Annotated in this window: 451 protein-coding genes, 9 tRNA genes, 4 pseudogenes and 1 riboswitch (2 of these 465 running past the window's edge); of the genes and pseudogenes, 306 read left to right on the top strand and 158 right to left on the bottom strand. The window is 74.2% G+C overall.

What is annotated here, in order from left to right:
- The 4 genes from KUM42_RS09130 to KUM42_RS09115 all read left to right on the top strand — a co-directional run.
- A protein-coding gene (locus KUM42_RS09130) for an acyl-CoA dehydrogenase family protein (RefSeq protein WP_237496446.1) crosses the window boundary here: on the top strand, window positions 1–1,077 show its 3' portion. The gene continues 111 nt to the left of window position 1, outside the view; only the last 1,077 of its 1,188 coding nucleotides appear in the window; its start codon lies beyond the left edge, outside the window; its stop codon occupies window positions 1,075–1,077.
- A 10-nt stretch (window positions 1,078–1,087) separates the two neighbouring features.
- On the top strand, window positions 1,088–1,357 hold the full coding sequence (locus KUM42_RS09125; RefSeq protein WP_237496445.1) for a DUF2277 domain-containing protein: 270 nt from the start codon (window positions 1,088–1,090) through the stop codon (window positions 1,355–1,357).
- A gap of 546 nt (window positions 1,358–1,903) precedes the next feature.
- The gene (locus tag KUM42_RS09120) at window positions 1,904–3,400 is read left to right on the top strand and encodes an HNH endonuclease signature motif containing protein (protein WP_237496667.1); all 1,497 of its coding nucleotides are present in this window, start codon (window positions 1,904–1,906) and stop codon (window positions 3,398–3,400) included.
- Window positions 3,401–3,695: 295 nt separating this feature from the next.
- Window positions 3,696–4,232: a hypothetical protein gene (locus KUM42_RS09115; protein WP_237496444.1), complete on the top strand. Its 537-nt coding sequence runs from the start codon at window positions 3,696–3,698 to the stop codon at window positions 4,230–4,232.
- On the opposite strand, the gene KUM42_RS09110 is transcribed toward KUM42_RS09115, so the two are convergent.
- A complete protein-coding gene (locus KUM42_RS09110) occupies window positions 4,229–5,155 on the bottom strand; it encodes an SDR family oxidoreductase (protein ID WP_237496443.1) in 927 nt (308 codons plus the stop codon). The two genes, KUM42_RS09115 and KUM42_RS09110, sit on opposite strands and share 4 nt — an antisense overlap.
- Window positions 5,156–5,242: 87 nt before the next feature.
- Here KUM42_RS09110 and nhaA (KUM42_RS09105) point away from each other — a divergent pair, with 87 nt between their 5' ends.
- The gene (gene nhaA / locus KUM42_RS09105) at window positions 5,243–7,888 is read left to right on the top strand and encodes a Na+/H+ antiporter NhaA (RefSeq protein ID WP_237496442.1); all 2,646 of its coding nucleotides are present in this window, start codon (window positions 5,243–5,245) and stop codon (window positions 7,886–7,888) included.
- A gap of 10 nt (window positions 7,889–7,898) precedes the next feature.
- A complete protein-coding gene (locus KUM42_RS09100; protein ID WP_237496441.1) occupies window positions 7,899–8,912 on the top strand; it encodes a DUF2332 domain-containing protein in 1,014 nt (337 codons plus the stop codon).
- On the opposite strand, the gene KUM42_RS09095 is transcribed toward KUM42_RS09100, so the two are convergent.
- The 3 genes from KUM42_RS09095 to KUM42_RS09085 form a co-directional block, all read right to left on the bottom strand.
- A complete protein-coding gene (locus tag KUM42_RS09095) occupies window positions 8,890–9,279 on the bottom strand; it encodes a hypothetical protein (RefSeq protein ID WP_237496440.1) in 390 nt (129 codons plus the stop codon). The two genes, KUM42_RS09100 and KUM42_RS09095, sit on opposite strands and share 23 nt — an antisense overlap.
- A gap of 296 nt (window positions 9,280–9,575) precedes the next feature.
- On the bottom strand, window positions 9,576–10,838 hold the full coding sequence (locus KUM42_RS09090; RefSeq protein ID WP_237496439.1) for a glutathionylspermidine synthase family protein: 1,263 nt from the start codon (window positions 10,836–10,838) through the stop codon (window positions 9,576–9,578).
- Window positions 10,835–11,263, bottom strand: a complete 429-nt coding sequence (locus tag KUM42_RS09085; RefSeq protein ID WP_237496438.1) for a hypothetical protein — start codon at window positions 11,261–11,263, stop codon at window positions 10,835–10,837. Before KUM42_RS09085 ends, KUM42_RS09090 begins: the two co-directional genes overlap by 4 nt.
- Before the next feature lie 288 nt (window positions 11,264–11,551).
- Between KUM42_RS09085 and KUM42_RS09080 the strand changes: the two genes are divergently transcribed.
- A complete protein-coding gene (locus KUM42_RS09080) occupies window positions 11,552–11,947 on the top strand; it encodes a VOC family protein (protein WP_255557581.1) in 396 nt (131 codons plus the stop codon).
- A 61-nt stretch (window positions 11,948–12,008) separates the two neighbouring features.
- On the opposite strand, the gene KUM42_RS09075 is transcribed toward KUM42_RS09080, so the two are convergent.
- From KUM42_RS09075 to KUM42_RS09065, 3 genes are read right to left on the bottom strand one after another with little or no spacing between them, the layout of a single operon-like run.
- Entirely contained in the window at window positions 12,009–12,467 is a 459-nt protein-coding gene (locus tag KUM42_RS09075; RefSeq protein WP_237496436.1) for a nuclear transport factor 2 family protein, read from the bottom strand.
- Window positions 12,464–12,955: a glutathione peroxidase gene (locus KUM42_RS09070; RefSeq protein WP_237496435.1), complete on the bottom strand. Its 492-nt coding sequence runs from the start codon at window positions 12,953–12,955 to the stop codon at window positions 12,464–12,466. Before KUM42_RS09070 ends, KUM42_RS09075 begins: the two co-directional genes overlap by 4 nt.
- 34 nt (window positions 12,956–12,989) lie before the next feature.
- The gene (locus tag KUM42_RS09065; protein ID WP_237496434.1) at window positions 12,990–13,427 is read right to left on the bottom strand and encodes a DUF2237 family protein; all 438 of its coding nucleotides are present in this window, start codon (window positions 13,425–13,427) and stop codon (window positions 12,990–12,992) included.
- Between the two features lie 91 nt (window positions 13,428–13,518).
- On the opposite strand from KUM42_RS09065, the gene KUM42_RS09060 reads away from it, so the two are divergent.
- Genes KUM42_RS09060 through KUM42_RS09050 form a run of 3 tightly spaced genes read left to right on the top strand, consistent with a single transcriptional unit; the run spans window position 13,519 to window position 16,568 of the window.
- A complete protein-coding gene (locus KUM42_RS09060; protein WP_237496433.1) occupies window positions 13,519–14,454 on the top strand; it encodes an NAD(P)H-binding protein in 936 nt (311 codons plus the stop codon).
- On the top strand, window positions 14,451–15,245 hold the full coding sequence (locus tag KUM42_RS09055) for a CPBP family intramembrane glutamic endopeptidase (RefSeq protein ID WP_237496432.1): 795 nt from the start codon (window positions 14,451–14,453) through the stop codon (window positions 15,243–15,245). The genes KUM42_RS09060 and KUM42_RS09055 overlap by 4 nt, the downstream gene beginning before the upstream one ends.
- A gap of 57 nt (window positions 15,246–15,302) precedes the next feature.
- Window positions 15,303–16,568 (top strand): amidase, encoded by a 1,266-nt coding sequence (locus tag KUM42_RS09050; RefSeq protein ID WP_237496431.1) that lies wholly within the window; start codon window positions 15,303–15,305, stop codon window positions 16,566–16,568.
- A 3-nt stretch (window positions 16,569–16,571) separates the two neighbouring features.
- On the opposite strand, the gene KUM42_RS09045 is transcribed toward KUM42_RS09050, so the two are convergent.
- Window positions 16,572–19,256 (bottom strand): ATP-binding protein, encoded by a 2,685-nt coding sequence (locus tag KUM42_RS09045; RefSeq protein ID WP_237496430.1) that lies wholly within the window; start codon window positions 19,254–19,256, stop codon window positions 16,572–16,574.
- A gap of 206 nt (window positions 19,257–19,462) precedes the next feature.
- On the opposite strand from KUM42_RS09045, the gene KUM42_RS09040 reads away from it, so the two are divergent.
- Entirely contained in the window at window positions 19,463–19,840 is a 378-nt protein-coding gene (locus KUM42_RS09040; protein ID WP_163609973.1) for an FKBP-type peptidyl-prolyl cis-trans isomerase, read from the top strand.
- Between the two features lie 46 nt (window positions 19,841–19,886).
- Here the strand turns inward: KUM42_RS09040 and KUM42_RS09035 are convergent, their stop codons facing one another.
- Window positions 19,887–20,588: an SDR family oxidoreductase gene (locus tag KUM42_RS09035; RefSeq protein WP_237496429.1), complete on the bottom strand. Its 702-nt coding sequence runs from the start codon at window positions 20,586–20,588 to the stop codon at window positions 19,887–19,889.
- Between the two features lie 96 nt (window positions 20,589–20,684).
- Here KUM42_RS09035 and KUM42_RS09030 point away from each other — a divergent pair, with 96 nt between their 5' ends.
- The 3 genes from KUM42_RS09030 to KUM42_RS09020 are packed head-to-tail and all read left to right on the top strand — an operon-like array spanning window position 20,685 to window position 22,913.
- Entirely contained in the window at window positions 20,685–21,113 is a 429-nt protein-coding gene (locus tag KUM42_RS09030) for a MerR family transcriptional regulator (protein ID WP_237496428.1), read from the top strand.
- A 45-nt stretch (window positions 21,114–21,158) separates the two neighbouring features.
- Entirely contained in the window at window positions 21,159–22,190 is a 1,032-nt protein-coding gene (locus tag KUM42_RS09025; RefSeq protein ID WP_237496427.1) for a cation diffusion facilitator family transporter, read from the top strand.
- Window positions 22,191–22,220: 30 nt separating this feature from the next.
- A complete protein-coding gene (locus tag KUM42_RS09020) occupies window positions 22,221–22,913 on the top strand; it encodes a DsbA family oxidoreductase (protein WP_237496426.1) in 693 nt (230 codons plus the stop codon).
- Here the strand turns inward: KUM42_RS09020 and KUM42_RS09015 are convergent.
- Both KUM42_RS09015 and KUM42_RS09010 read right to left on the bottom strand, forming a co-directional pair.
- A complete protein-coding gene (locus tag KUM42_RS09015) occupies window positions 22,910–23,872 on the bottom strand; it encodes a nitronate monooxygenase family protein (protein WP_237496425.1) in 963 nt (320 codons plus the stop codon). The two genes, KUM42_RS09020 and KUM42_RS09015, sit on opposite strands and share 4 nt — an antisense overlap.
- 78 nt (window positions 23,873–23,950) lie before the next feature.
- Window positions 23,951–24,169, bottom strand: coding sequence for a hypothetical protein (locus KUM42_RS09010; protein ID WP_237496424.1), 219 nt, complete (start codon window positions 24,167–24,169; stop codon window positions 23,951–23,953).
- 81 nt (window positions 24,170–24,250) lie between these two features.
- Here KUM42_RS09010 and KUM42_RS09005 point away from each other — a divergent pair, with 81 nt between their 5' ends.
- Window positions 24,251–24,637, top strand: coding sequence for an SRPBCC domain-containing protein (locus tag KUM42_RS09005; RefSeq protein ID WP_237496423.1), 387 nt, complete (start codon window positions 24,251–24,253; stop codon window positions 24,635–24,637).
- Between the two features lie 162 nt (window positions 24,638–24,799).
- On the opposite strand, the gene KUM42_RS09000 is transcribed toward KUM42_RS09005, so the two are convergent.
- Window positions 24,800–25,969, bottom strand: a complete 1,170-nt coding sequence (locus tag KUM42_RS09000) for an NADH:flavin oxidoreductase/NADH oxidase (protein WP_237496422.1) — start codon at window positions 25,967–25,969, stop codon at window positions 24,800–24,802.
- A gap of 121 nt (window positions 25,970–26,090) precedes the next feature.
- Between KUM42_RS09000 and KUM42_RS08995 the strand changes: the two genes are divergently transcribed.
- From KUM42_RS08995 to KUM42_RS08970, 6 genes are all read left to right on the top strand, one after another.
- The gene (locus tag KUM42_RS08995) at window positions 26,091–27,305 is read left to right on the top strand and encodes an MFS transporter (RefSeq protein ID WP_237496421.1); all 1,215 of its coding nucleotides are present in this window, start codon (window positions 26,091–26,093) and stop codon (window positions 27,303–27,305) included.
- Window positions 27,302–28,558 (top strand): alpha/beta fold hydrolase, encoded by a 1,257-nt coding sequence (locus KUM42_RS08990; protein WP_237496420.1) that lies wholly within the window; start codon window positions 27,302–27,304, stop codon window positions 28,556–28,558. Before KUM42_RS08995 ends, KUM42_RS08990 begins: the two co-directional genes overlap by 4 nt.
- 234 nt (window positions 28,559–28,792) lie before the next feature.
- Window positions 28,793–29,320 (top strand): cysteine dioxygenase family protein, encoded by a 528-nt coding sequence (locus tag KUM42_RS08985; protein WP_237496419.1) that lies wholly within the window; start codon window positions 28,793–28,795, stop codon window positions 29,318–29,320.
- The gene (locus KUM42_RS08980; RefSeq protein WP_237496418.1) at window positions 29,317–29,739 is read left to right on the top strand and encodes a rhodanese-like domain-containing protein; all 423 of its coding nucleotides are present in this window, start codon (window positions 29,317–29,319) and stop codon (window positions 29,737–29,739) included. Before KUM42_RS08985 ends, KUM42_RS08980 begins: the two co-directional genes overlap by 4 nt.
- A 28-nt stretch (window positions 29,740–29,767) precedes the next feature.
- A complete protein-coding gene (locus KUM42_RS08975; RefSeq protein WP_237496417.1) occupies window positions 29,768–30,430 on the top strand; it encodes an acVLRF1 family peptidyl-tRNA hydrolase in 663 nt (220 codons plus the stop codon).
- Window positions 30,431–30,491: 61 nt separating this feature from the next.
- Window positions 30,492–31,175, top strand: a complete 684-nt coding sequence (locus KUM42_RS08970) for an alpha/beta hydrolase (RefSeq protein ID WP_237496416.1) — start codon at window positions 30,492–30,494, stop codon at window positions 31,173–31,175.
- Window positions 31,176–31,219: 44 nt separating this feature from the next.
- Here KUM42_RS08970 and KUM42_RS08965 read toward each other — a convergent pair whose 3' ends face one another.
- On the bottom strand, window positions 31,220–31,954 hold the full coding sequence (locus KUM42_RS08965) for a YsnF/AvaK domain-containing protein (protein WP_237496415.1): 735 nt from the start codon (window positions 31,952–31,954) through the stop codon (window positions 31,220–31,222).
- A 167-nt stretch (window positions 31,955–32,121) separates the two neighbouring features.
- Here KUM42_RS08965 and KUM42_RS08960 point away from each other — a divergent pair, with 167 nt between their 5' ends.
- Window positions 32,122–34,191, top strand: coding sequence for a UvrD-helicase domain-containing protein (locus KUM42_RS08960; protein WP_237496414.1), 2,070 nt, complete (start codon window positions 32,122–32,124; stop codon window positions 34,189–34,191).
- Between the two features lie 92 nt (window positions 34,192–34,283).
- Window positions 34,284–35,138 (top strand): PPK2 family polyphosphate kinase, encoded by an 855-nt coding sequence (locus KUM42_RS08955; protein WP_237496413.1) that lies wholly within the window; start codon window positions 34,284–34,286, stop codon window positions 35,136–35,138.
- Here KUM42_RS08955 and KUM42_RS08950 read toward each other — a convergent pair.
- The 3 genes from KUM42_RS08950 to KUM42_RS08940 are packed head-to-tail and all read right to left on the bottom strand — an operon-like array spanning window position 35,128 to window position 37,033.
- Window positions 35,128–35,964, bottom strand: coding sequence for a YhjD/YihY/BrkB family envelope integrity protein (locus KUM42_RS08950; RefSeq protein WP_237496412.1), 837 nt, complete (start codon window positions 35,962–35,964; stop codon window positions 35,128–35,130). The two genes, KUM42_RS08955 and KUM42_RS08950, sit on opposite strands and share 11 nt — an antisense overlap.
- A 59-nt stretch (window positions 35,965–36,023) precedes the next feature.
- Window positions 36,024–36,485 (bottom strand): GNAT family N-acetyltransferase, encoded by a 462-nt coding sequence (locus KUM42_RS08945; protein WP_237496411.1) that lies wholly within the window; start codon window positions 36,483–36,485, stop codon window positions 36,024–36,026.
- 8 nt (window positions 36,486–36,493) lie between these two features.
- Entirely contained in the window at window positions 36,494–37,033 is a 540-nt protein-coding gene (locus KUM42_RS08940; RefSeq protein WP_237496410.1) for a hypothetical protein, read from the bottom strand.
- A gap of 152 nt (window positions 37,034–37,185) precedes the next feature.
- Window positions 37,186–37,356, top strand: a riboswitch (cyclic di-AMP (ydaO/yuaA leader).
- 16 nt (window positions 37,357–37,372) lie between these two features.
- On the opposite strand from KUM42_RS08940, the gene KUM42_RS08935 reads away from it, so the two are divergent.
- The 4 genes from KUM42_RS08935 to KUM42_RS08920 all read left to right on the top strand — a co-directional run bounded on the left by KUM42_RS08935 (window position 37,373) and on the right by KUM42_RS08920 (window position 41,147).
- Window positions 37,373–38,593, top strand: a complete 1,221-nt coding sequence (locus KUM42_RS08935) for an NlpC/P60 family protein (RefSeq protein WP_237496409.1) — start codon at window positions 37,373–37,375, stop codon at window positions 38,591–38,593.
- 146 nt (window positions 38,594–38,739) lie between these two features.
- Window positions 38,740–39,087: a DUF3817 domain-containing protein gene (locus KUM42_RS08930; RefSeq protein ID WP_237496408.1), complete on the top strand. Its 348-nt coding sequence runs from the start codon at window positions 38,740–38,742 to the stop codon at window positions 39,085–39,087.
- A gap of 9 nt (window positions 39,088–39,096) precedes the next feature.
- Window positions 39,097–40,428 carry a serine hydrolase gene (locus KUM42_RS08925; protein ID WP_237496407.1) on the top strand — a complete coding sequence of 444 codons (1,332 nt, stop codon included), beginning with the start codon at window positions 39,097–39,099 and terminating at the stop codon, window positions 40,426–40,428.
- A complete protein-coding gene (locus KUM42_RS08920) occupies window positions 40,425–41,147 on the top strand; it encodes an aspartate/glutamate racemase family protein (protein ID WP_237496406.1) in 723 nt (240 codons plus the stop codon). The genes KUM42_RS08925 and KUM42_RS08920 overlap by 4 nt, the downstream gene beginning before the upstream one ends.
- On the opposite strand, the gene KUM42_RS08915 is transcribed toward KUM42_RS08920, so the two are convergent.
- The 3 genes from KUM42_RS08915 to KUM42_RS08905 form a co-directional block, all read right to left on the bottom strand.
- Window positions 41,132–41,752: a pyridoxamine 5'-phosphate oxidase family protein gene (locus KUM42_RS08915; protein ID WP_237496405.1), complete on the bottom strand. Its 621-nt coding sequence runs from the start codon at window positions 41,750–41,752 to the stop codon at window positions 41,132–41,134. The two genes, KUM42_RS08920 and KUM42_RS08915, sit on opposite strands and share 16 nt — an antisense overlap.
- Window positions 41,753–41,820: 68 nt before the next feature.
- Window positions 41,821–42,339, bottom strand: a complete 519-nt coding sequence (locus KUM42_RS08910) for a hypothetical protein (protein WP_237496404.1) — start codon at window positions 42,337–42,339, stop codon at window positions 41,821–41,823.
- A 43-nt stretch (window positions 42,340–42,382) separates the two neighbouring features.
- Entirely contained in the window at window positions 42,383–43,063 is a 681-nt protein-coding gene (locus KUM42_RS08905) for a hypothetical protein (RefSeq protein ID WP_237496403.1), read from the bottom strand.
- Window positions 43,064–43,142: 79 nt separating this feature from the next.
- On the opposite strand from KUM42_RS08905, the gene KUM42_RS08900 reads away from it, so the two are divergent.
- A complete protein-coding gene (locus KUM42_RS08900; RefSeq protein WP_237496402.1) occupies window positions 43,143–43,394 on the top strand; it encodes a DUF3253 domain-containing protein in 252 nt (83 codons plus the stop codon).
- Between the two features lie 6 nt (window positions 43,395–43,400).
- On the opposite strand, the gene KUM42_RS08895 is transcribed toward KUM42_RS08900, so the two are convergent.
- On the bottom strand, window positions 43,401–43,889 hold the full coding sequence (locus KUM42_RS08895; protein ID WP_237496401.1) for an Lrp/AsnC family transcriptional regulator: 489 nt from the start codon (window positions 43,887–43,889) through the stop codon (window positions 43,401–43,403).
- A 203-nt stretch (window positions 43,890–44,092) separates the two neighbouring features.
- On the opposite strand from KUM42_RS08895, the gene pdhA reads away from it, so the two are divergent.
- The 5 genes from pdhA (at window position 44,093) to KUM42_RS08870 (ending at window position 49,382) form a co-directional block, all read left to right on the top strand.
- A complete protein-coding gene (gene pdhA / locus KUM42_RS08890; RefSeq protein ID WP_237496400.1) occupies window positions 44,093–45,235 on the top strand; it encodes a pyruvate dehydrogenase (acetyl-transferring) E1 component subunit alpha in 1,143 nt (380 codons plus the stop codon).
- Between the two features lies 1 nt (window position 45,236).
- Window positions 45,237–46,214, top strand: a complete 978-nt coding sequence (locus KUM42_RS08885) for an alpha-ketoacid dehydrogenase subunit beta (protein ID WP_237496399.1) — start codon at window positions 45,237–45,239, stop codon at window positions 46,212–46,214.
- Window positions 46,214–47,620 carry a dihydrolipoamide acetyltransferase family protein gene (locus KUM42_RS08880; RefSeq protein WP_237496398.1) on the top strand — a complete coding sequence of 469 codons (1,407 nt, stop codon included), beginning with the start codon at window positions 46,214–46,216 and terminating at the stop codon, window positions 47,618–47,620. The genes KUM42_RS08885 and KUM42_RS08880 overlap by 1 nt, the downstream gene beginning before the upstream one ends.
- A 2-nt stretch (window positions 47,621–47,622) precedes the next feature.
- On the top strand, window positions 47,623–48,834 hold the full coding sequence (locus KUM42_RS08875) for an AGE family epimerase/isomerase (protein WP_237496397.1): 1,212 nt from the start codon (window positions 47,623–47,625) through the stop codon (window positions 48,832–48,834).
- Between the two features lie 254 nt (window positions 48,835–49,088).
- On the top strand, window positions 49,089–49,382 hold the full coding sequence (locus KUM42_RS08870; protein ID WP_237496396.1) for a hypothetical protein: 294 nt from the start codon (window positions 49,089–49,091) through the stop codon (window positions 49,380–49,382).
- 192 nt (window positions 49,383–49,574) lie between these two features.
- Here KUM42_RS08870 and KUM42_RS08865 read toward each other — a convergent pair whose 3' ends face one another.
- From KUM42_RS08865 to KUM42_RS08850, 4 genes are read right to left on the bottom strand one after another with little or no spacing between them, the layout of a single operon-like run.
- A complete protein-coding gene (locus KUM42_RS08865) occupies window positions 49,575–49,835 on the bottom strand; it encodes an HPr family phosphocarrier protein (protein ID WP_237496395.1) in 261 nt (86 codons plus the stop codon).
- A 32-nt stretch (window positions 49,836–49,867) separates the two neighbouring features.
- Window positions 49,868–51,961, bottom strand: coding sequence for a fructose-specific PTS transporter subunit EIIC (locus KUM42_RS08860; protein WP_237496394.1), 2,094 nt, complete (start codon window positions 51,959–51,961; stop codon window positions 49,868–49,870).
- A gap of 20 nt (window positions 51,962–51,981) precedes the next feature.
- Complete coding sequence (locus KUM42_RS08855) at window positions 51,982–52,974, bottom strand: 1-phosphofructokinase family hexose kinase (RefSeq protein WP_237496393.1); 993 nt, start codon at window positions 52,972–52,974, stop codon at window positions 51,982–51,984.
- A complete protein-coding gene (locus tag KUM42_RS08850; protein WP_237496392.1) occupies window positions 52,971–53,738 on the bottom strand; it encodes a DeoR/GlpR family DNA-binding transcription regulator in 768 nt (255 codons plus the stop codon). The genes KUM42_RS08855 and KUM42_RS08850 overlap by 4 nt, the downstream gene beginning before the upstream one ends.
- A gap of 286 nt (window positions 53,739–54,024) precedes the next feature.
- Here KUM42_RS08850 and KUM42_RS08845 point away from each other — a divergent pair, with 286 nt between their 5' ends.
- Together KUM42_RS08845 and KUM42_RS08840 are read left to right on the top strand one after the other, a co-directional pair.
- Window positions 54,025–55,737, top strand: a complete 1,713-nt coding sequence (locus KUM42_RS08845) for a phosphoenolpyruvate--protein phosphotransferase (RefSeq protein WP_237496391.1) — start codon at window positions 54,025–54,027, stop codon at window positions 55,735–55,737.
- Window positions 55,738–56,011: 274 nt separating this feature from the next.
- Window positions 56,012–56,167 (top strand): hypothetical protein, encoded by a 156-nt coding sequence (locus tag KUM42_RS08840; protein WP_237496390.1) that lies wholly within the window; start codon window positions 56,012–56,014, stop codon window positions 56,165–56,167.
- An 89-nt stretch (window positions 56,168–56,256) separates the two neighbouring features.
- Here the strand turns inward: KUM42_RS08840 and KUM42_RS08835 are convergent, their stop codons facing one another.
- The 9 genes from KUM42_RS08835 to KUM42_RS08800 all read right to left on the bottom strand — a co-directional run bounded on the left by KUM42_RS08835 (window position 56,257) and on the right by KUM42_RS08800 (window position 61,901).
- Window positions 56,257–57,081, bottom strand: coding sequence for a tyrosine-protein phosphatase (locus tag KUM42_RS08835; RefSeq protein ID WP_237496389.1), 825 nt, complete (start codon window positions 57,079–57,081; stop codon window positions 56,257–56,259).
- On the bottom strand, window positions 57,078–58,010 hold the full coding sequence (locus tag KUM42_RS08830) for a 3-methyladenine DNA glycosylase (RefSeq protein WP_237496388.1): 933 nt from the start codon (window positions 58,008–58,010) through the stop codon (window positions 57,078–57,080). The genes KUM42_RS08835 and KUM42_RS08830 overlap by 4 nt, the downstream gene beginning before the upstream one ends.
- 31 nt (window positions 58,011–58,041) lie before the next feature.
- Entirely contained in the window at window positions 58,042–58,227 is a 186-nt protein-coding gene (locus tag KUM42_RS08825) for a hypothetical protein (RefSeq protein WP_237496387.1), read from the bottom strand.
- 88 nt (window positions 58,228–58,315) lie between these two features.
- Entirely contained in the window at window positions 58,316–58,735 is a 420-nt protein-coding gene (locus KUM42_RS08820) for a hypothetical protein (protein ID WP_237496386.1), read from the bottom strand.
- A gap of 67 nt (window positions 58,736–58,802) precedes the next feature.
- Window positions 58,803–59,429, bottom strand: a complete 627-nt coding sequence (locus KUM42_RS08815) for a TetR/AcrR family transcriptional regulator (RefSeq protein ID WP_237496385.1) — start codon at window positions 59,427–59,429, stop codon at window positions 58,803–58,805.
- 201 nt (window positions 59,430–59,630) lie between these two features.
- Window positions 59,631–59,759, bottom strand: a complete 129-nt coding sequence (locus tag KUM42_RS20125; protein WP_255557567.1) for a hypothetical protein — start codon at window positions 59,757–59,759, stop codon at window positions 59,631–59,633.
- 387 nt (window positions 59,760–60,146) lie between these two features.
- A complete protein-coding gene (locus KUM42_RS08810; RefSeq protein ID WP_237496384.1) occupies window positions 60,147–60,320 on the bottom strand; it encodes a hypothetical protein in 174 nt (57 codons plus the stop codon).
- 56 nt (window positions 60,321–60,376) lie between these two features.
- On the bottom strand, window positions 60,377–61,297 hold the full coding sequence (locus tag KUM42_RS08805) for a ribokinase (protein ID WP_237496383.1): 921 nt from the start codon (window positions 61,295–61,297) through the stop codon (window positions 60,377–60,379).
- A gap of 34 nt (window positions 61,298–61,331) precedes the next feature.
- The gene (locus KUM42_RS08800) at window positions 61,332–61,901 is read right to left on the bottom strand and encodes a DUF6328 family protein (protein WP_237496382.1); all 570 of its coding nucleotides are present in this window, start codon (window positions 61,899–61,901) and stop codon (window positions 61,332–61,334) included.
- A 49-nt stretch (window positions 61,902–61,950) separates the two neighbouring features.
- Here KUM42_RS08800 and KUM42_RS08795 point away from each other — a divergent pair, with 49 nt between their 5' ends.
- The 4 genes from KUM42_RS08795 (at window position 61,951) to fdhA (ending at window position 65,427) form a co-directional block, all read left to right on the top strand.
- Window positions 61,951–62,298 (top strand): DUF3140 domain-containing protein, encoded by a 348-nt coding sequence (locus KUM42_RS08795; RefSeq protein WP_237496381.1) that lies wholly within the window; start codon window positions 61,951–61,953, stop codon window positions 62,296–62,298.
- A 10-nt stretch (window positions 62,299–62,308) separates the two neighbouring features.
- A complete protein-coding gene (locus KUM42_RS08790; protein WP_237496380.1) occupies window positions 62,309–63,049 on the top strand; it encodes a methyltransferase domain-containing protein in 741 nt (246 codons plus the stop codon).
- A complete protein-coding gene (locus tag KUM42_RS08785) occupies window positions 63,046–64,074 on the top strand; it encodes a type III polyketide synthase (RefSeq protein WP_237496379.1) in 1,029 nt (342 codons plus the stop codon). The genes KUM42_RS08790 and KUM42_RS08785 overlap by 4 nt, the downstream gene beginning before the upstream one ends.
- Before the next feature lie 129 nt (window positions 64,075–64,203).
- Window positions 64,204–65,427, top strand: a complete 1,224-nt coding sequence (gene fdhA, locus KUM42_RS08780) for a formaldehyde dehydrogenase, glutathione-independent (RefSeq protein WP_237496378.1) — start codon at window positions 64,204–64,206, stop codon at window positions 65,425–65,427.
- Window positions 65,428–65,491: 64 nt separating this feature from the next.
- Here the strand turns inward: fdhA and KUM42_RS08775 are convergent, their stop codons facing one another.
- Window positions 65,492–66,037 carry a GNAT family N-acetyltransferase gene (locus KUM42_RS08775; RefSeq protein WP_237496377.1) on the bottom strand — a complete coding sequence of 182 codons (546 nt, stop codon included), beginning with the start codon at window positions 66,035–66,037 and terminating at the stop codon, window positions 65,492–65,494.
- A gap of 308 nt (window positions 66,038–66,345) precedes the next feature.
- Between KUM42_RS08775 and KUM42_RS08770 the strand changes: the two genes are divergently transcribed.
- The 5 genes from KUM42_RS08770 to KUM42_RS08750 are packed head-to-tail and all read left to right on the top strand — an operon-like array spanning window position 66,346 to window position 71,890.
- Entirely contained in the window at window positions 66,346–67,122 is a 777-nt protein-coding gene (locus KUM42_RS08770; RefSeq protein ID WP_237496376.1) for an ATP-binding cassette domain-containing protein, read from the top strand.
- Window positions 67,119–68,147 (top strand): ABC transporter permease, encoded by a 1,029-nt coding sequence (locus KUM42_RS08765; RefSeq protein ID WP_237496375.1) that lies wholly within the window; start codon window positions 67,119–67,121, stop codon window positions 68,145–68,147. Before KUM42_RS08770 ends, KUM42_RS08765 begins: the two co-directional genes overlap by 4 nt.
- A 38-nt stretch (window positions 68,148–68,185) precedes the next feature.
- A complete protein-coding gene (locus tag KUM42_RS08760; protein ID WP_237496374.1) occupies window positions 68,186–69,178 on the top strand; it encodes an ABC transporter substrate-binding protein in 993 nt (330 codons plus the stop codon).
- A gap of 1 nt (window position 69,179) precedes the next feature.
- Window positions 69,180–70,826 carry a glycoside hydrolase family 13 protein gene (locus KUM42_RS08755; protein ID WP_237496373.1) on the top strand — a complete coding sequence of 549 codons (1,647 nt, stop codon included), beginning with the start codon at window positions 69,180–69,182 and terminating at the stop codon, window positions 70,824–70,826.
- Window positions 70,823–71,890 (top strand): CDP-glycerol glycerophosphotransferase family protein, encoded by a 1,068-nt coding sequence (locus tag KUM42_RS08750; RefSeq protein ID WP_237496372.1) that lies wholly within the window; start codon window positions 70,823–70,825, stop codon window positions 71,888–71,890. The genes KUM42_RS08755 and KUM42_RS08750 overlap by 4 nt, the downstream gene beginning before the upstream one ends.
- A gap of 22 nt (window positions 71,891–71,912) precedes the next feature.
- On the opposite strand, the gene KUM42_RS08745 is transcribed toward KUM42_RS08750, so the two are convergent.
- Window positions 71,913–71,983 (bottom strand) — tRNA-Gly (locus KUM42_RS08745).
- 112 nt (window positions 71,984–72,095) lie between these two features.
- On the opposite strand from KUM42_RS08745, the gene dcd reads away from it, so the two are divergent.
- Together dcd and KUM42_RS08735 are read left to right on the top strand one after the other, a co-directional pair.
- Window positions 72,096–72,692 (top strand): dCTP deaminase, encoded by a 597-nt coding sequence (gene dcd, locus KUM42_RS08740; protein ID WP_237496371.1) that lies wholly within the window; start codon window positions 72,096–72,098, stop codon window positions 72,690–72,692.
- A 73-nt stretch (window positions 72,693–72,765) separates the two neighbouring features.
- Window positions 72,766–73,539, top strand: a complete 774-nt coding sequence (locus KUM42_RS08735) for a methylase (RefSeq protein WP_237496370.1) — start codon at window positions 72,766–72,768, stop codon at window positions 73,537–73,539.
- Here KUM42_RS08735 and KUM42_RS08730 read toward each other — a convergent pair whose 3' ends face one another.
- Genes KUM42_RS08730 through KUM42_RS08720 form a run of 3 tightly spaced genes read right to left on the bottom strand, consistent with a single transcriptional unit; the run spans window position 73,540 to window position 76,465 of the window.
- On the bottom strand, window positions 73,540–74,838 hold the full coding sequence (locus KUM42_RS08730; protein WP_237496369.1) for an MFS transporter: 1,299 nt from the start codon (window positions 74,836–74,838) through the stop codon (window positions 73,540–73,542).
- A 50-nt stretch (window positions 74,839–74,888) separates the two neighbouring features.
- A complete protein-coding gene (locus tag KUM42_RS08725; protein WP_237496368.1) occupies window positions 74,889–75,854 on the bottom strand; it encodes a DUF389 domain-containing protein in 966 nt (321 codons plus the stop codon).
- A 50-nt stretch (window positions 75,855–75,904) separates the two neighbouring features.
- Complete coding sequence (locus tag KUM42_RS08720) at window positions 75,905–76,465, bottom strand: hypothetical protein (RefSeq protein ID WP_237496367.1); 561 nt, start codon at window positions 76,463–76,465, stop codon at window positions 75,905–75,907.
- 212 nt (window positions 76,466–76,677) lie between these two features.
- Between KUM42_RS08720 and dnaK the strand changes: the two genes are divergently transcribed.
- The 5 genes from dnaK to KUM42_RS08695 all read left to right on the top strand — a co-directional run bounded on the left by dnaK (window position 76,678) and on the right by KUM42_RS08695 (window position 81,646).
- Complete coding sequence (gene dnaK, locus KUM42_RS08715) at window positions 76,678–78,555, top strand: molecular chaperone DnaK (protein ID WP_237496366.1); 1,878 nt, start codon at window positions 76,678–76,680, stop codon at window positions 78,553–78,555.
- A gap of 182 nt (window positions 78,556–78,737) precedes the next feature.
- Window positions 78,738–79,316 (top strand): nucleotide exchange factor GrpE, encoded by a 579-nt coding sequence (gene grpE / locus KUM42_RS08710; RefSeq protein WP_237496365.1) that lies wholly within the window; start codon window positions 78,738–78,740, stop codon window positions 79,314–79,316.
- 73 nt (window positions 79,317–79,389) lie between these two features.
- Window positions 79,390–80,631, top strand: a complete 1,242-nt coding sequence (dnaJ, locus tag KUM42_RS08705) for a molecular chaperone DnaJ (RefSeq protein ID WP_237496364.1) — start codon at window positions 79,390–79,392, stop codon at window positions 80,629–80,631.
- Window positions 80,628–81,059, top strand: coding sequence for a heat shock protein transcriptional repressor HspR (locus tag KUM42_RS08700; protein ID WP_237496363.1), 432 nt, complete (start codon window positions 80,628–80,630; stop codon window positions 81,057–81,059). The genes dnaJ and KUM42_RS08700 overlap by 4 nt, the downstream gene beginning before the upstream one ends.
- 32 nt (window positions 81,060–81,091) lie before the next feature.
- The gene (locus KUM42_RS08695) at window positions 81,092–81,646 is read left to right on the top strand and encodes a MarR family winged helix-turn-helix transcriptional regulator (protein WP_237496362.1); all 555 of its coding nucleotides are present in this window, start codon (window positions 81,092–81,094) and stop codon (window positions 81,644–81,646) included.
- A gap of 42 nt (window positions 81,647–81,688) precedes the next feature.
- Here the strand turns inward: KUM42_RS08695 and aceB are convergent, their stop codons facing one another.
- A complete protein-coding gene (gene aceB, locus KUM42_RS08690; RefSeq protein WP_237496361.1) occupies window positions 81,689–83,290 on the bottom strand; it encodes a malate synthase A in 1,602 nt (533 codons plus the stop codon).
- A 201-nt stretch (window positions 83,291–83,491) separates the two neighbouring features.
- Between aceB and KUM42_RS08685 the strand changes: the two genes are divergently transcribed.
- Together KUM42_RS08685 and KUM42_RS08680 are read left to right on the top strand one after the other, a co-directional pair.
- Window positions 83,492–83,965: a MarR family winged helix-turn-helix transcriptional regulator gene (locus KUM42_RS08685; RefSeq protein ID WP_237496360.1), complete on the top strand. Its 474-nt coding sequence runs from the start codon at window positions 83,492–83,494 to the stop codon at window positions 83,963–83,965.
- Between the two features lie 64 nt (window positions 83,966–84,029).
- A complete protein-coding gene (locus KUM42_RS08680) occupies window positions 84,030–85,691 on the top strand; it encodes an MDR family MFS transporter (protein ID WP_237496359.1) in 1,662 nt (553 codons plus the stop codon).
- Window positions 85,692–85,877: 186 nt separating this feature from the next.
- Here KUM42_RS08680 and KUM42_RS08675 read toward each other — a convergent pair whose 3' ends face one another.
- Entirely contained in the window at window positions 85,878–86,318 is a 441-nt protein-coding gene (locus tag KUM42_RS08675) for an OsmC family protein (RefSeq protein ID WP_237496358.1), read from the bottom strand.
- Between the two features lie 256 nt (window positions 86,319–86,574).
- Complete coding sequence (locus KUM42_RS08670; protein WP_304610766.1) at window positions 86,575–87,012, bottom strand: MarR family winged helix-turn-helix transcriptional regulator; 438 nt, start codon at window positions 87,010–87,012, stop codon at window positions 86,575–86,577.
- A gap of 220 nt (window positions 87,013–87,232) precedes the next feature.
- On the opposite strand from KUM42_RS08670, the gene clpB reads away from it, so the two are divergent.
- Window positions 87,233–89,815 (top strand): ATP-dependent chaperone ClpB, encoded by a 2,583-nt coding sequence (clpB, locus tag KUM42_RS08665; protein WP_237496356.1) that lies wholly within the window; start codon window positions 87,233–87,235, stop codon window positions 89,813–89,815.
- 63 nt (window positions 89,816–89,878) lie between these two features.
- Here clpB and KUM42_RS08660 read toward each other — a convergent pair whose 3' ends face one another.
- Both KUM42_RS08660 and KUM42_RS08655 read right to left on the bottom strand, forming a co-directional pair.
- Window positions 89,879–90,487: a DUF4190 domain-containing protein gene (locus KUM42_RS08660; RefSeq protein ID WP_237496355.1), complete on the bottom strand. Its 609-nt coding sequence runs from the start codon at window positions 90,485–90,487 to the stop codon at window positions 89,879–89,881.
- A 58-nt stretch (window positions 90,488–90,545) separates the two neighbouring features.
- Window positions 90,546–93,203 (bottom strand): discoidin domain-containing protein, encoded by a 2,658-nt coding sequence (locus KUM42_RS08655; protein ID WP_237496354.1) that lies wholly within the window; start codon window positions 93,201–93,203, stop codon window positions 90,546–90,548.
- Window positions 93,204–93,507: 304 nt separating this feature from the next.
- Here KUM42_RS08655 and KUM42_RS08650 point away from each other — a divergent pair, with 304 nt between their 5' ends.
- Window positions 93,508–93,996 carry a hypothetical protein gene (locus KUM42_RS08650; RefSeq protein ID WP_237496353.1) on the top strand — a complete coding sequence of 163 codons (489 nt, stop codon included), beginning with the start codon at window positions 93,508–93,510 and terminating at the stop codon, window positions 93,994–93,996.
- Window positions 93,993–94,778: a hypothetical protein gene (locus KUM42_RS08645; protein WP_237496352.1), complete on the top strand. Its 786-nt coding sequence runs from the start codon at window positions 93,993–93,995 to the stop codon at window positions 94,776–94,778. The genes KUM42_RS08650 and KUM42_RS08645 overlap by 4 nt, the downstream gene beginning before the upstream one ends.
- A gap of 23 nt (window positions 94,779–94,801) precedes the next feature.
- Here the strand turns inward: KUM42_RS08645 and KUM42_RS08640 are convergent, their stop codons facing one another.
- The gene (locus tag KUM42_RS08640) at window positions 94,802–95,287 is read right to left on the bottom strand and encodes a hypothetical protein (protein ID WP_237496351.1); all 486 of its coding nucleotides are present in this window, start codon (window positions 95,285–95,287) and stop codon (window positions 94,802–94,804) included.
- Between the two features lie 129 nt (window positions 95,288–95,416).
- Between KUM42_RS08640 and KUM42_RS08635 the strand changes: the two genes are divergently transcribed.
- Both KUM42_RS08635 and pyrE read left to right on the top strand, forming a co-directional pair.
- On the top strand, window positions 95,417–96,091 hold the full coding sequence (locus KUM42_RS08635) for a fasciclin domain-containing protein (protein ID WP_237496350.1): 675 nt from the start codon (window positions 95,417–95,419) through the stop codon (window positions 96,089–96,091).
- Window positions 96,092–96,141: 50 nt separating this feature from the next.
- Entirely contained in the window at window positions 96,142–96,699 is a 558-nt protein-coding gene (gene pyrE / locus KUM42_RS08630; RefSeq protein WP_237496349.1) for an orotate phosphoribosyltransferase, read from the top strand.
- Between the two features lie 81 nt (window positions 96,700–96,780).
- On the opposite strand, the gene KUM42_RS08625 is transcribed toward pyrE, so the two are convergent.
- Window positions 96,781–97,416, bottom strand: coding sequence for a DedA family protein (locus KUM42_RS08625; RefSeq protein ID WP_237496348.1), 636 nt, complete (start codon window positions 97,414–97,416; stop codon window positions 96,781–96,783).
- A gap of 198 nt (window positions 97,417–97,614) precedes the next feature.
- On the opposite strand from KUM42_RS08625, the gene fbaA reads away from it, so the two are divergent.
- The 3 genes from fbaA (at window position 97,615) to KUM42_RS08610 (ending at window position 99,381) form a co-directional block, all read left to right on the top strand.
- Entirely contained in the window at window positions 97,615–98,643 is a 1,029-nt protein-coding gene (gene fbaA, locus KUM42_RS08620; protein ID WP_237496347.1) for a class II fructose-bisphosphate aldolase, read from the top strand.
- Between the two features lie 4 nt (window positions 98,644–98,647).
- Window positions 98,648–99,049, top strand: coding sequence for a DUF3151 domain-containing protein (locus KUM42_RS08615; protein WP_237496346.1), 402 nt, complete (start codon window positions 98,648–98,650; stop codon window positions 99,047–99,049).
- Window positions 99,050–99,237: 188 nt separating this feature from the next.
- Complete coding sequence (locus KUM42_RS08610; protein ID WP_237496345.1) at window positions 99,238–99,381, top strand: GPGG-motif small membrane protein; 144 nt, start codon at window positions 99,238–99,240, stop codon at window positions 99,379–99,381.
- A gap of 35 nt (window positions 99,382–99,416) precedes the next feature.
- On the opposite strand, the gene KUM42_RS08605 is transcribed toward KUM42_RS08610, so the two are convergent.
- The 3 genes from KUM42_RS08605 to KUM42_RS08595 form a co-directional block, all read right to left on the bottom strand.
- On the bottom strand, window positions 99,417–100,268 hold the full coding sequence (locus KUM42_RS08605; RefSeq protein ID WP_237496344.1) for an ATP-binding cassette domain-containing protein: 852 nt from the start codon (window positions 100,266–100,268) through the stop codon (window positions 99,417–99,419).
- A complete protein-coding gene (locus KUM42_RS08600) occupies window positions 100,265–101,323 on the bottom strand; it encodes an ABC transporter permease (protein ID WP_237496343.1) in 1,059 nt (352 codons plus the stop codon). The genes KUM42_RS08605 and KUM42_RS08600 overlap by 4 nt, the downstream gene beginning before the upstream one ends.
- A 195-nt stretch (window positions 101,324–101,518) precedes the next feature.
- Complete coding sequence (locus KUM42_RS08595; protein ID WP_237496342.1) at window positions 101,519–102,136, bottom strand: hypothetical protein; 618 nt, start codon at window positions 102,134–102,136, stop codon at window positions 101,519–101,521.
- Window positions 102,137–102,204: 68 nt separating this feature from the next.
- Between KUM42_RS08595 and KUM42_RS08590 the strand changes: the two genes are divergently transcribed.
- Window positions 102,205–103,491, top strand: a complete 1,287-nt coding sequence (locus KUM42_RS08590) for an adenylosuccinate synthase (protein ID WP_237496341.1) — start codon at window positions 102,205–102,207, stop codon at window positions 103,489–103,491.
- 249 nt (window positions 103,492–103,740) lie between these two features.
- On the opposite strand, the gene KUM42_RS08585 is transcribed toward KUM42_RS08590, so the two are convergent.
- Entirely contained in the window at window positions 103,741–104,787 is a 1,047-nt protein-coding gene (locus KUM42_RS08585; RefSeq protein WP_237496340.1) for a glycerophosphodiester phosphodiesterase family protein, read from the bottom strand.
- A gap of 192 nt (window positions 104,788–104,979) precedes the next feature.
- Between KUM42_RS08585 and purD the strand changes: the two genes are divergently transcribed.
- A complete protein-coding gene (purD, locus tag KUM42_RS08580) occupies window positions 104,980–106,233 on the top strand; it encodes a phosphoribosylamine--glycine ligase (RefSeq protein ID WP_237496339.1) in 1,254 nt (417 codons plus the stop codon).
- 6 nt (window positions 106,234–106,239) lie between these two features.
- On the opposite strand, the gene KUM42_RS08575 is transcribed toward purD, so the two are convergent.
- Window positions 106,240–106,812, bottom strand: a complete 573-nt coding sequence (locus KUM42_RS08575) for a TetR/AcrR family transcriptional regulator (protein WP_237496338.1) — start codon at window positions 106,810–106,812, stop codon at window positions 106,240–106,242.
- An 84-nt stretch (window positions 106,813–106,896) separates the two neighbouring features.
- On the opposite strand from KUM42_RS08575, the gene KUM42_RS08570 reads away from it, so the two are divergent.
- Window positions 106,897–107,796, top strand: coding sequence for an NAD-dependent epimerase/dehydratase family protein (locus KUM42_RS08570; protein WP_237496337.1), 900 nt, complete (start codon window positions 106,897–106,899; stop codon window positions 107,794–107,796).
- A gap of 60 nt (window positions 107,797–107,856) precedes the next feature.
- On the opposite strand, the gene KUM42_RS08565 is transcribed toward KUM42_RS08570, so the two are convergent.
- Window positions 107,857–109,311 carry an AI-2E family transporter gene (locus tag KUM42_RS08565; protein ID WP_237496336.1) on the bottom strand — a complete coding sequence of 485 codons (1,455 nt, stop codon included), beginning with the start codon at window positions 109,309–109,311 and terminating at the stop codon, window positions 107,857–107,859.
- A gap of 93 nt (window positions 109,312–109,404) precedes the next feature.
- Here KUM42_RS08565 and purB point away from each other — a divergent pair, with 93 nt between their 5' ends.
- Window positions 109,405–110,712 (top strand): adenylosuccinate lyase, encoded by a 1,308-nt coding sequence (gene purB / locus KUM42_RS08560; protein WP_237496335.1) that lies wholly within the window; start codon window positions 109,405–109,407, stop codon window positions 110,710–110,712.
- Entirely contained in the window at window positions 110,709–111,587 is an 879-nt protein-coding gene (locus KUM42_RS08555; RefSeq protein ID WP_237496334.1) for a phosphoribosylaminoimidazolesuccinocarboxamide synthase, read from the top strand. Before purB ends, KUM42_RS08555 begins: the two co-directional genes overlap by 4 nt.
- 30 nt (window positions 111,588–111,617) lie before the next feature.
- Here KUM42_RS08555 and KUM42_RS08550 read toward each other — a convergent pair whose 3' ends face one another.
- Window positions 111,618–112,541 (bottom strand): MurR/RpiR family transcriptional regulator, encoded by a 924-nt coding sequence (locus KUM42_RS08550; protein WP_237496333.1) that lies wholly within the window; start codon window positions 112,539–112,541, stop codon window positions 111,618–111,620.
- Window positions 112,542–112,650: 109 nt separating this feature from the next.
- Here KUM42_RS08550 and KUM42_RS08545 point away from each other — a divergent pair, with 109 nt between their 5' ends.
- The 3 genes from KUM42_RS08545 to KUM42_RS08535 are packed head-to-tail and all read left to right on the top strand — an operon-like array spanning window position 112,651 to window position 115,861.
- Complete coding sequence (locus tag KUM42_RS08545) at window positions 112,651–114,090, top strand: MFS transporter (RefSeq protein ID WP_237496332.1); 1,440 nt, start codon at window positions 112,651–112,653, stop codon at window positions 114,088–114,090.
- The gene (locus KUM42_RS08540) at window positions 114,087–114,626 is read left to right on the top strand and encodes a GAF domain-containing protein (protein WP_237496331.1); all 540 of its coding nucleotides are present in this window, start codon (window positions 114,087–114,089) and stop codon (window positions 114,624–114,626) included. Before KUM42_RS08545 ends, KUM42_RS08540 begins: the two co-directional genes overlap by 4 nt.
- Complete coding sequence (locus tag KUM42_RS08535) at window positions 114,623–115,861, top strand: amidohydrolase family protein (RefSeq protein WP_237496330.1); 1,239 nt, start codon at window positions 114,623–114,625, stop codon at window positions 115,859–115,861. Before KUM42_RS08540 ends, KUM42_RS08535 begins: the two co-directional genes overlap by 4 nt.
- 50 nt (window positions 115,862–115,911) lie before the next feature.
- On the opposite strand, the gene KUM42_RS08530 is transcribed toward KUM42_RS08535, so the two are convergent.
- Window positions 115,912–116,577 carry a flagellar brake protein gene (locus KUM42_RS08530; protein ID WP_237496329.1) on the bottom strand — a complete coding sequence of 222 codons (666 nt, stop codon included), beginning with the start codon at window positions 116,575–116,577 and terminating at the stop codon, window positions 115,912–115,914.
- Window positions 116,578–116,783: 206 nt separating this feature from the next.
- On the opposite strand from KUM42_RS08530, the gene purS reads away from it, so the two are divergent.
- Genes purS through KUM42_RS08510 form a run of 4 tightly spaced genes read left to right on the top strand, consistent with a single transcriptional unit; the run spans window position 116,784 to window position 120,431 of the window.
- Window positions 116,784–117,023, top strand: a complete 240-nt coding sequence (gene purS, locus KUM42_RS08525) for a phosphoribosylformylglycinamidine synthase subunit PurS (protein ID WP_163609878.1) — start codon at window positions 116,784–116,786, stop codon at window positions 117,021–117,023.
- Window positions 117,024–117,031: 8 nt separating this feature from the next.
- Window positions 117,032–117,706 carry a phosphoribosylformylglycinamidine synthase subunit PurQ gene (gene purQ, locus KUM42_RS08520; RefSeq protein ID WP_237496328.1) on the top strand — a complete coding sequence of 225 codons (675 nt, stop codon included), beginning with the start codon at window positions 117,032–117,034 and terminating at the stop codon, window positions 117,704–117,706.
- Window positions 117,703–120,042, top strand: coding sequence for a phosphoribosylformylglycinamidine synthase subunit PurL (purL, locus tag KUM42_RS08515; RefSeq protein WP_237496327.1), 2,340 nt, complete (start codon window positions 117,703–117,705; stop codon window positions 120,040–120,042). The genes purQ and purL overlap by 4 nt, the downstream gene beginning before the upstream one ends.
- Window positions 120,042–120,431 carry a sterol carrier family protein gene (locus KUM42_RS08510; protein WP_237496326.1) on the top strand — a complete coding sequence of 130 codons (390 nt, stop codon included), beginning with the start codon at window positions 120,042–120,044 and terminating at the stop codon, window positions 120,429–120,431. The genes purL and KUM42_RS08510 overlap by 1 nt, the downstream gene beginning before the upstream one ends.
- 36 nt (window positions 120,432–120,467) lie before the next feature.
- Here the strand turns inward: KUM42_RS08510 and KUM42_RS08505 are convergent, their stop codons facing one another.
- The 3 genes from KUM42_RS08505 to KUM42_RS08495 form a co-directional block, all read right to left on the bottom strand.
- A complete protein-coding gene (locus KUM42_RS08505; RefSeq protein ID WP_237496325.1) occupies window positions 120,468–122,804 on the bottom strand; it encodes a glycoside hydrolase family 3 N-terminal domain-containing protein in 2,337 nt (778 codons plus the stop codon).
- A 188-nt stretch (window positions 122,805–122,992) separates the two neighbouring features.
- A complete protein-coding gene (locus KUM42_RS08500; RefSeq protein ID WP_237496324.1) occupies window positions 122,993–123,130 on the bottom strand; it encodes a hypothetical protein in 138 nt (45 codons plus the stop codon).
- A complete protein-coding gene (locus tag KUM42_RS08495) occupies window positions 123,127–124,551 on the bottom strand; it encodes an OFA family MFS transporter (RefSeq protein WP_237496323.1) in 1,425 nt (474 codons plus the stop codon). Before KUM42_RS08495 ends, KUM42_RS08500 begins: the two co-directional genes overlap by 4 nt.
- Before the next feature lie 230 nt (window positions 124,552–124,781).
- On the opposite strand from KUM42_RS08495, the gene KUM42_RS08490 reads away from it, so the two are divergent.
- The 4 genes from KUM42_RS08490 to purM all read left to right on the top strand — a co-directional run bounded on the left by KUM42_RS08490 (window position 124,782) and on the right by purM (window position 129,325).
- Window positions 124,782–125,870 (top strand): S-(hydroxymethyl)mycothiol dehydrogenase, encoded by a 1,089-nt coding sequence (locus KUM42_RS08490; protein WP_237496322.1) that lies wholly within the window; start codon window positions 124,782–124,784, stop codon window positions 125,868–125,870.
- A gap of 79 nt (window positions 125,871–125,949) precedes the next feature.
- Complete coding sequence (locus KUM42_RS08485) at window positions 125,950–126,561, top strand: MBL fold metallo-hydrolase (protein WP_237496321.1); 612 nt, start codon at window positions 125,950–125,952, stop codon at window positions 126,559–126,561.
- Window positions 126,562–126,681: 120 nt separating this feature from the next.
- Window positions 126,682–128,241, top strand: coding sequence for an amidophosphoribosyltransferase (purF, locus tag KUM42_RS08480; protein ID WP_237496320.1), 1,560 nt, complete (start codon window positions 126,682–126,684; stop codon window positions 128,239–128,241).
- A 19-nt stretch (window positions 128,242–128,260) separates the two neighbouring features.
- Entirely contained in the window at window positions 128,261–129,325 is a 1,065-nt protein-coding gene (gene purM, locus KUM42_RS08475) for a phosphoribosylformylglycinamidine cyclo-ligase (protein WP_237496319.1), read from the top strand.
- A 220-nt stretch (window positions 129,326–129,545) separates the two neighbouring features.
- Here the strand turns inward: purM and KUM42_RS08470 are convergent, their stop codons facing one another.
- Window positions 129,546–129,731: a DUF3073 family protein gene (locus KUM42_RS08470; protein ID WP_370629346.1), complete on the bottom strand. Its 186-nt coding sequence runs from the start codon at window positions 129,729–129,731 to the stop codon at window positions 129,546–129,548.
- Between the two features lie 307 nt (window positions 129,732–130,038).
- Between KUM42_RS08470 and KUM42_RS08465 the strand changes: the two genes are divergently transcribed.
- Window positions 130,039–131,286 carry a hypothetical protein gene (locus KUM42_RS08465; protein WP_237496317.1) on the top strand — a complete coding sequence of 416 codons (1,248 nt, stop codon included), beginning with the start codon at window positions 130,039–130,041 and terminating at the stop codon, window positions 131,284–131,286.
- 13 nt (window positions 131,287–131,299) lie between these two features.
- On the opposite strand, the gene KUM42_RS08460 is transcribed toward KUM42_RS08465, so the two are convergent.
- Window positions 131,300–132,355: a Glu/Leu/Phe/Val dehydrogenase gene (locus KUM42_RS08460; RefSeq protein ID WP_237496666.1), complete on the bottom strand. Its 1,056-nt coding sequence runs from the start codon at window positions 132,353–132,355 to the stop codon at window positions 131,300–131,302.
- A 272-nt stretch (window positions 132,356–132,627) separates the two neighbouring features.
- Here KUM42_RS08460 and KUM42_RS08455 point away from each other — a divergent pair, with 272 nt between their 5' ends.
- The 4 genes from KUM42_RS08455 to KUM42_RS08440 all read left to right on the top strand — a co-directional run bounded on the left by KUM42_RS08455 (window position 132,628) and on the right by KUM42_RS08440 (window position 136,960).
- Window positions 132,628–133,623 carry a sugar ABC transporter substrate-binding protein gene (locus KUM42_RS08455; RefSeq protein WP_237496316.1) on the top strand — a complete coding sequence of 332 codons (996 nt, stop codon included), beginning with the start codon at window positions 132,628–132,630 and terminating at the stop codon, window positions 133,621–133,623.
- A gap of 77 nt (window positions 133,624–133,700) precedes the next feature.
- Complete coding sequence (locus tag KUM42_RS08450; protein ID WP_237496315.1) at window positions 133,701–134,681, top strand: ABC transporter permease; 981 nt, start codon at window positions 133,701–133,703, stop codon at window positions 134,679–134,681.
- The gene (locus KUM42_RS08445) at window positions 134,678–135,484 is read left to right on the top strand and encodes an ATP-binding cassette domain-containing protein (RefSeq protein WP_237496314.1); all 807 of its coding nucleotides are present in this window, start codon (window positions 134,678–134,680) and stop codon (window positions 135,482–135,484) included. Before KUM42_RS08450 ends, KUM42_RS08445 begins: the two co-directional genes overlap by 4 nt.
- Before the next feature lie 111 nt (window positions 135,485–135,595).
- Window positions 135,596–136,960, top strand: a complete 1,365-nt coding sequence (locus KUM42_RS08440; RefSeq protein WP_237496313.1) for a peptidoglycan DD-metalloendopeptidase family protein — start codon at window positions 135,596–135,598, stop codon at window positions 136,958–136,960.
- Between the two features lie 39 nt (window positions 136,961–136,999).
- On the opposite strand, the gene KUM42_RS08435 is transcribed toward KUM42_RS08440, so the two are convergent.
- The gene (locus tag KUM42_RS08435; protein WP_237496312.1) at window positions 137,000–137,569 is read right to left on the bottom strand and encodes a hypothetical protein; all 570 of its coding nucleotides are present in this window, start codon (window positions 137,567–137,569) and stop codon (window positions 137,000–137,002) included.
- Window positions 137,570–137,632: 63 nt separating this feature from the next.
- Here KUM42_RS08435 and KUM42_RS08430 point away from each other — a divergent pair, with 63 nt between their 5' ends.
- On the top strand, window positions 137,633–138,499 hold the full coding sequence (locus KUM42_RS08430; RefSeq protein ID WP_237496311.1) for an MBL fold metallo-hydrolase: 867 nt from the start codon (window positions 137,633–137,635) through the stop codon (window positions 138,497–138,499).
- Window positions 138,500–138,506: 7 nt separating this feature from the next.
- Here KUM42_RS08430 and KUM42_RS08425 read toward each other — a convergent pair whose 3' ends face one another.
- From KUM42_RS08425 to KUM42_RS08410, 4 genes are all read right to left on the bottom strand, one after another.
- Entirely contained in the window at window positions 138,507–139,157 is a 651-nt protein-coding gene (locus KUM42_RS08425; protein WP_237496310.1) for a hypothetical protein, read from the bottom strand.
- Complete coding sequence (locus tag KUM42_RS08420; RefSeq protein ID WP_237496309.1) at window positions 139,157–139,777, bottom strand: hypothetical protein; 621 nt, start codon at window positions 139,775–139,777, stop codon at window positions 139,157–139,159. Before KUM42_RS08420 ends, KUM42_RS08425 begins: the two co-directional genes overlap by 1 nt.
- A gap of 32 nt (window positions 139,778–139,809) precedes the next feature.
- Window positions 139,810–140,019 carry a hypothetical protein gene (locus KUM42_RS08415; protein ID WP_237496308.1) on the bottom strand — a complete coding sequence of 70 codons (210 nt, stop codon included), beginning with the start codon at window positions 140,017–140,019 and terminating at the stop codon, window positions 139,810–139,812.
- Window positions 140,020–140,150: 131 nt separating this feature from the next.
- Window positions 140,151–140,768, bottom strand: a complete 618-nt coding sequence (locus KUM42_RS08410) for a TetR/AcrR family transcriptional regulator (protein WP_237496307.1) — start codon at window positions 140,766–140,768, stop codon at window positions 140,151–140,153.
- Window positions 140,769–140,822: 54 nt separating this feature from the next.
- Between KUM42_RS08410 and KUM42_RS08405 the strand changes: the two genes are divergently transcribed.
- Both KUM42_RS08405 and KUM42_RS08400 read left to right on the top strand, forming a co-directional pair.
- Window positions 140,823–141,872: an ABC transporter permease gene (locus KUM42_RS08405; protein ID WP_237496306.1), complete on the top strand. Its 1,050-nt coding sequence runs from the start codon at window positions 140,823–140,825 to the stop codon at window positions 141,870–141,872.
- 161 nt (window positions 141,873–142,033) lie between these two features.
- A complete protein-coding gene (locus tag KUM42_RS08400) occupies window positions 142,034–143,071 on the top strand; it encodes a glycosyltransferase (protein ID WP_237496305.1) in 1,038 nt (345 codons plus the stop codon).
- A 2-nt stretch (window positions 143,072–143,073) separates the two neighbouring features.
- Here the strand turns inward: KUM42_RS08400 and KUM42_RS08395 are convergent, their stop codons facing one another.
- Together KUM42_RS08395 and KUM42_RS08390 are read right to left on the bottom strand one after the other, a co-directional pair.
- A complete protein-coding gene (locus KUM42_RS08395; RefSeq protein WP_237496304.1) occupies window positions 143,074–144,555 on the bottom strand; it encodes a cell wall metabolism sensor histidine kinase WalK in 1,482 nt (493 codons plus the stop codon).
- A 16-nt stretch (window positions 144,556–144,571) separates the two neighbouring features.
- Window positions 144,572–145,315 (bottom strand): response regulator transcription factor, encoded by a 744-nt coding sequence (locus tag KUM42_RS08390; protein ID WP_370629345.1) that lies wholly within the window; start codon window positions 145,313–145,315, stop codon window positions 144,572–144,574.
- Window positions 145,316–145,630: 315 nt separating this feature from the next.
- On the opposite strand from KUM42_RS08390, the gene KUM42_RS08385 reads away from it, so the two are divergent.
- Window positions 145,631–146,830, top strand: coding sequence for an endo-1,4-beta-xylanase (locus tag KUM42_RS08385; protein ID WP_237496303.1), 1,200 nt, complete (start codon window positions 145,631–145,633; stop codon window positions 146,828–146,830).
- Window positions 146,831–146,980: 150 nt separating this feature from the next.
- Here KUM42_RS08385 and KUM42_RS08380 read toward each other — a convergent pair.
- The 5 genes from KUM42_RS08380 to KUM42_RS08360 form a co-directional block, all read right to left on the bottom strand.
- A tRNA-Phe gene (locus KUM42_RS08380) sits at window positions 146,981–147,054 on the bottom strand.
- A 33-nt stretch (window positions 147,055–147,087) separates the two neighbouring features.
- Window positions 147,088–147,164: transfer RNA gene (locus tag KUM42_RS08375), tRNA-Asp, on the bottom strand.
- A 23-nt stretch (window positions 147,165–147,187) separates the two neighbouring features.
- A tRNA-Glu gene (locus KUM42_RS08370) sits at window positions 147,188–147,260 on the bottom strand.
- Window positions 147,261–147,355: 95 nt separating this feature from the next.
- Complete coding sequence (locus KUM42_RS08365) at window positions 147,356–147,685, bottom strand: hypothetical protein (protein ID WP_237496302.1); 330 nt, start codon at window positions 147,683–147,685, stop codon at window positions 147,356–147,358.
- Between the two features lie 66 nt (window positions 147,686–147,751).
- On the bottom strand, window positions 147,752–148,279 hold the full coding sequence (locus KUM42_RS08360; RefSeq protein WP_237496301.1) for a GtrA family protein: 528 nt from the start codon (window positions 148,277–148,279) through the stop codon (window positions 147,752–147,754).
- A 199-nt stretch (window positions 148,280–148,478) separates the two neighbouring features.
- On the opposite strand from KUM42_RS08360, the gene KUM42_RS08355 reads away from it, so the two are divergent.
- From KUM42_RS08355 to KUM42_RS08345, 3 genes are read left to right on the top strand one after another with little or no spacing between them, the layout of a single operon-like run.
- On the top strand, window positions 148,479–148,961 hold the full coding sequence (locus KUM42_RS08355; protein ID WP_237496300.1) for a hypothetical protein: 483 nt from the start codon (window positions 148,479–148,481) through the stop codon (window positions 148,959–148,961).
- 41 nt (window positions 148,962–149,002) lie between these two features.
- Window positions 149,003–149,890 carry a Rieske (2Fe-2S) protein gene (locus KUM42_RS08350; RefSeq protein ID WP_237496299.1) on the top strand — a complete coding sequence of 296 codons (888 nt, stop codon included), beginning with the start codon at window positions 149,003–149,005 and terminating at the stop codon, window positions 149,888–149,890.
- Window positions 149,891–149,914: 24 nt separating this feature from the next.
- Window positions 149,915–150,763 carry a hypothetical protein gene (locus tag KUM42_RS08345; protein WP_237496298.1) on the top strand — a complete coding sequence of 283 codons (849 nt, stop codon included), beginning with the start codon at window positions 149,915–149,917 and terminating at the stop codon, window positions 150,761–150,763.
- Between the two features lie 397 nt (window positions 150,764–151,160).
- Here KUM42_RS08345 and KUM42_RS08340 read toward each other — a convergent pair whose 3' ends face one another.
- Complete coding sequence (locus tag KUM42_RS08340; RefSeq protein WP_237496297.1) at window positions 151,161–151,535, bottom strand: hypothetical protein; 375 nt, start codon at window positions 151,533–151,535, stop codon at window positions 151,161–151,163.
- Between the two features lie 24 nt (window positions 151,536–151,559).
- Complete coding sequence (locus KUM42_RS08335; protein WP_237496296.1) at window positions 151,560–151,808, bottom strand: hypothetical protein; 249 nt, start codon at window positions 151,806–151,808, stop codon at window positions 151,560–151,562.
- A gap of 63 nt (window positions 151,809–151,871) precedes the next feature.
- Between KUM42_RS08335 and KUM42_RS08330 the strand changes: the two genes are divergently transcribed.
- The 7 genes from KUM42_RS08330 to KUM42_RS08300 all read left to right on the top strand — a co-directional run bounded on the left by KUM42_RS08330 (window position 151,872) and on the right by KUM42_RS08300 (window position 161,311).
- Window positions 151,872–152,456 (top strand): helix-turn-helix transcriptional regulator, encoded by a 585-nt coding sequence (locus KUM42_RS08330; RefSeq protein WP_237496295.1) that lies wholly within the window; start codon window positions 151,872–151,874, stop codon window positions 152,454–152,456.
- A 121-nt stretch (window positions 152,457–152,577) separates the two neighbouring features.
- Window positions 152,578–154,167 carry a hypothetical protein gene (locus KUM42_RS08325; RefSeq protein ID WP_237496294.1) on the top strand — a complete coding sequence of 530 codons (1,590 nt, stop codon included), beginning with the start codon at window positions 152,578–152,580 and terminating at the stop codon, window positions 154,165–154,167.
- 256 nt (window positions 154,168–154,423) lie between these two features.
- Window positions 154,424–155,065 carry a hypothetical protein gene (locus KUM42_RS08320; protein ID WP_237496293.1) on the top strand — a complete coding sequence of 214 codons (642 nt, stop codon included), beginning with the start codon at window positions 154,424–154,426 and terminating at the stop codon, window positions 155,063–155,065.
- A 320-nt stretch (window positions 155,066–155,385) separates the two neighbouring features.
- Window positions 155,386–158,190: a type I restriction-modification enzyme R subunit C-terminal domain-containing protein gene (locus tag KUM42_RS08315; protein WP_237496292.1), complete on the top strand. Its 2,805-nt coding sequence runs from the start codon at window positions 155,386–155,388 to the stop codon at window positions 158,188–158,190.
- Window positions 158,187–159,620 carry a restriction endonuclease subunit S gene (locus KUM42_RS08310; protein WP_237496291.1) on the top strand — a complete coding sequence of 478 codons (1,434 nt, stop codon included), beginning with the start codon at window positions 158,187–158,189 and terminating at the stop codon, window positions 159,618–159,620. The genes KUM42_RS08315 and KUM42_RS08310 overlap by 4 nt, the downstream gene beginning before the upstream one ends.
- The gene (locus tag KUM42_RS08305; RefSeq protein ID WP_237496290.1) at window positions 159,617–161,110 is read left to right on the top strand and encodes a class I SAM-dependent DNA methyltransferase; all 1,494 of its coding nucleotides are present in this window, start codon (window positions 159,617–159,619) and stop codon (window positions 161,108–161,110) included. The genes KUM42_RS08310 and KUM42_RS08305 overlap by 4 nt, the downstream gene beginning before the upstream one ends.
- 128 nt (window positions 161,111–161,238) lie before the next feature.
- Window positions 161,239–161,311 (top strand) — tRNA-Lys (locus tag KUM42_RS08300).
- Window positions 161,312–161,390: 79 nt separating this feature from the next.
- Here the strand turns inward: KUM42_RS08300 and KUM42_RS08295 are convergent.
- Complete coding sequence (locus KUM42_RS08295; RefSeq protein ID WP_237496289.1) at window positions 161,391–162,116, bottom strand: SDR family oxidoreductase; 726 nt, start codon at window positions 162,114–162,116, stop codon at window positions 161,391–161,393.
- Between the two features lie 77 nt (window positions 162,117–162,193).
- Here KUM42_RS08295 and KUM42_RS08290 point away from each other — a divergent pair, with 77 nt between their 5' ends.
- From KUM42_RS08290 to KUM42_RS08270, 5 genes are all read left to right on the top strand, one after another.
- The gene (locus KUM42_RS08290) at window positions 162,194–162,775 is read left to right on the top strand and encodes a TetR/AcrR family transcriptional regulator (RefSeq protein WP_237496288.1); all 582 of its coding nucleotides are present in this window, start codon (window positions 162,194–162,196) and stop codon (window positions 162,773–162,775) included.
- A 112-nt stretch (window positions 162,776–162,887) separates the two neighbouring features.
- Window positions 162,888–165,257: an excinuclease ABC subunit UvrA gene (locus KUM42_RS08285; protein ID WP_237496287.1), complete on the top strand. Its 2,370-nt coding sequence runs from the start codon at window positions 162,888–162,890 to the stop codon at window positions 165,255–165,257.
- Window positions 165,258–165,448: 191 nt separating this feature from the next.
- Window positions 165,449–165,631: a hypothetical protein gene (locus tag KUM42_RS08280; RefSeq protein ID WP_237496286.1), complete on the top strand. Its 183-nt coding sequence runs from the start codon at window positions 165,449–165,451 to the stop codon at window positions 165,629–165,631.
- A 277-nt stretch (window positions 165,632–165,908) separates the two neighbouring features.
- Window positions 165,909–166,172 carry a hypothetical protein gene (locus KUM42_RS08275; RefSeq protein ID WP_237496285.1) on the top strand — a complete coding sequence of 88 codons (264 nt, stop codon included), beginning with the start codon at window positions 165,909–165,911 and terminating at the stop codon, window positions 166,170–166,172.
- Between the two features lie 11 nt (window positions 166,173–166,183).
- On the top strand, window positions 166,184–167,104 hold the full coding sequence (locus KUM42_RS08270; protein ID WP_237496284.1) for a hypothetical protein: 921 nt from the start codon (window positions 166,184–166,186) through the stop codon (window positions 167,102–167,104).
- A gap of 13 nt (window positions 167,105–167,117) precedes the next feature.
- Here KUM42_RS08270 and KUM42_RS08265 read toward each other — a convergent pair whose 3' ends face one another.
- Window positions 167,118–168,806, bottom strand: a complete 1,689-nt coding sequence (locus KUM42_RS08265; protein ID WP_237496283.1) for a bifunctional 3'-5' exonuclease/DNA polymerase — start codon at window positions 168,804–168,806, stop codon at window positions 167,118–167,120.
- Window positions 168,807–168,975: 169 nt separating this feature from the next.
- On the opposite strand from KUM42_RS08265, the gene KUM42_RS08260 reads away from it, so the two are divergent.
- The 7 genes from KUM42_RS08260 to KUM42_RS08225 are packed head-to-tail and all read left to right on the top strand — an operon-like array spanning window position 168,976 to window position 176,134.
- Complete coding sequence (locus KUM42_RS08260) at window positions 168,976–170,439, top strand: glycosyltransferase family 2 protein (RefSeq protein ID WP_237496282.1); 1,464 nt, start codon at window positions 168,976–168,978, stop codon at window positions 170,437–170,439.
- Window positions 170,432–171,640 carry an exosortase/archaeosortase family protein gene (locus KUM42_RS08255; RefSeq protein WP_237496281.1) on the top strand — a complete coding sequence of 403 codons (1,209 nt, stop codon included), beginning with the start codon at window positions 170,432–170,434 and terminating at the stop codon, window positions 171,638–171,640. The genes KUM42_RS08260 and KUM42_RS08255 overlap by 8 nt, the downstream gene beginning before the upstream one ends.
- Window positions 171,637–172,776, top strand: a complete 1,140-nt coding sequence (locus KUM42_RS20270; protein ID WP_304610765.1) for an ATP-grasp domain-containing protein — start codon at window positions 171,637–171,639, stop codon at window positions 172,774–172,776. Before KUM42_RS08255 ends, KUM42_RS20270 begins: the two co-directional genes overlap by 4 nt.
- Window positions 172,773–173,924, top strand: coding sequence for a non-hydrolyzing UDP-N-acetylglucosamine 2-epimerase (wecB, locus tag KUM42_RS08240; RefSeq protein WP_237496280.1), 1,152 nt, complete (start codon window positions 172,773–172,775; stop codon window positions 173,922–173,924). Before KUM42_RS20270 ends, wecB begins: the two co-directional genes overlap by 4 nt.
- Window positions 173,921–174,757 (top strand): HAD family hydrolase, encoded by an 837-nt coding sequence (locus tag KUM42_RS08235; RefSeq protein ID WP_237496279.1) that lies wholly within the window; start codon window positions 173,921–173,923, stop codon window positions 174,755–174,757. The genes wecB and KUM42_RS08235 overlap by 4 nt, the downstream gene beginning before the upstream one ends.
- Entirely contained in the window at window positions 174,754–175,404 is a 651-nt protein-coding gene (locus tag KUM42_RS08230; RefSeq protein WP_237496278.1) for a hypothetical protein, read from the top strand. The genes KUM42_RS08235 and KUM42_RS08230 overlap by 4 nt, the downstream gene beginning before the upstream one ends.
- On the top strand, window positions 175,397–176,134 hold the full coding sequence (locus KUM42_RS08225) for a PIG-L deacetylase family protein (RefSeq protein ID WP_237496277.1): 738 nt from the start codon (window positions 175,397–175,399) through the stop codon (window positions 176,132–176,134). The genes KUM42_RS08230 and KUM42_RS08225 overlap by 8 nt, the downstream gene beginning before the upstream one ends.
- 6 nt (window positions 176,135–176,140) lie before the next feature.
- Here KUM42_RS08225 and KUM42_RS08220 read toward each other — a convergent pair whose 3' ends face one another.
- Window positions 176,141–176,365 (bottom strand): hypothetical protein, encoded by a 225-nt coding sequence (locus KUM42_RS08220; RefSeq protein ID WP_237496276.1) that lies wholly within the window; start codon window positions 176,363–176,365, stop codon window positions 176,141–176,143.
- Between the two features lie 129 nt (window positions 176,366–176,494).
- Between KUM42_RS08220 and KUM42_RS08215 the strand changes: the two genes are divergently transcribed.
- Window positions 176,495–177,202 (top strand): hemerythrin domain-containing protein, encoded by a 708-nt coding sequence (locus KUM42_RS08215; RefSeq protein WP_237496275.1) that lies wholly within the window; start codon window positions 176,495–176,497, stop codon window positions 177,200–177,202.
- 63 nt (window positions 177,203–177,265) lie between these two features.
- Here the strand turns inward: KUM42_RS08215 and KUM42_RS08210 are convergent, their stop codons facing one another.
- Window positions 177,266–178,318 (bottom strand): YihY/virulence factor BrkB family protein, encoded by a 1,053-nt coding sequence (locus KUM42_RS08210; protein WP_237496274.1) that lies wholly within the window; start codon window positions 178,316–178,318, stop codon window positions 177,266–177,268.
- Window positions 178,319–178,621: 303 nt separating this feature from the next.
- Here KUM42_RS08210 and KUM42_RS08205 point away from each other — a divergent pair, with 303 nt between their 5' ends.
- On the top strand, window positions 178,622–178,798 hold the full coding sequence (locus tag KUM42_RS08205; RefSeq protein WP_237496273.1) for a hypothetical protein: 177 nt from the start codon (window positions 178,622–178,624) through the stop codon (window positions 178,796–178,798).
- Window positions 178,799–179,020: 222 nt separating this feature from the next.
- Here the strand turns inward: KUM42_RS08205 and KUM42_RS08200 are convergent, their stop codons facing one another.
- Both KUM42_RS08200 and KUM42_RS08195 read right to left on the bottom strand, forming a co-directional pair.
- Window positions 179,021–181,033, bottom strand: a complete 2,013-nt coding sequence (locus tag KUM42_RS08200) for an MDR family MFS transporter (protein ID WP_237496272.1) — start codon at window positions 181,031–181,033, stop codon at window positions 179,021–179,023.
- Entirely contained in the window at window positions 181,030–181,548 is a 519-nt protein-coding gene (locus tag KUM42_RS08195; protein ID WP_237496271.1) for a MarR family winged helix-turn-helix transcriptional regulator, read from the bottom strand. Before KUM42_RS08195 ends, KUM42_RS08200 begins: the two co-directional genes overlap by 4 nt.
- A gap of 180 nt (window positions 181,549–181,728) precedes the next feature.
- On the opposite strand from KUM42_RS08195, the gene hrpA reads away from it, so the two are divergent.
- Window positions 181,729–185,679, top strand: a complete 3,951-nt coding sequence (hrpA, locus tag KUM42_RS08190) for an ATP-dependent RNA helicase HrpA (RefSeq protein ID WP_237496270.1) — start codon at window positions 181,729–181,731, stop codon at window positions 185,677–185,679.
- Between the two features lie 593 nt (window positions 185,680–186,272).
- Here the strand turns inward: hrpA and KUM42_RS08185 are convergent.
- Both KUM42_RS08185 and KUM42_RS08180 read right to left on the bottom strand, forming a co-directional pair.
- Window positions 186,273–187,313: a hypothetical protein gene (locus KUM42_RS08185; protein WP_237496269.1), complete on the bottom strand. Its 1,041-nt coding sequence runs from the start codon at window positions 187,311–187,313 to the stop codon at window positions 186,273–186,275.
- A gap of 298 nt (window positions 187,314–187,611) precedes the next feature.
- The gene (locus tag KUM42_RS08180; RefSeq protein WP_237496268.1) at window positions 187,612–189,012 is read right to left on the bottom strand and encodes a hypothetical protein; all 1,401 of its coding nucleotides are present in this window, start codon (window positions 189,010–189,012) and stop codon (window positions 187,612–187,614) included.
- A 223-nt stretch (window positions 189,013–189,235) separates the two neighbouring features.
- On the opposite strand from KUM42_RS08180, the gene KUM42_RS08175 reads away from it, so the two are divergent.
- Window positions 189,236–189,715, top strand: coding sequence for a GNAT family N-acetyltransferase (locus tag KUM42_RS08175; protein ID WP_237496267.1), 480 nt, complete (start codon window positions 189,236–189,238; stop codon window positions 189,713–189,715).
- A 114-nt stretch (window positions 189,716–189,829) separates the two neighbouring features.
- Here KUM42_RS08175 and KUM42_RS08170 read toward each other — a convergent pair whose 3' ends face one another.
- The 3 genes from KUM42_RS08170 to KUM42_RS08160 form a co-directional block, all read right to left on the bottom strand.
- The gene (locus tag KUM42_RS08170) at window positions 189,830–192,307 is read right to left on the bottom strand and encodes an ABC transporter permease (protein ID WP_237496266.1); all 2,478 of its coding nucleotides are present in this window, start codon (window positions 192,305–192,307) and stop codon (window positions 189,830–189,832) included.
- Between the two features lie 5 nt (window positions 192,308–192,312).
- On the bottom strand, window positions 192,313–193,092 hold the full coding sequence (locus KUM42_RS08165) for an ABC transporter ATP-binding protein (RefSeq protein ID WP_370629357.1): 780 nt from the start codon (window positions 193,090–193,092) through the stop codon (window positions 192,313–192,315).
- A 227-nt stretch (window positions 193,093–193,319) separates the two neighbouring features.
- A complete protein-coding gene (locus tag KUM42_RS08160) occupies window positions 193,320–194,216 on the bottom strand; it encodes a serine hydrolase (RefSeq protein WP_237496264.1) in 897 nt (298 codons plus the stop codon).
- A gap of 125 nt (window positions 194,217–194,341) precedes the next feature.
- Between KUM42_RS08160 and KUM42_RS08155 the strand changes: the two genes are divergently transcribed.
- Both KUM42_RS08155 and KUM42_RS08150 read left to right on the top strand, forming a co-directional pair.
- Window positions 194,342–195,004: a response regulator transcription factor gene (locus KUM42_RS08155; protein WP_237496263.1), complete on the top strand. Its 663-nt coding sequence runs from the start codon at window positions 194,342–194,344 to the stop codon at window positions 195,002–195,004.
- Window positions 195,005–195,006: 2 nt separating this feature from the next.
- Window positions 195,007–196,038 carry a HAMP domain-containing sensor histidine kinase gene (locus tag KUM42_RS08150; protein ID WP_237496262.1) on the top strand — a complete coding sequence of 344 codons (1,032 nt, stop codon included), beginning with the start codon at window positions 195,007–195,009 and terminating at the stop codon, window positions 196,036–196,038.
- Between the two features lie 228 nt (window positions 196,039–196,266).
- Here KUM42_RS08150 and KUM42_RS08145 read toward each other — a convergent pair whose 3' ends face one another.
- Window positions 196,267–196,698 carry a VOC family protein gene (locus KUM42_RS08145; RefSeq protein WP_237496261.1) on the bottom strand — a complete coding sequence of 144 codons (432 nt, stop codon included), beginning with the start codon at window positions 196,696–196,698 and terminating at the stop codon, window positions 196,267–196,269.
- A 61-nt stretch (window positions 196,699–196,759) separates the two neighbouring features.
- On the opposite strand from KUM42_RS08145, the gene KUM42_RS08140 reads away from it, so the two are divergent.
- Window positions 196,760–197,731, top strand: a complete 972-nt coding sequence (locus KUM42_RS08140) for a YafY family protein (protein WP_237496260.1) — start codon at window positions 196,760–196,762, stop codon at window positions 197,729–197,731.
- Between the two features lie 208 nt (window positions 197,732–197,939).
- On the opposite strand, the gene KUM42_RS08135 is transcribed toward KUM42_RS08140, so the two are convergent.
- The 6 genes from KUM42_RS08135 to KUM42_RS08110 all read right to left on the bottom strand — a co-directional run bounded on the left by KUM42_RS08135 (window position 197,940) and on the right by KUM42_RS08110 (window position 207,749).
- Window positions 197,940–200,720, bottom strand: coding sequence for an FtsX-like permease family protein (locus KUM42_RS08135; protein ID WP_237496259.1), 2,781 nt, complete (start codon window positions 200,718–200,720; stop codon window positions 197,940–197,942).
- Window positions 200,717–204,013, bottom strand: a complete 3,297-nt coding sequence (locus tag KUM42_RS08130) for an ABC transporter permease (protein ID WP_237496258.1) — start codon at window positions 204,011–204,013, stop codon at window positions 200,717–200,719. Before KUM42_RS08130 ends, KUM42_RS08135 begins: the two co-directional genes overlap by 4 nt.
- Window positions 204,010–204,711 (bottom strand): ABC transporter ATP-binding protein, encoded by a 702-nt coding sequence (locus KUM42_RS08125; RefSeq protein WP_237496257.1) that lies wholly within the window; start codon window positions 204,709–204,711, stop codon window positions 204,010–204,012. The genes KUM42_RS08130 and KUM42_RS08125 overlap by 4 nt, the downstream gene beginning before the upstream one ends.
- A complete protein-coding gene (locus KUM42_RS08120; RefSeq protein WP_237496256.1) occupies window positions 204,708–205,643 on the bottom strand; it encodes an ABC transporter ATP-binding protein in 936 nt (311 codons plus the stop codon). Before KUM42_RS08120 ends, KUM42_RS08125 begins: the two co-directional genes overlap by 4 nt.
- Before the next feature lie 162 nt (window positions 205,644–205,805).
- Window positions 205,806–206,981, bottom strand: a complete 1,176-nt coding sequence (locus KUM42_RS08115; protein ID WP_237496255.1) for a GGDEF domain-containing protein — start codon at window positions 206,979–206,981, stop codon at window positions 205,806–205,808.
- Between the two features lie 252 nt (window positions 206,982–207,233).
- A complete protein-coding gene (locus KUM42_RS08110; RefSeq protein ID WP_237496254.1) occupies window positions 207,234–207,749 on the bottom strand; it encodes a YbhB/YbcL family Raf kinase inhibitor-like protein in 516 nt (171 codons plus the stop codon).
- An 89-nt stretch (window positions 207,750–207,838) separates the two neighbouring features.
- Between KUM42_RS08110 and KUM42_RS08105 the strand changes: the two genes are divergently transcribed.
- The 5 genes from KUM42_RS08105 (at window position 207,839) to KUM42_RS08085 (ending at window position 211,670) form a co-directional block, all read left to right on the top strand.
- The gene (locus KUM42_RS08105) at window positions 207,839–208,294 is read left to right on the top strand and encodes a MarR family winged helix-turn-helix transcriptional regulator (protein ID WP_237496253.1); all 456 of its coding nucleotides are present in this window, start codon (window positions 207,839–207,841) and stop codon (window positions 208,292–208,294) included.
- Between the two features lie 50 nt (window positions 208,295–208,344).
- Window positions 208,345–209,199 (top strand): helix-turn-helix domain-containing protein, encoded by an 855-nt coding sequence (locus KUM42_RS08100; protein WP_237496252.1) that lies wholly within the window; start codon window positions 208,345–208,347, stop codon window positions 209,197–209,199.
- A gap of 66 nt (window positions 209,200–209,265) precedes the next feature.
- Window positions 209,266–210,201, top strand: coding sequence for an NADP-dependent oxidoreductase (locus KUM42_RS08095; RefSeq protein ID WP_237496251.1), 936 nt, complete (start codon window positions 209,266–209,268; stop codon window positions 210,199–210,201).
- A gap of 30 nt (window positions 210,202–210,231) precedes the next feature.
- Window positions 210,232–210,693 (top strand): cupin domain-containing protein, encoded by a 462-nt coding sequence (locus KUM42_RS08090; protein ID WP_237496250.1) that lies wholly within the window; start codon window positions 210,232–210,234, stop codon window positions 210,691–210,693.
- Between the two features lie 215 nt (window positions 210,694–210,908).
- Entirely contained in the window at window positions 210,909–211,670 is a 762-nt protein-coding gene (locus tag KUM42_RS08085; protein WP_237496249.1) for a group II truncated hemoglobin, read from the top strand.
- A gap of 85 nt (window positions 211,671–211,755) precedes the next feature.
- On the opposite strand, the gene KUM42_RS08080 is transcribed toward KUM42_RS08085, so the two are convergent.
- From KUM42_RS08080 to KUM42_RS08060, 5 genes are all read right to left on the bottom strand, one after another.
- Complete coding sequence (locus KUM42_RS08080) at window positions 211,756–213,039, bottom strand: sulfate adenylyltransferase subunit 1 (protein ID WP_237496248.1); 1,284 nt, start codon at window positions 213,037–213,039, stop codon at window positions 211,756–211,758.
- Complete coding sequence (gene cysD, locus KUM42_RS08075) at window positions 213,039–213,947, bottom strand: sulfate adenylyltransferase subunit CysD (protein ID WP_237496247.1); 909 nt, start codon at window positions 213,945–213,947, stop codon at window positions 213,039–213,041. Before cysD ends, KUM42_RS08080 begins: the two co-directional genes overlap by 1 nt.
- 118 nt (window positions 213,948–214,065) lie before the next feature.
- A complete protein-coding gene (locus tag KUM42_RS08070) occupies window positions 214,066–215,676 on the bottom strand; it encodes a cell wall metabolism sensor histidine kinase WalK (protein WP_237496246.1) in 1,611 nt (536 codons plus the stop codon).
- A complete protein-coding gene (locus KUM42_RS08065) occupies window positions 215,673–216,410 on the bottom strand; it encodes a response regulator transcription factor (protein ID WP_237496245.1) in 738 nt (245 codons plus the stop codon). Before KUM42_RS08065 ends, KUM42_RS08070 begins: the two co-directional genes overlap by 4 nt.
- Window positions 216,411–216,513: 103 nt before the next feature.
- Window positions 216,514–217,314, bottom strand: coding sequence for a siderophore-interacting protein (locus tag KUM42_RS08060; protein ID WP_237496244.1), 801 nt, complete (start codon window positions 217,312–217,314; stop codon window positions 216,514–216,516).
- Between the two features lie 321 nt (window positions 217,315–217,635).
- On the opposite strand from KUM42_RS08060, the gene KUM42_RS08055 reads away from it, so the two are divergent.
- Entirely contained in the window at window positions 217,636–217,845 is a 210-nt protein-coding gene (locus KUM42_RS08055) for a DUF2945 domain-containing protein (RefSeq protein ID WP_237496243.1), read from the top strand.
- A 14-nt stretch (window positions 217,846–217,859) separates the two neighbouring features.
- Window positions 217,860–218,288: a DUF2795 domain-containing protein gene (locus KUM42_RS08050; RefSeq protein WP_237496242.1), complete on the top strand. Its 429-nt coding sequence runs from the start codon at window positions 217,860–217,862 to the stop codon at window positions 218,286–218,288.
- A gap of 110 nt (window positions 218,289–218,398) precedes the next feature.
- Here the strand turns inward: KUM42_RS08050 and KUM42_RS08045 are convergent, their stop codons facing one another.
- The gene (locus KUM42_RS08045; protein WP_237496716.1) at window positions 218,399–219,355 is read right to left on the bottom strand and encodes a hypothetical protein; all 957 of its coding nucleotides are present in this window, start codon (window positions 219,353–219,355) and stop codon (window positions 218,399–218,401) included.
- A gap of 194 nt (window positions 219,356–219,549) precedes the next feature.
- Here KUM42_RS08045 and KUM42_RS20265 point away from each other — a divergent pair, with 194 nt between their 5' ends.
- The gene (locus tag KUM42_RS20265; protein ID WP_304610764.1) at window positions 219,550–222,177 is read left to right on the top strand and encodes a LytR C-terminal domain-containing protein; all 2,628 of its coding nucleotides are present in this window, start codon (window positions 219,550–219,552) and stop codon (window positions 222,175–222,177) included.
- Window positions 222,178–222,212: 35 nt separating this feature from the next.
- On the opposite strand, the gene pstB is transcribed toward KUM42_RS20265, so the two are convergent.
- From pstB to KUM42_RS08010, 6 genes are all read right to left on the bottom strand, one after another.
- On the bottom strand, window positions 222,213–222,992 hold the full coding sequence (gene pstB, locus KUM42_RS08035; RefSeq protein WP_237496241.1) for a phosphate ABC transporter ATP-binding protein PstB: 780 nt from the start codon (window positions 222,990–222,992) through the stop codon (window positions 222,213–222,215).
- Window positions 222,993–223,018: 26 nt separating this feature from the next.
- A complete protein-coding gene (gene pstA, locus KUM42_RS08030) occupies window positions 223,019–224,104 on the bottom strand; it encodes a phosphate ABC transporter permease PstA (RefSeq protein ID WP_237496240.1) in 1,086 nt (361 codons plus the stop codon).
- Window positions 224,104–225,048, bottom strand: a complete 945-nt coding sequence (gene pstC, locus KUM42_RS08025) for a phosphate ABC transporter permease subunit PstC (RefSeq protein WP_237496239.1) — start codon at window positions 225,046–225,048, stop codon at window positions 224,104–224,106. The genes pstA and pstC overlap by 1 nt, the downstream gene beginning before the upstream one ends.
- A gap of 122 nt (window positions 225,049–225,170) precedes the next feature.
- A complete protein-coding gene (gene pstS, locus KUM42_RS08020) occupies window positions 225,171–226,298 on the bottom strand; it encodes a phosphate ABC transporter substrate-binding protein PstS (RefSeq protein ID WP_237496238.1) in 1,128 nt (375 codons plus the stop codon).
- Window positions 226,299–226,512: 214 nt separating this feature from the next.
- Entirely contained in the window at window positions 226,513–227,484 is a 972-nt protein-coding gene (gene mshD, locus KUM42_RS08015; RefSeq protein ID WP_255557580.1) for a mycothiol synthase, read from the bottom strand.
- 31 nt (window positions 227,485–227,515) lie between these two features.
- Window positions 227,516–228,253: a response regulator transcription factor gene (locus tag KUM42_RS08010; RefSeq protein WP_237496237.1), complete on the bottom strand. Its 738-nt coding sequence runs from the start codon at window positions 228,251–228,253 to the stop codon at window positions 227,516–227,518.
- Window positions 228,254–228,402: 149 nt separating this feature from the next.
- Here KUM42_RS08010 and KUM42_RS08005 point away from each other — a divergent pair, with 149 nt between their 5' ends.
- From KUM42_RS08005 to KUM42_RS07980, 6 genes are all read left to right on the top strand, one after another.
- A complete protein-coding gene (locus tag KUM42_RS08005; RefSeq protein WP_237496236.1) occupies window positions 228,403–229,224 on the top strand; it encodes a hypothetical protein in 822 nt (273 codons plus the stop codon).
- Entirely contained in the window at window positions 229,221–229,931 is a 711-nt protein-coding gene (locus tag KUM42_RS08000; RefSeq protein WP_237496235.1) for a DUF2993 domain-containing protein, read from the top strand. Before KUM42_RS08005 ends, KUM42_RS08000 begins: the two co-directional genes overlap by 4 nt.
- 36 nt (window positions 229,932–229,967) lie before the next feature.
- Window positions 229,968–230,408 carry a thioredoxin family protein gene (locus KUM42_RS07995; RefSeq protein WP_237496234.1) on the top strand — a complete coding sequence of 147 codons (441 nt, stop codon included), beginning with the start codon at window positions 229,968–229,970 and terminating at the stop codon, window positions 230,406–230,408.
- Window positions 230,409–230,556: 148 nt separating this feature from the next.
- On the top strand, window positions 230,557–231,009 hold the full coding sequence (locus KUM42_RS07990; protein ID WP_237496233.1) for a DUF4395 domain-containing protein: 453 nt from the start codon (window positions 230,557–230,559) through the stop codon (window positions 231,007–231,009).
- Window positions 231,010–231,044: 35 nt separating this feature from the next.
- Window positions 231,045–231,878: a sulfurtransferase gene (locus tag KUM42_RS07985; RefSeq protein WP_237496232.1), complete on the top strand. Its 834-nt coding sequence runs from the start codon at window positions 231,045–231,047 to the stop codon at window positions 231,876–231,878.
- A 2-nt stretch (window positions 231,879–231,880) separates the two neighbouring features.
- Entirely contained in the window at window positions 231,881–232,174 is a 294-nt protein-coding gene (locus KUM42_RS07980; protein ID WP_255557566.1) for a DUF1416 domain-containing protein, read from the top strand.
- 130 nt (window positions 232,175–232,304) lie between these two features.
- Here the strand turns inward: KUM42_RS07980 and KUM42_RS07975 are convergent, their stop codons facing one another.
- Together KUM42_RS07975 and KUM42_RS07970 are read right to left on the bottom strand one after the other, a co-directional pair.
- Complete coding sequence (locus KUM42_RS07975) at window positions 232,305–234,062, bottom strand: bifunctional diguanylate cyclase/phosphodiesterase (protein ID WP_237496230.1); 1,758 nt, start codon at window positions 234,060–234,062, stop codon at window positions 232,305–232,307.
- Complete coding sequence (locus KUM42_RS07970; protein WP_237496229.1) at window positions 234,059–234,904, bottom strand: alpha/beta fold hydrolase; 846 nt, start codon at window positions 234,902–234,904, stop codon at window positions 234,059–234,061. Before KUM42_RS07970 ends, KUM42_RS07975 begins: the two co-directional genes overlap by 4 nt.
- 271 nt (window positions 234,905–235,175) lie before the next feature.
- Here KUM42_RS07970 and KUM42_RS07965 point away from each other — a divergent pair, with 271 nt between their 5' ends.
- Both KUM42_RS07965 and KUM42_RS07960 read left to right on the top strand, forming a co-directional pair.
- Window positions 235,176–235,748 (top strand): FABP family protein, encoded by a 573-nt coding sequence (locus KUM42_RS07965; protein WP_237496228.1) that lies wholly within the window; start codon window positions 235,176–235,178, stop codon window positions 235,746–235,748.
- Entirely contained in the window at window positions 235,745–237,448 is a 1,704-nt protein-coding gene (locus KUM42_RS07960) for a DUF885 domain-containing protein (RefSeq protein ID WP_237496227.1), read from the top strand. Before KUM42_RS07965 ends, KUM42_RS07960 begins: the two co-directional genes overlap by 4 nt.
- 50 nt (window positions 237,449–237,498) lie before the next feature.
- On the opposite strand, the gene KUM42_RS07955 is transcribed toward KUM42_RS07960, so the two are convergent.
- From KUM42_RS07955 to KUM42_RS07945, 3 genes are all read right to left on the bottom strand, one after another.
- Window positions 237,499–238,224, bottom strand: a complete 726-nt coding sequence (locus KUM42_RS07955) for a hypothetical protein (RefSeq protein ID WP_237496226.1) — start codon at window positions 238,222–238,224, stop codon at window positions 237,499–237,501.
- 337 nt (window positions 238,225–238,561) lie between these two features.
- The gene (nhaA, locus tag KUM42_RS07950) at window positions 238,562–239,872 is read right to left on the bottom strand and encodes a Na+/H+ antiporter NhaA (protein ID WP_237496225.1); all 1,311 of its coding nucleotides are present in this window, start codon (window positions 239,870–239,872) and stop codon (window positions 238,562–238,564) included.
- Window positions 239,873–239,943: 71 nt separating this feature from the next.
- Window positions 239,944–240,789, bottom strand: coding sequence for an aminotransferase class IV (locus tag KUM42_RS07945; RefSeq protein WP_237496224.1), 846 nt, complete (start codon window positions 240,787–240,789; stop codon window positions 239,944–239,946).
- 38 nt (window positions 240,790–240,827) lie between these two features.
- On the opposite strand from KUM42_RS07945, the gene KUM42_RS07940 reads away from it, so the two are divergent.
- The 7 genes from KUM42_RS07940 (at window position 240,828) to KUM42_RS07910 (ending at window position 245,997) form a co-directional block, all read left to right on the top strand.
- On the top strand, window positions 240,828–241,280 hold the full coding sequence (locus tag KUM42_RS07940; protein ID WP_237496223.1) for a Fur family transcriptional regulator: 453 nt from the start codon (window positions 240,828–240,830) through the stop codon (window positions 241,278–241,280).
- Between the two features lie 76 nt (window positions 241,281–241,356).
- Entirely contained in the window at window positions 241,357–242,472 is a 1,116-nt protein-coding gene (locus KUM42_RS07935; RefSeq protein ID WP_237496222.1) for a folate-binding protein YgfZ, read from the top strand.
- A gap of 58 nt (window positions 242,473–242,530) precedes the next feature.
- Complete coding sequence (locus tag KUM42_RS07930; RefSeq protein WP_237496221.1) at window positions 242,531–243,097, top strand: aerial mycelium formation protein; 567 nt, start codon at window positions 242,531–242,533, stop codon at window positions 243,095–243,097.
- A 108-nt stretch (window positions 243,098–243,205) separates the two neighbouring features.
- Entirely contained in the window at window positions 243,206–244,183 is a 978-nt protein-coding gene (locus KUM42_RS07925; protein ID WP_237496220.1) for an asparaginase, read from the top strand.
- 150 nt (window positions 244,184–244,333) lie between these two features.
- Window positions 244,334–244,822 carry a helix-turn-helix domain-containing protein gene (locus tag KUM42_RS07920; RefSeq protein WP_237496219.1) on the top strand — a complete coding sequence of 163 codons (489 nt, stop codon included), beginning with the start codon at window positions 244,334–244,336 and terminating at the stop codon, window positions 244,820–244,822.
- The gene (locus tag KUM42_RS07915; protein WP_237496218.1) at window positions 244,819–245,568 is read left to right on the top strand and encodes a hypothetical protein; all 750 of its coding nucleotides are present in this window, start codon (window positions 244,819–244,821) and stop codon (window positions 245,566–245,568) included. Before KUM42_RS07920 ends, KUM42_RS07915 begins: the two co-directional genes overlap by 4 nt.
- A gap of 138 nt (window positions 245,569–245,706) precedes the next feature.
- Window positions 245,707–245,997, top strand: coding sequence for a DUF2516 family protein (locus tag KUM42_RS07910; protein ID WP_237496217.1), 291 nt, complete (start codon window positions 245,707–245,709; stop codon window positions 245,995–245,997).
- 13 nt (window positions 245,998–246,010) lie between these two features.
- Here KUM42_RS07910 and KUM42_RS07905 read toward each other — a convergent pair whose 3' ends face one another.
- Entirely contained in the window at window positions 246,011–246,214 is a 204-nt protein-coding gene (locus KUM42_RS07905; protein WP_237496216.1) for a PspC domain-containing protein, read from the bottom strand.
- A 41-nt stretch (window positions 246,215–246,255) separates the two neighbouring features.
- Window positions 246,256–247,116: a spermidine synthase gene (locus KUM42_RS07900; RefSeq protein ID WP_237496215.1), complete on the bottom strand. Its 861-nt coding sequence runs from the start codon at window positions 247,114–247,116 to the stop codon at window positions 246,256–246,258.
- Between the two features lie 297 nt (window positions 247,117–247,413).
- On the opposite strand from KUM42_RS07900, the gene KUM42_RS07895 reads away from it, so the two are divergent.
- On the top strand, window positions 247,414–251,073 hold the full coding sequence (locus tag KUM42_RS07895; RefSeq protein ID WP_237496214.1) for a choice-of-anchor D domain-containing protein: 3,660 nt from the start codon (window positions 247,414–247,416) through the stop codon (window positions 251,071–251,073).
- Between the two features lie 108 nt (window positions 251,074–251,181).
- Here the strand turns inward: KUM42_RS07895 and KUM42_RS07890 are convergent, their stop codons facing one another.
- The gene (locus KUM42_RS07890) at window positions 251,182–251,940 is read right to left on the bottom strand and encodes a maleylpyruvate isomerase family mycothiol-dependent enzyme (RefSeq protein WP_237496213.1); all 759 of its coding nucleotides are present in this window, start codon (window positions 251,938–251,940) and stop codon (window positions 251,182–251,184) included.
- 41 nt (window positions 251,941–251,981) lie between these two features.
- Window positions 251,982–252,413: a VOC family protein gene (locus KUM42_RS07885; RefSeq protein ID WP_237496212.1), complete on the bottom strand. Its 432-nt coding sequence runs from the start codon at window positions 252,411–252,413 to the stop codon at window positions 251,982–251,984.
- A gap of 102 nt (window positions 252,414–252,515) precedes the next feature.
- On the opposite strand from KUM42_RS07885, the gene KUM42_RS07880 reads away from it, so the two are divergent.
- Window positions 252,516–253,469 (top strand): YafY family protein, encoded by a 954-nt coding sequence (locus KUM42_RS07880; protein ID WP_237496211.1) that lies wholly within the window; start codon window positions 252,516–252,518, stop codon window positions 253,467–253,469.
- A 44-nt stretch (window positions 253,470–253,513) separates the two neighbouring features.
- Window positions 253,514–254,083 carry a GrpB family protein gene (locus KUM42_RS07875; protein ID WP_237496210.1) on the top strand — a complete coding sequence of 190 codons (570 nt, stop codon included), beginning with the start codon at window positions 253,514–253,516 and terminating at the stop codon, window positions 254,081–254,083.
- Between the two features lie 38 nt (window positions 254,084–254,121).
- On the opposite strand, the gene KUM42_RS07870 is transcribed toward KUM42_RS07875, so the two are convergent.
- Window positions 254,122–254,808 (bottom strand): alpha/beta fold hydrolase, encoded by a 687-nt coding sequence (locus KUM42_RS07870; RefSeq protein ID WP_237496209.1) that lies wholly within the window; start codon window positions 254,806–254,808, stop codon window positions 254,122–254,124.
- 73 nt (window positions 254,809–254,881) lie between these two features.
- On the opposite strand from KUM42_RS07870, the gene KUM42_RS07865 reads away from it, so the two are divergent.
- A complete protein-coding gene (locus KUM42_RS07865) occupies window positions 254,882–255,466 on the top strand; it encodes a TetR/AcrR family transcriptional regulator (protein WP_237496208.1) in 585 nt (194 codons plus the stop codon).
- Here KUM42_RS07865 and KUM42_RS07860 read toward each other — a convergent pair.
- Window positions 255,432–256,277: a class I SAM-dependent methyltransferase gene (locus tag KUM42_RS07860; protein ID WP_237496207.1), complete on the bottom strand. Its 846-nt coding sequence runs from the start codon at window positions 256,275–256,277 to the stop codon at window positions 255,432–255,434. The two genes, KUM42_RS07865 and KUM42_RS07860, sit on opposite strands and share 35 nt — an antisense overlap.
- 40 nt (window positions 256,278–256,317) lie before the next feature.
- On the opposite strand from KUM42_RS07860, the gene KUM42_RS07855 reads away from it, so the two are divergent.
- Together KUM42_RS07855 and KUM42_RS07850 are read left to right on the top strand one after the other, a co-directional pair.
- Window positions 256,318–257,352, top strand: coding sequence for a UDP-N-acetylmuramate dehydrogenase (locus KUM42_RS07855; protein WP_237496206.1), 1,035 nt, complete (start codon window positions 256,318–256,320; stop codon window positions 257,350–257,352).
- The gene (locus KUM42_RS07850; protein ID WP_237496205.1) at window positions 257,349–257,630 is read left to right on the top strand and encodes a hypothetical protein; all 282 of its coding nucleotides are present in this window, start codon (window positions 257,349–257,351) and stop codon (window positions 257,628–257,630) included. The genes KUM42_RS07855 and KUM42_RS07850 overlap by 4 nt, the downstream gene beginning before the upstream one ends.
- On the opposite strand, the gene KUM42_RS07845 is transcribed toward KUM42_RS07850, so the two are convergent.
- The 3 genes from KUM42_RS07845 to KUM42_RS07835 all read right to left on the bottom strand — a co-directional run bounded on the left by KUM42_RS07845 (window position 257,631) and on the right by KUM42_RS07835 (window position 259,741).
- Window positions 257,631–258,248, bottom strand: a complete 618-nt coding sequence (locus tag KUM42_RS07845) for a hypothetical protein (protein ID WP_237496204.1) — start codon at window positions 258,246–258,248, stop codon at window positions 257,631–257,633. It abuts the gene before it with no gap.
- Between the two features lie 153 nt (window positions 258,249–258,401).
- Window positions 258,402–258,875, bottom strand: coding sequence for a GNAT family N-acetyltransferase (locus KUM42_RS07840; protein WP_237496203.1), 474 nt, complete (start codon window positions 258,873–258,875; stop codon window positions 258,402–258,404).
- Window positions 258,876–258,964: 89 nt separating this feature from the next.
- Window positions 258,965–259,741, bottom strand: coding sequence for an SDR family oxidoreductase (locus KUM42_RS07835; protein WP_237496202.1), 777 nt, complete (start codon window positions 259,739–259,741; stop codon window positions 258,965–258,967).
- A gap of 142 nt (window positions 259,742–259,883) precedes the next feature.
- Here KUM42_RS07835 and mshA point away from each other — a divergent pair, with 142 nt between their 5' ends.
- From mshA to KUM42_RS07820, 3 genes are all read left to right on the top strand, one after another.
- Window positions 259,884–261,278 carry a D-inositol-3-phosphate glycosyltransferase gene (gene mshA, locus KUM42_RS07830; protein ID WP_237496201.1) on the top strand — a complete coding sequence of 465 codons (1,395 nt, stop codon included), beginning with the start codon at window positions 259,884–259,886 and terminating at the stop codon, window positions 261,276–261,278.
- 230 nt (window positions 261,279–261,508) lie between these two features.
- Window positions 261,509–262,768, top strand: a complete 1,260-nt coding sequence (locus tag KUM42_RS07825) for an aminotransferase class I/II-fold pyridoxal phosphate-dependent enzyme (RefSeq protein ID WP_237496200.1) — start codon at window positions 261,509–261,511, stop codon at window positions 262,766–262,768.
- A gap of 51 nt (window positions 262,769–262,819) precedes the next feature.
- The gene (locus KUM42_RS07820) at window positions 262,820–263,575 is read left to right on the top strand and encodes a phosphoglyceromutase (protein ID WP_237496199.1); all 756 of its coding nucleotides are present in this window, start codon (window positions 262,820–262,822) and stop codon (window positions 263,573–263,575) included.
- 91 nt (window positions 263,576–263,666) lie between these two features.
- Here the strand turns inward: KUM42_RS07820 and phoU are convergent, their stop codons facing one another.
- The gene (gene phoU / locus KUM42_RS07815; protein ID WP_237496198.1) at window positions 263,667–264,335 is read right to left on the bottom strand and encodes a phosphate signaling complex protein PhoU; all 669 of its coding nucleotides are present in this window, start codon (window positions 264,333–264,335) and stop codon (window positions 263,667–263,669) included.
- 243 nt (window positions 264,336–264,578) lie between these two features.
- Here phoU and KUM42_RS07810 point away from each other — a divergent pair, with 243 nt between their 5' ends.
- Both KUM42_RS07810 and KUM42_RS07805 read left to right on the top strand, forming a co-directional pair.
- Window positions 264,579–265,889, top strand: coding sequence for a cell wall metabolism sensor histidine kinase WalK (locus KUM42_RS07810; RefSeq protein WP_237496197.1), 1,311 nt, complete (start codon window positions 264,579–264,581; stop codon window positions 265,887–265,889).
- Window positions 265,886–266,566 carry a response regulator transcription factor gene (locus tag KUM42_RS07805; RefSeq protein ID WP_237496196.1) on the top strand — a complete coding sequence of 227 codons (681 nt, stop codon included), beginning with the start codon at window positions 265,886–265,888 and terminating at the stop codon, window positions 266,564–266,566. The genes KUM42_RS07810 and KUM42_RS07805 overlap by 4 nt, the downstream gene beginning before the upstream one ends.
- A gap of 265 nt (window positions 266,567–266,831) precedes the next feature.
- On the opposite strand, the gene KUM42_RS07800 is transcribed toward KUM42_RS07805, so the two are convergent.
- Window positions 266,832–267,059, bottom strand: a complete 228-nt coding sequence (locus tag KUM42_RS07800) for a DUF3072 domain-containing protein (RefSeq protein WP_237496195.1) — start codon at window positions 267,057–267,059, stop codon at window positions 266,832–266,834.
- A gap of 29 nt (window positions 267,060–267,088) precedes the next feature.
- On the bottom strand, window positions 267,089–267,286 hold the full coding sequence (locus KUM42_RS07795) for a hypothetical protein (RefSeq protein ID WP_237496194.1): 198 nt from the start codon (window positions 267,284–267,286) through the stop codon (window positions 267,089–267,091).
- Between the two features lie 103 nt (window positions 267,287–267,389).
- Between KUM42_RS07795 and KUM42_RS07790 the strand changes: the two genes are divergently transcribed.
- Window positions 267,390–268,463 carry a helix-turn-helix domain-containing protein gene (locus tag KUM42_RS07790; RefSeq protein ID WP_237496193.1) on the top strand — a complete coding sequence of 358 codons (1,074 nt, stop codon included), beginning with the start codon at window positions 267,390–267,392 and terminating at the stop codon, window positions 268,461–268,463.
- Here KUM42_RS07790 and KUM42_RS07785 read toward each other — a convergent pair.
- A complete protein-coding gene (locus KUM42_RS07785) occupies window positions 268,359–269,198 on the bottom strand; it encodes a hypothetical protein (protein ID WP_237496192.1) in 840 nt (279 codons plus the stop codon). The two genes, KUM42_RS07790 and KUM42_RS07785, sit on opposite strands and share 105 nt — an antisense overlap.
- An 84-nt stretch (window positions 269,199–269,282) precedes the next feature.
- On the opposite strand from KUM42_RS07785, the gene KUM42_RS07780 reads away from it, so the two are divergent.
- From KUM42_RS07780 to KUM42_RS07745, 8 genes are all read left to right on the top strand, one after another.
- Complete coding sequence (locus KUM42_RS07780) at window positions 269,283–270,227, top strand: Ppx/GppA phosphatase family protein (RefSeq protein WP_304610763.1); 945 nt, start codon at window positions 269,283–269,285, stop codon at window positions 270,225–270,227.
- Entirely contained in the window at window positions 270,227–271,249 is a 1,023-nt protein-coding gene (locus tag KUM42_RS07775; RefSeq protein WP_304610762.1) for a hypothetical protein, read from the top strand. The genes KUM42_RS07780 and KUM42_RS07775 overlap by 1 nt, the downstream gene beginning before the upstream one ends.
- A gap of 95 nt (window positions 271,250–271,344) precedes the next feature.
- Window positions 271,345–272,172, top strand: coding sequence for a pyrroline-5-carboxylate reductase (gene proC, locus KUM42_RS07770; protein WP_237496191.1), 828 nt, complete (start codon window positions 271,345–271,347; stop codon window positions 272,170–272,172).
- Between the two features lie 540 nt (window positions 272,173–272,712).
- Entirely contained in the window at window positions 272,713–272,931 is a 219-nt protein-coding gene (locus KUM42_RS20405) for a helix-turn-helix domain-containing protein (protein ID WP_163609812.1), read from the top strand.
- Window positions 272,932–273,174: 243 nt separating this feature from the next.
- Window positions 273,175–273,273, top strand: a complete 99-nt coding sequence (locus KUM42_RS07760; RefSeq protein WP_018654693.1) for a 30S ribosomal protein bS22 — start codon at window positions 273,175–273,177, stop codon at window positions 273,271–273,273.
- 10 nt (window positions 273,274–273,283) lie between these two features.
- A complete protein-coding gene (locus tag KUM42_RS07755; RefSeq protein WP_237496190.1) occupies window positions 273,284–274,411 on the top strand; it encodes an NAD-dependent epimerase/dehydratase family protein in 1,128 nt (375 codons plus the stop codon).
- The gene (locus KUM42_RS07750) at window positions 274,404–275,309 is read left to right on the top strand and encodes a lysophospholipid acyltransferase family protein (RefSeq protein ID WP_237496189.1); all 906 of its coding nucleotides are present in this window, start codon (window positions 274,404–274,406) and stop codon (window positions 275,307–275,309) included. The genes KUM42_RS07755 and KUM42_RS07750 overlap by 8 nt, the downstream gene beginning before the upstream one ends.
- 44 nt (window positions 275,310–275,353) lie before the next feature.
- Entirely contained in the window at window positions 275,354–275,575 is a 222-nt protein-coding gene (locus KUM42_RS07745) for a hypothetical protein (protein ID WP_237496188.1), read from the top strand.
- Between the two features lie 109 nt (window positions 275,576–275,684).
- On the opposite strand, the gene KUM42_RS07740 is transcribed toward KUM42_RS07745, so the two are convergent.
- The 3 genes from KUM42_RS07740 to KUM42_RS07730 all read right to left on the bottom strand — a co-directional run bounded on the left by KUM42_RS07740 (window position 275,685) and on the right by KUM42_RS07730 (window position 278,806).
- Window positions 275,685–276,596 (bottom strand): HAD family phosphatase, encoded by a 912-nt coding sequence (locus KUM42_RS07740; RefSeq protein WP_237496187.1) that lies wholly within the window; start codon window positions 276,594–276,596, stop codon window positions 275,685–275,687.
- A 58-nt stretch (window positions 276,597–276,654) separates the two neighbouring features.
- A complete protein-coding gene (locus KUM42_RS07735) occupies window positions 276,655–277,956 on the bottom strand; it encodes a hypothetical protein (protein ID WP_237496186.1) in 1,302 nt (433 codons plus the stop codon).
- A 118-nt stretch (window positions 277,957–278,074) separates the two neighbouring features.
- The gene (locus tag KUM42_RS07730) at window positions 278,075–278,806 is read right to left on the bottom strand and encodes a sigma-70 family RNA polymerase sigma factor (RefSeq protein ID WP_237496185.1); all 732 of its coding nucleotides are present in this window, start codon (window positions 278,804–278,806) and stop codon (window positions 278,075–278,077) included.
- A gap of 144 nt (window positions 278,807–278,950) precedes the next feature.
- On the opposite strand from KUM42_RS07730, the gene KUM42_RS07725 reads away from it, so the two are divergent.
- The 14 genes from KUM42_RS07725 to KUM42_RS07660 all read left to right on the top strand — a co-directional run bounded on the left by KUM42_RS07725 (window position 278,951) and on the right by KUM42_RS07660 (window position 293,221).
- Entirely contained in the window at window positions 278,951–280,540 is a 1,590-nt protein-coding gene (locus tag KUM42_RS07725; protein ID WP_237496184.1) for an AMP-binding protein, read from the top strand.
- Window positions 280,533–280,796: a glutaredoxin family protein gene (locus KUM42_RS07720; protein WP_237496183.1), complete on the top strand. Its 264-nt coding sequence runs from the start codon at window positions 280,533–280,535 to the stop codon at window positions 280,794–280,796. The genes KUM42_RS07725 and KUM42_RS07720 overlap by 8 nt, the downstream gene beginning before the upstream one ends.
- Before the next feature lie 208 nt (window positions 280,797–281,004).
- On the top strand, window positions 281,005–281,691 hold the full coding sequence (locus tag KUM42_RS07715) for a redox-sensing transcriptional repressor Rex (protein WP_237496182.1): 687 nt from the start codon (window positions 281,005–281,007) through the stop codon (window positions 281,689–281,691).
- Complete coding sequence (locus tag KUM42_RS07710; protein WP_237496181.1) at window positions 281,688–283,094, top strand: glutamyl-tRNA reductase; 1,407 nt, start codon at window positions 281,688–281,690, stop codon at window positions 283,092–283,094. The genes KUM42_RS07715 and KUM42_RS07710 overlap by 4 nt, the downstream gene beginning before the upstream one ends.
- Window positions 283,091–284,026 carry a hydroxymethylbilane synthase gene (gene hemC / locus KUM42_RS07705; RefSeq protein WP_237496180.1) on the top strand — a complete coding sequence of 312 codons (936 nt, stop codon included), beginning with the start codon at window positions 283,091–283,093 and terminating at the stop codon, window positions 284,024–284,026. Before KUM42_RS07710 ends, hemC begins: the two co-directional genes overlap by 4 nt.
- 73 nt (window positions 284,027–284,099) lie before the next feature.
- On the top strand, window positions 284,100–285,668 hold the full coding sequence (locus KUM42_RS07700; RefSeq protein ID WP_237496179.1) for a uroporphyrinogen-III synthase: 1,569 nt from the start codon (window positions 284,100–284,102) through the stop codon (window positions 285,666–285,668).
- Window positions 285,665–286,663 (top strand): porphobilinogen synthase, encoded by a 999-nt coding sequence (gene hemB, locus KUM42_RS07695; RefSeq protein ID WP_237496178.1) that lies wholly within the window; start codon window positions 285,665–285,667, stop codon window positions 286,661–286,663. Before KUM42_RS07700 ends, hemB begins: the two co-directional genes overlap by 4 nt.
- 82 nt (window positions 286,664–286,745) lie before the next feature.
- Window positions 286,746–288,113 carry a glutamate-1-semialdehyde 2,1-aminomutase gene (gene hemL, locus KUM42_RS07690; RefSeq protein WP_237496177.1) on the top strand — a complete coding sequence of 456 codons (1,368 nt, stop codon included), beginning with the start codon at window positions 286,746–286,748 and terminating at the stop codon, window positions 288,111–288,113.
- Window positions 288,110–288,745 (top strand): histidine phosphatase family protein, encoded by a 636-nt coding sequence (locus tag KUM42_RS07685; protein ID WP_237496176.1) that lies wholly within the window; start codon window positions 288,110–288,112, stop codon window positions 288,743–288,745. The genes hemL and KUM42_RS07685 overlap by 4 nt, the downstream gene beginning before the upstream one ends.
- Window positions 288,738–289,319 (top strand): TlpA disulfide reductase family protein, encoded by a 582-nt coding sequence (locus KUM42_RS07680; protein ID WP_237496175.1) that lies wholly within the window; start codon window positions 288,738–288,740, stop codon window positions 289,317–289,319. The genes KUM42_RS07685 and KUM42_RS07680 overlap by 8 nt, the downstream gene beginning before the upstream one ends.
- A 1-nt stretch (window position 289,320) precedes the next feature.
- The gene (locus KUM42_RS07675) at window positions 289,321–290,151 is read left to right on the top strand and encodes a cytochrome c biogenesis CcdA family protein (RefSeq protein WP_237496174.1); all 831 of its coding nucleotides are present in this window, start codon (window positions 289,321–289,323) and stop codon (window positions 290,149–290,151) included.
- Between the two features lie 52 nt (window positions 290,152–290,203).
- Window positions 290,204–291,838, top strand: coding sequence for a cytochrome c biogenesis protein ResB (locus tag KUM42_RS07670; protein WP_237496173.1), 1,635 nt, complete (start codon window positions 290,204–290,206; stop codon window positions 291,836–291,838).
- On the top strand, window positions 291,835–292,794 hold the full coding sequence (ccsB, locus tag KUM42_RS07665; protein ID WP_237496172.1) for a c-type cytochrome biogenesis protein CcsB: 960 nt from the start codon (window positions 291,835–291,837) through the stop codon (window positions 292,792–292,794). The genes KUM42_RS07670 and ccsB overlap by 4 nt, the downstream gene beginning before the upstream one ends.
- A gap of 181 nt (window positions 292,795–292,975) precedes the next feature.
- Entirely contained in the window at window positions 292,976–293,221 is a 246-nt protein-coding gene (locus KUM42_RS07660; protein ID WP_237496171.1) for a hypothetical protein, read from the top strand.
- Between the two features lie 97 nt (window positions 293,222–293,318).
- On the opposite strand, the gene KUM42_RS07655 is transcribed toward KUM42_RS07660, so the two are convergent.
- Window positions 293,319–293,543: a hypothetical protein gene (locus tag KUM42_RS07655; protein WP_237496170.1), complete on the bottom strand. Its 225-nt coding sequence runs from the start codon at window positions 293,541–293,543 to the stop codon at window positions 293,319–293,321.
- A gap of 138 nt (window positions 293,544–293,681) precedes the next feature.
- On the opposite strand from KUM42_RS07655, the gene KUM42_RS07650 reads away from it, so the two are divergent.
- Window positions 293,682–294,113 (top strand): Lrp/AsnC family transcriptional regulator, encoded by a 432-nt coding sequence (locus KUM42_RS07650; RefSeq protein WP_237496169.1) that lies wholly within the window; start codon window positions 293,682–293,684, stop codon window positions 294,111–294,113.
- A 53-nt stretch (window positions 294,114–294,166) separates the two neighbouring features.
- A complete protein-coding gene (locus KUM42_RS07645) occupies window positions 294,167–294,484 on the top strand; it encodes a DUF4229 domain-containing protein (RefSeq protein ID WP_237496168.1) in 318 nt (105 codons plus the stop codon).
- 60 nt (window positions 294,485–294,544) lie between these two features.
- Here KUM42_RS07645 and KUM42_RS07640 read toward each other — a convergent pair whose 3' ends face one another.
- From KUM42_RS07640 to KUM42_RS07625, 4 genes are all read right to left on the bottom strand, one after another.
- Window positions 294,545–295,414, bottom strand: coding sequence for a 1,4-dihydroxy-2-naphthoate polyprenyltransferase (locus KUM42_RS07640; RefSeq protein WP_237496167.1), 870 nt, complete (start codon window positions 295,412–295,414; stop codon window positions 294,545–294,547).
- Entirely contained in the window at window positions 295,414–296,571 is a 1,158-nt protein-coding gene (menE, locus tag KUM42_RS07635) for an o-succinylbenzoate--CoA ligase (RefSeq protein WP_237496166.1), read from the bottom strand. The genes KUM42_RS07640 and menE overlap by 1 nt, the downstream gene beginning before the upstream one ends.
- A 73-nt stretch (window positions 296,572–296,644) precedes the next feature.
- Entirely contained in the window at window positions 296,645–297,202 is a 558-nt protein-coding gene (locus KUM42_RS07630) for a hypothetical protein (RefSeq protein ID WP_237496165.1), read from the bottom strand.
- Window positions 297,203–297,207: 5 nt separating this feature from the next.
- A complete protein-coding gene (locus tag KUM42_RS07625; RefSeq protein WP_237496164.1) occupies window positions 297,208–297,900 on the bottom strand; it encodes a CDP-alcohol phosphatidyltransferase family protein in 693 nt (230 codons plus the stop codon).
- A 152-nt stretch (window positions 297,901–298,052) separates the two neighbouring features.
- On the opposite strand from KUM42_RS07625, the gene KUM42_RS07620 reads away from it, so the two are divergent.
- Window positions 298,053–298,997 (top strand): o-succinylbenzoate synthase, encoded by a 945-nt coding sequence (locus KUM42_RS07620; protein ID WP_237496163.1) that lies wholly within the window; start codon window positions 298,053–298,055, stop codon window positions 298,995–298,997.
- Window positions 298,994–300,763, top strand: coding sequence for a 2-succinyl-5-enolpyruvyl-6-hydroxy-3-cyclohexene-1-carboxylic-acid synthase (gene menD / locus KUM42_RS07615; protein WP_237496162.1), 1,770 nt, complete (start codon window positions 298,994–298,996; stop codon window positions 300,761–300,763). The genes KUM42_RS07620 and menD overlap by 4 nt, the downstream gene beginning before the upstream one ends.
- Window positions 300,764–300,769: 6 nt before the next feature.
- Here menD and KUM42_RS07610 read toward each other — a convergent pair whose 3' ends face one another.
- Together KUM42_RS07610 and KUM42_RS07605 are read right to left on the bottom strand one after the other, a co-directional pair.
- A complete protein-coding gene (locus KUM42_RS07610) occupies window positions 300,770–303,436 on the bottom strand; it encodes a bifunctional diguanylate cyclase/phosphodiesterase (protein WP_237496161.1) in 2,667 nt (888 codons plus the stop codon).
- Between the two features lie 104 nt (window positions 303,437–303,540).
- The gene (locus KUM42_RS07605; RefSeq protein ID WP_237496160.1) at window positions 303,541–304,794 is read right to left on the bottom strand and encodes an isochorismate synthase MenF; all 1,254 of its coding nucleotides are present in this window, start codon (window positions 304,792–304,794) and stop codon (window positions 303,541–303,543) included.
- Between the two features lie 38 nt (window positions 304,795–304,832).
- Between KUM42_RS07605 and KUM42_RS07600 the strand changes: the two genes are divergently transcribed.
- The 17 genes and pseudogenes from KUM42_RS07600 (at window position 304,833) to KUM42_RS07520 (ending at window position 324,590) form a co-directional block, all read left to right on the top strand.
- Complete coding sequence (locus KUM42_RS07600) at window positions 304,833–305,549, top strand: demethylmenaquinone methyltransferase (RefSeq protein ID WP_237496159.1); 717 nt, start codon at window positions 304,833–304,835, stop codon at window positions 305,547–305,549.
- 638 nt (window positions 305,550–306,187) lie between these two features.
- A complete protein-coding gene (locus KUM42_RS07595) occupies window positions 306,188–306,550 on the top strand; it encodes an NADH-quinone oxidoreductase subunit A (protein WP_370629344.1) in 363 nt (120 codons plus the stop codon).
- A 7-nt stretch (window positions 306,551–306,557) separates the two neighbouring features.
- Window positions 306,558–307,061, top strand: a pseudogene (locus KUM42_RS07590) (NADH-quinone oxidoreductase subunit B family protein); the annotation flags it as partial.
- 161 nt (window positions 307,062–307,222) lie between these two features.
- Entirely contained in the window at window positions 307,223–307,906 is a 684-nt protein-coding gene (locus tag KUM42_RS07585) for an NADH-quinone oxidoreductase subunit C (RefSeq protein WP_237496158.1), read from the top strand.
- Window positions 307,903–309,225, top strand: a complete 1,323-nt coding sequence (locus tag KUM42_RS07580) for an NADH-quinone oxidoreductase subunit D (RefSeq protein WP_237496157.1) — start codon at window positions 307,903–307,905, stop codon at window positions 309,223–309,225. Before KUM42_RS07585 ends, KUM42_RS07580 begins: the two co-directional genes overlap by 4 nt.
- Entirely contained in the window at window positions 309,222–310,223 is a 1,002-nt protein-coding gene (gene nuoE, locus KUM42_RS07575; RefSeq protein ID WP_304610761.1) for an NADH-quinone oxidoreductase subunit NuoE, read from the top strand. Before KUM42_RS07580 ends, nuoE begins: the two co-directional genes overlap by 4 nt.
- Before the next feature lie 2 nt (window positions 310,224–310,225).
- Window positions 310,226–311,554, top strand: coding sequence for an NADH-quinone oxidoreductase subunit NuoF (gene nuoF / locus KUM42_RS07570; RefSeq protein WP_237496156.1), 1,329 nt, complete (start codon window positions 310,226–310,228; stop codon window positions 311,552–311,554).
- Window positions 311,551–313,953: an NADH-quinone oxidoreductase subunit G gene (locus KUM42_RS07565; protein WP_237496155.1), complete on the top strand. Its 2,403-nt coding sequence runs from the start codon at window positions 311,551–311,553 to the stop codon at window positions 313,951–313,953. The genes nuoF and KUM42_RS07565 overlap by 4 nt, the downstream gene beginning before the upstream one ends.
- Window positions 313,950–315,359 (top strand): NADH-quinone oxidoreductase subunit NuoH, encoded by a 1,410-nt coding sequence (nuoH, locus tag KUM42_RS07560; RefSeq protein WP_237496154.1) that lies wholly within the window; start codon window positions 313,950–313,952, stop codon window positions 315,357–315,359. The genes KUM42_RS07565 and nuoH overlap by 4 nt, the downstream gene beginning before the upstream one ends.
- Window positions 315,352–315,972 carry an NADH-quinone oxidoreductase subunit NuoI gene (gene nuoI, locus KUM42_RS07555; RefSeq protein ID WP_237496153.1) on the top strand — a complete coding sequence of 207 codons (621 nt, stop codon included), beginning with the start codon at window positions 315,352–315,354 and terminating at the stop codon, window positions 315,970–315,972. The genes nuoH and nuoI overlap by 8 nt, the downstream gene beginning before the upstream one ends.
- Complete coding sequence (locus tag KUM42_RS07550; protein ID WP_237496152.1) at window positions 315,969–316,832, top strand: NADH-quinone oxidoreductase subunit J; 864 nt, start codon at window positions 315,969–315,971, stop codon at window positions 316,830–316,832. Before nuoI ends, KUM42_RS07550 begins: the two co-directional genes overlap by 4 nt.
- Entirely contained in the window at window positions 316,829–317,128 is a 300-nt protein-coding gene (gene nuoK, locus KUM42_RS07545) for an NADH-quinone oxidoreductase subunit NuoK (protein ID WP_237496151.1), read from the top strand. The genes KUM42_RS07550 and nuoK overlap by 4 nt, the downstream gene beginning before the upstream one ends.
- 8 nt (window positions 317,129–317,136) lie before the next feature.
- Entirely contained in the window at window positions 317,137–319,044 is a 1,908-nt protein-coding gene (gene nuoL, locus KUM42_RS07540; protein ID WP_237496150.1) for an NADH-quinone oxidoreductase subunit L, read from the top strand.
- A 28-nt stretch (window positions 319,045–319,072) separates the two neighbouring features.
- The gene (locus tag KUM42_RS07535) at window positions 319,073–320,671 is read left to right on the top strand and encodes an NADH-quinone oxidoreductase subunit M (RefSeq protein ID WP_237496149.1); all 1,599 of its coding nucleotides are present in this window, start codon (window positions 319,073–319,075) and stop codon (window positions 320,669–320,671) included.
- Window positions 320,671–322,206 carry an NADH-quinone oxidoreductase subunit NuoN gene (gene nuoN / locus KUM42_RS07530; RefSeq protein WP_237496148.1) on the top strand — a complete coding sequence of 512 codons (1,536 nt, stop codon included), beginning with the start codon at window positions 320,671–320,673 and terminating at the stop codon, window positions 322,204–322,206. Before KUM42_RS07535 ends, nuoN begins: the two co-directional genes overlap by 1 nt.
- Before the next feature lie 61 nt (window positions 322,207–322,267).
- On the top strand, window positions 322,268–323,344 hold the full coding sequence (locus tag KUM42_RS07525; protein WP_237496147.1) for a polyprenyl synthetase family protein: 1,077 nt from the start codon (window positions 322,268–322,270) through the stop codon (window positions 323,342–323,344).
- A gap of 49 nt (window positions 323,345–323,393) precedes the next feature.
- Entirely contained in the window at window positions 323,394–324,590 is a 1,197-nt protein-coding gene (locus KUM42_RS07520; protein ID WP_237496146.1) for a sorbosone dehydrogenase family protein, read from the top strand.
- On the opposite strand, the gene KUM42_RS07515 is transcribed toward KUM42_RS07520, so the two are convergent.
- On the bottom strand, window positions 324,574–325,236 hold the full coding sequence (locus KUM42_RS07515) for a pyridoxamine 5'-phosphate oxidase family protein (protein ID WP_237496145.1): 663 nt from the start codon (window positions 325,234–325,236) through the stop codon (window positions 324,574–324,576). The two genes, KUM42_RS07520 and KUM42_RS07515, sit on opposite strands and share 17 nt — an antisense overlap.
- Before the next feature lie 86 nt (window positions 325,237–325,322).
- On the opposite strand from KUM42_RS07515, the gene KUM42_RS07510 reads away from it, so the two are divergent.
- Window positions 325,323–326,684, top strand: coding sequence for a PLP-dependent aminotransferase family protein (locus KUM42_RS07510; protein WP_237496144.1), 1,362 nt, complete (start codon window positions 325,323–325,325; stop codon window positions 326,682–326,684).
- A gap of 95 nt (window positions 326,685–326,779) precedes the next feature.
- Here KUM42_RS07510 and KUM42_RS07505 read toward each other — a convergent pair whose 3' ends face one another.
- Window positions 326,780–327,892, bottom strand: coding sequence for a 2-oxoacid:ferredoxin oxidoreductase subunit beta (locus KUM42_RS07505; protein WP_237496143.1), 1,113 nt, complete (start codon window positions 327,890–327,892; stop codon window positions 326,780–326,782).
- Window positions 327,889–329,934, bottom strand: a complete 2,046-nt coding sequence (locus KUM42_RS07500) for a 2-oxoacid:acceptor oxidoreductase subunit alpha (RefSeq protein ID WP_237496142.1) — start codon at window positions 329,932–329,934, stop codon at window positions 327,889–327,891. The genes KUM42_RS07505 and KUM42_RS07500 overlap by 4 nt, the downstream gene beginning before the upstream one ends.
- Before the next feature lie 159 nt (window positions 329,935–330,093).
- Between KUM42_RS07500 and htpX the strand changes: the two genes are divergently transcribed.
- Together htpX and KUM42_RS07490 are read left to right on the top strand one after the other, a co-directional pair.
- Window positions 330,094–330,969 (top strand): zinc metalloprotease HtpX, encoded by an 876-nt coding sequence (htpX, locus tag KUM42_RS07495; protein WP_237496141.1) that lies wholly within the window; start codon window positions 330,094–330,096, stop codon window positions 330,967–330,969.
- A gap of 22 nt (window positions 330,970–330,991) precedes the next feature.
- Window positions 330,992–331,759 (top strand): SGNH/GDSL hydrolase family protein, encoded by a 768-nt coding sequence (locus KUM42_RS07490; RefSeq protein ID WP_237496140.1) that lies wholly within the window; start codon window positions 330,992–330,994, stop codon window positions 331,757–331,759.
- Here the strand turns inward: KUM42_RS07490 and KUM42_RS07485 are convergent.
- Window positions 331,750–332,241, bottom strand: a complete 492-nt coding sequence (locus tag KUM42_RS07485) for a YajQ family cyclic di-GMP-binding protein (protein ID WP_237496139.1) — start codon at window positions 332,239–332,241, stop codon at window positions 331,750–331,752. The two genes, KUM42_RS07490 and KUM42_RS07485, sit on opposite strands and share 10 nt — an antisense overlap.
- 88 nt (window positions 332,242–332,329) lie before the next feature.
- On the opposite strand from KUM42_RS07485, the gene KUM42_RS07480 reads away from it, so the two are divergent.
- Window positions 332,330–332,411: transfer RNA gene (locus KUM42_RS07480), tRNA-Tyr, on the top strand.
- A gap of 58 nt (window positions 332,412–332,469) precedes the next feature.
- Here KUM42_RS07480 and KUM42_RS07475 read toward each other — a convergent pair.
- Window positions 332,470–332,901, bottom strand: coding sequence for a pilus assembly protein TadG-related protein (locus KUM42_RS07475; RefSeq protein ID WP_237496138.1), 432 nt, complete (start codon window positions 332,899–332,901; stop codon window positions 332,470–332,472).
- Window positions 332,902–333,066: 165 nt separating this feature from the next.
- On the opposite strand from KUM42_RS07475, the gene KUM42_RS07470 reads away from it, so the two are divergent.
- The 18 genes and pseudogenes from KUM42_RS07470 (at window position 333,067) to KUM42_RS07385 (ending at window position 354,006) form a co-directional block, all read left to right on the top strand.
- Window positions 333,067–333,348: a hypothetical protein gene (locus KUM42_RS07470; RefSeq protein ID WP_237496137.1), complete on the top strand. Its 282-nt coding sequence runs from the start codon at window positions 333,067–333,069 to the stop codon at window positions 333,346–333,348.
- Window positions 333,345–335,405: a hypothetical protein gene (locus tag KUM42_RS07465; RefSeq protein WP_237496136.1), complete on the top strand. Its 2,061-nt coding sequence runs from the start codon at window positions 333,345–333,347 to the stop codon at window positions 335,403–335,405. Before KUM42_RS07470 ends, KUM42_RS07465 begins: the two co-directional genes overlap by 4 nt.
- A gap of 401 nt (window positions 335,406–335,806) precedes the next feature.
- Entirely contained in the window at window positions 335,807–338,347 is a 2,541-nt protein-coding gene (locus KUM42_RS07460) for a bifunctional diguanylate cyclase/phosphodiesterase (protein ID WP_237496135.1), read from the top strand.
- Window positions 338,348–338,467: 120 nt separating this feature from the next.
- Window positions 338,468–338,540, top strand: a tRNA-Thr gene (locus tag KUM42_RS07455).
- Between the two features lie 59 nt (window positions 338,541–338,599).
- Window positions 338,600–338,673, top strand: a tRNA-Met gene (locus tag KUM42_RS07450).
- Window positions 338,674–338,785: 112 nt separating this feature from the next.
- Window positions 338,786–338,950: a 50S ribosomal protein L33 gene (gene rpmG / locus KUM42_RS07445; protein ID WP_014742879.1), complete on the top strand. Its 165-nt coding sequence runs from the start codon at window positions 338,786–338,788 to the stop codon at window positions 338,948–338,950.
- Window positions 338,951–338,980: 30 nt separating this feature from the next.
- Window positions 338,981–339,427 carry a MaoC family dehydratase N-terminal domain-containing protein gene (locus tag KUM42_RS07440; RefSeq protein ID WP_237496134.1) on the top strand — a complete coding sequence of 149 codons (447 nt, stop codon included), beginning with the start codon at window positions 338,981–338,983 and terminating at the stop codon, window positions 339,425–339,427.
- Complete coding sequence (locus KUM42_RS07435; protein ID WP_237496133.1) at window positions 339,424–339,846, top strand: MaoC family dehydratase; 423 nt, start codon at window positions 339,424–339,426, stop codon at window positions 339,844–339,846. The genes KUM42_RS07440 and KUM42_RS07435 overlap by 4 nt, the downstream gene beginning before the upstream one ends.
- Before the next feature lie 10 nt (window positions 339,847–339,856).
- Window positions 339,857–341,278: a M1 family aminopeptidase gene (locus tag KUM42_RS07430; RefSeq protein ID WP_237496132.1), complete on the top strand. Its 1,422-nt coding sequence runs from the start codon at window positions 339,857–339,859 to the stop codon at window positions 341,276–341,278.
- Between the two features lie 173 nt (window positions 341,279–341,451).
- A tRNA-Trp gene (locus tag KUM42_RS07425) sits at window positions 341,452–341,527 on the top strand.
- Between the two features lie 46 nt (window positions 341,528–341,573).
- On the top strand, window positions 341,574–342,047 hold the full coding sequence (secE, locus tag KUM42_RS07420; protein ID WP_237496131.1) for a preprotein translocase subunit SecE: 474 nt from the start codon (window positions 341,574–341,576) through the stop codon (window positions 342,045–342,047).
- A 43-nt stretch (window positions 342,048–342,090) separates the two neighbouring features.
- Window positions 342,091–343,098 carry a transcription termination/antitermination protein NusG gene (nusG, locus tag KUM42_RS07415; protein ID WP_237496130.1) on the top strand — a complete coding sequence of 336 codons (1,008 nt, stop codon included), beginning with the start codon at window positions 342,091–342,093 and terminating at the stop codon, window positions 343,096–343,098.
- A gap of 94 nt (window positions 343,099–343,192) precedes the next feature.
- On the top strand, window positions 343,193–343,621 hold the full coding sequence (gene rplK, locus KUM42_RS07410) for a 50S ribosomal protein L11 (RefSeq protein ID WP_237496129.1): 429 nt from the start codon (window positions 343,193–343,195) through the stop codon (window positions 343,619–343,621).
- A 134-nt stretch (window positions 343,622–343,755) separates the two neighbouring features.
- Entirely contained in the window at window positions 343,756–344,475 is a 720-nt protein-coding gene (gene rplA / locus KUM42_RS07405) for a 50S ribosomal protein L1 (protein ID WP_237496128.1), read from the top strand.
- Between the two features lie 383 nt (window positions 344,476–344,858).
- A pseudogene (rplJ, locus tag KUM42_RS07400) lies at window positions 344,859–345,377 on the top strand (50S ribosomal protein L10); the annotation flags it as partial.
- A 143-nt stretch (window positions 345,378–345,520) separates the two neighbouring features.
- A complete protein-coding gene (rplL, locus tag KUM42_RS07395) occupies window positions 345,521–345,907 on the top strand; it encodes a 50S ribosomal protein L7/L12 (RefSeq protein ID WP_237496127.1) in 387 nt (128 codons plus the stop codon).
- 713 nt (window positions 345,908–346,620) lie between these two features.
- Window positions 346,621–350,013: a DNA-directed RNA polymerase subunit beta gene (gene rpoB, locus KUM42_RS07390; RefSeq protein WP_370629356.1), complete on the top strand. Its 3,393-nt coding sequence runs from the start codon at window positions 346,621–346,623 to the stop codon at window positions 350,011–350,013.
- 93 nt (window positions 350,014–350,106) lie between these two features.
- Window positions 350,107–354,006 (top strand): DNA-directed RNA polymerase subunit beta', encoded by a 3,900-nt coding sequence (locus KUM42_RS07385; protein ID WP_237496125.1) that lies wholly within the window; start codon window positions 350,107–350,109, stop codon window positions 354,004–354,006.
- A 112-nt stretch (window positions 354,007–354,118) separates the two neighbouring features.
- Here KUM42_RS07385 and KUM42_RS07380 read toward each other — a convergent pair whose 3' ends face one another.
- The 3 genes from KUM42_RS07380 to KUM42_RS07370 all read right to left on the bottom strand — a co-directional run bounded on the left by KUM42_RS07380 (window position 354,119) and on the right by KUM42_RS07370 (window position 356,504).
- On the bottom strand, window positions 354,119–355,159 hold the full coding sequence (locus KUM42_RS07380) for an LLM class F420-dependent oxidoreductase (protein ID WP_237496124.1): 1,041 nt from the start codon (window positions 355,157–355,159) through the stop codon (window positions 354,119–354,121).
- Window positions 355,160–355,220: 61 nt separating this feature from the next.
- A complete protein-coding gene (locus KUM42_RS07375) occupies window positions 355,221–355,436 on the bottom strand; it encodes a hypothetical protein (protein ID WP_237496123.1) in 216 nt (71 codons plus the stop codon).
- Between the two features lie 78 nt (window positions 355,437–355,514).
- Window positions 355,515–356,504 carry a S1 family peptidase gene (locus KUM42_RS07370; protein WP_237496122.1) on the bottom strand — a complete coding sequence of 330 codons (990 nt, stop codon included), beginning with the start codon at window positions 356,502–356,504 and terminating at the stop codon, window positions 355,515–355,517.
- Between the two features lie 575 nt (window positions 356,505–357,079).
- On the opposite strand from KUM42_RS07370, the gene rpsL reads away from it, so the two are divergent.
- The 36 genes and pseudogenes from rpsL (at window position 357,080) to truA (ending at window position 380,150) form a co-directional block, all read left to right on the top strand.
- On the top strand, window positions 357,080–357,454 hold the full coding sequence (rpsL, locus tag KUM42_RS07365; protein ID WP_163612608.1) for a 30S ribosomal protein S12: 375 nt from the start codon (window positions 357,080–357,082) through the stop codon (window positions 357,452–357,454).
- Window positions 357,454–357,924 carry a 30S ribosomal protein S7 gene (gene rpsG, locus KUM42_RS07360; RefSeq protein WP_163612609.1) on the top strand — a complete coding sequence of 157 codons (471 nt, stop codon included), beginning with the start codon at window positions 357,454–357,456 and terminating at the stop codon, window positions 357,922–357,924. The genes rpsL and rpsG overlap by 1 nt, the downstream gene beginning before the upstream one ends.
- 87 nt (window positions 357,925–358,011) lie before the next feature.
- Entirely contained in the window at window positions 358,012–360,111 is a 2,100-nt protein-coding gene (fusA, locus tag KUM42_RS07355; RefSeq protein WP_237496121.1) for an elongation factor G, read from the top strand.
- Between the two features lie 102 nt (window positions 360,112–360,213).
- A complete protein-coding gene (tuf, locus tag KUM42_RS07350) occupies window positions 360,214–361,407 on the top strand; it encodes an elongation factor Tu (protein ID WP_237496120.1) in 1,194 nt (397 codons plus the stop codon).
- Window positions 361,408–361,525: 118 nt separating this feature from the next.
- Window positions 361,526–361,831: a 30S ribosomal protein S10 gene (gene rpsJ, locus KUM42_RS07345; RefSeq protein WP_012950483.1), complete on the top strand. Its 306-nt coding sequence runs from the start codon at window positions 361,526–361,528 to the stop codon at window positions 361,829–361,831.
- Between the two features lie 15 nt (window positions 361,832–361,846).
- Entirely contained in the window at window positions 361,847–362,512 is a 666-nt protein-coding gene (rplC, locus tag KUM42_RS07340) for a 50S ribosomal protein L3 (RefSeq protein ID WP_237496119.1), read from the top strand.
- Window positions 362,509–363,411, top strand: coding sequence for a 50S ribosomal protein L4 (rplD, locus tag KUM42_RS07335; protein ID WP_237496118.1), 903 nt, complete (start codon window positions 362,509–362,511; stop codon window positions 363,409–363,411). The genes rplC and rplD overlap by 4 nt, the downstream gene beginning before the upstream one ends.
- A complete protein-coding gene (gene rplW / locus KUM42_RS07330) occupies window positions 363,408–363,710 on the top strand; it encodes a 50S ribosomal protein L23 (RefSeq protein ID WP_237496117.1) in 303 nt (100 codons plus the stop codon). Before rplD ends, rplW begins: the two co-directional genes overlap by 4 nt.
- A 43-nt stretch (window positions 363,711–363,753) precedes the next feature.
- On the top strand, window positions 363,754–364,587 hold the full coding sequence (gene rplB, locus KUM42_RS07325) for a 50S ribosomal protein L2 (RefSeq protein ID WP_237496116.1): 834 nt from the start codon (window positions 363,754–363,756) through the stop codon (window positions 364,585–364,587).
- Between the two features lie 22 nt (window positions 364,588–364,609).
- Window positions 364,610–364,891, top strand: coding sequence for a 30S ribosomal protein S19 (gene rpsS / locus KUM42_RS07320; RefSeq protein WP_237496115.1), 282 nt, complete (start codon window positions 364,610–364,612; stop codon window positions 364,889–364,891).
- 21 nt (window positions 364,892–364,912) lie between these two features.
- Window positions 364,913–365,266: pseudogene (gene rplV / locus KUM42_RS07315) on the top strand (50S ribosomal protein L22); the annotation flags it as partial.
- Between the two features lie 110 nt (window positions 365,267–365,376).
- Window positions 365,377–366,288 (top strand): 30S ribosomal protein S3, encoded by a 912-nt coding sequence (gene rpsC, locus KUM42_RS07310; RefSeq protein ID WP_237496114.1) that lies wholly within the window; start codon window positions 365,377–365,379, stop codon window positions 366,286–366,288.
- Window positions 366,289–366,290: 2 nt separating this feature from the next.
- Complete coding sequence (gene rplP, locus KUM42_RS07305) at window positions 366,291–366,707, top strand: 50S ribosomal protein L16 (protein WP_163612618.1); 417 nt, start codon at window positions 366,291–366,293, stop codon at window positions 366,705–366,707.
- Entirely contained in the window at window positions 366,707–366,940 is a 234-nt protein-coding gene (gene rpmC, locus KUM42_RS07300) for a 50S ribosomal protein L29 (protein WP_091061857.1), read from the top strand. The genes rplP and rpmC overlap by 1 nt, the downstream gene beginning before the upstream one ends.
- Window positions 366,937–367,215 (top strand): 30S ribosomal protein S17, encoded by a 279-nt coding sequence (gene rpsQ / locus KUM42_RS07295; protein ID WP_237496113.1) that lies wholly within the window; start codon window positions 366,937–366,939, stop codon window positions 367,213–367,215. The genes rpmC and rpsQ overlap by 4 nt, the downstream gene beginning before the upstream one ends.
- Before the next feature lie 201 nt (window positions 367,216–367,416).
- Window positions 367,417–367,785, top strand: a complete 369-nt coding sequence (gene rplN, locus KUM42_RS07290; RefSeq protein WP_026844850.1) for a 50S ribosomal protein L14 — start codon at window positions 367,417–367,419, stop codon at window positions 367,783–367,785.
- A gap of 35 nt (window positions 367,786–367,820) precedes the next feature.
- Window positions 367,821–368,135, top strand: a complete 315-nt coding sequence (gene rplX / locus KUM42_RS07285; protein ID WP_237496658.1) for a 50S ribosomal protein L24 — start codon at window positions 367,821–367,823, stop codon at window positions 368,133–368,135.
- Between the two features lie 2 nt (window positions 368,136–368,137).
- A complete protein-coding gene (gene rplE / locus KUM42_RS07280; protein ID WP_237496112.1) occupies window positions 368,138–368,722 on the top strand; it encodes a 50S ribosomal protein L5 in 585 nt (194 codons plus the stop codon).
- 34 nt (window positions 368,723–368,756) lie between these two features.
- The gene (locus KUM42_RS07275; protein WP_014742845.1) at window positions 368,757–368,942 is read left to right on the top strand and encodes a type Z 30S ribosomal protein S14; all 186 of its coding nucleotides are present in this window, start codon (window positions 368,757–368,759) and stop codon (window positions 368,940–368,942) included.
- A 162-nt stretch (window positions 368,943–369,104) separates the two neighbouring features.
- Window positions 369,105–369,515 carry a 30S ribosomal protein S8 gene (rpsH, locus tag KUM42_RS07270; protein WP_163612621.1) on the top strand — a complete coding sequence of 137 codons (411 nt, stop codon included), beginning with the start codon at window positions 369,105–369,107 and terminating at the stop codon, window positions 369,513–369,515.
- A gap of 14 nt (window positions 369,516–369,529) precedes the next feature.
- A complete protein-coding gene (rplF, locus tag KUM42_RS07265; protein WP_163612622.1) occupies window positions 369,530–370,069 on the top strand; it encodes a 50S ribosomal protein L6 in 540 nt (179 codons plus the stop codon).
- The gene (gene rplR, locus KUM42_RS07260) at window positions 370,069–370,485 is read left to right on the top strand and encodes a 50S ribosomal protein L18 (protein ID WP_237496111.1); all 417 of its coding nucleotides are present in this window, start codon (window positions 370,069–370,071) and stop codon (window positions 370,483–370,485) included. Before rplF ends, rplR begins: the two co-directional genes overlap by 1 nt.
- A 202-nt stretch (window positions 370,486–370,687) precedes the next feature.
- A complete protein-coding gene (rpsE, locus tag KUM42_RS07255; RefSeq protein ID WP_255557578.1) occupies window positions 370,688–371,191 on the top strand; it encodes a 30S ribosomal protein S5 in 504 nt (167 codons plus the stop codon).
- A gap of 1 nt (window position 371,192) precedes the next feature.
- Window positions 371,193–371,375 (top strand): 50S ribosomal protein L30, encoded by a 183-nt coding sequence (rpmD, locus tag KUM42_RS07250; RefSeq protein WP_014742840.1) that lies wholly within the window; start codon window positions 371,193–371,195, stop codon window positions 371,373–371,375.
- 13 nt (window positions 371,376–371,388) lie between these two features.
- Window positions 371,389–371,832 (top strand): 50S ribosomal protein L15, encoded by a 444-nt coding sequence (rplO, locus tag KUM42_RS07245; RefSeq protein WP_237496109.1) that lies wholly within the window; start codon window positions 371,389–371,391, stop codon window positions 371,830–371,832.
- A 191-nt stretch (window positions 371,833–372,023) separates the two neighbouring features.
- Window positions 372,024–373,334, top strand: a complete 1,311-nt coding sequence (gene secY / locus KUM42_RS07240; protein ID WP_237496108.1) for a preprotein translocase subunit SecY — start codon at window positions 372,024–372,026, stop codon at window positions 373,332–373,334.
- Entirely contained in the window at window positions 373,334–373,948 is a 615-nt protein-coding gene (locus KUM42_RS07235; RefSeq protein ID WP_237496107.1) for an adenylate kinase, read from the top strand. The genes secY and KUM42_RS07235 overlap by 1 nt, the downstream gene beginning before the upstream one ends.
- An 81-nt stretch (window positions 373,949–374,029) precedes the next feature.
- Entirely contained in the window at window positions 374,030–374,833 is an 804-nt protein-coding gene (map, locus tag KUM42_RS07230) for a type I methionyl aminopeptidase (RefSeq protein WP_237496106.1), read from the top strand.
- A gap of 287 nt (window positions 374,834–375,120) precedes the next feature.
- Window positions 375,121–375,342: a translation initiation factor IF-1 gene (infA, locus tag KUM42_RS07225; RefSeq protein WP_012950459.1), complete on the top strand. Its 222-nt coding sequence runs from the start codon at window positions 375,121–375,123 to the stop codon at window positions 375,340–375,342.
- A 70-nt stretch (window positions 375,343–375,412) separates the two neighbouring features.
- On the top strand, window positions 375,413–375,526 hold the full coding sequence (rpmJ, locus tag KUM42_RS07220; protein ID WP_014742835.1) for a 50S ribosomal protein L36: 114 nt from the start codon (window positions 375,413–375,415) through the stop codon (window positions 375,524–375,526).
- 14 nt (window positions 375,527–375,540) lie between these two features.
- On the top strand, window positions 375,541–375,915 hold the full coding sequence (gene rpsM, locus KUM42_RS07215; RefSeq protein WP_237496105.1) for a 30S ribosomal protein S13: 375 nt from the start codon (window positions 375,541–375,543) through the stop codon (window positions 375,913–375,915).
- Between the two features lie 128 nt (window positions 375,916–376,043).
- Window positions 376,044–376,451 carry a 30S ribosomal protein S11 gene (rpsK, locus tag KUM42_RS07210; RefSeq protein WP_163612630.1) on the top strand — a complete coding sequence of 136 codons (408 nt, stop codon included), beginning with the start codon at window positions 376,044–376,046 and terminating at the stop codon, window positions 376,449–376,451.
- Between the two features lie 35 nt (window positions 376,452–376,486).
- Complete coding sequence (gene rpsD, locus KUM42_RS07205) at window positions 376,487–377,113, top strand: 30S ribosomal protein S4 (protein WP_237496104.1); 627 nt, start codon at window positions 376,487–376,489, stop codon at window positions 377,111–377,113.
- 163 nt (window positions 377,114–377,276) lie between these two features.
- Complete coding sequence (locus tag KUM42_RS07200) at window positions 377,277–378,344, top strand: DNA-directed RNA polymerase subunit alpha (RefSeq protein ID WP_237496103.1); 1,068 nt, start codon at window positions 377,277–377,279, stop codon at window positions 378,342–378,344.
- Window positions 378,345–378,472: 128 nt separating this feature from the next.
- A pseudogene (rplQ, locus tag KUM42_RS20400) lies at window positions 378,473–378,820 on the top strand (50S ribosomal protein L17); the annotation flags it as partial.
- Window positions 378,821–379,283: 463 nt separating this feature from the next.
- Window positions 379,284–380,150 (top strand): tRNA pseudouridine(38-40) synthase TruA, encoded by an 867-nt coding sequence (gene truA / locus KUM42_RS07190; RefSeq protein WP_237496102.1) that lies wholly within the window; start codon window positions 379,284–379,286, stop codon window positions 380,148–380,150.
- 15 nt (window positions 380,151–380,165) lie between these two features.
- On the opposite strand, the gene KUM42_RS07185 is transcribed toward truA, so the two are convergent.
- Both KUM42_RS07185 and KUM42_RS07180 read right to left on the bottom strand, forming a co-directional pair.
- A complete protein-coding gene (locus tag KUM42_RS07185) occupies window positions 380,166–380,831 on the bottom strand; it encodes an NAD(P)H-binding protein (RefSeq protein WP_237496101.1) in 666 nt (221 codons plus the stop codon).
- 10 nt (window positions 380,832–380,841) lie between these two features.
- The gene (locus KUM42_RS07180) at window positions 380,842–381,453 is read right to left on the bottom strand and encodes a molybdenum cofactor guanylyltransferase (protein ID WP_237496100.1); all 612 of its coding nucleotides are present in this window, start codon (window positions 381,451–381,453) and stop codon (window positions 380,842–380,844) included.
- Window positions 381,454–381,495: 42 nt separating this feature from the next.
- Between KUM42_RS07180 and fdhD the strand changes: the two genes are divergently transcribed.
- Complete coding sequence (fdhD, locus tag KUM42_RS07175) at window positions 381,496–382,326, top strand: formate dehydrogenase accessory sulfurtransferase FdhD (protein ID WP_237496099.1); 831 nt, start codon at window positions 381,496–381,498, stop codon at window positions 382,324–382,326.
- A gap of 1 nt (window position 382,327) precedes the next feature.
- Here fdhD and KUM42_RS07170 read toward each other — a convergent pair whose 3' ends face one another.
- The 4 genes from KUM42_RS07170 to glp form a co-directional block, all read right to left on the bottom strand.
- Window positions 382,328–382,723 (bottom strand): hypothetical protein, encoded by a 396-nt coding sequence (locus KUM42_RS07170; protein ID WP_237496098.1) that lies wholly within the window; start codon window positions 382,721–382,723, stop codon window positions 382,328–382,330.
- Between the two features lie 68 nt (window positions 382,724–382,791).
- Window positions 382,792–383,292: a molybdenum cofactor biosynthesis protein B gene (locus KUM42_RS07165; RefSeq protein ID WP_237496097.1), complete on the bottom strand. Its 501-nt coding sequence runs from the start codon at window positions 383,290–383,292 to the stop codon at window positions 382,792–382,794.
- On the bottom strand, window positions 383,289–383,762 hold the full coding sequence (moaC, locus tag KUM42_RS07160) for a cyclic pyranopterin monophosphate synthase MoaC (protein ID WP_255557561.1): 474 nt from the start codon (window positions 383,760–383,762) through the stop codon (window positions 383,289–383,291). The genes KUM42_RS07165 and moaC overlap by 4 nt, the downstream gene beginning before the upstream one ends.
- The gene (gene glp, locus KUM42_RS07155) at window positions 383,759–384,964 is read right to left on the bottom strand and encodes a gephyrin-like molybdotransferase Glp (RefSeq protein ID WP_237496096.1); all 1,206 of its coding nucleotides are present in this window, start codon (window positions 384,962–384,964) and stop codon (window positions 383,759–383,761) included. The genes moaC and glp overlap by 4 nt, the downstream gene beginning before the upstream one ends.
- A gap of 146 nt (window positions 384,965–385,110) precedes the next feature.
- On the opposite strand from glp, the gene KUM42_RS07150 reads away from it, so the two are divergent.
- The 15 genes from KUM42_RS07150 (at window position 385,111) to tsaD (ending at window position 398,244) form a co-directional block, all read left to right on the top strand.
- Complete coding sequence (locus tag KUM42_RS07150) at window positions 385,111–385,602, top strand: carbonic anhydrase (RefSeq protein ID WP_237496095.1); 492 nt, start codon at window positions 385,111–385,113, stop codon at window positions 385,600–385,602.
- Between the two features lie 226 nt (window positions 385,603–385,828).
- Entirely contained in the window at window positions 385,829–386,272 is a 444-nt protein-coding gene (rplM, locus tag KUM42_RS07145) for a 50S ribosomal protein L13 (protein ID WP_237496094.1), read from the top strand.
- Window positions 386,269–386,688, top strand: coding sequence for a 30S ribosomal protein S9 (rpsI, locus tag KUM42_RS07140; protein WP_370629343.1), 420 nt, complete (start codon window positions 386,269–386,271; stop codon window positions 386,686–386,688). The genes rplM and rpsI overlap by 4 nt, the downstream gene beginning before the upstream one ends.
- 22 nt (window positions 386,689–386,710) lie before the next feature.
- Window positions 386,711–388,054 (top strand): phosphoglucosamine mutase, encoded by a 1,344-nt coding sequence (glmM, locus tag KUM42_RS07135; RefSeq protein ID WP_237496093.1) that lies wholly within the window; start codon window positions 386,711–386,713, stop codon window positions 388,052–388,054.
- A 105-nt stretch (window positions 388,055–388,159) separates the two neighbouring features.
- Window positions 388,160–390,022, top strand: a complete 1,863-nt coding sequence (gene glmS / locus KUM42_RS07130; protein ID WP_237496092.1) for a glutamine--fructose-6-phosphate transaminase (isomerizing) — start codon at window positions 388,160–388,162, stop codon at window positions 390,020–390,022.
- Window positions 390,023–390,160: 138 nt separating this feature from the next.
- Window positions 390,161–390,535, top strand: a complete 375-nt coding sequence (locus KUM42_RS07125; RefSeq protein ID WP_237496091.1) for a holo-ACP synthase — start codon at window positions 390,161–390,163, stop codon at window positions 390,533–390,535.
- Window positions 390,532–391,968, top strand: a complete 1,437-nt coding sequence (locus KUM42_RS07120; RefSeq protein WP_237496090.1) for an NAD(P)H-hydrate dehydratase — start codon at window positions 390,532–390,534, stop codon at window positions 391,966–391,968. Before KUM42_RS07125 ends, KUM42_RS07120 begins: the two co-directional genes overlap by 4 nt.
- 55 nt (window positions 391,969–392,023) lie before the next feature.
- A complete protein-coding gene (gene alr, locus KUM42_RS07115; RefSeq protein WP_237496089.1) occupies window positions 392,024–393,175 on the top strand; it encodes an alanine racemase in 1,152 nt (383 codons plus the stop codon).
- Window positions 393,175–394,368, top strand: a complete 1,194-nt coding sequence (locus KUM42_RS07110; protein ID WP_237496088.1) for an alpha/beta fold hydrolase — start codon at window positions 393,175–393,177, stop codon at window positions 394,366–394,368. The genes alr and KUM42_RS07110 overlap by 1 nt, the downstream gene beginning before the upstream one ends.
- A gap of 10 nt (window positions 394,369–394,378) precedes the next feature.
- A complete protein-coding gene (locus KUM42_RS07105) occupies window positions 394,379–395,005 on the top strand; it encodes a uracil-DNA glycosylase (RefSeq protein WP_237496087.1) in 627 nt (208 codons plus the stop codon).
- A 23-nt stretch (window positions 395,006–395,028) separates the two neighbouring features.
- Entirely contained in the window at window positions 395,029–395,454 is a 426-nt protein-coding gene (gene tsaE / locus KUM42_RS07100) for a tRNA (adenosine(37)-N6)-threonylcarbamoyltransferase complex ATPase subunit type 1 TsaE (protein ID WP_237496086.1), read from the top strand.
- Window positions 395,455–395,518: 64 nt separating this feature from the next.
- Window positions 395,519–396,088, top strand: a complete 570-nt coding sequence (locus KUM42_RS07095) for a Rho termination factor N-terminal domain-containing protein (protein WP_237496085.1) — start codon at window positions 395,519–395,521, stop codon at window positions 396,086–396,088.
- 59 nt (window positions 396,089–396,147) lie between these two features.
- Window positions 396,148–396,777, top strand: a complete 630-nt coding sequence (gene tsaB, locus KUM42_RS07090; protein ID WP_237496084.1) for a tRNA (adenosine(37)-N6)-threonylcarbamoyltransferase complex dimerization subunit type 1 TsaB — start codon at window positions 396,148–396,150, stop codon at window positions 396,775–396,777.
- A gap of 17 nt (window positions 396,778–396,794) precedes the next feature.
- On the top strand, window positions 396,795–397,214 hold the full coding sequence (gene rimI / locus KUM42_RS07085) for a ribosomal protein S18-alanine N-acetyltransferase (protein WP_237496083.1): 420 nt from the start codon (window positions 396,795–396,797) through the stop codon (window positions 397,212–397,214).
- Window positions 397,207–398,244, top strand: coding sequence for a tRNA (adenosine(37)-N6)-threonylcarbamoyltransferase complex transferase subunit TsaD (gene tsaD, locus KUM42_RS07080; RefSeq protein ID WP_237496082.1), 1,038 nt, complete (start codon window positions 397,207–397,209; stop codon window positions 398,242–398,244). Before rimI ends, tsaD begins: the two co-directional genes overlap by 8 nt.
- A 9-nt stretch (window positions 398,245–398,253) precedes the next feature.
- Here tsaD and KUM42_RS07075 read toward each other — a convergent pair whose 3' ends face one another.
- A complete protein-coding gene (locus KUM42_RS07075; RefSeq protein WP_237496081.1) occupies window positions 398,254–399,507 on the bottom strand; it encodes a class I SAM-dependent methyltransferase in 1,254 nt (417 codons plus the stop codon).
- 210 nt (window positions 399,508–399,717) lie between these two features.
- On the opposite strand from KUM42_RS07075, the gene groES reads away from it, so the two are divergent.
- The 3 genes from groES to KUM42_RS07060 all read left to right on the top strand — a co-directional run bounded on the left by groES (window position 399,718) and on the right by KUM42_RS07060 (window position 403,545).
- Window positions 399,718–400,026: a co-chaperone GroES gene (gene groES / locus KUM42_RS07070; protein ID WP_237496080.1), complete on the top strand. Its 309-nt coding sequence runs from the start codon at window positions 399,718–399,720 to the stop codon at window positions 400,024–400,026.
- A 132-nt stretch (window positions 400,027–400,158) separates the two neighbouring features.
- The gene (gene groL, locus KUM42_RS07065; RefSeq protein ID WP_237496079.1) at window positions 400,159–401,799 is read left to right on the top strand and encodes a chaperonin GroEL; all 1,641 of its coding nucleotides are present in this window, start codon (window positions 400,159–400,161) and stop codon (window positions 401,797–401,799) included.
- 138 nt (window positions 401,800–401,937) lie between these two features.
- Window positions 401,938–403,545: a diguanylate cyclase gene (locus KUM42_RS07060; protein ID WP_237496078.1), complete on the top strand. Its 1,608-nt coding sequence runs from the start codon at window positions 401,938–401,940 to the stop codon at window positions 403,543–403,545.
- A gap of 81 nt (window positions 403,546–403,626) precedes the next feature.
- Here KUM42_RS07060 and KUM42_RS07055 read toward each other — a convergent pair whose 3' ends face one another.
- Complete coding sequence (locus KUM42_RS07055; RefSeq protein WP_163612656.1) at window positions 403,627–403,926, bottom strand: WhiB family transcriptional regulator; 300 nt, start codon at window positions 403,924–403,926, stop codon at window positions 403,627–403,629.
- A gap of 380 nt (window positions 403,927–404,306) precedes the next feature.
- Here KUM42_RS07055 and KUM42_RS07050 point away from each other — a divergent pair, with 380 nt between their 5' ends.
- Entirely contained in the window at window positions 404,307–405,080 is a 774-nt protein-coding gene (locus tag KUM42_RS07050) for a response regulator transcription factor (protein WP_237496077.1), read from the top strand.
- 258 nt (window positions 405,081–405,338) lie between these two features.
- Window positions 405,339–406,343, top strand: a complete 1,005-nt coding sequence (locus KUM42_RS07045) for a type IV toxin-antitoxin system AbiEi family antitoxin domain-containing protein (RefSeq protein WP_370629355.1) — start codon at window positions 405,339–405,341, stop codon at window positions 406,341–406,343.
- A gap of 74 nt (window positions 406,344–406,417) precedes the next feature.
- Here the strand turns inward: KUM42_RS07045 and KUM42_RS07040 are convergent, their stop codons facing one another.
- Window positions 406,418–406,852 (bottom strand): DUF5319 family protein, encoded by a 435-nt coding sequence (locus KUM42_RS07040; protein WP_237496075.1) that lies wholly within the window; start codon window positions 406,850–406,852, stop codon window positions 406,418–406,420.
- 188 nt (window positions 406,853–407,040) lie between these two features.
- Between KUM42_RS07040 and guaB the strand changes: the two genes are divergently transcribed.
- Genes guaB through guaA form a run of 3 tightly spaced genes read left to right on the top strand, consistent with a single transcriptional unit; the run spans window position 407,041 to window position 411,304 of the window.
- Complete coding sequence (guaB, locus tag KUM42_RS07035) at window positions 407,041–408,549, top strand: IMP dehydrogenase (RefSeq protein WP_237496074.1); 1,509 nt, start codon at window positions 407,041–407,043, stop codon at window positions 408,547–408,549.
- Between the two features lie 3 nt (window positions 408,550–408,552).
- Window positions 408,553–409,722, top strand: coding sequence for a GuaB3 family IMP dehydrogenase-related protein (locus KUM42_RS07030; protein WP_237496073.1), 1,170 nt, complete (start codon window positions 408,553–408,555; stop codon window positions 409,720–409,722).
- A 19-nt stretch (window positions 409,723–409,741) separates the two neighbouring features.
- Window positions 409,742–411,304 (top strand): glutamine-hydrolyzing GMP synthase, encoded by a 1,563-nt coding sequence (gene guaA / locus KUM42_RS07025; protein WP_237496655.1) that lies wholly within the window; start codon window positions 409,742–409,744, stop codon window positions 411,302–411,304.
- Between the two features lie 144 nt (window positions 411,305–411,448).
- Here guaA and KUM42_RS07020 read toward each other — a convergent pair whose 3' ends face one another.
- The 3 genes from KUM42_RS07020 to KUM42_RS20255 all read right to left on the bottom strand — a co-directional run bounded on the left by KUM42_RS07020 (window position 411,449) and on the right by KUM42_RS20255 (window position 413,111).
- A complete protein-coding gene (locus KUM42_RS07020) occupies window positions 411,449–411,727 on the bottom strand; it encodes a hypothetical protein (RefSeq protein WP_237496072.1) in 279 nt (92 codons plus the stop codon).
- A complete protein-coding gene (locus tag KUM42_RS07015) occupies window positions 411,720–412,667 on the bottom strand; it encodes a PspC domain-containing protein (protein ID WP_237496071.1) in 948 nt (315 codons plus the stop codon). Before KUM42_RS07015 ends, KUM42_RS07020 begins: the two co-directional genes overlap by 8 nt.
- Before the next feature lie 180 nt (window positions 412,668–412,847).
- Window positions 412,848–413,111 carry a PspC domain-containing protein gene (locus KUM42_RS20255; protein WP_304610758.1) on the bottom strand — a complete coding sequence of 88 codons (264 nt, stop codon included), beginning with the start codon at window positions 413,109–413,111 and terminating at the stop codon, window positions 412,848–412,850.
- Window positions 413,112–413,243: 132 nt separating this feature from the next.
- On the opposite strand from KUM42_RS20255, the gene KUM42_RS07005 reads away from it, so the two are divergent.
- Complete coding sequence (locus KUM42_RS07005; protein ID WP_237496070.1) at window positions 413,244–414,470, top strand: ATP-binding protein; 1,227 nt, start codon at window positions 413,244–413,246, stop codon at window positions 414,468–414,470.
- Window positions 414,467–415,126 (top strand): response regulator transcription factor, encoded by a 660-nt coding sequence (locus KUM42_RS07000; RefSeq protein ID WP_255557559.1) that lies wholly within the window; start codon window positions 414,467–414,469, stop codon window positions 415,124–415,126. Before KUM42_RS07005 ends, KUM42_RS07000 begins: the two co-directional genes overlap by 4 nt.
- On the opposite strand, the gene KUM42_RS06995 is transcribed toward KUM42_RS07000, so the two are convergent.
- On the bottom strand, window positions 415,123–415,857 hold the full coding sequence (locus KUM42_RS06995) for a PIG-L deacetylase family protein (RefSeq protein ID WP_237496652.1): 735 nt from the start codon (window positions 415,855–415,857) through the stop codon (window positions 415,123–415,125). The two genes, KUM42_RS07000 and KUM42_RS06995, sit on opposite strands and share 4 nt — an antisense overlap.
- A gap of 52 nt (window positions 415,858–415,909) precedes the next feature.
- Complete coding sequence (locus tag KUM42_RS06990) at window positions 415,910–416,170, bottom strand: chorismate mutase (protein WP_237496069.1); 261 nt, start codon at window positions 416,168–416,170, stop codon at window positions 415,910–415,912.
- Window positions 416,171–416,430: 260 nt separating this feature from the next.
- Between KUM42_RS06990 and pcrA the strand changes: the two genes are divergently transcribed.
- On the top strand, window positions 416,431–418,722 hold the full coding sequence (gene pcrA / locus KUM42_RS06985) for a DNA helicase PcrA (RefSeq protein WP_237496068.1): 2,292 nt from the start codon (window positions 416,431–416,433) through the stop codon (window positions 418,720–418,722).
- Window positions 418,723–418,771: 49 nt separating this feature from the next.
- On the opposite strand, the gene KUM42_RS06980 is transcribed toward pcrA, so the two are convergent.
- The 3 genes from KUM42_RS06980 to KUM42_RS06970 form a co-directional block, all read right to left on the bottom strand.
- On the bottom strand, window positions 418,772–419,179 hold the full coding sequence (locus KUM42_RS06980) for a VOC family protein (protein ID WP_237496067.1): 408 nt from the start codon (window positions 419,177–419,179) through the stop codon (window positions 418,772–418,774).
- A 31-nt stretch (window positions 419,180–419,210) separates the two neighbouring features.
- Complete coding sequence (locus KUM42_RS06975) at window positions 419,211–420,242, bottom strand: M23 family metallopeptidase (RefSeq protein WP_237496066.1); 1,032 nt, start codon at window positions 420,240–420,242, stop codon at window positions 419,211–419,213.
- A 248-nt stretch (window positions 420,243–420,490) separates the two neighbouring features.
- On the bottom strand, window positions 420,491–421,387 hold the full coding sequence (locus KUM42_RS06970; RefSeq protein WP_237496065.1) for a triacylglycerol lipase: 897 nt from the start codon (window positions 421,385–421,387) through the stop codon (window positions 420,491–420,493).
- A gap of 263 nt (window positions 421,388–421,650) precedes the next feature.
- Here KUM42_RS06970 and KUM42_RS06965 point away from each other — a divergent pair, with 263 nt between their 5' ends.
- From KUM42_RS06965 to KUM42_RS06905, 13 genes are all read left to right on the top strand, one after another.
- Window positions 421,651–422,604, top strand: coding sequence for a hypothetical protein (locus KUM42_RS06965; RefSeq protein WP_237496064.1), 954 nt, complete (start codon window positions 421,651–421,653; stop codon window positions 422,602–422,604).
- An 87-nt stretch (window positions 422,605–422,691) separates the two neighbouring features.
- Window positions 422,692–423,855 (top strand): ADP-forming succinate--CoA ligase subunit beta, encoded by a 1,164-nt coding sequence (sucC, locus tag KUM42_RS06960; protein WP_237496063.1) that lies wholly within the window; start codon window positions 422,692–422,694, stop codon window positions 423,853–423,855.
- A 28-nt stretch (window positions 423,856–423,883) separates the two neighbouring features.
- The gene (sucD, locus tag KUM42_RS06955; RefSeq protein ID WP_237496062.1) at window positions 423,884–424,762 is read left to right on the top strand and encodes a succinate--CoA ligase subunit alpha; all 879 of its coding nucleotides are present in this window, start codon (window positions 423,884–423,886) and stop codon (window positions 424,760–424,762) included.
- Between the two features lie 168 nt (window positions 424,763–424,930).
- Window positions 424,931–425,455, top strand: a complete 525-nt coding sequence (locus KUM42_RS06950; RefSeq protein WP_237496061.1) for a hypothetical protein — start codon at window positions 424,931–424,933, stop codon at window positions 425,453–425,455.
- Window positions 425,456–425,510: 55 nt separating this feature from the next.
- On the top strand, window positions 425,511–426,704 hold the full coding sequence (locus KUM42_RS06945; RefSeq protein ID WP_237496060.1) for a DUF6350 family protein: 1,194 nt from the start codon (window positions 425,511–425,513) through the stop codon (window positions 426,702–426,704).
- Window positions 426,705–427,002: 298 nt separating this feature from the next.
- Entirely contained in the window at window positions 427,003–427,641 is a 639-nt protein-coding gene (gene purN / locus KUM42_RS06940) for a phosphoribosylglycinamide formyltransferase (RefSeq protein ID WP_237496059.1), read from the top strand.
- Complete coding sequence (gene purH, locus KUM42_RS06935) at window positions 427,638–429,188, top strand: bifunctional phosphoribosylaminoimidazolecarboxamide formyltransferase/IMP cyclohydrolase (protein WP_237496058.1); 1,551 nt, start codon at window positions 427,638–427,640, stop codon at window positions 429,186–429,188. The genes purN and purH overlap by 4 nt, the downstream gene beginning before the upstream one ends.
- 99 nt (window positions 429,189–429,287) lie before the next feature.
- Window positions 429,288–429,896 (top strand): pentapeptide repeat-containing protein, encoded by a 609-nt coding sequence (locus tag KUM42_RS06930; protein ID WP_237496057.1) that lies wholly within the window; start codon window positions 429,288–429,290, stop codon window positions 429,894–429,896.
- Between the two features lie 61 nt (window positions 429,897–429,957).
- Window positions 429,958–430,827: a bifunctional methylenetetrahydrofolate dehydrogenase/methenyltetrahydrofolate cyclohydrolase gene (locus KUM42_RS06925; RefSeq protein ID WP_237496056.1), complete on the top strand. Its 870-nt coding sequence runs from the start codon at window positions 429,958–429,960 to the stop codon at window positions 430,825–430,827.
- A gap of 13 nt (window positions 430,828–430,840) precedes the next feature.
- Window positions 430,841–431,170 (top strand): DUF3017 domain-containing protein, encoded by a 330-nt coding sequence (locus tag KUM42_RS06920; protein ID WP_237496055.1) that lies wholly within the window; start codon window positions 430,841–430,843, stop codon window positions 431,168–431,170.
- 47 nt (window positions 431,171–431,217) lie between these two features.
- Window positions 431,218–432,171, top strand: coding sequence for a malate dehydrogenase (gene mdh / locus KUM42_RS06915; protein ID WP_237496054.1), 954 nt, complete (start codon window positions 431,218–431,220; stop codon window positions 432,169–432,171).
- A 37-nt stretch (window positions 432,172–432,208) separates the two neighbouring features.
- Window positions 432,209–433,423, top strand: a complete 1,215-nt coding sequence (locus tag KUM42_RS06910; RefSeq protein WP_237496053.1) for an NADP-dependent isocitrate dehydrogenase — start codon at window positions 432,209–432,211, stop codon at window positions 433,421–433,423.
- Window positions 433,424–433,634: 211 nt separating this feature from the next.
- Window positions 433,635–434,513 carry an endonuclease domain-containing protein gene (locus tag KUM42_RS06905; RefSeq protein WP_237496052.1) on the top strand — a complete coding sequence of 293 codons (879 nt, stop codon included), beginning with the start codon at window positions 433,635–433,637 and terminating at the stop codon, window positions 434,511–434,513.
- Window positions 434,514–434,604: 91 nt separating this feature from the next.
- Here KUM42_RS06905 and KUM42_RS06900 read toward each other — a convergent pair whose 3' ends face one another.
- On the bottom strand, window positions 434,605–434,961 hold the full coding sequence (locus tag KUM42_RS06900; protein WP_237496051.1) for a CAP domain-containing protein: 357 nt from the start codon (window positions 434,959–434,961) through the stop codon (window positions 434,605–434,607).
- Window positions 434,962–435,627: 666 nt separating this feature from the next.
- Between KUM42_RS06900 and KUM42_RS06895 the strand changes: the two genes are divergently transcribed.
- Window positions 435,628–436,953, top strand: a complete 1,326-nt coding sequence (locus tag KUM42_RS06895) for a hemolysin family protein (protein WP_237496050.1) — start codon at window positions 435,628–435,630, stop codon at window positions 436,951–436,953.
- Between the two features lie 36 nt (window positions 436,954–436,989).
- Here KUM42_RS06895 and galE read toward each other — a convergent pair whose 3' ends face one another.
- Window positions 436,990–437,943, bottom strand: coding sequence for a UDP-glucose 4-epimerase GalE (gene galE, locus KUM42_RS06890; protein WP_237496049.1), 954 nt, complete (start codon window positions 437,941–437,943; stop codon window positions 436,990–436,992).
- Between the two features lie 702 nt (window positions 437,944–438,645).
- Here galE and KUM42_RS06885 point away from each other — a divergent pair.
- The 4 genes from KUM42_RS06885 to KUM42_RS06870 are packed head-to-tail and all read left to right on the top strand — an operon-like array spanning window position 438,646 to window position 442,023.
- Window positions 438,646–439,230, top strand: a complete 585-nt coding sequence (locus KUM42_RS06885) for an aminotransferase class I/II-fold pyridoxal phosphate-dependent enzyme (protein WP_255557577.1) — start codon at window positions 438,646–438,648, stop codon at window positions 439,228–439,230.
- Between the two features lie 27 nt (window positions 439,231–439,257).
- On the top strand, window positions 439,258–440,283 hold the full coding sequence (trpS, locus tag KUM42_RS06880) for a tryptophan--tRNA ligase (RefSeq protein WP_370629342.1): 1,026 nt from the start codon (window positions 439,258–439,260) through the stop codon (window positions 440,281–440,283).
- Window positions 440,280–440,870, top strand: a complete 591-nt coding sequence (locus KUM42_RS06875) for a 2'-5' RNA ligase family protein (RefSeq protein WP_237496046.1) — start codon at window positions 440,280–440,282, stop codon at window positions 440,868–440,870. Before trpS ends, KUM42_RS06875 begins: the two co-directional genes overlap by 4 nt.
- Before the next feature lie 49 nt (window positions 440,871–440,919).
- Window positions 440,920–442,023 carry a YihY/virulence factor BrkB family protein gene (locus KUM42_RS06870; RefSeq protein WP_237496045.1) on the top strand — a complete coding sequence of 368 codons (1,104 nt, stop codon included), beginning with the start codon at window positions 440,920–440,922 and terminating at the stop codon, window positions 442,021–442,023.
- Here KUM42_RS06870 and KUM42_RS06865 read toward each other — a convergent pair.
- Complete coding sequence (locus KUM42_RS06865; RefSeq protein WP_237496044.1) at window positions 441,965–443,287, bottom strand: D-alanyl-D-alanine carboxypeptidase family protein; 1,323 nt, start codon at window positions 443,285–443,287, stop codon at window positions 441,965–441,967. The two genes, KUM42_RS06870 and KUM42_RS06865, sit on opposite strands and share 59 nt — an antisense overlap.
- A 303-nt stretch (window positions 443,288–443,590) precedes the next feature.
- On the opposite strand from KUM42_RS06865, the gene KUM42_RS06860 reads away from it, so the two are divergent.
- The 10 genes from KUM42_RS06860 to KUM42_RS06815 all read left to right on the top strand — a co-directional run.
- Window positions 443,591–444,682 carry a BMP family protein gene (locus KUM42_RS06860; RefSeq protein WP_237496043.1) on the top strand — a complete coding sequence of 364 codons (1,092 nt, stop codon included), beginning with the start codon at window positions 443,591–443,593 and terminating at the stop codon, window positions 444,680–444,682.
- 190 nt (window positions 444,683–444,872) lie between these two features.
- A complete protein-coding gene (locus tag KUM42_RS06855) occupies window positions 444,873–446,399 on the top strand; it encodes an ABC transporter ATP-binding protein (protein WP_237496042.1) in 1,527 nt (508 codons plus the stop codon).
- A complete protein-coding gene (locus tag KUM42_RS06850; RefSeq protein WP_237496041.1) occupies window positions 446,396–447,646 on the top strand; it encodes an ABC transporter permease in 1,251 nt (416 codons plus the stop codon). The genes KUM42_RS06855 and KUM42_RS06850 overlap by 4 nt, the downstream gene beginning before the upstream one ends.
- A gap of 79 nt (window positions 447,647–447,725) precedes the next feature.
- The gene (locus tag KUM42_RS06845; protein WP_237496040.1) at window positions 447,726–449,003 is read left to right on the top strand and encodes an ABC transporter permease; all 1,278 of its coding nucleotides are present in this window, start codon (window positions 447,726–447,728) and stop codon (window positions 449,001–449,003) included.
- Complete coding sequence (locus KUM42_RS06840; protein ID WP_255557557.1) at window positions 449,003–449,422, top strand: cytidine deaminase; 420 nt, start codon at window positions 449,003–449,005, stop codon at window positions 449,420–449,422. Before KUM42_RS06845 ends, KUM42_RS06840 begins: the two co-directional genes overlap by 1 nt.
- Window positions 449,419–450,702, top strand: coding sequence for a thymidine phosphorylase (locus KUM42_RS06835; protein WP_237496039.1), 1,284 nt, complete (start codon window positions 449,419–449,421; stop codon window positions 450,700–450,702). Before KUM42_RS06840 ends, KUM42_RS06835 begins: the two co-directional genes overlap by 4 nt.
- An 85-nt stretch (window positions 450,703–450,787) precedes the next feature.
- Window positions 450,788–451,690: an ABC transporter ATP-binding protein gene (locus KUM42_RS06830; protein WP_237496038.1), complete on the top strand. Its 903-nt coding sequence runs from the start codon at window positions 450,788–450,790 to the stop codon at window positions 451,688–451,690.
- Entirely contained in the window at window positions 451,687–452,502 is an 816-nt protein-coding gene (locus tag KUM42_RS06825) for an ABC transporter permease (protein WP_237496037.1), read from the top strand. Before KUM42_RS06830 ends, KUM42_RS06825 begins: the two co-directional genes overlap by 4 nt.
- Window positions 452,503–452,549: 47 nt before the next feature.
- Window positions 452,550–453,632 (top strand): adenosine deaminase, encoded by a 1,083-nt coding sequence (locus tag KUM42_RS06820; RefSeq protein WP_237496036.1) that lies wholly within the window; start codon window positions 452,550–452,552, stop codon window positions 453,630–453,632.
- Window positions 453,633–453,921: 289 nt separating this feature from the next.
- Window positions 453,922–453,976, top strand: partial view of a DEAD/DEAH box helicase gene (locus KUM42_RS06815; protein WP_237496035.1) — the beginning only. It continues 1,583 nt past the right edge of the window; 55 of the gene's 1,638 nt are visible here — the first part of the coding sequence; it begins with the start codon at window positions 453,922–453,924; the stop codon falls past the right edge of the window.

The following is a 453,976-nucleotide window of genomic DNA, read 5'->3' as shown; positions in this document are numbered from 1 at the left end:
TTCCCGCGCGAGGTGTTCCGCACGCTGGGCCGGGCGGGGCTGCTGAGCCTCCCGTACCCGGAGGAGTTCGGCGGCGGCGCGCAGCCCGCGGAGGTGCACCTGCAGGTGCTCGAGGAGCTGGCCGCGGTGTGGGCCAGCGTCGCGGTCGGGGTGAGCGTCCACGGCATGTCCTGCTGGGCGCTGGCCACCGCCGGCACGCCCGAGCAGCAGGCGGCACTGCTGCCGGACCTGCTGTCCGGTGAGCTGCTGGGCGCCTACTGCCTGTCCGAGCCGCACGCCGGCTCCGACGCCGCCGCGATGCGCACCCGCGCCGTCCGGGACGGCGGGGAGTACGTGCTGACCGGGGAGAAGGCGTGGACGACGCACGGCGGGGAGGCCGACTCGTACACGGTGATGGCCCGCACCTCGGCCGACCGGTCGCGCGGGATCTCCTGCTTCGTCGTCCCGGCGGGGTCCGAGGGGCTGACGGCCGACCGGGCGGAGTCGAAGATGGGCCTCACCGGGTCGACCACGGCGACCATGCGCTTCGCCGGCGTGCGGGTGGACGCCGACCGGCGGGTGGGTGCCGAGGGCGACGGCCTGCCGCTGGCGCTGGCCGCGCTGGACGCCGGCCGGCTCGGCATCGCCGCGGTCGCCACGGGCCTGGCGCAGGGCGCGCTGGACGATGCGGTCGCCTACGCCCGCGAGCGCGAGGCGTTCGGCGTCCCGGTCATCGAGCACCAGGGGCTGGCGTTCCTGCTGGCCGACATGGCCGCCGCGGTCGAGAGCGCACGGGCCACCTACCTGTCCGCGGCGCGGCTCAAGGACGCAGGCCAGCCCTACGGCCAGCAGGCCGCGATCGCCAAGCTGGTGGCCACCGACAACGCGATGCGGGTGACCACCGACGCCGTCCAGGTGCTCGGTGGGTACGGCTACACCTCGGCGTACCCGGTCGAGCGGTACATGCGGGAGGCGAAGGTCATGCAGATCTTCGAGGGCACCAACCAGGTCCAGCGGATGGTGATCAGCCGCGAGCTGGCCCGCGGCGGACGGCCGACCGTGGCGGTGACCGGCCCGCAGGACGCCCTGCGCTCCTAGGCTGCCGGCCATGTGCCGGAACATCCACGTGCTGCACAACCTGGCGCCCGCGACGACGTCGGAGGAGGTGCGGGCCGCGGCGCTGCAGTACGTGCGCAAGGTCAGCGGCTCCGCGAAGCCCTCGCAGGCCAACCAGGCCGCGTTCGACCGGGCGGTCGAGGAGATCGCGCACGCCACCGAGCACCTGCTCGCCGACCTCGTCACCGCGGCGCCGCCCAAGGACCGCGAGGTGCTCGCCGCCCAGGCCCGCGAACGCGCCGCCGCCCGCTACGCGCGCTGACGCCGGGCAAGCCCACTGAGGGGCGCGGGCGCGAGGCCGCTGTCGGGTCCTGCGGGGGACCCGTCGCGGCGGTGACGGTCTCGTCCCGTGGAGCGGCGGGGGACCGCTGTCGGGGTGACGGTCTCGTCCTGTCGAGTGCTGTGGGCCCGTTGCGGGAGTGCCGGTCGCGCCCCGCGGAGTGGCGGGGCCCGTTGCGGGAGCCCCGGTCGCGCCCTGCGGAGTGGCATGAGCCCGTTGCGGGGTGGCGTTCTCGTCCCGTGGCGCGTCGGGGAACCGCTGCGTAGGTACGGCGACAGCCTCGTCCGGTGGAGCGGCAGGGGACCGTCGCACACAGACGGTGACGGGCCAGGACCTCCTCTTCGCCGGTACGTGGCGACCGCGGTGGTCACCCGGAGGGTGGCCCGGTCATGACCTGATGTCCGGGCGGGGATCTGCACCGGTCCGGGCGGAGATCCCCACGGAACTGTCGTACCTCGAACGTATGTTCGACCCGTGACCCCGACCCTGTCCCCACCGGCCCCGCTCGGGGCCCTGGTCGAGCTGGCCCTGCGCGGCGGCCGGGACAGTGAGGGCGACCGGTCGGCGTGGCCCGAGGAGCTGGTGGCCGCCGACCTGCAGGCGTTGCAGCGGCGGCGGGCTCGGGACGCCGCAGAGGAGGCGGAGCTGATCCTCGCCCTGGCCGGCAGGCGCCCCGCCACCGCCGACCCCTCCGGGCCTGGTGCGCGCCGCCCGGGCTGGACCGCCGACGGTGAGCCCGAGATCAGTGAGTTCTTCCTGGCTGAACTGTCGGCGCTGCTGAACCTGGGCCGCGGCACCGCCTCGCACCGGCTGGGCCGTGCGCTCACCTGGACCCGCAAGCTGCCCGCGACCTTCGCCGAGCTGCGGGCCGGGCGCCTCGACGAACGTCGGGCCGATGCTCTGGCGGACGTGCTCGCCCACACCTCCCGTGAGATCGCCGGCCAGGTCGAGGACGCCCTGCTGTCCGAGGCCCGGGACCTGTCGGTCCACCGGCTGCGTGACCGCGCCGCCGCGCTGATGCTGCAGCTGGACACCGCCGCGGCCGAGGAGCAGCGCGCCGCTGCCGAGCGGGCCGCGGACGTGCACGTCCATCCAACCGGCACGCCAGGCCGGTCGACGCTGGCAGCGGACCTGCCCACCGACGAGGCCGTCGAGTGCCACGACCTGGTCGACCAGCTCGCGCGGATGCTCAAGGCCGACGGCGACGAGCGGCCCATCGGGGTGCTACGGGCGTACGTCCTCTCGGCCCTGATCCGGCGGCCGGCTGACTCCGGACTGCCGCCGGTCAGCGCGGACGTCCGGATCACCGCCGGCCTCGACTCCCTGACCGGCGCGGACACCGAGCCAGGGGAGGTCAACGGACTGCCGATCACCGCCGCCCACCTGCGTGAGCTGCTCGCCCGCGTCGGTGCACTCGGCCTCACGGCCCCCGAGGGCGGCACGCTCACCTTCGCGGTCACCGGCCCCGACGGGCAGTTGCTCGCCACCACGACGCCCGCCGAGCTCGCCCGCCTGGCCCGGCGCGGCTGCACTGCCCATCCCGACGGCGACAGCGAGCGCGGCGGAGATGACCGGGCCGCCCACGCCGGTGGCCGGGCCGAGACATCCTGCGGCTGCCCAGTCCTCGGACCGCCGGCGGCCACCGACAGCTACGCGCCCACCGACAAGCAGCGGGCCTTCGTCACCACCCGCGACCAGCGCTGTCGCTTCCCCAACTGTGGGCAACGCGTCGGCTGGGCCGATCTCGACCACGTCCATGCCCACGGCGACGGCGGAACCACCGACTGCACCAATCTCTGCTGCTTGTGCCGGTCCCACCACCGACTCAAGACCTTCGCCCCCGGCTGGCGCTTCCGCCTCGACGACGAGGGGACCCTCCGAGTCACCACGCCGTCGGGAGTCACCCGCACGACCCGACCACCGGGCCTGCGACGTCCGGCCGAGTCGCCTCCAGGCCTGCCGCGTCCCGTCGAGTTCCTGCACGAGACGCCAGCTCCACCCATCGACGACCCGCCACCTTTCTGACCAACGGCCCGCTCATCTGCACCCGCGCCTCGCAGCAGCGCGCTCCCCTCCCCGCACTCCGCGGGGGCGGGCTGCTTGCTGCCCGCACGTCTGCGTCCGCGCCCCATCCGACTGGCCGCTACCGGGAGGCGCCGGCCAGGAGGCGTGCACCCCGGGCGGGTGACCCGGCCGCGAGAAGCTCCGCGGCCTGCGCCCGGGTGTCGATGGAGCTCCGATGGGCGGACCAGCCGCCGGTCGGGCAGAGGACAGGTGCATGACGCGCAGGCGCAGGACGACGGACTCCGCAGGACGAGCGGTGCGGTACGGAGTGCTGGCCGCGCTGGCCGCGCTGGTCGCCCTCGTCGCGCTCGTGGCCGGCCCCGGTGTCGCCCAGGCAGCCGGCACGGTCGTCCCGACGGTCTCCTGCTACCAGCCCAACAGCGACGGCAGCGTCAGCGTGCTGCTCGGGTACGACAACACCAGCGGCGTCACGCAGACCATCCCGCGTGGGGCGAACAACGTCATCAGCCCCAGCGCGTACGACGGCGCGCAGCCCACGACCTTCGCGCCCGGCAGCCACCCCGGCGCCTTCGCGCTCACCGTCGCCTCGGGCGACGTGTTCTCCGCCAACTGGACGCTGGACGGCTCGGCGCTGTCCTCGGCGACCGCGGTGAGCCAGTGCCCGGCAGGCACGTCACTGCCCGCCGACGGCAACGGCCTCGGGATGACGATGGTCGTGCTGGCCGCCGGAGCGGTCGCCGCCGGCGCGCTCCTGGTGTCCCGGCTCCGGGGGCGTCGCGCAGCCTCCGCCTCCGGCTCCGGGGGCGTCGGGCAGCCTCCATCTGAGGCCTAGATCCCCCAGTAGTCGCCGCGGGTCGACTCCTTCTCCGGCACCGGTGCGAACACGTTGCCGGTCGTCGGCGGCACGGTGTCACGTGCCATCCCGAACACCCGCAGCAGCGGCCCGACCAGCACGTCGAACACCGGCGGGAACAGCCGGAACCCGGCGATGATCACCGGGTTCAGGAACCCCGACTGCTTGAGCCGCCGCGGGTTCGCCACCCGGTCGACGACCGCCCGGGCGACGCGCTCGGGCGTGTAGACCGGGGGCGGCGGGTGCCCCGTGTTGCCGAGCACCGTCGCGGCCTGGTCGTAGATCGGCGTCGTCACCCCACCGGGCGCGACGGCCGACACGTGCACGTCGGGCAGTTCGCGCAGCTCCTGCTGCAGCGTGCGGATCAGCCCGAGCTGCCCCCACTTCGCCGTCACGTAGGCGCCCATGGTGGGCGCGGTGATCGACGCCAGCAGCGAGCTGACCACCACGACGTCACCGCGCCGCTGGGCCCGCAGCACCGGCAGCACCGAGCGGAACACGTTGAACGTGCCCAGGACGGCGGTGTCGACGACCCGCTCGAAGACGTCGGGCTGAACGTCCTCGATGCGCCCGTAGGCCATCACGGTCGCCGCGTGCACCACGACGTCCAGGCGGCCGAAGGTGCCGGTCGCCCGGTCGACGGCGGCCTGCACCGCGTCGGGGTCCAGGACGTCGGCCACCACGACCTCGACCGCACGCGCCCCGGCGGCCCGGCAGTCGGCGGCCGCGTCGTGCAGCGTCGTCGCGCTGCGCGAGACCAGCACCAGCGAGGCGCCGCGCTCGGCGAACTGGACGGCGCTCGCCCGGCCGATGCCGGAGGAGGCGCCGATCACCAGCACCACCTGCCCGCCGCCCGCGGAGGAGGCCGGCCGGAGGTCGCTCGCCGTCGTGTCTGCAGTCACCCCGTGCCGCTACCCGGGATGCCGCCCGCCACTCCTGTCGCGCGCAACGGGTCGTTGCCTGTCACACGGGCACGGTAGGAAGACGGCATGACCGCGGCACCACGCACCACGACGACGTCGGGGTCCCGGCACCTGGTCGCGCAGCTGTCCGCCCAGGCGCGGCGCATGCTCCAGACCGAGGCGGCCAGCGCGGGCCTGCTCGTCATCGCCACCCTGCTGGCGCTGGCCTGGGCGAACTCCCCGTGGCGCGACTCCTACGACCGGGTGTGGCACACCGAGTTCTCGCTGCGGCTGGGGTCGACCGGTGTCACCGAGGACCTGCGGCACTGGGTCAACGACGGCCTGATGTGCTTCTTCTTCTTCCTCATCGGCATGGAGGTCCGCCGCGAGCTGCAGATGGGCGAGCTCACCCAGCGCAGCCGGCTGTCGATCCCGGTCATCGCCGCCCTCGCCGGGCTGGCGCTGCCCGCCTGCATCTACCTGGCGTTCAACGCCGGCGGCCCGGGCGCCAACGGCTGGGGCATCCCGATCGCCACCGACACCGCCTTCCTGCTCGGTGCGCTGGCGCTGGCCGGGCCGCGGGCGACGACCCAGCTGCGGGTCTTCCTGCTCTCCCTGTCGGTGGTCGACGACATCGGCGCCCTCACCGTCATCGCCGTCTTCTACAGCGAGGACGTCGACCTGACGGCACTGGCGATCGCGGCGCTGTGCATCCTCGCCTTCCAGGTGCTCGCCCGGCTGCAGGTGTGGCGCGGGCCGGCGTACTTCGCGGTCGGCACGGCCATGTGGCTGGCCATGAACGCCTCCGGGGTGCACGCCACCATCGGCGCCGTCGTCCTCGGGCTGCTGGTCAGCGCCTACCCGCCGCGCCGGGCCGAGGTCGAGTCCGCCGGCGTCCTGGCCCGGGCCTTCCGCCAGTCGCCGCAGGTCTCCCTCGCCCGGCAGGCCAAGCTCTCCGTCGAGCGGGCCATCTCGCCCAACGAGCGGATCGGCGCGCTGCTCGTGCCGTGGAGCGGGTACGTCGTCGTCCCGGTGTTCGCCCTGGCCAACGCGGGGGTGGCCTTCAGCAGCGACCTGCTGGAGCGGGCGGTGACCTCGCCGGTGACGCTCGGGGTGTTCGCCGCGCTCGTCGTCGGCAAGCTGGTCGGCGTCGGCGGTGCCGCGACCCTGGCCGTGCGGCTGCGCCTGGGGTCGCTGCCGCCGGGGGTGGGGCTCAGCAGCGTCTGGGGTGGGGCCGCGCTGTCCGGCCTGGGCTTCACCGTCTCGCTGTTCGTCGCCGACCTGGCCTTCCCCGACCCCGGCCTGCGCGACGAGGCGATGGTCGGCATCCTCGCCGCCGCCGTCGTCGCCGCGACCCTGGGGCTGAGCTGGTTCCGCTGGCTGGCCCGCCGCGACCCGGTCGAGCAGCCCACCGGCCCGACCCGGCTCGACCCGCCGGTCGACCCTGCGCGGGACCACGTGCGCGGCCGCCCCGACGCCCCGCTCGAGCTGGTCGAGTACGGGGACGTCGAGTGCCCGTTCTGCGGACGGGCCACCGGGGTGGTCGAGGAGCTGCGGCAGCGGTTCGGTGAGGACTTGCGTTACGTGTTCCGGCACCTGCCGCTGCCCGACGTCCACCCGCACGCCGAGCTGGCCGCCGAGGCCGTCGAGGCCGCCGGTGCGCAGGGCGCCTTCTGGGCGATGCACGACCGGCTGTTCGCCCACCAGGACCAGCTGGAGGCCGGTGAGCTGCTCGACCACGCCGCCGCGCTCGGTCTGGACCTCGGCCGGTTCGCCCAGGACCTCGGGGACGGCGCCTTCGCCGCCCGGGTGCGCGAGGACGTCGCCTCCGCCGAGGCCGGCGGCGTCACCGGCACCCCGACGTTCTTCGTCAACGGCGTCCGCCACCAGGGGCCCACGGTCACCGACGCGCTGGCCGCCGCCCTGCTCGACTCCGACCCGCGCGGCCCGCAGCACCGGGAGGCGCCCGCCCCGGCGTCGGTGGTGCGCACCGTGACGCTGTCACCGACGGCGGAGCTGCCCGGGCTCACGAAGGTCCCCGGCGGCCACTTCGAGGAGACGCCGGACGACGGGTCCACGCCCCGGCTGACCCCGGAGCAGTGCCGGGAGTTCCAGCGGGTCGGCCGGCGGGTGCGCACCGAGCACAAGCAGGTGCTGCTGCGCTCCGGGGCGGCGGAGTACGACTTCTTCGTCATCGTGTCCGGGTCGGTCGCGATCGTGGAGGGCCCGCTGGAGGGCGTCGACGGCGCGGGTCCACGGGTGATCGCGGTCAACGGCCCCGGCCGGTTCCTCGGTGGGCTCAACCAGCTCGCCGGTCAGCGGCCGGTCCGCTCGCTGGTGGTCGCCGAGCCGGGGGAGGTCATCGTGCTCACGCTGGAGCGGCTGCGCTCCCTGCTGGCCCGCAACCGGGAGATCAACGACCTGGTCACCCGGTCGTTCCTGCTCCGCCGCGCGATGCTGATCGGCCAGGCCAGCGGGCTGCGGGTCGTCGGCGACCGGCGGTGGCCCGCCAGCGTCGAGCTGCGCGACCGCCTGGCCGACGACGGGATCGCCCACCAGTGGCTGGACCCGGCCGAGGACGACGCCGCGCGGCGGCTGCTGACCGAGGCGGGAGTCCCCGACACCGACCGGCCGATCGTCGTCCGCCCCGACGGCCGGGTGCTCGTCGACCCGAGCCGGGAGGACCTGCTGCAGGCCGCCGGCTCGGCCACCCGTGACCTGACCACCACGTGAGGAGACCGACGTGAGAGCGCTGGACGAGGAGCTGCAGGACCTCGCCGGGCACTACCGGCGCTTCGCCGAGGTGGAGGCCGCGGGCGTCTCGCCGCAGTACGCGGAGCTGGCCGCCGCGGTGGCCGGGGACGCCGACGTCCTGGAGTTCCTCGGCTCGCTGCCGCGGGCCAAGCGGCAGGCGAACCTGCTGCTCGGGGCGCTGACGTTCCTGCACGGCGCCCCGCCGGCCGACGGTGCGCAGCTGCACGAGCGGGTGCTCGGCGACGCCGACCGGCTGCGGACGACGATGCTGGCCCGGGCCACGCAGACCAACGAGGCCGCCCGCTGCGCGGCGCTGCTGCCGGTGCTGGCCACCCTGCCCGGGCCGCTGGCGCTGATCGAGGTCGGCGCCTCCGCCGGGCTGTGCCTGTACCCCGACCGGTACGGCTACGAGTACCCCACCGGCCCGGTCGGGGACGCCGCGAGCCCGGTGCAGCTGCGGTGCACGGTCACCGGTGACGGACCGGTCCCCACCGGTGTGCCGGAGGTGGTCGCGCGGGCCGGCATCGACCTCAACCCGCTCGACCCGGCCGACCCCGACGACGTGGCCTGGCTGCAGGCGCTGATCTGGCCCGGCATGGACGAACGCCGCGCCAGGCTGGGCGCCGCCGCCGCGGTCGCCGCCCGCGAGCCGGCCGAGATCGTGCGGGGCGACCTGGTGGACCAGCTGCCCGGGCTGGTGGCCCGGATGCCGCGCGAGGCGACCGTCGTCGTGTTCCACACCGCGGTGCTGGCCTACCTGGACGACGCCGCCCGCGAGCAGTTCGTGCAGACGGTCGGCGGGCTGCCGGTGCGGTGGGGCTCGCAGGAGGGCGTGTCCGTGCTGCCCGCCGTCCGCGACCGCCTGCCCGAGCAGCCGGCCGCCGAGGAGTCCCGCTTCCTGCTGGCCCTGGACGGCGAACCGCTGGCGTACACCGCCCCGCACGGCGGCCGCCTCGACTGGCTGCCCGGGGCCGCGCGGCTCAGCGGTCGGCGGGGCGGCTGAACGACCAGACCGCGACCCACACCGCACCGACGGTCACCACCATGGCGCCGGGCACGTGGACCCACAGCGTGTCCCGGCCGCCCGTCGCGGCCTGGACGAACGTCAGCACGAACACCACACCCGCCAGCACCGCCATCCGCACGGAGCAGCCGCCGCGGCGCCACAGCAGCACCGCGGCGACCGCGGTCAGCCCGCTGAGCACGTGCAGCACGATCGCCCCTCCGGCGTGCAGCTCCTCCGGGCCGCCCCGGGGGAACAGCTGCCCGGCCGTGACGTACTGGAAGCCCACGCTCAGCAGGGTCAGCATCGCGGCCACCTGCAGGGCACGGCGGAGCCCGGCGTCGTGCGGGACGGTCGTGCGGCTCACGGGTGCCTCCAGGGACGTCGTACGGGCGCGGCGGGCCGGCCGTGCGGTCCGTCGCCCGGCGCCGGTGACGAGCTCCACGTGGTCCGCACGACCGCCGCCTGTCCGGGCCAGGGTGAGCCGGCGGACCTGACGACCGCATGAACGCCCTGGTCGACCCGGGCAGTCGCTGGACCGCAGCACCCGGCAGGCGTTCTGCCCGCAGCACCGGGCAGCCCGCCCGGCCGCAGCGCCGAGCAGCCGCCTGCCCGCCGGCGGCCGGGAGGCGGTCGGGTGGCCTGCCAGCCGATGACGTCGGGTCAGGCGGACCAGGTGGTGTTCGGCGGGCGCTTGTGGTCGATCGTGTGCGGGACGAAGAAGGACAGGTCGTCGGTGATGAGGCCGTCGGACTCGCGGATGCCCATGCCGGCGGCCTCGCCGTCGACGACCCAGGTGCCCAGCACCGGGTGGTGCGGGCCGTCGGGGCCGGCGAAGTCCGGCAGCGGGCACAGGCCCTGCACGACCCAGCCCTCGGCGCCGTAGCGTCCGCCGAGCGAGGCGAGGGTCTCCCCGCCGGGGGCGATCAGCTCGACGTTGTTACCCTCGCGGCCAAGCAGCGGCTTGCGGGCGAAGCCGGTCGCCTGCAGCTCCGCGGCCCGCGGGTCGTCGCCGAAGAAGGCGGGCAGCAGGTGCCGGCTGATCACCGGGTCGTGCTCGTACCGCTGCCACAGCACCGGCAGCAGGCCCTTGTTCGACCAGAGCATCTTCCAGATCGGCTCGACCCACGTCGTCCCGCCCGGGACGCGGAGGTCGGCGATGACCGACGGGCCGTACTCGTCGGCGACCAGCCACTCCCAGGGGTAGAGCTTGAAGATCACGTCGATCCGGTTGCCCTTGGGGTCGTAGAAGCGGGCGTCGCCGGTGTCGAGGCCGAGTTCCTCGGTGGTGAGCACGGTCGTCTCGTAGCCGGCGCGCTGCACGCAGTCGGCCATGTAGGCGACCGTCATCCAGTCCTCGCCGCTGGTGTCGCCCGACGTCCAGGCCAGGTGCACCCTCGGACGGCGCCCGTAGTGGGCCTCCCAGCGCGACAGGTTGCGGCGCCAGGCCTCCACCAGCCGGTCGTCGAGCTGGTTCCACTGGTCGGTGCCCTGCCCGGTCTCCAGGTGCCACGCCCACTGCACGACGGCGGCCTCGACCAGCGAGGTCGGGGTGTCGGCGTTGAACTCCAGCAGCCGGGGCGCTGCCTGGCCGTCCCACCACAGGTCGAAGCGGCCGTAGATGCTCGGCGGCTCGTACTCCCAGGTGGCCCGGATGACGTCGCGGGCGTCGCGCGGGATGCGCATCCGGTCCAGCAGCCGGTCGTCGGCGAGCGCGACCTCACCGGCCTCCACGCAGGCGGCGAACAGCTGGTCGGTGACCTCGGCCAGCCGGTCGACCTCGGCTGCGGTGAAGTCGTAGAAGACGTCCTCGCGCCAGTAGGAGCGGGTCTCCCCGTCGGGGACGGTGGTCTTGTTGTAGACCAGCCCCTGGCTCTCGATCTCGGCCTCCCAGCCGAGCCGGGCCTTGCCGTAGAGCCGCCTCACGAGCCGCTGCTCCCCCCGGCCTTGCCGGAGCCGATCCCGCCGGAGACGCGGGTCCCCGACGTCACCTTGCCGGTGCTGGGCAGCCCGCTGCGGGACCGCGCGGCGGTGTCGGAGGGGTTCACCCGGGTGCCCGCGGAGGTGTACTGCTGCGGGATGCGCTGGCCGACCGAGTAGCGGTTGCCGCCGAAGTTGCTGAGCAGGAAGAAGAAAGGCAGGCCGCCCAGGCCGATGCCGCCGTTCCGCTCGGCGTCCTCGCACTGGTCCTCGTCGACGACGTTGTCCTGCTCGTCGACGCAGTAGACCTCGCGGGCGTCGTTGTCGTCGTTGCCACCACCACCGCAGGCGGTCAGGAAGCCCATGGCGGCACCGGTCAGGCTGACGGTGGTGATCGCGGCCTTGGCCCGGTTGCTCCTGGTCGTGCTCACCGTCTGCGCTCCTCACCTGGCGTCGCCCGTGTGCCCGCGGACCCGTTCATGCTGTCGGACCTGCCCGGGAGCCGATCACCCGGCCCCTCGTGCGGGGACCGCCATCCTCACAGCCCGGCCCCAGCCGTGGCGAGTGCCGCGCACAGCCGACCCGTGCGACGCCGTCCGCGGGGACGCCGGACCGGGGACCGATGAGTTCTCCCGGGCCGGCCGGTCTCCACCTCCACAGGGCCGCAGCGGCCCACCACCGTCCGGCCGGCCGGACCGATCGAGGAGACCACCGTGCGCATGATCTTCGTGAACCTGCCCGTCACCGACCTGGAGCGGGCGAAGGCCTTCTACGCCGCGCTCGGCTTCCGCAACGACCCGCGGTTCACCGACGAGACGGCGGCCGCGATGGTGGTCGAGGAGAACATCTCGGTCATGCTGCTCACCCGCGAGAAGTTCGCCGGCTTCGTGGCCGGTGAGGTGGGCGACCCGGCCCAGGCCACCTCGGTGCTCAACGCCCTCTCCTCCGAGAGCCGCACGGAGGTCGACGACCTGCTGGCCCGGGCGCTGGGTGCGGGGGGCAAGCCGTGGCTGCCGACGCAGGACCACGGGTTCATGTACTCCACCAGCTTCACCGACCCCGACGGCAACGTCTGGGAGACGATGTGGATGGACCCCGCCGCGCTGCAGGGCTGACCGACGGCGGCCCCGGTGCACCCGCCGTCGGCAGGTGCACCGGGAGGTCGGTGCAGCGGGATCAGTGCAGCGGGATCTCGGGCTCGCCGGGCTGCCGGGGGCCGGTCAGTCGGCGCTCGGCGGCGGTGATCGCGACGTCGTTGATGCTGGCCTCGCGGCGGCTCATCAGCCCGTGCGCGTCGAACTCCCAGTTCTCGTTCCCGTAGGAGCGCCACCACCGGCCCGCGGCGTCGTGCCACTCGTACTGGAAGCGCACGGCGATCCGGTCGTCGCTGAAGGCCCAGAGCGCCTTGCGCAGCACGTAGTCCTGCTCGCGCTCCCACTTGGCGGTGAGGAACTCGACGATCGCGGCGCGGCCGGTGAGGAACGTGTCCCGGTTCCGCCAGACGGAGTCCTCGGTGTAGGCCAGCGCCACCCGCTGCGGGTCGCGGCTGTTCCAGCCGTCCTCGGCCGCCTGCACCTTCTGGGCGGCGGTCGCCGCGGTGAACGGCGGGAGCGGCGGGCGGTCGGGGGACGTCATGCCAGGACTCCTTCGATGGCGGCGCGGACCTCGGGGGCGTCGGGCGTCGTCCGCGGCCGGAACCGGGCGACCACCTCGCCGTCGGCCGACAGCAGGAACTTCTCGAAGTTCCACTGCACGTCGCCGGCCTCGCCGGTGGCGTCCGGGACGGCGGTCAGCTGCTGGAACAGCGGGTCGGCGTCCGGGCCGTTGACCTCGAGCTTGCCGGTCATCGGGAAGGTGACGCCGTAGGTGGCCGAGCAGAACGTGGCGATCTCCTCCGCCGTCCCGGGCTCCTGGCCGGCGAACTGGTTGCACGGCACGCCCAGCACGGTGAACCCGCGGCCGGCGTACTCCTGCTGCAGCGCCTCCAGCTGCTCGTACTGCGGGGTCAGCCCGCAGCGGCTGGCCACGTTGACCACCAGCGCGGCCGAGCCCGCGGTCAGCGCGCCCAGCGTGGTCGGCTCGCCCTGGAGCGTGGTGAGGGGCAGGTCCAGCAGGTCGCTCACGGCAGCTCCGTACGTAGGGGACGGTCGCTGCGGGTCAACCGGCGCCGCCGGGGGCCTGTTCCCCGGGCGGGCTGCCCAGCGACGAGGCGTCGTCGGGGACGTCGACGGCGTGCGCCTGCAGCAGCTCCAGGGGCACGAGCTCCAGGGCGCGGGCGTTGGTCGCGGCCAGCACCACCCCGGCGGGCGCCCCGGCCTCGGCCGCTTGCCGCCACCGCGCCGCGACGACGCACCAGCGGTCGCCGGGCACCAGCCCGGGGAAGCCGTACTGGGGGCGCGGGGTGCTCAGGTCGTTGCCCAGCCGGCGCTGCAGGGCCAGGAACTCGGCGGACACCACGGCGCACACGGTGTGGCTGCCGGCGTCCTCGGGGCCCGAGCGGCACGAGCCGTCGCGGGTGAAGCCGGTCATCGGGTCGGTGCCGCACGGTTCCAGCGGCCCGCCCAGCACGTTGCGCTCGCTGCCCGGGTCGTCCATGCCGCCGATCATGCGCCCGCACGTCGTCCCGCGCCGATCCGTCGTGCACCCCCGAATCGCGCGCTCGGCCCGGGACCGACAGGCTGGACGGGTGCGAGTACTGGTGACCGGCGCGTCGGGGTTCGTGGGTGGCAGGCTCGCGCCTGCCCTGGAGCAGGCCGGGCACGAGGTGCGGGCGATGACCCGCCGCCCGGAGAGCTACGAGGGCGCGGGGACGCCGGTCGCCGGTGACGTCTCCGACGAGGCCTCGCTGCGCGCCGCCCTCGAGGGCTGCGACGCCGCGTACTACCTGGTGCACTCCCTGGACTCGGCCGACTTCCAGGAGCGGGACGCCGAGGCCGCCCGCGCGTTCGCCCGCGCCGCCGCCGACGCCGGGATCGGCCGGATCGTCTACCTGGGCGGGCTCGGCGACGACGCCGACGACCTCTCCCCGCACCTGCGCAGCCGCCGCCAGGTCGAGCAGCTGCTGAGCGAGGGCGGGGTGCCGGTCACGGTGCTGCGGGCCGGCATCATCGTCGGCCACGGCGGCGTCTCCTGGGAGATGACCCGGCAGCTGGTCGCCCACCTGCCGGCGATGATCACGCCCCGCTGGGTGCACACCCGGACGCAGCCGATCGCGGTCGGCGACGTCGTCCGGTACCTGGTCGGGGTGCTCGAGGCGCCGGAGGCCGCCGGGCGGCACTTCGACGTGGGCGGCCCCGAGGTGCTCGAGTACCTGGAGATGCTGACCCGGGTCGCGGAGATCCAGGGCCGCCGGCTGCTGATCGTGCCGGTGCCGCTGCTGACCCCGCAGCTGTCCTCCCGCTGGCTGTCGCTGGTCACCGACGTCGACCTGCAGACGGGGCGGTCGCTGATCGACTCGATGAGCAACGAGGTCGTGGTGCGCGACGACTCGATCCGCCGCGTCGTCCCCTTCGACCCGATGCCCTACGACGACGCCGTCCTCACCGCGCTCGGTGAACGCGCGAAGGCCAGACGCGCGGCCCGGCACGGGAAGACCGCCTCCGGCATCGGGACCGTCCGGTGACCCGCGACCGGCGCCGCATCGGGGAGTCGCTCATCTCCGACGCCGGCCTCACCCGCCTGCTCGACCGGCTGCCCCCGTGGCTGATCGACAAGGTCCCGCGCGACCACCACGAGTCCGACGCCGCCTTCCGCCGCCGCCGCCGGGTGACCGCCGCGGTGTCGGTGGCCGGTGCCGGGCTGCTGGGGGTGTCGCTGTCGCGCAAGCCGGACTCGACGTCCTTCTACGCGCTCACCCTGGGCGTGGCGGCCACCTGGGTGGCCGGGGGAGTCGCCTCCGGCCCGCTGCACCTGGGCTGGATGCAGACCCCGCGGGCCACGCTGCGGCGGCCGCTGCTCACCCCGGTCGCCGGGGGCATCGCCTCGTTCGGGCTGTTCTACGGCGCCGCGCTGGTGGCCAAGCAGATCCCGCCGCTGGAGGCCGCGATCACCCGGGTGCTGCGGTACGCCCAGCAGGGCAACCCGGTGCTGGTCACCACGACCACGCTGGCCAACGGCGTCGCCGAGGAGGTCTTCTTCCGCGGGGCGCTGTACGCCGCGGTCGGGGTCGACCACCCGGTGCTGAAGTCCTCCGCGGTCTACACGCTGGCCACCGTCGCCACCCGCAACCCCGCACTCGTGCTCGCCTCGGTCCCGATGGGCCTGCTGTTCGCCCTGCAGCGGCGGGTCACCGGCGGGATCCAGGCGCCGGCGCTGACCCACCTGACCTGGTCGGTGCTGATGCTGCGGTACCTGCCGCCGCTGTTCGCCGACCGCCCCTCCATCGACGACACGCGCGCCGCACAGGCCCTCTGACCAGGCCGGGGGGCTCCCTGCCTCCCGCGCGGCCACGGCGGGTGGCAGGCTCCGCCCGTGACCGCGCAGACCCCCGCCCCGCCCGTCGGCGACCGGGCGAGCCGCACCGCCGAGGTCACGGCGGCGGTCAACGCCGTCGTCACGGTCATCGACCCGCCGCTGCCGCACGCCGCCGACGGTCCGCTGGCCGGGGTCCGGGTGGGCCTCAAGGACAGCATCGACACCGCCGGGGTGCGCACCACCTGCGGGTCGGCGTACTTCGCCGACCGGGTGCCCGGCGTCGACGCGGAGGTCGTCTCGCGGCTCACCGCCGCCGGTGCGCAGGTCGTGGCCAAGCTCAACCTCAGCGAGTTCGCCCTCGGCCTGACCGGGCTGAACTCCCTCGCCGGGTCGGCGCGCAACCCCTGGGACGCCGACCGCGTGCCCGGGGGCTCCAGCAGCGGCTCCGCGGCCGCCGTCGCCGCCGGGCTCGTCGACCTGGCGCTGGGCACCGACACCGGTGGTTCGGTGCGGGTCCCGGCCGCCGCCTGCGGCGTCACCGGGCTGCGGCCGGGCGTCTCCGTGGTGCCCGACGCCGGCACCTTCCCGGTCTGCGAGCTGGTCGACACCGTGGGCCCGATCGCCCGCGACGTCCCGCTGGTCGCCCGGGCGTTCGCCGTGCTGGCCGGGCGGCCGGTGCGTGAGCTGACGCCCGCACCGCCGGTGCGGATCGGCGTCCCCGAGTCCTGGACGCACCCGCTGGACCCCGGGGTCGCCGCGGTCGTCGCCGCCGCCGCGCAGGTGTTCGCCGGCGGCGGGGCCGAGCTGGTGCCGGTGCGCGTGCCCGGCACGGGGTCGGCGCTGGACGTGCTCTACACGCTGGTCTACGCCGACGTCGCCGACCTGCACGTCGAGCGGCTGGCGCACCCCGAGCTGTTCCAGCCCGAGACGCTGACCCGGGTGCGGGTGGGCGAGGGGCTCAGCGACGGCCACCGGGCCGAGGCGCTGGAGGCCCGGGCGGAGTTCCAGCGCGCGCTGGAGGAGGTGTTCACCACCGTCGACGTGCTGCTCAGCCCGACGCTGCCGGTCGACGTCCCGCTGGTGTCCACCGACGAGGAGGTGCTGGCCCTCACCCGCCGGCTGGCGCTGCTGACCGCGCCCTGGTCGCTGCACGCCGGCCCGACGCTGGCCCTGCCCGTGGGCTTCCACCCCGTCTCCGGGATGCCGGTCGGTGCACAGCTCACCGCGGCCGTCGGCGGGGAGGACCGGCTGCTGGACGCCGGGGCGTGGTTCCAGCAGCGCACGCAGTGGCACACCGCCACCCCGCCCTGCGCGGTGGACTGAGCCTCAGCCGGCCCGCGCGGCCCGGATGGTCACGGTGGTGCCCTCGGGGCTCGGCACGGCGCTGATGTCGGCGAACGCGCTCATCAGGGTCGAGCCGCGGCCGCGGTCCATGCTCGCGCCCCGCTCCCGCCACTGCCCGTAGTCCCGCACGGTGATCACCACGCCGGTGGCCGAGGCCTCGACGGTGACGTCGATGAACGGCTCGACCGGGTCCTGGGCGTGCTCCACCGCGTTGGTCGCCGCCTCGCAGGCCGCCAGCAGCAGGTCGTAGGACTGGTCCTCGGTGAGCCCGGCGGACTCCAGCAGCCGGCGCAGCGCGCGCCGCAGCCCCGGGATCGCCCGCGGGGACGCCGGGAACCGCCAGGAGTCGAAGTGCACCGGGGGAGCCGGCGGCGCCGGGGGCGGTGCCGGGGCCGGGACTGCCGGTGCCGTGGGCTGGCGGCTGGAGGGGACCAGGGCCCGCACGTCGGCCCGGGTGCCGGTCGGCGCCTGCGAGGCGGTCGGCGGAGGACCCACGGGAGCCGCGGGGGTCGTCTCGGCCGCGGCCGCCGCCCGGCGGCCGGCGGCGCGGTCGATCGCCACCCGCAGCCGGGCGATCAGCTCCGCGGCCTGGAACGGCTTGGCCAGGTAGTCGTCGACGCCGGCGTCGAAGCCCTCGACGGCGGCCTCCTGCCCGGCCCGGGCGGTGAGCATGAGCACCGGGACGGCGCGGGTGGCGGGGTCGGCCCGCAGTCGTTGGAGCAGCTCGAACCCGTCCAGCCGCGGCATCATCACGTCGGTGACCACCGCGTCGGGCAGGTGCGCGGCGACGGCGGCGAGCGCCTCCTCGCCGTCGGCGCAGGTCTGCACCCGCCAGACGGGCGCCAGCAGCCGGGTCAGGTAGGTGCGCATGTCGGCGTTGTCGTCGACGACCAGCACGGTCACCGAGGAGTCGGTGGGCTCGGCCGGCTGCTCCCGCGGCGCGGCGTCGGTCTCCCAGACGTCCGCGGTGCCGCGCGCGGCCTCCGACGGTGCGGCGGGGCGCTCGGCGTCGGCCGCGGCGTCCGGGGTCCCGTAGGGCACGGTGACGGTGAAGGTGCTGCCCCGGCCGGGCTCGCTGGTCACCCCGACGGTGCCCCCGTGCAGCGCGACCAGCTCGCGGACCAGCGCCAGGCCGATGCCGGTGCCCTCGCGGTTGCGGGCCAGCGACCCGGCCACCCGGTGGAACCGGTCGAAGACCAGCGGCAGCTCCTCGGCGGGGATGCCGATGCCGGTGTCGGCCACGGTGAGCTCAACGGCGTCGTCCGTGCCGCGCAGCCGCACCTCGATGCCGCCGACGAAGGTGTACTTCACCGCGTTGGAGAGCAGGTTCAGCACGACCTTCTCCCACATCCGCGGGTCGACGGCGGCCGGGTGCGGCAGCGGCGAGCAGTCGACGGTGAGGCTCAGCCCGGCCCGCTCGGCCCCGGCGCGCAGCACCCCGGCCAGCTCGGCGGTGAACGCCGGGAGGTCGGTGGCCACGCGCACGGCGGCCGCCCGGCCGGCCTCGATGCTGGCGAAGTCCATCAGGTCGTTGACCAGCCGCTGCAGGCGCTGGCCGTTGCGCCGGGCCAGCGTCAGCTGGTCCCGGGCCGCCGCAGGCAGGCCGTCGGCGGCCAGGACGTCGCTGATCGGCCCCAGCAGCAGGGTGAGCGGGGTGCGCAGCTCGTGGCTGACGTCGGAGAAGAACGCGGTCTTGGCGCGGTCGAGCTCGGCGAGGGACTCCGCGCGCGCCCGCTCGGCCTCGAAGGCCCGGGCGTTGCCCAGCGCGGTGAGGAACTGGCCGGCCACGAGCTCCAGGAAGGTGCGGTACTCCTCGTCCAGCCCCAGGTTCGGGCTCACGCCCAGCAGCAGGACGCCGACGCGCTCACCGGCGGAACCGGTCAGGGGCAGCGCGACCGCGTCCCGGACCCGGTCCTCCCACATCCCGCCGAGGATGCGCAGGTCCGACACCCGGCCGGGCAGCTCCGCGGCGTCCTCGACGGTCGCCGGCAGCCGCTCGGGCGCGCAGCCGATCGTGGCGGCCCGGCGGAGCCGGCCGCCGTCGTCGAGGTAGACCGCGGCGAAGGGCACGTCGAGGGGGTCGCCGGCCAGCGCGGCGCACAGCCCGTCCAGGACGGCGGCCTCGTCGCCCAGCTCGCCGTCGGCGGTGGACAGCGCGTGCAGGAGCTGCTGACGGCGCTCGCCCAGCACCTCGGCGGTCACCTCGGTGCACACGGCGTGCATGCCGGCGACCGTGCCGTCGTCGCCGAAGGCGGGGGCGTGGGAGACGGTGAAGTAGGTCTCCTCGCGGTAGCCGGCGCGCTCGAGCAGCAGCGGCAGCCGGGGCAGCCAGGACGCCTCGCGGGTGGCCATCGCGTGCTCGACCGGCCCGGCCAGGGCGTCCCAGCCCTCGGCGAGGGTGACCCGGATGTCCTCGCCGATCGCCGGGTGCTTGGCGCCGATGAAGGGCGCGTAGGCGTCGTTGTAGAACTGCAGGAACTCCGGGCCCCAGGTCAGCACCATGGGGAACCGGGAGGCCAGCACGGTGCGGACGGCGAAGCGCAGGCCCTGCGGCCAGTCCTCGACCGGGCCCACGGCGGTGGTCGACCAGTCGTGGGCGGCCATCAGCCGGCCGGCCTCTCCACCGGAGGTGAACAGGTCGGTGCCCGCGGGGAGCTCGGGGGCCACGTCCACCTCCAGTCGGGACCGGCGCGGGCCGCGGGCGGGCGGCACGGCACCGGGGCGGTCACCCGACCTGCCCCGGACGGAACCTACCGGTCGCACCCGCCGCGGGGTGTGCAAGGGAGCCCGGTCGCCGCGCCGGGCGTGGGGCGGGTTGGATGGTGCGCAGTCCGCCGGGGCCCACCCCGGCGCCCGACCCCCAGGAGCACCCCGTGGCAGAGCTGACCCGCCCCGACGTCGAGCCGCCCTCCGGCCCGGCCCCCAGCGAGCTGGTGATCGAGGACCTGGTCGTGGGTGACGGCCCCGAGGCCACCGCCGGCAGCCTGGTGAGCGCCCACTACGTCGGCGTCACCCACGACGGCGGCGAGCAGTTCGACGCCTCCTGGGACCGCGGCGACCCGCTGGAGTTCCGCCTCGGCGTCGGCATGGTCATCCAGGGCTGGGACGAGGGCATCGCCGGCATGAAGGTCGGCGGCCGCCGCCGGCTCACCATCCCCGCGCACAAGGCCTACGGCGACCGCGGTGCCGGCGGCGTCATCAAGCCCGGCGCCACCCTGGTCTTCGTCGTCGACCTCGTCGGCGTCCGCTGACCCCGGCGGGCCCCCTCCCGGCGTCGTGCCGGGAGGGGGCCTGCGCTCAGCCCCGCGGGCGGTAGAACTCGCGCGGGTCGCGGGCGAGCGAGGCCTTGACGCCCCGGCTCCAGTCGTCGACCAGGACCTCCCAGTCGCCGGCCTGCACGCCGTCGAGCGCCGTCCGGACGACGTCGGCCGGGGAGGTCATCGGGCCGTCGTAGCCGGCCATCATGTCGGTGTCGGCCGCGCCCAGCACGATCCCGGTCACCTGCGTGCCCTGGCCGGTGAGCTCGATCCGGACGCCGTTGGTGAGGCTCCACGCCGCCGCCTTGCCCGCGGCGTAGGCGTTCGCGCCGTCGACGGAGAACCAGGACAGCGCGGAGAGCACGTTGACGATCCCGCCGCCGCCGTTGCGGGCCAGCACCGGGGCGAACGCCCGGACCACGCCCAGCGTGCCGAAGAAGTGCGTGTCCATCTCCCGCCGGACGTCGGCCAGGTCGCCGGTCACCAGGTTCGCGCGGGTGCTGATCCCGGCGTTGTTGACCACCAGGCTCACGTCGCCGGCGGCCGCGGCCGCCGCCTCGACCGACTCCGGGTCGGTGACGTCCAGCCGCAGCACCTCGACGCCGGGGACGTCGATCAGCTCGGGTCGGCGGGAGGTCGCGTAGACCTTGCTGGCGCCGCGCTCGAGCAGCTGCTGGGCGAACTGGCGGCCGAGGCCGCGGTTCGCGCCGGTGACGAGGGCGACGGATCCGGTGATGTCCATGGTCTTCTCCTTGCGATCGGGATGTGCTCTCCTGGACGCTAGGACCTGACGTTGACGTCAGGGTCAAGTGTGAGGCCGACCACCCGAGGAGGTCCGGTGCTGCGCATCGGTGAGGTCGCTGCCGCGGCCGGCGTGAGCGTGCGGGCGCTGCGCTACTACGAGGAGCAGGGGCTGCTGGAGGCCGAGCGCACCCCGAGCGGGCAGCGCCGCTACCCCGAGAGCGCCGTGGGCCGGGTCCGGTTCGTGCAACAGCTCTACGCCGCCGGGCTGACCAGCAAGGACGTCCTGGAGGTGCTGCCGTGCGTGCACACCGGGGTCGCCACCCCGGCCATGCTCGCCCGGCTGACCGAGCAGCGCGACGGCATCGACCGGCAGATCGCCGAGCTCACCGCGGCCCGCGAGCGGCTGGCCGAGATCATCCGGATCGGCGAGCAGTACGTGCCCGGGGGTCCCGGCGCGTCGGAGGACGCGTGCCGTCCGGTCACCGCCCGGCCCGAGGCGCAGGAGCTGCAGCCCGTCGGCTGACCCGCACGCGGTTGCCCTGCACCAGACGGGGGAACGCACAGGTGCATGACGCAACCGGCTCCGACCACCGAACACGCCCTCGTGAAGGAGGCGCAGTCCGGGGAGGGTGCCGAGAAGGGCGCTGAGAAGGGCGGGGGCGAGTCCACCGGGACGGTGATCGTGGCTGGGGCGGCGAACCTGGCCATCGCGGTCGCCAAGCTGGTCGGCGGTCTGATCAGCCACTCCTCGGCGATGATGAGCGAGGCGGCGCACTCCTTCGCCGACACGATCACCGAGGTGCTGCTGTTCATCGCGCTCAAGCGCGGCAACCGGGCACCCGACGCCCAGCACCCGTTCGGCTACGGCCGGGCCACCTACTTCTGGGCCTTCCTCGCCGCGCTGTGCACCTTCGGCGTGGGTGCGGGCTTCTCGATCTACCAGGGCGTGGAGACGATCCGGAAGGGCGAGGAGGCCGGGTCGCCGACCATCTCCTACGTCATCCTGGCGATCTCCTTCGTGCTGGAGGGCAGCTCGCTCATCAAGGCGGTCCGCCAGGTGCGGGGTGCGGCGAGGGAGCACGGGATCAGCCCGCGGCAGTACCTGTCGACCACCACCGACACCACGGTCAAGGCGGTCACCTTCGAGGACAGCGCCGCGCTGGTGGGCCTGGTCCTGGCCGCCCTGGGCCTGTTCCTGGAGCAGGTGACCGGCGACCCGCTGTGGGACGGCATCTGCGCGATCCTCATCGGCGTCCTGCTCATCGCCGTCGCGGGCTCGCTGGCGCGGGCCAACGTCTCGCTGCTCATCGGCCAGGCCGTCCCCGGCACCACCCAGCAGGAGCTCAAGGACGAGCTGGCCGCCATGGACCAGATCGACGACGTCCCGTTCCTGCTCACCACCGTGATCGGCCCGGGCCAGCTGCTGGTCGCGGCGAAGGTCGACTTCAACGACCGCGCGTCGGTCGCCGACATCGAGCAGGCCTCCGACGAGGCCGAGCGCCGGCTGGTCGCCCGCCACTCGGGCGTGAAGTACGTGTTCCTGGACCCGACGCCCGGCAACGGCCGAGCCCAGGTGCGGGCCCCCGAGGCCGGGGAATGAGCTGGCCCCTCCCCGCGGTTGAGGCGGTTCATGCAGGTCGAGGTGTGGTCCGACGTCGTGTGCCCGTGGTGCTACATCGGCAAGCGCAAGCTGGAGACGGCGCTCTCCCGCTTCCCGCACGCCGACCAGGTCGAGGTCGTCTGGCGGTCCTTCCAGCTGGACCCGAGCATCCCCGAGGGCCACACCGAGCCCACCCTGCCGGCGCTGGCCGCCAAGTACGGCAAGCCGGTGGCCGAGATGGCCGCGATGCAGCAGCGCGTCGAGGACATCGCCGCCGGTGAGGGGCTGGAGTACCACCTCGCCGAGGGCATCAGCGGCAACACCTTGCGCGCCCACGAGCTGATCCACCTGGCCGCCGAGCACGGCCTCGGCGGGGCGATGAAGGAGCGGCTGCTGCACGCCCACTTCGAGGAGCAGCGCTCGGTGTTCGACGTCGACTCCCTCGTCGCGCTGGCGGTCGAGGTGGGCGTCGAGGAGACCGAGGCGCGGGCCGCGCTCGCCGACCGCCGGTTCCTGCCCGCCGTCCGCGAGGACATCGATACCGCCCGCGCCCTCGGCGCGACCGGCGTCCCGTTCTTCGTCGTCGACCGCGCCTACGGCGCCGCCGGCGCCCAGCCGGCCGAGACGCTGCTGCAGCTGCTCGAGCGCGCCTGGTCCGACAGCCACCCGCTGGTCACCGTCCCCGCCGCCGAGGGCTGCGACGACGGCAGCTGCTCGATCTAGCGCACCAGGCGGGCGGCGCGCTGCAGCGCCTTCTCGGCGTCGGCCACGAGTGAGCGGACGACGTCAGCGGCGGGACGCTCGGTGGTGAGCAGGCCGACGGACTCCCCGGCGTAGACCGGCGCGTGCGCCAGGTCGCCCTCGGCGCGGGCGCGGCGTACCTGCTCGGTGGCCGCGGTGTCGCCGCGCAGCTCGGCCTCCCGGCCGTGCCAGGTCTCGGTGAACTCGTTGACCAGGGCGCGGCCGGGCCAGCGGGCCGGCCAGCCCAGCTCCTGGGCGATGTCGAACGCACTGGTCAGCACGGTCTCGTCGCCGGTCGCTTCCTGCACGCGCGCCCGCACCGCCGGGCTGGTGAGCGCCTCGGGGCTGGCGAGGAAGGGCGTGCCGATCCAGCCGCCCGCGGCTCCGGCGACCAGGACCGCGGCCAGCCCCGCGCCGGTGGCCACGCCGCCGGCGGCCAGCACCGGCCGGTCGGTGGTGGCCAGGACCTCCTGCAGCAGCGGCAGGGTCGACCGCTGCCCGGTGTGCCCGCCGGCCTCGGTGCCCTGCGCGACGATCACGTCGGCGCCGGCCTCCAGGGCCCGGTCCAGGTCGGCCCGGGAGTTGACCGCCGTCGCCACGGCGATCCCGGCGTCGTGCAGCGGGCCCACGAAGGGGCCCGGGTCGCCGAAGGAGACCGAGACGAGCACCGGCTCGGTGGCGATCGCGGCGGCCAGCAGCTCCGGCCGGTCCGCCAGCACCCAGGCCATCAGCCCGACCCCGTGCGAGACGTCGGCCTCGGCGGGCAGCCGGCCCTGCTCGACGACCCAGGCCGGGTCGGTGTCCGCGCCGACGCCGATCATGCCCAGCCCACCGCCCAGGGAGACGGCGCGGGCCAGCTCGCCACCGGCCACCCCGGCCATCGGGGCGCCGAAGACCGGCGCGTCGAGGTCGAACCAGCGGGTGAGGGCGGTCGAGATCACCGGGCCATCGTGCTCCGCCCCCCGTCCTGCAGCGCGGCGGCCCGGATCAGCCCCGGTCGGCGCTCGGGGCCGGCCCGGTCAACCGGCCGACCCGCCGGTGACGTCGCCGCCGCCGGCCTCGTCGGCCTCGGTCCGCGAGGTGGGCAGCCCGTCGGCGGCCAGCTCGTCCTCGCCGGTCGAGACCTCGTCGTCCTCGGTGGAGGCGAGGTCCTCGCCCTGGCCGAGCGCGCCGGGATCGGCCTGCAGGGTGCGGGGGTCGTTCAGCGGGTCCGGGGTGTCGGGGTCGGTGACGGTCATGGCCGGGAGGTTGCCCGCAGCGGCCCCTGGCGAACCGCGCCGCCGACGGCCAGGCTGGCCCCCCGACACAGGAGGACGGCGATGACAGGCGACGAGCGGACGGGCGAGGTCGACGTGCTGGCCGAGGGGGTGCGGCTGCGGTTCCGGCGCCGGTGGCCGCGCCCGGTCGACGACGTCTGGGCCGCGCTCACCGAGCCCGACCGGCTGGCCCGCTGGATCGGCACCTACGACGGGCTCCGGGAACCCGGCGGCACCGGCGTCTTCACCATGACGCACGAGGACGAGCCTGCGGGGGAGCGACTGCGGGTGGTCGCATGCGCCGCCCCGGTCCGGCTGGTGGTCGAGTGGGACACCGAGGCCGGCTGGCGGGTGGATCTCGACCTGGACTCCGAGGGTAGGGAGACGGTGCTGACGTTCACCCAGCTCTTCCCGGCCGGCACCGACGTGGCCGAGTACGCCCTCGGCTAGCACTGGTACCTCGACAAGCTGGACGCCGAGGTCACCGGTGCGCCGCCGCCGCCACCGTGGGAGGACTTCCTCGCCGCGACAGGCCCGGCGTACGGAGGGGGATGAGCCGGCCCACCGACCGTCCAGCAGCCTCTCGGCACGGCTGGACGGTCGGTGCGGTGGTCAGGCCTGCGCGGCGGGCTGCTCGACGCGCACCGGGTCGGGGCCGGTCCACGGGCCGAGTCGCTCGATCAGCCGCTCGCGGGAGGCCAGCCGCGGACCGGCCTGCACGGGGTAGGTGTCGTACCGGCCGGTCAGCGCCCGGGCCGCGTGCAGGGCGAAGTTCGGGTCGTCCTGCGCCTCGCGGGCGACGGCGACCAGGTCGGCCTGGCCGGTGGCGACGACGGCCTCGGCCTGCTCGGGGTCGACGACCAGCCCGACCGCCATCGTGGGGATGCCGGCCTGCTCGCGGATCGCGGCGGCGAAGGGCACCTGGTAGCCGTAGCCGATCGGGTGCTCCCACCCGCCGCCGATGCCGCCGCCGGAGACGTCGATCGCGTCCACGCCCAGCGCTCGGAGCTGCCGGGCGAAGGCGATGGTGTCCTCCAGTGTCGTCCCCTCGGTCGTGGCGTCGACGGCGGAGACGCGGACGAGGAGCGGCAGGTCCTCCGGCCACACGGCGCGGACAGCGGCCACGACCTCCAGCGGGAAGCGCATCCGGTTCTCCAGCGAGCCGCCGTACTCGTCATCACGGCGGTTGGTGAGCGGGGAGAGGAACTGGTTGAGCAGGTAGCCGTGGGCGGCGTGCACCTCGGCCACCTGGAACCCGGCGGCCAGCGCGCGCCGGGCCGCGGCGACGAACGCGTCGCGCACGTCGGCCAGCTCCTCGACGGCGAGCGGGCGCGGTGCGCTCCAGCCCTCGCCCATCGGGACGGCGCTGGGGGCGACCGGCGTCCACGGCTCGTCGCCGGGCCGGGCGGTCCCGGGGGTGACCTGCCCCGACCCGTCCCAGGGGCGCAGCGTGTTCGCCTTGCCGCCGGCGTGCGCCAGCTGGATCGCCGGCACGCTGCCGTGCGCGGTCAGGAAGGCGGCGACCCGGGCCAGGCCGGGGACCTGCTCGTCGGTCCACAGCCCGACGTCCCCGGGGCTGATCCGCCCGTCGGCGGTCACGCCGGTCGCCTCCACCATCACCAGGCCGAAGCCACCGAGGGCGAACCGGCCCAGGTGCACGAGGTGGTAGTCGCCCACCACCCCGTCGGTCACGCAGTACTGGCACATCGGGGCGACCGCGAGGCGGTTGGGGAGGGTGACCCCGCGCAGGGTCAGGGGCTGGAGCAGGTGGGGTGAGGTCACGTGGGCGCAACGGGCGACCGGCCGCCGTCCTTCCCGGCGACCCGCCGTTCGGCCCGCGGGTCACGGACGGTTCGGTTAGCGTGACGAGGCGTCCATCCCGCTGACGGAGGCCAGTCCGCCCGTGCCCAACCCGTACCTGCACGTGCTGCGGACCCCGCACGCCCTGCCCATGGTGCTGGCGGCCTTCATCGGCCGTCTGCCGCTGTCGATGGTGGGCCTGGGCAGCGTGCTGCTGGTCCAGGACCAGACCGGGTCCTACGGGCTGGGCGGGGCGGTCGCCGCGGCCGGCGCCGTCGCCGCCGCGGTCTCCGGCCCGGTCGTGGGGCGGCTGGCCGACACGCACGCCCAGCGGCGGGTGCTGCTGGCGGTGCTGGCCGTCTTCGTGCTGTCGGGCACCTCGTTCCTGACGGCGGTGCGCGAGGGGTGGCCGCTGTGGACGGTCTTCGCCACCGCCGCGCTCACCGGGGCCAGCCTCCCGCCGGTCTCCTCGATGATCAGGGTGCGCTGGACCCACCTGCTGCGCGGCACCCCGCGGCTGCCCACCGCGCTGGCCATGGAGTCGGTGGTCGACGAGTTCGTCTTCATCGTCGGGCCGGTGCTGGTCACCTTCCTGTCCACCACCGGGCACACGACCTCCGGGGTGGTCACCGCCTTCACCCTGGCCGCCGTCGGCACCCTGCTGTTCGTCGCCCAGCGGCGCACCGAGCCACCGCCCGCGGAGCACGAGCACCGGCGGGGCGCCTCGGCGATGCGGGTGCGGGGGCTGCGGGTGCTGTTCGTCGTGGGCGCGGCGATCGGCGCCATCCTCGGCACGCTGGAGATCTCGCTGGTCGCCTTCGCCGACGAGGTCGGTGCGCGCTCGCTGTCCGGGCTGCTCATCGCCGGGCTCGCCGCGGGGTCGATGGGCGCGGGCATCGGCTGGGGCACGGTGCACTGGCAGGTGCCGCTGCGGCACCGCCTGGTCGGCGTGCTCACCGTGCTGACCCTGCTCACCGTGCCGCTGCTGTTCGCCGAGAGCTACTGGGTGATGCTGCCGCTGGTCGTCCTTGCCGGCGTCGCCGTCTCCCCCGCCCTGATCAGCGCCTTCACCCTCGCCGAGCTGCTGGTGCCGCGCGCGGCGGTCACCGAGGCGTTCACCTGGATCGGCACGGCGCTGGCGCTCGGGGTCGCCGTCGGCGCCTCGGCCGCCGGCAAGATCGTCGACGGGGTCGGGGCCAACGCGAGCTTCGGCGTGGCCACCGTCGCGGCCGGGGTCGCCGCCACGGTCGTGGGCCTGGGGCAGCGGCTGCTGCACGTCCCGGCCGAGCACGCCGCCACCCCGGCACTGGCCCGGTGACGGTCTCCTACGAGGTCCCCGGCGCCGTCGTCCGGGAGCACGAGGTGACCGTGCCGCTGCACTGGGCCGACCCCGACGCCGGCACGACCACCGTCTTCGCCCGCGAGCTGGTCGCCCGCGACCGCCGGGACGCCGACCTGCCGCTGCTGCTGTTCCTGCAGGGCGGCCCCGGCGGGAGGTCGCCGCGGCCCACCCGCGGGGGCTGGGTCGCGCGCGCGCTGCGCGACTTCCGGGTGGTGCTGCTGGACCAGCGGGGCACCGGCCGCAGCTCCCGGGTCACCGCCCGGTCGATCGGCCGCTTCCCCGACCCCGCCGCGGCGGCCGCGCACCTGCTCGCCTTCCGTGCCGACTCGATCGTCGCCGACGCCGAGCACCTGCGGCGCACGGTCTACGGCGGCCGCCGCTGGACGACGCTGGGCCAGAGCTACGGCGGGTTCGTGACGCTGACCTACCTGTCGCAGGCACCCGAGGGGCTGGAGCGCTGCCTGGTCACCGGCGGGCTGCCCGGCCTGTCCGCCGACGCCCGCGAGGTCTACCGGCGCACCTGGCCGCGGGTGGCAGCCAAGGCGCGGCGGTTCCACCAGCGGTACCCGGCCGACGCCGCCCGGTTCGCGGCGGTGGCCGACCGGCTGGAGGCCGCCCCGGTGCTGCTGCCCGACGGCGACCGGCTCACCGTCCGGCGGCTGCAGACCCTGGGCCACGCCCTGGGCACGCAGTCCGGCGCGGAGGAGCTGCACTGGCTCGTCGACGAGGCGTTCGACGACGACGGCGGGCTCTCCGACGGGTTCCTCGACGAGGTCGCCCGGCGCACCTCCTACTGGCGCAACCCGCTGTACGTGGCGCTGCACGAGAGCATCTACGCCAGCGGGCCCGGCGCGACGGCGTGGGCCGCGGAGGCCGAGCGCGGGCCGGAGTTCGACCCGGGAGTGCGGCCGCTGCCGTTCACCGGCGAGATGGTCTTCCCCTGGATGTTCGACGAGATCGCCTCGCTGCGTGCCTTCGGCCCGGCCGCCCGGGCACTGGCCGAGGTGCCGGAGTTCCCCGCGCTGTACGACCCGGCACGGCTCGCCGCCAACGACGTCCCGGTCGACGCCGCCGTCTACCTCGACGACGTGTACGTCGACGCCGGGCTGTCGCTGGAGACCGCCGAGGCGGTGGGCAACGTGCGCACCTGGGTCACCAACGAGTTCGAGCACGACGGGCTGCGCACCGGCGACGTCCTCGACCGGCTGCTGGTGCTCCGCGACCGGTGACCCGGCCGGGCGCCGACACCAAAGTGCACCAAGCCGATGGGCTTGACCGACAGACCGCGGGCTGGTCTGATCGGGACGTGTCGTACTCGCTCGCGCTGCACCGCCGGTGCGCCGTCGACCTGCTCCGGGTCGCCAGCGCACTGTGTCCGGTCCGCTGAGCTCCTCCGCGTCCCGACACACCTCCGCAGCCCCGCCGTCCGCGGGTGAGCTGCGCCCGGATCCAGGAAGCACCCGATGACCTCCCTCGCACCGCCCCCTGCCCGCACGTCCTCCGCCGCCGCCCTGGCCGCCACCCTCGCGCTGGCCCCGCAGCACTGGGCACCGCTGGTCCGGTTCCGCCCCGAGGAGCGCTGGAGCGCACTGCTCGACCCCGCTGCGGTGGCCGGCGCCGTCCCCGCGCCACTGCGCGAGGACCTCGCCCGGTCCCAGGTCTGGCTGCTGTCCTGGCTGCCCGGTCAGGGCACCGTGCTGCACGACCACGGCGAGTCCGCCGGGGCCTTCGCCGTCGCCCGCGGCTCGCTCACCGAGCGCGTGGTCGCCGAGCGGACCGACGGCACCGCCCAGGAGGTCCGCACCGACCTCGGCGCCGGGCGGGTGCGGCACTTCGGCACCCACTACGTGCACCAGGTGGTCAACGCGGGCACCGAGCCCGCGGTCAGCGTGCACGTCTACGCCCCGGCACTGCGCTGGATGAACAGCTACGACGTCGTCGATGGCCGGCTGGTGCGCACCGGCACCGAGCGCGCGGGGGTGGACTGGTGACCAGCTCGACGCTCACCCGCCCCCCGGGCGCCCGCACCATCGACGACCTGCTGGCCGAGGCCCGTTCGCGGCTGCAGCGGGTGACCCCGGCCCAGGCCGCGGCCCGCTGGGCCGCCGGCGCGGTCCTGGTGGACATCAGGCCGGCCGCCCAGCGGGCCGTGGAGGGCGAGGTGCCCGGCGCCCTGCTGGTCGAGCGCAACGTGCTGGAGTGGCGCTTCGACCCGGCCAGCGACGCCCGGCTGCCCCAGGCCACCGGCTACGACGTCGAGGTGCTGGTGCTGTGCCAGGAGGGCTACACGTCCAGCCTGGCCGCCGACGCGCTCCGTTCCCTGGGCCTGCACCGGGCCACCGACGTGATCGGCGGCTTCCGCGACTGGCGGGCGGCCGGGCTGCCCGCGGTGCCGGGCAGCGCGGGCTGAAGCGCCGGCCGGCTGACATGCTCCGGGGGTGACCCGCCCCCGGCCCGCACCCGGTGGCGGTCGCCTGCTCGGCGTCGCCCCCGAGCGCCTGGGCCGGTGGCTGGACGGCGTCGCCGACCGGCACGGCGCCCTCGACGTGCAGGTGGACGGCGAGGAGCTGGTGCTGACCTGCGTCGACACCACCACCGTGCGGCTCACCGCGCCCTACGGCTGGACGCCGGGACCGGCCCCGCTCACCGCGTTCACCGCGGCGGCGCGGGCTCCCCGGCGCACCGCCGTCGTCCTGGTGCGGCGCGGTCGGTGGGCGGTCGGGGTGTTCGACGGGGCCGAGCTGGTGGTGTCCAAGGTCGACGCCCGCCAGGTGCAGGGCCGCACGGCCGCCGGCGGCTGGTCGCAGCAGCGCTTCGCCCGCCGCCGGGGCAACCAGACCGACGCCGTCGTCAGCCACGCCGTCGAGACCGCGGCCCGGGTGCTGCTGCCGCACGCCGCCGACCTGGTCGCACTGGCGCCCGGCGGTGACCGCGGCCTGGCCGCCGAGGTGCTCGCCGACCCGCGGCTGGGCCCGCTGGCCGCGCTGCCCCAGCTGCCGCTGCTCGACGTCGGCGAGCCCACCAAGGCGGTGCTGCTGGAGACCCCGGGCCAGTTCCGCGCCGTCCGGGTGCACATCACGGAGCCCGCCGACCGTGCCTGATGGAGTCCCAGCGCTCGTCTTGTGCAGCGCTGGGACTCCATCAGCGGGGTAGGGAGCGGGCATGTCCACCTCCCGCGCGGCGGACGGCCGCCTCGACAGCCGACCGCACGACGTCCGCACCGGTGCCCCGCCCGCGCCCGGGGTGACCCGGCTGGACCTCGGCCCGGGTGCGGAGGCGCTGCTCGCCGTCCCGCCCGGTGAGCCGGCGCCGCGGCCGCTGCTCGTCTTCCTCCACGGCGCGGGCGGCTCGGCCGCCGACGCGCTGCAGGCCGTGGGCGACCTGGCCACCGCCCGCGGTGCGCTCGTCCTGGCCCCGACGTCGGCCGCCGCCACCTGGGACCTCATCGCCGGCGGGCTGGGCCGGGACGTCGCCGTCCTCGACGCGGCCCTGGACGCGGTGTTCGCCACGTGCGCGGTGAGCCGGGTGGCGCTCGGTGGGTTCTCCGACGGCGCGTCCTACGCGCTGAGCCTGGGCGTGGCCAACGGCGACCTCGCCGGCGCCGTGCTGGCGTTCTCCCCGGGGTTCGTGGCCGCACCGGGGAGGTTCGGCCGACCGCACTTCTGGATCGGCCACGGCACCGACGACCGGGTGCTGCCGATCGACCGCTGCGGCCGCCGGGTCGCCGCGGGTCTGCGCGAGGACGGCTACGACGTCGCCTGGACCGAGTTCGACGGCGGGCACGTGGTCACCCCGGACCTGGTGACCGCCGCGCTGGACTGGTGGCTGGACGGGCCCGTGGGCTGAGCGGTGCCCCGGGGCCCGGCGTCGTGCCGGGCCCCGGGGGGAGCTCAGACGGTGTCGGAGGTGGTGAGCTCGACCTGCTCGCGGCGCACCTGGTCGGTCACGACGGTGTCCTCGGTGACCCACGAGGTGGCCAGCCGCACCCGCTCGGCGGGCACCCGCTCGACGGTGACCCGGGGCTCCTCGGTGTAGAGCGTCACCCACCCCGTGCTGCTGGTGGACCGGTCGCCGTCGGTGAGCCCGCCGTCGGTGAGCCCGCCGTCGGCAGGGGCGCCGGTGTGCGTGGTGATCGGCCGGTGCTCGATGAGGGCGCGCTGGCGGGTCACCGTCACCGGGACCATGACCTCCTCGGTGAACTCCTCGATCCGCAGGACGGCGCGGGTCCAGGGCTCGACCACGGTGCTGACCCGCAGCTGCTCCTCCGAGCGGGTCATCGCGGTGTCGTCGATCCTGCCGACGGTGTTCGGGGACAGGCCCTGGGTGGCGTCCTGGGCGAGCCCGGTCGTCGTGCCCGTGGTGGAGGTGCCGCCGCGGTAGTGCTCGCGCAGCGTGGTCTCCTCGGCCGGGGTGAGCCGGTCGGGCTGGGAGATGCGGGGCGCGGACTGCACGGCGTCGGCGGAGACGGTCAGCCGGAGCCGGCCGTCGGTGAGCGCGCTGCCGGTGACCGGCGCGATCAGCGGCACCTCGTCGGCCTGCGGAGCGGCGTGCTGGCCGCTGGTCAGGCCCACCCAGGTGGGCTCGCCGGTCACGTCGTCGAGGAAGACCGTGGTGATCGTGCCCACCGGCCTGCCGTTCCGGTCGTCTGCGGTGGCCCCGATGACAGGGGGCGGAGTCGGGTCACTGGCCATGCCTGTGATTGATCCGGAGACGCCCGGTCTACACATCGGCCCGCGCGTCGCCCGCGAAGTCGGTTGAGCGGCGCGGCCGGCGCGCGTAGCGTCCTCCGACCGTGTCTCCTGCAGCCCCGACCGAGACCACCGCCCCCGATCCCGTCCTCGCCGCTGAGCGCCGGCACCTCGCCCGCGCGGCCGACTGCCTCGGCCAGATGCGCACCGCCGCGGTGGCCGTCACCGACGCCGGCGTCGACGCCTGGGCCTCCGAGCGCCTGGGCGCCGCCCGCGCCGAACGGCTGCTCTCCCTGGCCCACGACCCCGGCGTCCCGGCGTTCTTCGGCCGCACCGACGGCACGGCCGACGCCGGGCCCGACGGGACGCCGGAGACCTTCCACATCGGCCGCCGGCACGTGCGCGACGACGCCGGCGACCCGGTGGTCATCGACTGGCGGGCGCCGATGAGCCGGCCGTTCTACCAGGCCAGCCCCACCGACCCGCAGGGCGTGGCCCGCCGTCGCCGGTTCGGGTTCGCCGCCGGCGAGCTCACCAGCTACGAGGACGAGCGGCTGGCCGCCGGCGAGTCCGGCACCGGGGCGCTGCTGCGTGCGGAGATCGAGCGCCCCCGCAGCGGCCCGATGCGCGACATCGTCGCCACCATCCAGCCCGACCAGGACGACATCGTCCGGGCACCGCTGACCGAGTCGATCTGCGTGCAGGGCGCCCCGGGCACCGGGAAGACCGCCGTCGGACTGCACCGCGCGGCCTACCTGCTCTACACGCACGGCGACCAGCTGGCCCGCACCGGCGTGCTCGTCGTCGGCCCGAACAAGGCGTTCCTGCGCTACATCGAGCAGGTCCTCCCCGCGCTCGGGGAGGTCGAGGTGGACCAGGCCACCGTCGCCGACCTGACCGCCCGGGTGACCGTCCGCGCCTCCGACGCCCCGGACGTCGCCGTCCTCAAGGGCGACCCGCGGATGGCCGAGGTGCTGCGCCGGGCGCTGTGGAGCGGCATCAGCAAGCCCATCGACTCGGTGCAGGTCAGCCTGTCGGGGAAGAAGTACCGGATCGGCGAGGAGCGGCTCAAGCGCTTCGTCGACGACCTGCGGCGGGCCGGCACCAGCGGCGTCGACGCCGCCCAGCTCGTGCACTACGCCGCAGGCCGGGAGCGGCTGGCGATGTCGCTGGCCGAGTACGCGCGCCGGCTCAAGGAGGCCGGCGGCGGGAGCCCCACCGACGCCGAGACCCGGCGCACCGCCCGCAGCGCCGAGGTGCGGGCCTTCTGCGACGCCGTGTGGCCGGCCGTGGACGCCGCCGGGCTGGTCGCCTCCCTGTTCAGCGACCCGGCGCTGCTGGCGAGGGCCGCCCGCGGCGTGCTCACCGAGGAGGAGCAGGCGCTGCTGAGCTGGCTCACCCCGCCGCGGTCGGTGAAGAGCGCGCGGTGGACCCTCGCCGACGCCGTCCTGGTCGACGAGGTCGCCGGGATGCTGGAGCGCACGCCCGGCTACGGGCACGTGATGGTCGACGAGGCGCAGGACCTCTCGCCGATGGAGTGCCGCGCGGTCGCCCGCCGGCTGGGTGCCGGGTCGCTGACCGTGCTCGGTGACCTCGCCCAGGCCACCAGCCCGTGGTCGGCCGCGGACTGGGCGCAGACTCTCGCCGCGCTGGGCCGCCCGGAGACCTCGGTGCGCCCGCTCACCCGCGGCTACCGGGTGCCCGGCGAGGTGCTCGACTTCGCCAACCGGCTGCTGCCCTCGATCGCACCGGGACTGGGCGCGGCCACCGCCGTGCGCCGGGAGCCCGGGGCGCTGCAGCTGCGCCCGGTGTCGACGCTGGCCGGGCCGCTGGCCGCGGTGGTGGCGGAGCTGGCGGCCGCCGAGGGGTCGACGGGCGTGGTCTGCGCCGACGCCGCGGTGCCCGAGGTGGTCGCCATGCTGACCGCGGCCGGGCTGGACGTCGCCGCGCTCGCCGACGACGGGTCCGAGCCCGCCCGCGTCTCCGTGGTGCCGGCGACGCTGGTCAAGGGCCTGGAGTTCGACTCGGTCGTGGTCGTCGAGCCCGCGGCGATCGTCGCCGCCGAGCCGCGCGGCCTGCACCGGCTCTACGTCGTCCTCACCCGGGCGGTGAGCAGCCTCGTCGTCCTCCACCACGACCCGCTCCCCGCCGAGCTGACCCAGACACAGGCATAGGTACCTCTACCTGTGTCCGGGGCTCCCGGGACACAGGTAGAGGTACCCATGCCTGGGGCGCACCGGCGGGCGGCGTCCCTAGGCTCCACCCCATGGCCCCCTCCCTGCGTGAGACGCTGCGCGCCCCCGCGGCCCCGGTGCGGCTGCGCGAGATCGACCCGCGGTCGACCCCGCTGGTGCCCGGGGACAAGGAGCACACCCGTGAGGTGGCCGCGGCCGAGGGGCGCCGGCTGGCCGAGCTGCAGGAACGGCTCTACGCCGAGGGCGTCACCGGCGGACGGCGGCGGGTGCTGCTCGTGCTGCAGGGCATGGACACCAGCGGCAAGGGCGGCGTCGTGCGGCACGTCGTCGGCACCGTCCAGCCCCAGGGCGTGGCGGTCACCGGGTTCAAGCGGCCCACCCCGGAGGAGCTCCGGCACGGCTTCCTCTGGCGGGTGCGGCGCGCCGTCCCCGCGCCCGGTCAGCTCGGCGTGTTCGACCGCTCGCACTACGAGGACGTGCTCGCCGGCCGGGTGCGGCAGCTGGCCCCGCCGGCGGTGGTCGAGCGGCGGTACCGGGAGATCGTGCGGTTCGAGCAACAGCTGGTCGACGACGGCGTGACCCTGGTCAAGGTGCTGCTGCACATCTCCCCGTGGGAGCAGAAGCAGCGGCTGCTGGCCCGGCTCGACGACTCGGCCAAGCAGTGGAAGTTCGATCCCGGTGACCTCGACGACCGCGCCCTGTGGCCGGACTACCAGCGCGCCTACGAGACGGTGCTCGAGCGCACCAGCACCGACGCCGCGCCCTGGTACGTCGTCCCCGCCGACCGGAAGTGGTACCGCAACTGGGCGGTGGGCCGGCTGCTGCTGGACACCCTCACCGACCTGGACCCGCGGCTGCCCGCGCCGGCCTACGACGTCGCCGAGCAGCGCGACCGGCTGATCGAGGAGCACCCGCTCAGCGACTGACCGCCGGCGTCCCGCGGCGGAGCCGCTCGTCGATCGCCTCGGTGAACAGCCACCCGGCGATGAGCACGAACTGCAGCAGGAACAGCCAGAACGCCACGGCCACCGCCCCGCCGACCGCGGTGAGCCCGCCGAACGGGGCGCCCAGGTCCAGGGGCAGGGCCAGGAACAGTACGAAGCCCTGCAGGAAGCCCGACAGGGAGCCCGCGGTGAACAGGGCGCCGACCACGACGGCCCGCCACCGCAGCCGGCCGGCCGCGACCACCCGAAACACCCAGACAAGCGGCAGGGTGAGGGCGAACAGCACCGAGTAGTAACCGGCGAAGAACCCGCCGACGGTCGCGCCGAACCCCGGCGTGTCGGCCAGCCGGGCCAGCAGCCGGGCGACCAGCAGCAACGGGTAGAGCAGCAGCGGCGCGAGCACCAGCAGCGGCAGCGACGCCAGCCGGCCGCGCCAGGCGGTGAACCGGTCGTGCGCGGGGCTGAAGCGCAGCAGCGCCCGGCGCACGCCCTCGCCGTAGAGGGAGATCGGCAGCAGGGTCAGCAGCGCCCCCACCACGCTGAGCTGGGTGCCGGCGTCGGCGAGCCGGGCGACCGCGGCGGGCGCCCCCAGCTCGGTCGGCAGCACCGAGGCCAGCTGCCCGGTGAGGGTGCGCACCCGGTCGCCGCCGGCGACCCAGCTGGTCAGTCCCAGCGACAGCACCAGCGCCGGGACGACGGCGATCCCGGCGTAGAAGGTGAGCCCGGCGGCGATCAGCGCGGTGTCCCGCCCCGCGAGCCGGTCCCGCATGGTGGCCAGCAGGCCGCGCGCCTCTCTCGCCACCTGCACCCGCCCATGTGACCAGGTACAGGCCGGTCGCGCCCGCCAGGGCGGCTGTGAGTCCGCGCTCAGGTCAGGTCGCGGGCGAAGAAGAGGGAGTGCGTGGCGTCCGGGTGGCCGACGTAGTGCCCGAAGGCGCCGACCGGCGCGTAGCCGGCCGCGGTGTAGAGCCCGACGGCCTCCGGCTGCCGGGGCCCGGTCTCCAGCCGCAGCGTGGTCCAGCCGCGGGCCCGCGCCTCGGCCTCCAGCCCGGCCAGCACCAGCCGGGACACCCCGCGTCCCCGGGCGGCCGGGACGACGTACATCCGCTTCACCTCGGCCGCGCCGGGCTCCAGCGCCCGCAGCGCACCGCAGCCGATCGGCGTCCCGTCGTCGTCGCGGGCGACCAGGACGACGGCGACGTCGCCGGCCGACGGGGGCACCCCGGGCTCGCCCTTGCCGTCGTAGCGGATGCGCAGCTCGTCCTGCTGGGCGGTGGCGAGCTGCTGGACGACGGGGTCGTCCCAGGCAGCGGGGGAGAGGCTCGGCACGGGCCCGATCATGGCGGCCCGGGCTGCACCTGCTGCAGCAGCCCCCAGACGAACTGCGCCCGGACGCCGGCCACGTGCACCTCCCAGCGGCTGGCCACCCGGGGGTCGACCTGCACCGCGCCGGGCAGCGCGGCCACGTCGCCGACCGTGTGCTCCCACACCCGCAGGTCACCGGCCGTCGCCGCGGGCAGCGGCGACCCGGCCGCGCGCACCAGCTGCTCGCCGAGCACCGGGCCCCCGGGCAGGGAGACCACCTCCCAGCGCAGCTGCGGCCACAGCGGCAGCGCCCAGCGGCGGACGACGAGGGCCACGTCGCCCCAGAGGCGCTCCTCACACTCCTCGGTCGGACCGAGGACGGCGCTCCGCAGCGACACGCCGCGCGGCCCCGCCGCGGAGTGCTGCAGCGCCTGCCACCGGCGGTGCGCCTCGCGGGCCTCCGCGCGGTCGGCGTCCAGTCGGACGAGCGCGCCGGTGACCAGGTCAGGCCGCGAGTCGGCCATCCGGCGCAGCAGCACGAGGCAGAACTCCCGCCGCCCGAGGCCACGCATCCGGCGAGCCTGTCACGCCCGGTGAGCGTGTCCGTGCACTCGCCAGGAGTTTCTGCACAAATCGGGCCCGACCGTTTGTCATCTCCCCATCACACGCTTACGGTGGGCGACGGTCCGGACGGGCACCTCAGCCCCCTCCCGGGGAGCGACCGCCTGGACCGCCGCCGAACCACAGCGGCCCGTGCAGCACTGCGGGCCAGTGGACCGGGGACCCACCGCAGCACTGGGGTGAAGCTCCACGCGACCCGTACGGGCCGTGCGGAGCCGGGCGTCTTCCCGCCCGAACCCGTCAGCTAACTCGGTAGGCGGCGAGTGGAAGAAAGGAAACACCCGCCTCACATGGCGAGTTCGCTCAGCTCTGCCCGCCGTCGGTCCACGACCGCCGTCCTGATCTCGCTGGCCGCCGCCGGCGTCGTCTCCCTCACCTCCCTTCCCGCGTCGGCCGCGCCCGAAACGCCGGCCAGCTCGCAGGAGGCCGCGGCCCTCGTCGCCGCCCGTGGTCACGACCTCGAGGTCGTCACCGAGCAGTTCAACGACGCCCGTGTGCAGCTGGCCGACCAGCAGGCCGCCGCCGAGCAGGCCGCCGCCAAGGTCGCCGACGCCGACGCCGCGGTGGGCAGTGCCCGCGACAAGGTCACCGAGGTGGCCCGCAGCGCCTACACCGGCGACCGCCTGGACACCCTGCAGGCCATGCTGACCAGCACCTCCGCCGACGAGATGATCGACCGCGTCGGCACGCTGGGCACCATCGCCGACCACAACAACGCGGTCCTCGGCGAGGCCGAGCAGGCCACCCAGGCCGCCGCCCAGGCGAAGGCCGACGCCGACTCCGCCGCTGCCGCCGCGCAGGCGCAGGTCGAGGAGGTCGCCCGCCAGCAGGCCGACCTGCAGTCCCAGATCGACCAGTACAAGGCCGACTTCGACCGGCTCACCGCCGAGGAGCAGGAGCGGGCCCGCAAGCTCGCCGAGGAGCAGGCCGCAGCTGCTGCTGCCGCTGCGGCCCGCGAGGCCGCCGCTGCCGAGGCCGCCCAGGCAGCGCAGGCCGCCCAGGCCGAGCAGGCCTCCAGCGCTGCGCCGGCCACCGCTGCCGCCGCCGAGCGTCAGGCGCCCGCGGCGTCCCGGGCCACCCGGTCCGCCGCCGCCCCGGCAGCCCCGGCCGCCCCGGCGGCTCCCGCCCCGGCCGAGGACGCGGCTCCCGTCGCCGCCAGTGGTGCCGCTGGCACCGCCGTCGCGGCGGCCATGGCCAAGCGCGGCTCGCCCTACGTCTGGGCCGCCGCCGGCCCGAGCTCGTTCGACTGCTCAGGTCTGGTGCAGTACGCCTACGCCGCCGCCGGCGTCTCCCTGCCGCACTCGAGCAAGGCGCAGGCCTCCATGGGCCGCGCGGTCTCCCGCGGCGACCTGCAGCCCGGCGACCTGATCGCCTTCGGCAGCCCCGTCTACCACATCGGCATCTACATCGGGGGCGGGCAGATGGTGCACGCCCCGACGTCCGGTGACGTGGTCAAGGTCGCCAGCATCGACGCCGTCGGTGGCATCACCGCGATGCGCCGCCTCGGCTGACCCGACCCGCTGTTCCCGGTGCCCCGGTCGCCTGCTGGCGACCGGGGCACCGGTGCGTCCGGGGTGCTCCACGAGGCCGTCGCCGCGGGGCGCACAGGCAGCCCGGGCAGGATGTGCCCGACCGACCGCTGGACCCGAGGAGTGCCGTGCCCGCCGCCCTGACCGACCCGCGCACCGTCGCCCGCGCCTTCCGCGTCGTGGCCGTCGCCGAGGCGGTGAGCTGGGTGCTGCTGCTGGCCGGGATGTTCGTCAAGTGGGTGCTGAAGACCTCCGAGGTCGGCGTCCAGCTCGCCGGCCCGGTGCACGGCGTGGTGTTCCTCGCCTACGTCGCCACGACCCTGCTGGCCTGGCGGGTGCTGCGCTGGTCGCCGAACACCACGGCCCTGGCGCTGCTGGCCTCGCTGCCGCCGCTGTGCACCGTGGTGTTCGAGCGCTGGGCGCAGCGCACCGGCCGGCTGCCGCTGGGGGAGACCGCGTCGGTCCGGGCTGGCTAGCCTGCGGGGATGGTCGAACCGGTGCTCCCGTCCACCGCCCGTGCCCTGCTGGCCCGCACCGCCCGCGTGCAGCGCGACGGCCGGGCGCCGGGCCTCGTCGCCGGCGTCGTCCGCGACGGTGGGCTGGCCTGGTCCACCGGGCGCGGTGACGTCGCCGAGCCGCACGAGGACGTCCAGCACCGGCTCGGCTCGATCAGCAAGACGGTCACCGCGCTGGTGGTCATGCGGCTGCGCGACGAGGGCCTGCTCGGCCTCGACGACCCGCTGGAGCGGCACGTGCCCGGCACCCCGCTGGGGGAGCGCACCGTGGGCCAGCTGCTGTCGCACCTGGCCGGCGCGGGGTCCGAGAGCCCCGGCGGCTGGTGGGAGCGCGTGCCCGGCGGCTCGCTGGAGGACCTGCGGCTCACCGGTGACGACGTCGTCCTGGGGGCGGCCCGGCGCTTCCACTACTCGAACCTGGGCTACGGCCTGCTCGGTGAGCTCGTCGCCCGGCACCGGCAGCGCCCCTGGGCCGACGCCGTCCGGGACGAGGTGCTGCTGCCCCTGGGCATGACCCGCACGACGCCCCGGCCCAGCGGACGCGCGGCGGTGGGCGCCGCGGTGCACCCGTGGGCCGACGTGGTGCTGCCCGAGCCCGAGCACGACGCCGGGGTGATGGCCGCGGCCGGCCAGCTGTGGGCCACGCTCGCCGACCTGGCCCGGCTCGCCGCCTTCCTGATCGGCGACACCGGGGACGTGCTGTCGGCGGCGACGCTGGAGGAGATGACGGTGCCCGCCGGCGTCGACTCCTCGGCGCCGGGCTGGTCGGCCTACGGGCTGGGCCTGCAGGTGCTGCGCGTCGACGGCCACGTGCTGGTCGGGCACGGCGGGTCGATGCCGGGGTTCCTGGCCGGGGTGTTCGTCGACCGGCTCGAGCAGATCGGCGCCGTGACGCTGGCCAACACCACCAGCGGCCTGGACCCGCTGGTGCCCGGGCTGCTCGCGGACCTGCGCACCGCCGAGCCGCGCGTGGTGGACGCCTGGACGCCGTCGGCGCCGGCACTGCCGCTGGACCTGCTCGGCGTCTGGTTCTGGGGGCCGGCGCCGTACGTGCTGCGCGCGCAGGCCGGTGGGCTGCTGCACCTGGGGCCGCTGCCCGGCCGTGGTGGGCGGGCCAGCCGGTTCGCCCCGCGCCCCGACGGCACGTGGGTCGGGCTGGACGGCTACTTCGCCGGGGAGACGCTGCGGATCGCCCCGGACCACCTCGACCTGGCGACCTTCGTCTTCACCCGCACGCCCTACGACCCCGAGGCGCCGGTGCCCGGAGGGGTGGACGAGGGCGGCTGGCAGCTGCTGTCATGACCGCCGTGGCCGGGCAGCGGGTGATCGGGATGCTGGGTGGGATGAGCTGGGAGTCCAGCGCGCAGTACTACCGGCTGGCCAACGAGCTGGTGCGCGAGCGGCTGGGTGGCCTGCACTCGGCCCGCTGCGTGCTCGCCTCGCTGGACTTCGCCGAGGTCGAGCGGCTGCAGGTCGCCGGCGAGTGGGCGCAGGCCGGGGACCTGCTCGCCGAGGCGGCCCGCGGGCTGGAGGCCGCCGGTGCCGAGCTGCTGCTGATCTGCACGAACACCATGCACAAGGTCGCCGACCAGGTGCAGGCCGCGGTCGGCATCCCGCTGGTGCACCTGGCCGACGCCACCGCGGCCGCGGTGACCGCCGCCGGCCTGGACACGGTCGGGCTGCTGGGCACCGCGTTCACCATGGAGCAGGACTTCTACCGCGACCGCCTGGCCGGGCACGGGCTGCGGGTCCTCGTGCCACCGGCCGACGACCGGGCCGAGGTGCACCGGGTCATCTACGACGAGCTGTGCCTGGGTGTGGTCCGGGAGGAGTCCCGGGAGGCCTACCGCGGGGTGATCCGCCGGCTCGTCGACGCCGGCGCGCAGGGCGTCGTCCTGGGCTGCACCGAGATCGAGCTGCTCGTCTGTGCGGCCGACAGCCCGGTCCCGGTCTTCCCCACCACCCGGCTGCACGTCGAGGCGGCGGTCACCGCCGCGCTGGCCGGTCAGCCGGCGGGGTAGAGGCCGGCCCGGTACCCCTCGCCGTAGTAGCGCTCCAGCTCCTCCAGCGACGCGTCCGGGCGCTCCTGCCGCTGGGCGATCTGCGGCCGGGTGGGCACGTCACCGGCGTCCCAGGTCGCTGGGTCCCACAGGTGCGACCGCATGAAGGCCTTGGCGCAGTGGTAGAAGACCGTCTCGATCTCCACGACCATCGCCAGCAGCGGCCGGCTGCCGCGCACCACCATGCGGTCGAGCAGGTCGGCGTCGCGCACCAGCCGGGCCCGGCCCTGCACGCGGAACGTGTCGTCCCGGCCGGGCAGCAGGTAGATCAGCCCGACGTGCGGGTTGGACAGGATGTTGCGGAACCCGTCGGCGCGGCGGTTGCCGGCCCGCTCGGGCAGCGCGATCGTCCGGTCGTCGAGCACGACGGTGAAGCCGGGCGGGTCGCCCTTGGGGGAGACGTCGCAGCTGCCGTCGGCCGCCGACGTCGCGACCAGGCAGAACGGCGAGCGGGCCAGCCACTGCCGGTCGATCTCGTCGAGGGCAGGGCGGTCCTTGGTGGCCACCCGGGGCAGCGGCTCACCGATGACCGCGCGGAGCTCGGCCTCGGTGGTGATCTCGTCCACGCCGCCAGTCTGTCGCCTCATGGAGTCCCAGCGCTCGGGGGACGCTGCGCTGGGACTCCGTGTAGCGCCTAGTCGCGGTCGAAGGCGGCGAGGGTGGCGTGGGTGACGGCGCCGTAGGCGGCGTGCGGGACGACGTCGCTGATCCAGTCGGTGGCCGACCAGGTGCGCGGGTCGGTGATGCCGAGGGCGGTCATCGGCCCGTTGGACCCGATGAGCACCGTGACGGTGCTCTGGGCGATGCCCACCAGCAGTGCGGGGCGGAAGCCGGCGGCACGCAGCAGCCCGGCGAGCACCCCGGCGCCGATCCCGGCGGCCAGCCCGGTCAGCGGCCCCAGCCCCTGCACCCGGTTGGACCGCTTCTCCTCGTCCCCGGGGATCTGCACGTGGACCTTGTCGGCGAGCGCCTCGACGGTCTGCTCGGGGGTGTCGCTGGTGCCCCGGCCCCGGATGGTCATGTCCAGGTAGGTGACGGCGTTGAGCGCCGTCGTCCCGGCGGCGCCGGCGGCGGCACCGCGCACCACCCAGCCGAGGGTGCTGATCCCGCGCCTGCCCTTGCCGAACGTCCCGATCGAGGTCTGCGTCGCCATGCCCGCGGGCTACCCGGCCCGCTGCGCCGGGCAAACGGTGAGGTCAGTCGCGGGTGAGGACGACGACCCGCAGCTCCCGGCGGTCGGCACGACGGCCCTCCCAGGCGGCCAGCCCCCCGACCAGGACCGTCAGCCCGAGGAGACCGCCGAGCAGGAGCAGGAAGGTGCTCGTCGGAGGGTCCACGTAGGTCCCCATGAACGGGTCGACAGGTACGTCGGCCACCCCGGGACCGCCCGGCGTGCCGGGGCCGACCGTCGTCCCGGCCCCGCCCGTCGTCCCGGCCCCGGCCGCGAGGACTTGCACCTGCGCGGCCAGCCCGGGGGGCACGGGGCCGGTGCCGCTGCACAGGCCCGCGGTCAGCTGCCCCGTCGGGTCGTCCGACGGTGCGGTGGCGAGGACCAGGAACGGTCCGTCCCCGGACAGCCCCAGCCCGCAGGACGCCGACGACGCCGCCGAGACCACCGTCTGTCGCGCACCGGCCGCGCCCTTGAGGACGGTGTCCACCGCGAACACGTGCACCACCGGGTCGTCGCTGCGGCTGGTCACCGGGTCGGGCCGCAACAGCTCCCGGGAGACGAGCGTGCCGGTGAAGACGACGTCGGCGCGCGCCAGCTGCTCGGCGGTGGTGGCCGGTGCACAGCTGCAGGCGGACGCCGCCGGGGCCAGGACCCACCCGGTGAGCACCAGCAGCCCACCGAGCAGGAGGACCAGCAGGCGGCGCACGCGGCGCAGCCTCCTCCTCCGGGGTGGCCGGGCGCCAGCACCTCGTGCACGGCGACCGCGGAGGGAGGACGCTGGCGGCATGGACGACGTCGACCGCGCGCTGGAGCGCACCATCGACGAGCTGCTCGACCAGCGCCGTCCCGAGGCGACGATCTGCCCGTCGGAGGCCGCGCGGGCGGTCGACCCGGAGGGCTGGCGGGCGCTGATGCCGGCCGCGCGGGCCGCGGCAGGGCGGCTGGTCGCCGAGGGTCGGGCCGAGGTCACCCAGCGCGGCGAGGTGGTCGACGTGGCCACCGCCCGCGGCCCGGTGCGGGTCCGCCGGCCGCGCTGAGCGCGCTCAGTCCTCGGTGCGGCCGTTGCCCGCGGCGCGTTCGAGCAGCGGGGTCATCCGGTGGTCGACGAACCGCCGCAGCGCCAGGTTGGTGTCGGTGCGCTGCACGCCGGGGACGGCCAGCACCTGCTCGGTGATCCGCCACAGGTCGTCGGCGTCGAGGGCCACCACCTGCACGAGCAGGTCGGCCACCCCCGACAGCCCCACCACCTCGAGCACCTCCGGGATGGCGGCCAGGGACGCCGCGACGTCGTCCAGGCCGCGCTGGGTGACCTGCACGGTGACGTAGGCGCTGAGCCGGTAGCCGAGGGCCTCGGGCCGGACCCGCCGGTCGAAGGGGTCCAGCACGCCGGCGGACTCCAGCCGGGCCAGCCGGGCCTGCACCGTGTTGCGGGCCAGGCCCAGCCGCTGGGCCAGGGCGAGCACGGTGGACCGGGGGTCCTCGGCGAGGGCGAGGACCAGGCGGGCGTCGGTGGCGTCCAGTCGGGCGGTCACGGTGGTCAGTCTGACATGCGAGGACGTCCTAGTAACGACATCGTGCGCACCACAGGGGGAGGTGGTTGCGCAGAACGACCGGTAGATGATCTCCTGACAGATGGACCGGCGTGCCACCATGGTGAGCGGCGCCACATCCAGCGCGGTACGGGCTCCCAGAGACGGGCACCCCGGTGCCCGGTGGAGCGCGAGACGGCGAGGAGATGCCCGAAGTGGACGTGCTGTCGGAGACGACCGAGATGGTCGACCCGGTGCCGGGGGCCGGAGTCCCCCACCTCCCGGACCAGCCCGACCTCGTCCAGCTGCTCACGCCGGAGGGCGAGCGCGTCGAGCACCCCGACTACGCGCTGGACGTCACCGCCGAGGAGCTCCGCGCCCTCTACCGCGATTTGGTGCTGGTGCGCCGCTGGGACGCCGAGGCGACCGCGCTGCAGCGGCAGGGCGAGCTGGGGCTGTGGGCCTCGCTGCTGGGCCAGGAGGCCGCACAGGTCGGCGCCGGCCGGGCGCTCATGCCCGCGGACATGGCCTTCCCGACCTACCGCGAGCACGGCGTCGCCTGGACCCGCGGGGTCGACCCGCTGCACGTGATCAGCATGTTCCGCGGCGTCGACCAGGGCGGCTGGGACCCCGTGGCCACCGGCTTCAACCTCTACACGGTGGTCATCGGCGCGCAGACCCTGCACGCCACCGGCTACGCGATGGGCATGCAGCGCGACGGCGCGGACGCCGCGACGCTGGCCTTCCTCGGCGACGGCGCGACCAGCCAGGGCGAGGTCAACGAGGCGATGATCTGGGCGGCCACCTTCGCCGCCCCCGTCGTCTTCTTCTGCCAGAACAACCAGTACGCGATCAGCGCGCCGATCGAGCGGCAGTCCCGCGTGCCGCTGTACCAGCGCGCCTCGGGGTTCGGCTTCCCCGGCGTGCGGGTCGACGGCAACGACGTCCTCGCCGTCCTGGCCGTGACCCGGGCCGCGCTCGCCGCCGCCCGCGAGGGCTCCGGACCCACGTTCATCGAGGCCTACACCTACCGGATGGGCGCGCACACGACGTCGGACGACCCGACCCGCTACCGGCTGGCCAGCGAGCTGGAGGAGTGGGCGCTGCGCGACCCGATCGCGCGGGTCAAGGCGCACCTGTCGCGCAGCGGGCTGGCCGACGCCGCCTTCTTCGACGCCGTGGACGCCGAGGGCGACGAGCTCGCCGTGCGGATCCGCACCGGCACGCGGGAGCTGCCCGAGCCCGCCGGCACGGAGATCTTCGACCACGTCTACGCCGAGACGACGCCCGAGCTGGCGCAGCAGCGCGCCGAGTTCGTGGCGTACCGCGCCTCGTTCGAGGAGGCCTGACATGAGCGAGACGCTCACCATCGGCAAGGCGCTGAACCTGGGCCTGCGCCGGGCCCTGGAGGACGACCCCAAGGTCGTGCTCATGGGCGAGGACATCGGCCGCCTCGGCGGGGTCTTCCGGGTCACCGACGGCCTGCAGAAGGACTTCGGCGAGCAGCGCGTGGTCGACACCCCGCTGGGCGAGGCCGGCATCCTCGGCACCGCCGTCGGCCTGGCCATGCGCGGCTACCGGCCGGTCTGCGAGATCCAGTTCGACGGGTTCGTCTTCCCCGCCTACAACCAGATCGTCACCCAGGTGGCCAAGCTGCACGCCCGCTCCCGCGGCCGGCTGCCGATGCCGATCGTCATCCGGATCCCCTTCGGCGGCGGCATCGGTGCGGTCGAGCACCACAGCGAGAGCCCCGAGGCGTACTTCGCGCACACCGCGGGCCTGAAGGTGGTCGCCGTCAGCACCCCGGCCGACGCCTACTGGGGCATCCAGCAGGCCGTCGCCTCCCCGGACCCGGTCGTCTTCCTCGAGCCCAAGCGCCGGTACTGGGAGAAGGGCGCCGTCGACCCCGACGCCACGCCCGACCCGCTGTTCGGCTCCCGCGTCGTCCGCGGCGGGGACGACGTCACCGTGCTGGCCTACGGCCCGATGGTGAAGACGGCGCTGCAGGCCGCCGAGGCCGCCGCGGCCGACGGCCACTCGCTGGAGGTCATCGACCTGCGCACGCTGTCGCCGCTGGACCTCGAGCCGGTGTTCGCCTCCGTGCGGCGCACCGGCCGCTGCGTCGTCGTCCACGAGGCGCCGGTGACCCTGGGCCTGGGCGCGGAGATCGCCGCCCGGGTGACCGAGACCTGCTTCCACTCCCTGGAGGCGCCGGTGCTGCGCGTGGGTGGCTACGACACCCCGTACCCGCCGGCCAAGCTGGAGGAGGAGTACCTCCCCGACCTCGACCGCGTGCTCGACGCCGTCGACCGATCGCTGGGGTTCTGATGCCCGACCTGCGCCAGTTCAAGCTCCCCGACGTCGGCGAGGGCCTCACCGAGGGCGAGATCCTCACCTGGCTGGTCGCGGTGGGCGACACCGTCACGGTGAACCAGCCGCTGTGCGAGGTCGAGACGGCCAAGGCCGCCGTCGAGCTGCCCAGCCCCTTCGCCGGCACCGTCACCGAGCTGCTCTTCGAGGCCGGGACGACGGTCGACGTGGGCGCGCCGATCATCACCATCGACCTCGGTGGGGACGCACCGGCGCCGGCGCCCGAGCGCACCGCCGTCCTGGTCGGCTACGGGCCGCGCACCACCGAGGCGACCCGCCGTCCCCGCCGGGCGGCGGCGCCGCAGGTGCTGCCCGAGGCCGACTACGGCTCCGGCGCCGGGCGCCCGTCGCTGCTGCCCAGCGCGCCGGACGCGACGGTCAAGCCGGTCCGCCTCGGCGGCCTGGAGGCCGGGCGGGCCGCGGAGGCACACGCCACCGTCGCCGACACCCAGGCTGCCGCGCCGACCTCGCCGGTGCCCGGCTCCGGTCCGCTGCGCCCGCTGGCCAAGCCGCCGGTGCGCAAGTACGCCAAGGACGTCGGGGTCGACCTGGCCACGGTCAGCGGCACCGGCGCGGGCGGCGTCATCACCCGTGCCGACGTCGACGCCGTGCGGGGGGCCGCCGACCACCCGACCGGCACGGCCACCGTGCGCACCGAGGTGACGCTGGACGAGACGCGGATCCCGGTCAGGGGCGTGCGCAAGCACACCGCCGCGGCGATGGTGGCCAGCGCGTTCACCGCGCCGCACGTCACCGTCTTCCACACCGTCGACGTCACCCGCACCATGAAGCTGCGGCAGCGGCTCCTGGCCCGCCCCGAGCTGGCCGGGGTGAAGGTCAGCCCGCTGGTGTTCGTGGCCCGGGCGCTGCTGCTGGCGGTGAAGCGGCACCCGATGGTGAACAGCTCCTGGGACGAGGCGGCCCAGGAGATCGTGGTGAAGAGCCGGGTCAACCTGGGCATCGCCGCGGCCACCCCGCGCGGGCTGGTCGTGCCCAACATCAAGGACGCCGGCTCGCTCTCCCTGCCCCAGCTGGCCGGGGCGCTGGCCGACCTGACCGCCACCGCGCGCGCCGGGCGCACCTCACCCGCCGAGATGAGCGACGGCACCATCACGATCACCAACGTCGGCGTGTTCGGCGTCGACACCGGCACGCCGCTGCTCAACCCCGGCGAGTCGGCGATCGTGGCCTTCGGGGCGATCCGCGAGACGCCGTGGGTGCACAAGGGCAAGGTCGTGCCGCGGCAGGTGACCACGCTGGCGATGTCCTTCGACCACCGGATCATCGACGGCGAGCTCGGCTCGAAGTTCCTCGCCGACCTCGGCGCGCTGCTGCACGACCCGGGCACTGCTCTTACGTTCTGACCATGCGCACCCAGCTGCCGTCCCTGCTCGCCTTCGCCGCCCGGTCGCGGGTGTCCGGCGGCTTCGGGTGGCTGGACGACGCCGGCGAGCTGCTCGACCGGCCGGTCGAGACCTGGATCAGCGCCCGGATGACCCACGTCTTCGCGCTCGGGTCGCTGCTGGGCCACCCCGGCGCGGACGAGCTCGCTGCGCACGGGGTCGCCGCGCTGCGCACCGGGCCGCTGCACGACGCCGAGCACGGCGGCTGGCGGTCCAGCGCGGACGACGCGGGCCGCGGGGACGAGGAGCGGGGCGACGACACCAAGGCCGCCTACGTGCACGCCTTCGTCGTCCTGGCCGGGGCGAGCGCCACCGCCGCCGGCACCCCGGGCGGGCGGGAGCTGCTCGAGGAGGCGCTCGGGGTGTGGGAGGGCCGGTTCTGGGACGACGAGGAGGGCCTGGCCCGGGAGTCCTTCGACCGCACCTGGGCCACCGGCGAGGACTACCGCGGCGCCAACGCCAACATGCACGGCGTGGAGGCGATGCTGGCCGCGGCCGACGCACTCGCCACCACCGACCCCGGGACGGCGGCCCGGCTGCGCACCCACACCCTCCGGGCGGTCGAGCGGGTGGTGCACGGCTGGACCCGCGAGCGCGACTGGCGGCTGCCGGAGCACTACACGCACTCCTGGGAGCCGCTGCCGGAGTTCAACCGGGACCGCCCCGCCGACCCGTTCCGGCCCTACGGCATCACCGTCGGGCACCAGTTCGAGTGGTCGCGGCTGTGCCTGCACCTCGCGGCCGCCCTCGGTGAGCACGCGCCGGGGTGGCTGTCCGCCGACGCCGACCGGCTGTTCGTCGCCGCCGCGGAGCGGGGCTGGGCCGCCGACGGGCACCCGGGCTTCCCGTACACGCTGGACTGGGACGACGCCCCGGTGGTCGGCGCCCGGATGCACTGGGTGGTCTGCGAGGCCGTGGCCGCCGCGGCCGTGCGCTACGCGGTGACCGGTGACCCGCGCGCCGCCACGCTGCAGCGCACGTGGGAGGAGCTGGGCGACCGGCTGTTCCTGGACCCGGCGACCGGCAGCTGGCACCACGAGCTGACGCCCGAGGGCGCCCCCAGCACCGGCACCTGGGTCGGCCAGCCCGACGCGTACCACCTGACGCAGATGCTGCTGCTGCCCGGCCTGCCGGTGCGCGGCAGCCTCGCCGCCGCCCTCCGCGCACCCCGCTGAGCTGCCCCTCCGCCGTCCCGGGGTGCTTGGATGACCCGGTCGTGTCGGGGGGCGCACAGGGGAGCGGGTCGACCGTGACAGGAGCAGGACGTCTGCACCGGGGGCGCGCCGAGGCGGCCCGGGAACCGGTGACTGTGGCGACCCTGCTCGCCTGGCGGCGGACCGGGCTGGGCTCCTCCCTGGCCGGGGTGATCGCTGTGGGAGCCGGGCTGACACTGGTCGCACTCACAGGGGGCTCCGCCCAGGCAGTCGGCGTGGTGCTGGTCCTCGTGGGCGGTGCCTGTGGGGTCGCCGGCTCGTCCTTCCTCCGGCGGGTCTGGTCGGACGGGCTGGTCGCCGCGGATCCCGGCGTGCCGCGCTTGCGGAGCTGGGCTGCAGCTCCGGTCCTCGGGTGGTGTGCGGCCGTCCTGGTCGGCTTCGTCAACCGGTTGCTGCCCGAGGACCTCGACTGGATGCGCTGGCTCGGGTGGGTCCTGGCCGGCTCGGCCGTGGCGGCCTACCTGTGGTTGCTCGTCCTCGTCATCCGGTGGCGGCCTGCCCTGGTGTGAGGCGCGGCCCCTCTCCCCGCGTGTCCTCCCGACTCGGGGCGGACGGATGTGGCTGGCCCAGTGAGGGGGCCTGCGAGGGCTGACCGGCCCAGCACACGACAGCGCCCGTCCTCCCCGCGGAGGACGGGCGCTGCGTCGTCCGGCCCCGTCCAGAGGCTCGCCCCGAGCGTGCGAGGGGGACGGGGTCCTTCGTCAGTCGGCGTCGAGGTCGCTGGCGACCATGGCGGCGATGCGGCCCAGCACGGCCTCGTCGTCGGAGCTGACGACGACGTCCGTGCCCTGCTTGGCGCCGAGCGTCATGATCATCAGCGGCGAGCCCGCGTCGATCTGGTTGCCGCCGGGGGTGGCCAGGGTGACGGGCACGCCGGACTTGGTGACCGCCTCGGCGATGAGGGCGGCGGGGCGGGCGTGCAGCCCGACGGAGGAGCCGACGGTCACGGTCTTGGAGGGCATCGGTGCCTGCCTTTCTGGTCGACGTGCTCGTCTCAGTGTGCCGGGGCGCCGCCGGGCAGGGAGGTGCGGGCCAGGTCGGCGGTGCGCTCACCGGAGCCATCGGCACGGGCCGGTGTCTGCTTGATGCTCTTGGCGACCACGACCGCGAGACCGCCCACGACCGTGCCGGCGACGAGTCCGATCGCCCAGGCGACCCACCCGCTGACGGCGAAGAAGACGAAGACCCCGCCGTGCGGTGCCGACAGCTCGACGCCGCAACCGGCGACGATCGCGCCGGTGGTGGCGCTGCCGAGCACGACCGCCGGGATGACCCGTCGGCGGTCGTTGGCGGCGAACGGGACGGCGCCCTCGGAGATGAACGCCAGCCCCAGCAGCCAGGCGGCCCGGCCGCTGGCGCGCTCGGCGGGGGTGAACAGCCGCGGCCGCAGGACCGTGCTGGCCAGCGCCAGCGCCAGCGGCGGGATCATCCCGGCGGTCATCACCGCGGCCATGACGACCAGCGGTCCGGTGTTGTCGGTCGGGTCGGTGAACCAGCTGGACAGCCCGGTGGTCGCGAAGGCGTAGGCGGCCTTGTTGACCGGGCCGCCCACGTCGAAGGCCATCATCGCGCCCAGCAGCACGCCCACCACGATCCAGGAGCTCCCCGACAGCCCGTCGAGCCCCTCGGTCAGCCAGGTGCCCGCGGCGGCCAGCGGCCGGCCGAGCACCATCGCCATCAGCCCGCCGGCGACCAGCGTCGCGCCGACCGGCACGATCACCACCGGCATCAGCCCGCGGACGAAGTCCGGCACCCGCAGGCCCCCCAGCCAGCGGGCCACCAGGCCGGCGATCAGCCCGCCGGCCAGGCCGCCGAGGAACCCCGCGCCCACGGTCGTGGCGACCACGCCCACGGTGAAGCCGGGTGCCAGGCCGGGCCGGCCGGCGATGGCGTAGGCGGTGTAGCCGGCCAGTGCCGGCACGAGGAAGCCGAAGGCCAGGCTGCCGAGCAGGAACAGCAGGGCACCCGTGTAGCCCGCCAGCCCGCCGCGCAGGTCGGCGACGTCACTGGTGGGCAGGTCGAACAGCGAGTGGTCGAGCACCCAGCTCTGCGCGTAGGACACGGTGGTGCCCGGGGCGGTGGTCGAGACCGGGTACCCGGCCAGCAGGAAGCCCAGGGCGATGAGCAGCCCGCCCGCCGCGACGAACGGGATCATGTGGCTGACGCCGGTCAGCAGCCAGCGGTTGACCTCGCTGCCCGCGCGACGGGGCGTGCCGACGCCGAGGCGGCCCGCGCTGCCCGCGGGGGTGGCGGGCACCCGCCGGGCCTGCGGGTCGTCGGCGGCGGCCAGCGCGTCGGCGATGAGCTGACCGGGTGCGCTGATCGCCCGCCCGGTGCCGGTCTGCACCACCGGCTTGCCGGCGAACCGCTCCGGGGCCTCGACGCCGACGTCGACGGCGAACACGACCGCGTCGGCCGCCGCGACCACCGCCGGGTCCAGCGGGGTGGCACCGGAGGCGCCCTGGGTCTCCACGTGCAGCTCGACACCGGCCTCGCGGGCGGCGGCGGCGAGCCGGTCGGCGGCCAGGTAGGTGTGCGCGATCCCGGTGGGGCAGGCGGTGACCGCGACCAGCCGGCGGACCGGGCGCGGCGGCGCGACAGGCGCTGCGACGGGCGCTGCGACGGGCGCCGCCGGCGCGGGGGACACGACGTCCTGCACCAGCTGCACCACCTCCGCCGGGGTCGCCGCGGCACGCAGCGAGGCGACGAACTCCGGGCGCACCAGCGCCCGGGCCAGTGCGCTGAGCAGGGTGAGGTGGTCGGCGTCGCCGTGCTCGGGGGCGGCGATGAGGAAGACGAGGTCGGCCGGACCGTCGGCGGCACCGAAGTCGACGGCGGGGGAGAGCCGGGCGAAGGCCAGCGTCGGCCGGGTGACGCTGGCGGACCGGCAGTGCGGGATGGCGATGCCGCCGGGCAGCCCGGTGGCCGCCTTCGCCTCCCGGGCCATCGCGTCGGCGTGCAGGGCCTCGGCGCCGGTGGCCCGGCCGGTCGCGGCGACCAGCCCGGCCAGCACGGCGACCACGCCGCCCCGGTCCGGGCCGAGGTCGGCGTCCAGCGTCACCAGTTCGGTGGTGAGCAGCGCGGGCACGGCAGTCCCCTCGGCGGCGGTCACCGGCGGGCCCCCACCGGGGCCGGGACGCCGGGGACGACGTCGACGGTCACGAGGCCGACCTGGGCGGGCGTGGGGACGGCGGACCCGGGCAGCGCGGCCGCGGCGGTGCCGTGCGCGACGGCCGACCGGAGCCGGGCGGCGGGGGCCGCGCCGGCGAGGTCGGCCAGCAGGTACCCGGCGAGGCTGCTGTCGCCGGCGCCGACCGTGCTGCGGACCGCGACCGGGTGCGGCCGGGCCGACCAGCGCCCGCCGTCGGCAGTGGACAGCTCCGCCCCGTCGGCGCCGCGGGTCAGCAGCACCTCGCCGACGCCGCGTCCGTGCAGCCAGGCCACGGTGGCCCGGGCGGCGTCCGGGTCGTCGACGAGCGCGGCCTCGGGGACGCCGGCCAGCTGGGCGAGCTCGGCGGTGTTCGGGGTGAGCAGGTCGGGTGCGGCGTCCGGGCCGGCGGCGAGCAGCGCCTGCAGCGGCTCCTCGGAGGTGTCGACGGCGATCCGCGCGCCGGTGCCGCGCAGCGCCCGGACCACGGTGGCGTACCAGTCGACCGGCACTCCCGGCGGCAGCGACCCGGACAGCACCACCCACCGCGCCGAGGCGGCCGCGGTGAGCACCGCCTGCTGCAGCGCCGCGAGGGTGGCCGGCTCCAGCCGCGGGCCGGGCTCGTTCAGCTTCGTCGTCGTCCCGTCGGGTTCGGTGAGCGTGTGGTTGGTGCGCACCGGCACGTCGATCGGCACGGCCGCCACCGGCAGGCCCAGCGCGTGCAGTGCGGAGACCAGCGGGTCGTCGGAGGCCGCCGGGAGCACGGCCAGCACGTCGGCGCCGGCCGCGGCGAGCGCCCGCGCGACGTTGACGCCCTTGCCGCCGGGCTCGGTGCGGGCAGCGCCCAGCCGGGTCAGCGTGCCGCGGGCCAGCGGGCCGGGCAGCTCCAGGGTGCGGTCGACACTGGGGTTCGCGGTGAGCGTGACCACCGTGGCGGGGAGCGGGCTGCTCACGCGACGACCACCTCCACCCCGCACCGCTGGAGCTCGCCGACGAGCGCGGGGTCGGCCTCGTCGTCGGTGACCAGGACGTCGACCTCGGGAACGGCCGCGAAGCGCACCAGGTGCTCGCGGCCCAGCTTGGTGCTGTCGCCGAGCACCACCACGCGCTGCCCGGCCCGGGCCATGGCGCGCTTGACGGCGGCCTCGGACTCGTCGGGGGTGGAGAAGCCGTGCTCGGCGCTGATGCCCTTGGTGCCCAGGAAGGCGACGTCGGCGCGGAGCCCGGTGAGCGCGGCCACGGTGGACTCCCCGACGGCCGACTGGGTGGTGCCGCGCACGCGGCCGCCGAGCAGGTGCAGCGTGAGGCCCGGTGCACCGGCGAGCCGGGCGGCGATCGGCACCGAGTTGGTCGCTGCCACCAGCGGGCGGTCACCGGTGAGCAGCTCGGCGAGGGCTGCGGTGGAGCTGCCGCCGTCGAGGATGATGCTGCCCCCGGCCGGGGGCAGCTGCGCCAGTGCGGCGGCGGCGATCCGGCGCTTGGCGTCGGTACGGGTCCGCCGCCGCTCGCCGAGGGCGGGCTCCACCACGGCCAGCGCGCCGATCGGCACGGCCCCGCCGTGCACCCGGCGCAGCATCCCGGCCCGCTCGAGGACGGCGAGGTCGCGGCGGACGGTCTCGGTGGTGACCCCGAAGTGCTCGGCCACGGCGGTGACGGCGACCCGGCCGCGCTCGGTCACGAGCCCGGCGATCGCCTGCTGGCGCTCCTCGGCGTACACGGTCACCTCCCGGGCGGCTGGGGGCAGGCAAGGACGGGGCAGCAGGGGGCAGGCAGCGGCGCGCGGCCGGGCCGTGCCGGGGGAGTGGGGAGCGCCCCGCCCGGTCGTGTGGGAACGCAGCTGCGTTCATGTTGTTCTACGTGGGATCAGTTGACAAGTCAAGGACGAGTGGTGACCCTGGTCACGAGCGCACCATCGTCGCTGCGCAGCTCCGCCACGTGACCGCTACGAAGCGACTCGTTCGCCCCGATGTCCGCCCTCGGGTCGGCAGACAGGTAGGCAAGGCATGTCCAGCCAGACCGGCTCCCCGTTCGTCGCGGAGGCCCCCGGGGGCGCGGTGGTGCTGACCGGGACACCGGTGGTCCCCGGAGTGGCGATGGGCCCGGTCGTCCGGCCGGTCGGGTCGGTGGCGCTGCCGGCGACGCGCGGCCCGTGGATCCCGGAGAGCGAGCGCGGCGTCGAGCTGGAGCGCTTCGCCGCCGCCTCCGACGCGGTCGCCGAGCGGCTGGCGACCCGGGCCTCGGCGGCCACCGGGGTCAGTGCCGAGGTGCTCAACACCACCGCGCAGCTGGCGCGCGACCGCGGCCTGCTGTCCACCGTCGAGCAGCGCATCGCCGACGGCGCCTCGGCCGAGGTGGCCACCGTGGGCGCGGCCGACCAGTTCGTGGCGCTGTTCAGCAGCCTGGGCGGTGTCATGGCCGAGCGGGCCACCGACGTCCGTGACGTCCGCGACCGGATCGTCGCCCAGCTCACCGGGCAGGGCGAGCCCGGCGTCCCTGCGCCGGACACCCCCTCGATCCTGCTCGCCGACGACCTGGCCCCCGCCGACACCGCGGGTCTCGACCCGGCGAAGATCATCGGTCTGGCCATCCGGCTGGGCGGGGCCACCAGTCACACCGCCATCATCGCCCGCCAGCTCGGCCTGCCCTGCGTCGTCGGCGTGGGCGGGCTCTCCGACGTGCCCGAGGGGGCCACCGTGCTGGTCGACGGCGAGCACGGCACCGTGACCGTGGACCCCGACCCGGGGCACGCCAAGGCACTGGTGCACACCGCGGCCAAGGCCGCGACCGTGCTGGCCGACTACCGCGGCCCCGGCGCCACCCGTGACGGGCACCGGGTGGAGGTGCTGGCCAACGTGCAGGACGGCGCCGGTGCCCGGGCCGCGGCCGACGCGCACGCCGAGGGGGTCGGCCTGCTGCGCACCGAGCTGGCCTTCTTCGGGCGCACCGAGGAGCCCTCGGTGGAGGAGCAGACCGAGATCTACAAGGGCGTGTTCGCCGCCTTCCCCGGCGGCAAGGTCGTGATGCGCACGCTGGACGCCGGGTCGGACAAGCCGCTGCCGTTCGCCACCCCGCCCAACGAGGCCAACCCGGCCCTCGGCGTCCGCGGGCTGCGCACCGCCCGGCGCGACCCCGGGCTGCTCACCCGTCAGCTCGACGCGGTGGCCGAGGCGGCCCGCTCCACCGGTGCCGACCCGTGGGTGATGGCCCCGATGGTGGCCACCGTCGCCGAGGCGGTCGAGTTCGCCGCCCAGGCGCGCGAGCGCGGCATGAGCCCCGGGGTGATGGTCGAGGTGCCCTCGGTCGCGGTCCTGGCCGACCGCTTCCTCGAGCACCTGGACTTCCTGTCGATCGGCACCAACGACCTCTCGCAGTACACCCTGGCCGCCGACCGGCTCTCCGCCGACCTGGCCGACCTCACCGACCCCTGGCAGCCGGCCCTGCTGGCGCTGGTGCAGCTGACCGCGGCGGCCGGCGTCCGGGCCGGCAAGCCCGTCGGGGTGTGCGGCGAGGCGGCGGCCGACCCGCTGCTGGCCTGCGTGCTCGTGGGGATGGGGGTCTCGTACCTGTCGTGTGCGGCCGGCTCGATCGCCGGCGTCGGGGCGCGGCTGGCGTCGGTCGACCTGGCCGCCTGCCAGCGCGCCGCCGAGGTGGCGCTGGCCGCCGCCGACCCCCAGTCCGCGCGCACGGCCGCCCGGACGGCGCTGGCCGACAGCTGACCCCCGGCCCGTCGTCGCGACGGGCCGGCCGTACCGCTCAAGTCCCGAGCCCCACCGGTCGATGAGACCGGTGGGGCTCTGTCGGTCGTGCGGGTGGACGGCAGGCTGCCGAGGTGGACGCCGGGTGACGGATCGTCGGCTTCTCCTCCCTTCGGGTGAACGATCCGTCGGAAGCTTCGGCGACACGCCCTTGGATCCGATGGAATAGAAGCCGTCGCGCCTGCTTTAATGTGGGCGTAACAACCACTCGGGACCACCGGAAGAAGGCAGTGACATGAGCAGCGTGACCTCCAGCTGGCGTCAGCGTCGGCAGGCGTCGCGTACGCGCCGCGCCCTGGACCAGGCCGTCGCACGCACCAGCAGCCCCGCCATGCGCGACGAGCTGCTGACCCTCGCGAACAGCACCCAGTTCACCAACATCCTGCGCTGAACGCCGTCGCCCTCCGCTGAGGGCGAGCACAGGTACGCACTGCGACCCCGGACTCCCTGAGGGAGCCGGGGTCCTCTGCTGTCCGGGGGCTAGCGGAGGCGGGCGCGCAGGGCCGACTGCTCGTCGGGGCCGAAGCCGTGCTGCTCGAGCCAGCCCAGCGGGCCGCCCCAGCGCTGGTCGACCAGCTCCAGCACCCGCCGCATCGTCTCCGCCCGCGGGGTGTGGTGGGCGACGGGGCGGGCCATGTCCTCGGCGTAGGTGGCGGTGGCGGCCAGCCGGGCCACGACCGCGTCGATGACCTCCGTGGTGAGCGCGTAGTCGGCGACGATCGCCTCGGTCCCGACGCCGGCGACCGCCAGGGCCAGTGCGCAGACGACCCCGGTGCGGTCCTTGCCCGCGGCGCAGTGCACCACCACCGCGCCCGGCCCCCCGGCCGCCAGCGACCGCAGCGCGGCGACCACCTGGTCGGGGCTGTCGGTGAGGTACCCGAGGTAGGAGCGCACGGCCGGGGGCTCGCCCTCGTCGGCGGGCCCGACCTGGCGCGGGAGCACCGACTCGCCCCAGCCGGCGGGCAGCTGCGCGCGCACCTCCGCCTCGTCGAGCTCGGCGGCGAAGACGTCGGTGCGCAGCCCCCGCTCGGGCAGCAGCCCGACGTGCCGGTGCGTGACCTCGGCGACCTCCCGCAGTGGTCCGCGGCCCTCCATGACGATCTCGGCCGTGGTGCGCAGGTCGAGCACCTCGGTGAGCCCGGTGTCCTCGACCAGCCGGCGGACGTCGGCAGCGCTCAGGTCCTGCAGGTCGTCGCTGCGCAGCACCCGGCCGAACGCCGTCGTCCCGCCGTCGGTGGTGGGCAGCCCGCCCAGGTCACGGGTGTTGGCGGTGCCGTCCAGGTGCAGCCAGCGGTCGGTGCTCACCCACCCGACCGTAGGGCCTCAGCCCTCGTCGAGCAGGTCGCGGACGACGGCCAACAGCCGCTCGCGGAGCACCGCGCCGCGGGCGGCGAAGCCGCGCTGGGCGGTGACGTAGGTCGCCTTGCCCTCCGGTGTCTCGACGGCGACCGGTGCGTACCCGTGCCCGCTGAGGTCGTAGGGCGAGGCGCGCATGTCCAGCTCACGGACGTCGGCGGCGAGGGCGAAGCAGTCGGCCAGCAGCTCGCCGGGGTGGCCGGGCTGAGCTTGTAGGCCCACTTGTAGAGGTCCATGGTGGCGTGCAGGCAGCCGGGCTGCTCGAGCTGCTGCTGGGTGTCCCGGGTGGGCTGCAGCGTGTTGCGCGGCACGCCGGCCCGGGTGAAGAAGCGGAACGCGTCGATGTGGCTGCACTGCACCTTGTGCGACTCCACCACGGCGTCGGTGCCGGCCTGGCCCAGCCGCAGCGGCAGCTCGTGGCGCACCTCGCCGTCCCCGGGGCGGTAGAGCATCGCCCACTCGTGCATCCCGAAGCACCCGAACTGCCCGGCCCGGCCCGCGGTGGCGCTCAGCAGGCCCTCGACCCAGCCGGCCGCTGACCGCCGCTTGGCCAGGAACGCCGGCCGGTCCAGACCGACACCCCGGACGGCGTCGCCGTCGGCGGTCAGGCCGTCGACCTCGGCGTACAGCGGCCAGGCCAGCCGCTCGCGGGCGGCGTCCCCGAGGAGCACCGTGCCGGCGCCGGGGTGCCAGCGGCGCAGCCGGTTCGGGGTCTCGGAGTAGTAGGTGAAGAGGAAGTCCAGCACCGGGTGGGCGGTGCCGGTCCGGCGACGTTCCTGGTGGGGCGCGACCCAGGTGTCCATCCGCGCCTGGTGCGCGGCCTCCCGTGCGGTCCACTCCGCCTCGGCCAGGGCCGTCGGGGCAGCGGTCAGCAGCACCCGGCGAGCCTAGCCGCGGCGGGCGGGGCGCTCAGGAGTTGCCGGGACGGGTGACCTCGTCGTCGCGCTGGGCCTCGTCGTCGGTGAGCAGCACGGTGTCCTGCTCACCGCCGTCGGGGCGGTCGTTGCCCGGGGTACCGTCGACCAGGTTCTCCTCCGACGGGCCGGTGCCGCTCTCCAGGGCCTCGCCGTAGCCGGTGCCGTTGCCTTCGGTCATGTCGCTCCTCCAGGAGTCCAGTGGTCGAGCGAGTGCCGACGTCGTCCTCCGGCCTTGCCCGGGGACGGGGCGGACCATGCGCCGCCGGTCAGTCCAGCGCCGGACCGGCCTCGTGCCGGGGGTGGCCGACGGTGCGCTCGCGCTGCTTCATCCGTGCCTCGAGGACGTGCCGGTCCCCGCCGGACAGCTGGTCGCGGGCCTGCTGGTCGGCCTCGCGGAAGGCCGACCAGTAGCTGGCGTCGAAGTCCTCGACGATCTGGAAGGTCCACCGGTCGGCGATCACGTTGCGGCCGACGAGGTCGCGCTCGAGGGAGTCGGCGAGCTCGGTCTGCCCGGTCGCGCGGAAGCCCTCGACGGCCTCCTGCAGCAGCCGGTCGGCCTTGCCGGTGAGCTGGTGGAACCCGTAGAGCAGACCGCGGGCCTGCTCGACGGTCTCCAGGGACTCCGAGAGCTTGCCGAGGGCGGAGACGACGTCGTCGTGAAGGTCGGGGCGGGAACGGTCGGTCACGGACCCATCGTGCGGTCCGCGCCGCCGTCCCGCACGGCGTCCCCGTCGGCCGGTGAGGGCCGGTCCGTCAGCGGCCGGCGACGGCTGCGTCGATGAGCCGCTCGGCGAGCCGGCGGCCGTGCGAGGCAGGCCCGTCGGGGCCGAGCAGCCCACCGGAGAGCTGCATCCCGTCGATGATCAGGTGCACCTCGGCGGCGAGGTCCTCGGCGGAGTCGGGGACGAGCTCGCCGGCCAGCGTGAGCAGCCGCATGTGCAGCTCGTACTTGTAGTCGGCGGCGGCGCTGCGGGCCGGGTGCTGCGGGTCGTCGTACTCGCTGCTGACGTTGGTGAACGGGCAGCCGCGGAAGCCGGCGCGGGTGACGTCCCGCTCGACGACGTCGACCACCGACAGCAGCGCGGCACGCGGGTCGCCCTGCAGCCGGATCAGCTCGGCGTCGATCTCGGACAGCACCGTGGCGGCCTTGCGCGAGAGGTAGGCGCCGACCAGCTCGTCCTTGCTCCGGAAGAGCCGGTAGACGGTCATCTTGCCCAGCCCGGTCTCCCGGACGAGCTCGTCCATCCCGACGCTGCGCGAGCTGCGCGCGGAGAACAGGCGCTCGGCGGTGTCCAGGACGATCTCCTGTCGCTCGGCGCGCGAGCGGCGGGCCGGGGCGGCGTCCTCGGTGAGGTGCAGAGGCAGTGCAGCGGCAGTCACCAGGCGATCGTGCAGCACCCCGTGACGGAGCGGTTCGCGGCACGCCGACGTGTCGGACCGACTGCGTGCCGTCACCGGTACAGGTGGGATGACCTGGGGTTTCGGGTGTTCAGTGGGGCGGGTGTGACGCTCCGGCGACCTGCCCCGGGACGCCGGCCGACGGGTGCCGGCGGCGGTCCTGGGGCGGCCGGGACGGGTGGGTCAGGCGCGCCGCGTGCGACGGGGGTTGGCCAGCATCCGGGACACCGCACCCGCCGTCGGCTGCTGCTCGTCCTCCGTGGGACGGCTCGTGGTCTTCGGGTCCGTCCGGTCGTCCTGGTCCTGGGGCATGGGGTCCACCTTCCCTGGTCGTCTCCGGGAGCGGTACCGCTCGGGGCGGCTGCACCCCTCCGGGTGATGAGACGTCTATCACGAATCGTCCACACCGGCCAGGTGGACCGGCAGTGCCCGGACGAGCAGCGTGCCCTCGCCCCGGCGGCGGAGGCGTGGGACCGTCGGGTGGTGAGCAGCCCCGATCCGGACCCGGCACCGGCCGCTGGACGTGCCGTCGAGCCGGCGCGGGTCACGCGCCGCGGGCAGCTCCGGCCGGGTGGTCCCGCGGTGCGGCCACCGACGGCCCCACCGCGCCGTCGTCCCGACCGGCCGGCGCCGGCCGAGCCCACCGCTCCGGACGCCGCCGCACCCGGTGCGGCGGCGCCTCCGGAGGAGCAGTGAGCCTCAGGCGCCGCTGATGCGGCTGTCGGGGTCGACGCCCTCGGCAGCGGCGGCCTCGGCGCCCTCGGCCGGCTGGCCCGCGTGCGGCGTGCGTCCGGTCTCGGCGACGTCGTCGGACGCCGGCTGACCCTCGGCGGGCTCTTCGGAGTGCGGGGTGCGTCCTGTGCTCTCGGTCATGCCGCCCTCCTGCCCCGCGCCGTCGACCGGCAACCATCGGCGGCCGGCGGTGGCCCTCAGCCGACGGCGGTGGCCGCCGGCGTGCGGGGCAGCAGCGCGCGGACCGCGTCGTCGTCAGGCAGTGCACCGCGGGCGCCGGCCCCGGTGGTCGACAGCGCGGCCGCGGTGACCGCGTAGCGCACGGCGTCGGCCAGTGGTCGGCCCCGGTCGAGCGCGCTGCTCAGCGCCCCGCAGAAGCAGTCGCCGGCGCCGGTGGTGTCGACCGGCGTCACCGGCGGTGGGGGCTGCAGCAGCGCCGGGCCCTCGCCCGGGACCACCAGCGCGCCCCGCTCGCCGAGGGTGACCACCACCGACGGCGCCAGGCCGCGGGCCAGGTCGGCCAGCTCGGCCGGGCTGCGCCCGGCGGGCTCGGCGCCGGCGAGGCGCACCAGCTCGTGCTCGTTGGGCACCAGGACGTCGACCTGGGCGAGCAGGTCGTCGGGCAGCGCCTGGGGAGGTGCGGGGTTGAGCACCACGGTGCCGCGGGTCGCGGCGGCCGCGGCCAGCACGGTGGCCAGCGGGACCTCCAGCTGCAGCAGCAGCACCCCGGCCCGGTGCACCGACTCGACGTCGACGTCGGCGGCGGTGAGCCGGGCGTTGGCCCCGGGCACCACCACGATCAGGTTCTCGCCACCGGTGGCCTCCACCGGGATGGTCGCCGTCCCGGTCGGGGCGCCGTCGGTGCGCTGCACCCGGCCCACGTTCACCCCGGCGTCGGCGAGTGCGGCCAGCTGCCGGCCGGCCGCGGGGTCGGCCCCGACCCGGCCGACCATGTGCACGCCGGCGCCCAGCCGGCCCGCCGCGGCGGCCTGGTTGGCGCCCTTGCCGCCGGGCAGCACGGCGACGTCCGAGCCGATCACGGTCTCGCCGCGGCCGGGCAGGCGGTCCACGGTCACCACGACGTCCTCGTTGAGGCTGCCGACCACGGTCACGGACACGAGTGCCTCCTGCTGATCACCACGGGCGCGGAGCCTACGGGCGCGGCTCCTCGTCCCCCGCGGGCTCGGTGCCCGGGCCGCGCCGTCGCTGGCTGACGGGCAGGACGTACCAGAGGACGACGCCGAACGCCGCGACGACGACGGCGCCGGCCACCGCGGACGGGCGGCCCAGCGCGACGTCGAGGACCAGCAGGGTGGCGCTGGTGATGGCCAGCAGGAGCAGGGCCAGCCCGGTGCGCAGCAGCCGGTCGGCCACGGCCACCAGCGCGGCCTTCCGGTGCCGCCGGAACACCAGCCGGTGGAAGGACACCGGGGCGATGAGCGTCAGCGTGGCCAGCGCCGTCGACAGCAGGGTGACCGTGTAGACGGCCACCCCGACCTCGTCGAGCTGGTCGAACCTGGCCTGGAACGGCAGCGTCAGCAGGAAGGCGAAGAGCAGCTGCACGCCGGTGAAGGCGACCCGCAGCTCCTGCAGCAGCTCGGAGAGGTTGCGGTCCAGCACCTGGTCCGGGGTCTCGCCGCGGCGCTCGGCGGTGCGCTGCACGAGCTCGCCGTACCGGCGGGTGCTCGCCGCGCCGGCCCCGGCCGCTCGTTTCCCGACCACCCGACCGCGGTACCCGGGGACTCCACGACCTGACACACGGAGGCCCGACATGTCCGGAGCGGACGCCGACAGCGACACGATCCGCCGCGAGTTCGGCGAGGCGGTGAACATGACCGCCGGTGAGCTGGAGAAGTGGCTGGGCACGGACGAGTCGCAGTCCGTCGGCCAGAAGAAGGACGGGGCCGCGGAGTCCACCGGTCACGAGTCCGGACGCCGGATCGTCGAGCTGCTGCACACCAAGAAGGCCGACCTCACCGACGACGACCTGGCGCACATGCGCAAGGTGCACGGCTACGTGCAGCGGCACCTGGCGCAGGAGCCCGAGCACGAGGACGTCGAGACCTCGAAGTGGCGGTACAGCCTGATGAACTGGGGCCACGACCCGCTGAAGAAGTAGCGTCGCGGCGGTGCAGCTCAACGACCCGGCGCAGTACGACGAGCTGGCCGACCAGTGGTGGGACCCCCAGGGCGCCTTCGCGATGCTGCACTGGCTGGCGGCCTCCCGCGCCGGGCACGTCCCGCCGGCGTCCCGGCCCGGTGCGCTGCTGGTCGACCTGGCCTGCGGCGGCGGGCTCATGGCCCCGCACGTGGCGCGGCTGGGCTACCGGCACGTCGGGGTCGACATCGGGCTGACCGGGCTGCGCACCGCCCGCGACCACGGGGTGACCGTGGTCCGGGGGTCCGCGCTCGCGGTGCCGCTGGCCGACGGGGTGGCCGACGTGGTCACCGCGGGGGAGGTCCTGGAGCACGTCGAGGACCCCGGGCAGGTGCTCGCCGAGAGCGCGCGGCTGCTGCGGCCCGGCGGCGTCCTCGTCCTGGACTCCATCGCCGCCACCCGGACGGCCGGGCTGGTCGCGGTGCGGGTCGCCGAGCGGCTGCCCGGCGGCCCGCCACCGGGCATCCACGACCCGGCGCTGTTCGTCGACCGCGGCGACCTGCTGGCCACCGCCGCCCGCGTGGGCCTGGACCTGCGGCTGGTGGGCCTGCGGCCGTCGGTGCGGGACCTGGTGGCGTGGCGGCGCGGCCGGCGCGACGTCGTCCGGCTGCGCGCGATGCCCTACAGCGGGGTCCTGTTCGCCGGCTACGGCACCAAGCGGGGCACGACCGAGCGGCACACCGCCGGGACCGCACGTACGGTCGGCGCATGAGCGGAGCGGTGATCACCGGCGCGGGGCACGCGCTCCCGGCCACGTACACCCAGCGCGACGTGTGGGACGGGTTCTTCGCCGAGCAGTACGCCGGCGTGCGCGCCGCCGAGCGCGTGTTCATGGCCGCCGGCGTCGAGAGCCGGCACGCGGTCGCCTACCCGGTCGACGAGGACCTCACCCAGTGGGGCACCGGCGCCCGGATGGAGCGCTACATCACCGAGGCCGTGCCGCTGGGCAAGCAGTCCGTCGCCGGTGCCCTGGACGCCGCCGGTCTCGCCCCGGGCGACGTCGGGATGTTCGCCGTGGCCACCTGCACCGGCTACGCGACCCCCGGGCTGGACATCCGGCTGGCCAGCGACCTCGGCATGCCGCTGGACCTGCAGCGGCTGATGGTCGGGCACATGGGCTGCTACGCCGCGCTCCCGGGGCTGGGGGCGGTGGGCGACTACGTGGCGGCCCGGTCCCGCCCCGCGGTGCTGCTGTGCCTGGAGCTGACCAGCCTGCACGTGCAGCCGGCCCTGCCCGAGCTCGAGCAGGTCGTCACGCACTCGCTGTTCAGCGACGCCTCCGCCGCCGTGGTCGTCGAGCCCGGTGCCGGGCGCGGCCGCCGGATCGCCGCGACGGTCGCCCGCACCGACTTCGCCACCGCCGACCACATGACCTGGGACGTCACCGACCTGGGCTTCCTCATGGGGCTGTCGCCGCGGGTGCCCGACGTCCTCGGCCGGCACGTCGGCGGCGTGGTGGAGGAGCTGCTGGCCACCGCCGGTCTGCGCATCGAGGACGTCGCCGGCTGGGCCGTGCACCCCGGTGGGCCGCGGATCCTCGACGTCGTCCGGGACACCCTGGGGCTGGCCGAGGAGGAGATGAGCGCCTCGCGGACGGTGCTTGCCGAGCACGGCAACTGCTCGTCGGCCACCGTGCTGCTCGTGCTGGAGGAGCTCGGCGACGTCGACGGCCCGGTCGTGGCGCTGGCCTTCGGCCCCGGCCTGACCCTCTACGCGACCCTGCTGCTGCCGGCCTGAACTCACAGGTCGGCCGGGGGCGCGGCGCCGGGTGATCGGGAGCACACTCGGGTCACATGCCCTCCGGCGCATGCACCGCCGGGTGAGTTCCCCGGCCCGGCGGCGTTCCCAGGACAGAGGAGCTCCCCGATGGCTGGCAACAGAGGCGTTGCGTACATCGAGCCCGGCAAGGTCGAGGTCCACGAGACCGACTACCCCAAGCTGGAACTGCTGGACGGCCCGGGTGTGAACCCGGCGAACGTGGGTCGTAAGCTCAACCACGGCGTGATCCTCAAGGTGGTCACGACCAACATCTGCGGCAGCGACCAGCACATGGTCCGCGGCCGCACCACCGCACCGCCGAACCTGGTGCTGGGCCACGAGATCCTCGGCGAGGTCGTCGAGAAGGGCCCGGACGTCGAGTTCATCGAGGTCGGCGACATCTGCTCCGTGCCGTTCAACATCGCCTGCGGGCGCTGTCGCAACTGCAAGGAGGGCAAGACCGGCATCTGCCTGAACGTGAACCCCGCCCGTCCCGGCGCCGCCTACGGCTACGTGGACATGGGCGGCTGGGTCGGCGGGCAGGCCGAGTACGTCACGGTGCCCTACGCCGACTGGAACCTGCTGAAGTTCCCCGACCGGGACCAGGCGCTGGCCAAGGTGCTGGACCTGACGATGCTGTCGGACATCTTCCCGACCGGCTTCCACGGTGCGGTCACCGCGGGCGTCAAGCCCGGGTCGACGGTGTACATCGCCGGTGCCGGCCCCGTCGGGCTGGCCGCGGCGGTCGGTGCGCAGCTGCTCGGTGCCGCCGTCGTCATCGTCTCCGACCTCAACGAGGACCGGCTGGCCCAGGCCCGCAGCTTCGGCTGCGAGACCGTCGACGTGTCCAAGGGCGCCCCGCAGGACCAGATCGAGCAGATCCTGGGCGTCCCCGAGGTCGACGCCGCCGTCGACGCGGTGGGCTTCGAGGCCCGCGGCCACGGTGAGGGCGCGGGCAAGGAGGCCCCGGCCACGGTGCTGAACTCGCTGATGGAGATCACCGCCGCCGGCGGCGCGATCGGCATCCCCGGGCTCTACGTCACCGGCGACCCCGGCGGCATCGACGAGGCGGCCAAGGTCGGCGCGCTGTCGCTGTCCCTGGGCACCGGCTGGGCGAAGTCGATCTCCTTCACCACCGGTCAGTGCCCGGTCATGCGCTACAACCGCCAGCTGATGATGGCGATCCTGCACGACAAGGTGCAGATCGCGAAGGCGGTCAACGCCACGACCATCCCGCTGGACCAGGCGCCGCAGGCCTACGCCGAGTTCGACCAGGGCGCGGCGAAGAAGTACGTGATCGACCCGCACGGCATGGTCCCGAACGCCGCATGACGTCCCGCGCCGTCCACGTGCCGAACGGTGCGTGGACGGCGCGGCCCGGCGCCGGGCCCCGGTGTCACCAGAGCTCGCCGCGGCGCCAGTCGCAGACCAGTCGCGCGGCGGTGTCCAGCCCCGGTGGCGTCTCGGGTGTGGGCAGCACGAACACCGCCTCGTCCGGGGTGGGGACGACGCCGTCCGGGGTGAGCGCGGCCAGCGGACCGGTCCACGGCAGCCAGCCCCGCGCCGCGTAGAGACCCCGGCCGTCCTCGCTGGCCGACAGCGCGCCGAGCTCGTACCCGCCGGTCACCAGCCGCTCGACCTCGGTCATCACCGCGGTGCCCACGCCCTGCCGGCGCCGCGCCGCAGCCGTGGCGACGGCCTCGACGAACCCGGCCCGCACCGTGTCCGGGCCGGCGACGAGTTGCCGCTGGACGACCGAGGCGTGCCCGGCCAGCTCGCCGTCGACCGTGGCGAGCACGTGCACCCCGCCGAGGGCGTGCGACCAGCTCTCGTCGCCGAACCGGCCGCCGTACGCGGCGACCAGGAACGCGCGCAGGGTCGCCCGTCCGGTCGCGTCGAGGTCGGCGGTCGGCAGGGAGCGCACGTCGAGGGCCGGGGTCACCGGTCCACCCTCGCCCACGGCAGGTCGGGTCGCAGCCCGGCGCGGTGGTCGCTGACCTGCACGGACGAGGGGCGCACCGCCGGAGCGGGGCCGGCCGCCCGGTGCGCACGACCCCCGCCGGACCTCCGGGCGGCCACATTCGGTTGCCTGCGACATACTTCTGCTCACCGGTTCGCGGACGGGCGCTCAGCCCTGCCCGGGTGCCGGTGACCCGCTACGGTCGGCTGACCGGCGCCACCCGAGCACGAACGACGCCCTGCTGGAGGCCCCTCTGTGACACCGCCCCATCGCATCCACCCGCAGTCCGCATGAGCGTCGTGCTCGAGGCACGCGGCGTGGTCAAGTCCTTCGGCCACGTGGAGGTCCTGCGCGAGGTCGACTTCACCGCCCGCGCCGGCGAGGTGACCGCGCTGATCGGCGACAACGGCGCCGGCAAGAGCACCCTGATCAAGATCCTGTCCGGTGCCCTGCAGCGCGACGGCGGTGAGGTGCTGATCGACGGGAAGCCGGTGCAGATGGCCTCCCCCACCCGCGCCCGCGAGCTCGGCATCGAGACCGTCTACCAGGACCTGGCGCTGGCTCCCGAGCTCGGCCCTGCCGAGAACGCCTTCGCCGGACGCGAGCTGCTCCGGCCCGGGCTGGCCGGCAAGCTGCGGATGCTGGACAAGAAGACGATGCGCGCCCGCGCCGAGGAGGCCTTCACCTCCATGGGCACCGACGTGAAGGACCTCGACGCACCCGTCGGGGCGCTGTCCGGCGGTCAGCGCCAGAGCGTGGCGATCTGCCGCGCGGTCATGTGGGCCAAGCGGGTCGTGATCATGGACGAGCCCACCGCCGCCCTCGGCGTGCGCCAGACCGGCAAGGTCATCGAGCTCGTGCGCCGCGTGGCCAGCACCGGCGTCGCCGTCGTGCTGATCACCCACAACATGCCCGAGGTGCTCGAGGCCGCCGACAGCGTGCAGGTGCTGCGGCTGGGCCGTCGGGTCGCCGACCTGCAGGCCAAGGACTCCACCGTCGAGCAGCTCGTCGGTGCCATGACCGGCGCCCTGGACGTCCGGGCCGACCCCCCGGGAGAGCACCGGTGACCGCGATCGACCCGGCCAAGACCCCTGACGCCGCCCGCACCGGCACCACCGCGAAGGGCCGCCGCTGGCGGCGCGTGCTGGCCTCCTCGCCGGCCTACATGACCGCCGTCCTGCTGGTGCTGGTGCTGGTGTTCTCCTTCGCCGCGCCGAACTCCTTCCCGACCCCGGTCACCCTGCGCAACGTGCTCACCGACATGGCGGTCCTGCTCGTCATGGCCGTCGGCGCGACGTTCGTGCTGGTCGCCGCCGGGTTCGACATCTCGATCGGCTCCGTGCTCGTCTTCTCCGGCGTCTGCGCCGCGAAGGTCATGGAGACCCAGGGCGGTGACGGCCCCGGCACCGTCGTGCTGGGTGCGGTGACGGCCCTGGTCGCGGGCGCGGCGTGGGGCGCGATCAACGGGCTGGTCATCTCCAAGCTCAAGGTGCCCGCACTGATCACCACGCTGGGCTCCATGGGCGCCGCCCTGGGTGCCGCGCTCCTGATCAGCAACGGCACCGACGTGCGCACCGTGCCCAAGGCGCTCATCGGCGTGGCCACCGAACGCCCGCTGGGCGTGAGCTGGCTGGTGTGGGTCGCCGCGCTCGTCGCGGTGATCGGCGGGTTCGTGCTGTCCCAGACCCGGTTCGGGCGGCACACCCAGCTCATCGGCAGCAACGAGGAGTCCGCCCGGCGGGCCGGGGTCGACGTCGACCGGCACACCTTCTGGCTCTACACCGCCAACGGCCTGCTCGCCGGCCTCGCCGGGCTGCTGTCCCTCACCCGCTTCGCCACCACCACGATCAGCGGGCACACCAGTGACGGCCTGGAGGTCATCACCGGCGTCGTGCTCGGTGGCACCAGCCTCTTCGGCGGTGTGGGCACGGTGATCGGCACGGTGATCGGCATGGCCATCCCCACCGTGCTCAACAACGGCTTCATCCAGCTCAACGTCCAGCCGTTCTGGCAGGAGGTGGCCATCGGCATCGTGCTGGTGGTCGCCGTCTACCTCGACCAGCTCAAGCGTCGCCGACGCGACCAGGTCTGACCCTCACCCGCACGCCCCCTCGAACACCTGGAGTCCCCGTGCAGCGCACCCCCCTGGCCGCCCTCTTCGCGGCGTCCGCCCTCGTGCTCGCCGCCTGTGGCGGCGACGACTCCGGCAGCGCCGACGCCGCCGGCGGCAGCAGCGGCGCCGGCGACAAGCTCTCCGTCGCCTACGTCCCCGGCCTGACCGGCAACCCCTTCTACAGCACCGTCGGCTGCGGCGGCCGCGACCGGGCCAAGGAGCTCGGCGTGGACTTCAAGGTCCAGGGCTCGCCGACCTTCGACGTCGCCGCACAGACCTCCGTGGTCAACGCGCTCGTCGCCGACAAGCCCGACGCGCTGATGATCTCGGTGACCGACGCGACGGCGATGGCCATCCCGCTCACCGAGGCCAAGGACGCCGGCGTCGACGTCATCACCATCGACGGCGACCTCGAGGACACCTCCATCGGGAAGGCCAACATCCAGTCCGACAACCTGGAGGGCGGCAAGCTCGCCGCTGAGAACCTCGGCAAGCTGCTCAACGGCCAGGGCGAGGTGCTGGCCATCAACCAGTCGCCGGGCAACCCGATCGGCGAGCTGCGCGAGCAGGGCTTCGCCGAGGGCCTCAAGGCCTTCCCGGGCATCAAGTACCTCGGCGTCCAGTACGACGAGAACGCCACCGCCACCGCGGCATCCATCGCCTCCGGTGCGGCGTCGTCGAACCCGAACCTCAAGGGCATCTACACGATGGCCACCAACAGCACCGAGGGTGCGATCACCGGCGTGCGCGAGGCCGGCCGCACCGGCGACGTGAAGGTCGTCGGCTACGACACCTCCGAGCCGATCATCCAGGCGCTCGAGGACGGCGCGGTCGACGGAATCGTCGTGCAGTACCCGTACCGCGAGGGCGCCCTGGGCGTCGAGGCGGCGCTGGCCCTGTCCAAGGGCGAGGAGGTCCAGCGCAACCAGACCGTGCCGTTCGTCTTCGCGACCCCGGACAACGTCGACACCGACGAGGTCCAGGAGTACCTCTACAAGGTCGACTGCTGACGTGACGTCGCCGACCCCCGCCCCGTGGTGGCGGACCGCCGCGGTCTACCAGGTCCTGCCGCGCAGCTTCGCGGACGGGAACGGGGACGGGGTCGGCGACCTGATCGGCCTGCGGGCCCGGCTGCCGTACCTCGCCGAGCTCGGCGTGGACGCGCTCTGGGTGACGCCCTGGTACCCCTCGCCGATGGTCGACAACGGCTACGACGTGGCCGACTACCGGGACGTCGACCCCGCCCTCGGCGGCCTGGCGGAGGCCGAGGCGTTCGTGCGCGAGGCGCACGACCTGGGCCTGCGGGTGCTGGTCGACATCGTGCCCAACCACACCTCCGACGCCCACGCCTGGTTCCAGGCCGCGCTGGCCGGGGACGCGGCGGCCCGGGCCCGCTACCTGTTCCGCCCGGGCCGGGGCGAGGGCGGTGCGCTGCCGCCCAACGACTGGGAGAGCTGCTTCGGCGGTCCGTCCTGGACGCGCACGATCGACCCCGACGGGCGCCCGGGGGAGTGGTACCTGCACTCCTTCGCCCCCGAGCAGCCCGACCTGGACTGGCGCAACCCCGAGGTGCGCGCCGAGTTCCTCGACGTGCTGCGGTTCTGGTTCGACCGCGGCGTCGACGGCTTCCGGGTGGACGTCGCCCACGGGCTGGTCAAGGAGGCCGGGCTGCCCGACGGCCTGGGCCGGGACCGCCGTACCGAGGAGCACCCGGGCTGGGACCAGGACGAGGTGCACGAGGTCTACCGCGCGTGGCGCGAGGTGGCCGACGCCTACGACCCGCCGCGGGTCTTCGTGGCCGAGGCGTGGGTGGCCCGCCCCGAGCGGCTGCCGATGTACCTGCGGCCCGACGAGCTGCACATGGCCTTCGAGTTCGAGCCGCTGCACGTGGCCTGGCGGGAGGGCCCGTGGCGCCGCGTCATCGAGCGCAGCCTGGCCACCGCCGAGCTCACCGGGGCGCCGAGCGCCTGGGCGCTGACCAACCACGACGTGGTGCGGCAGGTGACGCGCTACGCGCGGTCGCAGTGGCCCGAGCGCGGGACCAACGAGACCGAGCGGGCCCGCTGGGGCAGCGAGGTGCCCGACCTGGCGCTGGGCCGGGCCCGGGCGCGCGCGGCCGCGCTGCTGAGCACGGCGCTGCCCGGGCTGGTCTACGTGTACGAGGGGGAGGAGCTCGGCCTGCAGGAGGTCGAGGACATCCCCTCGGCGCGCCGGCTCGACCCGATCCACGCCCGTTCGGGCGGCCGCGACCCGGGGCGGGACGGCTCCCGGGTGCCGCTGCCCTGGTCGGGGGACTCCCCGCCGTACGGGTTCTCCCCGCCCGGCTCTCCGGAGCCCTGGCTGCCGCAGCCGCCCGGCTGGGGGCCGCTCACCGTCGCGGCGCAGGAGCAGGACCCCGACTCGACGCTGGCGCTGTACCGCCGTGCGCTCGGCCTGCGCCGCACGCTGATGACCGGACCGCTGGAGTGGTGCCCCACCGACGACGGCCTGCTCGCCTTCGCCCGCGGGACGACGGTCGTGTGGGTGAACTTCGGGCCGGACGCCGTGCCGCTGCCGGCCGGGATGCGGATCGCACTCGCCTCCGGTCCCGCACCGGACGGGGTGCTGCCGGTCGACACCGCCGCCTGGCTCGTGCCCGACGAGGAGGACCCCCGGTGAAGGTCGTCTGGAACTCCTTCAACGGCCGCTTCTCGGACAACCCGCGGGCGCTCTACCAGGCGCTGCGGGCCCGCGGCGGCGACGAGCAGCACGTGTGGCTCGCCGACCCCCGGCACGCCGCGGCCTTCCCGGCCGACGCGGTGACCGTGCCGATCGGGACGCCGGCGGCCGTGGCGGCGCTGGAGTCCGCCGACGTCCTGGTGGCCAACACCCACATCCAGCTCGACGAGTGGCGCAAGCGGCCGGGGGCGCGGTACCTGCAGACCTGGCACGGCACGCCGCTCAAGCGGATCCACCGGGACGCTGCCTCGGTGCCCCCGGACGACGTCATGGCCGAGCTCGACGCCGACATCGCCCGCTGGGACTGGTTGGTCACCCCGGGCGGTGAGGGCACCCGGCTGCTGCAGTCGGCCTTCCGGTACGACGGCGCGCTGCTGGAGACCGGCTACCCGCGCAACGACGTCCTGCTCGCCCCCGACGCCGACGCCCGGCGGGCCCGGGTGCGCGCCGACCTCGGCATCGCCGACGGCGCCACCGCCGTCCTCTACGCCCCCACCTACCGGGACGACGAGGCCGTGCCCGGCACGTCCGCCGCGCTGGGGCTGGACGTCGCGGCGCTGGCGGACCGGCTCGGCGAGGGCGCCGTCCTGCTGCTGCGGCTGCACCACTACATGGGCCACCAGCAGCGCCCGGCCGGCGGCGGGCGGGTGCGCGACGTGTCCGGGCACCCGGACATCTCCGACCTGTACCTGGCCGCCGACGTGCTGGTCACCGACTACTCGTCGTCGATGTTCGACTTCGCGGTGACCGGGAAGCCGATCGTGCTCTACGCCTACGACCTCGAGCACTACGAGGGCCGGCTGCGGGGCTTCACCTTCGACCTGCGCACCGGGGCGCCGGGGCCGGTGCTGCGCGACCAGGCCGCGCTGACCGAGGCGTTGCTGGACCTGCCGGCGGTCGCCGCGGCGCACGCGGACGACCACGCCCGCTTCGTCGCACGCTGGTGCGCGCACGAGGACGGCCACGCCAGCGAGCGGGTCATCGCGGCGGTCTGGCCGGGCTGAGGCGCCGGCCGGGGGAGCGGAGAGCGGGTGACGAGAATCGAACTCGCACTGTCAGCTTGGGAAGCTGATGTTCTACCATTGAACTACACCCGCGTCGGGCTCTCGCCCGCGACGGACAGCCTAGCAAGCCGCTGGTCGTCCCCGGGGAGGTCCCTCCTCCGGGCAGGTCAGAGCCCGTGCGCGTCGAGTCCCTAGACTCCGCGCCATGCTGCTGTCCGACCGCGACATCCGGGCCGCGCTGGCCACCGGCCGGCTCGGCATCGAGCCCTACGAGCCGGCGATGGTGCAGCCCTCCAGCATCGACGTCCGGCTGGACCGGTACTTCCGGGTGTTCAACAACGCGCGGTACACCCACATCGACCCCGCGCTGCAGCAGGACGACCTGACCACCGCGGTCGAGCCCAGCGGCGACGACCCGTTCGTACTGCACCCCGGCGAGTTCGTGCTGGGGAGCACGCTGGAGGTCGTGCACGTGCCCGACGACCTGGCCGCGCGACTGGAGGGCAAGTCCTCCCTCGGCCGGCTCGGGCTGCTCACCCACTCCACGGCCGGCTTCGTCGACCCCGGGTTCTCCGGCCACATCACCCTCGAGCTGTCCAACGTGGCGAACCTGCCGATCACACTGTGGCCGGGGATGAAGATCGGTCAGCTGTGCCTGTTCCAGCTCAGCTCGCCGGCCGAGCACCCCTACGGCTCGGCCGTCTACGGCTCCCGCTACCAGGACCAGCGCGGCCCGACGCCGTCCCGGTCGTACCGGAACTTCACCCGCGCGGAGACCCGCCGGGCCGACCCCGCGTCCTGACGCGCAGGCACCGTCCGGATGAACTGTCGTGCACGGCCGGATGACGGGCGCCGGAGCGGGTAGAGCGCTCTCCATGGACCCCCGGGACACCGCTGTTCTGCTGCCCCCGCCGCCCGCCGCGCCCGCCGACGCGGGCTTCTTCGACTGCGCCGAGGAGTCGGCGCACTACGCGTTCTCCGTCCAGCTGCTGCTCACCCAGTACGCCGAGCTGGTGCCCTGGCAGGCCGAGGGCGTGGCCGAGCTGGGCAGCGGCGATGCCCGCGCGATCGGGCACGTGGTGCGTGCAGTGCCGGGCCTGCGGGTGCACGGCACCGACATCAGCCCGACGTCGGTGGAGCGGGCCCGGCAGACCATCGCCGGTCTGGGCGTGACCGACCGTTACGACGTCGAGCTGGGCGACTTCTTCACCTGGGCCGACTCCCCGGCCGGTCGTGACGTCTCCACGGTGATCGCCAACCCGCCCTACATCCCGGCCCCGGACGGCGACATCCGGATGCCGGAGCTCTGGGGTGGCTGGTACGGCAACGACCTGGTGCTCCGGCTGCTCAAGAGCGGCTTCGACCACCTGCTGGTCGCCCTGCCCAGCTACTCCGACCCGGCGGCCACGCTGGCCACGGCCGGCGACCTCGGCTACCGGGTGGCGAACTACCTGGCCATGGGGCTGGAGTTCGGCGCCTACAGCCGCGAGCCCAAGGTCGCCCGGCACATCGCCGCGCTCACCGCCGACGGCCACGGCTGGGCCGGTGACGACTCCTACGTCGTCGCCGTCGCGCTGCTCACCCGCTCACCCGAGCTCCGCCGCGACCGCGCGACCGAGCTGCTGCGGGCCCTGCAGCTGTCGGTCTAGCTACGGGCGGGGACGGACGACGACGGGTGCGTCGGCGCCGGCCACCTCGGTCACCGGGGGCTCGGGCGGGCGCCCGGCGGCCAGGCCCGGCACCTCGTCGTCCACGTAGCGCTCCCGGCAGATGGTCCAGCCGGTGACCAGCAGCAGACCCACGCCGAGGTAGACGATGACGAACATGCCGGTGTACCCGCCGGTGATGCCGCGCAGCAGCCCGACCAGCAGCGGGCCGACGCCGGCCAGGGCGTAGCCCCAGCCCTGCGCCACCGTGGACAGCGCGCTCACCGACTCCGGCGTGCGCCCGCGCAGCCCGAACAGCGCGAGCACCATGGCGAAGGTGCCCATGCCGGTGCCCAGCAGGCAGACCCAGAGCCAGGTCAGCGTCAGCGGCGCGAGCAGCAGCCCGGTCCAGCCGGCCAGGTAGCAGGCCACGAAGCCCAGCAGCATCGGCCGCTGCAGGTGCTGGCGCACCGCCCCCAGCGGGACGACGGCGTTCAGCGGGATGACGATGAGCGCGTTGAGGCCGACCAGGGCGCCGGCCGTGTGCTGCGACATCCCCTGGTCGCGCAGGTACTGGGCCGTCCAGCCCACGATCACGTAGGCCTGCATCGCCTGCAGCCCGAAGAAGGCGGCCATCAGCCAGGCCAGCCGGCTGTGGGTGAGCGCCCGCAGCCGGACGGCGGTGTGGTTGCCCCGCGAGGCGCCCGGGCGGACCGGGACGAACAGCCACGGCAGCGCCGCGACCAGCGCGAACGCCGCCCAGATGCCCAGGCCCCAGCGCCAGCCGTCGACGCCTGCCCGTTCGGCGATCGGCCCGGTCGAGACGCTGGCGACCGCGCCACCGATGGCCAGCGCGGTGCTGTAGGCGCCCACCAGCAGCCCCGTGCGGTCGGGGAACCAGCGCTTGACCAGGCCGGGCAGCAGCACGTTGCCCAGCGCCCCGCCCACCATCGTGGCCACGGTGCCGAGCAGGAACACCCACACGTTCGGCACCGAGACCCGGGCGAGCAGGCCCAGGGTCATCACCGCCAGCGCGGCGGCCAGCACGTGCCCGTCGCGGTACCGGGCGGCCAGCGGCGGGCCGGCGAAGCCGATCAGCGCGAAGCAGATCAGCGGCATGCTGGTGATCAGCCCGGCCAGCCCGGAGCTGATGCCCAGACCGCTCTCGATCTCCTCGAGCACCGGGCCGACGCTGTTGACCGCGGTGCGCAGGTTGAAGCCGGTCAGCACGATCGCCGTCCCGACCAGGAGCAGCCCCCGCCGCGAGGAGGTGGCGGGCGGCGCGGCGGCGGGGCGGGTCACGTCCGGTCATCCTGCTCTGTGCGGGGCCGCCCGATGAGCGCGGGTCCCGGTCAGGACCCGCGCTGCCCCACCCGCTGCAGGCGGGGCGTGGCCTGCGGCACCCGGTGCCACACGGCCCGCTGCAGGGCCAGGGTCACCAGTGCGGCCACGAGGATGCCGGTGACGTTGACCGCCAGCTGGGCCGTCGCCTCGCCGAACTCGCGGGCGTCGCCCAGGGCGAGACCCAGCGCCATGGCTCCGGCGGCGGGCACGGTGGTGACGGAGATGAAGACGCCGACCAGCGCGCCCGAGCGGGCCGAGGTCAGCGACAGCACCCCGGCCACGCCGGCGAGCACCGCGACGACCAGCGACCAGCGGTCGGGGTGGGTGATGAAGTAGGTCGCCGGGCGGTCCTGGGTGAGCAGCTCGGGGCCGAACCAGCCCAGCGCCCGCCCGAGCAGCGCGGCGAGCGTGGTCAGCGCGACCGCCACGGCGAACCCAGCGGCCAGCGTGCCCAGGGCCTGGCGGGTCATCGCCGGCCGCCGGTGCACCAGCCCGACGGCGAGCGCGGCCAGCGGGCCGAACTCCGGGCCCAGCACCATCGCCCCGATCACCAGGACCGCCGAGTCGGTGACGACCGCGACCGCGGCCAGCAGGGTGGCGATGGTCAGGAAGGCGAGGAAGGACACCGACAGCGCGGCGTCGGCCGCCGTCGAGCGGACCACCTGCTCCCAGACCACGGCGTCCGAGCCGTCGCCGGGGGCGCGCTCCTCGGCCTCCTCGGCGCTGCGCGAGACGGCGGCGTCCACCGCCTCCATCGCGATCCCGCCGTCGGCGTCCACGCCCAGGTCGCGCAGGTCGTCGATGAGCGCGTCGGCGGACTCCCGGGCGACGTCGACGAGGAACAGGTCGCCGGCCGGGCGCAGTGCGGCACCGGGGAGGACGGCGAGGTGGGCGACTCCGGGGGAGCCGGCGAACAGGTCGTGGACGGCGCCGGACCGGTCGGCCGGCACCGTCACCCGCAGGTGGAGGAGCACCCGGCCACTGTGCAGGTCCCGGCCGCCAGCGGCAGGGCGGGGCCCTGCCGCTAGCGGGTGCCGGTGACCGTGAGGGTGACCGCGGCGGCCGGTGCCGTCGTGCCGTCGTCGGCCAGCCGGAGCAGTGCCAGCTCGTGCGGCCCGTCGCCGGCCGGTGTGGCCAGCAGCAGCGTCGGGCTCAGGCACTGCTGCAGCCGCAGCGCCGGCCCCGCGTCGGTCTGGGTGTAGGTCACGGTGTTGCCGGCGTCGCCGCGCACCGGGGCGCCGTCCAGGGTGACCACGTAGGCCGTGTCGTCGGGGCCGGTGAGCCGGAACCGCAGCGGCTGCCCGGCGACGACCTGACTGGTCTCCACGGCGATGCGCGGGGTCGCGCAGTCGGCGGTGATCGGCACCTCACCCGCCCCGCGGGTGTTGGCGAAGGCCAGCACGGCCAGCACCACCACCGCGACGGCCAGCCAGGTCCAGTTGCGGCTGCGGCGGATCGTGGGGCGGTCGTCGGCCAGCGCACGCTCGTCGTTGAGGTCCCGCGCGTAGTGCATGCGGGTGCTGCGGTCGGCGGCGGCGCGCTCGTCGTCCCCTCGGCGGCGGACCCCGCCGAACGGCGAGCTCATCGTGGGCCCGGGCGGTCGGTCATGCCCCCAGTGTCGTCGCCGTCGTCCCGGCGGACGGTGCGGCCCGCGACCCGGGAACACGGCGCCGGGGTCTGCCGTTAGGCTGGGCAGGAAAGTTGAGCGGACCCGGCGCAGGGCTCCTGTGAGCCCGCCGGGGTCCCTCGGCTCCTCGATCAGCACCACCCACACAGCGAGCACAGGAGAGGCCTCCCATGGCACGAGCAGTCGGCATCGACCTCGGCACCACGAACTCGGTCGTCGCGGTCCTCGAGGGCGGCGAGCCCACCGTCATCGCCAACGCCGAGGGTGCGCGCACCACCCCCTCGGTCGTGGCCTTCGCCCGCAACGGCGAGGTCCTCGTCGGCCAGTCGGCCAAGAACCAGGCGGTCACCAACGTCGACCGCACGATCCGCAGCGTCAAGCGCGAGATCGGCACCACCTGGAAGACCGGCGACATCGACGGCAAGCAGTACACCCCGCAGGAGATCAGCGCGCGGATCCTGCAGAAGCTCAAGCGGGACGCCGAGACCTACCTGGGCGAGCCGGTCACCGAGGCCGTCATCACCGTCCCGGCCTACTTCGAGGACGCCCAGCGCCAGGCCACCAAGGAGGCCGGTGAGATCGCCGGCCTCAACGTCCTGCGCGTCGTCAACGAGCCCACCGCGGCCGCACTGGCCTACGGCCTGGACAAGGGCGAGACCGAGCAGACCATCCTGGTCTTCGACCTCGGCGGTGGCACGTTCGACGTGTCGCTGCTCGAGATCGGCGACGGCGTCATCGAGGTCAAGTCCACCGCCGGTGACAACAAGCTCGGCGGTGACGACTGGGACGAGCGGATCGTCAAGCACCTGGTGCAGACGTTCAACGTCACCAGCGGTGTCGACCTGTCCAAGGACAAGCTGGCCATGCAGCGCCTCCGCGAGGCCGCGGAGAAGGCCAAGATCGAGCTGTCCGGCGCGCAGTCGACCAACGTCAACCTGCCCTACATCACCGCCGGCGCCGACGGCCCGATGTTCCTGGACATCACGATCACCCGCGCGGAGTTCCAGCGGCTGACCCAGGACCTCCTGGACCGCACCAAGGCCCCGTTCAACCAGGCGATCCGCGACGCCGGCATCAAGGTCGGCGACATCGACCACGTCGTCCTCGTCGGTGGCTCGACCCGCATGCCGGCCGTGTCCGACCTGGTCCGCGAGCTCACCGGGGGCAAGGAGCCCAACAAGGGCGTCAACCCCGACGAGGTCGTCGCCGTGGGCGCCGCGCTGCAGGCCGGTGTCCTCCGCGGTGAGGTCAAGGACGTCCTGCTCCTCGACGTCACCCCGCTGTCCCTGGGCATCGAGACCAAGGGCGGGATCATGACCAAGCTCATCGAGCGCAACACCACGATCCCGACCAAGCGCTCGGAGATCTTCACGACGGCCGACGACAACCAGCCCTCTGTGCAGATCCAGGTCTTCCAGGGCGAGCGCGAGATGGCCTCCTACAACAAGAAGCTCGGCATGTTCGAGCTGACCGGTCTGCCCCCGGCGCCCCGCGGCGTCCCGCAGATCGAGGTGGCCTTCGACATCGACGCCAACGGCATCGTGCACGTCCACGCCAAGGACCTGGGCACCGGCAAGGAGCAGTCGATGACCATCACCGGCGGCTCGGCGCTGCCCAAGGACGACATCGCCCGGATGATGGCCGACGCCGAGGCGCACGCCGAGGAGGACAAGAAGCGTCGCGACGACGCCGAGACCCGCAACCTCGCGGAGTCGCTGCAGTACCAGACGGAGAAGTTCCTCGCGGAGAACGGCGACAAGATCCCCGAGGAGAAGAAGACCGAGCTGGGCGAGGCCCTCGGCGAGCTGCGCGGGGCCCTCGGTGGCTCCGACATCGACGCCATCAAGGCCGCGCAGGAGAAGGTCGCCCGGGTCTCGCAGGAGGTCGGCGGTGCGCTCTACGCGCAGGCGCAGTCCGACGGCGCGTCCGGTCCTGCGGGTGACGCCGGCTTCGACGGCGCCACCGGTCAGGGCTCGACCGGGTCCACCGCCACCGGCTCCGACGACGACGTCGTCGACGCCGAGATCGTGGACGACGACAAGCGCTGACCTCGACGGTCTCCTGCCCGCCACCGGCCCGGGTCCCCGGGTCGGTGGCGGGTGCGGGAGACCATGAGCCAGCAGGACGAGGCGCCGCCGTCCCCCCGGACGGCGGCGCCCGACCCGACCAGCGGCGCGGCCCCGGTGCCCGCTCCCACCCCGCAGGCACCGCGCCCGACCAGGGAGAACAGATGAGCGAGCACGAGCACGAGCACGAGATCGACATGAGCGGCTTCGACGAGGCGCTGGCCGCCTCCGGCGAGCAGCCGGCCGGTGACGACGCCACCCGTCAGCTGGCCGAGCGCACCGAGGACCTGCAGCGGGTCACCGCCGAGTACGCCAACTACCGGCGGCGGGTCGAGCGCGACCGCACCGTCGTCGTCGACCAGGCGGCCGAGCGGTTCGCCGGCCAGCTGTTCCCGGTCGTCGACGACATCGAGCGCGCCCGCGACCACGGCGACCTGACCGGCGCCTTCAAGGTGGTCGCCGACCGGGTGCTGGGCCTGCTGGACGGCCTCGGTGTGGTCCGCTTCGGCGTCCCCGGCGACCCGTTCGACCCCGCGCTGCACGAGGCGGTGCTCAGCGACACGTCCCCCGACGTGAGCGTGCCGACCGCCACGACGGTGCTGCGCCCGGGCTTCCGGCGCGGTGACCGCGTGCTGCGCACGGCGATGGTCGGGGTCACCGACCCCGAGACCCCGGCGGCCGGCGAGCCCGCCGCCGTCGTCATCGACGGCGAGACCGACCAGCCGGGCCCCGCCGCCGGCTGAGCACGACCACCCGGCGGACCCGGCCCCCCGCGGGCCGGGTCCGCCCGTCAGCACTGCAGAGAGGAGGCGCCCGATGAGCAGCACCCGGGACTTCATCGAGAAGGACTACTACGCGGCCCTGGGCGTCGCCAAGGACGCCGACGCCGGGGCCATCAAGAAGGCCTACCGCCAGCTGGCCCGTGAGCTGCACCCGGACAAGAACCCGGGCAACGCCGCGGCCGAGACGCGGTTCAAGGAGGTGTCGGAGGCCTACGACGTCCTCTCCGACCCCAAGCGGCGGTCGGAGTACGACGAGGCCCGCCGGTTGTTCGGCTCCGGCGGCTTCCGGCCGGGCGCCGGTGCGCCCGGCGGCTTCCCCGGTGGGTTCCCCGGCGGCGGCGCGGGCGGCGGCCAGGCGTTCGACCTCGGCGACATCTTCGGCGGCGCGGGTGCGCCCGGCGCCGGGGGCCGCGCCGGGGGGCTGGGCGACCTCTTCGGCGGCCTGTTCACCGGCGGCGCCGGTGCACCCGGGGGAGCCGGCACCGCCCGTGGCCGGGCCACCGCGACCGGCCCGGCCCGCGGCCAGGACGTCGAGACCGAGGCGACGCTCGCCTTCGACGAGGCCGTCCTGGGCGTGACGGTGCCGCTGCGCATGCAGAGCCCGGGCACCTGCCCGACCTGCTCCGGCAACGGCGCCCGCCCGGGCACCAGTCCGCACACCTGCCCGGTCTGCAACGGCGCCGGCGTCACCAGCCGCAGTCAGGGCGCCTTCGCGTTCTCCGAGCCGTGCAAGGAGTGCCGCGGCACCGGCTCGGTGGTCGACGACCCCTGCCCGGAGTGCAAGGGCAGCGGCGTCACCAGCCAGACCCGCACGATCACCGTGCGCATCCCGGCCGGCGTCCGGGACGGTCAGCGCATCCGGCTGGCCGGCAAGGGCGCGCCGGGGCGGCGCGGCGGACCGGCCGGCGACCTGTTCGTCGTCGTCCACGTCACCGGCTCGGAGCTGTTCGGCCGCTCCGGCGACGACCTCACCCTCACCGTCCCGGTCTCCTTCGCCGAGGCCGCGCTCGGGACGACGCTGACCGTGCCCACCCTCGACGGCTCGGTGTCGCTCAAGGTGCCGGCCGGCACGACCAGCGGCCGCACCTTCCGGGTCCGCGGACGCGGGGTCGTCGGCAAGACCGCCGTCGGCGACCTGATGGTCACCGTCGAGGTCGCCGTCCCGGCCCGGCTGACCCCCGGCGCCCGCGAGGCGATCGAGAAGCTCGCGGCCGAGCTGCCCGACGACCCGCGGCCGGAGATCACCGAGATGCTGCGCAACGGAGGTGCCCGATGACCCTGCCCGAGCCGGGGCGGTCCTTCGCCGAGGACGCACCCGTCTTCGTCATCTCCGTGGCCGCCGAGCTGGCCGGGATGCACGCCCAGACGCTGCGGCAGTACGACCGGCTGGGACTGGTCAGCCCGGGCCGCACCGCCGGCGGGGGCCGCCGGTACAGCCCGCGGGACGTCGCCCTGCTGCGCGAGGTGCAGCGGCTGAGCCAGGAGGACGGCGTCAACCTCGCCGGCATCAAGCGGATCATCGAGCTCGAGTCGCGGGTGGAGGCGCTGCAGGCCCGGGTGACCGAGCTGCTGCACGAGCTGGAGGTCGCCGAGACCGGGCGGATCGCCGCCGAGTCCGCCGTCGCCGCCACGTACCGGCGCGACCTGGTGCCCCGCACGTCCAGCTCCGCGCTGGTCGTCTGGCGTCCGGGTGCCCACCGGTGACCGGGCCCGGGAACGCAGGGTCCGTCCCGAGCGTGGAGAACGATGTGACCGTCGACAGCGCAGCACGCACCGCAGTGGGGGACACCCCCGGCGAGGGCTCCCCGGCCGGGAGCGCCCCCGAGGGCAACCACGAGGCGTTCGTCGCCCTGGAGCGCGAGGTGGCCCTGCTGCTGCGCCGCGGCCGTGCCATCCAGGCCCGGCTGGCCGGGCAGCTGCACCACGAGCTCGACGGCGCCGCCTACGGCCTGCTGGTGCTCCTCGACGACGCCGGCCCGCTGCGCGCCAGCGACGTGGTGGCCCGCCTCGGCCTGGACAAGAGCACCGTCAGCCGGCAGGTGGCCTCGCTGGTCGACCTGGGGCTGGTCGACCGTGCCGCCGACCCCGACGACGGCCGCGCTCAGGTGCTGTCGACGTCCTCGGAGGGGCACGCCCGGCTCAGCGAGCTGCGCGACGCCCGCCGCGTCCGATGGGAGGCCGACCTGTCGGGCTGGGAGACCACCGACGTGGCCACGCTCGCCCAGCTGCTCGGCCGGCTCAACCGCCTGGGCGAGGCCCGTGAGGCCGAGGTCCGCCGGCTCAGCGACTGACCGGGGCCGCCCGACCCGTCCCGGGTCGGGCGGCTCGTCGTCTCAGGGCATCCGCTCGTAGGCGGGGACGGTGAGGAAGTCGGCGTACTCGTCGGCCGTCGCGAGCTGGGTGAACAGCTCCCGTGCCTCGTCCCAGCGGCCCGCGGCGAACGCATCCCCCCGGGCCGCGGCGAGGGCGGCCATCTCCTCCTCGACCACCCGGTGCACCAGCTCCGCGGTCACGCGCTGCCCGTCGGCCAGCGTCACCCCGCTGTGCAGCCACTGCCAGACCTGGCTGCGGCTGATCTCGGCGGTGGCGGCGTCCTCCATGAGGCCGTCGATCGCGGCCGCCCCGGCCCCGCGCAGCCAGGACTCCACGTACTGGATGCCGACGCTGACGTTGGCCCGCAAGCCCGCCTCGGTGGCCTGCCCGGGCGTCGAGGCCACGTCCAGCAGCTGGGCGGCGGTCACGGTGACGTCCTCGCGCAGCCGGTCCAGCTGGTTCGGCCGCTCGCCGAGCACGCGGTCGAACACCGCCGTCGCGGTGGCGACCATGCCGGGGTGGGCCACCCACGAGCCGTCGAAGCCGTCCTCGGCCTCGCGCGTCTTGTCCTCGGTGATCTTGGCGTAGGCGAGCTCGTTGCGCGCCGGGTCCCTGCTCGGGATGAACGCCGACATCCCGCCCATCGCGTGCGCCCCCCGCTTGTGGCAGGTGCGCACCAGCAGCTCGGTGTAGGACCGCATGAACGGCACGGTCATCGAGATCGTGTTCCGGTCGGGCAGGGTGGCCTCGGTGCCCCGGCTGCGCAGGGTCTTGATCACGCTGAACAGGTAGTCCCAGCGCCCGGCGTTGAGCCCCGCGGAGTGCTCGCGCAGCTCGTAGAGCACCTCCTCCATCTCGAACGCGGCGGGCAGGGTCTCGATCAGGCAGGTCGCCCGGATGGTGCCGCGGGGGATGCCGAGGTGGTCCTGCGCCAGGACGAAGGCGTCGTTCCACAGCCGCGCCTCGAGGTGGCTCTCCATCTTCGGCAGGTAGAAGTACGGGCCCTGCCCGCGGTCGACCTGCGCCTGCCCGCACGCGGCGAGGTAGAGCGCGAAGTCCACCAGGCTGCCCGAGGTCGGCTCGCCGTCCACCGTGAGGTGCTTCTCGGGCAGGTGCCAGCCGCGCGGGCGCACGATGATCGTGGGCAGCTCGTCGTCGGGCCGCAGCTCGTACCGCTTGCCGGCCGGTGAGGTGAAGTCGATGGTGCGGTCGATGGCGTCCCGGAGGTTCAGCGGGCCGTTGACGACGTTCCCCCACAGCGGGGAGTTCGCGTCCTCCTGGTCGGCCAGCCAGCAGCGGGCGCCGGAGTTGAGCGCGTTGATCGTCATCTTGCGGTCGGTGGGGCCGGTCATCTCCACCCGGCGGTCCACGAGCCCCGGGGCGGGCGGCGCGACCCGCCACGAGTCGTCGGCACGGATCGCCGCGGTCTCGGGCAGGAAGTCCAGGGTGGCGCCGGCGGCGATCGCCGCCACCCGCTCCCGGCGGGCGCGCAGCCGCTCCTGACGGCGGCCCTCCAGCTCCCGGTGCAGCAGGGCGATGAGGCCCAGCGCGCGCGGGGTGAGCACCTCGTCGAACCGCGGCCCGCTCGGGCCCGTGACCTCCACGCCGTCCACGGTGCTCATCGCGCTCCCCGGTGCCCGGCGCCGGCCGGCGCCGGCGGCTGTGGTGCGGAACGTAGCGGGTCGCGGTCGCCGGCACGAGGGGCACGTGAGGCGCGACTCACCGGGCTGTTGGTCGTTGCAGGGAACAACGAACTCCGGCAAGGTGGTTGCGGTCTACATGTACCGGGCACGCGGCCCGGGACGAGCCGGACGGAGGACGACGTGCACCTGACCCAGGAGACCTCCGAGCGGCTCAGCGCCGACCTGGTCCGGCTGGTCCGCACGGCCAAGCAGCTGGGCCACCGGGTGGCCGCCGACCTCTACGGCGACCTGCCCTCCTACGGCTGGGCGCTGCTGGTGCCGCTGGAGCAGCACGGACCCCAGCGCTGCAGCGCACTGGCCTCCGCCGCGGGCATCGACGTGTCGGTGGCCAGCCGGCAGGTGGCCGCGCTGGAGCGCGCCGGCTACGTCGAGCGCCGTCCCGACCCGGTCGACGGCCGGGCCGCCCTGATCAGCCTCAGCACCGCGGGGGTGGGGGCCCTGGCACACACGCGCGAGGTGCGCAGCCACTGGACCCTCGACGCCCTCGGCGACTGGACCGAGGAGGAGGCCCGCCAGTTCAGCGCTCAGCTGGCGAAGCTCGCCGACGGCCTCGACCGCGCCGCCCGCCGGCCACCTGCCCGACCGGCCGACTGAACCCCCGGCACCGCCCCGGCGGACCGCCGTCCCCGCACGACCCGCACTCCCAGGAGAGAACCGCATGAGCACCCCCGCCCCCACCCGGCCCGCCGCCGGCCCCGCCGCACCCGCGGCCGCGCCGACGGCCGATCAGCAGGGCCGGATGACCCACCGGCAGATCCTCAGCGCGCTGTCGGGGATGTTGCTGGCGATGTTCGTCGCGATCCTGTCCTCGACGGTCGTGTCGAACGCGCTGCCCACGATCATCACCGACCTGCGCGGCAGCCAGTCGCAGTACACGTGGGTGGTCACGGCGACCCTGCTGGCCTCGACGGCCTCGACCCCGATCTGGGGCAAGCTCGCCGACCTGTTCAGCAAGAAGCTGCTGCTGCAGATCGCGATCGTCGTCTTCATCGTCGGGTCGATGCTGGCCGGGCTCTCCCAGTCGGTGCCCACCCTGATCGGCTGGCGCGCACTGCAGGGGCTGGGCCTGGGTGGTCTGACCGCACTGGTGCAGATCGCCATGGCCGCGATGATCAGCCCGCGCGAGCGCGGCCGGTACTCCGGCTTCCTCGGTGGCGTGTTCGCCATCGGGACCGTCGCCGGGCCGCTCATCGGCGGCCTGCTGGTGGACACCTCGTGGCTGGGCTGGCGCTGGTGCTTCTACGTCGGCGTCCCCTTCGCCGCCGTGGCCCTCGTGCTGCTGCAGCGCACGCTGCACCTGCCCGTGGTCAAGCGCCCCGTGTCCATCGACTACCTGGGGGCGTCCTTCCTCACCGCCGGCGTCTCCGCCCTGCTGATCTGGGTCAGCCTGGCCGGCCACCAGTTCGCCTGGGCCTCGTTCCAGACCGTGCTCTTCGTCGGTGGCGGGGTGCTGGCCATCGCGGCCTTCGTCGTCACCGAGCTGCGCGCGACCGAGCCGATCGTCCCGCTGCGGCTCTTCCGTGACCGGACGACGACGCTGGCGGTCGTGGCCAGCATGGTCATCGGTGTGGCGCTGTTCGGGTCCACCGTGTTCCTCGGCCAGTACCTGCAGATCTCCCGCGGCTACTCGCCCACGGCGGCCGGCCTGCTGACCCTGCCGATGATCGGCGGCCTGGTGGTCTCCTCGACCGTCTCGGGCATCCTCATCTCCCGCTTCGGCCGCTGGAAGGCCTTCCTGGTCGTGGGCTCGGTGCTGGTGGCCGCCGGCTTCGGGCTGCTGTCGACCATCGACCACACCACCGACATGCTGCTGCTCGGCGTCTTCCTCGCCGTCCTGGGCATCGGCATCGGCCTGACCAACCAGAACCTCGTGCTGGCCGTGCAGAACACCGTGGCGGCCAGCGACCTGGGGGCGGCCAGCAGCCTCGTGGCCTTCTTCCGCAGCCTGGGCGGCACCATCGGCGTCTCGGTCCTCGGCGCGGTGCTCAGCGCCCGGGTCGGCACCCTCATCCAGGGCGGACTGGCCGACGTGCCGAGTGCCGCGGCCTCGGCCGGCTCCGGCGACATCGGGCTGGCCAGCCTGGCCGACGCCCCAGCCCCGGTGCAGGAGCTGATCCGGGTGTCCTACGGCGACGCCACCGGCCGGATCTTCGCCGTCGCCGCCGTCTTGTCGCTGATCACCATCGTGGCGATCGCCTTCATCCGGGAGGTGGCGCTGCGCACCGAGTCCGGCTCCGAGCGGATGCAGGCCGGCGCTGCGGTGAGCACCGTGCCCGCCGACGCCGACCTGGCCGGCGCGACCACGAGCGCCCGCAGCTGACGAAGGACCCCCTCGCCCCCAACGCCACGCTCCGCGCGGGACCCTGTGAGGACGCCTGACCCTCGCTCCCGCCGCACGTACCTCGCGGCGGGGGCGAGGGGGTGGCACGACGACGGCCCGTCTCCCCGGTGGGGAGGCGGGCCGTCATCGTGTCCGGGACCTCGTCAGCTCACGAGGTGGCCGGGGTCAGGCGAGTGCGGCGTCCAGGGTGATGTCGACGCCGGTCAGGGCCTTGCTCACCGGGCAGCCGACCTTGGCGGCCTGCGCGGCCTTCTCGAAGCCGGCGGCGTCCAGGCCGTCGACCTCGCCGCGGACGGTGAGCTTGATGCCGGTCAGCTGGAAGCCGCCGCGGTCCTTGTCCGGGCCGAGGGAGACGTCGGCGGAGACCTCGAGGCTCTCGACGGTGCCGCCGGCCTCGCCGATGACGGCGGACAGCTGCATCGCGAAGCAGGCCGAGTGGGCCGCGGCGATGAGCTCCTCGGGGCTGGTGGTGCCCCCGGCCTCGTCAGCGGCGCGCTTGGGGAAGCTGACGTCGTAGGTGCCGACCTTCGAGCTGGACAGCTCGACCTGGCCGGAGCCCTCCTGCAGCGAGCCGTTCCATGCGGTGCGTGCGGTGCGGGTGGGCATCGGACCTCCTCTGCTGGTGGCGACCCCGCGGCGCGGACGTGCGACGCGGTCGGTCACCACTCTCATCGAGCACAACCGTTCCCCGCGCGACCTGTTCCAACCCCACGGTCGCGGGTGGGGACTCCGGCGTCCGGACGGGGCGGGCGGGCGGCGGATGCGCCACATGGCGGGCCCCCGGGTGCGGGGCCCGCCATGTGGCGTGCAGACGTGGGACTGCCGGTCACGACCCCGGCGCGCGTCGGCGCGGGGCCCTCCGTCAGGTGCGGGCGTCGGTGCGGGGCTGGGCGACCCGCTCGGTGACGATGCGCAGCTGGTTGCGCAGCTCGGTGAACTGGTCGTCGTCGAGGTCGAGCGCGTCGATCATCGCCGCGTTGACCGCGAAGGCCGGCTCGTGCAGGGCCCGGCCGGCGTCGGTGAGCCGCACGGAGACCGAGCGCTCGTCGTCGGTGCGGCGGTGCCGGGTGACCAGGCCCGCGGCGGTGAGCCGCTTGAGCAGGGGGGAGAGCGTGCCGGAGTCCAGTGCCAGGCGGCTGCCCAGCTGGCCGACGGTCTGCCCGTCCTCCTCCCACAGCAGCATGAGGACCAGGTACTGGGGATAGGTGATCCCGAGCTGGTCCAGCATGGGCCGGTAGCGGGCGGTGACCGCCCGCGAGGCGGCGTACAGGGCGAAACAGAGCTGGTCGTCGAGAGCCACGCTCGGCGACGGTGAATCCGTCATGCACCCCAGAATAGGGCGCCGCTGAGTGTGAGCACGTCGTGTCGTTGTGGAACGTGACAAGTGGTGCGCCACAGTCTGGTCACGGTGAGCTTCCCCGGTGGGTGCGCGAGGCACCACGAGGTTGAGCGGAACACACTCAAGTCCTGCTCCGTTGGACTGCCCGGACGCCCCTCATGAGCAGGAAGGACACACCCGCATGGCGCAGGCCAAGTTGACGACCCGTGCGCAGGAGGCCGTCGCCGCCGCACAGCGACTGGCGGTCGACCGTGGGCAGGCAGCACTCGAGCCCCTGCACCTGCTGGTCGCGCTGCTCGAGCAGTCCGACGGCATCGCCGGGCCGCTGCTGCAGGCCACCGGCGCCGACCCGGCCGACGTCCGCGCCAAGGCCGACGCCGCGCTGCGCCGGCTGCCCAGCGTCTCCGGCACGAACGTGGCGCCGCCGTCGCCGTCCCGGGAGTTCCTCCGCGCGGTCAACGCGGCGGGGGAGCAGGCCGGTGCCCTGGGCGACGAGTACGTCTCCACCGAGCACCTGCTGGTGGGGCTGGCCTCCACCGACGGCGACGCCGGCGCGGTGCTGAGCAGCGTGGGGGCCAGCCGCGAGGCCCTGGTCGCCGCCTTCCGCTCTGTGCGGGGCAACCGCAAGGTCACCAGCGCGGACCCGGAGAACACCTACAAGGCGTTGGAGAAGTACGCCGTCGACCTCACCGAGCGCGCCCGCGAGGGCCGGATGGACCCGGTGATCGGCCGGGACGCCGAGATCCGCCGGGTGGTGCAGGTGCTGTCCCGGCGCACGAAGAACAACCCGGTGCTGATCGGTGAGCCCGGCGTGGGCAAGACCGCGATCGTCGAGGGCCTGGCCCAGCGGATGGTGGCCGGCGACGTCCCGGAGAGCCTCAGGGGCAAGCGGCTGATGGCCCTGGACCTGGCCGCCATGGTCGCCGGGGCGAAGTTCCGCGGTGAGTTCGAGGAGCGCCTCAAGGCCGTCCTGGAGGAGATCACCGACTCCGCCGGTCAGATCGTCACCTTCATCGACGAGCTGCACACGATCGTCGGCGCCGGCGCGAGCGGTGACTCCGCGATGGACGCCGGCAACATGATCAAGCCGATGCTGGCCCGCGGCGAGCTGCGGATGGTCGGCGCCACCACGCTCGACGAGTTCCGGCAGCACATCGAGAAGGACGCCGCCCTCGAGCGGCGCTTCCAGCAGGTCTTCGTCGGTGAGCCCACGGTCGAGGACACCATCGGCATCCTGCGCGGGCTCAAGGAGCGCTACGAGGTCCACCACGGCGTCCGGATCACCGACGGCGCCATCGTCGCGGCCGCCACGTTGTCCGACCGCTACGTGACCGCCCGCTTCCTGCCCGACAAGGCCATCGACCTGGTCGACGAGGCCGCCAGCCGGCTGCGCATGGAGATCGACAGCCGCCCGGTCGAGGTCGACGAGGTCGAGCGGGTCGTGCGCCGGCTGGAGATCGAGGAGATGGCGCTGGCCAAGGAGGACGACCCCGCCTCCCTCGCCCGGCTGGCCGCGCTGCGCGACGAGCTCGCCGACCGCCGCGAGGCCCTCGGTGAGCTCACCGCGCGCTGGCAGCAGGACAAGACGGCCATCGACCGCATCCAGCGCAGCAAGGAGGAGCTGGAGGCGGTGCGCACCGACGCCGAGCGTGCCGAGCGCGACGGCGACCTGGCCCGCGCCGCCGAGCTCCGCTACGGGCGCATGCCGCAGCTGGAGAAGGAGCTGCGTGCGGCCGAGGCGTCGGTGGCCGCCGGTGACTCGATGCTCAAGGAGGAGGTCGGCGCCGACGACATCGCCGAGGTCGTCCAGGCGTGGACCGGGATCCCCGCGGGCCGGCTGCTGGAGGGCGAGACGCAGAAGCTGCTGCGGATGGAGGACGAACTGGCGAAGCGGGTCGTCGGCCAGCCCGACGCCGTTCGCGCGGTGGCCGACGCCGTCCGCCGGGCCCGTTCCGGCGTCGCCGACCCCGACCGGCCGACCGGCTCGTTCCTCTTCCTCGGCCCGACGGGCGTGGGCAAGACCGAGCTGGCCAAGGCGCTGGCGGAGTTCCTCTTCGACGACGAGCGCGCCATGGTGCGCATCGACATGAGCGAGTACTCCGAGAAGCACTCGGTGGCCCGGCTGGTCGGCGCCCCGCCCGGCTACGTCGGCTACGAGGCCGGGGGCCAGCTGACCGAGGCCGTCCGGCGCCGCCCGTACACGGTGGTGCTGCTCGACGAGGTGGAGAAGGCGCACCCGGACGCGTTCGACGTCCTGCTGCAGGTGCTCGACGACGGTCGGCTCACCGACGGCCAGGGCCGCACGGTCGACTTCCGCAGCACGATCCTGGTCCTGACGTCGAACCTGGGCTCGCAGGTCATCGCCGACCAGTCGATCCCCGAGGAGGCCAAGCGGCGAGCGGTGCAGGACGTCGTCCGCGGGCACTTCAAGCCCGAGTTCCTCAACCGGCTGGACGACGTCGTCACCTTCCGTGCGCTGGGCACCGACGAGCTGGCCGGGATCGTCGACATCCAGGTGGGCGTGCTCGCCCGGCGGCTGGCCGCGCGCCGGCTGACCCTGGAGGTCACCGACGCGGCCCGGGAGTGGCTCGCGCTCAACGGCCTCGACCCGGTCTACGGCGCCCGGCCGCTGCGCCGGCTGGTGCAGTCCGCGATCGGCGACCCGCTGGCCCGCGCCCTGCTGTCCGGGGAGGTCCGGGACGGCGACCGGGTGGTGGTCGACTGGCCGGCCGGCGACAGTGCCCTGACCGTCAGCCGCGGCTGACCCGCCGGGGACGACGAGGGCCCGCCGACCGCAGCTGCGGTCGACGGGCCCTCGGGACGCGGATCAGTTGGTCAGCGAGTCCTGGACGCACTGCTCGAACGCGGCCTGGTCGCCGGTCGAGTTGAAGTCGGCGGTGCAGTCCGCGGTCGTCTTCGTCACGAAGATCAGCGCGGCGAGCACGATGGCGCCGATGATCAGCCCGATGATGCCGGTGATCAGCCCGGCGAGCGCCATGCCCTTGTTGTCGGCCCGGCGGGCCTTGACCCGGCGCAGCCCGAGGACGCCGAAGATGATCGCCAGCAGCCCGAGGAGGATGCCCGGCCAGCTCAGGAAGCCCGCCGGGATGGACAGGATGCCGAGCACCAGCGCGGCGATGCCGAAGCCGTTGGCCTTCGCCGGGGCGCCCTGGTCGTAGCCGGCCGGGGCGTTCTGGTAGCCCTGCTGCTGTCCGTAGGGCTGCTGCTGGCCGTACGGCTGCTGCTGTCCGTAGGGCTGCTGGCCGTACTGCTGCGCGGGGAACTGCTGGGTGTGGTCCGCCGTGGGCTTGGCGTCCCACGGCTGGCCGGAGCCCGCGGGCTGGCCGTAGCTCGACGAGCCGGCGTTCTGGCTCGACGACTGGTCGTCGGGGCGGGGGTACTCCGGCTGCTGGCCAGAGCCTGTGGGCGTCGTCACGGTGCGGAGCGTAGGGCCTCGGTGCACGACAACTCCACCGCAGCGCACTCGATCGAGGTCACGGTGTGATCACCTGCAGCTCGTACAGCGAGTACCCGTAGGCCGTCGCCCGCGCCGTCCCCTGGATGCGCACGTACCGCCCGGAGCCGCGGACGGCGAGGCTGTCGTCGTTGCCGTTGCCGTCGGTCACCGTGGCGATCGTGGTCCACGTGACGCCGTCGGCGGAGGTCTGCACCTGGTAGCCGCGGGCGTAGGCCGCCTCCCAGACCAGGCCGACGCGGCTGAACGACCGCACCGAGCCCAGGTCCACCTGCACCCACTGGGCGTCGGACCACGCGCTGGACCAGCGGGTGGCCAGGTCGCCGTCGGTCGCCTGCCCGGCGCGGAAGTCGCCGTTGTAGGGGTCGTAGGACGACGCCGTGGCCGGCCGGCCTGCGGCGATGTTCGTGCCGGTCACCGCCGGTGGGACGACGCGGAACGTCCGGGTCTCCACACCCACGTTGCCGTGGCCGTCGCGGGCGAGGGCGTAGACCTTCCACACGCCCAGGGCCTGCGGGGCCTGCAGGGTGAAGCTGGTGCCCGAGCGCGTGGCCGTCGCGGCGGTCAGCGTCTCGGCGCCGTCGACGTACCGGCTGTTGAGCGCCACCGCGTAGGTGAGCGCGTCGCCGTCCGGGTCGCTGACCGCGGTGTCGATGCGGAGGGTCGAGCCGGCGACCACCGCGGTGGAGCCGGTCACGGTCATGGACGTGAACACCGGCGGGGTGTTGCGGCCCTGTGCGCCCGGGCCGCCGTAGGCCGCGGCGACCGCGTGCCAGGCGAGCCGGCGTTCCCCGCCGGGGACCAGGTTGAACCAGTAGCCGTTGACGTCGGTCTCGGTGCCGTAGTTGAACAGCGTGGCGCCCAGGGCCACGCCCGCATGGGCCTGCACGCAGCGCCACGCGGTGGTGTACCCGGCGGCGTTGTCCCGGTCGGTGCCCTGGTCGGGGACGCCGTTGACGTCGGCGCGGGCCTCCCAGTCACCGGTCGGCCCGCCCTCGGTGATCAGGTACGGCTTGTCGTACCCGCCGGCGACCCAGGCCTGCTGGATGCCGCAGATGCCGCCGTAGGTGTTCAGCCCGTACAGGTCCAGCGCGGGGGCGTTCCGCTTCAGGTAGTCCCAGGCGCCGGTCCAGGCGTCGGTGTTGGTGACCGGGTGCCTCGGGTCGAGCGAGTGGATGCGCACGGCCGCGTCGTTGACGAAGGCGGCGTAGGCGTTGCGCTGGGCCTCCAGCTGCGTCCCGCTCCAGCACTGCGCCATGCCCAGCAGCGACTCGTTGCCGACGTCCCACATGAGCACGCCGGGGTGGTCGCGGTAGGCGGTGACCCAGGTGGTGATGTCCTTGAGCGCGTTGGCCTTGTAGGTGGGGTCGGTGACGTAGTCGGGGCAGCCACCGGAACCGGGGCCGCCACCGGGGGCCAGCCAGAACCCGGCGACCACCCGCATCTTCGCGGCGGCTGCGGCGTCGAGCAGGGTGCGGGTGCCGGCGTCGGTGCCCCAGGTGCGGATCGTGTTGACGCCGAGGTCGGTCAGGTCGGCGGCGCGGGCGGCGAACTCGGTGACCGAGGGCCCCCAGGTCACGCCCTTCACCGTCCACGGCCGGCCGTCGACGAGCAGGCACCAGTTCGGCTTGCTGCCGGCCACCCGCACGGCGCCGTCGGCCGGCCCGGTCGTGCAGCCGGGCGTCGTGGGAGCCGGGGTGGTCGTGGCGGCAGCCGCGAAGGCGTCGACCTCCCACAGCGAGTAGCCCCAGGCGGTGCCCCGCGTCAGCATCGCCAGTCGCAGGAAGCGGCCGGTGGCGTGGACGTCGAGCTGCTCGGTGCCGCCGGTGCCGGTGCGGGTGCCGGCCACGGTCGTCCAGGTGGTGCCGTCGTCGGAGACCTGCACGTCGTAGCCGCGCGCGTAGGCCGCCTCCCAGGTCAGCCGGAGACCGCACAGCTCGGTGCGCGTGCCCAGGTCGACCTGCCACCACTGGGTGTCGGAGGCGGCGCTGGACCAGCGCGTCCCGGTGTTGCCGTCGGCCGCGGCGGCGGCCGGGGTGCCCGCGCCCTGGACCGAGGACGCGGTGGTGGTGCGGCCGTCGGCGACGTCGCGGGTGTCGCAGGCGGGCGCGGGCGACGTGGCGGTGGCGGTGCCGAGGACCTGGAACTCCCACAGCGAATAGCCGTAGCCGGTCGCCCGGGTCACGCCGGCCAGCCGGACGTACCTGCCGGTGCCGGCGACGGCCACCCGCTGGGTGCCGCCCGTGCCGTCGGTCACCGAGGCGACGGTCGTCCAGGTCGCGGCGTCGTCGGACACCTGCAGCCGGAAGGCCCGGCCGTAGGCGGCCTCCCACTGCAGGACCACCTGGGTGACGGCGGTGCTGCGACCGAGGTCGACCTGCAGCCACTCGGTGTCGGTCCGGCCGGAGGACCACCGGGTGGTCGGGTCGCCGTCGACGGCCGCCCGGGCCGGGGTGCCCACGGGGTCCTCGGTCGAGGACGCCGTCACCGGTCGGCCCTGCGACACGGGCAGCTCGGCCGCGGCCGCCGGGGTCGCGCCGTGCGCTGCCACCAGCCCGGTGGCGCTCGCGGCGAGCCCGACGGTCAGCAGCAGGGCGTGCAGCGCCCGCCGGGTGCGACGGGACGCCGCCCGGCCGGACAGGGGCGTCGAGGAGCGGGGGTGGGCCGGTCGGATCACGCGGACCTCCGGGAGGGCGCCGGGACCGGCGACGGGTGCGGCGTCGGTCTCGGGCGGTGAACGAGGGACCAGACGGCGACGCTCGCGACTGGCTACGGATCGTGGTCTCAGGACTACGGCCGGTGAGATGAACGCTAGCGGCGGGGACAGGTCCTGACCAGACCCGGCACAGGATCGCAGCCCGCCCGGCTCGATCCGGCCGGTCGTCCACACCCTGTGGACGACGCCGCCGCGCGCCGCTGAGCTGCTCGTACGGTCCCCCGGTCACGGCGCACCAGGCGTCGGGCGAGGAAGGGGTCCGACGATGGTCGAGGGTCGTGCGCGGTTGCAGGCAGCCCGCTGGGTCGTCGCGGTGGGGCGGGTGACGACCGCGCTGCTGGTGCTCGGGGCCATCGGGGCGTCCCTGGTCACCTGGGCCACCTGGTCCGCTGGGCCGGCGCTGACGATGCTGCTGTACGTCGGGTTGGCCAGCGGGTGGCACGCGTTGCTCACGGCCTTCGATCGGCACGGCCGCCCGGCCTGGGTGCTCCTCGTGCTGTGGTCCGCCACGGGCGCTGCGGCGCGCCTCGGTGGCTGGGTCCTCGGCCAGGACGTGGGCCTCCTCGGCCTGGCCGGTGGCGCGCTCGAAGCGGTCCTGCTCGGGCTGCTGCTGCACCCCGACAGCCGTGAGTGGGTGGCCCGGCCGCCCGCCGCGGACGGTGGTCGGTCCGGCCCCGACGGCTCGCCGACGACGGTCGGCATGCCCCATGATCACCGGGGTCGGCACGCGCAGGCCACCGAGGAGCTCCCATGACGTCAGGACCGCAGGACCCGCAGCACGGCGGGGCCGGCCCGCAGCCGCCGTCCGGGGAGCCGTGGGGTCAGGGGCAGCCGCCGGCGGACGCCCAGCCCACCTACGGTCAGCAGCCCTCCTACGGTCAGCAGTCCGGGTACGGACAGCAGCCGGGGTACGGGCAGCAGCCGTACGGACAGCAGCCGTACGGGCAGCAGGTGCCGTACGGGCAGCAGGTGCCGTACGGGCAGCAGCCCGCCTACGGGCAGCAGCCGTACGGACAGCAGGCCTGGGGGTACCCGGCGGCTCCGGGTCAGCAGCAGCAGGCGCTGCCGCCGACCCCGCGGCCCACCACGGTCACGGCGGGGGTCGCGGCCTTCGCGCTCAACGTCCTGCTCGGGCTGGTCACCTCGGTCCTGGCGCTGACCGACTGGGACGCGACGATCGATGAGGCCGCTGCCCGGCAGGGGGTCGACGCCGAGTCGGTCCGCCAGTTCGCCGAGATCGGGGCGGTGGTCGGGGCGGTGGTCGGTCTGCTGTTCCTGATCGGCACCGCGGTCGTGCTGTGGTTCGCCTGGACCGGTCGCAACTGGGCACGGATCACCCTCTGGGTCATCGCCGGCCTCGCCCTGCTCTTCGGGACGGTGGGGCTGGTCCTTTCCGCCACCACCGACGTCCCCGGGGGGAGGACCGCGCTCGGCGTGGTCGGGCTGGTGCTGCAGGTCGCCGGTGTCGTGCTGCTCGCGCTGCGGCCGTCCTCGGCCTGGTACCGGGCGGAGGGGCAGCGCCGGGCGCGGTACTGACCTCGCCGCAGGCGCCGCTCCTCTCAGGCGCCGCGGCCGCCCCGTGCGCCCGCCGGGGCCCAGGCGGCCGTCGCCGGGGCGAGCAGGCTGGTCACGGCGGCGGCACAGAGCACGACCACCAGCAGCGAGCTGACGGCCAGGCCGGCCACCAGCGCACCGACCAGCGTGATCACGCCCAGCCCGACCGCGACGGCCAGCCCGGTCAGCCGGGCCCACCCGCGGCGTCCGGCCAGCGCCCAGGCCGCGAGCGCCCCGAGGCTGCCGAACACGGCCGCCTGCAGGAGGTTGACCTGCACCCGCTGTAGGGCCTCGGACCGGGGCGATCCGGGCCGGGCCGCGGCGAAGCGGTCGACGACGTCGTCGAAGACGAGCGCGGTGAACACCGCGTTGAGCAGCAGCAGCACCGCGAGCGCGGCCAGCACGCCGACGGCGACCTTGACCGGGACGGGCATGCCGGGCCCGCCCGCCCCAGGGGCGGCCGGACGCGACGACGACGGCGTGGCGCTCATCGGGCCAGGGTGGCACGCCGCGGTCGGGACGCGGGCTGCTGCCGCGCCGGATGCGATGCTCGGGCGCCGGTGCACCCGGCCCGATGAGCGCCACGCCGTCGCCCGCCCCACGAGCAGGAGAGCGCCCCCGTGAAGGCCCCCCGGTCGTCCCGAGCCACCGTCGTGTCCCGCCTCGCCGGGGCGGTCACCGCCCTCGTGCTGCTGGCGGGCTCCGCCGGGTGCACCTCCGGGGACGACGTGCCGGCCCCCGCCGCCGCTGCGGTGAGCAGCGCCGCCCAGGGGTCCGCGTCGGCCGCCCCAGCACCCACCGGGCCGGTGGGGCCGGGGTGCGCGATGTTCTCCGCCGACGGGCCGGGCAGCCCCGCGGCGCTCGCGACGACACCGGTCGCCGGCGCGGTGGGCAGCATCCCGCAGCTGAGCACCCTCACCTCGGCGGTGCTCACCGCCAACCTGGTCGACGCGGTCAACAGCCGGCAGGACGTCACCGTGCTGGCGCCGTCCGACGCGGCCTTCGACGCGCTGGGCGTCGATGCGCTGCCGGCGCTGCTGGCCGACGTGCCGCGGCTGACCACCGTGCTGACCCACCACGTGCTCGCCGGACGGCTGAGCGCCGACCAGCTGCCGGGTGAGCACCGCACCCTCAACGGCGACACGGTCACCGTGTCCGGCCCGGCGGACGCACCGACCGTCGCCGCCGACCTCACCCTGGCCGGGTCCGCGCCGGCCACCGTGGTGTGCGGTGGCGTGCCGACCGCCAACGCCGTCGTCTACGTCGTCGACCAGGTCCTCGCGCCCGCGCCGTGAGGTCCCCGGGGGCCGGGCGCGGGCGGGGACTGCTCAGTAGGGTCGTGCCCATGGACGCCCACTCCCCGGCCCACCCCGACCGCGACCGGCTGCTCGAGCTCATCGTCGAGCTGGCCGTGGTGCACGGGAAGGTGACGCTGTCCTCCGGCCGGGAGGCCGACTGGTACATCGACCTGCGCCGGGTGACGCTGCACCACGAGGCGGCCCCGCTGGTGGGCCGGGTGATGCGGCAGCTGACCGGCGACCTGCGCTACGACGTCGTCGGCGGGCTCACCCTGGGTGCGGACCCGGTGGCCACCGCGATGCTGCACGCCGCCGCCGACGGGCAGGGCTTCCTGGACGCGTGCGTGGTGCGCAAGGAGACCAAGGCGCACGGCATGCAGCGCCGGATCGAGGGCCCGGACGTCGACGGTCGCGCCGTCCTGGTCGTCGAGGACGTCTCCACCACCGGCAGCAGCCCGCTCACCGCCGTCGAGGCGCTGCAGGAGGCGGGCGCCGAGGTGGTCGCGGTCGCCGTCATCGTCGACCGGGGAGCCCGCGCCGCGGTCGAGGCCGCAGGCCTGGAGTACCGCGCCGCCTTCAGCCTCGAGGACCTCGGCCTCTCCTGACGGCCCCGCTGGCTCGGCCCCCTCGCAGGGCCCCGCCGCGAGCTCGCTCGCGGTGGGGGGCGAGGGGGTCCTTCGACTCCTTCAGGCGGCGGAGTTGCGGCGCCGGGCCCGGAGCAGCTCGAAGGCCACCGGGATCAGCGAGAGGACGACGACGCCGATCGCGAACAGCTCGATGTTGTCGTGGATGACGTCGACCTGGCCCAGCCAGTAGCCCAGGGCGGTGACGCCGGCGGCCCACAGGACCCCGCCGATCACCGAGTAGAGGACGTAGACGCGCAGGTCCATCCGCGAGGCACCGGCCATGACCGTGGCGAAGGTGCGCACGATCGGCACGAAGCGGGCCAGCACGATCGTGCGGGCGCCGTGCCTGGTGAAGAACGCGTTGGCCTGCTCGACGTACTCGGCCTTGAAGAAGCGGGACTGCTCGCGCTTGAACACCGCCGGCCCGGCCCGGTGCCCGATCCAGTAGCCGACGAGGTTCCCGGCGATCGCGGCGAGGGGGAGCAGGATCAGCAGGACCCACAGCGGCGCGAGGGTCACCCCGGCGAAGCCACCGGCCGCCACCATGCCCGCGGTGAACAGCAGGGAGTCGCCGGGCAGGAAGAACCCGACCAGCAGCCCCGTCTCGGCGAAGATGATCGCCAGCAGACCCACCAGGCCGAAGGTGTTCAGCAGGTGGGTGGAGTCCAGGAACGCAGGTGCCGCTTCGATCGCCATCGACGGGCACGGTACGTGCCCGTCCTGGACACCGGCAGCGGTGACGTCCGTTCGTGGGTCACCCGTGGCCGGGTGGGGCGCCGGTGGCGGGCGGGGCGACCGGGCGGGACGACCCCGGACAGGCGTGTGGTGATCACCCAGCGGGATACTGGTCACAGCAGAGCACCACCGCTGGTCCCGACATCAGGAGTGCACCGCATGCCCATCGCGACCCCCGAGGTCTACGCCGACATGATCACCCGGGCGAAGGAGGGCGGGTTCGCCTATCCGGCGATCAACTGCACCTCCTCGGAGAGCATCAACGCAGCCCTCCGCGGCTTCGCCGATGCCGGCAGCGACGGGATCATCCAGTTCTCCACCGGGGGTGCGGAGTTCGGCTCGGGCACCCGGGTGGAGGACATGGTCACCGGTGCGGTCGCGCTGGCCGAGTTCGCCCACGTCGTGGCCAAGCGCTACCCGGTCAACGTGGCGCTGCACACCGACCACTGCCCCAAGGACAAGCTGGACACCTACGTCCGGCCGCTGATCAAGCTCTCCCAGGACCGGGTCGCCGCCGGTCAGGAGCCGCTGTTCCAGTCGCACATGTGGGACGGCTCGGCCATCGAGCTGACCGAGAACCTCGAGATCGCCCAGGACCTGCTCACCGAGGCGGCCAAGGCGAAGATCGTGCTCGAGCTGGAGATCGGTGTCGTCGGCGGCGAGGAGGACGGCGTCGCCCACGAGATCAACGAGAAGCTCTACACCGCCGACGGCGACTTCGTCCGCACCGCCGAGGCGCTCGGCTTCGGGGAGAAGGGCGTCTACCTGCTGGCCGCCACCTTCGGCAACGTGCACGGGGTCTACAAGCCCGGCAACGTCAAGCTGCGCCCCGACGTCCTCAAGCGCGGCCAGGAGGTCGTCGCCGAGCAGTTCGGGACGGGCGAGAAGCCGTTCAACCTGGTCTTCCACGGTGGCTCGGGCTCCGACCTGTCCGACATCCGCGAGGCCATCACCTACGGCGTGGTGAAGATGAACGTCGACACCGACACCCAGTACGCGCTGACCCGGGCCATCGCCGGGCACATGTTCAGCAACTACGACGGCGTGCTCAAGGTCGACGGCGAGGTCGGGGTCAAAAAAGCCTACGACCCGCGCACCTACATGAAGCTGGCCGAGGCGAGCATGGCCGACCGCGTGGTGCGGGCCTGCGAGGACCTGCTGTCCGCCGGCCAGTCCCAGGCAGGCTGACCCCATGACCCACAGCCACAACCTGCTCGGTGAGCCCCCGGCCACCCTGCTCCCCGTCGACGTCGGCACCGCCCTGCTCGCCGCCGGCACCGACCCGGCCGAGGTGGCCGCGGCCCACCCGACCTCCAGTGCGGCCTGGGCCGCCCTGGCCGAGGCCGCACTCGAGGGCGGCCGCACCATCGAGGCCTACGCCTACGCCCGCACCGGGTACCACCGCGGCCTGGACGCGCTGCGCCGCAACGGCTGGAAGGGCTTCGGCCCCGTGCCGTTCTCGCACGAGCCCAACCGCGGGTTCCTCCGCTGCGTCACCGTGCTGGCCAAGGCCGCCGGCGCGATCGGCGAGGTCGACGAGGAGGCGCGCTGCCTCCAGCTGCTCGCCGACTCCGACCCGAGCCTGGCCGCCTGAACCGTCTCGCCTCAGGCCGGCCCGGGCCTCCCATGGTTCGGGCTGGCCTGCGGTCGGTCGCAGCCCGGTGGGTGCTTGCGCAGGTCAACGGCCCGGGAACGTCCTGATGCCGAGTTGTTGATCAACGGTTAGTGTCGGCCGCCGGTCGACGCCAGTGGGGCGTCCACCCTGAGAAGAGGGGCACTTCCATGGACACCATCCTCTGGATCCTCGCCGTCATCCTGGTCGTCTCCGGGATCTTCGCGATCGTCCGCAAGCAGGTGCTGTGGGGCATCGTCCTCATCGTCGTCGGCCTGCTCGTCGGCCCGGGCGGCGTCAGCGTCTTCAACTGACCGAGCGGCCCCTCCCACCGGAGCGAGGGGCCGCCTCAGCCGTCGCGGTGGGTCGAGCGCAGCGCATCGGTCAGACGCGCCAGCTCGTCCCCGCCGGCGACCAGCCGGGTCAGGTCGTGCACGTCGACGTCGGCCGCGGTGAGGTCGCCGGCCACCCGGCCGCCGCCCAGCAGCACGAACCGGTCGCCCACCAGGTGGGCGTACTGCGGGCTGTGGGTCACGAACACCACCGCCAGTCCCGCCTCGCGTGCGGTCACCACCGACTGCAGCACCAGCGCCCGCTGGGCCACCGTCATGGGCGCCGTCGGCTCGTCGAACACCAGCACCCGGGCGCCGAAGTGCAGCGCGCGGGCGACGGCCAGGCTCTGCCGCTCGCCGGCCTGCAGCGCGCTGGCCGGCTGGTCGGGGTCCAGCCCCACGACGCCGACCCCGGCCATCGCCGCGGTGGTGACCCGCTGCGCGCGGGCGACGTCCAGCCGGCGGAACGGCCACGGCCCCCGGGTGGGCTCCGCGCCGAGGAAGAAGTTGCGCCACACCGACATCAGCGGCGCGATCGCCAGGTCCTGCCACACGGTGGCGATGCCGGCGGCCCGCGCCTGCCGCGGTGACCGGAAGCGCGCCGGACGGCCGTCGAGCAGCAGCTCGCCGTCGGTCAGCCGCTGCATCCCGGACAGGACGCCGACCAGCGTCGACTTGCCCGAGCCGTTCTCCCCGAGCAGACAGGTGACCTGCCCGCCGCGCAGGGCCAGGTTCACCGACGACAGCGCGGCCACGCTGCCGAAGCGCGCCGTCGCCCCGCGCAGCTCCAGCACGGGCACCGCCGTCCCGTCCGGCGCCGTCGCGCCGTTCGCCGTCCCGTCCGTCGTCGTCCCGTCCGTGGCGCTCATGACAGCGGCACCCGGCCCAGCCGGCGGCGGACCTCGCCGTTGAGCAGCAGGGCGACCAGCAGCAGGGAGCCCAGGAACGCCTGGAACCAGCGGGGGTCCCAGCCGGCCAGCGCGATCCCCTCGCGGGCGACGCCGTAGAGCAGGGCGCCCAGCGCGGCGCCGACCGTCGAGCCGTACCCGCCGGTGAGCAGGCAGCCACCGATCACCGCCACCACGATGAACTCGATCTCCGTGCCCAGCGCCGGGTCGACCTGCACCCCGCCGAGCCGCACCAGCCCGAGCGTGCCGATCAGCCAGCCCGCGCCCGCGGTGCCCAGGAACAGCAGCACGGTGGTGCGCCACACCGGGACGCCGAGCTCGCGGGCCGCCCGCCCGGCCCCACCGGCGGCGAACACCGAGTTGCCGAAGCGGGTGCGCCACAGCAGCCAGCTGGTCAGCGCGGTGGCCAGCACCCACCAGACCAGGGAGATCCGGAACCGCCCCTCGCCCAGCTGGGCGGTCGCCCCGAACACGGCCACGGCGGAGTCCCAGCCCGGCGCCTGCGCCAGACCGGTCACCCGGGACGAGCCGGCCACCGCCGTCGCCACCGCCAGCGACCCGCCCTGCAGCACCAGGAACGTGGCCAGGGTGACCAGGAAGCTGGGCAGCTCGGTGATCACCACCAGCAGCCCGTTGACCGCACCCACCCCCAGCGCCGCGACCAGGGAGACCGCCAGCGCCGGCCACAGGCCGAGCCCCAGCTCGGTGACCAGCAGAGCCGTGAGCAGGCTGCTGGAGACGGCCACGACGCCGATCGACAGGTCGAACTGGCCGGCGACGAGCAGCAGGGCCACCGCCACGCCGCCGATGCCCAGCGGTGCGGCGACGTCGAGCACCGTGGCCAGCCCGCCGGTGGTGAGCAGGCCGGGCGCCTGGGGCGCGAAGATCAGGACCACGAGTCCGACGCCGACCAGGGCGCCCACGCCGGGGCGGGCGAGCAGGCGGTCCAGCAGTCGGCGTCCGGTCGACCGGGGGTTCCTCGGGGCGGCGCCGTGGGGCAGCCGCTCGGTGCTCACCAGGACGTGCTCGGACGGCGTCGGGTGCGACGGGACGACAGCAGCGCGACCTCCTCGGGCTCAGGCGGTGGCTCCAGTCTCCACGCCGTCCCCCGCCGCGCTGCAGGGGCTCGTCGGCCCGGTCGCGGGGGCGTGCCCCGTCCGGAGATCCGCTCCGAGCTCACGAGGAGCGGGGGAGGCGGGGCTCGACCTCCCTCAGGCCCGCAGGCGCCAACGCACCCGGTCGTCGGCGTACCAGGTCCACTTGGTGACCTCGCGGTCGACGGGGACGCCGTCCCGGGTCACCTGGGCCGGCGCGCAGGCCAGCTGCAGCGCCCGGCCCTCCGCCCGGCCCACCCGCCGCAGCGGCAGCGTCGTGACCGCGACGGCGAGCCGGTCGACCGCCGTCCAGACCGGCCGCACGTCGATCCGGGTGACCAGTCCGTCGGCGACCCGGGTGTCGTCGCAGTACGCCTGGGCGCCGAACCGCTGCGCCAGCGCCCGTCGTGGCTCGCCGTGCGCGGCGACCCGGCCGCTGTGCAGCAGGACGCCACCGTGGTCGTCGCGCACCAGCGGCAGCTCCCGCTCCCCGCCGCCGCCGATGCCCAGCGAGCGGGCCAGCGCAGTTGAGGCGCGGTCGTCGGCCGGCTCCCAGCTCACCGGCACCGCGGGCAGCCGGTCGGTCTTCCAGAGCCGGGCCAGCACCGCCGCCAGCCCGGGCACCGGACCCAGCACGTGCAGCTCCTCGGCGCCGTCGACCACCGACGCCACGTGCCGGCGCGACGGCGGCTGGGACGCCGCCAGGCCGCGCAGGTCGAGGTGTGTGGCGGGCATGCGGATACCCTGCCACCTGGCCGACCGGGCACCCCCCGGTGCAGTTCGTGGACGAGGAGAGACCCCCCATGCCCGCAGTCGTGCTGATCGGCGCCCAGTGGGGCGACGAGGGCAAGGGCAAGGCCACCGACCTCCTCGGCGGCAGGATCCCCTACGTCGTCCGGTACCAGGGCGGCAACAACGCCGGGCACACCGTGATCACCCCGGACGGCGAGAAGTACGCCCTGCACCTGATCCCCAGCGGCATCCTCACGCCCGGCTGCACCCCGGTCATCGGCAACGGCGTGGTCATCGACCCCGAGGTGCTGATCGGTGAGCTCGCGGGCCTGGAGGAGCGCGGCGTCGACACCTCGCGCCTGGTGATCTCCTCGGACGCGCACCTGATCATGCCGCACCACCGGGCCCTGGACCGGGTCACCGAGCGGTTCCTGGGCCAGCGCAAGATCGGCACCACGGGCCGCGGCATCGGCCCCGCGTACGGGGACAAGGTCGCCCGCAACGGCATCCGTGTGCAGGACCTGCTCGACCTGTCGATCCTGCGGCAGAAGCTCGAGGGCACGCTGCAGGAGAAGAACCAGATCCTGGTCAAGGTCTACAACCGCAAGGCCATCGACGTCGACGAGGTCGTCGAGGAGTACGCCGGCTACGCCGAGGCGCTCAAGCACCGCATCGTCGACACCCGGCTGATGCTGGGCAAGGTCCTCGACGCGGGCGAGTGGATCCTGCTGGAGGGCTCCCAGGGCACCCTGCTGGACGTCGACCACGGCACCTATCCGTTCGTGACGTCGTCCAACCCGACCGCCGGTGGCGCGGCCGTGGGCGCCGGCGTCGGCCCGACCCGGATCGAGCGGGTCGTCGGCATCCTCAAGGCCTACACGACCCGCGTGGGCTCCGGGCCCTTCCCGACCGAGCTGCACGACCAGTGGGGCGAGTACCTGCGCAAGCAGGGCGGCGAGGTGGGCGTGACCACCGGCCGCGACCGCCGCTGCGGCTGGTTCGACGCCGTCGTGGCCCGCTACGCCAGCCGGGTCAACGGCATCACCGACTTCTTCCTCACCAAGCTCGACGTCCTCTCCGGCCTGGAGACGGTGCCGATCTGCGTGGCCTACGACGTCGACGGCGTGCGCCACGACGAGATGCCGATGACGCAGACCGACTTCCACCACGCCACGCCGGTCTACGAGGAGATGCCCGGCTGGTTCGAGGACATCACCGCCTGCCGCCGCTTCGAGGACCTGCCGGCCAACGCCCAGGCCTACGTGCGCCGGCTGGAGGAGCTCTCCGGGGCCCGCATCAGCGTCATCGGCGTCGGCCCGGGCCGCGACGAGAACGTCGTCCTGCACGACCTGATCTGATCGCGACCCTGCCGGGCCGCACCGCGGCCGGGCAGGGTCCCCGGCTCCTGGGGAGCCGCTCCGTGCGCCGACGTCGGGTGGCCTCCGGCCGCCGCGACGTCAGCGCACAGTCGCCTGCGGCGACACCTGGGGTGCGTCGCGTCGTCGGCTCACCCGTGCCGTCCCCGGCTCCAGGGACGCGCCGACCGTGCGCTCAGCGGGGGGCCCAGGTGTGCTGGGACCCGCTGGGCGCACGGTCGGTGGGGCGGGTCAGACGCGGGGGCGGACGGGGGCCATGGCGGCGGCGGAGAGCTCGGAGCGGGCGCGGTAGGCGGTCTCGGGGGCGTCGGTGATGACGCCGTCGACACCGAGGGCGAAGAGCAGGCGGGCCTCGGTCTGGGCGTCGCCCAGGCCGCGGGGGTCGCCGCCCCGGCGCAGGTGCACGGGCAGGAAGACGTTCTCCGGCCGCAGCGTCCACGGCTCGACGGTCAGCCCGGCGCGGTGCGCCTGGGTGATCAGGTCCGAGACGCCGACCAGGCCGCCGTCGGCACCGTGCAGCAGGATCCGGCCCTTGTGCGGGGCGATGCCCTGCGCGTAGGTGGAGATCTCGCGCAGGCCCGAGGGGGTGACCAGGGCGTCCTGGACGCCCTCCTCCTCGATCAGCTGCACCAGCTTCGGGCCGTCCGGGCCCAGGTCGTCGTGCAGCTCGCGCAGCGCGGCGGGGTCGAAGGCCTGCACGACCACCGACCCGCCCTGGTGCGCGGCGTCCAGCCGGCGGAGCTCGGAGGCGACCAGCTCCACCATCGGCATGCCCTGCGCGGCGTACCAGGACGGGCACTTGAGCTCGGCCTGCACCCGCACCACGCGGCCACCGGTGGAGCGGCGGCGGGCCACCTCGACCACCTCGGCGAAGGTGAGGAGGCCGAAGCGGCCGTCGTAGGCGCTGTTCATCGGGCGCATCCCGGGCGTGCGCTCGACGGCGCCCAGGGTGCGCAGCTCGGCGAGGGTGAAGTCCTCGGCGAACCAACCGGTCAGCTCCTCGCCGTCCACCTCCTGGGTGCGCCGGCGGCCGGCGAACTCGGGGTGGGCGGCGACGTCGGTCGACCGGGAGAGCTCGTTCTCGTGCCGTGCCACGAGCTCGCCGTCACGGGTGACGACGAGGTCGGGCTCGATGAGGTCGGCGCCCAGGTCGATGGCCAGCTCGTAGCTGGCGCGCGTGTGCTCGGGTCGGTAGCTCGGTGCGCCGCGGTGCCCGATGACGAGCGGCGAGCGCTCCAGGCTGGGCGAGCGAACGGCCTTCAGGCCGGTCTCCTGCATGTCCCCAGGGAACGCCAGTTCCCTGTCCGTGTCGTGAACGCGCGCCGACGTCATGGAGTCAGATCGGTGGACGACGCGCTCACCTGGAGAGTCGTCCCACCCCTGTGAGGGAGATCACTGTCGTCGGTGTGACTGGGGTGACGACGCCCGCCCGCCGGGTCGCTCAGCGGGCGCATCGGTACGTTCAGCGGCGTGCGCGTCCTCGTGATCGGCTCCGGTGCCCGGGAGCACGCCCTGTGCGTGGCTCTGCAGTCCGACCCCGCGGTCACCGCGCTGGCCTGCGCGCCGGGCAACGCCGGCACCGCGGTCATCGCCGCGCCGTTCCCGCTGGAGGTGGCCGACCCGGTCGCCGTCGCCGCGCTGGCCGTCGAGTGGCAGGCCGACCTGGTCGTCGTCGGCCCGGAGGTCCCGCTGGTCGCCGGTGCCGCCGACGCCGTGCGCGACGCGGGCATCGCCTGCTTCGGCCCGTCGGCCCAGGCTGCGCAGCTCGAGGGCTCCAAGGCCTTCGCCAAGCACGTGATGACCGCGGCCGGGGTGCCGACCGCGCGGTCCTGGGCGGTCGGCGGGTCCGCCGAGCTGCACACCGTGCTCGCGGAGTCCGGCGCCCCCTACGTGGTCAAGGACGACGGGCTGGCGGCCGGCAAGGGCGTGCTGGTCACCACCGACCACGACGCCGCCCTCGCCCACGGCCAGGCGGTGCTCGACGCCGGGCACTCGGTGCTGGTCGAGGAGTTCCTCGACGGCCCCGAGGTGTCGCTGTTCGCGCTCACCGACGGGACGACGGTGGTGCCGCTGCTGCCCGCGCAGGACGCCAAGCGCCGCGACGACGGTGACGGCGGCCCGAACACCGGCGGCATGGGCGCCTACGCACCGCTGCCGTGGGCGCCGGCCGGGCTGGTCGCCGAGGTGCTGGCCACGGTGCTGCAGCCCACCGTCGACGAGATGCGCCGCCGCGGGGAGTCGTTCAGCGGGCTGCTCTACGCCGGGCTGGCGCTGACCTCGGCCGGGGTGAAGGTGGTCGAGTTCAACGCCCGGTTCGGCGACCCCGAGACCCAGGTCGTCCTGCCGCTGCTGGAGACCCCGCTGGCCGGGCTGCTGCACGCCGCCGCCACCGGCACGCTCGCCGACCAGCCGCCGCTGCGCTGGTGCGACGGCGCGGCCGTCACCGTGGTCGTGGCCGCCGAGGGCTACCCGGAGCGCCCGCGGTACGGCGACCCGGTCACCGGTGCCGACGGCGAGGGCGTGCTGCACGCCGGCACCGTCGTGGGCCCCGACGGACTCGTCCACTCCGCCGGCGGCCGGGTGCTGTCGGTCACCGCAGTGGGCGCCGACCTGGCCGCGGCCCGGCAGACCGTCTATGAGCGGCTCGCCGCCGTCCGGCTGGCCGGCGCGCACTGGCGCACCGACATCGCGCTGGCCGCCGTCGAGGGGCGCATCACCGCCTGACGGCCGTCAGCCCCGCCCGGCGGCCAGCAGGGCGTGCAGCTCGGCCAGGACGGCGGCCTGCACCTCGACGAACGGGCGTGCCTCGTCCTCGGCGATCCAGACGGCGAAGGCCGTGTGGAAGACGGTCACCGCGCTCTCCGCGGCCAGGGCGGCCGGGACGGGTGCGACGCCGCGCTCGGTGAGGGCGCGGGTCAGCGCCGCGGCCAGCGCCGACAGCTTGAGCAGCTCACGCTCCTGGAGCGCGGGGTGCGCGTCGATGACCCGCTGCCGGGCCCGTGACCACGGGCGCCGGTCCTCGTGGAAGTACGTCGCGCCGCCGGCGAGGCCGGCCAGCGCGAGCGCGAGCGGGTCGCCGTCCGGGGCCGCGGCGACGGCGCCCACGAAGGCGAGCTCGAAGTCGTCCGGCCCGCGGAAGAGCACCTCGCGCTTGTCGGCGAAGTGCCGGAAGAACGTGCGCTCGGTCGTGCCCGCCCCGGCGGCGATCTCGGCGACCGTGACGCCGTCGTAGCCACGCGCGGCGAACAGGTCCAGAGCGGCGCGCTGCAACCGCTCGCGGGTCCCCGCCTCCCACCTGGCCACGCCGCCAGCGTAGTCATGACAGTTCCTGACATGGCGGCGTACGGTGACGTCAGTACCTGACATCACGACGCGGAGGAGCTGGTCATGAAGGTGTTCGTCACGGGCGCGAGCGGCTGGATCGGGTCGGCCACGGTCGACGAGCTGCTGGCCGCCGGGCACGAGGTGGTCGGGCTGGTCCGCACGCCGGCCGCGGCCGCTGCCCTGCAGGCCAAGGGCGCCACCCCGCTCAGCGGTGACCTCGACGACCTGGCTGCGCTGCGCCGGGGCGCCGAGGCGGCCGAGGGCGTCGTCCACCTGGCCAACAAGCACGACTTCGCGGACCCCGCGGAGTCCAACCGGGCCGAGCGGGCCGCCGTCGAGACCCTGGCAGGGGCGCTCGTCGGCAGCGACCGCCCGCTGGTGCTGGCCGCCGGCGTCGCCGGGCTGGCCCAGGGCCGCCCGGCGCGCGAGTCCGACCCCAACCCCGCAGTGGGCCCGGCCTCGGCGCGCGGCGGTGCGGAGAACCTGGCGCTGGACCACGTCGCCCGCGGGGTGCGGGTCGTCAGCGCCCGTTTCGCGCCGACGGTGCACGGGGTGGGCGACCACGGGTTCATCGCCTTCGTCGCTGCCGCTGCCCGCCGGTCCGGCGTCTCTGCGTACGTCGGCGACGGCAGCAACGCCTGGTCCGCCGTCCACCGGTCCGACGCCGCGCGGCTGGTGCGGCTCGGGCTCGAGCACGCTCCGGCCGGCACTCGGCTGCACGTGGTGGCCGAGGAGGCCGTACCCACCCGGGAGGTCGCCGAGGCCCTGGGACGGTCGCTGGACCTGCCGGTCCGGTCCGTCTCGCCCGAGGAGGCCGTCGACCGCCTCGGGCCCTTCATCGGCGGCTTCTGGGGCACCGACGTGCAGGCCTCGAGCGAGGCGACCCGCGCCCTGCTCGACTGGACGCCGACCGGCCCGACCCTGCTCGAGGACATCGCCGCCGGCGCCTACCCGGGGGTCTGACCGGTCCCGGCCCACGGTGCTCTCGCGCCCGAGGGCCCGGCCGCCGGGAGGCGGCCGGGCTCAGCCCGCCGAGACCAGCCGTCTGGCCCGGCGGGTGTCCGGTTGCGGTGGTCGCGGGCCCTCGTTGCGGCGGGACAGGTAGGTGCCCGCCACGTTGGCGCAGGCGATGACCGGCACGGCGATCAGCGCACCGAAGATCCCACCGACCAGCAGGCCGCCGGCGATCCCCAGGACGACGGCCAGCGGGTGCACCGAGACCGCCCGGCCCAGCAGCAGCGGCTGCAGCACGTGGCCCTCCAGCTGCATGACCAGCACGATGATCCCCAGCGCGATCAGCGCCCGCACCGGCCCGACCGCCACCAGCGTCACCAGCACCGACACCGTGCCGGCCAGGAACGACCCGATGATCGGGATGAACGCGCCGAGGAACACCAGCGCCGCCAGCGGCACCACCAGCGGCGTCCCGAGGAACAGCAGGCCGACCCCGATGACGACCGCGTCGAAGGCGGCCACCCCCACCGTGGCCCGCACGTAGGAGATCAGCGTGCGCCAGGAGCGGCGGGCGGCCTCGTCGAGGTAGGCCTGCGAGTTCGCCGGGGTGAGCCCGACGACCCACAGCCAGATCTGCCGGCCGTCCATCAGGAAGAAGAAGAGAGTGAACAGGGTCAGCAGGGTGCCGGTGAGCACCTCGCCGACCGTGGCGGCCGTGGTCAGCGCACCGGAGGTGAGCAGGTCGCGGTTGTCCACGACGCCCTGGCGGGCGCTGTCGACGGCGTCGGTGATCTGCCCGTCGGTGATCGGGAACGTGCGGGTGAGGAAGTCCTGCACCTGGGTGAGGCCCTCGTCGACCTGGGAGGCCAGGTCCTCGTAGCCGGAGGCGAACTCCTCCACCACCAGCGTGACGATGCCGGCGACCACCCCCAGCCCGACCACGAGCATGGTCAGCGCGGCGAGCGAGGACGGCCAGCCGCGCCGCCGCAGGAACGCCGCCCCCGGCTGCAGCAGCGCGGCCAGCAGCAGCGCCACGATGACCGGGACGACGACCACCGCCACGTACCCCGCGGCTCGCAGCAGCAGGTAGAGGGCGGCCAGCACCGCGATCGAGCGCCACGACCAGGCCGCGGCGATCCGCAGGCCGTTGGGCACGTCCCGCTCGGCGGCGCGCAGCGACCCCTCGGGCGCCAGCAGGCTGCCGCTGCTGCGGTCCCGTCCGCCGGCCGGTGGCGGTCCGCCCGGCAGGGGGGGCCCGCTGACCCCGCCCGGGACGTCGGCGTCGGGTGCGTCGGGGTGCGGGCTGCCGACCTGGGTGTCCCCGGGGTCCGACGCCGGCGTGACGCCGGTGGCCGGCGGCGGGGGAGCGGTCGAGCCGGCCTCCTCGACGTGGTCGACGACCGCCCGGCTGCCGTCCTCCAGCACCAGCACGGTGCCGTCGGGCCACGCGTGCGGGTCGTGCTCCCGGGCGGCCCTGATCCGCTCGCGGGCCCGGCGGGCCGCGCGGTTCGCCCGGTGCAGCATCGACGTCCTCCGAGCTGATGAGGGCCCCTCCCCGCGGGTGCGAGAGGATGGGGCCGTGGTGCGACGAGCTGAGCGGTCCGAGACGGTGCCCGCATGATCGACAGGTACACCCTGCCCGAGATGGGCCGGGTCTGGAGCGATCAGCACAAGTACGACCTGTGGTGCCGGGTGGAGACACTCGTCCTCGAGGCGCACGCGGCCGCCGGGCGGGTCCCCGCCGACGTGGTCGAGCCGGTGCGCAACGCCCCGCCGCCCACGCCCGAGCGGGTCGCGGAGATCGAGGAGACGACGCAGCACGACGTCATCGCCTTCCTCACCGCGTGGGCCGACAACACCGAGCCGCGCTCGGCCGCCGCCTACGTGCACCACGGCATGACCAGCTCCGACCTGCTGGACACCGCTCTCGCCGTCCAGCTCACCGACGCCACCGACGTCCTGCTGGCCAAGGCCGACCGGCTGGTCGCCGCGCTGCGCGACCACGGCCTGGCGCACCGCGACACCATCAAGGTCGGCCGCACCCACGGGGTGCACGCCGAGCCCGACGTGTGGGGCCACCGGGTCGCCGACCTGGCCTTCGCCGCCGCGCGGTCCCGGGACCGGCTGCGCCGCGCCCGCGAGGCCGTCGGCGTCGTCGCCATCTCCGGCGCCGTCGGCACGTACTCCCTCATCGACCCCTCGGTCGAGGTCACCGTCGCCGAGGCGCTGCACCTGCGCGCCGCCGACGCCTCCACCCAGGTGGTGCTGCGCGACGGCATCAGCGAGTGGGTGTCCGCGCTGGCGATCATCGCCACCGTCTGCGAGGCGATCGCCCTGGAGGTGCGGCACGGTCAGCGCACCGAGGTGCGCGAGCTCTCGGAGGCCTTCGGCGCGGGCCAGAAGGGCTCGTCGGCGATGCCGCACAAGAAGAACCCGATCCGGTCCGAGCGGATCGCCGGGCTGGCGCGGGTCGTGCGCGCGGCGATCGTGCCGGTCATGGAGGGCATCCCGCTGTGGCACGAGCGGGACATCTCCCACTCCTCGACCGAGCGGGTGTACCTGCCCGACGCGGCGATCACCACCGACTACCTGCTCAACCTGACCGCGGGCCTGGTGGAGAACCTGGTCGTGGACGCCGAGCGGATGCGGGCGAACCTGGAGTCCACCGGCGGGCTGATCTACACGTCCTCGGTGCTGCTGGAGCTGGTCGAGGGCGGGATGAGCCGCGAGCAGGCCTACGCGCTGGTGCAGTCCGCGGCGATGCGCACCTGGCAGGAGGGGACGCCGTTCCGGCAGACCCTGCGGGAGCGGGCGGACACCGAGGGCGTCGCGCTGGACGAGGCCCGCCTGGACGAGATATGCCGGCCCGAGCGGTACGTGCAGAACCTGGGCCCGCTCTTCGACCGGCTCGCGGCGCTGTCGTGACGCTGCCCTTCGACCTGGTCGCCCGCGGCAAGGTCCGCGAGGTGTACGCGGTGGACGCCGACCGGTTGCTGCTGGTCGCCAGCGACCGCATCTCCGCCTACGACGTCGTCCTGCCCACGCCGGTGCCGGACAAGGGCCGGGTGCTCACCGCGCTGTCGGTCTGGTGGTTCGAGCAGCTGGCGCCGGTGCTGGCCGCGCACGGTGCCGAGCACCACCTGCTGGCCACCGGCGACGCGCTGCTGACCGAGGGCGTGCCCGGCGAGCTCGCCGGCCGGTCGATGCTGGTGCGCCGGCTGGAGATGCTCCCCGTCGAGTGCGTGGCCCGCGGCTACCTGTCCGGGTCCGGCACGGTCGAGTACCAGCACAGCGGTGCGATCGTCGACGTCCCGTTGCCCGCCGGGCTGGTCGAGGGCTCGAAGCTGCCCGAGCCGGTCTTCACCCCCTCGACCAAGGCCGAGGTCGGCGAGCACGACGAGGCGATCGGCTTCGCGCAGGTCGTCGACGCGGTGGGCGCCGAGCGGGCCGAGGCGCTGCGCGCGCTCACCCTGGCGCTGTACCGCCGCGGCGCGGAGATCGCCGAGGACGCCGGGATCGTGCTGGCCGACACCAAGTTCGAGTTCGGCACGGCAGGGGACACCCTGGTGCTGGGCGACGAGGTGCTCACCCCGGACTCCTCGCGGTTCTGGCCGGCGATCACCTGGTCGCCCGGCGCGCCGCAGGCCTCGTTCGACAAGCAGTACGTGCGCGACTGGCTGACCACCTCGGGCTGGGACCGCGTCTCGGCGCCGCCCGAGCTCCCCGAGGCCGTCGTCGCCGCGACCCGCGAGCGCTACGTGCAGGCCTACGAGCAGCTGACCGGTCGCAGCTTCGCCTGAGCCGGGGCCGGGTGCGCACCCGGCCGGTGGTCACCGGCGGTGCGGTGCGCGGTCGAGCAGGCCGAACTCGTCCCACATCGCGTCCGCCGTCGCGACGCGCACCCGGGTGCGCTCGGGGTCGACGGCGGCCAGCTCGGCGCAGAGGGACTGGACCACGGCGAGCGCCGGCGTGAGGGAGGGGAAGAAGGACACGCCCTCCGCCGGCACGACCAGCACGTGCTGCGCCGCGGTGGCCAGCGGGCCGCTGGCGCTGTCGGTGAGGGCCCACACGGTCGCCCCCCGCCCGGCGGCGACCCGGGCCGCCTGCACCGCGCTGGCGTAGAGCCGCCAGAAGCTGATGGTCAGCACCAGGTCGCCGGGCTCGGTGGCCGCCAGCGCGTTCACCATCGCCGCCGACGAGCCGTCGTGCAGCTGGACGTCGTACCCGGCCAGCGTGGCGTTGTGGGCCAGCGCCAGGCCGACCGCGGTGTAGCTGCCCGAGGCGACGACGAGCGTGCGCCGTGCACCGGCCATCCCCTCGGCCAGCCGGCGCAGCGTCGCGGGCTCCGTGCTGCGGGCGAGGACGGCGAGGTCGTCGATGTCCCGGCGGAGCGAGGCGGCCCCGGGCGCGTCGGTCAGTGGCCCGTGCTCGGCGGCGACCTGGGGTGCGCTCAGCGAGGACAGGTAGCGGGCCCGCAGTTCCTGCTGCAGGGCGGGCCACCCGCTGAACCCGAGCGCCTGCGCCGTCCGGGTGACCGTCGCGACGTTGACCCCGGCCGCGGCGGCGATCTCGGCGGCGCCACCGTAGGAGGCGGTGCGGGGCATGGTGCGCAGCGCGTGCACCACCGCACCGGACTTCGCCGACAGCCCACCGGCCGGGCCGCGGGAGTCCAGCCAGGCCGCCAGCGGTTCCGCGCCGACGGCGGCGTCCCCCACCGGGCGGTCGGGCCGCTCCCCTGCGCTGGACGAGGTCACCTGCTGCACGTTACGTCCACGTCAACCTCTGCAAAGACCATTGCAATCCGGTCCTTCTGCCTTCTAGGTTGCATCAACCCGGTCGTCCGGACCGCCCAGAGGAGACGCGATGTCGTTGCTGCAACGCCTGGACCGGCTGCCGCTCAGCCGGCCGCACCACCTGCTCCTGCTGATCGGCGGCCTCGGCTACACCTTCGACGGCATGGACGGCGCGATCGTCGCCTTCCTGCTCCCCTCGGTGCGCGAGGAGTGGGGGCTGACCTCCGGGCAGTCGGGCATCATCGGGTCGGCCACGCCGCTCGGGTACCTGATCGGGGCCACCGTCGCCGGGCTGCTCGCCGACCGGATCGGCCGGCGCCGCGTGATGATGTGGTCGCTGGCCTTCTACGCCGCCTTCACCCTCGTCGCCGCTGTGTCGCCGACCTTCGAGTTCTTCGTCGGCGCCCGCGTCGTCGCCGGCATCGGCACCGGCGCGGAGAGCGCCATCATCGCGCCGTTCCTCGCCGAGTTCGTGCCGGCCCGGCGGCGTGGCTGGTTCATCGGTGCGCTCGCCGGCTTCTTCTCCTTCGGTTACGTCGGCGCCGCGCTGATCGGCCGGTTCGTCGTCCCGAACCTCGACGACGGGTGGCGCTGGGCGCAGGTGCTCACCGCCCTGCCGGTGCTGCTGCTGCTCTGGTGGCGGCGTTCGCTGCCGGAGTCCCCGCGGTTCCTGCTGCTCAAGGGGCGCACCGCCGAGGCCGAGGTGGTGGTGGCCGACTTCGAACGCCGCGTCGAGGCGGCCACCGGTCAGCCCCTGCCGCCGGTGCCCGCGTCCACCGGGGAGGCGCCCGCACCGGTGGTGGAGCGGGCCAGTCCCACGCTGTTCTCCGCGCTGCGCTTCATGTGGAGCCCGGCGATGGCCCGCCGGACCGCCGTCGTCTGGACGGTCTGGTTCGTCATCACCTTCGCCTACTACGGCTTCTTCTCCTGGATCCCGACCCTGCTCATCGACCGCGGCCTGACCGTGTCGAAGAGCTTCACCTTCTCCATCGTGATCTACCTGGCGCAGATCCCGGGCTACTTCTCCGCCGCCTGGCTGAACGAGCGGCTCGACCGCCGGCGCACCATCGCCCTGTACCTGGTGGGGTCGGCGGTCAGCGCCTTCCTGCTCAGCCAGATGGACACCTCGTTCGGCATCGTCGCCGCCGGCGCGCTGCTGTCGTTTTTCCTCAACGGCGTCTACTCCGGGCTGTACGCCTACACCCCCGAGGTGTTCCCCACCTGGATCCGGGCCAGCGGCACGGGGCTGTCCAGTGCCTTCGGCCGGATCGGCAGCATCTCCGCCCCGGCGATCATCGGCTTCACCTCGTCCTCCCTGGGCTTCGGGGGCGTGTTCACGATGATCACCGTCGTGCTGGCCGTGGGGGTGTTCGCCGTGCTGGTGTTCGGCCTGTCCACGACCGGCCGTTCGCTGGAGGAGCTCACCGAGACCGACGACGTCCACCGGGCGCAGCAGGCCGCAGCGCACGCCGGCGACCCCGCGCCGCGTGCGGCAGGAGGGAACCGATGAGCACGCCGTCCGCCCCCGACACCCGGATCACCCGGCCCGCCGGGCCGCCGGTGCCGAACGCCCCCGGCTTCGACGAGGTGCAGGCCGAGGCCCGCCGGCTGGTCGGCGCCCGGCTGTTCACCGTGCTGGCCTGGGACGACGAACGTGGTGCGCTGGCCCGGGTCCACACCTCGCACCCGGTCGAGTACCCGGTCGAGTACCCGGTCGGCGGCGAGAAGTTCATGCCGCGGGACGCGCCCTGGCCGCAGCAGGTGCTGGTGCGCCAGCAGCCCTACCTGGGCGTGGACCCGGCGTCGGTCGCCGCGGTCTTCGCCGACTGGCCGACGATCGAGGCGCTGGGCTGCGGTGCCACGCTGAACCTGCCGGTGGTCGTCGACGGCCGCACGATCGGCGCGCTCAGCCTGCTCGACGCCGCGGGCACCTACGACGAGACCTCGATCGCCCGGGCGGCCCCGGCGGCCGGGCTCGCCGTCGCGCCACTGCTCGCCTGGCACGCCACCCGCACCGCTGTCCCCACCCCCGAGGAGAACCGTTGAGCCCCACCGCCCCCGCCCTGCTGGTCCGCGGCGCCGACGTCCTGGACGTCGAGGCCGGCGAGTACCTGGAGGGCACCGACGTGCTCGCCGTCGACGGCCGGATCGTGGAGGTCGGCCGCGACCTGACCGCGCCGGAGGGCGCCCGCGTGCTGGAGGCCGCCGGCCGCCGGGTGCTGCCGGGTCTCGTCGACGGGCACGTGCACGTGACGGCGGCGACGGCCGACCTCGCCGCGCTGCCCACCTGGGCGCCCAGCTACGTCGCCGCGCACGTCGGACGGCTGATGGGCGGCATGCTCGCTCGCGGCTTCACCACCGTCCGCGACACCGGCGGCGCGGACTTCGGGATGGCCCGCGCGCAGGCGGAGGGGCTGATCACCGGGCCGCGGCTGGTGTTCGGCGGCAAGGCGCTGAGCCAGACCGGTGGGCACGGCGACGTCCGCGGCCCCGGGCAGAGCGCGGCCGAGGAGCCGGGCTGCTGCGTGAGCATGGGGCGGGTCGTCGACGGCGTCGACGCGCTGCGCGCCGCGGCCCGCGACCAGCTCCGCACCGGTGCCCACCACCTCAAGGTGATGGCCGGCGGGGGCGTCTCCTCCCCGACCGACCGGATCGACTCGACCCAGTACTCCCTCGACGAGCTGCGTGCCGTGGTGGACGAGGCGGCGGCGGCCAACCGGTACGTGGCTGCGCACGCGTACACCGCGCGGTCGGTGAACCGGGCGCTGGAGGTGGGCATCCGGTCCATCGAGCACGGCAACCTGATCGACGACCGCAGCGTCGAGCTCCTCCTGGAGAAGCAGGCCTTCCTCGTCCCGACGCTGGTGACCTACTGGGCGCTCAAGGAGGAGGGGATGGACCACGGTCTCCCGAGGGACAGCTGGGAGAAGGTCGATGCCGTCCTCGGGGCCGGGCTGGGCGCGCTGGAGCGGGCCGCCCGGGCCGGCGTGCGGATCGTCTACGGCTCGGACCTGCTGGGCGGGATGCAGCGCCACCAGTCCCGGGAGTTCGCCATCCGGGCCGAGGTGCAGTCGCCCCTGGAGGTGCTGCGCTCGGCGACGACCGTGGCCGCGGAGCTCATCGGGCTGACCGGCGAGGTCGGCGTGGTCGCACCGGGGGCGCACGCCGACCTGGTGGTGGTCGACGCCGACCCGCTCGCCGACGTCCGCGTGCTCGCCGAGCCCGAGCGCCACGTCCGCACCGTCGTGCAGGGCGGCCGCGTCGTCGTCGACCGCGACTGACCTCGTCCGGGACGGCCGGCGGCCGCGCTGCGGTCCGCCGGTCGACGAGATCAGTACAGCGCGGCGAGGCCGCGGGCGCGGGCGTTGCGCAGCGCGGTGAAGACGTGCGAGCGGATGAGGTCCGCGGAGGGCTCGGGCAGGGCGAGGAAGCGCAGCGACCACTCGTGCAGGGCGTCCTGGCGCGGTCGCCGGCGGATCAGCGCGACCTCGGTGAGCAGCAGGTCGGAGTACAGGTCGAGCTGGAGCGTGAGTGTTCGGCCCCGCTTCGGGAAGGGGACGCCGACCCCCAGGTCGCCGTGCGGGCGGAAGACGGCGAGCAGTCCGCCCTCGCTGAGGTCGACGGTGCTGCCGGTGAGCGAGACGGAGTCCCAGGAGACCAGGACCGGCAGGCCGATGGGGGCGCGGACGGCGTCCCGGCGCTGGATCCGGTTGGCCGGGCCGGTGAGCCGGACCTTCCAGGTGCCGTCGGAGGCCAGGGCGACGGCGTCGGCGGTCACGGAGCGCAGCCCGTCGTCGGACTGCCAGGACATCTCGATCATGTCGCCGGCGACGAAGCCGGCGGTGTCGCCGGTGGGGGTGCGCGGCTGGCTGATGAACAGGTGCGAGTCCCCGACCCGCCGCACCCGGCTGGTGAGGGCCTCGTCGCTGCCGAGGGGGAGCACGCTGAGCGCCGTGGCACCGGCCGGGTGGTCGATGTTGGGGGTGCCCGCGACCACGCCCGCCTCCGTCCTGCACGTCGACCGCCCGACGGCGATCTGGTTGTCCTGATCATCGACCCGGCGCCGGTGATCTCCAGTCGAACGCTCCAGGTCCGCCACCCGTCGGGGGCAGCTCCGGTCCGCGGGGTGGTCCGTCGTGCACCATCCGTCGCCCGTCCGGCGCTCGTTCGGACTGCTCCGGCACTGCCGGTACCCTCGTCGGCGTGCCAGTCGTGGTCGTCGACGTCGTCCTGAAGCCAGAGATCTCCGATCCGCAGGGGCAGGCCGTTCTCGGCGCCCTGGGCCGGCTCGGTCACTCCGGTGTCCGCAGTGTCCGTCAGGGCAAGCACTTCGTGCTGGAGGTGGACGGCACCCCCGACGCCGCGGAGCTCCGCGAGATCGCCGAGACGCTGCTGGCCAACCCCGTCATCGAAGACGTCGAGCTGCACCTCCCCACGGACTGAGGACCAACGTGCGCATCGGTGTCATCACCTTCCCGGGCTCCCTGGACGACGTCGACGCCGCACGCGCGGTGCGGCTCGCCGGCGGTGAGCCCGTCTCCCTCTGGCACGGCGACCACGACCTGAAGGACGTCGACGCCGTGGTCCTGCCCGGCGGCTTCTCCTACGGCGACTACCTGCGCGCCGGCGCCATCGCCGCCCGCTCGCCGCTGATGGCCGACGTCATCAGCGCAGCCGGCACGGGCCTGCCCGTGCTGGGCATCTGCAACGGCTTCCAGGTGCTGTGCGAGGCCGGGCTGCTGCCCGGGGCGCTCACCCGCAACAGCCACCTGCACTTCCGCAACCGCGACCAGGGGCTGCGCGTCGAGCGCGCCGACACCGCCTGGACGTCGTCGTTCGCCGACGGCCAGGAGATCGTCGTCCCGGTCAAGAACGGCGAGGGGCGCTACGTCGCCGCCGACGCCGACCTCGACCGGCTCGAGGGGGAGGGGCGGGTCGTCGTCCGCTACGTCGGGGGCAACCCGAACGGCAGCTCCCGCGACATCGCCGGGGTCACCAGCGCCGACGGCCGGGTGGTCGGGCTGATGCCGCACCCCGAGCACGCGGTCGAGGACCTCACCGGCCCGAGCACCGACGGCCTGGGCTTCTTCACCTCCGTGCTGACCTCGCTGGTGGGTGCCGCGTGACCGCCGACGTGACGTCGACCCCGCACGCCGCCGACGGTCCGGCCGACGCCGCCGTCCGGTCGATGCCCGACCTGGACACCGTCGACCGCGCCGGGCGCACCCCGGACACGGCCCAGCCGTTCGCCGAGCTCGGCCTCAAGGACGACGAGTACGCCTCCATCAAGGAGATCCTCGGCCGCCGGCCCACCACCTCCGAGCTGGCCATGTACTCGGTCATGTGGAGCGAGCACTGCTCCTACAAGTCCTCCAAGGTGCACCTGCGCCGGTTCGCCGACCTGCCGAAGAGCGACGCACTGCTGGTCGGCATGGGCGAGAACGCCGGCGTCGTCGACGTCGGCGAGGGCTACGCGGTCACCTTCAAGGTCGAGTCGCACAACCACCCCAGCTACATCGAGCCCTACCAGGGCGCGGCCACCGGGGTCGGCGGGATCGTCCGCGACATCCTCACCATGGGCGCCCGCCCGATCGCGGTCATGGACTCGCTGCGCTTCGGCGCGGCCGACGCCCCCGACACCGCCCGCGTGCTGCCCGGCGTGATCGCCGGCGTGGGCGGCTACGGCAACTGCCTGGGCCTGCCCAACATCGGTGGCGAGCTGCTCTTCGACGACACCTACGCCGGCAACCCGCTGGTCAACGCCCTGTGCGTGGGCGTGATGAAGCACGGTGACCTGCAGCTGGCCAAGGCGGAGGGCGTGGGCAACAAGGTCGTGCTGTTCGGTGCCCGCACCGGCGGCGACGGCATCGGCGGGGTCTCGGTGCTGGCCAGCGAGACCTTCGACGCCGAGGGCCCGGCCAAGCGCCCCGCCGTGCAGGTCGGCGACCCGTTCACCGAGAAGCTGCTCATCGAGGCCTGCCTGGAGATCTTCGCCGCCGGCCTGGTCACCGGCATCCAGGACCTCGGCGGCGCCGGCATCTCGTGCGCCACGTCCGAGCTGGCCGCGGCCGGCTCCGGCGGCATGGCCATCGACCTGGACGCCGTCCCGCTGCGGGACTCAACGCTCACCCCCGCCGAGATCCTGATGAGCGAGTCGCAGGAGCGGATGTGCGCGGTCGTCGAGCCGGGCAAGGTCGAGGCCTTCCTCGCCGTCTGCGCCAAGTGGGACGTGCTGGCCACCGTCATCGGTGAGGTCACCGACGGCGACCGGCTCACCATCGACTGGCACGGCGAGCGGATCGTCGACGTCCCGCCGCGCACCGTGGCCCTGGAGGGCCCGCGCTACGACCGGCCGATGGCCCGCCCGGCCGACCTGGACGCCCTGCAGGCCGACGCCCCGCCGTCGTCCTCGGCCGACCTGCGCGCCGACTGGCTGGCCCTGGTCTCCAGCCCGGACGGCGCCGACAAGTCCTGGGTGACCGAGCAGTACGACCGCTACGTGCGCGGCAACACCGTGCTGGCCCAGCCCGAGGACGCCGGCGTGGTGCGCATCGACGAGTCCAGCAACCTGGGCATCGCGCTGGCGCTGGACGGCAACGCCCGGTTCTCCCGGCTGGACCCCTACACGGGTGCCCAGCTGAACCTGGCCGAGGCCTACCGCAACGTCGCCGTCTCCGGCGCCGTGCCGCTGGCGGTCACCAACTGCCTCAACTTCGGCTCCCCGGAGAACCCCGAGGTCATGTGGCAGTTCGCCGAGGCCGTCCGCGGCCTGGCCGACGGCTGCCGCGCGCTCGGCCTGCCGGTCACCGGCGGGAACGTGAGCCTCTACAACCAGACCGGCGACGTCGCGATCAACCCGACGCCGGTGATCGGGGTGCTCGGCGTGCACGCCGACGTCACCCACCGCGTGCCCACCGGCTGGCGCGCCGACGGCGAGACCGTGCTGCTGCTGGGGGAGACCCGGCCGGAGTTCGGTGGCTCGGCGTGGGCCGCGGTCGTCCACGGTCACCTGGGCGGGCTGCCGCCCCGGCTGGACCTCGCCGCCGAGCGCACCCTGGGGCAGCTGCTGGCCCGCTTCTCCACCGAGGGGCTGGTCAGCTCCGCCCACGACCTGGCCGACGGCGGTCTGGCGCAGGCGCTGACGGAGTCCGCGCTGCGGTACGGCACCGGGGCGACGCTCCGCGTGGACGGCGACCCGACGGCCGCGCTGTTCGCCGAGTCCGGCGCCCGCGTCGTCGTCACCACCGCCGACCCGGCGGGCGTGCGCGCCGCGGCCGAGGCGGCCGGCGTCCCGGTCACCGAGCTCGGGACGACGGGCGGCGACGCCCTGGTGGTCGAGGGCCTGCTCGAGCTGCCGCTCACCGAGCTGCGCACCGCCTGGACGGGCACCCTCCCGGCCCTGTTCGGCAGCCCGGAGCTGGTCGTGGGCGCGGTCCCGGCGGGCACCGTCCCGACCAGCTGATGGCCGGCGTGCAGCCCATCTCGGCCGAGGAGCTGCGCGCCGTCCTGGCGCCGGTGGCCGGGTGGCTGGCCGGGGAGGCCGACCAGCCTCCCCGGCCGGTGCTGGGCGCTGCCGTGAAGACCTCCGCCCGCTGGCTGGCCCAGCAGGTGCCCGGCCGCTCGGTCGAGCTGCGGGTGCCGCCGTTCGTCGCCGTCCAGTGCGTGCCCGGGCCCCGGCACACCCGGGGCACCCCGCCCAACGTGATCGAGACCGACGCCGCCACCTGGCTGCGGCTGGCCACCGGCGCGCTCAGCTGGGCGGAGTCGGTCGCCGAGGGCCGGGTGGTGGCCAGCGGCAGCCGCGCCGACCTCTCGGCGCACCTGCCGCTGCCCCCGCTCCGCCGGGGCTGACCCGGCCCGCCCGCCGGGGCTGACCGGGCCCGCCCGTCAGGGCGTGGTCAGCGACCCACCCTGGAAGTCGTTGCGGCCGCCGCCACCGGGCAGCGCGTACTGGTCGGTCAGCGGGTAGCCCAGCGGCCCCTTCTCCCAGCCCTGGGCGGCCCAGCGGTCCCGGATCGGCCCGTGCACCTCGTGGGCGCCGGTGGCCCGGCTCCAGTAGACCGAGGCGCCGTCGCGGCGGGAGAAGTGGTTGAACGCGCCCTTCCCGTCGGGCGTGGGCAGCTCGTCGGTCACCGGGTAGCCCAGCAGCCCGCCCTCCCAGCCCAGCGCGGCCCAGCGGGCCCGGATGTCGCCCTGGATCTCGTGCGCGCCGGTGGCCGGGCTCCAGTAGATCGACCCGCCGCCGGAGCCGGCGAAGTGGTTGAAGGCACCGATCCCGTCGGGGGTGTCCAGCTCGTCGGTCACCGGGTAGCCCAGGTCGCTCTTCTCCCAGCCGAGGGCGGCGTAGTGGTCGCGGATCGCGCCGTGCACCTCGTGGGCGCCGGTGGCCGGGCTCCAGTAGATCGAGGCGCCCTTCGAGAAGTGGTTCAGCGCCCCGATGCCGTCGGGGGTGGGCAGCTCGTCGGTGACCGGGTAGCCCAGTGGGCCGCCCTCCCAGCCCAGGGCGGCCCAGTGCGCCCGGATGTCGCCCTGGACCTCGTGGGCGCCGGTGGCCGGGCTCCAGTAGATCGAGCCCCCGCCCGAGCCAGCGAAGTGGTTGTAGGCACCGATGCCGTCGGGCGTGGGCAGCTCGTCGGTGACCGGGTAGCCCAGCGGGCCCTTCTCCCAGCCCGTGGCCGCCCAGCGGTCGCGGATGGCCCCCTGCACCTCGTGGGCGCCGGTGGCCGGGCTCCAGTAGATCGAGGCGCCGCCGGACCCGGCGAAGTGGTTGAGCGCCCCGATGCCGTCGGGGGTGGGCAGCTCGTCGGTGACCGGGAAGCCCAGCTCGCCCGCCGGCCCGCCCAGCGCCCGGTAGTGGTCCCGGATGGCGCCGCGGACCGCCCACGCCCCGGTGGACGGCGACCAGTAGACGGTGCCGTTGCGGTAGTCCTGCTGCGCACCTCCGGCGACCGGGGTGACGGCGCCGGTGGCGGGGCCGAGCCACCCGGAGTCGCCGCCCAGCTGCACCTGGTGCTCGGCGATGGCCCCGGCGGCGGTCGGGCAGGTGACCAGGCCGGCATCGAACTTCGTGTCGACCACGGTGCGGGCCGCGGCCTGCACCTGGCCGCGGAACCCGGCGTCGCTGCGGGCGCGGGCGAGCACCCCGTCGATCATCGGCCCGACGATGTCGGACTCCGCCGACAGCGCCACCGTGCCGCCCGCGGCGATGAACCGCACGGCCCGGTCGGCGACCGGCACCCCGGACAGCGCCACGGCCCCCAGGGAGTCGGTCATGACCACGCCGGTGAAGCCCAGGTCGCCGCGCAGCATGTCGTTGATGACCACCGGGGAGAACGTGGCGATCGTCGAGGCGTCGATGCGGCTGTAGGTGGCCGAGGACACCATCACCACCGGGATGCCGGACCGCACCGCGTCGGCGAACGGCGCCAGGTAGGCGTCGCCGCGCACCGTCGTCCCGTCGGTGACGCCCGCGGTCGTGTCGGTGTTGTCCAGCACCCGGCCCAGGCCCGGGAAGTGCTTGCCGGTGGCCTGCACGCCGGCGTCGGCCAGGCCCGCGGCGAAGGCGCCGCCGGAGCGGGACACCCCACCGGGGTCGTTGGCGTACTCGCGCGCGTAGTAGCCGATCGGCCGGTTGCGGGTGCCCAGGTCGGCCGGCACGGTGTCCAGCACCGGGGCGAGGTCCAGGTCGACGCCGGCGGCCGCCAGCTCCCGGCCCCAGCCGGCGGCGCGGCCGCGCAGGTCGCCGGGGTCGAGGCGGCCCTGGGCCAGGGCGGTGGGGATGGTGGAGAAGCCGGGACCGCTGAGCACCTGGACGGCGCCGCCCTCCTGGTCGGTGGACACCCACAGGCCCACCCCGCCGGTCACCGCCCCGCCGGAGCGGTTCCGCAGGTCGTCGGTCACCCGCCGGGTCGCCGCCGTCCCGGCGTTGCTGCGGCCGGTGAGGATGACCCCGCCCAGGTGCCGGTCGGCGACCAGGGCCGCCTGCGCGGCGGTGGGCCCGCCGGCGTTCTCACCGGCCACGAACAGCTGGCCCACCTGCTGCTCCAGCGTCATCGCCGAGACCACCGCGGCCGCGCACTCGGCGGCCGGGTCGCCGGCGGCGCGGGCCGCGGGGGCGGGGGCGGCGACCGCGCCCACGACCGCCGCGGCCAGGACCAGTGCGGAGCCGGTCGCGCCGGCGATCAGGCGCCGTCCGGTCGGGGAAGCGGTGCGGGGTGACCTCATGGTGGCCTTCCGGACGACCCGCGGGGCGAGGGACGTCGAGGCCGGGTGGGCCGGGCGCGCCGGGCGGGCGGCGCCCACGCTAGGCCGCCGACCTGGTGCTGGACAGCCCCGGGGTCGCCGCACCCGGGAACGCAGGACGCCCCGCCTGCTCGGTGAGCAGACGGGGCGTCCCGGGGGTGCGGGCCAGGTCAGAAGAGCGAGCTGGCCGTCTTGATCGTCTGGTACAGGCCGTAGACGAGGGGGACTCCCACGAGGGTCCAGGCGAAGGCGATGAGCCCGACCGGGGTGTGGGTGGTTTCCGCGGCGGAGTGGGTCGAGGTGCTCATCGCGTGGCGCTCGCTTCCGGGGTGGAGGGGGTGGTGAAGGCGTCGACAGCGGCCTTCGGCTCGTGGAACTTCGACGCCACGGGGCGGATCAGCAGGTTGGCCACGAAGCCGACGGCGAGCACGCCGACCATGATGAACAGGGCGGGGCGGTAGTCGCCGGCGACGAGCTTGCCGGGGGTGCCCTGGCTGTCGAGGATGCCGTTGACGATCAGCGGGCCGGCGACACCGGCGGCCGACCACGCGGTCAGCAGGCGGCCGTGGATGGCGCCGACCTGGTAGGTGCCGAAGAGGTCACGCAGGTAGGCCGGGGCCGTGGCGAAGCCACCGCCGTAGAAGCTGATGATCAGCGCGGCGAGGACGACGAACAGCCAGGTGGCCGAGCTGCCGACGGTGGCCAGCAGGACGTAGAGCACGAGGCCCAGGCCCAGGTAGACCATGTAGATGCCCTTGCGGCCGACGTAGTCCGACGTGGAGGACCAGACGAACCGGCCGCCCATGTTGAACAGCGACAGCAGGCCGACGAAGCCGGCGGCGGCGGTGGCGGCGACCGTGGAGGTCGTGCCGTCGCGGAAGAAGTCCTGGATCATCGGGCTGGCCTGCTCGAGGATGCCGATGCCGGCGGTCACGTTGCAGAACAGCACGACCCACAGCAGCCAGAACTGCGGGGTCTTGATGGCGTTGGCGGCCGACACGCTGTCGGTCGTGATCATCGGCTTGGCCTTGACCGACGCCGGGTCGAAGCCCGCGGGCTTCCAGTCGGCGGCGGGGACGCGGACGATCAGGGCGCCGAAGAGCATGAAGACCAGGTAGACCAGGCCCAGGGTCAGGAAGAGCTTGGAGACCGCGTCACCGCTGGCGACGTTGGCGCCGGCGCCGGAGGGGATGTAGTTCGGGTCGTACCAGCTCATCAGCTGACGCGACAGCGGCGAGGCGATGAGCGCGCCACCGCCGAAGCCCATGATCGCCATGCCGGTGGCCAGGCCCGGACGGTCGGGGAACCACTTGATCAGGGTGGAGACCGGGGAGATGTACCCGATGCCCAGGCCGATGCCGCCGATGACGCCGTAGCCCAGGTAGAGCAGCCACAGCTGGCCGGTGTGGATGCCCAGCGAGCCGATCAGGAAGCCGGCGGACCAGAAGCAGGCGGAGACGAACATCGCGGCACGGGGACCGTTGCGGTCGACCCAGGTGCCGAAGAGCGCGGCGGAGAGGCCGAGCATCACGATGGCCAGGGAGAAGATGTAGCCGATGGTCTTCAGGCTCGAGTCGAACTCGGCGACCAGGGCGGTCTTGTAGACGCTGGTGGCGTAGGCCTGGCCGATGCACAGGTGCACGGCGAGCGCAGCCGGTGGGATGAGCCACCGGTTGAAGCCCGGGCGCGCGATGATGCGCTCCCGAGCCAGGAAGCTGGGTACTGCCACGGAGACCTCCGAGGTGACGTGACGGCGCGGCCGGGCGGACGAGCCAGCCGCGCGAGTCACTTCCTGTGAGCTGCGTCGCGACCGGGGGGACGGTACGACGCGCCGAGCACGTCGGCGCGCCGATTGCCCTCATCCGAGGGATGCCGAGACCAATTCGTTGCACGCCGACGGGAACTCCCGGTCTGGACTGCAGCAGGCGGCGTTCCTGCCGATGTCCCTAGGCTGAGTGCATGCCGTACCAGGTCAAGGGCGTCGTCGCCCTCAGCAAGGGTGCTCCGGTCACCATCGAGACGATCATCGTGCCCGATCCCGGTCCGGGCGAGGCCGTCGTCGACGTCCAGGCGTGCGGGGTCTGCCACACCGACCTGCACTACCGCGAGGGCGGGATCAACGACGAGTTCCCCTTCCTGCTCGGGCACGAGGCGGCGGGGGTCGTCGCAGCGATCGGCGAGGGCGTCACCGACGTCGCGGTCGGCGACTTCGTGATCCTGAACTGGCGGGCGGTGTGCGGTGAGTGTCGGGCCTGCCGCAAGGGCCAGCCGCAGTACTGCTTCGACACGCACAACGCCGCGCAGAAGATGACGCTGGCCGACGGCACCGAGCTGAGCCCCGCGCTGGGCATCGGTGCCTTCGCCGAGAAGACGCTGGTGCACTCCGGCCAGTGCACGAAGGTCGACCCCCAGGCGCCGGCGACGGCGGCCGGGCTGCTCGGCTGTGGCGTGATGGCCGGGGTGGGGGCCGCGATCAACACCGGTGCCGTGCAGCGCGGCGAGAGCGTCGCCGTCTTCGGCTGCGGCGGGGTCGGTGACGCCGCGATCGCCGGTGCCGCGCTGGCCGGCGCGACCACGATCATCGCCGTCGACATCGACGACCGGAAGCTGCAGTGGGCCAAGGACCTCGGCGCCACGCACACGGTCAACTCCAAGGAGAGCGACCCGGTCGAGGCCGTCAAGGCGCTCACCGGCGGGTTCGGCGCCGACGTCACCATCGACGCCGTCGGCCACCCGGCGGTGTACGAGCAGGCCTTCTACTCCCGCGACCTGGCCGGCCGCGTCGTCCTGGTCGGCGTGCCGCGGCCGGACATGGAGATCACCCTGCCGCTGCTGGAGGTCTTCGGCCGGGGCGGGTCGCTGAAGTCCTCCTGGTACGGCGACTGCCTGCCCAGCCGCGACTTCCCGATGCTGGTCGACCTATACCTGCAGGGCCGGTTCCCGCTGGAGGCGTTCGTCTCCGAGACCGTCGGCCTGGGCGACGTGGAGCAGGCCTTCGAGAAGATGCACAACGGCGAGGTGCTCCGCAGCGTGGTGGTCTTCGAGTGACCGCGACGAGGACGACGGGCGAGCGAGCATCGCAGGGAGCGCCAGCGACCGAGGAGCGGAACGAGTCCGGAGCGGAGCAATGAGCACAGCGCGCATCGAGAAGGCCGTCGTCAGCGGGGTGTTCAGCCTCGACGGGCAGGACTTCGACGTCGACAACAACGTCTGGCTGGTCGGCGACGACGACGAGGTGGTCGTCATCGACGCCCCGCACCGCGTCGAGCCGATCGTGGCGGCGATCGGTGGCCGCCGGGTGAAGGCCGTCCTGCTGACCCACGGGCACAACGACCACATCACCGCCGCGGTCGACCTGCGCGAGGCCGTGGACGCACCGATCTGGCTGCACCCGGCCGACACGATGCTGTGGCAGGTGGTCCACCCGGAGACCAGCCCGGACGGCGAGCTGGCCGACCTGCTGCGCTTCCGGGTCGCCGGCACGACGCTCACCGCGCTGCACACCCCGGGCCACTCGCCGGGCAGCACCAGCTTCCACACCGCCGACCTGGGTGCGGTCTTCACCGGCGACACCCTGTTCTCCGGCGGACCGGGTGCCACCGGCCGCTCGTTCAGCGACCACCCGACGATCCTGGCCTCGATCCGGTCGCGGCTGCTGACCCTGCACGGGGACACCGTCGTGCACACCGGGCACGGCGACGACACCTCGATCACCGCCGAGACGGCGAACATCTCCTAGCGGACGGTGTCCGTCCGACCACGGAACCGCAGGTCGGGGACGAGTTCCGGCACGCGACCGTCCTCCCCCGGGTGAGAACTCCCACCCGGGGGAGGTCCCGCGAGCCGGTACGCTCACCGGGTGCCCCGCGGTGATGGACGGCTGACGCACGACCTCGACCCCCAGGACGCCGGCCCCCAGGACGCCTGTGGCGTCTTCGGTGTCTGGGCGCCCGGCGAGGAGGTCTCGAAGCTCACGTACTTCGGCCTCTACGCCCTGCAGCACCGCGGTCAGGAGGCGGCCGGCATCGCGGTGTCCGACGGCGCCTCCGTCGTGGTCTACAAGGACCTCGGCCTGGTCAGCCAGGTCTTCGACGAGCCGACCCTGGGCAGCCTGCGCGGCCACATCGCCGTCGGGCACACCCGCTACTCCACGACCGGTGCCTCCACGTGGGAGAACGCGCAGCCCACGTTCCGCACCACCGGTGCCGGCACCGGCCTGGCGCTCTGTCACAACGGCAACCTGGTCAACACCGCCGAGCTGGCCAGCGCCGCCGCCGACGAGGGCGTGAGCGGGGCGTTCGTCGCCACCACCGACTCCGACCTGATCACCTCCCTGATCGCGGCCAAGCCCGACATGTCGGTCGAGGCGGCCGCGATGGAGGTGCTGCCCCGGCTGCGGGGCGCGTTCAGCCTCACCTTCATGGACGAGCACACGCTCTACGCCGCCCGCGACCCGCAGGGCGTGCGCCCGCTGGTGCTGGGCCGGCTCGAGCGCGGCTGGGTCGTGGCCAGCGAGACCGCGGCGCTGGACATCTGCGGTGCCTCCTACGTCCGCGAGGTCGAGCCCGGTGAGCTGATCGCCATCGACGAGGACGGCCTGCGCAGCCAGCACTTCGCCTCCGCCGACCCCAAGGGCTGCGTCTTCGAGTACGTCTACCTCGCCCGCCCGGACACCACCATCTCCGGCCGTGGGGTGCACGCCGCCCGCGTCGAGATCGGCCGCCGGCTGGCCCGCGAGCACCCGGCCGACGCCGACCTCGTCATCCCGGTCCCGGAGTCGGGCACCCCGGCCGCCGTCGGCTACGCCGAGGCCTCCGGCATCCCCTACGGCCTGGGCCTGGTCAAGAACTCCTACGTCGGGCGCACGTTCATCCAGCCCAGCCAGACCATCCGGCAGCTGGGCATCCGGCTCAAGCTCAACCCGCTGCGCGACGTCATCCGCGGCAAGCGCCTGGTCGTCGTCGACGACTCGATCGTGCGCGGGAACACCCAGCGCGCCCTGGTCCGCATGCTGCGCGAGGCCGGCGCCGTCGAGGTGCACGTGCGCATCTCCTCCCCGCCGGTGAAGTGGCCGTGCTTCTACGGCATCGACTTCGCCAGCCGGGCCGAGCTGGTCGCCAACGGCCTGGACGTCGACGGCGTGCGCGCCTCGATCAACGCCGACTCGCTGGCCTACGTCTCCGAGCAGGGCCTCATCGCCGCCACCGAGCAGCCGGCCAACCGGCTGTGCACCGCGTGCTTCACCGGCGAGTACCCGATCCCGCTGGCCGAGCCCACGGTGCTGGGCAAGCACGTCCTCGAGGGCATCGGCCGCCGTGCGCTCACCGACGAGGCGGCCGCCGTCACCGGCTGGACCGGGCGCCAGGCCGGCAGCCCCACCGTCCCCGGTGGCGCCGACGACGCCCTCAGCCGTCCCTGAACCGCAGGAGCCCAGCCACGTGAGCACGCAGCCCGAAGAGTTCACCTACGCCGCTTCCGGGGTCGACATCGACGCCGGGGAACGTGCGGTGACCCTGATGCGGTCGGCGGTGGCGCGGACGAACCGCCCCGAGGTCGTCGGTGGGCTGGGCGGCTTCGCCGGCCTCTTCCGGCTCGACGTCGCGCGGTACCGCAGCCCGCTGCTGGCCTCCTCCACCGACGGGGTCGGCACCAAGATCGCCCTCGCGCGGGCGCTGGACCGGCACGACACCGTGGGCATCGACCTGGTCGCGATGGTCGTCGACGACCTGGTGGCCTGCGGCGCCGAGCCGCTGTTCCTGCAGGACTACGTGGCCTGCGGGCGGGTGGTGCCCGAGCGGATCGCCGCGATCGTCACCGGCATCGCTGCCGGCTGCACCCTGGCCGGCGCGGCCCTCGTGGGCGGGGAGACCGCCGAGCACGGCGACCTGATGGGCGCCGACGACTACGACCTGGCCGCCACGGCCGTGGGCGTCGTCGAGGAGGACTCCGTGCTGGGCCCCGAGCGGGTCCGGGACGGCGACGTCGTGATCGCGATGGCGTCGTCGGGCTTCCACTCCAACGGCTACTCGCTGGTGCGCCGGGTCGTCGACCGCGCGGGCCTCGACCTCACCGGGACGCCGGCCGGCCTGGACCGCCCGCTCGGCGACGTCCTGCTCGAGCCCACCCGCATCTACGCCCTCGACTGCCTCGCCCTGGTCGCCGAGCTGGGCGTGGACGCCGTGCACGCCTTCGCGCACATCACCGGCGGCGGGCTGGCCGGCAACACCGTGCGGGTGGTCCCCGACGGGCTGGAGGCGGTGCTGGACCGCAGCACCTGGGCGCTGCCGGCCGCCGTCTCGCTGATGGAGTCCTCCGGCGTGCCGCGCGCGGAGTCCGAGCGGGCCTTCAACTGCGGGGTCGGCATGGTCGCCGCGGTCGCGCCCGACCAGGCCGACGCGGCGCTCGCCCTGCTGGCCGCCCGCGGGGTGCCCGCCTGGGCCGCCGGTTCGATCTCGGCGGCCGACGGCGCCGCCTCGGCCAGGCTGGTCGGCTCCTACCGCTGAGGGAGGGCCCCGTCCTCCTCACCCCTCGCAGGCCCGGGGCGAGCCTCCGGACGGGGCCTGGGCCGGCCTGGTCGGCTGCCGGGCGCGACGGGGAGCCCCGGCACCAGTGGTGCCGGGGCTCCCCGTGCCGTCCGGGTCCGCCGGACGTCGCGCACGCGAGAACACCGCTGCACCCCGGAGGGGCAGCGGTGTCGCGGTGGTACGTGTGCCGACCGTCAGGTCAACGACTGGTGGCAGCCCAGTCGTCGTCCTCGTCGTCCCCCAGCCAGGTCTCGGCCTGGGGCTCGTCCTCGTCGTCGTCGTCCTTCGGCGCACGGGTCGGGAACGACGACGGCTGTCCAGCGAGCTCGCGCTGGAGTGCCGTCAGATCGGTGTTGGGTGAGCTGTACTTGAGCTCACGGGCCACGCGTGTCTGCTTGGCCTTCGCTCGGCCGCGCCCCATGGCTCGACCCCCTCGTGACGGAGTGCGGATCGTCGTCCAGCACTGGGCTGGACGGCCCGTGTGGCGACCCCGACTGAGTGACTATGTCCTGGAGGCAGCTTACGACACGGATCGGTCACGGGCACGCATCCCTCCCCCCGGCCCCCTCCTCAGGAGGTGATAGGTGACCGTCGTCTCATAATCTCGCCAGCTCAAGACGGCTCGCTCAGCTGCCGATCCTCGTCTTGGTCTCGCGCGGTGAGACCTGACTTGAAGCCGTGAGGAGCATCCGATGAGCGAGTCTGCAGCGTCCGATTCGACCTCTTTCCGCGTCTCGAGCGCGCGCGAGAGCCTCGTCGTGTCCTCAGAGTTCGAGGGTGCCAACGCAGCTCGTGCGGCAGCTGTTGCCACCTGGGCGATCGGTAGCCGTGAGACGGTCGCCCGGCTACGCGAACCGCTGATCGAGCTCGGCTTCTCCGAGAGGATGCTCGAAAGGCAGGCTTCAGCACGGGACGTCTCGGTGGAGGAACTGGAGCGGTCAAGACTCGGTCGGGACCTAGACGAAGCCCGAGTGCAGCGCTGGGAGCAGTTGGCGACCTCTGCGCAGCTGCGCGATGCGGTGCTCTACCTGATCGAACTGCTACGTAGTCCTCTTGAGCGTGAGTCGGCCACAGCTGCCGCTGCACTGTGGCGGATTCTCAATGAGGACGCCCGCTTTGCTGCGCCAAGGCTCATCGGCGGGCTGACGGGGGTGTTCCATCCAGTGTCGCCCGACGACGCTAGTGAGCTGGTCGACTGGTCGGACGTTCAGTGGGCCGACCATTGCGCGTCGTGGGGCACAGCGCTCGACCTCTGGTGGGTCCAAATGCTGGTCGAGGAGCGGCTGCATCTCGGTCTCCGCTCCTCAGACAAGCTGACTCAGCAAATAGCCATGGCCGCCTTCCTGTCGAGGGACCCTGGCTCCCCGCCGCCGACCTCTTCGCAGTCGAATCGTGAACCGGGTCACGCGCAGATGTCGACGATCGTCCATGGAACGTGGGGATGGGTGGGTGACTGGTGGCAGGCAGGTGGGGACTTCTTCGACTACATGAAGGCACGGCACCGACCGGACCTCTATGACCAGGGCATGGAGTTCGGGTGGGATGGCTTCTGTCGAGCGAGCCACCGCGCGAAAGCTTCAACCCGGTTCGCGCGTTGGGCGACGACTGCCGCCCCCGGCGGACTGCGGACCGTCTTCGCCCACAGCTACGGCGGTGAGGTGGTGGCGCGCGCGGTCAACGCAGCGCAACCGGTTGAGGAGTTGGTCCTGTTAAGCGTGCCGGTGACTCCAAGCGTCGCTGCGGTCTGCACCCGCACCCGTGTCGTGGACATCCGGCTCTCCTTCGACATCGTGCTAGGGCTGACCGGGTACGGGCAACGCTTGGCGACTCACGAGAACGTCACCGAGGTGATTCTCAGCGGCTGGAACTGGCAGCACGGTGCCAGCCACGACGACGCGACCTGGCAGCACCAGGGAGTCGCGATGCAGGCCGGGCTTTAAGCCGGCGAGGCCGTCAGCGGGGCAGGCGGATGGTGGCCAGCCGGCCCACGGAGGTCATCCGTTCCTCGGCCAGCCGGTCGGCCGCCACCGCGGGGGAGACGCCCTCGGCCTCGGCGGTGGTGAACACCCGCAGGGCGACGTCGTAGATCGTCGTCGTCCGCGCCTCGGCCCGGGCGAAGGAGAACCCGTGCCGCTCGTCCTCGACCTGGATCACGCCGCCGGCGTTGACCAGGTAGTCCGGGGCGTAGAGGACGCCCCGGGCCCGCAGCAGCTCCGCGGTGCCGGCGTGCGGCAGCTGGTTGTTCGCGCCGCCGCAGACGATCTGGGCGGGCAGGACGGCGACGGTCTCGTCGTCCAGGGCGCCGCCGAGCGCGCAGGGGGCGTAGACGTCGTGCGGGGTGCGCACCAGCGCCGCGGTGTCGGCCACGGCGGTCACGCCGGGGTGGCGGGCCAGCACGCGGTCGACGGCGGCCCGGTCGACGTCGGTGACCACCGCGGACGCGCCGTCGCCCACGACGAGGTCGACCAGGTGCGAGCCGACCTTGCCCACCCCGGCGACCGCGACGGTGCGCCCGGCCAGCGACGGGGAGCCCCAGCGGTGCTGGGCGGCGGCGCGCATGCCCTGGAAGACGCCGAAGGCGGTGAGCACCGAGGAGTCGCCGCACCCGCCGAAGGCCTCCGACCGGCCGTGCGCGAAGCGGGTCTCCCGGGCCACGACGTCCAGGTCGGCGTTGTAGGTGCCCACGTCGCAGGCGGTGAGGTACCGCCCGCCGAGGCTCTCCACGAACCGGCCGTAGGCGCGCAGCAGCGCCTCGGTCTTGTCGGTCCGCGGGTCGCCGATGATGACGCCCTTGCCGCCGCCCAGGTCGAGCCCGGCGAGGCTGTTCTTGTAGGCCATCGCCCTCGACAGCGCCAGCGCGTCGGTCACCGCCGCCTCCTCGGAGGCGTAGGGGAAGAAGCGGGTGCCGCCGAGTGCGGGACCGAGCGCGGTCGAGTACACCGCGATCACCGCGCGCAACCCCGACTGCGGGTCGGAGCAGAAGACGACCTGTTCGTGCCCTGAGCCCATCACGTCCACGAGCTGAGCGTAGGTGGCCGCCGGCGAGGCTCGGTCGGCCCGGCGGGAGCCACCCGGTCGGGTGTCGGTGAGGCCACGAGGAGGTCCCGTCGGCAGGTCCGTGGGACGATCGCGCGGCGCGCCCGGCATGATCAGGGGCCGACGACAGGCACCGGGGGACCCCTGGTGCCCGCGCACTCCCCGTCGGGGTCCCGGTCGAGGACCGCCGGGGGAGGAGACCAGCGGGGCAGCGCTGCGCCGCCACACAGGAGGACAGGCACATCATGGCTCGACGCAAGCGGCTGCTCGCACTCGCTCTGGCAGCACCCCTGGTGCTCCTGGGCTGCTCCACGGAGAACTCCGGCGGCGAGGGCGAGACCACCGCAGCCGCCCCGAGCGGCGGCGGGGGCACCGCGGACGGCGACCTGCAGTTCGCCGTCGTCACCCACGGCTCGGCCGGTGACGCCTTCTGGGACGTCGTGCAGAAGGGCGCCAAGGCGGCCGGTGACGACCTCGGCGTCGGCGTCGACTACCAGAGCGACGGCGACCCGCAGCGGCAGTCCCAGCTCATCGAGGCCGCGGTGAACCAGGGCGTCGACGGCATCGTGGTGTCCATGGCCAACCCCGACGCGCTGCAGGACTCCCTGGCCGCGGCGCGGGCGGCGAAGATCCCCGTGGTGACCATCAACTCCGGCGCCGACCGGTCCGCCGAGTTCGGCGCCATCGGGCACGTCGGGCAGGACGAGACGATCGCCGGCCAGGGCGCCGGGCAGCGGCTGGCCCGCGACGGCCGCAAGAACGTCCTCTGCGTCGTCCACGAGGCGGGCAACATCGGCCTCGAGCAGCGCTGCGCCGGTGCCTCGCAGGGCCTGGGCGCCGACGTCCGGCTGCTGCAGGTCGACATCAACGACCTGCAGGGCGCGCAGGCCACGATCACCTCGCAGCTGCAGGCCGACCCCTCGGTCGACGCGGTCCTGACGCTGAACTCCGCCGTGGCCCCGATCGCCGCGGCCGCCGCCTCCGACGCCGGTTCCCAGGCCGAGATCGCCACCTTCGACCTCAACGGCGACGTCATCGCCGCGATCAAGGCCGGCACGGTAGCCTTCGCGGTCGACCAGCAGCAGTACGAGCAGGGCTACCTGCCGATCGTGATGCTCAAGCTCTACGCGCAGAACCTCAACACCGTGGGCGGTGGCCAGCCGGTGCTGACCGGCCCGGGCATCGTCGACTCGAGCAACGTCGAGGCGATCGGCGACCTGGCCTCGGCGGGCACCCGCTGAGCGCCACCCGCGAGGCGCCGGTCGGCCGGCGGGCGCGCGCCGACGAGCGGGTCGCCGCCGTCGGCCTGTGGCGCCGGTTGCTGGTCAAGCCCGAGCTGGGGTCGCTGATCGGCGCCGTCGTCATCCTGGCGTTCTTCTCCGCCCAGAGCTCGGTCTTCCGGTCGCTGAGCGGGATCGCCAACTGGCTGGACGTCGCCTCGACGCTGGGCATCATGGCGGTCGCGGTGGCGCTGCTGATGATCGGCGGGCACTTCGACCTGTCCGCGGGCGTGCTGACCGGCACCACCGCGCTCACCGTCGGCATCGTCGCCGTCCGGTTCGACCAGAACATCTGGGTGGCCATCGCCGCGGCCGGTGTGCTGGCGCTGGCCATCGGCGCCCTCAACGGCTGGCTGGTCACCCGCACCGGCCTGCCCAGCTTCATCATCACGCTGGCCACCTTCCTCATGCTGCAGGGCCTGAACCTGGGGCTGACCAAGCTGTTCACCGGCACGGTGCAGGTGCGCGGCATCGCCGAGGCCCCGGGCTACCACTCCGCCGAGCTGGTGCTGGCCTCGACGTTCAGCGTCTTCGGCCAGCAGTTCCGCATCGCGATCGTGTGGTGGCTGCTGGCCACCGCCGTGGCGACCTGGGTCCTGCTGCGCACCCGGTTCGGCAACTGGGTGTTCGCCACGGGCGGTGACGAGGTGGCCAGCCGCAACGTCGGTGTCCCGGCCGCCCGCACCACGATCCGGCTGTTCATGACGACCGCGGCCGCGGCGTGGCTGGTCGGCTCCATCACCGCCGTCCGGCTCACCTCGGTGCAGGCCAACACCGGCACCGGGCAGGAGCTGATCTACATCGTCGCGGCGGTCATCGGCGGGTGCCTGCTCACCGGTGGCTTCGGCTCGGCCATCGGGGCGGCGCTGGGCGCGCTGGTGTTCGGCATGACCCAGCAGGGCATCGTCTACCTGCGCTGGGACGCCGACTGGTTCTACTTCTTCCTGGGCGCGATGCTGCTGCTGGCCGTGCTGAGCAACCGCGCGGTGCGCCGCTACGCCGAGGCGGCCCGCCGATGAGCACCGCCTCGGGCGCTGTGAGCGCCCCGCTGCTGGAGCTGCGCGACATCGGCAAGGACTTCGGCTCGGTCATCGCCCTGGACGGCATCTCGACCACCGTGCGGGCCGGTGAGGTCACCTGCGTGCTCGGCGACAACGGCGCCGGCAAGTCCACGCTGATCAAGGTGCTGTCGGGGGTTCACCGGCCGACCCGTGGTGAGCTGCTGCTCGACGGTGCCCCGGTGCGCTTCGGCGCCCCGCGGGAGGCGCTGGACGCCGGGATCGCCACGGTCTACCAGGACCTGGCGATGATCCCGCTGATGGCGATCTGGCGGAACTTCTTCCTCGGCTCGGAGCCCACGACCGGCTGGGGCCCGTTCCGCCGGTTCGACAAGGCGACGGCCAAGGAGGTCACCCGCCGCGAGCTGGCCGCGATGGGCATCGACATCCGCGACCCCGAGCAGCCGGTGGGCACCCTGTCCGGTGGTGAGCGCCAGTCGGTGGCCATCGCGCGCGCGGTGCACTTCGGCGCACGGGTGCTCATCCTCGACGAGCCGACGTCGGCGCTGGGGGTCAAGCAGGCCGGGGTGGTGCTGCGCTACATCGCCCAGGCCCGCGACCAGGGGCTGGGTGTCGTCTTCATCACCCACAACCCGTACCACGCGCACCCGGTGGGCGACCGCTTCCTGCTGCTGGACCGTGGCCGCAGCCTGGGCGACTTCGCGAAGGGCGAGGTCAGCCGGGAGGAGCTCACCACCATGATGGCCGGTGGCGACGAGCTGACGCGGCTGGCCGAGGAACTGGGGCGCGACAGCGGGATCTGACTGCGCAGAGTCATGTGACGACTGCGCCGCGTGTTGCCTTGGGGACGGATGGGGTCGGTGCGACCCTCGCAGGAGTCCATCCGCACGACCTCCCCCTCCCCAGGAGCGACCATGCCGCGGCCCGTGCTGCGCTCGTCCCCCGTGCCCTCGCGCCCGGCCCGCCGCCGGTCCTCGAGGGTGTCCCGGGCGTTGCGCTCCGGCCTGGTCGCCGCGGTCCTCGCGACCGCCGTGCTGGGTGCCGGTGGGGGCACCGCGCTGGCCGACCCGGTCAACCCCAGCGACGAGCAGCTGGACGGCGCGGCCGCCGCGCAGGCCGCCGCCACCGCCGAGGTCGCCCGGATCACCGGGCTGGTGGCCGAGGCGCAGACCCGGCTGGAGCAGGTCCAGGTGCAGGCCGAGGCCGCGGGCACCGCCTACCTGGCGGCCGAGGAGGCCCGGCAGCTGGCCGACGCCGCGGCCGAGCAGACCGCCCGTGACCTGCAGGCGGCCGCCGACGCCGTCACCGCGGCGCAGGCCCGGATCGCCGACTTCTCCCGGGACACCTACAAGAACGGCTCCGAGCTCACCAGCGAGATGGCGCTGCTCGACGTCGACGGGCCCGCCGAGCTGATCGAGAAGGCCGCGATGCTCGACTACGTCGGCGACCACCAGGTCGACGTCCTGGGCCTGATGGAGGACGCGCGCGTGCAGCAGGCCGCCGCCGACGCCGCCGCCCGCGACGCCCGGGACGCCAAGGCGGCGGCCGAGACAGCTGCCGAGGCCGCGAAGGTGGCCGCCGACCAGCAGCTGGCCGCCCAGCAGACCGCGCTGGAGGAGGCGGCGGCGCAGGAGCAGCAGCTGCAGCAGCAGCTGCAGGACGCGCAGGTCCGGCTGCTGGAGCTGCAGGGGGCGCGCAACGCCTACGAGACGTGGCAGGCGCAGAAGGCCGCCGAGGAGGCGGCCCGCCGTGAGGAGGAGGCCCGCGCCCGCGCGCAGGCCGAGGAGGACGACCGGCGCGCGCGGGCGGCCGCCGCCGCGGAGGTGTCGACGTCGGAGGCCGACGTCGACACCGGCGACCAGGACGCCGGCGGGTCGGGCTACGTGCGGCCGGCGGTCGGCCGCACCAGCAGCTGCTTCGGCGCCCGCTGGGGCGTCACCCACTACGGCGTGGACATCGCCGCCCCCATCGGCACGCCGATCTACGCGGCGACCGCCGGCGTCGTGCAGCGGGCCGGGCCGGCCACCGGCTTCGGGCTGGCCGTCTACGTCCGGGGGGACGACGGCGCGGTGACCGTCTACGGCCACGTGAACCGCTACTCCGTCGCCGACGGGCAGCGGGTGCGGGCCGGCGAGCGGATCGCCGAGGTGGGCAACCGCGGTCAGTCGACCGGACCGCACCTGCACTTCGAGGTGCACCCCAACGGCCTGATGTACGGCGGCCAGGTCGACCCGGTGCCGTGGCTGCGCGCCCGCGGGGTCACCGTCCGCGGCTGCTGAGCGGCCCCGGGCGCCCCGTGGGGCGCCCGGGGAGCGGTGTCAGGCCCCGCAGTTGTCCTTGGTCCACGCGTCGAGCCGGGTCTGCGCGTCGCCGGTCTCGCCCTGCAGCCGGGCGGCCTCCTGCTGCACGGACGTCTGGCCCTCGGGCGTGCTCAGGTCGGCGCCGTTGACGGCGTCGCGCAGGCCGGTGAACAGCGTCTTGGCGGTCTCCCAGTCGGCGCTGATGTCGGCGGGCGCCTGCACCGCGCTCAGGTCCTCGACGGCCTTGTCCAGGGCGGGGCCGACCGCCGCGGGGTCGCTGGTGTCCAGGCTGGTGCTCACCTGGGTCAGCACCTGCTCGGCCTGGCTGCAGAAGGCCTTCACCTCGGGGTCGTCGGACCCGCCGGAGGAGCCGGCGTCGGTGGACGCGGCGCTCGAGGAGGCCGCACCGGTGCTCGGGGCGGAGCCCGAGGTCGGGGCGGAGCTGGAGGCGAGGGCGGAGCTGGAGGTGGGGGCGGCGGAGGCCGCGGCGTCGGCGGCGTCGTCCCCCGATCCGCCGCAGGCGGTCAGCAGGACGACGGCGGCCGCGGCGGAGAGGCCGGCCTTGAGCAGGGTCGCGGGTGCACGCATGACGTCGACGCTAGTGGCGGGCAGCGCGCGGCCGCCGTCCGGACGGCGATAGCGTGGGCGCCCGTGAGCGCGCCGGTGGACCCGCGGAGCACCTGGGGCCTGCCCGCACCGGGGGCGATGGCGCCGGTGGCGGACCCGGAACCGCTGGTCACGCGGGTGCTGGCGCCCAACGCCTCGCCGATGACCCTGGACGGCACCAACACCCACCTGGTCGGCGAGCCGGGGTCGGGACAGGCCGTGGTGGTCGACCCCGGCCCGGACGACCCGGCGCACCTGGCCGCGGTCGAGGCCGCGCTCGCCGCGCGCGGTGCCCGCGTGGTGGCCGTCCTGGTCACCCACCACCACGGTGACCACGCCGCGGCGGCCCGGCCGTGGGGGCGGCGCTTCCGCGTGCCGGTCGCGGCGGCCTCGCCCGCGGTCACCGGGCCCGGCGGCCGGCTGCTCCACGGCGGTGAGCGGCTGCACCTGGCCGGGACGACGCTGGACGTCGTCCCGGCACCCGGGCACACCGCCGACTCCCTGGCCTTCCGGCTGGCCTCGGGCGCGGTGCTGGTCGGTGACTCGGTGCTCGGCCGCGGCACGTCGGTGGTCAGCCACCCCGAGGGCGACCTGCTGGCGCACCTGGAGTCGTTGCGCCGGGTGCACGACCTGGGCCCGTCGGCGCTCTACTGCGGGCACGGGCCCGAGCTGACCGTCGACCCCTCGGCGGTGCTGCGCTTCCTGCTCGAGCACCGGGCGTACCGGGCGCGGCAGCTGCTGGAGCTGCTGGCCGACGGGCCGCGCACGGTGCCGGAGCTGGTGGCGGCCGTCTACCCCGACGTCGCGGCCGCGGTGCTGCCGGCGGCGGCGCAGTCGACCCGGGCCACGCTGGTGTCGCTGGCCGCCGGGGACCGGGTGCGGGTGGCCGGCGACCGGGCGGAGCTGTGCTGAGCCGGGTTCACCCGCGCGCGGCGTCGGCGACGGCGAGGGAGCGGTCCAGGTAGACGGCGTTGCCCGACAGCAGGGTGTGCAGCTGGCTGAGCAGCCGGTGCAGCACCGCCGCCGGGTCGGTCTCCTCCGGGGTCGCCCCGGGCGCCTGGGCGGCCATGTCGGCCAGCCCGGCCGCCGCGTCGAACAGCGTGGGCCACAGGTGCGCCCACTGCCAGGCCTCGTAGGTGTCCGGGCGCACCCGGGCCAGCGGCGGGCGGCCGAGCAGGCCGATGCCGTCGACGCCGGGGGCGTCGGGCTGCGCGCCCAGCCCCAGCAGCAGCGACTGGACGCGGTGGGTGCGGGCGAACTGCTCGGCCGCCGGGGTGCCCGGGGCGACCTCGGCGACCAGCCCGCGGGCGACCAGGCCGTCGAGCCGGCGGTCGAGGTCGGGGACGCCGGCCTCCAGGGCGATCGAGCGGCACACCGAGCGGGTCCACGGGGTGCCGTGCACCCGGTCGGGCAGCCCGTGCGCCAGCGCCCAGACGTCGGCGGTGGCCCGGTCGTGCAGCAGCGGGCTGTCCCAGCCCAGCCGCACGACCCAGTAGCTGGGCGGCGCACCGGGGGAGGGGTGGAAGGGCCCCATCGGGTGGCCCAGGGGGAACACCAGCGGCTCGGTCATCACCCCACCGCCCAGGTGTCGAGGCAGACGGCGTTGGGGGTGAGCAGTCGGTGCAGGTCGCCCAGCAGCGAGGTCAGCAGGCCCTCGGGGTCGGTGGACTGGGTGTCGGCGATGCCCACCCGTGCGGCGGTGGCGGCCGCGCCCTCGCAGGCCCGCCAGAGGCTGGTCTCCATGTGTGCCCACTCGAACAGGTCGTAGGCGGCCGCGGACAGCACGGCCAGCGGCCGCCCGGGCAGGCCCACCGAGTAGGCGTCCGGGGCGGCGGCGCTGTTGCCCAGGCCGATCACCAGCGGCACCATCCGCACCCGCAGCGCGAGCTCGCGGGCCGAGGGGGTGCCGGGGGCGGCGAGTGCGACCAGGCCGTCGGCCTCGAGCCGGGCCAGCCGTTCGTCGAACCCGGTCAGCCCCACCGCGGCGGCCTGCTCGGCCAGGGCGGCCGGCGTCCAGGGCCGGGGCACGTGGTCGGCCGGGCCGTGGGCCATCGCCCAGACGCCGAACTCGGCGGCGGTCAGGCTGTGCAGGTCGGCGCCCACCCGGACGTCGAACTGGTCGACGACCGCGCGCACGCCGATGAGCTGGCCGATCGGGTAGACCTGCAGCGCAGGCGCGTCGCTGGTCATCGCGGCGAGCGTAGCGGGGCCTCCCGCCGGGGTCAGCGGACGACGCGGCCGTGGGTGCCGGTGACCTGCAGCGGGGACCACGCGTCCGGGTGCGGCTGCCCGGCGTCGGCCACCCAGGGCGTCGTCCGGGCGCCGGGGGTGTGCGCCCGGGTCGCCGGCCGGGCGGACAGGTGCACGATCAGGGTGAGCAGCACGAGCAGCCCTCCGAGCACGCCGGCGATGACCAAGAGCGTCGAGAGCATGATCCAGAAGCTAGTGGTGGGGACCGGTCCGCGTCGGCGGCCACGCAGGGCAGATGTCCACGTAGCTGAGGGGCCAACTGCGGCCAGTTGCGCCACTTGACGGCGGTCGACATGGCGACTCCCGGCGCCGGTCAGGGCTGCTCGGGATCGACCAGGTCGGCCAGCACCCGGGCCAGCAGGTCGCCGGGGACGGCGTCGGGGTCCGGCAGCGACTCCACGGCCAGCCCGTGGGTGAGGGCGACGAGCACGACGGTCAGCGACCCGGCGTCCCACCCGGTGCGCACCGGGTGCTCGGCCAGGAAGCGCTCGACCACCCCGGAGATGCGGGCGCGCAGCTCGCGGCGGGAGGCGACGAAGGCGGTGCGCACTCCCGGGTCGCGCACCGCGCGCTGCCAGAACTCCAGGAAGAGCAGCTGCCAGGCCGCCTCCTGGGCCGACAGCTCGGCACCCACCGCGGCCAGGGCGCCGGGCAGGTCGGTGGTGCGGGCGAGGGCGGCCTCGACGGCGTCGACCCGGCGGGCGCCCTGGTCGGCCATCAGCGCCAGGAAGAGCTCGTCCTTGCTGGCGAAGTTGGAGTAGACCGCGCCCTTGGTGAAGCCCGCGGCGGCCGCGACCTGGTCGAGGCTGGCCGCGGCGAAGCCCCGTCCGGCGAAGACGCCGGCGGCGGCGCGGAGCACGCGCGCCCGCACCTCGTCCTTGCCCGGGCGGGGTGTGCGCGAGGTCGCACCGGTGGGGCTGGCGTCATCCACGCACCTGAGGATACTCGGCGGTATCGGATACCGGTCAGTATCGAGGAGGGCCTGATGGCCACGACGACACACGGGCAGCACGAGGCACCCCACCGCGAGCTGCTGCCCGGGGTCACCCGCCGGTCGGTGGTCCTGGTGGTCGGCGTCCTGCTGCTGCAGCTGGGCTTCGTGCTCAGCTACGTCGGGGCCTTCCACGCCCCCACGCCACGGCAGGTGCCGCTGGCCGTGGTCGCCCCCGCCGGCGCGCCGGCCGGCACGGCCGAGCAGGTGGCCGGGCAGCTGGGCGCCCTGCCCGGTGACCCGCTCGACACCCGGGTGGCCGCGACCGAGGACGACGCCCGCCGGCTGCTCACCGACCGCGAGGTCGACGGGGTGCTGCTGGTCGGCCCGGCCACCTCCGACACCCTGCTGGTGGCGGGTGCGGAGGGCGGCGCGGTGAGCACCGCGCTGAGCCAGGTGCTCGGCCAGGTGGAGGCCGCCCAGCAGCGCACCGTGACCACCCAGGACGCCGTCCCGGCCGGGGACTCCGACGCCCGCGGGCTGTCGGCGTTCTACCTCGCCGTCGGCTGGGTCGTCGGCGGCTACCTGGTCGCCTCGATCATCGGGGTCAGCGCCGGCTCCCGGCCGCTCACCCGGGCCCGGGGTGCGGTGCGGCTGGGCAGCCTGGCCGTCTACGCCGTCGTCTCCGGGGTCGGGGGCGCGTTGATCACCGGCCCGGTGCTCGGTGTGTTCGACGGCCACCTGCTGGCGCTGTCGGCCGTCGGCGCGCTGGTGGTGTTCGCCGTCGGCGCGTTCACGATGGCGCTGCAGGTCTGGACCGGGCTCGTGGGCATCGGCCTGGCCATCCTGCTGTTCGTGGTGCTGGGCAACCCCAGCGCCGGCGGCGCCTACCCCGCCCCGCTGCTGCCGCCGTTCTGGTCGGCCATCGGCCCGTGGCTGCCGCCGGGCGCGGGCACCGACGCCGTCCGCGGGATCGTCTATTTCGGCGGCGCCGGGGCGGGCCGGGCCTGCCTGGTGCTCGCGGCCTACGCCGTCGTCGGCCTGCTGGCCACCATGGCCGGGGCCGGCCGGGTGCCCGCCGCCGTCGAGCCGGTCCCGGCCTGACCACCCGACGGCCACCCGGACGGGTGGTCGTCGGTTCCCACCCGGTTCGGTTCCGGATGCACGGGGTAGGGGCGGTCGGTGGGGCACAACTCAGTGCCCTGCCCGTCGAGGAGCACCGCCTCTGCCGTCGCAGTGCTCGACCGCAGGAGGCGTACCACCGCGTGAGCGCAGTGCACGAGGAGCGCAGGCCCGTCCGGGTCGCGACCGTCCCGTTCTCGACGCCCTACCTGGACGCCGTGCTGCCCGCCGACGTCGTCCGGGTCGGCCCGGCCGACGTGCCGAGCCCCTGGCTGGACCCCGACCACCTGCTCGCCCACGCCGCCGACGTCGACGTCCTGCACCTGCACGGCGGGTACGACCACCTCACGGTGCCCGAGATGGAGGCCTGGACGGCGGCGGTGCGGCGCAGCGACGTCCCGCTGGTGGTCACCGTGCACGACCTCGTCCCGCGCGAGAGCGCCGAGGGCACCCTCATGCCGGCCCGGCACCGCAACCACCTGCGGGCGCTGCTGGCCACCGCCGAGGTCGTGCTCACCCTGACCCCGGGGGCGGCCGACGAGATCGCCGACCGGTTCGGGCGGACGGCCATCGTCGTCGCCCACCCCTCGCTCGCCGCGCCGACGCCCGGCATCGGCCGGGAGACCCGGCTGGTCGGTCTGCACCTGGGCCGGCTCGGCCCGCAGGTGCACGACCCGCTGGAGCTGGTCCGCGCGACGCTGTCCGGCGCGGTCTCCGGTGGCGGCCGGCTGCGCGTCGACGTCCACCCCGACGTCGACCTGGCCACCCGGCTGCCCGAGCTGCTGGAGCTGGCCGACGGCGGGGCGCTCGAGCTGGCGCGCAGCTGGGAACCGGGGCCGCGCGAGTGGGTGCGGCACCTGCAGGAGCTGCACGTGTCGGTGCTGCCGTGGTGGGGCGGGTCGCACTCGGCCTGGGTCGAGCTGTGCCGGGACGCCGGCACCCGCGCGGTCGTCCCCTCCGGCGGCTGGCAGGGCCAGCAGTGGTCCGACGTCGTCGTCTACGGCAACGACCCCCAGGCCGGGCTGGACGCCGCCTCGCTGACGTCGGCGGTGGTGGCGGCGCTGACCCGCCCGGCCCCGGCGCGGGCCGACACCGCCCGGCGGGCCGAGCAGCGGGCCGCGGTGCGCCGGGTGCACGCCCAGGTCTACGAGCAGGTGGCCGCCGACCACGTGCCGGCCTGAGGTCAGCCGGGCAGCGCGGTGGCGCCGGGGAGCCGCACGGTGAAGGCCGTGCGGCCCGGCTCGCTGTCCAGCTCGACCCGGCCGCCGTGCGCGGTGACCACCGCGTCGACGATCGCCAGGCCGAGCCCGGTGCTGCCCGCCGCGCGTGACCGGGAGGCGTCGCCGCGGGCGAAGCGCTCGAACACGTGCGACCGCAGGGCCGGTGGCACCCCCGGTCCGTCGTCGAGGACCTGCAGCACCGCCCAGCCCGCCTCCAGCCGCAGCCGCACGGTGGCCGTTGTCCCGTCGGGGGTGTGGCTGCGCACGTTGGCCAGCAGGTTGGTCAGCACCTGGTGCAGCCGCGCCGGGTCACCCGGTGCGACCACCGGGGCGTCGGGCAGGTCGACCTGCCAGCGGTGCCCGGGACCGGCCACGTGCGCGTCGCCGACCGCGTCGACCACCAGCGCGGTCAGGTCGACCTCCTCGCGGGTCAGCTCGCGGCCGGCGTCCAGGCGGGCGAGCAGCAGCAGCTCCTCGACCAGCTCGGTCATCCGCAGCGCCTCGGACTCCACCCGGCCCATCGCGCGGCCGACGTCGGCCGGGACCTCGCCGCCGGTCCGGCGCACCAGCTCGGCGTAGCCGCGGATCGAGGCCAGCGGGGTGCGCAGCTCGTGGCTGGCGTCGGCGACGAACTGCCGCACCCGGGTCTCGGACTCCTGGCGGGCGGCCAGCGAGCCCTCCACGTGGTCCAGCATCCGGTTCAGCGCGGCACCGACCTGGCCCACCTCGGTGTGCGGGTCGGTGTCCTCGGGGCGCACCCGCTCGGCCAGCTCGACCTCACCGCTGGCCAGCGGCAGCTCTGACACCCGGGTGGCGGTGGCCGCGACCCGGTCCAGCGGTCGCAGGGTGCGGCGCACGACCAGCACCGCGACCCCGGCGGCCGCCAGCAGCGCCAACAGGCCGGCGAGCAGCTCGACCAGCACCAGGTTGCGCACGGCGTCGGCGGTGCCGGCCAGCGGCAGCCCGGTCACCAGCACGTCGCCGCCCGGTGCGGGGTCGGCGACCACCCGGTAGCTGCCGAGGTCCCCGCCCAGGTCGAGCGTGGCCGGGCCCCCGCCCGGGGGCAGCCCGACCAGGACCGTCTGCTGGGCGGCGCTGAGCTCGATCTCCTGGCCGCGGGCACCGAGCACCCCGGCCGAGGTGACGGCCCCGTCGGTGATCGTGGCGCCGAGCGTGCCCTCGCCCTGCCCGCGGGCGCCGAGGAACGCCGGGCCCGGGCCGCCGTCGCCCGGGCGGCCGTGGCCCGGCCCGGGGCCGGCTGTGTAGTCCCGCGAGCGGTCGGTGGCGGCGTCCAGCCGGGCGTCGACCTGGCCGACCAGCTGGTGCCGCAGCGCGGTCACCGAGACGACGCCGACCACGGCGAGCACCGCCACCAGCGGGACGACGAGGGCGACCAGGAGCCGGGTGCGCAGCGAGCGGCGCGACCGGGTGGGACCGCGCCTCACCGCGGGTGTGCAGACGTCATGCGGCGGGCTTGATCACGTACCCGGCGCCGCGGAGGGTGTGGATCATCGGCGTGCGGCCGGCGTCGATCTTGCGGCGCAGGTAGGAGATGTAGAGCTCGACGATGTTGCCCTGGCCGCCGAAGTCGTACTGCCACACGCGGTCGAGGATCTGCGCCTTCGACAGCACCCGCTTGGGGTTGCGCATCAGGTAGCGCAGCAGCTCGAACTCGGTGGCGGTCAGCCGGATGTCGTCGCCGGAGCGGGTGACCTCGTGGCTCTCCTCGTCCAGCGTCAGGTCGCCCACGACGAGCAGGCCGTCGTCGGTCACGGCCCGGCTGGTGCGCCGCAGCAGCCCGCGCAGCCGGGCGGCGACCTCCTCGAGGCTGAACGGCTTGGTCACGTAGTCGTCGCCGCCGGCGGTGAGCCCGGCGATCCGGTCCTCGAGGGCGTCCTTGGCGGTCAGGAAGACCACCGGCACGAGCGGGGAGTCCGCGCGCAGCCGGCGCAGCACCTCCAGGCCGTCCATGTCGGGGAGCATGACGTCCAGGACGACGGCGTCGGGGCGGAAGTCGCGCGCGGTGCGCACCGCCTCGGTGCCGTCGGGCGCCGTCCGCACGTCCCAGCCCTCGTACCGCAGCGCCATCGACAGCAGCTCGCAGATGGAGGGCTCGTCGTCGACGACCAGCACCCGCAGGGCGCTGCCGTCGGGCCGGGTCAACTGGGTCCGGGAGCTGGAGGCGGACGAGGTGGTCGTGGTCATGCCCCGACCTTGGCCCGGGTTCCTGCGAGGTTCCTGGGTGCTGCACAGGAACTGCCTGGGTCGTCGGGCTCCCGGGGGCCCCGGACCGGTCCCCGGCGTGTCGCGCGCTCCGAAACTATCGGTCCCCAGGACCCGCTCGCCTGTGACCTGCGCCGCAGCATCGCGGGGTGTGTCGGCGGTCTCATCTGCTGTTGACGTGCTCACAGGCCCGACTTAGGTTCCCTTCGTCCTCGGCCGGTTCCGGTAGTTACCGGTGCACGACGTCGTGCTCAGCCGGACGGGGGTGTCGCACCCCTCATGCAAAGGAGCATGCACGTGAGCGTTCGTCGTTCGCTGGTCATCGGGACGGTCGGCCTGGCCGCGGTCCTGGCCGCCCAGACCACCGCCCTCGCCACCCCCTCGGCCACCTCCGCCGGGACCCAGGCCGCGGCGGCGGCCCGCCCGCCGGGCGTCATCGTCGAGGGCTCGCTGCGCGCCCTCGGCTCCTTCACCGGCCTGCGCATCGGCACGGCGGTCAACACCGACCTGCTCGGTGCCGACCCCGCCTACACCGAGATCGTGAACCGCGAGTTCAACACGGTCACCCCGGAGAACGTCATGAAGTGGGAGGTCGTGGAGCCCACCCGGGGCAGCTACGACTTCTCCGGCGCCGACGAGCTGGTGAAGAGCGCCCAGCAGAACGGCCAGCTGGTCCGCGGCCACACGCTGGTGTGGCACAGCCAGCTGCCCTCGTGGCTGGCGTCCAACGGCGGGATGACGACCACGTTCACGGACCAGCAGGTCAAGGACATCGTCAAGAAGCACATCCAGGACGAGGCCGGCCGCTACAAGGGCCGCATCTGGGCCTGGGACGTGGTCAACGAGGCCTTCAACGACGACGGCACCCCGCGCCAGTCGATCTTCTACAAGGCGTGGGGCAACAGCACCGACTACATCGCCGACGCCTTCCGCTGGGCCGACCAGGCCGACCCCTCGGCGCAGCTGTTCTACAACGACTACAACATCGAGTACACCGGGCCCAAGAGCCAGGCCGTCTACGACCTGGTGAAGAAGCTCAAGGCGCAGGGCGTACCGATCGACGGCGTGGGCTTCCAGACGCACCTGAGCACCCAGTACGGCTTCCCGGACCTGCAGCAGACCATGCAGCGGTTCGCCGACCTGGGCCTCAACGTCGCCGAGACCGAGGTCGACGTCCGCACCGCGGTCAAGCCCGGCGCGACGGCCGGCACGTTCACCAGCGAGCCGCTGTCGAACCTGCACGCCTCGACGCAGCAGGCCTACTGGGACCAGTCGCTGAAGGCCTGCCTGTTCGTGCAGCGCTGCGTCTCCTACACCGTGTGGGGCGTGGCCGACAGCAACTCCTGGATCCCGGGCGTCTTCCCGGGTGAGGGTGCTGCCCTGCTGTTCAACGACAGCTACCAGGCCAAGCGCGAGTACACCGTGGTCCAGCAGGACCTGGCGCTCGCCGCGGGCATGGCGCGGCACCGCACCGGTGAGGGCTCCGGCGGTCGCTGACCGCTCGCAGCAGGAGTCCACGGGGCGTCGCGCCGACCGCGCGGCGCCCCGTGGGCGTCCCGGGCCGATGGGCCCCCTGGCCCGGAGGGCCGGCAACGAGAACGGGGCGCCACGCTGATCGCGTGGCGCCCCGTCGTCGTGCTGTTCGGGTGGGCAGGGGCGGGGTCGAACCGCCGACCTCTCACTTTTCAGGCGAGCGCTCGTACCGACTGAGCTACCTGCCCCTCCCGGCGCACCGGCGTGAGCCGGACACCGGATGGCGACCCTGACGGGACTCGAACCCGCGACCTCCGCCGTGACAGGGCGGCGCGCTAACCAACTGCGCTACAGGGCCAGACTGTGGAGCTGTGTACTGCGTGCCCCCAACGGGGTTCGAACCCGTGCTACCGCCTTGAAAGGGCGGCGTCCTGGACCACTAGACGATGAGGGCTCGTGCTCGCTGGAGGCAGGGAGAACCATACATGAGTGCCCGGGGCGTCCCTGCACCCGGTCCTCCACATCCCCCCAGCGGGGTGTCGCGGGGGCTCAGCCGAGGGCGGCGGTGATCTCCAGCGAGTCGTCGGTGACCGTGGTGCAGGTCAGCGACAGCGGGCCGGCGGACAGGCTCTCGCCCTGCGTGCAGGAGTAAGTGGTGTCGCCGACGGAGATCGAGGCCCGGCCGTCCTGCGTGCCCACGAACGCCAGGTCGTTGCCGAAGAAGCTCGCCTCGGCGCCCGCCCCGCTCAGCGTCGCGGTGCACTGCTTGCCGGAGCAGGAGACGTTCTCCGAGCTGCAGGCGCTCAGCGGCAGCAGGAGCAGCAGGCCGGCTGCGGCGCCGACGAGGGTCCGGGGAGCGCGGCCGCGCGGGATCGACATGCCGGCAGCGTAGGGCCGCACGGCCGTGCCGCGGGGGAGGCCGCCGGGGTCAGGACGGCGGGGCGGTCAGGAGTGCGAGGCGCTGGTGAAGACCCAGCTGCGCAGCGCCACGAACCGCACGAGGCCGATCGCACCGGTCACCGCGGCGATGAGCGCGAGCTGGCCCACCGTGCCGACGTCGCCGATCAGTGCGTGCACCCCGGCCAGCGTCAGGGAGGTCGCGACCAGGCCGATGGCGGCCAGGCCGCCGCCCTCCCACTGGGCGGTGAGCCAGGAGACCTGCTGGCCGGCGTGGAAGGTGAGCCGCCGGTGCATCTCGTTGGCCAGCAGGGTGGAGGCGACGGCACCCACCAGGTTCGCGGTCTGGTCGCCGAACCCGGCGAGGGCGATGAAGGTGACCGCGTACAGCGCGCTGGAGACGACGCCGACCACGACGTAGCGGACGAACTGCGCCCGGGCGTCGTCGGCCCGCACCCGGGTCCGCAGCGCGCCGACCAGGTGGTGTCCGTGCTGGAGCCCGGTGACGACGTCGGTCCGTCCCTCGTCGGCCGCGGCACGCAGGCCGGGGCGGCGGAGCAGGGACGGGCAGGTCACGGGGTTCTCCTCGATGGACGGGCGGGCAGGGTCGCGGCCGTGGGTGGCGCAGCCCCGCTCTGTCCCCAATCTACTGGGACGGTTGTGAATTCCCGGTGTCCGTTGCGCACACACGGTGACGTCGCTCACGGAGAGTGGTCACGATCAGGTCACAGCGTGCTGCCACGGAACTGTCGGGGTCGTCGGTCACGGTGTCCGCATGACCAGCAGCCCCCGGCGTCCCTGGCTCTTCGACCCCGCCATGGGCGGCGTGCTGGTACGCGCGCACCGCTCCCCGGCCGGCGGCGCCGCCGGCGACGTGGTGTCCGACGTCCTCTGGTCGGAGGTGCTGGGGCTGCTCCGCTGGGCCGAGGCCACCCTCGGGTGTGCGCCCACGCTGGCCGAGGGGGCGGCCTGGCGCACCGCGGCGACCGCGGCGGCCGTGCTGCGCCGGCTCCCCGGCTTGTGTGCGGAGGCCGGGACCGCCTGGCCCGGCGCGCAGGGCGACCCGGAGGAGGTCGCACTGCCCGGCCGGCAGCGCCTCGCCGCCGCGGCCGACCGGCTCACCGGGCTGCTGTGCACGTGTCCCACGGCGATGGACCCGCTGGCGCTGGTGGGCCGGGTGGCCGCCGACGTCGACGCGGTCGGCGCCGCCGCCATCGCGCTGCTCGCCGAGGGGGCCGACTGGACCGCGGCCTCGTGAGCGGGCCGGTTCCGCTGCCGCTCAACGGGTAAGGGCCGCGCATGAGCCTGTTCGGTGTGCTGGACCGCCTCTCCGAGGTGCCGACGTTCGACAAGCAGCTGGAGGCCGCACGCGCAGCGGTGAACAAGACGCTGCGGCCCCAGGCGTTCAAGGACCTGCTGCACGGCACCTGGCTGGGCCACCCGCTGCACCCGATCCTGGCCATGGTGCCGGTGGGCACGTGGCTGTCCGCCGGGCTGCTCGACCTGACGCCCGCGACCCGGCCCGCGGCCACCGCCATGATCGGCGCCGGGGTGGCCGGCAGCATCCCCGCCGCGCTGGCCGGTGCGGCCGACTGGTCGGAGCAGGACGACGCGGTGCGCCGCCTCGGTGGGCTGCACGCCGTCGCCAACATCGGGGCCCTCGGTCTGTACGTCGGCTCGCTGGTGGCCCGCGGCAAGGGCAACGGGACGATGGGCCGGGTGCTGTCCTACAGCGGCCTCCTGCTTGCCAGTGGCTCGGCCGCGATCGGCGGGCACATGTCCTACGCGCAGTCCTCCGGGGCGAACCACGCCGTCGTCGAGGCGCGCCAGCTCACCACCGACTGGATCGACCTGGGCCCGCTCGACGACCTGCCCGAGGGGCGCCCCACCCAGCGCACCGGTGAGGGCCAGGGGACGCCGGTCGCGCTGGCCGTCGTCCGCCGCGGGCTGACCGTCGACGCCTTCATCGACGCCTGCGCCCACGTCGGCGGGCCGCTGTCCGACGGCACGGTGGAGGAGGTGCGCGGCGCGGCCTGCCTGGTCTGTCCGTGGCACGGCTCGGCGTTCGACCTGTCCAACGGTGAGCCGCGGCGCGGCCCCACGGCGTCGGCGCAGGAGAAGCTCGAGGTGAAGTACGAGGCCGGCCGGGCGTTCGGGCGGCTGCCGAACCGGCACTCCCCGAAGTGAGCTGACCGCCCCTACGCTGCCTCCGTGCGAGGCGGCGTGGGGTGGGCGGCGGTCGTCCTGCTGCTCGCCGGGTGTGCCGCCGCGGACGTCGCGCCTCCTCCGTCCGCGGCCGTGAGCTCACCGCCCGCGGCTGTGCCGGACGTCCCCGGCATGGCCGCGGAGTCGTTCCGGCACCGCAGCGACGTGGCGATCGGCGACAGCTTCCAGGTGCGCCTGACCAACACCGGGACGACGCCCTTCACCGTCACCTCGGTGCAGCTGGACTCGCCCGGGTTCGCCGAGGTGCCGGTGCGAGAGCTGACGCAGGACTTCGCCCCCGGGCGCCGGTACGACCTCACCGCCCGGTTCGGCCCCGTCGTCTGCTCCGCGTCGCCCGACCCGGTCACCGCCCGGTTGACGGTGTCCCGAGACGGCGGGCCGGCCGAGCAGGTGCGGGTGCCGCTGGCCGGGCCGGTGCTGGGTGAGGTGCACGCCGAGCTGTGCCGGGTCGAGGCGGTGACCGATGCGGCCCCGGTGTCGGTCGAGGGGCTGGCAGCCGCCGGCGACACGGTGACCGGCGAGGTGGTGCTCACCCGGGGGCCCGGCGCCGACCCGGTCGTCGTGTCGGCGCTCCAGCGCAGTGTGGTCCTCGAGTCCGCGCTGTCGGTGCCCCTGCCGGCCACGCTGGCCGCGGGTGCCGCGGAGCTCCGGCTGCCGGTGGTGTTCCGGCCGGCGACGTGCGACCCGCACGCCCTCGCGGAGACCAAGCAGCCGTTCGTCTTCCCGCTGCTGGTCGAGGTGGGGGAGGGTGCGCCTGTGCCCGTGCCGCTGCCGCTGGACGACGGCCAGCGGGCCCTGCTGCAGGACCTGCTCGGCCGGGTGTGCCAGGGCTGACCGTGGGTGTCCGGGCAGCCGGAGGCGCTGTTCCTCTTCCGACCGGCCGGGCTGCCTCGGCTCGCCGCTGCCCGGCCTGGTGCCCACCGCCGTCGTCGTCCTGCTGATCACCCGGCTGTGACTCTGGGACACTGGGCGGGCCGGGCCTCTGGTGGATGCAGAAAATCCCCTTACCTGCTCGTTCGCGTCGTCGGCGGACGGTCCATAGGGCGCTTCGTGGGACGCGGAGCTGCGCTTCGTGGAGCGCTGGAGCGACCGAGTTGGAACGGCTTCTGGTTAGCCTGGCTAATGGTCGACGGCAAGGGTCGAAGAGCCGCGGCGTTGGCTCACCCGGGTGTGCCCCCGCCTCATGGAGACGGGGGCACTACCTGCGGTCAAAGCTGACAGCTACGCCAGGTCACCGACGGCTCAACGATGCGAGGACGCTCTTCGCTTCGACCAACTGGTTGCGGAGGGCCTCAACCTCGTTTGCGTACGCGTCGATCAGGCTGTCCTGCGTCGCAACGACCACGTGCGCTGCGGCCAGCTCCGACTCCAGCTTGGTGATCTTTGCTTCTTGGTCGCGGACCGTGCTTTGGAGATCTACTACCTCGAGTTCGAGGTCGTAGATCCGTTCGTTCTTCTGTCGGAACATGTCGCGGAGCCGTGCAACCGCGCGCCGCGTGATCGTGATGTCCTGTTGCGCCTCGTGCAGTTCCGCTCGGAAGCCCGGACAGGTCCGGATGTTGTGCCCCTCGCTCCTGCAGTGGCCGCAGCGCTGCCCTGATGACATAGCTTTCCCGTTCGTTTCGGTCCGTCAGAGGACGGCGATCATGACGACGCCGGTGGTCCCGGCGACGATGCTGCCCCGGGCCAAGTTTTTGCCGGCGCGCACACCCCAGGTGTCTTCGTCCGTGGGGCGCAGGGAGTCAGCGAGCTCACGGACCTGCCGCAGCGGCTTTCCCACTACGGGCATGTCGTAGATGCGGGTGGTGTAGCGCTGGCCGGCTGCCACGCCTCCCTTGGGGGCCGGCTCCGACTCGTGCTGCGCTTCATAGATGATCATGACGGTCTCCTGCGGACGGTTGCGGACCAGTGCTGACCGGGAGGGTCGCGTACAGTTGCGGACATGTCAAGCGAACCGCGCACCCGACGATCGGCGGTCCAGCCGGAGAGCGAGGAGGCACAGCGCGGGCTTCCGCACGCCCTCGAAGTCGCGCGGATCAGAGCCGGCCTATCTCGGGAGGCGCTCGCGCGCTTGGCGGGCATGAGCCGCTCCACAGTGCTGAAGATCGAAACAGGTGAGCGCAGCCCGAGTCCACTGACGCTGAACAAGCTCGCGGAGGCGTTGAAGGTCTCGCCAGACGAGCTTCTCGCCGCGGGCTGGGTGGCGGCCGAGGGCGATCCGGACAAGCGCCGAACGCGGGCGAAGTCGATCGCCGCGACACTCCTCGCGATGGACTCGCCTGTCGTAGCCCACGGGGCTCCACTCGTGGGCGGCCTGATTGGTGGCAAGGCCGGTGGGGTACTGGGGCTCATTGGTGCTCTCGCGTCAGCACGAGCACCGGCGGAAGCTGCGCCTGTGGGCACAGCGGACAGTGACCCTGCGGTCAGGGCCGCAGAGCGCATTGAAGAACTGACGCGGCAGGTCGCGGTTCTGACACAGCGGTTGGCCGACCTAGAAAGCCGGTTGCAGGTACAGGACTCCGAATAACCGGGCGCCTTCCGACCGACGAACACCGGGTGGGGGGCAGCTGCTGAAAGGCTTGGGCACGATCGGGTGAAGCCGAGTGTCGAAGGCGCGGCTCCGGGTGCGGACATCTGACACTCAGTGGGTGTTGAGTCGTGACGGCCTGGATGGCGGTGCTGAAGCCCGTGGGCGGGCCTTGATCGACCAGGGATTGCTGCTCCTCGGTGACGCCCTCAAGGTCCGACTCGAGCCACACCTTGAAGCCGAGTTCGGCTCGGAGTGGTCAACGCAGGTACGGGCGAAGCGTGGTCGCTTCGCGCGGCGGGACATGGCGAGCTACGCGCAGTGCATCGTCGGCGATGGCGATCTGCGGGAGACACGTCCGACCTTTCGCGCCGCGTTGGGTGTCCCGATGACTGCCAACGTCGACCGCGCACTGCGTGCTGCGGTCCGGGTCAGGAACCGCTTCGCGCATCCGGACGAGCCCGCTGACGTACGTGACGTGCAAAGCGACATCGGTCATCTGCTGTTCTTGGCCAGGACGTTACAGCTGGACTGTCGGGACAGGCTTCAGGCTGTCGCCCGTGAGGCTGAGGCGCTGTCCGCGGCGGGTAGCAGCGGCGCGCAGCTGTCGACGCGGGCGATGCAGGACCTACAGGAGCAGGCCGACCGGGCTGTCGCGGAGGCGGCTCGCCTGCGCGAGCAGCTTGCGTCGGCCGACGCTGCACGCGAACGCACCCATGACGAGCTGATGAGGACCGAGGACGCGCTCAAGGCAGCCGTCACCGCGCAGGACGATCTCGCAGCCCGCGCCGAAGCGCTGCGCACGCAGTTGAGGACAGCTGCGGCCAACTCCACCCTGACGGACGAGTTGCAGCAGCAGCTCGCCGTTGCCGAGAAGCAGGCGGCGGATCAGGCCAAGCGCCTGGCTGAGTCCGAGATGCAGCGCGCGGCCCTGCAAGAGCAGCTAGAGGCACACAACCGAACCATTACGGAGGCGCAGCGGCAGTCCGGTGAGGCGGAGACGGACCGGGAGAACCTGGCCGGAACCGTCGCGTTCGGTGAAGCGCTCACCGACCCTGATCAGGAATCGCTGGCGGACCTTCTCGAGCAGCTGCGGAGCCTGCTTGCGGATCTCACCGACACGCAGGGGGGTGCAGGAGCTGACAGCCCGGCGGGGGAGGTCACCGTTCCTCCGCCGGGCAAGGAATGGCCGTATCCGCGCGGCGAGGACGTCTGGACCCTGTCCCGTGCCCGCCGGTCGTTGGTCACCTACGACGGGCGGCTGTCGCTGGACGAACTATGGCCTCGTCCCGAGGTCGAACGCCTCGTCGACGCGTTCCTCCAGATTCGGCCTGAAGGCGGCCGGGTGTGGATCGACGACGACGGGGACGCCACGACGTACGTCGACGGGGTGCTCACCTACCTCGGGCCGGTGGTGCGCGACGCAGAAGACACCCAGTTCAACGACCCCCCGATCGGAACTCCGCACCCGCCGGGGGGCAACCGGTACTCCGTCACGAGGGCCGGGATCCAGAGACATCCCGACGGCGCGTGGTTGGCCTCGCAGATCGACGCTGGTTGCGCCGAAGAGGTTCGCAAGCGGCTTCGGGCGGTCCGGCGCAGCGGCGGCCGCTACCGCGTGGATTCCACCGGAGCGGCCACGACCTGCGTCGACGGTGAGTGGGTGTTCGCCGGGCGTGTGCGGGCGGCGGAGTGGTTTCCGGCGACGTGACTTCCTTGTAGACCGCCCTCCGTACCCGCATCTCAGGCCTGGGCAGGCGTTGGCGTCACCTGGACCTGTGAAGGGGTGCGCAGCCCCGGCCGAGGCGTGGTGCCAACGGTCAGGACGCCGCGGCGCTGCCGTCCCCCGGCTTGCGGCGGCACAGGCGGCAGTCGCCGGGGTGCGGGTTGTCGGTGGTGTGGACGCACGCGGCGTCGGTGACCGCCCAGGCCTCGTGCTGCTCGACCCTGGCGGGCAGAGTGGGGGCGTGACCAGCCCGGCCATCCAGATCGGTAGATGGTGGTACACGCTCGACGAGTTCCTTGACCGCGCTGAGCGGGTGCTCAGCAGCGAGATCGCCCGTCGCGAGGATCTGGCGACCGTCGGCACTACCATGAAGTTGATCGCCTCGGTACTCGACGGCGCAGTGCGCTGGAGCATCCAGCGACAAGTACCGCGAGAAGCCGACATCGAATCCGCGGCCACACGGGTCCGCCCCCTGTTCCTGCAGGACGACCCCGTGTTCTACGGCAAGGTCACCAACGCAATCGGTGGCCTTGCCCGGTCCGCCGGCAATGAGCACAAGGCCACGATCAAGGCCTTGAAGGAGGCCTGGCGCACCTTCGACAAGAGCTACCGGTGGGCCGTTGCGGTCAGCAAGGAGCCCAACTTCACCGCCGGCCAGTTCCGCAACGACCGCCAGATCGCGCGCGACTTCCTGTACGGCGACCTCGTGCACGCCGACGCCGATGCCCGCCAGCGGCTGGCCAACATCTCCCCGGAGGAACGGCTGCTGGCTGCGGTCGTCTGGGTCGCCGACGCCACGCGCCTCACGCTGGCCACCAAGCAGCTGATTGTCGACCTGACCGATGCCGGTGCGCTGGCCGCCCGTCCAGGCGACACAACCTGACCCGCCTCGATTGACGACCGCCCCCGGTGGCGCACCTTCACCTGCGGGCGGCACCGGAAGCCTGATCGCAACCGAGCCGACCCACCGCACCTCGACAACTCCACAGCGACACCCACATCGACCGGACCACGGCACCGCGACCGTGGCGAGAGTCAGACCGGCACGACAGGAGGTGATCCACCCACCGCCGCGACTCTCGCCACGGACACGCGGCCCATCAGCACGCACAGCAGTGCACCGGTGACGGGTAGCCTCCAACGCCGCAGACGGCAACGCCAAGACGGCGTCCGGCTGCGTCAACGGGGAGGTGCGCGTCCGCCGTGGTCACCACTGATACCTACGTCGGTCCGGAAGGACACGCGCGGCGCCGCATCGACGAGATGCTCACCGCTGCGGGCTGGATCGTGCAGGACTACCGGCAGATCAACCGGCTGGCCGGCCGTGGTGTGGCTGTCCGCGAGTTCGAGTTGGCCCGCGGCCACGGCCGCGCGGACTACCTGCTGTTCGTCGACGGTGAGGCCGTCGGCGTGCTGGAGGCCAAGAAGGTCGGCACCTCACTCATCGGCGTGGAGACGCAGTCGGGCAAGTACGCCGACGGTGTGCCCGACGGCATCCCCGCCGTGGGGCGCCCGCTGCCGTTCGCCTATGAGTCCACCGGTGCGGAGACGCGCTTCACCAACCGCTACGACCCGGTGCCGCGCTCCCGTGAGGTGCACTGGTTCCACCGCCCGGAGACCCTGGCCCGCTGGGTGCAGCGGTTCCGCACCCAGCCGGCGACCGCCACCTTTCGCGGCGGGCTGCGCCACCTTCCTCCGCTGGACAGGGTGGGGCTGCGCCCGGCGCAGTACGACTCGATCCTCGCCCTGGAGGCTTCGCTGGCCGCTGACCGGCCGCGCGCGCTGGTGCAGATGGCCACCGGTGCGGGCAAGACGTTCACCGCCGCCGCGGAGACCTACCGGATGCTGAAGTTCGCCGGCGCGCAGCGGGTCGTCTTCCTGGTCGACCGGGGCAATCTGGGCCGGCAGACGCTGCGGGAGTTCCAAACGTTCGTCACTCCCGACACCGGGCGGAAGTTCACCGACCTGTACACGGTGCAGCTGCTGAGCTCCAACAAGATCGACCCGGCCGCACAGGTGGTCATCACCACCATCCAGCGGCTCTACAGCATCCTGTCCGGCGAACCCGAGCTTGACCCCGAGCTGGACGAGACCTCCATCGAGGACCTGCCGGCCGGCGACCTGCCCACCGTCGACTACAACCCCGCAGTGCCGGTGGAGGCGTTCGACCTGCTGCTGGTCGATGAGTGCCACCGGTCCATCTACGGGGTGTGGCGGCAGGTACTGGAGTACTTCGACGCCCACCTGGTCGGGCTCACCGCTACCCCCAGCAAGCAGACGCTGGGGTTCATGGACCAGAACCTGGTCTTCAGCTACACCCACGAGCAGGCCGTCGCCGACAAGGTCAACGTCGACTTCGAGGTGTACCGCATCCGCACCCGCATCGGCACCTCCGGCTCGGTCGTCGAGGCCGACGGGGAGACCGTCGTGCAGTTCCGTGACCGACTGTCCGGGCAGACCCGGCTGGTCGCGCTGCAAGACGACTACGTCTACGACGCCAAGCAGCTCGACCGGGCTGTTGTCGCCGAGGACCAGCTGCGCACCGTGGTGCGCACCTTCCGCGACCGGCTGTTCACCGAGATCTTCCCCGGTCGCCGCGAGGTGCCCAAGACGCTGATCTTCGCCAAAGACGACGCGCACGCCGACCGCATCGTGCAGATGCTGCGGCAGGAGTTCGACCGGCCCAACGAGTTCGCCGTGAAGATCACCTACAAGACCACCGGTGCCAAGCCCGAGCAGCTGCTGTCGGACTTCCGCAACAGCTACAACCCGCGCATCGCGGTGACGGTCGACATGATCGCCACCGGTACCGACATCAAGCCGCTCGAGTGCGTCATGTTCCTGCGCAGCGTGAAAAGCAGGAACTTCTTCGAGCAGATGAAGGGCCGCGGCGTTCGTGTCATCGAGCCCGCCGACTTCCGCTCCGTCACGCCGGATGCCACGACCAAGACGCACTTCGTGCTTGTCGACGCCGTCGGGGTCACCGAGACCGACCTCAACGACACCACGCCCCTGGAACGCCAGCCGCGGGTCGGCTTCGACAAGCTGCTGCACCAGGCCGCCCTCGGCGTCGCTACCGCCGACCTCGCCTCCTCCCTCGGGTCCCGGCTGATCCGGCTGGACAAGCAGCTCACTGACGAGGACCGCACCGAGGTCGCCGAGGTCAGCGGCGGTCTGTCGGTCGCCGAGCTGGCGCACGACATGATCGCCGCGGTCAACCCTGACCGCGCCTTCGACGCCGCCGTCGCCGCGCGCGCCGACCGCGAGGAGCCCGGTGAGCCCACCGGTGAGGAGATCGCCGCCGCGCAGGAGCAGCTCATCCGCACCGCACTGCAGCCGCTGTCCAACGAGCACCTGCGGGACAAACTGTCCGCGCTGAAGAAGGCCGCCGAGCAGCTCATCGACGAGTTCAGCACCGACGAGGTCATCGAAGCCGGTTTCTCCACCGACGCCACCGCCCGCGCGAAGCAGACCGCCGCCGACTTCCGCGCCTGGCTGGACGAGCACCGCGACCAGCTCGCCGCTCTGCAGGCGCTCTACGGGGTCCCGTACAAACGGCGGGTCACCTTCCGGCAGGTCAAAGAGCTCGCTAACGCGATCAGCAAGCCGCCGCACGCCTGGACCCCGGAGCGTCTGTGGCAGGCCTACGAGGCCCTCGACGCCTCGAAGGTGCACGGCGGCGGCCAGCGCATCGTTACCGACCTGGTGTCCCTGGTCCGATTCGCGCTCGAGCAGGACAACGAGCTGTTGCCGTACACGGAGACCGTGAACCAGCGGTTCGCCGGTTGGCTTGCCCAGCAGGAGCGGCATGGCCGGGCGTTCACCGCGGAGCAGTTGCAGTGGCTGGAACGCATCCGTGACGTCATCGGGTCCTCTTTGGCCGTCACGGTTGATGATCTGGACGACGCGCCGTTCGCCGAGCGCGGCGGCCTCGGAGGTGCGTACAGCGTGTTCCACGGCCAGCTCGAGCCGCTGCTCGACGAACTCAACCACGTGCTCGCCGCATGACCATCACCCAAGCTCTCCCGGCCGGCTGGGCGTGGGCCACCGTCGGCGAGATCGCCGACGTCCTCGACAACATGCGAGTCCCGCTGAACCGGAAGGAGCGCGAGAGCCGGCCGGGGCCGGTGCCGTACTACGGCGCCACTGGACTGGTGGATTACGTCGACCATCCATTGTTCGACGAGCCGCTTGTGCTGCTCGGTGAGGACGGGGCGCCCTTCTTAGACCCCGACAAGCCGAAGGCCTACTGCATCACCGGCCCGTCATGGGTCAACAACCATGCGCACGTCCTACGGCCACATGTGGACGGCACCTTCTTGAAGTACTACCTCGACCAGTACGACTACAGGGGTTTGGCCAACGGGACGACCCGCCTCAAGCTGACTAAGGCGGCGATGACCTCGATCCCGGTAGTGGTTCCTCCGCTGGCGGAGCAGGAACGGGTAGTCGCTGCGCTCGAAGAGTCGCTGTCCGGACTGCACCACAGCGTCAAGGACCTCCATGCGCTGGATGTGCGGCTGGAGCGGCTTGAGGAGGCCGTGATCTTCGCGGCGGTGCTCGGTCGCCTGGTCCCCGGGACCGCCGGTGTGGCGCCCGCCGCCGAGCACCTCGCCGCCGCGCTAGACGCGGTACTCGCACCGGACACGCCGGACCTCCCGGTGCTGCCTGCCGGATGGACGTGGACCACCCTCGGCGCACTCTGCGACGTGACCGGTGGCGTCACGAAGGACGCCAAGAAGCAGGCCGACGCGAGCCACGTTGAGGTGCCGTACCTGCGCGTCGCCAACGTGCAGAAGGGCCGCCTCGACCTCGATGAGGTCACCCGAATACGTGTTCCAAAGGCGAAGGCCGAGGCGCTCCGTCTACAGCCCGGCGACGTGCTGTTCAACGAGGGAGGGGACCGCGACAAGCTCGGCCGCGGATGGGTTTGGGAGGGGCAGATCGCCGACTGCATCCACCAGAACCATGTCTTCCGCGGCAGAGTCCGCGGCGGTGTCCTCGACCCCCGGCTGTTGTCCTGGCATGGCAACACTTTCGGTCGGCGCTGGTTCGAGGCCGCTGGCAAGCAGACCACCAACCTGGCCTCGCTGAGCATGACTAACCTCAAGCGGCTGCCGGTGCCGGTGCCACCGCTCAAGGACCAGCCAGTCATCGTGGCCGAAGTGCAGAGGCGCCTGTCGATCATCAAGGCGGCGCGTGACGACCTCGCGGCCGTCCGCCGTAAGACGCAGGTGTTGCGGCGCTCACTTCTGCAGAGGGCTTTCACCGGCAGCCTGGTAGCGCAGGACACTAGCGACGAGCCGGCTGAGCTGTTGTTGAAGCGCATTGCCGAGGACCGTGCCTTTGCCCCGTCCACTGCACGCCGCCGTCGTGCGCGCCCTATCCCCATTTCCCGCGCCGCCGGCGGCGCGCTGCCCGCTCAGGAGTCCGTATGACCAACGCTCAGCAGCTCGTCGCCAAGCTGTGGTCGTACTGCCACGTGCTGCGCGACGACGGCGTCGCTACCCTCGACTACGTCCAGCAGCTGACGTTCCTGCTGTTCCTGAAGATGGCCGACGAGCAGTCAAAGCCGCCGTACAGCCGGCCATCGGCGGTGCCTGCCGGGCTGGACTGGCAGTCACTGCTCACGCGCAGCGGCGATGACCTCGAGGCCCACTACCTGCACGTGCTGCGCGAGCTCGGCCAGCAGCCCGGCATCCTCGGCCAGATCTTCCGGAAGGCTCAGAACAAGATCCAGGATCCGGCGCGGCTGCGGCACCTGATCGTCAACCTCATCGACCGCGAGACCTGGTCCGGCCTCGACGTTGACGTCAAGGGTGACGCCTACGAAGGCCTGCTCGACCGCGGCGTCGCCGAAGGTGGCTACGGCGCCGGCCAGTACTTCACCCCGCGGCCGCTGATCCAGGCGATGGTCGACTGTGTGCAGCCCACGCCAGCCGACACGGCAGTCGATCCGAGTGCAGGTACGGCAGGGTTCTTGCTCGCTGCCCACCAGTACGTCGTCGAGCACTACCCGCACCTCGACCCCGATGAGCGCCGCCACCTGCGCACCGGGTTCGTCACCGGCTATGAGCTGGTGGACGACACCGCCCGCCTTGCGGCCATGAACATGGTGCTGCACGGCATCACCCAGCCCACCGGTGACAGCCCCATCCACACCGGCGACTCGCTCAAGGCCGACCCAGGGCGCCGGTGGTCGGTGGTACTTGCCAACCCGCCGTTCGGCCGGAAGTCCTCTGCCCTGGTGGTCACCGAGGAAGGCGACACCGAGCGCGAGCAGCTCATCGTCGTCCGGGACGACTTCTGGGCGACTACGAGCAACAAGCAGCTGAACTTCGTCCAGCACATCCACACGATCCTCGACACGAACGGTCGGGCAGCTGTTGTTCTGCCGGACAACGTGCTCTTCGAGGGTGGCGCCGGAGAGACCATCCGGCGCAAGCTGCTGGCGACCTGCGACCTGCACACCATGCTGCGGCTCCCGACCGGCATCTTCTACGCCGGTGGCGTGAAGGCCAACGTGCTGTTCTTCGAGAAGAGGCCGGCCGCCGAGGCGCCGTGGACACGCGAGCTCTGGATCTACGACTTCCGCACCAACAAGCACTTCACGATGAAGACCAACCCGCTGCGCCGGGAGCATCTGAACGACTTCGTCTCCGCCTACCGGCCGGGTGCGCGCCACGACCGTGTGGAGTCCGAGCGGTTCCGCCGGTTCAGCTACGAGGAGCTCATCGCGCGGGACAAGGTCAACCTCGACATCACCTGGCTCAAGGACGACTCCCTCGAAGACCCGGACAACCTGCCGGCGCCCGAGGTGCTCATCGCCGAGATTCATGAGGAGATGGCGGCCATCCTCAAGCAGTTCGGCGAGATCGCGGTCGGCCTCGGGGTAGAGCCGCTCGAGGTCGCCGACGTGGCCGAGTAGCGCGTCGGCGGCCTCGAGCGGCCCGAGCCAAGCCACCGGCGGGCGGTAGCCTCGCACCGGGTCGCAGCGGCCCCCGGTTGTCTCACGCGTTGTCTGATGCGTTGTGTGGGGGGTTCTCTGCACCCACCGGGCCTCTAGCTCAACTGGCAGAGCAGCGGACTTTTAATCCGCGGGTTGTGGGTTCGATCCCCACGGGGCCCACCGCAGGTCCTCGCAGACCGGGCGGCCGGGTGGGGGACGTCGTCCCGTCCGGTCGGGCCGCCCGACGGCTGTGCCGGGGTCAGGCGACGAAGCCGGCCAGCTGCTCGTCGAACCAGGGGTAGAGCTGCTCGGCCGGCGTGCTCAGCCGGGACTTGAGGTCGCGGGTCGGCTCGTCGGCCAGCACCTCGAGCGCGCCGGCGGCCACCCCGTCGTAGGCCTGGGTGACGACGCTGGCGGCGCTGACCTTCGGCACGTCCCACTTCTGCGACATCGGGGTGTCGACCATGCCGACGAGCAGGCCGGTCACCTGGGTGCCCTGCCCGCGCAGCTGGACCCGGAGCGCGTTGGTCGCCGACCACATCGCCGCCTTGGACGCCGCGTAGCCGGTCGGCACGCTCAGCCAGCTCGCCGCCGACAGGACGTTGAGCAGGCTGCCCCCGCCGTTCGCGGCGAGCACCGAGGCGAAGGCGGTCGCGACCCGCAGCGTGCCGAAGAAGTTGGTCTCGAAGACGCGCCGGAGCTGGTCCTCCGGTCCTGCGATGGAGTCGCCCTCGGGTGCGATCCCGGCGTTGTTCACCACCAGGTCGACGTCCGAGGCGGCGGAGACGGCCCGCATGACGGCGTCGGGGTCGGTGATGTCGAGGGCCAGGGAGGTGACCCGGCTGTCGGTCCAGCTGCGCGGCGTCCGGGTGGCGGCGTGGACGCGCCGGGCGCCGCGGTCGAGCGCCTGCTGCACGAACTCCTCGCCCAGCCCGCCGTTCGCACCGGTCACGAGCACGGTGCGGCCATCGAGTGACGCGTTCATCTAGACTCCTCGCTCAAGTGGGGACTGTCCCCAGGTAGAGCATGTGGGGACACTCCCCGGTTCGTCAAGGAGGCGTCGTGACCACTCCCGGCGACGTCGCCCCGAGGCGTCCGCTGCGGGCCGACGCCCAGCGCAACCGGGACGCCGTCCTGCGGGCCGCGCGGGAGACGTTCGAGACCGAGGGCGTGCTCGCCTCCCTGGACGGCATCGCGCTGCGGGCCGGCGTCGGCAACGCGACGCTCTACCGCAACTTCCCCACCCGGGACGACCTCCTCGCCGCGGTCCTGGAGTCCAACGTCGTCGATGCGCTGGCGGCGGCCGACGAGCTGTCCCGCTCGATGTCACCGCGGGACGCCCTCGCCGAGTGGCTGGTGCAGCTGACCTGGCAGCTGCGCATCTGGCACGACCTGCCGTACTGCATCTCCGTCGTGACCACCGATCCCGGCTCGCCGTTGAGCTCGGCCCGGAACCCGCTGCTCGTCCGCACCGAGCTGCTGCTCGAGGCGGCCCGGTCCGCAGGCGACGTGCGGGACGACGTCACCGCGGACGAGCTCGTCGAGCTGGCCACCGCGCTGTCCTGGGGCGTCGACCGCTACGGCGACGACGAGGCCACCGCGCGCCGGCGGGTGGCCATCGCGACGGCCGGCGTCTTCAGCTGACCTGCCCCGGCAGGCGGTCCTGGGGCCGGGTCGGACGGACGACGCCGTGGACCGCACCGACCGTCCGACCCGTCCGGTACACATGCCGTCAGGGCGACGGGAGGAGCACACGATGAGCACGGCAGACGGGCTGCGCAGCGCCGACCGGCACGACGTCATCCGGGTGCAGGGCGCGCGCGCCAACAACCTCAAGGACGTGAGCATCGAGCTGCCCAAGCGGCGGCTGACGGTGTTCACCGGGGTCTCCGGGTCAGGCAAGAGCTCGCTGGTCTTCGGCACGATCGCCGCGGAGTCCCAGCGGCTGATCAACGAGACCTACAGCGCCTTCCTGCAGGGCTTCATGCCCAGCCTCGCCCGCCCCGACGTCGACCTGCTCGAGGGGCTGACGACAGCGATCATCGTCGACCAGGAGCGGATGGGCGCCAACCCGCGCTCCACCGTCGGGACGGCGACCGACGTCAACGCCATGCTGCGGATCGTCTTCAGCCGGCTCGGGCAACCGCACATCGGCTCCCCGCAGGCCTTCTCCTTCAACGTCGCCTCGATCAGCGGTGCGGGCGCGGTCTCCATCGAGCGCGGCGGGCAGACGGTGAAGGAGCGCCGCAGCTTCAGCATCACCGGCGGCATGTGCCCCCGCTGCGAGGGCATGGGCCGGGTCAACGACATCGACCTCACCGCGCTGTACGACGACACGAAGTCGCTGCGCGAGGGCCCGTTCTCGATTCCCGGCTACAGCATGGACGGCTGGTTCGGCCGGATCTTCCTGGGCAGTGGCTTCTTCGACCCCGACAAGCCGATCCGCGACTACGGGGAGCAGGAGCTGCACGACCTGCTGCACCGCGAGCCCACCAAGATCAAGGTCGACGGCATCAACCTCACCTACGAGGGGCTGATCCCCAAGCTGCAGAGGTCGATGCTGTCCAAGGACGTCGACGCACTCCAGCCGCACATCCGCGCCTTCGTCGAGCGAGCGGTCACCTTCGCCACCTGCCCCGACTGCCAGGGCACCCGGCTCACCGAGGCCGCCCGGTCCTCCAAGGTCGCCGGCCTCAGCATCGCCGACGCCTGTGCCCTGCAGATCAGCGACCTGGCGGGCTGGGTGAGCGAGCTCGACGAGCCGTCCATGGCGCCGCTGCTCGGGGCGCTGCGCGCGACGCTGGACTCCTTCGTCGACATTGGCCTGGGCTACCTGAGCCTCGACCGACCCTCGGGGACGCTGTCGGGCGGTGAGGCGCAGCGGGTGAAGATGATCCGGCACCTCGGCTCCTCGCTCACCGACGTCACCTACGTCTTCGACGAGCCGACCGTCGGCCTGCACCCGCACGACATCCAGCGGATGAACGCCCTGCTCCTGCAGCTGCGCGACAAGGGCAACACCGTGCTGGTCGTCGAGCACAAGCCCGAGGCGATCGCCACCGCCGACCACGTCGTCGACCTGGGCCCCGGCGCCGGCACGGCGGGCGGCACCATCTGCTTCGAGGGCACCGTCGAGGGCCTGCGGGCCAGCGGCACCCTCACCGGCCGGCACCTCGACGACCGGGCCGCGCTGAAGGAGACCGTCCGCCGGCCCACCGGCACGCTGGAGATCCGCGGCGCGAACGCGCACAACCTCACCGACGTGGACGTCGACGTGCCCCTGGGCGTGCTCGTCGTCGTCACCGGGGTCGCCGGGTCGGGCAAGAGCTCGCTGGTGCACGGCTCGATCCCGGCCGGCGCGGGCGTGGTGTCGATCGGCCAGGGCGCGATCAAGGGCTCCCGGCGCAGCAACCCGGCGACCTACACCGGGCTGCTCGACCCGATCCGCAAGGCGTTCGCCAAGGCCAACGGCGTCAAGCCCGCGCTGTTCAGCGCGAACTCCGAGGGTGCCTGCCCGAACTGCAACGGCGCCGGGGTGGTGTTCACCGACCTGGCGATGATGGCCGGGGTGGCCACCGTCTGCGAGGTCTGCGAGGGCCGGCGCTTCATGGCCGAGGTGCTTGAGTACCGCCTGGGTGGTCAGGACATCAGCCAGGTGCTGGCCATGCCGGTGACCCAGGCGCTGGAGTTCTTCGGCAGCGGCGAGGCCCGCACCCCGGCTGCGCACGCCGTCCTCGCCCGGCTCGCCGACGTCGGGCTGGGCTACCTCAGCCTCGGCCAGCCGCTCACCACGCTCTCCGGTGGCGAGCGGCAGCGGCTCAAGCTGGCCACGCACATGGGGGAGAAGGGCGGCATCTACGTCCTCGACGAGCCCACCACCGGCCTGCACCTCGCCGACGTCGAGCAGCTGCTGGGCCTGCTCGACCGGCTCGTCGACTCCGGCACGTCGGTGATCGTCGTCGAGCACCACCAGGCCGTCATGGCCCATGCGGACTGGCTCATCGACCTCGGGCCGGGCGCCGGTCACGACGGTGGCCGGGTCGTCTTCGAGGGCACCCCGGCCGACCTGGTCGCCGCCCGATCGACCCTGACCGGTGAGCACCTGGCTGCTTACGTGGGGGCCTGACCAGCAGCTCCGGCTGCACAGAGTGTGTCGGAGGCTGGGTGCACCTCCCGACGGGCGTGCGCCGAGGACCTCGGCGACCGCGCGGGTGACCAGACGGCGGGACGGCGGACGCTGCCCGTTGTCGCGGGCCGCCGCGCCGCGCCGCAGGTGATCGCCGCCGGCTGCTCGGCGCCGCGGCGCTGGCGGTGGGCGTGGTCCGGCCGGGGGTCCTCGCGCCCACGCTGGTGCTATGCCTCGGCGCCGCGGGCGTGGCGGCCCTCGCGCTGCGCACCCCCGACGGCGGACCGCGGGCGCTGGTGCGCCGGCCCCACCGGGCGTCCGTGGTCACCCAGCACGCGGTCGACCCCGCCCTGCTGCTCGGCGTCCTGGGCTGAGCCCTGTCCGGCGCCGCCGCGACATGCCGCGCCGCCGGGCCGGATCGGCGTCACAGGCGTCGGTCACCGTCGAAAGCCCAGGTCAAGCACGGTGTCAAGTCGACAAGGCGGCTGAGGGAGGGCCGGTCATCGACCCGGCCGGTGCCCCCGACAACGATTCGGTGACGGGCCCCTGCTGCAGGTGTCGGACGGACCCTGTGCGCGGCCTGTCCGGACCTACCTTTCGCCCTACGTCCGCGGCACTTCCCCAGCCGCGACGGAGCACCGAGGAGTCCCCGTGAGCACGCCCCTTGACCTCTTGCCCCGCCCCTCGTCCGGGCGTCCCCCCGCCCTCGACGTGGAGGTGGACCTCGACGCGCTGCTGGAGGTCTTCGCCGACGTGGCGCCCGTGTCGGCGCGCCGCACCCTCCGCCGGTCCGGTGCGCACCTGCGCGGCTGGGCCCGCTCGTCGTCCCGGCGCGCCGCCGCCTGGGGCGCCGTCCCCGAGCCGGCCGTCGTCGTCGTCCGTTCCGCCTCGGTCGCGACGGAGGTCGGGCAGTGATCCTCTGGCCGGTGGTTGCAGTGGTGGGCTTCGTGGTGCTGGCCGCGCTGGTCGTGGCCCTCGCGCAGAGCTCGACGGCGCGGTACGAGTTCGAGCGCAACCGGGTGCAGGTGCCCCGCGAGCGGGCCCAGGCACCGGCCCAGTCCCAGGCCCAGGCGTCGGCCCAGGTCTCGGCGCCGGCGCCGGCCCAGGCCCCGGCGCAGGCCCCGGCGCTGGCCACGGCCGGTGCGGTCGTCGGGTCCGCCGAGGCGGCGGGCCAGCCGGCCGGTGACCGCGCGGTGGTGACGCAGGAGGTGCGGACGGCGCAGGAGGCGCGCACCGCCGGCCTGGCCGCCCACCCCGCGGGCAAGCGGACCGGGGATCTGGGGACGGCGGCGTGGTGGCTGGTCGCCGAGTCCGACGAGCGCCCGGGGGAGCAGGTCGTGACCGGGCCGTTCGCCGACCGGATCGAGGCCGAGTGGGCCGGGCTGAGCGGGTCGGGTCAGCCGGTGCACGGGGTGCGCCGGGCCGACGGCCGGGTGGTGCGCCGTCAGCTGCCGGAGGAGCGCGCGTGGCTGAGCGACCTCAGCGACCAGCTCGACCGGCTGCCGGCCGAGTGGGACCACGACTTCGCCGACGACGACGAGCTGGTGACCCTCGTCGTGGAGGTGGCGTCGGCGTTGGTCGAGTCGGGCCTGCCGCTGCACGACTGCGTGGGGGAGGAGACCGCCGGCGGGGTGTGCCTCAGCCCCGAGCCGGGTCGTCCGGGCATCGTCGTCAGCTGGCACCAGCACCACCGGGCCAGCTCGGAGGACGTGCGTTCGGCCGCGGCGCACGCCGCGGTGCAGGCGGCGATGAACATGGCGCTGGCGGAGGTCCTGCTGCAGCTGGGCTTCGAGGTCGAGCCGTTCGGTGAGGCCGGCTGCTCCCTGGTGGTGGTCGGCACCCGCTGACCGGCACCCGGGGTCAGGCGGCGTCGGCCCAGGAGCGGACGACGGACACGTCGAGCGGGAAGTCGACGGGGAACGTGCCGAACAGCAGCCGGCCGGCCTCGACCGCGGCGGTGCGCACCGCCGCGGTCACCTCGTCGGCCAGCCCGGCCGGGGTGTGCACGACCACCTCGTCGTGCACGAAGAACACCAGGTGCGGGCGGGCGGTGAGCTCGCCGGCCCCCAGCCGCCACAACCGGTTGCGGAGGTCGGCGAGCCAGCACAGCGCCCACTCGGCCCCGGTGCCCTGGACGACGAAGTTGCGGGTGAACCGGCCCCAGGACCGGCGCTCCCGACCCCGGTCCTCGGGGGACAGGGCGCCGTCGGGCTCCTCACCGGCCGGCACGGCCCACGCGCCGGTTGGCAGGGGGGAGCCGCGGCCGAGCAGGGTGTGCACGACCTCGCCACGCTCGCCGGCGCGGGCGGCCTCCTCGACCAGCCCGATGGCCCGCGGGTAGCGGCGGGTCAGCCCCGGCATCATCCGGCCGCTCTCTCCCCGGGTGGCGCCGTACATCGCCCCGAGCATCCCGATCTTGGCCTCCGCCCGGGTCGCGACCGCCCCGCTGTCGACCATCCCCTGGTACAGGTCGGCGGCCCGTGCGGCCTCGGCCATCACCGTGTCACCGCTCATCCCGGCCAACACCCGGGGCTCCAGCTGCGCGACGTCGGCGACGACGAACCGCCAGCCCTCGTCGGCCCGGGCGGCCGGTCGCACGGGGACCGGCACCGACAGCGCACCACCACCCGAGGAGGCCCACCGCCCGGTGACCACCCCACCGGGCAGCCAGGTCGGGCGGAAGCGCCCGTCGGCCACCCAGGTGTCCAGCCACGTCCACCCGTTCGCCGCGAGCAGCCGGGAGAGCCTCTTGTACTCCAGCAACGGCCCGACCACCGGGTGGTCGAGCTGCTCCAGCGTCCAGGAGCGCGTGTCGGCCACCGGCAGCCCGGCGGTCTGCAGCGCCCGGAGCAGGTCCGGCGGTGAGTCGGGGTTGAGGTCCGGTGCGCCGAGCGCCGCCCGGACGTCGGGCACCAGCCGCTCGAGGCCGGCCGGCCGCGCCCCGCGCACCGGCCGCGGGCCCATCAGCGCGGTCAGCAGCCGGTCGTGGACGTCGGCCCGCCACGGCATCCCGGCGTGCGTCATCTCGGCCGCGACCAGCGCCCCACCGGACTCCGCCGCCAGCAGCAGCCCCAGCCGCGCCCGCTGGGGTGTTGCGGCGACGGTGGCCTGCTGCCGCGCGTGCTCGGCGGCGGGGTCCAGGCGGTCGGCAGGGTCCTCGAGCGGGAAGAGGGCCGGCTCGGCGGCCGACACCGGCTCCAGGGAGTCCCAGCCCGCGGTGTCGGGGCCGGCCAGCAGCGCCGGGTCGGCGAACGGGGAGCGCCGCAGCACCGCGTGGGACAGCCGCAGGTCCGTGCAGCGCTCGACCCGCACGCCAGCGGCCAGCAGCTGCGGGTACCAGCGCGTGGTGTCGTCCCAGACCCAGCGCGGGCGGTCGGCCTCCCGGTCGGCGACGAACCCGGCCAGCCGCCCGGCCGGCAGCTCGGTGAGCCCGACCGTGCTGCCGTCGGCGGCCAGGTCGCGGGCCAGGACGGCGTCGGGCCCCTGCCGCGTCAGCAGCACCCGGGCCACCCCGGTGCCGACCGCGCTCCGGGGCGGTCCGTCGGTCACCGGCGCAGTCTCGTCCACGGGTCCGACAGGACCGGGCGCAGCTCCCCGGCGGTGCGGCACCGCAGGGTCCAGGACGCGCTCAAGAGCCCGCGGCCCGGTGCCGATCACTCCATCGAGCAGTGGTGCTGACCAGCACCGATCCCGTACCGCCACCCGGAGAGGACCCGTCGTGCCCGCACAGCCCGCGGTCGTCGAGGGCACCCCCGACGTCCCGTCGGTCGGCTCGCACGCCGACCGCCCGGAGGCCCGGGTCGGTGCGCTCGTCGCCTACGTGCTGCTCGCCCTCACCGCCTTCCTGTTCTTCGGCGTCGACCGCACGCTCGGCGTGACCGCCGGCGTCATCAACGTCGTCTTCGCCGTCTACTTCTGCCGGCACCTGGCCTTCGCGGTCTCCGCGGCCCGCTGGGCCGAGGCCGACCTGCTCGCCGCCGACGTCGACCTGGAGGGATACACGCCCCCGGTCGCGGTCTTCGTGGGCTGCAAGAACGAGGAGCTGGTCGTCGACGGGATGATCCGGGCGCTGCTGGCCCTGGACTACCCGGCCGACCGGCTCCAGCTCGTCGTCGTCGACGACGGTTCGGACGACGACACCGGTCCCCGGCTGGACGCCTGGGCGCGGCGTGAGCCGCGGCTGCGGGTCATCCACCGGGCGGCGGGCTCCGGCGGCGGCAAGTCCGGTGCCCTCAACGAGGCGCTGGCCACCGTCGACGCCGAGGTCGTGCTGGTCTTCGACGCCGACCACGAGCCCGACCCCAACGCCCTGCGCCGCCTGGTGCGGCACTTCCGCGACCCCGTGGTCGGTGCCGTCATGGGCCGCTGCGTCATCCGCAACGGTCATGACTCCTCGCTGGCCTCGGTCGTCTTCGTCGACTACCTCTCCGGCTACCTGGTCAACGAGTACGGCCGGCAGGCGATGTTCGAACTGCCCGCCTACGGCGGCGCCAACTGCGCGGTGCGCATGTCGACGCTGCGCGCCCTGGGCGGCTGGAACCCGCACACCGTCACCGAGGACACCGACCTCACCCTGCGCGTGCTGCTGTCGGGTCAGCGGGTGCGCTACGACGTCTCGGCCGTCGACTACGAGGAGGCCGTGGTCACCGCGCGCCGCTTCTGGAAGCAGCGCTACCGCTGGGCGCGCGGCCACCAGAAGTGCATGCGCGACTACTGGCGCCCGATGATGCGCTCGGAGCACCTCACGCTGGTCGAGAAGGCCGAGTCGATGATGTTCCTGCTGACCTACCACGTGCCGGTGCTGTCGGGCATCGGCCTGACCCTCACCGTGCTGCGCGCCTTCGGCATCGGCGACCTGCCGCTGATCGGGCTGCTGCCGCTGTCGATGCTGCTGTTCGTCGGCCCGCTGGCCGAGCTGAGCGTGGGGCTGCTGGTCAGCCGGGTCGAGCGGAAGGCGGCCTGGCAGCTCATCGGCTTCCTGCCCTCCTTCGCCCTGTCCATCTGGATCACCTCCCGCGCCTACCTCGACGGCATGCTCGGCCGCCCCTACACCTGGGTGAAGACCACCCGCTCCGGCGCCACCTCCACCCTCGCCCCGGCCGCCGTCCCGCTGCCGGCCCCGGCCGCCGCGCCGCGCTCGTTCGCCGCTCCCGACTCCGGGGCGGTGGTTCGGCGTGGCTGAGACGCTGCTCGTGCCGCCGGTCCCGCGCCGGCCGCGGGCCAGCACCCGGCGCCAGGTCGCCGTCATCGGGGACCTGCTGCTGGCCGGGCTGGTCTGCCTGGTCGGGTACCGCTACGGCGCCCACTGGCTGCAGGTGCAGGAGGCGAGCTGGGTCGTCGGCGTGCTGCACCTGGTCGGTGTCGACTCCGTCTCCGGCGTGCTCCCCACCCGGATCCTGGTCTTCCGTCCCGACGGCGAGCTGCTCAACGCCGTCGTCACCGCCTCCTGCTCGTCGGTCCTGTCGGTCGTCGGCCTCACCGCGCTGACCGCCTCGGTGCTGCGCAGCCGGCGCGGGCACGCGCTGGCCGGCCTGCTGGTCGCCGTCGTCGCGGTGCTCGTCGCCAACCACCTGCGGCTGCTGCTCTCGACGGTGATCGGGCTGCAGTGGGGCGGTGGGTCGCTGGTGCTCTTCCACGACTGGGTGGGCACGCTGTGGAACCTCGCCGCGACCCTGGGCGGGTTCCTGCTGATGGTCTGCGTGACGCTGCCCTCCCGCATGCGGGCCGAGCAGGACGTCGCGGGCCGGCACACCGCCCGCCGTCCCAGCAGCTGGGCCCGGCCGGGCCTGGGCTACCGGCTGCCGGAGTTCGACCAGGCGGTGCCCGTGCAGGGACGCAACCTCGCCGGGCTCGTGCACCGCTCCCTGCTGCCCCGCCGGTGGTCCCGCTGGCTGGGCGCCCGCCGCGAGGCCGCCCGCATCGACTACCGCATCGGGCACCTGCCGGTGCACGACCGGGTGCAGCGGGTGCGCGTGCTCGCCGCCGACGGCCTGGGCGCGCACACCGCCTCGCTGCTGGCCGTGGCCACCTACGAGCAGGACGCCGACGTGCTCGACGCCCTCGCCGGCGCCATCGCCGCCCGGCAGTGGGAGCCGATCACCAACGAGCGGGTGTCCTCGCTGCGGCTGTGGGCGCGGGGCTGGCTGCTCAGCCGCGGACTGGCCGCCACCGCCCGTGCCACGGCCGCCCCCGCGCCCGTCACAGCAGGTCCGGCCCGCACCGACCCGGCCCCGGCGGTCGTCCCCGGGCCGGTCGCAGTGCCGACGGTCGGACCACGCACCGGGCCGCCACCGCGCAGCTTCTCCCGACCCACCCCGACCCCGTCAGCCCCGCACCCGTCAGCACCGCACCCGTCAGCACCCGACGCCGAGGACGCCCGATGACCCGCTCCCTGTACCCGTACCCGGTCCCGCCGCCGCGTCCGGCCGTGGTGGACGTGCGCGACCTGCCCCGTCCCGGGGTGCCGGCCGCCGCCGTCCCGCGGCCCACGCCGCCCGCCCCGGCCCCGGCTGCGCGGGCGGCGTCCGGGTCGGCGGTGCTGGTCACCGGCTCGGGCGGGCCGGCCGGCGTCGCCGTGGTGCGCCGCCTGGTCGCCCTCGGGCACCGGGTGGTCGCGGTCGACATCGACCCGATCGCGGCCGGCAGCGCGCTGGCCACCGTCGGGGGCGTCGTCCCCCGCGCCGACGACCCGTCCTTCGTCGACGCCCTGGTCGCCTTCGCCCACCAGCACGGCGCCGACGCACTGGTGAGCACCGTCGCCGAGGAGCTGCCCGCCCTGACCGCCGCGGCCGACCGGCTGACCGCCGCCGGCCTGGCCACCTGGCTGCCCGCGCTGGCCGCCGTCGACCTGTGCTGCGACAAGGCCGCCTTCGCCGTCCGGCTGGTCGAGGCCGGGGTGCCGACGCCGGCGACCGCCGCCACCGTCGAGGGCGCGGCGGGCGTGCCCGGGCCGTGGATCGTCAAGCCCCGCGCCGGGCGCGGCAGTCGCGGCGTGCAGCTGCTGGACACCGCCGAGGCCGTCGCGGCCGCGATGACCGCCGACCCCGGCCTGATCGTGCAGACCCGGCTCAGCGGCCGGGAGTTCACCGCCGACGCGCTCGTCGCCCGCGACGGCGCCCTGCTGACCGTCGTCCCCCGCTGGCGGGACGCGACCAAGGCCGGCATCTCCGTGCAGGGCACGACCTTCGACTCCGAGGCCGTCACCAGCGTGGTCGCCGACGCCCTCGCGGCGGTCGCGCTCACCGGCCCGGCCAACGTGCAGGGCTTCGTCGCCGACGACGGCACGGTCACCGTCGTGGAGATCAACCCGCGGTTCAGCGGTGGTCTGCCGCTCACCCTCGCCGCCGGCGCCGACGTCGTCGGCACCTACCTCGCCGGGGTCCGCGAGCCGGCGGCCGAGCTGCCCTACCTGTTCTTCACCCCCGGGGTCCGGATGAGCCGGTACTTCGCCGAGACCTACACCGCCCCCGACGGCCGCTCCGTCGCCGACCCCTGCGCCGTCCCCGCGGTGACCGGGTGACCCGCAGCCGGCACGTGCTGGTGCCCTTCGGCACCCGACCGGAGGTGGTCAAGCTGGCCCCGGTGGTCGCCGCGCTCGTCGCCGCCGGGCACCGGGTGGACGTCGTGGACACCGGGCAGCACGCCGACGCCGCGATGGCCTCGCAGCTGCAGGAGGCCCTCGGCCTCACCCCGACCCACCGGTTCACGCTGCCGGCCGAGCCCGCGTCGGCCCGCACCGGCGCACTGCACGCCGACGCCGCCACCGCACTCGCCCGCTTCCGCCCCGACGTCGTCCTGGCCCTCGGCGACACGAACACCGTCCCGGCGTACGCGCTGGCCGCCCGCGGCGCGGGCGTGCCGTTCGCGCACGTCGAGGCCGGGCTGCGCAGCTACAACATGCGCAGCGTCGAGGAGGTGAACCGGCGGGTCGCCGCCGCGATCGCCCAGCTGCACCTGGCCCCCACCGCCCGGGCCGCGGACTCGCTGCGCCGGGAGGGCGTGCCGGCCGAGCGGGTGTTCGTCGTCGGCAACCCGGTCATCGACACCCTCGTCGCCCGGGGCGTCACGCCGGTCCCGGTCGCCGAGCGCCGCGGGGTGCTGGTCACCGCCCACCGGCCCACCAACGTCGACGACCCGGTGCGGCTGGCCCGGCTGGTGGCCGTCGTGCGCGGCCTGGCCGACCAGGTCGGCCCGGTCACCTTCCCGGTGCACCCGCGCACCACCGCCCGGCTGGCCGCCGCCGGCCTCGGCGGGGCACTGGAACACCCCGGCATCCGGCTCACCGGGCCGGTCGACCACGACACGCTGATGGCCGCGCTGCGCTCGTCGCAGCTGGCGGTCACCGACTCCGGCGGCATCCAGGAGGAGGCCGCCCACCTCGGCGTCCCGGTCGTGGTGCTGCGCTCCTCCACACCTCGCTGGGAGGGCGTCGAGGCCGGGACGACGACGCTGGCCGGGCTGACCGACGACGGCGCCGCGCAGGCCGTGCTCACCGCCGCGGCCGCGCACACCTCCGCCGCCGGGCAGGCCCGGGCCGCCGCGCTGCCCTGCCCCTACGGCGACGGCACCACCGGCACGCAGATCGCGGCGATCCTGGCCGACGAGCGCACCGACGCCCTGCTCGAGCTCACCGAGCCCGACTTCACCGACGGCCGGCTCCCGTGGTGACCGGCTGGTCCGGGCCGCCACCGCTGGCCGTGGTCGTCGACCTCGACGACACGCTCTACCCGCAGGCCGCCTACCTCGCCGGTGCGGCCGCGGCCGTCGGAGCCGCGGCCGGCACCGCCGGCCTGGACGGCGACGCCGTGCACGCCGCGCTCGTCGCGGAGCTGGCGGCCGGTTCCGACACCGGCGGCACGATCGACCGCGCGCTGCTCGCCGCCGGCGTCGCCCCGGGGGAGCTGCCGGCCCTGCTGCCGCCGCTGGTCGCCGCCTTCACCGGGCACCGGCCGGACCGGCTGCCCACCTACCCCGGGGTCGAGGCGGCGCTGACCGCGCTGGCCGCGGCCGCACCGCTGGCCTGCCTCACCGACGGCGCCCCGGAGATCCAGCGGGCCAAGCTGGCCGGCACCGGGCTGGACCGGCTGCTGCCGCTCGTCGTCCTGAGCGACTCCCTCGGCGGGCGCGCCACCCGCAAGCCCGCACCCGCCGGGCTGCTGGCCGTCGCCGCCCGGCTCGGGGTACCCGCCGACCGGCTGCTGATGATCGGCGACCGGCCGGGCAAGGACGTCGCCGTCGCGGCCGCCGTGGGCGCCCGGGCGATCCGGGTGCGGCAGGGCGAGTACGCCACCGCGCCCGACGTCCCGGCGGCCTGGGCGGTCACCGCCAGCTTCCCGGAGGCGGCTGCCCGCGCACTCTCCGTGATCGGCCCACCCGACGTGGACGGGCGCCTCACCCGTTCGCGTGACTTGGGCCCGCGGGTGGCCAGCACGGGCGGTGAGCTGTCGATGACATGGGGACAGGACAGCTCGTACACGACCCAGTTGAGGGCAGGACGATGACGGAGAACGCACCGACGGGCCGAGGGCCCGGCCGGCGGCTGCGCAGCGGGGCGCTCGCCCTGCTCACCGCGCTGCTCGCGGTGGTCGCCCCCGTGGTCCTGCCCGCGTCGGCCTCCGCCGCCGGCTACTACGGCGGGTACGACGGCGGCTACAACGGTGGGTACAACGACGGCGGTTACAACGGTGGCTACAGCGGCGGCTCGACCGGTGGGTACACCGGGGCCGTCGTCGTCACCCCGGTGCTCAACTGCGTCCTGGCGGGCACCAACGGCGCCTACACCGCGGTGCTCGGCTACCGGAACACCAGCTCGAGCACGTACACGATCACCGGTGACTACAACGTCATCTCGCCGTCGTCCTACAACGGCCAGCAGCCCACGGTGTTCAAGCCCGGCACCTACTCCGGGGTGTTCCGGGTGGCGGTCAGCTCCGGCACCCTCTACTGGACCCTCGGCAACTCCAAGCTGACCATCAGCCGCACGTCCACCCCGGCCTGCCCCAAGGACACCCAGATGCCGGCCGACGGCAACGGGACGGGCGTGGTGGGGGCCCTCGCGGTCGCCGCCGGTCTCGGCGCGCTGATGGTCCGCCGGGCACGCCGCCGGGCGGACGCCCTCACCCCTCACCAGGAGCCCGTCGATGCGTAACGTGCTGGCGGTCGGGGCCCACCCCGACGACATCGAGCTCGGCTGCGGCGCCACGCTGCTGGCCCACCATGCGGCCGGTGACCGGGTCACCATGCTCGTGCTCACCGGCGGGGAGAACGGCCCCGGCGACGAGCGCAGCCAGATCAGCCGCCGCCGCCAGGAGCAGCAGCGGGCCGCCCGCACCCTGGGCGCGGAGCTGGAGTGGGGCGGGCTGCGTGACTGCACCGTCGTCCCCGACTCGGCCACCATCGGCATCATCGAGTCCGTGCTGCGGGCCACCGACGCCGACCTGGTCTACGTGCACGCCCCCGACGACAGCCACCAGGACCACCGGGCGGTGTCCGCAGCCACGCTGTCCGCCGCGCGCCGGCTGTCCCGGGTCATGCACTACCAGAGCCCCTCGACGCTGACCTTCACCCCGACGGTCTTCGTCGACGTCACCGCGCACCTGTCGGGCAAGCTCGCCGCCCTCGGCGCGCACGCCTCCCAGGTGGAGATGTCGGCGATGGTCGAGCCGGACGCCGTCGTGGCGTCGGCCCGGCACTGGGGCGCGCAGGCGCGGATCGGCTACGCCGAGGCGTTCGCGCCCACGCGGATGGTGCTCGACCTGGCGCCCCGTCCCGCGGCGGAGCTGCCGGCACCCCGCGCGGCCGCCGAGGACCTGGTGCCCGCGCACCGGCTCAGCAGCCTGATCGCCGTCCCGTCGGCCGTCCCGGTCGCCGCCGGCTGACCTCGGTCAGGCGCCGTGCTGGCAGACCCGGCACAGGCCGACGTCGTCGGGCACGTCCTCCACCGGGATCACCGTGACGTGCTCGCCGCACAGCGCCGGCACGTCCGTGTGGGTCTCCAGGGCCTCCCGGCCCACCTCCTCCGGCACCGCGTGCAGCGGCCCGGCCAGCTTCTCGCCGGCCGGGCTGCTGCCGTCTGCGCTTCGTCGGGCCCGACCGACCAGGTTCGCCATGTGCCCACCCTGCCCCCTCGCACACCGGTCCCGCGCGTCGGGCCCGGCCGGTGCATGGGAGCGACCGGTCCCGGGCACGCAGTGCGGGCGTCCCAGCAACCGACGCGCGCACGAGGGCAGGAGCACGAGATGACCAGGTCCATCGCAGACCAGACCGTGACCGAGCTCGGCGGACCGGGCAGCGTGTTCGTCCGCCAGCGGGAGGACCACGAGCAGCTCGACCGGCTGCTGACCGAGCTCGAGGGCACCACCGGCACCGAGCAGGAGCGGGTGCTCCGCCGGATCGACCGGCTGGTGTTCAGCCACGCCTTCGCCGAGGAGACCGTGCTCTGGCCGGTCGTCCGCCGCGTGCTCCCCGACGGCGAGGCGCTCACGCTGCAGGTCGAGGAGGAGCACCAGGAGGTCAACGAGCTGGTCAGCGACCTGGAGACGCTCGGGCACGACGACCCCCGCCGGGCGGTGACCCTGGCCCGGCTGGTCGAGGTGCTGCAGGACGACGTCCGGGACGAGGAGGACGTGCTCTTCCCGCGGCTGCAGCAGGCGCTGGACGCGCCGGCGCTGCGGCGGCTGGGCCGGCAGTGGGACCTCGCCCGCCGGGTCTCCCCGACCCGGCCGCACCCGACCGTCTCCCGCCGTCCGCCGGGCAACGCCGTGTCCGCTCTCCCGCTGACGGTGCTCGACCGCAGCCGCGACCTGGTCGACGCGGGCGTGCAGCGTGCGCCCGGGCGGCTGGTGCCGGCCGGCGAGGCCGTCAGCCGCGGGCTGGCCGCGGTCGCCGGCTGGGTGGAACGGGTGCCGCTGGCCCGGCGCGGGGACCGTCCGCCGACCAGCCGCTGAACGCGACGACGGCCCCCGGTCTCCTGGCGGAGTCCGGGGGCCGTCGTCGTCGAGGGCCTGGGGTCAGGTCGTCTGCTTGCGCTTCGGCGCCTCACGGGCGTCGAGCTGGATCTCCTTGTCCGCGCGCGGGACGCCGGCCTTCAGCTCCTTGGTGCGCTCCATCTCGGCGTCCAGCTCGATGCCGAAGAGGAGGGCGAGGTTGATCAGCCAGAACCAGATCAGGAAGATGACCACGCCGGCCAGGGCGCCGTAGGTCTTGTTGTAGCTGCCGAAGTTGCCGACGTAGAACGCGAACGCCGCCGAGGCGACGACCGCGACCAGGATCGCGACGCCGGCGCCGGGGCTGACCCACTTGAAGCCGCGCAGCTTCGCGTTCGGGGCGGTGTAGTAGAGGACGGCGATCATCAGCGCCAGCAGCACCAGGATGACCGGGTACTTCGCCCAGCTCCAGATGTTCAACACGGTGTCGCCCAGGCCGATGGACTGCCCGATGGCGTCCACGACCGGGCCGCTGAGCACCAGCATCGCCAGGATCAGCGCGGCGAACAGGATGCCGATCAGGGTGACCAGCAGCTGCAGCGGCTTGAGCTTCCAGATCTTCCGGCCCTCACGCGTCTCGTAGACGATGTTGGCCGCCCGGCCGAACGCGCCGACGTAGCCCGACGCCGACCAGATGGCCGCCGCGATGCCGATGATCAGGCCGAGGCTGGCCGCGCTCGAGCTGCCCGCGATCTGCTGGATCACCGGGTTGAGGGTGTCCGCCGCCTGCTTCGGCACGACCTGCGTGATGCCGTCGGTGAGCTGCTGCGGGTCGGTGAGCAGGCCCACGATCGACAGCAGGGCGGTCAGCGCGGGGAAGAGCGCGAGGATGCCGTAGTAGGTCAGCGTGGCGGCCCAGTCGGTGAGCCCGTCCTCGCTGAACTCCTTCAGCGTGCGCTTGAACGTGCCGCCGGTGGTTGCCTTGGGGTCGGCGCCGGTGGGCGCGTAGTCGGCGCGCTCGCGGCTGATCTTGTCGTCGCCCGGCGCGGTGTCGTGGGCGTCGTTCGGGGTGTTGCTGTCCTGCGCGGTACCGCCGCGTGATCCCTCTCGGGGGGCACGTGCACTGGCTCCGGCCATGGGGGCCTCCGGGTGGGTGGGACGCTGGCTTGTCGGTGTTGGGTGCCCCGATCGGGACGGCGTCACGCGTGGGGACGTTGCATTCCGGCAACGGTCGGTCCGGGTGGCCTGTCGTGCTGGGGCGGCAGTGCCGCAGGATCGGGCAGCGGACACCTGCCGGGCACGTCCCGGTGCGACGATCGTCACACGCTGTCCACAGAGAAGTCGCTCTGCGCAGGGTTCACTGCAGGTGCGAGCGGGAAGTGACCACCAGCAGAGCGCTGGGCGACCAGCGGGCACCGAAGAGAACGTGGAGCGGACCAGATGGTGATGTGGCCGGCAGTCAGCCTGCTCGGATTCCTCGTGCTGACGGCACTGGTGGTCCTGATGGGCATGCAGTCCACCAAGCGCTACGAGGCCGAGAAGCAGGCCGCGTCCTCGCTGCGGCACGCAGCTCCCGAGGCCGCCCGCGCGACCGCAGCAGCCACCGCGGTCCTCTAGCTCCTCCCGCGTCGCCCTGCGACGCATCCGCGCCCACCGACGGCGGCCCTCCTCGAGGGCCGCCGTCGTCGCGTGTCCGGACCCCGTCGTCCACGGGCGTCCGGCCGGCCGACGCGCTCACCGTCGGGAGTCGCGGGTGCCGTCCGTGTCCGGGCGGGAACGCCGACGGCCCCTGCGTCCCGCGGGTGGCGGGGCGCAGGGGCCGTCGGTGGTGCGGACCGGTCAGACCTGCCGGCGGAGCTCCTCGGGCAGGTGGTCGGCCGGGACGCTGGCCAGCCCGGTGGGCTGGCCGGCGGCGGTGGCCTCGTGCCGCCCGCCCTCGGGGGCGTCGACGTCGGCGCCCGCGGCCTCGTGCCGGCCGGGGTGCGCACCGGTGCCGGCGCCGACGACGGTCCCGGCGGCCGGTCCGGTGGCCGGCTGCGTGGCCGGCTGGACGCCGGCGTGCGGGTCCGCGCCGGGGACGGCGCTCTCACCGGTCCGGTCGACACCGTCGACCGGCGGCTCGACCGAGGTCGGCGCCGCCGTCCCGGCCGCGTTGGCCGCGGCCAGCGCGGGGGAGTCCGCCGCGGTGCCCGGGTCGGCGTCCTTGCTGCCGCCGGCCTGCGCGGCCTGGATGCCGGACTGGGTGCGCAGCGGCAGCTGGGGCAGGAACAGCAGCACGAAGAACCCGAGCGCCACCACGATCGCGGCGATCAGGAAGACCGCGTCGAGGGAGGTGGCGAAGCCGGTCTTGAACGGCAGCGCGATCTCGGCCGGCAGCTTCTGGATGAAGGATGTGTCGGACAGGTCGCTGCCGCCGGCGCCGGCCTGCTGCAGCTGCGGGGCGATGGCCGGGTCGGCCGCTGCGGCGTTGCGGACGGAGCTGCCGATGTCGTTCGGCAGCCGGGTGAACAGCACCGACAGGAAGACGGCCGTCCCGAGCGTGCCGCCCATCTGGCGGAAGAAGGTGACCGACGAGGTCGCCACACCGATCTCCCGCGGGCTCACCGCGTTCTGCACGGCGAGGATCACCGGCTGGAAGTTGAAGCCCAGGCCCAGCCCCATGAGCAGCATGAACGGCACCAGGGTCCACACGTGCGTGTCCGCGGCGACGATGAAGTGCAGCGAGAGCAGTGCGGCGACGATGAAGACCACGCCGACCAGCGGGAAGAGCTTGTACTTGCCGGTCCGGGCGATCGTCTGGCCGGCGATGATCGAGCCGGACATGATGCCCAGGACCAGCGGGATCATCTGCAGGCCGGCCTCGGTGGGGCTGGAGCCGTGCACGATCTGCAGGTACTGGGGGAGCAGCAGGATGCCGCCGAACATGCCGGCGCCCAGCACGATGCTGCTGGCGCTGCTGACCGCGAAGGTGCGGTTCTTGAACATCCGCAGCGGCAGCAGGGCGTCGTCCTTGTAGGCCCGCTCGGCCAGCACGAAGAGGACGAAGCCCACCGCGCCGATCGCGTAGCAGACCAGCGCGCGGGTGGAGTCCCAGCCCCAGGTGCGGCCCTGCTCGGCGACGATGAGCAGCGGCACCAGGAAGGTGATCAGCGCCAGTGCGCCGGGGAAGTCGATGCGGTGCTCGCGCTTGGTGTGCGGCAGGTGCAGCACCCGGAACACGACGACCAGCGCCAGGATGCCCAGCGGCACGTTGACGTAGAAGATCCAGCGCCAGCCGGTGATGCCCAGGATCGAGGACTGGCCGGACAGGAAGCCACCGATGACCGGGCCCAGCACGCTCGAGGTGCCGAAGACGGCCATGAAGTAGCCCTGGTACTTCGAGCGCTCACGCGGCGGCACGATGTCGGCGATGATCGCCAGCGCCAGCGACATCAGGCCACCGGCGCCGATGCCCTGGATCGCCCGGAAGGCGGCGAGCTCGTACATGGAGTTCGCGAAGCCGCACAGCGCCGAGCCGATGACGAACACCGCGATGGCGAACAGGTAGAACGGCCGCCGGCCGTAGATGTCGCTGAGCTTGCCGTAGAGCGGCGTGGCGATCGTCGAGGTGATCAGGAACGCGGTGGTCGCCCAGGCCTGCAGGTCGTAGCCCTGCAGGTCGTCGGCGATCGTGCGGATGGCCGTGGAGACCACGGTCTGGTCGAGGGCGGCCAGGAACATGCCCATCAGCAGCCCGACCAGGATGGTCATGATCTGCCGGTGGGTGAAGGCCCCGGAGGCGTCGGGCGCTGCGGCCGAGGCGCGCGCGTCGCTGCGCTGGGCCCCCGTGCCACGGTCGGTGGTCTGGGTCATCGGTCCTTCTCGGAGGTGGTCGCGGCGCCGTCGATGGCGGTGCCCAGGGTGGGGAGGTGGTCGGAGAGCTGCCGCACCAGGCGGTGCAGCTGACGGGTGAAGGTGTGCAGTTCCTCGCCCTCCCAATCGGCGGTCACCCGCGTGAACAGGGAGCTGCGCTCCTGGCGCATCTGGTCGAGCACGGCCTCGCCGGCCGGGGTGACGACCAGCCGGCTGGCCCGCCCGTCGGAGGCGTCGGCGACCCGGCGGACGAGCCCGCGGTCGACGAGCAGCGTGACGTGCCGGCTGACGGTGGAGGGGTCGGCGTGCACGAGCTCGGCCAGCGCCCCCTGGCGCAGGGGGCCCAGCCGGGTGAGCGGGAAGAGCAGGACGTGCGCGGCGCGCTCGCGGGCCTCGGGGCCAGCGCCGCCGGTCAGCTGGTTCTTGAGCAGGTGCATGACGCGCACGAGCTGGGCCAGCTCCTCGGGCAGCGAGAGCGGTGGAGGAGCTGTCTCGGACGTGAGCGTCTCGGACACGGGGGCACTCCGGTGGTCGGCAGGGGGCGCCGCGCTGCGCCGGAGGAACACGTGCACGGTACAAGCCGTTGCGCGATACATGCAACCAGTTGGGCCGTGCACCGAGTGTGAGGCGCGCGACCGCACCCTCCGGGGTGAGACCCTGGAGTCACTGCCCTCGACAGGAAGTACGAGCACCCCGTGACCACCCCGCACGACGACCTCCGGTCCCGGCTGTCCGCACTGACCCTGAGCGACGAGCACCGCCTCGGTCGGCGGCTGGACGGCACCCGGCGCACGAGGGACCTCGCGGTCCGCGCGAAGCAGACCGAGCAGATCGCCGCCGAGGTGGCGGCGGCCGAGCAGCGCGTCGCCCGCCGCCGGGACGCCGTCCCGGTCGTGAGCTACCCGGAGGAGCTGCCGGTCAGTCAGCGGCGCGACGACATCGCCGAGGCGCTGCGCGACTCGCAGGTGGTCGTCATCGCCGGGGAGACCGGCTCGGGCAAGACCACGCAGCTGCCGAAGATCCTGCTGGAGCTCGGCCGTGGCGTCCGGGGCCGGATCGGGCACACCCAGCCGCGACGGATCGCCGCGCGCACCGTCGCCGAGCGGATCGCCGAGGAGCTGGGCAGCCCGCTGGGCGACGTCGTCGGCTTCAAGGTCCGGTTCACCGACGACGTGGGCGACCGGACGCTGGTCAAGCTGATGACCGACGGCGTCCTGCTCGCCGAGGTGCAGCGCGACCGGCTGCTGCGCCAGTACGACACGATCATCATCGACGAGGCGCACGAGCGGAGCCTCAACATCGACTTCCTGCTGGGCTACCTCGCCCGGCTGCTGCCCCGCCGTCCCGACCTCAAGCTGGTCATCACCTCGGCGACCATCGACGTCGACCGGATCGCCAAGCACTTCTCCGTCGACGGCGCCGCGGTGCCGGTGGTCGAGGTCAGCGGGCGCATCTATCCGGTCGAGGTCCGCTACCGCCCGGTCATCGACCCGGACGACGAGGACGCCGACCCCGACCGCGACCAGGTCACCGCGATCGTCGACGCCTGCGCCGAGCTGGTGGCCGAGGGCCCCGGCGACGTGCTGGTCTTCCTGGCCGGTGAGCGCGAGATCCGCGACACCGCGGACGCCCTCAACGAGCGTGGGTTCCCGCTCACCGAGGTGCTGCCGCTCTACTCGCGGCTGAGCGCGGCCGATCAGCACAAGGTCTTCCAGCCGCACACCGGACGGCGGATCGTGCTGGCCACCAACGTCGCCGAGACGTCACTGACGGTTCCGGGCATCAAGTACGTCGTCGACCCGGGCACCGCGCGCATCTCCCGGTACAGCCATCGCACGAAGGTGCAGCGGCTGCCGATCGAGGCGATCAGCCAGGCCTCGGCGCGGCAGCGCTCGGGCCGCTGCGGGCGCACCAGCGAGGGCATCGCCATCCGGCTCTACACGGAGGCCGACTTCGAGGCCCGCCCCGAGTACACCGACCCCGAGATCCTGCGCACCAACCTGGCCTCGGTGCTGCTGCAGATGGCCTCGCTCGACCTCGGCGACGTCGCCGAGTTCCCCTTCATCGACCCGCCGGACCGCCGCGCGATCGCCGACGGCGTGGCGCTGCTGGAGGAGCTCGACGCCCTCGACGCCGCCGGCGGGCTCACCCCGACCGGCCGCTCGCTGGCGACCCTGCCGCTGGACCCGCGGCTGGCCCGGATGGTCGTGGAGGCCGACCGGCGCGGGGTGCTGGAGGAGGTGCTGGTCATCGCCGCCGGGCTCACCGTGCAGGACGTGCGCGAGCGCCCGGCCGAGCACCAGCAGGCCGCCGACGAGCAGCACAAGCGGTTCGCCGACGAGAACTCCGACTTCATCGGCCTGCTCAACCTCTGGCGCTACCTGGAGGAGCGGGCCGAGGAGCTGTCGGGCAACCAGTTCCGCCGCACCGTGAAGAAGGAGTTCCTCCACTACCTGCGCATCCGCGAGTGGCAGGACCTGCACGGCCAGCTGCGCAGCACCGCCCGCCGGCTGGGCATGACCCTCGGCGAGCTGGCGCCGGCGCCCGACGAGCGCGGCGTGACCGCCGCCCTGCTCTCGGGCCTGCTCTCCCAGGTCGGCATGCAGGTCGAGCCCGTGAAGGACCGGTCCGGCAAGCCCGGCCGTCCGGGCCGTGAGTACATGGGCACCCGCAACACCCGCTTCGTGCTGGCCCCGGGCTCGCCGCTGGCCAAGAAGCCGCCGCGCTGGGTGGTCGCCGCCGAGCTGGTGGAGACCAGTCGGCTGTTCGCCCGCACCGTCGCGCGGATCGACCCCGAGACGGTCGAGAAGCTGGCCGACCACCTGGTGCACCGGCAGTACAGCGAGCCGCGCTGGGACGCCAAGCGCGGCTCGGTCGTCGCCACCGAGCGGGTCACCCTCTACGGCCTGCCGCTGGTGGTGGGCCGCCGGGTGCAGTACGGCTCGATCGACCCGGTGGTCTCCCGCGAGCTGTTCATCCGGCACGCGCTGGTGCAGGGGGAGTGGACGACGCACCACCGCTTCGCCGCCGACAACGCCCGCACGATCGAGCGGGTCGCCGAGCTGGAGGAGCGCGCCCGCCGCCGCGACATCCGGGTGGACGACGAGACGGTGTTCGAGCTCTACGACGCCCGGGTGCCCGCCGACGTCGTCTCCACCCGGCACTTCGACCGCTGGTGGAAGGAGGCCCGGCGCACGACCCCGGACCTGCTGACCTTCACCCCGGAGATGCTCACCAACGCCGCCGTCGCCGGGCAGGTGCAGCTGGAGGACTATCCCGACGAGGTGCAGCTGACCCAGGGACTGACCCTGCCGCTGTCCTACGCGTTCGCCCCGGGTGCGGAGCAGGACGGCGTAACCGTCGACGTGCCGCTGGGCGTGCTGGACACCGTGGCCGCGCGGACGTCGGGGGAGTCGCTGGCGTTCACGGTGCCCGGGCAGCGGGCCGAGCTGGTCACCGAGCTGCTGCGGTCGCTGCCCAAGCAGCTGCGCCGCGGGCTGGTGCCGATCCCGGACCGGGTGCGCGAGGTGCTGCCGAAGATCGACCCGACGGAGGCGCTGCTGCCGGCGCTGGAGCGCGAGCTGCGCCGGGCCACGTCGGTGGTCATCCCGCCGGACGCCTGGCGCCCGGCGGAGGTGCCGCCGCACCTGCGCGCCACCTACCGGGTGCTCGACGACTCCCAGCGCCTGCTCGCCCAGGGCAAGGACCTCACCGCGCTGCGCACCCAGGTCGCGCCGCAGGCCCGGGCCAGCCTTGCCCGCGCCGCGTCGACCTACGAGCGCAGCCGGCAGACCACCTGGACGTTCGGCGAGCTGCCGGAGACCGTCGAGGTCGAGCGCGGCGGGCACGTGGTCACCGCGTTCCTGGCGCTGGTCGACGAGGGCGAGACGGTCGGCGTCCGGGTGGTGCCCACCCAGGCCGAGGCCACCCGGATGAGCTGGCGGGGCGCCCGACGGCTCCTGGAGCTGGTCGTCAGCTCCCCGGTCAAGCAGGTGGTCAAGGGCATCGGACCACGCTCCAGGCTGGCGCTGCAGTTCAACCCCGACGGCGAGATCCCCGACCTGGTCGCCGACTGCGTGGACGCCGCCGCCGACGAGCTGATCGCGGCCGCCGGTGGCCCGCCGCGCACCGAGGCCGCGTTCGCCGCGCTGGTGGCCACGGCCCGCACCGAGCTGCACACGCTGACCAGCGACGCCGTCCGGCGGGTGGAGGCCGTGCTGACGCAGGCCCGGGAGACCGCCATCGCCATCGGCGCCGCGCCGGGACGGCGGGTGCCCGAGGCCGCGATCGCCGACCTGCGGGCGCAGATGGGCGGACTGCTGCACCGCGGCTTCGTCGCCACCGCCGGGCGCAGGCGGCTGCCGGACCTGGTGAGGTACCTCAAGGCGATGGAGCTGCGGCTGGACAAGCTGCCGGCCAACGCCGCCCGCGACGCGCTCCTGATGGCGCAGGTCGAGGCGGTGACCAAGGAGTACGAGCAGCTGCGCGCCGCCGTCCCGGCCACCGGTGCGCCCGACGACGCGGTCATGCGGGTGCGGTGGATGGTCGAGGAGCTTCGGGTCGGGCTGTTCGCCCAGACCGTCGGCACGCCGCGGCCGGTCTCCGAGCAGCGCATCTACAAGGCCATCGACGCCGTGTCGGTCTGATGCGTCGTCATCCGAGCCGGTGCAACGGCGCGGATGACGACGCAGGGGCCCGACAGATAGCCGGAAACAACAGAACGTCCTTTATGTTGTATCTGCCCCGTCGTCCGCTATGGGCGGGTCAGGACGGTGTGCGGCTCGGGAAGCGAGGCGCCGCTGCGGGCGTGTCGAGCGCACTTTCCAGTCGTGCCGGGCGGTCAGGGCTGCAGGGGCGAAACTCGCTCGAGCATGGACATGCGCGTAGCCGACCGCATCTATGTGTCGAGACTTTCCGCGGACTTCTCTGCTTCATCGCGGTCGCGTACCTGCTGTGCATAAAGCTGGTTGTACAAGGCTTCCTCGGCTTCGAGCACCGAGGCGTGGGGATTGCGCAGCCTGTGAAGGGTCAGTGCAGTGCGAGCCAAGCGGAGCACCCAATCCAGTCGTACGTTGCTGTCCGTGCCAAGGGCAACTGACTGTCCTCGGAAATCTGTGGTCACAATGGCGTCAACTCCAAGGTCTAAGAGCAATCTACGAAGATGCTCAGTCGTAGTCGTGAACTCGAAGTCAGCCATCGCTACCCTTTGATCAGTGCCGCAACTCAGCCAGAACGGGCGTTACTGGTCACTCACGGCGTCCAGTGCTTCGTCGGCCCATCCGACCAGGTGCGCCAGTGCCATTCCGCGCTGGCGGTAGAGCCGCTCGGGGTCAGCATCTTCGTGGTATGCCTGATGACCGGTGTCTCCGGCTTGGGAGAGCAGCAGCGGCAGGAGCCAGGCGTACTTCACGCACGAGGCGACGACACCGAGCCGAGCGTCAGAGTCGGTACCCGTCCAGCCGCTCTCGCGCAGCCCAGCTAGGTAGGCCGGATAGCAGGCCGCCTCGAGTTCCGGGAGCTGCTCGGCGGGCCAGAACAGGTCGAAAACAGCGTCCGGTAGCCAGTTGCCGAGATCCTCTCCGACCGCGCCGTCGCCGGCGAAGGCCCAGTCGAGCATGACTACTGTGCCGTCGCCGCGGCGCACGGCGTTGCTCACCCACGCGTCGAGGTGGGATGAGGCGCGCGGTAGCTGTTCCATGAGGTCGAGCAGAGCATCGCGGTGGGTGAGCAGCCGGCTCCAGCCCTCTCGCAGCCCGGCTGGCCAGGTCGCGCGGATCAGCGGTTGTGCCCAAGCGTCATCGTCCTGGACCACGGACGCGTCTCCTGGGCGGCTGGTGGAGTACTGGCGTAAGAACCGCTGGGAGGACCACGGCCGGGTCAGCGGCGGTCGGCCCTGCCAGCGGCCGAGGGCGGTCGCGGCGGCTACGTGGTCGGTCAGGTCGAAGTTGGGTCCGGCGGTCCCGGTGACGTCCTCCAGCCACAGGGTCGTGCCGCTCTCATGGTCGACGACCTCGGCGCCGGCAAGCTCGAGCCCTGTCCCGGTCAGAGATGCTCGGAGACTGTCGTCCCGGTAGACCTCGGCCTCTCGGTGCCAGTAGTTCCAGTGTCCCGGGTCGGTTGACGTCGCCCAGTGCACCGCACCGCCCTTCTCCACCGGGCCCGGCCGGCGCAGCTCCTTACGCACCCGACTTCCGCCCGGCGTCCGCACGCGCTCGACAATCACAGTCGACTGGTTGCTCGAGTTGTACCGGAGGACCTTTGCGGAGTGATCGCCGTCCATGGCAGTGCCTTGCCCGAAGGATGGTTCCTCTACCCGACTTCAACGTGGGGCCGGTAGGCCGAGAGTCAGCGACACGTAGGAGCCTGGCTGAGGTGCGGCGGGGCGTCGTTGTCCTCTACTCCCACATGCCGGGCGCCGGACGGGCCGGCGCTCCTCCTCTTGGTGGCAGGGAACTCCGGCGGTGATCAACGCCTCTAGACCCAGCTGTGGCTGAGCGTCTTCTCCCCGGATGGACCCGGCTGGTTCGCCGATAAGAATCGTTCCGTCAGGTGGGTGCGCGTTCCGGCTCAGGATCGGGTCAGACGTCGAGGTAGTCGGCTCCAGGAGCTGCGTCTTCGGGGATGTCGTTGGTGTCCAGGGTCTCCATGAGGTGGATGGCGGTGGATTCGGGTGAGGCCTGACGGCCGAGTTCGTCGAACAGCGGGACGATGCGCCGGAGTCGTCGTCCGGGGCGGGGTGCGTAGGTGAAGGTGACGTGCAGTTCGGTGTCCGGCCAGGTCCCGACGACGTCGACCCGGCTGTCGCCGAGCCCGTCGGTCAGCGGAGCGCGGTGACCGTCGGGGTGGGTCCAGTAGTGGTCCAGATCGGTGAGGCGGTCCCGGCAGAAGGCCGTGTAGTCCTCGGTGTCGACGGGCTCGGGTGGCAGTGGCCAGCAGTGAGCGGTGACGTCGACGGCGTCTGCGGGAAGAACGGTCTCCACGGCCCCGTCTGCTGCGCGCACTCGGATGAGGGCGGTGGGCGGCGGGTCGGCGTAGGTGGCGTAGCGCGTGGGGCGTTCAACCGCCAGCCACAGCCAGCCGGCGGTGGCGATCGCGGCGTGGGCGGTTCCTGGCCCCAGGTCGACCTGATGTCGCTGGATGGTCGTACCCGCATCGCGGGCCAGCACGGTGACGTGGCGGTTGCGGCCGTGACCTACCCAGCCGGCCCACCAGTCGACCCCGATGGGACTTGGGTCGGTTGCCCAGGGACCCCAGTGCGGGTTGTCGTGGTCGGCGGGCGGTAGCCAGCGTGCGCCGAGGCGGCGGCCGCTGTCCCGTTCTGTGCGCTCCGCGTCCCGCGGTGGTGCCGATGCATGGGTGGTCAGGCTGAGCTGGTCGGGCGGCGACTCGTCCGCCGGCAGTCGCAGCCAGGAGAGCTCGGGCTTCAGGTCCCAGCTGTCGGGGGTGCCGAGGTTGCGGCGGCTCCACCGGTCGGTCTCGACCTGGAGGTACAGGGCGCCATCCTGCGAGCAGGCGGCATGCAGCGGGGCGTCGAGGAGCACGGTGACGGTGGTGCGGCCGGGGTGGGCGAGGAACAGTTGGTGGAAGCCGTCGCGGCCGCGGGGCGGCGTGTCCTCGGTGGCGGCGATGTCCTGCACCGGCGGGTCAGGAAGGCACCACGAGCCGTGGGCGGAGACGGTGCCCAGCGTCCGCCCGCCGCTGAGGTGGCCGCTGCGCAGTCCGTCCTCGGTGACCAGCGCGAGCGGGCCGCCGGCCTGCTGCACCCACAGCCCGTCGCTGGCTGGGCGCACCTGCCAGCCGCTCGGCCAGCTGTCCTGCGCCACCGGCGACAGTTCCGGCCAGGCGACCGTCGCCACCTGTGCGGAAGTCCGGGAGTCGAGGACGACAGCGACCGGCTGCATCTGATCGACGACCCAGATGCGGTCGCCGACCTCCACCAGCAGGCCTGGACGTAGGTGCCGCCGCCGCTGATCAGCCACGGTTGGTGGTGAGGATCTTCCAGTCGATGATCATGTGCTCACGCTGCCACAGCCGGGGGGTGAATGCCTCTCGCCCCGACGCCGCTGTAGGCCCGAAACGGTCGGGTATTGGGCCGCCCGTTTAACGGGCGGTTTCGGTCAGCGCTGCGGGAAGGCAGACGTCCCACGGGCCGACCCACCTGAGCCATGGGGACGGTCGGCGCGTCTCACTAGCCTGCCCGGCATGACGGCCGAGCGATCGTTGGAGGTCATCACGCCCGAGAACATCGACGAAGCACTGGGCGTCGAGGTACGCGCAGACCAGAGTCACGTGGTCTCGCCGGTCGTGAAGTCACTGGCCGAGGCTCATGCGTTCGGGCCGCGCGCCTGGCCGCGGTTGATCCGGTGTGACGGGCAAGCGGTCGGCTTCCTCATGGCGTTCTTCGACTTCGACTTCACCGTCGCCCGGCCCGCCGCCGGGCCTGACCTCCGGTCTGGCCTGTGGCGGCTCAACATCGCTGCCGGACATCAAGGTCACGGCCATGGCCGTTTCGCCGTCGACGCCGTCGCCGCCGAGCTCCGTCGCCGCGGCACCACACGCCTGACGACGACCTGGCACGTCGGCCACGGCAGCCCCGAGCCCTTCTACCTCGGGCTGGGCTTCCGGCCGACCGGCGAGATGAGCGGGGACGAGCGCGTTGGTGAGCTGGAGTTGCAGGTGTAGGTCATCGGCAGTGTTCGTCGCACCGAGAACGCAGGGGTACCGGTCAGTCCGTCACGGGGCGTTTCCGGTCTCTCTCTCCCAGCCCGAAGGGGCAGAGCACCAGGTCGCCACGTCTCAGCCAGCGATCGCGGCCACCGGCGGGGTCGTGGCGGCCCGGCGGGCCGGGAGCACCGAGGCCAGCAGCCCGGCTGCGGTGGCGATGAGGACGATGGCCGCGATCTGCAGCCAGGGGACGCTGAGGACGACTGTGCTCGTCCCGCTGTCCTGACCGAACGCGGAGGCGGCACCGGCCAGGCCGTAGGCGCCGCCGACCAGCACCCCGAGCACCGCGGCGACACCGGCGACCAGGACGGCCTCCCAGGCCAGCATCCCGCGCAGCTGGCCGCGGGTCAGGCCCAGGGCCCGCAGCAGCCCGCTCTCCTGACGCCGCTCGACCACCGAGAGGGCGAGGGTGTTGCCGACCCCGATCAGGGCGATGAGCACGGCGATCGCGAGCAGGCCGGTGACGACCATCAGCAGCACGTCCACCACCTGGTTGGTCGCCGCCCGCTCGCTGGCCAGCCCGGTCACGGAGGCCCCGGTCAGCGCCGTCCCGGCCACGTCGGTGATCTCGTCGGTGGCAGCGTCGGAGTCGATGTCGTCGGCCAACCGCAGCCACATGGTCTGCACCCGTGCATCCGGTACCAGGCTCTGCAGGTCGACGGCGGTGACCAGCAGGGCGCTTTCTGTGCCAGCCACCACCGTGAACGTGGCGGCCCGGTCTCCTGTGGAGAACGTCATCGGGTCGCCCACCTGCACGCCGTAGCGTCCGAGGGACCACCCGGGCACCGCGATCTGGCCCGGCCCCGGCAGCGTGGTCCGGTCCGCGGACCGCAGCACGGGGAGCGCCTGAGCGGCGTCGACACCGGTGAGCTGGGCCGGGACGCCGTCCGAGCCGGTGACGGTGGCCTGAGGGAGCCCGGCGGAGGCGACCACGCCGTGCACCGTCGCCAGTTGCCGTTGCACCGACGCCGGCATGTCGGCGTTGCTGCCGGCCACGGCCACGATCACGTCGGTCGGGTAGGCGGCGTCCAGCCCGGCCTGGCTGGTGGCCCGGGTGGCGCTGGCCCCGACCACCATCGCGGTGGTCAGCGTGACGCCGATGAGCAGGGCGGTGGCGGTGGCTGCCGTCCGGCGGGGGTTGCGGGTGGCGTTGCCGGCGGCCAGGCGCGCCGGGAGACCGCCGACCCGGCCGATGAGCCGGCCGGCGGCGGCGACGACCGGCGGCACCGCCCGCTGGGCGAGCAGCAGGCCCCCGAGTGAGCTGAGCACCGCGCCGGCCAGCGTGAGGAGGAGCTGCGCGGACACGACCCCCAGCGCCAGCAGTCCGACGCCGAGCCCGGTCAGGACCAGGCCGGCGCCGAGGCGGGCTGCCCCGCCGCGGGAGCGGAGGGGAGCACCGTCGGTCGGTCGCAGCGCGGCCAACGGGGCCACTCGGGTGGCGGCGCGGGCCGGCAGCAGCGCGGCCAGCAGCGTGGTCAGCGTCCCGACCGCCATGCCCACGACGACGGCGGTCACCGGCACCGAGATGCCGGCGAGCGGGACCGGGGAGTCGGTCGCAGCGACGATCGCGGAGACCGCCGCGGCGAACCCGATGCCGGCGAGCACGCCGAGCGCGGAGGCGAGCGTCCCGGTGACCGCTGCTTCGCCGAGGACGCTGCGGCGCACCTGCTGGGCGGTGGCGCCGACGCAGCGCAGCAGGGCCAGGTCACGGGTGCGCTGGGCCAGCAGGACGGCGAAGGTGTTGGCGATGACCAGCCCGGCGACCAGCACCGCGATGACGCCGAACCCCAGCAGCAGCGAGGTGACGATGCCGGTGTCCCCGAGGAACGACCGGGCGGCCAGCTCGGCCTGTTCGGCGCCGGTGCGCACACTGACGTTCCCGCCGGGCAGCGCGGCGCGCACCGCCGCCGCCAGCGTGCCGGCGTCGGTGCCGGGCGTCCCGGCGATGCGCAGCTCGGTCGCGTCGGTCGCACCCCATTCCTGGGCCTGCTGCGTGGTGACGAAGGCCCGACCGGAGGAGCCCGCGGTCGGGTCACCACCCAGGTCGACCACACCGGTGACGGTCATGTCGCGCTCGATCAGCGCACCCGCGCCGTCGTACGTGGAGATCGGCACGACGTCGCCGACGGCGGCACCGACGCGCTCGCTGACCGCCATCTGGCCGAGGTCGGCCGGCAGTGCGCCGGCGGTCAGCTGCTGCCAGCGCAGCGCCGGGTCGGCGGCGACCGCCTGGACCACCAGACCGGTCGATGCCCTCCGCTCCGGCACCGTGGCGGTCACGCTGAGCTCCAGGGAGGGATCGACGGCCTGGACGCCGTCCAGCGCGGTGAGCGTGCCCACCCGGTCGGTGAGGTCGCTGAGGTCGTTGCTGGTCACGACCACGTCGCTGGTGACGTACTCGGCCCCGGTGGCCTGCAGCACGGTGCTCGTCACCGTCTGGTTGAGCACGAGGGTGGCGACGACGAAGCCGACGGCGATGACGATGGCGAGGGTGGAGGCGACCAGCCGGGGCAGGTGGGCGCGGATGCTGGCGAGGGTGACGGCGCGCATGCCGGTCAGCCCCCGAGTCCGCGGAGGGCGTTGATGATGGAGTCGGTGGTGGGCTGGTGGACCTCACCGGCGAGCCGGCCGTCGGCGAGCAGGACGACGCGGTCGGCGTAGGCGGCCGCGACGGGGTCGTGGGTGACCATGACGACGGTCTGCCCGGTCTCGCGGACGCTGGAGCGCAGCAGGTCCAGCACCTCCGCCCCGGCGGAGGAGTCCAGGTTGCCGGTGGGCTCGTCGGCGAACACGACGTCGGGGCGGGGGAGGAGTGCGCGGGCGACGGCGACGCGCTGCTGCTGCCCACCGGAGAGCTCGTAGGGGCGGTGGGCGAGGCGCTCGCGCAGACCCAGGCGGGCGATGACGGAGTCCATCCAGGCGCGGTCGGGGCGCTGGCCGGCCAGCTGCATCGGCAGCAGCATGTTCTCCTGCGCGTTGAGCACGGGCAGGAGGTTGAAGGACTGGAAGACGAAGCCGATCCGCTCGCGGCGCAGCTTGGTCAGCTGGTCATCGCGCAGCCGGGTGAGCTCGGTGTCACCCAGCCACACCTGCCCGGCGCTGGCGGCGTCCAGGCCGGCCAGGCAGTGCATGAGGGTCGACTTGCCCGAGCCCGACGGGCCCATGATCGCCGTGAAGGCGCCCCGCTCGAAGGCCACGTCGACACCGGCTGTCCTGTCACCCACCCTCCCACCGAGCGCGTGCACGGCGGTCTCACCGGACCCGTAGGTCTTGCGCAGGTCGGTGGCGCGGACGGCGGCGGTGGACACCGATCCCGGCCGGCTGGGGACGGTCATGACGGGGAGCGGGGGGCGGCCGGGGAACGATGCGGGCAGGCGCATGGGGGAGGTCTCGGTCACGGCATCGAGGGTGGAGGGGCAGGCCTCAACCGGGCGTAAGAGTTCCCCTTATCCCGTCCTTATGTCCCCGTGGGGACGCTGCCGACGAGGGCAGCGGACCGGGGAGGGCCTGACACGTGGTCCAGGTCGTCGACGGCCCGCAGTCGGCTGCCCCCGGTCGGACGTCAGGGACCCTCGACGACCTGCTCGGCGGTGTCGGTCAGGGCAGCCTGGGCCTGCGCCCAGCTGGTGCCCTCCGGGAACTCCCCGAGCAGCACGACCACCCGGCCGTCGGTGAGCACCCCGGTGGAGTGCAGCTCCCGGCGGCCCTCCAGGCAGCACATCCAGCCCTGCTTGGCCGCGACTGCGCCGTGGGTGTCGGCCTGTGCCGACAGCAGGCCGAAGGACTGGTCGAAGCCGTCGGCCGCGTCGGGGGTGGTCGACCGCATCCAGGTGGTGAGCGTGGTCGTGTCCGCAGCGGACAGGTGACCGCCGAGGTGGGACAGGAAGGTCGCGTAGTCCGCCGCGGTCGTGGTCGTCTCGCCCCACTGCCCGGACCGCTCCGGTGCCGCGGTGTCCGCCAGCCCGAACTGCGCAGCGGCCGCGGTGACCAGCTGCGCACCGCCGAACTCGACCCACAGCGCGTTCATGGCCTCGTCGTCGGACAGCTCGACCGCCCGCTGCATCCGGGCCAGGTCGCCGTCGTCCAGGCTGATCGTGCCCGCCTCGTCCCGCGCCAGCAGCTGCTGGACGACGAAGAGCTTGGCCAGCGACGCCGTCCAGTGCACGTCGCTCGCGCCGGACGCGGTCAGCTCGGCCCCCGAGCCGTCGAGCACGACGACCGAGACGGTCCCCCTGGCCACGGCCACCGGTCCGTCGCCCAGCAGCCCCGACACGTCCAGCACCTCGGTGTGCGCAGCCAGCCAGCCGGCCAGCACGGCAGAGAGGACGAGGCCCAGCACCCCGGGTGTGCGGCGACGCCGGACCGGCCGGCCGTGGCGGTAGGTGGTGGGACCGGCCGGCGGGACGACAGCGGGCCGACGGCTCGGCGCAGACACGCGCTGCAGGGAGGTCTGGGTCATGGAGAGGAGGCTCGGCGACCGGGCATCACGCGGACGTCAGCGTTCCCCTTATGCCGCCCTTATGCCGGCGCTGGGCATCCTGGGGATGCGCGCTGCCGATGTGGGCAGCGCCGGGAGGGGACCTGATGCGCGTGCTGGTGGCCGATGACGAGCGGCTGCTCGCCGAGACCGTGGCCGAGGGGCTGCGCCGGCTGTCGATCGCCGTCGACGTCTGCTACGACGGCGAGGCCGCGCTGGAGCTGGTGTCGGTGCACCGCTACGACGTGGCGGTGCTCGACCGGGACATGCCCGGGCACACCGGTGACGAGGTGTGCCGGCACATCGTGGCCAGCCGGGACGGCGTGCGGGTGCTGATGCTCACCGCGGCCGGTGGCATCCGGGACCGGGTGGACGGCCTCAGCCTGGGGGCCGACGACTACCTCACCAAGCCCTTCGCCTTCGCCGAGCTGGCCGCCCGGGTGCAGGCGCTGGGACGGCGCTCGGGTGCGGCCACCCCGCCGGTGCTCGACCAGCACGGCATCGTGCTCGACGTCCCGCGGCACACCGCCTCCCGGGACGGGCGGCTGCTGTCGCTGACGCCCAAGGAGTTCGCGGTGCTCACCGTGCTGATGCGCGCCGAGGGCCAGATCGTCACCGCCGAGCAACTGCTGGAGCAGGCCTGGGACGAGCACACCGACCCCTTCACCAACACCGTCCGGGTCGCGGTGATGACCCTGCGGCGCAAGCTCGGCGAGCCCCCGGTGCTGCACACCGTGCCTCGGGTCGGCTACCGGCTCGGGAGCAGCTGACCGTGCGGCCCACCCAGCGCACCCGGATGTTCCTGAGCCTCGCTGCCTGCCTGCTCATCGGTCCGGCCTGGTGGTCGTACACCCTCGACCGGGCCTACGCCATCAGATATGCCCTGCACCCCGACGGACCGGCCCAGGCCTCGCTCGCCGACAACGTCTTCGCTCTGGCGTTGGGGAACCTGGTGGTGCTGGCAGCGGTGGTCGGGTTGATCGTCTGGTGCGGGCGCCCGCTGCGCGCGCTGGGCGCCACCGTGCACCGGTTCGGACCGCAGAACCTCGCCGAGCGCACCAGCCTCCCGGCCCGTCGGAGCCGGTTCGGGGAGCTGGCCGGCGAGATCGACGCCATGCTCGACCGGGTCGCGGAGGGCTACGACGCGCAGCGCCGGTTCGCTGCCAACGCCTCGCACGAACTGCGCACACCCCTGGCGGTCCAACGGACGCTGATCGAGGTGGGCATGGCCGGCGACCCGACCCGTGAGCAGCTGGAGCTGCTCACCCGGCAGCTGCTGGACACCAACGAGCGCAACGAGGCGCTGATCGAGGGCCTGCTGGTCCTGGCCGAGACCGACCAGGCCGTCGGGGCGCACACGCCACAGCGACTGGACGCCATCGCCGCCGACGTCGCCGCGGTCTACCAGCAGCTGGCCACTGCAGCCGGAGTGCGGGTGCACACCGACCTGGCACCGGTGACCGTCGCCGGCGAGGCAGCCCTGCTGGAGCGGCTGATCGCCAACCTGGTGCACAACGGCATCAAGTACAACGTCCCCGGAGGGGAGGTCCGCCTGCGCGTGCGGGCCGACCAGCCGGTGCTGCAGGTGACCAACACCGGACCACTCGTGCCCGCCGAGTCCGTCCCGCGGCTGTTCGAGCCCTTCCGACGGGCCCGCGGCGACCGGCTCGACACCAGCGGAGGTGTCGGGCTCGGACTCACCATCGCCCGGTCGATCACCCAGGCGCACGCCGGACACATCGAGGCCACCGCCCAGCCGACCGGCGGCCTCGACGTGACCGTGGAACTGCCCCCGACGAGCTGACCGCCTCCTGCACCGGATGGGACGGCCCCAGGTCGACACCACCCGCCGGTGCGGACATCGGTGTGGACGAGGCCGACCCCCGCTGCGCCGCCGACCGCAGCCGACTTGCAAGGGCCGCCCGTGGCGATTGGGCGACCGCAGCAGGACGCAGCGCTCGCTCTGGGCCACCGGGGGCCCAAGGCCTGAGAACGCCTCGTCATCGGTGAGCCCGCTGACGGCCGATTCCGGTCAGCGCCCGAACTTGACCCGGGCTCCGGGTGTGACCGGGGTGAAGAGGTTGACCAGGTTGCCGTCGGGGTCGCGGATGAGCAGGGACCTGTTGCCCCAGGGCATCGTCGTCGGCTCGTTGACGAACTCGGTCGGGGCCTGCCGGATCCGCTCGTACTCGGCGTCGACGTCGTCGACCAGGAACTCGAGGATGGCGGTGTGGTTGTCCGCGGGTCGGGCGGAACCGGCTCCGAACAGCGCCACGGTGCGGGTGCTGCCGATGGCCAGGGTGCCGGCCGGTGTCCGCAGCTCGGCGAAGTCCGGCGTCGACCACTCGACGGGCGTGTCGGTGATGCGCTCGTAGAAGGCGGCCAGCCCGGAGACGTCGTCGGTGATCAACCGGACCGAGACCAGGGTGGGGAGATGTGCGGACGAGGACGTCGTCTGGGTCATGGGGAGGACGCTAGGGCGGTAACCGGTCACCTTCCGCCCGGTATCGGTCCACACTGATCGGGTGACCCGCCCCACAGCCCGTGTGCTCGCCCTGCTGGAGATCCTGCAGGCCGGCGGGACCCGCACGGTGGGTGAGCTGGCGGCCAGGCTGGACGTGGACGAGCGGACCGTCCGTCGGTACGTGGCCCACCTGGCCGACCTCGACGTCCCGGTCGAGTCGCTGCGCGGCCGGTACGGCGGCGTCCGGCTGGTCCCCGGTCGTCGTGTCCCGCCGCTGATGTTCACCGACGAGGAGGCGCTGGCCGTCCTGCTGGGCCTGGTCGCCGGTCGGCGGGCCGGGCTGGTGACCACCTCGGTGGTGGCGGTCGAGAGCGCGGCCGCCAAGCTGCGCCGCGTCCTCCCGGTGGCGCTGGCCCGCCGGCTGGAGGCGGTACTGGAGACCGCCGCGTTCACCGCTGCGCCGCTCGCGCCGGCCACCCCCGGAACAGAGATCCTCATCGCGGTGGCGGAGGCGGCCCGTGACCACCGGGCCCTGGCTCTGGACTACACGGACTCGCGTGGAGTTCGGAGCAGTCGGACCGTGCACCCCTACGGGATCGTGGCGCACTCCGGGCGCTGGTACCTGACCGGCGCGGACCCGGCCGACGGCGAGGTGCGTGCCTTCCGGGTGGACCGCGTCGAGGGGGTCCAACCGCTGCCTGGCACCTTCGAGGTCCCCGTGGGGTTCGATCGCGCCGCGGTGGTGCTGGCCGCCATCGCGGGCGCGCCGCGCCGGCACACGGTCTCACTGCTGGTGGAGGGCTCGGCCGACCACGTGCGTGCGCTGTTCCCCTCCGGCATCGCCACCGTCGAGGAGGGCCCCGACAGCCCGCACATGGTCCGGGTGCTCATCCAAGCCGAACGGCTGGACTGGGTGCCCGGCCTGCTGGCCGGGATCGACTGCCCGTTCTGGATCGAGGGCCCGGATGCCCTGCGACCGCTCGTACGCGAACTGGCGCAGCGAGTCACTGCCGCCGCTAACGGGACCCCTTGACGCACACGGTCCCCGCCATGACGTCCGGAGGTCGGTCCACCGCCCCGGGGTCTGCCGTCCAACGGGCGGGCGTCACGAGTGAGGGTGGCCAGTTGGCTCCTGTCGGCCAGGGCGGCCTGCCGGACCCGACGGACACACTGGCCCGAGATCGCTTGGGTCTCGGGTGGTCCGTACAGGCGATGGCGGCCAGCCCGTGGAGAGCGTTCCGTCAGTGCTCACCACGAGACACCCGTGTGGGTCCTGGGTCAGCCACGATCCGCAGGACGTCACCGAGGCTGTCCCGGCGTCGTCGGGCACCTTCGTCGCTGATCAGGACGAGGGCGAGCAGCAGCAGCGCTCCGGGTGCCGCGACGAGGAGCCAGGACGTGGTCGCCCGGGGCGGGTCTGCGGAGCCGGTGAGCTGCTGCAGACGCAGCGCCCCCGTGGTCAACGCCGCCACACCGACGCCGAGCGCTGAGCCGACCAGAGCCGGGAGGAGGACCGGTGGCAACAGCTCGCCGGCGATGACCCGCCGGACCTGGCCCGAGGTGAGCCCGAGGGTGCGCAGGACGGCCAGCGTCCGTGCCCGTTCCGGCGCGCTGCCCGCCGTGCCCAGCACCACGCCGAGCAGGGCGAACAGCAGGACCGCGGCCGCGGCCGCGGTCATCAGCCGGATGAGGTCGCGGCCCAGCGGTTCGTCCTGCCGCTCGGCCAGCAGCTCGCGCCGGTCGGTGACGAGGGCCGTCGCGAGGCCGGGCGTGTCGCTGATGGCGGCGAGAGCCCCGGGCCCGACCGCCCAGACGGTGTTCGGGGTCGACAGCTCCACCGCAGCGGTCCCGGGGGCCGCTGCGGCGAGCGTCCCGGCGTCCACCACGACCGTGGCGCCTGCCCGGCCCATCAGCGGTGGCACGGTCCCGACCGGTACCAGGGGCAGCTCCTCCCGCCGCCAGATCAGTGACGGGTGCGAGCCCGCCGCCACCGCGCCCGCGGGCAGGAGGGCGTGCACCCCCGCGTCCACCGTCCCGCCGTCCTCGGCGAGCAGGTCCAGGTCGGGGACGTCGGGCAGCGGGGTGCTGCGCAGCAGGCCGGCGAAGGTGGCCGGGTCGACGACCACCACCGTCGTCCGCTCGGTGCCGGGGACGCCCAGCAGCGGCACGCGGTCCTCCACGCGTCCGGCGAGTGCGCGCTCGACGCCGGGCCGGCCCGCCACGGCCGCCGCCCGCTCGTCCGAGCGGGGGCTCGGCTGGCCGACCGCGGCAGCGTCCCCACCGACGGCGTCCCAGGACGCCAGGACCTGGCCGCGCTCGACCGTGGTGGCCAGGGTGAGGGAGAAGGCGCAGAGCCCGGTCGCCACGGTGAGCGCCAGGACCGGCAGCGGGACCCGGGCGCCCGCGGAGGCGCGGACCGCCGCCAGCAGCGGCACTGCGTGCCTGGACCGGGTCGCGCGCCCGCGCACCAGCCCCAGCAGGGCGGGCAGCAGCCGCACCAGCACCACCCCGCCGGTCAGCAGGGCCAGCACCGGGGCTGCGGCGACGAGCAGGTCGGCGTTGCCGCTGCGGGCGCGGAGCGCGGCGAGCGCACCGGTGGCCACCAGCACGAGGGCCCCCTCGGCAGCGACCCGGCGCAGTCTGACGTCGCGCAGGACCGCCCGCCGCTGCTCCCGGTCGGCCGCCGGGCGCCGGGCGCCGGCCGTACCGGCCGCCGCAGCGACGCCCAGCACCGGGCCGGCGGCCGCTGCGACGGCCGGCCCGGCCAGCAACCAGGCCCACGGGGTGTCCCCCGGCACCACGACGTCCGCGGCGAGGAGACCGAGACCGCCCCCCACGAGGGCGACGGCGGCGGACTCGACGAGCAGTTCCAGGGCGGTGCCCGGCAGGGACGCCCCCCGCGCCCGGAGCAGGCCCAGCACCGGCCGACGCCGCCGGGCGAGCAGTCCGGCGGTCACCAGCAGGACCAGGCCGGCCGCGCCGACGACGCCGGTGAGCAGCGTGGACACCTGGGTCTGCGCCGCCCGCAGCCGTTCCCTGGCCTGCAGCAGCACCGTGGCCAGCCCGCTGGAGACGATCGGCGTGGACTCGGCGGCCAGCAGCTGTGGCTGGGTCGCCACCGCGGTCACCGCCCGGGCCACCTCCGCCACGTCGGCCGCCCGCAGCTGGTCGGCCGCCGGGGCGAACACGAGGGTCCGCGTGACGTCCTGCTCGCCCACGGCCAGCCGGGCGGCGGGGAGCGACTCGTCGGACAGCAGCGCCCCGGTCTCGGTGCGCACGCCGCTGTCGGCCGTCGTGGTCAGCGGCTCGAGCAGGCCGCGCACGGCTCGCCACGCAGGGTCCGCGGGCCGCTCCGGCTCGAACACGCCGGAGACGAGGAGCTCGACCTCCTGCCGCCGGTTCGTCGCCGGCACGGTGTCGCCGACGCCCACGTGCAGCCGCGCGGCGACCGGGGCGGAGAGCGCGACCGGGACCTGCCGAGGCGGCGCGGTACCGGCCGTCGGCTCCACCGGCGCGGGGGCGGCGCCCGGCGCGCCACCGGCCACCCAGCGCACCGGTGGCGGCCCGCCGTCCCAGGACCAGCCCAGCTGCACGGTGACCTCGCCGCGGTCGACCTCGGGCGGCAGCGCTGCGGGCAGCGGAGCCGTGACCACGCTCGCGCGGGGCGCCTGGAGCCGGGAGGCGAGCTCGGGGGCGAGCATCGTCTGCGTCTTCAGGGCGACCCGGACGGTCCCGGCGGCCGAGTCGGTCTCCGGCTCCCCGGAGGGGGAGTCGGTCGGCGGGAAGGGCACCACCAGCGTCGTGTCGGCGATGCTGCCGGCCTCGCGCAGCTGGTCCCGCACGAGGGCGTCCCCGGCCCGGGCCACCTCACGGGGGCCGGCCACGGCCAGGAACGTCGTCAGCGCCACCACCAGGACGGCGACCGCCAGCGGCCACAGGTCCGCCCGGGCCCGCCCGGCGAGGACCGCGACCTGGACCCGGGGGAGGCGCGTGCGCGCACGGCGCGGTGCTGGGACGGTCACGACGCGTCGTCCAACCGCAGGTGGACCGCACCGGCGCGCCGCACCAGTGCGACGGTGACCGGCACCGCCACGACGGCACACCCCACCACCAGGAGCGCGACGACCGCCGTCTCGGCGGGCCACGGCCACTGGACCAGGGCGGTCGGAGCCGGTGCGGTGCCCGTCTCGCTCCGGGTCAGCCGCCCGGCCACCAGCACCGAGGCCAGCGCGCCGAGCGCGGCACCCACGACCACCGACAGGGCGGTCACGACGCCGTGCTGGAGCACGAGCACGGCGGCCAGGGTGCGCCGGCGGACGCCCAGGGCGTGCAACCGTGCCACCTCCACGACGCGGCCGCCCTGTGCGGCGGCGCTGTGCAGCGCCGCGCCGGCCAGTGCGAGCACGACCGCCCCGCAGATGAGCAGCACCAGCGCCACCCGGAGGGGGACGCCCAGCGGCCCGTCCCGGAGCGAGACGGCCAGCTGGGCGCCGGTCTGCGCGCCGGGGAGCCCGGCGGCGGCCAGCCCCGCCACTGCCGCTCCCGGGTCCGGGACGCCGTCCACCCACCAGGCGGAGGTCAGCGGTCCGGTGTCGCCGGTGCGGGCGAGCGCATCGGCCAGTGCGGTGTAGTCGACCAGCACCCCCGGCGTCCCGGGGAGCGAGGGGAGGTAGGGGACGACCCCGGTCACCCGGGCCCGCACGGTCGTGCCCCGCACCTGCAGCGGGACCACGGCCCCGGGGCCGAGTTGCGCGGCCCGGGCCACTGCGCCGGAGACGAGCACCGGGACGGGTGCGGCGGCGGCAGGGGCGGTGCCGTCCGTGCCCACGGGAGCGGCGGTGACCACCAGGTGCCCGGTGTCGTAGAGCAGCCCGGTGAGCGAGACGTCGGCGGTGCCGGTCACCAGTGCGCCACCGGCGACCGGTGCGACCGTCGTCCCGACGCCCTGGAGCAGGTCGCCCTGCGTGCTGCCGTCGCTGCCCGGGGAGCTGGTCGGCCAGGCGCCGGTAGACGTCTGCACGGCACCCTCGATCCGGGCGGCGACCTCGACGGCAGCGCGCTGGGAGCCCTGCGCACTGATGCCGTCCTCGCTCAGCAGGCTCAGGTCGAGGGTCGACCCGACGACAGTCAGGCCCTCGGCGCCCCCGGCCACCGCGCCGGTGGCATCGGTCAGCGCGACCGCGTGCGGCGAGCCGTCCAGCGCGACCGGCTCGCCGGTCAGGGTCGTCCGGCTGCCGGACGCGTCGGCCACCAGCAGGGCCGGCCGGGCCGCCACCGCACCCGCGGAGGAGGACCCGGTCAGCGTCAGCGTCACCGGGTCCGACCCGAGGGGCACGCCGGCGGTCGGCGCGGGCACCAGGTCACGGGTCAGCCCGGCCCAGGTGGTGTCCCCGGGCAGCCGGCCGCGCAGCAGCGACCCGGCGGAGGCGGTGTCCACCGCGAGCAGCTGGGGCACCGCGGCATCGGCGGACCCGGCGTCCAGTCGCACGACGCTGCCCAGGGTCACGGGGACCACCGCCGTGGGGTGCACCTGGCCACCGCTGGCGGAGGTGACGGTGCTGCCCTGGGTCAGTGGGTCGCGCCCGGTCGCGGGGACGGTGAGGTCCGCGCCCACCCGCGCGGTCGCCTGCGCCTCCTGGGACGTCGTCCACGTCGCGGTGAACGCCACCGCGAACGTCGCGGCGGCCGTGGCCAGCACGAGCAGGAACGCGGCCCCGGTGGCCTGCGGGCGCCGGGAGACGTCCCACGCCACGAGGGCGAGCACCAGCCGCCGGGAACGGCCGGCCGCGTGCTCGGCCAGCCGCACGGCCGGCGGCACCACCCGCAGCGCCAGCACCGCGCCGCCGAGGAGGACCAGCACGGGAGCGGACACCAGGACGGGGTCGATGCCCGGGTGGGGGGTCTGCTGCTGGCTGCGCAGCTCCAGCCAGGCGCCGACGGCGAGCGCGGTGAGCACGAGGTCCGCCCCCGACCGGATGAGTGCTCCCCGCCGGCGCCGCCGGCGGGGCCGGCCGGTGGCGGCCGGGCGCAGCCCCGGGGCTGCCAGCGTGACCGCGACGAGCACCGCGGTCCCCGCGACCGTCACCACCAGCCCCGCGGTCGGGCCGGTCGGGCCGGTCAGCCCGGCGTCGGCCAGCAGCGGCACCCGGCCCAGCAGCCGCAACGCGCCCACCGTCAGGGGGAGGGCGAGCAGCGCGCCCGCGCCGGCCAGCAGCAGGCTCTCGGTGGACGCGAGCAGCGCCAGCTGCCGACCACCGGCCCCCCGGGCGGACAGCAGCAGCCTCTCCCCGGCCCGGCGGCCGGCCAGCAGCCGCCCGGCCAGGCCCAGCGTGCTGACGGCGAGGGCGGTGCTCACCAGGGCCACGGTCAGCACCGCGGCCGAGGTCACCGCCGACTGCTGGTCGACCCGGTCCAGGAGCTGGGGCACCGGGGTGTCCAGGCGGACGTAGGGGCCGCCGAGGTCACCGGTGTCGGGCACCCGTACGACGGTGGAGACGGCGGCGCGGGCGTCGGCGAGCCGGGCCCGCAGGGCCGCGACCTCCTCGCCCGGCAGCGCGCCGAGGTCGAGGACGGCACCCAGGCGCACCTCGTCGAGGTCCACGCCGGCGCCCAGCAGTGCCTGCGGCGACACCAGGAACGGCCCGAAGGCGGGGTGGCGGTCCTGGGCGGCGCCGCCGAGGGCGAACGCCGGTGTCCAGCCGGTGCCCTGCAGGGCGTCCCGTCCCCAGGTGTCGACGTCGGCCGGATCGGGTGCGACGGTGCCGACCACGACGACGGACGAGGGGAGTGCGTCGTCGGCGTCGGGAGCACGCAGGAGGACCTGGTCGCCGGGCCGCACGCCGAGTCGATCGGCCGCCTCGACCGGGAGCACGGCCTCCAGCGGACCGCCCGCGCCGGTGTCGGCCGGCCAGCGGCCCGAGGCCAGCGTGGCGTGCCCGGGGAGGTCGTCGAGGGCGGCGAGGTACCCCAGTCGTCGGCGCCCGTCCGTGTCCTCGGGCAGGTCCTGCATCCCCGACTGCGCCCAGGTGGCCGTGCCGGTGGACAGCGGGCCGAGCGCGGTGGCCAGCAGGGCGCCGGCGCGCTCGGACAGTGGGGCGGCGTCCTCGTCGACGTCGCTGAGCACGACCGCCACGGTGCGCTGGGCGTCCGGGGCGCGCTCCAGCAGTGCGGACCGGCCCTGCTGGAGCAGCACCGTGAGCAGCAGCGTGCACGCGCCCAGGACCGTGGTGCCGGCGACGACCACCGCCAGGACGGTGGCGAGCAGTCGCCGCTGGGTCACCGCACGCCGGGTGAGCAGGAGCAGCAGCCCGCTCACCCCTCCACCAGCCGGCCGTCCAGCACGTAGAGCACCCGGTCGGCGAGGGCGATCATCACCGGGTCGTGGGTGGAGACGATCGCGGTCATGCCCTCGGCCTCCACCACGGCGCGGATCAGCGCCATGACGGCCAGCCCGGTCTCGCTGTCCAGCTGCCCGGTGGGCTCGTCGGCGATGAGCAGCTGCGGCGACCCGGCCAGCGCCCGGGCGATCGCGACCCGCTGCTGCTGCCCACCGGACATCTCACCGGGGCGCTGGCCCGCCGCCTGCCCCAGCCCGACCAGCTCCAGCAGCAGCTGGACGCGCTTCTCACGGTCGGCGACCGGCAGCGCCCGCAAGCGCAGCGGCAGGCCCACGTTCTCCGCGGCCGACAGCACCGGCACCAGCCCGAAGGTCTGGAAGACGTAGGCCACGGTGTCCCGGCGAAGCCCGACCAGGCCGTCCTCGTCGAGGTCGGTGACCACGGTGCCGGCCACCTGCACCGTGCCGGAGTCGGGGCGGTCCAGGCCGCCGACGACGTTGAGCAGCGTGGTCTTGCCCGAGCCCGAGCGGCCCACCAGCGCGACCAGCTCCCCGGCGCCCACGTCGAAGGAGACCCCGCGCAGCGCGTGCACGGCGGCCGGTCCGGAGCCGTAGCTGCGGTCGACACCGCGGACCACGACCATCGGTGCGGCCGCGGGCGAGGGTGCTGCGGTCACCGGCTCGCCGTCGGGTCGGGCCGGACGGCGATGTGGTCGGCCTCCAGGGCCAGCCGGACCCGGTCGGTGAGGGCGAGCGCCTCCCGGTGTTCGCGGGGCAGCTGGACCCGGCCGGCCCGGTCCAGCACGGCGTACTCCTCAGCGACCACCGCCGTGGCGCCCGAGGCGTCGACCTCCGTGCGGCGCAGCACCTCGCTGGAGGTGCGCCCGTCGCGGATGGCCACGGTCCGCGCCACCTGACCGGAGACGCCCACGTCGTGGGTGACCACGACGACGGTGGTGCCCAGCTCGCGGTTGGCCGTGCGCATCGCGTCGAACACCTCCTGCGAGGAGTCGGTGTCCAGCTCCCCGGTGGGCTCGTCGGCCAGCAGCAGCCGCGGGGCGTTGGCCAGCGCGACGGCGACCGCCACCCGCTGCTGCTGACCGCCGGACAGCTCCGCGGGTCGCCTCCGGGCGCAGTCGGCGACCCCGACGAGGTCCAGGAGCTCCGCCGTCCGGGCGCTCTGTCTCCGCCGGGGGACACCGGTCAGGGCGAGGGGGACGGCGACGTTCTGCGCGGCCGTCAGGTAGGGCACCAGGTTCTGCGCGGTCTGCTGGGAGATGAGGCCGACCATCGTGCGCCGGTACTCCACCCGCTCGCGGCGGGACATCGACATCAGGTCCCAGGGGCCGACGCGCACCCGTCCGGCGGTCGGCGCGTCGAGCCCAGAGAGCACCGACAGCAGCGTGGACTTGCCCGAGCCCGACGCACCGACGACGGCGATCATCTCCCCGGCGGAGACCAGCAGGTCCAGCCCCTGCAGGGCCTGCACCTCGACGGCCCCGCTCCAGTGGATGCGCACCAGGTTGTCGCAGACGACCAGCGCGTCACCGCCGAAGTCGGCGGCTCGTGGGGCCTGGGCGCCCAGGTCGTCGATGATGCGCGAGGACACACTGCTCCCAGCTGGCTCGTCGGTGAGGGAGTGCAGGCTAGCGGCGCAGGGTGCCCGTACGTGACGCATCCCGCACGCGCCGGACGGCGTGTCGGGCGGAGGTGCGCGACCGGCCTCCGGCCCGACCGGTGCGGCGGGGAGCTGCTCGACGTCGGTGGGTGGTCAGCCGGTCGTCACACCTGCTGCCTCGACGTCGTCGCTGGGGGAGCCGGGGGCGCTCGTCGTCGCATGTCCAGCTCGGGGGACTCGTCTGCCGGGGAGGGCCCGGGAGTCCAGCGCGCCCGACTGCGCGTCCCACCGCATCCGCACGTCCGGGATGCCGTTGCGCGGGTCACCCGCGATCCAGGCCTGGTCCCGCCCGGCGTGCTTGGCGCAGTAGGTCGCCCGGTCGGCGTCGGCGATGGCCTGTTCGGTGGTCTGACCCTCGCGCAGCACGGCCAGGCCGGCGGAGAACGTCACGCCCAGGTCCTCCCGGGCGACTGCGTCCCGCAGGCGCCGGACGAGCTGCTCCCCGCACCGGGTCTCCCCGCAGCGCAGGAGCACCAGCATCTCCTCACCGCCGGACCTGGACGCCCTGTCGCGGGTACGCAGCTGCCCCGACAGCAGCCTGCCGAAGGTGGACAGCACGTGGTCACCCGCGGCGTGCCCCAGCTCGTCGTTGACCTGCTTGAAGTGGTCCAGGTCCAGGACGATCAGGACGTCGCCCGGCTCGGCCTCGGTGAGGAAACGCGCCTGCCCACGCCGGTTGGCCAGCCCGGTCAGGGGGTCGATGAGGCCGTCGGCGCGCAGCTGTTCGATCAGGGTCACCTGCCTCGTCTGCAACCTGTGCAGCAGCTCGGCGAGCACCAGCCAGGTCAGTGCGACGAAGGCGGTGCGGACCAGGAGAGCGGAGCTGAGGTCGCCGAGCGTGCCGAGGTAGGCGGCCAGCGCGGGGGGCAGCAGCGCCCAGCCGCCGCGCGAGGGGAGGAAGAGGCCTGCGTAGGCGAAGCACAGGACGAAGAAGCCGACCAGGACGCCGGTCAGCTCGGGCACCGCTCGGGTCACCATGACCAGCGCAGCCAGGGACAGGACGGGGAAGGCGAGCAGCGCCCACGTCGACCAGCGGCTCCACGGCGCAGCGAAGCTCAGCCAGACCGCGACCAGGTGGAAGGTGACGACCCCGGCGAGCGACGGCCAGTGCACCGAGGGCGGGTGCAGCAGCACCAGCGCCAACGCGGTGGCCAGCAGCGAACCGAGTCCCAGCAGCCGGCCGTAGCCGACGGCCTCCCCACCGCGCCACCACCAGCCCGGCAACGCGCGTGAGGGCGTGGGTCGGATGGAGGAGTGAGGACCTGTCACGCTGGTCCATCGAGCGGTCCTGCCCTGGACTGGAGGCCCCGGAGCGACGCGTGCCTCCCCTGGGTGAGCTCTTCCGCCCGTCGCCCGGTCGGCCGCCGGACCCGGCGGTCCCTCAGGCCCGCCAGTGGCCACACCCGTCGAGGTGAGGACTCCCTGGACCCTGTCCTCGTGGGAGCTGCCCTCGGGGGCACGGTCCGGCGGCGAGCACGTCGGGCCGTCTCGGCTGGTCGACGTGCTCGCCGGTGGAGGCGGTCAGGCAGACGGTGCCTGGCTGGTGGCGGTGAGGACGGCGCGTCCCAGCGTGTGCGGGATCGCGAGGACGTGGACCAGTGCGGTGCTCGCGCCGGCGGGGACCTCGAGGTGGTCGACGTCCAGTGCGGTGGCGGCGATGACGAGGCGGTGGACGCCGGTGCCCGGCGGGGGGTTGACGCCGGAGAAGCCCGCGCGGCCCAGGTCGTTGGGCAGCGCGGTCGCGCCGGGCACGGTGCCGTCGGGGGAGCCGGCACCGGCCGGCAGTCCACCGGCGGTGACGGGCACGTCGGTGAGGACCCAGTGCCAGAGCCCGCCGGGGATCGGCGCGTCGGCGTCGTAGGCGGTGACCAGCAGGCTGCGCGTGCCCTCGGGCAGGTCGGTCCAGGACAGGGCGGGGGACCGGTCGCCCTCCTCGGCGTAGGCCGAACGCGGCAGCTCCCCGCCGTCGCGGACGTCGGTGCTGCTCAGCGGGAAGGAGGGGGCGGGGAAGGCCAGGGCGTAGGGGTCGTAGGACATGGCGGTACCTCTCGGAGATGTACAGGCTTGCTGGACAATCCAAACGTACAGCATGGCTGTACTATCCGGGAGTGGCCATCAGCACCCGCGTGCCGACATCACCCGGACAGCCCGAGGGGGACCTGTCGCCCGAGCTGGCGCAGGCCGAGGCGCTGCGCACCGCCGTGGGCACCTTCGTCCGCCAGGTCCGCAGCAAGGACGCCGTGCCCGCCGGTCAGGCCGCCGTCCTCGGCCACCTGGCCCGCGCCGGTGACCTGTCCATCACCGCCCTGGCGGAGCTGGAGGGGGTGCGCCACCAGTCCATGGCCCGCACGGTGGGCCTGCTGGCCGAACAGGGCATGGTCGCCACGGCGGTCGACGAGCGCGACCGACGCCGGGTCAGCGTCCAGCTGCTCGACCAGGGCGCCCGCCGGCTCGGCGAGGAACGCCTGCGGCGCGCGACCGTGATCGCCACGGCCACGGCAGCGGCGCTCACTCTCGAGGAACGCCGGGTCGCCGAGCGCATCCCGGAGGTCCTCCGCAAGATCGGCGGCTCCATCGCCTGACCCGCGGGCCGGGACCCGGTGGCGAGCGGACGTGCAGCAGACTCGCGCGCGTGGAACGGCTCGAGTTCGGCGCCGCGGTGCGCCAGTTGCGGGAGGGCACACCGCCGGCAGCCGTCGGGCTGACCTCCGGGAGCCGCCGGGTGCCCGGCCTGCGGCGGGAGGAGCTCGGCGACCTCGCCGGGATGTCCGCGGACTACGTCCGCCGGCTGGAGCAGGGGCGCAGCCATCCCTCCGCCGGGGTGGTCAACGCCATCGCCCGGGCCCTGCGGGTCGGCCGGGCGGACTACGAGCGGCTGTCCGCGCTGGCCGGGTACGCCGCTGCCGACGGCCAGGTGCCCACCGACCTGGGGCCGGGGGCGACGCGGCTGCTGGAGCGGTTCCCCGACACCCCGATGCTCGTCACCGACGCGGCCATGAACCTGGTCGCGGTCAACAGCGCCTTCCTCGCCCTCGAGCACTGGGACCTCACCGGCGAGCGCTGGGAGTGGAACGTCGCCTGGCGCTCCTTCTGCCACCCCTTCGCCGCCTTCCAGCAGTCCGACGCCGACGCGACCAGTCACGAGGCGGTCCTGGTGGCCCAGCTGCGGGCCGCGGTGCTGCGCTACCCCGCCGACGGCGAGCTCGCCGCGCTGGTGGAGGAGATGCGCACGCGCAGCCGGCGGTTCGACGCCCTGTGGCGCGCGCCGCGGCCGGTGGCGGCCTACGAGAGCAGTGCGACCTTCGTCCAGGCCGACGGGGACTCGCTCACCCTCGTCGGGAGCATGATCGCCATCCCCGGCGACGACCTGGCCGCCGTGGTGCTCACCGCCGCGCCGGGGTCACGCGATGCGACCCGGCTGGCGGAGGTCGTCGGCGCGACCGATCGGCGGGCGGTCGTGAAGGTGGGCCAGACCGGCCCAGGATGACCGCGCGCTGAGCTGCCACGGTGGGTGACGTCCGACGACGACATCCCAGCGAAGGCAGGTCCAGCGGTGAAGGCAGTGCGGTTCCACGAGGTCGGCGGTCCGGAGGTCCTGCGGTACGAGGACGTCGAGGTGCCCACGCCCGGTGCCGGTGAGGTGCGGGTGCGGGTGGCGGGCTCGGCCTTCAACGCCGCCGACAACGGCATGCGCGGCGGCTTCCTCCCGATCCCGGTCGTGCTGCCGCACGTGCCCGGCTACGACGTCTCCGGCACGGTCGACGCGCTCGGCGAGGGCGTCGAGGGCGGCCTGCGGGTCGGGGACGCGGTCATCGGGTTCCTGCCGATGGAGCGCGACGGCGGCGCCGCCGAGCACGTCATCGCCCCCGCCGAGGCGCTGGTCCCCGCGCCCACGACCGTCCCGCTGGCCGACGCGGCGGGGCTGCCGTCGGTGGCGCTGACCGCCTGGCAGGCGCTCTTCGACGACGGCCGGCTCACCGCCGGCCAGCGCGTGCTGGTCAACGGAGCCGGCGGCGTGGTCGGCAAGTACGCCGTCGCACTGGCGAAGCGGGCCGGGGTGCACGTGGTGGCCACGGCCAGCCCACGCTCCCGTGCCGCCGTCGAGGCCGCCGGCGCCGACGAGGTCGTCGACCACACCACCACCGACCTGCTGGGCGCGGTGCAGCAGCAGGTCGACGTGCTGCTCAACCTCGCGCCCATCGAGCCGGACCGCTTCGCCGCGCTCGTGGCCCTGGTCCGCGACGGCGGCCGGGTCGTCAGCACCACCGCGTTCATGGCCACCCCGGGCGACGACGACCGTGGCGTCACCGCCGCGACGGTGTTCGTGCTGCCCAATCGGGAGCGGCTCACCCAGCTGGTGTCCCTCGTCGACAGCGGCGAGCTGCACGTCGAGGTCACCCGCCGCATCCCGCTGACCGAGCTGCCCGCCCTGCACGCCGAGGCCGCCGCCGGCGGCGTCGCCGGCAAGGTCGTCGTCCTGCCCGCCTGACCGTCAGCCCACACGAGACCGGAGACGGACATGAGCATCCCGTACCTCGCGCGACCCGAACAGCACCAGCAGCTGGAGTGGCTGAACGGCGACACCCTGTCGATCCTGCTCGACGGCGCGGCCACGAACGGCCAGCTGATGGTCGGGCGCTTCGACGTGAGCCGGGGCGAGGCGCCGCCCTGGCACGTGCACACCCGGGAGGACGAGGTCTTCCTGCTCATCAGCGGCACCGCACTGGTGTGGGCCGGTGAGGAGGAGAGCGAGCTGACCGCGGGCGGCATCGTCTTCCTGCCCAGGAACGTGCCGCACTCCTACCGGATCACCTCGGAGAAGGCCGACCTGCTGATGATCAACACCCCGGCCGGCATCGAGGGGATGTTCCGCGAGACCGGACGGGACCGGTCCACCCCACGGCCCGACGGCTTCACCGTCACACCCCGACCGGAGGTGGCCGTCGCCTACGGCAGCACGGTCCTGGGCCCGCCCCGCTGATCGACGAGCTCCGCCGCCGGACGTCGAGTGGGGAGTCGCCGTCGTCCGGCCCGGCGTGTCCGGCCGTGTCGGCGACCGTGACCGCGCACTCGGGGCGTCGGACGCGGCGCGGCGCAGGCCGCCCGCCCGGGGCGGCGACGGCCGCGACGCGACCTCTTGTCGGTGCACGCCGGCAGGCGTGTGATGGGGCCACCGGCGACCAGGGGAGGCCCCAGGTGATCGTGGAGTACATCCGGTACCGGGTGGACGAGGAGAGCTGGCCGGCGTTCGAGGCCGCCTGGGCGCGCGCGGCGGCGGTGCTCGCCCGCGCCGTCCAGTGCGTCGACCACGAGCTCAGCCGCAGTGTCGACGAGCCGGCCTGCGCCGTCGTGCGCCTCACCTGGACCTCGGCGGAGGACCACCTGCAGGGGTTCCGCGGCGGGCCGCTGTTCCCGGAGTTCCTCGCCGCGGTGGGGCCGTGGATCGACGACATCGAGGAGATGCGGCACTACGCCCGGACCCCGGTGCACGGCGCCGGCGGCTCGGTGCCCTCGCTCTACGACTGGGCCGGCGGGCTCACCGCCCTGGAACGGCTGACCAGGACGTTCTACGACCACGTGCGGCGGGACCCGTTGGTCGGTCCGCTATTCGCGCACATGGACGGCGACCACCCACGGCACGTGGCGCTGTGGCTCGGCGAGGTCCTCGGCGGCCCGGACCGCTACACCCGCGAGCGCGGCGGCTACCCCGCGATGCTCGGCCACCACCTGGGCAAGGACATCACCGAGGCGCAGCGGCGGCGGTGGGTCGAGCTGCTGCTGGACGCCGCCGACGAGACCGGTCTGCCGGCCGACCCGGAGTTCCGCGCGGCCTTCGTCGGCTACCTGGAGTGGGGCACCCGGCTGGCGGTCGCCAACTCCCGGCCCGGCGCGGACGTCGTCCGCTCCGCGCCGGTGCCCCGCTGGGGCTGGGGCGTCGCCCCGCCCTGGGTGGGCTGAGCGCCGGCGCAACGGTCGAGTGGGCAGTTGCCGTCGTCCGGCGCGGCGCGTCCGGCCGTGTCGGCGACCGCAACTGCCCCCTCGGTCAGGAAGGCGTGATCATCCCCGCGCCGACGGTGGCGTTGGTGGCCTCGTCGATGAGGATGAAGCGGCCGGTGACCCGGTTGCGGTGGTAGTCGTCGACGAACAGCGGCTGGGTGGTGCGCAGCGTGACCCGGCCGATGTCGTTGAGGCCCAGGCCGTCGGCGCTGGTGTCCCGGTGCAGGGTGTTCACGTCGAGCCGGTACTGCAGGTCCTTGACCACGGCGCGCACCGAGCGGGTGGTGTGCTTGACCGCGAGCCGCATCCGGGGCACCAGCGGCGCGTCGGCCATCCAGCAGACCATCGCGTCGACGTCCTGGGTGACCGTCGGGGCGTTGTGCGGCCGGCAGATCATGTCCCCGCGCGAGACGTCGAGGTCGTCGGTCAGCCGCACGGTCACCGACATGGGCGGGAAGGCGGCGTCCAGCGGGCCGTCGGGGCCGTCGATCGCGGCGATCGTGGTGGTCAGGCCGCTGGGCAGCACCTGCACCTCGTCGCCGGGGCGCAGCACGCCGGCGCCCACCCGGCCGGCGTAGCCGCGGTAGTCGCGGTGCTCGTCGGTCTGCGGGCGGATGACGTACTGCACCGGGAACCGGGTGTCGACGAGGTTGCGGTCGCTGGCCACGTGCACGTGCTCGAGGTGGTGCAGCAGCGACGTCCCCTCGTACCAGGGGGTGTTCGCCGAGCGGGTCACCACGTTGTCGCCCTGCAGCGCCGAGATCGGGACGACGGTCAGGTCGGGCACCTCGAGCTTGGTGGCGAAGGCGGAGAACTCCTCGCGGATGCCCTCGTAGACCTCCTCCGACCAGTCGACCAGGTCCATCTTGTTGACCGCGACGACCAGGTGCGGCACCCGCAGCAGCGAGGCGAGGAAGGCGTGCCGGCGGCTCTGCTCGAGCATCCCCTTGCGGGCGTCGACCAGCACGATCGCCAGGTCCGCGGTGGAGGCGCCGGTGACCATGTTGCGGGTGTACTGCACGTGCCCGGGGGTGTCGGCCAGGATGAACGTGCGCCGCGGGGTGGAGAAGTAGCGGTAGGCGACGTCGATGGTGATGCCCTGCTCGCGCTCGGCCCGCAGGCCGTCGGTGAGCAGCGACAGGTCCACGTGGTCGCCCCGGCTGGCCCGCTCGATGGCGGCGTACTGGTCCTCGAAGACGGCCTTGCTGTCGTAGAGCAGCCGGCCGATCAGGGTGCTCTTGCCGTCGTCGACCGAGCCCGCGGTGGCGATCCGGAGGATGTCCTTGCGGGCGGTGGCGAGCTCGGCGGCCGCCTGGGAGAGCGCGGTCATCAGAAGTACCCCTCCTTCTTGCGGTCCTCCATGGCGGCGTCGCTGACCTTGTCGTCGCCGCGGGTGGCGCCGCGCTCGGTCAGCCGGGTCACGGCGATCTCCGCGATCACCTCGGCCACCGTGCTGGCGACCGACGGGACGGCGGCGGTCAGGTTCGCGTCGCCCACGGTGCGGTAGCGCACGCTGCGCCGCTGCACCTGCTCGCCGTCCTTGGGGGTGATGAACTCGTTGACCGCGTAGAGCATCCCTGCGCGGTCGACGACGTCGCGCTCGGCCGCCAGGTAGAGCTGCGGGATCGCGATCTCCTCCTGGGCGATGTAGCCCCAGATGTCCAGCTCGGTCCAGTTCGACAGCGGGAACACCCGGATCGACTCACCGAGGTGGGTGCGGCCGTTGTAGAGGTCCCACAGCTCGGGGCGCTGGTTCTTCGGGTCCCACTGGCCGAACTCGTCACGGAAGCTGAACACCCGCTCCTTGGCCCGGGCCTTGTCCTCGTCGCGCCGGGCGCCACCGAACAGGGCGGTGAAGCCGTGCCGCTCGACGGCGTCCAGCAGCACCGGGGTCTGGATGCGGTTGCGCGAGCCGTTGGGCTCCTGGCGCACCGTGCCGGCGGCGATCGCGTCGGGCACGGAGGCCACGACCAGCTCGACGCCCAGCTCGGCGACCCGGCGGTCGCGGAAGGCCAGCACCTCGGGGAAGTTCAGCCCGGTGTCGACGTGCATGACCGGGAACGGGATGCGCGCCGGGGCGAAGGCCTTGCGGGCCAGCTCCAGCATCACGATGGAGTCCTTGCCGCCGGAGAACAGCAGCACCGGCCGCTCGCTCTCGGCGGCCACCTCGCGCAGCACGTGGATCGACTCGGCCTCCAGCGTCTGCAGCTGGGTGAGCCGGTGGTCGGTGGTGATCACGCTGGCGAGCTCCCCGGGACGGCGGCACTGGTCAGGACGCACTCTCACATCGGGATGATGCGGATTGCCCCCACCAGTGTCCGTCATGGCGCCCCCGGCCCCGGCGGCCGGGACCGGGTCACTCCTCCTCGGGCACGGCTCCGGCCGGTGCCGGGCCCGACCGGGGCAGCCGCACGGTGAACGTCGCGCCCTGGCCCGGGGCGGTGGTCAGGTCCACGCGGCCGCCGTGCGCGGCCACCAGCGAGGCCACGATCGACAGGCCCAGCCCGCTGCCGCCCGCCGCACGGGTGCGCGACGTGTCGGCCCGGTAGAACCGCTCGAACACCCGCTCGGCGTCGGCGGCGGCCATGCCCGGACCCGCGTCGGAGACGGCCAGGCAGACGGTGTCCGGGTCGCCGGCGTCCTCGGACAGCCGCACGGTCACCGGCGTGCCGGCCGGGGTGTGGGTGAGCGCGTTGGTGACCAGGTTGCCGATCACCTGGCGCAGCCGGGCTTCGTCGCCGAGCACGACCGGCACCTCGGTCAGTGACGGGTCGAGCACCAGGTCCAGGGGTCGGTCGGGCTGCACGGCACGGGCGTCGTGCACCGCGTCGCCGGCGAGCTCGGCCAGGTCGACCGGGACGACGTCCAGCGGCCGCTGCTGGTCCAGGCGGGCGAGCTGGAGCAGGTCCTCGACCAGCAGGCCCATCCGGGTGGCCTCGGACTCGATCCGCTGCATCAGCCGTTCGACCTCGCCCGGGTCGCGGACAGCGCCCTGGCGGTGCAGCTCGGCGAACCCGCGGATGGAGGTCAGCGGGGTGCGCAGCTCGTGGCTGGCGTCGGCGACGAACCGGCGCATCCGCGCCTCGGAGGCGACCGCCTGCTCCTCCGAGACCTGCTGCGCCCGGAACGAGCCCTCGATCCGGCCGAGCATGCCGTTGAGCGCGGTCGAGAGCCGGCCGACCTCGGTGCGGTCGTCGCCGGCGGGCACGCGGCGGGAGAGGTCGCCGCCGGCGATCGCCCGCGCGGTCACCTCGACCTCCTCCAGCGGGCGGAGGCTGTTGCGCACCAGCCGCTGACCGGCCGCGCCGATGACCACCAGGACCAGCATGCCCACGACCAGCTCGAGGGCGACCAGCCGGCTCACCACGGCCCGGTCGTTGGCCAGGTCGATGGCGTAGACGATGGCGACCTGGCTGTTGACCGGCAGCACGACGACCCGCCAGGCGGTGCGGTTGCCGGAGTAGACGGTGAACGGGTCCTGCCCGTAGCCCGCGGCGTTGGCCGCGGTCATCGACGAGACGTCGGGCAGGCCGTTGCCGGCCCGGTCGTCGGAGAGCTCCTGGAAGGCGCCGTCGGGCCCCAGGCACGCCAGGTACGTGTCCCGCGAGGTCAGCCGGAGGTTGTCGGTGGTGCAGATCGAGCCCAGCCTCGGGTCGCCCGCCAGGGTGGCGGCATAGCCGCTGAGCTGCCCGTCGCGCTGGGTCTGCAGATAGTCCTTGAGCAGCGAGGTGGCACCGAAGCCGGTCGCGGCCAGGGCCGCGGCCACGACGGCGATCAGGAGCGCGACCAGGCGCACCCGCAGCGGCATGCCGGCGGTGACCTCGGCCAGCGGGTGCGGCCACCGGCGCCCGGGCCGGCCCCCCGGCCCGGCGTGCACCGTGGCGCCCGTCCCGCCGGTGGCCGGTCCGTCGGGGGTGGGCTGGGGTGGTGCCGTCGCCGGGTCGACCGGGAGGTCCGTCGTCGTCACGTGCCGCGGGGCAGGCGGAGGGAGTAGCCCACGCCCCGCAGGGTGTGCAGCAGCCGCGGCTCGGTGGTGTCGACCTTGCGGCGCAGGTAGGAGATGTAGGACTCCACGACGTTGGCCTCGCCGTTGAAGTCGTAGTTCCACACGTGGTCCAGGATCTGCGCCTTCGACAGCACGCGCCCGGCGTTGGTCATCAGGTAGCGCAGCAGCTTGAACTCGGTGGGGGAGAGGCTGACCAGCTTCCCGGCCTTGAGGACCTCGTGGGACTCCTCGTCCAGCTCGATGTCGGCGAAGGTCAGCCGCGGCGCCTCGGACACCCGCTGGGTGCCCTGGCTGCGGCGCAGGACGGCCCGGATCCGGGCGAGCACCTCGTCGAGGCTGAACGGCTTGGTGACGTAGTCGTCGCCGCCCAGGGTCAGGCCGGTGACCTTGTCGTCGGCGCCGTCGCGGGCGGTGAGGAACAGCACCGGGGTGTGCGTGCCGTTCTGCCGCAGCCGGCGCACGACGCCGAAGCCGTCGAGCCCGGGCATCATCACGTCGAGCACCAACAGGTCGGGGCGGAACTGCTCGGCCACGGCGAGGGCCTGCTGCCCGTCGGGTGCGGTGGCCACCTCGAAGCCGGCGAACCGCAGGCTGGCCGACAGCAGCTCACGGATGTTCGGCTCGTCGTCGACCACCAGCAGCCGGGCCTCCGGCTTGGAGCCGGACGCCGAGGTGCCGGAGCTGCTCCCGGACACGAGGCCTCCCGTTGAGCTGTGCACCGCTGTCGAGGTCATGGTGACAGGTTGGGGCGGCCGACTGCGGTGCCACTGGACGTTCCCTGTGAGGACGCTGGGGGTGTCAGCCGGCCGGGGACATGGCCCGGCCCCGGCGCCAGTAGCCGATCGCGTGGTGCTGGTGCCGCCGCAGTCCCCACCGGCCGCGCAGGTCGGCCCGCACCGCCCGCACGGTGGCGGACTCCGCGCCCACCCAGGCGAACAGGTCCTCGCCGTCCGGGCGCTCCAGGGCGGCGACGGCGTCGACGAGCAGGGTGCTCTCGCCGGGGTCGGTGCCGGCGCGGTGCAGCCAGCGCACCTCGACCCCCGGCGGGGCGGGCAGCTCCTGCTCCTCGGCCGGGCCGGCCACCTCCAGCAGCGCGATGCCGCGGGTGTCCGGAGCCGCCGCGGCGAGGATCCGGCTGATCCCGGGCAGCGCCGTCTCGTCGCCGGCCAGCAGCAGCCAGCCGGCGAGCTCCGCGCCCAGCGGTGCGGCGCTGGCGACGCCGAGCACCGCACCGGGTGCCGCGGCCGTGGCCCAGGCGGCGGCCGGGCCGTCGCCGTGCAGCACGAAGTCGACGTCCAGCTCGCCGGCGGCGGGGTCCTGGCGGCGGGCGGTGTAGCTGCGCAGCGCGACCCCGTGGCTGCCCTGCGGCCACACGATCCGGCCGTCGCGGGCCACCTCCGGCCAGCGCGGGGCGGCGTCGCCGACCCGGGGGACCAGCAGGGACAAGGTCGGGCCGGCCGCGGCCACCACGGCGCCCGAGGCGGTCAGGGTGACCCGGCGGACCGCGGGGGTCACGTCCCGGACGGCGCTGACGGTGAGGACGTCGACCGGGCGGGCGACGACGTCGACGGCGGGGTCGGCGGTCTCGGTCGGTTCCACGGCCCCAGGTTAACGAGGGCCGGGCAGACGAGGGCCGACCCGGCAAGCCCCGGGGGAATGGGGCCGGCCGGGCCGGCGATCGAGGACGGGCACTCACCGTGCGTGACCAGCTGACTGCGCTGACCGGGGAAGACGCTCAGCGCGGCCCGTCGAGTGAGCACGCTACGTGACGATCATCGGAGCCGACCACCCGTCCCGGTGGAGTCCCCTCGAAGGGGTGACCCCGGCCGGGCCGGGCAGGCCGATGTGTGCGCCCGCGCTGCCCCGGGCAGGCAGGGCGGACATCCGAGCGGACGACGACTGGACGACGAGGAGCCGGCGATGGCGCAGGAGTTCGACAAGGGCGACCACGTGAGCTGGAAGAGCCACGGCGGCGAGGCCGAGGGCACCGTCACGAAGAAGATCACGAAGGACACCGAGGCGGCCGGCCGGAAGGTCAAGGCGAGCAAGGACGACCCGCAGTACGAGGTGAAGAGCGAGAAGAGCGGCGGCACCGCCGTCCACAAGCCCGGCGCCCTGCACGAGGACTGAGCGAGGAGACCCCGATGAGCGACACCGACGACACCTTCGCGGGCACGTCCGCCCGCAGCACCACGCACAGCGCGCGTGAGGACGACCAGCTCAAGCACGAGGTCGAGGGCATGATCCGCGCCGGCCGGTCCACCCACGCCGAGGAGTGGAAGGACCCCGAGCCCGTCGCCGAGGGCGAGCCGGACGTCGACAGCTCACCGGCCGACACCCTGGTCGGGGGCGTCCCGAACGGCATGACGCCCGACGCGGTCGTCGCCCGCGCCGAGCTGGCCCGCTGGCTGGACCGCGCCGACTTCCCCAGCACCGGCCCGGACCTGGTGGAGGCCGCCCGCGACCACCGGGCGCCGGACTCGGTCGCCGACGAGCTGTCCAGGCTGCCCGCCGGGGAGACCTACGAGCGGATCGGCGACGTCGTCCGCGCGCTCGGGTACCCGACGGAGTAGGAGGACCCCGTCCTCCTCACTCCGAGCGAGCTCGGAGCGAGCCTCGGGACGGGGCCGGGAGGACCGGTGACTGGCCGGCGCCGTCCTCGAGGGCGGTGCCGGCCGCACGGTCAGTGCGGCGCGGCCTCCTCCTCGGCGATCTCCTCCGCGCCCCGGCGGCGCAGCAGGCGCGAGCCGGGGAAGCCCTTCACCACCTGCCGCATGTCCTGCACCGTGTCCAGCAGCGCGTGCACGTCGGGCACCACGTCCCCGAGCGTCACCAGCACCGGGACGACGTCCTCGTCCAGGTGCACCACCAGGTCGGGCAGCCGGTCGACCAGGGCGATGAGCGCCGTGACCTCGTCGGGGTCCAGCTGCTCGGCGAACCGGGTCACCGCCGGGGCCAGCCGGTGCAGCGCCGCCGCGTAGGAGTCGACCAGCGGTGTCACCGTGCCGACCAGCGGGACGGCCGAGTCCAGCAGCGGCTCGGTGGCCGCCAGCAGGTCCTCGGCCCGGCCGATCAGGCCGCCCGCCGCCGCGGAGGTGCCGCCGACGGCGCGGACCACCTGCTCCGCGACGTCGGTGACCCCGCCGATCCGGTCCACCGCGCGGTCGGCGGCCGCCTGGGTGACGCCGATCTGCGCCACGGCCCGGTCGGCTGCAGCCTGCGTGGCGCCGATCTGCTCGATGGCCCGGTCGGCGGCGGCCTGGGTGGCGCCGATGCGGCCGATCGCCTGGTCGGCGGCGGCCTGGGTCAGCCCGAGGTGCGTGATGGCCTCGTCGGCCCGCTCCCGGGTCGCGGCCACCCCGGTGATCGCGTCGTCGGCGTTGGCCTGGGTCACCTTGATCCGGGTCATCGCCTCGTCGGCGTGCGCACGGGTGGCGTCGACGGCCGCGATGGCCCGCTCGGCAGAGTCGGCGAGCAGCTCGGCGCGGTCGATCAGAGCCGTGCCGCGCTGCAGCAGCCGCTCGAGCTCGCCCATCGCACCGGCCAGCCGGGGCAGCAGGTTCAGTGCCTCGGTGACTCCGTCACGCAGGCCACCGGCGGCGGTGAGCACGTCGGTCGGGCCGGGGAAGGGCAGCTTCACCGGGCCGACGCTACGGTCCGGCACCCGTCCGCGCCGGTCGGGGCGGGGCAGGACGTCGGCCCTCCCGCCCGCGCGTCCCACCCCGCGCGCCGCTCGCCGCCCGTATCGTGGGCCGGTCACCCGGGGGCGGCTCGAGCCCGGCCGGGGCGCGGATCGAGCGGCCCAGCCACGGTGCCGCAGGACACGACGATGGGATGTCGACACCGGTGGCGGACCAGTCGAGGCCGAGCGGGACCGACGGCGCGTCCGTCGACGACCGCTCCGCCTCGGGCTCCCGGGCCGCCGGGGACCGTCCGTCCGCCCCGCTGACCGTCGCCGAGCTCGTCGCCCGCTCCGGCGGGACCGGCGTGGGCCGACGCCGCGCCGAGCGCCGCGAGGCCGAGGCCACCGGCCGCCAGCAGGCGGTCGACGACCGGGGCCTGCCCCGCGAGGCCGCCCCGGACCAACTGGACGACGACCGGGCCGCGCCGGAGCAGCCGGACGCCGGCCGGCGCGCGTCCCGGTGGGCCGCGGCGCAGCCCGACGGCGGACGGCGTCCCGACCGGGCACGCGGTGCGGAGCCGGCCCCCCGGGTGGGCGCCCGGCGCGACCCCGGGTCCCCGGCCGTCAGCCCCTCGCCCGTCCTGCCGACCGGCTGGCAGCCCGCGGCGCCCTCGCCGGCGACACCCTCGCCGGCCGCCGCCCCGGCGACCGGCCTGCTCGCGGGGACGCCCGCGGTCGCGGACCCCGTCCGGCCGGCCGCGCCCGCCTCCTCGGCGTCGCCCGCGCCCTCCGCGTCTCCCGCGCCGTTCCCGTCTCCCTCGTCCTCCCCGGCTCCCGCGCCGTCCCCGGCGCCCGCCCGGGGTGCCGCGCCCCCACTGCCGTCGACCGGGCGGAAGACGCCGCCGCCGGCGGCTGCGCCGTCCCGACCGGCGACCGGCCCGACGCGGTCCTCCGGTGCCTCGGCGTGGTCACCGGCACCGGCGCCCGCCCCGGCCGCCGGTCCGTCCCAGGTCCCCGCCGTGGCCCCGGCCGACGTCCCCGCCGTGGCCCCGGCCGACGCCCCTGCCGTGGCGCCGGTGGCCCCGGCCGGCGCTCGCGCAGCCGGATGGGCCGCGGTGGCAGCGCCGGCGGAGGCCCGGCCGGTCGCGCGGCCCCGGCCCACGCCCGGCCCGGTGGCCGGCTCCCCACCGGCCGCCCCCGCCCCGCCGGCGGGTGCGCCCGCTGCCGGCCGCGGGGCCTCGCCGTCCGCCCCGGTGCCGCCGCTGCCGGCCCTGCGCGGCGCCGGTGCACCGGCCCGCCCCGCGTCCCCGCAGCCGTCGGTCCCGGTGCCCGGGGTCCGCAAGAGCCTGCCGCTCCCGCCGATCCCCGGCCGTGATCTGCCCACCTCGACCGGCTCGACGGCGGTGGAGCGGGTGCGGACGCCGGCGAGCCCGGCCCGCCGCCGGTTCAACCGGGCGTGCGGCGCGCTGGCCGCCGTCCTGGGCGTCGTCGTCGCCGGCTACGGCGGGCTCTACGTCTACGGCGACCAGGCGATGACCCGGGTGGACGCACTGGTGCCCGACGGCCCCGAGGTGCTGGCACCGCAGCTGCAGGTCGGCTCGGAGACCTCCCTGGTGGTCACCCGCGGCCTGCCCGGGCGCAGCGGTCTGGCGTCGGTGAGCGCGTTCGTCGCGCACGTGGCCGAGGACGGCGAGCACGCCGTGGTGGTGACGCTGCCACCGACGGCGCTGACCGACACCCCGGCCTGCCGGGCCACCGACGGGACGCTGCGCGCGCCGGTCACCGAGCCGTTCGCCGACGCGCTGCTGCAGGGCGGTCCGTCCTGCCTGGTGCGGTCGGTCCAGCAGCTGACCGGGCTGCGGATCGACCACTACGTCGGGGTCGACGCCGCCCGGCTGCCCGGCCTGGTCGACGTGCTCGGCGAGGTCGACGTCTGCCCGACCGGCGGTGGGGAGCCGCTGGCCGGCTCCGCCGTCGCCGACCACCTGCGTCCCGGCGGGGCCGGCTCCGACGTCACCGGTGCGATCGTCGGTGCCCGGGGGCAGCAGGTGCTCGGCTCCACGCTGGTCGCCGGGCTCACCGGTGGTGCGCTGGCCGACCCGGTCACCCTCGCCCGCTTCCTCTCCGGCACCGGCGACGCACTGACCGTCGACGAGGAGACCAGCCTCACGGACGTGCGGTCGCTGGGCCTGGCGCTGCAGCCGGCCGACGGACCGGCCCCCGAGGTCACCGCACTGCCGGTCGCCCAGGTCGGGCGGGTGGCCTCCGACAGCGACCAGGCCGCCGTGGTCGTCGACGCCCTGGCCACCCGCGAGCTGTTCGACGAGGTCATCAACAGCGGCCGGCTGCCCGCGCCCGAGGTGCCCGTGGAGGCCGCGCCGGCGCCCGCCGACGCCTCCGGTCAGGCAGCTGCCCCGGCCGACAGCCTGCCGGACCCGGTGGCTGCCGACCCGGTGCCGGCCGGCACCACGGTCACCGTGCCGCCGGCCGGGGTGACCGTCGACGTCCTGGACGCCAGTGGCACCGGCCGCACCACCGAGGTGGCCGACGGCCTGGCCGCGGGCGGCTTCCGGATCGGCGCCCGCGGTGTCGAGCCCGGCGCCGTCGACCGCACCGTGGTCCGTTACGGCGCGGCAGCGCTCGAGCAGGCCCGGACGGTGGCTGCCGCGGTGCCCGGTGCCCTCCTGCTGGAGACCGACGCGGTGGGTGCGGCGGTGCAGCTGGTGGTGGCCCGGGACTACGCCGGCCTGGCCCCCGCCGACGTGGGCACGCCCGTACCGACGACAGCGGCCCCGCCCCCCGCCGAGGCGGGGGACGGGGCCGGGGCCTGCACGAGCTGAGCTCGTCCCCGGTGCAGGTGCACCGGGGATCTCGCTCAGCCGAAGCGACCGGAGATGTAGTCCTCCGTCGCCTTCTCCTCGGGGTTGCTGAAGATCTTCTCGGTCGGGTTGAACTCGATCAGCCGGCCGGGCTGGCCCACGCCGTTGAGGTTGAAGAACCCGGTCGAGGTGCTCACCCGCGCAGCCTGCTGCATGTTGTGGGTGACGATGACGATGGTGAACCGCTCCTTGAGCTCGGTCATCAGGTCCTCGATGGCCAGCGTGGAGATCGGGTCCAGGGCCGAGCACGGCTCGTCCATCAGCAGCACCTCGGGCTCGACCGCGATGGCGCGGGCGATGCACAGCCGCTGCTGCTGGCCGCCGGACAGACCCGAGCCCGGGCGGTTCAGGCGGTCCTTGACCTCGTTCCAGAGGTTGGCGCCCTTCAGCGACCGCTCGACGAGGTCGTCCATGTCGGACTTCTTCATCCGCTTGTTGTTCAGCCGCACCCCGGCCACGACGTTGTCGTAGATCGACATGGTCGGGAAGGGGTTGGGCCGCTGGAAGACCATGCCGATCTGGGTGCGGACGTCGACCGGGTCGACGTCGGCGCCGTAGAGGTCCTGGCCGTCGATGACGACCTTGCCCTCGACGCGGGCGCCGGGGATGACCTCGTGCATGCGGTTCAGCGACCGCAGGAACGTGGACTTGCCGCAGCCGGAGGGGCCGATGAGCGCGGTGATGCTCCGCGGCTCGATGGAGACGTTGACACCCTCGACGGCCTTGAAGTTGCCGTAGTAGATGTCCAGGTCACTGACGTCGATGCGCTTGGCCACAGGGGGTGTCCTCCGTGTCGTTCCGGTCAGCGACCGGTCTTGGGGGCGAAGAGGCGGGTGATCAACCGGGCGACGACGTTGAGCGCCATGACCAGGATGATGAGCACGAGGGCTGCCGTCCAGGCCCGCTCGATCCCGAACTGGGCAGGGACGCCCGGCTGGGTGAGCTGGTAGAAGGCGAACACCGGCAGTGTGGCCATCCGGCCGTCGAACGGGTTGAGGTTCGTGCCGGTGATGATGCCGACGGTCACCAGCAGCGGGGCGGTCTCACCGATCACGCGGGCGACCGACAGCGTGATGCCCGTGCCCAGCCCGGCGATGGAGGTGCGGAGGACGATCTTGACGATCGTGCGCCACTTGGGCACCCCGAGCGCGTAGGCGGCCTCGCGCAGCTCGTTCGGGACGAGCTTGAGGACCTCCTCGGAGGAGCGCACGACCACCGGGATCATCAGCACCGACAGCGCCACGGCGCCCATGATGCCCAGCCGGACCCCGCCGCCGAAGAGCAGCGCGAACAGCGCGTAGGCGAAGAGGCCGGCGACGATCGAGGGGATGCCGGTCATGACGTCGACGAAGAAGGTGATGGCCTTCTTCAGGCGGCCGGTGCCGTACTCGACGAGGTAGATCGCCGTGAGCAGGCCGATCGGCACCGAGATGACCGTGGCCAACACCGTGATGATGATCGTGCCGAAGATGGCGTGGTAGGCGCCACCGCCCTCACCGACGACCCCCAGCATGGAGGAGTTGAAGAAGGTCGAGTCCAGGCGCGGCAGCCCGTTCTCCAGCACCGTCCAGATCAGCGAGACCAGCGGCACCATGGCCAGCAGGAACGCCGACGTGACGACCGTGGTGACGAAGCGGTCGGTGGCCTTCCGGCTGCCCTCGACGGACCGGGAGACCAGGTACACCGCCAGGCTGCCGAGGACGACGCCGTAGACGACGGTGAGCGGGATGTTGGAGCCGGTGGTGACCACCGTCAGCAGCGCGCCCAGGACGACGCCGGCCAGGAAGATGCCGGCGGCCGCGAAGCGGGGGAGGTGCCGCTGGGTGCGGACCGGTCCGGACGACGCACCGGCGGCCGGCGCGGGGGCGAGGGGGGCCTGGGTGCTCATCAGTTGGCTCCGGAGAAGTCGGCGCGCCGGTTGACGATGTACCGGGCGAGCATGTTGACCGCCAGGGTGATCAGGAAGAGTGCCAGGCCGCTGGCGATGAGCGTGTTGACCGCCAGACCCGTGGACTCGGGGAACTGCAGCGCGATGTTCGCCGCGATCGTGGAGGGGTTGCTGCTGCCGATCAGGTTGAACGTCACCCCGCCCGAGCCGGACAGGATGATCGCCACGGCGAGCGTCTCGCCGAGCGCGCGGCCCAGGCCGAGCATGGCGCCACCGATGACGCCGGACTTGCCGTAGGGCAGCACCGCCATCTTGATCATCTCCCAGCGGGTGGCGCCCAGGGCGAGCGCGGCCTCCCGGTGGAGGGCCGGTGCCTGGCTGAAGACCTCGCGCGAGATGGCCGAGATGATCGGCAGGATCATCACCGCGAGCACCAGCCCGACGGTGAGCATCGTGCGACCGGTGACCGAGGCGGGACCGGAGAACAGCGGGATGAACCCGAGGTGTGTCTCCAGCCACTTGTAGAACGGCACGAGGGCCGGGGCAAGCGCCGCGATGCCCCAGAAGCCGTAGACGACGCTCGGCACGGCGGCGAGCAGGTCCATCACGTAGCCCATGGCCGCGGCGAGCCGCTTGGGCGCGTAGTGGGTGATGTAGAGCGCGATCGCGATGGCCAGCGGGGTGGCCACCACGAGGGCGATCACCGCGGCCACCAGGGTGCCGAAGATGAGCGGACCGATGTAGCCGGCCAGCGACTTCCCGTCGGGCAGGTCGGCGCTGTCGGCGGTGAGCGCCGGCAGGGCCTCGCTGATGAGGAAGACCGCCACACCGGCGAGCACGATGAGGATGAGGATGCCGGCGCCGGTGGCGCTGCCGGCGAAGATGCGGTCGCCGACGCGCCGCTTCGGGCGGGGCGGGCTGGGTGGTGCGGTGAGGGTCGTCACCGGTGGCTCCGTCGGATCAGTGCTGCGGTGTCCAGGGATCGAGCGGGTCGTTCACGTGCTGCGACGGCCCGGGCTGTCCTGGTGGACACCCCGGGCCGCCGTGGAGAGCGTGGAGCAGTCGGTCAGCTGGCGACCGTGATGGCCTCGATGACCTTCTCGGCGGCGGTGCGCGCGTCGTCGGTGATCGGCGAGCTGCCGGCGTTCTTGGCGGCGGCGGCCTGGCCGTCCTCGCTGACCACGTAGGTCTCGAAGGCCTTCAGGGCGTCGGCCTTGGCCTTGTCCTTCATCTCGACGCAGCCGATGTGGTAGCTGACCAGCACGATCGGGTACTCGTCGGCCGAGGTGGTGGTGCGGTTGACCTTGATGGCCAGGTCGTTCTCGCCGCGACCGGAGACGGTCTCGGAGTTGGCGACGACGGCGGCAGCGGCCTCGGGGGAGGGGGCGACGAAGGTGTCGCCGACCTTGACCTTGGCGATGCTCAGGCCGGCGGCCTGGCTCTCGTCGGCGTAGCCGATGGCACCGGCGCCGGCCTTGACGGCGTCGACCACACCGGAGGTGCCGTTGGCGGCCTCGCCACCCTGGATCGGCCACTCGTCGGCGGCCTTGTTCGTCCAGACGTCCTTGGCCGCGGAGGCCAGGTAGTCGGTGAAGTTCTTGGTGGTGCCCGACTTGTCGCTGCGGTGCACCGGCGCGATCGCGGTGGCCGGCAGGGTCACGCCCGGGTTGTCGGCGGCGATCTCGGGGGCGTTCCAGGTGGTGATGGCGCCGCTGAAGATGCCGGCGAGGGTGGCCGGGGCCAGGTTCAGGTCCGAGACGCCCTCGAGGTTGTAGATGACGGCGATCGCGGAGATGTAGTTCGGCAGCTCGAAGACGCCACCGTCGCCACAGGCGGTCGTGGCCTTGGCGAGCTCGTCGTCGCTGAGGGCCGAGTCCGAACCGGCGAAGTCGATGCTGCCGGCGAGGAACTGCTCGCGGCCACCGCCGGAGCCGACCGGGTCGTAGCTGAAGGTCACGCCGGGCTGCATGGTGTTGAAGCCGGCCTGCCAGGCGGTCATGGCGGCGGTCTGCGCGCTGGAGCCGGCGCCGACGAGCGAGCCCTCGAGCTCGGGAGCGCTGCTCGCAGCACTGCCGCCGGTGGCGGCGGCGGCGGGCGAGCTGGTCTCGTTGGACGCCCCACAGGCGGCCAGGGCGAGGGTGGCGGCGAGGGCGGTGGAGACAGCCGCGGCGCGCGTCGTGGTGCTGAGCTTCAACTCAGTGCCTTTCAACTGAAGGGTGCCCGGGCGTCGGAGCCGGGCGGTCTGCGTGACGTGGCAAGACGCTAAGCAGGCCAGATGGACGGATCCGGCTCCCTCGGTGAACGAGGCGTGAACGCGGGTTGAGACGTGGACCACGACTCGGCACACGCTGTACGTCCAACGGGTGAACCACCGCGCGGCGAGACGGTGGGGGACCGGAACTGCACCCTCAGTGAGAGGTCGTGCTCCGCCAGGAGACGTCGACCAGGTACCGCGTGAAGCCGCTCCGCTCGTACAGCGCGACGGCCGCGGTGTTGTCCTCCTCGACGTAGAGCAGCACGTGCGAGAGACCCTGTCCCCGCAGGTGCGCCAGCCCCAGGTCGGTGAGTGCGCGGCCCAGGCCGGTGCCCTGTGCGTCGGGGTCGATGCCGAGCACGTAGACCTCGCCGACGGGGGCGTCCCCGGCCTCACCCGCCGGGTGCACCTTCGTCCAGTGCGACCCCAGCAGCCGCCGGCCGGCGGTGACGTCGTCGGGCCCGGCGTCGGGGGAGGCGTCGGGGGAGACCTCGCGCCAGGCGAGGAAGAAGCCGGCCGGGTCGAACCACGCCTCGGCCTCGCGCAGGGCGAGGTCCTCGGTGGTCCACCGGCCCTGCTCGGGGTGGGCGGCGAAGGCGCGGGCGTTGACGTGCAGCCAGGCGTCCTCGTCGGTGCCGGGCCGGAAGGTCGACACGGTCACCCCGGCGGGCAGGCGCGGGTGCGGGTCGGGGTCGACGCCGTCGAGCGGACGGCGCATCTGCAGCAGCACCCGGGCGCGCTCGTACCCGCGGCTGCGGGCCAGCTCCGCGGAGCCGGGCAGCTCGCCGTGCGCCCACACCCGCAGCGGCCGGCTGCCGGCGAGCTCCTCGAGCCGGCCGATCAGCGCCGTCCCGACCCCGCGACGGCGGGCGGACGGTGCGACGACGAGCTCGGCCTCGGCGTCGGGGTCCTCGGCCGGCCGCTCCAGCCGGGCGTAGCCGACCAGCGCACCGGCCGGGTCGCGGACGGTGACGTCGGCGCCACCCGCCGGGCCGCCGTGCGCCAGCCGCAGCTCGGACTCCTCGGATACCGGCCGCACGCCGTCCGCGGCCAGGGCAGCCGCCAGCAGCAGCCCGACCTCGGTGACGACGGCAGGGGCGAGCCGGTCGGTGACCTCGACGAGCAGGGCGGGCGGTTCGGTGCTCAGTGGTCCGGCCTCAGCTGAGGGCGGTGCCGGCGTCGGTCGCGGCGACGTTCGCCGCGGTGGTGGCGTCGGCGACCTGCTGGTCGAGCTTGTAGCCGACGTTGCGCACGGTGCCGATGAGCGCCTCGTGCTCGGTGCCGAGCTTCGCGCGCAGCCGGCGGACGTGGACGTCGACGGTGCGGGTGCCACCGAAGTAGTCGTAGCCCCAGATCTCCTGCAGCAGCTGCGCGCGGGAGAAGACCCGGCCCGGGTGCTGGGCGAGGTACTTGAGGAGCTCGAACTCCTTGTAGGTCAGGTCCAGCGGGCGACCGCGGAGCTTGGCCGAGTAGCTGTGCTCGTCGATGACGAGCTCGCCGGCCTTGGTCACACCGCCCTCGCCGCCGTCGGCCGGGGTGGCCGCGGCCAGCCGCCGGGCGGTGGCCCACTTCAGCCGGGCGTCGACCTCGGCGGGGCCGGCGGTGTCCAGGACGACGTCGTCGACACCCCAGTCGGCCGACAGCGCGACCAGCCCGCCCTCGGAGAGGACGGCGACCAGCGAGGCGGCCACGCCGGTGGAGGCGAGCAGGGAGCACAGCGTGCGGGCGGAGACGAGGTCGTGCCGGGCGTCGACGAGGACGACGTCACCGGCGTCACCGTCGAGCAGGCTGGACAGCTCGGGGGCCACGACGCGCACCTGGTGGGCCAGCAGCCCGAGGGCGGGGAGGACCTCCGTGGTGGCCTGCCGGGCCGAGGTCATGAGCACGAGTCGCATGTCTCTCCTCACTGGGGCGTGGTCCCAGGCCGTCGACCGCGCTGTCGAGGTGAGAGGGCAGGATAGCGGACTGCCGGGCCCACCAGGTCTCCCTCGTCGGCCGGGCGGGTCCGCACGCCCGGGCCGCGGGTCTCTGGGACGATCGCGGGGTGACGGCGACCGGCGTGGACGTGGAGCTGTCCCGCCGCGTGCACCACCTCCCCGCCGCCGGTGCCGTGGTCGTGGCGACGGCCCTGGCGGCGCTGCTGCCGGTGGCCCTCGAGGACACCGGCCGGTTCGCCGCCGTGCTCGTGCTGCAGCTCGCGCTCGTGGCCGCCTGGGTGGTGGCCACCGGCATCCGCGGGTTCGCCGGCTCCCTGGCGCTGGGTGCGCTCGCCTCGGTCGGTGCCGACCTGGCGATGGTGCTCCCCGACCGGCCCGAGCTGGACTGGCTGCTCGCCGTCCTGGGGCTGGGCTTCCTGCTCGCGGTCGTCCACCAGATGACCCGTCCGCCGCCGCGTCGCTACCTGGTGGCCTCGCTGGCCGGCGTCGTCCTGCTGCTGTGCTCGGTGGGCTCGCTGGCCGTGCTGCTGGCGGTGGCCCGGGTCGACGACGGTGAGCACGCTGCGCTGACCGCGGTGCTGGCGGTCGGGGCCGCGCTGCTGGCCGGCCACCTGGTCGACCTGGTCCTGCCCCGGCCGCAGATCGCCGACGGCGTGCCGCGCGGCCTGCTCGGCCTGGTCGTGTCGGTCCTGGTCGCGGTGGCGGTCGCGCTGCTGCGGCGCGACGGCGGTGACCTGGCCGACTCGCTGTCGGCGTCGGTCTACGGGGCGGCGCTCGGGGGCGTGGCGGCGCTGATGGCGGTCGGCGCCTCCTACGTGGTGGCCGAGCGCGGTGCGTCCAGCTGGGCGCTGCCGGTGGTGCAGGCGGTCCTGCCGCTGGCCGCCGTCGCACCGGTGGCCTACGCGCTCGCCCTGTCGGGCACCGGGTGACCCGCCGGGCCGGCTGCCTGGGCGCCCTGGTGTTCCTGCTGCTGCTCGTGCTGGGCCTGCTGGTCGTCGTCGACCGGGTCGGCGTCGGCATCGCCGAGGACCGGGTCGCCACGCAGGTGGCGCAGCGCGGCGGGCTGGCCGGCCCGCCGGAGGTCGACATCACCGGGTTCCCCTTCCTCACCCAGGCGCTGCGCGGGGAGTACCGCGACGTCCGGCTGCAGCTGACCGCCGAGCAGCTCGGCCAGCCGGCCGGGACGCACGCGGACGTGTCGCTGCGGGGGGTGCACGTGCCGTTGTCCGACGTCCTGTCCGGCTCGGTGCAGCAGATCCCGGTCGACCGGGTCGACGGGACGGCGACGATCTCCTACGCGCTGCTGGCCCAGCAGCTCGGCGGCGACACCGTGCTGGCGCAGGAGGGGGACGGCATCCGGGTCACCCGGCGGGTGGAGGTGCTCGGGACCGAGGTCCCGCTCACCGCCACGGGCACGGTGCGGCTGGAGGGCGGTGACGTCGTCATCGACGTCGGCGACGCCTCGGCCGGCTCGCTCCAGGTGCCCGACGCGGTGCTCCGGCGGGCCGCGGGCCTGCTGGACCTGCGCTACCCGGTGCCCGCGCTGCCCTTCGGTCTGCAGCTGACCAGCGCCGTCCCGGCGGCCGACGGCGTCGACGTCCGGGTCGAGGCGACCGACACGGTGCTGTCGGGCTGAGGAATGCCGGCGCGGGCCGACCGGTTCGCAGGTGTCGTGGACACGACGGGTCTGGTGGTGCTGGCCGCTGCGCTGGTGCTGACCGCCGTCGCCGCGTGGTGGCTGCGCGTGCGCAACGGCGCCGTGCGCCAGGTGACCGAGGAGGCCGTCGTGGGAGAGCTCGCCGTGCTGCAGGGGCTCGGGGCGCGTCCGCAGGACGCCGACCTGACCGTCGTGCAGTTCTCCACCGCCTTCTGCGGCCCCTGCCGGGCGACCCGGGCGCGGCTGCAGCAGCTGCAGACCACCCGCCCGGGGCTGTCCTACCTGCACGTCGACGCGGAGAGCCACCTCGAGGAGGTGCGCGCCCTCGACGTCCGGCGCACCCCCACGCTGTTCTACCTGGACCGCGACGGTGCCCTGATCGGGCGCAGCAGCGGAGCGCCCCGGCCCGAGGAGCTCACCGCCCTGGTGGACGCCCACACCGGCGCACAGGCGTGATCCGCTACCCTCGCGCCGTGGCCCCCCTGCTGACCTCGCGACGCACAGTCGACCTGTGCCGCGTCGGCAGCAGCCGGTGTCCGGCCTCCTGAGGGCGGAACGCTCCCGCCCAGACGCGCCCTGACCGCCGTCCGGAGGCCCCACTCGCATGACCCACCCTCGTCCCACGCCCGCCGACGGGCCGCAGGTCGACGTCCGTGGCCCGCGCTTCGGCGCCTGGGTCACCACCGTCGTCCTGGCCCTCGCGCTGCTCACCGGCAACGGCTGGGTGGTCGCCGCCCAGGCGGTCGTCTTCGCCGTCGGCGCGTTCGCCGGGCTCCGGTACGCCCCCTACGGCGTGCTGTTCCGCACCCTGCTCGCCCCGCGCCTGGGTCCGGTCCGGGAGCGGGAGCCCGAGGCGCCGCCGCGGTTCGCCCAGCTCGTCGGGCTGGGGTTCGCCGTGGTCGGCGCCGCGGGGTACCTGTTCGGGGTGCCGCTCGTCGGCGCCGTCGCGACCGGCCTCGCGCTGGTCGCAGCACTGCTCAACGCAGCCACCGGCTTCTGCCTGGGCTGCGAGCTCTACCTCACCGTCCGGCGGGCCCAGACCGCCCGCACCGTCTGAACCCGTCCGACCCACCCCTGAAGGAGAGCCATCCCATGAGCCGTACCGACGTGCTCGTCACCGCAGACTGGGCCCAGGAGCACCTGGGCCAGCCCGGCATCGTCCTCGTGGAGGTCGACGAGGACACCAGCGCCTACGACAAGGGCCACATCGAGGGCGCGGTCAAGCTGGACTGGAAGACCGACCTGCAGGACGCCGAGTCCCGCGACTTCGTCGACCGCGAGGGCTTCAGCGCCCTGCTGTCGGCCAAGGGCATCAGCAACGACGACACCGTCGTGCTCTACGGCGGCAACAACAACTGGTTCGCCGCCTACGCCTACTGGTACTTCAAGGTCTACGGCCACGGCGACGTCAAGCTGATCGACGGCGGCCGCAAGAAGTGGGAGCTCGACAGCCGTCCGCTGTCCGCCGACGTGGTCGAGCGCCCCGCCACCCAGTACCAGGCCGCGGAGCCCGACACCTCCATCCGCGCCTTCCGCGACGAGGTCGTCGAGGCGATCGGCACGAAGAACCTGGTCGACGTCCGCTCGCCCGACGAGTTCGCCGGCAAGCTGACGGCGCCGGCGCACCTGCCGCAGGAGGGTGCCCAGCGCGCCGGGCACATCCCGACCGCGGTGAACGTGCCGTGGAGCAAGGCGGCCAACGAGGACGGCACCTTCAAGAGCGACGAGGAGCTCGCCGCGCTCTACACCGGCGCGGGCCTGGACACGGGCAAGGACACCATCGCCTACTGCCGCATCGGCGAGCGCTCGAGCCACACCTGGTTCGTGCTGCGCGAGCTGCTGGGCCACGAGAACGTCAAGAACTACGACGGCTCCTGGACCGAGTACGGCTCCCTCGTCGGCGTCCCGATCGCGAAGGGCGCCTGACCGTGTGCGGGGCCCCCGAGCAGGGTGGCGGTCTCGCCGGCGTGGACCTGACGACCCAGACGGTCATCCAGGGGCAGGTCTGGCACGACGGGTCGCCGGTCGCCGGCGCCTACGTGCGGCTGCTGGACGCGACGGACGAGTTCACCGCCGAGGTGGTGACCAGCCCGGAGGGTCACTTCCGGTTCTTCGCCGCCCCGGGTGAGTGGACGCTCCGGTCGCTGTCCCCGGTCGGCCGGGCCGAGCGCCGGGTCGCCGTGGACGTCGGTCTGAACGAGACGACGCTCGCCATCGCCTGACGGCGACCCCCTCGCCCCCACCGCTCGCGGCGGAGGGCGCGGGGACCGACGCGACAGGGCCCGTCTCCCCTCGGGGAGGCGGGCCCTGTCGCGTCAGCGGGTGGGGACGCCGTGGCGGTCCGGCGGGGTGTCAGGCGGGGACGGCGACCGGGAACGGCACGGCCGCAGCCGGCACGGGCCGGCTGAAGAAGTAGCCCTGCGCCTGGTCGCAGCCCAGCGCGGTCAGCGCGTCCCGCTCGTCCGCGGACTCGACGCCCTCCGCGACGGCGACCAACCCCATGGCGTGGGCCAGGTGCACGCAGCTGGCCACGATGGCCCGGTCCCCGTCGTCGGTGGTCATCCCGGCGACGAAGGAGCGGTCGATCTTCAGCTCGTCCACCGGGAACTGCTTGAGGTAGGTGAAGCTGGAGTACCCGGTGCCGAAGTCGTCGACGGCCAGCAGCACGCCCAGCGACCGCAGCTGCTGCAGCGTGCGCAGCGCCGACTCGGGGTCGTTCATCAGCGCGGTCTCGGTGATCTCCAGGACCAGCCGGGACGCCGGCAGGCCGGCCCGGGCCAGCACGCCGGACACCCGGGCGACCAGGTCGCCGTCGGCGAGCTGGCGGGCGGAGACGTTGACCGCCATCTGCAGGCCCGGTGCGACGCCGGTCGCGTCCCAGCGCACGGCCTGCGCTACGGCCTCGGTGAGCACCCAGGCGCCCAGCTCGCGGATCACCCCGGACTCCTCGGCCGCGTCGATGAAGTCCATCGGCTGCAGCAGCCCGCGGGTGGGGTGCTGCCAGCGGACCAGCGCCTCCACGCCGCTGATCGCGCCGGTGGGCAGGTGCATGCGGGGCTGGTAGTGCAGGCGCAGCTCCCCGTCGCGGATCGCGCTGCGCAGGTGCTCCAGCAGCACCAGCCGGTCGGCGGCCGGGTCGGCGCTGCCGGGGACGTGGGCCTCCCAGCGGCCCCGGCCCTGGCTCTTGGCCCGGTACATGGCCGTGTCGGCCCGGCGGAGCACCAGGTCGGCGGCGGTGGGGACGTCGGCGGGGGCGATGGGCAGCTCGGCCGCGCAGCTGCCGATGCTGGCGGCCACGACGACCTCGACGCCCTGCAGCACGACCGGCTCGGAGAGCACGTCCTGCAGCCGGGCGGCGACGCGGCGGGTGCCGGCGGGGGAGACGTCGTCCAGGACGACGAACTCGTCCCCGGCCAGCCGGGCCACGTCGGCGCCGGCGCGGGAGGCATCCTCGAGGCGGCGGGCGATGACGCGGAGCAGCTCGTCGCCGCTGCTGTGCCCGAGCCCGTCGTTGACGGCCTTGAACCCGTCGAGGTCGATGAAGAACACGGTCGGCACGGCCGTGCCGGGACCGGTCTCGTCGGCGCCGCAGCGGGCGAGCCGGCCGTGCAGGGCGTGCAGCAGACCGGGGCGGTTGAGCAGCCCGGTGAGCGAGTCGTGGTGCACCAGCTCGGTCAGCGCCGCCTCGGCCGCGGCGATCCGGGCCTGCGACTCCTCGGCGCGCCGGCGGGCGGTGAGCAGCTCCTCCTCGTAGCGGCGGCGCTGCTGGGCGTCGATCAGCACGACCCGGGTCTCCGGGGCCGGCAGCCCGTCGGTCACCCGCGTCGCGCTCAGCAGCGCGGGGTGCCGCTGCCCGTCGGCGCCGATGACCTGCACGGAGGCCTCGGCGATCCGGCCGGTCACCATCAGCTGCGGCAGGGCGTGCGTGGTGTGCAGGACCCGGTCGCCGATGGGCAGCAGACCGGTGAACGGCCGGCCCAGCAGGTCGGTGGCCACGTGGCCGGTCCACTCGCAGAACGTGGCGTTGGCGGCGGTGATGAGACCGTCGTCGTCCAGCAGCAGGTGGCTGCCGGGGGCGTGCTCCCACAGGTCCGCGTAGTCCGGGGTCATGGCAGCAGGTGGGTACGGATCGCCGCCGCGGTCTCCTCCGGTGCGCTGATGTGCGGGCAGTGCCCCAGCGCCTGCAGCTGCACCAGGGTCGAGCCGGCCAGGTTCTCGTGCAGGTAGCCGGCGACGTGCGGCGGCACCATGGCGTCGGCCCGGCACTGCATGACCACCGTCGGGGTGGTCACCTGCGGCAGCAGCGGGCGGTAGTCGGTGGTGAACATGATGCCCAGCAGCTGGCGGGCGACGTCGGGGTTGACCCGGCAGAAGCTCGCGGTCAGCAGCTCGCCGTGCTCGGGGCTCTCCGGGGTGCCCATGATGACCGGGGCCATCGCCTCGGCCCAGGTGAAGTAGTTGCTGTCGAGCGCGCCGGCCACCTCGGTCATGTCGTCGTCGGAGAACCCGCCGTCGTACCCGTCCGTGGAGTCCTGCATGAAGTAGGGGTTGGCGGCGACCAGCACCAGCTGCCGGAAGCGCCCGGGCTCGGCGATGGCGGCCTTGACCGACATCATCGTGCTCACGCTGTGCGCCACGAGCGTCACGTCGTGCAGGTCGAGCTCCGCGCAGATGGCCAGGATGTCGGCGGCGTGCCCGTCCAGGCTGGCGTAGTGGGCCGGGTCGTAGGCGGCGAAGTCCGACTGCCCGTAGCCCATCAGGTCGTAGCGCACGACGCGGTGGTCGCCGGAGAAGTACGGCACGACGCCGTCCCACATGCCCTGGTCGCAGCCGAAGCCGTGGGCGAGGAGCAGCACGGGGCCGTCCTCGGGGCCGGTCGCGGTCACGTTCAGCTTGGTCGCCACCGGCCCACGGGTGAGCTGGGCAGGTCGTGCTCCGGCGTCGATCGACACCTGGTCACCTCATCTGTCGGTGGCAGCCCCCGTCGGTTCGACAGCCGTCCCACCCCCGTGACGTCGGCGGAGGACGCGACGTCCTTGAGCCGGGCACCCCGCTGGGGTGAGACCGACCGCCTCCGGCGTGTACCGGGGGCTCGGATTACGGTGACGGCATGGGTCTGGTCTCCGCCTGGGTGCTCGTCACCCTCACCGGGCTGACCGCGCTGGGCTTCGCCGCCTCAGCGTGGCGGCTCACCCGCACCGAGCCGCGACGGGGTGGGCTCCGATGAGCGCCCCCGTCCCGCCCGGCCTGCCCGACGGCCCGGCCGCCGGCCCGACCGAGCTGCCGGTGCCCGACACCGTCGACGTCCGCACCGGCCCCGAGGTCGCACACGAGCTGCTGTCGGTGCTGCCGCTGCTGGGTGAGTGGCACGGCGAGGGCCAGGCCGCGGGCGCCGGTGGTGACCACCGCTTCGGCCAGTGGGTGCGCTTCGCCCACGACGGCCGCGACTTCCTCTCCTACGAGTCGCGCACCTGGCGGCTGACCGAGGACGGCCAGGTCGCCGGCCCCGACACCCGCGAGTCCGGCTTCTGGCGTCCGCGCGGGGACGACGAGGTGGAGCTGCTGGTGAGCTCCCCGGCCGGCCTCGTGGAGATCTACGTGGGCACCGCCCGGACGACGACCAGCTGGGAGCTGACCAGCGACGTGCTGGCCCGCACCCCCGACCACCCCGACGTCAACCGGGCCACCCGCCTCTACGGCATCGTCGACGGCGCGCTCATGTACGCCGTCGACCGCGCGGCCGGCGACCAGCCGCTGCGCCCCACCATGTCCGCCCGACTGGAACGGATCCGATGACCACCGTTGTCCCCACCACGCCCCGCCAGGTCGCGGACGCCCACGTCGAGGCCGTCTGCGACCTCGACCCGATCGTGGCGACCCAGCTGGGCACCCGCCCCGGCGACGACCGGCTGCCCGACACCACCCCGGCCGGGCAGGAGGCCGAGGCCGAGCTGATGCGCTCGACGCTGGCCGAGCTGGACCGGGTGCTGGCCGCTGACCCGTCCCTGGCCGACGACCCGATCGAGCGTCGGTGCGCCCGGCTGCTGCGCGAGCGGCTCACCGCCGCCCTGGCGCTGCACGAGGCGGGCGAGGGCCTGCGCGCGGTGTCCAACCTGTTCTCCCCGGTGCAGTCGATCCGCTCGGTGTTCTCGATGATGCCGACCGCCACCCCCGAGGACTGGGCCGTGGTCGCCCGTCGGCTGGTCCGGGTCCCCGCCGCCTACCGCGGCTACCAGGAGTCGCTGACCGCCGGCGCCGAGCGCGGGCTGTTCGCGGCCCCGCGCCAGGTGCACACCGTGATCGGTCAGCTGGACGCCTGGCTCGAGGGCCCCTACTTCGGCACGTTCGTCGCCGACGGCCCGGCGGAGCTGCGCGCCGACCTGGACGCCTCCGCCGCCGCCGCGGACGCCGCGGTCGCCGCCGTCCGGGACTTCCTCCGCGACACCTACGCCGCGCAGTGCGAGGGCACGCCCGACGCGGTCGGCCGGGAGCGCTACGCCCGGTTCGCCCGCTCGTGGAACGGCTCGGACCTCGGCAGCGGCACCGGCCTCGAGGACGCCTACGCCTGGGGCTGGGCCGAGCACCAGCGGATCCTGGTCGAGCAGCGCAAGGAGGCCGAGCGGGTCCTGCCCGGCGCGGCCCCGATGGAGGCCATGCGCTGGCTCGGCGAGCACGGCGAGGCCGTGGACGGCGTGGAGCAGATCCGCGAGCGGCTGCAGGCGATGATGGACACCGCGATCGAGGCCCTGGACGGCGTCCACTTCGACATCGCCGGGCCGCTGCGGCGGGTCGAGTCGATGATCGCCCCGCCCGGCAGCGCCGCCGCGCCGTACTACACGCGCCCGTCGCTGGACTTCTCCCGGCCCGGCCGCACCTGGCTGCCCACGCTGGGCAAGGAGCGCTTCCCGCTGTGGGACCTGGTCTCGACCTGGTACCACGAGGGCGTCCCGGGCCACCACCTGCAGCTCGCGCAGTGGGTGCACGTCGCCGGTGACCTGTCGAACTACCAGACCACCCTGGGCGGGGTCAGCGCCAACCTCGAGGGCTGGGCGCTCTACGCCGAGCGGCTGATGGACGAGCTGGGCTTCCTGGCCGACCCCGGTGCCCGGCTGGGCTACCTCGACGCGCAGCAGATGCGCGCCGTCCGCGTGGTCGTCGACATCGGGATGCACCTCGAGCTGCCGATCCCCGACGACGCCGAGGGCGCCGTCGCCGAGCACCGCGGGAAGCCGTGGACGCCGGAGCTGGCCCGTGCCTTCTTCGGGGAGAACTGCGGCCGGGACGCCGATTTCCTCGACAGCGAGCTGGTGCGCTACCTGGGCATGCCCGGTCAGGCGATCAGCTACAAGCTGGGGGAGCGGGCCTGGCTCGAGGGCCGCACCGCCGCGCAGGCGGCCCGCGGCGCGGACTTCGACCTCAAGGCCTGGCACATGGCCGCCCTGTCGCAGGGCAGCCTCGGCCTCGACGACCTGGCCGCCGAGCTCGCCCAGCTGTGAGTCGCTGAGCGGAGTGGACTCGTCGCGGTGACCCGCGCGGGTCCACTCCGCTAGTCGGGGGCGTCGCTGGGGGCGGGGTTGACCCGGTCGGCGTCCCAGGTGGTGCGCTGCTTCTTGTCCGCCGGGGCGGTCTCCAGGCCCTCGGCGGCCAGGACCTCGGCGATGCAGGCGGCGCTGCCACCGACGTAGGTGGTGACCAGGTCGATGTCGGTGACCACGCACCAGGCGCGGTCGGCCGGCCACCAGATGTTGGCGCTCTGCTCGAACGGCTCGGCGGCCATGTTCTGCGCGGCCAGCCCGATCGGGCCGTTGATCAGCCAGTACTCGCGGCCGGGCAGTGGCAGGGTCGGGTGGTCGGTGATGACCGCGCCGCCCTGCGCGACGGCGAACCAGCAGACGTCGGGGGTCGTCGTCCAGCGGGTGAGGACGGCGACGAGGCGTTCGGCGACCGGGGCGGGCAGGTGGCCGCGGGCGGGGGCGCCGTGCCACAGCGGGGCCTGGTCGTCGTTCTCGAAGTACTCCATCGCGCCGGTGACCGAGCCCCACTGCATGAGCGGGTGTGCGGTGGTCCCGTTGGCCGCGGCGACGGAGGCCCAGGGGACCTCGACGTCGTCGTCGCCGACGTAGCGCACCGCGGGGTGGAAGACCCGGGCCACGGCCTCGAACGAGGCGGGCACGAGGGCGGCGACGGTGCCGGGGGTGGCGGCCTGGGCGGACTCGGCGAGCCAGATCCCGGCTGAGGTGTCCAGGGCGACGGACCGGCCGGTGAACTGCACGTCGGACCTCCCCGGACAAACGGACAACCCCCAGGCTGCTCCGTGGCGCTGTACCCCACCGTAGTGGGGGAGCTGCGCACGGGCCGACTGGACAACGTCGGCAGCCTGGGGGTCGGGTGACTGTCCGGTTCTCGCTCGCCGCCATCGACGGACGGGCGGGATGCCGCTGCTCAGTCCGAGCTGTGGGTCTTCCACAGAGACTGGGCGGGCGGCCCATCTGGACGGCGGCTAGCGGACAGCCACCTCACGCGTCCTGTAAGTCATCAACTTCGGGACCACCTCCTCTCTCGTGTGACCCAACCGTACGACGCGATCTGGGGGTCGGCAACGCCTTTCTTCAGCTCTCGGCGGACGGCCGCTGGTAGACGTCCGGGACCCCGTCGGCGTCGTCGTCCCGGGCCTCCTGCTCGGCGATCAGCCGGTACCGCCGGTCGCGCAGCCGGAGCACCACGGCGGCCACCAGCGCGGCCAGCAGGGTCCCGGTGAGGACACCGACCTTGACGTGCTCGTCGCGCAGCGAGCCCGCGCCGAAGGCCAGCTCACCGATCAGCAGCGAGACGGTGAAGCCCATCCCGCCCAGGATCGACAGCCCGATCACGTCGGGCCAGCCCAGCTCGGGGTCCAGCTCGGCCCTGGTGAACCGGCTGACCAGCCAGGTGGCCCCGGCGATGCCGACCGTCTTGCCCGCGACCAGGCCCACGACGATCCCGACGGCCACGCTGTCGGACAGCGCGGCGCCCAGCCCGGAGAGCCCGCCGACGGTCACCCCGGCGGAGAAGAAGGCGAACACCGGGACGGCGAACCCCTGCGAGAGGGGCCGCACCCGGTGCTCGAAGTGCTCGGCCATCCCCGGCCCGGCGTCCGGGCCGCCGGCGGCGTCGCTGCGCACCACGGGGACGGTGAAGGCCAGCAGGACCCCGGCGACGGTCGCGTGCACGCCCGACTCGTGCATGAGCACCCAGGCGACGAGGGCCAGCGGGAGCAGGAGCCACCAGGACCGGATGCGCTTCTGCACCAGGACGCCGAACAGGGCGATCGGCACCAGGGACAGCAGGAGCGGGGTGACCTGCAGGGTGGACGTGTAGAAGACCGCGATGATCGTGATGGCCAGCAGGTCGTCGACGATCGCCAGCGTGAGCAGGAACGTGCGCAGCCCGGTGGGCAGGTGCGTGCTGATGACCGCCAGCACCGCCAGGGCGAAGGCGATGTCGGTGGCGGTGGGGATCGCCCAGCCCGTCAGCGCCCCGTCGCCGGCGCGCAGGTTGACCAGCACGTAGAGCAGTGCCGGCGCCGCCATGCCGCCCACGGCCGCGGCGACCGGCAGCGCGGCCTTGCGCGGGTCGCGGAGGTCGCCGGCGACGAACTCGCGCTTGAGCTCCAGCCCGGCCACGAAGAAGAAGACCGCCAGCAGGCCGTCGGCGGCCCAGGTGCCCAGTGACAGGTCCAGGTGCAGCCCGAACAGGTCCGACGGGCCCACCCGCAGGTCACGCAGTGACTCGTAGGCGGCGGACCAGGGGGTGTTCGCCCAGACCAGCGCGACGAGCGCGCCGATCATGAGCAGGACGCCGCCGACGGTCTCCTTGCGCAGGACGTCGGCGATGCGGGTCGCCTCGCGGTACGAGCCGCGGGCGAACAGGGTGCTGGGCACGGGGGCAGCTCCGGGGTGCGGGGTCGGCTGAGGAGTTGCCGACCAGACTTCCCGGCGCACCGCCGACGACCCTACCGGGCGAGCAGCTCCCGCACCCGCGCCGACAGCCCGGTGTCCCCGCGCTCGACGCCGTCGAGCCGGGTCACCGGGGCGGCGCCGCGGATGCCCGACAGCAGCCAGACGGCGTCCGCGGCGTGCAGGTCGGCGACGGTGCCGGCGGTGACCGCGGTGGGCCAGCCGTCGGCCTCGGCGCGGGCGAACAGCCGGGCCTGGGTGGTGCCGGCGAGGATGCCGGTCTCCACCGGCGGGGTGTGGAGCGTGCCGCCGGTGGCCCACACGACCGTCGACGTGGGGCCCTCGAGCACCCGGTCCTCCAGGGAGGTGAAGACGACGTCGTCGGCACCCACGGAGTGCGCGTGCCGGCCGGCGGCCATGTTCACCGCGTAGGACAGCGTCTTGGCCCCGCCGAGCAGCCACGGCGCGCCCGCCCGGAAGTCGGCCGGGATGCCGAGGGACAGGGTGACGACGCTGATGCCGGCGGTGCGCTGGCGCAGGGTCTCGGCCGGGACGGCGGCCAGCAGGGCCAGCAGCGTCGGCGGGGTGCCCTCGCCCAGCCCGCGGGTGAGGAACACGCGGCAGGCGCCCTCGACGTCGGCCGGCCAGCCCTCGACCGCCGTGGCGACCACGGCCCGCACCGCGTCGTCCCCGGGGTGGGCGATGCCGAGGATGCCCGCCGAGCGCCGCAGCCGGGTGAGGTGGTCGTCGAGGTGCGGGGTCGCACCCCCGGCGACCAGGGCGGACTCGAAGACGCCGTCGCCGCGGCCCAGGCCCAGGTCGAAGGCGGTGACCACCGGCTCGTCCGGGGAGACCGCCGTCGCCGCACCGTTCCGCCAGACCGCCACCCGAGGACTCGTCACGCCGTCCACCCTGCCATCCGCGCTCTACGCTCGATCCCGTGCCCGCACCCGACGACGCCCCACCGCTGGCCACGGAGCTGCGCTCCCGGGGGCTGCGGCTGACCAGTCAGCGGCAGCGGGTGCTGGCGGCGGTGTCGGCGCTGGAGCACGGGACGCCGGAGGAGATCGGCGCACGGCTGCGCGAGGACGCCGGGCCCGGCGGCGCGGCCCCCGACACCTCGACGGTCTACCGCGCGCTGGAGCTGCTGGAGAAGCTGGGGCTGGTCTGGCACACCCACCTCGGCAAGGGCGCGCCGATCTACCACGCCGGCCAGCAGCACCGGCACGTGCACGTGGTCTGCCAGGTCTGCGGGGAGATCAGCTCGGTCGACCCGACGGTGCTCGACGGGGCGGCGGAACGTCTGGGGGCCGAGCTGGGTTTCACCCTGGACGTGGGCCACGTGGCGCTGTCCGGCACCTGCCGAGCCTGCACGGAGAAGGAGACCCCATGAGCGCGAAGACGACGGGCGAGCGAGCATCGCAGGGAGCGCCAGCGACCGAGGAGCGGAACGAGTCCGGAGTCGAGTCATGACATCGCCCTCACCGCTGCTGCAGCACCCCGGGGCCGTCGCCCTGGACCACGAGGACGCCACCGTCGCCGCCCACTACGGCGAGCCGCTCCCCGAGCAGCGCCGGCTGGCCGAGGGCGCCGGGCTGGTCGACCGCAGCGACCGCGACGTGCTCGTCGTCCCGGGTGCCGACCGGCTGAGCTGGCTGCACAGCCTGACCAGCCAGCACCTCGAGCGGCTCGGCGACGCCACCGGCTCCGAGGCCCTGGTGCTCTCCCCGCAGGGCCACGTCGAGCACCACGTCGTCCTCACCGAGCTCGACGGCACCACCTGGGGCGACGTCGAGCCGGGCACGGGTGCCGCGCTGGTGACCTTCCTCCAGCGGATGCGCTTCATGCTGCGGGTCGACCCGGCGCTGGTCACCGATGCGTGGGCGCTGCTGTCCCTGGTCGGCCCCCGCGGCGACGAGGTCCTCACCGCCGCCGGATGGCCCGTGCCCGCGACGCCCTACGCCGTCGTGGGTCTGGACGGCGGTGGCTGGGTGCGCCGGATGCCCGCGATCGGCGACGGGACCGCCGCGGTGGTCGACCTGCTCGTGCCGCGCGCCGAGCTCGCCGCCCGGTCCCAGCAGCTGCTGGACGCCGGGGCCGTGATCGCCGGGGTCGACGCCTACGAGGCGCTGCGGGTCGAGGCCCGCCGTCCCCGCGCCGGCGTCGACTCCGACCACCGCACGATCCCCAACGAGCTGGAGTGGCTGCAGACCGCCGTCCACCTCGAGAAGGGCTGCTACCGCGGCCAGGAGACCGTCGCCCGCGTGCACAACCTGGGCCGCCCGCCCCGCCGGCTGGTCCTGCTGCACCTGGACGGCATGGCCGAGACCCTGCCCCGCCCCGGGACGCCCGTCACCGCCGGTGAGCGCGAGGTCGGCCGGCTGGGCACCGCGGTGCGCCACCACGAGCTGGGCGTGATCGCCCTGGCCCTGGTCAAGCAGTCGCTGGCCCCCGATGCGGCGCTGAAGGTCGGTGAGGCGGCGGCTGCGATCGACCCCGACGACACCCCCGCCACGCTCGACGACACCCGGGCGGCGGCCCGCGACCGCGTGCGGGCGGTCCGGTCTGCGACGATCGGCCGGTGACCCGGGGCACGCACCTCGCCCCGGCGTCCTTCGTCCCCACTCCCGCGGAGGCCGCGCGATGACTGCTCCCACCCCTGCCGCTGCCGGCGGCACCGGCGTCGACGAGCTGCTGGACCCCTCGTTCCTCGACGGCGTCCAGGACGTGCCGATGGCCGAGGTGCGCGCGCTACGGCACCGCGCCGAGCAGGAGGAGGTCAACCTCTCCTACACGCGGCGGCTGCTGCAGGGCCGGCTCGACATCGTGCGCCGCGAGCTGCAGCGCCGCGCCGAGCACGACGGGCGGTCGCTGGTCGACCTGCTGCCGGAGATCCTGTCCGAGAAGGGCCGCGGCCCCGCCCACGGCCTGGGCCGGCACCAGACCGTGCAGCCCACCTCGCCCGAGCAGTTCGAGACCTGGGTCAACAGCCTGGCGCCCGGTGCCGACCTCACCGACGTCCCGTCGATGCCCGACGACCGGCTCGAGCAGACGGCCCGGTCGCTGGCCGCCGGTGAGCGGTCGCTGTCCGAGCGCCGCCGGGGCGTGCAGACCGTCATGGACGCCGTCGCCGGCGAGCTGGCCCGTCGCTACCGCGAGGGCCTGGCCGACGTCGCCCAGCTGCTGGCCGACGAGTCGCGCCACGGATGAAGGACCCCGTTGCCCCCCACCACGAGCAAGCTCGCGGCGGGGCCCTGCAACGGGGCCGGGGCGGGCCCCTGCGAGGGGGCCGTTCCAGCACGTCGCGATGATGTGCGCATGACGTCGTGGCCGCAGAACCCGGTGCTGGTGGAGGTGTGGCGCGGTGGGCTGGCGTCCGACGTGCTGGAGTCGGTGCACCGCGGGGCGCTCGTCGTCCTGGGCGCCGACGGTGCGCCGACGCTGACCGTCGGGGACGTCACCCGGCCGGTGCTGCCGCGCTCGTCGAACAAGCCGGTGCAGGCCACCGTCTACCTCGACGCCGGCTGGCAGCCCCGCGACGACCGGGAGCTCGCCCTGGCCGGTGCCTCGCACAGCGGTGAGGACGGCCACCGGGAGCTGGCCGCGCAGGTGCTCGCCGGTGCCGGGCTCGGTCCTGAGCACCTGGGCTGCCCGCCGTCCCTGCCCGGGCACGAGGGCACCCGGGCGCACTGGCTGGTCGAGGACCGCGCGCCGGACCGGCTGGCGATGAACTGCTCCGGCAAGCACTCGGCGATGCTCGCCGCCTGCGTCGCCGCCGGCTGGCCGACCGAGGGCTACCTGGACCCCGCGCACCCGCTGCAGCAGGCGATCGAGGCGCGACTGGGGGAGGCCGGGGGCGACCCGGTGTCCGCCGTCGTCGTCGACGGCTGCGGTGCGCCCCAGCACGCCATCTCCCTCACCGGGCTGGCCCGCGGCGTGCTGTCGCTGGTGCAGGCCGAGCCGGGCACGTCCGGCCGCCGGGTCGCCGACGCGATGCGCGCCCACCCGTGGCTGGTCGCCGGCACCGGCCGCGACGACACCGAGCTGATGCAGGCCGTCGACGGGCTGCTGGTCAAGGGCGGGGCCGACGGCGTGCACGTCGCCGCGCTGCCCGGCGCCGGTGCCGTCGCGCTCAAGCTGGACGACGGCGGCGACCGCGGTCGGCTGCCCGCCCTCTGTGCCGGACTGGTGCGGCTCGGCGTCCCGGCCGACACCCTCGCCCCGTGGTTGTCGACCGCGGTGTCCGGTGGCGAGGGCGTGGTTGGCAGCATCCGCGCCGCCGACGTCCTCGCCTGACCTCGCCTGCCTGCACGACCTGCACGCACCGGACGGCGCCCTGCGTCGTCCGGTGTGGGTTCCGCTGCCGGACGTCCTTCCCAGCCAGGCGTCCCACCGGGTGCTAGCGACCCGCTTGCAACAGCTAGCACCGCGGGTTACGTTGATCATGTGCAGCGACCCACGGAGTTCGTCCGGGAGCAGGTGAGCGCGGTCCGCGAGACCGTGGCCACCGCGGCGGCGGAGGCGCAGACCGTCCCCGCGGCCGTGAGCTCGCAGGTCGGGGAGTTCATCCGCTCCCAGCGCAGCGCCGCCCAGGTGTCGCTGCGCGAGCTGGCCCGCACGGCCGGGGTGAGCAACCCCTACCTGTCCCAGGTCGAGCGCGGGCTGCGCAAGCCGTCGGCGGAGATCCTGGCCCAGATCGCCCGGGGCCTGAAGATCTCCGCCGAGACGCTCTACGAGCAGGCTGGAATCCTCGACCGCCGGTCGGGCACCGCCGGCACGGTCGCCGCGATCCGCGGCGACGAGGCGCTGTCGGAACGGCACAAGGCCGTGCTCCTGGAGCTGTACGAGACCTACGCCCGCGAACACGCCGCCCAGCTCGCCCGCGAGCTCGCGGCGACCGCACCCACCCCCACCCCCTCGGAGGAGACGGCATGAGCCGCACCGACACCCTCAGGTCCTACGGCGAGACCCTCGTCGAGACCGGCCGCACCGGCCTGCTGGCCGCGATCGGCGCCGGCGACGTCGCCGTCGACCGCGCCCGCACCGTCGTGACCGGCCTGCGCTCCCGCGCGGAGGCGCTGCCCGGCGAGGCGCAGGTCCAGGCCGACCTGGGCGCCAAGGAGGCCCGCACCCGCGTCGAGGCCGCCCGCGAGCAGGCCCGCCGCGCCGCCGTCCACGCGCGCACCACGGTGAGCGAGCTCCGCCCGGAGACGGTGCTCGGAACCGTCACCGGCCTGGTCGAGGCCGCCCGCGCCCAGGCGATGGACGCCGTCGGCGAGCTGGCCGGCCGTGGTGAGCAGCTGGTCGGCGACCTGCGCCGCCAGCCGGTCGTCCGCACGGTGGTGGCCCGCACCGGGCGCGCCGTGGACGCCGTCGAGGACGGGCTCGAGGACGCGCTGGAGGAGACCGGCGAGACCGTCACCGCGGCCTCCGACGCCGTCACCTCGGCCGCCCAGCAGACCGCCGCCCGCACGAGTGCGGCCGTCGACGCGGCGACCGCCGACGTCCAGGACGCCGCGGAGGCGACGACGGCCGCCGACGACGCTCCTGCCGTCACCGACGCTCCTGTCGCTGCCCGCACGACGGCGGCCGTCGTCGAGGCGCCGGCGCCCGAGCGCGCGGCCGAGGCCACGCTGCCGGACCCGCTCGCCGTCCCCCGCAAGAAGCGCACCACCAAGTAACGCGTCGCGACCCCGGTCCGCGCCCCGGCTCCCGCACCGCGGGGCCGGGGCGCGGCCGTCTCACCCGAGAGGGTCGTCCCGGTCCGGTGGCGGGCGCGTTCTCGCCGGCCGGTGGCGCCAGCCGCCTATCCTCGGCGCATGGGCAGCAGCTTCGACGGGTTCGTCTACACCCTCGTGAACTACGGCACCCTGGCCCTGGCGGTCTGGGCGTTCGTCGACGCCGTCATCCGCCCCGCCGCCGCCTTCACCGCCGCCGGCAAGCTGAGCAAGCCCGCCTGGCTGGCGATCACCGGCATCGCCGCGCTGCTGCTGTGGAGCATGGGCCCGCTGAGCTTCCTCGGCCTGCCCGCCGTCGTCGCGGCCGTGGTCTACCTGGTCGACGTCCGTCCGGCCGTCCGCAGCCTCAAGCGGGGCAACAACAGCTGGTGACGCCGCCCGGCCCTCAGTACTTGTCGTCGGCCGGCATCAGGACCCACAGCGCGATGTAGGCGATGAACTGCGGGCCCGGCAGCACGCAGGACACCACGAAGGCCGCGCGCAGGCCACCCCGGGAGAGCCCGAACCTGCGGGCCAGGCCCGAGCAGACCCCGGCCACCACCTTGTGGCGGGTGTCGCGGGTGAGCCGACCGTACGAGGGAGTCGTCATCTCCCGACCCTACGGCGCCACGCGCCCGGTGGTCGGGGTGCTCAGTCGAAGATCCCGGCCGGTGGCTGCGGGGAGGGCTGGGCGTCGGCATCGGTCACCGGTGCGGCCTGGCCGACGAACCGGTCCAGCTCCTCGCCGTCGACCACCCGGGCGGGCATCGGGTCCCCGGCGCAGCGGCGGGTCAGCCCGGCGATCGGCAGCTCGGCGGTCGAGGCCACCGCGACGGTGTTGCCGAACCGCCGTCCGCGCAGGGTGCCCGGCTCGGCCAGCAGTGCCACGTGCCCGAAGACCGCGCGCAGCGTCGCCGCCTCCGCGCGGGCGAAGCGCAGCGGCGGGCCGTCGGAGACGTTCCACGCCGTCACGCCGCCGGGCCGCAGCACCCGGGCGACGTCGGCGGCGAACTCGACCGTGGTCAGGTGCGCCGGGGTGCGGGCGCCGGCGAACACGTCGACCAGGACGACGTCGGCGGAGGCGTCGGGCAGTGCGGCCAGCCCCTCGCGGGCGTCGGCGGCGCGCACCCGCACGCGGGCGTTCCGCGGCAGCGGCAACTCGCGGCGCACCAGCTCCGTCAGCGGCTCGTCGAGCTCGACCACCCGCTGCCGGGAACCGGGCCGGGTCACGGCGACGTAGCGGGCCAGGGTGAGCGCGCCGCCGCCGAGGTGGACGACGTCCAGCGCCCGGCCGGGCTCGGCGGCCAGGTCGAGCACGTGGCCCATCCGGCGGACGTACTCGAACTCCAGGTACGAGGGGTCGGTGAGGTCGACGTGCGACTGCGGGACGCCGTCGAGCATCAGCTGCCAGGAGCCCTCCCGGTCGGCGTCGGCCAGCAGCTCCGCGGTGCCCCCGGCGACCTCGGTGGGGCCGGGCAGGGCGGTCAGGTGCCCGCGGTCCCTGCGGCTCACCGCTGGCCCTGCTGCTGGGTCCGGGAGGGGTCCGGCGCTGCCTCGTCCACGGCGTCCATGGTGCCCCAGCCACGACCGCCGGCCGGTCGAGGAGGCTGCTGACCACGCGTTCCGTCACAGGGACCACGTAGCTTGTCGCCGGGACACCCGCGCCGGGCGGGTGTCCCGACCGCGTTCGCCCCTGGTGCGTCCGCGGTCTCCACGGGGGCGGACACACGGGGCGGGCAGATGCGGGCAGGGCACGGACGGGTCGAGCGGGCGGCGCGGGTCAGGGGCGGACGCCGGTCCGTGCTGGCGGTGGCGAGCGCGCTGATCGCCCTCGCCGGCGCCGGTGTCGTCGGTGGGGCGGACGTGGCCCGGGCCGACGTCCGCACGATCGCCGGTGACACGTTCCGCACCAGCTGGGACGCCGACGAGCCCGGCCTGGCCCCGAGCACCGTCCAGTCCAGCGCCTTCGGCCGGCTGTTCGCCGCCGAGGTCGACGGGCAGGTCTACGCGCAGCCACTGGTCGTCGGTGGCACCGTCGTCGCGGCGACCGAGAACAACAACGTGTACGGGCTGGACGGCGTCACCGGCCAGCGGCGGTGGACGAGGTCACTCGGCCCGGCCTGGCCGTCGGCCACCCTCGGGTGCGGTGACCTGACCCCGAACGTCGGGGTCACCTCCACGCCGGTCTACGACCCGGCCACCCGCAGCGTCTACCTGCTGGCCAAGACGAACGACGGTGGATCGGCGCAGGTGCCGCACTGGTACCTGCACGCCCTGGACCCGGTCACCGGCGCCGAGCGGCCGAACTTCCCGGTGATGATCGGCGGGGCGCCCACCAACGACCCGACCCGGCCGTTCAACGCCCTCACCGCGATGCAGCGGCCCGGGCTGCTGCTGCTCGACGGCGTGGTCTACGCCGGGTTCGCCAGCCACTGCGACTACGCGCCCTTCGTCGGCTACGTCGCCGGGGTGTCCACGGCAGGGCGGCAGACCACGCTGTGGGCCACCGAGTCCGGCAACGCCAACGCCGAGGCCGGCATCTGGCAGTCCGGCGGCGGCCTGGTCTCCGACGGGCCCGGGCAGATCCTGTTCGCCACCGGCAACGGCATCTCCCCGCAGCGCAGCCCCGGGAAGACCCCGCCGGCCACCCTCGCCGAGTCCGTCGTCCGGTTGCGGGTCGCCGGCGACGGCACCCTGGCGGCCACCGACTTCTTCAGCCCCTTCGACAACGCCAAGCTCGACCAGGACGACGCCGACCTCGGGTCCGGCGGGCCGGTGGCTGTCCCCGACGGCTACGGCAGCACCGCCCACCCGCACCTGCTGGTCCAGGTCGGCAAGGACGGCGTGGTCCGGCTGCTCGACCGCGACGACCTGGGCGGGATGGGCCAGGGCCCGAACGGCACCGACGCCGTCCTCGACAGCGCCGGCCCCTACGGCGGCGTCTGGGGAAAGCCGGCGTTCCTCGGCACGCCCCAGGGCGGTTACGTCTACACCGTCGAGGCCAACGGCTACCTGCGCGCCTTCCGGATCGCCGTCCGCGCGGACGGCGGTGTCGCCCTCGCCGCCGTGGGCACCAGCGCCGGCACGCTGGGCTACACGTCCGGCTCGCCGGTGGTCACGTCCACCGGCACCGACCCCTCGACGGCGCTGGTCTGGGAGGTCTACGCCGCCGGTGGCAACGGCTCCCAGGGGCAACTGCGCGCCTACCGGGCGCTGCCCGACAGCACCGGTCAGCTGCGCCAGGTCTTCAGCGCCCCGATCGGCACCGCGTCCAAGTTCGTGTCCCTGGCCACCGACGGCGGTCGCGTGTACGTGGGCACCCGGGACGGCCACGTCCTCGGCTTCGGGGCACCCACCACCGCGGCCCTGGGGGCCACCGCCACCGACCTCGGCTCCGCGCCGGTCGGCGAGGCCGCCACGGCGACCGTCACGCTGACCGCCTCGCGGGCGGTCACGGTCACGGCCGCCACCGCGGGCGCCCCGTTCGCCGTGGGCGCGCTGCCGCTGCCGCAGCCGCTGGCCAAGGGCGGGTCGATGACGGTCCCGGTGACCTTCCGGCCCACCGTCACCGGCCAGTCCGACGGCACGCTCGACCTCACCACCGCCGACGGCGAGCAGGTCCGGATCGGCGTCCACGGCCTGGGCACCCGCACCGGCCTGGGCAGCGTGCCCGGTTCGCTGACCTTCGACGCCGTCCCCACCGGTTCCCTGAGCCGGCAGACGGTCAACGTGGTGAACACCGGGACGGCCCCGGTCACCGTGCAGGGCGTGACGCTGCCGACCCACCCCTCGCTCACCGTCGACCCGCAGTCGCTGCCCACCGTCGGGCAGCGCCTCGCGCCGCAGGCCTCGGTCCCGGTGTCGGTCACCTTCGCCCCGACGTCGACGGCCGCGGTCACCGACCAGCTGCGCGTGACCAGCGACGCCGGGTCGGTGAGCGTGCCGATCACGGCCAGCGCGGTCACCGGTGCGGCCCACCTCGAGCTGCCTGCCTCGCTCGACTTCGGTGACGTGGCGGTCGGGCTCGAGTCGACGATGTCCTTCCCGGTGGAGAACACCGGCAACATCGCCCTGACCATCACCAAGGCCAAGGCCCCGGCCGGCGTCTTCAGCACCACGGACCCGATCTCGGAGAACCTGACGATCCCGCCGGGGGAGACCGCCTTCCAGACCGTGACCTTCCGGCCGACCGCGACCGGACAGGCCGGTGGGCCGGCGTTCTTCTACCTGCTCACCGGCAACGACGGGCAGGGCGAGCAGAAGGTGGTGCTCACCGGCAGGGGCATCGAGGACCCGATCGCGGTGGCCGCCGTGCGCGCGGGTGCCGGGAAGGGCACCTACATCGGGGTCGGCCAGGCGCTGAACGCGCAGTACGCCGTCGCCGGGGGCCGGTGCCAGGACTACACGAACGGCGTCATCTGCTGGTCGGCCGCCAGTGGCGCGCACGTCGTCCAGGGCGCCATCGCCGAGCGGTACCGGGCCGCCGGGGGGCCGGCCGGGCCGCTCGGGTTCCCGGTGACGGACGAGTTCGGGTCGCCGGACGGCGTGGGGCGGGCGAACCACTTCAACGGCTCGGGTGGTGCGTCGATCTACTGGACGCCGGGCAGTGGTGCGCACTCGGTGCAGGGCGAGATCCGCAACCGGTGGGCGGCGTCGGGCTGGGAGACGGGTCGGCTGGGCTACCCGGTGACCGACGAGTTCGGGTCGCCGGACGGCGTGGGCCGCGGGAACCACTTCAACGGTTCCGGTGGTGCGTCGATCTACTGGACGCCGGGCAGTGGTGCGCACTCCGTGCAGGGCGAGATCCGCAACCGGTGGGCAGCCTCGGGCTGGGAGACCGGCCGGCTGGGCTACCCGGTGACCGACGAGTTCGGGTCGCCGGACGGCGTGGGCCGGGCGAACCACTTCAACGGCTCGGGTGGCGCGTCGATCTACTGGACGCCGGGCACGGGTGCGCACTCGGTGCAGGGTGAGATCCGCAACCGGTGGGCGGCCTCGGGCTGGGAGACCGGTCCGCTGGGCTACCCGGTGATCGACGAGGCGGGCTCACCGGACGGCGTGGGTCGGATCAACCACTTCAACGGTTCCGGTGGCGCGTCGATCTACTGGACGCCGCGGACGGGTGCGCACTCGGTGCAGGGGGAGATCCGGAACCGGTGGGCGGCCTCGGGCTGGGAGCTGGGCCCGCTGGGGTACCCGGTGACCGACGAGTTCGGGTCGCCGGACGGGGTGGGGCGCGCCAACCACTTCAACGGTTCCGGTGGCGCGTCGGTCTACTGGACGCCGCGGACGGGTGCGCACTCGGTGCAGGGCCTGATCCGCGACCGGTGGGCGTCCCTCGGCTGGGAGACCGGCCGGCTGGGCTACCCGACCACCGACGAGTACGGCGTCCCCGAGGGCCGGCGCAGCGACTTCCAGCGCGGTGCGCTCGTCTGGGAACCGCGGATCGGCCAGGTCACCGGCCGCTGACCTCTACCCGGCCGCTGACCTCCACCCGGCCGCTGGCCTCCGCCCGGCCCCGGTGACCCCGGGGCCGGGCGGCCCGTCGGCGACCGGAGCCGCACCCCGCAGGGGCCGTCAGTGTCCCCGCAGCAGGGCCTCGGCCGCCGGGTCGCCGTCCACGACGACCTCGCCCGGCCGGCCCCACAGGTGCAGCAGCAGCTGGCCGGCCGCTCCGGACACCTGCGCGTCGGCGTCCGGGGCGGGGCCGTCGGAGCAGCGGACGGCGCCGTCGGCCACCTCGACGGTCCACGCGCGGCCGAGGTCGGTCGCCGTGACGCCCACCCGGGCCCGGGCGCCGGCCAGCGGGGACTCGTGCTGCCACCGCGGCAGCACGATCGCCAGCACCTCGTCGACCCCGTCGCCGGCCAGCGCCGGGTCGACGGGGGAGAGGGCCAGCGACGCCGCCGTCTCCAGGTCCTGCCGGTGCACCGTGTGCTCGTGCGCCTGCCGGCGGGCCCAGTCGCGCGCGGTGTGGCCGGCGGCCGGGCTCATGTGCCAGGCCGGGGCGCCGGGGTCGGTGGTGCGCAGGGTGGCCACCAGCTCGATCAGGCCCTGCGCGTACCAGCCGTGCAGGTCGTCGTGCGGCGGGTGGGCCGCGCCGCGCTCCGGCGGGTGGGTGTGCCCGGCCCGCAGGATGCCCACGGTCCAGCGGTGCACGCCGCCCAGGTGCACGACCAGGTCGCGGGCGGTCCAGGCGGGCACCCAGGGCACCGGGGTCTGCAGCCCACCGGTGGCCGGGGTGCGGCCGGCGTCCAGCTCCTGGGCGACGACGCCGACCCGCTCGCCCTCCCGCTCGACAGCGGCGGTCCAGGCGTCGAACAGCTCGTCGGGCACGCCGTCCATGGTGCCCCAGGCGGACGCCGCCGCCGACCGGGTCAGCCGTTGTACGGCGGCAGCACGTCCAGGACCCACGTGACGCCGAACCGGTCGGTGACCATGCCGTACAGCGGGGCGTAGCCGGCCGGGGCCAGCTCCGTCCGCACCGAGCCGCCGACGACGAGCGCCTGCCAGTACCGGGTGACCTCCTCGGTGTCGGTGCCGCGCACCGACACGTAGACGGCGTCCGTGCCCGCGTCGTACGCGCGGCCCGGCGGGACGTCGAAGGCCATGACCGCGAAGCCGTTCGGTGCCTGCACGCCGCCCCAGATGATCTGCTCGGGCACGGCGCCGTCGGCGGTGTCCCGCTCGCTGCCGCCCTGGGCGAAGGTGAAGGCCATGACCTCCCCGCCGAACACCGAGGCGTAGAAGTCCAGCGCCTCGCGGGCCTGGCCGCGGAAGTTCAGGTGCGTGGTGGTGGTGATGCTCATGTCCGGCTCCTCAGCTCGCCGCCACCCCGTCGGTGGCGATGAGGAGACAGTCGCAGTGGTAGCGGACAGCTCCTGTCCTCTACTGTGCGCAGCATCGACAACATGCCCCCGACGAGCGGGACGTCGTCCCGGCTGCTCACGCTGCTGTCGCTGCTGCAGGCCCGCCGCGACTGGCCCGGTGCCACCCTGGCCGAGCGGCTGGGGGTCACCGGGCGCACCGTGCGCCGCGACGTCGACCGGCTCCGCGAGCTCGGCTACCCCGTCCAGGCGTTCAAGGGGCCCGACGGCGGCTACCGCCTCGATGCCGGTGCCGACCTGCCGCCGCTGCTGTTCGACGACGAGCAGGCCGTGGCGCTGGCCGTGGCGCTGCAGCTGGCGACCGCGAGCGGGGCGCGGATCAACGAGGCGGCGGCCCGCGCGCTGACCACCGTGCGCCAGGTGATGCCCGCGCGGTTGCGGCACCGGGTGGACGCCGTGCAGGTCACCCCGCTCGCCAGCAGCTCCACCGCCGAGGTCGACCCGGCGGTGCTGGTCGCGCTGACCGCCGCCGTCCGGGCCCGCGAGGTGGTGCGCTTCGGCTACGCGGACGACCGGTCGCCGCCGCGGCGGGCCGAGCCGCACCACCTCGTCGCCCGGGGCGGCCGCTGGTACCTCGTGGCGTTCGACCTCGACCGGGCCGACTGGCGCACCTTCCGCTGCGACCGGATCACGCTGCGGACCCCGAACGGCCCCCGGTTCACGCCCCGCGAGCTGCCCGGCGGCGACCTCGGCACCTTCATGGACGGCGTCGTCCGGGGCAGCAGCGACGGCGCCTGGCCGTGCACCGGCACGGTCGAGCTGGGCCTCCCCGCCGCCCGCGTCGTCCCGTTCGCCGCCGACGGCGTCGTCGAGGCGCTGGGCCCCGACCGCTGCCGGCTCACCCTCGGGGCGTGGTCGTGGGTCGGCGTCGCCGCGGCCGTGGCGCGCTACGACACCGACGTCCTCGCCGTGAGCCCGCCCGCCCTCGCCGACGCCTTCCGCACGCTGTCCGAACGGTTCGCCCGCGTCGGCGCCTGATGCGCTGGTCGCGTCGGTCGCGGGTGGCGTCGTAGCCTCGCCGGGTGGACCCGACCCCTGACCGGGACGCCTACCTCCAGTCGGTGCTCATCGGCGGCCGCGAGCCGGTGACGATCGTCGTCCAGGACCCGGACCCGGAGTGGCCGGCACGCTTCGCGGTGGTGCGCACCCGGATCCGCAACGCCCTGGGCGACCGTGCCCTCGGCATCGAGCACATCGGGAGCACCGCGGTCCCGGGACTGGCTGCCAAGCCCATCGTCGACGTGCTCGTGACCGTCGCCGACGTGGCGGACGAGCCGGCCTACGCGCCCGCCCTGGAGGCGGCCGGGTTCCCGCAGCGGGTCCGGGAACCGGGCCATCGCATGTTCCGCACGCCCGGGCGGGACGTGCACGTCCACGTCTACGAGCCCGGCGCCCCCGCGGTGACCGACTACCTCGACCTGCGTGACTGGCTGCGTCGGTCGGCGCAGGACCGCGCCCTGTACGCCACGACGAAGCGTGCGCTGGCGAGCCGGGAGTGGGCCGACATGAACGACTACGCCGACGCGAAGACCGAGGTCGTCGGCGAGATCCTGGCCCGGGCCAGGGTCTGGCGGTCCGCAGGCGGCCGGTGACCGCGTGGTGCTCGAGGCGTGAGGCCGGCGGGCGCCCGTCAGACCGGCAGGCCGAGCAGGAGGTCGGCCACCTCCCGCGGCCGGGAGAGGAACGGGTGGTGCCCGGCGTCGAGCTCGACGACGGTGCCGGCGCGGCGGGCGAACTCCCGCTGCGCCGCGGCGGGGGTGCCCCGGTCCTGCGCGCACACCAGGTAGGTCGACGGCACGTCCTGCCAGGCGGTCACCTGCACCGGCTGGCCCACCACCGACAGGGTCTGCCGGGCGAGCCGGGCGAGGGCGTCGTCGGCCACCTCGGGGCAGTCCTGCAGGAAGGTCTCGGTGAGCAGCCCGGGCCGGACGCCGAACGTGCCGGCGGCGGGGTCGACGTCCAGGAACGGGGCCGGCTCCGGGGGGCCGAAGGTGGACAGGCTCTCCCCGACGACGGGCAGGTAGCTGGACACCGCGACCAGGTGCCGCACCGCGCTGACGCCGACGGCGGCCTCGGCGATGACGATGCCGCCGTAGCTGTGGCCCACCACGACGGTGGGCTCGTCGCTGCCCTGCAGCACGTGCCGGACGGCGGCGACGTCGTCGTCGAGGCCGAGGCCCGCCTGCCCGGTCTCCCCGCAGCTGGGCAGCGCGGGCGCCACGCTGGTCACGCCACGCGCCGCCAGCAGCTCGGCGGTGCGGTGCCACCACCACGCGCCGTCCCGCACGCACGCCCCGTGCACGAACACCACTCTCATCGCTGACCTCCACGTCGCCGGACGGACACCGACGACGCTAGACGTACCGCCAGTTACGCGAAAAGATCGGCGCATGGGGCGACAGCGGCAGCCGGAGATCGCCGACCGGCTGCTGGAGGCGTGCACCGACGCGGCACTGGCCGGCGGGCTGCCCGACCGCCTCGAGCCGTTCGCCACCGCCACCGGGACCTCGTCCCGGATGCTGCTGTACCACTTCGGCACGAAGGAGGCGCTGCTCCGCGCGGTGCTGCAGCGCGCCCGCGCCCGCCAGCGGCGGGACTGGGAGGCCCTGCTCCGCGTGCGCCCGGACGAGGACTACCGGACGACGCTGGCCCGCGCCTGGGCCGGCATGACCGGGCCCGAGGGGCAGCGCTACCTGGCGGTGTTCAACCGGCTGCGTGAGGACGCCGAGCAGCGGCTGTGGCCCGGCTTCCGGCGGGAGGCCACGACCGACTGGCTCGGCCCGCTGCAGGAGGGCCTGGCCACGATCGGGCGGCCCGAGCTGGCGACGCTGGTGCTCGCGGTCGTCCGCGGGCTGGTCGTCGACCTGGACGCCACGGGCGACACCGACCGCGTCGATGCGGCCTGGGCGACGTTCGTGGCGGAGCTGGGGGAGCCCCCGGTCACGTCGGGGCGACCGCCGACCAGCGCACCGTGACCTCGCCGTGCCGCCAGCGCCGGGTCGGGCCCAGCAGCGGCCAGCCGTCGGCGGACAGCGCCTCGCACGCCGCCGCCCAGCGCTGCCGCGGCCCGAACGCCGACAGCCCCGCCGCGGCCGCCCACGCGGCGTCGAACGCGGTGAGGAAGGCGTGCACCGGCTGCCCCGGCACGTTGTGGTGGATCAGCGCCTTGGGCAGCCGTTCGGCCAGGTCGGAGGGCCGGTCGAGGTCCGACACCCGGGCGGCGAGGGTCAGGGTGAGCGGGCCGTCGCTGTCCAGGGCCACCCACGTCGCCCGTCGTCCCCACTCGTCGCAGGTGCCCTCGACCAGCAGCCCGCCCGGGGCGAGCGCGCCGCGCATGGTGTCCCAGGCGCGGGCGGCGGACTCCTCGTCGTACTGGCGCAGCACGTTGAACGCCCGCACCAGCACCGGTGCCAGCCCGGCCAGCTCGAACCCGCCGAGCCGGAAGTCCACCCGCGGCGGGTCGCAGTCCCCGGCCACCGCGGTCACCCGCTCCGGGTCGATCTCCAGCCCGACGACCTCCAGGCGCTCGATCTCCGGGGCCAGCCGGTCCACCAGCTCCAGCGTGGTCACCGCCGACGCGCCGTAGCCCAGGTCGACCACCAGCGGCCGGGCGGCGTCGCGCAGCCGGGCGACCTGGGTGGCCACCAGCCAGCGGTCGACCCGGCGCAGCCGGTTGGCGTTGGTGGTGCCGCGGGTCGGCAGACCCAGTGCGCGGGCCCGGCCGGCGGCCAGCTTCGGCACCTTGCGCACCGGTGGCAGCGACGCACGCTGGGTGTGGTCGCTCACGGACGACGAGGTTAGCCGCACGGGCCGTTACCGTGGGTGCGTGCAGGAACGCCGGGACGCCCGCCTCTCGGACCTGACCACCCTGGGGGTCGGCGGTCCGATCGACCGGCTGGTCGAGGTCTCCACCCGTGCCGAGCTGGTCGCCGCCGTCCGGGACGCCGACGACGCCGGCCGCCCGCTGCTGGTGCTCGGCGGTGGCTCGAACATCGTCGCCCCCGACAGCGGCTGGCCCGGCGACGTCGTCCTGGTGCGCAGCCGCGGGGTCGCGCGCACCGACACCGCCGACGGCGTGGAGCTCGAGGTCGAGGCCGGGGAGTACTGGGACGACCTGGTCGCCCTCACCGTCGCCGAGCAGCTGGCCGGCATGGAGGCGCTGTCGGGCATCCCGGGCTCCACCGGCGCCACCCCGGTGCAGAACGTCGGCGCGTACGGCCAGGAGGTCGCCGCGCTGATCACCGCCGTGCGCGTCTGGGACCGGACGGCGCGGGCCGAGCGGGTGCTGACGCCCGCCGACCTGGCCTTCGCCTACCGCGAGAGCATGCTCAAGTCCCGCCCCGGCGTCTTCGTCGTCCTGTCGGTGACCTTCGCGCTGCGGCCCTCGGACTCCTCCAGCCCGGTCAGCTACGCGGAGCTGGCGAAGAAGCTGGGTGTCGAGCTGGGCGACACCGCGCCGCTGGCGCAGGTGCGCGACGCCGTGCTGGAGCTGCGCCGCGGCAAGGGCATGGTCTGGGACCCCGCCGACCCCGACTCCCGCAGCGCCGGGTCCTTCTTCACCAACCCGGTCGTGCCGGTGGGCACCGCGGTGCCCGAGTGCCCGTCCTGGCCGGCCGGCACCGGCGCCGACGGTGCCGCGCAGGTGAAGCTCAGCGCGGCCTGGCTGGTGCAGCACTCCGGCTACGGCAAGGGCACGCGGGCGGGCCGGGTCGGGACGTCGTCGCGGCACAGCTTGGCGCTGACCACCGAGCCCGGCGCGACCGCCGCGGAGCTGATGTCCTTCGCCGGTGAGGTCGTGGCCGCGGTGCGCACGCAGTTCGGCGTCACGCTGGTGCCCGAGCCCACGCAGGTGCGGCCGTGAGCATGCGCCCGGACGAGTCGCTGCAGCTCGGCGCGCTGTACGACGCGCTCCGCACGCCCGCGCCGATGCCGGCCGACCCCCGGCAGCTGACCGGGTGGATGGCCCGCGTCGAGGCCGACGCGGCCCTGTCCGGCCTGATCTCCCGGGTGCTCAACTCCGGGACGGCGACCACCGCGGAGGTCACCGACGCGCAGTCGCTGTTCGACCGCAGCGGCACCGCCGCCGACCCCGCCCGCGTGGCGAGGGCCTACGAGGTCCTCCTCCACCACGCGGAGTAGTTAGCTCCGCAGGGTTCGATCGATTTCCTCGAAACGCTTAACCGCTGCTCGGTACACGTCACCACTTGCAGCATGAAGTTCATCGATACCGATGCTGTGGCCAAGTACGGCGATGGTTCCAGCAACGGGGTCGATGAGTCGGAAGATGGCGCCACCATCACCGGACGAGCCTGGCGGTGGGTCGAAGTAGGGGCCTAGAGGAAGCATCTCGACGGGTGTGAGTGCTCTATCAAAGATGTTGGTGCGTCCAGACTGGAAAAATTCATCTAGGCGTTCATCGAAGTGCTCGAAGTCGTTCCTCACCGCTCGGTCATGCAGTAAGGACGTCTCATCAATTCCAAGCCTCGTTCGGATTGCATGCCCCCTTGCGCGCGAGTCAACGTTTCTTGTCGGGGGCCACAGGATCTTCGACATCGAGGCGGCTGCTCCGACCATGGCGAGCGCTTGGCTGAATGCCATGTTCACGCGCGAATCGAGCTCGCGATCATTGAAGACCTCTACCAGATTCAGATATGCCACCTGGAGGTACTCAGCTTGCTGCAGGAGTTCGCGAAGGTAGACCTGTTCGGCAAAGGGGGTGAACCATGCCGGAATGGGGTCCGCCGGTGGTATGTCCATGCTGTGACCGTAGTGGAGATGACACTGGTCGCGTCCCGACCACGGGAGGTGTAACCGCTTGTATCGCCGTTCAGCGGTTGCAATGTCATGGCGCATGAAACGTTGTCAGCCGCTCAGCCGCTCAGCCGCTCAGCCGCTCAGCCGCTCAGCCGCTCAGCCGATTGCGCGGGTCAGCGTGACCTGTTCGGCGTTGTAGCCGAGTCGCTCGTACAGCTCCCGGGCCGCGGTGTTGGCTGTGCCGGTGTCCAGCGTGACCCGGTGCAGGCCGCGGGAGCGGGCCCACGCCTCGACCCCGGCGACCAGTCGGCTGGCCACGCCGCGCCGACGGTCGGCCGGTGCCACGACCAGCTCGCCCAGGTAGGCCTCCTGCTCGCCGCTGAAGTGCCGACGGGCGCTGGCCCCGGCGAACCCGACCAGCCCGTCGTCCGGGTCGCAGGCCACCAGCAGCACGTGGTCGTCGTCGTCCGCGGCCCTGCAGGCGTCGGCCACCCAGCTCGCCGCCGCGGCAGCCACCCCGTCCGCGGGACGCCAGGTGGAGACCCCGCTGGTCAGCTCGCCGGCCAGCGCGCGCACCGCCGCGTGGTCGGCGGTCACCGCCGGTCGGACCTGCACGTCCTGAGTGGTCACCGGTCGATCATCCCGGACGGAGTCGTCTCGATAAAAGCCCTGATGGAGTCCCAGCGCTACGGGGACCGAGCGCTGGGACTCCATCGGGCTCACTCGGCGTCGCGGACGACCTTGTGCTGGGCGGCCTGGGCCAGGGGGCGGACGACGAGCAGGTCGACGTTCACGTGGTGCGGCCGGGTGACGACCCAGCTCACGACGTCGGCGACGTCCGCGGCGGTCAGCGGCTCCCGCACCCCGCGGTAGACGGCGTCGTACTTCTCCTGCGACCGGGTGCGGTTGAGCGTGAACTCCTCGGTCTTGACCATCCCGGGCGCGATCTCCATCACCCGCACCGGCTCACCGGCCAGCTCCAGCCGCAGCGTCTCGGCCAGCGTGTGCACCCCGTGCTTGGCGGCGGTGTAGCTGGCCCCGCCCTCGTAGCTGATCAGTGCCGCCGTCGAGCTCATGAAGACGACGTCGCCGGCGCCGGAGGCCCGCAGCGCCGGCAGCAGCGCCCGGGTCACCCGCACGGTGCCGAGCACGTTGACGTCGTAGGTGCGCTGCCACGAGTCGAGGTCGGCGTCGGCCACGGCGGCGGTGTCGAAGGCCCCACCTGCGTTGTTGACCAGGACGTCGACCCGGTCGAGCCCCGCGGCGAGGGCGTCGACGGAGGCCTGGTCGGTCACGTCGAGGGCCACCGCGCGGCCACCGATCCGGTTGGCCAGCGCGGTCAGCCGGTCGACCCGGCGGGCGGCGAGCACGACGGTGAACCCGTCGGCGGCCAGCCGCTCTGCGGTGGCGGCGCCGATGCCGCTGGAGGCACCGGTCACGACGGCCACGCGGCCCTGGGCGCGGGAGGAGGACGGCGGGAGCTCGGGGCTGGACATGTGGCCATCCTGACGCTGTTGCACACTGAGAACGAGACAGGGGTGCCCGACCGGGTGCCACACCAGCCACATGCGTCCCAGCAGGCAACGTCCCGGCAGGCAGCGTCCCGGCTGGCCGGAGCCCGAGCGGGGGAGGAGTTCCGTGCCCGCTCGCCGTTCCCCCCGCCAGCCCACGCCGTGGCGGGCCGGGCCGGTGCCCGGGTCGGCCGGCCCGCTGCTGCCCCGCCGGGTGGCGACGCTGTCGGTGCACACGAGCCCGCTGGAGCAGCCCGGTGCCGGTGACGCCGGCGGCATGAACGTCTACGTCGTCGAGGTCTCCCGTCGCCTCGCCGAGCGCGGCATCGCCGTCGACGTCTTCACCCGGGCCACCTCCAGCGAGCAGCCGCCCGTGGTCGAGATGGTCCCCGGGGTGTCGGTGCGGCACGTCAGCGCCGGCCCGTTCGAGGGGCTGGGCAAGGCCGACCTGCCTGCGCAGATGTGCGCCTTCACTGCCGCCGTCCTGCGCGAGGAGGCCCGGCACGAGCCGGGCCACTTCGACGTCGTCCACTCCCACTACTGGCTGTCGGGCCAGGTCGGCTGGCTGGCCCGTGACCGGTGGGGCGTGCCGCTGGTGCACTCGGCGCACACCCTGGCCAAGGTGAAGAACGCCGCGCTGGCCGAGGGCGACGAGCCCGAGCCGCGCGCCCGGGTGATCGGTGAAGAGCAGGTCGTCGCCGAGGCCGACCGGCTGGTGGCCAACACCGCCGAGGAGGCCCGGCAGCTCGTCGACTTCTACGGCGCCGACCCCCGGCGCACCCTGGTCGTCCCGCCCGGGGTCGACCTGCAGCGCTTCACCCCCGGCGACCGGCGCGGGGCCCGGGAGCGCATCGGGGTGCCCGCGGACGCCGTCGTCCTGCTGTTCGTGGGCCGGATCCAGCCGCTGAAGGCCCCCGACCTGCTGCTGGAGACCGCCGCGCGGATGCTCGCCTCCGACCCGGCGCTGCGCAGTCGCCTGCAGGTGCTCGTCGTCGGTGCCCCCAGCGGCTCCGGGCTGGCCGAGCCGCAGCGGCTGCAGGAGCTGGCCGTCTCCCTGGGCATCACCGACGTGGTGCGCTTCCTGCCCCCGCAGCGGGCCGAGCAGCTGGCCGACCACTACCGGGCCGCCGACGTGGCCGTCGTCCCCAGCCACAACGAGTCCTTCGGCCTGGTCGCCCTGGAGGCGCAGGCCTGCGGCACGCCGGTCGTGGCCGCGGCGGTCGGCGGCCTGCCCACCGCCGTCGCCGACGGCGTCTCCGGCCTGCTGGTCGACAGCCGCGACCCCGAGGACTACGCCGCCGCCGTCCGCGGGGTGCTGGCCCGGCACGAGCTGCTGGCCGTCGGCGCCCGCCGGCACGCGAGCGCCTTCAGCTGGGACCGCACCACCGACTCCCTCGTCGACGCCTACGCCGCGGCGATGGCCGAGATGCGCACCGCTGCCGACCCCGGCCGGGCCACGCGGCAGCTCACCCGCGGCTCCGGCGACCGCTACCGCGCGCCGATGAGGCTGCGCGCCCGCTGACCGGTCGAGCCCGGCCGGGTGAGCCCGGCCGGGTGGGCACGGTCGGGTGACGTCACCCGGTCGGCTGCGTCGCGCGCCGTCACGGGGCGTGCGCGGGGGACGGGCGTGTCGCCGGGTCGGGTGACCCCCGACCGGACCGGGCGACCGTCGTTGACCACGGAGCGTGCGGGCCGCCAGGGTCGGTGGAGCACCGCTGCGGCCCCTCGCGGCGACGAGGAGGAACCCAGCTCGTGCACGCCCACCCGGTCCCCGCCCGGCGCGACCCGTTCGCCCCGCTGCTGCGCAGCGAGTTCGCCGCCCTGCTGCGCCGCCACGACCAGGAGGGCCGGCCCACCCATGCCGTGCCCACCGCGGGCGCGCCGCAGCCGCTGACCCTGTTCGACGACGGCCGCACCCGGGTGAACCTGGGCACCAACAACTACCTCGGCCTGGCCGGCGACCCGCAGGTCGTCGAGGCCGCGGTCGGCGCGCTGCGCCAGTACGGCACCAGCAGCGCCGGCAGCCGGATGCTCAACGGGACGACGCGGCTGCACCTGACGCTGGAGGCCGAGCTCGCCGAGCACTACGGCACCGAGGACGCCGTCCTCACCTCGGCCGGGGTGAACGCCAACCTGGCCGTGCTGTCCACCAGCTGCGGCCCCGGCGACGTGCTGCTGGTCGACGCGCACGCCCACGCCAGCCTGCACGCCGCGGCCGCCGCCAGCCGGGGCACCGTGGCGCGCTTCACCCACAACTCGGCGGCGTCGCTGGAGCGGCGGCTGTCCGCGCTGGACCCGGAGGCCGGCGCGGTGGTGGTCGTCGACGGCGTCTACTCGATGAGCGGGGAGTCCGCCCCGCTGGCCGCCATCGCCGGGCTGTGCCGGCGCTTCGGCGCCCGGCTGGTCGTCGACGAGGCGCACGGCCTGGGCGTGCTGGGTGAGCACGGTCGCGGGGCCGCCGAGGCCGCCGGGGTGCTCGACCGGGTCGACGCGGTGACCGTCGCCTTCAGCAAGTCGCTGGCCAGCGTCGGTGGTGCGGTGATGACCTCGCGTGCCGTGGCCGAGGGCATCCGCTGCTCGGCGATGCCCTACGTGTTCAGCGCCGCCAACGACCCCGCCGCGGTCGCCGCCGCGCTCGCCTCGCTGCGGGTGCTGCGCCGGGAGCCCGAGCGGATGCAGCGGCTGCGGGACAACGGCGACCTGCTGCGCCGGGTGCTCACCGAGTGCGGTGCCGCACCGCTGCCCGGTCGGGGTGCGGTGATCGCCGTCCCGACGGGGGAGGACGAGGTCACCCGGGCCGCCTGGGCCGCCGCCCACGACGCCGGGGTCTACACGAACGCGGTCGTGCACCCGGCGGTGCCGCGGGGCAAGGGGGTGCTGCGGCTGGCGGTGATGGCCACCCACACCGAGGAGCAGCTGCACCGCGCCGGCGAGCTGGTCGCCGCCGCGGTCCTGGCCACCCGGGCGCCGGCGCACGCCGGACGGGACCGCGACGTGGTGGCGATGGCCTGACCGCGGGGGCCGTCCCGGCAGGGTCCCGGCCGGGTCGGGCAGGATGGCGGCGTGACCTCCTCTGGGACCCTCATCCTGCTCCGCCACGGCGAGAGCGAGTGGAACAAGGCCAACCTGTTCACCGGCTGGGTGGACGTCGAGCTGTCGGAGAAGGGGCGCGCCGAGGCCGCCCGCGGCGGCCGGCTCCTCGCCGAGCAGGGCCTGCTGCCCGACGTGCTGCACACCTCGCTGCTCAGGCGCGCCATCACCACCGCCGAGCTGGCGCTGGCCGCGGCCGACCGGCAGTGGGTCCCGGTGCGCCGCTCCTGGCGGCTCAACGAGCGGCACTACGGCGCCCTGCAGGGCAAGGACAAGGCCGCCACCCTCGCCGAGTACGGCGAGGAGCAGTTCATGACCTGGCGCCGCAGCTACGACACCCCGCCGCCGCCCATCGAGGCCGGCAGCGAGTTCAGCCAGGACGCCGACCCGCGCTACGCCGCCCTGCCCCCGGAGGTGCGGCCGGCCACCGAGTGCCTGGCCGACGTCGTCGTCCGGATGCTGCCGTACTGGTACGACGCGATCGTGCCGGACCTGCGCGCGGGGAAGACCGTCCTGGTCACCGCGCACGGCAACAGCCTGCGGGCGCTGGTCAAGCACCTCGACGGCATGGGCGACGCGGAGGTCGTCGGGCTGAACATCCCGACCGGCGTCCCGCTGCGCTACGACCTGGACGACGACCTGCGCCCCACCACGCCCGGCGGGCAGTACCTCGACCCGGACGCCGCGGCCGCCGCCATCGAGGCCGTCAAGAACCAGGGCAAGAAGTAGGGACGAGAAGTGAGCGAGGGCCCCAGCCGCAGCAGCGGGTGGGGCCCTCGTCGTCATCGGCCCCGGTGCCGGCAGGCAGCGGGGCCCGTCGTCAGTGGGTCTCGGCGGGGGTGCTCAGCGGGCGCTCGCCGGTGACCAGGTAGACCACCCGGCGGGCGACGCTCACCGCGTGGTCGGCGAACCGCTCGTAGTAGCGGCCCAGCAGCGTCACGTCGATCGCGGCCTCGATGCCGTGCGGCCACTCCTCGCTCAGCAGCTCGCGGAACATCGACTTGTGCAACTGGTCCATCACGTCGTCCTCGGCCTCGAGCTCGATGGCCGCCTCGACGTCCCGCTTGGCGATGACCGTGCCGGCCTTGGCGACCAGGCTCTCCGCGACGTGCCCGGCCTCCAGGAAGATCGGCCGCACCTCCTGCGGCACCGCGTGCTCCGGGAAGCGCATCCGGGCCACCTTCGCGATGTGCTCGGCGAGGTCGCCCATCCGCTCCAGGTCGGCCACGATCCGCATCGCGGTGGTGATGGCGCGCAGGTCGGTGGCCACCGGCTGCTGGCGGGCCAGCAGGGTGAAGCAGCGCTCCTCGATGCTCTCCCGGACGGCGTCGATCCGCTCGTCGCCGGCGATCACCAGGTCGGCCAGCGCCACGTCGGCGTCCAGCAGTGCCGTGGTGGCCGTGCTCATCGCCGAGCCGACCGAGTTGGCCATCTCCACCAGGCAGGCGTTGATGTCGTCCAGTTCCTCGCGGTAGCTCTCCCGCAGCATGACCTCTCCAAGTCCGTCGCAGCGCCCAGGGCCGTGCCCGGGACCCCTGGGACCCCGGCGGCACGTCGGCTCCACTGCTCGACGCACGCGACACGCGTGGTACGAGCGTAGATACCCCTGCGCGGAGCACAGGGGACTGCCAGGTGAACGCGCAGGTTCGGGCCGGTGAACAGTGCAGCCCCGACCGGGTGATGATCACCTGCGCGGCCGTCGGGGGTGCCCCGCGTGTCTAGCATCGGCCCCGTGGACCCGTTGGTCGCCCTGCTGGTGGGCGTCGTGTTCGGCCTGCTGCTCGCCTCGGCGGTGGCAGTGGTCGTGGCGTCCCCGCGCGCCCGGCAGCGGCGGGAGGCGCGCCGCAGTGGTCAGAGCACCCCCCGGGAGGCCGACCGCACCGAGCTGCGGGCCGACGAGGAGGGCGCGCTCAGCCGCCGGCTCGTCGACCTGATGGACCCTGCCGTCATGGTGCTGGGCGCCGACGACGCGGTGCTGGTGGCCAACCCCTCCGCCCGCGCGCTCGGCATCCTGCGCGGCGACCGGGTGCTGGTGCCCGGGCTGGTCGACGTGGCCCGCGACGTGCAGGTCAGCGGCAGCCGCCGGGCCGACGTCGCCCTGCCCGGTGACCTCGTGGGCACCGGACCGCGGATGGTCGGCGTGCACGGCATCCGGCTGGGCACCGGACCGGTCGTGCAGCCCGGCCCGGTGGCCCTCGTGCTGCAGGACGTCACCGAGGCCCGCCGCGTCGAGGCGGTCCGCCGCGACTTCGTCGCCAACGTCGGGCACGAGCTGAAGACGCCGGTCGGCGCGCTCGCCCTGCTGGCCGAGGCGGTCCAGGGCGCGGCCGACGACCCCGAGACGGTGCAGCGCTTCGCCGCCCGCATGCAGCACGAGGCCGACCGGCTCGCCCGGCTCGTGCGCGAGCTCATCGACCTCTCCCGGCTGCAGGGCGCCGAGCCGCTGCCCGAGCTGGTGCCCGTCGCGGTCGGCACGGTCGTGGCCGAGGCCGTCGACCGGACCCGCGCGGCCGCCGCGGCCAAGGACATCCAGCTCGCCGTCGCCGCCCAGCCCGGCCTCGTCGTCCGCGGTGCGGAGGCCCAGCTGGCCACCGCGCTGACCAACCTGCTGGCCAACGCCGTCGCCTACAGCCCGCCCGGCACCACCATCGCCGTCGGCGCCCGCGCCCGGTCCGGCTTCGCCGAGATCGCCGTCACCGACTCCGGCATCGGCATCCCGCGCTCGGACCGCTCTCGCGTGTTCGAGCGCTTCTACCGGGTCGACCAGTCCCGGGCCAGCGCCACCGGCGGCACCGGGCTCGGGCTGGCGATCGTCAAGCACGTGGCCAGCAACCACGGCGGCTCGGTGACGGTGTGGAGCGAGGAGGGCCTCGGGTCGACCTTCACCCTGCGGATCCCGCTCGCCGCCGGCATCGAGGAGCCGCACGACGACGCCGCGCCCGAGCGGCCCCCGGTGCCCCCGCTCCACCCCACCCGGGGGATCGACGCCCCGGACAACACAGACCACGGCCCCGCTGGGGCCGGGACGAGAGGACGGCAATGACCCGAGTGCTCGTGGTGGAGGACGAGGAGTCCTTCTCCGATGCGCTGTCCTACATGCTGCGACGGGAGGGCTACGACACCGTCGTGGCCGCGACCGGCACGGACGCGCTCGTCGAGTTCGATCGGGCCGGAGCCGACATCGTGCTGCTGGACCTCATGCTGCCGGGTCTGTCCGGCACCGAGGTCTGCCGCTCGCTGCGGGCCAAGAGCTCGGTGCCGATCATCATGCTCACGGCCAAGGACACCGAGATCGACAAGGTCGTCGGGCTGGAGCTCGGCGCCGACGACTACGTCACCAAGCCCTACTCCGCCCGTGAGCTGGTCGCCCGCATGCGGGCCGTGCTGCGGCGCGGTGCCGAGGCCGAGGTCTCGACCGAGGCCACCCTGGCCGCCGGCCCGGTCCGCCTGGACGTCGACCGGCACGTGGTCGCCGTCGACGGGGCGCCGGTCTCGCTGCCGCTGAAGGAGTTCGACCTGCTCGAGCTGCTGCTGCGCAACGCCGGCCGGGTGCTCACCCGCGGCCAGCTCATCGACCGGGTCTGGGGCGCGGACTACGTCGGGGACACCAAGACCCTCGACGTCCACGTCAAGCGGCTGCGCGCCAAGCTGGAGCCCGACCCGGCCAACCCGCGCTACCTGGTCACGGTGCGCGGGCTGGGGTACAAGTTCGAGGCTTAGCTGATGGCGATCCTCCGGATCGCACCGCGGCCAGGAGCGGGGTCACCTCGCCCTGAGCCGCTTCCCGTGACGTCGGAGGTGGACCCTGCGGGCCCACCGTCCGGCGTCACCGCCTTCGGCGTCTCGTGCCCCGCGGCCTCCGTGCGGGTCGCTCTGCGCTGAGCTGTTCCCCGTCAGCCCGGCGGTGGACCCTGCGGGCCCACCGTCCGGGCTGACCGGCTGCGCCGTGCCTGCTGGCCGGTGCCTGCGGACACCAGCCGGTGGCTCACTTGCCGCGGCCGGTCTCTTCCTGGAGCTCTTCGATCTTGATCGAGGCGTCGGCCTTGGTGATGTCGTCGGGGACGTCCTCGCCGGCCTGGTTGGCCAGGGTGTGCAGGTAGCTCTTCTGGGCGCCGGTGGCCGGCTCGCCGCCGGTCACCCAGTCGGAGGGGTCCTTCTCGGCAGAGGGGTCGCCGGGCTGGCCGCTGTTCACAGGTGCGTTCGATTCGCTCATGTGTTCGAAGTACCCCTGCCGCAGAGGGCTCACACACGCACGTCCTGAGCCGTCGGCGCCGCTGCCCGGGCCGCGGCGACCCGTGCCCGCGCCTCCTCCCAGCGGCGGCCGGTCCGGTACACGTGCACCAGGCCGCACGGGCAGGCGACGGCCAGGCCGACGTGCGTCGGGTGACTGGTGGCCGACAGCACGTGCCGGTCGGCCACCAGTTCATCGGTCCGGGTCACGGGACAGGTGATCAAGAACATGGCTGCGAGCCTGCGCGGCCCCGTCGATGGAGACGAGTGGCAGACCTGACCACGACCGCGCCCTTTCTGCCATCGTGTCGCCATGGCAGCGGACAGCGACCCGGTGGTGGTCAGCGTGGTGGTGGCCGACGGGCTGATGGGCAGCCTCGGCCTGGGCGTGGTGGCGGAGTTCTTCGCCTACGACCGCCGGGCGATGGGCCTGCCGCTGTTCGACTTCGCGCTGGTCACCGCCGAGCCGGGGGTGGTCCGCACCGACACCGGCCTGGGCATCACCGTCGAGCACGGGCTGGACCGCCTGGCCGTCTCCGACATCGTGGTCATCACCTCCTGGGCCTCCGACGGCACCGCCCCGCCCGCGGAGCTGGTCGCGGGGGTGCGGGCCGCGTACGCCCGCGGTGCCCAGCTGGTCAGCCACTGCACCGGCGCGTTCGTGCTGGCCGAGGCCGGTCTCCTCGACGGCCGCCGCGCGGCCACGCACTGGCGGTACGCCGGCGAGCTCGCCGCCCGCTACCCGGCCGTCGTGGTCGACCCGGCGGTGCTCTACGTCGACAACGGCCGGGTGATCACCGGCGCCGGCACCGCCGCCGGGCTGGACACGCTGCTGCACCTGGTGCGCCGGGAGTGGGGCACGGTCGCGGCCAACGCACTGGCCCGGGAGATGGTCGTGCCCCCGCACCGCGACGGCGGGCAGGCGCAGTTCATCGACGCCCCCGTCGCCCGGTGCGAGGACGACCTGCTCGGCGTCGTCCTGGACTGGGCGCGGGCGCACCTGGCCGAGGACATCAGCGTGCCCCTGCTGGCCCGCCGGGCCCTGATGAGCCCGCGCAGCTTCGCCCGTCGGTTCAAGGCCACCACCGGGACGACGCCGCACGCCTGGCTGCTGTCCCAGCGGCTGGCCGCGGCCGAGGCGCTGCTGGAGGACAGCGACGCCCCCGTCGAGGAGGTCGCCCGGCTCGTCGGCTTCGGCACCGCGGCCGGGCTGCGCGAGCAGTTCACCCGCCGCCGCGGGGTCTCCCCGCGCGCCTACCGGCAGACCTTCCGCACCGGCGGCTCAGTCGGGACGGCGGCGGTGCAGCTCGACCGGCACCGGCCGGGGGCTGGCCGGGTGCGGGGCGACGAGGCCGGCGTCCATGCGGGCCTCGGTCAGCCGGCGTAGCTCGGCGTAGGCCGCCGGGCCGAGCAGTGCGGTGAGCTCGGGGCCGTAGGTCTCCACCAGCGGCTCGGCCGACACGTGCGCGGTGGGGGAGCCGGTGCACCACCAGTGCAGGTCGTGCCCGCCCGGGCCCCAGCCGCGCCGGTCGAACTCGCCGATGCTGGACACCAGCACCCGGGTGTCGTCGGGGCGGTCGACCCACTCCTGCTCCCGGCGCACCGGCAGCTGCCAGCACACGTCCGGCTTCGTCTCCAGCGGGTGCCGGCCCTGGCGCAGCGCCATCGCGTGCAGTGCGCAGCCGGCACCCGCGGGGTGCCCGGGCCGGTTGAGGAAGACGCAGGCGCCGTCGACGACCCGGGTGCGCAGCGCCTGCTCGACCGACCCGTCCTCGGCCGGCTCGTCGAGGGTGTCGGCCTCGGTCCAGTCGTCGCGGCCCACCGCGGTGCCCGGGTGCCGCTGCCAGTCGGCCGGGGTCAGCTCGGCCACCGACGCCTCGACCCGGTCCAGGTCGTCGGTGTCGGTGAAGAAGGCCCCGTGGTTGCAGCAGCCGTCCTCGGCGCGGCCGGCCACCACACCGGCGCAGCCGCGGCCGAACACGCACGTCCAGGCGCTGGTCAGCCAGGTCAGGTCGGCGCGCACCCGGTGCTCGGGGTCGGCCGGGTCGGTGAACTCGATCCACTCGCGGGGGAAGTCCAGCCCGACCTCGGGCGGCGGGTCGACGACGGTGCTCGGGTCCACCGGGGCAGCGTAGTGAGCAGACCCCTCCGCATGCCCCGCTCCGCTCGGCGCGAGGCCCTGGAGGGGGCCAGGCACACTCTCGGCATGCGACTCGGGGTGCTGGACGTCGGCTCGAACACCGTGCACCTGCTGGTGGTGGACGCCCATCGCGGCGCCCACCCCACGCCGATGCACGACGACCGGTCGGTGCTGCGGCTGGCCGAGCACGTCGGCGAGGACGGCAAGCTGTCCAAGGCGGGGGAGAAGACCCTGCTCAACGCGGTGCTGCGGGCCAAGCAGCAGGCGGCCGAGCAGCGCTGCGACGAGCTGCTCGCCTTCGTCACCTCCGCGATCCGCGAGGCCGACAACGGGGCCGCGGTGCTCCGCCGGGTGCGCGAGCAGACCGGGGTCGACCTGCAGGTGCTCACCGGCGAGGACGAGGCCCGGCTGACCTTCCTGGCCGTGCGCCGGTGGTTCGGCTGGAGCGCGGGCCGGCTGCTGGTCCTCGACATCGGCGGCGGGTCGCTGGAGCTGGCCTCCGGCATCGACGAGGACCCCGACGTCGCCCTGTCCGTGCCGCTGGGCGCGGGCCGGATGACCCGCCGCTTCTTGCCCGACGCCGAGACCGGTGGCCGCCCGGACCTGCGGGCGCTGGGCCAGCTGGAGCGGTACGCCGAGGACGTGCTGGCCCCGGTCGGCAAGGAGCTGAAGGACGCCGGCGAGCCCGACCTGGTGGCCGCCACCTCGAAGACCTTCCGCACGCTGGCCCGGCTCGCCGGCGCCGCGCCGTCCGGTGCCGGGCTGCGCACGCCCCGCGGGATGACCGCCACCGGGTTGTCCCAGGTGCTGGGCTTCGTCTCCCGGATCGAGTCCACCGCGCTGGCCGAGCTGCAGGGCGTGTCGGCCCAGCGCGCGCACCAGGTCCCGGCCGGTGCCGTCGTGGCGCAGGCCGCGATGCGCGCCGTGGACGTAACGTCTGTCCGGATCTGCCCGTGGGCACTGCGTGAGGGAGTCATCCTCCGCCGGATGGACCAGCTGGAGGGAGCCTGATGTCGCAGCCCGACTCCGGGGAGTACAGCGTCCGTTCGCTCGCGGAGATCCTCCGCGAGCACGGCCTGGAGAGCGAACTCGGCACCCGTCCGGGCCGACGGCGCCGTCCCGGCGAGGACCCCGAGTCCACCGGTCGCTCGGCGCGCGTGGAGCCCACGCCGCGCGACGAGCGGTCCGAGCCGCCCGTGCGGCCCCCGGTGGCCCGCGCGGCCGCCCAGGCCCAGGCCCGCGCACAGGCCCAGGTGCCGGTCGCGCGTCCGGCAGCCGCCCCCTCGCCGTCCCGGCCGGTGGGTCAGCCCTGGACGCCGGCTCCCGAGCCCGCGGCCCGGCCGGCCGCCGGGCTGGCCGGCCCGGTCGCCCCCGCCCGCACCCCTACGCCCGCCCGCACCCCGGAACCCGCCCGGACGTCGGCCTCCCTCCCGGCCGCCTGGGACCTCGACGACCGTGACGGCCCCGCCGGCACCGGCCGCGCCGGGAGCCGCGCGGAGACCGCCGCCCCACCCGTGCGCACCGGCCGCCGCAAGGGCGACGGCGAAACCCCGAAGCCCGCGGTCGAGTCGCCGCCGCTGTTCGGCACCGGGCCGTCCACCTCGGCCGTGCGCCCGTCGACCACCGGCGCCACCGCGCTCCCCGACAGCGTGGAGCGGGCCCGGCAGGCCGCCCAGCACCCCGTCACCGGTCCCATCCCGGTCGTCACGGCGGCCCAGCTGGCCGAGGCCGACGCCGAGCCGCTGACCGGCAAGCAGGGCGCGCTCGCGTGGGCCCGGTTCGCCGGCGAGCTCGTGGTCGCCCTCGCCGTCGGCATCGGGCTGTACTTCGCCTTCACCGTGCTCTGGGGCGTCATGCCCTACGTCGCGATGGTGGTCGCCCCGCTGACCATCACCGGGCTGGTCGCCGGCGTGTACGTCTGGCGGCAGCGGCACGGCGAGGGGGCGCCGGGCATCGCGCTGCTGGCCGTCCTGCTCCTGGCCGGCACCGTGCTCACCATCGCCCCGGCCGCCGGGCTGCTCGCCGCCGGCTGAGCCGGCCGGCTGCACGACGGCGATCCGGCCGGACACGGGCGCCGTCCACCCCGCCGCCCGCCGGCCCGCACCGGGGGGCACTACGGTCGCTCACCATGATCGCGGGAGAGGGGCGCACCCCCGGGCTGGCCATCATCGGTGCCGGGAAGATCGGCGAGGCACTGCTGGCCGGGCTGGTACGGCGGGCCGGGAGCGCGGCCGGCGTCGTCCTGGTCGGGCGCAGCCCCGAGCGCACCGCGGCGGTCGCCGCGCGGTACGGGGTGGAGGTCGTCGACCTGGCCGGCGCCGCGGCCCGGTCGCGGGTGCTGCTCATCGCGGTCAAGCCCCAGGACGTCGACGTCCTCGTCGAGCAGCTGGCCCCGCTCGTCGGGCCCGGGCACCTGGTCGTGAGCGTGGCGGCCGGTGTCCCCACCGCCCGCATCGAGGCGGCGCTGCCGGCGGGCACCCCGGTGGTGCGGGTCATGCCCAACACCCCGGCGCTGGTCGAGGCCGGGATGAGCGTGCTGTCGGCCGGTGCGCACGCCACGGACGCCGACCTCGACGAGGCGGAGGCGCTGCTGTCGTCGGTGGGCCAGGTGCGGCGGGTGCCGGAGAGCCAGCAGGACGCCGTCACCGCGCTGTCGGGCAGCGGGCCGGCCTACTTCTTCTTCCTGGTCGAGGCGATGATCGACGCCGGCATCCTGCTCGGGCTCCCGCGCAGCCTGGCCGCCGACCTGATCGTGCAGACCGCCTACGGCTCGGCGGTGATGCTCCGGGAGTCCGGTGAGCACCCGGTGCAGCTGCGCGAGGCCGTCACCAGCCCGGGCGGGACGACGATCGCCGCCGTCCGGGAGCTGGAGCGGCACGGGGTCCGGGCCGCGCTCATCGCCGCCCTCGAGGCCGCGCACGACCGTTCGGTGGAGCTGGGGCGCGCAGCCGACTGAGGGCGCTCCGGGTCGCCGGACGCGGTCCGGCGTGACCTCGCCCGGAGGCGCCGGTGACTGTCTGCGACGAAGAGGCGGCGTCGACCCACTCGCCACACGGTTCACACGGCTCCCGTTGCGTCGTGCACCGTTCGTCCCACCCGGCTCCAGGTGAATCACAGGTGTGTGGTTATCCCCAGAATCCTGTGGACGGCCTCTGTGACGGACGAGTCGACTTGGGGACAACACGCCGTCACGGGAGGGTCACTGGGTGTCTCTGTCCACTTGTGCCCAGTACGGACCGGTCCGCCTGTTCGTTTCACCCATCGCTTCTGTCACTCCGGTCCCCATATGGTTTTTCCAGCACGAACGTGACACGCCCGCCGGTGGGGAAGCCGGTGGCAACGGAGCGTGCTGACTACGGAGATGAACGACGTGACCATGCCCCAGCGCGCCACCATCCAGACCTCCCGTCCCGGCGTCCCGGCGCCGCGTCCGATGGGCCGGCCCATCTCGGCAGCCTCGATGTCCCGCCCCGTGCCCGCCGCCCACCCGGCCGCCATGCCCGTCGGCCGTCAGGCCGCCGTCCCGGCCCCCCGCGCCGCCGTCGCCTTCCTGACCGTCGCCGAGGTCGCCGCCCTGATGCGCGTCTCGAAGATGACCGTCTACCGCCTGGTCCACGGTGGCGAGCTCTCCGCCGTCCGCGTCGGCCGTTCCTTCCGCGTCCCGGAGCGCGCCGTGCACGAGTACCTGCGCGACGCCTACACCGACATCGCCTGAGGAAGGACCCCCTTGCCCCCCACCACTCGCAGGCTCGCGGCGGGGCCCTGCAAGGGGGCCGACGGGCACGGCAGGTGCTCGGGCTGGACCAGGGCCAGGTAGTCTCGGGCGCTGAGCGGTGCCGTCCCTGGTGGGCGGGCCGCGCACGAGCTGAACACCTCGCTCGGTGTCCGGACGACGGATCTGCGGAACGACCCCGGTCCGCATCCCCGGACGCCAGCGATACGACGTCGGGAGCAGGACATGGGTTCGGTCATCAAGAAGCGCCGCAAGCGGATGGCGAAGAAGAAGCACCGCAAGCTCCTCAAGAAGACCCGCATCCAGCGGCGCAACAAGAAGTGAGCTGACGCTCGTGCCGCCTGCGGTCGTCCTCGTCACCGGCGTCAGCCGCTGGCTGGGCGGCGCGCTGGCGGCCGAGCTCGCCTCCGACCCGGCGATCGGCCGGGTCATCGGGGTGGACACGGTCCCCCCGGCCCCCGAGGTGCTCCGCCGCCTCGGACGCACGGAGTTCGTCCGCGCCGACATCCGCAGCCCGCTGATCGCCAAGGTCATCGAGTCGGCGTCGGTGGACACCGTCGTGCACATGAACACCATGGCCTCGCCGGCCGCGCCCGGTGGGCGGGTGTCGATGAAGGAGCTCAACGTCATCGGCACCATGCAGCTGCTGGCCGCCTGCCAGCGCTCGCCGCTCGTCCGCCGGCTGGTGCTGGCCAGCACCACCGCCGTGTACGGGTCCAGCCCCCGTGACCCGGCCGTCTTCACCGAGACGATGCAGGCCCGCCGTGTCCCCTCCGGCGGCTTCGCCCGCGACAGCCTCGACATCGAGGGCTACGTGCGCGGCTTCGCCCGCCGCCGTCCCGACGTCGGCGTCTCGGTGCTCCGCCTCACCGACGTCATCGGCCCGCGGATCGACTCGCCCGTGGCCGCCTTCCTCCGGCTGCCGGTCGTGCCCACCGTGCTCGGCCACGACCCCCGGCTGCAGCTGCTGCACGAGGACGACGCGGTGGCCGTGCTGGCGCGGGCGGCCACCGGTGACCACGTCGGCACCGTGAACGTCGCCGCCCCCGGCACCGTGCTGCTGTCCCAGGCCGTCCGGCGGCTCGGGCGCCTGGCGCTGCCGGTGCCCGGGCCCGCGCTCGGCTCCGCCGGTCAGCTCACCCGCCGGGCGGGGCTGGCCGAGTGGTCCCCCGAGCAGCTGCGCCACCTGGCCGCCGGCCGGGTCGTCGACACCCGGGTGCTGCGCGAGGAGTTCGGGTTCACGCCGCGGTTCACCACCGCCCAGGCGCTGGCCGACTACGGGCGCACCCTGTCGCCGGTGCTGTCCCCCGAGCTGGTGGCCACGGCGGCGGCGTCGGCGCGCGACGCGGTCGAGCAGGTCGCGCGGGGCGCGGCCGCGGTGAGCGGTCTGCTCACCGCGCTGCGCGGCGACCGGCGCCCGGCCCCCTCGGTCCCTGGTCTGCGGGCGGTGCGCGATGCCTGAGGCCCGGGTCATCCCGCTGCGCCCCGACGGCGAGCAGCCGCCGACCCCGGCCACGCCACCGAGCTGGGACGAGTCCCTGGCCGGTGTCCTGGACTTCCTGCAGCGGCGGGTCACCGGCGACTACGACACCGACGAGTTCGGCTTCGACCCCGACCTCACCGACCACCTGCTGCTGCCCGCGCTGCGGCCGTGGTTCCAGCGCTGGTTCCGGGTCGAGACCCAGGGCCTGGAGAACGTGCCCGGCAGCGGCGGCGCGCTGGTGGTGGCCAACCACTCCGGCGTCGTCCCGGTCGACGCGCTGATGACCACCGTCGCCCTGCACGACGAGCACCCGGACGCCCGGCGGCTGCGGCTGCTGGGGGCGGACCTGGTGTTCCAGTACCCCTTCATCGGGTCGCTGGCCCGCAAGCTCGGCGTGACGCTGGCCAGCAACGAGGACGCCGAGCGGCTGCTGTCGGCCGGCGAACTGGTCGGCGTCTTCCCCGAGGGCTTCAAGGGCGTCGGGAAGCCGTTCAGCGAGCGGTACACCCTGCAGCGCTTCGGCCGTGGCGGGTTCGTCAGCGCGGCGCTGCGCACCGGGGTGCCGATCGTGCCCTGCGCGATCGTGGGCGCCGAGGAGATCTACCCGATGCTCGGCAACGCCCGCACCGCCGCGCGCCTGCTCGGCCTGCCGTACTTCCCGATCACCCCGACCTTCCCGCTGCTCGGCCCGCTGGGTGCGGTGCCGCTGCCGTCGAAGTGGCTCATCGCCTTCGGCGAGCCGATCGAGACCGCGTCCTACGGCCCCGCGGCCGCCGACGACCCGATGGTCGTGTTCAACCTGACCGACCAGGTCCGCGAGACCATCCAGCACTCGCTCTACCGCCTGCTGCTGCAGCGCCGCTCGGTCTTCAGCTGACCGCCGGCCCGCCGAGCCCGGCAGACGGGCCGGAGGGCGGGCACGTGGTCGGCCACGTGCGGCCCTTCGGGCTGCACCGGACGTGGGCGGTGTGCCGCTGCGGTCACCGGTCACGGCTGGTCGAGGGGCAGGACACCGCTGCCCACGAGGCGGCGATCGAGCTGCTGGTGAGCGAGCACGGTGCCCGGCGCGACCCGGACGGTGTCGCCCGCGCCGACTACGAGGGCGGCAGCGGGCCGCTCCGGCCGAGGCCACCCGCGCCCTGACGCACCGCACGCCTGCTGCCCAGGGTGTGCGCCGGGCCCCGGTCCCGGGCCGGTCGTCCCGGCCCCGGTGCACACCGTCGCCGGGTCCGAGCCGGTGCGCGCCGGCAGCTCAGAAGGGCCAGCGCTGGTTGCGGCGCAGGGCGACCAGCCCGCCCACCACGCCGCCGGACACCGCGGCCACCCCGACCGTCGAGCCGGTGATCTTGGCGGCCTTGCGGCCGGTGCGGAAGTCCTTCACCGTCCAGCCGCGGGACCGGGCGACCGCGCGCAGCTCCGCGTCGGGGTTCACCGCCACCGCGCTGCCCACCAGGGTGAGCATCGGCAGGTCGTTGGTGGAGTCGCTGTAGGCGGTGCAGCGGGAGAGGTCCAGGTCCTCCTGCTCGGCCAGTGCCCGCACCGCCTGCGCCTTGGACTCCCCGTGCATCATCTCGCCGACCAGGCGCCCGGTGTACCGGCCGTCGACGATCTCCGAGACGGTGCCCAGCGCGCCGGTCAGCCCCAGCCGGTGGGCGATGATCGAGGCCAGCTCGACCGGGGTGGCGGTGACCAGCCACACCCGCTGCCCGGCGTCCAGGTGCTGCTGGGCCAGTGCCCGGGTGCCCGACCAGATGCGGTCGGCCATCAGCTCGTCGTAGATCTCCTCGCCGGCGTCAACGATCTCCTGCACCGGCCGGCCGGCCACGAACGCCAGCGCGTTGTCCCGCACCGTGTGCATGTCGGTGGCGCTCTCGCTGCCGGCGATCCGGAACTTCGCCTGCTGCCAGACGAAGGACGCCACGTCGCGGGAGGTGAAGTACTTGCGGGCGGCCAGACCGCGGGCGAACCAGAAGAGCGAGGCGCCCATCATCATCGTGTTGTCGACGTCGAAGAACGCCGCCGCGGTGCGGTCGGGCTCGGGCGCGGTGAACTCGGTCTCCGCCGCGGCCGCCGAGGCGGCGCCGGCGACGAGGGCGCGCGCCTCCTCGTCCTCCAGCTCCACGGCGCTGCGCGGAGCACGCCGCAGGAAGGGCACTCGTGCCACCCCGCACCCCCTCGAAGCGTCGGCTCCCGGTCCCGGCGACCCTAGCGTCGCCGGCTGCTCAGCCGCCGGAGGGCCGACAGCCGACGGAGACCAGCGGCGGGACGCACACCGAGAGCCCGGGCGCCACGGACGGCAGCTGGACCACCGCACCCGGCGACGACGTCGCGGCCGACGAGGTCGGCGCCGTGCGGCCGGGCACCGGCGGCAGCGACACGCTCGGCACGGGCAGGGACGGCAGCGGGATGCTCGGCAGGGTCGGGGAGGGCAGCACCGGCCGCGAGGCGCTCGTGGTCGGCCGCGGGACGGCGGTGCTGACGGTGGGCAGCGTCGGCCGCGGGGCCGGCGTCGTCCGGGCGCCAGGAGCCACCGGTGGCGGGCTGCCGCTCGAGGTGCGCGACGCCGCGGACGACGCCGACGCCGAGGTGCGGGTCGCGGTGCTGCTCGCGGCGGTGGTGGCTGACGGGCCGGACACCACGGTGGTCCCCGCCGCCGCCGACTCCGTCGCGGCGGGCGGGCAGGGGGCCGGGCGCGGGCCCAGCGCGTCCACGCCGTCGGTCGCCGGGCCGGCCGGGCAGGCCAGCGCCAGGCGCAGTGCGGCACCGCGGGCGGCCACGTCCCCGGCCAGGCGGTCCGCGTCGGCCACGGCGTCCCGGGCGTCGGCCGGTACCGCGGGGGCGAGCTCGGCGATCCCGGCGCGCTGCCGGTCGGCCCAGCCGATGAGCTCCTCGACGGCGGCCCGGTCGCGCTGGTCGACCGCGCGGGAGGTCAGGTCCGCGGTGCCCTGGGTGGTCTGGGCGTCCATCGTCCCCAGCGTCGACACCAGCAGGCCGGCGTCCGGGCCGGCGGCCAGCACCGGGCCGCCGCCCGCGGGTGCCACCGCGGCGGCGGCGGTGACGTGCACGCCCACCAGGTCCCCGACCTCGCGCAGCCGGGTGCTGGCGAAGTCCAGCAGCGTGTGCCCGCGCTCGCCGTCCGCGGCCAGCGACAGCTGCGTGTGCTCGCTGCCGCGCTTGACGTCGTAGAGCAGGTCGCCGGGCCGCGCGCCCTGCGCAGCGACCAGCACCCCGCCGGAGACGGCGAGGGTCAGCGCCGCGGCGGTCAGCCCGGCGGCGAGCCGGCGGCGGCGGGGGCGCCCGGGCGGGGAGGCGAGCAGCCGGCGCAGGACGCCGTCGGGTGCCGGGGCGCGACGGCCGGGAGGGCCCGCCACGGCCGCCATCGCGACCAGCCGGCCACGGGTGGCCTGCCGGAACCCCGGGTCCGGGACGGCGGCGTGCTCGCCGGCCAGCGTCTCGAGCTGGGTGAGCAGCGCGTCCTCGACGGCGGTGCGGCCCGGGGGCGGGTCGGAGCGTGGGGCCGTCACCGCACCGCCTCCTCTCCCGCTGCCCGTCCGCTGCGCCGACTGCGGCAGCGTCCCGGTCCGGTCAACGAGAGGGCACGGCCGGTCGTTACGGGGTGCCGCTGGGTGATCGCGGGCGCGGTCACCCGAGCCCCTCCGGCACCAGGGTCGCCAGCCGCCGCACCGCCCGGTGCTGCAGCGCCTTCACCGCGCCGTCCTTCTTGCCCATCGCCGCGGCCGTCTCGGCGACCGACAGCCCCTGCAGGAACCGCAGCACCAGGCACTCGCGCTGGTCGGCGGACAGCTGGGCGATCGCGGCGAACAGCGCGGCGTTGGTCAGCCGCTGCAGCACCGCCTCCTCCGGGCCGTCGGTGGCCCGGTCGGCGTCCCGCATGTCGGCGGTGGGCACCTCCAGCCGGACCCGGCTGCTCTTCACGTGGTCGAGCACGATGTTGCGGGCGATGGTCACCAGCCAGGCGCCGACGTCGCGGCCCTGGAAGCTGAGCGAGTCGATCCGGCGCAGCGCCCGGACGAACGTCTCGCTGGTGAAGTCCTCCGCGGTGGCCCGGTCGCCGACCCGCGCGTACAGGAACCGGTAGACGACGTCGACGTAGCGGTCGTAGAGCTGGCCGAACCCCTCGGTGTCCCCGTCCTGCGCGCGGCGCACCAGCTCCCAGACGTCGACCTGCTCGTCGAGGGCGACGGCGTGCCGCGGGTACGGGGTCGGCCGCGGCCGGGCGGCCGACGCGCGCGGCCAGGGCACCGGCCGGGACGCCGCCGGGTCGGTGTCGGCGGGGGAGGGGAGCGGCGGCCGCGCGGGGGCCGCGGGCCCGGGCGGCGCGGCGGTGGGCGCGACCGGCCTGGGACGGGACATGCTGGTGTCGACCCCTCCCACCCCCGCCGAGCCGGCCGGCCCGGTCCAGGCGCAGTGCGGCCCGGCGACCATGGTGACAACATCGTGCCGCTGCGTCCACGTTCCCGCCGTCTCAAGACGGCTGCTGCTCCGCGGAGGTCCCCTGTGCCGGTCGACGAGGTGCGCACCTTCTCCGCGCTGGTCCGCCGGGCGGCGGCCACCGCGGGCGACGCGCCCGCGCTCGTGCACGGCGAGCGGCGGCTGACCTGGGCCGAGCTCGACGGGCTGGTCGACCGGGCGGCCGCGGGCTGCCTCGCCCGTGGGCTGCAGGCCGGTGACCGGGTGGCGGTGCAGCTGCCCAACGGCGTCGACTGGGTGGTCGCGGTGATGGGCGCGATGCGGGCCGGGCTGGTCGTCGTCCCGGTGAACACCGCCTACACCGACCCGGAGGTCGAGCACCTGCTCACCGACTCCGGCGCCGGCCTGCTGGTGGTGGCCGCCGACCGGGCCGGGCTCGCCGGCGTCCCGGTGTGCGTGGGCCCCCCGGACGGTGACGGTCCCGCGCCGGCCGACCCCGAGGACCCGTCGGCGCTGGCGCTGCTGGCCTACACCAGCGGCACCACCGGCCGCCCGCGCGGCGCGATGCTCACCCACGCCGCGCTGCTGGCCAACCAGCAGCAACTGCTCGCCCTCGACCCGCCGCCGGTGCGGGCCGGGGACCGGGTGCTGCTGGTGCTCCCGCTCTTCCACGTCTACGGCTTCAACAGCGGCCTCGGGCTGGTCGCGGCCACCGCGACCTGCGGGGTGCTGGTCGAGGAGTTCGACCCGGCGGCGACGTTGGCCCTGATGGCCGCGGAGGAGGTCTCCGCCGTCCTGGGCGCCCCGCCGATGTACGGCGCCTGGCTGGCGCTGGCCGACGCCGCCGGCAGCGACACGGTGCTGCGGCGCGGGTTCGCCGCCGTGCGCACCGCCTCCTGCGGCGCCGCCCCGATGCCCGGCGCGCTGTTCGCGGCGATGCGCGACCGGGCCGCGGTGACGGTGTGGGAGGGCTACGGCCTCACCGAGGCCGCTCCGGTGCTGGCCAGCACGCTGGCCACCGGGCGGGCCAAGCCCGAGTGCATCGGCGGCCCGCTGCCGGGCATCGAGCTGGTCCTGCGCGACACCGCCGGGGGCCCGGCCGCCGGCGACGACCCGGGCAGCCGGGTGCGGGCGGGGGTCTTCGGCGACCCGTTCGTCGGCCCGGACGGCGAGCAGGACGCCGAGGAGGCCGGGGAGATCTGCGCCCGCGGGCCCAACCTGTTCAGCGGCTACTGGCCCGACGGGGCCGACGGCCCGGACGCCGAGGGCTGGCTGGCCACCGGCGACATCGCCCACCGCGACGCCGACGGCGACCTGCACCTGGTCGAGCGGCGCCGCGACCTGGTGCTGGTGCGCGGGTTCAACGTCTACCCCGGCGAGGTCGAGCGGGTCCTGGGCGAGCACCCCGAGGTCGTCGAGGCCGCGGTGATCGGGGTGCCCGACCCGGCGACGGGGGAGGCCGTGCACGCCGTCGTCGTCCGCACCGAGGGCGCCACGCTCACCGAGGAGCAGCTGCGCGAGCACGCGGCCCGGTCGCTGGCCCGGTTCAAGGTGCCGGTCGCGGTGCACTTCGTGCCCGAGCTGCCGCACTCCCTGGCCGGCAAGGTCAGCCGCGCCCGACTGCGCGAGCTTGGCCTGGAGCGGGCCGCCGCGGCGGGGGCGGTGCCCGGTGAGTGAGCCCGGCGCGCGCCTGCAGCTGCTCACCCGGGCCAACTGCCACCTGTGCGTGGTGGCCGCCGAGACGCTGACCCGGATCGCCGGTGAGGCCGGGCTCGGCGTGGAGCTGGTCGACGTCGACGCCGACGTCGAGCTGCGCATCGAGTACGGCGACCGCGTCCCGGTCGTGCTCCTGGACGGCCGGGAGCACAGCCACTTCACCGTCGACGTCCAGCGGCTGCGCCGCGACCTCGGCGTCCCGCCCGGTCCCGGCTGACCTGCGACACCCGGACGGGTGTCGCGGGCGTGGTCCTCACCACAGCAGGGGCGCCCGACCTGCGCATACGGCCTCGCCGACTTTGTTCAGGCGTTCACAAGCGGCTACCGTTGCTGTCGCCGGGCGCCGACGCGCCCGCGTTCCCGAAGTCCCCCCGAGCGTCCCCGGCTCCCCGCCGGTCGCCCTCGGAACGCTGTGGAGTCTGCCCGTGCCCGAGTCGCGGCCCCGGAACATCCCGGAGGCCACCGTTGCCCGGCTGGCCGTGTACCTGCGGGTGCTGGCCGGTCTCGCCGACGACGGTCGCAGTCACGTCTCCTCCGGGGAGCTGGCCACCGCCGCCGGGGTGAACCCCGCCGGTCTGCGCAAGGACCTCTCGCACCTGGGCCCCTGCGGCGTCCGGGGCGTGGGCTACTCCGTCCCCGGCCTCCGCGACCGGCTCAACGAGACCCTGGGCGGTGCCCGGTCCCGCCCCTGCGTGCTCGTGGGCGCCGGTCGGCTGGGCTCCGCGCTGGCCGACTACACCGGCTTCCCGAGCCGGGGCTTCGAGTTCGTCGCCCTGCTGGACACCGACCCCGCGACGGTCGGCTCGCAGGTGGGTGGGCTGACCGTCCTCCCGGTGAGCGAGCTCGAGGCCGTCGTGGCCCGGACCCGCGCGTCCATCGGGGTCGTCACGACACCCGCCGAGGTGGCCCAGTCGGTCTGCGACCGGCTCGTCGCGGCAGGGGTGAGGAGCATCTTGAACTTCGCGCCGGTGGCGTTGGCGGTGCCCGCGGGCGTCGACGTCCGCAAGGTCGACCTCTCCGTGGAGCTGCAGGTGCTGGCCTTCCTGGACCAGCAGCGCGACGGCTCCCCGCAGCCGGCCGCCCCCGAGCTGGCCCGGGCAGGTGCCCGATGAGCCTGCTCGCCGTCGGCATCAGCCACCAGACCGCACCGGTCTCCCTGCTCGAGCAGGTGTCGATGACCGGTGACGACAAGGTCAAGACGCTGCACGAGCTCGTCGAGAGCGAGCACGTGTCCGAGGCGCTGGTGCTGGCCACCTGCAACCGGATCGAGGTCTTCGCCGAGGTCGACCGCTTCCACGGCGGCATCACCGACGTCAGCCGGGTGCTCGCCCGGCACGCCGGCGCCACGGTGGAGGAGCTCTCGCCCTACGTCACCGTCTACTACGAGGACCAGGCGATCGGGCACCTGTGCACCGTCGCCGCGGGCCTGGACTCCATGGTGGTGGGGGAGACCCAGGTGCTCGGCCAGCTCCGCGCCGCCTACGCCCTGGCGCAGGAGGAGGGCACGGTCGGCCGCGAGCTGCACCCGATCACCCAGCGGGCGCTGCGGGTCGGCAAGCGCGTGCACGCCGAGACCGGCATCGACAAGGCCGGCGCCTCGCTGGTCTCCGTCGCCCTCGACCGGGTCACCGACGTGCTCGGTGAGCTGGCCGGCCGCCCGGTGCTCGTCGTCGGCGCCGGTTCGATGGGCGCGCTGGCCGCGACCACCCTGGCCCGCCGCGGTGCGGCGGTCACCGTCAGCAGCCGCACGCCGGCCAGCGCCGCCCGGCTCGCCGAGTCGATCGGCGGGCGGCAGGCCGACCTCGACCGGCTGGCCGAGGAGATCGCGGTCGCCGACGTGCTGGTCACCTGCACCGGCGCCATCGGCACGGTCATCGGCACCGACGTGGTCGGGGACCGCGCCGGCCGCCCGCTGGCGGTCGTCGACCTGGCCCTGCCCCGGGACGTCGAGCCCGCGGTCGCCGCGCTGCCCGGGGTCCACCTGATCGACCTGGCCATGCTGCAGGGCGAGCGCGCCGCGCACCCCGGGCGGCCGGTCGCCGGCTCCGTCGCCGCCGACGACATCGCCGCCGCGCACGCGCTGGTCGAGCTGGAGACCTCGCTGCTGCGCGCCGAGCGCCAGGCTGCGGCGGTGGCCCCCACGGTCTCCGCGCTGCGCAGCCAGGCCGCCGAGGTGGTCGACGCCGAGCTGCTGCGGCTGTCCACCCGGCTGCCCGACCTCGACGCGAAGGCCCGCAGCGAGGTCGCCCGCACGGTGCGCCGGGTGGTCGACAAGCTGCTGCACGAGCCGACCGTGCGGGTCAAGGAGCTGGCCAGCGCCCCCGGCGGCACCGACTACGCCGACGCGCTGCGGGCGCTGTTCGGCCTCGGCCTGTCGGGCACCACCGACAGCGACCGCACCACGCTGTCCGACGCGGTGACCGTCGACCCGCAGGTGCCCGCCGGCACGCCGCTGTCGGCGCTGGACCCGCGCATCGACGTCACCGGCGACGGCCTGCCCGGCGGTGCCGCGTGACCGCCGCCCTGCGGCTGGGCACCCGGGCCAGCGCCCTGGCGCTCACCCAGTCCCAGCACGTCGCCGACGCGCTCACCGCCGCCAGCGGCGTGCCGGTCGAGCTGGTGCACGTGAGCACCTACGGCGACCGCTCCACCGAGGCGATCAGTCAGCTCGGCGGCACGGGGGTGTTCGTCACCGCGCTGCGCGAGGCGCTGCACGCGGGCACGGTCGACCTCGCCGTGCACAGCTTCAAGGACCTGCCGACCGCGCCGACGACCGGCCTCACCGTGGCCGCCGTCCCGGCCCGGCAGGACCCCCGTGACGCCCTCGTGGCCCGCGACGGCCTCACCCTCGGGGAGCTGCCGCCCGGCTCCCGCATCGGCACCGGGGCGCCGCGCCGGATGGCCCAGCTGCGCGCACTGGGGCTCGGGCTGGAGATCGTGCCGATCCGCGGCAACGTGGACACCCGGATGGCCCGGGCCCTGGGCCCCGACGCCGACCTCGACGCCGTCGTCCTGGCCCGCGCCGGCCTGGCCCGGCTCGACCGGCTGTCGGCGGTCACCGAGACCCTCGACCCGATTCAGGTGCTGCCCGCCCCCGCGCAGGGCGCGCTGGCCGTCGAGTGCCGCACCGACGACACCCGCGTCATAGAGCTGGTCGCCGCCCTCGACGACCCCGCCGTCCGGGCCTGCGTCGCCGCCGAGCGCGCCGTGCTCACCGCGCTCGAGGCCGGCTGCAGCGCCCCCGTCGCCGCCTACGCCGAGCTGGCCGAGGCCGAGGACGGCAGCGCCGAGCTCTACCTGCGCGCCTCGGTCACCGCCATCGACGGCAGCGACGGCGTCCGGGGCTCGATCTCCGGGCCCGCGCCCGAGGCGGCCGACCTGGGCCGCGCACTGGCCGCCGAGCTGCTCGACCGCGGCGCCGCCGGGCTCATGGCGATGAGCCGGTGACCGGCGTCCGCACCCCATCCGTCCCGTACCACCCGCAGCGCCCCACTCCGGGGCAGAAGAACAGGAGCACGCGATGACGCGCTCACGCAAGAACGGCACCGGCAAGGGCATGGTGGTCTTCGTCGGCGCCGGTCCCGGTGACCCCGAGCTGCTCACCACCCGCGCGAGCGCGGCGATCGCCGGCGCCGACACGGTGCTGGCCGACCCCGACGTCTCCGCCGCCGTGCGCGAGGCGCTGCTGGAGGCGCACCCCGACCTCGAGCTGACGATCGTCTCCGGCGAGCCGGCCGAGGTCGCCAAGAGCGCGGTCGCCGGGGCCAAGAACGGCAACGTCGTCGTGCGGCTGGTCTCCGGCGACCCGTTCACCAGCGACGCCGTCGTCAAGGAGGCGCTGGCGGTCACCCGCACCAGCGTCGCCTTCGACGTCGTCCCCGGTGTGGCCGTGGGCACCGCCGTCCCCGCGTACGCCGGCGTGCCGCTGGGCGCGGGCTCGGTGCACGCCGACCTGCGTGCCCTGGACACCGCGGTCGAGGGCCCGGACCGGCTGGCCGCGCTGGCCGCCGCCGCCAACGGCACCGGCAGCCCGCTGGTGCTGCAGGCCTCCGCCGAGCAGCTGCCCACCGTGGCCGCCGGCCTCGTCGAGGGCGGGCTGTCCGGCAGCACCCCGGTGGTCGTCACCACCGAGGGCACCGGCACCGCGCAGAAGAGCGTGGCCACCAAGCTGGCCGCGGTGGCCGAGAAGTCCGCCGGGCTCGACAGCCTCAGCGGTGCCGTCGTCGTCACCGTCGGTGCCGCGGTCGACAAGCGCGCCAAGCTGTCCTGGTGGGAGAGCCGCCCGCTGTTCGGCTGGCGGGTCCTGGTGCCGCGCACCAAGGAGCAGGCCGGCGACATGAGCGAGCGGCTGCGCGCCTACGGCGCCGTGCCCGTCGAGGTGCCGACCATCGCCGTCGAGCCCCCGCGCAGCCCGGCCCAGATGGACCGGGCCGTCAAGGGCCTGGTCACCGGCCGCTACGGCTGGATCGTGTTCACCTCGACCAACGCCGTGCGCGCGGTGCGGGAGAAGTTCACCGAGCTGGGCCTGGACGCCCGCGCGTTCGCCGGGGTCAAGGTGGCCTGCGTGGGCCAGCAGACCGCCGACGCGGTGCGCGAGTTCGGCATCGTGCCGGAGCTGGTGCCCAGCGGTGAGCAGTCCAGCGAGGGCCTGCTGGCCGACTTCCCGCCCTACGACGACGTGTTCGACCCGATCGACCGGGTGCTGCTGCCCCGCGCCGACATCGCCACCGAGACCCTCGCCGCGGGCCTGAAGGACCGCGGCTGGGAGATCGACGACGTCACCGCCTACCGCACCGTCCGGGCGGCCCCGCCGCCGGCCGCGGTGCGCGAGGCCATCAAGGGCGGTGGCTTCGACGCGGTGTGCTTCACCTCCTCCTCCACCGTGCGGAACCTCGTCGGCATCGCCGGCAAGCCGCACGCCCGCACCGTCGTCTCGGTGATCGGCCCGGCCACCTCGGCCAGCGCCGTCGAGTTCGGCCTGCGCGTGGACGTGCAGCCGGAGGAGGCCGCCGTCGGCCCGCTCGTCGACGCGCTCGCCGCCTTCGCCCTGGCCCGCCGGGCCGAGGCGGAGGGCGAGGCCTCGAAGTGAGCTCGCCCCAGGGAGGCGCGAACCCCGGTTTCGCGCGGGGACGCCGGCTGCGCTCGACCCCGGCCATGCGCCGGTGGACGGCGCAGACCCGGCTGTCCCCGGCCGACCTCGTGCTGCCGGTGTTCGTCAAGGAGGGCATCTCCGCCCCCCAGCCGATCAGCTCGATGCCCGGCGTCGTCCAGCACACCCAGGACTCCCTGCGGAAGGCCGCCCACGAGGCGGCCGAGGCCGGGATCAGCGGGCTCATGCTCTTCGGCATCCCGTCGGACAAGGACGCCGTCGGCTCGCAGGCCGACGCCGCCGACGGCGTGGTCAACGCGGCGCTGCAGCAGCTGCGGGCCGACCTCGGCGACGAGCTCGTGCTGATGGCCGACCTGTGCCTGTGCGAGTACACCGACCACGGGCACTGCGGCGTGGTCACCCCGGCCGGGGTCGTGGACAACGACCCGACCCTGGACCGCTACGCCGCGGTCGCGATCGCCCAGGCCCAGGCGGGGGCGCACGTGATCGCCCCGAGCGGGATGATGGACGGCCAGGTCGCGGCGATCCGGGCCGGGCTGGACTCCCGCGCGTTCACCGAGACGCCGATCCTCGCGTACGCGGCGAAGTACGCCTCGGGCTTCTACGGCCCGTTCCGCGAGGCCGCCGAGGGGGCGCCGCAGTTCGGCGACCGCTCGACGTACCAGATGGACCCGCCGAACGCCGACGAGGCGCTGCGGGAGGTCCGCCAGGACCTCGCCGAGGGCGCCGACGCGGTGATGGTCAAGCCGGCCGGGCCCTACCTGGACATCGTGGCCAAGGTCGCCGAGGCCGTCGACGTGCCGGTCGCGGCCTACCAGGTGAGTGGTGAGTACGCGATGGTCGAGGCGGCCGCGGCCCACGGCTGGATCGACCGCGAGCGCGCCGTCCTGGAGACCCTGACGGCCATCCGGCGGGCCGGCGCCGGCTCGGTGCTCACCTACTGGGCGGTCGAGGCCGCCCGCTGGCTGCGCTGAACGAGGAGCGCTCCGGGTCCCCCGTGACGGGGGACCCGGGGCGTGCGACCGGCTGCACAGCAGACCCTGGGAGAGTGGGACCGTGACCGATCCGTACCCGTACGAGGCGCCCGCGTCGGCGCAGCTGTTCGAGCGAGCCGGGCGGTTCACCCCCGGCGGCGTCAACTCCCCGGTCCGGGCCTTCCGGGCGGTCGGTGGCACCCCCCGCTTCATGGCCTCGGGCTCGGGCCCGTGGATCACCGACGTCGACGGCCGCCGCTACGTCGACCTGGTCTCCTCGTGGGGCCCGATGATCCTGGGGCACGCGCACCCCGAGGTCGTCGCCGCGGTCACCGACGCCGCCCGGCGCGGGTTCACCTTCGGCACGCCCACCGCCGGGGAGGTCGACCTGGCCGAGGAGATCGTCCGCCGGGTCGCCCCGGTCGAGCGGGTGCGGCTGGTGAACTCCGGCACCGAGGCGGTGCTGTCGGCGATCCGGCTGGCCCGCGGGTTCACCGGCCGCCCGGTCATCGTGAAGTTCGCCGGCTGCTACCACGGCCACGTCGACTCCCTGCTCGCCGCGGCCGGGTCCGGCGTCGCCACCCTCGGCCTGCCCGACACCCCCGGCGTCACCACGGGGGCCGCGGCCGACACCGTCGTCCTGCCCTACAACGACGTCGCCGCGGTCGAGGCGGTCTTCGCCGAGCGCGGCTCCGAGATCGCCTGCGTCATCACCGAGGCCGCGGCCGGCAACATGGGCGTCGTCCCGCCGCTGGACGGCTTCAACGCCGCGCTGCGCCGGATCACCGCCGCGCACGGCGCGCTGCTGGTGGTCGACGAGGTCATGACCGGCTTCCGGGTCACCGGCGCCGGCTGGTACGGCGTCGACCCGGTGGACGCCGACCTGTTCACCTTCGGCAAGGTCATGGGCGGCGGCATGCCGGCCGCGGCGTTCGGTGGCCGCGCCGACGTGATGGACCACCTGGCGCCCTCCGGCCCGGTCTACCAGGCCGGCACGCTGTCGGGGAACCCGGTCGCGGTCGCCGCCGGGCTCACCACGCTGCGGCTGTGCACCGACGAGGTCTACGAGCGCTGCGACTCCGTGTCGGCCGTGCTGCGCGGTGCCGCCAGCGCCGCGCTGTTCTCCGCCGGCGTCCCGCACCGGGTCCAGCAGGCCGGCTCGATGTTCTCGGTGTTCTTCGTCCCCGACGAGCGCCAGGTCCGCGACTACGACGACGCCCGCACCCAGGACGTCGCCGCGCACGCCGCCTTCTTCCACGCCATGCTCGCGCGCGGCGTCTACCTGCCGCCGTCGGCGTTCGAGTCGTGGTTCGTCAGCGCCGCCCTGGACGACGAGGCCGTCGAGCACGTGCTGGCCGCGCTGCCCGCCGCCGCCCAGGCAGCCGCGGCCGCCGCCGGGGGAGAGCCCGTCTCCGCCGAGGCCACCGACGCCGAGGAGCTGCAGCCGTGAGCGAGACGACGGTCGTGCACCTGATGCGGCACGGCGAGGTGCACAACCCCGCCGGCGTGCTCTACGGCCGGCTGCCCGGCTACCGGCTGTCCGAGGCCGGCGAGGGCATGGCGCGCACCGTGGCCGAGTGGTTCTCCACCCGCGACGTGACGTACCTGGTGGCCAGCCCGCTGGAGCGCGCGCAGCAGACCGCGCAGCCGATCGCCGACGCGCTGGGGCTGTCGATCGCCACCGACGAGCGGCTGATCGAGGCCGGCAACAGCTTCGAGGGCAAGACCTTCGGCGTCGGCGACGGGTCGATGAAGCACCCGGAGAACTGGTGGCGGCTGCGGAACCCGTGGAAGCCCTCCTGGGGCGAGCCGTACCGCGAGATCGCCGCCCGGATGATCGGCGCGATCGCCACCGCCCGCGACGCCGCCCGCGGCCACGAGGCCGTCTGCGTCAGCCACCAGCTGCCGGTCTGGACCGTGCGCCTGCACCTGGAGGGCCGCCCCTACCTGCACGACCCGCGCAAGCGGCAGTGCGGGCTGGCCAGCGTCACCTCGGTCACCTACGACGGCGACCGGATGGTCGGGATCACCTACGCCGAGCCCGCCGGGGCCACCGACCCGCACGCGGTGCCCGGTGCGTAGTCGCCTGGCCGGGCTCGCCGCCGTGGCCGCTGTCGTCCTGCTCGGCGGGTGCAGCACCGGCTCGGACGCCGTCGACGTCAACAACGGCGGGCAGTTCCGCTTCGTCGCCGGCACCCCGGCCGCCGAGGTGATCCCGGACACCGAGCGGGCCAGCGCCCCGGCCTTCTCCGGCACCCTGCTGAGCGGCGAGCCGTTCAGCTCCACCCAGCTCGCCGGCGACGTCGCGGTGCTCAACTTCTGGGGGTCGTGGTGCGCTCCCTGCCGGGTCGAGACGCCGCAGTTCCAGCAGGTCTACGACGAGGTCCGCGACGACGGGGTGCAGTTCCTCGGCCTGAACGTGAAGGACTACGACCAGCAGTTCGCCGACGCGTTCGTGGCCGACAAGGGCATCACGTTCCCCTCGCTGTACGACCCCAAGGGCCGGGTGGCGCTGGCCTTCCGCAACTACCCGGCGGCCGCGATCCCCTCGACGATCGTGCTCGACCGGCAGGGACGCGTCGCGGCGGTGTACACCGGTGAGGTGCGCCAGGACGACCTGCGCACCGTGCTGGCACAGCTGACGGCGGAGGCCTGAGATGGTCGAGGGGATCACGGACCTGATCAGCGACGGTCCGCTGCTGGTGGCCGCCGCGGTCGCCGCGCTCGCCGGGCTGATCAGCTTCGCCTCGCCGTGCGTCCTGCCGCTGGTGCCCGGCTACCTCTCCTACGTCACCGGCCTGGTCGGCAGCGGCTCCCGCGCCACCGCCACCGCTCCGGCACCCGCCGCGGCCGGCGGGTCGGTCGCCACCGCCGTCCGGACGACGGACGAGCGCTCGACGCGCGGCCGGATGGTGCTGGGCGCGGCGCTGTTCGTGCTGGGCTTCACGGTCGTCTTCGTGTCGATCAGCAGCGCCGTCGGCGGGCTGGGCCGGCTGCTGCTCGAGTACAACGACGTGATCACCCGCGCCATGGGCGTGGTCACCATCGTGGTCGGCCTGGGCTTCCTGGGCTGGCTGCCGTTCTTGCAGCGCACCGCCCGGCTGCAGGCGCGCCCCGCCGTCGGCCTGGCCGGCGCACCGCTGCTGGGCATCGTCTTCGGCCTGGGCTGGACCCCCTGCCTGGGCCCCACGCTCGCCGCCGTGCAGAACCTGGCCTTCAGCGAGGCGACCCCGGGCCGCGGCGCGTTCCTCGGCCTGGCGTACTGCCTGGGGCTCGGTGTGCCGTTCGTGCTGGTCGCGCTGGGCGCCCGCTGGGCGGTGGGCGCGATGTCGTTCCTGCGCCGCAACGCCGGCACGGTCACCCGTGTCGGCGGCTTCGTGCTCATCGCGGTCGGCCTGATGCTGGTCACCGGCGCCTGGACGGAGCTGATGGGGTGGCTGCGCAGCTGGCTGGCCACCACCGGCCTCGCGGAGTCGGCGCCCCTGTGACCGCACCCCGGCCCCGCCCCGCCCACCCGACCTGCGCTCGCGAGGGAGCCCGGTGACCACCACCGCACCACCCCGCCCGGCCGCACCGGCCACCCCGCCGTCCCCGCCGTCGCCGGCCCGCCGGGTGGCCAACCGGCTGCTGCGCTGGTGGCGGCAGCTGACCGCCATGCGCACGGCGCTGATGCTGCTGTTCCTGCTGGCGGTGGCGTCGATCCCCGGCTCGCTGCTGCCGCAGCGCTCGCTGTCGCGCACCAACGTCAGCAAGTACTTCACCGACCACCCGACGCTGGCGCCCTGGCTGGACCGGCTGTTCCTCTTCGACGTCTTCAGTTCGCCGTGGTTCGCCGCGATCTACCTGCTGCTGTTCATCTCCCTCATCGGCTGCGTGGTGCCGCGGGCGATCGAGCACGGCCGCACGCTGTTCACCCCGCCGCCGCCGGCCCCGCGCCACCTGCAGCGGCTGCCGGAGCACACCGAGCTCACCACCCCGCTGGCCGGCCCGGTCCTCCTCGACGTCGTCGAGGAGGAGCTGCGGGTCCGCCGCTTCCGGGTGGTGCGCCGGGACGGGAAGAACGGCCCCGAGGTCTCCGGGGAGAAGGGCTACCTGCGCGAGACCGGCAACGTGCTGTTCCACCTGTCGCTGCTGGCCCTGCTGCTCGGCCTGGCCGGCGGCAAGATGTGGGGCTACGAGGGCAGCATCCTGGTCAGCGAGGGCCAGGGCTTCTGCAACTCCTTCCAGCAGTACGACACCTACTCCGCCGGCCCGCTGGTCGCCGGGGAGGACCTCACCGGCCTGTGCGTCGACCTCGACGACTTCGAGGCCAAGTACGAGCAGAACCTGACCGCGTCCTCCTACACCGCCGACATCAGCTACCAGGTCGATGGCGGGCCGACCGTGCCCACCACCATCGGGGTCAACCACCCGCTGCGCACGCACGGCGACCGGGTCTACGTCACCGGGCACGGCTACACGCCCTCGTTCAGCATCACCCTCCCGGACGGGACGGCGTTCACCGACCTCTCGGCGCCCTTCCTGCCGTCGGACCCGGGCACGATGCTCAGCCAGGGCGTGCTGAAGGTGCCCGACCTCGGACCGGGGTCGACCGGGTCGCTGGCCATCGAGGGCTTCTTCGCCCCGACCGGTGTCCTGCAGGCCGGGCTGCTCACCTCCGTCGACCCGCGGCCGCTGGACCCGCAGGTCGGCATCAACGTCTACACCGGCTACCTGGGCCTGGACTCCGGGCTGCCGCAGTCGGTCTACTCCCTCGACCAGGACCTCATCGACCGGGGCGCGCTGACCCAGGTCGGCCGGGCGAACCTGGCGGTGGGGGAGTCGATGACGCTGCCCGACGGCACCACGGTCACCTTCAGCGGGTTCCGTGAGTTCGCCGCCGTGCAGGTCTCCCACGACCCGGGCCAGGTGTGGGTGCTCGGCGCCGCCGTCGCGGTGCTCGTCGGGCTGCTCGGCATGCTCCTGGTGCGCCGCGAGCGGGTCTTCGCCCGCGTCGTCCCGGGCCCCGACGGCGGGGGTACCGTTCTCGCCATCGGCTCGCTGACCCGGGGGAGTGCCGACACCGGACCCCGTTTCACCGCGCTCACCGGCGACGTCGGTACCGCGCTGGCCACCCGCGCGGCCGCTCCACCGGCCGCCGCACCCCCACTCTCCGAGGAGGCTCCGCCGTCGTGATCGACGAGTCGCTCGCCAGGTTGTCCGACACGTTCTTCACGATCACGGTGGTCGTGTACTCCCTCGCCGTGGTCGCGTTCTGCGCCGAGCTGGCCTTCGGCCGCCCGGCCCGCGCCCGCCAGCTGGTCGGCGCCGGTGCCCCCGTCGAGGGGGCGACCGCCCTCGCCGACCCGGCCGCGGAGCCCGCCCGGGCCCGCCGGCTCGGTTCCGTGGCGATGGCGCTGACCGTCGTGGGTCTGCTCGCGCACGCCGCAGTCCTGGTGACCCGCGGGATGGCGGCCCACCGGCTGCCCTGGGGCAACATGTACGAGTTCACGACCGTGGTCGTGCTCGTCGCCGTGCTGGCCTACACCGCGCTGGCGCTGCGCGCCCCGGAGCTGCGGCACATCGGCGTCTTCGTCATGGGCCCGGTCGTGGTGTCCCTGGCCCTGATCCGCATGGTGCTCTACGTCGAGGCCGGCCCGCTGGTGGCCGCCCTGCGCTCCTGGTGGCTGGCCGTGCACGTCACGACCGCCACGCTCGGTTTCGGCATCTTCTTCGTCAGCGGCATCGTGAGCGTGCTGTACCTCGTGCGCAGCCGCCGCGAGGAGCGCGCCGCCGCCGGTGAGGTGCTCGCCCCCTCGCTGCTGGACCGGCTGCCCTCGGCCGCCGTGCTCGACCGCACCGCGCACCGCACCGCCGTCTTCGGCTTCCCGATCTGGACCTTCGCCGTCATCGCCGGCGCGATCTGGGCCGAGAGCGCCTGGGGCCGCTTCTGGGGCTGGGACCCGAAGGAGACCTGGGCGTTCATCGCCTGGGTCGTCTACGCCTCCTACCTGCACGCCCGCACCACCTCCGGCTGGCGCGGCCGTCCCTCGGCGTGGATCAACGTCGTGGGCCTGGCGGTCATGGTCTTCAACCTGCTGTACGTGAACTTCGTGTCCACCGGCCTGCACAGCTACGCCGGGGTCAGCTGACCCCTGCCGGGTGAGACGGTCACCTCACCGACCGTCACGGACGGGTGAAACGAGACCGCACGGTACGCGCAGGCCTGCCGCGTGCCGTGCGGTCCGTGTCATCCTGGCGACATGACTGAAGGCGGTGTTGTCCACGGTGGGTAAGCACTCAGCTGACGACGGAGCCGGCGTCGACCCGATCGTGGCGGCTGCGCTCGCGCAGCGGCCCTCCCCGGCGGAGCCGGCCGAGCCACGGCACGCCCCGGGCCTCGTCCCGGTGGACGCCGACGGCACGGGCGGCCTGGGCTGGCCCGGTGACCCGGCCGACGGTGGCGGGCTGGGCTGGCCGGCCCGCGACGCCGACGCGGTCCCGGCGGACCGTCCCGTCCGCCGCCGCGGCTGGCGCCGGTTGTTCGGCGCCGCGCGGCAGGACAGCACCGCAGCCTGACCGACCCCGTCCTCCGCGCTCCCTGGACGGGGCCGAGGACAGCACGAGCCGTCAGCCCCGAGGGGCTGACGGCTCGTCGTGTGTCAGGGGCGTCCGGTCAGCTCAGGCTGCCGTCGTCCCGCTTCGCGCGGCGCTCGAGCTCGCGCAGGAAGTCCGGGTCGTCGTCGGGCGCGATCGGCCGGACCGGCCGCTGCGGCCGGGGGCCGCGTGGGGCCCGTCCGCCCCGTCCCGGACCGCCGGAGCCCCCACCCGGGGCCTGACCGGCGCGCATGACCAGCACGACCGCGACGACCGCGATCACCATCAACACCAGGAAGACCACCTGGCCACCCCCCTCGTCACCCCCAATGTACGACCGCGGCGATACTCGGGGGCGGGATCGCACGGGCTGTCCGGGCGCGACCCGTACAGCTGCGCCCCGGCGGGCGCCCCGAGGAGCCGGAGGGCCGACATCGACGCGGTGGACGAGCAGCTCGTGGGGCTGCTGCGGGCCAACGGACGGGCCAGCTACGCCGAGCTCGCCCGCCAGGTCGGGCTGTCGGCGCCCTCGGTGCACGAGCGAGTCGGCAAGCTCGAGGCGGCCGGCGTGATCACCGGCTACCAGGCGGTCGTCGACCCGGCGACCGTGGGGCTGGGCGTCACCGCCCTGGTCGGGGTGATCGAGAGCGACCAGGTCGACGACACCGGCCTGGAGCAAGCGCTCGCCGAGCTGCCGTCGGTGGAGGACTGCTGGCGGGTCGCCGGCAGCGAGGGCTACGTGCTCAAGGTCCGCGTCCCCGACATCCGGGCACTCGAGGACACCATCAGCGCGTTGAACAGGATCAGGGGCGTCGCCCGCACCCGGACCACGGTCGTCCTCTCCACCAAGTGGGAGGGTCGCCATGGTCGATGACAAGAGCGTCGCGTGGGTGGTCACCACCCCCGCGACCGAGTGGGAGGGCCGTCATGGCTGAACCGATCGACGCCGGACCCGTCGAGACCCCCGGGTCGACGGCGGCACCGGGCGCCAAGCCCGAGGTGGGGAAGTGGCTGGCGGTCTACACGCTCGGCCGGCTGGCCATCGCCGCCGCCCTGGTCGCGCTGCTGTGGGCGCTCGGGCTGCCGGGCACCCCCGGCTTCCTGTTCGGCGTCCTGCTGGCCATGCCGGTCGCCTACCTGGTGCTGGGCCCGGTGCGCACGAAGCTCACCACCGCGCTGGTGGCCCGGGCCGAGCAGAAGGAGCGGCTGCGCACCGAGCTGCGCGGCACCGACCCGCTGGACTGACGAAGGACCCCGCTGCCCCCCACCACGCGCTCCGCGCGCGGCGGGTCCCTGCAGCGGGGTCTAGCTCAGGGCGAGGCCGAGGCCGAGCAGGACGCCGGTGGCCAGGGTGAGCTGGCCGGTGCCCTTGAGCGCGCCGATGAGCACCGGCCCGCGGCCGCCGCTCAGCACGGTGCGCACCGGCGGGACGGCCAGGGGCACGGCCAGCAGGGCCAGCAGCGCCCAGGGCCGCTCGACGCCGATCGCCACGATGCAGGCGAAGGCGACGACGAGCAGGCCGGTGTAGGCGATCCGGGTGCGCGCCTCGCCGAGCAGCACCGCGAGGGTCCGCTTGCCGACGGCGGCGTCACCGTGCACGTCGCGCAGGTTGTTGACCACGAGCAGCGCCACCGACAGCAGGCCGATCGGGACGGCGGCGGCGAACGCCAGCCCGTCCAGTGACCGGGTCTGCCCGAAGGTGGTCCCGACCACGGCGACCAGGCCGAAGAAGACGAAGACGAAGACCTCGCCCAGCGCCCGGTAGCCGTAGGGGATCGGCCCGCCGGTGTAGGTCCAGGCGGCCAGGATCGACACCGCGCCGACCGCCACCATCCACCAGCTGGACACCGCGGCCAGCGCGAGCCCGGCCAGCGCGGCGACCCCGAAGGCGAGCATCGCGGCGATCAGCACCTGCTGCGGCGTCGCCGCCTTCGACCCGACCAGCCGCATCGGGCCCACCCGGACGTCGTCGGTGCCGCGCTTGCCGTCGGAGTAGTCGTTGGCGTAGTTGACGCCCACCTGCAGCGACAGCGCGACGACCAGGGCCAGGAGCGCGGGCCCGAGCCGGAAGCCGTCGAGGGCAGCGGCGGCACCGGTGCCGACGAGGACGGGGGCGAGCGCGGCGGGCAGGGTGCGGGGGCGCGCGCCCTCCAACCACTGGGCGGGGGTGGCCACTAGGAGTCTCCTTCGACGAGCTCGGTGATCGACCGGCGGTCGGGCTTGCCGGTGTGCAGGGTCGGGACGGTGTCGAGCAGGGTCAGCGCGCGGGGGGCGGCGGCCCGCCCCAGCCGGTCGGCGACCCAGGGCCGCAGCTCGGCGAGGTCGGGGACGGCGCCCGGGGAGGGGACGACGGCGGCGACGACGCGCTGCCCCCACTCGGGGTCGGGGAGCCCGACGACGACGGCGTCGGCCACCGACGGGTGTTCGCGCAGGACCGCCTCGACGGACTGGGGTGAGACGTTCACCCCACCGCTGATCAGCACGTCGTCCAGCCGGCCGTGCACGGTCAGGACGCCGTCAGCGGTGAGCGAGCCGGCGTCGCGGGTGGCGAACCAGCCGTCGCGGAACGCCGCCTCGGTGGCCGCGGGGTCGAGCCGGTAGCCCGACGCCAGCACCGGCCCGGCGAGCTCGACCCCGTCGGTGACCCGCACCGAGACCCCGTCGAGGGGCCGGCCGTCGTAGACGCAGCCGCCGGCGGTCTCGCTCATCCCGTAGGTGGTGCGCACCTGCACCCCGGCGGCGCGCGCCCGGTCGAGCAGGGCCTCGTCGGTGGCCGCCCCGCCCACCAGCACCGCGGCGAAGGAGGCCAGGACGTCGGGCTCCTCGGCCAGGTACCGGCGCAGCTGGGTGGGCACCAGCGAGGTGTAGCGGCGGTCGCCGGCCGGCAGCCGGCCGACGGCGTCGGCGAGCCGCTCACCGCGGGCCAGGACGGCGGGCTCGCGGCCGGCCAGCGCGCTGCGGACCAGCACCTGCAGCCCACCGACGGCCGAGGTGGGCAGTGCCAGCAGCCAGCTGCCGGCACCACCGAGCCGGTCGAGGGTGGCCGTGGCCGAGGAGCGCAGCGCGGCGGCGGACAGCAGCACGCCTTTCCCGCCGCCGGTCGAGCCGGAGGTGACCACCACCAGGTCGGTGCCGGGCTCCAGGGGCTCGTCGGGGCGCAGCACCGCCCGGGCCGCGGTGGCCGGACCGGCGCCGGCGGGCAGCACGGCGAGGGGGGCGCCGCCGTCCAGGGCGCGGCGCAGCGCCGGCCACACCGTGGTCAGCGCGGCTCCGGCGTCCTCGGGAGGTGGCGCGGGCACCAGGACCAGCTGCCGTGCACTCGGGATCGCCACGTCGGGGAAGGCTACGGCCCGGGTGTGGACGACCCGGCCGGAAGTGTGGACGTCCTCCCCGGGACGGGCCGGGTCAGAACAGGTCGGGCACCAGCGCGAGGACCACGAACCGGACGGTGCGGCCGAGCAGGCAGGTGACGATGAACGCCTTCAGGCTCATCCGCGAGGTGCCGGCGTAGAACGCGATCGCCAGCAGCGGCGGGATGCCCACCGAACCGGACAGGAACACCACGGCCGGGCCCCAGCGCCCCGAGAGCAGCCGGATGCCCACGGCGTTGACCCGCTTCAGCCAGCGCCCGACCGGCCGCAGCGCCCGCTTGACCGGCCCACCCGGTGGCTGCTCACCGGCCTCCTCGGCGGCCTGGATCTCCGCGGCCTCCTTGGCGCCGCGGTCGCGCAACCGGGTGAGCCACTTCGAGCTGGAGGCGCCGCGGGCGGTGGTGAACAGCAGCACCTTGCCCACGGTCTGACCGAGGGCCGCGGCGACCGCGCCGGCGACGGCGACGGTCTGGGTGTTCTGCACCGCCAGCCCGATGACGTAGGCCTCGACGGGCAGGAACGGCGTCACCGCCGAGACCGCCCCGACCACCAGGCCGAGCGCGATCAGCCCGATCGTGCCGGCGTCAGGCACGGTGGTCAGACACCGGCGAGCATCCCCTGCGGCACGTGCGGGGTGTCCTTGGGCACGGTGAGCCGCAGCACCCGGCCCAGCGACCAGAGCTTGATCACCAGCACGGTGGAGGCGGCGACGAGGGCGACCCACTGCTGGTCGGGCAGCAGCACCAGCAGGGTGATCAGCAGGGTCGTGTTGGTGACCTTGGCGACCACGTGCCAGTTGAGCGTGTAGGCGAGCTTGTCGATCAGGTAGAAGTAGTTCGGGGACAGCACCGGCCAGCGCATGGGCAGCAGCGTCAGCGGCAGGTCGATGACCACGAACTGGAAGAGGAAGACCGCGATCGGCCAGGGCGCGTCGACGAACTGCAGGAACACCAGGGCGCAGCTGATGCAGTTGACCCGGTCGCACACCACGTCGAAGTAGGCGCCGAAGCGGGTCTCCTGGTGCTGGAACCGCGCGATGTTGCCGTCGGCGGAGTCGCCGACCCAGTAGGTGAGGTAGGCGGCCAGCAGCAGCGGCCAGGAGTGCGCGGCGGCCGCGCCGATGACCAGGCCGAGCGAGGTCAGCGTGCGCAGGACGGTGACGGCGTTGGCCGCGTTGCGCAGCACGCGGGGGTCCTCGCAGCCGCAGCCGCGCACCCCGCACCGCACCGGGCCGCCGGGGTACCGCGGCGACCGGTCCGCGGTGGGCGGGTGCTCCGTCCGAGCTGCCACAGCGACCTCCGGGGGTTTCGACGTGCACGGGACCGCAGCGATCATGCCCGCAGCTGGCCACGGGCGGCCGGGGAGAACGGTAGGGCAAGCCACCGCACGGCACCGGCGCACGCCACCGGGACGCCGCACGTGGCGCGCCTAGGCTGTCTCCCGTGGCTCCCGATCCCGTCCCGCTGGAGTCCCACGTCTACCGGGTGCCGCTGCGCACCCGCTTCCGCGGCATCGACGTCCGCGACGGTGTGCTGCTGCGCGGGCCGGCCGGCTGGGGCGAGTTCTCCCCGTTCTGGGACTACGACGTCGCCGAGAGCCGCCGGTGGTGGGCCGCCGCGCACGAGGCCGCCGTCCGGGGCTGGCCGGCGCCGCTGCGCAGCAGCGTGCCGGTGAACGTGACCGTGCCCGCGGTGGGCCCGGAGCGGGCGCACGCGATCGTCACCGCGTCCGGCTGCCGCACCGCGAAGGTCAAGGTCGCCGAGCCCGGGCAGGACGCTGCTGAGGACGAGGCCCGGGTCGAGGCGGTCCGCGACGCGCTCGGCCCCGACGGCGCGATCCGGGTCGACGCGAACACCGCCTGGGACGTCGACACCGCGGTCGCCCGGATCACCGCCCTCGACCGGGTCGGGCTGGAGTACGTCGAGCAGCCGTGCGCCACGGTCGAGGAGCTCGCGCAGCTGCGCCGCCGGGTCGACGTGCGGATCGCCGCCGACGAGGTGGTGCGCCGGGCCGCCGACCCGCGGCGGGTCGACCTGCGCGGGGCCGCCGACGTCGTCGTCCTCAAGGTGCAGCCGCTCGGCGGCGTGCGGGCCGCGCTGGAGGTCGCCGAGGCGCACGGCCTGCCCTGCGTCGTGTCCTCGGCGCTGGAGAGCTCGGTGGGCATCGCCGCCGGCGTCGCGCTGGCCGCCGCGCTGCCGGAGCTGCCCTTCGCCTGCGGGCTGGCGACCGTGGCGCTGTTCACCGACGACGTCTCGACCACCCCGCTCCTGCCGGTCGACGGTGCACTGCCCGTGCGCCCCGTGGCCCCCGACCGGCTGGACGAGACGGCGGCGGACGAGGACACCACGCAGCGCTGGCTCGACCGGCTCGCGGCGGTGCGCGCGTGAACCCGGCCACCGCCTTCGCCCGCGTCCTCGTCGACGAACTGGTCCGCGGCGGGGTCACCGACGCCGTGCTGTCCCCGGGCTCGCGCTCGGCGCCGGTGGCGGTCGCGCTGGCCGAGGCCGAGACCGCCGGGCTGCTCCGGCTGCACGTGCGGATCGACGAGCGGACGGCGTCCTTCCTCGCGCTCGGGCTGGCGAAGTCCAGCGGCCGCCCGGTCCCGGTGCTCACCACCTCCGGGACGGCGACCGCGCACCTGCACGCCGCGGTGCTGGAGGCCGACGAGAGCGGCGTGCCGCTGTTGGCGCTGACCGCCGACCGGCCGCCGGAGCTGCGCGGCACGGGCGCCAACCAGACGATCGACCAGGTCGGGCTGTACGGCGGTGCGGTGCGCTGGGCGAGCGACGTGGGCGTGCCGGAGGTCGGCCGGGAGGACGCACAGAACCGGTACTGGCGCTCGGTGGTGGCGCGGGCGCTGCTGGTCGCGCGCGGCGACCTGTCCGGCGACCCGGGTCCGGTGCACCTCAACCTGGCGCTGCGCGAGCCGCTGATGCCCGACGACGCCGGCCCGGACTCCCGGTTCGCGTCGCCGGGGGGCGAGTTCGCCGGCCGCCCGGACGGCGGGCCGTGGACCGTGGCGGCCGGCGCCGGCGGGCCGCGCAGCGTGCCGTTCACCGGCGCCGACCCGGCCGCGGGCAGCCGGACGCTGATGGTGGCCGGGGACGCCCCGACGGCGGTCGGCCGGGCGGCCGCGGTCGTGGCCGACCAGCGGGGCTGGCCGGTGCTCGCCGAGCCCAGCAGCGGCGCCTGGGGCGCCGCCGGTGCCCTGCGCGGGCCGGCGCTGCTGCTCGGTGCCGGGGACTGGCTGGCCGCGCACCGCCCCGACCGGGTGGTCGTGGTGGGGCGCCCCACGCTGTCCCGGCCGGTCAACGCGCTGCTGGCCGACCCCGACGTGGTGGTGGAGACCTACGCGCCGTCGCCGCGCTGGGCCGACCCGGTCCGGCGCACGGCGGTCGTGGGCAGCGCCCAGCTCGACCCGGGGCTGGCGCTGCGCGACCCGGGCCGGCGTCCCCTCGCGGGCTCCGGTGCCGGCGGCTGGGCCGCGGAGTGGTCGGCGGCGGCGCAGCGGGTGGGCCGGGCGGTCGACGCCCAGCTCGACGACGTCCCCGGCCGGGGGCTGACCGCCGCCCGGCTGGCCCGCGACCTGGTGGCCACCCTGCCCGCGGGGGCGCTGCTGGTGCTCGGCTCGTCCACCCCGGTCCGCGACGTCGACCGGCTCGCCGTGCCGCGGCCGGGGCTGACCGTGCTGGCCAACCGCGGGGTGGCCGGCATCGACGGCACGATCTCCACCGCGGTGGGCGCGGCGCTGGCGCACCAGGGCGCCGGTGGCGGGCCGGCGTTCGCGCTGATGGGCGACCTGACGTTCCTGCACGACCTGACCGGCCTGCTGACCGGGTCGGGGGAGCAGCGGCCCGACCTGACCGTGGTGGTGCCGGACAACGACGGCGGCGGCATCTTCGGCACGCTCGAGCCGGGCCAGCCGCAGCACGCGGTGAACTACCGCCGGGTCTTCGGCACCCCGCACGGCCGGGACCTGGTGGCGGTGGCCCGCGCGCTGGGCTGGGCGGCGACCGCGGTCAGCGACCCCGCGCAGCTGGTGGCCGCACTGGGCGCCGGTGGCCCGCGGGTGGTCGTCGTCCGCACCGACGCCGCCGCGGAGGCGGCGCTGGGCACGCGGCTGCGGGAGGCCGCGGTCGCGGCGCTGGGCTGAGGCCCCTCAGCTCTGCGTCAGCGGGCCGAGGACCGGCACCGCGCGGGACATGAGCAGCCGCTCGGCCTCGTCGGTCTCCAGCGCGGGGGCGAAGAGCCAGCCCTGGGCGAGCTGGCAGCGCTCGGCCCGCAGCCGGTCGCGCTGGGCGACGGTCTCCACGCCCTCGGCGACGACCTCCAGCTGCAGGGTGCGGCCCAGCTGCACCAGGCCGTGCACGATCGCGGCGTCCTCGGCCGAGCCGTCGAGCAGGTCGACGAAGGAGCGGTCGATCTTGAGCACGTCGACCGGGAACTGGCGCAGGTAGCTCAGCGAGGAGTAGCCGGTGCCGAAGTCGTCCAGCGCGAGCCGCACGCCCAGGCCGCGCAGCGCGAGCAGCTGCTCCGCCACGGCGTCCGGGTCGGTGACCAGCGCCGTCTCGGTCACCTCCAGGACCAGCGAGGACGGCGCGATGCCGCTCGTGGCCAGCACCTCGGCGACGTCGGCCAGCAGCGAGCCGTCGGCCAGCTGGCGGGCGGAGACGTTGACCGCCATGGACAGCGGTGTCGCGGAGGGGTGCGTGCGCTGCCAGCGGGCGGCGGTGCGGGTGGCCTCGGCCAGCACCCAGCGTCCGATCGGCACGATGTGCCCGGAGTCCTCGGCGATCGGGACGAACCGGTCCGGCCCGATCGCACCCAGGGTGGGGTGGGTCCAGCGCAGCAACGCCTCGAAGCCGATGACGCACTCGGTCTGCAGGTCGACCACGGGCTGGTAGGTCAGCCGCAGCTGGCCGGCCGACAGCGCGCCGGCGAGCTCGCGCTCGAGCTCGATCCGCTGCAGGGCGGCCGCGCGCATGCCGGGGTCGAACACCACGGACTGGGCGCGGCCGGCGGCCTTGGCCCGGTACATGGCGATGTCGGCGTCCTGGAACATCGACAGCGGGGTCGCCTCGGCCGCGGCGACGACGATGCCGATGCTGGCGGCCACGCGCACGCGGTGCCCGCCGAGCTCGATCGGCTCGGCGATGACCTCCAGCAGCCGCTGCGCCAGCGCGGTGGCCGACGGCAGTCCGCCCTGGGTGTCGTCGACGAGGACGGCGAACTCGTCCCCGCCCAGGCGGGCGACGGTGTCCGCGGCCCGCACGACGTCCCGCAGTCGCTGGGAGACCGTGCACAGCAGCTCGTCGCCGGCCAGGTGGCCGAGGCTGTCGTTGACGTCCTTGAAGCCGTCGAGGTCCAGGCACAGCACGATCGGCGGGCTGCCGGTGCGGCCGGCCCGGCGCAGTGCCTGCTCGGTGTGGTCGAGGAACAGCGCGCGGTTGGCCAGCCCGGTCAGGCCGTCGTAGAAGGCCTGGTGGGCGAGCTCGGCCTCGGCCAGCTTGCGGGCCGTGATGTCGTAGACGCTGACGGCGATGCCCTCCACATCGGGGTCGGCGCGCAGGTCGACGGCGCGCCCGCCCAGCCAGACGACGCCGGCGGTGGGGTGCCCGCCGCGCAGCTCCAGCTCGACCGGCTCACCCGGCCGGGCGGTCGCCTGGGCCAGCACCGCGTGCACGTCGGCGGGGTCGACGCCCACGCCGCTCAGCAGCACCGGCAGCGACAGCCCGGCCAGGCCGGGCCGGCCCAGCAGCTCGGCCAGCGAGGAGGAGTCCGAGGTGAGGACGCCGTCGGGGTCGACCACGGCCACGGCGTCGGAGGAGTTGACGGCCAGCGCCTCGTAGCGGCGGGCCAGCGACCGGACCTCCGAGCGGGACCGGGTCGACTCCACCAGCAGCCGCTGGGCGCGGACGACGACGAGTGCGGTGAGCGACAGGGTGGCGAGCAGCCCCGGGAGCGGGTCGACGTCGATGCCCTTGACCCACGCGTCGAACTCGATGACCCCGGGCACGAGCAGCGGCAGGAACGCCGCGGTGATCCGCCACGAGCCGATCACCGCGTCGGGGGAGAGGACCGGCTGGGGCACCGGGCGGGCCGTCCAGGCGGCGGCGGCCAGGGCGACCGCGCCGGCCAGCCAGCCGGCGCTGAGCCAGTCGCCGATCTCGTCGGCGGAGGCGAGCAGCAGCCAGCTCAGGTCGGAGGCGGTCCAGGCGGCGGCGCCCGCGGCCAGCAGCACCGACTGCAGGTCCAGCCGGGCGCGCAGCACCACCGCGCGGACCACCAGCCCGACGGCGAGCACGTCCAGCACGGGGTAGGCGGCGAGCACGACCTTGCTGACCAGCGGGAGGGAGTCGTCGGCCAGGGTCGTGCCGATCGAGGCCTGCCAGATCACCAGCAGGGCGGCGATCAGCACGGCCGCGGAGTCCAGTGCGGCGTGCAGCCGGTCCCGGGCGGTGGTCGTGCCGGCCCCGGTGTGCCCCAGCAGGGCGGCGCCCAGGGCGACGTAGCTGCCCAGGTAGGCGACGTCGGCCACGGACACGTCCGGGGTGGAGCCGGTCAGCCAGTCCTGCACCTGCCACACGAGGTCGCCGACGGCGTTCAGGGTCAGGGCGACGGCCAGCCAGCGTGCGCCGCCGGCCGGACCGTGGCGCCGTGCGCCGAGCCAGGCGGCCGCGGCCGCGCCGGAGCTGACCAGCAGGTAGCTCGTCTCGGTCAGCACGGACTCGGGCAGGAAGGCCGCGGTCGCGATGAGGGCGGTCGCGGCCAGCAGCCAGCCGCCGACGGTCGCCCGTCCGCGGGTGGTGGCCGTGGTGGTGCCCATGGTGCGGTGTCCTCCCGGTCGACAGGTGTCGTCCGGGGAGGAGTCGGCACCGCGGGGGCGGTCCTGCAGCCCCGGGCGGGCCGGGCCCCTCCTGCGGGGGAGGGTCAGTCCTCCAGCGCCGCCTGGAACGCGGCGAGCTTGGCCTGGGTCTCGGCCAGCTCGGCGATCGGGTCGGAGCCGGCGACGATGCCGCACCCGGCGAACAGCCGCGCCTGCCGGCCACCGTCGGCGCCGGTCAGCTGGGCGCAGCGCAGGGCCAGGCCGAACTCGCCGTCGCCGCGGGAGTCCAGCCAGCCGACGGGGCCGGCGTAGCGACCGCGGTCCATGCCCTCCAGCTCGCCGATGACCCGGGCGGCGACCGGCGTCGGGCTGCCGCAGACCGCCGCGGTCGGGTGCACGGCGCCGACCAGCTCGAGCAGGCCGGTGGTGTCGCCGTCCCGCTGGCGGCCGCGCACGTCGCTGGCCAGGTGCCGCACGTTGGGCAGCGTGAGCACCGACGGGCGCTCGGGGACGTGCAGCTGCTCGACGAAGGGGCGCAGCGCGTCGGCGAGGGAGTCGACGGCGTAGGCGTGCTCGGCGTGGTCCTTGGCGGAGTCCTCCAGGCCGGCGGCGAGCCGGTCGTCCGCGGCACCGGCGCCGCGCGGGGCGGTGCCGGCCAGCACGCGGGAGTCGATGTCGCGGCCGGTGCGGCGCAGCAGCAGCTCCGGCGTCGCGCCGAGCAGCCCGTCGACGGCGAAGGTCCAGGTGTCGGGGAAGCGCTCGGCCAGCCGCAGCAGCAGCCGGCGGGGGTCCAGCGGACGGTCGGCGGAGACCAGCAGGTCGCGGGCGAGCACCACCTTGTCCAGCTCGCCGGCCTCGATCCGGGCCACGGCGGCCGCGACCGCGCCGCACCAGGCGACGGGGTCCAGGGCGCCGTCGGCGTAGGCGAGCCCGCCGATGGAGGTGGCGGCGTGCTGCTCGGAGGTCTCCACGACCGCGTCGGGGTCCTCGCCGGTGACCGTGACCCAGGTCGACCCGCCGCGGCGGCCCACCACGACCTCGGGGACGACGAACACCGACGTCCCGGCCGCCGGGTCGAAGGCGATCGAGCCGAAGACGACCGGCCCGGACCCGGGGACGCCGAGGGGGTCGGTCACCGCGGTGCGGGCGCAGCGCTCGGCCCACCACGCCGCGGCCTCCTCGAGGGCCTGCGGACCGGTGACCTCGAGGCGGTCGGCCTCGCCCCAGCCGACCAGGCCCTCGCCGCGGCGCACCCAGGCCAGCGCCCCGTCGGCGGGCAGCAGCGACAGCAGCGGGGTGCGGCGGGCGCCGAGCGGGGTCGTGGTCACCGCAGCGGTGCTCGCGGCGGTCGTGGTCACCGCTCCAGGGTAGGAGGCCCCCGGGTAGCGTCGCCGACGTGGCGACCGGTGGACGGACAGAGGCAGCGGGCGTGCGGGCGGGGCTGGACAAGCGCCCGGCGGACGTGGCCGCGATGTTCGACCGGGTCGCCGGCCGGTACGACGTGACGAACACCGTGCTCTCCGGTGGCCTGGACGCCGGCTGGCGGCGGGCCACCCGCGAGGCGCTGGGCGCCCGTCCCGGCGCCACCGTGCTCGACGTCGCGGCCGGGACGGCGGTCTCCACCGTCGAGCTCGCCGCCGGCGGGGTGCACGCGATCGCCTGCGACTTCTCCCAGGGCATGCTGTGGGCCGGCGCGTCGCGGGACGTGCCCAAGGTCGCCGGTGACGCGATGGCGCTGCCGCTGGCCGACGAGAGCGTCGACGGTGTCGTGATCTCCTTCGGGCTGCGCAACGTGGCCGACCCGGTCGCCGCGCTGCGCGAGTTCTCCCGGGTCACCCGGCCCGGCGGCACGCTGGTGGTCTGCGAGTTCTCCAGCCCGGTGTGGGCGCCGTTCCGCACCGTCTACACCGAGTACCTGATGCGGGCGCTGCCGGCGATCGCCCGGGCGGTGAGCAGCAACCCCGAGGCCTACGTCTACCTGGCGGAGTCGATCCGGGCCTGGCCGGCGCAGGTGGAGCTGGCGGGGTGGCTGCAGGAGGCCGGCTGGTCCGGCGTCGAGTGGCGCAACCTGACCGGCGGCGTCGTCGCGCTGCACCGCGGCACCAAGCGCTGAGTCCGCCGTCCGGCGGCTGCTCCCCGCGCCGCCGGACGGGCCTCACCCTCGGCGGCGTCCCGTCGCGCCTGGGCGGCATCGGCGCGGGGTGATCAGCCCGGGCTGGTGGTGGTCTCCCGGCGCGGGAGACCACCACCAGCGCGAGGTGATCACCCGGCCCGCCGCGATCACGCCCTGAGCGGACGGCGCCCGGGAGGGGCCCGTCGGGCAGCGCCCGGGTGCACGCTGCCGGCCATGACGTTCCCGCCGTCGCCCGTGCCCCAGCCGCCCTCGCCGTCCCCGTCGCCCGTGGACCCAGTCGCGCCGCCGTCCCCGGCACCGGTGCCGATGCCGAGCCCGACCGACCCGATCGCGCCCCCACCGGCTCCGGGCGGGGTGTCCGGCTGAGACCGAACCGCCAGCGTAGCAGGCCAGCACCACCCAATTGTGAAATGTGTCACGAAGGGGCTGGTGTCCCGGACTCCGGCGGCGATAGGCTCCGATCGCTCGACTTTGTGAAGTAGTTCACAAGCGCCGCACCCGGTCCGCCGGGTGCGGAGGAGAGGTCGTCCGGTGGTCTGCACAACGGAGTGCGCACCCCGCGGCGGTCGGCCCGCGGCTCGTCCGCGGCCGACCCCCGTGGTCGGGGAGCGCGGCTGATGCTGTCGAACTACGTCCCGCTCGTCGGCCTGTTCGCCCTGGCCGCCGCCTTCGCGCTGTTCTCCGTGACAGCCGCGCCGTTCATCGGCCCGCGCCGGTACAACCGCGCCAAGCTCGAGGCCTACGAGTGCGGCATCGAGCCGGTGGACCAGCCGCTCACCGGCGGCCGCTTCCCGGTCAAGTACTACCTGACCGCGATGTTGTTCATCGTCTTCGACATCGAGATCGTCTTCCTCTACCCCTGGGCCGTCGCCAACGACTCCCTCGGCGTCTTCGGCCTGGTCGAGATGGCCGTCTTCATCGCCACCGTCTTCGTCGCCTACGCCTACGTGTGGCGCCGCGGCGGGCTCGAGTGGGAGTGAGCTGACCATGGGACTCGAGGAGAAGCTGCCGTCCGGCGTCCTGCTGACCAGCGTGGAGAAGCTGGTCAACTGGACCCGCAAGTCCTCGCTGTGGCCGGCCACCTTCGGCCTGGCCTGCTGCGCCATCGAGATGATGGCCTCCGGCGCCGGCCGCTACGACCTGGCCCGCTTCGGCATGGAGGTCTTCCGCGCCTCTCCACGCCAGGCCGACCTGATGATCGTCGCCGGGCGGGTCAGCCAGAAGATGGCGCCGGTCCTGCGCCAGATCTACGACCAGATGCCCGAGCCCCGCTGGGTGATCGCGATGGGCGTCTGCGCCAGCTCCGGCGGCATGTTCAACAACTACGCGATCGTCCAGGGCGTCGACCACGTCGTCCCGGTGGACATGTACCTGCCCGGCTGCCCACCGCGCCCGGAGATGCTCACCGACGCCATCCTCAAGCTGCACCTGAAGATCCAGCACGAGCCGCTGGGCGCCAAGCGTGCCGCGCAGCAGGCCGCCGCCCGCGCCGACGGCACCGCGCCCGACCTGCACCTGGAGATGCCCTCCAGCGTCCGGGCGGACGCCGGGAAGCGCCGGGCCTACGAGGCGGCGGCCGCGGCCGGCCGCACGGGTCAGTTCGCCAGCGAGCAGCGCGGCGGCTCCGCCCTCCTGCTGCCCGGGGCGCCGCGATGACCGACGGCTTCCGCCGCGGCGCCTTCGGGGTCACCGGCAGCGGCGACACCTCCGGCTTCGGCGGCCTGGTGCGCGTCGAGCCCGGCGGCGCGGTCGCACTGCACTCCACCGACCGGCCCTACGGCGGCTGGTTCGACGAGGTCACCGACGCCCTGATCGACGCCGTCGGTGAGGAGACGTGGGCCGCGGCGGTCCCGCGGGTGCTGGTCGACCGCGGCGAGATCACCTATTTCGTCGTCCGCGAGCACCTGCTCACCCTGGTCCGCGCCCTGCGGGACGACGAGTCCCTGCGCTTCGAGCTGTGCAGCAGCGTCTCGTGCGTCGACTACCTGGACTCCGGTGGCCCGGGCGCGAACGCCGGCCGGCCGCGCTTCCACGTCGTCCACCACCTGACCTCGATGACCTACCGGCGTCGCATCCGGCTGGAGGTGGCGGTCACCGCCGAGGACCCGCACGTCCCCTCGGTCACCGGCACCTACCCGACCGCGGACTGGCACGAGCGGGAGGTCTGGGACATGTTCGGCGTCGTCTTCGACGGCCACCCCGCGCTCACGCGGATCCTGATGCCCGACGACTGGGACGGCCACCCGCAGCGCAAGGACTACCCGCTCGGCGGTGTCCCGGTCGAGTTCGAGGGCGCCCAGATCCCGCCGCCCGACGAGCGCCGGAGCTACCGGTGACGACGACCAGCGATCCGTACGCCGGCTCCCGGCAGACCACCGAGGGCCGCGTCTACACGGTCACCGGCGGCGACTGGGACCAGACCTTCGGCGCCGACCCGCACGAGGACGAGCGGCTCGTGGTCAACATGGGCCCGCAGCACCCCTCGACCCACGGCGTCCTGCGGCTGGTGCTCGACCTCGAGGGCGAGACGGTCACCAAGGCCCGCGTCGTCATCGGCTACCTGCACACCGGCATCGAGAAGACGACGGAGTACCGCACCTGGACGCAGGGGACGACGCTCGTCACGCGGATGGACTACCTCGCCCCGCTGTTCAACGAGACCGCCTACTGCCTGGCCGTGGAGAAGCTGCTGGGCATCGAGGTGCCGCAGCGCGCGCAGACCATCCGCGTCCTGGTGATGGAGCTCAACCGGATCGCCTCGCACCTGGTCGGGCTGGCCACCTTCGGGATGGAGATGGGCGCCCTCACCGGGATGACCAACGGCTTCCGCGAGCGCGAGCTGGTGCTCGACGTGCTGGAGGAGATCACCGGGCTGCGGATGAACCACGCCTACGTCCGCCCCGGCGGCCTCGCCCAGGACCTCCCCGACGGCGTCGAGGTCCGCATCCGCGAGCTGCTGCGGGTCATGCCGGAGCGGATCGCCGCGATGCACCGGCTGCTCACCGGCCAGCCGATCTGGCAGCGGCGCCTCAAGGACGTCGGCTTCCTCGACGTCACCGGCTGCCTCGCCCTCGGCGTCACCGGCCCGGTGCTCCGCTCGGCCGGGCTGCCGTGGGACCTGCGGAAGGTCGAGCCCTACTGCGGCTACGAGACCTACGACTTCGAGGTGCCGACCGCCGACACCGCCGACGCCTGGGGCCGCTACCTGGTGCGGGTGGCCGAGATGGGCGAGTCGCTGAAGATCGTCGGGCAGGCCGTCGACCGGCTGCAGCCCGGCCCGGTGATGGTGGAGGACAAGAAGATCGCCTGGCCCGCCCAGCTGTCGCTGGGTGCGGACGGCATGGGCAACTCCCTGGACCACGTGCGGCACATCATGGGCCAGTCGATGGAGGCCCTGATCCACCACTTCAAGCTGGTGACCGAGGGCTTCCGGGTGCCGGCCGGGCAGGTCTACCAGGCCATCGAGTCACCCCGCGGCGAGCTCGGCTACCACGTGGTCAGCGACGGCGGCACCCGCCCGTTCCGGGTGCACGTGCGCGACCCCAGCTTCGTGAACCTGCAGGCCACGGCGGCGATGAGCGAGGGCGGCATGATCGCCGACGTCATCGCCGCGATCGCCTCCATCGACCCGGTCATGGGGGGTGTCGACAGGTGACCGCACTCGACGGGTCCCGGGAGGCGGAGGCCACCACGGGGCTGGACGGGGGCCCGACCGCGCACGTCGCGGACCTGCCGCCGCTGACCGCGCAGACCGAGGCCGAGGCGCGCCAGCTCATGGCCCGCTACCCGCAGGAGCGGTCGGCGCTGCTGCCGATGCTGCACCTGGTCCAGTCGGTGCAGGGCCACGTCTCCCCGGAGGGCACCGCCTTCTGCGCCCGGCTGCTCGGGCTGACGAAGGCCGAGGTCAGCGCGGTCTCGACGTTCTACACGATGTTCAAGCGGCACCCGACCGGCGAGCACCTGGTCAGCGTCTGCACGAACACCCTCTGCGCCGTCCTGGGTGGGCAGCGGATCTACGACGCGCTGTCGGCCGACCTCGGCGTCGGCCACGACCAGACCACCGCCGACGGCACGCTCACCCTCGAGCACGCCGAGTGCCTGGCCGCCTGCGACCACGCCCCGGTCGTCACCGTCGACTACGAGTTCTACGACCAGCAGGACGTCGAGTCCGCGCGTGCGCTCGTCACCGCGCTGCGGACGGGTGAGAAGCCGCCGCCCACCCGCGGTGCGCCGCTCACCGACTTCCGCGGCGTCTCCCGCCAGCTCGCCGGCTTCTCCCAGCACCCGGACGCCGCCGCCGCGCAGGCCGCGGTGGACGGGCCCTCGGTCGGCGTCCCGACGGTGGTCGGCGTCCGGCTGGCCGCCGAGCGCGGCGAGTCCGCGCCCCCGTACGGCAGCACCGAGACCGACGACGCCCCGGCACCGGACGTGACCCCGGCCGGGACGGCGGGGGAGACGCCGGCCGAGCAGGCCGCCGACACCGCGGTCGCCTCCGCCGGCAACCCGGCCGAGCGGGCCGGCGCCGAGCAGCACCACCCCGACGCCCCCGAGCCCGCTGGCCGGCAGCCCGCCGAGCGCGGCGCCGAGGGCACCGACCGGCCCGCCACCCAGGGCCAGGCCGGCTCGGGCACCTCCGTCGAACGAGAGGTCTGACCATGCCCCTGACCCCGGTCCTCACCCGGCGCTTCGACGCCGACCGCTCCTGGACGCTGGAGACCTACGAGCGCCTCGACGGCTACACCGCGCTCCGGCAGGCGCTGGCGATGACGCCCGACGAGCTGGTCGCCCTGGTCAAGGACTCCGGCCTGCGCGGCCGCGGCGGTGCGGGCTTCCCGACCGGCATGAAGTGGAGCTTCATCCCGCAGCCGAAGCCGGGGGAGACCCCGACCGGCCCGGCCGCCGCGCCCAAGTACCTGGTGGTCAACGCCGACGAGGGCGAGCCGGGCACCTGCAAGGACGTGCCGCTGATGATGGCCGACCCGCACTCGCTCATCGAGGGCGTCGCCATCGCCGCGTACGCGATCCGCTCGCACTTCGCCGTCATCTACGTCCGTGGCGAGGCCGTGCACGCCCACCGCCGGCTGGTCGCCGCCGTCGCCGAGGCGTACGCCGCGGGCTACCTCGGCAGCGACGTCCTCGGCTCGGGCTTCGACCTGGAGCTCGTCGTGCACGCCGGCGCCGGCGCGTACATCTGCGGTGAGGAGACCGCGCTGCTGGAGTCGCTGGAGGGCTACCGCGGCCAGCCCCGGCTCAAGCCGCCGTTCCCCGCCGTCGCCGGGCTCTACGGCTCCCCGACGGTGATCAACAACGTGGAGACGCTGGCCACCGTGCCCTACGTCGTCCGCGGCGGGGCGGAGTGGTTCAAGGAGTTCGGCCCGGAGAAGAGCCCCGGCCCGAAGATCTACTCGCTGTCGGGCCGGGTGGTGCACCCCGGCCAGTACGAGGCCCCGATGGGGACGACGATGCGCGAGCTGCTGGCCATGGCCGGCGGGGTGCGGCCCGGCCACGAGCTGAAGTTCTGGACGCCGGGCGGCAGCTCCACCCCCTACTTCACGCCCGAGCACCTCGACGTCCCGCTGGACTTCGACTCCGTCGGCAAGGCCGGGTCGATGCTCGGCACCACCGCGCTGATGGTGTTCGACGAGACCGACTCGATCGTCGAGGCGACGCTGCGGTTCACCGAGTTCTACGCCCACGAGAGCTGCGGCAAGTGCACCCCGTGCCGGGAGGGCACGTCCTGGCTGGTCCAGGTGCTGGAGCGGCTGGTGCACGGGCAGGGGAGGGCCACCGACCTGGACCTGCTCACCGACATCGCCGACAACATCCTGGGCCGGTCGTTCTGCGCGCTCGGCGACGGCGCGACCAGCTGCATTGCCAGCTCGATGAAGTACTTCCGCGACGACTACGTGGCGCTGCTGCCCTTCGAGGAGCAGGAACGGCTCGGCCGGTCCCTGCGCATCGAGCCCGTGGCGGCGATGGCATGACCACCACCGTCCCCACCCCGGCCCCGGCCACGCCGCCGGCCGTCCCCGGCCCGCACACCCCGGCCGACGCCGTCCACTGCACCATCGACGGCTTCCCGGTCGCGGTCCCGAAGGGCACGCTGATCATCCGGGCCGCCGAGCAGATCGGCGTGCAGATCCCGCGGTTCTGCGACCACCCGCTGCTGGAGCCGGTCGGCGCCTGCCGGCAGTGCCTGGTGGAGGTCGCCGGGCAGCGCAAGCCGGTCGCCTCCTGCACCACCCCGGTGACGCCGGACATGGAGGTGCACACCCAGCTGTCCAGTCCGGTCGCGGACAAGGCGCAGCAGGGCACGATGGAGCTGCTGCTGGCCAACCACCCGCTCGACTGCCCGGTCTGCGACAAGGGCGGGGAGTGCCCGCTGCAGAACCAGGCGATGAGCAACGGCCGCACCGAGAGCCGGTTCGTCGAGGTCAAGCGCACCTACCCCAAGCCGCTGCCGATCAGCCCGCTGGTGCTGCTGGACCGCGAGCGCTGCGTGCTCTGCGCCCGGTGCACCCGGTTCAGCCAGCAGGTCGCCGGTGACCCGTTCATCGAGCTGTTCGAGCGCGGCGCGCTGGAGCAGGTCGCGATCGCCGACGACGAGCCGTTCTCCTCCTACTTCTCCGGCAACGCCACCCAGATCTGCCCGGTCGGCGCGCTGACCAGCTCGACCTACCGGTTCCGCTCCCGGCCCTTCGACCTGCGCAGCGAGCCCAGCGTCTGCGAGCACTGCGCCAGCGGCTGCGCCCAGCGCACCGACTACCGGCGCGGCGAGGTCACCCGCCGCCTCGCCGGTGAGGACCCCGCGGTCAACCAGGAGTGGACCTGCGACAAGGGCCGCTACGCCTTCCGCTACGCCGCCAGTGCCGAGCGGCTCACCACCCCGCTGGTCCGGCGCGACGGCGAGCTGCGGCCGGCCTCGTGGTCCGACGCGTGGGCGGCAGCCGCCGCAGGCCTGCGGGCAGCGCGCGCGGCCGGTGGGGTCGGCGTGCTCCCCGGTGGCCGGCTGACCGTCGAGGACGCCTACGCCTACGCCAAGTTCGCCCGCGTCGCGCTCGGCACCGACGACGTCGACGCCCGGGCCCGCGCGCACTCCGCCGAGGAGCTGTCCTTCCTCACCGCGCACGTGGCCGGCACCGCCCCCGGCGCCGGTGCGGTCACCTACGACGACCTCGGCGCCGCCCCGGCGGTGCTGCTGGTCGCGTTCGAGCCGGAGGAGGAGTCGCCGATCGTCTTCCTGCGGCTGCGCCGCGCGGTGCGCGAGAACGGCCAGCAGGTCCTCGACGTCGCCCCGTTCAGCACCCGGGCCGCGGCCAAGCTGCAGGCCACCGTGCTCACCACCGTGCCCGGCGACGAGCCCCGCACGCTCGCCGGCCTGGCCACCAGCGCGGCGTTGCGCCTGCCGGGTGCCGTCGTCCTGGTGGGGGAGCGGCTGGCCGAGGTGCCCGGCGGGTTCACCGCGGTCGCCGCCCTCGCCCGGGCCACCGGTGCCCGGGTCGGCTGGGTGCCGCGGCGGGCCGGTGAGCGCGGCGCGGTCGAGGTCGGCGCGCTGCCCGGGCTGCTGCCCGGTGGCCGGGCGCTGACCACCCCGCTCGACCGCGCCGAGATGGAGCGGGTCTGGGACGTGCAGCTCCCGGCAACGCCCGGCCGGGACCTGACCGGGATCCTCACCGCCGCCCGGGACGGCGCCCTGGGCGGGCTGCTCGTCGGCGGCGTCGACCCCGCCGACCTGCCCGACCCCGCGCTGGCCGAGCAGGCGCTGGCCGCCGCGGGGTTCGTGGTCAGCCTGGAGCTCTTCCCGAGCGCGGTGACCGCGCACGCCGACGTCGTCCTCCCCGTCGCTGCGGCGCCGGAGAAGGCCGGGTCCTACCTGGACTGGGAGGGCCGGGTGCGCCCCTTCGACGCCACCCTGCACGGCACCGGCCAGCTGACCGACGCCCGCGTGCTGCACGGCATCGCCGAGCACCTCGGCACCGACCTCGGCCTGCCCACCACCACGGCCGCCCGCACCGAGCTGATGGCCCTGGGCGGCGCCGCGCAGGCCCAGCCGGCCGGACCGGACGTCGCCCCGGCGCCCGTGCCCCGGCTGGGTGCGGACCAGGCCGTGCTCGCCTCCTGGCGGCAGCTGCTGGACGGCGGCACGCTGCTGCGCGACGAGCCGGCGCTGGCCGGCACCGCCCGGCTGCCCGTCGCGCGGCTGGGGGCGGCCACCGCCGCGCGGCTCGGGCTCGCCGAGGGCGACCCGCTCACCGTGCGCGGTCCCGCCGGCGTGGTCACCCTGCCCCTGCAGCTGGCGGACCTGCCCGACGACGTCGTCTGGGTGCCGATGGGGTCGGGTCTCCGGCCCGGCACCGTCGTCACCCTGGGCGGTGCGGCATGAGCCCCCTGGCCAGCGCCGACCAGCCCACGCTGGCCGACTTCGGGCACGACGTCTGGTGGATCGTGCTCATCAAGATCGTCGGGGTCTTCGGCGTGCTGGTCGCGATGACGCTGTTCGCGATCGTCTTCGAGCGCAAGGTCGTCGCCCGGATGCAGCAGCGCACCGGCCCCAACCGGGTCGGTCCGCGCGGCTACCTGCAGAGCCTCGCCGACGGGCTGAAGCTGGCGTTCAAGGAGGACGTCATGCCGGCGCTGGCCGACCGGCCGGTGTACTTCCTGGCCCCGGTCATCGCCACCGTCCCGGCGTTCCTGGCGTTCTCGGTCATCCCGCTGGGCCCGACGGTGAGCATCTTCGGCGAGCGCACCCCGCTGCAGCTCACCGACGCCCCCATCGGCGTGCTCGTCGTGCTGGCCTGCTCGGCGATGGGCGTCTACGGCATCGTGCTGGCCGGCTGGGCGTCCGGCTCCACCTACCCGCTGCTCGGCGGGCTGCGCAGCGCGGCGCAGATGGTCAGCTACGAGATCGCCATGGGCCTGTCGATCGTGGCGGTGTTCCTCTACGCCGGGTCGATGTCGACCTCGGAGATCGTCGCCGCGCAGGCGGACGGGACGTCGCTGTTCGGCGGCACCGGCAACGGGCCGGGCTGGTTCGCCGTCCTGCTGCCGGTGTCCTTCGTCATCTACGTCGTCGCCGTGGTGGGGGAGACCAACCGGGCGCCGTTCGACCTGCCCGAGGCCGAGAGCGAGCTGGTCGGCGGCTTCCACACCGAGTACTCCTCGCTGAAGTTCGCGCTCTTCTTCCTCGCCGAGTACGTCAACATGGTCACCGTCTCCGCGCTGGCCGCGACCCTGTTCCTGGGCGGCTGGCGGGCGCCGTGGCCGATCTCGGTCTGGGACGGCGCGAACACCGGCTGGTGGCCGCTGCTGTGGTTCTTCGGCAAGGTCGTCGCCGCGCTGTTCGTCTTCATCTGGCTGCGCGGCACCCTGCCCCGGCTCCGCTACGACCAGTTCATGCGCTTCGGCTGGAAGGTGCTGGTGCCCACGGCACTGGTCTGGATCCTGGTCGTGGCCACGATGCGCACGATCTCCCGTGAGGCCGGGCTGGACGGCGGTGTGGTGGCGGTGTTCGTGGGCGTGCCGCTCGCGCTGCTGGTGATCGCCGGGCTGCTGATCGCCTCCCGCCGGCGCAACCGGGACACCCGCGTGGTCGCCCGGGCCGCCGCGGCCGGCGCACTGGCACCCACCGGCGCGCAGGTGCTCCCGCCCCGGGGCCACGACCGCGCGGCCGGCGGCTTCCCGGTGCCGCCGCTGGACCTGGTGGTGCCGCCGTCACCCCGGCTGCGCACCCGTGAACCCGTCGGTGCCGGCGCGCCGGCCCCCGTCCGCGAGGAGGACGTCGATGTCTGACCAGCTGCCCGACCGGAGGAGCGGCGCCGAGGTCGCCCGGCCCGCCGAGACGGGGGCCCCGGCGAAGCGGACCTCCCGGCTGCCCGGGCCCGCGCAGGGCTTCGGCGTCACCTTCGCGGCGATGTTCGCCACGGTGACCACCGAGGAGTACCCGGAGGTGCCCAAGCAGACCAAGCCCCGCTACCACGGCCGGCACGTGCTCAACCGGCACCCCGACGGCCTGGAGAAGTGCGTGGGCTGCGAGCTGTGCGCCTGGGCGTGCCCGGCCGACGCGATCTACGTGCAGGGCGGGGACAACACCGACGAGGCCCGCTTCTCACCCGGGGAGCGGTACGGCGCGGTCTACCAGATCAACTACCTGCGCTGCATCTTCTGCGGGCTGTGCATCGAGGCCTGCCCGACCCGCTCGCTGACCATGAGCAACGACTTCGAGCTGGCCGACGACGACCGGCAGAAGCTGATCTACACCAAGGAGCAGCTGCTCGCCCCGCTGCTGCCGGGCATGGAGCAGCCGCCGCACCCGATGCGGCTGGGCGACGACGAGCGCGACTACTACCTCCGGGACACGACCGACGGGCCCGCACCCGCCCCCGACGTGCAGGCGCAGGCGTGAGCGTGCTGGCGGCCGCGGCCGACACCACCGGGCAGCTGGGCACCGGGGAGGCCGTCGTCTTCTGGGTGCTCGGGCCGATCGCGCTGGCCGGCGCGCTGGGCATGGTCCTGTCGAGGAACGCGGTGCACTCCGCGCTCTGGCTGGTCAACACGATGCTCGCGCTCGGCGTGCTCTACGTCGTCCAGGGGGCGCCGTTCCTCGGCGCCGTGCAGATCATCGTCTACACCGGCGCGATCATGATCCTGTTCCTCTTCGTGCTGATGCTGGTCGGCCGCGACGCCTCGGACTCCGTCGTCGAGACCCTGCGCGGGCAGCGGGTCGCCGCGATCGTGCTGGGCATCGGCTTCGCCGGGCTGGTCGGCGCCGGGGTCGCCCGGGCCACGCAGGACGTCGTCCCGCAGGGGCTGGGGGACGGCGCCTCGGGCGGCAACGTCGAGGGCATCGCCGCGCTGCTGTTCACCCGCCACCTGCTGGCCTTCGAGGTGACCAGCGCGCTGCTCATCACCGCCGCCGTCGGGGCGATGGTGCTGGCCCACGTGGAGCGGGAGCCCGGCAGCCGGCCGTCGCAGAAGGAGCTCTCCCGCGCCCGGTTCCTCACCGGTGACCACCCGCAGACCCTGCCCGGCCCCGGCGTCTACGCCCGGGCCAACTCGATCGCCGCCCCCGGCCGGCTGCCCGACGGCAGCCCCTCGGCGGCCAGCGCCAGCACCGGGGTGGAACCGCAGGTCGTCGACGAGCTGCCCCGCAGCGGCAGCACCGGCGCCGAGCGGGACGGCCTCACCCACGCCGGCGGCACCGACGCCGCCCTGGGCACCCTCGGCGGCCGGACGCCGGGCAGCGGGAACGGAGCTCCCCGATGACGATCGCGAACTACCTGGTGCTGGCCGCGGTGCTGTTCACCATCGGTGCGGTCGGGGTGCTGGTGCGGCGCAACGCCATCGTCGTGTTCATGTGCGTGGAGCTGATGCTCAACTCGGTGAACCTGACGTTGGTCACCTTCGCCCGCTCCACCGGCAGCCTCGACGGACAGCTGATCGCCTTCTTCGTGATGGTGGTCGCCGCGGCCGAGGTCGTGGTGGGCCTGGCGATCATCATGAGCGTCTACCGCACCCGCCGCTCGGCGTCGGTCGACGACGTCAACCTGCTGAAGTACTGAGCGCCGCGATGGACACCGTGGACACGGTCCCCGCCCTGCTGGACGCCTCCTGGCTGCTCATCGCGCTGCCGCTGGCCGGGGCCGCGGTGCTGCTGCTCGGTGGCCGCCGCACCGACCGCTGGGGCCACCTGCTGGCCACCGGCACCGTCGCCGTGTCGTTCCTGCTGGCCGTGCTGTGCACCGTGCAGCTGGCCGGGCTCGACGAGCGGTCGGTGAGCGTCGACCTGTTCACCTTCATCTCCACCGGCGAGCTCGACGTGCAGGCCGGGCTGCTCCTCGACCCGCTGTCGGCGGTGTTCGTGCTGCTGATCACCGGGGTCGGCGCGCTGATCCACGTCTACTCGATCGGCTACATGGCCCACGACCCCGCCCGGCGCCGGTTCTTCGCCTACCTGAACCTGTTCGTCGCCGCGATGCTGGTGCTGGTGCTCGGCAACAGCTACGTCGCCCTCTACGTGGGCTGGGAGGGCGTGGGCCTGGCGTCCTACCTGCTCATCGCCTTCTGGCACACCCGCCCGGCAGCGGCGACGGCCGCGAAGAAGGCGTTCCTGATGAACCGGGTGGGGGACGTCGGCCTGGCGCTGGGCATCTTCGTGATGTTCGCGCAGCTCGGGACGACGTCCTACGCGGGCGTCTTCGGCTCGGTCGGGCTGCTGGCCGGGGGCACGGTCACCGCGATCGGGCTGCTCCTGCTGCTGGGCGCGTGCGGCAAGTCGGGTCAGTTCCCGCTGCAGGCGTGGCTGCCCGACGCCATGGAGGGCCCGACGCCGGTCTCGGCGCTGATCCACGCCGCCACCATGGTCACCGCCGGGGTGTACCTGATCGCCCGGTCGGCGCCGCTGTACGACGCCTCGCCCACCGCCCGCACCGTCGTCCTGGCGATCGGCGCGCTCACCCTGCTGATCGGCGCGGTGGTGGGCTGCGCGTTCGACGACGTCAAGAAGGTGCTGGCGTACTCCACGGTCAGCCAGATCGGCTACATGTTCCTGGCCGTGGGCCTGGGCCCGGTCGGCTACGCCGCCGGCATCGCGCACCTGCTCACCCACGGCTTCTTCAAGGCCGGCCTGTTCCTCGGGGCCGGGTCGGTGATGCACGCGATGGGCGACGAGACCGACATGCGCCGCTTCGGCGGGCTGGCCCGGCGGCTGCCGGTCACCTTCGTGACCTTCGGGCTGGGCTACCTGGCGCTGATCGGCTTCCCGTTCCTGTCCGGGTACTGGACCAAGGACGCGATCATCGAGGCGGCGCTGGACCGCGGCGGCTGGTCGGGCTGGCTGCTGGCCGGGGTCGCGGTGCTGGGTGCCGGGCTGACCGCGTTCTACATGACCCGGCTGATGCTGATGACCTTCTTCGGCAGGGCCCGCTGGCGGGAGGAGGTGCACCCGCACGAGTCCCCGACGGTGATGACCGCCCCGATGGTGGTGCTCGCGGTCGGGTCGGTCGCCGCCGGCTTCCTGCTGGTGCAGGCCTTCCCGCTCACCGACTGGCTCGAGCCGGTGTTCGGCGAGCCGGCCGAGGCCGCGCACGTGGTCGCCCCGGCGCTGGTCTCGCTGGTGGTCACCGCCGTCGTGGCCGCCGGGGCGCTCACCGCCTGGCTGGTCGTCGGACGGCGCGAGGTGCCCACCACCGCCCCGGTCCGGGTGTCGCCGCTGGTCACCGCCGCCCGCCGCGGGCTCTACGCCGACGCGGTCAACGAGGCGGTGTTCGCCCGTCCCGGCGCGTGGCTGACCCGCGCGCTGGTGTGGTTCGACGCCCGCGGCGTCGACGGCCTGGTCACCGGCGCCGCGGCCGGCCTGGGCGGCTCGTCGTCCCTGCTGGCCCGGCTGCAGACCGGCTTCGTGCGCAGCTACGCCCTCGGCATCCTCGGCGGCGCCGTGCTGGTGGCCGGGGCCCTGCTCGCCGGGACGACCGGATGACCGCGCGCGACGACCGAGAGGTGATCCGGTGACCGAGGTCCCGTGGCTGCTGCTGATGATCGCCGTCCCGGCCGTGGCGGCGGCCGTCGTCGCCGCGCTGCCGCCGGCCCGCGAGGCGCTCGCCCGGCAGCTGACGCTCGCGGTGAGCCTGCTGGTGCTGCTGCTCGCCGTCGGGGCGACGGTCGCCTTCGACCCCGGTGGTGCCCGGTTCCAGCTCACCTCCTCGGTCGACTGGATCCCCGAGTTCGGGGTCTCCTTCGCCCTCGGGGTCGACGGGATCGCGCTGGCGATGCTGTTGCTCACCGGCCTGCTGGTGCCGGTGGTCGTCGGGGCCTCCTGGCGGGACACCGCGCCACCGGCCCGGTCGATGCGCGCCTTCTGGGCCTGGCTGCTGCTGCTGGAGGCGACGCTGGTCGGCGTCTTCGCCGCCACCGACGTCTTCCTGTTCTACGTGTTCTTCGAGGCGATGCTCGTCCCGATGTACTTCCTGATCGGCACCTTCGGCGGACCGGGCCGGCGCGACGCCGCCGTGACGTTCTTCCTCTACAGCCTGCTCGGCGGGCTGGTCATGCTCGCCGCCGTCATCGGGCTGTACGTGGTGAGCAGCTCCCAGCTGGGGGCGGGCACGTTCGCCTTCGACGCGCTGCGCCAGCTCGACATCGACCCGGGTGTGCAGAAGCTGCTGTTCGCCGGGTTCTTCCTCGCGTTCGCGATCAAGTCGCCGCTGGTGCCCTTCCACAGCTGGCTGCCCGCCGCCGGCGCCGAGGCCCCGATCGCGGGCTCGGTGCTGCTCGTCGCGGTGCTGGACAAGGTGGGCACCTACGGCTTCCTGCGGTACTGCCTGCCGTTGTTCCCCGACGCCTCACGCGACCTCGCGCCGTGGGTGCTGGTGCTCGCGGTCGCCGGCGTCCTCTACGCCGCCCTGCTCGCGGTGGGCCAGGGGGACCTGAAGCGGCTGGTCTCGTACACGTCGATCGCGCACTTCGGCTTCATCGCCCTCGGCGTCTTCGCCTTCACCACCGAGGCGGCCACCGGTGCGGTGGTCTACATGGTCAACCACGGCATCGCCACCGGCCTGCTGTTCCTGGTGGTGGGCATGGTGGTCGCCCGCACCGGTTCCCGGCGCATCGCCGACGCCCGCGGGCTGGCGGCCACCGCGCCGGTGCTGGCAGGGGTGTTCCTGGTCGCCGGCCTGGCCTCACTGGCGCTGCCGGGCACCGGCAGCTTCGTGGGGGAGTTCCTCGTGCTCATCGGTGCCTTCCCGGAGCGGCCGGTGTTCACCATCGTCGCCACCGCCGGGATCGTGCTGGCCGCCCTCTACGTGCTGCTGCTGGTCCAGCGGACCCTGCACGGCCCGCCACCGGACGACGCCCCACGGCCGGACGACGCCCCACCGGTGGACGACGTCCCACCGGTGGACGGCGCCGCGCCGGTGCGCGGCGGGGGAGCCACCGCCGTCGCGGTGCGGGCGCGGGCCCGGGTGCGCGACCTCACCCGCCTGGAGTCCGCGGTGGTCGCGCCGCTCGTGGCCCTGGTGGTGGTGCTCGGCGTGTACCCGCAGCCGCTGATCGACCTGGTCACCCCGGCAGTGGAGGCCACGCTCGCCGATGTCGGAGGAGCCCGCTGATGCCGGAGATCACCGCACCCGACCTGTCCTACGCCGCCCTCGCCCCGCTGCTGTGCGTCCTCGGCGCCGCCGCGGCCGGGGTGCTGGTCGAGGCGTTCGTGCCCCGCGCCGCCCGGCACCGCACCCAGGTCGTGCTGGCGCTGGCCGGGATGCTGGGCGCGCTCGCCAGCACGGTGCTGCTCGCCGGCGGGGACGCGCGGGTGACCGCCGCCGGTGCGCTCGCCGTCGACGGCGTGGCGCTGTTCCTGCAGGGCACGATCGCCGTGCTGGGGGCGCTGTCGGTGCTGCTGGTCAGCGAGCGCGCCCTGGACCCGGCCCGCTCGGCGTTCGTCGCCGTCGCCGCGGTGCCCGCCGGCACCGTGCGCGACCGGGAGCTGGCCTCCTCGACGCGGGTGCAGACCGAGGTCTACCCGCTGGCCTCCTTCGCCGTCGGCGGCATGATGCTGTTCACCGCCGCGAACGACCTGCTGGTCATGTTCGTCGCGCTCGAGGTGCTCAGCCTGCCGCTGTACCTGATGGCCGGGCTGGCCCGCCGCCGGCGGCTGCTGTCCCAGGAGGCGGCGGTCAAGTACTTCCTGCTCGGCGCCTTCGCCTCGGCGTTCTTCCTCTACGGGCTGGCACTGGTCTACGGCGCCACCGGCAGCATCCGGCTGGCCGACGTCGGCGCGGCGTCGGGGCGCACCGGCAGCGAGCCGCTGCTGCTGCTCGGTCTCGGCCTGCTGGTGGTCGGGCTGATGTTCAAGGCCGGGGTCGCGCCCTTCCACACCTGGACGCCGGACGTCTACCAGGGCGCCCCCACCGCGGTGACCGCGTTCATGGCCTCGGCCACCAAGGTCGCCGCGTTCGGCGCGGTGCTCCGGCTGCTGTACGTCGGCTTCGGGGGCGCGGCGGACACCTGGCGCCCGCTGCTCTACACGCTGGCGATCGTGTCGATGGTCGTCGGCGCCGTCCTCGGCCTCACCCAGACCGACCTCAAGCGGATGCTGGCGTACTCCTCGATCGCGCACGCCGGCTTCCTGCTCACCGGCGTCCTCGGCATCGCGGACTCCGGGCTGGCGGCGACGATGTTCTACCTGCTGGCCTACGGGCTGACCACGCTCGGCGCGTTCGGGCTGCTCACCCTGGTCCGCGACGGCGACGGGGAGGCCACCGCGGTGAGCGCGTGGGCCGGACTCGCCCAGCGGTCCCCGGTGGTCGCAGCGCTGATGGCCTTCTTCCTGCTCGCCCTCGCCGGGCTGCCGCTGACCAGCGGGTTCACCGGCAAGTTCGCCGTCTTCCGGGCCGCCATCGAGGCCGGCGCCTGGCCGCTGGCCGTGGTCGCCCTGGTGGCCAGCGCGGTGGCGGCGTTCTTCTACCTGCGGGTCGTGGTGCTCATGTACTTCGCCGAGCCCGCACCCGACGGGCCCACCGTCGGGGTCCCGGGCCTGCCGACCACGGTGGTGCTGGCCGTCACAGCGGCGGCGACCCTGCTGCTGGGCGTGCTGCCGGGGGCCGTGCTCGACCTCGCCCGGTCCGCGGCCGTGCTCACCGGCTGAGGCCGGGTGCCGGGTGGTCGGGTCGGGAGCCGGGCCGGTGGGTGAGTATCTTCAGCGGACGATGACCGGAGCCGGCACCACCAGCCCACGGGGCGGCGGGAGCGAGACCCAGCGGGACACCCAGCTGTGGCACCGGCCCTCGGCCTCACCCTCGACGATCGGCCCCTGGCTGCCCGAGGGCGAGCTGGGCGTCGCGCTGTCCGCGGGGCTGCTGCGCGTCGAGTCCGCGCTGGCCACCGCGGTGGCCAGCGACCACGCGTTCGTCAGCGAGGCCGCCGGGCACCTGATGGCCGCCGGCGGCAAGCGGTTCCGCCCGATGCTCGCGCTGCTGGCCGCCCAGCTCGGCGACGGTGAGGCCGACGAGGTGGTCTCCGCCGCCGTCGTCTGCGAGCTGACCCACCTGGCCACGCTGTACCACGACGACGTGATGGACGAGGCCTCCGTTCGCCGCGGGGCGCCCAGCGCCAACAGCCGGTGGACCAACAGCGTGGCCATCCTGACCGGCGACTTCCTCTTCGCCCGCGCCTCGGACCTGCTGGCCGACCTCGGCCCCGACGCCGTGCGGGTGCAGGCCCGGACGTTCGAGCGGCTGGTCACCGGCCAGCTCCGCGAGACCGTCGGCGCCCAGCCCGGCGAGGACCGCATCGACCACCACCTCGGCGTGCTGGCCGACAAGACCGGCTCGCTGGTGGCCACCTCGGCCCGCTTCGGTGCCAGCTTCGCCGGCGTCCCCGCCGAGCTGGTCACCGCGCTCACCGCGTTCGGCGAGGAGGTGGGCGTCGCCTTCCAGCTCTCCGACGACCTCATCGACATCGTCAGCGAGGGCGGCGCGTCGGGCAAGCTGCCCGGCACCGACCTGCGCGAGGGCATCGCCACCCTGCCGGTGCTCTTCGCCCTCGCCGGCGACGACCCGGCCGAGGCCCGGCTCCGCGAACTGGTCGCCGGCCCCGTGGTCGACGACGCCGAGCACGCCGAGGCGCTGGCCCTGCTGCGCTCCTCGGCCTCCCTGGCCCGGGCGACCGCGGTGCTCAACGACTACGCCGACCGGGCCCGCGCCCGCCTCGACGCCGTCCCCGAGGGGCCGGTCCGCGAGGCGCTGTCCGCGCTGTGCACCTACGTGGTCACCCGCACCTCCTGAACGCACCGCCGCCCGACGCACAGCCCGATCCCAGGGCATCCTGGGGCGGGTGAACCGCTCCTGCCTGCTCGCGCTCACCGCCGTCCTCGCCCTCGCCGGGTGCAGCAACGCCCCCGGTGAGCAGGGGGAGGAGGCGGCCACCGACGTCCCGGACGCGGCCGCCCCGGCGCAGGGCGTGCCGGCGCTGCAGGTCGACGTCCTCGCCGACGGGCTCGACCACCCCTGGGACGTCGCCCGCGCCCCCGACGGCACGCTGCTGTTCGACGAGCGCGGCGGTGGCCTGACCGCGGTGCTGCCCGACGGGACCGTCCAGGAGGTGGACGCCGACTTCTCGGACCTGTTCGCCGACGGGGAGACCGGCCTGATGGGGCTGACCCTGGACCCGGCGTTCGCCGACAACCGGCGGTTCTACACCTGCCAGGGCGTCGAGGAGGACGGCGGCGCGGAGGTCCAGGTGATCGCCTGGACGGTCGACGACCGGTGGGCGGCGGCCACCCGGGTCGCCGACCCGCTGGTGGACGACATCCCGGTCAACGAGGGCAGCGGCCGGCACGGCGGCTGCCGCCCGCGGTTCGCCCCCGACGGTCAGCTGCTGATCGGCACCGGGGACAACGCCGTCGGCACCAACCCGCAGGACCTGGGCACGCTGGCCGGCAAGGTGCTGCGGGTCGACCCGGGCAGCGGTGCACCTTCGGCGGGCAACCCGTTCCTGGACTCGCCCGACCCGGTCACCCGGCTGATCTGGAGCTACGGGCACCGCAACGTGCAGGGCATCGCCGTGCAGCCCGGCACGGGAGAGGTCTACACCGTCGAGCAGGGCAGCGACCGCGACGACGAGGTGAACCGGTCCGTCCCGGGCGGCAACTACGGCTGGGACCCCTCCGGCGAGGACGGCGGCTACGACGAGAGCGTGCCGATGACCGACCTCGCCCTGCCCGGTGCGCTCCCCGCGGTGTGGTCCTCGGGCGACCCGACGATCGCCGCCAGCGGGGGTGGCTTCCTCTCCGGCGCGCAGTGGGGCGGCTACGACGGCGTCCTGCTGGTGGGCGTGCAGAAGGACACCGGCGTGCTCGCGCTGCGGCTCGGGGCCGACGGCACGCTGGCCGAGCAGTTCCGCGTCCCGGAGCTGGAGGACTCCTACGGCCGGGTGCGCTCACCGGTCCAGGGCGACGACGGCGCGCTGTACGTCACCACCGACAACGGCGACGGGGAGGACCAGCTGCTGCGGGTCACCCCGCGCGGCTGACCCGGTCGGCGACCCGCGCCGGCACCGGCGTGCCGGGCGGGAGCAGCGGGTCGTCCTCCGGCGCGCCGAACACCGTGCGCACCGGCAGGACCCCGCCCCACACCGGTGCGTCGAGGTCGCGGTCGTCGTCGCCGGGCGGCCCGGTGCGCACCTTGAGGCTGGCCTCGGTGAGGTCCAGCGCCAGGACGGCGGTGGCGGCCAGCTCCCTGCGGTCGGGGCGGCGGGTCGCGGTCCACGAGCCGGGGGCCAGCTGCTCGGTGAGGGCGGCCAGGCCGCGCTCGCGCTCGTCCGGGTCGGTGACCGTGCGGGCCAGGCCGTGCACCACCGCGCAGCGGTAGTTCATCGAGTGGTGGAACGAGGAGCGGGCGTAGACGACGCCGTCGACGTGGGTGACGGTGAGGCAGACCGGGGCGCCGGCCGCCGCGGCCCGCAGGGTGGCGGCGCCGGTCGAGCCGTGCAGGTACAGGGTGTCGTCGACGCGGCCGTAGCCGGTGGGCAGCACGACGGGGGCACCGTCGAGCACCACGCCGAGGTGGCCGACCAGCCCGGCGTCGAGCACGGCGTACAGCTCCGCCCGGTCGGTACGGGCCCGGGCGGCGCCCCGGCGCACGGTACTGCGGGCGGTGGGGGACAGCGGTGTGGTCACCCGGTGATCGTCACCCGCCCGGTGGCCTCCCCGAAGAGCCACCGGGCTGTCATCCTGGCAGTCCACTTCGTCCTCAGGAGCGCCCCGTGGCCGACGTCCCGCCGCTGCCGCTGGACCGCGGCTCCCGGGTGCCGCTGGCGGTCCAGCTGGCCGACGCGCTGCGGGCGGTGACCGCGCAGGGCAGCCTGCGGGCCGGCGACCGGCTGCCCTCGACCCGGCAGCTGGCCACCGAGCTGCAGGTCAGCCGCACCGTGACCGCCGCCGCCTACGACCAGCTGCTCGCCGAGGGCTGGGTCGCCGGCCGGCACGGCGCGGGCACGTTCGTCGTCGGCGCGCCCGGGCCGGTGGTCCAGGCGGTCGAGGCAGCTCCCGTCCCGGACCCGCCGGCGGAGGGCACCGACCTGCGGGCCGGGGCGCCGTGCCTGGAGGTGCTGGACCGGGCGGTCTGGCGCCGGGCCTGGCGGGCCGCCGGCGACGAGGCACCCGACGGCGTGACCAGCGCGGCCGGGGCGCCGGCCTACCGGGCCGCCGTCGCCGAGCACCTGCTGCGCCACCGCGGGCTGCCCGCCACCGGCGCCGACGTGCTGGCCACCGCCGGCACCTCCGCGGCCGTCGGGGAGCTGGCCCGGCTGCTGCCGCCCGGTGCCCGGGTGGGGGTGGAGGACCCCGGCTACGGCCGGGCCGTCGGTGCGCTGCGGGACGCGGGCGCCGAGGTCGTGCCGCTGCGCGTCGACGGCGACGGCCTGGTCGTCGACGAGGTGCCCGCCGGACTGGCCGCGGTGTACTGCACGCCGGCCCACCAGTTCCCGCTCGGCGGCCGGCTGGCCGCGCCCCGCCGGACCGCGCTGGTCGCCCGCGCCCGGGCCGAGGGGTTCCTGGTGGTCGAGGACGACTACGACGGCGAGCTGCGCTACGACGTCGCGCCGCTGCCGCTGCTGGCCGCGCTCGCCCCCGACGTCGTGGTCCACCTCGGCACCACCAGCAAGGTGCTCAGCCCGACCCTGGGCGTGGGGTGGCTGGTCGCCCCACCCGACGTCCGCGGCGCGCTGCTGGCCCGCCGGACGGCGACCGGCACCCGGCCCGCCCGCGCCGGGCAGCGGGTGGTGGCGGCGATGGCCGCGTCCGGTGACCTGTCCCGGCACCTGCGCCGGCTGCGCCGCGAGCTGCACGCCCGCCGGGACGAGGTGCTCGCCGCGGTCGCCGCTGCGGGGCTCCGCGCGCTCGGGGACGACGCCGGCGCGCACGTCGTCGTCCTCCTGCCCGACGACGCCACCGAGGCGGCCGTCGTCGCCGCAGCCGCCGGGCGCGGTCTGCTGCTGGACCCGCTGTCCCGCCACCGGCTCGGGGACGCCGGGCCGGCCGGGCTGGTCGTGGGCTGGGCGGCGCCGGCCCGCGGCGAGCTGACCGCCGCGCTGCCGGCGCTCACCGCGGTGCTGCGGGACCGCTGAACGCCGGTGGCCCGGGACCACGAGGGTCCTGGGCCACCGGTCGGTCCCCTGCAGGGTCCCGCCACGAGCGAGTGGTGGGGGCAGGGGGTCCTCAGTCAGGCGCTGACGGTCCAGCTGTCGTTGCCTGCGAGCAGGTCGTCCAGCGTGGCGCTGGACTGGGCCGAGGCGTCCTCGAGCTGGTCGGTCATCATCCGGTCGTAGGTGGGCTTGGCCACCGACCGGAAGACGCCCATCGGGGAGTAGCGCAGGTCCTGGCTGGACAGCCGGGACAGCGCGAACGCGTAGGACGGGTCCTCGCGGTGCGCGTCGTGCACCACGATCTCGGACGCGTCGACCTGGTTGGTCTCGGCGATCCGCAGTCCGCCGAAGTCGTCGCGGACGACGCAGGAGGCCCCGCCCGGGCCGAAGACCAGCGGCTCGCCGTGCACCAGCGGGATCGTCCACATCGGGCCGGTGGTCGGGTCCTTGAGCAGCTCGAAGGCGCCGTCGTTGAAGATGTTGCAGTTCTGGTAGATCTCCACCAGCGAGGTGCCCTGGTGCTCGGCGGCCTGCCGGAGCACGTCGGTGAGCCCCTTGCGGTCGGAGTCCATCGCCCGGCCCACGAACGTCGCGTCCGCGCCCAGCGCGAGGCTGACCGGGTTGAACGGGGCGTCGATCGAGCCCATCGGCGTGGACTTGGTGACCTTGCCGACCTCGGAGGTGGGCGAGTACTGGCCCTTGGTGAGCCCGTAGATCCGGTTGTTGAACAGCAGGATCGTCAGGTTCACGTTGCGGCGCAGCGTGTGGATCAGGTGGTTGCCGCCGATCGACAGCGCGTCGCCGTCACCGGTGACGACCCACACCGACAGGTCCGGGCGGGAGGCGGCCAGGCCGGTCGCGATGGCCGGGGCGCGGCCGTGGATCGAGTGCATCCCGTAGGTGTTCATGTAGTACGGGAAGCGGCTGGAGCACCCGATGCCGGAGACGATGACCATGTCCTCGCGGGCGATGCCGAGGCTGGGCAGGAAGCTCTGGACGGCGTTGAGGATGACGTAGTCACCGCAGCCGGGGCACCAGCGCACCTCCTGGTCGGTCTTGAGGTCCTTGGCCTTGAGGGTGGCGTTCTTCTCACCCGACGCCTCGACCGAGGCGGCGATGGCCGCGGAGATCGGGTTGCCGGGCATGCCCAGGTCGTGCACGTGCGCTGAGGTGGAGTCGAGTGCCGTCACAGTGCCGCTCCCGTCGGTGCGGTGGTGTCCAGGATGGTGGTGTCGGTGCGGTCGGCCGTCTCGTGCGTCGTCCCGGCGGCGTTGCCGTCGATGACGTCCTGCAGGACGGCGGCCAGCTCGGCGGCCCGGAAGGGCAGCCCGCGCACCTGGGTGTGGCTGTGCACGTCGATCAGGTACTTCGCCCGCAGCACCATGGCGAACTGGCCGAGGTTCATCTCCGGGCACACCACCCGGTCGTAGCGGGCCAGGATCTCGCCGAGGTCGGCCGGCAGCGGGTTGAGGTGCCGGACGTGCACCTGGGCGATCGACCGGCCCGAGGCGCGGATCCGCCGGCAGGCGGCCCCGATCGGCCCGTAGGTGGAGCCCCAGCCGATCACCGCCACCCGCGCGTCGCCGTCCGGGTCGTCGACCTCGGTGGCCGGGATCGAGGCGGCGATGCCGTCGACCTTGGCCTGGCGCATGCGGGTCATGAAGTCGTGGTTCTCGGCGTCGTAGGAGATGTTGCCGGTCTTGTCGGCCTTCTCCAGCCCGCCGATGCGGTGCTGCAGGCCGGCGGTGCCCGGCACGGCCCAGGCGCGGGCCAGGGTCTCGGGGTCACGCAGATAGGGCAGGAACTCGCCGTCCTCGCCGTTGGGCTCGGTCGCGAAGACCGGCCGCAGGTCGGGCAGGTCGGCCTGCACGGGCACCGACCACGGCTCGGCGCCGTTGGCCAGGTAGCCGTCGGACAGCAGGATCACCGGGGTGCGGTAGGTCAGCGCGATCCGGGCGGCCTCGACGGCGGCGTCGAAGCAGTCACCGGGGGAGCGGGGGGCGATGACCGGGACCGGCGCCTCACCGTTGCGGCCGTAGAGCGCCTGCAGCAGGTCCGACTGCTCGGTCTTGGTGGGCAGGCCGGTGGAGGGGCCGCCGCGCTGCACGTCGACGATGACCAGCGGCAGCTCGGTCATGACGGCCAGGCCGATGGTCTCGGACTTCAGCGCCACACCCGGCCCGGAGGTCGTGGTGATGCCCAGCGCGCCACCGAACGAGGCGCCCAGCGCCGCACCGATGCCGGCGATCTCGTCCTCGGCCTGGAACGTCCGCACGCCCAGCGCCTTGTGCTTGCTCAGCTCGTGCAGGATGTCGCTGGCCGGGGTGATCGGGTACGCGCCGAGGAACACCGGCAGACCCGACAGCTGTCCCGCCGCGACCAGGCCGAGGGACAGCGCCTGGTTGCCGGAGATGTTGCGGTACCGGCCCGGGGCCATCGGCGCGGGCTTGATCTCGTAGGAGACCGCGAACGCCTCGGTGGTGTCGCCGTAGTTGTAGCCGGCCCGGAACGCGGCGATGTTGGCCGCGGCGATCAGCGGCTTGCGGCGGAACTGGCGCTCCAGGAAGCGGACCGTGCCCTCGGTGGGCCGGTGGTACATCCAGCTCAGCAGGCCGAGGGTGAACATGTTCTTGCTCCGCTCGGCCTCCTTCTTGCCCAGCCCGGAGTCCTTGAGCGCCTCGGTGGTCATCGAGGTCAGCGGCACGCTCACCAGCTGCCAGCCCTCGAGGGAGCCGTCCTCCAGCGGGTTGCTGGCGTAGCCGACCTTGGCGAGGTTGCGCGGGGTGAACTCGTCGGAGTCGGCGATCAGCAGACCACCACCGGGCAGGTCCATGAGGTTTGCCTTCAGTGCCGCCGGGTTCATCACGACGAGCACGTCGGGGGCGTCGCCGGGGGTCATGACCCCGTGGTCGGCGAAGTGCAGCTGGAAGGAGCTGACCCCGGGCAGGGTGCCCGTTGGCGCCCGGATCTCGGCGGGGAAGTTCGGCAGCGTCTTCAGGTCGTTGCCGAAGGCCGCCGTCTCGCTGGTGAACCGGTTGCCGGTCAGCTGCATGCCGTCGCCGGAGTCGCCGGCCAGCCGGATGACGACACGGTCGAGGGCCACCACGCTCTTGACCAGACCACCTGTGGCCAGGTGGGTCTCGGCAGCGTGGAACTCGGCATCGGCTGCGGTGTGCACGCCGGGGGCAACGCCGCTGTCCGCGGGCGGGATTCCGGGGTTGGTGCCAGTCATCTGTGTGGTACCTCCGACCGCTCAGGTTACGTGCGGGTTGCAGGGCGGCGACCCGGGTGCGCCCAACGTGAGGGAAGGCACACAGGGCAGCCTGCCCTGTGCTGGGAGCTCACAGCGAGCCCGGGGAACGGGTGTCGCCCGGGGGGCGTTCTACGGCACGTGCAACGGTGGAACAACGGGCTGAAGACGGCGGTGCTCCTCGGCGTGATGGCCGGGCTCATCCTCGCCGCCGGCGCCCTGGTGGGAGGGCGGACCGGGCTCCTCGTGGCCCTGCTGATCGCCCTGGGCGTCAACGGCTGGGCGTACTTCAACTCCGCCTCGCTGGCGCTGCGGTCGATGCGGGCCTTCCCGGTCACCGAGACGCAGGCGCCGCAGATCTACGCGATCGTCCGCGAGCTGGCCACCGAGGCCCGGCAGCCCATGCCCCGGCTCTACGTCAGCCCCACCGCCCAGCCCAACGCCTTCGCCACCGGCCGCAACCCGCGCAACGCCGCGGTCTGCTGCACCCAGGGCATCCTCGAGCTGCTCGACCGCCGCGAGCTGCGCGCCGTGCTGGCCCACGAGCTCTCCCACGTCTACAACCGCGACATCCTGATCAGCTCGGTCGCCGGCGCGATGGCCACCGCGATCACCTACCTGGCGCACATGGCGGTGTTCGCGTCGTTCTTCGGCGGCCGGTCCGACGACCGCGAGGGCGGTGGGGCCGTCGGTGGCCTGCTGCTGGTGTTCCTCGGCCCGATCGCCGCCGGCCTGGTGCAGATGGCGGTCAGCCGCAGCCGTGAGTTCCAGGCCGACGCCTCCGGCGCGCAGCTGTCCCACGACCCGCTGGCGCTGGCCAGCGCGCTGTCGAAGCTGGAGCGCGGGGTCTCCGCCCGTCCGCTGCCGCAGGACGACCGGTTGGTGACGCAGAGCCACCTGATGATCGCCAACCCGTTCCGCGGGCAGGGCAGGGCCTCGATGTTCGCCACCCACCCGCCGATGGCCGAGCGGATCGCCCGGCTGCAGCAGATGGCCCGGGAGTCCGGGCAGTCCTGACCGGGGTGCCTACGCTCGCGGCGTGCGCTACGCGGCGATCGGGGACAGCTTCACCGAGGGCATGGGCGACGAGCTCCCCGACGGCTCGGTGCGCGGGTGGGCCGACCTGGTCGCGGCCGGCCTGGCCGCCGCCACCGGGGAGCCGGTGCACTACGCCAACACCGCGGTCCGCGGGCGGCTGCTCGGGCCCGTGGTGGCCGACCAGCTGCCGGCCGCCCTGGCCCTGGACCCGCCGCCCACGCTGATCACCCTCAACGGCGGGGGCAACGACGTCATGCGGCCCGGCTGTGACGTCGACCGGCTGGTCGAGCTGACCGCCTCGGCGGTCCGGCAGTGCGCCGAGGCGGGCGTCCGGCTCGTGGTGGTCAGCGGTGCCGACCCCACCGCCCGGCTGCCCCGCGGCCGGACCATGCACCGCCGGGGCGTCGCGCTGACCACCGCCGTCGCGGGGCTCGCGGCCCGGTCCGGTGTGCCGTTCGTCGACGTGTTCGCCGACGTCGAGCTCCGCCGTCCGGGCTACTGGTCGCCCGACCGGTTGCACCTGGGGCCGGCCGGTCACCGCCGGGTGGCCGGCCTCGTGCTCCGCGTGCTCGGGCACCCCGGGCCCGTCCCCGCGCTCGACCCCGGTCCCGACGAGCCCCGGCGGCTGCGCACCGAGCTCGCCTTCCACCGGGAGCACGTGCTGCCGTGGGCGCTGCGCCGGGTCGTCCGGCGCTGGTCCGGCGACGGGCGCACCGGCAGGCACCGGGACTGGGTCGTGGTGCCTGCCGGTGCCACAGCTCAGCGGTAGTTGTCGAACTGCAGGGCGATCTCGAAGTCCTTGCCCTTGAGCAGCTGCTGCACCGCCTGCAGGTCGTCGCGCTTCTTGCCGGTGACCCGCAGCTGGTCGCCCTGGATCTGCGCCTGCACGCCCTTGGGGCCCTCGTCGCGGATGGCCTTGGCGATCTCCTTGGCCTTGTCCGAGGCGATGCCCTGCTTGATCGTCGCGGAGATCTTGTAGATCCGCCCCGACGACTGCGGGTCCTCGGCGTCGAGCGCCTTCATCGAGATGCCGCGCTTGACCAGCTTCTCGCGGAAGACCTCGAGCGCGGCGACCACGCGGTCCTCGGTGTCGGCCTGCAGGGTCACCCCCTCCTCGCCGGCCCAGACGATGGTGGCGTTCACGCCACGGAAGTCGAAGCGCTGCGAGAGCTCCTTGGCCGCCTGGTTGAGGGCGTTGTCGACCTCTTGCCGGTCGACCTTGCTGACCACGTCGAAGGACGCATCGGCCATGTCGGTTCCTCCTCAGCGGGGTGACACCCCGCCGGGGACCCGGCGAGGACGTCGTCCCCGGTCTTGTACGATCTCCCGGTACCACCACGGCGGGTTGCCCGAGTGGCCAATGGGAGCGGACTGTAAATCCGTCGGCTTAGCCTACGAAGGTTCGAATCCTTCACCCGCCACACCTGGTTCGACGGTGGTACGACGGCCCCCGACCTCACGGTCGGGGGCCGTCCTCGTTCACGGCACCGTGGGCGCGCGGGCGCTGGCCACCGCGGTGCGCTCCAGCGGGCGACCGCCCAGGAACACCCGGTCGAAGGCGATGTGCACCGAGCGGGTGCAGCGCACCGTCACCTCGGCGCCGTCGGTCTCCGCCGACCAGGAGTCCAGCGAGCTGCCCGCGTCGGCCAGCTGGTCGGCGACCGCTGCTTCCGCCGCGGCCCGGGTGAGCGGCAGCTGCTCACCCACGCCCCCGGCGTAGACGGCGGCCTCGTCGGCCTGGTCGGCGGCAGCCAGGGCCGCGCCGTCGCAGATCGACTGCACCTCCTGCTGCTCGAGGAAGGCGTCGGAGGCCGCGATCCCGCCCAGCACCATGAGGGCGGCCACCAGCCAGCAGACCAGGACGAAGGGCAGGGACGACCCCGCCTCGGGGTCGGGCCGGCTGGGTCGCACGCCCGGGAGCGTAGGGCCTCGCCACCGCTGGTGGCACCTTGTCCACCGGTTGTGGACAGCGGCTGTGGACGATGTGGACGACGGAGGCGATCGACCACCCTGGTGCACCTCCGCCTGTGGACGACGGCAGCGCGACCAGGCCGGCGGGCCGCAGACTCCCCGGTCATGGCGATCGAGGTCCTCCCCGAGCAGCTCCACGCGCTGGCCGGCGTGCTGGATGGTGCGTCCGTCCGCGCGGCCCAGGCCGGCCGGGCGGTCGACCCGGCACCGGTCGGCGGCCCGCTGGGCACCGCGGTGCTCGGCTTCACCGAGACGGTGCGCACCGCGAGCAGCTGCCTGGCCGGTGAGCTGTCCTGGCTCGGCGGTGCGGTGGCCGCGGCCGCCGACTCGTGGCTGCACCTGGACGGCTCGCTGCTCCCGTCCCGCGGTGCCGGGGTGCCGGAGTGAGCACCGTCCTGCCCCCGCCGGCGCCGTTGCCGGACCCGCCGGGCTCGGCACCCGCGCTGGGCACCGTGGTCGACCAGCTGACCTCCGCCGGGTTCTCGGCCGGGCTCACCGTGCACCTGCTGCAGCCGGCGACCGTCGTCCACGGCTGGCAGGGTGCCGACGCCGTCGTAGCCGCGGCCGAGGTCACCGCGGCCGGCGCGGTCGCGGCCGACCTGCACGCGGCCGTGACCGCCGCGGCCGACCGGCTGGGCGACCACGCCGAGCTGTGGACCTCGGTGCTGTCCCGGCTCGCCTCGCTGCGGGAGGACCAGCGGCACCAGTACGCCACCGCGGCGGCCCGGCTGGCCGTGCTCGTCGACGGCCCGGACGCCGGCACCCCGCCACCCGAGGCGGTCGCCCTGGTCCGGGAGGTCGCCCGGGACGACGCCGCGCGGGGTGCCCAGCACTCCGCCCTGCTGTCCGACCTGGCCGACGACGCCTCCTCGGCCGCGGCGCTGCTCGGGTCGCTGAGCGCCCCCTTCGGCGGAGAGGCCCGGCCCGGGGACGTCGAGCGGGTCACCCTCCGGCTGGCCGGCGTGCTGCCCGGCTGGGGCGACGGTGCGCTCACCGCACTGGGCGTGCAGGCCGCCGCGGAGCTGGAGCGGCCGATGACCGCCGCCGAGCTCGACGCCGCGGCCCGTCGCTGGACCGCGTACGCCGCCTCCCCGGCGTTCGCCGACGCGCTGCTGGGCCGGCTCGGCGAGGACGGCGTGACCTGGCTGCTCACCGTCCTGGGCGGCCGGTCGGTCGAGACGGAGCGGGAGGCGCTGGCCGGGCTGCTCGCCGCAGCGGCCGGTGCCGCGGGGGAGGGGAGCCGGGCCGCCGAGGTGCTGGGCGGCGTCCGGCTCGACCCCACCGACCCGGACGGCACGCCGGACACCGTCGCGGTGGGCATGGGGATGGTGCTCACCGCGCTGGCCGCGGCCGGGCGCGCGGGCAGTGGCACCCGCCTGGCCGTCGGCTGGGGTCGTCAGGTGCTGGACCGCGAGGCGGCGCAGGGCGCCACGGCGGTCGAGCGGACCACGGCGACGCTGCCCGACCCGCTGGGGGCGGCCCTCGCGGTGCTCGTCGCCGCCGGCGACCCGGGCGCCGCGGCCGCCACCCTCGCCGACCCGGTGTCCTGGACGGGGCTGCTCGCCCGCTCCTGGCCCGGGGGCGTGTCCGACCTGGTGGAGGTGATCGGCCTGGCGGCGCGGGCACCGGAGGCGCCGCAGGTGGCCGCCGCTGCGCTGCACGCGCTGGGGCAGGGTCTGCGGCCCGGGACGACCGAGGAGGTCCTCGTCGACGACGCCCTGGCGACGGCCGTGGGGAGCGCGGTCACCGACCTGGTCGCCGGCCGGATGGACGTCGTCCTGCCGGTGCTGGGTGCCGCGGCCGGCGTCGGCGCCGGGGAGGTGGACGACGCGACCGACCTGACGCTGCGGGGCCTGGGACACCTGCTCGCCGACGACGCCCGGGTGCGCACCCTCGGGGACGCGGTGCGGGGGGCGCTCGCCGAGGGGCTCGCGGGGCCGGCGGACGGTGGACGGGTGGCCGGTGGCTACGTCGCGGTGGAGGAGTACGGGCAGCGGATCAGCTACGTGCTCGAGCACGCGCGGGCGCAGTCGTCGGAGGTCGACCAGCAGCTCCTGTGGGACACCGCGGTCACCCTGCCGGTGAAGCTGCTCACCTGGCGGCAGCCGTACGGGGAGGTCGTGGAGGGCGTCACCGGGGAGCTGCAGCGCCAGCTCGGGTTCGACGGCACCGTCGACATCGGGCCGGACACCGGTGACACCTACGCGGCGTGGCACGCCCGGCGGTGGGCCGGGGCGGTGCTCGGGGCGGCCGGGGGCGACCCGGCGGCCGTCTCCGCGGAGGCCGAGGCCGGCTTCGCCCGGGCGACGGAGGTGCTGGGGCGGCCGCTGCCGCCCCAGCCGGGGCTGCTGGACCAGCTGGAGGACATGCACGGTGACCTCCCGGACCGGCGCGAGGGCGGACGCGAGCCGCAGCAGCGGCCCGGGATCACCGGTCGCCGATGACGACGAGGTGTTGGCCAGCCACTCAACGTGACGACACGACCACCACTGTTCACTCGGGCGCGTCAATGCTTGCCCCGTGTGGGTGACACGCCGCAGTCTCCCAATCGCGGTCTGTGCCGGACGACGCTCTGCCCCCGCGTGGGCGGCTACCGCGCCCCCCCGTCGTCCCGTGCTGCCCCCAGGAGATCGCCATGAGCGCCACCACCACCTCGCGCACCAGCACCGCCGCCGCCTCCCGCGCGACCTGGCGGTGGAACCGCACGTGGCGCTGGAACCGCTGACCCGCTGACGGGGGCTGGGGCGCCGCAGCCCCCGTCCCCTCGACGGGGTGAGATCCCCCGCACCGGCCCTCCTTCGTTGCTACCGTCAGCCTCCGCACCCCTTTGACAGACAGGCTGACGTTGGCCGAGACCACGGCCCCTGCGATCCGAGCCACGCCCCTGCTGCGGCGCCCCTGGACCATCGCCGTCCTGGCGCTGGTGCTGGCCGTGCTCGTCGGCGTCCCGGTCCTCTGGCACGCGCGCACCTCGCCGTCGGTGCTGTCCGTCCTCCTGCTGCTCGCCGCCTTCCTGGTCACCGAGTCGGTGCAGCTGCACCTCGAGGTGCGCCGGCAGACCATCTCGGCCTCGCCCACGGAGCTGGCGATCGTCGTCGGGCTGGTCGAGGTCGGCGGCCTCTGGACCGCGGTCGCCCAGGTCGTGGCGATCGCCGTGGTGATGCGCCTGCGCGGCAGCCCCACGGTGAAGCTGACCTTCAACGTGGCCCTGGCCGTGGTCGAGCTGGCCGCCGCCCTGGGGGTGCTGGCCGTCCTCCCGCGGGTGGACGTCGCGGACCCGCTGAGCTGGCTGGTGCTCGTGGTGGCGATGCTCGTCGTCTGGGTCGTCAGCGTCCTGGGCGTGGGTGCGGTCATCACCCTGACCGAGGGCTTCCCCGGCTGGTCCTTCTGGGTCTCGGCGGTGCCCAACGCCGTCGTCGGCCCGCTGTGCGCGGTCGTCGCCGTCATCGGGATGCTGGTCACGCGCGAGACGTCGTGGGCCTGGGCGCTGATCGCGCCGGCCTTCGTGGCCGGGGTGCTGCTGTTCCGCCAGTCCTCCCGCGCCTCGCGGGAACGGCGCACCGTGCAGCGCGTCTACGACTTCGCCCGGCGCGTCGAGTCGGTCACCCCCGACGAGGCGGGCACCCGGGAGATCGTCCGCGCCGTCCGTGAGCTGCTCAACGCCGACCGGGCCGCACTGTGGCTCCCGCCCTACCTCGACGACGGGCCGCAGCTCGTCGTCGACGCCGCCGAGGGCGGGCTGCGCTGGTACGACGGCCCCGGCGACCCCGACGACCTGCTGCGCCGCCGGTCCCTGGCGGTCCAGGCCGGGGGCTCGGTGCTGCTGTCGGCCACCCGCGCCGACGCCCCGGAGCGGGCCGCGCTGGACCGCCGGGCCGCCCGCGAGGTCCTCGGCGCCCCCGTGGTCACCGCCGCCGGTGAGCCGGGCTACCTGGAGGTCTGCGACCGTCAGGGCGACATCGTCAACTTCGTCGACGGTGACCGGGGCGCGCTGGACTCGATGCTCACCCACGTCAACGCCGCGATCCGGCAGCAGCAGCTGATGGCCCAGATCCGTTACGACGCCGACCACGACCGGCTGACCGGGCTGCCCAACCGGCAGCGGCTGGCCGCGGAGATCGACGCACTGCTGGCGGTCGACCCGGCCATGGCCCGCGCCGGCCTGGTCCTCGCCGCCCTCGACGGCTACACCGACGTCACCGACACGCTCGGCCACGCCGCCAGCGACGAGCTGCTGCTGGTGACCGCCGGGCTGCTGCGCGAGCACGCCCCGCCGCAGGCGGTCGTCGCCCGGATGGAGGGCGGGCAGTTCGCCGTCCTGCTGCCGGGGCTGTCCCTGGCCGCCACCGAGCACGCCGCCCGCCGGCTGCGCGAGGCAGCCTCGACCCGGGCCCGGGTCGCCGGCCTGGACCTGGAGGTCTCCCTCACCATCGGCGTCGCCGCGGCCCCGGTGCACGGCTCGGACGCCGGCACGCTCATCCAGCGGGCCGACGTCGCGCTGCTGGCCGCGCACACCTCCGCCGGCGTGGCCACCTACCACCCGGTGCTCGACCAGCAGAGCCTGCGCCGGCTGCAGCTGGGCACGGAGCTGGAGACCGCGATGGCCGAGGGGCAGATCAGCGTCGTCTACCAGCCGATCATCGACGCGCGCACCGCCGACATCGTCTCGGTGGAGACCCTGGTCCGCTGGCACCACCCGCGCTACGGCGACGTCCCGCCCGAGGACTTCATCAGCCTCGCCGAGCAGATCGGCCGGATCGGCTCGCTGACCGACCACGTCCTGGGCCTGGCGCTGGACCGGTGCCGCCGCTGGCTGGACCAGGACATCGCCATCTCGGTCGCGGTGAACCTCTCCGCCCGCTGCCTCGTCGAGCCGGACCTGGTCGACCGGGTGCGCAACGCCCTGCGCGAGCACGGCGTGCCCGGGGACCTGCTCACCCTGGAGCTCACCGAGGGCAGCGTCGTCGACGACACGGTGCGCAACAGCACCGTGCTGGCCGACCTGCACGCCCTGGGCCTGCGGCTGTCGATGGACGACTTCGGGACCGGCTACTCGTCGCTGTCCCAGCTGCGGCTGCTGCCGATCGACGAGCTGAAGATCGACAAGTCCTTCGTGCTGGGCATGTCCACCAGCCAGAACGAGTCCTTCATCGCCCGCTCGATCGTCGAGCTGGCTCACAACCTCGGCCTGCGGGTCGTGGCCGAGGGCGTCGAGGACGAGGTCACCCGCGACCTGCTGGCCCAGATGGGCTGCGACAAGCTGCAGGGCTTCCTGGTCAGCCGCCCGCTGCCGGAGGACCGGCTGGAGGGCTGGCTGCTCGCCCGCACCGGGGTGCGCTCGGCACCCCCGGGGGCCACCCACCGACGGCTGTTCGTCCGGACCTGACCGGAGCGGTGCCCTCCGCGGGTCCGGTCGGGGGGCCTGTTACAGTCTTCGAGCGCGGTCGAGGGGGGTCGCACAGTCGCCGCGAGCGACTTGGTAGAGTCTCCCTCGCTCCCGAGCACCGCCCCTTTAGCTCAGTCGGCAGAGCGTCTCCATGGTAAGGAGAAGGTCTACGGTTCGATTCCGTAAAGGGGCTCGTAGGATCGAGTTCTGACCTCCGGTCCGGTCGTGAGACCCAGGCCCGGGCGGTCACCTGGCGGTGTAGCTCAGCCTGGTAGAGCAAACGGCTCATAATCGTTGTGTCACCGGTTCAAGTCCGGTCACCGCTACTCCTGACGGACCCCGCCAGCCGGGGTCCGTCGTCGTGTCCGGCCCGGCCGGTCACGTGCACGACCCGAAGCGTCGAGACCTCTCGACCACCGACAAGGCGAGGATGCACCCATGGCAGCCACAGACGTCCGTCCGAAGATCACCCTGGCCTGCCAGGAGTGCAAGAACCGCAACTACATCACCCGCAAGAACCGGCGCAACGACCCCGACCGGATCGAGCTGAAGAAGTACTGCCCGACCGACCGCAAGCACACGGTCCACCGCGAGACGCGCTGACCGCACGGTCGTAGGGGAGAGGGCGGGAGCATGGCGCTGGACGCAGGACTGGTCGGGCGCAGCTACCCGCCCTCTGCCGTGTACGAGGTCGGGCGGGAGAAGATCGCCGAGTTCGCCACCGCGATCGGCGACCCCGACCCGGTCCACCGGGACGCCGCGGCCGCACGCGCCGCCGGCCACCCCGACGTGATCGCCCCACCGACGTTCGCCATCGTGCTGAGCCTGGGGGCGGGCAACGTCGTCGTCGAGGACCCCGAGGTGGGCATCGACTACAGCCGGGTCGTGCACGGTGAGCAGCGGTTCACCCACCACCGCCCCATCCGGGCCGGCGACCGGCTGGTCGCCACCGCCACCATCGACACGGTGCGCACGGTGGCCGGCAACGACATGCTCACCACCCGGGTCGACCTGGCCACCGAGGACGGCGAGCCGGTCTGCACGACCCACTCGATGCTCGTCGCCCGGGGCACGGCATGAGCCCCCGGCCGGTCGACGTCGCCGTCGGCACCGAGCTGCCCGAGCAGGTCTCCCGGGTCACCCGCGCCGACCTGGTCCGCTACGCCGGCGCCTCGGGTGACTTCAACGTCATCCACTGGAACGAGCGCGTCGCCCGCGAGGTGGGCCTGCCCGGCGTCATCGCCCACGGCATGCTCACCGCCGGCATCGCCGCCCGCGCCGTCACCGCGTGGGCGGGCGACCCGGGCGCGGTCGTGGAGTACTCCGTGCGCTTCAGCCGGCCCGTCGTGGTCCCCGACGACGACGAGGGCGCCGAGCTCACCGTGCGCGGCCGGGTCGCGGCCCTGCTCGAGGACGGCCGGGTGCGCGTCGACCTCACGGTGACCAGCGGGGGCGAGAAGGTCCTGTCCCTGGCCCGCGCCGTCGTCGCCCTGGCCTGACCCCACCACGGTGCGCCGGTCCGGGCTGCCGCTGCCCCTGGCCGCCGCGCTGTCCGCCGGAGCCCTGCTGACCGCCGGGTGCACCGGGCCGGCCCCCGTCGCCGCCGCACCCGCCACGACGACGTCGGCAGCCGGTGCGTGCCCGGCCGGCCGGGCCGCCCCCGACCCCGACCGCTCGGTGGTGGACCTGGCGTTCTCCCTGGGCGCGGACCGGCGCACGGTCACCGGCACCGAGACCGTCGTCTTCACCCCCGACCTGCCCACCGGCGAGCTGGTCTTCCGGCTGGTGCCCAACGGGCCCGACACGACCGCGGCGGGCAACCAGCTCACCGTCGACGCGGTGCGCGGCACGGACGTCCGCGCGGGCGGCTACGAGGACGCGGGAGCCGCCGCCCCCGGCGGGCGGTACGTCGTCGCGCTCACCCGCCCACTGGCGGCGGGGGAGGCCACCGAGGTGACCCTGGACTTCACGCTCCGGCTCGGCGGGGGCGGCCTCGAGCGGCTGGGCACCGCCCCGGGGGTCTCCTGGTGGGGCAGTGGTGCGCCGCTGCTGGCCTGGGAGCCGGGTGTGGGCTGGGCGCGCGCCCCCTTCAGCCCGCTCACCGGGGAGACCGCGAGCAGCCCGGTCAGCGACACGACCGTCTCCGTCGAGGCACCGGCCGAGCTGACCGTGCTGATGACCGGCGACCAGGCCGAGCCGACCCGGGACACCGGTGGACGGCGCACCTGGACCTCCCACGAGCCCCTCGCCCGGGACGTGAGCGTGGCGGTGGGGGCCTTCACCACCGCCGAGACCGACGTGGACGGCGTCCGGGTGACCACCGGCGTGCTGCGCGGCTCCGGTCGCGACCCGGCCCGGCTGGCCCGCACCACCACCGCGGCCCTGGAGGCGCTCACCGACCGGTTCGGCCCGTTCCCCTACGCCACGCTGACGGTGCCCTGGCTGCCCGACCTGGGAGGGGGGATCGAGTACCCCTCGTCGGTGCTGCTGGCCAGCGCCGACGACCAGGTGCTGGTGCACGAGGTCGCCCACATGTGGTTCTACGGGATGGTGGGCAACGACCAGTTCCGCGACCCGTGGCTGGACGAGTCCTTCGCCTCCTACGCCGAGTCGGTCACCCGTGACCCACCGCCGGCCCGCGTCGCCCGGGCGCTGGCCGTCTCAGGCGACGTCGGCGGCTCGATGGCCGACTTCCCCGACGACCGGCGGTACGTCGAGGCGGTCTACGCCAAGGGCGCGGCCGCGCTGCTGACCGCCCGTGACCGGGCCGGCGCCGGGGCCTTCGACGCCGCGTTGCGCTGCCTGGTCGACGCCACCGCCTGGACGACCGCCACCCCCGCCGACGTGGCCGCCGCACTGGCCGGCCTGCCCGCGGCGCTGGCCGTCCTGCAGGACGCCGGTGCCCTGGAGGCCGACGACCTCCCGCGCTGATCGGCACCCCCGTCCCGGGGGACGTGCCCGGCCGTGTTCGCCCCACCGGTGGGTGGTCCCGTACACTCGTCGGCTGGGGCCAGTGGGACCCCGCCACCGGCGTGCCCCGGAGGCCTCTCTCGGGGGGCGCGCCGAAGCAGGGGCCACGTCTGACGCGGACCCGGCTTTCCCCTAGGGGTGTAGCTCAATTGGCAGAGCAGCGGTCTCCAAAACCGCAGGCTGCAGGTTCAAGTCCTGTCACCCCTGCCACCGTCCGACCGACCGAAGTGAGCCCGACCGACGTGAGCGAGGCGCTGTGAGCGAGAAGGACGGCGAGCCGAACGAGGAGCGGCCCGACGCCGAGCAGCTCGGCGTCGACCCGCTGGACGCCGAGGCCCCGGGCGTCGACGACGCCGCGGAGCTCGAGGCCGCCGAGGCCGAGCTCGCCGACGAGGCCGAGCACGACGAGGACAAGACGGTCGCCCCGACCCGGCGCCGCGGCCGCACGGCCGCCCGTCCCGCGAACCGCACCGAGGGCGGCGCCACCGCGGCGGGCACCCGCTCCCGCGCCGACGCCGAGCGCGCCCGCGCCGCGGAGCTCCGCCGCAAGCGCAGCCTCGGCCGGTTCCTCCGCGAGGTCGTCGCCGAGCTGCGGAAGGTCATCTGGCCCGGTCGCAAGGAGCTCATCACCTACACGACCGTGGTGATCGTCTTCGTGGCGATCATGGTCGCGCTCGTGGCCGGCCTCGACATCCTCTTCGCCCAGGGCGTGCTCGCCGTCTTCGGCTGACCCGCCTCCGCGACTGCACGACCCACCAGAAGGAAGAGACCCTGTGACCGACCCCCGTGAGCCCTTCGAGACCGACAGCGCCGTCGAGGCCATCGACCTCGACGACGCCCGGTTCGACGTGCGCGGCAGCACCGACCTCGAGACGGGCACCGACGACAGCACCGGGTCCGCCGAGGGGTCCGTCGACACCGCCGACCAGGACACCGACACCGAGGACCTCGACGTCGTCCCCGACGACGAGTCCGGCGTCCGGCAGACCGGTTCCGTCGAGGGTGCGCTCGACGACACGGACCTGACCGCCGACAACCCGATGGGCAACGCGTCCGTGTCCGGCAACGGGAACTCCCGTGGCTCGGTGGACGACGTCCTGGTCGGCGACCCGACGGCCGAGCCGGCGCCCGACCACGACCCGCTGGTCGTCGAGACGCTGGAAGAGGCGGTCGCTGAGGACCAGGACCCGGCGACCGCGCTGCGCGAGACGCTGCGCAGCCAGTTCGGCGACTGGTACGTGATCCACTCCTACGCGGGCTACGAGAACAAGGTGAAGACCAACCTCGAGTCCCGGATCACGTCGCTGGACATGGAGGACTACATCTTCCAGATCGAGGTGCCCACCGAGGAGGTCACCGAGATCAAGAACGGCAAGCGGACCCAGGTCAACCGCAAGAAGCTGCCCGGGTACCTGCTCGTCCGGATGGACCTCAACGACGAGTCGTGGGGCGCGGTGCGCAACACCCCCGGCGTCACCGGCTTCGTCGGCGCGACCTCCAAGCCCTCCCCGCTGAGCATCGACGAGGTCGTCAACCTCCTCGTCACCGCGATCCCGGAGACCTCGGCCGCCGCGACCGAGGCGACGCCCGCCGCGAGCCCGGCCGCCGTCTCCGACTTCGAGGTCGGCGAGTCCGTCACCGTCATGGACGGTCCGTTCGCGACGCTGCCGGCCACCATCAACGAGATCAACCCCGAGCAGCAGAAGCTGCAGGTGCTGGTCTCGATCTTCGGTCGCGAGACCCCCGTCGAGCTGTCCTTCACGCAGGTCTCCAAGATCTGAACAAGGAGCCCCTCGCCCCGTCCCGGGTCAGCCCGGGAAGGGAACCGGCGAGGGGGCCGTTCCACACGTCACCACCGTCACGGAGAAGGAAGTCATGCCCCCCAGGAAGCGGTTGACCGCGGTCATCAAGCTCCAGATCAAGGCCGGCGCGGCCACCCCCGCGCCGCCCGTGGGTCCGGCGCTCGGCCAGCACGGCGTCAACATCATGGAGTTCTGCAAGGCCTACAACGCCGCCACCGAGGCGCAGCGCGGGGACATCGTCCCCGTGGAGATCTCGGTCTTCGAGGACCGGTCCTTCACCTTCATCACCAAGACGCCGCCGGCAGCCCGCATGCTGCTGAAGGCCGCTGGTGTGGAGAAGGGCTCGGGCGAGCCGCACAAGACCAAGGTCGCCACGGTCACCCGTGACCAGGTCCGCGAGATCGCCCAGGTCAAGATGGAGGACCTGAACGCCAACGACCTCGAGCAGGCCGAGAAGATCATCGCCGGCACCGCCCGGTCGATGGGCATCACCGTCAAGTAACGGACCTCGCTGCCCCACGCCACGCTCAGCGCGGCGCGGGACCCCGCAGCAGGGCCGAACAGGCACCACGTGGGAGGGCCTCGCCGGCCCGTTCACCACACGACCCCCCGGTAGCGGGGGAGAGGAGCGCCACCATGGCGAAGCACGGCAAGAACTACCGCAAGGTCGCCGAGCTGGTCGACCAGGACACCCTGTACAGCCCGCTGCAGGCTGCCGGTCTGGCGAAGCAGACCTCGCCCACCAAGTACGACGCGACCGTCGAGGTCGCGATCCGCCTCGGGGTCGACCCGCGCAAGGCCGACCAGATGGTCCGCGGCACGGTCAACCTGCCCCACGGCACCGGCAAGACCGCCCGCGTCATCGTGTTCGCGACCGGTGACAAGGCCGCCGAGGCCACCGCCGCCGGCGCCGACGTCGTGGGTGCCGAGGACCTGATCGAGCGCATCCAGGGCGGCTTCCTGGACTTCGACGCCGCGATCGCGACCCCCGACCAGATGGCCAAGGTCGGCCGCATCGCCCGCATCCTCGGCCCCCGTGGCCTGATGCCGAACCCGAAGACCGGCACGGTGACCCCCGACGTCACCAAGGCCGTCAACGACATCAAGGGCGGGAAGATCAACTTCCGCGTCGACAAGCAGGCCAACCTGCACCTGGTGATCGGCAAGGCCTCCTTCGACGAGACCAAGCTGGTGGAGAACTACGCCGCCGCCCTCGACGAGGTGCTCCGCGCGAAGCCGTCCTCGGCCAAGGGTCGGTACCTCAAGAAGGTCACCGTCTCCACCACCATGGGCCCGGGCATCCCGGTCGACCCGAACCGCACCCGCAACATGACCGTCGACGAGGTCAACGCCTAGAAGGACCTCGCTGCCCCCCACGCCACGCTCCGCGCGGTGCGGGACCCTGCAGCGAGGCCGTCCGAACGGCGCCGTCCCCCTGGGGGCGGCGCCGTTCGGCGTTCCCGGGCCGGTGGCCGCCGGTGTCCGCGGCCGTGTACTCTTGCCGCTGTTCCCCCCAAGACCGCTGGTCGTCGCACGTCCGCGTGCGATCGAAGGTCCGGATCCCGGACGTCCTGCGCAGGTGGACGGCTCGACGAACGCGTCGTGGCACGGGCTCACCGCCCGGTACCGCGGCACGTCCCTCGCCCCGTGCGCCCTGCGCCGGGGCGTTCCTCGTCTCCGGGCCCTGATCGCACGCAGCGCGCGTCGCCGGCGGTCGCCCGACAGACGAGAGGAGGCCCATGCCCACGCAGGCGAAGGCCGCGGTGATCGAGGAGATCACCGAGCGGTTCCAGAACTCCAGTGCGGCCGTGCTCACCGAGTACCGCGGGCTCACCGTCGCGCAGCTGACCCAGCTGCGCGTGTCCCTCGGTGCGGGCAGCAGTTACGCCGTCGTCAAGAACACCCTGACGAAGCGGGCGGCGGACGCGGTCGGTCACTCCGACCTCGCCCCGCTGCTCACCGGCCCCACCGCGATCGCCTTCATCGACGGCGACCCGGTCGAGGCGGCCAAGGCCATCCGCGACTTCGCGAAGGCCAACCCGCTCCTGGTCATCAAGGGCGGCGTGGTCGAGGGCCGCACGGTCGACGCAGCCGAGGTCACCCGCCTCGCCGACGTCGAGTCCCGTGAGGTCCTGCTGGCCAAGCTGGCCGGCGCGATGAAGGGCAACCTGACCAAGGCCGCCGGGCTGTTCCAGGCCCCGCTGTCGCAGGTCGCCCGGCTCGCCGCCGCGCTGCAGGAGAAGAAGGAGGCGGCCGGGGAGACCCTGCCCGCCGCCGACGCCCCTGCTGCCGAGGACGCCCCGACCGACGGCGCCACTGCTGCTGCTGACACCACCCCCGACACGACCGATGCTGCCGCGGACACCGCGGTCAGCACCGACTGAAACCCCCAGGAGAAATCATGGCCAAGCTTTCCACCGACGAGCTCCTCGACGCCTTCAAGGAGATGACGCTCCTGGAGCTGTCTGACTTCGTGAAGGAGTTCGAGACCACCTTCGACGTCACCGCCGCGGCCCCCGTCGCCGTCGCCGCCGCTGGTGGTGGCGGTGCCGCCGCCACCGAGGCCCCCGTCGAGCAGGACGAGTTCGACGTCATCCTCGAGGCTGCCGGCGACAAGAAGATCCAGGTCATCAAGGAGGTGCGCACGCTGACCTCGCTCGGCCTCAAGGAGGCCAAGGACCTGGTCGACAACGCGCCCAAGCCGGTGCTGGAGAAGGTCGCCAAGGACGCTGCCGAGAAGGCCAAGGCCTCCCTCGAGGGCGCCGGCGCCACCGTCACCGTCAAGTGACCCCCCTCCCGGCGGCCTCGGCCGCCGGGGCCCCGGCTCTCGCCGGGTAGCACCACCCGCACACCCGACAGGGGCCGTTCCACTCCGGTGGAGCGGCCCCTGTCCGCGTCCCTGCCCCGGCGGCCCGGCTCCTGCCCCGCGATCCCGCACGTCGGACCGGCCGGTCGCGGGCGACCCGCCGTGACCGGCGACGCGGCCGCACGGCGACCGGCGTGGCGGCTGGCACCCGGACGGTCCGCTGGCATCATCGGTCCCGAGAGCACGTCACGTCCGCCCGTCCGGTCGCCGCAGCGGTGACCCGCTCGTCGTCCTCGCGCCGGCAGCCCCCCGCAGGAGGGGGGTGCCGCAGCCGCCGGAGGCCGACGTGGACAGCGGCGCGCATCAGGGGTAGGGTCTCCTGTTGCGCTGCCCTCTGACTGCCCGCCCCGCCGACACGGGTCGCCAGGGGCCTCCGGCCCGAACGACGTCCCCCGGGACGACGTCCACCCGGTCGCCCCCTCCGACCTCCCCGGCGGTGTACCGGCACAAGCGGTCAGCCCCGCCGATACCGACGACGACCCAGGACGAAAAGCACCCGCCCGCACGTCGTGAGGTCCTTGGAAGGACGCATCTTGGCAGGCTCTCGCCCCACCAGCACCACCACCACCGATTCCAGCACCACCCCGGTCGACGTCCAGGCCGGTCCCCGCACCGGCGGCGCCGACCAGCTCAAGATCCCCGGCGCCCCGCTTCGCGTCTCGTTCGCCAAGATCCACGAGCCCCTCGAGGTGCCGGACCTGCTCGCGCTGCAGACCGCCTCCTTCGAGTGGCTGGTCGGCAGCCCCGCGTGGAAGGCCACGCTGGCGCCCGAGGACCAGGCCGACGCCGTCGGCGGCCTCGCGGAGATCCTCGAGGAGATCTCCCCGATCGAGGACTTCAGCGGTTCCATGTCGCTGTCCTTCTCCAACCCGCGCTTCGAGGACGTCAAGGCGTCCCTCGAGGAGTGCAAGGACAAGGACATGACCTACGCGGCGCCGCTGTTCGTCACCGCCGAGTTCATGAACAACACCACCGGCGAGATCAAGAGCCAGACGGTGTTCATGGGCGACTTCCCGGTCATGACGAGCAAGGGCACGTTCGTCATCAACGGCACCGAGCGCGTCGTCGTCTCCCAGCTGGTCCGCTCGCCGGGCGTCTACTTCGACAAGACCCTGGACAAGACGTCGGACAAGGACGTCTACAGCGCCAAGGTCATCCCCAGCCGCGGTGCGTGGCTGGAGTTCGACGTCGACAAGCGCGACACCGTCGGCGTCCGCATCGACCGCAAGCGCCGCCAGCCGGTCTCCGTCCTGCTGAAGGCCCTCGGCTGGACCGAGGACCGGATCCGCGAGCACTTCCAGTGGTCGCCCACGATGCTGGCCACGCTGGAGAAGGACCACATCGCCGGCCAGGACGAGGCGCTGCTGGACATCTACCGCAAGCTGCGTCCGGGCGAGCCGCCGACGCGTGAGTCCGCGCAGGCGCTGCTGGAGAACCTCTTCTTCAACCCCAAGCGCTACGACCTCGCGAAGGTCGGCCGCTACAAGGTGAACAAGAAGCTCCAGGTGGAGGTCGCCCAGGGCACCTCGACGCTGACCGAGGACGACATCGTCGCCACCATCGAGTACGTGGTCCGCCTGCACGCCGGCGAGCCCGACTTCGACGTCGACGACATCGACCACTTCGGCAACCGCCGGCTGCGCACCGTGGGCGAGCTGATCCAGAACCAGATCCGGGTCGGCCTCTCCCGCATGGAGCGCGTGGTCCGCGAGCGGATGACGACCCAGGACGTCGAGGCAATCACGCCGCAGACCCTGATCAACATCCGGCCGGTCGTCGCCTCCATCAAGGAGTTCTTCGGCACCAGCCAGCTCTCGCAGTTCATGGACCAGACCAACCCGCTCGCGGGCCTGACCCACAAGCGCCGCCTGTCGGCGCTGGGCCCGGGCGGTCTGTCCCGTGAGCGCGCGGGCATGGAGGTCCGCGACGTGCACCCCAGCCACTACGGCCGGATGTGCCCGATCGAGACCCCTGAGGGCCCGAACATCGGCCTGATCGGCTCGCTGTCCTCCTTCGCGCGGGTGAACCCCTTCGGCTTCATCGAGACGCCGTACCGCAAGGTCGAGAACGGCACCGTCACCGACCAGATCGACTACCTCACCGCGGACGAGGAGGACCGGTTCGTCGTCGCCCAGGCCAACTCGCCGCTGGACGCCAACAACCGCTTCGCCGAGGACCTGGTCCTGGTCCGCACCAAGGGCGGCGAGACCACCGACCTCGCGCCGGAGAACGTCGACTACATGGACGTCTCGCCGCGTCAGATGACGTCGGTTGCGACGGCGATGATCCCGTTCCTCGAGCACGACGACGCCAACCGCGCCCTGATGGGCGCGAACATGCAGCGTCAGGCCGTCCCGCTGCTCCGCAGCGAGGCGCCGCTGGTCGGCACCGGCATGGAGCTGCACGCCGCCGTCGACGCCGGTGACGTGGTGGTGGCGGAGAAGGCGGGTGTCGTCGAGGACGCCACCGCCGACTTCATCACCGTCATGGCCGACGACGGGACCCGGCAGACCTACCGGCTGCTGAAGTTCCAGCGCTCGAACCAGGGCACCTCGATCAACCAGAGCCCGGTGGTCGAGGAGGGCCAGCGGGTCGAGGCCGGTCAGGTCGTCGCCGACGGTCCGTGCACCGACGAGGGCGAGATGGCGCTGGGCAAGAACCTGCTCGTCGCCTTCATGCCCTGGGAGGGTCACAACTACGAGGACGCGATCATCCTGTCGCAGCGCCTCGTGCAGGACGACGTCCTGTCCTCGATCCACATCGAGGAGTTCGAGGTCGACGCCCGCGACACCAAGCTGGGCGCCGAGGAGATCACCCGGGACATCCCGAACGTCTCCGAGGAGGTCCTCGCCGACCTCGACGAGCGCGGGATCATCCGCATCGGTGCCGAGGTCGTCCCCGGCGACATCCTCGTCGGCAAGGTCACGCCCAAGGGCGAGACCGAGCTGACCCCCGAGGAGCGGCTGCTGCGGGCGATCTTCGGTGAGAAGGCCCGCGAGGTCCGCGACACCAGCCTCAAGGTCAAGCACGGCGAGTCCGGCAAGGTCATCGGCGTCCGCGTGTTCTCCCGCGAGGACGGCGACGAGCTGCCCGCCGGCGTGAACGAGCTCATCCGGGTCTACGTGGCCCAGATGCGCAAGATCAGCGACGGCGACAAGCTGGCCGGCCGCCACGGCAACAAGGGCGTCATCTCCAAGATCCTCCCGCAGGAGGACATGCCGTTCCTCGAGGACGGCACCCCGGTCGACATCGTGCTCAACCCGCTGGGCGTGCCCGGCCGGATGAACGTCGGCCAGGTCCTGGAGATGCACCTGGGCTGGATCGCCAAGCAGGGCTGGCAGGTCGAGGGCACCCCGGAGTGGGCCGCCAAGATCCCCGGCGCTGCGCGTTCGGCGGCCCCGGGCACCCGTACCGCCACGCCGGTGTTCGACGGCGCCCGCGAGGAGGAGCTCATCGGCCTGCTCGGCTCGACGACCCCCAACCGGGACGGCGAGCGGATGGTCAAGGAGACCGGCAAGGCCCGGCTGTTCGACGGTCGTTCCGGGGAGCCCTACCCCGAGCCGATCGCCGTGGGCTACGTCTACATCCTCAAGCTGCTGCACCTCGTCGACGACAAGATCCACGCTCGCTCCACGGGTCCGTACTCGATGATCACGCAGCAGCCGCTGGGTGGTAAGGCGCAGTTCGGTGGCCAGCGCTTCGGTGAGATGGAGTGCTGGGCGATGCAGGCCTACGGCGCCGCGTACGCGCTGCAGGAGCTGCTCACCATCAAGTCCGACGACATCCTCGGCCGCGTGAAGGTCTACGAGGCCATCGTCAAGGGCGAGAATATCCCCGAGCCGGGCATCCCCGAGTCGTTCAAGGTGTTGCTCAAGGAGCTCCAGTCGCTCTGCCTGAACGTGGAGGTCCTCTCCAGCGACGGCAACGCGATCGAGCTGCGCGACACCGACGACGAGGTCTTCCGGGCCGCGGAGGAGCTGGGCATCGACCTGTCCCGCCGCGAGCCGTCGTCCGTCGAGGACGTCTGATCGGTCGCCGGCCGGCCCCGCACCCCGGGGCCGGCCGGCGTCCCCGACACACAGCATTGATTGCAGTAACTAGCCCCTGAAAGGGGTCACAGAGTGCTCGACGTGAACTTCTTCGACGAACTGCGCATCGGCCTTGCCAGCGGAGACGACATCCGCCAGTGGTCCCACGGCGAGGTGAAGAAGCCCGAGACCATCAACTACCGCACCCTCCGCCCGGAGAAGGACGGTCTCTTCTGCGAGAAGATCTTCGGTCCCACCCGGGACTGGGAGTGCTACTGCGGGAAGTACAAGCGCGTCCGCTTCAAGGGCATCATCTGCGAGCGCTGCGGCGTCGAGGTCACCCGCGCCAAGGTGCGTCGTGAGCGGATGGGCCACATCGAGCTGGCCGCGCCGGTCACCCACATCTGGTTCTTCAAGGGCGTGCCCTCCCGTCTGGGCTACCTGCTGGACCTGGCGCCCAAGGACCTCGAGAAGATCATCTACTTCGCGGCCTACATGATCACCTCCGTCGACGACGAGGCGCGTCACCGCGACCTGCCGACCGTCGAGGCCGAGATCAGCGCGGAGAAGTCCAACCTCGAGGGTCGCCGGGACGCCGACGTGGAGGCCCGCCAGCAGAAGCTGGAGGCCGACCTCGCCGAGCTGGAGGCCGAGGGCGCCAAGTCCGACGTGCGCCGCAAGGTGCGCGAGGGCGGCGAGCGCGAGATGCGCCAGCTGCGCGACCGGGCCCAGCGGGAGATCGACCGCCTCGACGAGGTGATGGACACCTTCCGCAAGCTGGAGGTCAAGCAGCTCATCGCCGACGAGGGCCTCTACCGCGAGCTGCGCGACCGCTTCGGTGAGTACTTCGAGGGCGGCATGGGTGCCGCGGCGCTGCAGAAGCTGCTCGCCGGCTTCGACCTCGACGCCGAGGCCGTCTCGCTGCGCGAGACCATCCGCAGCGGCAAGGGCCAGCGCAAGCTGCGCGCGCTCAAGCGGCTCAAGGTCGTGGCTGCGTTCCAGCAGACGGCCAACTCGCCCATGGGCATGGTGCTCGACTGCGTCCCGGTCATCCCGCCGGACCTGCGCCCGATGGTGCAGCTCGACGGTGGCCGCTTCGCCACCAGCGACATGAACGACCTGTACCGCCGGGTGATCAACCGCAACAACCGGCTCAAGCGCCTGCTCGACCTGGGCGCCCCGGAGATCATCGTCAACAACGAGAAGCGGATGCTCCAGGAGTCCGTGGACGCGCTGTTCGACAACGGTCGTCGCGGCCGCCCGGTCACCGGTCCCGGCAACCGCCCGCTGAAGTCCCTGAGCGACCTGCTCAAGGGCAAGCAGGGCCGGTTCCGCCAGAACCTGCTGGGCAAGCGCGTCGACTACTCCGGCCGTTCGGTCATCGTCGTCGGCCCGCAGCTGAAGCTGCACCAGTGCGGTCTGCCCAAGCAGATGGCGCTGGAGCTGTTCAAGCCCTTCGTCATGAAGCGGCTGGTCGACCTCAACCACGCGCAGAACATCAAGTCCGCCAAGCGGATGGTGGAGCGCGCGCGGCCGGTCGTCTGGGACGTGCTCGAGGAGGTCATCACCGAGCACCCGGTGCTGCTGAACCGTGCACCCACGCTGCACCGTCTGGGCATCCAGGCCTTCGAGCCCCAGCTGGTCGAGGGCAAGGCCATCCAGATCCACCCGCTGGTCTGCACCGCGTTCAACGCGGACTTCGACGGTGACCAGATGGCGGTGCACCTGCCGCTGTCGGCCGAGGCGCAGGCCGAGGCCCGCATCCTCATGCTGTCGAGCAACAACATCCTGAGCCCGGCCGACGGTCGCCCGATCACCGCGCCGACCCAGGACATGGTGCTGGGCATCTACCACCTGACGACCCTCGCGGCGTCGGTGGACGTCCCCGAGGGCGAGCGGGCCCGGGCCTACTCCACGACCGCCGAGGCGATCATGGCGTTCGACCAGGGCACCCTGGGTCTGCAGGAGCGGGTCACGATCCGTCTCTCGGAGGTCTTCGGCGTCGACAACGGGCCGAACGACCCGTGGGAGGCCCCCGAGGGCTGGGAGCCCGGCACGCCGGCGCTCATCTCCACCAGCCTGGGCCGGGTCCTGTTCAACGAGGCCCTGCCGGAGGACTACCCCTTCGTCAACTACCAGGTGCCCAAGAAGGCCCTCGGCGCGATCGTCAACGACCTCGCCGAGCGCTACCCCAAGGTTCAGGTGGCGGCGACGCTGGACGCCCTCAAGGCAGCCGGCTTCCGCTGGGCGACCCGCTCGGGCGTCACGATCGCCATCGACGACGTGGTGACCCCGCCGGTCAAGGCGCAGATCCTCGAGCGCCACGAGGGCGAGGCCCGCAAGATCGAGCGCCAGTACGAGCGCGGCGTCATCACCGACGCCGAGCGTCGTTCGGAGCTCATCGAGATCTGGACCCGTGCGCGGGCCGAGGTCAGCCAGGCGATGGTCGACAACTTCCCGACCACCAACCCGGTGTGGGTCATGGTCAACTCCGGCGCCCGCGGCAACATGATGCAGATCAGCCAGATCGCCGGCATGCGTGGCCTGGTGGCCAACCCGAAGGGCGAGATCATCCCGCGGCCGATCAAGGCCAACTTCCGGGAGGGTCTGTCCGTGCTGGAGTACTTCATCTCCACGCACGGTGCCCGCAAGGGCCTGGCGGACACCGCGCTGCGGACCGCCGACTCCGGGTACCTCACCCGCCGGCTGGTCGACGTCTCGCAGGACGTCATCATCCGCGAGGAGGACTGCGGCACCGAGCGCGGCGTGATCATGCCGATCGGCACGGTCGTCGACGGCAAGGTCGTCCGTGACGCCCACGTGGAGACCAGCGTGTACGCCCGTGCGCTGGCCGCCGACGTGGTCGCCGAGGACGGCACGCTCATCGCCCCGGCCAACGCCGACCTGGGTGACGTGCTCATCGCCCAGCTGGTCGACGCCGGTGTGGCCGAGGTCAAGGTCCGCTGCGTGCTCACCTGTGAGTCGCTGCTCGGCACCTGCGCCACCTGCTACGGCCGGTCGCTGGCGTCGGGTCACCTGGTGGACGTCGGTGAGGCGGTCGGCATCATCGCGGCCCAGTCGATCGGCGAGCCCGGCACCCAGCTGACGATGCGCACCTTCCACACCGGTGGTGTGGCCGGTGCCGACATCACGCACGGTCTGCCGCGTGTGGTGGAGCTCTTCGAGGCCCGCGTCCCCAAGGGCAAGGCCCCGATCGCCGAGCTGGCCGGCACGGTCCGGATCGAGGACGGCGAGCAGTTTCGCAAGCTCACCATCACCCCGGACGACGGCTCCGACGAGGTCGTCTACGAGAAGATGTCGCGCCGTTCGCGGCTCCGCGTCGAGGACGGCGGTCACGTCGAGGTCGGCGAGCAGCTGACCGAGGGTGCTGTCGACCCGCACGAGGTGCTGCGGATCATGGGCCCGCGCGAGGTGCAGCTGCACCTCGTCCGCGAGGTCCAGGAGGTCTACCGCAGCCAGGGCGTGTCGATCCACGACAAGCACATCGAGGTGATCATCCGCCAGATGCTGAAGCGGGTGACCATCATCGACTCGGGTGCGACGGAGTTCCTGCCCGGTGCGCTGGTCGAGCGGACCCTCTTCGAGACCGAGAACCGTCGGGTCGTGTCCGAGGGCAACGAGCCGGCCTCGGCCCGCCCGGTGCTGATGGGGATCACCAAGGCGTCGCTGGCGACGGAGTCGTGGCTGTCGGCCGCCTCCTTCCAGGAGACGACCAAGGTGCTCACCGACGCCGCGATCCAGGGCAAGAGCGACAGCCTGCTCGGGCTCAAGGAGAACGTGATCATCGGCAAGCTGATCCCGGCCGGTACCGGGATCAGCCGCTACCGCAACATCACGGTCGAGCCGACCGAGGAGGCGCGCGCCGCGGTCTACACCATGGCCGGCTACGACGACGGGCAGTACTACAGCCCCGACGTCTTCGGTCAGGGCACGGGCGAGGCAGTCCGGCTCGAGGAGTACGACTGGCGCTGATGCGCTGAGTGAGTGACAGAAGGGCCTCGTCGACCTCGGTCGGCGGGGCCCTTCTGCGTGTGCTGCGGCGTCACGTGACGCAACCGCACCGGTGTCCGCGGGTGGCGGCGGGTCAGCCCGCCAGGCGGCGCATGGTCTCGACGGTGCGCAGGCGGCCTGCCCGGCTGTCGTCGAGTGGCTGGAGCACCAGCGTGGTCACCCCGGCCTCGGCGAAGGCGGCGAGGCGCTCGGCGACGTGGGACTCCGGGCCGATGAGCGACGTCGCCCGCACCAGCTCCTCCGGCACGGCGGCGGCCGCCTCCGCCGTCCGTCCGGCCAGGTAGAGGTCCTGGATGGTCTCCGCCTCGGCGTCATAGCCGTAGCGGCGGGCCAGGTCGTTGTAGAAGTTGCGGCCCTTGGCGCCCATGCCGCCGACGTAGAGCGCGATCCCGGGGCGCACCGCGTCGACGAGGTGGTCGACGTCCTCGCCCACGGCCACCGGGACCCCGACGACGACGTCGAGGTCGCCGAGCGCCGGGTCACGCCGGGCCCGTCCGGCCGCCAGTGCGGCGCCCCAGACGTCGGCCGCGCGCTCGGGGTGGAAGAGGATCGGTTCCCAGCCCTCGGCGATCTCCGCGGCCAGCTCGACGTTCTTCGGGCCCAGGGCCGCCAGCAGCACCGGCACGCGCTCGCGCACGGGGGTGTTGATCAGCTTCAGCGGCTTGCCCAGTCCGGTGCCCTGGTCGGCCGGGAGGGGCACGGTGTACTTCGGGCCCTGGTGGACCAGGCGCTCGCGCCGCCACACCTGGCGGCAGATCTCGACGATCTCGCGGGTGCGCTGCAGCGGTGCGTCGTACGGGAGACCGTGCCAGCCCTCGACCACCTGGGGACCCGAGGCGCCGAGCCCCAGCGTGAAACGGCCGCCGGAGACGTGGTCCAGGCCGGCGGCGGTCATCGCCATCAGGGCCGGGGTCCGGCTGTAGATCGGCAGGATGCCGCTCATCAGCTCCACGCGGTCGGTCACCGCGGCCAGGTAGCCCAGCTGGCTCACCGCGTCGAACGTGTAGACCTCCGCGACGCTGACGACGTCGAGCCCGGCGGACTCGAGGTCGCGGACCTCCTCCGCCGTCTGGCTGAAGTCCCCGGCGTAGCTGGCCTGGATCCCGATCCGCATGGCCGGACGCTACCGGGCACGCGGCCCCGGCACCGGCCCGGCGGCGGGGGACAGGACCGCCCTAGAGGGCGCGGACGGTGCCCACGACGTGGGTGACGACGCGGACGCCGTCGACGTCCCGCGGGACCCGGCCGTCGGTGTCGGCCCGGGTCAGGTCGACCCGGACCACGTAGTCGGCGTCCTGACGGGCCAGCCCGACGCCGGCGACACCGGGGTCACCGGCGAAGCGGGCGGCCAGGGTGCTCTTGGCGGCCCGGGCGGAGGCGCGGTCGGTCATGCACCCATGGTGCCCCCGTCCCGGCCCGCTGCCCAGGCCTCCCGTCGCGCGGCCTCCCCGTCCGGGGTGTGTCCGCCGTCAGCCGGCGACCCAGTCCACCCCCAGGCGCTGCAGCACGGTCGCCAGCGGGTTGGCGAAGGTGACACCGCCCCCGGCGCTGCCGCCCACCGCCGAGCCCGCGAACAGCAGTCCCAGCGGCGCGCGGTCGCGGCTGCGCCAGATGACCGAGCCGCTGTCCCCGCCGGCGCTGAAGCCACCGGTGAGCCCCTCCACCTCCACCTGGTCGTCGAAGGTGTGCACCCCGTCGTCGTACTGCACGCCGACCCCGTCGACCTCCACGGCGGTGATGCGCCCGCGCGTGTGCCCGGTGGTGCGACCGACCTTCTCGACGACCTCGTCGGGGTCGACCTCCTCGGGTGCGGTCACCCGGGCCAGCAGGGCGCCGCCGGGGTAGGCGGTGGGATCGGCGGCCACGCCGGCGTCCAGCGTGGCGACGGCCGCGTCGACCAAGTTGCCGGGCTCGTCGCTGAAGGGCAGGAAGCCCGCGAGCGTCCCCACCCGGTCGCCCGGCCGGCCACCGTCGGCCACCCCGGGCTGCAGGACCGGGTCGCCGAGGTCGCCGGCGCCGCTGTCGGCCAGCACGTGGCTGTTGCTGAGCACCAGCAGCCCGTCGGTGCCCGGACGCCGGACGAAGCCGCCCAGGGTGCCGGCGGTGACGTCCCGGTGGCTGACCGACTGCCCCGGCCGCAGCGGCCGTTCCCGTCGCTGCAGCGCCGCGGGCGAGAACGAATCGGGGGAGGAGAGCAGCCGCACCGGGCCGATGACCCGGACGTCGACCTCCTCGCGGGCCGCCTCGTCCAGCCCGGCGAGGACGACGTCGGCGTCCCGCTGGTCGATCAGCCGGATCGCCAGGTGCACCTGGTCGGGGCCCACCGGGCGCAGGCCGAGGGCGACGCCGCTCCAGCGCGTCGCGCCCCCGAGGGAGCTGGCGACCACCTCGCCGGGCAGCACGCCGCTGAGGCGCTGGGACAGCCGTGCCTTGAGTTCGCGGGCGGAGTCGGGGAGCACGGGTACCTCCGGGCAGCAGCGGTCGGTGAGCAGTTCGCGACCGACGGTAGGACCGGGTACCGACAACAGCGATGCGGCGGGTGTCGGCGGCGACCTCCCGTCCCGGTCGGGCGACGGGTCGTACGGTCGACCGCGAGACCTCCGCCCACCCGGGAACAGGTCGGCACCGGTCGCCGTTGACACCCAGCGAGCCGACGACCTCGGTGCACCGACCACAAGTCGACCCGGCTTTGACCGGGCCGAGGGGGCCGGGTACTGTGGTCAGCTGTGCCCAGGATGACTGGGCCTGCTCCCGTTCGTCGTGCACCTGAGCGTCCGTCGGTCCCCGGATCGACAGAGCGCCGGGGGCCACCTCCCGTCTGACGACGGGCCGCCGCGAGGCGGGGTGGCCGGTGCCGGGCGAGGAGTGCGGAGTCCGGTCGAGTCAGTCGCCCGGGTCCCGGGACGGGCGACACGCCCGACCGCGGGGGCCGGAGGACGGGTCAGCCGGCCCGAGGGCCGGGGCGACCGGGCACGCATGAGCACGCACCACATCCACAGCACGACCCAGCGCAGGTAGGAGATCCAGGCCACCCATGCCCACGATCAACCAGCTGGTCCGCAAGGGCCGCGAGGACAAGGTCGAGAAGACCAAGACCCCGGCGTTGAAGAGCTCTCCTCAACGCCGCGGGGTGTGCACCCGCGTGTACACGACGACGCCGAAGAAGCCGAACTCGGCGCTGCGCAAGGTCGCTCGTGTCCGGCTCACCAGTGGTGTCGAGGTGACCGCCTACATCCCGGGCGTCGGCCACAACCTGCAGGAGCACTCGATGGTGCTCGTGCGCGGCGGCCGTGTGAAGGACCTCCCCGGCGTTCGCTACAAGATCATCCGCGGCTCGCTGGACACCCAGGGCGTCCGTGGCCGCAAGCAGGCGCGCAGCAAGTACGGCGCGAAGAAGGAGAAGAGCTAATGCCTCGCAAGGGCCCCGCGCCGAAGCGTCCGCTGGTCATCGACCCGGTCTTCCAGTCCCAGCTGGTCACCCAGCTGGTGAACAAGGTGCTCGTCGACGGCAAGCGCTCGATCGCCGAGGCGATCGTCTACGGCGCCCTCGAGGGCGTCCGCGCCAAGGCCGACACCGACCCGGTCGTCGTGCTCAAGCGCGCGCTGGACAACGTGAAGCCCGCCCTGGAGGTCCGCAGCCGCCGTGTCGGTGGCGCCACCTACCAGGTGCCGATCGAGGTCCGTCCCTCCCGCAGCACCACGCTCGGCCTGCGCTGGCTCATCCAGTACAGCCGCGCCCGCCGCGAGAAGACGATGACCGAGCGCCTCATGAACGAGCTCCTGGACGCCAGCAACGGCCTCGGTGCCGCCGTGAAGCGTCGCGAGGACACCCACAAGATGGCCGAGTCGAACAAGGCCTTCGCGCACTACCGCTGGTGACGACAGTCCATCAGCAGCCGCTGCCCGCGGTGAACCCGGGCGACCCCCGGACACCGCGCACGGACTAGAGAGAAGAGGAGTGACGTAATGGCCCAGAACCAGGACCAACTCGCCAGGACCCGCAACATCGGGATCATGGCGCACATCGACGCCGGCAAGACGACGACGACCGAGCGGATCCTCTTCTACACCGGTATCAACTACAAGATCGGTGAAGTCCACGACGGCGCTGCCACGATGGACTGGATGGAGCAGGAGCAGGAGCGCGGCATCACGATCACGTCGGCCGCGACGAAGTGCACCTGGAACGGCCACGACATCAACATCATCGACACCCCGGGGCACGTCGACTTCACCGTCGAGGTGGAGCGGTCCCTGCGCGTGCTCGACGGTGCGGTCGCGGTCTACGACGGTGTCGCCGGTGTCGAGCCGCAGACCGAGCAGGTCTGGCGGCAGGCGGAGAAGTACAGCGTCCCGCGCATGTGCTTCGTCAACAAGCTCGACCGCACCGGTGCCGACTTCTTCCGCTGCGTCGACATGATGGTGGAGCGGCTCAACGCCAACGCGCTGGTCCTGCAGCTGCCGATCGGTGCTGAGGCCGACTTCATCGGCGTCGTCGACCTGGTGCAGATGAAGGCCCTCACCTGGCGCGGTGAGACCAAGATGGGCGAGGACTACGCCATCGAGGACATCCCCGCCGAGCTGGCCGACCAGGCCGCCGAGTACCGCGAGAAGCTCCTCGAGAACATCGCGGACTTCGACGACTCGCTGATGGAGGACTACCTCGCCGGCGAGGAGATCGACGTCGCCCGGCTCAAGGCAGCCATCCGCAAGGCCACCATCGCCGGCGAGGTGAACCCAGTCCTCACCGGCACCGCGTTCAAGAACAAGGGCGTGCAGCCCCTGCTCGACGCCGTCGTGGACTACCTGCCCAGCCCGCTGGACATCGAGGCCATCGTCGGCACCGCGCTCGACGGTGAGACCGAGGTCCTGCGTCACGCCGACGAGAACGAGCCGTTCTCCGCGCTGGCCTTCAAGATCCAGACCGACCAGCACCTCGGCAAGCTGACCTACATCCGCGTGTACTCGGGCAAGCTCGAGGCCGGTTCCCCGGTGCTGAACAGCACCAAGGACCGCAAGGAGCGGGTCGGCAAGATCTACCAGATGCACGCCAACAAGCGCGAGGAGCGCTCGGGCGTGGGTGCCGGTGAGATCGTCGCCGTCAACGGCATGAAGAACACGACGACGGGTGACACGCTCTGCGACCCGCAGAAGCCGGTCATCCTCGAGTCGATGACCTTCCCGGCGCCGGTCATCTCGGTCGCCATCGAGCCGAAGACGAAGAGCGACCAGGAGAAGCTGGGCACGGCCATCCAGAAGCTGGCCGAGGAGGACCCGACGTTCCAGGTCCGCCTCGACGAGGAGACCGGTCAGACGGTCATCTCCGGCATGGGTGAGCTGCACCTGGAGATCCTGGTCGACCGCATGCGGCGTGAGTTCAACGTCGAGGCCAACGTCGGCAAGCCGCAGGTGGCCTACCGCGAGACGATCCGCAAGGCCGTCGAGCGCTACGACTACACGCACAAGAAGCAGACCGGTGGCTCCGGCCAGTTCGCGAAGGTCCAGATCGCCATCGAGCCGCTCGTGATGACCGCGGACTCGGCGACCTACGAGTTCGAGAACAAGGTCACCGGTGGTCGCATCCCGCGGGAGTACATCCCCTCGGTCGACCAGGGCATGCAGGACGCCATGCAGTACGGCATCCTCGCCGGCTACCCGATGGTGGGCGTCAAGGCCTCGCTGCTGGACGGCGCCTACCACGAGGTCGACTCCTCGGAGATGGCCTTCAAGATCGCCGGCTCGATCGCCTTCAAGGAGGCGGCGCGCAAGGCCAGCCCGGCTCTGCTGGAGCCGATCATGGCCGTCGAGGTCGTCACCCCCGAGGACAACATGGGCGACGTCATCGGCGACCTGAACTCCCGCCGCGGCACCATCCAGGCGATGGAGGAGCGCTCCGGCGCCCGAGTCGTCAAGGCGCTGGTCCCGCTGTCGGAGATGTTCGGCTACGTGGGTGACCTGCGCAGCCGCACCCAGGGACGGGCGAGCTACACCATGGTGTTCGACACCTACGCTGAGGTGCCGGCCAACGTCGCCAAGGAGATCATCGCCAAGGCGACCGGCGAATGACCACCGGTCGGCCGCGGGTCTGACGACCCGCGGCCGACCAGCACCGCCCGTACCCCCCCACAGACACGCGCACGACTGCGAAGACACGGAGAGAGGATCCCAGTGGCCAAGGCCAAGTTCGAGCGGACCAAGCCGCACGTCAACATCGGCACCATCGGGCACATCGACCATGGGAAGACGACGCTGACCGCGGCGATCACCAAGGTCCTGCACGACAAGTACCCGGACCTCAACGAGGCGTCTGCGTTCGACCAGATCGACAAGGCGCCCGAGGAGAAGGCCCGCGGCATCACGATCTCGATCGCCCACGTCGAGTACCAGACCGAGAACCGGCACTACGCGCACGTCGACTGCCCCGGGCACGCCGACTACATCAAGAACATGATCACCGGTGCCGCGCAGATGGACGGCGCGATCCTGGTGGTTGCCGCCACCGACGGCCCGATGCCGCAGACCAAGGAGCACGTGCTCCTGGCCCGCCAGGTCGGTGTCCCCTACATCGTCGTGGCGCTCAACAAGGCCGACATGGTCGACGACGAGGAGATCCTCGAGCTCGTCGAGCTGGAGGTCCGTGAGCTCCTCAGCGAGTACGAGTTCCCGGGCGACGACCTCCCCGTGGTCCGCGTCTCGGCGCTGAAGGCCCTCGAGGGCGACGCCGAGTGGGGCGACAAGCTCATGGAGCTCATGAACGCCGTGGACTCGGCCATCCCCGAGCCCGTGCGTGAGATCGACATGCCGTTCCTCATGCCCGTCGAGGACGTCTTCACCATCACCGGTCGCGGCACCGTCGTCACCGGTCGCGTGGAGCGCGGCATCGTCAAGGTCTCCGAGGAGATCGAGATCGTCGGCATCCGCCCGACCTCGTCGAAGACGACGGTCACCGGTGTCGAGATGTTCCGCAAGCTGCTCGACCAGGGCCAGGCCGGCGACAACGTCGGGCTGCTCCTGCGCGGCATCAAGCGCGAGGACGTCGAGCGTGGCCAGGTCGTCGTGAAGCCGGGTTCCATCACCCCGCACACGAACTTCGAGGGCTCCGTCTACATCCTCTCGAAGGACGAGGGCGGCCGTCACACGCCGTTCTTCAACAACTACCGTCCCCAGTTCTACTTCCGGACCACGGACGTGACCGGCGTGGTGACCCTGCCCGCCGGCACCGAGATGGTCATGCCCGGTGACAACACCGAGATGTCGGTCGAGCTGATCCAGCCGATCGCCATGGAGGAAGGCCTGCGCTTCGCCATCCGCGAGGGTGGCCGGACCGTCGGCGCCGGCCGGGTCGTCAAGATCAACAAGTGACACCCTGACGGGCGGCGGCCGGACCGGCCGCCGCCCGTCAGTCGGGTCGGGACACCGACCCAGGGTCAGCAGACCCACACGAACTTTCACAACCGATCGGCAGGAGCGAAGACAACCGATGGCGGGACAGAAGATCCGCATCCGGCTGAAGGCCTACGACCACGAGGCGATCGATGCCTCGGCTCGTCGCATCGTCGAGACGGTGACGAAGACCGGTGCGCGCGTCGTCGGCCCCGTGCCGCTGCCGACGGAGAAGAACGTGTACTGCGTCATCCGCTCGCCGCACAAGTACAAGGACTCGCGCGAGCACTTCGAGATGCGCACCCACAAGCGGCTCATCGACATCCTCGACCCGACACCGAAGACGGTCGACGCGCTCATGCGCATCGACCTGCCGGCCTCGGTCGACGTCAACATCCAGTAAGGGCTGTTTCCAGACATGGCGAGCACATTCCGTGGTCTCCTCGGCGAGAAGCTGGGCATGACCCAGGTCTTCGACGAGAACAACCGCATCGTGCCGGTGACCGTCGTCAAGGCGGGCCCGTGCGTGGTCACCCAGGTCCGTACGCCTGAGAAGGACGGCTACTCCGCCGTCCAGCTCGGCTTCGGCGCGATCGACCCCCGCAAGGTGAACCGCCCCGAGGGCGGGCACTTCGCCAAGGCGGGCGTCACGCCGCGACGGCACCTGGTCGAGCTGCGCACCGAGGACGCCTCCGACTACACGGTGGGCCAGGAGCTGACCGTCGAGGTCCTCTCCGACGTCACCAAGGTCGACGTCACGGGCACCAGCAAGGGCAAGGGCACTGCCGGTGTCATGAAGCGTCACGGGTTCAAGGGCCTGGGCGCCGGACACGGCACGCACCGCAAGCACCGCGCGCCGGGCTCGATCGGCGGGGCCTCGACCCCGGGTCGCGTCTTCAAGGGCGTGCGCATGGCCGGGCGGATGGGCCACGTCACCACGACGACCCAGTCGCTGAAGGTCCACAAGGTCGATGCGGAGAACGGGCTGGTGCTCATCAAGGGCGCCGTCCCCGGTCCGCGTGGTGGGCTCCTGCTCGTCCGCTCTGCGGTCAAGGGCGGGCCCGTGGGGAGTGACACCAAGTGAGCCAGTCGATCGCCGAGTCCAAGGCACAGGCGCGGACCGACCGTCAGGTCCCGGTCCGTACGCCGGCGGGGGAGACCACCGGGAGCGTCACGCTTCCCGGTGAGCTCTTCGACGCCAACGCCAACGTCTCCCTGATGCACCAGGTCGTCGTGGCCCAGCTGGCCGCGGCCCGCCAGGGCACGCACTCGACCAAGACGCGCGCCGAGGTCAGCGGCACCGGTGCCAAGCCGTACCGGCAGAAGGGCACCGGCCGCGCCCGTCAGGGCTCGCTCCGAGCCCCGCAGTTCTCCGGCGGTGGCATCTCGCACGGCCCCAAGCCGCGCGACTACGAGCAGAAGACCCCCAAGAAGATGAAGGCGGCCGCCCTGCGCGGTGCCCTCTCCGACCGGGCCCGCGAGGACCGCGTCCACGTGGTCACCGCGTTCGTCGAGGGCGACGCCCCGTCGACCAAGTCCGCGCTGAAGGTCCTGACCTCGATCAGCACCGCCAAGCGCGTGCTGGTCGTCCTCGACCGCGACGACGTCCTCAACTGGGTCAGCCTGCGCAACGTGCCGCAGGTGCACCTGATCGAGGCCGGCCAGCTCAACACCTACGACGTGCTGGTGGCCGACGAGGTCGTCTTCACCGAGGTCGCGCTGGCCGAGTTCGTGTCCGGTCCGGCCCGGGGCGGGAAGAGCGGCGCGTCCGTCGAGCTCCCCGACCTGACCACGCCGAGCATCCCGGGTGCCATCCCCTCCGTCGAGGGCCAGGGCACCACGGACCTCGACCTGGGCGAGGCCCCGGTCGACCCCACGCCGGTCGCCCAGGCAGCCAGCACCGTGCCGGTCGCCGACGTGACCACGCCGGCCGAGGCCGCCCGTGCCGACGTCAGCACCGATGACACCGAGGAGAAGGCATGAGCGTCCGCGACCCCCGGGACGTCCTGCTGTCCCCGGTGATCTCCGAGAAGAGCTACGGCCTCCTCGACCAGAACAAGTACACGTTCATCGTGCGTCCCGACGCCAACAAGACCCAGATCAAGATCGCTGTGCAGCAGGTCTTCAACGTGAAGGTCCTCGCCGTCAACACGATCAACCGTCAGGGGAAGAGGAAGCGCTCGAAGGGCGCTCTGATGGGCAAGCGCAAGGACACCAAGCGCGCCATCGTCTCCGTGGCCCCCGGCGACCGCATCGAGCTCTTCGGGGGCCCGGGCGCCTGACGGCCCCGGACCACCGATCGGACCAGAGGACTGACGAGGAACCATGGCCATCCGTAAGTACAAGCCGACGACGCCGGGCCGCCGCGGCTCGTCCGTCGCCGACTTCGCCGAGGTCACCCGCGACCACCCCGAGAAGTCGCTGGTCCGGCCGTTGCACGGCCGGGGTGGGCGCAACGCCCACGGGCGCATCACCACGCGCCACCAGGGCGGCGGGCACAAGCGCGCCTACCGGCTGATCGACTTCCGCCGGGCGGACAAGGACGGCGTGCCGGCCAAGGTCGCGCACATCGAGTACGACCCCAACCGCACGTCGCGCATCGCGCTGCTGCACTTCGCCGACGGGGAGAAGCGCTACATCATCGCCCCGGCGAAGCTGTCGCAGGGCGACCTGGTGGAGTGCGGCCCGGCCGCCGACATCAAGCCCGGCAACAACCTGCCGCTGCGCAACATCCCGGTCGGCACGGTCATCCACGCCATCGAGCTGCGGCCCGGTGGCGGCGCGAAGATCGCCCGCTCGGCCGGCACGAGCGTCCAGCTGGTCGCCCGTGAGGGCCGCTTCGCCCAGCTGCGCATGCCGTCCGGCGAGATCCGCAACGTCGACGTCCGCTGCCGCGCGACGATCGGCGAGGTCGGCAACGCCGAGCAGTCGAACATCAACTGGGGCAAGGCCGGCCGCATGCGGTGGAAGGGCAAGCGCCCCACCGTCCGTGGTGTCGCCATGAACCCGGTCGACCACCCGCACGGTGGTGGTGAGGGCAAGACCTCCGGTGGCCGGCACCCGGTCAACCCGAAGGGCAAGCCGGAGGGCCGTACGCGCAAGCGCAAGGCCAGTGATGCCCTGATCGTGCGCCGCCGGCGCACCAACAAGAAGCGCTGAGCGGGTAGAGGAGCCGACAGACATGCCACGCAGCCTGAAGAAGGGCCCGTTCGTCGACGACCACCTGCTCGCCAAGGTGGACGTCCAGAACGACAAGGGCACCAAGAACGTCATCCGCACCTGGTCGCGGCGTTCGACGATCATCCCCGACATGCTCGGGCACACGATCGCCGTGCACGACGGCCGCAAGCACGTCCCGGTGTTCGTCACCGAGGCGATGGTCGGGCACAAGCTCGGCGAGTTCGCGCCCACGCGCACCTTCCGTGGGCACATCAAGGACGACCGTCGCTCGCGGCGCGGCTGACCAGGTAGAGAGAAGACACAGATGACTTCCCAGTTGGGACAGGAGACGCCGGTCGCCCGGGCCACCGCCCGGTTCGTCCGCGTCACCCCGATGAAGGCGCGGCGGGTGGTGGACATGATCCGTTACCTGCCGACCGACGAGGCGCTGGCGCTGCTGCGCTTCGCCCCGCAGACCGCCAGCGAGCCGGTGGCCAAGGTCGTCGCCAGCGCGGTGGCCAACGCCGAGCACAACCTCCGCCTCGACCCCGCTGCGCTCGTCGTGAGCGCCGCGTTCGTCGACGAGGGCCCCACGCTCAAGCGGATCCGTCCGCGTGCGCAGGGCCGGGCGTTCCGCATCAACAAGCGGACCAGCCACATCACCGTCGAGGTCTCCGAGGTGAGCTCGAGCGCCGAGCTCGCCCTGCGGTCTCGCAAGGCACGGCGCGAGACCGGGCAGTCCGGCCCGGCGACGCAGCAGACCAGCAACACGAGGGGAGGGACCCGCTAGTGGGTCAGAAGGTCAACCCGCACGGGTTCCGGCTCGGCATCACCACCGACTACAAGTCCCGGTGGTACGCGGACAAGCTGTACGCGGACTACGTCAAGGAGGACGTGGCGATCCGCAAGCTCATGGGCAAGGGCATGGAGCGCGCCGGCATCTCGAAGGTGGAGATCGAGCGCACCCGTGACCGCGTCCGCGTGGACATCCACACCGCCCGGCCGGGCATCGTCATCGGCCGCCGCGGCGCGGAGGCCGACCGCATCCGCGGTGAGCTCGAGAAGCTCACCGGCAAGCAGGTCCAGCTGAACATCCTCGAGGTGAAGAACCCCGAGTCCGACGCGCAGCTGGTCGCCCAGGGTGTCGCCGAGCAGCTGTCCAGCCGCGTGAGCTTCCGTCGTGCCATGCGCAAGGCGATGCAGTCCGCGCAGCGCAGCCCGCAGGTCAAGGGCATCCGGGTGCAGTGCTCCGGGCGCCTGGGCGGCACCGAGATGAGCCGTTCGGAGTTCTACCGCGAGGGTCGTGTCCCGCTGCACACCCTCCGGGCGAACATCGACTACGGCATCTACGAGGCCCGCACGACCTTCGGCCGCATCGGCGTGAAGGTCTGGATCTACAAGGGCGACGCCAGCGGTTCGCGCGCCGAGCGGGAGGCCCTTGAGGCCCTCGCCCAGCGTCAGCAGCGCCGTGAGCGGGCCCAGCGCCCGCAGCGCCGGTCGGGTTCGTCGGGCACCACCGCCGGCGGCACCGAGGCCGGTCGCGCGGCAGCCGAGGGCACCGGCCCGGTGGAGGACACCACGGTCACCGCCGTGGCTGCCACCTCCGGCGAGGTCGCTCCCGAGCAGAGCGTCGGCGAGGCTGCCGGCGCCGAGGGCACCGCCGTGGCTCAGGCCGCCGGTGCCGAGAACACGGAGGCCTGATCATGCTGATCCCTCGTCGGGTCAAGCACCGCAAGCAGCACCACCCGGACCGTTCGGGCAAGGCCAAGGGCGGCACCGAGATCAACTTCGGTGACTTCGCCATCCAGGCCCTGGAGCCGGCGTACGTGACCAACCGTCAGATCGAGTCCGCTCGTATCGCGATGACGCGTCACATCAAGCGTGGCGGCAAGGTGTGGATCTCGATCTACCCCGACCGTCCGCTGACCAAGAAGCCGGCCGAGACCCGCATGGGTTCCGGCAAGGGCTCGCCCGAGTGGTGGGTGGCCAACGTCAAGCCCGGCCGGATCATGTTCGAGCTGTCCGGTGTCGACGAGCCGGTGGCCCGCGAGGCCATGCGGCGTGCGATCCACAAGCTCCCGATGAAGTGCCGCTTCATCTCCCGAGAAGGAGAGGCGTGATGGCCGCCGGTCTCACTGCGCCCGAGCTGCGCGAGCTCTCCGTCGACGAGCTGGCCACCCGGCTGCGCGAGTCGCGTGAAGAGCTGTTCAACCTGCGGTTCCAGGTGGCCACCGGCCAGCTGGACAACAACCGGCGACTGCAGACCGTCCGCCGCGACATCGCCCGGATCTACACGATCATGCGCGAGCGCGAGCTCGGTCTGTCGGTCGCCCCGAACGAGGGTGTGGCATGAGCGAGGCCAGCAACGCACCGGTCGAGCGCGCGGACCGCAAGGTCCGTGAGGGGCTCGTCGTCAGCGACAAGATGGAGAAGACCATCGTCGTCGAGGTCGAGGACCGCGTGAAGCACGCGCTGTATGGCAAGGTCCTGCGCCGCACCAGCAAGTTGAAGGCGCACGACGAGCTGAACACCGCCGGCATCGGCGACCGGGTGCAGATCATGGAGACGCGCCCCACCTCCGCCACCAAGCGCTGGCGTCTGGTGTCGGTCGTCGAGAAGGCCAAGTAAGCAGCTGCCCACCGGCCTCCCCAGGCCAGTGAGCAGGGAGTACCCTGGACGACTGGCGCGCCCTCCGGGTGCGCGCCACATCCCGGAACCCGTGTACGGACGCACCGGCGGCGAACGCTGCCGGTGCGTCCGCACGTGGGCACCGGACAGCCGGTTCACCGATCCGGTCCGGCTGTCGACACCGATACACAGGAGCAGGTAGTGATCCAGCAGGAGTCGCGACTGCGAGTCGCCGACAACACCGGGGCCAAGGAGATCTTGTGCATCCGGGTTCTCGGCGGGTCCGGTCGACGCTACGCGGGCATCGGTGACGTCATCGTCGCCACCGTGAAGGACGCGCTGCCCGGCGCAGGCGTCAAGAAGGGCGACGTGGTCAAGGCCGTCATCGTCCGCACGGTCAAGGAGCGTCGTCGTCCCGACGGCTCCTACATTCGCTTCGACGAGAACGCCGCGGTCATCATCCGCGACAGCGGCGACCCGCGCGGTACCCGCATCTTCGGCCCCGTGGGCCGCGAGCTGCGTGACAAGCGCTTCATGCGGATCATCTCGCTCGCTCCGGAGGTGTTGTGATCATGGCTCAGCAGAGCAGCGGGAAGACCCCGTCGATGAAGGTCAAGAAGGGCGACTCCGTCGTCGTCCTGTCCGGCAAGGACAAGGGTGCGAAGGGCCGCGTCATCGCCGCCTTCCCCAAGACGTCGAAGGTCCTGGTCGAGGGCATCGGCCGGGTCAAGAAGCACACCCGGGTCAGCAGCAACCAGCGCGGCGCGCAGTCCGGCGGCATCGTGACGCAGGAGGCCGCCATCCACGTGAGCAACGTGATGGTCGTCGACTCCGAGGGCAACCCCACCCGCGTCGGGTACCGCAAGGACGATGACGGCCGCAACATCCGGGTCTCCCGGCGCACCGGTAAGGACCTCTGAACATGAGCGCACCCACGCGTGAACTGCCCCGCATGCTGGCCCGGTACCGCGAGGAGATCGCACCGGCCCTGATGGCGGAGTTCGGCTACTCGAACGTCATGCAGATCCCCGGTCTGGTCAAGATCGTGGTCAACATGGGCGTCGGCGAGGCCACCCGCGACGCGAAGCTGATGGACGGCGCGGTCCGCGACCTCACCGCCATCACCGGTCAGAAGCCGGCCGTGGTCAAGGCCCGCAAGTCCATCGCCCAGTTCAAGCTGCGCGAGGGCATGCCGATCGGCGCGAAGGTCACCCTCCGCAACGACCGCATGTGGGAGTTCCTGGACCGGCTGCTCTCGCTGGCCCTGCCCCGCATCCGCGACTTCCGTGGCCTGAGCCCGAAGCAGTTCGACGGCCACGGCAACTACACGTTCGGTCTCAACGAGCAGTCGATGTTCCGCGAGATCGACGTCGACCGGATCGACCGCCCCCGGGGCATGGACATCACCCTGGTGACCACCGCCACCACCGACGAGGAGGGCCGCGAGCTGCTCTCGCTGCTCGGCTTCCCCTTCGCCGGCCAGACCGTCGTCAACGCGACCCGCTGACGCGGTCTGCGTAGAAGTTCCAGGAGATCCAGAGATGGCCAAGAAGGCTCTTGTCAACAAGGCAGCCCGCACCCCGAAGTTCAAGGTGCGCGGCTACACCCGCTGCCAGCGGTGCGGTCGTCCGCACGCGGTGTTCCGCAAGTTCGGCCTCTGCCGGATCTGCGTGCGGGAGATGGCCCACGCCGGCGAGCTGCCCGGCGTGACCAAGTCCAGCTGGTGACGTCCCCCGCCCCAGGGTCACGCCCTGGGGCGGGGTCGGCACGGCTCTGCACCACCGACCAACCGGTCACCTGAAGACGCACCACCGATCGCCGAAGGCCCTGCGCCAAGTCCCCGTGACCCAGCGCGTGCGGAACCGCGGCGAGAGAGGCACCACCCACACATGACGATGACCGACCCGATCGCGGACATGCTCACGCGGCTGCGGAACGCCAACCAGGCGTACCACGACACCGCTGCCATGCCGTCGTCGAAGCTGAAGACGCACGTCGCCGAGATCCTCCAGAAGGAGGGTTACATCGGCGGCTGGACCGTCAACGACGTCGAGGTGGACGGCCACGTCCGCAAGGAGCTCGTGGTCTCCCTCAAGTACGGCCCCAACCGTGAGCGGAGCATCGCCGGCATCCGGCGCGTGTCCAAGCCCGGCCTGCGGGTCTACGCGAAGTCGACCTCCCTGCCGAAGGTCCTCGGCGGCCTCGGGGTGGCGATCATCTCCACCTCCACCGGACTGCTGACCGACAAGCAGGCGAACAAGAAGGGCGTGGGTGGGGAAGTCCTCGCCTACGTCTGGTAAGAGGAGACGCAGACATGTCACGGATCGGACGACTCCCGATTCCGGTGCCCAGTGGGGTTGACGTCGCCATCGACGGGCGCACGGTCAACGTCTCGGGCCCGAAGGGGAAGCTGAGCCACACGGTGGCCGCTCCCATCACCGTCGAGCGCGGTGAGGACGGCACGCTGCAGGTGCAGCGTCCCGACGACCAGCGCGAGAGCCGTGCCCTGCACGGTCTCTCCCGCACCCTCATCGCCAACATGATCACCGGCGTCACCCAGGGGTACGACAAGACCCTGGAGATCGTCGGCGTGGGTTACCGCGTGGCTGCCCGTGGGGCGGACCTCGAGTTCGCGCTCGGCTTCAGCCACCCGGTCGTCGTGAAGGCCCCCGAGGGGATCTCCTTCACCGTCGAGGCCCCGACCCGCCTGCGCGTCAGCGGCATCGACAAGCAGCAGGTCGGCGAGGTCTCCGCCAAGATCCGCAAGATCCGCAAGCCCGACCCGTACAAGGGCAAGGGCGTGCGGTACCAGGGCGAGGTCGTCAAGCGCAAGGTCGGGAAGACGGGCAAGTGATGACCACTGCAGCGAACACCGCGAAGGGCCCCCGGGTGCACAAGCCCGTCGGGACCGACATCAGCACCGCGCGCCGCGTCTCGCGGCTGCGCCGGCACAACCGTCTGCGCAAGCGCGTGGGCGGTACGCCGGAGCGGCCCCGTCTGGTCGTCAAGCGCAGCTCCCGGCACATCCACGTCCAGGTCGTCGACGACACCGTCGGTCGCACCCTGGTCAGTGCCTCCACCATGGACGCCAGCCTGAAGGGCGTGGCCGGCGACAAGTCCGCGCTCGCCCGTCAGGTCGGTGCGCTGGTGGCCGAGCGTGCGAAGGCCGCCGGCATCGGCGCCGTCGTCTTCGACCGTGGTGGCAACCGGTACGCCGGTCGCATCGCCGCGCTCGCCGACGGCGCCCGCGAGAGTGGGCTGGACTTCTGATGCGCACCACTTCCACGAACGAGCTGTCGAGCATGATCGAGAGGGACGTCTGATGCCAGGACCACAGCGACGCGGCGGTGGCGCCGGCGGTACGGGTGGCCCCGGTGCCGGCGGCCAGGGCGGCCAGGGCGGCGGCAACGACCGTCGTGACCGTCGGGACGGCGGGCGTGGCCCCGGCGGCCCCGTCGAGAAGAGCCAGTTCATCGAGCGCGTGGTCGCCATCAACCGCGTGTCGAAGGTCGTCAAGGGCGGTCGGCGCTTCAGCTTCACCGCGCTGGTGATCGTCGGCGACGGCGACGGCACCGTGGGTGTCGGCTACGGCAAGGCCAAGGAGGTGCCCGCGGCGATCGCCAAGGGCGTCGAGGAGGCCAAGAAGCACTTCTACAAGGTGCCCCGCATCGCCGCCACGATCCCGCACCCCGTGCAGGGTGAGGCCGCGGCCGGCGTCGTGCTGCTCAAGCCGGCCAGCCCCGGTACCGGCGTCATCGCCGGTGGCCCGGTGCGTGCCGTCCTCGAGTGCGCCGGCATCCACGACGTGCTCTCCAAGAGCCTCGGGTCCTCCAACCCGATCAACATCGTCCACGCGACCATGCAGGCGCTGAAGGACCTCGTCCGTCCCGAGGAGATCGCGGCCCGCCGCGGTCTGCCCCTGGAGGACGTCGCCCCGGCCGCCATGCTGCGCGCCCGGGCCGGACAGGGGGTCTGACATGGCTCAGCTGAAGGTCACCCAGATCAAGTCGGCGATCGGCACCAAGCCCAACCAGCGTCAGACGCTGCGTTCGCTCGGGCTCAAGCGGATCAGCGACTCGGTCGTCCAGGAGGACCGTCCCGAGATCCGCGGGATGGTCGCGACGGTGCCGCACCTGGTCACCGTCGAAGAGATCGTCTGAGCAGGGGAACGTCATGACTCTCAAGGTCCACCACCTGCGTCCGGCCCCCGGCGCCCACACCAAGAAGACCCGCGTGGGTCGTGGTGAGGGCTCGAAGGGCAAGACCGCCGGTCGCGGCACCAAGGGCTCCGGCGCCCGCGTGCAGGTCTCTGCACGGTTCGAGGGTGGTCAGACCCCCCTCTTCATGCGGCTGCCGAAGCTCTCGGGCTTCAAGAACAACAACAAGGTCGTCTTCCAGGTCGTCAACCTGGACCGGATCGCCTCCCTGTTCCCGCAGGGTGGTCGCATCGACCCCGACACGCTGGCCGACGCCGGCGCCGTCCGTCGCGGTCAGCCGATCAAGGTCCTGGGCACCGGCGAGCTCGGCGGGGTGAAGGTCGACGTGCAGGCGCACGCCTTCTCCAAGTCCGCCGAGGAGAAGATCGGCGCTGCCGGGGGCAGCACCACCCAGCTCTGAGGGAGGACCCCTCTGCCCTCCGCCGCGAGCCAGCTCGTGGCGGAGGGCAGAGGGGCCTTCTGCTGTTCGGCGGGGAGTCCGCCGCCGGACGGCACCGGCCCCACGGGTCTGCACGCCGGACGGCGTGACGGGCCCGGCCGGGCCATCGACCAGATGTTGATAACCTCGAACGACCGACTTGGGGAGGGCACGTGCTGCAGGCGTTCGCCGCTGCGTTCCGGACGCCAGATCTCCGGCGCAAGCTGCTCTTCTCACTGGCGCTGATCGCGGTCTACCGGCTGGGCGCCAGCGTCCCCGGTCCCGGGGTCTCGATCGAGGCGATCAACAGCTGCCTGGAGCAGGCCAACGCCTCCGACCAGCGCGACGTCTACTCGCTGGTGAACCTGTTCTCCGGCGGTGCGCTGCTGCGGCTGTCGGTGTTCGCGCTCGGCATCATGCCGTACATCACCGCGAGCATCATCGTGCAACTGCTGGTGGTGGTCATCCCACGGTTCGAGCAGCTGAAGAAGGAAGGGCAGTCGGGTCAGGCGAAGCTGACCCAGTACACCCGCTACCTCACCATCGCGCTCGCCGTGCTGCAGAGCACCGGGATCATCGCCCTGGCCCGCAGCGGCCAGCTGTTCCCGAACTGCCAGCAGGACATCATCCCGTCGAACTCCGTGTGGACGACGGTGGTCCTCGTCGTCACCCTCACCGCCGGCACGGCCGTCATCATGTGGCTGGGCGAGCTGCTCACCGAGAAGGGGATCGGCAACGGCATGTCCGTGCTGATCTTCACCTCGATCGCGGCCCGCATCCCCGCCGAGGGCGGCTCGATCCTGCAGACCCGCGGCGCCTTCATCTTCACCGTCGTCTGCATCTTCGCGGTGATCGTGATCGCCTCGGTGGTCTACGTCGAGCAGGCCCAGCGCCGCATCCCCGTGCAGTACGCCAAGCGCATGGTGGGCCGGCGCATGTACGGCGGCACCTCGACCTACCTGCCGCTGAAGGTGAACCAGGCCGGTGTCATCCCGGTCATCTTCGCCTCGTCGCTGCTCTACCTGCCGCAGCTGGTCAGCCAGCTGCAGGGCGACACCAGCGGCCCGGTGCGGCGGTTCTTCGAGAACTACGTGATCAACCAGAGCAGCCCGGTGCACATCGCGATCTACTTCGCGCTCATCGTTTTCTTCACGTACTTCTACGTCTCGATCACGTTCAACCCGGAAGAGCGGGCCGACGACATGAAGCGCTACGGCGGCTTCATCCCCGGCATCCGCCCCGGTCGTCCCACCGCGGAGTACCTGCAGTACGTGCTGTCCCGGATCACGCTGCCGGGCTCGATCTACCTGGGTCTGGTCGCCGTGCTGCCCAACCTGTTCCTCTCGATCACCGAGCAGGGGAACAACCAGAACTTCCCGTTCGGCGGGACCGCGGTGCTGATCATGGTGGGAGTGGGCTTGGAGACGGTCAAGCAGATCGAGACGCAGCTCAACCAGCGCAGCTACGAAGGGTTCCTGCGCTAGTGCGCGTCGTGTTGCTGGGGCCCCCTGGAGCGGGCAAGGGCACCCAGGCGCAGATCATCGCCAGCCGCATGTCGGTGCCGGCGATCTCGACCGGGGACATCTTCCGGGCCAACGTGACCGGGCAGACCGAGCTGGGGCAGCAGGCGAAGGCCTACATGGACTCCGGTGACCTGGTCCCGGACGAGATCACGGTCGCGATGGTCACCGAGCGGCTGGCCGAGCCCGACGCCAAGGCCGGCTTCCTGCTCGACGGCTTCCCGCGGACGATCGCCCAGGCCGAGCAGCTCCGTGACTCCCTCGCCGAGCTCGGGCACCTGCTGGACCGCTGCCTCGAGCTCGTGGTCGACGAGGACGAGCTGGTGCGCCGGCTCTCCGGGCGCAAGATGCTCGTCGACGGCGAGTGGGTCCAGCGCGACGACGACAAGCCCGAGACGGTCCGGCACCGCCTCGAGGTCTACCGGGAACAGACCGCTCCGCTGTCGGGGTTCTACCGCCAAGCCGGGCTGCTGAGCCAGATCGACGCGATCGGCGAGATCGACGAGGTCACCGATCGGGCGCTGACCGCGCTCGGCTTCACCGACGACGGCCCGGCCGGGGCCCCGGCCGCAGGCTGAGAGCGCGAGGGCAAGGTGCACGGTGACCGTGGCGCCGCCCTCCTGGCACGCCTGCCCGTGCTGGCGAAGTGGAGTGGACGCATGATCCAGATCAAGACGACGCACGAGCTCGAGCTGATGCGCGCCTCCGGGCTCGTGACCGCCGGGGCCATCGCCGCGGTTAAGGCAGCCGTGGCCCCCGGTGTCACCACGGGGGAGCTGGACGCCATCGCCGAGGACCACATCCGGTCCCACGGCGCGGTGCCGAACTTCCTGGGCTACCACGGCTTCACCGGCACCATCTGCGCCTCGGTCAACGACGAGGTGGTCCACGGCATCCCGTCCACGGAGCGGGTCCTCGCCGACGGGGACAACATCTCCATCGACTGCGGGGCCGTGCTGGACGGCTGGCACAGCGACTCCGCCGTCACGGTCACCGTGGGCACTGCCCGCGCGGAGGACCTGGAGCTCATCGCCGTCACGGAGCGCTCGATGTGGGCCGGGCTGGCCCGGGCGATCGCCGGCGGCCGTCTCACCGACATCAGCGCCGCGGTGGAGGAGTCGATCACCGCGCACCCGCACCGCTACGGGATCGTCGACCACTACGGCGGCCACGGCATCGGCACCGAGATGCACCAGGACCCGCACGTGCTCAACTACGGGCGTGCCGGGCGTGGCCCGAAGCTCGTCCCGGGGCTGGCCCTGGCCATCGAGCCGATGGTGACCGTCGGCGACCCGGCCACCGCCGAGCTGGAGGACGGCTGGACGGTGGTCACGAAGGACGGCTCCCGCGCCGCGCACTTCGAGCACAGCGTCGCCATCACCCCCGAGGGCCCCTGGGTCCTCACCGCGGAGGACGGCGGCCTCGCCGGCCTCGCGCCCTTCGGCGTCACCCCGCGCTCCTGACCGAACGGCTCTGCCGCGTCCTGCGCTCCTCCGGTGGCCGGGGCGGCCGTCACCCGGACCGGGTTGGAGCCCAGGGGGTCCAGGGAGTACAGTGACCGTTGGCGTTCGCGCCGCCCGTCGTCGTGCTGTGGCCGTACGCCGATGGACGCCCTCAGCGAGATCGCCCGCACCACCGCGTACTGCACCCGGGTCACCCGGGTCTGCGCGTCGCACTGAATCCAGTTCCACCGTCCTGCCGTTGCGGCATGGGCGAATGCAGTCCGATCGAACGAGGAGGCCGTGTAGGCGTGGCAAAGAAGGACGGGGCCATCGAGGTCGAGGGTCGCGTCGTGGAGCCGCTGCCCAACGCGATGTTCCGAGTCGAACTGCAGAACGGGCACCGAGTGCTCGCCCACATCAGCGGCAAGATGCGGCAGCACTACATCCGCATCCTGCCCGAGGACCGCGTGGTCGTGGAGCTGTCGCCCTACGACCTGACCCGCGGCCGCATCGTCTACCGCTACAAGTGACCCCCGCCGGTCCGGCGTCCACCCGACGCCTGCTGACCGGCCACGAACTACAGGAATGAGGGCGGCACCGGTGAAGGTCCAGCCGTCGGTGAAGAAGATCTGTGACAAGTGCAAGGTGATCCGCCGGCACGGCCGGGTCATGGTCATCTGCGAGAACGCCCGGCACAAGCAGCGCCAGGGCTGAGGGAGTACCGGACAATGGCTCGACTTGCAGGCGTTGACCTCCCCCGCGAGAAGCGGATGGAGGTCGCGCTCACCTACATCTACGGGATCGGCCCGACGTCGTCGAAGGCGACCCTGACCGCGACGGGCGTCAGCCCGGACCTGCGCGTCAAGGACCTGACCGACGAGGACCTCCTCAAGTTGCGCGACTACATCGACGAGCACTTCCGCGTCGAGGGTGACCTGCGCCGCGAGGTGGCCGCCGACATCCGCCGCAAGGTGGAGATCGGTTGCTACCAGGGTCTGCGGCACCGCCGCGGTCTCCCGGTGCACGGGCAGCGCACGAAGACGAACGCGCGCTCGAGCAAGGGCCCGCGCAAGACCATCGCGGGCAAGAAGAAGGCCCGCTGATCTCAGCTCGTCGGCGCACCGTCGTTGGTCCGTAGGGCCGGACCGGCGGTGCGCCTCAGCACGACCGTCCCCCCTGCTGCGGCAGGGGGGACGACCAGGCCACGAACACAGACTCAGACCGGAGAGAGATGCCTCCCAGGGCTCGCGCGGCAGCTGGCACCAAGAAGGTGCGCCGCAAGGAGAAGAAGAACGTCGCTCACGGCGCGGCGCACATCAAGAGCACCTTCAACAACACGATCGTGTCGATCACCGACCCCACGGGCAACGTGATCAGCTGGGCCTCGGCCGGCCACGTCGGTTTCAAGGGCTCGCGCAAGTCCACGCCGTTCGCGGCGCAGATGGCTGCCGAGAGCGCGGCGCGCAAGGCCCAGGAGCACGGCATGCGCAAGGTCGACGTCTTCGTGAAGGGTCCCGGCTCCGGTCGCGAGACCGCGATCCGCTCCCTGCAGGCCACTGGCCTCGAGGTCGGACAGATCCAGGACGTGACGCCGCAGCCGCACAACGGCTGCCGGCCCAAGAAGCGCCGCCGGGTCTGACCGGTCACTGACGAGACGATCTAGGAGTATTTGACGTGGCCCGTTACACCGGAGCCGACTGCCGTCTGTGCAGGCGCGAGAAGATGAAGCTGTTCCTCAAGGGCAGCAAGTGCGAGTCCCCGAAGTGCCCGATCGAGATCCGGCCCTACCCGCCGGGCGAGCACGGCCGTGGGCGCACCAAGGACAGCGAGTACCTGCTCCAGCTTCGTGAGAAGCAGAAGGCCCGCCGCATCTACGGCGTGCTGGAGAAGCAGTTCCGCGGTTACTACGAAGAGGCCAACAAGAAGACGGGCAAGACCGGTGAGGTCCTGCTGCAGATCCTCGAGTCGCGCCTGGACAACGTGGTCTACCGGGCCGGCTTCGCCGAGTCCCGTGACATGGCCCGCCAGCTGGTGCGCCACGGCCACATCAAGGTGAACGGCCGCAAGGTCGACATCCCGTCCTTCCGCGTGTCCGCGAACGACATCCTCGAGGTGGCTGCGAAGTCCACCGAGATGGTCCCGTTCCAGCTCGCCCAGGCGAAGGCCGGCTCCCGTCCGGTCCCGCCGTGGCTCGAGGTCATCTCCTCGCAGCTGAAGGTGCTCGTCCACAACATCCCGGCCCGCCAGGTGATCGACACCCCGGTCCAGGAGCAGTTGATCGTCGAGCTCTACTCGAAGTAGAAGGACCCCCTCGCCCCCCACGCCACGCTCCGCGCGGCGTGGGGCCCTGTGAGGGAGCCGAACTGCACGACGGCGGGGCGGGTGGACCGATGTCCGCCCCGCCGGCACCACCTCCCTCACGGCGTCATATGGCGGTCGCCGGAGGACACGAAGGAGAACCACCATGCTCATCGCACAGCGTCCGACCCTCACCGAGGAGACCATCGACGCCCAGCGCTCACGGTTCGTCATCGAGCCGCTCGAGCCGGGTTTCGGTTACACCCTCGGCAACTCGCTCCGTCGCACCCTGCTGTCCTCGATCCCCGGCGCTGCTGTCACCAGCATCCGCATCGAGGGCACCCTGCACGAGTTCACCACTGTGCCGGGCGTCAAGGAGGACGTCACCGAGATCATCCTGAACCTCAAGGGCCTCGTGGTCAGCTCCGACTCCGACGAGCCGGTGACCATGTACCTGCGCAAGCAGGGCCCGGGTGAGGTCACCGCCGCCGACATCGCGCCCCCGGCCGGTGTCGAGGTGCACAACCCCGAGCTGCACATCGCCACGCTCAACGCCAAGGGCCGCCTCGAGGTGGAGCTGGTCGTCGAGCGCGGCCGCGGCTACGTGCCGGCCACGCAGAACAAGCAGCCCGGCCAGGAGATCGGTCGGATCCCCGTCGACTCGATCTACTCCCCGGTGCTCAAGGTGACCTACGCCGTCGAGGCCACCCGCGTCGAGCAGCGCACCGACTTCGACCGCCTCGTGGTCGACGTCGAGACCAAGCCGTCGATGGAGCCCCGCGACGCCATCGCCAGCGCCGGTTCCACCCTGGTGGAGCTGTTCGGCCTGCTGCGCGAGCTCAACGTCGACGCCGAGGGCATCGAGGTCGGGCCCAGCCCGGCCGAGGCCGCCGACATCGCGAACTTCTCGATGCCGATCGAGGACATGGACCTCACCGTCCGGTCCTACAACTGCCTCAAGCGCGAGGGCGTGCACACCGTCGGGGAGCTCGTCACCCGCTCGGAGGCCGACCTGCTCGACATCCGCAACTTCGGTGCGAAGTCGATCGACGAGGTCAAGCTCAAGCTCGCCGCCATGGGCCTGGCCCTGAAGGACAGCCCGCCCGGGTTCGTCCCGACCTCGGTCGAGAGCTACGACGAGGGCTACGAGACCGACGCCTACCAGGGCGACGCCTCCTACGGCGACCCGGCGCAGTTCGACGAGACCACGTTCCAGGAGACCGAGCAGCTCTGAGAGACGGACCTCGCCGCCCCCCGGGGCGGCGAGGTCCCGCCGGTCCCGGCACCGCCGGGACCGGAGCACCACCCATCAGTGAACGCGCGGCCTGCAGGGACACCCCGGCGGCCTGAGGAAGGACCGACATGCCCACCCCCACAAAGGGCCCTCGTCTCGGCGGGTCCCCCGCGCACGAGCGGCTGATGCTGGCCAACCTGGCCACCTCGCTGTTCGAGCACGGTCGGATCACCACCACCGAGACCAAGGCCAAGCGGCTCCGCCCGCTGGCCGAGAAGCTCATCACCTTCGCCAAGCGCGGCGACCTGCACGCGCGTCGTCAGGTGATGACGACGGTCCGTGACAAGTCGGTCGTCCACCACCTGTTCGCCGAGATCGGCCCGCGCTACGCCGACCGTCCGGGCGGCTACACCCGCATCACCAAGGTCGGTCCCCGCAAGGGCGACAACGCCCCCATGGCGGTCATCGAGCTGGTCGAGGGCCAGACCGTGGCGCAGCAGGCCGTCGGCGAGGCCGAGCAGGCCCGCGGCTCCCGCTTCGCCTCCGGGGCCGGCGCGTCCGCCGCCGCCGGTGAGGTCACCGCCGGTGCCACCGAGTCCGGTCTCGTCGACACCGACGTCACCACCGGCCCGGGTGGGGACACCAGCCCGGCCGTCGTCGCCGGTGCCGCCGGTCTCGAGGACGCCGAGGCGATCGTGACCGACGTCTACAACCCCGACGGCGAGCGGCAGGACGACGGCGACGTGACCCCGCAGCCCACCGCCGAGAACGCTGCCGTCGTCGACGACGAGAACCTGTCGCCGGAGGTCGCCAACGCGGCCGCCGCCGAGGTCGAGGCCGCCGAGCTCGGTGACGCCGCGACCGCGGGCCGCCAGGCCCCCGGTGGCGACCCCGAGGTCGACCCCAAGTGACCTCGACCGTCTCCTGACGGTCAGCTCCGTGGAGCACCTGTTCGCCGACGAGCCCGCCACCGACACCGGTGGCGGGCTCGTCCGCGTCCGGCTCGACGTCTCCTACGACGGCACCGCGCTGCACGGCTGGGCGCGCCAGCCCGGGCAGCGCACCGTGCAGTCCGAGCTGGAGCAGGGGCTGGCGACGGTGCTCCGCCGGGACGTCGACCTGACCGTGGCCGGCCGCACCGACGCAGGCGTGCACGCCACCGGGCAGGTCGCGCACACCGACCTCCCGGCGGCCCTCCTCGAGCAGCACGCCGGCAAGCTGATCCGACGGCTGCGGGGCGTCCTGCCCCCCGACGTCGCGGTCACCGGTGCGCGGGTGGTCAGCCCCGACTTCGACGCCCGCTTCGCCGCCCTCGCCCGGCACTACGTCTACCGGCTCACCGACGCCGAGTCCGGTCCGCCGCCGCTGCGCCGTGCGGACACGGCGGCCTGGGGGCGCCGGCTGGACGCGGGGCGCATGCGGGTCGCCGCCGCGCTCCTGCTCGGCCAGCACGACTTCGCCGCCTACTGCCGTCGTCGTGAGGGCGCCACGACGATCCGCACGCTCCTGGACCTCGACGTGCAACGGCACGGGGCGGTCATCGAGATCGCGGCGTCGGCCGACGCCTTCTGCCACTCGATGGTGCGCAGCCTGGTCGGCGCGCTGATCGCGGTGGGGGAGGGGCGCCGGGAGCCGGGCTGGCCGGCGTCCCTGCTGTCGCTGACCAGCCGGGCGAACGACGTGCCGGTGGCCCCCGCGGGCGGGCTGACCCTGGTCCGGGTCGACTACCCCGAGGAGTCACAGCTGGCGGCCCGCACGCTCGTCACCCGGGCCAAGCGGTCCGCAGACCCCCCGTCCCCGGGCTGAGGCCCGCAGCCGGCGTCAGGGGAGCGCGGCGACGGCCTCGGCCACCGGGGTGTCCCCGGCCAGGAGCTCGACGACCAGCCCGTCCTTCGGGTTGTCCAGCAGCTCGAGCAGGACCGCTGCGACGTCGTCCCGAGTGACCTGGCCGTGCTCGTAGACGTGCTCGAGTCGGACGCGGCCGGTGCCCGGCTCGTCGGTGAGGCTGCCCGGCCGCAGGACCATCGGCGACAGGCCGGAGCGCGACAGCACGTCGGTCTCGGCGGCGAGCTTGGCGCGCAGGTAGGCGACGAACACCTCGTCCATGCCGTCGGGGACGGCGCCGTCGGCGACCTGCTCGACCCCGATCGAGGACACCAGCAGGTAGGGCCGGACGCCGGCGGCCTCGGCGGCCTCGGCCAGCAGGACGGCGGCGCCGCGGTCCACGGTGTCCTTGCGGGCGATGCCGCTGGCCGGGCCGCCGCCCGCGGCGAAGACGACGGCGTCGGCGCCGGTCACGACCGCCGCGACGTCGGCGACGGTGGCCTGCTCCAGGTCCAGCACGACGGGCTCGACGCCGTCGGACTCCAGGTCCGCCCGGTGGTCGGGGTTGCGCACGATGCCGACGGCGGTGTCCCCCCGTCCGCTGAGCAGCCGGCCGAGGCGGCGGGCGATCTGTCCGTGGGCTCCTGCGATGACGACGCGCATGCGCACCGCCCTACCCGGCGGTGGGGCCCGGCAGTCGCGCGGCAGCGGCGGCCCGGGCCCGGTCGAGCTCGGCAGGGGTGTCGCAGTCGGTCCACGGCGCCGGCTCGCCGGCGGGCACCCGGGGCCGGTGCCGGGTGACGGCGAGCTGTCCCAGCACACCCCGCAGCGGGGCGTGCGCCCGCGCACCGGCCGCCGCCGCCCGCAGCGACCCGGCACGCCACACGCCCAGCAGCAGCTGGTCGCGTCCCGTGCCGTCGACCACCATCACGCCGTCGGCGGTCAGCCGCTCCCGCAGCTCGTCGACCAGGTCGCGGGTCACGAACGGCAGGTCGGCGGCGAGCACGGCCACCACCTCGGTGCCGGGGTCCACGGCGGCCAGCCCGGCGGCCAGGGCCGGCACCGGGCCGCCGCCGGGCGGGGACTCCCGCACCAGCACGACGCCCTCGGGCACCGGCTGCGGAGGACCCACCACGATGCGCTGCCCGGCGCCGTCCACGGCGGCCAGGACCGCAGCCAGCATCGTGCGGCCACCGACGTCCAGCTGGGGCTTCGGCTGCCCGCCCAGGCGGGCCGACCGGCCGCCGGCGAGGACGACGGCGGCGAACGGCGGGAGCGGGCTCATGCGGGGAACGGTAGGGCGCGGGTGGTGAGTACCGTCGACCCCGTGGGACGAGTGACCAGCCGCACCCCGGTGCTGCGCATCCGAGGCGACGTGCACTCCCGTAGGCCGGACACGGTCGCCTCCGAGGAGCCGCTGGAGATCCGCCTCGACGGCACCCCCCTCGCGGTGACCATGCGGACGCCGGGTGACGACTTCGACCTGGTGCACGGCTTCCTCACCACCGAGGGCGTCATCTCCTCCGCCGCCGACATCGCCGGGCTGCGCTACTGCAACTCCACCGACGACGAGGGCCGCAACACCTACAACGTCGTGGACGTCGACCTGGCGCCCGGCGTCGAGGCCCCGGACACCGCGCTGGACCGGAACTTCTACACGACCAGCTCGTGCGGGGTCTGCGGCAAGGCCAGCATCGACGCGATCCGCACCAAGACCGCCTACGACGTCGCCGCCGACGACACCCGGCTGACCCTGGAGACGCTGCTGGCGCTCCCGGACCGGCTGCGCGCCGAGCAGCAGGTGTTCGACAAGACCGGCGGGCTGCACGCCGCCGGGCTGTTCACCGCCGGGGGTGACCTGGTGGCACTGCGCGAGGACGTCGGCCGGCACAACGCCGTGGACAAGGTCGTCGGCGACGCGGTCCGCGAGGGCCGGGTGCCGCTGGCCGGGCACGTGCTGATGGTCAGCGGGCGGTCGTCGTTCGAGCTGACCCAGAAGGCCGCCATGGCTGCCGTCCCGGTGCTCGCCGCGGTGTCCGCGCCCAGCTCGCTGGCGGTGGAGCTGGCGCAGGAGGTCGGCATCACCCTGGTCGGGTTCCTGCGCGGCGACGGCTGCAACGTCTACACCCACCCCGAGCGGCTGGTCCTGCCCGAGTAGGTCAGTCGGGCAGCAGGGCCCCGGTGGCGTCGTACCGGTCGATCCGGTGGACGTCGAGGTGCCGGGGGAAGACGAGCACCGCGAGGCGGTCGGGTCGGCCCGGGAGCGGGTGCAGGACGAGGTCCTCACGGGTGCCGTCGGACAGCCGGACGACCACCGCCCGGACGTCCGCGGGCACCTGCAGCAGCAGGGTGGCGGGGCCGCTGTCATCGCTCCCGGCGGTCGTCACCGAGGGGCCGGTCGCCAGGGGGCCGGTCAGCCCGCAGCCCGTGCCCCAGTACCGGTGGCCCGCGACCGAGGTGACCGCCACGGACGCCGTGAGGCCGAGGGACGACGGCGCCACGGACAGCTCCCAGCGGTCGCCCTCGACGGTCCGCCCGGCGGCCAGCACGCTCATCGCCTCAGCATGCCCTGCGGGCACGCGCCGGAACCGGGTCCGGCGCCTGCCGGACGGGCGTCGACGGCTCAGCCCTGGTGGTCGCCGCCGCGGAGCTGGCTCACGACGTGCGGCAGCAGCGGGCCGAGCACGGCCAGCCCGTCGCGCACACCGCCGGTCGAGCCGGGCAGGTTGACGATCAGCGTGCGCCCCGCCGTGCCGGCCACCCCGCGGGAGAGCACCGCCGTGGGCACGGTCGGCTCGCCGTACCGGCGCACCGCCTCGGCGAGCCCAGGGGCGTCGCGCTCGAGCACGGCGCGGGTCGCCTCCGGTGTGACGTCGGTGGGGGACAGCCCGGTGCCGCCGGTGGTCAGGACGACGTCGGCGCCGCCGGCGACCGCGGCCCGCAGCACCTCGGTCAGGGCGGCGACGTCGTCGGGGCGCACGTGCGGGCCCTCCACGTCGAAGCCGAGCTCCCGCAGGCCCTCGGCCAGCACCTGGCCGCTGCGGTCCTCGTAGACCCCGGCCGAGGCGCGGTTGGACGCGGTGACGACGACGGCGCGGGCACCGGCGGGCAGCTGCGCGCTCACCGGGTCCAGTCGCCCTTCTTGCCGCCGGACTTCGCCAGCAGCCGGACGTCGGTGATCGTTGCCCGCGGGTCGACGGCCTTGACCATGTCGATCACGGTGAGCCCGGCGACGGCCACGGAGGTGAGCGCCTCCATCTCCACCCCGGTCCGGTCGGCGGTGCGGGCGGTCGCGGTGATCTCCACGGCCTCGTCGGTGACCTCCAGGTCGACGGTCACCCCGTGCAGCGCGATCGGGTGGCACAGCGGGATCAGGTCCGGCGTCCGCTTGGCACCGGCGATGCCGGCGATCCGGGCCACGGCGATCGCGTCGCCCTTGGGCACGCCCTCACCGCGCAGCAGCGCGACCACCTCGGGGGTGACCAGCACCCGGCCGGCGGCTGTGGCGACCCGGGGGGTGACGGCCTTGGCGGTCACGTCGACCATCCGGGCGGCGCCGGAGGCGTCGAGGTGGGTGAGCCGGGCTTCTGTCACTGCAGCGCTCCTTCGATCAGGACGACGGCGACCTGCGCGCCCTCGGGGAGTTCGGTGACGTCCTCGGGGACGACGACCAGGCAGTTCGCGCGGGCGAGGTGGGCGACCAGGTGCGAACCGGGGCCGCCGACCTGGTCGACGACCGTGCCGTCGAAGCGGCCGCGGAGGAACTGGCGGCGTCCGGCGGGGGAGCGCAGCGGGGCGGTCAGCCGGGCGGTGGTGCGCAGCCGGTCGGGGGAGGCGTGGCCCAGCGCCCGGCGCAGCGCCGGCCGGACGAACACCTCGAAGGACACGAACGAGCTGACCGGGTTGCCCGGCAGGGTGACCACCGGGACGCCGTCCACGGTGCCGGCGCCCTGCGGGCCACCGGGCTGCATGGCGACCTTGCCGAACTCGACGGTCCCGAGCTCCCGGAACGCGTCCTTGACCACCTCGTAGGCGCCGGCGCTCACCCCGCCGCTGGTGACCAGGACGTCGGCCCAGGACAGCTCGGCCCGGACCGTGGCCAGGAACTGGTCGACGTCGTCGGGGACGAAGTGCAGGGTGCGGGCCTCACCACCGGCCTCGGTGACGGCGGCGGCCAGCAGCACCGAGTTGGACTCGTAGATCTGGCCCCTGGCCAGCGGGCGGCCGGGCTCGACCAGCTCGCTGCCGGTGGAGAGCACCAGCACCCGTGGGCGGCGGCGCACCGGCACGGTCGCGTACCCCACGGCGGCCGCCAGGCCCAGCTGCGCGGCCCCCAGCGCCGTCCCGGCCGGCATCGCCAGCTCGCCGGCACGGATGTCCTCCCCGGCGTGCCGCAGGTGGGTGCCCACCGCCGGGGCGCCGGTGACCGTGACGACGTCGGTGGCCGCGTCGGTGCGCTCCACCGGCACGATGACGTCGGCGCCGTCCGGGACCGGGGCGCCGGTCATGATCCGGTGGACGGTGCCCGGCTGCAGGGGCGGGCCGTCGCTGCGCCCGGCCGGGACGTCCTCGGCCACCGGCAGCCGCACGGGCGCCCCCTCGCTCGCCGCACCGACCTCCGCGTGCCGGGCGGCGTAGCCGTCCATCGCGGAGTTCGTGAAGCCGGGCAGCGAGACCAACGCCGGGAGGTCGCGGGCCAGCACCCGCCCGGCGGCCGCGGCGAGCGCGACCTCCTCGACCGGCAGCGGGGCGAGCAGCCCGGCGACCACCGCCTGGTGTTGCTCGACCGTGCGCACCGTCCCATCCTGTCCGACGTGCCCGCCCCGGCGCCCGTCCGGGTGGGCCCGCGCGCGGCCCGGGTGCCCTCCGCGAGGGATGCGGCTCAACTCCCCGGGGGTCCCTGCCGAAGATGCACCGACCAGTCACGAGGGGGAGCAGTCAGATGAGCGAGATCGACCGGATGTTGGCCGCCACCGAGGCGTGGACGGAGCGGTTCCCCGGGTTGCTGCCCGCGCCGCCGTCCCGGCAGGTGGTCGTGGTGGCCTGCATGGACGCCCGGATCCCCGTCGAGGCCGTGCTCGGGCTGGAGCCCGGTGACGCCCACGTGCTGCGCAACGCCGGCGGCGTCGTCACCGACGACACCCTGCGCTCCATCGCCGTTTCCCAGCACCTGCTGGGCACCGAGGCCGTGCTCTTCATGCACCACACCGGCTGCGGCATGCAGAAGGCCGACGAGCAGATGGTCGCCGACGCCGTGCTGTCGGCGACCGGGCACCGGCTCCCGTGGCCGGCCCAGACCTTCACCGACTGCGACGAGGACGTCCGGCTGTCGATGCGCCTCGCGAGCGAGGCGCCCTACCTGGCCTCGACCGAGGTCCGCGGTGCCGTCTACGACGTCGCCACCGGACAGGTCCGGGAGGTCGTCCAGGCCTGACCCCGGTGCAGGGGCCCACCGTGCGCACGCCGGCGATGGGCCCCTGCAGCACGGCCGGGAGCGTGCGGTCCCCCGGCTGGTATCGTCGTCTGCTGGTGCGCGACGCCGGTTGGTGCGCGCGTGTCCGGGGCCTGGTCTTCTCGACCGGACAAGCCCAAGTCTCCCGTGCTCGGTGAGGCGATCCCACCAGCCACCCGCCAGACGACGACGAAGGACAGTGAGCCTCGTGCGCACGTACACCCCCAAGCCCGGTGACATCACCCGGGCCTGGCACGTCATCGACGCCACCGACGTGGTGCTCGGTCGACTCGCCAGCCAGACCGCGATCCTGCTGCGCGGCAAGCACAAGCCCCAGTTCGCCCCGCACGTGGACGCCGGTGACTTCGTCGTCATCGTCAACGCGGGCAAGGTGGCGCTGACCGGCTCCAAGAACGACCGGAAGCTCGCCTACCGGCACTCCGGCTACCCGGGCGGCCTCACGACGATCAACGTCGGCGACGAGCTCAAGACCCGTCCCGACCGCACCGTCGAGCGGGCGATCAAGGGCATGCTGCCGCACAACTCGCTCGGCCGGCAGATGCTCTCCAAGCTCAAGGTCTACGCCGGCCCCGAGCACCCGCACGCCGCCCAGCAGCCCCAGCCCTTCGAGATCAAGCAGGTGTCCCAGTGACCAGCGCCCAGACCATCACCGACGCCGACGGGCGTCCGATCCAGACGGTGGGCCGCCGCAAGGAGGCCATCGTCCGGGTGCGTCTGCTCCCCGGCACCGGCCAGTTCAAGCTCAACGGCCGCACCATCGAGAACTACTTCCCCAACAAGGTGCACCAGCAGCTCATCCGTGAGCCGTTCGTCATCCTGGAGAAGGCCGACCAGTACGACGTCGTCGGCATCCTGCACGGTGGTGGCGTCTCCGGTCAGGCCGGTGCGCTGCGCCTGGCCATCGCCCGCGCGCTCATCGAGATCGAGATCGACGACCGTCCGGCGCTGAAGAAGGCCGGCTTCCTCACTCGTGACCCCCGCGTCGTCGAGCGCAAGAAGTACGGCCTGAAGAAGGCCCGCAAGGCGCCCCAGTACTCCAAGCGCTGACCCCCCGGCGAGAAGTCCGTTCATGGGACGCCTCTTCGGGACCGATGGCGTCCGTGGTCGGGCCAACGCCGACCTGACGCCGGAGCTGGCCATGTCCGTGGCCCGCGCCGCCGCCAGCGTGCTCTCCGACCGCGACGGGACCTCACGTCCCGTCGCGGTCGTGGGGCGCGACCCCCGCGCCAGCGGGGAGATGCTGGAGGCGGCCGTGGTCGCGGGCCTGGCCAGCGCCGGCGCCGAGGTCCTGCGGGTCGGGGTGCTGCCCACGCCGGCCGTGGCGTACCTGACCGCCCGCACCGAGGCCGACCTCGGTGTGATGATCTCGGCCAGTCACAACCCGATGCCCGACAACGGCATCAAGCTGTTCAGCCGCGGCGGGCACAAGCTGCCCGACGCCCTCGAGGCGTCGATCGAACAGCGGGTCGCCGGCCTCGAGCCCGACGATCACCGCCCCACCGGTGGTGGGGTCGGCCGCGTGCGTGACCTCCCCGGTGCGGCCGAGGACTACGTGGACCACGTGCTGTCCGCCCTCCGCCAGCCGCTGCGCGGCCTGCGCGTCGTCGTCGACTGCGCGCACGGCTCCGCCTCGCGCTGCGCCCCCGAGGTCTACCGCCGCGCCGGTGCGCAGGTGCACGTCATCGGCGGCGAGCCCGACGGCTGGAACATCAACGACGGCATCGGCTCGACCCACCTCGGTCCGCTGAAGGACGCCGTCGCCCGGCACGGTGCCGACATCGGCATCGCCCACGACGGCGACGCCGACCGCTGCCTGGCGGTCACCGCCGACGGCGACGTCGTCGACGGCGACGCCATCCTGGCCATCTGCGCCCTCGCCCTGCACGAGAGCGGCAACCTCACCGACGACACCGTCGTGGCCACCGTGATGAGCAACCTCGGCTTCCACCACACGATGCGCGCCGCGGGCATCGCCGTCGCCACGACCGCGGTCGGTGACCGCTACGTGCTCGAGGCGCTGCACTCCCGCGGGCTGTCCCTGGGTGGTGAGCAGAGCGGTCACCTGGTCTTCCTCGACTGGGCGACCACCGGTGACGGGCTGCTCACCGGTCTGGCGCTGCTGTCGCGGATGAGCTCCACCGGCGCCTCGCTGGCCGAGCTCGCCTCCGTCGTGCAGAAGCTGCCGCAGATCCTGGTCAACGTCCCGGTCACCGACCGGCTCGCCGTCGCCGAGAGCGAGGACGTCGCCCGGGCGGTCAACGAGGTCGAGGCGGAGCTCGGCGACACCGGGCGGGTGCTGCTGCGCCCCTCGGGCACCGAGCAGCTGGTCCGGGTGATGGTCGAGGCGCCCACCCAGGAGCAGGCCGACGCCGTCGCGGCCCGGCTGGCCGCGGTGGTCGCCGCCACCGGCTGACCTGCGGCCACGCCCGTCCCGACGACGGCCGCACCACCGGCGGGTGACCACCGTCAACCCCGCAGTGCACCGGTGCCCGGCTCCGGCGGCGGTATCGTCGCCAGAATGTGCGGCATCGTGGGGTACGTCGGCCCGCAGGACTCGTTGGACGTCGTCCTGGAGGGGCTCCGCAGGCTGGAGTACCGGGGGTACGACTCGGCCGGGGTGGCCGTGCTGACCGACGGGCGGCTGGTCACGGCCAAGAAGGCCGGGAAGCTGGCCAACCTGGAGAAGGTCCTCGCCGAGGAGGCGCTCCCGGCGTCGACGATCGGGATCGGGCACACCCGCTGGGCCACCCACGGTGGGCCCACCGACCGCAACGCCCACCCGCACGTCTCCGCCGACGGCAAGGTCGCGGTGGTCCACAACGGCATCATCGAGAACTTCGCCGCGCTGCGGGCCGAGTGCGAGGCCGGCGGCGTCGAGTTCACCAGCGAGACCGACACCGAGGTCGTCGCGCACCTGCTGGCCGCCGTCTACCGCGAGACCCCCGCCGGCCCGGGCCGGCTGGCCGAGGCCATGCGCACCGTGAGCCGCCGGCTGGAGGGCGCCTTCACGCTGGTCGCCACGCACGCCGAGGAGCCCGACACGCTGGTCGCCTCCCGGCGCAACAGCCCGCTGGTCGTCGGTGTCGGGGACGGCGAGTACTTCCTCGGCTCCGACGTCGCCGCCTTCATCGGGCACACCCGCAACGCCCTGGAGCTCGGTCAGGACCAGGTCGTGGAGATCCACCGGACCCGGGGCGTGACCACCACCGACTTCTCCGGCGAGCTGGTCGAGCCCACCGCGTACACCGTCGACTGGGACGCCGCGGCCGCCGAGAAGGGCGGGTACCCGTGGTTCATGCTCAAGGAGATCGCCGAGCAGCCCCAGGCGATCGCCGACACCCTGCTCGGGCGGCTCGGCGAGAGCGGTGAGCTCGTGCTCGACGAGGTCCGGCTCTCCGACCAGGAGCTGCGGGACATCGACAAGATCTTCGTCGTCGCCTGCGGCACCGCCTCGCACGCCGGCCTGATCGCCAAGTACGCCATCGAGCACTGGACCCGCATCCCGGTCGAGGTCGAGGTGGCCAGCGAGTTCCGCTACCGGGACCCCGTGCTGGACCGGTCCACGCTGGTCGTGGTGATCAGCCAGTCCGGCGAGACCATGGACACCCTGATGGCCCTGCGGCACGCCAAGGAGCAGAAGGCCCGGGTGCTGGCGATCTGCAACGCCAACGGCTCGACCATCCCGCGCGAGTCCGACGCGGTGCTCTACACGCACGCCGGGCCCGAGGTCGCCGTCGCCTCCACCAAGGGGTTCCTGACCCAGGTCGTCGCCTGCTACCTGGTGGGGCTCTTCCTCGCCCAGGTGCGGGGCGTCAAGTACGCCGACGAGATCTCCGCCATCGTCGACGACCTGCGCCGCCTGCCCGAGGCCGTCGCCACGGTGCTGGAGCAGATGGAGCCGGTCCGCGAGCTGGGCCGGTCGCTGGCCGGGGCCGACACGGTGCTGTTCCTCGGCCGGCACGTGGGCTTCCCGGTCGCGCTCGAGGGCGCGCTGAAGCTCAAGGAGCTGGCCTACATCCACGCGGAGGGCTTCGCGGCCGGCGAGCTGAAGCACGGCCCCATCGCCGTGGTCGAGGAGGGCACCCCGGTGGTGGTGATCGTCCCGTCGCCGCACAGCCGCAACTCGGTGCACTCGAAGGTGGTCTCCAACATCCAGGAGGTCCGCGCCCGCGGGGCCCGCACGATCGTGATCGCCGAGGAGGGCGACGACGCCGTGCTGCCCTACGCCGACCACGTCATCCGGGTGCCGCGCACGCCCACCCTGCTGGCGCCGGTGGTCACCACCGTGCCGCTGCAGGTGCTGGCCTGCGAGATCGCCGACACCCGCGGCCTGGACGTCGACCAGCCCCGCAACCTCGCCAAGTCCGTCACGGTCGAGTAGCCGCCGACGTCGACCAGCGCACCTGACCAGGGGCCGTCCTCCCGCACCAGCTCGGTGCGCGAGGGCGGCCTCTCGTGCAGGAGGGCGACCGCCGGCGCCGACGGACGGCGCAGTGGGGTGCCGGGGCAGACTGGGTGCGTGATCATCGGGGTCGGGATCGACGTCTGCCCGGTCGAGCGGTTCGCCGCGTCGCTGACCCGCACGCCGGGGCTGCGGGACCGGCTGTTCACCGCCGCGGAGCAGCGCACGCCGTCGGGGGCCGAGCGGACGGGTGAGTCCCTGGCCGCCCGGTTCGCCGCCAAGGAGGCGCTGGCCAAGGCCCTCGGGGCACCCGGTGACCTGCGCTGGCACGACGCCGAGGTGGTGGTGGGTGAGCGGGGCCGGCCGCTGCTGGAGGTGCGCGGCACCGTGGCCCGCCGGGCCGCCGAGCTCGGGGTCACGTCCTGGCACGTGTCGCTGAGCCACGACGGGGGCATCGCCTCGGCCGTGGTCATCGCCGAGGGCACCTCGTGAACGGGCTCTACACCGCCGCCCAGCTGCGCCCGGCCGAGCAGCAGCTGCTCGCCGGCCTGCGCCCGGACACGCTGATGCAGCGCGCCGCCACCGGCCTGGCCACGGTCTGCCTCGGGCTGCTCGGCCGCGCGTCCGGCGCCCGGGTGGTGCTGCTCGTCGGCTCCGGTGACAACGGCGGCGACGCGCTGCTGGCCGGCGCGAGGCTGGCCGACCGGGGTGCGCAGGTGCGCGCCGTCCTGCTCTCCCCGGACCGGGCGCACGCCGGCGGGCTGGCCGCGCTGCGGCGGGCCGGCGGGCGGGTCGTGGCCGCCGAGGACGCCGGGCTGGACCGTGCCGACCTGGTGCTCGACGGCATCGTCGGCATCGGCGGCACCGGGCCGCTGCGCCCCGCGGCCGCCGAGCTGGTCGACCGGGCCACCGCCGGGCCGGGGCTGCTGGTCGCCGTCGACGTCCCCAGCGGGGTGGCCGCCGACACCGGCGAGGTGCCCGGTGCGGCCTTCGCGGCGCAGCACACGGTCACCTTCGGCGCGCTCAAGCCCGGACTGGTCGTCGGCGCCGGCCGCGGGCTGGCCGGCACGGTGCACCTGGTCGACATCGGCCTGGGCGACGTCCTGCCCGCCCCCGACGCCCTCCAGCTCACCGACGCCGACGTCGCCGCGCACCTGGACGCCCCGGGTGCCGGCGACGACAAGTACTCCCGCGGCGTCGTCGGCGTGATCGCCGGCTCGGCCACCTACCCCGGCGCCGGGGTGCTCTGCACCGGAGCCGCACTGCGCACCCGCCCGGGGCTGGTGCGGTACGCCGGCACCGCCGCCGACGGGGTGAAGGCCGCCTGGCCCGAGGCGCTGGTCACCTCCGGCCGCCCCGGGGACGCCGGCCGGGTGCAGGCGTGGGTGGCCGGCCCGGGCATGGGCACCGACGACGACGCGCTCGGCGTCCTCACCGAGGTGCTGGCCACCGACCTGCCGGTCGTGGTGGACGCCGACGGGCTGACGCTGCTGTCCCGGCACCCCGGGCTGGTGCGCGACCGCAGCGCACCGACCGTGCTCACCCCGCACGACCGCGAGTTCGCCCGCCTGTTCGGCGACGTCGGCCCCGACCGGGTCGCCGCCGCCCGCCGGGGCGCGGCCGGGCTGGGCTGCACCGTCCTGCTCAAGGGCGACGCCACCGTGGTCGCCGACGACGCGGGCGCCACCTTCGTCAACGCCACCGGCACGCCCTGGCTGGCCACCGCCGGCACCGGCGACGTGCTGGCCGGCGTCCTCGGGGCGCTGCTGGCCACCGGGCTGCCCGCCGCCGAGGCTGCGGCGTCGGCGGCGCACCTGCACGGACGGGCCGGGCAGCTGTCCGCCGAGCACGGTCCGCTCATCGCCGGCGACCTGGTGCGCAGGCTGCCGGAGACCATCGCCCGGCTGCGCGGCACGCCCGGCTGAGCGCCGGCGGCCCGGGGATGCGGCCCTGCGGTGCCGGGCCTGGGAGAGTGACGGCGTGACGCAGTTGCAGCGAGGGGTCGACCACCGGGCCGAGGTGGTCGTCGACCTGGACGCCATCGCGGCCAACGTCGCCGCCCTCCGCGAGCGGGTGGGCCGGCCGCTGATGGCCGTGGTCAAGGCCGACGGCTACGGCCACGGCATGCTGCCCGCCGCCCGGGCGGCGCTGGCCGGCGGGGCAGACCGGCTCGGTGTCGCGGTCCTCGAGGAGGCGCTCGCGCTGCGCGCCGGCGGGGTCACCGCACCGGTGCTGGCCTGGCTCAACGGGCCGGGGGAGGACTTCGCCGCCGCGCTGAGGGCCGATGTCGAGGTGTCGGTGAACGCCGAGTGGGGGCTGGCCGAGGTCGTCGCCGCCGCCCGCGCCACCGGCCGGACGGCGTCGGTGCACCTGTCCGCCGACACCGGGCTGTCCCGCGAGGGCGCCACGCCCGGCGACTGGCCCGGCCTGGTCGCCGCCGCGGCGCGGGCCCAGGCCGACGGCGACGTCGTCGTCTCCGGGCTGTGGAGCCACCTGGCCACCGCCGACGTGCCCGGGCACCCGGCGGTCGGCGCCCAGGTGCGGGTCTTCGACGAGGCGGTCGCGGTCGCCCGCGCGGCCGGGCTCACCGAGGCCCGCCGGCACCTGGCCAACTCCGCGGCCACCGTCGCGCACCCGGAGACCTGGTACGACCTGGTGCGGCCCGGGGTGGCCATCTACGGCCTGGACCCGCTGGGCGGTGACCCCGCCGCCCACGGCCTGCGACCGGCGATGACCGTGCAGGCCCGGGTGGCGCTGACCAAGCGGGTCCCGGCCGGCGTCGGGGTCTGCTACGGCCACAGCTACACGACCGGGGAGGACACCACCCTGGCCCTGGTGCCCGTCGGGTACGCCGACGGCGTCCCGCGCGCCGCCGGCAACGTCGCCCCGGTGCTGGCCGCCGGCGCCCGCCGGACCATCGCCGGCCGGGTGTCGATGGACCAGTTCGTGCTCGACGTCGGCCAGGACCGCATCGCCCCCGGCGACCCGGTCGTGCTCTGGGGGCCGGGCGCCGACGGGGAGCCCACCGCGCAGGAGTGGGCCGACGCCGTCGGCACGCTGCACTACGAGCTGGTCACCCGGGTCGGGGGCCGCTTCCGCCGCCGCCACGTCGGCACCGCCGGGGTGGGCTGATGTCCCGCAACCCGTTGACCGACCACCACCTCGGGCGCACCGCGGGGCTCATCGGCGCCGCGGTCGGCCTGGCCGCGGCCGGCACCGCCGTCGGTGTCGCGGTCGCCCGCACGGCGACGTCCCGGGTGCGCGCCACCCAGCTGGCCGGTGAGGCCCGCGACGACGGCCGCGTACTGGGCGACGTCCCGGCCGACGAGCTGCGCGACGAGGACCCGCTGGGCCTGGCGAGCCGCCCCGCCGACCGCAGCACCGTGGTGCACGCCGACGACGGCGTGCCGCTGTCGGTGGAGGAGGTCGGCCCGGCCGACGCCCCGCTGACCGTGGTCTTCGTGCACGGCTACGCGCTGTCGATGGCGTCGTGGACCTTCCAGCGACGCGACCTGGGCACCGAGCTCGCCACCGCGAACGGGCACCGGCCGCGCGCCCGGCTGGTGTTCTACGACCAGCGCGGGCACGGCGCCTCCGGCCGCGGGCCGGCCGAGCACTCCACGATGGAGCAGCTGGCCGCCGACCTGGAGGCGGTGCTCACCGCCCGGGTGCCGCGCGGGCCCGTGGTGCTGGTCGGCCACTCGATGGGCGGCATGACGGTGCTCGCCCTGGCCCAGCGCCGGCCCGAGCTGTTCGGCACCCGGGTGGTGGCCGCGGCCCTGGTGTCGACCTCCAGCGGCAACCTCGCCGACCTGGACCTGGGGCTGCCGCACCTGCTCACCCGGGTGCGCACCGCGGTCATCCCGGTCGCCGCGTGGACCATGCGCCGCCGTCCGGCGCTCGCCGAGCACACCCGCCGGCTGGCCAAGGGCATCGTGTCGGCGGCCACCTGGTCGCTGTCGTTCTCCTCCACCGACGTCGACCCGGCGCTGGGCCGCTACGTCGACGCGATGATCGGCGGCACCCCCGTCGACGTGATCGCCGAGCTGTACCCGGCCATCACCGGCCTGGACGCCAGCGGGGCCATCGAGCCGTTGCGGCGGGTGCCCACCCTCGTGCTCACCGGGGACGCGGACAAGATGATCCCGATGGCGCACAGCGAGCGGATCGTCGAGCAGCTGGAGGCTGCCGGCGCTGGCCCGGTGCAGTTCGTCGTCGTCCCCGACGCCGGGCACCTCGTGCTGCTGGAGAAGCCCGGCCAGGTCACCGCGGCGCTGTCGGAGCTGCTCCGGGCGGCCGGGGCGGCCCGGGCCGACCGCCCGTAGGGTGGGGTGCGTGGCCGCCCTCCGACCGCCCCGCCCCGACGCGGCCGCCGACGAGGTGGCCCGCACCGCCGCCGCCGCGCCCGACTGGGCCACGCTGGCCACCGTCGCCCGGTCCTGCGTCGCCTGCCCGGAGCTGGCCGCCACCCGTCAGCACGTCGTCGTCGGCGACGTCCCGGCGACCGGCCGCCCGCGGCTGGTGATCGTGGGGGAGGCGCCCGGCGCCACCGAGGACGAGACCGGCCGGCCGTTCGTCGGGAAGAGCGGTGCCCTGCTCGACCAGCTGCTCGGCGAGGCGGGCCTGGACCGCGCCGAGTGCGCGGTCCTCAACATCGTGAAGTGTCGCCCCCCGGCCAACCGGACGCCGAGGACGCCGGAGGTGGCCCGCTGCAGCGGCTGGCTGCGCCGCCAGCTGGAGCTGCTGGACGCCGGCACCGTGCTGGCGCTGGGACTGTCGTCGGCCAAGTGGTTCCTCGGGCCCAGGACGGTGCTCGGCCAGGTGCGCGGCACACCGCACCAGGTCGACGGGCGGGCCGTGTGGGTCACCTACCACCCGTCCGCGGCGATCCGGTTCGGCCCGAACGGCGCACCGCGGGCCGCACTGGCCGCCGACCTCGCCGCGATCGCGGGCACGCTGTGAGGCGCGAGCGCGAGCTGCCGACGGTGGCCGACACCCAGGCGTTCGGCCGCGAGCTCGCCGCGTTGCTGCAGGCCGGTGACCTGGTGGTGCTGGCCGGTCCGCTGGGGGCGGGCAAGACCGCGCTCACCCAGGGCATCGGCGCGGGCCTCGGGGTGCGCGGCCCGGTCACCTCGCCGACGTTCGTGCTGGCCCGGGTGCACCGGGGCGGCCGGCTGCCGCTGGTGCACGTCGACGCCTACCGGCTGGGCAGCATGGCCGACGTCGACGACCTCGACCTCGACGCCACCGCCGCCGAGGCGGTCACCGTCGTCGAGTGGGGGCACGGCCTGGTCGAGCAGCTGGCCGACGAGCACCTCGTCGTGGAGCTGGACCGCCGCGACGACGACGTGCGCACGGCCCGGCTCGTGCCGGTGGGTGCCGGCTGGGAGCAGCGGATCGCGCACGACTGAGCGGCATGCCACCGGTCGGTCCGGGTAGTCGTCCCCTCGACTCATCCCGACCGAGGAGGAACCGATGGCGACCGACGAGAAGCCGCTCGAGGACATGAAGGTCGACGAGCTGCGCGACGTGGCTCGGGAGGAGGGCGTGAAGGCGCCCTCGTCGAAGAACAAGGGCGAGCTGGTCGACGCGATCAGCGACTCGACCGACGAGGACACCACGTCCGACACCGCCTCCGACGAGGGCGACCTCGGGGCCGGCCCGGACGGCGGCGAGGTGCGTACCGGCGACAAGGACGTCAAGAACCTCAAGTACTCGCAGAACATCACCTCGACCGACGAGGACCCCGAGCGCCAAGGCCGCAGCCTCGTCACCACCCACCACGAGGTCATCCGCGAGTGGGCCGAGGCCCGCGGCGGCTCGCCGGCGACCGTGCCCAACAGCGAGTACGACGGCCGCCCGGGGCGGCTGCGCATCCGCTTCCAGGACTCCACCGGCCAGCTGGTCGACATCAGCTGGGAGGACTGGTTCCGCACCTTCGACGAGCGCCGGCTCAACTTCATCTACCAGGAGGACCACACCGACGGCCGGCCCAGCACGTTCTTTCAGCTGGTGAACCCGGACACCGACGGCCAGGGCGCCTGACCCCACCGGCGGGTGGGCCCGACCGCCCACCCGCCGGCCACCGCCTACGCTCGACGGTCGTGCTGGTCCTCGCTCTCGACACCGCCACCCCGACCCTCGTCGTGGGTGTGGCGCGGTGGTCGCCCGGCGGGGCGGCCGAGGTCCTGGCCGAGCGGGCCGTGGAGTCGGGCAACCGGCACGCCGAGCTGCTCACCCCCGCCGTCCGCGAGGTGCTCGCCGAGGCCGGGGTCGCGATGGCCGACCTGGACGCCGTCGTCACCGGACTGGGGCCCGGGCCCTACACCGGGCTGCGCGTCGGCATCGTCACCGCGGCCGCGTTCGGTGACGCCCGCGGCCTGCCGGTGCACGGCGTCTGCTCGCTGGACGCGGTCGGCAGCGGCGCCCGCTCGGTGGTCACCGACGCCCGCCGCAAGGAGGTCCACTGGGCCACCTACGACGACGCGGGGCAGCGGCTCACCGGCCCCGGCGTCGACCGGCCCGAGGACGCCCCGGTCACCGACCCGGTGATGGGCGACGTCCGCTTCGCCGACCGCCTGGGCCGGCAGGTCACCGCCGCCGACGTGACCACCGCCGGGCTGGTCCGTGCCGCCGGCCCGCTGCTCGGTCGCCCGCCGCTGCCGCTGGAGCCGTTGTACCTCCGCCGTCCCGACGCCGTCCCGTCCGTGACCCGCAAGGCGGTCACCCAGTGACGGTCGAGCTGCGGCCGATGACACGCGAGGACCTCCGCACGGTCATGGTGCTGGAGGAGGAGCTCTTCGCCCCCGACACCTGGACCCGGGCCATGTACCTGGAGGAGCTGGGGATGACCGACACCCGGCACTACCTGGTCGCCGTCGACGGTGCCGACGTCGTGGGCTACGCCGGGCTGATCGCCTACCCCGACGAGGCGCACGTCGCGACCATCGGCGTCGCCGGGTCCCGGCAGGGCGAGGGCATCGGCGGCCGGCTGCTGGACGCGCTGCTGGCCGAGGCCGACCGGCGCGTGCCGGTGGTGCTGCTGGAGGTGCGCGCCACCGACGAGGCCACCCAGGGGCTGTACGCCCGGCGCGGGTTCGTGCCCATCGGCGTCCGGCCGAACTACTACCCGTTGAGCGGCGAGGACGCAGTGGTGATGAAGCGTGGCTGAGCAGCCGCTGGTGCTGGGGTTCGAGACCTCCTGCGACGAGACCGGCATCGGGCTGGTGCGCGGGCAGACGCTGCTGTCGGACGCGCTGGCCACCTCGATGGCGGAGCACGAGCGGTTCGGCGGCGTCATCCCCGAGATCGCCAGCCGGGCGCACCTGGAGGCGATGGTCCCCACCGTGCGCCGGGCACTGGCCGATGCCGGGGTGACCGCCGGTGACGTCGACGCGGTCGCGGTGACCGCGGGGCCCGGGCTCACCGGCGCCCTGCTGGTCGGCGTCGCGGCGGCCAAGGCCTACGCCCTCGCCCTCGACGTCCCGCTGTACGGGGTCAACCACCTGGCCGCGCACGTCGCCGTCGACGAGCTGGAGCACGGCCGGCTGGCCGAGCCCTCGATCGCGATGCTCGTCTCCGGCGGGCACAGCTCGCTGCTGCTGGTGCCCGACCTGGCCCAGGACGTGCAGGAGCTCGGCCGCACCGTCGACGACGCCGCGGGGGAGGCCTTCGACAAGGTCGCCCGGGTCCTGGGCCTGCCCTTCCCCGGTGGGCCGCCGATCGACCGGGCTGCCGCCGAGGGCGACGCCTCGGCGATCCGGTTCCCGCGCGGGCTCACCGGCCCCCGCGACGCCGCGTACGACTTCTCCTTCTCCGGCCTGAAGACCGCCGTGGCCCGCTGGGTCGAGGCCCGGGAGCGGGCGGGGGAGCCGGTGCCGGTCGCCGACGTCTCGGCGTCCTTCCAGGAGGCGGTGGTCGACGTGCTCACCGCCAAGGCCGTGCGCGCCTGCCGCGACCACGGCGTCGACCACCTGGTCATCGGCGGCGGGGTCGCGGCCAACTCCCGGCTGCGCGCGCTGGCCCAGGAGCGCTGCGACGCCGCGGGCATCGTGCTGCGGGTGCCCAGCCGCCGGCTGTGCACCGACAACGGCGCCATGGTCGCCGCCCTCGGCTCACGGCTCGTCGAGGCCGGCGTCGCGCCGTCCGCGGTCGACCTGGGCGCGGACAGCTCGCTGCCCATCGAGGTCGTCAGCCGCTGAGGCCGGGCCTCACGCCCCGGGCGCCGGCTCCCCGCAGAGGACGACGGTCGGTGCGCCGGCGACGCGGGTGACGACGACGACCGCCGTCCCGCTGCCGGGGCCGCGCAGCTGCCGGGCGAGGGTCTCCGGCTCGATCGCCGACCCGCGCTTCTTGACCACGACCCGGCCGACCCCGCGCGAGCGCAGCAGCGCCTTGAGCTTCTTGAGGTTGAACGGCAGGACGTCGGTGACCGGGTAGGAGCTGACCCAGGGGGAGTCCGCGGGGGAGTCCGACGTCAGGTAGGCGATCGTGGGGTCGACCAGGTTGGCGTCGAGCTCCGCGCCGGCCAGCGACACCAGCCCGGAGCGGATGACGGCGGGGTCGGGCTCGTGCAGCCAGCCGCGCACCGGGCCGTCGGGTGCGGGGCCGGGGTCGGTGTCAGCGGTGAGCTCGTGCACGGCGCCGTCCCGGGTCACCACGGTCGCCCGCCGCCAGGTCGACGACGGCGCCCGGCCCCACAGCAGCGCCTCCACGATCGAGCCGCCGACCGAGACCCACTCGGCCTCCACGCCGTCGGGCACCCGCTCGTGGTCCAGCCCCGGCGCCACCTTCACCGCGCAGGTGGGGACGGCGTCCAGCAGCGCCTGCACCGTCGACCACGGGGGCGACCAGCGGTCGGGGTCGAGCTGGCGTCGGCCACCGGACCGGCGGGCGGGGTCCAGGACGGCGGCGTCGCAGCCGGCCACCTGCCCGTCGCCCGCCGCGGCGACCAGCGCGACGGCGTCCCCGGCCACCACCTGCACCCGGTCGGCCAGGCCCAGGGCGGCGGTGTTGAGCGCGGTGAGCTCCCGGGCGACCGGGTCGAGGTCGACGGCGAGCACCTGCGCGCCGGCCCGCGCCAGGGCGATGGTGTCGGTGCCGGCCGCGCAGCCCAGGTCGGCCACCCGCTGCGCGCCGCCGGCCAGCAGCCGGGCGGCGCGGCGGTCGGCGAGCACCGGCCGGCCGGCCTGCTCCAGGGCGTCGGAGGTGAACAGCAGCCGGTCGGTGTCGGCGCCGAAGACCGGGCGGGCGCGCTCGCGCTGCCGGGCGATGCCCCACGCCGGGCCGGCCAGCTCCACCCCGACCTCGGTGCGCAGCCGGCTCAGCGCGGTCACCGCGTCGGTGCGGCCGGCCAGCAGCTCGCCGGCCCGGGCGAGGGCCGCAGCCCCCGCCGGGGTCGACAGCGCGCGCAGCTGCCGCACGGTCTCGGCACCCTGGTCGGCGGGCTCGAGGTCGCTGGACACCCGCACAGCCTGGCCCATCACCGTGCGCCCGCGAGGGTGACCCCGGTTGAGCGGCTGGCACTCGCGTGGGTAGAGTGCCAATCGACACGAGCTGCAGCCTGACCCCCGCGACGGCAGGCCCGGCCCCCGTGCCACAGCATCAGCAGCACCGCAGTGAGCACCACCGAACCACTCCTGAACACCCGTCCGACAGTGAAGGGGGCGTCACCTGTGACGACCGCTACCAAGGTCAACATCAAGCCGCTCGAGGACCGGGTCGTGGTCCAGGCCAACGAGGCCGAGACCACCACCGCCTCTGGCCTGGTCATCCCGGACACCGCCAAGGAGAAGCCCCAGGAGGGCACCGTCATCGCGGTCGGCCCCGGCCGCATCGACGACAACGGCAACCGGGTCCCGCTCGACGTGAACGTCGGCGACGTGGTCATCTACTCGAAGTACGGCGGCACCGAGGTGCGCTACGGCGGCGAGGACTACCTGGTCCTGTCCGCGCGCGACCTGCTCGCCGTCGTCTCCAAGTAAGAGCCCTGCGGCCCCCGAGCGGGGCCGAGCACCGCACTGCACGACACCGCCCCGGCGACCCGATCCACCGGGTCCCGGGGCGGTCGTCGTCTGCCCTCGTACTCCCCGCGACACCCTGAGAGAGGTCTGGCAATGGCCAAGATCATCCTGTTCGACGAGGACGCCCGTCGCGCCCTCGAGCGCGGCGTCGACAAGCTCGCCGACGCCGTCAAGGTCACCCTCGGCCCCCGTGGCCGCAACGTGGTCATCAACAAGAACTTCGGCCCGCCCGTCATCACCAACGACGGCGTGACCATCGCCCGCGAGATCGAGCTCGAGGACCCCTACGAGAACCTCGGCGCGCAGCTGGCGAAGAACGTCGCCACCAAGACCAACGACGTCGCCGGTGACGGCACCACCACCGCCACCGTGCTGGCCCAGGCCCTGGTGCACGAGGGCCTGCGCAACGTCGCCGCCGGGGCCAACCCGATGGCGCTGGGCGCCGGCATGCGCGCCGCCGTCACCGCGGTCTCCGCCGCGCTGGACGCCGTCGCCATCCCGGTCGACGACCGCAAGGCCATCGCCGGCGTCGCCACCATCTCCGCCCAGGACGCCGAGGTCGGCGAGCTGATCGGCGAGGCGATGGAGCGGGTCGGCAAGGACGGCGTCATCACCGTCGAAGAGGCCAACGGCATGACGACCGAGCTGGACGTCACCGAGGGCCTGCAGTTCGACAAGGGCTACCTGTCGCCGTACTTCGTCACCGACTCCGAGTCGATGGAGGCCGTGCTCGAGGACGCCCTCGTTCTCCTGGTCAGCGGCAAGATCAGCGCGCTGCCCGACCTGCTCCCGCTGCTGGAGAAGGTGCTCTCGACCGGTGGCCGCCCGCTGCTGATCGTCGCCGAGGACGTCGAGGGGGAGGCGCTGTCGACCCTGGTCGTCAACTCCATCCGCAAGACGATCAAGGTCGTCGCGGTCAAGTCGCCGTTCTTCGGTGACCGCCGCAAGGCCTTCATGACCGACCTCGCCGTCGTCACCGGTGGCCAGGTCGTGGCCGAGGACATCGGCCTGTCCCTGGACTCCGTGGGCCTGGAGGTCCTCGGCACCGTCCGCCGGGTCACCGTCACCAAGGACGACACCACCATCGTCGACGGCGGCGGCACCTCCGGCGCGATCGCGGAGCGGGTCGCCCAGATCCGCAACGAGATCGAGGCGACCGACTCCGACTGGGACAAGGAGAAGCTGCAGGAGCGGCTGGCCAAGCTGGCCGGCGGCATCGCGGTGATCCGGGTCGGCGCGGCCACCGAGGTCGAGATGAAGGAGAAGAAGTTCCGCATCGAGGACGCGATCAACGCGACCCGTGCGGCCGTCGAGGAGGGCGTCGTCCCCGGTGGTGGCTCCGCGCTGGTGCACGCCGCCACGGCCATCGACGAGCTGACGCTGACCGGCGACGAGCTGGTCGGTGCCCGCTCGGTCCGCCGGGCCATCGACACCCCGCTCGCGCTGATCGCCTCCAACGCCGGGTTCGAGGGGCCGGTCGTCGTCGGCCGCGTCCGCGAGCTCGGTGTCGGCCAGGGCTTCAACGCCGCGACCGGTGAGTACGGCGACCTGGCTGCCCAGGGCGTCATCGACCCGGTCAAGGTGACCAAGGCGGCGCTGACCCACGCCGCCTCGATCGCCACGATGATCCTCACCACCGACTCGGCCGTCGTCGAGAAGCCGGCCGAGGACGAGGACGAGGGCGGTGCCCACCACACCCACGGGCACGGCGGCGGGCACGGCCACAGCCACTGACGCACCACCCGCTCACCTGAGGTCCGCCCCCGTGCCGTCCTGGCCCGGGGGCGGACCCGTCCGGAGGGCCGGCACCCGTGCGAGCGGCGGGGACGTGCTCAGCGCTCAAGCAGCTCCCCGAGCTGCCGATGGGAGGGGGTGCAGGCGATCGACGTCGTGGAGTGGGGTGTCCCCGAGCCGCGCCCTGCGGCGGACGACCAGGCGCAGGCCGCCCTCGCGGCGGAGCTCGACGAGCTGGAGCTGCTGTCCCGCTTCGACGACGACTCGGTCGGCGAACGCGCGGACCGGGCCGCCGAGGCAGCCCGGTCGCAGGGGAGCGTGCAGCAGGAGCTGCGCGCACGCCTGGTGCGGGCGGACGTGGTGCGCCGTCGGGGGGACGTCGGCGCTGCCGGCCGGACCGCCCACGAGGTGCGGCGCTGGGCGGCCGAGCACGACGCCGGCCACCTGCTCGCCCGCAGCCACTTCCTGCTGGCCGCCGTCCTCCAGGAGCTCGGCGACCTCTCCCTCGCCCTCGAGCACGCCGTCCTGTCCGTGGACCTGCTGCGGGGTGGCGGGTCACCGGCACTCCGGATCGACCACCTGACCCGGCTGGCCGACTGCCTCGGCCTCCAGGGCGACGACGGTGCGCGCGAGCGCTATGCCGAGGTGCTGCGCTCGGCCGAGGCGATCGGGGACGTCGACCGGCAGCTCCTGGTCCTGAACAACAACGCCTACGTCGAGATCCTCGCCGGCCGGCACGAGGTCGCGCTGGCCCTGAGCACGCGGCTGCAGGAGCTGGCCGCGGCCCACGGCATCCCGCTGCACGTCGGCCGCCTGGACACCGTCGCCCGCGCCCTGATGGGGCTGGGCCGGCTCGACGAGGCGGAGGCCGCCCTGCAGCCGGGGCGCCGGCCCGAGACCCTGGACGCCTCCACGGACGGGGACGCCGGCGCGGACTTCCTGCTCACCCTCGCGGAGGTCCAGCGGCGGCGCGGGCACGTGACCCAGGCGCAGGAGACCCTCGACGAGTGCGTCCGGCGCTGCGACCGGTACGGGCTCGCCTCGATCCGGGTGCGGGTCCGGCGGGAGCAGGCCGAGCTGTACGCGGCCGGGGAGGACTTCCGGGCGGCGTTCGAGGAGCACAAGCTGTACTCCCAGGAGGCGCTGGACCTGCAGTCCGCTCAGCGGGACGCCCGGGCCCGCGCGCTCCAGGCGATGCACGAGGCGACCGAGGCGCGCCGGCAGAGCCGGCGTTACCGGGAGCTGTCACTGCGCGACCCACTGACCGACCTGTACAACCGGCGCTACGTCGACGATGAGCTGCCCCGGCTGGTCGAGCGGGCGCACGAGCAGGCCGTGACGGTGGCCCTGCTGGACCTGGACCACTTCAAGGCGGTCAACGACACCTGGTCCCACGAGGTGGGGGACCAGGTGCTGCGGGCCGTCGCGGAGCTGCTGCGGGAGGCCGTCGCGGCAGCCGGCCCCAGCGCGTTCGCCGCACGCATGGGCGGCGAGGAGTTCCTGTTGGTGCTGGTCGGCCCCGACCTGCCCACCGCCGTCCGGCGGCTGGAGACGGTGCGGGCGTCGGTCGCCGCCCACCCGTGGGCCGAGCTGGCCGACGGCCTGGCCGTCACCGTCAGCGTGGGTCTGGCCGGGACGGCCGGTCACGCCGGGCACACGCCCGCGTCCCTGCTCGGCGTCGCGGACGCGCACCTCTACGCGGCCAAGGCCGGCGGACGGGACAGGGTGGTCGGCGACGCCGGCTGAACGACGACGAGAGGGCCGGTCCGACGCGTTCGTCGGACCGGCCCTCTCGGGTGTCGGGCGGGGGTCGCCCCGCCGGTTGGCTCAGACCCCGGCGGCGATGGGAGCGGGCTCCGCGGCGATCAGCCGCGTGCGCTCCTCCTCGCTCATGCCGCCCCAGACCCCGTAGGGCTCGCGGACGGACAGCGCGTGCTTCAGGCAGGACTCCAGCACCGGGCAGCGGCCGCAGACGGCCTTCGCCGCGGCCTGGCGGCGTGCACGGGCAGGGCCCCGCTCGCCGTCCGGGTGGAAGAAGAGGGACGTGCTCTCGCCCCGGCAGGCGCCGTGGAGCTGCCAGTCCCACACCTCAGCGACGGGGTTGGGCAGGCGACGGATGTCGGCCATGGGTTCTCCTCGGCTCGTGGCGCACCGGGGGGTCGGCCCGGTCACTCCTCGCCGATGCCCGCCCCTGTGAGGGCCCAAACACACCCGTCCACGTTCGTCGTGCGGGATCGGCCGAGGTGTGCTTCGCCGTCGGCGAGTGCTCGGACGGGTGGTCGTGGCCACTCACTCGCGTGGGTGATCGGTGCTGTTGTCCGGCGACCGTGCGGATCAAGGTGGTGACAGGGAGTGCCGACCACCGGTGTGGGGGACACCCCGACACCCGTCCGGGAGACCGGCGGTGCCGGCACCCCGGAGCGGGGTCCACCCGTTCCAGGCACCGCCCGGGCACGGTCCGGTCGGCAGGCCGCCGGCCTCCGGGACGGCGCAGACGGGAGCATCCGGTGATCGAGGACAGGGCGCGGGGGAACGGCGCGAGTGGGGCCGTCGTCTGGGTGTTCGACGAACGACGCCGGGTCCGCGACGAGGTCGCCGGGCGGCTGCTCGCGCTGCCGTTCGTCGCCCGGGTCGAGGCCGTGGGCGACCCGGCCGCGCTGATGGCGCGGCTGGACAACCGGCTGCCCGACGTCCTGCTCGTCGGCACCCAGCGGGCCACCGACAGCGGCCTGTCGGTGGCCACCCAGGTGCTGCGCACGCACCCCGGCCTGCGGGTCCTGATGCTGGGTGCACCCGACGACGCCGACAGCGTCCGCGCCGCCGTGGCCCTCGGTGCCCGTGGCTACCTGCGCTGGGACGCCAGCCCGCTCGAGCTCGGCCTGGGCATGTCCCGCACCGGGATGCGCCCCGAGGCCCCGCGCCCCGTCGGGCAGCTGGCCCCGCAGCCGCGCAGCCCGCAGCACGCGGTCGCCATGGCCGGTGCCCCGGGCGGTGGGCCCTCGGGTCCCGCGCCGTGGGGCGGGTCCAGCCCGCTGGCCGGCCTCGCGCCGACGACCGTCCGCTCCACCGTGCCGGCCGCGCCGCAGGTCGCGCTGTCCATGCGCGAGATGCAGGTGCTCACCGGCATGAGCCAGGGCAAGAGCAACGCCCAGATCGGCCGGGAGCTCTACCTGTCCGAGGACACCATCAAGACCCACGCCCGCCGGCTGTTCCGCAAGCTCGCCGTCAAGGACCGGGCCGAGGCCGTCGCCACCGGCTTCCGCCGCGGCATGATGACCTGACCCCAGCTCCCTGACCCACGACAGCGCGGTGACCAGCACGACCGGTCACCGCGCTGTCGTCGTTCTCGGGCGCCAGGTACAGCCACCTGGGCGACCGTCCGGCCGGTGCGGGACGCGGCTGGACCGTCGCCCGGGCGGCCTCACCTTGACGCTGGCCGATCGTGTGGGCCGTCGTCCACCGGACGACCGGCCGTCCACATCTCCGCCGCAGAGGCGTCCGGGCGTGGCCGGTCGGCCGACGATCGGCGCGTGCCCCCGATGCTGCCTGGTCCGGTCCACGTGTCGGCCTCCGCCCGGCTCGGCGTCTTCCCCCTGACCGAGCTCACGGCAGCCGGGGTGACCGAGCGCGAGGTGCGGAGCGCCGTCCGGGCCGGCGACTGGGTCCGGCTGCGCCGTGGCTGGTTCATCGGCGCCGCCGACCTGGCCGCGGCAGAGGCGACCGGTCGGCGGCACGAGGTCGACGCCCTGGCGGTCACCGGCGCGCTGGCGAGGCCGACAGCGGTCCTCAGCCACGCCACCGCGGCGCGCCTCTGGGGACTGCCCGTCCCGGCAGGGCTGCCGCCGGACGTGCGGCTGACCGATCCCGGGCGATGGCGCACCGGCCCCGGCTACGTGATCGCCCACGCGGAGCTGCCGGCCGAGGAGGTCACCACCCGCGGGCAGCACCGGCTGACCACGGTGGCCCGGACCCTGGTCGACAACGCGCGGGAGTGGCGCGAGCTGCCCGCGGTGGCCGCGATGGACGTCGCCCTCCTCCGGGGGCTGGTCACGGAGGAGGAGCTGCAGGCCACCGTGGTCCGCCACCGCTTCGCGCCGAGGAACCCGCGGGCAGTGCGCGCGGTCGCGGCCGCCGACGGTCGCGCCGAGACGTGGCTGGAGACCAAGGGACGGCTGCGCTTCCGGGCCGCGGGACTGCCGCCGTTCGTGCCGCAGGTCGAGCTCTGGGTCGGGGACCGGCTGCTCAAGGTGGCCGACGGGTGGTACGACGAGGCTGCCGTGGTCGTGGAGTTCGACGGCCGGGTCAAGTACGTGCGCCCGGCCTACGGCGGTCGCCCCGAGGACGTCCTGTTCGAAGAGAAGCGGACGGAGGACGCGCTGCGGGCGGTCGGCATCCGGTTCGTCCGGCTCGTGGACGAGGACCTCGGCCCGGGATGGGTGCCCGTCGAGGACCGGATGCGCCGTGAGCTGCAGGTCCCCGGGCCCCCGATCCGGGTCTTCCGCGCCGTCCCGCGGGCGGTCGGCCGTCGCCGAGAGGTGGGTTGAGCCACCTGGCCGACCGTCAGGCCGCGGTGCGCCGTGGCTGGACGGTCGGGGAGGTGGCCGGACCTCGGCCGGGCTCAGTCCTCGCGGGCGTGCCGGCCGCCGGTGCCGTGGCGGCCGGTGGGCTCCTCGCGCTCGGCGAGGGCGGCGACGCCGTCGGCGTAGCCGCTGGCGTAGTCCCAGCTGACGTAGTCGTCGGGGTCGGGGTCGAAGGGCGGCTCGTGCCGGCCGGTCTGCCCCTCGTCGAGCAGCTGCCGGAGGTTGGCCTGCATCAGCGCCCAGTCGACGTGGTGCTCCTCCTGGCAGTCGGGGCAGTCGACGACGATGCCCTTGACGCCGGTGGGCTCCAGGAGGGTGCGGAAGACCTCGAGCTCGGCGAGGTCGTCGAGGACCCCGGCGCGCTCCTCGATGGTCAGCGGTGGCTGCCCCGAGTGGTCACCCGGGCCCAGCTCGCTGCCGAAGTCGGGGTCGCGATCCGAGGATGCGCCGAATGCGTCGTCCCACGCGTCCACGTGTCCTCCTCGCCGGCGCGGGGCCGGCCTGTCAGGCGCTGCCGGGGAGCCGGCAGGTGGTCGGGCTGGCCCGTCCACCGGACCACGGTAACGGGGCGAGGGCCCTCCGGTGTGGTCCGCCTAGCATGGAGTGGGTTCCCGCGCGCCGCGACAGGCGCTCCCACCAACGAGACGAGAGGTGGTGGCACGTGCAGCCCGACGAGCGCGTACCCGAACTGCCGGCGAAGTTCGCCCCCCTGGGTCTGACCTACGACGACGTCCTGCTCATCCCCGGTGCGTCGGACATCGTCCCCACCGAGGTCGACACCAGCACCCGGCTGACCCGCGGCATCCGGCTGGCCATCCCGCTGCTGTCCTCGGCGATGGACACCGTCACCGAGGCGCGGATGGCGATCGCCATGGCCCGCGCCGGTGGCGTGGGCGTGCTGCACCGCAACCTCTCCGCCGAGGACCAGGCCGGCCAGGTCGACCTCGTGAAGCGCTCCGAGTCCGGCATGGTCACCAACCCGGTCACGTGCTCCCCGGACAACACGCTGGCCGAGGTCGACGCGCTCAGCGCCCGCTACCGCATCTCCGGTGCCCCCGTGGTCGACGCCGACGGCGTCCTGGTCGGCATCATCACCAACCGCGACATGCGCTTCGAGACCGACACGAACCGCCTCGTGCGCGACGTGATGACGCCGATGCCGCTGGTCACCGCCCCGGTCGGGGTCGACCCGGACACCGCGCTGTCGCTGCTGCGCTCGCGCAAGATCGAGAAGCTGCCGCTGGTCGACGAGGCCGGCCGGCTGCGCGGGCTGATCACCGTCAAGGACTACGTCAAGCGCGACCAGTTCCCCCAGGCCACCAAGGACGCCGACGGCCGGCTGCTCGTGGCCGCCGCGCTCGGGGTCGGCGAGGACGCCTACAAGCGCGCCGGCCTGCTCGTGGACGCCGGTGTCGACGTGCTCGTCGTCGACACCGCCCACGGCCACCAGCGCGCGGTGCTGGACATGGTCGGCCGGGTCAAGGCCGACTTCCCCGTGCAGGTCATCGGCGGGAACGTCGCCACCCGGGCCGGCGCGCAGGCGCTGGTCGACGCCGGTGCCGACGCGGTCAAGGTCGGCGTCGGGCCGGGCTCGATCTGCACCACCCGCGTGGTCGCCGGGGTCGGCGTCCCGCAGGTCACCGCCATCTACGAGGCCAGCCTCGCCTGCCGCCCGGCCGGTGTGCCGGTCATCGGCGACGGCGGCCTGCAGTACTCCGGCGACATCGCCAAGGCCATCGTGGCCGGTGCCGACAGCGTGATGCTGGGCAGCCTGTTCGCCGGGGTCGACGAGTCGCCGGGCGAGCTGGTCTTCACCAACGGCAAGCAGTACAAGTCCTACCGCGGCATGGGCTCCCTCGGCGCGATGCAGAAGCGCGGGGGCAACCAGTCCTTCAGCCGCGACCGCTACTTCGCCGACGACGTCCTCTCCGACGACAAGCTCGTCCCCGAGGGCATCGAGGGCCAGGTGCCCTACCGCGGCAAGCTGGCCGGGGTCGCCCACCAGCTCGTCGGCGGCCTGCGGGCCGGGATGGGCTACGCGGGTGCGGCGACGATCGCCGACCTGCAGGAGCGCGGCCAGCTGACCCGGATCACCTCCGCCGGGCTCACCGAGAGCCACCCGCACGACGTCCAGGTGACCACCGAAGCCCCCAACTACCGAGGCCGCTGACCCATGCCAGTTCGTGACAACGTCGAGATCGGCCTCAACCGGTTCGCCCGCCGGGGCTACGACCTCGACGAGGTGTCGATCGTCCCCTCCCGCCGCACCCGCGACCACGACGACGTCTCCACCGCCTGGCAGATCGACGCCTTCCGGTTCGACATCCCGCTGGTCACCAGCGCCAGCGACGCCGTGGTCAGCCCGGCCACCGCGGTCGCCGTCGGGCAGGCCGGTGGCCTGGGCGTGCTCAACGCCGAGGGCCTGTGGGCCCGCTACGACGACCCGACCGACGTGCTGCGCCGGCTGCGCGCGGCCGCCGGCCCCGACAGCGGCCCGCCGACGGCGCTGCTGCAGGAGGTCTACGCCGAGCCGGTGAAGCCCGACCTGATCGCCGCGCGGATCAAGGAGGTGCGCGAGTCCGGCGTCACGACGGCGGTGCGGGTGTCCCCGCAGCACACCGTCTCCCTGGCCCCGACCGTGCTGGCCGCCGGGGTCGACCTGCTGGTCATCCAGGGCACCATCGTCTCCGCCGAGCACGTGACGAGCTCCGGTGAGGCGCTGAACCTCAAGGAGTTCATCGCCGACCTCGACGTCCCGGTCATCGTCGGTGGGGCGGCGGACTACCAGACCGCGCTGCACCTGATGCGCACCGGCGCGGCCGGCGTCATCGTCGGCGTGGGCGCCGACAGCTGGTCCACCGCGGACGCCGTCATGGGCATCCGGGTGCCGCTGGCCAGCGCGATCGCCGACGCCGCCGCCGCGCGCCGCGACTACCTGGACGAGACCGGTGGCCGCTACGTGCACGTCATCGCCAACGGCCGGATCGAGACCAGCGGCGCCATCGCCCGGGCCCTGGCCTGCGGCGCCGACGCCGTCCAGCTGGGTGAGCCGCTGCGGGTCGCCGCGGAGGCGCCGGGTGGCGGCGTCTGGTGGGACTCCGTGGCCGCGCACCCGCGGCTGCCGCGGGGTGGCGCCTCCGCGCCGGTCGAGCCGCGCGGCTCGCTGGCCGACGTGCTGCTCGGGTCGGCGGACTCCGCCGACGGGCGCACCAACCTGTTCGGCGCGCTGCGGCGCACCATGGCCAAGACCGGCTACCGGGACCTCAAGGAGTTCCAGCGGGTCGACCTGGTCCTGGGCGGGAACGGCGAGAGCGCCCTCGGCCCCGGCCACCTGGTGGGCTGAGATGGCCAGCCCCGCGCACATGGACTTCCCGACCGTGCTGGTCGTCGACTTCGGCGCCCAGTACGCCCAGCTCATCGCCCGGCGGATCCGCGAGGCCGGCGTCTACTCCGAGCTGGTCGGCTCCGACGTCCCGGTCGAGGAGCTGCTGGCCCGCAAGCCCGCGGCGATCGTGCTCTCCGGCGGGCCCTCCAGCGTCTACGCCGAGGGTGCCCCACAGGTCGACCCGGCGGTGTTCGAGTCCGGCGTCCCGGCGTTCGGCATCTGCTACGGCTTCCAGGCCATGGCGCAGAGCCTCGGCGGCACCGTCGCCCACACCGGCGACCGCGAGTACGGCGGCACCCCGCTGACCGTCACCACGCAGTCGCGGATGTTCGGCGACCTGCCGAACGAGCAGTCGGTGTGGATGAGCCACGGGGACGCCGTCAGCGCGGCCCCGCCCGGGTTCACCGTCACCGCCACCTCCACCGGCGCCCCGGTCGCGGCGTTCGAGGACGTCGACCGGCGGCTGGCCGGGGTGCAGTTCCACCCCGAGGTGAAGAACACGCCGCACGGGCAGACGGTGCTCGAGCACTTCCTGTTCGACATCGCCGGCCTGGAGCCCAGCTGGACGATGGCCAACGTGGTCGAGGAGCAGGTCGCGGCGATCAAGGCCCAGATCGGCGACCGGCGGGCCATCTGCGGGCTGTCCGGCGGCGTGGACTCTGCGGTGGCCGCAGCACTCGTCCAGCAGGCCATCGGCGACAAGCTCACCTGCGTCTACGTCGACCACGGGCTGATGCGCGAGGGCGAGACCGAGCAGATCGAGCGGGACTTCGTCGCCGTCACGGGTGCGGACCTGCGGGTCGTCGACGCCAGCGAGCAGTTCCTCACCGCGCTGGCCGGGGTCACCGACCCGGAGACCAAGCGGAAGATCATCGGCCGCGAGTTCATCCGCGTCTTCGAGCAGGCCGCCCTCGACGTCATCGCCGACGCCAAGGAGCACGGCGAGACCGTCGACTTCCTCGTGCAGGGCACGCTCTACCCCGACGTCGTCGAGTCCGGCGGCGGCACCGGGACGGCGAACATCAAGAGCCACCACAACGTCGGCGGCCTGCCGGACGACCTGGTGTTCACCCTCGTCGAGCCGCTGCGCACCCTGTTCAAGGACGAGGTGCGCGAGGTCGGCCGCCAGCTCGGCCTGCCCGACACCCTGGTGCAGCGCCAGCCCTTCCCGGGCCCGGGCCTCGGCATCCGGATCATCGGCGAGGTCACCCGGGAGCGGCTCGACGTGCTGCGCCAGGCCGACGCCATCGCCCGCGCGGAGCTGTCCGCGGCCGGCCTGGACACCGAGATCTGGCAGTGCCCGGTGGTCCTGCTGGCCGACGTCCGCTCCGTCGGCGTCCAGGGCGACGGCCGCACCTACGGCCACCCCGTCGTGCTGCGGCCGGTCTCCAGCGAGGACGCCATGACCGCGGACTGGACCCGGCTGCCCTACGACGTGCTGGCGAAGATCTCCACCCGGATCACCAACGAGGTGGCCGAGGTCAACCGGGTGGTTCTCGACGTCACGAGCAAGCCGCCGGGCACGATCGAGTGGGAGTGAGGACCCCGTCCTCCCCACCACGAGCAAGCTCGCGGCGGGGCCCGGGACGGGGCCTGTGAAAGGACCCTCCTGCCCCCCCACCACTCGCAAGCTCGCGGCGGGACCCTGCAGGAGGGCCGACCGACGACTGCAAGCCGGCGTGCCTCACCGCTTCCGGCGGGACTTCCTGAGCTCGTTGACCAGGAGGGCGACGCCGGCGGCGATGAGGACGAGCCAGCCGAGGTCGCGGTCCCACCAGTCGGCGGGGACGGTGGCGCCGGCCATCAGGGCGATCGCCAGGACGACGAAGACGATGCCGGCGACGAGGGCGACGAGGTCCAGGTGGCGGGCGGGGCGGGGCGGGGGCTCCTTGGTGAACAGGTCGTCGGGGAGGACCTCGGTCTCCTGACGGCCGGTGGGCTCCGGTCGGAACGGCTCAGCCACGGGACACCTCCACGTCACCCAGGCCGGACTCGATGGTGAGGACGAACTCCGGCTCGTCGTCGCCGGTCCACGCGGCAGGGCCGGTGCCGGGGAAGAAGCCGCGGTCGACGGCGTCCTGGTCGAACAGCTCGGCCTCGCCGATCCCGTTGTCCACGGTGACCTGCACGTCGGCGGAGGTGGGCACCAGGACGTCCACGTCGCCCGCGCCGGCCTCGATCGTGACCGCGATCGGCCCGGACGGACCGGTCAGGTCGACGTCGCTCAGGTCCACGGTCAGGTCGCCGAGCCCGACCTCGTACCGCGGCTGCACCGCGCTGGCGGTGAGCGGGCGGTAGGTGCGGTCGCCGACGTCCCCCGACGGCAGGTGCACGGTGGAGGAGAGCGCGAGCGCCGCCGTCAGCAGCACGCCCATGGTGATCAGCCCGGTCTTCGCGCCGCGGCCGACACCGGTGACCGCGCCGACGACCAGGCCGGCGCCGACCACCAGCAGCGCGCTGCCGAGGTAGCCGCGCGGACCGAGGTCGGCCCCGGTGAGCTGGTCGACCAGGGCCACCACCCCGAGCACGATCAGCAGGACGGCGAGGGTCACCCCCGGCACCGGGGAGCGCGGCCCCCGCGGTGCCCGCTCCACCGCGGCGGCCGGCGGGCCGGCCGGCGCGCTGGGCATCAGCAGCCACAGCAGCGCGTAGACGACCACGCCGCTGCCGGCGACCACGGTCAGCGCGATCGCCCCGACCCGCCACAGCAGCGCGTCGATGCCGGTGTACTCGGCCAGCCCGCCCGCCACGCCGCCGAGCACCTTGTCGTCCCGGCTGCGGCGCAGCTGCCCGCGCGGGGCCGGGCCGGACGGCGGCGGGGCGGGCCAGCTGCTCGGCGGGGGCTGGGCTCCCGGCGGCTCGGCGGCCGGGGGCGGGGCGTAGGGCGGGAGCGCTGAGGTCATGGCACGAGCCTGCCCAGCGACGGTCGCCGGCGGTATCCGGGAACCACCTGACCCGACCCTGATCCTCATGGAGTCCCAGCGCGTCGTCTGCCGAGCGCGGGGACTCCATGACGCTCCCGGGGCAGACGCACGACGGGGACGGACGCCGTGGTGGCGTCCGTCCCCGGCGGTGGTGGGAGGTCAGCGGACCGGTGCGTCCGCCACGGGCATGAGCACCCAGAGCAGGCCGTAGAGCAGCGCGCCGGTGCCCGCCCCGAGCACGGTCAGGGTGAGGAACAGCAGTCGCCACAGCACCGGGTCGATCCCGGTGTGGGCGGCCAGGCCACCGGAGACGCCGCTGATCATCTTCTCCGTGCGGCTGCGGGTGAGCCGGGGCCGGGCGGGGGCGGTCCAGGCCGGGCCGGCGGTGGGGGCGGAGGGCGTCGCGTACTCGGTCGAGGTCATGCCACCACGCTGCGCCGCCGAGGGGGGCCGGGACATCGGGGGAGCACCGGACCCGACCCTGGACCTCACCGCCGTCCGCACTCGGGGTGATCACCGATGTGCCGGGCCCCCGCACGGTGACACCATCGCCTGGTGACCACCAGCACCGCGACCGCCCCGGGACCCCCGGCGGCGCCTGCCGCCCGGCGGCCGGGCGACCGGCCGCCGCTGGTGCGCCCGCGCGAGGGCCGGCTGCTCGCCGGGGTCGCCACCGGGACGGCGGCCCACCTGCGGGTCGACCCGGTGGTGGTGCGGGTCGTCTACCTGGCGCTGGCCGTCACCGGCGTCGGCGTGATCGCCTACGCCCTGCTGTGGCTGACCATGCCGGTGGCCAGCGCCGACGGCGAGCCCGCGGACCCCGGGCTGCTCGCGGCCCGGCCCAGCCGCCGGCAGCTGCTCGGCCTCGCCCTGCTCGCGGTGGTGTCGGCCGGTGCGGTGTCGGAGCTGGCCAGCTCCGGCGGGTTCTCCGTCGTCCTGCCGCTGGTGCTCGCCGGGGCCGGGCTCGCGGTGATCTGGCGGCAGCTGGACGCCGGGGGCGACCTCGACCGGGGCACGGCCCGCTGGGGGCTGCTCGGTGGTGCCGTGCTCGGCGTCGCCGGCCTGGTGCTGCTGCTGGCGACCACCGGCCAGCTCGCCAACGCCCGCAACGGCTTCACCGCCACCGTGGTGATCCTCGTCGGCGTCGCGCTCGCGACCGCGCCGCTGTGGCGCCGGCTGCTGGACTCCCGGGCCGCCGAGCGGGCCGCCCGCATCCGCTCGGAGGAGCGCACCGCGGTCGCCGCACACCTGCACGACTCGGTGCTGCAGACGCTCGCGCTGATCCAGCGGCACGCCGGCGACCCCACGGTCGTGGGCCGGCTGGCGCGCAGCCAGGAGCGGGAGCTGCGGGCCTGGCTCTACGAGCCCACGGTCGTCACCGGCGGCACGTGGGCCGGCCTGGTCGCCCGGCTGGTCGCCGAGGTCGAGGCCGACCACGCGGTCACCGTCGACCCGGTCGTCGTCGGCGACGTGCCCGTGGACGAGGCGGTCGCCACCCTCGGCCAGGCCGCCAAGGAGGCGGTGGTCAACGCCGCCAAGCACTCGGGCGCGACCTCCGTCTCCCTCTACAGCGAGATCAGCCCGACCACGGTCACCGTCTACGTGCGGGACCGCGGCACCGGGTTCGACCCGGACGCCGTGCCCGTCGACCGGCGCGGCCTGCGGGACTCCGTGATCGGCCGGCTCACCCGGCTGGGCGGGACGGCGACGGTGCGTTCGGCACCAGGAGAGGGGACCGAGGTGGAGCTCTGCCTCCCGCGCGCCGAGGAGGCCGCGGCGTGACCGGGCCCCGCGTCTTCCTGGTCGACGACCACGCCATGGTGCGGGCCGGCGTCCGCTCCGAGCTGGGGGACGACGTCCAGGTGGTCGGCGAGGCCGCCGACGTCGCCACCGCGGTGACCGGCATCCGGGCCACCACGCCCGACGTCGTCCTGCTCGACGTGCACCTGCCCGACGGCGGCGGGCGCGCCGTCCTGGAGACGCTGCGCGCCGAGCTGCCCGCGACCCGGTGGCTGGCGCTGTCGGTGTCCGACGCCGCCGAGGACGTCATCGCCGTCATCCGGGCCGGGGCACGCGGCTACGTCACCAAGACCATCTCCGGGCCGGACCTGCGGGACGCGGTGCGGCGGGTCGCCGAGGGCGACGTCGTGTTCAGCCCGCGGCTGGCCGGCTTCGTGCTGGACGCCTTCGCGGCGTCCGCGGCCCCGGCGGCACCGGCCGAGGACCCCGCGGTCGACCCGGGCCTGGACCTGCTGTCGGCCCGCGAGCGGGAGGTCATGCAGCTGCTGGCCCGTGGCTACACCTACCGCGAGATCGGTGGCCGGCTGTTCATCTCGGTGAAGACCGTGGAGTCCCACGCCTCGAACGTGCTGCGCAAGCTGCAGCTGTCCAACCGCAACGAGCTCACCCGCTGGGCGGCGACCAACCGGCTGCTCTAGCCGGTGTAGACGACCTGGAAGGCCTCGGCGAACCGGCCCTCGGGCAGGCCGTGGTCCGTGGCGGTCTGCCGCATCCAGCCGCCGACGAACTGCTGCAGCTGGCCCTCGGGCAGGTGGCTGACCTGGGTCACGTGCGACATCAGCGCGGCCCACTTGCGCTCGACCACGTCGGTGACGTCGACGACGTGGTCCGGACGCGGGCCGCCCCCGAGCCACACCTCCGACACGGTCCACGCCTCGAGGCCCTCGTCGGCCAGCAGCTCGGGGTGGGCGAAGGGGTTGCGGGCGTCGGGGTAAACCGCGCGCAGCGTCGACTCCCCGGCGGTCATGTGGTCGGGGTGGCTGGCGCCGATCCGCTCGTAGAAGCGCTCCGGCGAGCTGGTCAGCACTCGCTGCGGGCGCACCTGGCGGATGACCCGGCTGATGTCGCGGCGCAGCTCCAGGGTGGGCTCGAGCCGACCGTCGGGGTAGCCGAGCCAGTGGAGGTCGGTGACGCCCACGGCGGCGGCCGCGGCGGTCTGCTCGGCCCGGCGCAGCACCGGCATCTGGTCGCGCGGGGTCTCGTCGAAGCCGCCGGCGTCCCCGTCGGTGACGATGCAGTAGCTGACCTGCGTGCCGGCCGCGGTCCACTGCGCGACGGTGCCGGCGCTGCCGAAGTCGACGTCGTCGGGGTGGGCGAGCACGCACAGTGCCCGTTCGACGTGCTCGGCAGGGGCGGTCGGCAGCGGCATCACGCCAGGCAGCCTAGGCAGCCGGGCGCATGCCCCGGGACGGGGCCCAGACTCACAGCCGGCCGCGGCCCTGGCGCAGCAGCATCATCCCGAGCGAGGCGCCGTCGTCGCCCAGCGCGGCGCGGAAGCGGTCGAGCACCCGCTGCTCGCGGGACAGCGACAGCCGGGTGCCGCCGCTGGCGGTGCGCAGGGCGCCGATCTCCTGGGAGATGGCCACCCGGCGCTGCACGAGCTCGATGATCTGGGCGTCGCAGGCGTCGATCTCGCCGCGCAGCGCGTCGATCTGGGCGGCCGGGTCGGTGCTGGTGCTCATCTGGTCCTCCGGGGCGGTGGAGGCCGCCGGACCCCGGAGACGAGGAACGCCCCGGGGCCGTCGGCCCGGGGCGTCGTGTGCGGTGGCTGTTCAGCCAGCGGGTACGGACACCGGGGACCGGTGGCCGTAGGAAAAGCGTCGCTGGCTGAGCACGTGCCGAGTCTGGCACGGACGGCGTCCGGCGCGCCACCGGTCACGCCCGTCGCACCCGTTCCGCAGGGGCGGGGAACGTCGCCCCCTCGGCTTACAGTGGCAGGGTCATGAGCAGCTCGCAGATCTCCCTCCCCGGCACCGAAGCGATCTCCCGCCAGGCGACCGGCCAGGTCGGCCGCGAGCTGGAGCGGATGCTCGCCGGCCTCAACGGCCCGCAGCGCCAGGCCACCGTGCACGAGGGCAGCCCGCTGCTCATCGTCGCCGGCGCCGGCTCGGGCAAGACCCGGGTGCTGACCCATCGGATCGCCTACCTGCTGGGTGCCCGCGGGGTGCAGCCCGGCGAGATCATGGCGATCACCTTCACCAACAAGGCCGCCGGGGAGATGAAGGAGCGCGTCGCCCACCTCGTCGGCCCGCGCGCCCGGGCGATGTGGGTGTCGACGTTCCACTCGATGTGCGTGCGGATCCTGCGTGCCGAGGCCGCCAAGCTCGGCATGAAGACCTCGTTCACCATCTACGACCAGGGCGACTCGGTCCGGCTCATGACGATGGTGGCCCGCGACCTGGACCTGGACAGCAAGCGCTATCCCGGCCGCAGCCTGGCCAACCAGGTGTCGAACCTGAAGAACGAGCTCGTCGACGAGGAGTCCTACGCCCCGGAGACCGCGCCGGAGAAGGTGCTCAAGGAGGCGTACACGCTCTACCAGCGCCGCCTCCGCGAGGCCCACGCGATGGACTTCGACGACCTGATCATGACCACGGTCCACCTGCTGCAGGCCTTCCCCGACGTCGCCGAGCACTACCGGCGCCGGTTCCGGCACGTGCTGGTCGACGAGTACCAGGACACCAACCACGCCCAGTACGTGCTGGTGCGCGAGCTCGTGGGCACCGCCGGTGGCCCCGTGCCGCCGGCCGAGCTGTGCGTCGTCGGTGACGCCGACCAGTCGATCTACGCCTTCCGCGGCGCGACGATCCGCAACATCGACGAGTTCGAGCGCGACTACCCCGAGGCCACCACGATCTTGCTGGAGCAGAACTACCGCTCCACGCAGCGGATCCTGCGCGCGGCCAACCAGGTCATCGCCCGCAACACCGCCCGGCGTCCGAAGAACCTGTGGTCCGAGGCCGGCGACGGCGAGCTGATCGAGGGCTACGTCTCCGACAACGAGCACGACGAGGCCGCCTGGGTCGCCGAGCAGATCGACGCGCTCACCGACGAGGGCCTGGCCCAGCCCAAGGACATCGCGGTCTTCTACCGCACCAACAACGCCTCCCGCGTCTTCGAGGAGGTGTTCATCCGGGTCGGCATGCCCTACAAGGTCGTCGGCGGCGTGCGCTTCTACGAGCGCCGCGAGGTCCGGGACGCCGTCGCCTACCTCAAGGTCGTCGCCAACCCCGCCGACGTCGTCAGCCTGCGCCGGGTGCTCAACACGCCCAAGCGCGGCATCGGTGAGCGGGCCGAGTCCGCCGTCGAGCGGTTCGCCGACCGCGAGCGGATCCCCTTCGCCGCAGCCCTGCGCCGGACGTCGGAGATCGGCGAGCTGGCCACCCGGTCGGCCAAGGCGATCGCGGAGTTCGTCGCGCTGCTGGAGGAGTTCGAGCAGTTGGTCGAGACCGGCTCCGGTCCGGCCGCGCTGCTGGAGAGCATCCTCGACCGCACCGGCTACCTCACCGAGCTCTCGGCCAGCACCGACCCGCAGGACGAGGGCCGCGTCGACAACCTCAACGAGCTGGTCTCGGTGGCCGCGGAGTTCGAGGCGGCCAACCCCGGCGGCACCGTCACCGACTTCCTCGAGCAGGTCTCCCTCGTGGCCGACGCCGACCAGATCCCGGTCACCGGCGACGAGGCCGGCGTCGTGACGCTGATGACGCTGCACACCGCCAAGGGCCTGGAGTTCCCGGTCGTCTTCCTCACCGGCCTCGAGGACGGCGTCTTCCCGCACATGCGTGCCCTCGGCGACCCGCGCGAGCTGGAGGAGGAGCGCCGGCTGGCCTACGTGGGCATCACCCGCGCCCGCCAGCGGCTGTTCCTGTCCCGGGCCACGGTGCGCACCAACTGGGGGCAGCCGGCCTACAACCCGCCGTCCCGGTTCCTCGACGAGCTGCCGATGGACGCCGTCCACTGGTCGGGCTCCCAGCCGGTGAGCGCCTCGCCGATGAGCTCGGCGCAGTCCCGGGTCGCCGCGACCGGGCTGTCCACCGGCGGGCTGCGCGGCGGTGCGGGCAACCGCCCGGTGATCAACGTCGAGATCGGCGACCGGGTCAGCCACGACGCGTTCGGGCTCGGCACCGTCGTGGAGATCAACGGTGCCGGCGACAAGGCGCAGGCCACCGTCGACTTCGGGTCCGGCGGCACCAAGCGGCTCGTGCTCCGCTACGCCCCGCTCGTCAAGCTCTGACGGAGGGCCCCGGCGCCCCCTGCGCCGGGGCCGCGGGCAGCGGGGTCCTTCACTCCTCGCCTTCGAAGCCGATGAGCCAGTGGACGCCGAAGCGGTCGAGCACCTGGCCGTCGGAGGCCCCCCACGGGCGGCGCTCCAGCTCTGCCACCACGCGCCCGCCGGACGCCAGCCCGGTGAACCAGGAGCGCAGGACGCCGGGTGCGGCGGTGCCCAGCAGCGACCACATCAGCCCGGCGCTGCCACCGAACGCCGGTTCGTCGCCAGCCGTGTCGGCGGCGAACAGCGCGACGGGACCGTCCACCAGGTACCCGTGCGCCACCGCGTCGGCCGGGCCGTCGGTGCGTCCGAGGTCGGCGACGGAGTGCACCGTGACGCCGCAGCCGAACACCTCGGCGTAGAACGACAGCGCCTCGCGCGCGGTGCCGGGCAGGTGCAGGTACGGCGTCGGTGCGGTCATGCGCCCGGATCGTAGGGCGCCGTGGGCCGGCTCAGCCGACCGTGAGGCCCCGCTCGGCCAGCCACTTCTGCGGGTCGGTCGGCTTGCCGTTGATCCCGCCGACGTGGATCTCGAAGTGCAGGTGCGGGCCGGTCGACTGGCCCTGGCTGCCGACCTTGGCGATCTGCTCGCCGGCGGAGACGACGTCCCCGGCCTTCACGTCGTAGTACCGCATGTGGCCGTAGATCTCGACGTTGCCGTCGGCGTCCTGGATGTAGACGGCGTTGCCGTAGCCCGACGCCGGGCCGGCCCGCAGGACGACGCCGTCGGCGGCCGCGAGGATCGGGGTGCCCAGCGGGGCGGCGAGGTCGATGCCCCAGTGCATGGTCCCCCAGCGCTGGCAGAAGCAGGTGGTGAGCCGGCCGTCGGTCGGGACGACGAAGTCGGGCTCGCGGGCCGCCCGGGAGGCGGCGATCTCGCCCAGCCGCAGCTGGGCCTCGGCCTCGCTGATCTCCCCGCGGGCGCCCTCGACGTCCACGCCACCGGCGAAGCTGGCGTCGGCGAGCCCCAGGCCGTAGTCCTGCCCGGAGGCGACCGGCACGGGCGCGGCGGTGCCGCTGCCCAGCAGTGCCGCGGCGATGGCACCCACCACGGCAGCGGCGAGCAGCAGGGGCGCGCGGCGGGCCGGGGGACGGGGCACCTGCCGGGTCGAGGCGGGCCGGGCGACGGCCGCCGGACGGCGGGCAGCAGGGGAGTCGGTGGTCGGCGCGGGGGCGGTCGTCGTGGCGGTGGGGACTGCGACGACGACGGGAGCGACGACGGGAGCGACGACGGGAGCGACGACGGGAGCGGCGGCGACGGGAGCTGCAGCGACGGGGGCCGGGGCGACGGCGGGGGCGGCGGCGGTGGCCGGACCGGTGTCACTTCCGCGGGCGGCGTCCTGGGTCGCGGCCCACTCGCCGTCCCAGTCGACGTGGGCGACCAGGGCCTCGGCCCAGCCGGTGCCGGCCGTGTCGGCGGACGGGCCGGCGTCGGGGCCGTCCTCGGGCCGCGTACGGCCCACGAGCTCACGGAGACGGGACATCAGGCACCTTCCCGGGGACGACGCACGGGGGGAGCCGTGGTCTGACGTGCACCAGACGCTCACGTCATCGGCAGGTGCACAGAGCTGCGGGACCACCGGGTGGGGATCTCGTCGCTCGTCGTCCGCGGACGCTACGGAGAGCGACCGAGCGCGACCACGACCTGACCGTGCGTGTCGTGCACCTCGGCGCTCAGTGACCACACCCGTCACACCCGTCGCAGGGAGCAGTCACTCCCGCCCCATCCGACTCAGGCGGCCGTCGGCTCCTGCGCCGGAGTGGCCAGCGTGACGGCGACCTCGTCGAGCACCGCCCGGTGCACCGGCAGCGACATGTGCCCCACCCCGCGCACCAGCACGTTGCGTGCACCCAGGTCGGGGTGGTCGCAGCGCCCGGCACTCGAGGGCAGCACCATCTGGTCGAGGTCGCTGTAGACCGCGGTCACCCGGGTGCGGCAGCCCGGCGCCGGTGCAGCCAGCTCCTGGATCAGCGCCGACCCGGGGCGCAGCTGCCGCACCAGCGGGGTGGGCAGCACGTGCGCCCACCGGCTCCCGCCGTGCGGCGTCCCCAGGGTCACCAGCGCGTCGACCCGGGCGTCACCGCCCAGCCGCTGCACGAGGTACCGGGCCACCAGCCCGCCCAGGCTGTGACCGACCACGTGCACCCGGTCGTGCCCGGTCTCCCGGCACACCGCCTCCAGCTGGCGGCCCAGCGCCACTGCGGCCGTCTCGACGTCCCGCAGCAGCGGGCTGTAGTTCCAGGAGCACACCTGCGCGAACCCCCGCCGCCGCAGCCCCCGCTGCATCACCGAGAAGACCGACCGGTTGTCGACCAGCCCGTGCACCAGGACGACGGGCACGCGGGCGGCCAGCGGGTCGGCGGCGAACAGGGCGCGCACCGCGGGCGGCTGGTCGCCGGGGCGGTACCGCGGGTCGGCGCGCAGCCGTTCGGCCCGCGCCCCGAGCGGGTAGAGCAACGCATGGGCACCCACCCAGGCGAGCTCGGTCAGCGTGCCGGCCAGGGCGGCCGGGGACACCACCGACCGCAGACCGGCGTGGTGCTGCCCGCCCGCGGGTGCCGGGTCGCTCCCGGCTCCGGCGCCCCGCGCGTGCCAGGCTGGGGAGGAGGGCTGGTCGGTCGAGTGCACGCCGGTCTCCCTCCTGTCCGCTCCGGCACCGCGCCGGGCGGTGCCGCGCACGTGCTGCGTCGGCCTCGGGGGACTGGGGTGCCCTGAGGTGCCCGACGTCACACACCGCCCCCCGACACGCGCCCGCGTCCCCACCGCCCGAACCGAGGAGCCGACCAGTGCCCGCCCGTGACCGCGTTCCCGCCCGCTCCGGCAGGGGAGGTGCGTCGGCGTCCGGACGCCGCCCGGCGGAGGCCTCCCGCGGCCCTGCGTCGGACCTGCTGGTGGTCGGCACCGTCCCGCTGCTCGCCCGGGTCGCCGGGGGGCTGCTGGTGCTGGCCGGCCTGCTGGCCGCCGTCGCCGCCTTCCCCACCTACCTCGTCGTCGGCGGGGTGGCCGTCGGGCCGGTCACCGGTCCGGTGTCGGCACTCGTCGCGCTGGTGGCGCCGCTCGTCACCCTCGTGGTGGGCGCCGGCCTGGCGCTCGGCCGGGTGCCGCGGCTGGGCCTGGCGTACGCCTCGGTCAGCGCTGCGCTCGCGGTGGGCCGGCTGCTCATCGAGGTCTACCAGGGCCGCGCCTCGACCACCCGTCCGGCGGTCGACGTCCTGGGCGGCGAGCGGGTCGTCATCAGCTCGGTCGACATCAGTGCCGGCTGGGTCCTCGGGGTGGTCGCCCTGGTGCTGACCGTGCTCGCCGGGGGAGTCGCGCTGGTCGCCTGGGGGCGCACGGTCATGGAGGACGGCGGGTCGCTGGACCCGCTCCGGCCGGCGCTCGCCGGCGCCGCGGTGTTGCTCGGGGTCGGGGCGGTGCTCTGCCTCGCGCTGCCGGCCGCCGACGTCCCGGACCGGGTGGTGGTCGACCCGGCCACGGGGCTGGAGACGGTGGTCACCGCGCAGGGGCCGCCCGCGCTGCTGGAGCGCCCCGGCCTGGCCCTGCTCGGCGGGCTGCTGCTCGCCGGTGCCCTGCTGCTGTGCGCGGTGACCGCGCCGTCGCTGCGGCCGCGCCTGGGTGCCGTCGGCGGGCTGCTGGGGGTGGCGGTCTTCGTGCTGGCCGCCGGGCTCAGCGGTCTGCGGGACGCCCTGCACGGCCCCGACCTGGACTGGACGGTGACCGGCGCCGGGCTGCTCGTGCTCGGGCTGGCCCTGCTCGCCCTCGCCGTGCTGGCCTGGCGCGCGCGTGCGGGCACGGCCCCGGTGGCGGCGCCCGACGAGCGGTTCGCCGGCCCGCGCGAGGACTGATCCCCGGCCACCGGCGCACAGCCGGACACGCCCGCCGCCGGAGGCACGTGGCGCGGACGCCCGGCGGGCGGGCTACGGTCCCTGTTCGTGGATCTCTTCGAGTACCAGGCCCGTGACCTGTTGGCCGCGCACGGTGTGCCCGTGCTGCCCGGCGGCGTAGCCGAGACACCCGAGCAGGCGGAGGCGATCGCGCGCGAGATCGGCGCGCAGGTCGTGGTGAAGGCCCAGGTGAAGGTGGGCGGCCGCGGCAAGGCCGGCGGCGTCAAGCTCGCCGACGACCCGGAGGCCGCCCGGGCCCGCGCCGAGGACATCCTCGGGCTGGACATCAAGGGCCACGTGACCCGCAAGGTCATGGTCGCCCAGGCCAGCGACATCGCGGAGGAGTACTACTTCTCCTACCTGCTCGACCGGTCCAACCGCACCTTCCTGGCGATGGCCAGCAAGGAGGGCGGCATGGAGATCGAGCAGCTCGCCGTCAAGCGCCCCGAGGCCCTTGCCCGCATCGCCGTCGACGCCTCCGTCGGGGTCGACGCTGCGAAGGCCGCCGAGATCGTCGACGCCGCCGGGTTCCCGGCCGAGGTCCGCGACCAGGTGATCGCCATCGCCGTCCAGCTGTGGGACGTCTTCACCAAGGAGGACGCCACGCTGGTCGAGATCAACCCGCTGGCCAAGGACCCCTCCGGCAAGGTCCTCGCGCTGGACGCCAAGGTCACCCTCGACGAGAACGCCGGCTTCCGGCACGCCGAGCACGCCGCCCTGGAGGACGCCGCCGCCGCCGACCCGCTGGAGGCCGCGGCGAAGCAGAAGGACCTCAACTACGTCAAGCTGCAGGGCCAGGTCGGGATCATCGGCAACGGTGCGGGCCTGGTCATGAGCACCCTGGACGTCGTCGCCTACGCCGGCGAGGAGTTCGGCGGCGTCCGTCCGGCCAACTTCCTCGACATCGGTGGTGGCGCCTCCGCCGAGGTCATGGCCAACGGCCTGGGCATCATCCTGTCCGACCCCGACGTGAAGAGCGTCTTCGTCAACGTCTTCGGCGGGATCACCGCCTGCGACGAGGTCGCCAAGGGCATCGTGGCCGCCCTGGCCCAGCTCGGCGACGAGGCCACCAAGCCGCTGGTCGTGCGTCTGGACGGCAACAACGTGGAGGAGGGTCGGCGGATCCTCGCCGAGGCCGCCCACCCGCTGGTGACCGTGGTCGACACCATGGACGGCGCCGCCCGCCGCGCCGCCGAGCTCGCCGCCGCCTGAACGCCCCAGACGAGACAGGACAACTGAGATGTCGATCTTCCTCACCGAGAACAGCAAGGTCATCGTCCAGGGCATCACCGGGTCCGAGGGGCGCAAGCACACCGCGCGCATGCTCGCCTCCGGCACCGCCGTGGTCGGTGGCGTCAACCCGAGCAAGGCCGGCCAGTCCGTGGACTTCGACGGCACGTCCGTCCCGGTCTACGGCTCCGTCGCCGACGCCATGAAGGAGACCGGGGCCGACGTCAGCGTCGTCTTCGTGCCGCCGAAGTTCGCCAAGGACGCCGTCCTGGAGGCCGTGGACGCCCAGATCGGGATGGCCGTGGTCATCACCGAGGGCATCCCGGTGCACGACTCGACCTACTTCTGGGCCCACGCCCAGGGTGGCTCGACCCGGATCATCGGCCCGAACTGCCCCGGCCTGATCAGCCCCGGGCGCTCCAACGCCGGCATCATCCCGGCCAACATCACCCAGGCCGGCAAGATCGGGCTGGTCAGCAAGTCCGGCACGCTGACCTACCAGATGATGTACGAGCTGCGTGACATCGGCTTCTCCACCGCCGTCGGCATCGGTGGCGACCCGGTCATCGGCACCACGCACATCGACTGCCTGCAGGCCTTCCAGGACGACCCGGAGACCGAGGCCATCGTGATGATCGGCGAGATCGGCGGCGACGCCGAGGAGCGCGCCGCCGACTTCATCAAGGCCAACGTCACCAAGCCCGTCGTCGGCTACGTCGCCGGCTTCACCGCCCCCGAGGGCAAGACCATGGGCCACGCCGGCGCCATCGTCTCCGGCTCGGCCGGCACCGCCGCCGCCAAGCAGGAGGCCCTCGAGGCCGCGGGCGTGCGGGTCGGCAAGACCCCGTCGGAGGCCGCGCGCCTCATGCGGGAGATCGTCGGCGCCTAGGAGGGACCCCCTCGCCCCTCACCGCTCGCGAGCTCGCGGCGGGGCCCGGTGAGGGAACCGAACGCACCACCGCTGCCCGGCGTCCTCCTCGGAGGGTGCCGGGCAGCGTCGTCCCCGGAGGGACGGGAGACTGTCCGGGACCACCCGCCAGCGGAGGAGGACAGCCCGGTGACGTCCACCGCCCCCGACCCGGCCGACACCGGGTCCCCGCCGGACGCCGTCGCCGCGGTGCCCCGCCCGCGGGTGCGCCCGGGACGGCCCGCGCGCGCCGACGTCGTCGTCGCCGCGGGCACGGTGGTGTTCCTGGTCCTCCTGCTGGTGCCCTGGTACCGCCGGGAGGGCTTCGACCTGGGCTACGGCCACCGCGTCGAGGCGACGTCCGCGAACGGCCTGGACTCCGGCCTGCTGGTCACCGCACTCGTGCTGCTCGTGCTGGCCAGCGCGTGGGCGCTGCTGCCCGCGGTGGCCGACGTCCCCACGCCGTTCCCGCGGGCGCTGGTCACCACCGGGCTGGTCGCCCTGGCGTTCCTGGTGACGGTGCTGGCGTGGCTGTCCTCCCTGGACCTCGGGTTCAGCCTGCCCGGGCTGCTGGCCGTGCTCACCGTCGCCGCGATGCTCGCCGTGTCGCTCCGGCGGCTGCTCCCGCAGGCGCGGGCGTGGGTGGCCGCCGAGCGGGCCCAGGACGTGACGTGAACCGCCCCGGCGCGTGCACCGCGTCGCCGGCCGCGGGTCTTGGCACAGTGGAGGCGTGACGTCCCTGCTGTCCCGGCTGCCCTCACTGGGACCGGGGGACGGCGAGCCGCGCAGCTCGGCCACCGGCGGGCTGGCCGCGGCCGCCGCCCTGGCGGTGCACGTCCTCGGCCTGCTCGGACTGGGCCTGGCGCTCGTCGTCGTCCAGACCCTCGACCCCGACGGCGGCCTGCCCGTGGGCTCCTCGGCGCGGCTGGCCGCCCAGCTGTGGCTGCTCGCCCAGGGCGCCCAGCTGGACCTGCCCTCCGGGCCGCTGCGGGTGGCGCCCCTGCTGCTCACCCTGGTCATCGCCTGGGGGCTGAACCGGGCCGCCGGCTCGGTGGCGGCGGTGCGCGCGGTGCACACCGCGGGCGGGGCGGCGCGGGTGCTCGCCGTGGTCGTGGGCGTCCACGTCGTCGCGACCGCCGGGCTCGCGCTGCTCGCCGACGGTGCCGCCGCCCCCGTCGGCCTCCTCCGGCCGGTGCTCGGCGCTCTCGTGCTGGCCCTGGTCGCCGGCGGACTCGGGGTGCTGCGCGACTCCGGTCTCAGCGCCGAGCTGGCCGACCGGTTCCCCGGCCCGGGGCGGGCGCTGTGGCAGGCCGTCGTCGCCGGCACGCTGACGCTCGCCGCCTGCTGCACCGCGGTCGTCGCGGTCGCCCTGGTCGACGACATCGCCGCGGTGGGCCGGCTGGCCACCGGTCTCGGCGGGGCCAGCGCCGGCGCCGCCGGCCAGGTCGGGCTCAGCCTGCTGCTGCTGCCCAACGCCACCGCCGCGGTGATGGGGCTGGCCGCCGGTCCCGGCTTCGTGGTCGGGGCCGGCACCCTGGTCTCCGCCGGCGGGGTGAGCCTGGCCGCCGTGCCGGCGCTGCCGCTGATGGCCGCCCTGCCCGACACCCAGGCCGTGCCGCTGCTGGCCTTCCTCGCCCAGGCGCTGCCGGCCGTCGCCGGGCTGGTCGCCGCGGCGGTGCTCGGTCGGCGGCTCGGCGAGGACGACGGCGGCAGCGTCACCGCCGCGCTGTGGGGCCTGGTGGCCGGCGTGGGCGTCGGCGTCACCTGCGGGCTGGTCGTGCTCGTGGCCGGTGCCCGGCTGGGCGACGGTGCGCTGGCCGAGGTCGGCGCCCCGGCGCTGACCACCGGCCTGGCGATCGCGGCACAGGCCGGCATCGCGGCCGCGCTGGCCGCCCCGGTCAGCCGCTGGCGCGCCCGCGGCTGAGCCCCGTCCGCCCAGCTGCCGAGCGCCCGTCCCGATGGTGGCGGCGCGGCTCGCAGGCAGGCACTGTGCGCCCGGTGCCCGTTCCGGCGTCGGAACGGGCACGGAGCGCACAATGCCCGGATCGACCGTGGCCCGGATCGACCGTGGCCCGGATCGACCGTGGCCCGGATCGACCGTGGCCCGGATCGACCGTGGCCCGGATCGACCGTGGCCCGGATCGACCGTGGCCGGGACCGGGCGTCCCCGGTGGTGCCCAGGGCGGCGGGTCGCCCGGTGCACCCGGCTAGGGTTGGCCACCGTGCCCGCCGTTGCGCCCGCTGCACCGCGGTCCCGGGTCGTCGTCCTCCTGTCCGGGGCCGGCACCCTGTGCGCCGCGCTGCTGGCCGCCACTGAGGACGCCGGCTACCCGGCCGAGGTGGTCGCCGTCGGCTCCGACCGGCCGCACGCCGCCGGGCTGGCCGCCGCCCGCGACCGGGGCGTCGACACCTTCGTGACCGCGCTGGCCGACCACCCCGACCGCGCGCACTGGGACCGCGCGCTGGCCGCCGAGCTGACTGCCCGGCGTCCGGACTGGGTGGTCTCCGCCGGGTTCATGAAGCTGCTGGGCCCGGCCGTGCTGGACGCCTTCGGCGGCCGGGTCCTCAACACCCACCCGGCGCTGCTGCCGGCGTTCCCCGGGGCGCACGCCGTCCGGGACGCCCTGGCCGCCGGCGTGGACACGACCGGTGCCACCGTCCACCTCGTCGACGCCGGCGTCGACACCGGACCGGTGCTCGCCCAGCGCGCCGTGCCCGTCCTGCCCGGGGACGACGAGGCGCGGCTGCACGAACGGATCAAGACCGTGGAGCGCGAGCTCCTGGTGCACACCCTGGCCGACCTGGTGACCCAGGCGCCGGCCGCCCCGACCGTCGACGAACCTCAGGAGAGCACCCGATGAGCGACCGCACCCCCGTCCGCCGCGCACTGCTCGGGGTCTACGACAAGAACGGCATCGAGGAGCTGGCCCGCGGGCTCGTGGCAGCCGGTGTCGAGCTGGTCAGCACCGGCGCCACCGCCGCCCGCATCGCCGACGCCGGCCTGCCGGTCACCCCGGTCGAGCAGGTCACCGGCTTCCCCGAGACCCTCGACGGGCGCGTGAAGACGCTGCACCCGGCCGTGCACGCCGGCATCCTCGCCGACCGCCGCAAGCCCGAGCACGTCGCGCAGCTCGAGGCCCTGGGCATCGCCGCCTTCGACCTGGTCGTGGTGAACCTCTACCCGTTCAGCGACACCGTGGCCTCCGGTGCGACGCCCGACGAGTGCATCGAGCAGATCGACATCGGTGGCCCGGCGATGGTGCGCGCGGCTGCCAAGAACCACCCGTCGGTCGCGGTGGTGGTCGACCCGGGCCGCTACGCGGAGGTGGTCGAGGCCGTCACGGCCGGCGGCTTCACCCTCGCCCAGCGCCAGCAGCTGGCCGCCGAGGCGTTCCGGCACACCGCGGCCTACGACGTGGCGGTCGCCTCGTGGATGGGCAACGTGCTCGCCCCCGACGACGAGAGCGGCTTCCCGGCGTGGGTCGGCGGCAGCTGGGAGCGCGCCGACGTCCTGCGCTACGGGGAGAACCCGCACCAGGGTGCCGCGCTGTACCGCAGCGGCCAGCCCGGGCTCGCCGACGCCGAGCAGCTGCACGGCAAGCAGATGTCCTACAACAACTACGTCGACACCGACGCCGCCTGGCGGGCCGCGCACGACCACGCCGACCCCTGCGTGGCGATCATCAAGCACGCCAACCCGTGCGGGATCGCCGTCGGCGCCGACATCGCCACCGCCCACCGCAAGGCGCACGCCTGCGACCCGGTGTCGGCCTTCGGCGGGGTCATCGCCGCCAACCGCGAGGTCGACCTGACCATGGCCGAGCAGATCTCCGAGGTCTTCACCGAGGTGGTCGTGGCCCCCTCGTTCACCGAGGACGCCCTGGGCGTGCTGACCCAGAAGAAGAACGTCCGGCTGCTGCAGATGCCCGAGGCGCCGCGGCTGTCGATCGAGCTGCGCCCGGTCAGCGGTGGGCTGCTGCTGCAGACCGCCGACCGCATCGACGCCCCCGGCGACGACCCGACCAGCTGGACCCTGGCCACCGGCGCCCCGCTGGACGCCGCCGGCCTCGACGACCTGGTCTTCGCCTGGCGGGCGGTGCGCGCGGTGAAGAGCAACGCGATCCTGCTGGCCAGCGACAAGGCCACCGTCGGGGTCGGCATGGGCCAGGTCAACCGCGTCGACTCCGCCCGGCTCGCGGTCACCCGCGCCGGTGAGCGGGCCACCGGGTCGGTCGCGGCCTCCGACGCGTTCTTCCCCTTCGCCGACGGCCTGCAGGTGCTCCTCGACGCCGGCGTGAAGGCCGTCGTCCAGCCGGGTGGGTCGGTGCGCGACGCGGAGGTGGTCGCCGCGGCCGAGGCCGCCGGCGTGACGCTGTACCTGACCGGCACCCGCCACTTCGCCCACTGAACGAAGGACCCTGCTGCCCCCCACGCCACGCTCCGCGCGGCGCGGGCCCCTGCAGCAGGGCCGGGAGAGGACCGGATGAGGCACACCTCGCGAGCGCACGTGGAGCCGCCTGAGCCCGGGTCGGTCTGGGAGGACGAGGACCTCGCCCGGGTCGACTGGGACTCCGCCGTCCTGGAGCAGGTCACGTTCCTCGACTGCCGGTTCGACGACGCCCAGCTCGCCGAGCTGGTGACCCGGCGGTGCGTGTTCGAGCGCTGTGTCCTCACCGGGGTCAACCTGTCGGGCTCCCGGCACGAGGGGAGCGCGTTCCTCTCGTGCCGGTTCGACCGGGCGAAGCTGTTCGACGCCTCCTGGACCGGCTGCAAGCTCACCGGCTCGCAGTTCCCCAACGTCACGATGCGGCCGATGACGAGCGTGGAGTCCGACTGGTCCTACGCCTCGCTGCGGGGCGCGGACCTGTCCGGCGTCGACCTGTCGGGGCAGCGGCTGGCCGAGGCCGACCTCACCGACGCCGACCTGCGCGAGTCCGACCTGCGCCAGGCCGACCTGCGGCACGCCCGCGTGCAGACCACGCAGCTGCGCGGGGCGGACCTGCGCGGCGCCCTCACCGAGGGGCTCAACTGGCAGGCCCTGGACCTGACCGGGGTGCGGGTCGACCTGGGCCAGGCGGTGCAGTTCACCGTCGCCCACGGCGCCCTCGTCGACTGACCCGGTGGCCGCCGGTGCCGCCGGTCCCGGGCGGCGTCCGGCGTCGGGCAGACTGGACGACGTGGCAGCGACGACTCTCGACGGCAAGGCGACCGCAGCGGCGATCCGGGGCGAGCTCACCGAGCGCGTCGCCGCACTGGCCGCCATGGGACGGCGTCCCGGGCTGGGCACCCTGCTCGTCGGTGACGACCCGGGCAGCCGCTGGTACGTCAACGCCAAGCACTCCGACTGCGCCCAGGTCGGCATCGCCAGCATCCAGCGCGAGCTGCCCGCCACCGCGAGCCAGGAGGAGGTGCTGGCGGTCGTCGACGAGCTGAACGCCGACCCGGCCTGCACCGGCTACATCGTCCAGCTGCCGCTGCCGAAGGGCATCGACGAGAGCGCCGTCCTGGAGCGCATCGACCCGGCCAAGGACGCCGACGGGCTGCACCCGGTCAACCTCGGCCGGCTGGTGCTCGGCGTCCCCGGTGCGCTGCCCTGCACCCCGCTGGGCATCGTCGAGCTGCTGCGCCGGTACGACGTCCCGCTCGCCGGCGCCGAGGTCGTCGTCGTCGGCCGCGGCATCACCGTGGGCCGCCCGCTGGGCCTGCTGCTCACCCGGCGCACCGAGAACGCCACCGTGACCCTCTGCCACACCGGCACCCGCGACCTGGCCGCGCACACCCGTACCGCCGACGTCGTCGTCGCCGCGGCCGGCGTGCCCGGCCTGATCACCGCCGACATGGTCAAGCCGGGTGCCGCCGTCCTCGACGTGGGCGTCAGCCGGGTCGACGGCAAGATCGCCGGTGACGTGGCCGCCGACGTGCGCGAGGTCGCCGGGCACGTGGCCCCCAACCCCGGCGGCGTGGGCCCGATGACCCGGGCGATGCTGCTGTCCAACGTCGTCCTGGCCGCGGAGCAGGCGGTCGGCGCCCAGGTGCTCTCGGCATGACGGCCCGGTCGGCGTGACCCGCCCCCGGCCGGCGACCCGCCCGGGCGCGCGGCCGCCGCTGTACCTGCGGCGCCCGCTCATCGCCGGCTTCCTGCGGCAGTGGCCGCTGCTGAGCTGCATCGTCCTCGTCGCGGCCGGGCTGCTGCTCGTGGCCGCGGAGCGGTGGCGGGTGGGCCTGGTGCTGATGGGCCTGGCGCTGGTGCTGGCCGGGATGTTCCGGCTGCTGCTGCCGGTCCGCCGCATCGGGTTCCTCGCCGTCCGCAGCCGGCCGGTCGACATCACGCTGATGCTGGGCGCCGGCGCCGTCCTGGTCGTCAGCGTGCTCGCGATCCCGGGCTCCTGACCGGCCCGCATGGCCACCTGGCCCGGCCCGGGGCTAGGTTGGCGGGCATGGCGGATCGGGCCCGGAGCGGCAAGGTGACCGTGGTCGGCGCCGGCTTCTACGGGTCGACGACCGCGTTGCGGCTGGCCGAGTACGACGTGTTCGAGACCGTCGTGCTCACCGACGTCGTCGAGGGCCGGCCCGAGGGCCTGGCGCTGGACATCAACCAGTCCCGCGCGATCGAGGGCTTCGGCACCCGGGTCGTGGGCGTGGGCGGCGGCTCCTACGCCGGCACGGAGGACTCCGACGTCGTCGTCGTCACCGCGGGCCTGCCCCGCAAGCCGGGGATGAGCCGGATGGACCTGCTGGAGACCAACGCCGGCATCGTGCGCCAGGTCTCGGAGAACGTCGCCCGCACCTCGCCCGACGCCGTCGTCATCGTGGTCTCCAACCCGCTGGACGAGATGACCGCGCTGGCCCAGCTGGCCACCGGCTTCCCGCACGGGCGGGTCATGGGCCAGGCCGGGATGCTCGACACCGCGCGGTTCACGAACAACGTCGCCGAGGAGCTCGGCGTCCCGGTCGCCTCGGTGCGCACCCTGACGCTGGGCTCGCACGGCGACACGATGGTCCCCGTCCCCTCGCGCTGCACCGTCGACGGCCGCCCGCTCGCCGAGGTGCTCCCCGCCGACCGGATCGCCCACCTGGTGGAGCGCACCCGCAACGGCGGCGCCGAGGTGGTCGCCCTGCTCAAGACCGGGTCGGCCTACGTCGCCCCCTCGGCCGCTGCTGCCCGCATGGCGCGCGCGGTCATCGAGGACTCCGGTGCGGTCATGCCGGTGTGCGCGTGGGTCGAGGGCCAGTACGGCATCTCCGGGGTCTACCTGGGGGTCGAGGCCGAGATCGGCCGTGAGGGTGTCCGGAGGGTCGTCGAGAGCGACCTGTCCGACAGTGAGCTGGCAGGCCTGCGCGAGGCGGCGGACGCCGTTCGTGCGAAGCAGGCCGACATCGCCGACCTCTGACCGCGCCGGTCAGAGCAGAGAGAGGGAAACCGATCACGTGAGCAAGATCAAGGTCGAGGGCAAGGTCGTCGAGCTCGACGGCGACGAGATGACCCGCATCATCTGGCAGTTCATCAAGGACCAGCTGATCCTCCCGTACCTGGACGTCGACCTCGAGTACTACGACCTGGGCATGGAGAACCGCGACGCGACCGACGACCAGGTCACCATCGACGCGGCCAACGCCATCAAGCAGCACGGCGTGGGCGTCAAGTGCGCCACCATCACCCCGGACGAGGCGCGGGTCGAGGAGTTCGGCCTGAAGAAGATGTGGCGCTCCCCGAACGGGACGATCCGCAACATCCTCGGCGGCGTCATCTTCCGCGAGCCGATCATCATGCAGAACGTGCCGCGCCTGGTGCCGGGCTGGACCAAGCCGATCATCATCGGCCGCCACGCCTACGGCGACCAGTACCGCGCCACCGACTTCACGTTCCCCACCGCGGGCACGCTGAAGGTCGTCTTCACCCCCGAGGACGGCGGCGAGCCGATCGAGCGCGAGGTCTTCCAGGCCCCCGGCGCCGGCGTCTCGCTGTCGATGTACAACCTCGACCAGTCGATCTACGACTTTGCGCGGGCCTCGCTGAACTACGGCCTCAACCGCGGCTACCCGGTCTACCTCTCCACGAAGAACACGATCCTCAAGGCCTACGACGGCCGCTTCAAGGACATCTTCGAGGAGGTCTTCCAGACCGAGTTCAAGGAGCGCTTCGACGCCGCCGGCATCACCTACGAGCACCGGCTGATCGACGACATGGTCGCCGCCTCGCTCAAGTGGGAGGGCGGCTACGTCTGGGCCTGCAAGAACTACGACGGTGACGTGCAGTCCGACACCGTCGCGCAGGGCTTCGGCTCGCTGGGCCTGATGACGTCGGTGCTGGCCACGCCGGACGGCAAGGTCGTCGAGGCCGAGGCCGCCCACGGCACGGTCACCCGGCACTACCGCGCCCACCAGCGCGGCGAGGCCACCTCGACCAACCCGATCGCCTCGATCTTCGCCTGGACCCGGGGCCTGGCCCACCGCGGCGTGCTCGACGGCACCCCCGAGGTCACCGCGTTCGCGGAGACCCTCGAGCGGGTCTGCATCGAGACCGTCGAAGGCGGCCAGATGACCAAGGACCTCGCCCTGCTGATCAGCAAGGACGCCCCCTGGCTGACCACTCAGGACTTCCTGGCGGCCATCGACGCCAACCTGCAGAAGGCCATGGCCTGACGACAGCTGTCGTAGCAATGGCCTGATCCACCCCCGCTCCACGGACGGCCCCCTCACCCCTCGGGTGCGGGGGCCGTTCCGCGTCCGGGTGCGGTGATCACCCCGGGCTGGTGCTGGTCATCCGCGGGCCGTGACCGCCACCAGCCCGAGGTGATCACCGTCTGTGGACGGCGGCAGCGCCGGGACGCCGTCCTCGGCCACGCTGCCCGTCGTGTCCCGACAGCCGTACCGGCCCGACCTGCTGCACGGGCGCGTCTTCCGGGGGTCCTGGGCGGTGCGCACCGGGGTGCTCACCCGCGCCCAGTTGCGCAGCAGCGCCTGGCGCCGGCTGCGGGAGGACGTGTACGCCGACGCGACCGAGCCGGACACCCACCGGCTCCACGCCCGGTCAGCCGCCCTGGTCATGCCCCGGGGTGCCGCGCTCGGTGGCCGGACGGCCGCGGTGCTGCACGGTCTGACCGACGCCGCAGGCCCCGGCGACCCGGTCGAGGTGGTGCTGCCGCCGTCGCTGCGCTGGGACCCCCAGCCCGGGGTGCGGGTGCGGACGGCGTCACTGGACGGCGATGTGGTCGGCCGCGGCCCCTTCCTGCGCTGGACGGCGCCGGTGCGCACGGCCGTCGACCTGGCCCGCCGCGGACCGGTACCGGAGGCGGTCGTGCTCCTGGACCAGCTGGTCGACGCGCGGGTCGTCGAGCTGACGGCCGTGCGGGCCGCTGTCTCCGGGCTGCCGCGTTGCCGGGGGAGCCGCACCGCCCGCGAGGTCGTGGCGCGCGCCGACGGCCTGGCGCAGTCCCCGCAGGAGACCCGGCTGCGGCTGCTGCTGGCGGACACCGACCTGCCCTGCCCGGTCGCCCAGTTCGAGGTGCGGGACGCCGGCGGGTTCGTCGCCCGCGTGGACCTCGCGTGGCCGGACCGACGGCTGGCCCTGGAGTACGACGGCTTCTGGCACGCCGATCCGGTGCAGTTCCGGCGGGACCGCGAGCGGCTGAACCGGCTCACCGCAACGGGCTGGCGCGTCGTCTTCGTGACCGCGGCCGATCTGCACCGGCCCGGCCAGCTCCTGCGCCTGCTCCGAGCCGAGCTGGCGTGACCACCCCGGACCGGCGCCTGGCGTGATCATCCCGGGCTGGTGGTGGTCACGGGCGGCTGGTGACCACCACCAGCCCGGGGTGATCACCGGGTCAGACGCCGAAGAGCTGGGTCCACCAGGGGCCGCCGGCGCCGGTGGCCACGCCCAGGCCCATCGTGCGGTAGTCGCAGTTCAGGACGTTCTGCCGGTGGCCGGGGCTGCCCATCCACGCCCGCACGACCGCGTCGGCGTCCGGCTGACCCTGGGCGATGTTCTCCGCGCGGGCGTTGCCCACCCCGGCCTCCCGGGCGCGGTCGAAGGGCGACCGGCCCTCCGGGTCGGCGTGGGAGAAGTAGCGGCGGTCGCGCATGTCGGCGCTGTGCGCCCGGGCCACCCCGGCCAGCCCGCCGTCCGCGCTGACCGCACTGCAGCCGGCCGCCGCGCGCTCGGCGTTGACCAGCGCCAGCACCTGCCCCTCGGGCCGGGCGCGGCAGGAGCGGGTGCCGGCGCGGGCGCGGGGGCAGGCGCCGGGGGCGGAGCGGGCGCCGGGGGCGGGGGAGAGCTGCTGGGCGCGGGAGCCCGCGTGGTGCTCCGCGGGGCCGGTGCCGCGGGCGACGGCCGAGGCGCGGTCGTCGACCGGCTCGGCGCGGCCGAGGACGGCGGGACGGGCACGGGCGGGACGACGGACGGCGACGGCGCAGGGACCGGCGACGGCGCGGGGACCGGCGTCGGGACAGGGGTCGGCGACGGCGACAGCACCGGGCTCGCGGTGGGGCTGGGCGCCACCGGCACGGCCGCGGACGAGGAGGCGGCCGCCGCGCGTGGGACCGCGTCGTCCCGGCCGGTGAGCAGGACGCCCAGCGCCACGGCCGCCACCGCCAGGGCGACGAGCACGGGCAGCCAGACCCGCCGGGGGAGCGCGGTCAGCGGTGTGCGCACGGGCGTCGTCCTCGGCTCGGGTCGGTCGGGTACCGGGCGAGGCTAGGCGGGTGGGCGGGCCCGCGGGGGGAGGCGGCGGGACACCCGGGTGGGCCGGTGCCGTCGGCGGGGGAGGACCACGTGCCGGTGCAGCCACTACCGTGGACCGTTCCGGGGCGTTCCCGGCACACCCCACCTCTGGAGGAGCACGCCGCTCGTGAGCGACGTCTGGCTCAACATCATCATGGTCTTCGGCTTCGTGCTGGTCGGCGGCGCCTTCTCGGGCGCCGAGATCGCACTGGTGTCGCTGCGGGAGTCCCAGGTCCGCGCACTGGCCGAGACCGGCCGCCGCGGGCAGGCCCTCAACAAGCTGCTCGGTGACCCCAACCAGTTCCTCGCCGCCGTGCAGGTCGGCGTCACGCTGGCCGGGTTCTTCTCCGCCGCGTTCGGTGCCAGCACGCTGTCCACCCCGCTGGCGTCCTTCCTCGCCGGCCGCGGCGTGGGACCCGGCCTGGCCGACCCGCTGGCCTTCGTGCTGGTCACCATCGCGATCAGCTACCTGTCGCTGGTGGTCGGCGAGCTGACCCCCAAGCGGCTGGCGCTGCAGCGCGCCGAGGGGTTCTCACTCGTCGTCGCTGCCCCGCTCAACGCGATCGCCAAGCTCTTCCGCCCGGTCATCTGGCTGCTGTCGCGTTCCACCGACCTGCTGGTGCGGCTGCTCGGCGGCGACCCCAAGGCCAGCGGTGAGTCCATCAGCCAGGAGGAGCTGCGCGACCTGGTCGCCGCCCACGAGTCGCTGTCGAGTGACGAGCGCCGGCTGATCGACGAGGTGTTCCGGGCCGGCGACCGCGAGGTGCGCGAGGTGATGACCCCGCGCACCGAGGTCCACTTCCTGGACGCCTCGATGACGGCGAGCCGGGCCGCCAAGCAGGTCGCCGACTCCAGCTGGTCGCGCTACCCGGTCGCCGGGCGCAGCGAGGACGACGTCGTCGGCTTCGTGCACGTGCGCGACCTCTTCCTGCCCACCCACGCGGCCGGTCGCGCGGCGACCGTGGGCGACCTCGCGCGCGAGGTGAAGCGGCTGCCCGGCACCGCGCCGGTGCTCACCGCGCTGTCGGGGATGCGCCGGGAGAACCAGCACTTCGCGATCGTGGTCGACGAGTACGGCGGCACCGACGGCATCGTGACGCTGGAGGACCTCATCGAGGAGGTCATCGGCGACATCTACGACGAGTACGACTCCGATGTCACGACCGACAGCGACGAGCCCGCCGAGGGCCCGCACGAGGTCGACGGCCTGCTCAACCTCGACGACTTCGCCGAGGCCACCGGCGTGCAGCTGCCCGAGGGGCCCTACGAGACGGTCGCCGGCTTCGTGCTCGCCCAGCTCGGCCGGCTGCCGCTGGTCGGGGACGTCGCCACGGTCGAGGGCCGCACGCTCACCGTCCTGGAGCTCGACGGACGACGGATCGCCCGGATCTCGGTCGGTGCCGCCCCGCAGCCCGCCGACGAGGACGCCGACAGCGAGGTCACGGCCGGCTAGTCCCGCCGCCCGGGCGCACCCCGGGCGGCAGGGCCGTCAGCGGGACTGCACGAACGACCAGGCGTCGGCGACGATCTCGGTCAGGTCGGTGTGCACGGGTGCCCAGCCGAGGTCGGCGTGGATCTTGGCCGAGCTGGCCACCAGCCGGGCCGGGTCACCGGCGCGGCGGTCGCCCACGACCACCGGCAGGGCGTGCCCGGTGACGGTGCGGACGGCGTCGACCATCTCCTGCACCGAGAACCCGGTGCCGCTGCCCAGGTTGTAGATGCGGTGCTCGCCGGCCGCGGGGGCGGGCAGGGCGAGCAGGTGCGCGGCGGCGAGGTCCTTGACGTGCACGTAGTCGCGGATGCAGGTGCCGTCGGGCGTCGGGTAGTCGGACCCGTAGACGGTCAGTGACTCGCGGGTGCCGGCGGCGACCTGCAGGGCGATCGGGATCAGGTGGGTCTCGGTGGCGTGCCGCTCGCCGACGCCGTAGGCCGCGCCGCCGACGTTGAAGTACCGCAGGCTCACCGCGGCGAAGTCGTAGGCCGTGGCGTAGGAGGTCAGCATCGCGTCGACGGCGAGCTTGCTGGCGCCGTAGGTGTTGGTCGGCCGGGTCGGCGCGGTCTCGAGGATCGGCACCTCCTCGGGCTCGCCGTAGGTGGCGGCGGTGGAGGAGAAGACGATCCGCCGGCAGTCGGCCGCGCGCATGGCCTCCAGCAGCGCCAGCGACCCGGCGACGTTGTTCTGCCAGTACAGCTCCGGGGCGACCTGGCTCTCCCCGACGAGGCTCTTGGCCGCGAAGTGCAGCACCGCCTCGGGACGCACCTCGGCCAGCACGGGGGCGGAGTCGAACAGCGAGGCCTGCACGAAGCGCGCACCGTCCGGGACGGCGTCGGCGTGCCCGGTGGACAGGTCGTCGAGGACGGTGACCTCGTGGCCGCCGTCCAGCAGGGCAGCGGTGACTACGCTGCCGATGTACCCGGCTCCGCCGGTGACGAGAACGCGCATGGTGCGAGCCTAGACAGCGCCCCGCCCGGGATGCGGCCACACCGCGCTCAGGAGGAGCCCCGTGGTCAGCGCACGTCCCGCCGTGGCCGCCATGCCGGCCTACCGGCCCGGCCGCAACGCCGCCGACCTGGCCCGCGATACGTGAGAGTCAAGCGTGCGTGTGAGAGTGCGAGTGTGGCGCGGAGTGCGAGTAAACAACACACACAAGAAACTCTCTATCACACACACATCACACAAAACGAAGAAAAGAGAGAAATAAGGAAAAAGGCGGAGAGGAGAAAGGGGGTAATAATAGAGAAGTAAATATAAGGAAAGGGGGGGAGAAAGACAGCGGGCGCAGTGTGACACAGAGATCTGGGGTATAAATCTTTCTGAAATGGGAGAAGGGAGGGGGGAGGAGAAGGATAGGGAAGGCGCTGGAGCGAGAGGGGGAGGGGTGGATAGTTGAAAAGAGGGCGTTAAAGTTAAGAATGAGAAGGAAGGATTAGTAGAGAATTATAATGAGGTGAGAGAAAGTGAGTAAAATGAGGGAAAGTAGAAGGTGAAGATAAAGATGGTGAAGATGGGAAAGGAAAGAAAGGGAGAGTAGGAAGAAAAAGGAGAAAGAAAGAGAGGGGAAAGAAGAGGTAGTAGTGTGAAAAAGGCAGGGGGGAAGGAGGAATAAAGTAATTAAAATAAGGTAGGAGGGGGAGAAGAGAGGAGCTGGAGACGTTCCTGGACACCGTCCCCGCCGACACCCTGGTCGTGCTGGACGAGGCCTACCGCGAGTTCGTCACCGACCCCGACGTCCCCGACGGCGTGGAGCTGATGCGCGGGCGCCCCAACGTCGCCGTGCTGCGCACCTTCTCCAAGGCGTGGGGGCTGGCGGGGCTGCGGGTGGGCTACCTGCTGGCCGAGGACCCGGCGGTCGCCGACGCCGTCCGCCGCACCCTGGTGCCCTTCAGCGTCTCGACGCTGGCGCAGGCCGCCGCGGTCGCCGCCCTGGCCAGCGAGGACGAGGTGCGCGAGCGCGTCGCCTCGGTCACCACCGAGCGCACCCGGCTCACCGCGGCACTGCGCGAGCGCGGCCTGGCCGTCGCCGACAGCCAGGCCAACTTCGTGTGGCTGCCGCTGGGCGAGCGCACCGTGGAGGTCGCCGCCGCCCTGGAGGCCCGCGCGGTCATCACCCGGCCGTTCCCCGGCGAGGGGCTGCGCGTCACCGTGGGCAGCAGGAGCGAGGACGACGTCTTCCTCGGCGCGCTGGACGACGTCCTGACCAGCGCTGCGGCCGGCGTCCCCGGAGCCTGACCGGTGACTGCTGGGGCGCGTGGTTCGATGGAGGACGTGCCTGCTCCCCGCGTGCTGTCCGGCATCCAGCCGACCGCTGACTCCTTCCACCTCGGCAACCTCCTGGGCGCGCTGCGGCAGTGGGTGGCGCTGCAGGACGACCACGAGGCCTTCTACTGCGTCGTGGACCTGCACGCGATCACCGTCGAGCAGGACCCGGCGGTGCTGCGCCGGCGCACGCTCCTGTCGGCGGCGCAGCTGCTGGCCCTGGGTGTCGACCCCGACCGCAGCGCGCTGTTCGTGCAGAGCCACGTGCCCGAGCACGCCCAGCTCGGCTGGGTGATGCAGTGCCTCACCGGGTTCGGCGAGGCCAGCCGGATGACCCAGTTCAAGGACAAGAGCACCCGCGAGGGCGCCGGGCCGACGTCGGTCGGTCTGTTCACCTACCCGGTCCTGCAGGCCGCCGACATCCTGCTGTACCAGGCCCAGCAGGTGCCGGTGGGTGAGGACCAGCGCCAGCACCTGGAGCTGACCCGCGACCTGGCCACCCGCTTCAACAGCCGGTACGGCCCCACGTTCACCATGCCCGAGCCCTACATCCCGCAGGGGACGGCGAAGGTGCTGGACCTGCAGTCGCCGGACAAGAAGATGAGCAAGAGCCTGCCCGAGGCCGGCTGCATCAACCTGCTCGACGACGCGAGGACGACGGCGAAGCGGATCCGCTCGGCGGTCACCGACACCGGCCGCGAGGTCGTCGCCGACCCGGTCGGCAAGCCCGGCGTCACCAACCTGCTCACCATCCACTCGGCCTTCTCCGGGCAGAGCGTCGCCGAGCTCGAGGCGCACTTCGCCGGCTCCGGCTACGGCGACCTCAAGAAGGAGGTCGCCGAGGTCGTCACCGAGGCGCTGACGCCGGTGCAGCAGCGCACCGCCGAGCTGATGGCCGACACCGCCGAGCTAGAGCGGGTGCTGGCCGCGGGCGCGGCCCGGGCCCGCGAGGTCGCCGCCCCGACGCTGGCCACCGTCTACGAGCGGGTCGGCTTCCTTTCGCCGCTGGGCGGTGCGCCACGGTGACCGGACGACCGTTGCGCGCGGACGACACCTTCGTGCACCGGCCGGGCACCGCCATCTCGGCGGGCACCTCCGTGCTCGGCGTGGTCGTGGCGCTGCCCGAGCCGTGGGCCCAGCTGATGGTCGAGTGGCGCGGCAGGTGCGGTGACCCGCAGGCCAGCCTGGTGCCCCCGCACGTCACGCTGCTGCCGCCGACCGAGGTCCCGATCGGTGACCGCCCGGCCATCCGCATGCACCTGGAGCAGGTCGCGGCGACCCACCCGCCCTTCGACATCCACCTGTCGGGCACCGGCACGTTCCGGCCGGTCTCCGAGGTCGTGTTCCTCACCGTCGCCCGCGGCGGGGTCGACTGCGAGCTGCTCGCCGGCGCCGTCCGCTCCGGTCCGCTGACCCGGTCGCTGAGCTTCCCGTACCACCCGCACGTCACCGTGGCCCACGACGTCCCGACCGAGATGCTCGACATGGCCTCGGCCGGGCTGGCCGACCTGCACGCGGAGTTCCGGGTGGAGACGTTCACCGAGTTCGAGCAGCTGCCCGACGGCACGTGGGCCGTGGCCGCCGAGTACCGCCTCACCGGCACGCCCCGCTGACCCGGCCGACGCCGCCCGGGCCCGCACCGCACCCCCGGGGCGCGGCCCGGTGAGCAACCCCGTCGGCCGGGTGGTGGGCGCCGGCCGGGCGCTGCTGCGGCGCCAGCGCGACCGCCGTCCGTGGCTGGACCACCTGGTGCACGCCGGCGGGCACTACAACCGGGCGCAGGGCGACGTCCTGGCCGCCGGGGTCACCTACTACGTCTTCCTGGCGCTCTTCCCGGTCGTGCTGCTGGTCGCCGCGGTCGCCGGGTTCGTCCTGCGCGGCGACCCGCTGCTGGAGGACCAGCTGGTGCGCGGCATCCGGGACGCCGTCCCCGGAGACACCGGCCGCCAGCTCGCCGAGCAGGTCAACGGCGCGGTCGATGCCGCCGGCACCTTCGGGGTGGTCGGCCTGGCCGGCTTCCTGCTCGTCGGGCTGGGCGCGATGGACAAGCTGCGGGTCGGCATGGACGTCGTGTGGCGCGGCCGTCCCGACCCGCCGGACTTCCTCGGCGACCGGCTGAAGGACCTCGGTGCCCTGCTCGGGCTGGGTGCGGCCGGTGCGCTGAGCATCGCGCTGACCACCGCGGCGACGGCGGCGTCCGCGCGGGTGCTGGACGCACTCGGCCTCGCCGAGCGACCCGGCGCCTTCCTGCTCACCGGCGCCCTGGCCATCGGGCTGGCGCTGATCGGCGACACCCTGGTGTTCCTGTGGGTGCTCAAGGGCGTGCCCGGCAACCCGTTCGGCGTCCGCCAGCTGCTCCCGGGGGCGGTGTTCGGCGCGGTCGGGTTCGAGGTGCTCAAGCTGGTGGGCAACTGGTACCTGGGCCGGATCGGGCAGAACGTCACCGCGCAGACGCTGGGCAGCTTCGTCGGGCTGGTGGTGTGGATCAACGTGGTCGCCCGGTTCGCCTTCTACACCGCCTCGTGGACGGCGACGATCCGCTCCATCGAGCACGCGCACACCCTCGTCCCGCACGGGCCGGCCGGGCCCACCCCGCTGCCGGAGGTGGCCCTCGTCGACGAGCGCGGTCCCGGCCCCTCGCCGGTGCGGCTGGCGCTGGGGCTGCTCGGGGTCGGCGCCGCGGCGGGGGCGCTGGTCAGCCGGCTGGTCAGCCGCTCGTGGGCCCGGCGGGCGGCCGGGAGCGGTCGTCCGACGGAGGACGCCTGACCGCGGCGCCGCTGTCGCCGGCCGGCACCGGGCGCCGGGCACGGCGCCGTCCCAGCAGCGTGGCGGCCACGACCACCAGGGCACCGGCGCCCAGTCCGACCGGCACCAGCGGGTTCTCGCCGGCCGCCGGCGGGACGGGCGGGCTCGCGACCTGGGGCGCGGCCGGTGCGGCGGTGGTGGCCGGCGCCGCCGAGGTGGGCGACGGCGTGGGCGTCGGGGGATCGGTGAGCGTGGCGGCCTCGGCCGGGTCGACCAGCCGGCCCACCCCCGACGCGCCGGCCGGGGTGGCGAAGCCCCAGTCCAGCAGCCGCCGCGCCTGCTCCAGCTCGGGCACCGGACGGCGCTCGGCCTGCATCAGGCTCACCACCAGCCGGCGGCCGTCGCGCTCGGCCGCGGCGACGAAGGTGTGCCGGGCGGCGTCGGTGAACCCGGTCTTGCCGCCCAGCGTGCCGGGGTAGTCGGCGAGCAGGCTGTCCTGGTTCTGGATCTGGTAGCCCGTGGCGCCACCGGGGACGCCGGGGATGTCGGCGACCCGGGTCTGCAGCACGTCGCGGGTGTAGGGGTCCTCGACCAGTCGCCGCATGATGAGGGCCAGGTCGTAGGGCGAGGACGACTGGCCGGCGACGTCGAGCCCGGACGGCGTCCCGGCGACGGTGTCGAAGGCGCCCAGCGCGGACGCCGTGCTGTTCATCGCGGCCAGCGTGGCGGGCACCCCGCCGGCCGTGCGGGCCAGGGCGTTGGCCGCGTCGTTGCCCGACTGCATCACCAGCGCCCGGAACAGCAGGTCGACCGAGTACCGGCCGCCGCTCACCAGCCCCACCCGGCTGCCCTCGATCGCCTCGTCCTCGACGGTGCCCTCGACCTCCTGCGCGTGGTCGAGCCGGGGGGCCAGGGTGAGCAGCGTCAGCGTCTTCAGCGTGCTGGCCGGGTAGTACCGGCCGTGCGGGTCGCGGGCGCCGAGCACCTCCCCGGTGGTGGCGTCGGCCACCAGCCAGCCGCGGGCGTCGATGCCCTCGGGCACCGCCGGGGCGCCGTCCACGGTCACCATGTCGCGGGTGGCCAGGCGGGGACCGCCGACGGTGCTGCCGTCAGGGGCCGACCCCTGCGGCGGCGGACCGGGGAAGGGCGAGGTCGGGGTGGGGGCCGAGGGGTCGACCGCCGGCCGCGCGGTGTCGGCCGCGGCAGGGCCGGCGGCGCCGAGGAGCACGGCCCCGGCCACGAGCAGCACGGCGGTCGGCCGGCGCAGGGGCGGGAGCGGACGCATGACCGGACGCTAACCCGCCACGCCCGGGACGGCCCGGACGGACCGGTCCGCCTGCAGGGTGTGGGCGCCGTCTCACGAACCCGGGCCTCCTGTGTGTGCGGTGTTGCCCGTTGGCAACGATCGGGTCTCTATCCGTTCTCCGGGGGGTCATCTGGGCTGGGCCCGCAGTTAGCGTGCCTGGGTCGCCGTCGCCAGGGCGCGCCGCTCGATCAGCGGCGCCGGACGGCGGGGGACAGCACGATCCACCGCACCGGGGCGCGGCCGACGACCGTCGGACGGGCCCACCGAGAGAAGGAGAACGTCTTGCGCCGAGCGCGTGGGATCAAGGCCGCAGCACTGCTGCTGGCCGGTGGCATGGCCCTGTCGGCCTGTGCCAGTGACGAGACCAGCGGCGGGACCGCCAGCAGCGGCAGCGCCGGCGGCGCCGCCGGGAGCAGCGCGAGCGGTGACCTCAAGGTCGGCCTGGCCTACGACACCGGCGGCCGCGGCGACAACTCGTTCAACGACTCCGCCTACCTGGGCGTCGAGAACGCGGTCAAGGAGCTCGGCGGCGACCTGCGCGAGCTCACCCCCAACGAGGACGCCTCCAACCGGCCCGAGCTGCTCTCGCAGCTGGCCGAGCAGGGCTTCAACCCGGTCATCGCGGTCGGGTTCGCCTACGGCGACATCATCAGCGACATCGCCAGCGACTTCCCGGACACCACGTTCGCGATCGTCGACTCCAGCGGCCTGGACGCCGACGGCAAGCCGCTGGGCGCCGGCAACGTCACCGGCCTGCAGTTCGCCTCGGAGCAGGGGTCGTTCCTGGCCGGCGCGGCCGCGGCCCTGAAGTCCGAGGCGAACCACGTGGGCTTCGTCGGCGGCGTCGAGACCCCGCTGATCCAGACCTTCCAGGCCGGCTTCGCCGCCGGTGCCGAGGCCGCCAAGCCGGGCATCACCGTCGACGTCAAGTACATCTCCCCGGCCGGTGACTTCTCCGGGTTCTCCGACCCCGCGCGCGGCCAGATCGTGGCCCAGGGCATCTTCGACTCCGGCGCCGACGTGGTCTACCACGCCGCCGGTGCCTCCGGTGGCGGTGTCTTCACCGCCGCTGCCGCCTCGGGCAAGAAGGCCATCGGCGTCGACTCCGACCAGTACCAGACGGTCGACGACCCGGCGCAGAAGGCCGTCATCATCACCTCGATGCTGAAGCGGGTCGACAACGCCGTCCAGGGCTTCATCACCGACTTCAGCGAGGGCAAGGCCAAGGGCGGCGCCGACGTCGTCAACGACCTGTCGACCGACGGTGTGGGCCTGTCCTACAGCGGTGGCTTCATCGACGACATCAAGCCGCAGATCGACGACTACGCCGACCAGATCAAGTCCGGCGCGATCAAGGTCCCCACGGCTCCCTGATCGACTCGCACGCAGCGCTGCGGACGCGGCGGGTTCCGGTGGCGGCACACGCCACCGGGCCCGCCGTTTTCCGTGTGTACCGTCTGCGCGTCGGACCACGTCCGGCCCGCCTGCGGCCGGAGGACGTCCTGTCCCCGTCTCCCGCGCCCACCTCTGGTCCCGCGTCCACCCCGGCACCCTGGAGATCCTGTTGAACGAGTCGGCACCGCTCGCGGTCGAGCTGCGCGGCATCACCAAGCGCTTCCCCGGTGTGGTGGCCAACAAGGACATCGAGCTGCGGGTGGCCCGCGGTGAGGTGCACGCCATCGTGGGGGAGAACGGCGCCGGCAAGTCGACGCTGATGAAGACCCTCTACGGCATGCACCGCCCCGACGAGGGCGAGATCCTCGTCGACGGCCGCCCGGTCACCTTCCGCAGCCCGGCCGACGCCATCACCGCCGGGATCGGCATGGTGCACCAGCACTTCATGCTCGCCGACAACCTGACCGTGCTGGAGAACGTCGTCCTGGGCGCGGAGAAGGCGCACGGGATCGGGGAGAAGGCGCGGCACCGCATCCGCGACATCTCCGACCGGTACTCCCTCGGCCTGGACCCCGACACCCTGGTCGAGGACCTCGGCGTCGGCGACCGCCAGCGCGTGGAGATCGCCAAGGTCCTCTACCGGGGCGCGAAGACGCTGATCCTGGACGAGCCCACCGCCGTCCTGGTCCCGCAGGAGGTCGACGAGCTGTTCGGCAACCTCGCCGAGCTCAAGCGCGAGGGCCTCACGGTCATCTTCATCTCGCACAAGCTCGACGAGGTCCGCAAGGTCGCCGACTCCATCACCGTCATCCGCCGCGGCACCACCGTGGGCACCGCCGACCCCGCGACCACGTCGGCCAAGCAGCTGGCCGAGCTGATGGTGGGCGCTGAGCTGCCCACCCCGCAGACCCGCACCTCGACCGTCCGCGACGTCCCGGTGCTGCAGCTGCGCGGGGTGACGGTGGCCGCCCCCGGCGGCCGGGCGCTGGTGGACGACGTCTCGCTCACCGTCCGCGAGGGCGAGGTGGTCGGCATCGCCGGCGTCGAGGGCAACGGCCAGGCCGAGCTCGTCGACGCGGTCATGGGCCTGCGCCCGCTGGCCGCCGGCAGCATCGTGCTGGGCTCCGACGACATCGCCGCCTGGACGACCCGCCGCCGCCGCGAGCAGGGCCTGGGCTTCATCCCCGAGGACCGGCACCGCCAGGGCATGCTGCTGGACGCGCCGCTGTGGGAGAACCGCATCCTCGGCCACCAGACCCGCCCGCCGGCGGTCAAGGGCGCGTTCATCGACCGCAAGGGCGCCCGCGCCGACACCGCCCGGATCATGCGCGAGTACGACGTCCGGGCCCCGAGCCCGGACACCGCGGCGATCGCGCTGTCCGGTGGCAACCAGCAGAAGCTGATCGTCGGGCGGGAGATGAGCGCCGCACCGCGGCTGCTCATCGCCGCCCACCCGACCCGTGGCGTCGACGTCGGCGCCCAGTCGGTCATCTGGGAACTGCTCAAGGACGCCCGCGCAGAGGGGATGGGGATCGTGCTGGTCTCGGCGGACCTCGACGAGCTGATCGGCCTGTCGGACACGCTGCACGTCATGCTCCGCGGGGCGCTGGTCGCCACGCTGGACCCGGCCTCGCTCACACCGGAGGAGCTCGGTTCCCACATGACCGGCGCCGGCTCGACGGCGGGTGCGGCATGACCGTCCTCCGCCGGGTCGGCCTGTCGCTGTTCGCGCCGGTGCTGGCCATCGTGGTCGCCCTGGTCATCTCCGGCGTCGTCATCCGGCTGATCGGGGAGAACCCGTTCGACGCCGTCCGGGTCATGTTCGACTTCGGCGACACCCCCGCGCAGCAGACGCAGGCCATCGTGGTGGTCCTCAACCGGGCCGTGCCGCTGTTCCTGGCCGGCCTCGCCGTGTCGGTGGCGTTCCGGATGGGCCTGTTCAACATCGGCGTGGAGGGCCAGTACCGGCTCGCCACGATCCTGGCCGCCGCGGTGGGTGCCGCGGTCGCGCTGCCCGGCCCGCTGCACGTGCTGCTGATCATCGTGGTCGCGATGGCGGTGGGCGCGATCTGGGCCGGCATCGTCGCGGTGCTCAAGGTGACCCGCGGCGTCAGCGAGGTGATCAGCTCGATCATGCTGAACTTCATCGCGCTCGGCATCGCCTCCTTCCTGCTCACCGGCCCGCTGCGGGGCAGCCCCCCGGGCGCCCAGATCGTCACGACCGCCGAGATCCCCGAGTCCGGCTGGTTCCCCGGCCTGAACGGCCTGCTGCGGGTCCTGGGCCTGGCCCAGCCCCGCACCGAGCTCTACGGCTTCCTGCTCGTCGCGATCGTGGTGGGCGTCGTGGTGTCGGTGCTGATCAAGCGCACCCGCTTCGGCTTCGACCTGCGGGCCAGCGGCCTGTCGCCCTCGGCGGCCACCGCCAGCGGTGTCGACGCCCGCGGCATGGTCATCAAGACGATGCTCATCTCCGGGGCCATCGCCGGGCTGATCGGCCTGCCCGACCTGCTGGGCGACCAGCACAACTACGGCACCGAGTTCACCGCCGGCCTGGGCTTCCTGGGCATCGCGGTGGCCCTGCTGGGCCGCAACTCACCGATCGGCATCGCGCTCGGCGCGCTGCTGTTCGGCTTCCTGGACCGGGCGGCGATCCCGCTGCAGTTCGCCGACATCCCGGCCTCGGTCGTCACGATCATCCAGGGCACGATCGTGCTGTCGGTCGTCGTGGCCAACGAGGTCTCCCGCCGGCTCACCCGCCGCTCGGCCGAGCGCGGCAACGCGGTCAGCTCGCCGAGCACCGGTGACGGCAGCACCGGCGGCGGCCAGGGTCCCGACGGCGGCCCCCCGCCGGACGACGGCCCGGGCTCGGCCACCGGCGCAGGCCTGCGCACCGTCACCGGCGAGGGTGGCCGCAGCGACCACCGTGAGGGAGCAGGGGCATGAGCGTCCCGAGGACGACGGTCGAGCGAGCATCGCAGGGAGCGCCAGCGACCGAGGAGCGGAACGAGACCGGAGTCGAGCGATGAGCACTGCGATGAAGACGCCGGCGGCCCAGAGCCGCGGCACGCTGACCGACCGGGTGTTCGGCGGGTCGCGCTCGCGCAAGCTGGCCTACCTGCTGGTCGGGCTGGTCGTGCTGGTCTCCGCGGTGCGGGTGATCTCCGGGGAGCAGGCGCTCACGTCGTCCTCGACGTTCTCCGCCGCGCTGCTGCTCGCCGTCCCGCTGGTGCTGGTCGCGCTGGGCGGGCTGTTCTCCGAGCGCGCGGGCGTGGTCAACATCGGCCTCGAGGGCATGATGGTGCTGGGCACCTGGGGTGCCGGCTACGCCGGCTACCAGTGGGGCTGGGGCGGTGCGCTGATCGGCGGGGCCGTCTTCGGCGCGGCCGGCGGCCTGCTGCACGCGATCGCCACGGTGACCTTCGGTGTCGACCACGTCGTGTCCGGTGTGGCGATCAACATCCTCGCCGACGGCGTCGTCCGCTTCCTCTCCGAGCTCGTCTACACCGACAACCCCGCCGGCGGTGGCGTCACGCAGTCGCCGTCGCTGTCGTCATCGCCACCGAGCTTCTCGCTGCCGGTGCTGTCGTCGGGACCGGACCTGCTGGGTGACCTGGAGAACAAGCACTGGTTCCTGCTGTCCGACCTCGCCGGGCTGCTGCGCGGGTTCACCAGCGGCGTCGGGGTGCTCACCGTGCTGGCCGTCCTGCTCGTGCCGCTGGTCTACCTGCTGCTGTGGCGCACGGCCTTCGGGCTGCGGCTGCGCTCGTGCGGGGAGAACCCGGCGGCGGCCGACTCCCTCGGCGTGCCCGTCTACCGGCTCAAGTACATCGCCGTGGTCATCTCCGGCGCGCTGGCCGGCCTGGGCGGTGTCTTCCTGGTCTTCATCGCCACGATCTACCGCGAGGGCCAGACCGGCGGCCGCGGGTTCATCGGCCTCGCCGCGTTGATCTTCGGCAACTGGCGGCCGGGCGGGCTGGCCATGGGCGCCGGGCTGTTCGGCTTCTCCGACGCCCTGCAGCTGCGCAGCCGCACCGCGGTCGTGGCGCTGTTCCTGCTCATCGCCGTCCTGCTGCTGGGCGTGGCGATCTGGCAGGCCACCCGCCGCAAGGTCACCCAGGCCGTGGTCGCCGCGGTGTTCGCGGTGGCCGCACTGGTCGGTTACCTGACCATCGACGAGCTGCCCGAGGGCCTGGTCTCCTTCACCCCGCACCTGATCACGCTGCTGGTGCTGTCGCTGGCCTCCCAGCGACTACGGATGCCGAAGGCCGACGGGCTCGTGTACCGACGAGGAGAGCACTAGTGCCCGACATCGACTGGGACGCCCTCCGCGGCGCCGCCCGCGACGCGATGGCCCACGCCTACGCGCCGTACTCGCAGTTCCCCGTGGGCGTGGCCGGGCTGGTCGACGACGGCCGCGTGGTCACCGGCTGCAACGTGGAGAACGCCTCGTACGGGCTGGGTCTGTGCGCCGAGTGCGGCATGGTCTCCGACCTGGCCCGCAGCGGCGGGGGCCGGCTGGTCGCGGTGGCCTGCGTCGGCGGGGACGGCCAGCCGCTGATGCCCTGCGGCCGGTGCCGGCAGCTGCTGTGGGAGCACGGCGGCCGCGACATGCTGCTGGAGACGGTCTCCCTGGGGATCGTGCCGATGAGCCAGGTGCTGCCCGACGCCTTCGGCCCCGAGGACCTGGTCGCCGCGGCCGACCGGGGGCAGCGCGCATGACCGCCCCCTTCGACGCCATCGACGTCATCCGGGCCAAGCGGGACGGCGCGGGGATGAGCGCGGACCAGATCCGCTGGGTGATCGGTGCCTACACGCACCATCAGGTGCCCGACGAGCAGATGAGCGCGCTGCTCATGGCGGTGTTCTTCCGCGGCATGAGCGCCGACGAGCTCGCCGTGTGGACCCAGGCGATGATCGACTCCGGCGTCCGCAAGGACCTCTCCTCCCTGGGCCGCCCGACCGCGGACAAGCACTCCACCGGCGGCGTCGGCGACAAGATCACCCTGCCGCTGGCACCGCTCGTGGCCGCCTGCGGCGTGGCGGTGCCGCAGCTGTCCGGCCGCGGGCTGGGCCACACCGGCGGCACGCTGGACAAGCTGGAGGCCATCAGCGGCTGGCGCGCCGACGTGCACGAGGAGGCCTACCTCGAGCAGCTGCGCCAGGTGGGCGCGGTCATCTGCGCCGCCGGCAACGACCTGGCCCCGGCCGACAAGCTGCTCTACGCGCTGCGCGACGTCACCGGGACGGTCGAGTCGATCCCGCTGATCGCCAGCTCGATCATGAGCAAGAAGATCGCCGAGGGCGCCGACGCACTGGTGCTGGACGTGAAGACCGGCTCCGGTGCCTTCATGCGCGACGCGGACGACGCCCGCACCCTGGCCCGCACGATGGTCGGTCTCGGTGAGGCGGCCGGGGTGCGCACCGTCGCCCTGGTCACCGCGATGGACCGCCCGCTGGGCCGCAGCGCGGGCAACGCCGTCGAGGTGGCCGAGTCGCTGGAGGTGCTGGCCGGCGGTGGCCCGGCCGACGTCGTCGAGCTCACCCTGGCGCTGGCCCGGGAGATGCTGGCCGGGGTGGGGCGCACCGACGTCGACCCCGCCGACGCCCTCGCCGACGGCCGGGCCATGGACGTGTGGCGGCAGATGATCAGCGCCCAGGGCGGCGACCCCGACGCACCGCTGCCGCAGCCGGCCGAGCGGCACGTGGTCACCGCCCCGGCCACCGGCACGCTCACGAAGCTGGACGCCTATGCCCTCGGCGTGGCCGCCTGGCGCCTCGGCGCAGGCCGGGCCCGCAAGGAGGACCCGGTGTCGGCCGCGGCCGGCGTCGTCTGGACCGCCGGGGTGGGGGAGCAGGTGACCGCCGGGCAGCCGCTGCTGGAGCTGCAGACCGACGACCCGGCCCGCATCGCCCGCGCCCTGGAGGCACTCGAGGGCGCGATCGGCGTCGACACCGACGACGTCCCTCTGCCCCTGGTCCTGGACCGCATCACCGCGTGAGTGGAGTGGACCCGTCGGCGTGACGCCGACGGATCCACTCCACCCGACGCAGCTCACACAGATGCGGGGAGGACACTCTCGGCTCGTGACCCGAACGCCCGCTGCGACCGTTGCCGGCGCGGTGCACCCGTCCACGCCCCTGGACCCGGACGCCGCGATCTCGGTCCGCGGCCTGGTCCGCCGGTACGGCGACCGCAACGCCGTGGACGGCGTGGACCTCGACATCCGGCGCGGGGAGATCTTCGCGCTGCTGGGTCCCAACGGCGCCGGCAAGACCACCACCGTGGAGATCCTGGAGGGCCACCGCCGGCGCGACGGCGGCGAGGTGCGGGTGCTGGGCGTCGACCCGGCCACCGGTGGGCGGCAGTGGCGGTCCGACATCGGCATCGTGCTGCAGTCCGGCGCCGGTGACAGCCAGCTGAGCTGCCTGGAGCTGCTGCGCGCCCAGGCCGCCTACTTCCCCGACCCGCGCGACCCGGCCGAGGTGCTCGAGCTGGTCGGGCTGAGCGACAAGGCCGGCTCCCGGGGCCGCACGCTGTCCGGTGGCCAGCGCCGCCGGCTCGACGTCGCACTCGGCATCGTGGGCCGCCCGCGGCTGCTGTTCCTGGACGAGCCGACCACCGGCTTCGACCCCGAGGCGCGCCGGCAGTTCTGGTCGCTGATCCACTCCCTGCGCGAGCTCGGGACGACGATGCTGCTCACCACCCACTACCTGGACGAGGCCGAGGAGCTGGCCGACCGGGTCGGGGTCATCACCCGCGGCCGGCTGGTCGAGGTCGCCGTCCCGGCCGAGCTCGGTGGCCGCGGGCAGGCGCCGGCGGTCGTGCACTGGACCGAGGACGGCGTCCGCCGGACGGCGGAGACGGACACCCCGACCGCGTTCGTCGCCGGGCTGGCCGCCCGGTTCCCCGGCGAGGTGCCCGACCTGGCCGTCGCCCGCCCCACCCTCGAGGACGTCTACCTGCGCATGATCGGCGACCCTGCATGACCACCACCGAGCACCGCCCGCTGCCCTCGCTGCTCAGCGTCGTCCGGACCCGGTCGGGGGTGGAGCTCAAGGAGTTCTTCCGCCAGCGTGAGTCCGTCGTCTTCACGCTGTTCTTCCCGGTCATCCTGCTGCTGGCCCTCGGCGCGATCCTCGACTACGACCTGGGCTCGGGCGTCGACTTCCCGCAGTACTTCATGGCCGGGGTCATCGCCGTCGGCATCTTCGGCGCCAGCCTGCAGAACATGGCGATCCACATCGCCGGGGAGCGCTCCGACGGCACGCTGAAGAGCCTGTCCGGGACGCCGATGCCCAAGAGCGCGTACTTCATCGGCAAGGTCGTGCAGGTGCTCGCGGTCGCCGTCGCGACCATCGTGGTCCTGCTGCTCATCGGCGTGCTCGTGTACGGCATCGACCTGCCCACCGGCAGGGACTGGCTCACCTTTGCCTGGGTGGCGGTGCTGGGTGCGGCGGCCTGCACCCTGCTGGGCATCACCGTCTCCACGCTGGCCCGCAACAGCCGCTCGGCCTCGGCGACGGTCACCCCGATCGCGCTGGTGCTCGAGTTCATCTCCGGGGTGTTCCTGCCCTTCGACCAGGTGCCCACCTGGCTGCAGACGATCGCCTCGCTGTTCCCGCTCAAGTGGATGGCGCAGGGGCTGCGGTCGGTGTTCCTGCCCGACGCGCTGGCCGCCCGGGAGCCGGCCGGCTCCTTCGAGCTGGGCCGGGTCGCGCTGGTGCTGGGCATCTGGTGCGTCGTGGGCCTGGTGCTGTGCGTGCGCACGTTCCGCTGGCAGGACCGCGGCCAGGACTGACCCGCCCGTCGCCGCGCCGGTCCCGAGGGGGTCAGTACGGTTCCGGCATGGCACTCCCGCTGACCGCCGAGACCCTCGCCCGCGCGCCCAAGGTGCTGCTGCACGACCACCTGGACGGCGGGCTGCGGCCGCAGACGGTCCTGGAGCTGGCCGAGGAGGCCGGGTACCGGGACCTCCCGGCCGACGAGCCCGAGGCGCTGGGCCGCTGGTTCCGCGAGTCGGCCGACTCCGGGTCGCTGGTGCGCTACCTGGAGACGTTCGCGCACACCGTCGGGGTCATGCAGCGCCCCGAGGCCGTGCAGCGGGTGGCCCGGGAGTGCGCGCTGGACCTGGCGGCCGACGGGGTCGTCTACGCCGAGGTGCGGATGGCGCCGGAACTGCTGACCACCGGCGGGATGAGCCTGGACGAGGCCGTCGAGGCCATGCTCGACGGCTACGCGCAGGGCAGCCGCGAGGCCGCCGCGGCCGGGCACCCGATCGTCGTCGGCACGCTGCTGTGCGCCATGCGCCAGGCCGACCGCTGGGTCGAGGTCGCCGGGCAGGTCGTGCGGCGCCGCGGTGAGGGCGTCGTCGGCTTCGACCTGGCCGGCCCGGAGGACGGCTTCCTCCCCGACCGCATCCCCGAGGCGATCGCCGTGCTCGACCGGGCCGATGCCCACCGCACGATCCACGCCGGGGAGGCCGCGGGCATCGGCTCGATCGTCGCCGCCCTGGACGGCGCCCGTGCGGAGCGGCTGGGCCACGGGGTCCGGATCGCCGACCAGGTGCCGGTCGACGGACCGCTGGGCCCGGTGGCCGAGCGGGTGCGCGACGAGCAGGTCACCCTCGAGGTCGCGCCGTCGTCGAACGTGCAGACCGGCGCCTACCCGTCGCTGGCCGAGCACCCGGTCGACCGGCTGCACCGCGCCGGCTTCGCCGTCACGCTCAACACCGACAACCGGCTGATGAGCGGGGTGTCGGTCACCAGCGAGCTCACCGACGTCGTCAGCACGTTCGGCTGGGGCTGGGACGACGTCCAGACCGTGGCCGAGCGGGCGCTGCGCGCCGGGTTCGCCGACGACGCGACGCGTGCGCGGATCACCACCGAGGTGCTCCGGCCGGGCTTCGACGCACTGCGCGGACCGAGCTGATCTGCCGCCCTGCAGGGACCGCTCCGGGCCCATGGGAGGCCGGGACGAGGGGGTGCGCACCCCGGGCGAGCAGCGTCACCCTCGCTCGGGAATCTTCTGGGCCCCGGCGCTGCTAACCTGATCGTGCCGGCGCGTGCCGGTCATCCTCCCGGGCGGTCCTGCCCGGGCACAGCGCATCCGTGCAGATCACGCGTCAACGAAGACGGCCGCGATCACCAGTGTGGACGCCGGGACACCCGGCGGTCAGCATCACCACGGGACGCGCACCGATCTGTATCGGAGTCCCCGCTTGTCCTCGTTCGACTCTGTCGACGCCCAGAACGCCCCCCTGAACGACACGACCG

This window comes from Modestobacter sp. L9-4, assembly GCF_019112525.1.
Taxonomy (GTDB): Bacteria; Actinomycetota; Actinomycetes; order Mycobacteriales; family Geodermatophilaceae; genus Modestobacter.
Note: the sequence above shows the minus strand (reverse complement) of the source record. Positions and strands in the feature narration are given on the sequence as shown.

Coding starts and splice junctions, on each gene's coding strand:
- KUM42_RS09125 (WP_237496445.1), top strand. CDS start 1,088: ATGTGCCGGAACATCCACGTGCTGCACAACCTGGCGCCCGCGACGACG.
- nhaA (WP_237496442.1), top strand. CDS start 5,243: ATGACCGCGGCACCACGCACCACGACGACGTCGGGGTCCCGGCACCTG.
- KUM42_RS09080 (WP_255557581.1), top strand. CDS start 11,552: ATGATCTTCGTGAACCTGCCCGTCACCGACCTGGAGCGGGCGAAGGCC.
- KUM42_RS09075 (WP_237496436.1), bottom strand. CDS start 12,467: ATGACGTCCCCCGACCGCCCGCCGCTCCCGCCGTTCACCGCGGCGACC.
- KUM42_RS09065 (WP_237496434.1), bottom strand. CDS start 13,427: ATGGACGACCCGGGCAGCGAGCGCAACGTGCTGGGCGGGCCGCTGGAA.
- KUM42_RS09035 (WP_237496429.1), bottom strand. CDS start 20,588: ATGGACATCACCGGATCCGTCGCCCTCGTCACCGGCGCGAACCGCGGC.
- KUM42_RS09025 (WP_237496427.1), top strand. CDS start 21,159: ATGACGCAACCGGCTCCGACCACCGAACACGCCCTCGTGAAGGAGGCG.
- KUM42_RS09020 (WP_237496426.1), top strand. CDS start 22,221: ATGCAGGTCGAGGTGTGGTCCGACGTCGTGTGCCCGTGGTGCTACATC.
- KUM42_RS09010 (WP_237496424.1), bottom strand. CDS start 24,169: ATGACCGTCACCGACCCCGACACCCCGGACCCGCTGAACGACCCCCGC.
- KUM42_RS09005 (WP_237496423.1), top strand. CDS start 24,251: ATGACAGGCGACGAGCGGACGGGCGAGGTCGACGTGCTGGCCGAGGGG.
- KUM42_RS08985 (WP_237496419.1), top strand. CDS start 28,793: ATGACCTCCCTCGCACCGCCCCCTGCCCGCACGTCCTCCGCCGCCGCC.
- KUM42_RS08970 (WP_237496416.1), top strand. CDS start 30,492: ATGTCCACCTCCCGCGCGGCGGACGGCCGCCTCGACAGCCGACCGCAC.
- KUM42_RS08955 (WP_237496413.1), top strand. CDS start 34,284: ATGGCCCCCTCCCTGCGTGAGACGCTGCGCGCCCCCGCGGCCCCGGTG.
- KUM42_RS08940 (WP_237496410.1), bottom strand. CDS start 37,033: ATGCGTGGCCTCGGGCGGCGGGAGTTCTGCCTCGTGCTGCTGCGCCGG.
- KUM42_RS08935 (WP_237496409.1), top strand. CDS start 37,373: ATGGCGAGTTCGCTCAGCTCTGCCCGCCGTCGGTCCACGACCGCCGTC.
- KUM42_RS08925 (WP_237496407.1), top strand. CDS start 39,097: ATGGTCGAACCGGTGCTCCCGTCCACCGCCCGTGCCCTGCTGGCCCGC.
- KUM42_RS08920 (WP_237496406.1), top strand. CDS start 40,425: ATGACCGCCGTGGCCGGGCAGCGGGTGATCGGGATGCTGGGTGGGATG.
- KUM42_RS08910 (WP_237496404.1), bottom strand. CDS start 42,339: ATGGCGACGCAGACCTCGATCGGGACGTTCGGCAAGGGCAGGCGCGGG.
- KUM42_RS08900 (WP_237496402.1), top strand. CDS start 43,143: ATGGACGACGTCGACCGCGCGCTGGAGCGCACCATCGACGAGCTGCTC.
- pdhA (WP_237496400.1), top strand. CDS start 44,093: ATGCCCGAAGTGGACGTGCTGTCGGAGACGACCGAGATGGTCGACCCG.
- KUM42_RS08885 (WP_237496399.1), top strand. CDS start 45,237: ATGAGCGAGACGCTCACCATCGGCAAGGCGCTGAACCTGGGCCTGCGC.
- KUM42_RS08880 (WP_237496398.1), top strand. CDS start 46,214: ATGCCCGACCTGCGCCAGTTCAAGCTCCCCGACGTCGGCGAGGGCCTC.
- KUM42_RS08875 (WP_237496397.1), top strand. CDS start 47,623: ATGCGCACCCAGCTGCCGTCCCTGCTCGCCTTCGCCGCCCGGTCGCGG.
- KUM42_RS08865 (WP_237496395.1), bottom strand. CDS start 49,835: ATGCCCTCCAAGACCGTGACCGTCGGCTCCTCCGTCGGGCTGCACGCC.
- KUM42_RS08845 (WP_237496391.1), top strand. CDS start 54,025: ATGTCCAGCCAGACCGGCTCCCCGTTCGTCGCGGAGGCCCCCGGGGGC.
- KUM42_RS08840 (WP_237496390.1), top strand. CDS start 56,012: ATGAGCAGCGTGACCTCCAGCTGGCGTCAGCGTCGGCAGGCGTCGCGT.
- KUM42_RS08825 (WP_237496387.1), bottom strand. CDS start 58,227: ATGACCGAAGGCAACGGCACCGGCTACGGCGAGGCCCTGGAGAGCGGC.
- KUM42_RS20125 (WP_255557567.1), bottom strand. CDS start 59,759: ATGCCCCAGGACCAGGACGACCGGACGGACCCGAAGACCACGAGCCGT.
- KUM42_RS08810 (WP_237496384.1), bottom strand. CDS start 60,320: ATGACCGAGAGCACAGGACGCACCCCGCACTCCGAAGAGCCCGCCGAG.
- KUM42_RS08795 (WP_237496381.1), top strand. CDS start 61,951: ATGTCCGGAGCGGACGCCGACAGCGACACGATCCGCCGCGAGTTCGGC.
- KUM42_RS08785 (WP_237496379.1), top strand. CDS start 63,046: ATGAGCGGAGCGGTGATCACCGGCGCGGGGCACGCGCTCCCGGCCACG.
- fdhA (WP_237496378.1), top strand. CDS start 64,204: ATGGCTGGCAACAGAGGCGTTGCGTACATCGAGCCCGGCAAGGTCGAG.
- KUM42_RS08770 (WP_237496376.1), top strand. CDS start 66,346: ATGAGCGTCGTGCTCGAGGCACGCGGCGTGGTCAAGTCCTTCGGCCAC.
- dcd (WP_237496371.1), top strand. CDS start 72,096: ATGCTGCTGTCCGACCGCGACATCCGGGCCGCGCTGGCCACCGGCCGG.
- KUM42_RS08735 (WP_237496370.1), top strand. CDS start 72,766: ATGGACCCCCGGGACACCGCTGTTCTGCTGCCCCCGCCGCCCGCCGCG.
- KUM42_RS08720 (WP_237496367.1), bottom strand. CDS start 76,465: ATGAGCTCGCCGTTCGGCGGGGTCCGCCGCCGAGGGGACGACGAGCGC.
- dnaK (WP_237496366.1), top strand. CDS start 76,678: ATGGCACGAGCAGTCGGCATCGACCTCGGCACCACGAACTCGGTCGTC.
- grpE (WP_237496365.1), top strand. CDS start 78,738: ATGAGCGAGCACGAGCACGAGCACGAGATCGACATGAGCGGCTTCGAC.
- dnaJ (WP_237496364.1), top strand. CDS start 79,390: ATGAGCAGCACCCGGGACTTCATCGAGAAGGACTACTACGCGGCCCTG.
- KUM42_RS08700 (WP_237496363.1), top strand. CDS start 80,628: ATGACCCTGCCCGAGCCGGGGCGGTCCTTCGCCGAGGACGCACCCGTC.
- aceB (WP_237496361.1), bottom strand. CDS start 83,290: ATGAGCACCGTGGACGGCGTGGAGGTCACGGGCCCGAGCGGGCCGCGG.
- KUM42_RS08680 (WP_237496359.1), top strand. CDS start 84,030: ATGAGCACCCCCGCCCCCACCCGGCCCGCCGCCGGCCCCGCCGCACCC.
- KUM42_RS08675 (WP_237496358.1), bottom strand. CDS start 86,318: ATGCCCACCCGCACCGCACGCACCGCATGGAACGGCTCGCTGCAGGAG.
- clpB (WP_237496356.1), top strand. CDS start 87,233: ATGGCGCAGGCCAAGTTGACGACCCGTGCGCAGGAGGCCGTCGCCGCC.
- KUM42_RS08650 (WP_237496353.1), top strand. CDS start 93,508: ATGGTCGAGGGTCGTGCGCGGTTGCAGGCAGCCCGCTGGGTCGTCGCG.
- KUM42_RS08645 (WP_237496352.1), top strand. CDS start 93,993: ATGACGTCAGGACCGCAGGACCCGCAGCACGGCGGGGCCGGCCCGCAG.
- KUM42_RS08640 (WP_237496351.1), bottom strand. CDS start 95,287: ATGAGCGCCACGCCGTCGTCGTCGCGTCCGGCCGCCCCTGGGGCGGGC.
- pyrE (WP_237496349.1), top strand. CDS start 96,142: ATGGACGCCCACTCCCCGGCCCACCCCGACCGCGACCGGCTGCTCGAG.
- KUM42_RS08625 (WP_237496348.1), bottom strand. CDS start 97,416: ATGGCGATCGAAGCGGCACCTGCGTTCCTGGACTCCACCCACCTGCTG.
- fbaA (WP_237496347.1), top strand. CDS start 97,615: ATGCCCATCGCGACCCCCGAGGTCTACGCCGACATGATCACCCGGGCG.
- KUM42_RS08615 (WP_237496346.1), top strand. CDS start 98,648: ATGACCCACAGCCACAACCTGCTCGGTGAGCCCCCGGCCACCCTGCTC.
- KUM42_RS08610 (WP_237496345.1), top strand. CDS start 99,238: ATGGACACCATCCTCTGGATCCTCGCCGTCATCCTGGTCGTCTCCGGG.
- KUM42_RS08605 (WP_237496344.1), bottom strand. CDS start 100,268: ATGAGCGCCACGGACGGGACGACGACGGACGGGACGGCGAACGGCGCG.
- KUM42_RS08595 (WP_237496342.1), bottom strand. CDS start 102,136: ATGCCCGCCACACACCTCGACCTGCGCGGCCTGGCGGCGTCCCAGCCG.
- KUM42_RS08590 (WP_237496341.1), top strand. CDS start 102,205: ATGCCCGCAGTCGTGCTGATCGGCGCCCAGTGGGGCGACGAGGGCAAG.
- KUM42_RS08585 (WP_237496340.1), bottom strand. CDS start 104,787: ATGCAGGAGACCGGCCTGAAGGCCGTTCGCTCGCCCAGCCTGGAGCGC.
- KUM42_RS08570 (WP_237496337.1), top strand. CDS start 106,897: ATGAAGGTGTTCGTCACGGGCGCGAGCGGCTGGATCGGGTCGGCCACG.
- KUM42_RS08565 (WP_237496336.1), bottom strand. CDS start 109,311: ATGCTGCACCGGGCGAACCGCGCGGCCCGCCGGGCCCGCGAGCGGATC.
- purB (WP_237496335.1), top strand. CDS start 109,405: ATGATCGACAGGTACACCCTGCCCGAGATGGGCCGGGTCTGGAGCGAT.
- KUM42_RS08545 (WP_237496332.1), top strand. CDS start 112,651: ATGTCGTTGCTGCAACGCCTGGACCGGCTGCCGCTCAGCCGGCCGCAC.
- KUM42_RS08540 (WP_237496331.1), top strand. CDS start 114,087: ATGAGCACGCCGTCCGCCCCCGACACCCGGATCACCCGGCCCGCCGGG.
- KUM42_RS08510 (WP_237496326.1), top strand. CDS start 120,042: ATGGCCGGCGTGCAGCCCATCTCGGCCGAGGAGCTGCGCGCCGTCCTG.
- KUM42_RS08505 (WP_237496325.1), bottom strand. CDS start 122,804: ATGAGGTCACCCCGCACCGCTTCCCCGACCGGACGGCGCCTGATCGCC.
- KUM42_RS08500 (WP_237496324.1), bottom strand. CDS start 123,130: ATGAGCACCTCGACCCACTCCGCCGCGGAAACCACCCACACCCCGGTC.
- KUM42_RS08490 (WP_237496322.1), top strand. CDS start 124,782: ATGCCGTACCAGGTCAAGGGCGTCGTCGCCCTCAGCAAGGGTGCTCCG.
- KUM42_RS08485 (WP_237496321.1), top strand. CDS start 125,950: ATGAGCACAGCGCGCATCGAGAAGGCCGTCGTCAGCGGGGTGTTCAGC.
- KUM42_RS08465 (WP_237496317.1), top strand. CDS start 130,039: ATGAGCGAGTCTGCAGCGTCCGATTCGACCTCTTTCCGCGTCTCGAGC.
- KUM42_RS08460 (WP_237496666.1), bottom strand. CDS start 132,355: ATGGGCTCAGGGCACGAACAGGTCGTCTTCTGCTCCGACCCGCAGTCG.
- KUM42_RS08455 (WP_237496316.1), top strand. CDS start 132,628: ATGGCTCGACGCAAGCGGCTGCTCGCACTCGCTCTGGCAGCACCCCTG.
- KUM42_RS08445 (WP_237496314.1), top strand. CDS start 134,678: ATGAGCACCGCCTCGGGCGCTGTGAGCGCCCCGCTGCTGGAGCTGCGC.
- KUM42_RS08440 (WP_237496313.1), top strand. CDS start 135,596: ATGCCGCGGCCCGTGCTGCGCTCGTCCCCCGTGCCCTCGCGCCCGGCC.
- KUM42_RS08435 (WP_237496312.1), bottom strand. CDS start 137,569: ATGCGTGCACCCGCGACCCTGCTCAAGGCCGGCCTCTCCGCCGCGGCC.
- KUM42_RS08425 (WP_237496310.1), bottom strand. CDS start 139,157: ATGACCGAGCCGCTGGTGTTCCCCCTGGGCCACCCGATGGGGCCCTTC.
- KUM42_RS08420 (WP_237496309.1), bottom strand. CDS start 139,777: ATGACCAGCGACGCGCCTGCGCTGCAGGTCTACCCGATCGGCCAGCTC.
- KUM42_RS08415 (WP_237496308.1), bottom strand. CDS start 140,019: ATGCTCTCGACGCTCTTGGTCATCGCCGGCGTGCTCGGAGGGCTGCTC.
- KUM42_RS08405 (WP_237496306.1), top strand. CDS start 140,823: ATGGCCACGACGACACACGGGCAGCACGAGGCACCCCACCGCGAGCTG.
- KUM42_RS08390 (WP_370629345.1), bottom strand. CDS start 145,315: ATGACCACGACCACCTCGTCCGCCTCCAGCTCCCGGACCCAGTTGACC.
- KUM42_RS08365 (WP_237496302.1), bottom strand. CDS start 147,685: ATGTCGATCCCGCGCGGCCGCGCTCCCCGGACCCTCGTCGGCGCCGCA.
- KUM42_RS08355 (WP_237496300.1), top strand. CDS start 148,479: ATGACCAGCAGCCCCCGGCGTCCCTGGCTCTTCGACCCCGCCATGGGC.
- KUM42_RS08350 (WP_237496299.1), top strand. CDS start 149,003: ATGAGCCTGTTCGGTGTGCTGGACCGCCTCTCCGAGGTGCCGACGTTC.
- KUM42_RS08340 (WP_237496297.1), bottom strand. CDS start 151,535: ATGTCATCAGGGCAGCGCTGCGGCCACTGCAGGAGCGAGGGGCACAAC.
- KUM42_RS08335 (WP_237496296.1), bottom strand. CDS start 151,808: ATGATCATCTATGAAGCGCAGCACGAGTCGGAGCCGGCCCCCAAGGGA.
- KUM42_RS08330 (WP_237496295.1), top strand. CDS start 151,872: ATGTCAAGCGAACCGCGCACCCGACGATCGGCGGTCCAGCCGGAGAGC.
- KUM42_RS08310 (WP_237496291.1), top strand. CDS start 158,187: ATGACCATCACCCAAGCTCTCCCGGCCGGCTGGGCGTGGGCCACCGTC.
- KUM42_RS08305 (WP_237496290.1), top strand. CDS start 159,617: ATGACCAACGCTCAGCAGCTCGTCGCCAAGCTGTGGTCGTACTGCCAC.
- KUM42_RS08295 (WP_237496289.1), bottom strand. CDS start 162,116: ATGAACGCGTCACTCGATGGCCGCACCGTGCTCGTGACCGGTGCGAAC.
- KUM42_RS08285 (WP_237496287.1), top strand. CDS start 162,888: ATGAGCACGGCAGACGGGCTGCGCAGCGCCGACCGGCACGACGTCATC.
- KUM42_RS20270 (WP_304610765.1), top strand. CDS start 171,637: ATGACCCGCTCCCTGTACCCGTACCCGGTCCCGCCGCCGCGTCCGGCC.
- KUM42_RS08230 (WP_237496278.1), top strand. CDS start 174,754: ATGACGGAGAACGCACCGACGGGCCGAGGGCCCGGCCGGCGGCTGCGC.
- KUM42_RS08225 (WP_237496277.1), top strand. CDS start 175,397: ATGCGTAACGTGCTGGCGGTCGGGGCCCACCCCGACGACATCGAGCTC.
- KUM42_RS08220 (WP_237496276.1), bottom strand. CDS start 176,365: ATGGCGAACCTGGTCGGTCGGGCCCGACGAAGCGCAGACGGCAGCAGC.
- KUM42_RS08215 (WP_237496275.1), top strand. CDS start 176,495: ATGACCAGGTCCATCGCAGACCAGACCGTGACCGAGCTCGGCGGACCG.
- KUM42_RS08210 (WP_237496274.1), bottom strand. CDS start 178,318: ATGGCCGGAGCCAGTGCACGTGCCCCCCGAGAGGGATCACGCGGCGGT.
- KUM42_RS08205 (WP_237496273.1), top strand. CDS start 178,622: ATGGTGATGTGGCCGGCAGTCAGCCTGCTCGGATTCCTCGTGCTGACG.
- KUM42_RS08200 (WP_237496272.1), bottom strand. CDS start 181,033: ATGACCCAGACCACCGACCGTGGCACGGGGGCCCAGCGCAGCGACGCG.
- KUM42_RS08185 (WP_237496269.1), bottom strand. CDS start 187,313: ATGGACGGCGATCACTCCGCAAAGGTCCTCCGGTACAACTCGAGCAAC.
- KUM42_RS08175 (WP_237496267.1), top strand. CDS start 189,236: ATGACGGCCGAGCGATCGTTGGAGGTCATCACGCCCGAGAACATCGAC.
- KUM42_RS08170 (WP_237496266.1), bottom strand. CDS start 192,307: ATGCGCGCCGTCACCCTCGCCAGCATCCGCGCCCACCTGCCCCGGCTG.
- KUM42_RS08165 (WP_370629357.1), bottom strand. CDS start 193,092: ATGACCGTCCCCAGCCGGCCGGGATCGGTGTCCACCGCCGCCGTCCGC.
- KUM42_RS08160 (WP_237496264.1), bottom strand. CDS start 194,216: ATGACCCAGACCTCCCTGCAGCGCGTGTCTGCGCCGAGCCGTCGGCCC.
- KUM42_RS08155 (WP_237496263.1), top strand. CDS start 194,342: ATGCGCGTGCTGGTGGCCGATGACGAGCGGCTGCTCGCCGAGACCGTG.
- KUM42_RS08145 (WP_237496261.1), bottom strand. CDS start 196,698: ATGACCCAGACGACGTCCTCGTCCGCACATCTCCCCACCCTGGTCTCG.
- KUM42_RS08110 (WP_237496254.1), bottom strand. CDS start 207,749: ATGTCCTACGACCCCTACGCCCTGGCCTTCCCCGCCCCCTCCTTCCCG.
- KUM42_RS08090 (WP_237496250.1), top strand. CDS start 210,232: ATGAGCATCCCGTACCTCGCGCGACCCGAACAGCACCAGCAGCTGGAG.
- KUM42_RS08080 (WP_237496248.1), bottom strand. CDS start 213,039: ATGACCGCGCTCTCCCAGGCGGCCGCCGAGCTCGCCACCGCCCGCAAG.
- KUM42_RS08055 (WP_237496243.1), top strand. CDS start 217,636: ATGGCGCAGGAGTTCGACAAGGGCGACCACGTGAGCTGGAAGAGCCAC.
- KUM42_RS08050 (WP_237496242.1), top strand. CDS start 217,860: ATGAGCGACACCGACGACACCTTCGCGGGCACGTCCGCCCGCAGCACC.
- KUM42_RS20265 (WP_304610764.1), top strand. CDS start 219,550: ATGTCGACACCGGTGGCGGACCAGTCGAGGCCGAGCGGGACCGACGGC.
- pstA (WP_237496240.1), bottom strand. CDS start 224,104: ATGAGCACCCAGGCCCCCCTCGCCCCCGCGCCGGCCGCCGGTGCGTCG.
- KUM42_RS08010 (WP_237496237.1), bottom strand. CDS start 228,253: ATGCGACTCGTGCTCATGACCTCGGCCCGGCAGGCCACCACGGAGGTC.
- KUM42_RS07990 (WP_237496233.1), top strand. CDS start 230,557: ATGACCCACCCTCGTCCCACGCCCGCCGACGGGCCGCAGGTCGACGTC.
- KUM42_RS07985 (WP_237496232.1), top strand. CDS start 231,045: ATGAGCCGTACCGACGTGCTCGTCACCGCAGACTGGGCCCAGGAGCAC.
- KUM42_RS07975 (WP_237496230.1), bottom strand. CDS start 234,062: ATGACCCCGGACTACGCGGACCTGTGGGAGCACGCCCCCGGCAGCCAC.
- KUM42_RS07965 (WP_237496228.1), top strand. CDS start 235,176: ATGAGCGCCCCCGTCCCGCCCGGCCTGCCCGACGGCCCGGCCGCCGGC.
- KUM42_RS07960 (WP_237496227.1), top strand. CDS start 235,745: ATGACCACCGTTGTCCCCACCACGCCCCGCCAGGTCGCGGACGCCCAC.
- KUM42_RS07935 (WP_237496222.1), top strand. CDS start 241,357: ATGACATCGCCCTCACCGCTGCTGCAGCACCCCGGGGCCGTCGCCCTG.
- KUM42_RS07930 (WP_237496221.1), top strand. CDS start 242,531: ATGACTGCTCCCACCCCTGCCGCTGCCGGCGGCACCGGCGTCGACGAG.
- KUM42_RS07925 (WP_237496220.1), top strand. CDS start 243,206: ATGACGTCGTGGCCGCAGAACCCGGTGCTGGTGGAGGTGTGGCGCGGT.
- KUM42_RS07915 (WP_237496218.1), top strand. CDS start 244,819: ATGAGCCGCACCGACACCCTCAGGTCCTACGGCGAGACCCTCGTCGAG.
- KUM42_RS07910 (WP_237496217.1), top strand. CDS start 245,707: ATGGGCAGCAGCTTCGACGGGTTCGTCTACACCCTCGTGAACTACGGC.
- KUM42_RS07905 (WP_237496216.1), bottom strand. CDS start 246,214: ATGACGACTCCCTCGTACGGTCGGCTCACCCGCGACACCCGCCACAAG.
- KUM42_RS07885 (WP_237496212.1), bottom strand. CDS start 252,413: ATGAGCATCACCACCACCACGCACCTGAACTTCCGCGGCCAGGCCCGC.
- KUM42_RS07880 (WP_237496211.1), top strand. CDS start 252,516: ATGCCCCCGACGAGCGGGACGTCGTCCCGGCTGCTCACGCTGCTGTCG.
- KUM42_RS07870 (WP_237496209.1), bottom strand. CDS start 254,808: ATGAGAGTGGTGTTCGTGCACGGGGCGTGCGTGCGGGACGGCGCGTGG.
- KUM42_RS07865 (WP_237496208.1), top strand. CDS start 254,882: ATGGGGCGACAGCGGCAGCCGGAGATCGCCGACCGGCTGCTGGAGGCG.
- KUM42_RS07845 (WP_237496204.1), bottom strand. CDS start 258,248: ATGGACATACCACCGGCGGACCCCATTCCGGCATGGTTCACCCCCTTT.
- KUM42_RS07835 (WP_237496202.1), bottom strand. CDS start 259,741: ATGTCCAGCCCCGAGCTCCCGCCGTCCTCCTCCCGCGCCCAGGGCCGC.
- phoU (WP_237496198.1), bottom strand. CDS start 264,335: ATGCTGCGGGAGAGCTACCGCGAGGAACTGGACGACATCAACGCCTGC.
- KUM42_RS07805 (WP_237496196.1), top strand. CDS start 265,886: ATGACCCGAGTGCTCGTGGTGGAGGACGAGGAGTCCTTCTCCGATGCG.
- KUM42_RS07800 (WP_237496195.1), bottom strand. CDS start 267,059: ATGAGCGAATCGAACGCACCTGTGAACAGCGGCCAGCCCGGCGACCCC.
- KUM42_RS07790 (WP_237496193.1), top strand. CDS start 267,390: ATGGCAGCGGACAGCGACCCGGTGGTGGTCAGCGTGGTGGTGGCCGAC.
- KUM42_RS07780 (WP_304610763.1), top strand. CDS start 269,283: ATGCGACTCGGGGTGCTGGACGTCGGCTCGAACACCGTGCACCTGCTG.
- KUM42_RS07775 (WP_304610762.1), top strand. CDS start 270,227: ATGTCGCAGCCCGACTCCGGGGAGTACAGCGTCCGTTCGCTCGCGGAG.
- proC (WP_237496191.1), top strand. CDS start 271,345: ATGATCGCGGGAGAGGGGCGCACCCCCGGGCTGGCCATCATCGGTGCC.
- KUM42_RS20405 (WP_163609812.1), top strand. CDS start 272,713: ATGCCCGTCGGCCGTCAGGCCGCCGTCCCGGCCCCCCGCGCCGCCGTC.
- KUM42_RS07760 (WP_018654693.1), top strand. CDS start 273,175: ATGGGTTCGGTCATCAAGAAGCGCCGCAAGCGGATGGCGAAGAAGAAG.
- KUM42_RS07750 (WP_237496189.1), top strand. CDS start 274,404: ATGCCTGAGGCCCGGGTCATCCCGCTGCGCCCCGACGGCGAGCAGCCG.
- KUM42_RS07730 (WP_237496185.1), bottom strand. CDS start 278,806: ATGTCCCGTCCCAGGCCGGTCGCGCCCACCGCCGCGCCGCCCGGGCCC.
- KUM42_RS07710 (WP_237496181.1), top strand. CDS start 281,688: ATGAGCCTGCTCGCCGTCGGCATCAGCCACCAGACCGCACCGGTCTCC.
- KUM42_RS07700 (WP_237496179.1), top strand. CDS start 284,100: ATGACGCGCTCACGCAAGAACGGCACCGGCAAGGGCATGGTGGTCTTC.
- KUM42_RS07675 (WP_237496174.1), top strand. CDS start 289,321: ATGGTCGAGGGGATCACGGACCTGATCAGCGACGGTCCGCTGCTGGTG.
- KUM42_RS07645 (WP_237496168.1), top strand. CDS start 294,167: ATGGCTGAACCGATCGACGCCGGACCCGTCGAGACCCCCGGGTCGACG.
- KUM42_RS07610 (WP_237496161.1), bottom strand. CDS start 303,436: ATGGGCACCACCACGGCCACCACCCGCGGACGGGCGACCGTCGGCGGC.
- KUM42_RS07595 (WP_370629344.1), top strand. CDS start 306,188: ATGCTGTCGAACTACGTCCCGCTCGTCGGCCTGTTCGCCCTGGCCGCC.
- KUM42_RS07585 (WP_237496158.1), top strand. CDS start 307,223: ATGACCGACGGCTTCCGCCGCGGCGCCTTCGGGGTCACCGGCAGCGGC.
- nuoF (WP_237496156.1), top strand. CDS start 310,226: ATGCCCCTGACCCCGGTCCTCACCCGGCGCTTCGACGCCGACCGCTCC.
- KUM42_RS07565 (WP_237496155.1), top strand. CDS start 311,551: ATGACCACCACCGTCCCCACCCCGGCCCCGGCCACGCCGCCGGCCGTC.
- nuoH (WP_237496154.1), top strand. CDS start 313,950: ATGAGCCCCCTGGCCAGCGCCGACCAGCCCACGCTGGCCGACTTCGGG.
- nuoI (WP_237496153.1), top strand. CDS start 315,352: ATGTCTGACCAGCTGCCCGACCGGAGGAGCGGCGCCGAGGTCGCCCGG.
- nuoK (WP_237496151.1), top strand. CDS start 316,829: ATGACGATCGCGAACTACCTGGTGCTGGCCGCGGTGCTGTTCACCATC.
- nuoL (WP_237496150.1), top strand. CDS start 317,137: ATGGACACCGTGGACACGGTCCCCGCCCTGCTGGACGCCTCCTGGCTG.
- nuoN (WP_237496148.1), top strand. CDS start 320,671: ATGCCGGAGATCACCGCACCCGACCTGTCCTACGCCGCCCTCGCCCCG.
- KUM42_RS07525 (WP_237496147.1), top strand. CDS start 322,268: ATGACCGGAGCCGGCACCACCAGCCCACGGGGCGGCGGGAGCGAGACC.
- KUM42_RS07500 (WP_237496142.1), bottom strand. CDS start 329,934: ATGACTGGCACCAACCCCGGAATCCCGCCCGCGGACAGCGGCGTTGCC.
- KUM42_RS07485 (WP_237496139.1), bottom strand. CDS start 332,241: ATGGCCGATGCGTCCTTCGACGTGGTCAGCAAGGTCGACCGGCAAGAG.
- KUM42_RS07470 (WP_237496137.1), top strand. CDS start 333,067: ATGGCGATCGAGGTCCTCCCCGAGCAGCTCCACGCGCTGGCCGGCGTG.
- rpmG (WP_014742879.1), top strand. CDS start 338,786: ATGGCAGCCACAGACGTCCGTCCGAAGATCACCCTGGCCTGCCAGGAG.
- KUM42_RS07440 (WP_237496134.1), top strand. CDS start 338,981: ATGGCGCTGGACGCAGGACTGGTCGGGCGCAGCTACCCGCCCTCTGCC.
- KUM42_RS07435 (WP_237496133.1), top strand. CDS start 339,424: ATGAGCCCCCGGCCGGTCGACGTCGCCGTCGGCACCGAGCTGCCCGAG.
- rplK (WP_237496129.1), top strand. CDS start 343,193: ATGCCCCCCAGGAAGCGGTTGACCGCGGTCATCAAGCTCCAGATCAAG.
- rplA (WP_237496128.1), top strand. CDS start 343,756: ATGGCGAAGCACGGCAAGAACTACCGCAAGGTCGCCGAGCTGGTCGAC.
- rplL (WP_237496127.1), top strand. CDS start 345,521: ATGGCCAAGCTTTCCACCGACGAGCTCCTCGACGCCTTCAAGGAGATG.
- KUM42_RS07380 (WP_237496124.1), bottom strand. CDS start 355,159: ATGCGGATCGGGATCCAGGCCAGCTACGCCGGGGACTTCAGCCAGACG.
- KUM42_RS07375 (WP_237496123.1), bottom strand. CDS start 355,436: ATGACCGACCGCGCCTCCGCCCGGGCCGCCAAGAGCACCCTGGCCGCC.
- rpsL (WP_163612608.1), top strand. CDS start 357,080: ATGCCCACGATCAACCAGCTGGTCCGCAAGGGCCGCGAGGACAAGGTC.
- rpsG (WP_163612609.1), top strand. CDS start 357,454: ATGCCTCGCAAGGGCCCCGCGCCGAAGCGTCCGCTGGTCATCGACCCG.
- fusA (WP_237496121.1), top strand. CDS start 358,012: ATGGCCCAGAACCAGGACCAACTCGCCAGGACCCGCAACATCGGGATC.
- rpsJ (WP_012950483.1), top strand. CDS start 361,526: ATGGCGGGACAGAAGATCCGCATCCGGCTGAAGGCCTACGACCACGAG.
- rplC (WP_237496119.1), top strand. CDS start 361,847: ATGGCGAGCACATTCCGTGGTCTCCTCGGCGAGAAGCTGGGCATGACC.
- rplW (WP_237496117.1), top strand. CDS start 363,408: ATGAGCGTCCGCGACCCCCGGGACGTCCTGCTGTCCCCGGTGATCTCC.
- rplB (WP_237496116.1), top strand. CDS start 363,754: ATGGCCATCCGTAAGTACAAGCCGACGACGCCGGGCCGCCGCGGCTCG.
- rpsS (WP_237496115.1), top strand. CDS start 364,610: ATGCCACGCAGCCTGAAGAAGGGCCCGTTCGTCGACGACCACCTGCTC.
- rplP (WP_163612618.1), top strand. CDS start 366,291: ATGCTGATCCCTCGTCGGGTCAAGCACCGCAAGCAGCACCACCCGGAC.
- rpmC (WP_091061857.1), top strand. CDS start 366,707: ATGGCCGCCGGTCTCACTGCGCCCGAGCTGCGCGAGCTCTCCGTCGAC.
- rpsQ (WP_237496113.1), top strand. CDS start 366,937: ATGAGCGAGGCCAGCAACGCACCGGTCGAGCGCGCGGACCGCAAGGTC.
- rplX (WP_237496658.1), top strand. CDS start 367,821: ATGAAGGTCAAGAAGGGCGACTCCGTCGTCGTCCTGTCCGGCAAGGAC.
- rplE (WP_237496112.1), top strand. CDS start 368,138: ATGAGCGCACCCACGCGTGAACTGCCCCGCATGCTGGCCCGGTACCGC.
- KUM42_RS07275 (WP_014742845.1), top strand. CDS start 368,757: ATGGCCAAGAAGGCTCTTGTCAACAAGGCAGCCCGCACCCCGAAGTTC.
- rpsH (WP_163612621.1), top strand. CDS start 369,105: ATGACGATGACCGACCCGATCGCGGACATGCTCACGCGGCTGCGGAAC.
- rplF (WP_163612622.1), top strand. CDS start 369,530: ATGTCACGGATCGGACGACTCCCGATTCCGGTGCCCAGTGGGGTTGAC.
- rplR (WP_237496111.1), top strand. CDS start 370,069: ATGACCACTGCAGCGAACACCGCGAAGGGCCCCCGGGTGCACAAGCCC.
- rpmD (WP_014742840.1), top strand. CDS start 371,193: ATGGCTCAGCTGAAGGTCACCCAGATCAAGTCGGCGATCGGCACCAAG.
- rplO (WP_237496109.1), top strand. CDS start 371,389: ATGACTCTCAAGGTCCACCACCTGCGTCCGGCCCCCGGCGCCCACACC.
- map (WP_237496106.1), top strand. CDS start 374,030: ATGATCCAGATCAAGACGACGCACGAGCTCGAGCTGATGCGCGCCTCC.
- rpsM (WP_237496105.1), top strand. CDS start 375,541: ATGGCTCGACTTGCAGGCGTTGACCTCCCCCGCGAGAAGCGGATGGAG.
- rpsK (WP_163612630.1), top strand. CDS start 376,044: ATGCCTCCCAGGGCTCGCGCGGCAGCTGGCACCAAGAAGGTGCGCCGC.
- KUM42_RS07200 (WP_237496103.1), top strand. CDS start 377,277: ATGCTCATCGCACAGCGTCCGACCCTCACCGAGGAGACCATCGACGCC.
- KUM42_RS07185 (WP_237496101.1), bottom strand. CDS start 380,831: ATGCGCGTCGTCATCGCAGGAGCCCACGGACAGATCGCCCGCCGCCTC.
- KUM42_RS07180 (WP_237496100.1), bottom strand. CDS start 381,453: ATGAGCCCGCTCCCGCCGTTCGCCGCCGTCGTCCTCGCCGGCGGCCGG.
- KUM42_RS07170 (WP_237496098.1), bottom strand. CDS start 382,723: ATGAGCGTGCTGGCCGCCGGGCGGACCGTCGAGGGCGACCGCTGGGAG.
- KUM42_RS07150 (WP_237496095.1), top strand. CDS start 385,111: ATGAGCGAGATCGACCGGATGTTGGCCGCCACCGAGGCGTGGACGGAG.
- glmM (WP_237496093.1), top strand. CDS start 386,711: ATGGGACGCCTCTTCGGGACCGATGGCGTCCGTGGTCGGGCCAACGCC.
- glmS (WP_237496092.1), top strand. CDS start 388,160: ATGTGCGGCATCGTGGGGTACGTCGGCCCGCAGGACTCGTTGGACGTC.
- KUM42_RS07110 (WP_237496088.1), top strand. CDS start 393,175: ATGTCCCGCAACCCGTTGACCGACCACCACCTCGGGCGCACCGCGGGG.
- KUM42_RS07095 (WP_237496085.1), top strand. CDS start 395,519: ATGGCGACCGACGAGAAGCCGCTCGAGGACATGAAGGTCGACGAGCTG.
- rimI (WP_237496083.1), top strand. CDS start 396,795: ATGACACGCGAGGACCTCCGCACGGTCATGGTGCTGGAGGAGGAGCTC.
- groL (WP_237496079.1), top strand. CDS start 400,159: ATGGCCAAGATCATCCTGTTCGACGAGGACGCCCGTCGCGCCCTCGAG.
- KUM42_RS07055 (WP_163612656.1), bottom strand. CDS start 403,926: ATGGCCGACATCCGTCGCCTGCCCAACCCCGTCGCTGAGGTGTGGGAC.
- KUM42_RS07045 (WP_370629355.1), top strand. CDS start 405,339: ATGCTGCCTGGTCCGGTCCACGTGTCGGCCTCCGCCCGGCTCGGCGTC.
- KUM42_RS07030 (WP_237496073.1), top strand. CDS start 408,553: ATGCCAGTTCGTGACAACGTCGAGATCGGCCTCAACCGGTTCGCCCGC.
- guaA (WP_237496655.1), top strand. CDS start 409,742: ATGGACTTCCCGACCGTGCTGGTCGTCGACTTCGGCGCCCAGTACGCC.
- KUM42_RS07015 (WP_237496071.1), bottom strand. CDS start 412,667: ATGACCTCAGCGCTCCCGCCCTACGCCCCGCCCCCGGCCGCCGAGCCG.
- KUM42_RS20255 (WP_304610758.1), bottom strand. CDS start 413,111: ATGACCTCGACCGAGTACGCGACGCCCTCCGCCCCCACCGCCGGCCCG.
- KUM42_RS06995 (WP_237496652.1), bottom strand. CDS start 415,857: ATGCCGCTGCCGACCGCCCCTGCCGAGCACGTCGAACGGGCACTGTGC.
- KUM42_RS06990 (WP_237496069.1), bottom strand. CDS start 416,170: ATGAGCACCAGCACCGACCCGGCCGCCCAGATCGACGCGCTGCGCGGC.
- pcrA (WP_237496068.1), top strand. CDS start 416,431: ATGAGCAGCTCGCAGATCTCCCTCCCCGGCACCGAAGCGATCTCCCGC.
- KUM42_RS06980 (WP_237496067.1), bottom strand. CDS start 419,179: ATGACCGCACCGACGCCGTACCTGCACCTGCCCGGCACCGCGCGCGAG.
- KUM42_RS06975 (WP_237496066.1), bottom strand. CDS start 420,242: ATGTCCCGTCTCCGTGAGCTCGTGGGCCGTACGCGGCCCGAGGACGGC.
- sucD (WP_237496062.1), top strand. CDS start 423,884: ATGTCGATCTTCCTCACCGAGAACAGCAAGGTCATCGTCCAGGGCATC.
- purH (WP_237496058.1), top strand. CDS start 427,638: ATGAGCGACCGCACCCCCGTCCGCCGCGCACTGCTCGGGGTCTACGAC.
- mdh (WP_237496054.1), top strand. CDS start 431,218: ATGGCGGATCGGGCCCGGAGCGGCAAGGTGACCGTGGTCGGCGCCGGC.
- galE (WP_237496049.1), bottom strand. CDS start 437,943: ATGCGCGTTCTCGTCACCGGCGGAGCCGGGTACATCGGCAGCGTAGTC.
- trpS (WP_370629342.1), top strand. CDS start 439,258: ATGGAGGACGTGCCTGCTCCCCGCGTGCTGTCCGGCATCCAGCCGACC.
- KUM42_RS06865 (WP_237496044.1), bottom strand. CDS start 443,287: ATGCGTCCGCTCCCGCCCCTGCGCCGGCCGACCGCCGTGCTGCTCGTG.
- KUM42_RS06850 (WP_237496041.1), top strand. CDS start 446,396: ATGACCGTCCTCCGCCGGGTCGGCCTGTCGCTGTTCGCGCCGGTGCTG.
- KUM42_RS06845 (WP_237496040.1), top strand. CDS start 447,726: ATGAGCACTGCGATGAAGACGCCGGCGGCCCAGAGCCGCGGCACGCTG.
- KUM42_RS06835 (WP_237496039.1), top strand. CDS start 449,419: ATGACCGCCCCCTTCGACGCCATCGACGTCATCCGGGCCAAGCGGGAC.
- KUM42_RS06825 (WP_237496037.1), top strand. CDS start 451,687: ATGACCACCACCGAGCACCGCCCGCTGCCCTCGCTGCTCAGCGTCGTC.
- KUM42_RS06820 (WP_237496036.1), top strand. CDS start 452,550: ATGGCACTCCCGCTGACCGCCGAGACCCTCGCCCGCGCGCCCAAGGTG.